At 72.5% G+C, this 455,497-nt stretch carries 405 protein-coding genes, 4 tRNA genes and 21 pseudogenes (2 of these 430 cut by a window edge); 268 read left to right on the forward strand and 162 right to left on the reverse strand.

The window, feature by feature from the left end; genetic code table 11:
* The 6 genes and pseudogenes from infB to KRR39_RS04795 all read left to right on the forward strand — a co-directional run.
* Positions 1-270, forward strand: a pseudogene (gene infB / locus KRR39_RS04770) (translation initiation factor IF-2); it begins 2,665 nt to the left of the window's first position.
* A 96-nt stretch (positions 271-366) separates the two neighbouring features.
* Entirely contained in the window at positions 367-885 is a 519-nt protein-coding gene (gene rbfA / locus KRR39_RS04775) for a 30S ribosome-binding factor RbfA (protein WP_216940972.1), read from the forward strand.
* 47 nt (positions 886-932) lie between these two features.
* A complete protein-coding gene (truB, locus tag KRR39_RS04780) occupies positions 933-1,760 on the forward strand; it encodes a tRNA pseudouridine(55) synthase TruB (RefSeq protein WP_436972048.1) in 828 nt (275 codons plus the stop codon).
* Between the two features lie 13 nt (positions 1,761-1,773).
* The gene (locus KRR39_RS04785) at positions 1,774-2,751 is read left to right on the forward strand and encodes a bifunctional riboflavin kinase/FAD synthetase (RefSeq protein ID WP_216940974.1); all 978 of its coding nucleotides are present in this window, start codon (positions 1,774-1,776) and stop codon (positions 2,749-2,751) included.
* Positions 2,751-3,722, forward strand: a complete 972-nt coding sequence (locus tag KRR39_RS04790) for a hypothetical protein (protein ID WP_216940975.1) — start codon at positions 2,751-2,753, stop codon at positions 3,720-3,722. The genes KRR39_RS04785 and KRR39_RS04790 overlap by 1 nt, the downstream gene beginning before the upstream one ends.
* Before the next feature lie 11 nt (positions 3,723-3,733).
* A complete protein-coding gene (locus tag KRR39_RS04795; RefSeq protein ID WP_216940976.1) occupies positions 3,734-4,660 on the forward strand; it encodes a phosphotransferase family protein in 927 nt (308 codons plus the stop codon).
* Positions 4,661-4,676: 16 nt separating this feature from the next.
* Here KRR39_RS04795 and KRR39_RS04800 read toward each other — a convergent pair whose 3' ends face one another.
* The 5 genes and pseudogenes from KRR39_RS04800 to KRR39_RS24355 form a co-directional block, all read right to left on the reverse strand.
* A complete protein-coding gene (locus KRR39_RS04800; protein WP_216940977.1) occupies positions 4,677-4,934 on the reverse strand; it encodes an HPr family phosphocarrier protein in 258 nt (85 codons plus the stop codon).
* A 43-nt stretch (positions 4,935-4,977) separates the two neighbouring features.
* Positions 4,978-7,089: a PTS fructose transporter subunit IIABC gene (locus KRR39_RS04805; protein ID WP_254185519.1), complete on the reverse strand. Its 2,112-nt coding sequence runs from the start codon at positions 7,087-7,089 to the stop codon at positions 4,978-4,980.
* Positions 7,090-7,096: 7 nt separating this feature from the next.
* Positions 7,097-8,077, reverse strand: coding sequence for a 1-phosphofructokinase family hexose kinase (locus KRR39_RS04810; RefSeq protein WP_216940978.1), 981 nt, complete (start codon positions 8,075-8,077; stop codon positions 7,097-7,099).
* Positions 8,074-8,580, reverse strand: coding sequence for a DeoR/GlpR family DNA-binding transcription regulator (locus tag KRR39_RS04815; RefSeq protein WP_254185520.1), 507 nt, complete (start codon positions 8,578-8,580; stop codon positions 8,074-8,076). The genes KRR39_RS04810 and KRR39_RS04815 overlap by 4 nt, the downstream gene beginning before the upstream one ends.
* Positions 8,581-8,728: 148 nt before the next feature.
* Positions 8,729-8,941, reverse strand: a pseudogene (locus KRR39_RS24355) (DeoR family transcriptional regulator); the annotation flags it as partial.
* Here KRR39_RS24355 and ptsP point away from each other — a divergent pair.
* Positions 8,940-10,619: a phosphoenolpyruvate--protein phosphotransferase gene (ptsP, locus tag KRR39_RS04820; RefSeq protein ID WP_216940979.1), complete on the forward strand. Its 1,680-nt coding sequence runs from the start codon at positions 8,940-8,942 to the stop codon at positions 10,617-10,619. The pseudogene KRR39_RS24355 and the gene ptsP sit on opposite strands and share 2 nt — an antisense overlap.
* Here the strand turns inward: ptsP and KRR39_RS04825 are convergent.
* Positions 10,606-12,708, reverse strand: coding sequence for a molybdopterin-dependent oxidoreductase (locus KRR39_RS04825; RefSeq protein WP_216940980.1), 2,103 nt, complete (start codon positions 12,706-12,708; stop codon positions 10,606-10,608). The two genes, ptsP and KRR39_RS04825, sit on opposite strands and share 14 nt — an antisense overlap.
* A gap of 223 nt (positions 12,709-12,931) precedes the next feature.
* Between KRR39_RS04825 and rpsO the strand changes: the two genes are divergently transcribed.
* The 3 genes from rpsO (at position 12,932) to KRR39_RS04840 (ending at position 17,033) form a co-directional block, all read left to right on the forward strand.
* The gene (gene rpsO / locus KRR39_RS04830; protein ID WP_436972029.1) at positions 12,932-13,207 is read left to right on the forward strand and encodes a 30S ribosomal protein S15; all 276 of its coding nucleotides are present in this window, start codon (positions 12,932-12,934) and stop codon (positions 13,205-13,207) included.
* A gap of 272 nt (positions 13,208-13,479) precedes the next feature.
* Positions 13,480-15,702 (forward strand): polyribonucleotide nucleotidyltransferase, encoded by a 2,223-nt coding sequence (locus KRR39_RS04835; protein ID WP_216940982.1) that lies wholly within the window; start codon positions 13,480-13,482, stop codon positions 15,700-15,702.
* Between the two features lie 113 nt (positions 15,703-15,815).
* Entirely contained in the window at positions 15,816-17,033 is a 1,218-nt protein-coding gene (locus KRR39_RS04840) for a M16 family metallopeptidase (protein WP_254185521.1), read from the forward strand.
* Positions 17,034-17,040: 7 nt separating this feature from the next.
* Here KRR39_RS04840 and KRR39_RS04845 read toward each other — a convergent pair whose 3' ends face one another.
* Both KRR39_RS04845 and KRR39_RS04850 read right to left on the reverse strand, forming a co-directional pair.
* Entirely contained in the window at positions 17,041-17,619 is a 579-nt protein-coding gene (locus KRR39_RS04845) for a hypothetical protein (protein ID WP_216940983.1), read from the reverse strand.
* Positions 17,616-18,254, reverse strand: coding sequence for a transposase (locus tag KRR39_RS04850; RefSeq protein ID WP_216940984.1), 639 nt, complete (start codon positions 18,252-18,254; stop codon positions 17,616-17,618). Before KRR39_RS04850 ends, KRR39_RS04845 begins: the two co-directional genes overlap by 4 nt.
* A 148-nt stretch (positions 18,255-18,402) precedes the next feature.
* On the opposite strand from KRR39_RS04850, the gene dapB reads away from it, so the two are divergent.
* From dapB to KRR39_RS04880, 5 genes are all read left to right on the forward strand, one after another.
* Positions 18,403-19,161, forward strand: a complete 759-nt coding sequence (dapB, locus tag KRR39_RS04855) for a 4-hydroxy-tetrahydrodipicolinate reductase (RefSeq protein WP_216942394.1) — start codon at positions 18,403-18,405, stop codon at positions 19,159-19,161.
* Complete coding sequence (locus KRR39_RS04860; RefSeq protein ID WP_216940985.1) at positions 19,158-19,598, forward strand: tetratricopeptide repeat protein; 441 nt, start codon at positions 19,158-19,160, stop codon at positions 19,596-19,598. The genes dapB and KRR39_RS04860 overlap by 4 nt, the downstream gene beginning before the upstream one ends.
* Positions 19,599-19,615: 17 nt before the next feature.
* Complete coding sequence (locus KRR39_RS04865) at positions 19,616-20,329, forward strand: dienelactone hydrolase family protein (protein WP_216940986.1); 714 nt, start codon at positions 19,616-19,618, stop codon at positions 20,327-20,329.
* A 523-nt stretch (positions 20,330-20,852) separates the two neighbouring features.
* Positions 20,853-22,175 (forward strand): RelA/SpoT-related domain-containing protein, encoded by a 1,323-nt coding sequence (locus tag KRR39_RS24360; RefSeq protein ID WP_302053550.1) that lies wholly within the window; start codon positions 20,853-20,855, stop codon positions 22,173-22,175.
* A 167-nt stretch (positions 22,176-22,342) separates the two neighbouring features.
* Positions 22,343-23,992 (forward strand): M4 family metallopeptidase, encoded by a 1,650-nt coding sequence (locus KRR39_RS04880; RefSeq protein WP_216940987.1) that lies wholly within the window; start codon positions 22,343-22,345, stop codon positions 23,990-23,992.
* Between the two features lie 188 nt (positions 23,993-24,180).
* Here the strand turns inward: KRR39_RS04880 and KRR39_RS04885 are convergent, their stop codons facing one another.
* From KRR39_RS04885 to KRR39_RS04895, 3 genes and pseudogenes are all read right to left on the reverse strand, one after another.
* A complete protein-coding gene (locus KRR39_RS04885; RefSeq protein ID WP_216940988.1) occupies positions 24,181-24,639 on the reverse strand; it encodes an alkaline phosphatase family protein in 459 nt (152 codons plus the stop codon).
* A 46-nt stretch (positions 24,640-24,685) separates the two neighbouring features.
* Positions 24,686-25,786, reverse strand: a pseudogene (locus KRR39_RS25910) (sulfatase-like hydrolase/transferase); the annotation flags it as partial.
* Entirely contained in the window at positions 25,783-27,135 is a 1,353-nt protein-coding gene (locus tag KRR39_RS04895) for an MFS transporter (RefSeq protein WP_216940989.1), read from the reverse strand. The gene KRR39_RS04895 and the pseudogene KRR39_RS25910, both read right to left, overlap by 4 nt.
* A 147-nt stretch (positions 27,136-27,282) precedes the next feature.
* Between KRR39_RS04895 and KRR39_RS04900 the strand changes: the two genes are divergently transcribed.
* Together KRR39_RS04900 and KRR39_RS04905 are read left to right on the forward strand one after the other, a co-directional pair.
* Complete coding sequence (locus tag KRR39_RS04900; RefSeq protein WP_216940990.1) at positions 27,283-28,035, forward strand: IclR family transcriptional regulator; 753 nt, start codon at positions 27,283-27,285, stop codon at positions 28,033-28,035.
* Positions 28,036-28,045: 10 nt separating this feature from the next.
* Positions 28,046-28,423, forward strand: a complete 378-nt coding sequence (locus KRR39_RS04905) for a nuclear transport factor 2 family protein (RefSeq protein WP_216940991.1) — start codon at positions 28,046-28,048, stop codon at positions 28,421-28,423.
* A 3-nt stretch (positions 28,424-28,426) separates the two neighbouring features.
* On the opposite strand, the gene KRR39_RS04910 is transcribed toward KRR39_RS04905, so the two are convergent.
* The 4 genes from KRR39_RS04910 to KRR39_RS04925 all read right to left on the reverse strand — a co-directional run bounded on the left by KRR39_RS04910 (position 28,427) and on the right by KRR39_RS04925 (position 30,776).
* A complete protein-coding gene (locus tag KRR39_RS04910) occupies positions 28,427-28,753 on the reverse strand; it encodes a hypothetical protein (RefSeq protein ID WP_216940992.1) in 327 nt (108 codons plus the stop codon).
* 99 nt (positions 28,754-28,852) lie between these two features.
* Positions 28,853-29,152 (reverse strand): AzlD domain-containing protein, encoded by a 300-nt coding sequence (locus KRR39_RS04915; RefSeq protein ID WP_216940993.1) that lies wholly within the window; start codon positions 29,150-29,152, stop codon positions 28,853-28,855.
* Positions 29,149-29,841 (reverse strand): AzlC family ABC transporter permease, encoded by a 693-nt coding sequence (locus KRR39_RS04920; RefSeq protein ID WP_216940994.1) that lies wholly within the window; start codon positions 29,839-29,841, stop codon positions 29,149-29,151. Before KRR39_RS04920 ends, KRR39_RS04915 begins: the two co-directional genes overlap by 4 nt.
* Before the next feature lie 362 nt (positions 29,842-30,203).
* Positions 30,204-30,776, reverse strand: a complete 573-nt coding sequence (locus KRR39_RS04925) for a GNAT family N-acetyltransferase (RefSeq protein ID WP_216940995.1) — start codon at positions 30,774-30,776, stop codon at positions 30,204-30,206.
* Between the two features lie 86 nt (positions 30,777-30,862).
* Between KRR39_RS04925 and paaA the strand changes: the two genes are divergently transcribed.
* From paaA to KRR39_RS04970, 11 genes and pseudogenes are all read left to right on the forward strand, one after another.
* Positions 30,863-31,873, forward strand: a complete 1,011-nt coding sequence (paaA, locus tag KRR39_RS04930) for a 1,2-phenylacetyl-CoA epoxidase subunit PaaA (protein WP_254185522.1) — start codon at positions 30,863-30,865, stop codon at positions 31,871-31,873.
* The gene (gene paaB / locus KRR39_RS04935) at positions 31,870-32,160 is read left to right on the forward strand and encodes a 1,2-phenylacetyl-CoA epoxidase subunit PaaB (RefSeq protein WP_216940996.1); all 291 of its coding nucleotides are present in this window, start codon (positions 31,870-31,872) and stop codon (positions 32,158-32,160) included. The genes paaA and paaB overlap by 4 nt, the downstream gene beginning before the upstream one ends.
* On the forward strand, positions 32,157-32,921 hold the full coding sequence (gene paaC / locus KRR39_RS04940) for a 1,2-phenylacetyl-CoA epoxidase subunit PaaC (protein ID WP_216940997.1): 765 nt from the start codon (positions 32,157-32,159) through the stop codon (positions 32,919-32,921). The genes paaB and paaC overlap by 4 nt, the downstream gene beginning before the upstream one ends.
* Complete coding sequence (paaD, locus tag KRR39_RS04945) at positions 32,918-33,427, forward strand: 1,2-phenylacetyl-CoA epoxidase subunit PaaD (protein WP_216940998.1); 510 nt, start codon at positions 32,918-32,920, stop codon at positions 33,425-33,427. The genes paaC and paaD overlap by 4 nt, the downstream gene beginning before the upstream one ends.
* 87 nt (positions 33,428-33,514) lie before the next feature.
* Positions 33,515-33,688, forward strand: a pseudogene (locus tag KRR39_RS24365) (FAD-binding oxidoreductase); the annotation flags it as partial.
* Between the two features lie 153 nt (positions 33,689-33,841).
* A pseudogene (locus tag KRR39_RS24370) lies at positions 33,842-33,958 on the forward strand (phenylacetic acid degradation protein); the annotation flags it as partial.
* Positions 33,959-34,100: 142 nt separating this feature from the next.
* The gene (locus KRR39_RS24375) at positions 34,101-34,517 is read left to right on the forward strand and encodes a 2Fe-2S iron-sulfur cluster-binding protein (protein WP_254185688.1); all 417 of its coding nucleotides are present in this window, start codon (positions 34,101-34,103) and stop codon (positions 34,515-34,517) included.
* Between the two features lie 257 nt (positions 34,518-34,774).
* The gene (locus KRR39_RS04955) at positions 34,775-35,569 is read left to right on the forward strand and encodes a thymidylate synthase (protein WP_254185689.1); all 795 of its coding nucleotides are present in this window, start codon (positions 34,775-34,777) and stop codon (positions 35,567-35,569) included.
* The gene (locus KRR39_RS04960) at positions 35,566-36,063 is read left to right on the forward strand and encodes a dihydrofolate reductase (protein ID WP_216941000.1); all 498 of its coding nucleotides are present in this window, start codon (positions 35,566-35,568) and stop codon (positions 36,061-36,063) included. The genes KRR39_RS04955 and KRR39_RS04960 overlap by 4 nt, the downstream gene beginning before the upstream one ends.
* A 9-nt stretch (positions 36,064-36,072) precedes the next feature.
* On the forward strand, positions 36,073-36,993 hold the full coding sequence (gene dapA, locus KRR39_RS04965; protein ID WP_216941001.1) for a 4-hydroxy-tetrahydrodipicolinate synthase: 921 nt from the start codon (positions 36,073-36,075) through the stop codon (positions 36,991-36,993).
* Positions 36,990-38,684 carry a ribonuclease J gene (locus KRR39_RS04970; protein WP_216941002.1) on the forward strand — a complete coding sequence of 565 codons (1,695 nt, stop codon included), beginning with the start codon at positions 36,990-36,992 and terminating at the stop codon, positions 38,682-38,684. Before dapA ends, KRR39_RS04970 begins: the two co-directional genes overlap by 4 nt.
* A gap of 3 nt (positions 38,685-38,687) precedes the next feature.
* Here KRR39_RS04970 and KRR39_RS04975 read toward each other — a convergent pair whose 3' ends face one another.
* Positions 38,688-40,253 carry a GGDEF domain-containing protein gene (locus KRR39_RS04975; protein WP_216941003.1) on the reverse strand — a complete coding sequence of 522 codons (1,566 nt, stop codon included), beginning with the start codon at positions 40,251-40,253 and terminating at the stop codon, positions 38,688-38,690.
* Between the two features lie 63 nt (positions 40,254-40,316).
* Entirely contained in the window at positions 40,317-42,002 is a 1,686-nt protein-coding gene (locus KRR39_RS04980) for a ribonuclease J (RefSeq protein ID WP_216941004.1), read from the reverse strand.
* A 112-nt stretch (positions 42,003-42,114) separates the two neighbouring features.
* Between KRR39_RS04980 and KRR39_RS04985 the strand changes: the two genes are divergently transcribed.
* Together KRR39_RS04985 and KRR39_RS04990 are read left to right on the forward strand one after the other, a co-directional pair.
* Positions 42,115-44,703 carry an FtsK/SpoIIIE family DNA translocase gene (locus KRR39_RS04985; protein ID WP_216941005.1) on the forward strand — a complete coding sequence of 863 codons (2,589 nt, stop codon included), beginning with the start codon at positions 42,115-42,117 and terminating at the stop codon, positions 44,701-44,703.
* Between the two features lie 8 nt (positions 44,704-44,711).
* Positions 44,712-46,715: a helix-turn-helix domain-containing protein gene (locus KRR39_RS04990; RefSeq protein WP_216941006.1), complete on the forward strand. Its 2,004-nt coding sequence runs from the start codon at positions 44,712-44,714 to the stop codon at positions 46,713-46,715.
* A 58-nt stretch (positions 46,716-46,773) separates the two neighbouring features.
* Here the strand turns inward: KRR39_RS04990 and KRR39_RS04995 are convergent, their stop codons facing one another.
* Genes KRR39_RS04995 through KRR39_RS05010 form a run of 4 tightly spaced genes read right to left on the reverse strand, consistent with a single transcriptional unit; the run spans position 46,774 to position 50,238 of the window.
* A complete protein-coding gene (locus KRR39_RS04995) occupies positions 46,774-47,157 on the reverse strand; it encodes a universal stress protein (protein WP_216941007.1) in 384 nt (127 codons plus the stop codon).
* On the reverse strand, positions 47,154-48,701 hold the full coding sequence (locus KRR39_RS05000) for a tripartite tricarboxylate transporter permease (RefSeq protein WP_216941008.1): 1,548 nt from the start codon (positions 48,699-48,701) through the stop codon (positions 47,154-47,156). Before KRR39_RS05000 ends, KRR39_RS04995 begins: the two co-directional genes overlap by 4 nt.
* Positions 48,701-49,216 carry a tripartite tricarboxylate transporter TctB family protein gene (locus tag KRR39_RS05005; RefSeq protein ID WP_216941009.1) on the reverse strand — a complete coding sequence of 172 codons (516 nt, stop codon included), beginning with the start codon at positions 49,214-49,216 and terminating at the stop codon, positions 48,701-48,703. The genes KRR39_RS05000 and KRR39_RS05005 overlap by 1 nt, the downstream gene beginning before the upstream one ends.
* Positions 49,213-50,238 carry a Bug family tripartite tricarboxylate transporter substrate binding protein gene (locus tag KRR39_RS05010; RefSeq protein WP_216941010.1) on the reverse strand — a complete coding sequence of 342 codons (1,026 nt, stop codon included), beginning with the start codon at positions 50,236-50,238 and terminating at the stop codon, positions 49,213-49,215. Before KRR39_RS05010 ends, KRR39_RS05005 begins: the two co-directional genes overlap by 4 nt.
* Before the next feature lie 176 nt (positions 50,239-50,414).
* Here KRR39_RS05010 and KRR39_RS05015 point away from each other — a divergent pair, with 176 nt between their 5' ends.
* Genes KRR39_RS05015 through pgsA (KRR39_RS05030) form a run of 4 tightly spaced genes read left to right on the forward strand, consistent with a single transcriptional unit; the run spans position 50,415 to position 54,806 of the window.
* Positions 50,415-52,016, forward strand: coding sequence for a sensor histidine kinase (locus KRR39_RS05015; protein WP_216941011.1), 1,602 nt, complete (start codon positions 50,415-50,417; stop codon positions 52,014-52,016).
* Positions 52,013-52,672 (forward strand): response regulator, encoded by a 660-nt coding sequence (locus KRR39_RS05020; protein ID WP_216941012.1) that lies wholly within the window; start codon positions 52,013-52,015, stop codon positions 52,670-52,672. The genes KRR39_RS05015 and KRR39_RS05020 overlap by 4 nt, the downstream gene beginning before the upstream one ends.
* A 59-nt stretch (positions 52,673-52,731) precedes the next feature.
* The gene (gene rimO / locus KRR39_RS05025) at positions 52,732-54,189 is read left to right on the forward strand and encodes a 30S ribosomal protein S12 methylthiotransferase RimO (RefSeq protein WP_216942400.1); all 1,458 of its coding nucleotides are present in this window, start codon (positions 52,732-52,734) and stop codon (positions 54,187-54,189) included.
* Positions 54,186-54,806, forward strand: a complete 621-nt coding sequence (gene pgsA, locus KRR39_RS05030; protein ID WP_216941013.1) for a CDP-diacylglycerol--glycerol-3-phosphate 3-phosphatidyltransferase — start codon at positions 54,186-54,188, stop codon at positions 54,804-54,806. Before rimO ends, pgsA (KRR39_RS05030) begins: the two co-directional genes overlap by 4 nt.
* Positions 54,807-55,085: 279 nt before the next feature.
* Here the strand turns inward: pgsA (KRR39_RS05030) and KRR39_RS05035 are convergent, their stop codons facing one another.
* Positions 55,086-56,903 carry a glycoside hydrolase family 15 protein gene (locus KRR39_RS05035; protein ID WP_216941014.1) on the reverse strand — a complete coding sequence of 606 codons (1,818 nt, stop codon included), beginning with the start codon at positions 56,901-56,903 and terminating at the stop codon, positions 55,086-55,088.
* A gap of 33 nt (positions 56,904-56,936) precedes the next feature.
* Here KRR39_RS05035 and KRR39_RS05040 point away from each other — a divergent pair, with 33 nt between their 5' ends.
* Both KRR39_RS05040 and KRR39_RS05045 read left to right on the forward strand, forming a co-directional pair.
* Positions 56,937-57,413 carry a CinA family protein gene (locus tag KRR39_RS05040; RefSeq protein ID WP_436972030.1) on the forward strand — a complete coding sequence of 159 codons (477 nt, stop codon included), beginning with the start codon at positions 56,937-56,939 and terminating at the stop codon, positions 57,411-57,413.
* Between the two features lie 138 nt (positions 57,414-57,551).
* Positions 57,552-57,845, forward strand: coding sequence for a helix-turn-helix domain-containing protein (locus KRR39_RS05045; protein WP_436972049.1), 294 nt, complete (start codon positions 57,552-57,554; stop codon positions 57,843-57,845).
* Between the two features lie 14 nt (positions 57,846-57,859).
* Here KRR39_RS05045 and KRR39_RS05050 read toward each other — a convergent pair whose 3' ends face one another.
* The 5 genes and pseudogenes from KRR39_RS05050 to KRR39_RS05070 all read right to left on the reverse strand — a co-directional run bounded on the left by KRR39_RS05050 (position 57,860) and on the right by KRR39_RS05070 (position 65,609).
* A complete protein-coding gene (locus KRR39_RS05050; protein ID WP_216941017.1) occupies positions 57,860-58,618 on the reverse strand; it encodes a class I SAM-dependent methyltransferase in 759 nt (252 codons plus the stop codon).
* Positions 58,615-59,412 carry a DNA-formamidopyrimidine glycosylase family protein gene (locus tag KRR39_RS05055; RefSeq protein ID WP_216941018.1) on the reverse strand — a complete coding sequence of 266 codons (798 nt, stop codon included), beginning with the start codon at positions 59,410-59,412 and terminating at the stop codon, positions 58,615-58,617. Before KRR39_RS05055 ends, KRR39_RS05050 begins: the two co-directional genes overlap by 4 nt.
* A complete protein-coding gene (locus tag KRR39_RS05060; RefSeq protein ID WP_216941019.1) occupies positions 59,412-60,206 on the reverse strand; it encodes a pentapeptide repeat-containing protein in 795 nt (264 codons plus the stop codon). Before KRR39_RS05060 ends, KRR39_RS05055 begins: the two co-directional genes overlap by 1 nt.
* Positions 60,203-64,826 (reverse strand): annotated as a pseudogene (locus tag KRR39_RS05065) (ATP-dependent helicase). The gene KRR39_RS05060 and the pseudogene KRR39_RS05065 overlap by 4 nt, the downstream one beginning before the upstream one ends.
* Before the next feature lie 45 nt (positions 64,827-64,871).
* Complete coding sequence (locus KRR39_RS05070; RefSeq protein ID WP_254185523.1) at positions 64,872-65,609, reverse strand: SDR family oxidoreductase; 738 nt, start codon at positions 65,607-65,609, stop codon at positions 64,872-64,874.
* A 129-nt stretch (positions 65,610-65,738) separates the two neighbouring features.
* Between KRR39_RS05070 and KRR39_RS05075 the strand changes: the two genes are divergently transcribed.
* From KRR39_RS05075 to KRR39_RS05085, 3 genes are read left to right on the forward strand one after another with little or no spacing between them, the layout of a single operon-like run.
* Complete coding sequence (locus KRR39_RS05075) at positions 65,739-66,758, forward strand: ABC transporter ATP-binding protein (protein WP_436972031.1); 1,020 nt, start codon at positions 65,739-65,741, stop codon at positions 66,756-66,758.
* Between the two features lies 1 nt (position 66,759).
* Positions 66,760-67,557 (forward strand): ABC transporter permease, encoded by a 798-nt coding sequence (locus KRR39_RS05080; RefSeq protein ID WP_254185524.1) that lies wholly within the window; start codon positions 66,760-66,762, stop codon positions 67,555-67,557.
* Position 67,558: 1 nt separating this feature from the next.
* On the forward strand, positions 67,559-68,362 hold the full coding sequence (locus KRR39_RS05085; RefSeq protein ID WP_216941020.1) for an ABC transporter permease: 804 nt from the start codon (positions 67,559-67,561) through the stop codon (positions 68,360-68,362).
* Here KRR39_RS05085 and KRR39_RS05090 read toward each other — a convergent pair.
* On the reverse strand, positions 68,355-68,867 hold the full coding sequence (locus tag KRR39_RS05090) for a GNAT family N-acetyltransferase (RefSeq protein WP_216941021.1): 513 nt from the start codon (positions 68,865-68,867) through the stop codon (positions 68,355-68,357). The genes KRR39_RS05085 and KRR39_RS05090 overlap by 8 nt on opposite strands.
* Positions 68,868-68,943: 76 nt before the next feature.
* Here KRR39_RS05090 and KRR39_RS05095 point away from each other — a divergent pair, with 76 nt between their 5' ends.
* The 6 genes and pseudogenes from KRR39_RS05095 to KRR39_RS25915 all read left to right on the forward strand — a co-directional run.
* Positions 68,944-69,468: a DinB family protein gene (locus KRR39_RS05095; protein WP_216941022.1), complete on the forward strand. Its 525-nt coding sequence runs from the start codon at positions 68,944-68,946 to the stop codon at positions 69,466-69,468.
* Positions 69,469-69,483: 15 nt separating this feature from the next.
* Positions 69,484-69,678 carry a DUF3046 domain-containing protein gene (locus KRR39_RS05100; protein WP_216941023.1) on the forward strand — a complete coding sequence of 65 codons (195 nt, stop codon included), beginning with the start codon at positions 69,484-69,486 and terminating at the stop codon, positions 69,676-69,678.
* Positions 69,675-71,030 (forward strand): MFS transporter, encoded by a 1,356-nt coding sequence (locus KRR39_RS05105; RefSeq protein ID WP_254185525.1) that lies wholly within the window; start codon positions 69,675-69,677, stop codon positions 71,028-71,030. The genes KRR39_RS05100 and KRR39_RS05105 overlap by 4 nt, the downstream gene beginning before the upstream one ends.
* A 99-nt stretch (positions 71,031-71,129) precedes the next feature.
* The gene (locus KRR39_RS05110) at positions 71,130-71,951 is read left to right on the forward strand and encodes a M55 family metallopeptidase (RefSeq protein WP_216941024.1); all 822 of its coding nucleotides are present in this window, start codon (positions 71,130-71,132) and stop codon (positions 71,949-71,951) included.
* Positions 71,952-71,976: 25 nt separating this feature from the next.
* Complete coding sequence (locus KRR39_RS05115) at positions 71,977-72,582, forward strand: rhomboid family intramembrane serine protease (protein ID WP_254185526.1); 606 nt, start codon at positions 71,977-71,979, stop codon at positions 72,580-72,582.
* A 73-nt stretch (positions 72,583-72,655) separates the two neighbouring features.
* Positions 72,656-73,651: pseudogene (locus KRR39_RS25915) on the forward strand (glucose-1-phosphate adenylyltransferase family protein); the annotation flags it as partial.
* A gap of 168 nt (positions 73,652-73,819) precedes the next feature.
* Here the strand turns inward: KRR39_RS25915 and KRR39_RS05125 are convergent.
* Positions 73,820-74,353, reverse strand: a complete 534-nt coding sequence (locus tag KRR39_RS05125; protein WP_216943006.1) for a hypothetical protein — start codon at positions 74,351-74,353, stop codon at positions 73,820-73,822.
* Between the two features lie 43 nt (positions 74,354-74,396).
* Between KRR39_RS05125 and KRR39_RS05130 the strand changes: the two genes are divergently transcribed.
* From KRR39_RS05130 to KRR39_RS05140, 3 genes are read left to right on the forward strand one after another with little or no spacing between them, the layout of a single operon-like run.
* Entirely contained in the window at positions 74,397-75,203 is an 807-nt protein-coding gene (locus KRR39_RS05130) for an S-methyl-5'-thioadenosine phosphorylase (protein WP_216941025.1), read from the forward strand.
* The gene (locus KRR39_RS05135; RefSeq protein WP_216941026.1) at positions 75,200-76,252 is read left to right on the forward strand and encodes an NAD-dependent epimerase/dehydratase family protein; all 1,053 of its coding nucleotides are present in this window, start codon (positions 75,200-75,202) and stop codon (positions 76,250-76,252) included. Before KRR39_RS05130 ends, KRR39_RS05135 begins: the two co-directional genes overlap by 4 nt.
* Positions 76,253-76,289: 37 nt before the next feature.
* Complete coding sequence (locus KRR39_RS05140; RefSeq protein WP_216941027.1) at positions 76,290-77,126, forward strand: SDR family NAD(P)-dependent oxidoreductase; 837 nt, start codon at positions 76,290-76,292, stop codon at positions 77,124-77,126.
* Here KRR39_RS05140 and KRR39_RS05145 read toward each other — a convergent pair.
* Positions 77,113-78,450 carry a hypothetical protein gene (locus KRR39_RS05145; protein ID WP_254185527.1) on the reverse strand — a complete coding sequence of 446 codons (1,338 nt, stop codon included), beginning with the start codon at positions 78,448-78,450 and terminating at the stop codon, positions 77,113-77,115. The two genes, KRR39_RS05140 and KRR39_RS05145, sit on opposite strands and share 14 nt — an antisense overlap.
* 69 nt (positions 78,451-78,519) lie before the next feature.
* On the opposite strand from KRR39_RS05145, the gene KRR39_RS05150 reads away from it, so the two are divergent.
* From KRR39_RS05150 to KRR39_RS05190, 9 genes are all read left to right on the forward strand, one after another.
* Positions 78,520-79,179, forward strand: coding sequence for a glycosyltransferase family 2 protein (locus tag KRR39_RS05150; protein WP_216941028.1), 660 nt, complete (start codon positions 78,520-78,522; stop codon positions 79,177-79,179).
* Complete coding sequence (locus tag KRR39_RS05155) at positions 79,176-79,844, forward strand: TIGR04282 family arsenosugar biosynthesis glycosyltransferase (protein ID WP_216941029.1); 669 nt, start codon at positions 79,176-79,178, stop codon at positions 79,842-79,844. Before KRR39_RS05150 ends, KRR39_RS05155 begins: the two co-directional genes overlap by 4 nt.
* A complete protein-coding gene (locus KRR39_RS05160) occupies positions 79,841-80,998 on the forward strand; it encodes a molybdopterin-dependent oxidoreductase (RefSeq protein WP_216941030.1) in 1,158 nt (385 codons plus the stop codon). Before KRR39_RS05155 ends, KRR39_RS05160 begins: the two co-directional genes overlap by 4 nt.
* Positions 80,999-81,250: 252 nt before the next feature.
* The gene (locus KRR39_RS05165; protein WP_216941031.1) at positions 81,251-81,418 is read left to right on the forward strand and encodes a hypothetical protein; all 168 of its coding nucleotides are present in this window, start codon (positions 81,251-81,253) and stop codon (positions 81,416-81,418) included.
* Between the two features lie 234 nt (positions 81,419-81,652).
* Complete coding sequence (gene recA / locus KRR39_RS05170; protein WP_216941032.1) at positions 81,653-82,717, forward strand: recombinase RecA; 1,065 nt, start codon at positions 81,653-81,655, stop codon at positions 82,715-82,717.
* Positions 82,718-82,809: 92 nt separating this feature from the next.
* Positions 82,810-83,418, forward strand: a complete 609-nt coding sequence (locus tag KRR39_RS05175) for a regulatory protein RecX (RefSeq protein WP_216941033.1) — start codon at positions 82,810-82,812, stop codon at positions 83,416-83,418.
* A 144-nt stretch (positions 83,419-83,562) separates the two neighbouring features.
* Positions 83,563-85,086, forward strand: a complete 1,524-nt coding sequence (rny, locus tag KRR39_RS05180) for a ribonuclease Y (RefSeq protein WP_216941034.1) — start codon at positions 83,563-83,565, stop codon at positions 85,084-85,086.
* A gap of 54 nt (positions 85,087-85,140) precedes the next feature.
* Positions 85,141-85,980: a GNAT family N-acetyltransferase gene (locus tag KRR39_RS05185; protein WP_216941035.1), complete on the forward strand. Its 840-nt coding sequence runs from the start codon at positions 85,141-85,143 to the stop codon at positions 85,978-85,980.
* 125 nt (positions 85,981-86,105) lie between these two features.
* On the forward strand, positions 86,106-86,570 hold the full coding sequence (locus KRR39_RS05190) for a hotdog fold domain-containing protein (RefSeq protein ID WP_216941036.1): 465 nt from the start codon (positions 86,106-86,108) through the stop codon (positions 86,568-86,570).
* Here KRR39_RS05190 and KRR39_RS05195 read toward each other — a convergent pair.
* The 4 genes from KRR39_RS05195 to KRR39_RS05210 form a co-directional block, all read right to left on the reverse strand.
* Complete coding sequence (locus KRR39_RS05195; protein WP_216941037.1) at positions 86,567-87,424, reverse strand: amino acid ABC transporter permease; 858 nt, start codon at positions 87,422-87,424, stop codon at positions 86,567-86,569. The genes KRR39_RS05190 and KRR39_RS05195 overlap by 4 nt on opposite strands.
* Entirely contained in the window at positions 87,421-88,068 is a 648-nt protein-coding gene (locus tag KRR39_RS05200) for an amino acid ABC transporter permease (protein ID WP_216941038.1), read from the reverse strand. The genes KRR39_RS05195 and KRR39_RS05200 overlap by 4 nt, the downstream gene beginning before the upstream one ends.
* A 78-nt stretch (positions 88,069-88,146) precedes the next feature.
* Complete coding sequence (locus tag KRR39_RS05205; protein WP_216941039.1) at positions 88,147-89,040, reverse strand: glutamate ABC transporter substrate-binding protein; 894 nt, start codon at positions 89,038-89,040, stop codon at positions 88,147-88,149.
* Between the two features lie 52 nt (positions 89,041-89,092).
* A complete protein-coding gene (locus KRR39_RS05210) occupies positions 89,093-89,878 on the reverse strand; it encodes an amino acid ABC transporter ATP-binding protein (RefSeq protein ID WP_436972032.1) in 786 nt (261 codons plus the stop codon).
* A 184-nt stretch (positions 89,879-90,062) separates the two neighbouring features.
* On the opposite strand from KRR39_RS05210, the gene KRR39_RS05215 reads away from it, so the two are divergent.
* Together KRR39_RS05215 and miaB are read left to right on the forward strand one after the other, a co-directional pair.
* Positions 90,063-90,623: a hypothetical protein gene (locus tag KRR39_RS05215; protein ID WP_216941040.1), complete on the forward strand. Its 561-nt coding sequence runs from the start codon at positions 90,063-90,065 to the stop codon at positions 90,621-90,623.
* 51 nt (positions 90,624-90,674) lie between these two features.
* Positions 90,675-92,174, forward strand: coding sequence for a tRNA (N6-isopentenyl adenosine(37)-C2)-methylthiotransferase MiaB (miaB, locus tag KRR39_RS05220; protein ID WP_216941041.1), 1,500 nt, complete (start codon positions 90,675-90,677; stop codon positions 92,172-92,174).
* 16 nt (positions 92,175-92,190) lie between these two features.
* Here the strand turns inward: miaB and KRR39_RS05225 are convergent, their stop codons facing one another.
* From KRR39_RS05225 to KRR39_RS05245, 5 genes are all read right to left on the reverse strand, one after another.
* Positions 92,191-92,658 (reverse strand): NUDIX domain-containing protein, encoded by a 468-nt coding sequence (locus KRR39_RS05225; protein WP_216941042.1) that lies wholly within the window; start codon positions 92,656-92,658, stop codon positions 92,191-92,193.
* A gap of 23 nt (positions 92,659-92,681) precedes the next feature.
* The gene (locus KRR39_RS05230; protein WP_216941043.1) at positions 92,682-93,041 is read right to left on the reverse strand and encodes a hypothetical protein; all 360 of its coding nucleotides are present in this window, start codon (positions 93,039-93,041) and stop codon (positions 92,682-92,684) included.
* On the reverse strand, positions 93,038-93,190 hold the full coding sequence (locus KRR39_RS05235; RefSeq protein ID WP_216941044.1) for a hypothetical protein: 153 nt from the start codon (positions 93,188-93,190) through the stop codon (positions 93,038-93,040). Before KRR39_RS05235 ends, KRR39_RS05230 begins: the two co-directional genes overlap by 4 nt.
* A 20-nt stretch (positions 93,191-93,210) precedes the next feature.
* Positions 93,211-93,576 carry a hypothetical protein gene (locus tag KRR39_RS05240; RefSeq protein WP_216941045.1) on the reverse strand — a complete coding sequence of 122 codons (366 nt, stop codon included), beginning with the start codon at positions 93,574-93,576 and terminating at the stop codon, positions 93,211-93,213.
* A 73-nt stretch (positions 93,577-93,649) separates the two neighbouring features.
* Positions 93,650-93,865 (reverse strand): antitoxin, encoded by a 216-nt coding sequence (locus KRR39_RS05245; protein ID WP_216941046.1) that lies wholly within the window; start codon positions 93,863-93,865, stop codon positions 93,650-93,652.
* 76 nt (positions 93,866-93,941) lie between these two features.
* Here KRR39_RS05245 and miaA point away from each other — a divergent pair, with 76 nt between their 5' ends.
* From miaA to KRR39_RS05305, 13 genes are all read left to right on the forward strand, one after another.
* Positions 93,942-94,898 carry a tRNA (adenosine(37)-N6)-dimethylallyltransferase MiaA gene (miaA, locus tag KRR39_RS05250; RefSeq protein ID WP_216941047.1) on the forward strand — a complete coding sequence of 319 codons (957 nt, stop codon included), beginning with the start codon at positions 93,942-93,944 and terminating at the stop codon, positions 94,896-94,898.
* Between the two features lie 39 nt (positions 94,899-94,937).
* Positions 94,938-96,779 carry a gamma-glutamyltransferase gene (gene ggt / locus KRR39_RS05255; RefSeq protein WP_216941048.1) on the forward strand — a complete coding sequence of 614 codons (1,842 nt, stop codon included), beginning with the start codon at positions 94,938-94,940 and terminating at the stop codon, positions 96,777-96,779.
* Positions 96,780-96,827: 48 nt separating this feature from the next.
* Positions 96,828-97,307, forward strand: coding sequence for an SRPBCC family protein (locus KRR39_RS05260; protein ID WP_216941049.1), 480 nt, complete (start codon positions 96,828-96,830; stop codon positions 97,305-97,307).
* A gap of 10 nt (positions 97,308-97,317) precedes the next feature.
* Positions 97,318-98,157: a diaminopimelate epimerase gene (dapF, locus tag KRR39_RS05265; protein WP_216941050.1), complete on the forward strand. Its 840-nt coding sequence runs from the start codon at positions 97,318-97,320 to the stop codon at positions 98,155-98,157.
* Positions 98,158-98,239: 82 nt separating this feature from the next.
* Positions 98,240-99,748 carry a GTPase HflX gene (gene hflX / locus KRR39_RS05270; RefSeq protein ID WP_216941051.1) on the forward strand — a complete coding sequence of 503 codons (1,509 nt, stop codon included), beginning with the start codon at positions 98,240-98,242 and terminating at the stop codon, positions 99,746-99,748.
* A 5-nt stretch (positions 99,749-99,753) separates the two neighbouring features.
* Positions 99,754-100,260, forward strand: a complete 507-nt coding sequence (locus KRR39_RS05275) for a DinB family protein (RefSeq protein ID WP_254185528.1) — start codon at positions 99,754-99,756, stop codon at positions 100,258-100,260.
* Between the two features lie 46 nt (positions 100,261-100,306).
* Positions 100,307-100,825: a 2Fe-2S iron-sulfur cluster-binding protein gene (locus tag KRR39_RS05280; protein WP_216941052.1), complete on the forward strand. Its 519-nt coding sequence runs from the start codon at positions 100,307-100,309 to the stop codon at positions 100,823-100,825.
* A complete protein-coding gene (locus KRR39_RS05285) occupies positions 100,822-101,811 on the forward strand; it encodes an FAD binding domain-containing protein (protein WP_216941053.1) in 990 nt (329 codons plus the stop codon). Before KRR39_RS05280 ends, KRR39_RS05285 begins: the two co-directional genes overlap by 4 nt.
* Positions 101,808-103,892: a xanthine dehydrogenase family protein molybdopterin-binding subunit gene (locus KRR39_RS05290; RefSeq protein WP_216941054.1), complete on the forward strand. Its 2,085-nt coding sequence runs from the start codon at positions 101,808-101,810 to the stop codon at positions 103,890-103,892. The genes KRR39_RS05285 and KRR39_RS05290 overlap by 4 nt, the downstream gene beginning before the upstream one ends.
* Before the next feature lie 206 nt (positions 103,893-104,098).
* Complete coding sequence (locus KRR39_RS05295) at positions 104,099-104,881, forward strand: GH39 family glycosyl hydrolase (protein WP_216941055.1); 783 nt, start codon at positions 104,099-104,101, stop codon at positions 104,879-104,881.
* A gap of 120 nt (positions 104,882-105,001) precedes the next feature.
* A complete protein-coding gene (locus tag KRR39_RS05300) occupies positions 105,002-107,005 on the forward strand; it encodes an ATP-dependent DNA helicase (RefSeq protein WP_436972033.1) in 2,004 nt (667 codons plus the stop codon).
* A 33-nt stretch (positions 107,006-107,038) separates the two neighbouring features.
* Entirely contained in the window at positions 107,039-107,170 is a 132-nt protein-coding gene (locus tag KRR39_RS25535) for a hypothetical protein (RefSeq protein WP_302053551.1), read from the forward strand.
* 55 nt (positions 107,171-107,225) lie between these two features.
* Complete coding sequence (locus KRR39_RS05305) at positions 107,226-107,972, forward strand: metallophosphoesterase family protein (RefSeq protein ID WP_216941056.1); 747 nt, start codon at positions 107,226-107,228, stop codon at positions 107,970-107,972.
* 9 nt (positions 107,973-107,981) lie between these two features.
* On the opposite strand, the gene KRR39_RS05310 is transcribed toward KRR39_RS05305, so the two are convergent.
* Entirely contained in the window at positions 107,982-109,640 is a 1,659-nt protein-coding gene (locus KRR39_RS05310) for an MXAN_6640 family putative metalloprotease (RefSeq protein ID WP_216941057.1), read from the reverse strand.
* 165 nt (positions 109,641-109,805) lie between these two features.
* The gene (gene lexA / locus KRR39_RS05315; RefSeq protein WP_216941058.1) at positions 109,806-110,510 is read right to left on the reverse strand and encodes a transcriptional repressor LexA; all 705 of its coding nucleotides are present in this window, start codon (positions 110,508-110,510) and stop codon (positions 109,806-109,808) included.
* A gap of 152 nt (positions 110,511-110,662) precedes the next feature.
* On the opposite strand from lexA, the gene KRR39_RS05320 reads away from it, so the two are divergent.
* Both KRR39_RS05320 and KRR39_RS05325 read left to right on the forward strand, forming a co-directional pair.
* The gene (locus KRR39_RS05320; protein ID WP_216941059.1) at positions 110,663-111,445 is read left to right on the forward strand and encodes an SDR family NAD(P)-dependent oxidoreductase; all 783 of its coding nucleotides are present in this window, start codon (positions 110,663-110,665) and stop codon (positions 111,443-111,445) included.
* A gap of 133 nt (positions 111,446-111,578) precedes the next feature.
* The gene (locus KRR39_RS05325) at positions 111,579-111,986 is read left to right on the forward strand and encodes a LysM peptidoglycan-binding domain-containing protein (RefSeq protein ID WP_216941060.1); all 408 of its coding nucleotides are present in this window, start codon (positions 111,579-111,581) and stop codon (positions 111,984-111,986) included.
* 216 nt (positions 111,987-112,202) lie between these two features.
* On the opposite strand, the gene KRR39_RS05330 is transcribed toward KRR39_RS05325, so the two are convergent.
* Together KRR39_RS05330 and KRR39_RS25920 are read right to left on the reverse strand one after the other, a co-directional pair.
* The gene (locus tag KRR39_RS05330; protein WP_216941061.1) at positions 112,203-112,646 is read right to left on the reverse strand and encodes a hypothetical protein; all 444 of its coding nucleotides are present in this window, start codon (positions 112,644-112,646) and stop codon (positions 112,203-112,205) included.
* 437 nt (positions 112,647-113,083) lie between these two features.
* Positions 113,084-113,650 carry a DUF6318 family protein gene (locus KRR39_RS25920; RefSeq protein ID WP_367303707.1) on the reverse strand — a complete coding sequence of 189 codons (567 nt, stop codon included), beginning with the start codon at positions 113,648-113,650 and terminating at the stop codon, positions 113,084-113,086.
* 166 nt (positions 113,651-113,816) lie between these two features.
* Here KRR39_RS25920 and KRR39_RS05335 point away from each other — a divergent pair, with 166 nt between their 5' ends.
* A complete protein-coding gene (locus KRR39_RS05335) occupies positions 113,817-116,492 on the forward strand; it encodes a DEAD/DEAH box helicase (RefSeq protein WP_216941062.1) in 2,676 nt (891 codons plus the stop codon).
* Here KRR39_RS05335 and KRR39_RS05340 read toward each other — a convergent pair.
* Complete coding sequence (locus KRR39_RS05340; RefSeq protein ID WP_216941063.1) at positions 116,431-117,003, reverse strand: DUF6318 family protein; 573 nt, start codon at positions 117,001-117,003, stop codon at positions 116,431-116,433. The genes KRR39_RS05335 and KRR39_RS05340 overlap by 62 nt on opposite strands.
* Before the next feature lie 56 nt (positions 117,004-117,059).
* Here KRR39_RS05340 and KRR39_RS05345 point away from each other — a divergent pair, with 56 nt between their 5' ends.
* The gene (locus KRR39_RS05345) at positions 117,060-117,458 is read left to right on the forward strand and encodes a DUF3052 domain-containing protein (protein WP_254185529.1); all 399 of its coding nucleotides are present in this window, start codon (positions 117,060-117,062) and stop codon (positions 117,456-117,458) included.
* Here KRR39_RS05345 and KRR39_RS05350 read toward each other — a convergent pair.
* Both KRR39_RS05350 and KRR39_RS25925 read right to left on the reverse strand, forming a co-directional pair.
* On the reverse strand, positions 117,427-118,035 hold the full coding sequence (locus KRR39_RS05350; RefSeq protein WP_216941065.1) for an MFS transporter: 609 nt from the start codon (positions 118,033-118,035) through the stop codon (positions 117,427-117,429). The two genes, KRR39_RS05345 and KRR39_RS05350, sit on opposite strands and share 32 nt — an antisense overlap.
* A 130-nt stretch (positions 118,036-118,165) precedes the next feature.
* Positions 118,166-118,711: pseudogene (locus KRR39_RS25925) on the reverse strand (MFS transporter); the annotation flags it as partial.
* A gap of 125 nt (positions 118,712-118,836) precedes the next feature.
* Here KRR39_RS25925 and KRR39_RS05360 point away from each other — a divergent pair.
* The gene (locus tag KRR39_RS05360; protein ID WP_216941066.1) at positions 118,837-119,601 is read left to right on the forward strand and encodes an SDR family NAD(P)-dependent oxidoreductase; all 765 of its coding nucleotides are present in this window, start codon (positions 118,837-118,839) and stop codon (positions 119,599-119,601) included.
* 6 nt (positions 119,602-119,607) lie between these two features.
* Here KRR39_RS05360 and KRR39_RS05365 read toward each other — a convergent pair whose 3' ends face one another.
* Positions 119,608-119,955 (reverse strand): hypothetical protein, encoded by a 348-nt coding sequence (locus KRR39_RS05365; RefSeq protein ID WP_216941067.1) that lies wholly within the window; start codon positions 119,953-119,955, stop codon positions 119,608-119,610.
* 137 nt (positions 119,956-120,092) lie between these two features.
* Positions 120,093-120,350: a hypothetical protein gene (locus tag KRR39_RS05370; RefSeq protein WP_216941068.1), complete on the reverse strand. Its 258-nt coding sequence runs from the start codon at positions 120,348-120,350 to the stop codon at positions 120,093-120,095.
* Positions 120,351-120,442: 92 nt separating this feature from the next.
* On the opposite strand from KRR39_RS05370, the gene KRR39_RS05375 reads away from it, so the two are divergent.
* The 17 genes and pseudogenes from KRR39_RS05375 (at position 120,443) to KRR39_RS05455 (ending at position 151,070) form a co-directional block, all read left to right on the forward strand.
* Complete coding sequence (locus tag KRR39_RS05375; protein ID WP_216941069.1) at positions 120,443-121,255, forward strand: glycoside hydrolase family 16 protein; 813 nt, start codon at positions 120,443-120,445, stop codon at positions 121,253-121,255.
* A 19-nt stretch (positions 121,256-121,274) separates the two neighbouring features.
* Entirely contained in the window at positions 121,275-122,507 is a 1,233-nt protein-coding gene (locus KRR39_RS05380) for a glycoside hydrolase family 16 protein (protein ID WP_216941070.1), read from the forward strand.
* Positions 122,489-123,664: a glycoside hydrolase family 16 protein gene (locus KRR39_RS05385; RefSeq protein WP_216941071.1), complete on the forward strand. Its 1,176-nt coding sequence runs from the start codon at positions 122,489-122,491 to the stop codon at positions 123,662-123,664. Before KRR39_RS05380 ends, KRR39_RS05385 begins: the two co-directional genes overlap by 19 nt.
* Positions 123,665-123,771: 107 nt before the next feature.
* Positions 123,772-124,620, forward strand: a complete 849-nt coding sequence (locus KRR39_RS05390; RefSeq protein ID WP_216941072.1) for a hypothetical protein — start codon at positions 123,772-123,774, stop codon at positions 124,618-124,620.
* Between the two features lie 413 nt (positions 124,621-125,033).
* Positions 125,034-125,522, forward strand: coding sequence for a transcriptional regulator NrdR (gene nrdR, locus KRR39_RS05395; protein WP_216942421.1), 489 nt, complete (start codon positions 125,034-125,036; stop codon positions 125,520-125,522).
* A gap of 162 nt (positions 125,523-125,684) precedes the next feature.
* Complete coding sequence (locus KRR39_RS05400) at positions 125,685-128,573, forward strand: vitamin B12-dependent ribonucleotide reductase (RefSeq protein ID WP_216942422.1); 2,889 nt, start codon at positions 125,685-125,687, stop codon at positions 128,571-128,573.
* An 880-nt stretch (positions 128,574-129,453) separates the two neighbouring features.
* A complete protein-coding gene (locus tag KRR39_RS05405) occupies positions 129,454-129,942 on the forward strand; it encodes a hypothetical protein (RefSeq protein WP_216941073.1) in 489 nt (162 codons plus the stop codon).
* Positions 129,943-130,042: 100 nt separating this feature from the next.
* Entirely contained in the window at positions 130,043-133,249 is a 3,207-nt protein-coding gene (drmD, locus tag KRR39_RS05410; RefSeq protein ID WP_216941074.1) for a DISARM system SNF2-like helicase DrmD, read from the forward strand.
* Complete coding sequence (locus KRR39_RS05415) at positions 133,246-137,262, forward strand: Eco57I restriction-modification methylase domain-containing protein (protein ID WP_216941075.1); 4,017 nt, start codon at positions 133,246-133,248, stop codon at positions 137,260-137,262. The genes drmD and KRR39_RS05415 overlap by 4 nt, the downstream gene beginning before the upstream one ends.
* On the forward strand, positions 137,262-140,924 hold the full coding sequence (gene drmA / locus KRR39_RS05420; protein ID WP_216941076.1) for a DISARM system helicase DrmA: 3,663 nt from the start codon (positions 137,262-137,264) through the stop codon (positions 140,922-140,924). Before KRR39_RS05415 ends, drmA begins: the two co-directional genes overlap by 1 nt.
* Before the next feature lie 228 nt (positions 140,925-141,152).
* Positions 141,153-142,364 (forward strand): annotated as a pseudogene (gene drmB / locus KRR39_RS05425) (DrmB family protein); the annotation flags it as partial.
* A gap of 64 nt (positions 142,365-142,428) precedes the next feature.
* Positions 142,429-143,007: a DUF1998 domain-containing protein gene (locus KRR39_RS24380; RefSeq protein ID WP_254185530.1), complete on the forward strand. Its 579-nt coding sequence runs from the start codon at positions 142,429-142,431 to the stop codon at positions 143,005-143,007.
* A gap of 27 nt (positions 143,008-143,034) precedes the next feature.
* On the forward strand, positions 143,035-143,733 hold the full coding sequence (drmC, locus tag KRR39_RS05435; protein WP_302053578.1) for a DISARM system phospholipase D-like protein DrmC: 699 nt from the start codon (positions 143,035-143,037) through the stop codon (positions 143,731-143,733).
* 84 nt (positions 143,734-143,817) lie between these two features.
* The gene (locus tag KRR39_RS05440) at positions 143,818-144,942 is read left to right on the forward strand and encodes a DNA cytosine methyltransferase (RefSeq protein ID WP_216941078.1); all 1,125 of its coding nucleotides are present in this window, start codon (positions 143,818-143,820) and stop codon (positions 144,940-144,942) included.
* Between the two features lie 4 nt (positions 144,943-144,946).
* Positions 144,947-145,348, forward strand: coding sequence for a very short patch repair endonuclease (locus KRR39_RS05445; RefSeq protein ID WP_216941079.1), 402 nt, complete (start codon positions 144,947-144,949; stop codon positions 145,346-145,348).
* A 419-nt stretch (positions 145,349-145,767) separates the two neighbouring features.
* Positions 145,768-147,558, forward strand: a complete 1,791-nt coding sequence (locus KRR39_RS05450; protein WP_216941080.1) for a DUF262 domain-containing protein — start codon at positions 145,768-145,770, stop codon at positions 147,556-147,558.
* Between the two features lie 260 nt (positions 147,559-147,818).
* Positions 147,819-151,070 (forward strand): DEAD/DEAH box helicase, encoded by a 3,252-nt coding sequence (locus KRR39_RS05455; protein ID WP_216941081.1) that lies wholly within the window; start codon positions 147,819-147,821, stop codon positions 151,068-151,070.
* Positions 151,071-151,077: 7 nt separating this feature from the next.
* Here the strand turns inward: KRR39_RS05455 and KRR39_RS05460 are convergent, their stop codons facing one another.
* From KRR39_RS05460 to KRR39_RS05470, 3 genes are all read right to left on the reverse strand, one after another.
* Positions 151,078-152,706, reverse strand: coding sequence for an Hsp70 family protein (locus KRR39_RS05460; protein ID WP_216941082.1), 1,629 nt, complete (start codon positions 152,704-152,706; stop codon positions 151,078-151,080).
* 8 nt (positions 152,707-152,714) lie between these two features.
* On the reverse strand, positions 152,715-154,724 hold the full coding sequence (locus KRR39_RS05465; RefSeq protein ID WP_216941083.1) for a hypothetical protein: 2,010 nt from the start codon (positions 154,722-154,724) through the stop codon (positions 152,715-152,717).
* Positions 154,725-154,953: 229 nt separating this feature from the next.
* Complete coding sequence (locus KRR39_RS05470) at positions 154,954-155,850, reverse strand: HNH endonuclease (RefSeq protein WP_216941084.1); 897 nt, start codon at positions 155,848-155,850, stop codon at positions 154,954-154,956.
* Between the two features lie 254 nt (positions 155,851-156,104).
* Here KRR39_RS05470 and KRR39_RS05475 point away from each other — a divergent pair, with 254 nt between their 5' ends.
* Both KRR39_RS05475 and KRR39_RS05480 read left to right on the forward strand, forming a co-directional pair.
* Positions 156,105-157,739 carry a UvrD-helicase domain-containing protein gene (locus KRR39_RS05475; RefSeq protein ID WP_216941085.1) on the forward strand — a complete coding sequence of 545 codons (1,635 nt, stop codon included), beginning with the start codon at positions 156,105-156,107 and terminating at the stop codon, positions 157,737-157,739.
* Position 157,740: 1 nt separating this feature from the next.
* Positions 157,741-158,082, forward strand: coding sequence for a 3'-5' exonuclease (locus KRR39_RS05480; protein ID WP_216941086.1), 342 nt, complete (start codon positions 157,741-157,743; stop codon positions 158,080-158,082).
* Positions 158,083-158,255: 173 nt separating this feature from the next.
* Here the strand turns inward: KRR39_RS05480 and KRR39_RS05485 are convergent, their stop codons facing one another.
* From KRR39_RS05485 to pnuC, 3 genes are all read right to left on the reverse strand, one after another.
* Positions 158,256-158,762: a hypothetical protein gene (locus tag KRR39_RS05485; RefSeq protein ID WP_216941087.1), complete on the reverse strand. Its 507-nt coding sequence runs from the start codon at positions 158,760-158,762 to the stop codon at positions 158,256-158,258.
* A 557-nt stretch (positions 158,763-159,319) separates the two neighbouring features.
* On the reverse strand, positions 159,320-160,495 hold the full coding sequence (locus KRR39_RS05490) for an AAA family ATPase (RefSeq protein WP_216942426.1): 1,176 nt from the start codon (positions 160,493-160,495) through the stop codon (positions 159,320-159,322).
* On the reverse strand, positions 160,492-162,618 hold the full coding sequence (gene pnuC, locus KRR39_RS05495; protein ID WP_254185532.1) for a nicotinamide riboside transporter PnuC: 2,127 nt from the start codon (positions 162,616-162,618) through the stop codon (positions 160,492-160,494). The genes KRR39_RS05490 and pnuC overlap by 4 nt, the downstream gene beginning before the upstream one ends.
* Before the next feature lie 105 nt (positions 162,619-162,723).
* On the opposite strand from pnuC, the gene KRR39_RS05500 reads away from it, so the two are divergent.
* The 4 genes from KRR39_RS05500 (at position 162,724) to KRR39_RS05515 (ending at position 167,012) form a co-directional block, all read left to right on the forward strand.
* Complete coding sequence (locus tag KRR39_RS05500) at positions 162,724-163,473, forward strand: NUDIX hydrolase (RefSeq protein ID WP_254185533.1); 750 nt, start codon at positions 162,724-162,726, stop codon at positions 163,471-163,473.
* A 12-nt stretch (positions 163,474-163,485) separates the two neighbouring features.
* Positions 163,486-164,589 (forward strand): ADP-ribosylglycohydrolase family protein, encoded by a 1,104-nt coding sequence (locus tag KRR39_RS05505; protein WP_216941089.1) that lies wholly within the window; start codon positions 163,486-163,488, stop codon positions 164,587-164,589.
* A 134-nt stretch (positions 164,590-164,723) separates the two neighbouring features.
* On the forward strand, positions 164,724-166,049 hold the full coding sequence (locus KRR39_RS05510; RefSeq protein ID WP_216941090.1) for a DUF222 domain-containing protein: 1,326 nt from the start codon (positions 164,724-164,726) through the stop codon (positions 166,047-166,049).
* A 393-nt stretch (positions 166,050-166,442) separates the two neighbouring features.
* Positions 166,443-167,012 (forward strand): DNA polymerase III subunit delta, encoded by a 570-nt coding sequence (locus tag KRR39_RS05515; RefSeq protein WP_216941091.1) that lies wholly within the window; start codon positions 166,443-166,445, stop codon positions 167,010-167,012.
* Between the two features lie 13 nt (positions 167,013-167,025).
* Here KRR39_RS05515 and KRR39_RS05520 read toward each other — a convergent pair whose 3' ends face one another.
* Complete coding sequence (locus KRR39_RS05520) at positions 167,026-167,439, reverse strand: ScoMcrA-related endonuclease (protein ID WP_216941092.1); 414 nt, start codon at positions 167,437-167,439, stop codon at positions 167,026-167,028.
* 133 nt (positions 167,440-167,572) lie between these two features.
* On the opposite strand from KRR39_RS05520, the gene KRR39_RS05525 reads away from it, so the two are divergent.
* From KRR39_RS05525 to KRR39_RS05535, 3 genes are all read left to right on the forward strand, one after another.
* Positions 167,573-168,955, forward strand: a complete 1,383-nt coding sequence (locus tag KRR39_RS05525; protein WP_216941093.1) for a T3SS (YopN, CesT) and YbjN peptide-binding chaperone 1 — start codon at positions 167,573-167,575, stop codon at positions 168,953-168,955.
* Between the two features lie 38 nt (positions 168,956-168,993).
* The gene (locus tag KRR39_RS05530) at positions 168,994-170,634 is read left to right on the forward strand and encodes an ATP-binding domain-containing protein (protein WP_254185534.1); all 1,641 of its coding nucleotides are present in this window, start codon (positions 168,994-168,996) and stop codon (positions 170,632-170,634) included.
* Between the two features lie 185 nt (positions 170,635-170,819).
* The gene (locus tag KRR39_RS05535) at positions 170,820-172,646 is read left to right on the forward strand and encodes an amino acid permease (protein ID WP_216941095.1); all 1,827 of its coding nucleotides are present in this window, start codon (positions 170,820-170,822) and stop codon (positions 172,644-172,646) included.
* Positions 172,647-172,662: 16 nt separating this feature from the next.
* Here KRR39_RS05535 and KRR39_RS05540 read toward each other — a convergent pair whose 3' ends face one another.
* Together KRR39_RS05540 and KRR39_RS05545 are read right to left on the reverse strand one after the other, a co-directional pair.
* Positions 172,663-172,911, reverse strand: a complete 249-nt coding sequence (locus KRR39_RS05540; RefSeq protein WP_216941096.1) for a DUF8836 family protein — start codon at positions 172,909-172,911, stop codon at positions 172,663-172,665.
* An 18-nt stretch (positions 172,912-172,929) separates the two neighbouring features.
* A complete protein-coding gene (locus KRR39_RS05545; protein WP_216941097.1) occupies positions 172,930-173,448 on the reverse strand; it encodes a 2'-5' RNA ligase family protein in 519 nt (172 codons plus the stop codon).
* A 97-nt stretch (positions 173,449-173,545) separates the two neighbouring features.
* On the opposite strand from KRR39_RS05545, the gene KRR39_RS05550 reads away from it, so the two are divergent.
* Positions 173,546-173,800 carry a hypothetical protein gene (locus KRR39_RS05550; RefSeq protein ID WP_216941098.1) on the forward strand — a complete coding sequence of 85 codons (255 nt, stop codon included), beginning with the start codon at positions 173,546-173,548 and terminating at the stop codon, positions 173,798-173,800.
* 3 nt (positions 173,801-173,803) lie between these two features.
* Here KRR39_RS05550 and KRR39_RS05555 read toward each other — a convergent pair whose 3' ends face one another.
* On the reverse strand, positions 173,804-174,871 hold the full coding sequence (locus KRR39_RS05555) for an LLM class flavin-dependent oxidoreductase (RefSeq protein WP_254185535.1): 1,068 nt from the start codon (positions 174,869-174,871) through the stop codon (positions 173,804-173,806).
* Between the two features lie 85 nt (positions 174,872-174,956).
* On the opposite strand from KRR39_RS05555, the gene KRR39_RS05560 reads away from it, so the two are divergent.
* The 6 genes and pseudogenes from KRR39_RS05560 (at position 174,957) to KRR39_RS05580 (ending at position 186,369) form a co-directional block, all read left to right on the forward strand.
* Positions 174,957-176,105: a PQQ-dependent sugar dehydrogenase gene (locus KRR39_RS05560; RefSeq protein WP_216941099.1), complete on the forward strand. Its 1,149-nt coding sequence runs from the start codon at positions 174,957-174,959 to the stop codon at positions 176,103-176,105.
* Positions 176,106-176,235: 130 nt separating this feature from the next.
* Entirely contained in the window at positions 176,236-179,619 is a 3,384-nt protein-coding gene (recC, locus tag KRR39_RS05565) for an exodeoxyribonuclease V subunit gamma (protein ID WP_216941100.1), read from the forward strand.
* Positions 179,616-180,500: pseudogene (locus KRR39_RS24385) on the forward strand (UvrD-helicase domain-containing protein); the annotation flags it as partial. The gene recC and the pseudogene KRR39_RS24385, both read left to right, overlap by 4 nt.
* A 1,387-nt stretch (positions 180,501-181,887) precedes the next feature.
* The gene (locus tag KRR39_RS24390; RefSeq protein WP_254185690.1) at positions 181,888-183,048 is read left to right on the forward strand and encodes a PD-(D/E)XK nuclease family protein; all 1,161 of its coding nucleotides are present in this window, start codon (positions 181,888-181,890) and stop codon (positions 183,046-183,048) included.
* Complete coding sequence (gene recD, locus KRR39_RS05575; protein WP_216941101.1) at positions 183,045-184,937, forward strand: exodeoxyribonuclease V subunit alpha; 1,893 nt, start codon at positions 183,045-183,047, stop codon at positions 184,935-184,937. The genes KRR39_RS24390 and recD overlap by 4 nt, the downstream gene beginning before the upstream one ends.
* Before the next feature lie 97 nt (positions 184,938-185,034).
* The gene (locus KRR39_RS05580; protein WP_216941102.1) at positions 185,035-186,369 is read left to right on the forward strand and encodes an NAD(P)/FAD-dependent oxidoreductase; all 1,335 of its coding nucleotides are present in this window, start codon (positions 185,035-185,037) and stop codon (positions 186,367-186,369) included.
* 6 nt (positions 186,370-186,375) lie between these two features.
* Here KRR39_RS05580 and KRR39_RS05585 read toward each other — a convergent pair whose 3' ends face one another.
* From KRR39_RS05585 to KRR39_RS05600, 4 genes are all read right to left on the reverse strand, one after another.
* Complete coding sequence (locus KRR39_RS05585; protein WP_216941103.1) at positions 186,376-187,902, reverse strand: MFS transporter; 1,527 nt, start codon at positions 187,900-187,902, stop codon at positions 186,376-186,378.
* 196 nt (positions 187,903-188,098) lie between these two features.
* Entirely contained in the window at positions 188,099-189,112 is a 1,014-nt protein-coding gene (locus tag KRR39_RS05590; RefSeq protein WP_216941104.1) for an acetamidase/formamidase family protein, read from the reverse strand.
* Positions 189,109-190,521 carry an APC family permease gene (locus tag KRR39_RS05595; protein WP_216941105.1) on the reverse strand — a complete coding sequence of 471 codons (1,413 nt, stop codon included), beginning with the start codon at positions 190,519-190,521 and terminating at the stop codon, positions 189,109-189,111. Before KRR39_RS05595 ends, KRR39_RS05590 begins: the two co-directional genes overlap by 4 nt.
* A 71-nt stretch (positions 190,522-190,592) precedes the next feature.
* Positions 190,593-191,669 carry a substrate-binding domain-containing protein gene (locus tag KRR39_RS05600; protein WP_216941106.1) on the reverse strand — a complete coding sequence of 359 codons (1,077 nt, stop codon included), beginning with the start codon at positions 191,667-191,669 and terminating at the stop codon, positions 190,593-190,595.
* 47 nt (positions 191,670-191,716) lie between these two features.
* Between KRR39_RS05600 and KRR39_RS05605 the strand changes: the two genes are divergently transcribed.
* On the forward strand, positions 191,717-192,115 hold the full coding sequence (locus KRR39_RS05605) for a MarR family winged helix-turn-helix transcriptional regulator (protein ID WP_216941107.1): 399 nt from the start codon (positions 191,717-191,719) through the stop codon (positions 192,113-192,115).
* 25 nt (positions 192,116-192,140) lie between these two features.
* On the opposite strand, the gene KRR39_RS05610 is transcribed toward KRR39_RS05605, so the two are convergent.
* From KRR39_RS05610 to KRR39_RS05620, 3 genes are all read right to left on the reverse strand, one after another.
* Positions 192,141-193,283 carry an acyl-CoA dehydrogenase family protein gene (locus KRR39_RS05610; RefSeq protein WP_216941108.1) on the reverse strand — a complete coding sequence of 381 codons (1,143 nt, stop codon included), beginning with the start codon at positions 193,281-193,283 and terminating at the stop codon, positions 192,141-192,143.
* Between the two features lie 12 nt (positions 193,284-193,295).
* Complete coding sequence (locus KRR39_RS05615; protein ID WP_216941109.1) at positions 193,296-194,474, reverse strand: acyl-CoA dehydrogenase family protein; 1,179 nt, start codon at positions 194,472-194,474, stop codon at positions 193,296-193,298.
* A 216-nt stretch (positions 194,475-194,690) separates the two neighbouring features.
* Entirely contained in the window at positions 194,691-195,515 is an 825-nt protein-coding gene (locus tag KRR39_RS05620) for a glycerophosphodiester phosphodiesterase (RefSeq protein WP_216941110.1), read from the reverse strand.
* Positions 195,516-195,789: 274 nt separating this feature from the next.
* On the opposite strand from KRR39_RS05620, the gene KRR39_RS05625 reads away from it, so the two are divergent.
* Positions 195,790-196,056, forward strand: coding sequence for an excalibur calcium-binding domain-containing protein (locus tag KRR39_RS05625; protein WP_216941111.1), 267 nt, complete (start codon positions 195,790-195,792; stop codon positions 196,054-196,056).
* Between the two features lie 197 nt (positions 196,057-196,253).
* On the opposite strand, the gene KRR39_RS05630 is transcribed toward KRR39_RS05625, so the two are convergent.
* The 5 genes from KRR39_RS05630 to KRR39_RS05650 all read right to left on the reverse strand — a co-directional run bounded on the left by KRR39_RS05630 (position 196,254) and on the right by KRR39_RS05650 (position 201,823).
* Positions 196,254-197,051: an SGNH/GDSL hydrolase family protein gene (locus KRR39_RS05630; protein WP_216941112.1), complete on the reverse strand. Its 798-nt coding sequence runs from the start codon at positions 197,049-197,051 to the stop codon at positions 196,254-196,256.
* Between the two features lie 28 nt (positions 197,052-197,079).
* Positions 197,080-198,099 carry an LLM class flavin-dependent oxidoreductase gene (locus KRR39_RS05635; RefSeq protein WP_216941113.1) on the reverse strand — a complete coding sequence of 340 codons (1,020 nt, stop codon included), beginning with the start codon at positions 198,097-198,099 and terminating at the stop codon, positions 197,080-197,082.
* A 192-nt stretch (positions 198,100-198,291) separates the two neighbouring features.
* Positions 198,292-199,500 carry an acetate/propionate family kinase gene (locus KRR39_RS05640; protein WP_216941114.1) on the reverse strand — a complete coding sequence of 403 codons (1,209 nt, stop codon included), beginning with the start codon at positions 199,498-199,500 and terminating at the stop codon, positions 198,292-198,294.
* Positions 199,493-201,574 carry a phosphate acetyltransferase gene (gene pta / locus KRR39_RS05645; protein ID WP_216941115.1) on the reverse strand — a complete coding sequence of 694 codons (2,082 nt, stop codon included), beginning with the start codon at positions 201,572-201,574 and terminating at the stop codon, positions 199,493-199,495. The genes KRR39_RS05640 and pta overlap by 8 nt, the downstream gene beginning before the upstream one ends.
* A 51-nt stretch (positions 201,575-201,625) precedes the next feature.
* The gene (locus KRR39_RS05650; protein WP_216941116.1) at positions 201,626-201,823 is read right to left on the reverse strand and encodes a hypothetical protein; all 198 of its coding nucleotides are present in this window, start codon (positions 201,821-201,823) and stop codon (positions 201,626-201,628) included.
* Between the two features lie 192 nt (positions 201,824-202,015).
* Between KRR39_RS05650 and KRR39_RS05655 the strand changes: the two genes are divergently transcribed.
* Positions 202,016-202,402: a hypothetical protein gene (locus tag KRR39_RS05655; protein WP_216941117.1), complete on the forward strand. Its 387-nt coding sequence runs from the start codon at positions 202,016-202,018 to the stop codon at positions 202,400-202,402.
* Positions 202,403-202,417: 15 nt separating this feature from the next.
* Here KRR39_RS05655 and recQ read toward each other — a convergent pair whose 3' ends face one another.
* Positions 202,418-204,238 carry a DNA helicase RecQ gene (gene recQ / locus KRR39_RS05660; RefSeq protein ID WP_254185536.1) on the reverse strand — a complete coding sequence of 607 codons (1,821 nt, stop codon included), beginning with the start codon at positions 204,236-204,238 and terminating at the stop codon, positions 202,418-202,420.
* 67 nt (positions 204,239-204,305) lie between these two features.
* Complete coding sequence (locus tag KRR39_RS05665) at positions 204,306-205,148, reverse strand: zinc-binding dehydrogenase (RefSeq protein WP_254185537.1); 843 nt, start codon at positions 205,146-205,148, stop codon at positions 204,306-204,308.
* 207 nt (positions 205,149-205,355) lie between these two features.
* Here KRR39_RS05665 and KRR39_RS05670 point away from each other — a divergent pair, with 207 nt between their 5' ends.
* Positions 205,356-205,901, forward strand: a complete 546-nt coding sequence (locus KRR39_RS05670) for an FAD:protein FMN transferase (protein ID WP_216941119.1) — start codon at positions 205,356-205,358, stop codon at positions 205,899-205,901.
* Here KRR39_RS05670 and KRR39_RS05675 read toward each other — a convergent pair.
* Positions 205,898-206,293, reverse strand: coding sequence for a DUF2237 family protein (locus KRR39_RS05675; RefSeq protein WP_216941120.1), 396 nt, complete (start codon positions 206,291-206,293; stop codon positions 205,898-205,900). The genes KRR39_RS05670 and KRR39_RS05675 overlap by 4 nt on opposite strands.
* A 127-nt stretch (positions 206,294-206,420) precedes the next feature.
* On the opposite strand from KRR39_RS05675, the gene KRR39_RS05680 reads away from it, so the two are divergent.
* Together KRR39_RS05680 and KRR39_RS05685 are read left to right on the forward strand one after the other, a co-directional pair.
* Positions 206,421-207,470 (forward strand): hypothetical protein, encoded by a 1,050-nt coding sequence (locus tag KRR39_RS05680; protein WP_216941121.1) that lies wholly within the window; start codon positions 206,421-206,423, stop codon positions 207,468-207,470.
* Between the two features lie 32 nt (positions 207,471-207,502).
* Positions 207,503-208,594: a YihY/virulence factor BrkB family protein gene (locus KRR39_RS05685; RefSeq protein WP_216941122.1), complete on the forward strand. Its 1,092-nt coding sequence runs from the start codon at positions 207,503-207,505 to the stop codon at positions 208,592-208,594.
* Between the two features lie 25 nt (positions 208,595-208,619).
* Here the strand turns inward: KRR39_RS05685 and KRR39_RS05690 are convergent, their stop codons facing one another.
* The gene (locus KRR39_RS05690) at positions 208,620-210,299 is read right to left on the reverse strand and encodes a formate--tetrahydrofolate ligase (RefSeq protein WP_302053553.1); all 1,680 of its coding nucleotides are present in this window, start codon (positions 210,297-210,299) and stop codon (positions 208,620-208,622) included.
* Positions 210,300-210,443: 144 nt separating this feature from the next.
* Between KRR39_RS05690 and KRR39_RS05695 the strand changes: the two genes are divergently transcribed.
* The 4 genes from KRR39_RS05695 to KRR39_RS05710 all read left to right on the forward strand — a co-directional run bounded on the left by KRR39_RS05695 (position 210,444) and on the right by KRR39_RS05710 (position 213,104).
* Positions 210,444-210,734 (forward strand): SAV_915 family protein, encoded by a 291-nt coding sequence (locus KRR39_RS05695; protein WP_216941124.1) that lies wholly within the window; start codon positions 210,444-210,446, stop codon positions 210,732-210,734.
* On the forward strand, positions 210,731-211,015 hold the full coding sequence (locus KRR39_RS05700; RefSeq protein WP_216941125.1) for a hypothetical protein: 285 nt from the start codon (positions 210,731-210,733) through the stop codon (positions 211,013-211,015). The genes KRR39_RS05695 and KRR39_RS05700 overlap by 4 nt, the downstream gene beginning before the upstream one ends.
* Before the next feature lie 4 nt (positions 211,016-211,019).
* Entirely contained in the window at positions 211,020-212,210 is a 1,191-nt protein-coding gene (locus tag KRR39_RS05705) for a WXG100 family type VII secretion target (RefSeq protein ID WP_216941126.1), read from the forward strand.
* Between the two features lie 93 nt (positions 212,211-212,303).
* Complete coding sequence (locus tag KRR39_RS05710) at positions 212,304-213,104, forward strand: hypothetical protein (protein ID WP_216941127.1); 801 nt, start codon at positions 212,304-212,306, stop codon at positions 213,102-213,104.
* Here the strand turns inward: KRR39_RS05710 and KRR39_RS05715 are convergent.
* Complete coding sequence (locus tag KRR39_RS05715; RefSeq protein WP_216941128.1) at positions 213,023-213,565, reverse strand: C40 family peptidase; 543 nt, start codon at positions 213,563-213,565, stop codon at positions 213,023-213,025. The genes KRR39_RS05710 and KRR39_RS05715 overlap by 82 nt on opposite strands.
* Positions 213,566-213,890: 325 nt before the next feature.
* Positions 213,891-216,434, reverse strand: coding sequence for an ABC transporter permease (locus KRR39_RS05720; RefSeq protein ID WP_216941129.1), 2,544 nt, complete (start codon positions 216,432-216,434; stop codon positions 213,891-213,893).
* A 94-nt stretch (positions 216,435-216,528) separates the two neighbouring features.
* On the opposite strand from KRR39_RS05720, the gene KRR39_RS05725 reads away from it, so the two are divergent.
* The 4 genes from KRR39_RS05725 to KRR39_RS05740 all read left to right on the forward strand — a co-directional run bounded on the left by KRR39_RS05725 (position 216,529) and on the right by KRR39_RS05740 (position 219,477).
* Entirely contained in the window at positions 216,529-217,197 is a 669-nt protein-coding gene (locus KRR39_RS05725) for a SprT-like domain-containing protein (RefSeq protein ID WP_216941130.1), read from the forward strand.
* Positions 217,198-217,501: 304 nt separating this feature from the next.
* Positions 217,502-217,996 carry a dirigent protein gene (locus KRR39_RS05730; RefSeq protein WP_216941131.1) on the forward strand — a complete coding sequence of 165 codons (495 nt, stop codon included), beginning with the start codon at positions 217,502-217,504 and terminating at the stop codon, positions 217,994-217,996.
* 45 nt (positions 217,997-218,041) lie between these two features.
* Positions 218,042-218,446 (forward strand): VOC family protein, encoded by a 405-nt coding sequence (locus tag KRR39_RS05735; protein ID WP_254185538.1) that lies wholly within the window; start codon positions 218,042-218,044, stop codon positions 218,444-218,446.
* Between the two features lie 35 nt (positions 218,447-218,481).
* Positions 218,482-219,477 (forward strand): hypothetical protein, encoded by a 996-nt coding sequence (locus KRR39_RS05740; protein WP_216941132.1) that lies wholly within the window; start codon positions 218,482-218,484, stop codon positions 219,475-219,477.
* A gap of 22 nt (positions 219,478-219,499) precedes the next feature.
* Here the strand turns inward: KRR39_RS05740 and KRR39_RS05745 are convergent, their stop codons facing one another.
* Together KRR39_RS05745 and KRR39_RS05750 are read right to left on the reverse strand one after the other, a co-directional pair.
* Positions 219,500-220,504, reverse strand: a complete 1,005-nt coding sequence (locus KRR39_RS05745; RefSeq protein WP_216941133.1) for a sensor domain-containing diguanylate cyclase — start codon at positions 220,502-220,504, stop codon at positions 219,500-219,502.
* 13 nt (positions 220,505-220,517) lie between these two features.
* Positions 220,518-221,891, reverse strand: coding sequence for a transaminase (locus KRR39_RS05750; RefSeq protein ID WP_216941134.1), 1,374 nt, complete (start codon positions 221,889-221,891; stop codon positions 220,518-220,520).
* Positions 221,892-221,999: 108 nt separating this feature from the next.
* On the opposite strand from KRR39_RS05750, the gene KRR39_RS05755 reads away from it, so the two are divergent.
* Positions 222,000-222,854 (forward strand): siderophore-interacting protein, encoded by an 855-nt coding sequence (locus KRR39_RS05755; RefSeq protein WP_216941135.1) that lies wholly within the window; start codon positions 222,000-222,002, stop codon positions 222,852-222,854.
* Positions 222,855-222,906: 52 nt separating this feature from the next.
* Positions 222,907-223,884 carry an ATP-binding protein gene (locus KRR39_RS05760; RefSeq protein WP_216941136.1) on the forward strand — a complete coding sequence of 326 codons (978 nt, stop codon included), beginning with the start codon at positions 222,907-222,909 and terminating at the stop codon, positions 223,882-223,884.
* Here KRR39_RS05760 and KRR39_RS05765 read toward each other — a convergent pair.
* Positions 223,881-225,284, reverse strand: coding sequence for a WS/DGAT/MGAT family O-acyltransferase (locus KRR39_RS05765; protein WP_216941137.1), 1,404 nt, complete (start codon positions 225,282-225,284; stop codon positions 223,881-223,883). The genes KRR39_RS05760 and KRR39_RS05765 overlap by 4 nt on opposite strands.
* A 58-nt stretch (positions 225,285-225,342) precedes the next feature.
* Positions 225,343-225,708 (reverse strand): DNA polymerase ligase N-terminal domain-containing protein, encoded by a 366-nt coding sequence (locus tag KRR39_RS05770; RefSeq protein ID WP_216941138.1) that lies wholly within the window; start codon positions 225,706-225,708, stop codon positions 225,343-225,345.
* 43 nt (positions 225,709-225,751) lie between these two features.
* Here KRR39_RS05770 and KRR39_RS05775 point away from each other — a divergent pair, with 43 nt between their 5' ends.
* Together KRR39_RS05775 and KRR39_RS05780 are read left to right on the forward strand one after the other, a co-directional pair.
* Positions 225,752-229,054, forward strand: coding sequence for a DEAD/DEAH box helicase (locus KRR39_RS05775; RefSeq protein WP_216941139.1), 3,303 nt, complete (start codon positions 225,752-225,754; stop codon positions 229,052-229,054).
* A gap of 26 nt (positions 229,055-229,080) precedes the next feature.
* Positions 229,081-229,683, forward strand: coding sequence for a DUF1684 domain-containing protein (locus KRR39_RS05780; RefSeq protein ID WP_216941140.1), 603 nt, complete (start codon positions 229,081-229,083; stop codon positions 229,681-229,683).
* Here KRR39_RS05780 and KRR39_RS25540 read toward each other — a convergent pair.
* Positions 229,674-229,802, reverse strand: a complete 129-nt coding sequence (locus KRR39_RS25540) for a hypothetical protein (protein ID WP_302053554.1) — start codon at positions 229,800-229,802, stop codon at positions 229,674-229,676. The two genes, KRR39_RS05780 and KRR39_RS25540, sit on opposite strands and share 10 nt — an antisense overlap.
* A 166-nt stretch (positions 229,803-229,968) precedes the next feature.
* Here KRR39_RS25540 and KRR39_RS05785 point away from each other — a divergent pair, with 166 nt between their 5' ends.
* A complete protein-coding gene (locus tag KRR39_RS05785; protein ID WP_216941141.1) occupies positions 229,969-231,348 on the forward strand; it encodes a glycoside hydrolase family 25 protein in 1,380 nt (459 codons plus the stop codon).
* A 38-nt stretch (positions 231,349-231,386) separates the two neighbouring features.
* On the opposite strand, the gene KRR39_RS05790 is transcribed toward KRR39_RS05785, so the two are convergent.
* Positions 231,387-233,963: a hypothetical protein gene (locus KRR39_RS05790; RefSeq protein WP_216941142.1), complete on the reverse strand. Its 2,577-nt coding sequence runs from the start codon at positions 233,961-233,963 to the stop codon at positions 231,387-231,389.
* A 7-nt stretch (positions 233,964-233,970) separates the two neighbouring features.
* A complete protein-coding gene (locus tag KRR39_RS05795) occupies positions 233,971-234,807 on the reverse strand; it encodes a hypothetical protein (RefSeq protein WP_216941143.1) in 837 nt (278 codons plus the stop codon).
* Between the two features lie 249 nt (positions 234,808-235,056).
* Here KRR39_RS05795 and KRR39_RS05800 point away from each other — a divergent pair, with 249 nt between their 5' ends.
* Together KRR39_RS05800 and KRR39_RS05805 are read left to right on the forward strand one after the other, a co-directional pair.
* Positions 235,057-236,760, forward strand: coding sequence for a hypothetical protein (locus KRR39_RS05800; RefSeq protein WP_216941144.1), 1,704 nt, complete (start codon positions 235,057-235,059; stop codon positions 236,758-236,760).
* Positions 236,761-236,831: 71 nt separating this feature from the next.
* Positions 236,832-237,911 (forward strand): NADH:flavin oxidoreductase/NADH oxidase, encoded by a 1,080-nt coding sequence (locus KRR39_RS05805; RefSeq protein WP_216941145.1) that lies wholly within the window; start codon positions 236,832-236,834, stop codon positions 237,909-237,911.
* A 3-nt stretch (positions 237,912-237,914) separates the two neighbouring features.
* Here KRR39_RS05805 and KRR39_RS25930 read toward each other — a convergent pair whose 3' ends face one another.
* Together KRR39_RS25930 and KRR39_RS26500 are read right to left on the reverse strand one after the other, a co-directional pair.
* Positions 237,915-238,283: a hypothetical protein gene (locus KRR39_RS25930; RefSeq protein ID WP_436972050.1), complete on the reverse strand. Its 369-nt coding sequence runs from the start codon at positions 238,281-238,283 to the stop codon at positions 237,915-237,917.
* A complete protein-coding gene (locus tag KRR39_RS26500) occupies positions 238,177-238,842 on the reverse strand; it encodes an LLM class flavin-dependent oxidoreductase (protein ID WP_436972034.1) in 666 nt (221 codons plus the stop codon). The genes KRR39_RS25930 and KRR39_RS26500 overlap by 107 nt, the downstream gene beginning before the upstream one ends.
* A gap of 121 nt (positions 238,843-238,963) precedes the next feature.
* On the opposite strand from KRR39_RS26500, the gene KRR39_RS05815 reads away from it, so the two are divergent.
* The 4 genes from KRR39_RS05815 to KRR39_RS05830 are packed head-to-tail and all read left to right on the forward strand — an operon-like array spanning position 238,964 to position 241,908.
* Positions 238,964-239,416 carry an FAD synthase family protein gene (locus KRR39_RS05815; RefSeq protein ID WP_216941146.1) on the forward strand — a complete coding sequence of 151 codons (453 nt, stop codon included), beginning with the start codon at positions 238,964-238,966 and terminating at the stop codon, positions 239,414-239,416.
* Entirely contained in the window at positions 239,416-241,011 is a 1,596-nt protein-coding gene (locus KRR39_RS05820) for a LicD family protein (protein WP_216941147.1), read from the forward strand. Before KRR39_RS05815 ends, KRR39_RS05820 begins: the two co-directional genes overlap by 1 nt.
* Positions 241,004-241,246, forward strand: coding sequence for a DUF6752 domain-containing protein (locus KRR39_RS05825; protein ID WP_216941148.1), 243 nt, complete (start codon positions 241,004-241,006; stop codon positions 241,244-241,246). The genes KRR39_RS05820 and KRR39_RS05825 overlap by 8 nt, the downstream gene beginning before the upstream one ends.
* A gap of 53 nt (positions 241,247-241,299) precedes the next feature.
* Entirely contained in the window at positions 241,300-241,908 is a 609-nt protein-coding gene (locus tag KRR39_RS05830) for a dihydrofolate reductase family protein (RefSeq protein ID WP_216941149.1), read from the forward strand.
* 7 nt (positions 241,909-241,915) lie between these two features.
* Here the strand turns inward: KRR39_RS05830 and KRR39_RS05835 are convergent, their stop codons facing one another.
* Positions 241,916-242,590, reverse strand: coding sequence for an SDR family NAD(P)-dependent oxidoreductase (locus KRR39_RS05835; RefSeq protein WP_216941150.1), 675 nt, complete (start codon positions 242,588-242,590; stop codon positions 241,916-241,918).
* A 34-nt stretch (positions 242,591-242,624) separates the two neighbouring features.
* Here KRR39_RS05835 and KRR39_RS05840 point away from each other — a divergent pair, with 34 nt between their 5' ends.
* Positions 242,625-243,662, forward strand: coding sequence for a DNA polymerase IV (locus KRR39_RS05840; protein ID WP_216941151.1), 1,038 nt, complete (start codon positions 242,625-242,627; stop codon positions 243,660-243,662).
* A gap of 28 nt (positions 243,663-243,690) precedes the next feature.
* Here KRR39_RS05840 and KRR39_RS05845 read toward each other — a convergent pair whose 3' ends face one another.
* Positions 243,691-245,121 carry an MFS transporter gene (locus KRR39_RS05845; RefSeq protein ID WP_216941152.1) on the reverse strand — a complete coding sequence of 477 codons (1,431 nt, stop codon included), beginning with the start codon at positions 245,119-245,121 and terminating at the stop codon, positions 243,691-243,693.
* Between the two features lie 225 nt (positions 245,122-245,346).
* Here KRR39_RS05845 and KRR39_RS05850 point away from each other — a divergent pair, with 225 nt between their 5' ends.
* Positions 245,347-246,726: a threonine/serine exporter family protein gene (locus tag KRR39_RS05850; protein WP_216941153.1), complete on the forward strand. Its 1,380-nt coding sequence runs from the start codon at positions 245,347-245,349 to the stop codon at positions 246,724-246,726.
* Here KRR39_RS05850 and KRR39_RS05855 read toward each other — a convergent pair.
* The 3 genes from KRR39_RS05855 to KRR39_RS05865 are packed head-to-tail and all read right to left on the reverse strand — an operon-like array spanning position 246,723 to position 247,929.
* Positions 246,723-246,998, reverse strand: a complete 276-nt coding sequence (locus tag KRR39_RS05855; protein ID WP_216941154.1) for an acylphosphatase — start codon at positions 246,996-246,998, stop codon at positions 246,723-246,725. The genes KRR39_RS05850 and KRR39_RS05855 overlap by 4 nt on opposite strands.
* The gene (locus KRR39_RS05860) at positions 246,995-247,546 is read right to left on the reverse strand and encodes a DUF402 domain-containing protein (protein WP_216941155.1); all 552 of its coding nucleotides are present in this window, start codon (positions 247,544-247,546) and stop codon (positions 246,995-246,997) included. Before KRR39_RS05860 ends, KRR39_RS05855 begins: the two co-directional genes overlap by 4 nt.
* Positions 247,543-247,929 carry a hypothetical protein gene (locus KRR39_RS05865; protein ID WP_216941156.1) on the reverse strand — a complete coding sequence of 129 codons (387 nt, stop codon included), beginning with the start codon at positions 247,927-247,929 and terminating at the stop codon, positions 247,543-247,545. The genes KRR39_RS05860 and KRR39_RS05865 overlap by 4 nt, the downstream gene beginning before the upstream one ends.
* A 62-nt stretch (positions 247,930-247,991) precedes the next feature.
* Between KRR39_RS05865 and KRR39_RS05870 the strand changes: the two genes are divergently transcribed.
* Positions 247,992-249,008 (forward strand): hypothetical protein, encoded by a 1,017-nt coding sequence (locus tag KRR39_RS05870; protein WP_216941157.1) that lies wholly within the window; start codon positions 247,992-247,994, stop codon positions 249,006-249,008.
* Here KRR39_RS05870 and KRR39_RS05875 read toward each other — a convergent pair.
* Together KRR39_RS05875 and KRR39_RS05880 are read right to left on the reverse strand one after the other, a co-directional pair.
* Complete coding sequence (locus KRR39_RS05875) at positions 248,977-249,801, reverse strand: SDR family NAD(P)-dependent oxidoreductase (protein ID WP_216941158.1); 825 nt, start codon at positions 249,799-249,801, stop codon at positions 248,977-248,979. The genes KRR39_RS05870 and KRR39_RS05875 overlap by 32 nt on opposite strands.
* Complete coding sequence (locus KRR39_RS05880; RefSeq protein WP_216941159.1) at positions 249,798-251,339, reverse strand: flavin-containing monooxygenase; 1,542 nt, start codon at positions 251,337-251,339, stop codon at positions 249,798-249,800. The genes KRR39_RS05875 and KRR39_RS05880 overlap by 4 nt, the downstream gene beginning before the upstream one ends.
* A gap of 72 nt (positions 251,340-251,411) precedes the next feature.
* Between KRR39_RS05880 and KRR39_RS05885 the strand changes: the two genes are divergently transcribed.
* The 3 genes from KRR39_RS05885 to KRR39_RS05895 all read left to right on the forward strand — a co-directional run bounded on the left by KRR39_RS05885 (position 251,412) and on the right by KRR39_RS05895 (position 253,440).
* Complete coding sequence (locus KRR39_RS05885; RefSeq protein ID WP_216941160.1) at positions 251,412-252,026, forward strand: TetR/AcrR family transcriptional regulator; 615 nt, start codon at positions 251,412-251,414, stop codon at positions 252,024-252,026.
* 65 nt (positions 252,027-252,091) lie between these two features.
* A complete protein-coding gene (locus KRR39_RS05890) occupies positions 252,092-252,601 on the forward strand; it encodes a SigE family RNA polymerase sigma factor (protein ID WP_216941161.1) in 510 nt (169 codons plus the stop codon).
* Positions 252,598-253,440, forward strand: coding sequence for a hypothetical protein (locus tag KRR39_RS05895; RefSeq protein WP_216941162.1), 843 nt, complete (start codon positions 252,598-252,600; stop codon positions 253,438-253,440). The genes KRR39_RS05890 and KRR39_RS05895 overlap by 4 nt, the downstream gene beginning before the upstream one ends.
* A 69-nt stretch (positions 253,441-253,509) precedes the next feature.
* Here the strand turns inward: KRR39_RS05895 and KRR39_RS05900 are convergent, their stop codons facing one another.
* Entirely contained in the window at positions 253,510-253,653 is a 144-nt protein-coding gene (locus KRR39_RS05900) for a GPGG-motif small membrane protein (RefSeq protein ID WP_216941163.1), read from the reverse strand.
* A gap of 107 nt (positions 253,654-253,760) precedes the next feature.
* Between KRR39_RS05900 and KRR39_RS05905 the strand changes: the two genes are divergently transcribed.
* A complete protein-coding gene (locus KRR39_RS05905; RefSeq protein WP_254185540.1) occupies positions 253,761-254,462 on the forward strand; it encodes an NUDIX hydrolase in 702 nt (233 codons plus the stop codon).
* 90 nt (positions 254,463-254,552) lie between these two features.
* On the opposite strand, the gene KRR39_RS25550 is transcribed toward KRR39_RS05905, so the two are convergent.
* The 6 genes and pseudogenes from KRR39_RS25550 to KRR39_RS05925 all read right to left on the reverse strand — a co-directional run bounded on the left by KRR39_RS25550 (position 254,553) and on the right by KRR39_RS05925 (position 261,680).
* The gene (locus tag KRR39_RS25550; RefSeq protein ID WP_216941164.1) at positions 254,553-255,932 is read right to left on the reverse strand and encodes an HNH endonuclease signature motif containing protein; all 1,380 of its coding nucleotides are present in this window, start codon (positions 255,930-255,932) and stop codon (positions 254,553-254,555) included.
* A gap of 216 nt (positions 255,933-256,148) precedes the next feature.
* The gene (locus tag KRR39_RS24410; protein WP_254185541.1) at positions 256,149-257,369 is read right to left on the reverse strand and encodes a bifunctional glycosyltransferase family 2/GtrA family protein; all 1,221 of its coding nucleotides are present in this window, start codon (positions 257,367-257,369) and stop codon (positions 256,149-256,151) included.
* Positions 257,366-258,241: a mannosyltransferase YkcB-related protein gene (locus KRR39_RS24415; protein ID WP_254185542.1), complete on the reverse strand. Its 876-nt coding sequence runs from the start codon at positions 258,239-258,241 to the stop codon at positions 257,366-257,368. Before KRR39_RS24415 ends, KRR39_RS24410 begins: the two co-directional genes overlap by 4 nt.
* A 415-nt stretch (positions 258,242-258,656) precedes the next feature.
* Positions 258,657-259,382, reverse strand: a pseudogene (locus KRR39_RS25940) (glycosyltransferase family 39 protein); the annotation flags it as partial.
* Between the two features lie 52 nt (positions 259,383-259,434).
* Positions 259,435-260,943: a sensor histidine kinase gene (locus KRR39_RS05920; protein WP_254185544.1), complete on the reverse strand. Its 1,509-nt coding sequence runs from the start codon at positions 260,941-260,943 to the stop codon at positions 259,435-259,437.
* A 5-nt stretch (positions 260,944-260,948) separates the two neighbouring features.
* Positions 260,949-261,680 (reverse strand): response regulator transcription factor, encoded by a 732-nt coding sequence (locus KRR39_RS05925; RefSeq protein ID WP_302053555.1) that lies wholly within the window; start codon positions 261,678-261,680, stop codon positions 260,949-260,951.
* Positions 261,681-261,829: 149 nt separating this feature from the next.
* Between KRR39_RS05925 and KRR39_RS05930 the strand changes: the two genes are divergently transcribed.
* Positions 261,830-262,144 (forward strand): hypothetical protein, encoded by a 315-nt coding sequence (locus KRR39_RS05930; RefSeq protein WP_216941166.1) that lies wholly within the window; start codon positions 261,830-261,832, stop codon positions 262,142-262,144.
* 18 nt (positions 262,145-262,162) lie between these two features.
* Here KRR39_RS05930 and KRR39_RS24425 read toward each other — a convergent pair whose 3' ends face one another.
* Entirely contained in the window at positions 262,163-262,324 is a 162-nt protein-coding gene (locus KRR39_RS24425; protein WP_254185545.1) for a hypothetical protein, read from the reverse strand.
* Positions 262,296-262,445 (reverse strand): hypothetical protein, encoded by a 150-nt coding sequence (locus KRR39_RS24430; RefSeq protein ID WP_254185546.1) that lies wholly within the window; start codon positions 262,443-262,445, stop codon positions 262,296-262,298. Before KRR39_RS24430 ends, KRR39_RS24425 begins: the two co-directional genes overlap by 29 nt.
* Positions 262,446-262,586: 141 nt before the next feature.
* Here KRR39_RS24430 and hrpA point away from each other — a divergent pair, with 141 nt between their 5' ends.
* The gene (gene hrpA, locus KRR39_RS05940; RefSeq protein WP_216941167.1) at positions 262,587-266,480 is read left to right on the forward strand and encodes an ATP-dependent RNA helicase HrpA; all 3,894 of its coding nucleotides are present in this window, start codon (positions 262,587-262,589) and stop codon (positions 266,478-266,480) included.
* A gap of 21 nt (positions 266,481-266,501) precedes the next feature.
* On the opposite strand, the gene KRR39_RS05945 is transcribed toward hrpA, so the two are convergent.
* Positions 266,502-266,882, reverse strand: coding sequence for a type II toxin-antitoxin system PemK/MazF family toxin (locus KRR39_RS05945; protein ID WP_216941168.1), 381 nt, complete (start codon positions 266,880-266,882; stop codon positions 266,502-266,504).
* Between the two features lie 24 nt (positions 266,883-266,906).
* Here KRR39_RS05945 and KRR39_RS05950 point away from each other — a divergent pair, with 24 nt between their 5' ends.
* Complete coding sequence (locus tag KRR39_RS05950; RefSeq protein ID WP_216941169.1) at positions 266,907-267,836, forward strand: endonuclease/exonuclease/phosphatase family protein; 930 nt, start codon at positions 266,907-266,909, stop codon at positions 267,834-267,836.
* Positions 267,837-267,915: 79 nt separating this feature from the next.
* Here the strand turns inward: KRR39_RS05950 and KRR39_RS05955 are convergent, their stop codons facing one another.
* From KRR39_RS05955 to KRR39_RS05970, 4 genes are all read right to left on the reverse strand, one after another.
* Positions 267,916-269,655: a Calx-beta domain-containing protein gene (locus tag KRR39_RS05955; protein WP_216941170.1), complete on the reverse strand. Its 1,740-nt coding sequence runs from the start codon at positions 269,653-269,655 to the stop codon at positions 267,916-267,918.
* A gap of 130 nt (positions 269,656-269,785) precedes the next feature.
* Positions 269,786-270,040 carry a hypothetical protein gene (locus KRR39_RS05960; protein WP_216941171.1) on the reverse strand — a complete coding sequence of 85 codons (255 nt, stop codon included), beginning with the start codon at positions 270,038-270,040 and terminating at the stop codon, positions 269,786-269,788.
* Positions 270,041-270,255: 215 nt separating this feature from the next.
* Positions 270,256-270,678: an alternative ribosome rescue aminoacyl-tRNA hydrolase ArfB gene (arfB, locus tag KRR39_RS05965; RefSeq protein WP_216941172.1), complete on the reverse strand. Its 423-nt coding sequence runs from the start codon at positions 270,676-270,678 to the stop codon at positions 270,256-270,258.
* The gene (locus KRR39_RS05970; RefSeq protein WP_216941173.1) at positions 270,675-271,520 is read right to left on the reverse strand and encodes a carbohydrate kinase family protein; all 846 of its coding nucleotides are present in this window, start codon (positions 271,518-271,520) and stop codon (positions 270,675-270,677) included. The genes arfB and KRR39_RS05970 overlap by 4 nt, the downstream gene beginning before the upstream one ends.
* A 43-nt stretch (positions 271,521-271,563) precedes the next feature.
* On the opposite strand from KRR39_RS05970, the gene KRR39_RS05975 reads away from it, so the two are divergent.
* Positions 271,564-272,490, forward strand: a complete 927-nt coding sequence (locus KRR39_RS05975) for a pseudouridine-5'-phosphate glycosidase (protein ID WP_216941174.1) — start codon at positions 271,564-271,566, stop codon at positions 272,488-272,490.
* A gap of 135 nt (positions 272,491-272,625) precedes the next feature.
* On the opposite strand, the gene KRR39_RS05980 is transcribed toward KRR39_RS05975, so the two are convergent.
* Genes KRR39_RS05980 through KRR39_RS05990 form a run of 3 tightly spaced genes read right to left on the reverse strand, consistent with a single transcriptional unit; the run spans position 272,626 to position 275,256 of the window.
* Positions 272,626-273,252 (reverse strand): hypothetical protein, encoded by a 627-nt coding sequence (locus KRR39_RS05980; protein ID WP_254185547.1) that lies wholly within the window; start codon positions 273,250-273,252, stop codon positions 272,626-272,628.
* A gap of 21 nt (positions 273,253-273,273) precedes the next feature.
* Complete coding sequence (locus KRR39_RS05985; RefSeq protein ID WP_254185548.1) at positions 273,274-274,386, reverse strand: FUSC family protein; 1,113 nt, start codon at positions 274,384-274,386, stop codon at positions 273,274-273,276.
* Between the two features lie 42 nt (positions 274,387-274,428).
* Positions 274,429-275,256 carry a hypothetical protein gene (locus KRR39_RS05990; protein WP_216941175.1) on the reverse strand — a complete coding sequence of 276 codons (828 nt, stop codon included), beginning with the start codon at positions 275,254-275,256 and terminating at the stop codon, positions 274,429-274,431.
* Positions 275,257-275,603: 347 nt separating this feature from the next.
* Between KRR39_RS05990 and KRR39_RS24435 the strand changes: the two are divergent.
* Positions 275,604-276,578: pseudogene (locus KRR39_RS24435) on the forward strand (ABC transporter substrate-binding protein); the annotation flags it as partial.
* 239 nt (positions 276,579-276,817) lie between these two features.
* Here the strand turns inward: KRR39_RS24435 and KRR39_RS05995 are convergent.
* Positions 276,818-278,110 (reverse strand): HRDC domain-containing protein, encoded by a 1,293-nt coding sequence (locus KRR39_RS05995; protein WP_216941176.1) that lies wholly within the window; start codon positions 278,108-278,110, stop codon positions 276,818-276,820.
* Positions 278,110-278,733, reverse strand: a complete 624-nt coding sequence (locus tag KRR39_RS06000; RefSeq protein ID WP_216941177.1) for a DUF3000 domain-containing protein — start codon at positions 278,731-278,733, stop codon at positions 278,110-278,112. The genes KRR39_RS05995 and KRR39_RS06000 overlap by 1 nt, the downstream gene beginning before the upstream one ends.
* Before the next feature lie 89 nt (positions 278,734-278,822).
* Between KRR39_RS06000 and hemE the strand changes: the two genes are divergently transcribed.
* Positions 278,823-279,881, forward strand: a complete 1,059-nt coding sequence (gene hemE, locus KRR39_RS06005) for a uroporphyrinogen decarboxylase (protein ID WP_216941178.1) — start codon at positions 278,823-278,825, stop codon at positions 279,879-279,881.
* A 39-nt stretch (positions 279,882-279,920) separates the two neighbouring features.
* Here hemE and KRR39_RS06010 read toward each other — a convergent pair whose 3' ends face one another.
* Entirely contained in the window at positions 279,921-280,823 is a 903-nt protein-coding gene (locus KRR39_RS06010; RefSeq protein WP_216941179.1) for a DUF4349 domain-containing protein, read from the reverse strand.
* 121 nt (positions 280,824-280,944) lie between these two features.
* On the opposite strand from KRR39_RS06010, the gene hemG reads away from it, so the two are divergent.
* Together hemG and hemQ are read left to right on the forward strand one after the other, a co-directional pair.
* The gene (gene hemG / locus KRR39_RS06015) at positions 280,945-282,381 is read left to right on the forward strand and encodes a protoporphyrinogen oxidase (RefSeq protein WP_216941180.1); all 1,437 of its coding nucleotides are present in this window, start codon (positions 280,945-280,947) and stop codon (positions 282,379-282,381) included.
* A gap of 4 nt (positions 282,382-282,385) precedes the next feature.
* Positions 282,386-283,099, forward strand: coding sequence for a hydrogen peroxide-dependent heme synthase (hemQ, locus tag KRR39_RS06020; protein WP_216941181.1), 714 nt, complete (start codon positions 282,386-282,388; stop codon positions 283,097-283,099).
* A gap of 16 nt (positions 283,100-283,115) precedes the next feature.
* On the opposite strand, the gene msrB is transcribed toward hemQ, so the two are convergent.
* Positions 283,116-283,517, reverse strand: coding sequence for a peptide-methionine (R)-S-oxide reductase MsrB (gene msrB, locus KRR39_RS06025; RefSeq protein WP_216941182.1), 402 nt, complete (start codon positions 283,515-283,517; stop codon positions 283,116-283,118).
* Between the two features lie 52 nt (positions 283,518-283,569).
* Between msrB and KRR39_RS06030 the strand changes: the two genes are divergently transcribed.
* A complete protein-coding gene (locus KRR39_RS06030) occupies positions 283,570-284,634 on the forward strand; it encodes a DNA polymerase domain-containing protein (RefSeq protein ID WP_216941183.1) in 1,065 nt (354 codons plus the stop codon).
* Positions 284,635-284,739: 105 nt separating this feature from the next.
* The gene (locus tag KRR39_RS06035) at positions 284,740-284,892 is read left to right on the forward strand and encodes a hypothetical protein (protein ID WP_216941184.1); all 153 of its coding nucleotides are present in this window, start codon (positions 284,740-284,742) and stop codon (positions 284,890-284,892) included.
* 16 nt (positions 284,893-284,908) lie between these two features.
* On the opposite strand, the gene KRR39_RS06040 is transcribed toward KRR39_RS06035, so the two are convergent.
* Complete coding sequence (locus tag KRR39_RS06040) at positions 284,909-285,415, reverse strand: COG4315 family predicted lipoprotein (protein ID WP_216941185.1); 507 nt, start codon at positions 285,413-285,415, stop codon at positions 284,909-284,911.
* A gap of 72 nt (positions 285,416-285,487) precedes the next feature.
* On the opposite strand from KRR39_RS06040, the gene KRR39_RS06045 reads away from it, so the two are divergent.
* Positions 285,488-285,991, forward strand: coding sequence for a mycothiol transferase (locus KRR39_RS06045; protein ID WP_216941186.1), 504 nt, complete (start codon positions 285,488-285,490; stop codon positions 285,989-285,991).
* Positions 285,992-285,997: 6 nt separating this feature from the next.
* Here the strand turns inward: KRR39_RS06045 and KRR39_RS25945 are convergent, their stop codons facing one another.
* Entirely contained in the window at positions 285,998-287,674 is a 1,677-nt protein-coding gene (locus tag KRR39_RS25945) for an ATP-dependent DNA ligase (protein ID WP_254185549.1), read from the reverse strand.
* 22 nt (positions 287,675-287,696) lie between these two features.
* Between KRR39_RS25945 and zapE the strand changes: the two genes are divergently transcribed.
* Genes zapE through KRR39_RS06075 form a run of 4 tightly spaced genes read left to right on the forward strand, consistent with a single transcriptional unit; the run spans position 287,697 to position 290,771 of the window.
* Positions 287,697-288,707: a cell division protein ZapE gene (zapE, locus tag KRR39_RS06060; RefSeq protein ID WP_216941187.1), complete on the forward strand. Its 1,011-nt coding sequence runs from the start codon at positions 287,697-287,699 to the stop codon at positions 288,705-288,707.
* Between the two features lie 28 nt (positions 288,708-288,735).
* Positions 288,736-289,611 carry a PPK2 family polyphosphate kinase gene (locus KRR39_RS06065; protein ID WP_216941188.1) on the forward strand — a complete coding sequence of 292 codons (876 nt, stop codon included), beginning with the start codon at positions 288,736-288,738 and terminating at the stop codon, positions 289,609-289,611.
* Between the two features lie 9 nt (positions 289,612-289,620).
* The gene (locus tag KRR39_RS06070) at positions 289,621-290,391 is read left to right on the forward strand and encodes a HipA family kinase (RefSeq protein WP_216941189.1); all 771 of its coding nucleotides are present in this window, start codon (positions 289,621-289,623) and stop codon (positions 290,389-290,391) included.
* Complete coding sequence (locus tag KRR39_RS06075; RefSeq protein ID WP_216941190.1) at positions 290,388-290,771, forward strand: DUF3037 domain-containing protein; 384 nt, start codon at positions 290,388-290,390, stop codon at positions 290,769-290,771. The genes KRR39_RS06070 and KRR39_RS06075 overlap by 4 nt, the downstream gene beginning before the upstream one ends.
* 16 nt (positions 290,772-290,787) lie before the next feature.
* On the opposite strand, the gene lpdA is transcribed toward KRR39_RS06075, so the two are convergent.
* The 5 genes from lpdA to KRR39_RS06100 form a co-directional block, all read right to left on the reverse strand.
* On the reverse strand, positions 290,788-292,188 hold the full coding sequence (gene lpdA, locus KRR39_RS06080; protein ID WP_216941191.1) for a dihydrolipoyl dehydrogenase: 1,401 nt from the start codon (positions 292,186-292,188) through the stop codon (positions 290,788-290,790).
* Positions 292,189-292,285: 97 nt separating this feature from the next.
* Positions 292,286-293,029 carry a sirohydrochlorin chelatase gene (locus KRR39_RS06085; protein WP_216941192.1) on the reverse strand — a complete coding sequence of 248 codons (744 nt, stop codon included), beginning with the start codon at positions 293,027-293,029 and terminating at the stop codon, positions 292,286-292,288.
* Positions 293,030-293,093: 64 nt separating this feature from the next.
* Complete coding sequence (locus tag KRR39_RS06090) at positions 293,094-293,840, reverse strand: phosphoadenylyl-sulfate reductase (RefSeq protein ID WP_216941193.1); 747 nt, start codon at positions 293,838-293,840, stop codon at positions 293,094-293,096.
* Entirely contained in the window at positions 293,837-294,007 is a 171-nt protein-coding gene (locus KRR39_RS06095; RefSeq protein WP_216941194.1) for a hypothetical protein, read from the reverse strand. The genes KRR39_RS06090 and KRR39_RS06095 overlap by 4 nt, the downstream gene beginning before the upstream one ends.
* Positions 294,004-295,767 carry a nitrite/sulfite reductase gene (locus KRR39_RS06100; RefSeq protein WP_216941195.1) on the reverse strand — a complete coding sequence of 588 codons (1,764 nt, stop codon included), beginning with the start codon at positions 295,765-295,767 and terminating at the stop codon, positions 294,004-294,006. The genes KRR39_RS06095 and KRR39_RS06100 overlap by 4 nt, the downstream gene beginning before the upstream one ends.
* Before the next feature lie 338 nt (positions 295,768-296,105).
* Here KRR39_RS06100 and KRR39_RS06105 point away from each other — a divergent pair, with 338 nt between their 5' ends.
* Together KRR39_RS06105 and KRR39_RS06110 are read left to right on the forward strand one after the other, a co-directional pair.
* On the forward strand, positions 296,106-297,608 hold the full coding sequence (locus KRR39_RS06105; protein ID WP_216941196.1) for a glycine hydroxymethyltransferase: 1,503 nt from the start codon (positions 296,106-296,108) through the stop codon (positions 297,606-297,608).
* 38 nt (positions 297,609-297,646) lie between these two features.
* On the forward strand, positions 297,647-298,300 hold the full coding sequence (locus KRR39_RS06110) for an aquaporin (RefSeq protein ID WP_216941197.1): 654 nt from the start codon (positions 297,647-297,649) through the stop codon (positions 298,298-298,300).
* Between the two features lie 42 nt (positions 298,301-298,342).
* On the opposite strand, the gene KRR39_RS06115 is transcribed toward KRR39_RS06110, so the two are convergent.
* Positions 298,343-299,977, reverse strand: coding sequence for an acyl-CoA dehydrogenase family protein (locus tag KRR39_RS06115; protein WP_216941198.1), 1,635 nt, complete (start codon positions 299,975-299,977; stop codon positions 298,343-298,345).
* A 17-nt stretch (positions 299,978-299,994) separates the two neighbouring features.
* Between KRR39_RS06115 and KRR39_RS06120 the strand changes: the two genes are divergently transcribed.
* From KRR39_RS06120 to KRR39_RS06135, 4 genes and pseudogenes are all read left to right on the forward strand, one after another.
* Positions 299,995-301,041 carry a YihY/virulence factor BrkB family protein gene (locus KRR39_RS06120; RefSeq protein WP_216941199.1) on the forward strand — a complete coding sequence of 349 codons (1,047 nt, stop codon included), beginning with the start codon at positions 299,995-299,997 and terminating at the stop codon, positions 301,039-301,041.
* Between the two features lie 202 nt (positions 301,042-301,243).
* Positions 301,244-302,166 (forward strand): annotated as a pseudogene (gene rsgA / locus KRR39_RS06125) (ribosome small subunit-dependent GTPase A).
* Positions 302,167-302,177: 11 nt separating this feature from the next.
* Positions 302,178-302,534: a hypothetical protein gene (locus KRR39_RS06130; RefSeq protein ID WP_216941200.1), complete on the forward strand. Its 357-nt coding sequence runs from the start codon at positions 302,178-302,180 to the stop codon at positions 302,532-302,534.
* A gap of 30 nt (positions 302,535-302,564) precedes the next feature.
* On the forward strand, positions 302,565-303,653 hold the full coding sequence (locus KRR39_RS06135; RefSeq protein ID WP_216941201.1) for a potassium channel family protein: 1,089 nt from the start codon (positions 302,565-302,567) through the stop codon (positions 303,651-303,653).
* Between the two features lie 6 nt (positions 303,654-303,659).
* Here the strand turns inward: KRR39_RS06135 and KRR39_RS06140 are convergent, their stop codons facing one another.
* Positions 303,660-304,007, reverse strand: a complete 348-nt coding sequence (locus tag KRR39_RS06140; protein WP_216941202.1) for an STAS domain-containing protein — start codon at positions 304,005-304,007, stop codon at positions 303,660-303,662.
* 164 nt (positions 304,008-304,171) lie between these two features.
* On the reverse strand, positions 304,172-304,513 hold the full coding sequence (locus tag KRR39_RS06145) for an STAS domain-containing protein (protein WP_216941203.1): 342 nt from the start codon (positions 304,511-304,513) through the stop codon (positions 304,172-304,174).
* A 186-nt stretch (positions 304,514-304,699) separates the two neighbouring features.
* On the opposite strand from KRR39_RS06145, the gene KRR39_RS06150 reads away from it, so the two are divergent.
* Together KRR39_RS06150 and KRR39_RS06155 are read left to right on the forward strand one after the other, a co-directional pair.
* On the forward strand, positions 304,700-304,972 hold the full coding sequence (locus KRR39_RS06150) for a hypothetical protein (protein ID WP_216941204.1): 273 nt from the start codon (positions 304,700-304,702) through the stop codon (positions 304,970-304,972).
* Positions 304,973-305,229: 257 nt separating this feature from the next.
* Positions 305,230-305,877, forward strand: coding sequence for a PAS and ANTAR domain-containing protein (locus KRR39_RS06155; RefSeq protein ID WP_216941205.1), 648 nt, complete (start codon positions 305,230-305,232; stop codon positions 305,875-305,877).
* Between the two features lie 533 nt (positions 305,878-306,410).
* On the opposite strand, the gene KRR39_RS06160 is transcribed toward KRR39_RS06155, so the two are convergent.
* From KRR39_RS06160 to KRR39_RS06175, 4 genes are all read right to left on the reverse strand, one after another.
* Positions 306,411-307,988, reverse strand: a complete 1,578-nt coding sequence (locus KRR39_RS06160) for a multicopper oxidase family protein (protein ID WP_216941206.1) — start codon at positions 307,986-307,988, stop codon at positions 306,411-306,413.
* A gap of 179 nt (positions 307,989-308,167) precedes the next feature.
* A tRNA-Val gene (locus KRR39_RS06165) sits at positions 308,168-308,242 on the reverse strand.
* A gap of 42 nt (positions 308,243-308,284) precedes the next feature.
* A tRNA-Cys gene (locus KRR39_RS06170) sits at positions 308,285-308,355 on the reverse strand.
* A 26-nt stretch (positions 308,356-308,381) separates the two neighbouring features.
* Positions 308,382-308,454 (reverse strand) — tRNA-Gly (locus tag KRR39_RS06175).
* A gap of 135 nt (positions 308,455-308,589) precedes the next feature.
* On the opposite strand from KRR39_RS06175, the gene KRR39_RS06180 reads away from it, so the two are divergent.
* Entirely contained in the window at positions 308,590-309,411 is an 822-nt protein-coding gene (locus KRR39_RS06180) for an aminotransferase class IV (protein WP_216941207.1), read from the forward strand.
* A 4-nt stretch (positions 309,412-309,415) separates the two neighbouring features.
* Here the strand turns inward: KRR39_RS06180 and KRR39_RS06185 are convergent, their stop codons facing one another.
* A complete protein-coding gene (locus KRR39_RS06185) occupies positions 309,416-309,973 on the reverse strand; it encodes a CGNR zinc finger domain-containing protein (protein WP_216941208.1) in 558 nt (185 codons plus the stop codon).
* 59 nt (positions 309,974-310,032) lie between these two features.
* Positions 310,033-310,461 (reverse strand): SsgA family sporulation/cell division regulator, encoded by a 429-nt coding sequence (locus KRR39_RS06190; protein ID WP_216941209.1) that lies wholly within the window; start codon positions 310,459-310,461, stop codon positions 310,033-310,035.
* 293 nt (positions 310,462-310,754) lie between these two features.
* Here KRR39_RS06190 and KRR39_RS06195 point away from each other — a divergent pair.
* The 20 genes and pseudogenes from KRR39_RS06195 (at position 310,755) to KRR39_RS06290 (ending at position 330,132) form a co-directional block, all read left to right on the forward strand.
* A tRNA-Val gene (locus tag KRR39_RS06195) sits at positions 310,755-310,826 on the forward strand.
* A 237-nt stretch (positions 310,827-311,063) separates the two neighbouring features.
* Positions 311,064-312,230 (forward strand): hypothetical protein, encoded by a 1,167-nt coding sequence (locus tag KRR39_RS06200; protein WP_216941210.1) that lies wholly within the window; start codon positions 311,064-311,066, stop codon positions 312,228-312,230.
* 173 nt (positions 312,231-312,403) lie between these two features.
* Positions 312,404-314,392: a threonine--tRNA ligase gene (gene thrS / locus KRR39_RS06205; protein WP_216941211.1), complete on the forward strand. Its 1,989-nt coding sequence runs from the start codon at positions 312,404-312,406 to the stop codon at positions 314,390-314,392.
* 52 nt (positions 314,393-314,444) lie between these two features.
* On the forward strand, positions 314,445-314,984 hold the full coding sequence (locus tag KRR39_RS06210; protein WP_216941212.1) for an HIT family protein: 540 nt from the start codon (positions 314,445-314,447) through the stop codon (positions 314,982-314,984).
* Between the two features lie 43 nt (positions 314,985-315,027).
* Positions 315,028-315,525: a VOC family protein gene (locus tag KRR39_RS06215; protein ID WP_216941213.1), complete on the forward strand. Its 498-nt coding sequence runs from the start codon at positions 315,028-315,030 to the stop codon at positions 315,523-315,525.
* 50 nt (positions 315,526-315,575) lie between these two features.
* Positions 315,576-316,185 (forward strand): annotated as a pseudogene (pgsA, locus tag KRR39_RS06220) (phosphatidylinositol phosphate synthase).
* Positions 316,185-317,120 (forward strand): phosphatidylinositol mannoside acyltransferase, encoded by a 936-nt coding sequence (locus tag KRR39_RS06225; protein WP_216941214.1) that lies wholly within the window; start codon positions 316,185-316,187, stop codon positions 317,118-317,120. The pseudogene pgsA (KRR39_RS06220) and the gene KRR39_RS06225 overlap by 1 nt, the downstream one beginning before the upstream one ends.
* Entirely contained in the window at positions 317,117-318,220 is a 1,104-nt protein-coding gene (locus KRR39_RS06230) for a glycosyltransferase family 4 protein (RefSeq protein ID WP_216941215.1), read from the forward strand. Before KRR39_RS06225 ends, KRR39_RS06230 begins: the two co-directional genes overlap by 4 nt.
* Positions 318,220-318,759 (forward strand): hypothetical protein, encoded by a 540-nt coding sequence (locus KRR39_RS06235; RefSeq protein WP_216941216.1) that lies wholly within the window; start codon positions 318,220-318,222, stop codon positions 318,757-318,759. The genes KRR39_RS06230 and KRR39_RS06235 overlap by 1 nt, the downstream gene beginning before the upstream one ends.
* A gap of 101 nt (positions 318,760-318,860) precedes the next feature.
* Positions 318,861-319,772, forward strand: coding sequence for a pyridoxal 5'-phosphate synthase lyase subunit PdxS (gene pdxS, locus KRR39_RS06240; protein ID WP_216941217.1), 912 nt, complete (start codon positions 318,861-318,863; stop codon positions 319,770-319,772).
* Positions 319,773-319,781: 9 nt separating this feature from the next.
* Entirely contained in the window at positions 319,782-320,399 is a 618-nt protein-coding gene (gene pdxT / locus KRR39_RS06245; RefSeq protein WP_216941218.1) for a pyridoxal 5'-phosphate synthase glutaminase subunit PdxT, read from the forward strand.
* 18 nt (positions 320,400-320,417) lie between these two features.
* Positions 320,418-321,182: a YebC/PmpR family DNA-binding transcriptional regulator gene (locus tag KRR39_RS06250; protein ID WP_216941219.1), complete on the forward strand. Its 765-nt coding sequence runs from the start codon at positions 320,418-320,420 to the stop codon at positions 321,180-321,182.
* Between the two features lie 92 nt (positions 321,183-321,274).
* On the forward strand, positions 321,275-321,799 hold the full coding sequence (gene ruvC, locus KRR39_RS06255) for a crossover junction endodeoxyribonuclease RuvC (protein WP_216941220.1): 525 nt from the start codon (positions 321,275-321,277) through the stop codon (positions 321,797-321,799).
* Positions 321,796-322,413, forward strand: a complete 618-nt coding sequence (gene ruvA, locus KRR39_RS06260; protein WP_216941221.1) for a Holliday junction branch migration protein RuvA — start codon at positions 321,796-321,798, stop codon at positions 322,411-322,413. Before ruvC ends, ruvA begins: the two co-directional genes overlap by 4 nt.
* On the forward strand, positions 322,410-323,522 hold the full coding sequence (gene ruvB / locus KRR39_RS06265; protein WP_216941222.1) for a Holliday junction branch migration DNA helicase RuvB: 1,113 nt from the start codon (positions 322,410-322,412) through the stop codon (positions 323,520-323,522). Before ruvA ends, ruvB begins: the two co-directional genes overlap by 4 nt.
* 126 nt (positions 323,523-323,648) lie before the next feature.
* Positions 323,649-324,014 (forward strand): preprotein translocase subunit YajC, encoded by a 366-nt coding sequence (yajC, locus tag KRR39_RS06270; RefSeq protein WP_216941223.1) that lies wholly within the window; start codon positions 323,649-323,651, stop codon positions 324,012-324,014.
* Between the two features lie 114 nt (positions 324,015-324,128).
* Positions 324,129-325,865: a protein translocase subunit SecD gene (gene secD / locus KRR39_RS06275; RefSeq protein WP_254185550.1), complete on the forward strand. Its 1,737-nt coding sequence runs from the start codon at positions 324,129-324,131 to the stop codon at positions 325,863-325,865.
* Entirely contained in the window at positions 325,865-327,112 is a 1,248-nt protein-coding gene (gene secF, locus KRR39_RS06280) for a protein translocase subunit SecF (protein ID WP_216941225.1), read from the forward strand. Before secD ends, secF begins: the two co-directional genes overlap by 1 nt.
* Positions 327,109-327,663 (forward strand): adenine phosphoribosyltransferase, encoded by a 555-nt coding sequence (locus KRR39_RS06285; protein WP_254185551.1) that lies wholly within the window; start codon positions 327,109-327,111, stop codon positions 327,661-327,663. The genes secF and KRR39_RS06285 overlap by 4 nt, the downstream gene beginning before the upstream one ends.
* Positions 327,664-327,888: 225 nt before the next feature.
* Positions 327,889-330,132: a RelA/SpoT family protein gene (locus KRR39_RS06290; protein ID WP_216941226.1), complete on the forward strand. Its 2,244-nt coding sequence runs from the start codon at positions 327,889-327,891 to the stop codon at positions 330,130-330,132.
* A 132-nt stretch (positions 330,133-330,264) separates the two neighbouring features.
* Here the strand turns inward: KRR39_RS06290 and KRR39_RS06295 are convergent, their stop codons facing one another.
* Positions 330,265-331,536, reverse strand: coding sequence for a DUF349 domain-containing protein (locus KRR39_RS06295; protein ID WP_254185552.1), 1,272 nt, complete (start codon positions 331,534-331,536; stop codon positions 330,265-330,267).
* A gap of 114 nt (positions 331,537-331,650) precedes the next feature.
* Positions 331,651-331,929 carry a hypothetical protein gene (locus KRR39_RS06300; RefSeq protein ID WP_216941227.1) on the reverse strand — a complete coding sequence of 93 codons (279 nt, stop codon included), beginning with the start codon at positions 331,927-331,929 and terminating at the stop codon, positions 331,651-331,653.
* A 127-nt stretch (positions 331,930-332,056) separates the two neighbouring features.
* Between KRR39_RS06300 and KRR39_RS06305 the strand changes: the two genes are divergently transcribed.
* The 22 genes and pseudogenes from KRR39_RS06305 to nusB all read left to right on the forward strand — a co-directional run bounded on the left by KRR39_RS06305 (position 332,057) and on the right by nusB (position 355,243).
* Positions 332,057-332,749: an MBL fold metallo-hydrolase gene (locus KRR39_RS06305; RefSeq protein WP_216941228.1), complete on the forward strand. Its 693-nt coding sequence runs from the start codon at positions 332,057-332,059 to the stop codon at positions 332,747-332,749.
* Positions 332,746-334,126, forward strand: a pseudogene (hisS, locus tag KRR39_RS06310) (histidine--tRNA ligase). The gene KRR39_RS06305 and the pseudogene hisS overlap by 4 nt, the downstream one beginning before the upstream one ends.
* Positions 334,123-335,919 (forward strand): aspartate--tRNA ligase, encoded by a 1,797-nt coding sequence (aspS, locus tag KRR39_RS06315; protein ID WP_216941229.1) that lies wholly within the window; start codon positions 334,123-334,125, stop codon positions 335,917-335,919. The pseudogene hisS and the gene aspS overlap by 4 nt, the downstream one beginning before the upstream one ends.
* A 162-nt stretch (positions 335,920-336,081) precedes the next feature.
* Positions 336,082-337,083, forward strand: a complete 1,002-nt coding sequence (locus KRR39_RS06320; protein ID WP_216941230.1) for an ABC transporter permease — start codon at positions 336,082-336,084, stop codon at positions 337,081-337,083.
* A gap of 73 nt (positions 337,084-337,156) precedes the next feature.
* The gene (locus tag KRR39_RS06325) at positions 337,157-338,899 is read left to right on the forward strand and encodes an ABC transporter substrate-binding protein (RefSeq protein WP_216941231.1); all 1,743 of its coding nucleotides are present in this window, start codon (positions 337,157-337,159) and stop codon (positions 338,897-338,899) included.
* A gap of 169 nt (positions 338,900-339,068) precedes the next feature.
* Positions 339,069-340,064 carry an ABC transporter permease gene (locus KRR39_RS06330; protein WP_216941232.1) on the forward strand — a complete coding sequence of 332 codons (996 nt, stop codon included), beginning with the start codon at positions 339,069-339,071 and terminating at the stop codon, positions 340,062-340,064.
* Positions 340,061-341,236 carry an ABC transporter ATP-binding protein gene (locus tag KRR39_RS06335; protein WP_216941233.1) on the forward strand — a complete coding sequence of 392 codons (1,176 nt, stop codon included), beginning with the start codon at positions 340,061-340,063 and terminating at the stop codon, positions 341,234-341,236. The genes KRR39_RS06330 and KRR39_RS06335 overlap by 4 nt, the downstream gene beginning before the upstream one ends.
* A 17-nt stretch (positions 341,237-341,253) precedes the next feature.
* Positions 341,254-342,513 (forward strand): ABC transporter ATP-binding protein, encoded by a 1,260-nt coding sequence (locus KRR39_RS06340; RefSeq protein ID WP_216941234.1) that lies wholly within the window; start codon positions 341,254-341,256, stop codon positions 342,511-342,513.
* A 52-nt stretch (positions 342,514-342,565) separates the two neighbouring features.
* Positions 342,566-343,921 carry a replication-associated recombination protein A gene (locus KRR39_RS06345; RefSeq protein ID WP_216942445.1) on the forward strand — a complete coding sequence of 452 codons (1,356 nt, stop codon included), beginning with the start codon at positions 342,566-342,568 and terminating at the stop codon, positions 343,919-343,921.
* Positions 343,922-343,932: 11 nt separating this feature from the next.
* The gene (locus KRR39_RS06350; RefSeq protein ID WP_216941235.1) at positions 343,933-344,451 is read left to right on the forward strand and encodes a hypothetical protein; all 519 of its coding nucleotides are present in this window, start codon (positions 343,933-343,935) and stop codon (positions 344,449-344,451) included.
* Complete coding sequence (locus KRR39_RS06355; protein ID WP_216941236.1) at positions 344,448-344,747, forward strand: DUF6167 family protein; 300 nt, start codon at positions 344,448-344,450, stop codon at positions 344,745-344,747. Before KRR39_RS06350 ends, KRR39_RS06355 begins: the two co-directional genes overlap by 4 nt.
* Positions 344,747-347,464: an alanine--tRNA ligase gene (gene alaS / locus KRR39_RS06360; RefSeq protein WP_216941237.1), complete on the forward strand. Its 2,718-nt coding sequence runs from the start codon at positions 344,747-344,749 to the stop codon at positions 347,462-347,464. The genes KRR39_RS06355 and alaS overlap by 1 nt, the downstream gene beginning before the upstream one ends.
* A gap of 10 nt (positions 347,465-347,474) precedes the next feature.
* Entirely contained in the window at positions 347,475-347,930 is a 456-nt protein-coding gene (ruvX, locus tag KRR39_RS06365) for a Holliday junction resolvase RuvX (protein ID WP_216941238.1), read from the forward strand.
* Between the two features lie 89 nt (positions 347,931-348,019).
* Entirely contained in the window at positions 348,020-349,141 is a 1,122-nt protein-coding gene (mltG, locus tag KRR39_RS06370; RefSeq protein ID WP_216941239.1) for an endolytic transglycosylase MltG, read from the forward strand.
* 7 nt (positions 349,142-349,148) lie between these two features.
* Positions 349,149-349,964, forward strand: coding sequence for a shikimate dehydrogenase (locus KRR39_RS06375; protein ID WP_216941240.1), 816 nt, complete (start codon positions 349,149-349,151; stop codon positions 349,962-349,964).
* Between the two features lie 66 nt (positions 349,965-350,030).
* On the forward strand, positions 350,031-350,819 hold the full coding sequence (locus KRR39_RS06380; RefSeq protein WP_216941241.1) for an A24 family peptidase: 789 nt from the start codon (positions 350,031-350,033) through the stop codon (positions 350,817-350,819).
* A gap of 33 nt (positions 350,820-350,852) precedes the next feature.
* Positions 350,853-352,031 carry a chorismate synthase gene (gene aroC / locus KRR39_RS06385; RefSeq protein ID WP_216941242.1) on the forward strand — a complete coding sequence of 393 codons (1,179 nt, stop codon included), beginning with the start codon at positions 350,853-350,855 and terminating at the stop codon, positions 352,029-352,031.
* Positions 352,028-352,570 (forward strand): shikimate kinase, encoded by a 543-nt coding sequence (locus KRR39_RS06390; RefSeq protein ID WP_436972036.1) that lies wholly within the window; start codon positions 352,028-352,030, stop codon positions 352,568-352,570. Before aroC ends, KRR39_RS06390 begins: the two co-directional genes overlap by 4 nt.
* Positions 352,567-353,673, forward strand: coding sequence for a 3-dehydroquinate synthase (aroB, locus tag KRR39_RS06395; protein ID WP_216941243.1), 1,107 nt, complete (start codon positions 352,567-352,569; stop codon positions 353,671-353,673). Before KRR39_RS06390 ends, aroB begins: the two co-directional genes overlap by 4 nt.
* Before the next feature lie 24 nt (positions 353,674-353,697).
* Positions 353,698-354,138 carry a type II 3-dehydroquinate dehydratase gene (gene aroQ, locus KRR39_RS06400; RefSeq protein WP_216941244.1) on the forward strand — a complete coding sequence of 147 codons (441 nt, stop codon included), beginning with the start codon at positions 353,698-353,700 and terminating at the stop codon, positions 354,136-354,138.
* Between the two features lie 131 nt (positions 354,139-354,269).
* Entirely contained in the window at positions 354,270-354,833 is a 564-nt protein-coding gene (gene efp / locus KRR39_RS06405; RefSeq protein ID WP_216941245.1) for an elongation factor P, read from the forward strand.
* On the forward strand, positions 354,833-355,243 hold the full coding sequence (nusB, locus tag KRR39_RS06410) for a transcription antitermination factor NusB (RefSeq protein WP_216941246.1): 411 nt from the start codon (positions 354,833-354,835) through the stop codon (positions 355,241-355,243). Before efp ends, nusB begins: the two co-directional genes overlap by 1 nt.
* A 25-nt stretch (positions 355,244-355,268) precedes the next feature.
* On the opposite strand, the gene KRR39_RS06415 is transcribed toward nusB, so the two are convergent.
* From KRR39_RS06415 to KRR39_RS06430, 4 genes are all read right to left on the reverse strand, one after another.
* Positions 355,269-355,640: a VOC family protein gene (locus KRR39_RS06415; RefSeq protein WP_216941247.1), complete on the reverse strand. Its 372-nt coding sequence runs from the start codon at positions 355,638-355,640 to the stop codon at positions 355,269-355,271.
* Between the two features lie 104 nt (positions 355,641-355,744).
* Complete coding sequence (locus KRR39_RS06420) at positions 355,745-358,684, reverse strand: M36 family metallopeptidase (RefSeq protein WP_216941248.1); 2,940 nt, start codon at positions 358,682-358,684, stop codon at positions 355,745-355,747.
* 120 nt (positions 358,685-358,804) lie between these two features.
* Positions 358,805-359,536 carry a sulfotransferase-like domain-containing protein gene (locus KRR39_RS06425; RefSeq protein WP_216941249.1) on the reverse strand — a complete coding sequence of 244 codons (732 nt, stop codon included), beginning with the start codon at positions 359,534-359,536 and terminating at the stop codon, positions 358,805-358,807.
* A complete protein-coding gene (locus KRR39_RS06430; protein ID WP_216941250.1) occupies positions 359,533-360,471 on the reverse strand; it encodes an aminotransferase class IV in 939 nt (312 codons plus the stop codon). Before KRR39_RS06430 ends, KRR39_RS06425 begins: the two co-directional genes overlap by 4 nt.
* Positions 360,472-360,520: 49 nt before the next feature.
* Here KRR39_RS06430 and KRR39_RS06435 point away from each other — a divergent pair, with 49 nt between their 5' ends.
* On the forward strand, positions 360,521-361,909 hold the full coding sequence (locus KRR39_RS06435; RefSeq protein WP_216941251.1) for a dihydrolipoyl dehydrogenase family protein: 1,389 nt from the start codon (positions 360,521-360,523) through the stop codon (positions 361,907-361,909).
* Positions 361,910-362,083: 174 nt separating this feature from the next.
* Entirely contained in the window at positions 362,084-362,485 is a 402-nt protein-coding gene (locus tag KRR39_RS06440; RefSeq protein ID WP_216941252.1) for an STAS domain-containing protein, read from the forward strand.
* On the opposite strand, the gene KRR39_RS06445 is transcribed toward KRR39_RS06440, so the two are convergent.
* Positions 362,482-363,135, reverse strand: a complete 654-nt coding sequence (locus KRR39_RS06445; protein WP_216941253.1) for a TetR/AcrR family transcriptional regulator — start codon at positions 363,133-363,135, stop codon at positions 362,482-362,484. The two genes, KRR39_RS06440 and KRR39_RS06445, sit on opposite strands and share 4 nt — an antisense overlap.
* A 59-nt stretch (positions 363,136-363,194) precedes the next feature.
* Here KRR39_RS06445 and KRR39_RS06450 point away from each other — a divergent pair, with 59 nt between their 5' ends.
* The 14 genes and pseudogenes from KRR39_RS06450 (at position 363,195) to KRR39_RS06515 (ending at position 379,074) form a co-directional block, all read left to right on the forward strand.
* Entirely contained in the window at positions 363,195-363,701 is a 507-nt protein-coding gene (locus tag KRR39_RS06450; protein WP_216941254.1) for a cupin domain-containing protein, read from the forward strand.
* 97 nt (positions 363,702-363,798) lie between these two features.
* A complete protein-coding gene (locus KRR39_RS06455; protein WP_216941255.1) occupies positions 363,799-364,875 on the forward strand; it encodes a hypothetical protein in 1,077 nt (358 codons plus the stop codon).
* A 135-nt stretch (positions 364,876-365,010) separates the two neighbouring features.
* Entirely contained in the window at positions 365,011-365,607 is a 597-nt protein-coding gene (gene pyrR / locus KRR39_RS06460; protein WP_302053579.1) for a bifunctional pyr operon transcriptional regulator/uracil phosphoribosyltransferase PyrR, read from the forward strand.
* Positions 365,604-366,545 (forward strand): annotated as a pseudogene (locus tag KRR39_RS06465) (aspartate carbamoyltransferase catalytic subunit); the annotation flags it as partial. The gene pyrR and the pseudogene KRR39_RS06465, both read left to right, overlap by 4 nt.
* Before the next feature lie 40 nt (positions 366,546-366,585).
* A complete protein-coding gene (locus KRR39_RS06470) occupies positions 366,586-367,884 on the forward strand; it encodes a dihydroorotase (RefSeq protein ID WP_216941257.1) in 1,299 nt (432 codons plus the stop codon).
* Positions 367,881-368,393 (forward strand): PH-like domain-containing protein, encoded by a 513-nt coding sequence (locus KRR39_RS06475; protein WP_216943010.1) that lies wholly within the window; start codon positions 367,881-367,883, stop codon positions 368,391-368,393. Before KRR39_RS06470 ends, KRR39_RS06475 begins: the two co-directional genes overlap by 4 nt.
* Entirely contained in the window at positions 368,390-369,529 is a 1,140-nt protein-coding gene (gene carA / locus KRR39_RS06480; protein ID WP_216941258.1) for a glutamine-hydrolyzing carbamoyl-phosphate synthase small subunit, read from the forward strand. Before KRR39_RS06475 ends, carA begins: the two co-directional genes overlap by 4 nt.
* Positions 369,529-372,831 (forward strand): carbamoyl-phosphate synthase large subunit, encoded by a 3,303-nt coding sequence (carB, locus tag KRR39_RS06485; RefSeq protein ID WP_216941259.1) that lies wholly within the window; start codon positions 369,529-369,531, stop codon positions 372,829-372,831. Before carA ends, carB begins: the two co-directional genes overlap by 1 nt.
* On the forward strand, positions 372,828-373,874 hold the full coding sequence (locus tag KRR39_RS06490) for a quinone-dependent dihydroorotate dehydrogenase (protein ID WP_254185553.1): 1,047 nt from the start codon (positions 372,828-372,830) through the stop codon (positions 373,872-373,874). Before carB ends, KRR39_RS06490 begins: the two co-directional genes overlap by 4 nt.
* A complete protein-coding gene (locus KRR39_RS06495) occupies positions 373,871-374,734 on the forward strand; it encodes an iron-sulfur cluster-binding protein (protein WP_216941260.1) in 864 nt (287 codons plus the stop codon). The genes KRR39_RS06490 and KRR39_RS06495 overlap by 4 nt, the downstream gene beginning before the upstream one ends.
* A complete protein-coding gene (locus tag KRR39_RS06500) occupies positions 374,731-375,636 on the forward strand; it encodes a beta/alpha barrel domain-containing protein (protein ID WP_216941261.1) in 906 nt (301 codons plus the stop codon). Before KRR39_RS06495 ends, KRR39_RS06500 begins: the two co-directional genes overlap by 4 nt.
* Before the next feature lie 291 nt (positions 375,637-375,927).
* Positions 375,928-376,485 carry an orotidine-5'-phosphate decarboxylase gene (pyrF, locus tag KRR39_RS06505; protein WP_367303728.1) on the forward strand — a complete coding sequence of 186 codons (558 nt, stop codon included), beginning with the start codon at positions 375,928-375,930 and terminating at the stop codon, positions 376,483-376,485.
* A 44-nt stretch (positions 376,486-376,529) separates the two neighbouring features.
* Positions 376,530-378,581, forward strand: coding sequence for a M3 family metallopeptidase (locus tag KRR39_RS06510; RefSeq protein WP_216941262.1), 2,052 nt, complete (start codon positions 376,530-376,532; stop codon positions 378,579-378,581).
* The gene (locus tag KRR39_RS06515; RefSeq protein WP_216941263.1) at positions 378,574-379,074 is read left to right on the forward strand and encodes a hypothetical protein; all 501 of its coding nucleotides are present in this window, start codon (positions 378,574-378,576) and stop codon (positions 379,072-379,074) included. Before KRR39_RS06510 ends, KRR39_RS06515 begins: the two co-directional genes overlap by 8 nt.
* Here the strand turns inward: KRR39_RS06515 and KRR39_RS06520 are convergent.
* The gene (locus tag KRR39_RS06520) at positions 379,071-380,315 is read right to left on the reverse strand and encodes a lipopolysaccharide biosynthesis protein (protein WP_216941264.1); all 1,245 of its coding nucleotides are present in this window, start codon (positions 380,313-380,315) and stop codon (positions 379,071-379,073) included. The two genes, KRR39_RS06515 and KRR39_RS06520, sit on opposite strands and share 4 nt — an antisense overlap.
* Positions 380,316-380,612: 297 nt before the next feature.
* Between KRR39_RS06520 and KRR39_RS06525 the strand changes: the two genes are divergently transcribed.
* The gene (locus tag KRR39_RS06525; RefSeq protein WP_216941265.1) at positions 380,613-381,206 is read left to right on the forward strand and encodes a hypothetical protein; all 594 of its coding nucleotides are present in this window, start codon (positions 380,613-380,615) and stop codon (positions 381,204-381,206) included.
* Positions 381,203-383,953, forward strand: coding sequence for a methyl-accepting chemotaxis protein (locus tag KRR39_RS06530; RefSeq protein WP_216941266.1), 2,751 nt, complete (start codon positions 381,203-381,205; stop codon positions 383,951-383,953). The genes KRR39_RS06525 and KRR39_RS06530 overlap by 4 nt, the downstream gene beginning before the upstream one ends.
* A 71-nt stretch (positions 383,954-384,024) precedes the next feature.
* Here KRR39_RS06530 and KRR39_RS06535 read toward each other — a convergent pair whose 3' ends face one another.
* From KRR39_RS06535 to KRR39_RS24445, 3 genes are all read right to left on the reverse strand, one after another.
* Complete coding sequence (locus KRR39_RS06535; protein WP_216941267.1) at positions 384,025-384,951, reverse strand: hypothetical protein; 927 nt, start codon at positions 384,949-384,951, stop codon at positions 384,025-384,027.
* Positions 384,952-385,585: 634 nt separating this feature from the next.
* Complete coding sequence (locus KRR39_RS06540) at positions 385,586-386,212, reverse strand: class I SAM-dependent methyltransferase (RefSeq protein ID WP_254185554.1); 627 nt, start codon at positions 386,210-386,212, stop codon at positions 385,586-385,588.
* Complete coding sequence (locus KRR39_RS24445; RefSeq protein WP_254185555.1) at positions 386,202-386,375, reverse strand: hypothetical protein; 174 nt, start codon at positions 386,373-386,375, stop codon at positions 386,202-386,204. The genes KRR39_RS06540 and KRR39_RS24445 overlap by 11 nt, the downstream gene beginning before the upstream one ends.
* A 42-nt stretch (positions 386,376-386,417) precedes the next feature.
* Here KRR39_RS24445 and KRR39_RS06545 point away from each other — a divergent pair, with 42 nt between their 5' ends.
* Positions 386,418-387,311, forward strand: a complete 894-nt coding sequence (locus KRR39_RS06545; protein WP_216941268.1) for a phosphotransferase — start codon at positions 386,418-386,420, stop codon at positions 387,309-387,311.
* A gap of 205 nt (positions 387,312-387,516) precedes the next feature.
* On the forward strand, positions 387,517-389,013 hold the full coding sequence (gene rpsA, locus KRR39_RS06550; RefSeq protein ID WP_216941269.1) for a 30S ribosomal protein S1: 1,497 nt from the start codon (positions 387,517-387,519) through the stop codon (positions 389,011-389,013).
* A 90-nt stretch (positions 389,014-389,103) separates the two neighbouring features.
* On the opposite strand, the gene KRR39_RS06555 is transcribed toward rpsA, so the two are convergent.
* On the reverse strand, positions 389,104-389,271 hold the full coding sequence (locus KRR39_RS06555; protein ID WP_216941270.1) for a hypothetical protein: 168 nt from the start codon (positions 389,269-389,271) through the stop codon (positions 389,104-389,106).
* 93 nt (positions 389,272-389,364) lie between these two features.
* On the opposite strand from KRR39_RS06555, the gene KRR39_RS06560 reads away from it, so the two are divergent.
* The 14 genes and pseudogenes from KRR39_RS06560 (at position 389,365) to coaE (ending at position 404,169) form a co-directional block, all read left to right on the forward strand.
* Positions 389,365-390,327 carry a GlxA family transcriptional regulator gene (locus tag KRR39_RS06560; protein ID WP_216941271.1) on the forward strand — a complete coding sequence of 321 codons (963 nt, stop codon included), beginning with the start codon at positions 389,365-389,367 and terminating at the stop codon, positions 390,325-390,327.
* A gap of 117 nt (positions 390,328-390,444) precedes the next feature.
* Entirely contained in the window at positions 390,445-391,362 is a 918-nt protein-coding gene (locus tag KRR39_RS06565) for a class I SAM-dependent methyltransferase (protein WP_216941272.1), read from the forward strand.
* A 65-nt stretch (positions 391,363-391,427) separates the two neighbouring features.
* On the forward strand, positions 391,428-393,029 hold the full coding sequence (locus KRR39_RS06570; protein ID WP_254185556.1) for a glycoside hydrolase family 10-like protein: 1,602 nt from the start codon (positions 391,428-391,430) through the stop codon (positions 393,027-393,029).
* Entirely contained in the window at positions 393,026-393,766 is a 741-nt protein-coding gene (locus KRR39_RS06575) for a GntR family transcriptional regulator (protein WP_216941273.1), read from the forward strand. The genes KRR39_RS06570 and KRR39_RS06575 overlap by 4 nt, the downstream gene beginning before the upstream one ends.
* A gap of 102 nt (positions 393,767-393,868) precedes the next feature.
* A complete protein-coding gene (locus tag KRR39_RS06580) occupies positions 393,869-395,185 on the forward strand; it encodes a sugar ABC transporter substrate-binding protein (protein ID WP_216941274.1) in 1,317 nt (438 codons plus the stop codon).
* Positions 395,182-396,165 (forward strand): carbohydrate ABC transporter permease, encoded by a 984-nt coding sequence (locus KRR39_RS06585; protein ID WP_216941275.1) that lies wholly within the window; start codon positions 395,182-395,184, stop codon positions 396,163-396,165. The genes KRR39_RS06580 and KRR39_RS06585 overlap by 4 nt, the downstream gene beginning before the upstream one ends.
* Positions 396,162-396,989, forward strand: a complete 828-nt coding sequence (locus KRR39_RS06590) for a carbohydrate ABC transporter permease (RefSeq protein ID WP_216941276.1) — start codon at positions 396,162-396,164, stop codon at positions 396,987-396,989. The genes KRR39_RS06585 and KRR39_RS06590 overlap by 4 nt, the downstream gene beginning before the upstream one ends.
* Positions 396,986-398,443 (forward strand): glycoside hydrolase family 3 protein, encoded by a 1,458-nt coding sequence (locus tag KRR39_RS06595; protein ID WP_216941277.1) that lies wholly within the window; start codon positions 396,986-396,988, stop codon positions 398,441-398,443. The genes KRR39_RS06590 and KRR39_RS06595 overlap by 4 nt, the downstream gene beginning before the upstream one ends.
* Positions 398,440-399,027: pseudogene (locus KRR39_RS25950) on the forward strand (BadF/BadG/BcrA/BcrD ATPase family protein); the annotation flags it as partial. The gene KRR39_RS06595 and the pseudogene KRR39_RS25950, both read left to right, overlap by 4 nt.
* A gap of 34 nt (positions 399,028-399,061) precedes the next feature.
* Entirely contained in the window at positions 399,062-400,225 is a 1,164-nt protein-coding gene (locus tag KRR39_RS06605) for an N-acetylmuramic acid 6-phosphate etherase (RefSeq protein WP_216941278.1), read from the forward strand.
* Positions 400,222-401,391 carry an anhydro-N-acetylmuramic acid kinase gene (locus tag KRR39_RS06610; RefSeq protein WP_216942452.1) on the forward strand — a complete coding sequence of 390 codons (1,170 nt, stop codon included), beginning with the start codon at positions 400,222-400,224 and terminating at the stop codon, positions 401,389-401,391. Before KRR39_RS06605 ends, KRR39_RS06610 begins: the two co-directional genes overlap by 4 nt.
* Positions 401,388-402,500, forward strand: coding sequence for an N-acetylglucosamine-6-phosphate deacetylase (gene nagA / locus KRR39_RS06615; RefSeq protein ID WP_216941279.1), 1,113 nt, complete (start codon positions 401,388-401,390; stop codon positions 402,498-402,500). Before KRR39_RS06610 ends, nagA begins: the two co-directional genes overlap by 4 nt.
* A complete protein-coding gene (locus KRR39_RS06620; RefSeq protein ID WP_216941280.1) occupies positions 402,497-403,543 on the forward strand; it encodes an SIS domain-containing protein in 1,047 nt (348 codons plus the stop codon). Before nagA ends, KRR39_RS06620 begins: the two co-directional genes overlap by 4 nt.
* Before the next feature lie 23 nt (positions 403,544-403,566).
* The gene (gene coaE / locus KRR39_RS06625; protein ID WP_216941281.1) at positions 403,567-404,169 is read left to right on the forward strand and encodes a dephospho-CoA kinase; all 603 of its coding nucleotides are present in this window, start codon (positions 403,567-403,569) and stop codon (positions 404,167-404,169) included.
* Positions 404,170-404,242: 73 nt separating this feature from the next.
* On the opposite strand, the gene KRR39_RS06630 is transcribed toward coaE, so the two are convergent.
* From KRR39_RS06630 to KRR39_RS06640, 3 genes are all read right to left on the reverse strand, one after another.
* Positions 404,243-405,139, reverse strand: a complete 897-nt coding sequence (locus KRR39_RS06630) for a sigma-70 family RNA polymerase sigma factor (RefSeq protein ID WP_216942454.1) — start codon at positions 405,137-405,139, stop codon at positions 404,243-404,245.
* 243 nt (positions 405,140-405,382) lie between these two features.
* Positions 405,383-407,527 carry a S9 family peptidase gene (locus KRR39_RS06635; protein WP_216941282.1) on the reverse strand — a complete coding sequence of 715 codons (2,145 nt, stop codon included), beginning with the start codon at positions 407,525-407,527 and terminating at the stop codon, positions 405,383-405,385.
* A 54-nt stretch (positions 407,528-407,581) separates the two neighbouring features.
* Positions 407,582-408,940 carry a DNA polymerase IV gene (locus KRR39_RS06640; RefSeq protein ID WP_216941283.1) on the reverse strand — a complete coding sequence of 453 codons (1,359 nt, stop codon included), beginning with the start codon at positions 408,938-408,940 and terminating at the stop codon, positions 407,582-407,584.
* Between the two features lie 124 nt (positions 408,941-409,064).
* Between KRR39_RS06640 and KRR39_RS06645 the strand changes: the two genes are divergently transcribed.
* The 4 genes from KRR39_RS06645 to KRR39_RS06660 all read left to right on the forward strand — a co-directional run bounded on the left by KRR39_RS06645 (position 409,065) and on the right by KRR39_RS06660 (position 413,792).
* Positions 409,065-410,054: a DUF4192 domain-containing protein gene (locus KRR39_RS06645; RefSeq protein ID WP_216941284.1), complete on the forward strand. Its 990-nt coding sequence runs from the start codon at positions 409,065-409,067 to the stop codon at positions 410,052-410,054.
* Between the two features lie 266 nt (positions 410,055-410,320).
* Positions 410,321-410,965 (forward strand): response regulator, encoded by a 645-nt coding sequence (locus tag KRR39_RS06650; protein ID WP_216941285.1) that lies wholly within the window; start codon positions 410,321-410,323, stop codon positions 410,963-410,965.
* 1 nt (position 410,966) lies between these two features.
* Positions 410,967-412,283, forward strand: a complete 1,317-nt coding sequence (locus KRR39_RS06655; protein ID WP_216941286.1) for a sensor histidine kinase — start codon at positions 410,967-410,969, stop codon at positions 412,281-412,283.
* Between the two features lie 36 nt (positions 412,284-412,319).
* Positions 412,320-413,792, forward strand: coding sequence for a glutamate-cysteine ligase family protein (locus tag KRR39_RS06660; RefSeq protein ID WP_216941287.1), 1,473 nt, complete (start codon positions 412,320-412,322; stop codon positions 413,790-413,792).
* On the opposite strand, the gene KRR39_RS06665 is transcribed toward KRR39_RS06660, so the two are convergent.
* The gene (locus KRR39_RS06665; RefSeq protein WP_216941288.1) at positions 413,793-414,212 is read right to left on the reverse strand and encodes a hypothetical protein; all 420 of its coding nucleotides are present in this window, start codon (positions 414,210-414,212) and stop codon (positions 413,793-413,795) included.
* Between the two features lie 142 nt (positions 414,213-414,354).
* On the opposite strand from KRR39_RS06665, the gene KRR39_RS06670 reads away from it, so the two are divergent.
* The gene (locus tag KRR39_RS06670) at positions 414,355-414,762 is read left to right on the forward strand and encodes a universal stress protein (protein WP_216941289.1); all 408 of its coding nucleotides are present in this window, start codon (positions 414,355-414,357) and stop codon (positions 414,760-414,762) included.
* Between the two features lie 2 nt (positions 414,763-414,764).
* Positions 414,765-415,337: an HhH-GPD-type base excision DNA repair protein gene (locus KRR39_RS06675; RefSeq protein ID WP_216941290.1), complete on the forward strand. Its 573-nt coding sequence runs from the start codon at positions 414,765-414,767 to the stop codon at positions 415,335-415,337.
* Between the two features lie 73 nt (positions 415,338-415,410).
* Here KRR39_RS06675 and KRR39_RS06680 read toward each other — a convergent pair whose 3' ends face one another.
* Positions 415,411-420,516: a peroxidase family protein gene (locus tag KRR39_RS06680; protein ID WP_216941291.1), complete on the reverse strand. Its 5,106-nt coding sequence runs from the start codon at positions 420,514-420,516 to the stop codon at positions 415,411-415,413.
* Positions 420,517-420,765: 249 nt separating this feature from the next.
* Here KRR39_RS06680 and KRR39_RS06685 point away from each other — a divergent pair, with 249 nt between their 5' ends.
* The 5 genes from KRR39_RS06685 to KRR39_RS06705 all read left to right on the forward strand — a co-directional run bounded on the left by KRR39_RS06685 (position 420,766) and on the right by KRR39_RS06705 (position 426,104).
* On the forward strand, positions 420,766-422,337 hold the full coding sequence (locus tag KRR39_RS06685) for a multicopper oxidase family protein (RefSeq protein WP_216941292.1): 1,572 nt from the start codon (positions 420,766-420,768) through the stop codon (positions 422,335-422,337).
* A gap of 9 nt (positions 422,338-422,346) precedes the next feature.
* Positions 422,347-422,907 carry a hypothetical protein gene (locus KRR39_RS06690; protein ID WP_216941293.1) on the forward strand — a complete coding sequence of 187 codons (561 nt, stop codon included), beginning with the start codon at positions 422,347-422,349 and terminating at the stop codon, positions 422,905-422,907.
* Between the two features lie 41 nt (positions 422,908-422,948).
* A complete protein-coding gene (lepB, locus tag KRR39_RS06695; protein WP_216941294.1) occupies positions 422,949-423,413 on the forward strand; it encodes a signal peptidase I in 465 nt (154 codons plus the stop codon).
* Between the two features lie 159 nt (positions 423,414-423,572).
* Complete coding sequence (locus KRR39_RS06700) at positions 423,573-424,460, forward strand: AfsR/SARP family transcriptional regulator (RefSeq protein ID WP_216941295.1); 888 nt, start codon at positions 423,573-423,575, stop codon at positions 424,458-424,460.
* 129 nt (positions 424,461-424,589) lie between these two features.
* Positions 424,590-426,104: an RNA polymerase sigma factor gene (locus KRR39_RS06705; RefSeq protein ID WP_436972037.1), complete on the forward strand. Its 1,515-nt coding sequence runs from the start codon at positions 424,590-424,592 to the stop codon at positions 426,102-426,104.
* Between the two features lie 22 nt (positions 426,105-426,126).
* Here the strand turns inward: KRR39_RS06705 and KRR39_RS06710 are convergent, their stop codons facing one another.
* The 5 genes from KRR39_RS06710 to KRR39_RS06730 all read right to left on the reverse strand — a co-directional run bounded on the left by KRR39_RS06710 (position 426,127) and on the right by KRR39_RS06730 (position 428,473).
* Entirely contained in the window at positions 426,127-426,273 is a 147-nt protein-coding gene (locus KRR39_RS06710; RefSeq protein ID WP_216941296.1) for a hypothetical protein, read from the reverse strand.
* A gap of 112 nt (positions 426,274-426,385) precedes the next feature.
* Complete coding sequence (locus KRR39_RS06715) at positions 426,386-426,727, reverse strand: STAS domain-containing protein (protein ID WP_216941297.1); 342 nt, start codon at positions 426,725-426,727, stop codon at positions 426,386-426,388.
* Positions 426,728-426,800: 73 nt separating this feature from the next.
* A complete protein-coding gene (locus KRR39_RS06720; RefSeq protein ID WP_216941298.1) occupies positions 426,801-427,649 on the reverse strand; it encodes a DMT family transporter in 849 nt (282 codons plus the stop codon).
* A gap of 1 nt (position 427,650) precedes the next feature.
* Entirely contained in the window at positions 427,651-428,127 is a 477-nt protein-coding gene (locus KRR39_RS06725) for a DUF456 domain-containing protein (protein WP_216941299.1), read from the reverse strand.
* A 121-nt stretch (positions 428,128-428,248) separates the two neighbouring features.
* The gene (locus KRR39_RS06730; RefSeq protein ID WP_216941300.1) at positions 428,249-428,473 is read right to left on the reverse strand and encodes a DUF7455 domain-containing protein; all 225 of its coding nucleotides are present in this window, start codon (positions 428,471-428,473) and stop codon (positions 428,249-428,251) included.
* A gap of 374 nt (positions 428,474-428,847) precedes the next feature.
* Here KRR39_RS06730 and KRR39_RS06735 point away from each other — a divergent pair.
* Positions 428,848-430,960: pseudogene (locus KRR39_RS06735) on the forward strand (DNA gyrase/topoisomerase IV subunit B).
* 15 nt (positions 430,961-430,975) lie between these two features.
* Here the strand turns inward: KRR39_RS06735 and KRR39_RS06740 are convergent.
* Genes KRR39_RS06740 through KRR39_RS06750 form a run of 3 tightly spaced genes read right to left on the reverse strand, consistent with a single transcriptional unit; the run spans position 430,976 to position 432,102 of the window.
* Complete coding sequence (locus tag KRR39_RS06740; RefSeq protein ID WP_436972038.1) at positions 430,976-431,482, reverse strand: beta-class carbonic anhydrase; 507 nt, start codon at positions 431,480-431,482, stop codon at positions 430,976-430,978.
* A 6-nt stretch (positions 431,483-431,488) separates the two neighbouring features.
* Complete coding sequence (locus KRR39_RS06745) at positions 431,489-431,788, reverse strand: hypothetical protein (protein WP_216941302.1); 300 nt, start codon at positions 431,786-431,788, stop codon at positions 431,489-431,491.
* Entirely contained in the window at positions 431,785-432,102 is a 318-nt protein-coding gene (locus KRR39_RS06750; protein WP_216941303.1) for a WXG100 family type VII secretion target, read from the reverse strand. Before KRR39_RS06750 ends, KRR39_RS06745 begins: the two co-directional genes overlap by 4 nt.
* An 88-nt stretch (positions 432,103-432,190) precedes the next feature.
* On the opposite strand from KRR39_RS06750, the gene KRR39_RS06755 reads away from it, so the two are divergent.
* The 4 genes from KRR39_RS06755 (at position 432,191) to KRR39_RS06770 (ending at position 435,795) form a co-directional block, all read left to right on the forward strand.
* A complete protein-coding gene (locus KRR39_RS06755; RefSeq protein ID WP_216941304.1) occupies positions 432,191-432,529 on the forward strand; it encodes a DUF6317 family protein in 339 nt (112 codons plus the stop codon).
* Positions 432,522-434,270, forward strand: coding sequence for a WXG100 family type VII secretion target (locus KRR39_RS06760; protein ID WP_216941305.1), 1,749 nt, complete (start codon positions 432,522-432,524; stop codon positions 434,268-434,270). Before KRR39_RS06755 ends, KRR39_RS06760 begins: the two co-directional genes overlap by 8 nt.
* 101 nt (positions 434,271-434,371) lie before the next feature.
* Complete coding sequence (locus KRR39_RS06765; protein ID WP_216941306.1) at positions 434,372-435,040, forward strand: hypothetical protein; 669 nt, start codon at positions 434,372-434,374, stop codon at positions 435,038-435,040.
* Positions 435,037-435,795, forward strand: a complete 759-nt coding sequence (locus KRR39_RS06770; RefSeq protein WP_216941307.1) for an SseB family protein — start codon at positions 435,037-435,039, stop codon at positions 435,793-435,795. The genes KRR39_RS06765 and KRR39_RS06770 overlap by 4 nt, the downstream gene beginning before the upstream one ends.
* Before the next feature lie 783 nt (positions 435,796-436,578).
* Here KRR39_RS06770 and KRR39_RS24450 read toward each other — a convergent pair.
* From KRR39_RS24450 to KRR39_RS06785, 3 genes and pseudogenes are all read right to left on the reverse strand, one after another.
* Positions 436,579-437,394, reverse strand: a pseudogene (locus tag KRR39_RS24450) (MFS transporter); the annotation flags it as partial.
* An 86-nt stretch (positions 437,395-437,480) separates the two neighbouring features.
* Positions 437,481-438,173: an LppX_LprAFG lipoprotein gene (locus KRR39_RS06780; protein WP_216941308.1), complete on the reverse strand. Its 693-nt coding sequence runs from the start codon at positions 438,171-438,173 to the stop codon at positions 437,481-437,483.
* A 12-nt stretch (positions 438,174-438,185) separates the two neighbouring features.
* Positions 438,186-440,711 carry a DNA gyrase/topoisomerase IV subunit A gene (locus KRR39_RS06785; protein WP_216941309.1) on the reverse strand — a complete coding sequence of 842 codons (2,526 nt, stop codon included), beginning with the start codon at positions 440,709-440,711 and terminating at the stop codon, positions 438,186-438,188.
* A gap of 77 nt (positions 440,712-440,788) precedes the next feature.
* Here KRR39_RS06785 and KRR39_RS06790 point away from each other — a divergent pair, with 77 nt between their 5' ends.
* The 8 genes from KRR39_RS06790 (at position 440,789) to KRR39_RS25955 (ending at position 450,263) form a co-directional block, all read left to right on the forward strand.
* Positions 440,789-443,545 carry a bifunctional acetate--CoA ligase family protein/GNAT family N-acetyltransferase gene (locus KRR39_RS06790; protein WP_216941310.1) on the forward strand — a complete coding sequence of 919 codons (2,757 nt, stop codon included), beginning with the start codon at positions 440,789-440,791 and terminating at the stop codon, positions 443,543-443,545.
* Between the two features lie 38 nt (positions 443,546-443,583).
* The gene (locus tag KRR39_RS06795; RefSeq protein WP_216941311.1) at positions 443,584-444,168 is read left to right on the forward strand and encodes a DUF5998 family protein; all 585 of its coding nucleotides are present in this window, start codon (positions 443,584-443,586) and stop codon (positions 444,166-444,168) included.
* Positions 444,165-445,289: an alkaline phosphatase family protein gene (locus KRR39_RS06800; RefSeq protein WP_216941312.1), complete on the forward strand. Its 1,125-nt coding sequence runs from the start codon at positions 444,165-444,167 to the stop codon at positions 445,287-445,289. The genes KRR39_RS06795 and KRR39_RS06800 overlap by 4 nt, the downstream gene beginning before the upstream one ends.
* Before the next feature lie 43 nt (positions 445,290-445,332).
* Complete coding sequence (locus tag KRR39_RS06805; RefSeq protein WP_254185557.1) at positions 445,333-445,980, forward strand: thymidine kinase; 648 nt, start codon at positions 445,333-445,335, stop codon at positions 445,978-445,980.
* A gap of 82 nt (positions 445,981-446,062) precedes the next feature.
* Entirely contained in the window at positions 446,063-446,986 is a 924-nt protein-coding gene (locus KRR39_RS06810; protein WP_216941314.1) for a LamG domain-containing protein, read from the forward strand.
* Positions 446,987-447,387: 401 nt separating this feature from the next.
* Positions 447,388-448,662, forward strand: a complete 1,275-nt coding sequence (locus KRR39_RS06815; protein ID WP_216941315.1) for an HNH endonuclease signature motif containing protein — start codon at positions 447,388-447,390, stop codon at positions 448,660-448,662.
* A gap of 71 nt (positions 448,663-448,733) precedes the next feature.
* Positions 448,734-448,889, forward strand: coding sequence for a hypothetical protein (locus tag KRR39_RS06820; protein WP_216941316.1), 156 nt, complete (start codon positions 448,734-448,736; stop codon positions 448,887-448,889).
* A gap of 60 nt (positions 448,890-448,949) precedes the next feature.
* Complete coding sequence (locus KRR39_RS25955) at positions 448,950-450,263, forward strand: rhodanese-like domain-containing protein (protein WP_367303709.1); 1,314 nt, start codon at positions 448,950-448,952, stop codon at positions 450,261-450,263.
* On the opposite strand, the gene KRR39_RS06830 is transcribed toward KRR39_RS25955, so the two are convergent.
* The 3 genes and pseudogenes from KRR39_RS06830 to sepH form a co-directional block, all read right to left on the reverse strand.
* On the reverse strand, positions 450,200-450,724 hold the full coding sequence (locus KRR39_RS06830) for a hypothetical protein (RefSeq protein WP_216941317.1): 525 nt from the start codon (positions 450,722-450,724) through the stop codon (positions 450,200-450,202). The genes KRR39_RS25955 and KRR39_RS06830 overlap by 64 nt on opposite strands.
* Positions 450,725-450,830: 106 nt before the next feature.
* Positions 450,831-452,837, reverse strand: coding sequence for an SDR family oxidoreductase (locus tag KRR39_RS06835; protein WP_216941318.1), 2,007 nt, complete (start codon positions 452,835-452,837; stop codon positions 450,831-450,833).
* Positions 452,838-452,896: 59 nt separating this feature from the next.
* Positions 452,897-454,031 (reverse strand): annotated as a pseudogene (sepH, locus tag KRR39_RS25960) (septation protein SepH).
* A 32-nt stretch (positions 454,032-454,063) separates the two neighbouring features.
* Here sepH and KRR39_RS25965 point away from each other — a divergent pair.
* Positions 454,064-454,198 (forward strand): annotated as a pseudogene (locus KRR39_RS25965) (TRIC cation channel family protein); the annotation flags it as partial.
* Positions 454,199-454,244: 46 nt separating this feature from the next.
* Positions 454,245-454,706 carry a trimeric intracellular cation channel family protein gene (locus KRR39_RS06845; RefSeq protein WP_367303710.1) on the forward strand — a complete coding sequence of 154 codons (462 nt, stop codon included), beginning with the start codon at positions 454,245-454,247 and terminating at the stop codon, positions 454,704-454,706.
* 4 nt (positions 454,707-454,710) lie between these two features.
* Here KRR39_RS06845 and KRR39_RS06850 read toward each other — a convergent pair whose 3' ends face one another.
* Together KRR39_RS06850 and KRR39_RS06855 are read right to left on the reverse strand one after the other, a co-directional pair.
* On the reverse strand, positions 454,711-455,214 hold the full coding sequence (locus KRR39_RS06850; protein ID WP_216941320.1) for a DUF427 domain-containing protein: 504 nt from the start codon (positions 455,212-455,214) through the stop codon (positions 454,711-454,713).
* On the reverse strand, positions 455,211-455,497 hold the 3' portion of the coding sequence (locus KRR39_RS06855; protein WP_216941321.1) for a D-arabinono-1,4-lactone oxidase. 1,021 nt of this gene lie beyond the right edge of the window; 287 of the gene's 1,308 nt are visible here — the last part of the coding sequence; the start codon falls outside the window, past its right edge; it ends in the stop codon at positions 455,211-455,213. The genes KRR39_RS06850 and KRR39_RS06855 overlap by 4 nt, the downstream gene beginning before the upstream one ends.

Here is a 455,497-nt window from a genome sequence, read left to right on the forward strand (position 1 = left end):
CGGGAGATCTTCCGCTCCAGCAAGATCGGCAACATCGCCGGCTGCATGGTCACGAGTGGTGTCATCCGACGCAACGCCAAGGCGCGGCTCATCCGCGACGGCAACGTGGCGGCCGACAACCTCGACCTGTCGTCGCTGCGCCGCGAGAAGGACGACGTCGCCGAGGTCCGCGAGGGCTTCGAGTGTGGTCTGACCCTGCGGGGCTTCAACGACATCAAGCAGGGCGACATCGTCGAGTGCTTCGAGATGCGGGAGATCCCCCGCGCGTAACCACGTCGCCGACCCGTCACCAGTGCAGCGCGCCCCACGGCGTGTCGGACACCAGGTGACGGGTCGGCGTCCTTTCTACGAGCAACAGGAGCAGCAGTGGCAAACCCCAGGGTCCGCAAGGTCGCGGACCGGATCCAGGTCATCGTCGCGGAGATGCTGGAGCGGCGGATCAAGGACCCGCGTCTCGGGTTCGTGACCGTGACCGACGTCCGGGTCAGCGGCGACACCCAGCAGGCCTCGGTGTTCTACACCGTGCTCGGCGAGGAGGAGCAGGTCGTCGGCTCGGCGGCCGCCCTCGAGTCGGCCCGCGGCCTGATCCGGTCCGAGGTCGCCAAGCAGCTCGGCATGCGGCACGCGCCGTCGCTGGAGTTCATCCACGACGCGCTGCCGGACACCGCGCGGCACTTCGAGGAGATCCTCGCCAAGACCCGGGAGGCCGACGCCGCACGCGCCGCGTCGGCCGCCGGGGCGACGTACGCCGGCGAGCCCGACCCGTACCGCAAGCCGCACGAGCCCGACGAGCTCGACGACGAGCCCGACGACGAGCCCGACGACGAGCCCGACGACGAGCTGGACGAGCCCGACACGTCCGACGAGGACACCGACGACAAGTGAGCGCCGAGGGACAGGCCGGGCTCGTCGTCGTCGACAAGCCGGCCGGGATGACCTCGCACGACGTGGTCGCCCGGATCCGGCGGCTCGCCGGCACCCGCAAGGTCGGGCACGCCGGCACACTGGACCCGATGGCCACCGGCGTGCTGCTGGTCGGGGTCAACCGGGCCACCCGGCTGCTCGGCCACCTCACCCTGACCGAGAAGGCGTACGACGCCACGGTGCGGCTCGGGGCGAGCACCAGCACCGACGACGCGGAGGGGGAGACCCTGACGACCGCGTCGGTGGAGCACCTCACCGAGGACGACGTGCGGTCGGCGGCGGGCCGGTTCGTTGGTGCCCTCGAGCAGAAGCCGTCGGCGGTCTCCGCGATCAAGGTGGACGGCAAGCGCGCCTACGCCCGGGTCCGTGACGGCGAGGACGTCGACCTCCCGGCGCGACCCGTCACCGTCCACGAGCTGCTGGTCACCGACGTGCGCCCCGCCGACGGCTTCCTCGACGTGGACGTCTCGGTGCGCTGCAGCAGCGGCACCTACATCCGGGCGATCGCCCGCGACCTCGGCGCCGAGCTCGGCACCGGCGGCCACCTCACCGCGCTGCGCCGTACGGCGGTCGGGCCGTTCACGCTCGCCGAGGCGCACGGCCTCGACGCCCTCGCGGAGCGGTTCGACCTGGTGGACGTCTCCGACGTGGCCCGGCGCTGCTTCGCGACGTACGACCTGAGCGAGGACGAGGCGCGTGACGTCGGCTACGGCCGCAAGCTCTCCACGGTCGTCGGCGAGCCCGCCCCGGTGGCGGTCTTCGACGGATCCGGGAGGTTCCTCGCGCTCTACGAGCAGCGGGGTGAGGTCGCCGCCCCCGTCGCGGTGTTCTCCTAGCCCGCGTGGGAACATGAGGGCTCGTCGGAGTCTCGGAGAAGGAGCAGACCCCGTGCAGATCTGGCGCTCGCTCGACGAGGTGCCCCGCGACCTCGGCCGGACCGTCGTCACCGTCGGCAACTTCGACGGGGTGCACCTCGGGCACCAGCACGTCGTGTCCCGGGCCCGTGAGGTCGCCGCCGGGCTCGGCGTGCCCGTCGTCGCGGTCACCTTCGACCCGCACCCGATGGCGGTGCTCCGCCCCGAGCACGCGCCGCAGACGCTGACCGACCTGTCGACCCGCGCGGCGCTGCTCGCCGACGCCGGGGTGGACGCCCTGCTCGTCGTGCCGTTCGACCGCGACGTGGCGGCCTGGCCCCCGGAGCGGTTCGTCACCGAGATCCTGGTCGGCGGGCTGCACGCGCGGGCGGTGGTGGTCGGCGCGAACTTCCGCTTCGGCGTGAAGGCCTCCGGCGACGTCGCCACCCTCGCCGCGCTCGGCCGCACCCACGACTTCACCGCCGAGGGCATCGCCCTGGACGGCGGCCCGCAGGTCTGGTCCTCCACCTACGTCCGCAACTGCCTCGGCGCCGGGGACGTCGAGGGCGCCGCGGAGGCCCTCGGCCACCCGTTCACCGTGCGCGGCGAGGTCGTCAAGGGCGACCAGCGCGGCCGCGAGCTGGGCTACCCGACCGCCAACGTGCCCACCTCGGGGATGCTCGCCGCGCCCGCGGACGGCGTGTACGCCGGCTGGCTGCGGCGCCTCGACGAGCCCGACGTCCTGCTGCCCGCCGCGATCAGCGTCGGCACCAACCCGACCTTCGAGGGCGAGCGGGAGCGGCGCGTGGAGTCCTACGTGCTCGACCGCGACGACCTCGAGCTGTACGGCGTCGGGGTCGAGGTGTCCTTCGTGGCCCGGATCCGCGGGATGCTGCGGTTCGACTCCGTCGAGGAGCTCGTCGCCACCATGGCGCAGGACGTGGCCCGCACCCGCGAGGTCCTCGGCGCCTGATGGTCGAGCGCACCCAGGCTCTGCGGGACGCGGAGCTGTGGTTCCTGCGGCACGGCCTGCCCTACTTCGTGCGCTCGGAGCGGGCGATCGTGCACCGCGGCCTGAGCCGGGCCCGGCTGCTGCCGGTGCTGGCGGTGGCGCTGCTGGTCGGCGCGGCGGTCGGCGTCCCGACCGGGATCTGGGTGTCCGGTGACGTCGCGGGTGGCCTGGCGTCCGGGCTGTTCGCGGCCGGAGCCGTGCTCGCGGTCTACGCGGGCACCACCCTGCGGCTGCGGATCATCGCCCGCTGGGCGGTCGGCCGGACCTTCGCCAGCCTGGGGATGATGTTCCCGCTGGTCACCCGGGCGCTCCCGCTGCTGCTGCTGTTCGTGACGTTCCTGTTCATCAACACCGAGGTCTGGATGGTGGCCAGCTCGCTGGACCCGGGCGTGCTGGCGATGGCGGTGATGTTCTTCGCGCTGACCGCGGTGGTGTTCCTGCTGGTCAGGCTGCCCGAGGAGATGGACCGCGTCGACGACGACACCGACCGGGGCCGGCTGGTCGAGCGCACCCGCGGCACCCCGGTGGAGCACTGCGCGGCCGAGGTCTTCGAGGGGATCCACGAGGGCGAGCTGCGCGGCGTCCTCGAGGTCGCCGGCTTGCAGAAGTGGAACCTGGTCCTGGTGCTGCTGGTCTCGCAGTTCGTCCAGGTGCTGCTGCTGTCGGTGGCGGTGCTGGTCTTCTTCCTGGTCTTCGGCAGCGTCGTCATGCAGCCGGAGGTGGTGGGCTCCTGGCTGGGCATGAAGGGGCCGACCGACGTCTCCGGGCCGCTGGTCAAGGTGTCGGTGTTCCTGGCCGGCTTCTCGGGCCTGTACTTCACGGTCTACGCGGTCACCGACGAGACCTACCGCCAGCAGTTCTTCACCTCGGTGACCCGCGAGCTCGAGCGCGCCGTCGCGGTGCGCGCGGTCTACGGCACCCTGCACCGCTGAGCGCCGCGCCGATGCTCACCGACGCCGCGCGGTCCTGGGCCGAGGAGGTCCTCGGTGCCCGGGTGGCCCACGTGGCCGCGCTGTCCGGCGGGGTGGCCTCGCGGATGCTGCTGCTCACCACCGTGCGCGGCGAGGAGGCGGTGCTGCGCCAGCTGGTCGAGGACCCGTGGCGCCGGCACGCCGAGGCGCTGCTCAGCCGGGAGCGCGACGTCCAGGCGCTGCTCGCCGGCACCGGCGTCCCGGCGCCCCGCACGCTCGCGCTCGACGCCACCGGGGAGCGCACCGGTGACCCCGGCCTGCTGATGACCCGGCTGCCGGGTGCGGTCGACCTCAGGGCCGCCGGCCCGTCCCGGCTCACCGCTCTGGCCGCGCTGCTGCTCGCCGTGCACCGTGTCGAGCCGGCTCCCGGCAGCCGGCCGCGGGAGTACCAGTCGTGGGCCGGCGAGGCCAAGTGGCACGTGCCGCCCTGGGCCGAGGACCCCGCGCTGTACGTCGAGGCCTTCGAGCGGCTGCGGTCGCCCGCCCCGTCGTACGCCCCGGTGTTCCTGCACCGCGACTTCCACCCGGCCAACGTGCTCTGGTCCGGGGACCGGGTCAGCGGGCTCGTGGACTGGGTGGAGACGTCCACCGGCCCGGCCGACCTCGACGTCGCGCACTGCGCCTCGCACCTGGCCGGCCTGCACGGCGTGCAGGCCGCCCGCACCTTCCGCCGCCTGTACGTCGACCAGGGCGGGGTGCTCGCCCACGACCCGGACGCCGCGGCGTACTGGCAGCTGCTCGACCTGGTGGCGATGCTGCCCGACCCGCTCGGCCGGGAGGGCGGCGGGACACCGGAGACGGTGGAGCGGCTGTGGCGGGACGCCGGGCGCCCGGACCTGGACGTGCGGACGGCCCGGAGCCGCCGCGAGGGGCTGCTCCGGGCCGTCCTGGGGGCCTAGCTCTCCTGGCGCCCGGTCAGGCGTCGAGGTCCTTCTCCACGAGCGCCGCGATCGCGTCGACGGCCGCCTGGTCCTCGCCGGCGACCTCGACCTGGTCGCCGCACGCCGCCCCGAGGGTCATGATCAGCAGGGAAGAGGCGGCGTCGACCGGCTCCTCGCCGGCCACGGCGAGGGTGACCTCGGAGTCGAGCTCGCCGGCCGCCTCGGAGATGATCGCCGCGGGACGGGCGTGCAGGCCGACGGAGGAGCCGACGGTGACGGTCTTGCTGGGCATACGGTGTCTCCTTGGGTGAAGGGGCGGGGGGTGAAGGGACGGGTCAGACGGGGACGGTCGCGAGCTCTTCGATCTCCTCGGAGCTCTCGGTCAGGCTCTTCAGGGCGATGACGCCGGCGGCGCCGACGAGGACACCGGCCGCCAGGGCCACCAGGTAGCCCAGGATGTTGCCCACCGCGAAGAGCACGAAGATACCGCCGTGGGGCGCCCGCACGCTGACGTCGAGGGCCATCGAGAGACCGCCGGTGACCGCACTGCCGAGCATGATGGCCGGGATGACGCGCAGCGGGTCGGCCGCCGCGAACGGGATCGCGCCCTCGGTGATGAACGAGGCGCCCAGCAGCCAGGCCGCCTTGCCGTTCTCGCGCTCCGCCGGGGTGAAGAGCTTCGGCCGGACGACGGTGGCGAGGGCCAGGGCGATCGGCGGGACCATGCCGGCGAGCATCACCGCGGCCATGATCTTGAGCTGCGGGGCGTCGGAGGCCAGCGCTGCGGCGCCGCCGACCCCGGCCGCCGCGAAGCTGTAGGCGACCTTGTTCAGCGGGCCACCCATGTCGAAGGCCATCATCAGCCCGAGGATCACGCCGAGGAGCACGGCGTTGGCGCCGCTCATGCTGTTCAGGCCGTCGGTGAGACGGGCCATCAGCCAGGCGATCGGCTTGCCGAAGACCACCAGCATCAGGACGCCGGCGACGATCGTGGTGAACAGCGGGATGACCAGCACCGGCATCAGGCCGCGGGCCCAGCCCGGCACCTTGCGCTGCGCGATCCAGTGGGCGATCACACCGGCGAGCACGCCGCCGACGATGGCGCCCAGGAAGCCGGTCTGCGGGGTCCCGAACTGCATGACGTCGGAGGCCAGGCCACCCATCACGAAGCCGGGCGCGATGCCGGGCCGGTCGGCGATCGCGAAGGCGATGTAGCCGGCGAGCGCCGGGATGAAGAACGCGAACGCGGTCTTGCCGAGGACGAAGAAGATCGCCCCGACGTAGGCGAAGAAGCCGGAGTCGAACAGCGCGTGCTTGAGGCCGAAGTCGGCCGGGTCGGGCAGGTTGGTCAGCGAGTTCTTGGACAGGATGTCCTTGAACGGGCCGACGATCTCGTAGCCGCCGAGCAGGAACGACAGGGCGATCAGCAGACCGCCGGCCGCCACGAACGGGATCATGTACGACACGCCGGTCATCAGCACCCGACGGGTGTGCGCACCCCAGGACTCGCCGCCACCGCCACCGGTGGTGACCGCGGCCCCGGCGCCGCCGCCGGCCGCACCCTCGACGCGCGGGGCGCCCGGGTCGTCGGCGTAGCGCAGCGCCTCGGCGATCATCGAGTCCGCGTCGTCCATCGGGCGCTTGACCCCGGAGGAGACGAGCGGCTTGCCGGCGAAGCGGGCCCGGTCCCGCACGCCGACGTCGACGGCGAAGATCGCGGCGTCGGCGCGGGCGATGAGGTCCGGGGCGAGCGGGGTGGAGCCCGCCGACCCCTGGGTCTCGACGGCGATGTCGACGCCGGCGCGGGCGGCGGCGGCCTCGAGGGCCTCCGCGGCCATGTAGGTGTGCGCGATGCCGGTGGGGCAGGCGGTCACCGCGACGATCGAGCGGCGGGCACCCGGCGCGGCCGGCGCTGCGGACGCGACCGGCGCCGCCGTGGGCGCGGGGGCCGGCTTCACCGGGGCCGGGTTGGCGCCGGGCGCGGAGACGACCGCACCGACCAGCTCGACGATCTCCTCGGGGCTGGACGCGCTGCGCAGGCCGTCGGTGAACTCCTTCTTCACCAGCGCGCGGGCGAGCTGGGTGAGGACCTTGAGGTGGGTGGCGTCGCCCCCGGCCGGAGCGGCGATCAGGAACGCCAGGTCGGCCGGGCCGTCCTTGGCGCCGAAGTCGGTGCCGGGGGAGAGCCGCGCGAACGCGAGCGTCGGCACGTCCACGTGCTCGGTGCGGCAGTGCGGGATCGCGATGCCGCCGGGCAGGCCGGTGGCGGAGGTCGACTCGCGGGCGAGCGCGTCCTCGGCGAGGCCGTCGGCGTTGCTGGTGCGGCCGGCGGCGGCGACCTGACGCGCCAGCGCGCGGATCACCTCGGTCTTGTCACTGCCGAGGGACACGTCCAGGGCGACGAGCCCGGGAGTGATCATCCCCTGTGACGCGGATGTGTCGGTCATCGTTTCCTCAGTTCTCTGTGTGGGCAGCCGGGTGGGACGTGGACGGGACGAGTGCGCGGACCTCGACGAGGTCCGGACGGGTGTGCGACGGGGTCGGGATCGTCGTGCCGGGCAGGGCCGCGGCGGCGCTGCCGTAGGCGACGGCAAGACGGAGGCGCTCGGCGGGCTCGAGGCCGCGCAGCGCGCCCAGGACGTAGCCGAACAGGCTGGAGTCGCCGGCGCCGACGGTGCTGACGACGGTGGTCGGCGGGGGCACGGCGTGCCAGGCGCCGTCGGCGGTGACCAGGACCGCGCCGGACCCGCCGAGCGTGGCCAGCACCGCCTCGACGCCGCGCCCCACGAGCAGGGCGGCGGCCCGGGCGGCGGCGGCCGGGTCGGCCTCGATCGCGTCGGCGTCCCCGCCTGTGAGCGAGGCGAGCTCCTCGCCGTTGGGCTTCATCAGGTGCGGCGACTGCTGTTCCAGGCCGGCGGCCAGGGCGACGAGAGGTCCGCCCGAGGTGTCCACGGCGATCCGGGCCGGGGTGCCGCGCAGGGCGCCCACCAGCTCGGCGTACCAGGACTCCGGCGCACCGGGCGGCAGGGAGCCGGCGAGCACCACCCAGGAGGCCTGCCGGGCCCGCTGGGTGACCGCGTCGGCGAGCCGGTCGAGGTCGGCGCGGGTGACCTCGGCGCCGGGGGTGTTGATCTTGGTGGTGGTGCCGTCCGGCTCGGTCAGCGTGAGGTTGACGCGTACGGCGCCGGCGGGCTGCTCGGGCCGGCAGTCGATCCCGTCGCGGAGCAGCTCGACCACGAACGGGTCGTCCTTGTGCGCCGGGAGCACCGCGATCGTGGGCACGTTGGCGGCGACCGCGGCGCGGGAGATGTTCACGCCCTTGCCGCCGGCCTGCGCGGTCACCGACTCCGCACGCAGCACCGCGCCGCGGACCAGCTCGCCGGCCAGCGAGACGGTCCGGTCGATGCTCGGGTTGGGGGTCAGGGTGACGATCACGCGACCACGACCTCGACGTCGAGACGCTCCAGCGCGGCCCGGTCGGCGTCGCTGATGCCCGCGTCGGTGACCACCACGTCGATGTCGGCGACCCGGGCGAACCGGACCAGGTGCTCCTGGCCGATCTTGGAGGAGTCGACGAGGACCACGACCTGGTGGGCGGCGCCGACCATCGCGCGCTTGGCGGCGGCCTCGGTGGGGTCGGGGGTGCTCAGGCCGTGGGTCTCGGAGAGCCCGTTGGTGCCGACGAACGCGACGTCCACCTTGAGCACGCCGAGCGCGGCCACGGTGTCGTCGCCGACGGCGGCATGGGTGGTCGAGCGCACCCGGCCGGGGAGCAGGTGCAGGTCCACGCTGGGGGAGCCGGCCAGCCGCGAGGCGATGGGGACGGCGTTGGTGACCACGGTCAGCTGCAGGTCGCGGGGGATCATCATCGCCAGCCGGGCGGTGGTGGTGCCGGCGTCGAGCAGGACGCTGCCGCCGGTGGCCGGGAGCAGCGACACCGCGCGCTTGGCGATCCGGTCCTTCTCGTCCGCGTGGGCGAGGTCGCGGTCGCCGACCTTCGCCTCGAGGGCGCTGAGCGCCGCGGCCGGGACCGCGCCCCCCGTGCACCCGCCGCAGGATCCCGGCCCGCTCCAGGACGGAGAGGTCGCGCCGCACCGTCTCGGTGGTCACGGCGTACTCACTGGCCAAGGCGTTCACCGAGAGCCGGCCGCGCTGGGCGACCAGGTCGGCGATGGCCTGCTGGCGTTCCTCGGCGTACACCGAGCCTCCTGGGGGTGGGGACGAGTGAAACTTTGTATGTGTTGTTTTACGCCCGGATCTGTTGACTGTCAAGTGTGACGCAGCATACGCTCGGGGCATGTCACCGACCTCCTCCCTGTCCGGCACACCTGTCGTGCCCGGCGTCGCCTACGCGCCCGCCGTGATCGCCACCGTCTCGGTCTCCCCGACGGCCGTCGCGGCCTTCGAGCAGGCCGGCTTCCCCGACGCGGAGAGCGCGCTCGCGGCGTACGACGACGCCGCCGCCGCCACCGCCGAGGGCCTCGCCGCCCGGGCCGCGCACACGAGCGGCGCGGCCGCCGAGGTGCTCACCGCCACCGCCGGGCTGGCCAAGGACAAGGGGCTGCGCGCGGCGGTGAAGAAGCGGCTGGCGGCGGGCGACCCGCTGCTCACCGCGTTCGGTGCGGCCGTCGACCAGTTCGCCGGCGTCTTCACCTCGATGGGCGGCCTGATGGCCGAGCGGGTCACCGACCTGCACGACATCCAGCGCCGGGTCACCGCGCGGCTGGTCGGGGAGCCGGAGCCGGGGGTCCCGGAGCCCGACGAGCCCTCCGTGCTGGTCGCCGAGGACCTCGCGCCCGCGGACACCGCCGGGCTGGACGCCCGCACGGTGGTCGCCCTGGTCACCGAGAAGGGCGGGCCCACCAGCCACACCGCGATCATCGCCCGGCAGCTCGGGATCCCCTGCGTGGTCGGGGTGTCCGGGCTGTCGGCCGTGCGCGGCGGCACCCGCCTGCTCGTCGACGGTACGACGGGCGAGATCACGCTCGAGCCCGACGAGCAGAAGGCGTCGCGGCTGGTCGCCGACGCCCGGGCGGGGCGCGAGGCCCTGGACCGCTGGACCGGACCGGGCCGCACGGCCGACGGCACGCCGGTGAAGCTGCTCGCGAACGTCGCCGACGGGGCGTCCGCGACGTCCGCGGCTGCCGGGCCGGTGGAGGGCGTCGGGCTGTTCCGCACCGAGCTGTGCTTCCTGAACCGCAAGGACGAGCCGAGCGCCGAGGAGCAGGCCGACATCTACTCCGGGGTGCTCGGACCGTTCGGCGGCGACCGCTACGTCGTGGTCCGCACCCTGGACGCCGGGTCCGACAAGCCGATCGCGTTCGCCACCCACGAGGGGGAGGAGAACCCCGCCCTCGGTGTGCGCGGCCTGCGGCTGTCGTTCGACAACCCGGGCCTGCTCGAGCGCCAGCTCGCGGGCATCGCGGCCGCCGCCGAGCGCACCGGCACCGAGACCTGGGTGATGGCACCGATGGTCGCGACCGTCGCCGAGGCCGCGGAGTTCGCCGGCCAGGTCCGCGCGCACGGCCTGAAGGCGGGGGTGATGGTGGAGATCCCGAGTGCCGCGCTGCTGGCGCACCAGATGCTCGAGGTCGTCGACTTCCTGTCCATTGGCACCAACGACCTGACCCAGTACACGATGGCCGCCGACCGGATGGCCACCGACCTCGCGCACCTCACCGACGCCTGGCAGCCGGCGGTCCTGCAGCTGATCGCGATCACCGCCGAGGCCGGGAAGATCGCCGGCAAGTCGGTCGGCGTCTGCGGCGAGGCGGCGGCCGACCCGATGCTGGCGGCCGCCCTGGTGGGCATGGGCATCACCTCGCTGTCGATGGCGCTGGCCGCCGTACGACCGGTGGGGGCGCAGCTCGCCGCGGTCACCATGGACACCTGCGAGCGGGCCGCCGAGGCCGCGCTCGGCGCCGTCGACCCGCGGGCCGCACGGGTCGCGGTGCGGGCGGTGCTCAGCGCCGGCTGACCGTCACCGGCACCCCGGAGAGCACGGCGTTGCCGCTGACGTCGAGGACCGAGGGGTCGGTCAGGTCGTTCATCGACGCGCCCGGCAGCTCGACGGCGTGCGCCAGCCGGACGCCGCGCTGCCGGTGGCCGTAGCCGTGCGGCAGGCTCACCACGCCCGGCATCATGTCCGTGCTGGCCTGCACCTCGACGTCGACCTCGCCGACCGCCGAGGCGACGCGGACCACGGTCCCGTCGGGGATCGCGCGCTCGGACAGGTCGTCGGGGTGCATGAGCAGCTGGTGGCGCGCCCGGCCCTTCGTGAGCCGCGGGGTGTTGTGCATCCAGGAGTTGTTGTCGCGCTGGTGCCGGCGCCCGACCAGCAGCAGGCCGCCCGAGCCCGCCGGGGACGCGTCGAGCCGGACCAGGTCGTCGAGGACCTGGGGCGGCGCGGCCACCACCCGGTGGCCGGGGGTCATCAGCCGCTCGGGCAGGCACGGCTCGAGCGGCCCCAGGTCGACCGGGCCCCGGCGCAGCCTGGCCACCGAGAGCCGGGCCCGGTCGGTGCGCAGCAGCAGGTCGATGGTCCGGGTGGGGGAGACCCGCATCCGCGCCTGCTGCAGCAGCCGGCGCTTGAGCGGACGCTTCGCGGCGAGGCGCCGCTGGGTGCGCAGCACGATCTCGCGGTAGATCTCCCAGTCGTGCAGCGCGCCCTCCGGCTTGTCGAACAGCGCGGGGGTGAACCGGGCGGTGTTGCGGACCGCGAGGACGTGGAAGACCAGGTCGTAGTGGTCGCGCTCGAGCGCCGAGGTCGGCGGCAGGATCACGTCGGCGTGCCGGGTGGTCTCGTTGACGTAGAGGTCGACCGCCGCCACGAAGTCCAGGCCGGCGATCGCCTCGCCGAGCCGCTTGCCGTCGGGGGTGGAAGACACCGGGTTGCCGGCCACCGTCAGCAGCGCCCGCACCTGGCCCTCGCCCGGCGTGAGGATCTCGTCGGCCAGCGTCGCGACCGGCAGCTCGCCGCCGAACTCGGGCAGGCCGCGGACCCGGCTGCGCCACAGGTCGTGGTGGCCGCGGCCGACCAGCCCGCGCCCCACGGCGTCCACCGCCGGCCGGGTGAGCATCACGCCGCCGGGCCGGTCCAGGTTGCCGGTGACGAGGTTCAGCAGCTGCACCGCCCAGGTCGCGACCAGGCCGAACTCCTGGGTCGACACCCCGACCCGGCCGTAGACCGCCGCCGACTCCGCGGCCGCGAGCTCCCGCGCCAGGCGTCGTACGACGTCCGCGCCGACGCCGCTGGCCGTCTCGGCCCGCTCGGGGGTGAACGGCAGCACCGCGGCGCGGACCGCGTCGAGCCCGTCGACGTAGGACGGCGGCGTGGTCAGCCCCTCCTCGAACAGCACGTGCAGCATCGCGAGCAGCACGAACGCGTCGGTGCCCGGGCGCACGAAGTGGTGCTGGTGCCCGGCCTTGGCGGTCTCCGTGCGGCGCGGGTCGACCACGACCATCCGGCCGCCGCGGGCCTTCAGCTCGCGCAGCCGGGCCGGGAAGTCCGGCACGGTCATCAGGCTGCCGTTGGAGGCCATCGGGTTCGCGCCGAACACCAGGAAGTGCGCGGTGCGGTCGAGGTCGGGCACCGGCAGCATCAGCTGGTGGCCGTACATCAGGTAGGCCAGCATCTGCGCCGGCAGCTGGTCGACGGAGGTGGCGCTGTACTTGTTGCGGGTGCGGAAGGACTTCACCATCGCGGTGCCGTGCGTCATCGAGCCGAGGCTGTGCACGTTGGGGTTGCCGAGGTAGAGCGCCAGCGCGTCGCGTCCGTGCTCGTTCACGGCCCGCGCCAGGTTTTCGGCGACCAGGTCGAGCGCCTCGTCCCAGGAGACCTCGTGCCACTCCTCGCCGACCCGGCGGACCGGGCGGCGCAGCCGGTCGGGGTCCTCGTGCACGTCCTGCAGCGCGACCGCCTTGGGGCAGATGTGCCCCCGCGACAGCGGGTCGTCGGGGTTGCCCCGCACGTCGGTGACCCGGCGCCCGCCGGGCCCGTCGTCGAGCGTGAAGACCAGCCCGCAGATCGCCTCGCACAGGTTGCACACGCCCAGCTTCTGCTCCATCCGGGCATCCTCGCAGACCCCGCCGACCGGTCGTCGTACCGTCGGGGGAGCTGGCCCCCCGGCCGATTCGGAGAAACCGCGCCCCCCGCTGATAATCTGGGACGGTTGCCCGAGCGTGAGCTCCGGGCGACGGTCAACGCCGTGAAACGGCCGCGGATCGAGAGTGCCCGGGTGAACAGGCCCCGGCGCGCCGCGCAACGACATGAACCGAGAGGAGCTGCGCGTGTCCACTGGCACCGATGCAGAGACCAAGAAGAAGATCATCGCCGACTACGGCACCGGCGCGAACGACACGGGGTCGCCCGAGGTCCAGGTCGCCCTGCTGACGCACCGCATCAGCCACCTGACCGAGCACCTCAAGGAGCACAAGCACGACCACCACAGCCGTCGTGGCCTGCTGCTGCTCGTCGGTCAGCGTCGCCGCCTCCTGAACTACATGCAGAAGGAAGACATCAACCGCTACCGCTCGATCATCGAGCGGCTCGGCCTGCGCCGATGAGCCTCGGGGCGATCTCCCACACCGGGAGGTCGCCCCTGCTTCGTCTCCGGCGGGCCCGCGACTAGGGTCTGGTCCGGAGCAGCACAACTGAAAACTCACCCACTGGAGCGACCGCGGACGTCCTGCCCGGTCCTCGGTAGTGGCCTTCGGGGTCGCGACGCGCACCATGCAGCCGTCGACCCGCGGGCCTCGATCGAAGACCGGCACCCTGTTTCAAGACGCGGAAGGGCGCCCTCGCGTGAATCGCTCCGCGAGACAGAAAGGGGACCCCTGTGACTGAGGGACCCGAGATCTACGCAGTCGAGACGGTTCTCGACAACGGCAAGTTCGGCACCCGCACCGTCAAGTTCGAGTCGGGCTTCCTGGCCCGGCAGGCCGCCGGTTCGGTGACCGCCTACCTCGACGACGAGACGATGCTGCTGTCGGCCACCACGGCCAGCAAGCACCCCAAGGACCACTTCGACTTCTTCCCCCTCACGATCGACGTGGAGGAGCGGATGTACGCCGTGGGCCAGATCCCCGGCTCGTTCTTCCGCAGCGAGGGCCGTCCGGGCGAGGACGCCATCCTCACCTGCCGGCTGATCGACCGGCCGCTGCGCCCGACCTTCAAGAAGGGTCTGCGCAACGAGGTCCAGGTCGTCATCACCGTGCTGGCGCTCGACCCCGACCAGCCGTACGACGTGCTGGCCATCAACGCGGCCTCGATGTCCACCCAGCTCTCCGGCCTGCCGTTCTCCGGCCCGGTCGGCGGCGTGCGCGTCGCGCTGATCGAGGGCCAGTGGGTCGCCTTCCCCTCGCACTCGCAGCTCGAGGACGCCGTGTTCGACATGGTCGTCGCGGGCCGGGTCACCGAGACCGGCGACGTCGCGATCATGATGGTCGAGGCGGAGGCCACCGAGCGCACCTTCGAGCTCGTGCAGGGCGGCGTCCAGGCGCCGACCGAGGAGGTCGTGGCCGGTGGCCTCGACGCCGCGAAGCCCTTCATCAAGCAGCTCATCGAGGCCCAGGTCGAGCTGGCCAAGCAGGCCGCGAAGCCGATCAAGGACTTCCCGATCTTCCTCGACTACGAGGACGACGCCTACGACGCCGTCGAGAAGGCCGCCCAGACGGACCTCTCCGCCGCCCTCACGATCCCCGGCAAGCTGGACCGCGAGTCCCGCATGGACGAGATCAAGGACACCGTGCTGGAGAAGCTCGGTGCCGACTTCGAGGGTCGCGAGAAGGAGCTCGGCGCCGCGTTCCGGTCGCTGACCAAGAAGCTGGTGCGCGAGCGCGTGCTGCGCGACAAGGTCCGCATCGACGGCCGTGGCCTCACCGACATCCGGACGCTGTCCGCCGAGGTCGGCGTGATCCCGCGGGTGCACGGCTCGGCGCTGTTCGAGCGCGGCGAGACCCAGATCCTGGGTGTCACGACGCTGAACATGCTGTCCCTCGAGCAGAAGCTCGACACGCTCTCCCCGGAGAAGTCGCGTCGGTACATGCACAAGTACGTCTTCCCGCCCTACTCCACCGGTGAGACCGGTCGGGTGGGTTCGCCGAAGCGTCGCGAGGTCGGCCACGGTGCGCTCGCGCGCCGCGCGCTGCTCCCGGTGCTGCCGACGCGTGAGGAGTTCCCCTACGCGATCCGTCAGCTCTCCGAGGCGATGGGCTCCAACGGCTCCACCTCGATGGGCTCGGTCTGCGCCTCGACCCTGTCGCTGCTGCAGGCCGGTGTGCCGCTGAAGGCCCCCGTCGCCGGCATCGCGATGGGCCTCATCTCCGGTGAGGTCGACGGCAAGACCGAGTACGTCGCGATCACCGACATCCTCGGCGCCGAGGACGCGTTCGGCGACATGGACTTCAAGGTCGCCGGCACGCCGGAGTTCGTCACCGCCCTGCAGCTCGACACCAAGCTCGACGGCATCCCCGCCGACGTGCTGGCCGCCGCGCTGACCCAGGCCAAGGACGCCCGGATGTCCATCCTCGAGGTGATGGCCGAGGCCATCTCCACCCCCGAGGAGATGTCGCTGCACGCCCCGCGGATCATCACCGTGAAGATCCCCGTGGACAAGATCGGCGAGGTCATCGGGCCCAAGGGCAAGATGATCAACCAGATCCAGGACGACACCGGCGCCCAGATCAGCATCGAGGACGACGGCACGATCTACATCGGCGCCACCAACGGCGAGTCCGCCGAGGCGGCCCGGTCGATCATCAACGGGATCGCGAACCCGACCATGCCCGAGGTCGGCGAGCGCTACCTCGGCACGGTCGTCAAGACGACGAACTTCGGCGCCTTCATCTCGCTGCTCCCCGGCAAGGACGGACTGCTGCACATCAGCAAGCTCCGCGGCCTCGCCGGCGGCAAGCGCGTGGAGAACGTCGAGGACGTGGTCTCCGTCGGCCAGAAGATCCAGGTCGAGATCGGCGAGATCGACGACCGGGGCAAGCTGTCCCTGATCCCGGTCCTCGACGAGTCCGCCGAGGCCGAGTCCGCCGACGAGTCCGCCGAGTAACTTGGCGGTCTCTGCAGCACAGCAGAAGCCCGGCACGACCCGCACCCTCCTGTCCGCCAAGGACGGGGGAGCACTGGTGAAGCGCACCGTGCTCCCCGGGGGGGCTGCGGGTCGTGACCGAGGCCATGCCCGGCGTCCGGTCCGCCTCCATCGGGGTGTGGGTCGGCGTCGGGTCCCGGGACGAGTCACCGAGCCTGTCCGGGGCCTCGCACTTCCTCGAGCACGTCCTCTTCCGGGGCACCCCGACGCGCACCGCGTTGGACATCTCGGTCGAGCTCGACGAGGTGGGCGGTGAGTTCAACGCCTTCACCGCGAAGGAGTACACCTGCTTCCACGCGCGGGTCCTCGACGAGGACCTGCCGCTGGCGGTCGACGTCCTCGGCGACATGCTCACCTCCTCGACGGTCACCGCCGAGGACGTGGAGGCCGAGCGCGAGGTGATCCTCGACGAGATCGCCATGCACGACGACGACCCCGACGACGTGGTGGGCAACCTCTACTCCGAGAAGGCCTGGGGCACCTCGCCGCTGGGCCGTCCGATCGCGGGCACCGTCGACTCGATCCGGTCGCTGACCCGCGCCCAGATCGTGCGCTACTACCGGTCCCGCTACTCCCCGGAGAACATGGTCGTCGCGGTCGCCGGCAACGTCGACCACACGACCGTCGTGCGCCAGGTGCGCACGGCGTTCTCCCGGGCCGGCTTCCTCGCCGACCGGTCCGCCCGTCCGCTGCCGGTCCGGCGCGGCCACCGCGCCCGTCGTACGACGACCGGGGACGTGGTGATGAGCCGCCCGTTCGAGCAGGTCAACCTGGTGCTCGGCGTCAACGGCCTGGTCCGCACCGACGAGCGGCGCTACGCGCTCGGGGTGCTGAACGCCGCGCTCGGCGGCGGCACCTCCTCGCGGCTGTTCCAGGAGGTCCGCGAGGCCCGGGGGCTGGCCTACTCGGTCTACTCCTACGCCTCGCACTACACCGACGCCGGCACCGTCGCGGTCGCCGTCGGCTGCCTGCCCTCGAAGGTCACCGACGTGCTGGCCGTGGTCCGCGGCGAGCTCGGCCGGCTCGCCGACGGGGGCATCTCCGAGGTCGAGCTGCAGCGCGGCAAGGGCCAGCTGCGCGGCGGCCTGGTGCTCGCGCTCGAGGACTCCGGCTCCCGGATGTCCCGGATCGCCAAGGCCGAGCTGCTCTACGACGAGCTGCCGAGCATCGACGAGGTGCTGCGCCGCGTCCAGGACGTGACCCTCGACGACGTGAACGCGCTGGCCCGCGGGCTGTTCCGCCAGCAGCAGACGCTCGCCGTGGTCGGCCCGTTCGACGCGCTGCCCGGCTGAGGGCCGCTCAGGCCGCGGTCAGGGCGAGGTGCGCCCCCGCACAGGCGCACGCCCACAGCACGCTGGCGAACGTGCCGATGATGAACCGCTCGGCGACCCCGCCCGAGGCGGCCACGCCGTCGGCGCCGGGGGGAGTGCCCCGCAGCTCGGAGTAGCGGCCGAGGCCCTTGAGGGCCAGCACGACCGCGATGCCCTCGGGCCAGCCGGCGATGATCGCGGCGAACACCGCGCACCGCTCGAACGCCCCGATCCAGGCGCCGCCGCGCAGCACCTCGCCGGCCCGGTCCATGGTGTCCGGCCGGCTGCTGCCGCGGTCGACGAGCCAGAGCACCGTGGCGGTGACGGGGCTGCCGCCGAGGACGGCGACCAGGAACAGGTCGACCAGGATCGTGCGGCCCGGCACGGAGGTGGCGCCGGTCACCCCGCCGCCGACCACCCCGACCAGGGCGACCAGCGCGAGGACCCCGACGATGACGAAGGCGGCGAGGTGCTGCCCGAGCGAGCGCCCGGTCAGGGCGAGCGCCACGAAGGCGGCCACCACGACCAGCCCGAGCAGCCCGAGCAGCAGGGCGACGACGAGGGTCATCGGCGGTCCTCCTTCTCGGTCCTCGGGGCATTCGGGGTGCTGCCGGCCGGTCCGGCCAGCAGGTCGGCGAGCAGGTCGCCCGCCAGCCGACGGGCGCGGCGCTCGTCGACCAGGCCGGCGGCCTGGGCGCGCTGGCTGACGGCCGACTGGCTGATCCCGAGCCGTCGGCCCGCCTCGACGTGGGACAGGCCCTCGTCCAGCGCGTCGACGACCTCCCAGCCGCGGTCGGTGCGGCGTTCGAGGATCCCGGCCCACAGCCACAGCACCGTCTCCAGCTGCTCAGCACGGTAGTCCTCGCCACCGACAGCGATCCGGTGCGGCACGGACTTCGCCCGGGTGACGGCGTCGCGGGCGTGCAGGTACGCCGCCCCGCGACCGGCCCGGGTGTCGGCGGGCAGCGGCTCCTCGACCGGCCCGACCCCGACCCCGACCGACCAGCCGCCGGCCCGCAGCAGGAGGCCGATCGTGCCCACCGCGGCGTCGGCGTCGGCGAGCACCGCCTGCACCTCGTCGCCGACCGTGCGCTGGAAGGGGCGCAGCAGGCCGGGGGCCCCGGCCAGCCGGGCGAGCAGGTCCGGCACCTCGTCGGCGTGCGAGCGGCTGTCCCGCTGGTCCACCGTGAGCACCACGACCATGGGGCCTCCTCATCAGGTCCAGGACTGATATCTGAATACATTAGACCAGAACCTTATGGGAGGGAAGATCAGTCGGAGACCTGATCCCGCTCCCGGCGCGTCCCCGGTCGGAGCCAGCCACTAGGTTGGACGTGTGAGCGCACAGCGGATGAAGGTCGGCGTCCTCGGGGCGCGGGGCAAGGTCGGCGCGGAGGTGTGCCGGGCCGTGCGGGCCGCCGACGACCTCGAGCTGGTCGCGGCGGTGGACACCGGAGAGGCCGACGACCGTCTCGACGACCTGGTCGCCGCCGGTGCCGAGGCCGTCGTGGACTTCACCCACCCCGACGTGGTGATGGCGAACCTCGAGCACTGCGTCTCCCACGGCATCCACGCCGTCGTCGGCACCACCGGCTTCGACGACGACCGGCTCGCCCGGCTGCGGGGCTGGCTCGAGAAGTCACCGGGCACCGGCGTGCTGGTCGCCCCCAACTTCTCCATCGGCGCGATCTTGATGATGCGGTTCGCCGCCGAGGCCGCCGCGTTCTACGAGTCCGTCGAGATCGTCGAGCTGCACCACCCCGACAAGGCCGACGCGCCCTCCGGCACCGCCTGCCGTACGGCGTCCCTGATCGCCGAGGCCCGGGCGGCCGCCGGCGCCGGACCGATCCCCGACGCCACCTCGACCTCGCTCCCGGGGGCCCGGGGCGCCGAGGTGGACGGCATCCGGGTGCACGGCCTGCGGATCCGCGGGCTGGTCGCCCACCAGGAGGTGATCCTCGGCGGCGAGGGGGAGACCCTCACGATCCGGCACGACTCGCTCGACCGGGTCTCCTTCACCCCCGGCGTGCTGCTCGGCCTGCGCTCCATCGGCTCCGCGCCCGGGCTGACCGTCGGGCTCGAGTCGTTCATGGGCCTGGACCGGGGGTGAGCGTGCGCACGAAGGCCACCCTCGCGGTGATGGTGCTCGTCCTGGTGTTCTACGCCGTGTTCATCGGGGTCCGCGGCGTCGGGCTGCTGGGCAGCGGCTCGGTCGTCGGCGTCCTGCTCGGCGCGGCGCTGCTGGTGCTGCCGCTGCTCGGGCTGCTCCTGGTGGGGCGCGAGATCGAGTTCGGGCGACGTACCTCCGTGCTGGCGGCCGCCCTCGAGGCCGAGGGCGGGCTGCCGGTCGACGACCTGCCGCGCCGTCCCTCGGGCCGGGTGGACCGGGGCGCCGCCGACGCGCAGTTCGCGCAGATGCGCGAGCAGGCCGAGGCGCGGCCCGACGACTGGCGGTCCTGGTTCCGGCTCGCGTTGGCCTACGACGCGGCCGGCGACCGGACCCGGGCCCGCGAGGCCGCGCGGCACGCCCTGACGCTGCACGGCTGACCCGACATACTCGGAGCATGAACCGACCGACCGCCTCGCACGTGACCGTCCCGACCGACGCCGGGGAGATGCCCGCGCGGCTCTGGGTGCCGGAGTCCGGCAGCGGTCCCGGGCTGCTGCTGCTCCAGGAGATCTTCGGGGTCAGCGCGTACATCGCGCGCCGCGGCGCCGACCTCGCCGCCGCGGGGTACGTCGTGCTGGCGCCCGAGCTCTACTGGCGGCTGGACCCCGAGCCGATCGACGAGGGCCGGCCGGGTGCGATCGAGAAGGCGATGGGCCGCGCCCAGCAGCTCGACTGGCAGACCACCGTCGGCGACTCGGTGGCCGCGCTGCACGCCCTGGAGGGCCGCGCGGAGGTCGCCGGCGGCACCGGCGTGATCGGGTTCTGCTTCGGCGGCGGGCTCGCGTTCAACGTCGCCGCGGTCGCGGACCCCGCGGTGCTGGTCAGCTACTACGGCTCCGCGCTTCCCGGGCTGCTGGACCTCGCCCCGCGGGTGACCGCGCCGAGCCTGCACCACTTCGGCACCGCCGACGCCTACCTCGACCCGGCCACCGTGGAGAAGATCCGCGAGGCGGTCACCGCGGCCGGCACGCCCGTCGAGTTCGAGCTCTACGACGGGGCCGACCACGCCTTCGACAACGACGACTTCGTGCTGCACCACCCGGAGGCGTCGCGGGCCGCCTGGCGCCGGACCCTGGACTTCCTGGCCCGCGAGCTCCCCCTCGGATGAGCACGTTCTTCGTCGGCATCGACCTCGCCTGGGGCGAGAAGAAGCCCACCGGCGTCGCGGTCCTGGACGCCGACGGCCACCTGCTGCACGTCTCGGCCCGGACCACCGACGAGACGATCCTGGCCGCGCTCGACGGGTACGTCGACGGGCGCTGCCTGGTCGCGATCGACGCGCCGCTGGTGGTGGTCAACGCCACCGGCAACCGGCCCGCCGAGGCCGCGCTCAACCGGGACTTCCGGGCGTTCGAGGCCGGCGCCCACCCGTCGAACACCGGCAAGCCGGAGTTCGCCGTCCAGCCGCGCGGGGCCCGCCTCGCCGAGCTGCTGGACCTGTCGATCGACCCCACGTCGAGGCAGGGGCGCCGCGCGATCGAGGTCTACCCGCACGCCGCGACGGTCGCGCTGTTCGGCCTCGGCCGGACCCTGAAGTACAAGAACAAGACCGGGCGCAGCCTCGACGACCTCCGCTCCGAGCTGCTGCGGCTGGTGCGGCTGGTGGAGGGCCTGCGCGAGGCCACCCCCGGATGTACGTCGACCGCTGCGTGGCGTGGAAGGCGCTCGTCGAGCAGGTCGAGACCGCGGCCACCAAGGCGGACCTGCGGCGTGCCGAGGACCAGGTCGACGCGGTGGTCTGCGCCTACGTCGCGCTGTTCGCCCGGCGCCGGCCCGAGGACACCACGACGTACGGCGACCTGGAGACCGGCTACATCGTCACCCCGACGCTGCCCGCCGGACTGCGCCCCGCCAAGCGGGTGGCCGCCCCGGCGGCACCCGTCGAGGAGGAGCCGGGGCTCGAGCGGGACCCCGGGCCGGACCCGGACCCGGACCCGGACCCGGACCCGGACCCGGACCCGGGACCGGTCCGCCGGGCGGTGCAGACCTACGCCGCGATGCAGGGCGAGCTCCGCGAGGCCACCGACGGGTTCGTGGCCACGCTGACCACGCTGCTCGACGACGCCGGCATCAACTACCTGAGCGTCACCGGCCGGGCCAAGAGCGTCGCGTCCTTCGCCGCGAAGGCCGACCGCAGCGTCGACGGCGTGCCGGTCTACTCCGACCCGCTGGAGCAGATCACCGACCAGATCGGGCTGCGGGTGATCACCTACATCCACAGCGACGTCTCGGCGGTCGCGGACCTGCTCAGCGACCAGCTCACGATCCTCGACGACCGCGACCTGGGCCAGGAGACCGCCCGGGAGGGCCGGTTCGGCTACGCGAGCCGGCACCTGCTGGTCAGCCTCGACCAGGCCCGGACCACCCCGTCGACGTACGAGCACCTCGGGCACCGGCGGGCCCAGATCCAGGTGCGGACCGTGCTGCAGCACGCCTGGGCGGAGTTCGAGCACGCGATCCGCTACAAGGGCACCATCCCCGAGGAGCACGTGCACGACCTCGACCGCCGGTTCACGCTGGCCGCCGGCCTCCTCGAGCTCGCCGACCGGGAGTTCTCCCAGATCCGCGACCAGCTCCAGGCCACCGTGACCGACCAGCGCACCGAGCAGGACGTCACCGACCCGCGGATCAGCTCCGAGGACCTCGCGACGTTCCTGGCCGGGCAGTACGCCGAGGCCGGCTGGTCGCGCACCGACCACTACGCGTGGGTCTCCGGCCTGCTGCTGGAGCTCGGGATCACCTCGCTCGACGAGCTGGCCGGCCTGCTGACCTCGGTGGACACCGCCGCGATCAACGCCCGGATGGACTACCGCTACCCGCCCGGGGCGGTGCGCCGGCTCGACGACGCGCTGCTCGCGGTGTTCGGGGCCCGCTACCTCGGCCTGCACGGGAACAGCCACCGCGAGGCGCTGCTGCGCACCCGTCTGGACAAGTTGCGGACCCCGGTGGAGTAGCCGCCGGCCCCAGGACGCGGTTCAATCGTGGAGAACCTGTTGCAGTCTTCTGCAACGCGCGAACGTGACCCGGGCTCCGGGTGACGACGTCTCCGGGGCCGGGAGAGGGTGGCAGGGAGCAACCCGCCGTGCACTTCCGTGCACCTGTCGAGGAAAGGTCCCCTTTCATGCGCAGGACAGCAGGAACCACCGCAGTCGCCCTCGTGGCCGCGACCCTCGTCGCCGGGACCTCCGTCGGAGCGGTCGGCGGATCCACCGCCGCCGCCGCCGGCGCCGGTCGAGCCGCGTTCACCCGCCAGGCCGCCTCCCACGGCGACCTCGCGCGCAAGGCCCTCAAGGCGGTCGCCGCCCACCCGCGGGCGGTCCGCTCCGGTGCCCGGCAGGCGTTCTCCGTCACCGGCGCGCTCGTCGACCCCGACGGCACCAGCCACGTCCGGCTGGCCCGCACCTACGCCGGCCTGCCCGTGCTCGGCGGCGACCTGGTGGTGCACCAGTCCCCGCAGGGCGCCTGGGAGGGACGCAGCCAGGGCCTCCGCGCGGGGCTCGCGCTGCCCGTCACGCCGACGGTGACCAAGGCCCGCGCCGGCCGCGCCGCCCTCGCGCCGAGCGCGCTGACCCGCTCGATCACCGGCGACAAGGTGTCCTCCTCACGGCTGGTGGTGGACGCCGTCGACGGGACCCCGGACCTCGCCTACGAGGTGGTGACCGGCGGCACCCAGAAGGACGGCACCCCGAGCCGGCTGTCCACCTTCGTGGACGCCGCCACCGGCAAGGTGCTGCGCCGCGAGCAGCACATCGAGACCGTCGACGGCTCCGGCCAGTCCCTGTACGGCGGCACCGTGCCGCTGCAGGTGGCGGCCAACGGGGCGACGTACGAGCTCAGGGACGCGACGCGAGGCGGCACCTACACGACCGACATGAACAACCAGGAGGACTCGCTGCCCTGCCAGATCCTGGGCAGCGGCTGCGCCACCGGGACGGTGTTCAGCCGCCCGGACACCACCTTCGGCACCGGCGTGACCAGCAGCCGCGAGTCGGCCGCCGTCGACGCGCAGTACGGCACCAACATGACCTGGGACTACTACAACGTCGTGCACGGACGGAACGGCATCTTCGGCACCGGCCAGGGGTCGTTCAACCGGGTGCACTACGGCAACGGCTACGTCAACGCCTTCTGGGACGGCACCAAGATGACCTACGGCGACGGCGACGGGACCAGCTACGGACCGCTCACCTCGCTCGACGTGGCCGGTCACGAGATGTCGCACGGCGTTACCGAGCACAGCGCCAACCTGGCCTATACCGGTGAGTCGGGCGGCCTGAACGAGTCGACCTCGGACATCTTCGGCACCGCGGTGGAGTTCTACGCGAACAACCCCAGCGACCCGGGGGACTACCTGATCGGCGAGCAGTTCGACCTCCTCCACCACCAGGGCATCCGCCGGATGGACAAGCCGTCCGCCGACGGCGGCTCGGCCGACTGCTGGGACCCGACCGTCGGCCAGCTCGACGTGCACTACTCCTCGGGGGTCGGCAACCACTTCTTCTACCTGCTGTCGGAGGGCTCGGGCGCGAAGACCCTGAACGGCGTCCCCTACGACTCGGCCACCTGCAACGGGGCCCCGGCGGTGGTCGGCATCGGGCACGCCGACGCCGAGAAGATCTGGTACCGCGCGCTGACCGTCTACATGACGTCCTCGACCGACTACCACGGCGCACGCACCGCCTCGCTGAGCGCGGCCCAGGACCTGTACGGCGCCGGCAGCCCGCAGTACAACGCCGTCAACGCGGCCTGGGCGGGCGTCAACGTCGTCTGACCCGCACCCCTGACCTGCCGCCCTCCTGCGACGCCCCGCGGAGGGCGGCAGTCGCACGCCCGAGGGACCCTCAGGCCCGCAGGACCAGCACGGCGACGTCGTCCTCGGCGTCGACGACCCCGGCGACCAGGCCGTCGGCGATCTCCCCGACGCTCTGCAGGTGGCCGTCGTGGAGCAGGCCGGGCCGGCTACTCGGGCGGCAGGCCCTTGCCGCGGCGCTCGTAGAGGGCGAGCACGGTCTCCCGCGGGATCACGCCGCACCGGTCGGCCCACGCCTCGTAGCGGGCCTCGAGGTCCGCGACCACCTCCGGGTGCTCGGCCGCCAGGTCGTGGGCCTCGGCCCGGTCCGACCCGATGGCGTAGAGCTCCCAGCCGCCGGCGTGCTTGCGGACCAGCTTCCACTCCCCGGACCGCACGGCGGAGTTGCCCTCGTGCTCCCAGAACAGGTCGGCGGCGTCCACGTCGGCCCCGTTGAGGCCCGGCAGCATGCTGCGGCCCTCGGCCGGTGGCACCGCGACCTCGCCTCGGTGGGTGGGGTACGTCGCCCCGGCCGCGTCGAGCAGGGTGGGCAGCACGTCGACGAGCTGGTGCGGCGCACGGAGCAGCGAGCCGGCCTCGCCGGTCAGTCCACGGGGCCAGCGGGCCACCAGGGGGGGTGGCGATGCCGCCCTCGTGGACCCAGTGCTTGTACTCCCGGAACGGCGCGTTCGACAGGTGTGCCCAGGAGCGTCCGTAGGACTGGTAGGTCGCCTCGCTGCCGGGCATCAGGCCGGGGACGTTGCCCGGCACGACCGGCTCGCCCTCGCGGGTGGTGTCCTGCAGCGGCACGAACGCGGTCACGAAGTCGACGTCCAGCTCCTCGGCGCAGCCGCCGTTGTCGGAGAGGAAGACCACCAGGGTGTTGTCGAGCCGGCCGAGCCGCTCCAGGGTGTCCAGCACCTGGCCGACACCCCGGTCCATGCGGTCCACCTGCGCGGCGTACACCTCCATGCGGCGGGCGTCCCAGGCCTGGTGGTCGTTGGCGTCCCAGCCCGGGACGCGGGGGTCGCGCGCGGCGAGCTCGGCCCCGTCCTCGACGATGCCCTCCTTGACCAGCCGGGCCAGCCGCTCCTCGCGCAGGGTGTCCCAGCCGGCGTCGAAGCGGCCCCGGTAGCGCGCCACGTCGTCCTCGTGGGCGTGCAGCGGCCAGTGCGGCGCGGTGTAGGCGAGGTAGAGGAAGAACGGGTCGTCGGCCCGCTCGGCGTGGTGCTGCTCGACGAAGGAGACCGCGTTGTCGCTGATCGCGTCGGTGTAGAACCAGCCCGGCGCCTCGGCCTCCTCCTCGACGTTGGTCTCGTCGCGCATCAGCGTGCGCGGGCGGTAGAAGCTGCCCGCGCCCTCCAGCGTCCCGAAGAAGCGGTCGAAGCCGCGCCGGGTCGGCCAGCTCGGGTTCGGCGTCTCCATGTCCGAGGACAGGTGCCACTTCCCCGAGAGGTACGTCGCGTAGCCGGCCGCCCCGAGCGCCTCCGGGACCGTCACGCACTCCTCGGTGAGGTCGCCGGGGTAGCCGTCCGGGGTGTCGTCGAAGTTCAGGATGCCGACGCCGACCTGGTGCGGGTGCAGCCCGGTCATCAGCGACGCCCGCGACGGGCTGCAGCGCGCGGTGTTGTAGAACTGCGTCAGCCGCACCCCCTCGCGCGCCAGCCGGTCGATGTTCGGGGTCTCGATCTCGCCGCCGTAGCAGCCGATGTCGGAGAACCCCATGTCGTCCGCGAGGATCAGGACGATGTCGGGCCGGTCGTTGGGCTCGGTCATGCGCTCACCTTCTCGGCCGCGGGGGCCGTGGTCGAGGTCTCGTGGGCCCGCAGGTCGCGGCGGAACGTCTCGGGCAGGAACACCAGCGACACCAGGGTGATCAGCGCCATCGCGAGGACGTAGGTCGCGACCGGCCACGAGGCGTTGTCGTACTTCTGGATGAGCAGCGTGCAGATGATCGGCGCGATCGCGCCCGAGGGCAGCACGCCGAGCTGGTAGACCGTGGACATCCCGCTGTAGCGCACCCGGGTCGGGTAGAGCTCGGCGAACAGCACGCCCTCCGCGCCGAACATCGTGCAGGCGCCGAAGGCCCAGCCGATGACCACGCCCAGGGTGATCAGCGCGGCGTTCTTGGTGTCGAACAGCGCGAAGACCGGGAACGCGCTGACCGCCGCGACGGCGGCGCCGGCCATGAACACCGGGCGGCGGCCGATCCGGTCCGAGACGCGGGCGGCGGCGAGGATCACGAAGAAGCCGATCACCGCCGCGACCAGCAGGGCGTTGAGGGCCACGGTGTTCTTCAGGCTCAGCACGGTGACGACGTAGGTCACCAGGAAGGCGTTGTAGACGTTGAAGGTGACGGACTCGCTGATCCGGGCACCCATCGCGAGCAGCGTGACCTTGGGGTGCCGGCGGACGATCTCCAGGAGGGGGACGCGGGACCGGGCGTCGTGCTCGACGAGCTCCTTGAACGCCGGCGGCTCGGCGATCCGGAGCCGGATGAACAGGCCGATGGCGACCAGCACGATGCTGGCCAGGAACGGGACCCGCCAGGCCCAGGAGACCAGCGCGTCGTCGCCGAGCAGGCTGATGGCCTTGACCGCGCCGGTGGAGAGCAGCAGGCCGATCGGCACGCCGAGCTGCGGCCAGCTGGAGTACCAGCCGCGGCGCTCCTGCGGCGCGTGCTCGACGCAGAGCAGCACGGCGCCGCCCCACTCGCCACCCAGGCCGATGCCCTGGAACATCCGCAGCAGCACCAGCAGCAGGGGGGCGGCCACGCCGATCGAGTCGTACGACGGCAGCAGGCCCATCGCGAACGTGGAGACGCCCATGATCATCATCGTCACGACGAGCATCGGCTTGCGGCCGAGGCGGTCGCCGAGGTGCCCGAAGACGATGCCGCCGATCGGGCGGGTGATGAAGCCGGCCGCGAAGGTGGTGAACGCCGCGAGGGTGCCGGTCAGCGGGTCGAACTTCGGGAAGAACTCGGCGTTGAACACCAGGGCGGCCATCGTGCCGTAGAGGAAGAAGTCGTACCACTCCACGACCGAGCCGATCAGGCTGGCCGACGCGATCTGCCGGATCGAGGCCTCGTTGCCGGGCTCGACCGTCGCGGTCGCTCTCTTCATGTGTCCTCCGTGCGGTGCGGGGCGCCTGCTAATGTCCCGTTTCATGGGACATATGCGCGTTGATCGGGACACCAGCGTGGACTGCGCGACCGGTCACGTCAAATACCATCGACCTACTGGACTTTGGCGTGTCGCGGGGACGCCGCGATGAGCGAGACGCTGCGCCGCGCCGTACAGGCGCTGGACGCGCTGGCCCGGGCGGAGTCCGACCTCTCGATCCGGGAGATCGCCGAGACCACCGAGGTGTCCAAGAGCGCCGTCCAGCGGATCCTCAGCTCGCTGGTGGACACCGGGCTGGCGGTGCAGGATCCCGCGTCGCGCCGCTACGGGCTCGGTCCCCGGACGCTGGTGCTCGGCACCGCGTACCAGAAGCGCATCGACCTGCGGTCGGTCGCGCTGCCGCACATGACCCACCTGCGCGACCTGACCGGGGAGACCGTCGGTCTGTCGGTGCGGGTGGGGGACGAGATGCTGCACATCGAGCAGGTCGAGAGCACGTCCGCGCTGCGGCGGTCCTTCGAGATCGGCCGCACCCTGCCGCTGTGGTGCGGTGCGCCGGCCCGGTTCTTCCTCGGCGACCTGCCCGAGCCCGAGCAGGAGGAGATCGTGCGCCGGCGCCGGCCCTCGGCGGTGGTGCCGGCCGACCCGCCCACACCCGAGCAGCTCCTGGCGGGCGTCCGCGAGTGCCGGGAGACCGGCGTCGCCACCGCCTTCGGCGAGACCATCCACGGCGTGAACACCGCCGCGGCCGCGCTGCACGGCGCCGACGGGCGGGTCGCGGCGACGCTGTCCGTCACCGGTCCGTCCACCCGGCTCGACGAGGTCGCGCTCGGTCGGTGCGTGCCGCTGCTCCGGGAGACCGCGGCGACGGTCAGCGCCCGGCTCGGGCACCGTCCCTAGGATCGGCACCATGGAGCGCGCGGCCGTCGAGGAGTGGGTGGCGGGCTACGTCCGGGCCTGGCGCACCGCGGGCACCGACGGGCTCACCCGGCTGTTCACGCCCGACGCGTCCTACCTGCCCTCGCCGTGGGCGGACCCGGTCGTGGGAGAGGCGGCGCTGGCGACCTTCTGGGAGGCCGAGCGGGCCGGTCCCGACGAGGTCTTCACCTTCGCCGGCGAGGTCGTCGCCGTCGACGGGCGGGCCGCCGTCGTCCGGGTCGCCGTGGAGTACGCCGCGGGGCGCTCCGGTCCGTGGAGGGACCTGTGGGTGCTGGGCTTCGCCGACGACGGGCGGTGCTCGTCGTTCGAGGAGTGGCCGTTCGCGCCGGACCAGCCGGCCGGGCACTAGTCCCTACGCGGCATCGGCCCGGATCCCTTCGACCAGGGACGAGCACGGCCCTGCGCGGTGTGCGTGCTGCAGCCCGGCGAGGTGGGTGAGCGCGTCGACGATCTCAGTCGCGGTGTACTGAAGACCGAACAGGTCGTCGGGCACCGCGTTCGTGCCGACCGGCCGGCGGGGGTCCGTCGTCGGGTGCTGGAAGCCGGCCCGGGTCCGCAGCGTCGTGCGGCCCTGCGGGTCGCGTCCCCTCCCGAACCCGTCGGCGTGCTTGGCCTTGTGGTCCCGCTCGCAGGCCGGCTGCAGGTTGCGGTTGCTGGTCGGTCCGGCCGGGTAGGGCATCGGGGCCTCCGGCGCGGTTCGTTCGTGCGAACGGAGGTAGGCGCGACCTCCGACAGCCTGCGTGGTCCCAGGCCCGTCAGTCCCCAGGGACTGAAGCCCCTAGATCAGCCGCACCAACGCCGCCGACAGGGCCGCCAAGAGCACCACGACGATGAACGGCGCGCGCAGCAGCAGCGCCACGAACGCGACCCCGAGGCCGACCACCCGCGCGTCGACCACGACGCTCTGTCCGGAGCCGAAGACCTGGACGCCGATCAGGGCGGACAGCAGCGCGACGGGCAGCAGGTCCGCGATCCGCTCGACCGCCGGGCGCTCGAGGACCCGGGGCGGCACGGACAGCCCCGCGAGCTTGAGCAGGTAGCACCCGGCGCCGGCCACCAGCACGGCCGCCCAGATCATCTGCGCCGCCCGGTGAGCAGGCCGGCCAGGATCGCGACCGTGGCCGCCGCCAGCACGGGTACGCCGGCCGCGGTGACCGGGACCAGCCCGAGGGCCAGCGCGATCGCGAGGAGACCGACCACCCGGTTCAGCCGGCTGTTCAGCCGCGGCCACAGCAGCGCCAGGAACGCGCCGCCGACCGCGGCGTCGAGGCCGTAGGTGCGCGGGTCGCCGAGCGCCTCGCCGGCGACCGCGCCGCCGAACGTCGCGAGGTTCCAGAGCACGAACACCGCCAGGCCGGTCGAGAGGAACCCGACCCGGGCGGCCGGCGTCGACTCGCGGTTGACCGACATCGCGGTGGACTCGTCGATCAGCAGGTGCGCGGCCGCCGTACGTCGCCAGCCGTGCCAGTCCAGCAGGGAGGTCAGCCGCAGGCCGTACAACGTGTTGCGGCTGCCGAGCAGCAGCGCGGTCATCGCCCCGGCCAGCGGGGCGCCGCCGGACGCGACGACGCCGACGAGCGCGAACTGGGAGGCGCCGGTGAACACCAGCAGGGACAGGGCGCAGGTCTGCAGGACGCTCAGCCCGGCCGTCACGGAGACGGCCCCGAACGAGATGCCGTAGGCGCCGGTGGCGAGCCCGACCGCGAGGCCGTCCCGCACGATCGCGGAACGCTCGGCCGGTGCGAGGGCGGGAGGCGCTTCGGTCACCCGACCACGATAGGTGCCGTCAGCGGGGGTGGCGCTGGCGGGCGTGCGCGCTGGAACGGGGGTGGTGCAGGAGCAGCATCACCAGGCCGCCACCGAGGACCGCACCGATCGCGGCACCGGTCGGGGCGACGAGCGGGATCGGCAGGGTGAAGGCCAGCCAGGCGCCGACGCCGACGCAGGCGACGAGGGCGAGGACGCTGACGAGGAGACGGTGGAGCGGGGGGCAGCGGACCCAGCACGAGGCCCTCCAGTGGTTCGGTCCGAGTGGGTGCCCTCTGCTCGAGCCCCCGTGGCGCGTACACCCTTTATAGACGCTTCGCGCTCCCGTTTGAATGCCCGAACGTGTGGTTCTCCAAACCCGGCTACTCCGCGAGGTCGGTGTGCAGCCGGACCTGCTTGACCCGGACGGTGCCGTCGCCGTGCAGGTCGAGCTCGCGGTGGGCCCCGTCCGGCGCCCAGCCGGCGGCGGTCAGGAACGCCCGTCGTACGTCGTCGTCGCTGTTCAGCCACACGAGCGCGGTGCTGAACCGGTCCGCGCGCAGCGTGTCGGCGCACGCCTGGACGAGCCGGGAGCCGTGCCCGTGCCGGGTGGTGGCGGGGTCGACGGTGAGCTCGGAGATCTCGCCGTGCGCCACCGGGTCGACGTCGGGGTCGGCGGACGGGCCGGTGACCGCGAAGCCGCGGACGGTGTTGCGCTCCAGGGCGACCAGCACGCGGTTGCGGGCGTCCTGGGGGCTGTTCAGCGAGGTGGCCCACGCGGCGGCGAACTGCTCGGCGTCGAAGGAGTCGAGCACCTCGGCAGGCAGCAGCTCGGCGTACTCCTTCCGCCAGGCGCTGACCTGCACGGCCGCGATGCCGGGGGCGTCGTCGGCCCAGCCCACCCGGACCGAGACGTCGGCGGTGGGTCCGTCTGTGTGTCCCGCGTGCGCACTCATGGGCCCAGTCTCCCAGGTCGCGCGATGTGACAGGACAACTGCAGAAGTGTGGCGGGAGTGTCACATCGGGCTGGTAGCATGGCGGCATGTACGGCAACGACTTCGTCCCGGCGGACCTCGAGGGTGCGGCCACCACGCCGCCTCCGGCTCCGGTCACCATCGAGCCCGGGATGGAGGAGTTCTGGCGGATCGTCGGCGAGGACGGCCGGATCGAGCCGCGCGACGTGATGCCGGAGGACTACCGCGCCTCGCTGGTCCGGCAGATCGCCCAGCACGCGCACTCCGAGATCATCGGCATGCAGCCCGAGGGCGCCTGGATCAGCCGCGCCCCGAGCCTGCGCCGCAAGGCGATCCTGATGGCCAAGGTGCAGGACGAGGCCGGCCACGGCCTCTACCTGTACGCCGCCGCGGAGACCCTGGGCGTGGACCGCGGCGAGCTGCTCGACAAGCTGCACGACGGGCGCCAGAAGTACTCCTCGATCTTCAACTACCCGACGCTGACCTGGGCCGACATCGGCACCATCGGCTGGCTCGTCGACGGCGCCGCGATCGTCAACCAGGTGCCGCTGTGCCGCTGCTCATACGGCCCCTACGCCCGCGCGATGGTCCGGGTCTGCAAGGAGGAGTCCTTCCACCAGCGGCAGGGCTTCGAGGCGCTGCACACGCTCTCGCACGGCACCCCGGAGCAGCACGCGATGGCCCAGGACGCGGTCGACCGGTGGTGGTGGCCCAGCCTGATGATGTTCGGCCCGCACGACGCCGAGTCGACGCACTCCGAGAAGTCCATGGCCTGGGGTGTGAAGCGGTTCTCCAACGACGACCTGCGCCAGCGGTTCGTGGACATGACCGTCCCGCAGGCCGAGGCGCTCGGGCTCACGCTGCCCGACCCCGACCTGCGCTGGAACGAGGAGCGCGGGCACTACGACTTCGGCACCATCGACTTCACCGAGCTGTTCGAGGTGATCAAGGGCAACGGCCCCTGCAACGCCGAGCGGATGGCCACCCGCCGCGGTGCGCACGAGGCCGGCGCGTGGGTGCGTGAGGCCGCGAACGCCTACGCCGACAAGCACGCGCGTCGTACGGCGGGGGCGGCATGAGCGAGCGCCGGGAGTGGCCGCTGTTCGAGGTGTTCGTCCGGAGCCGCCGCGGGCTCTCGCACGTGCACGTCGGCTCGCTGCACGCGCCGGACGCCGAGATGGCGCTGCGCAACGCGCGCGACCTCTACACCCGCCGCCAGGAGGGCGTCTCGCTCTGGGTGGTCGCCGCCGCCGACATCACCGCCTCGAGCCCGGAGGAGAAGGACGCGTTCTTCGACCCGGCCGCGGACAAGATCTACCGGCACCCGACGTTCTACGAGATCCCCGACGGCGTGGAGCACCTGTGAGCGCCCCGCAGGACGCCGCCCGCGTCGACTACGTCCTCGGCCTCGCCGACGACGCGCTGCTCGCGGCCCAGCGGACGGGGGAGTGGATCGCGGCGTCCCCGCAGATCGAGGAGGACGTCGCGCTCAGCAACATCGCGCTGGACCTGCTCGGGCAGGCCCGGTCGCTGCTGACCTACGCCGGCTCGCTCCACGACCCGGTCCGCACCGAGGACGACCTCGCCTACTTCCGCGACGAGGCGGAGTTCCGCAACGTGCACCTCGTCGAGCGGGAGAGGGGCGACTTCGGCGTCGCGATGGCCCGGCTGCTGATCCTCGCGACCTACCACTGCGAGCTCTACGAACGCCTCCAGGCCTCCACCGACGAGACCCTGGCCGCCGTGGCGGCGAAGGCCGTCAAGGAGGTCGACTACCACCGCGACCACGCGACGATGTGGGTGCTCCGCCTCGGCGACGGCACCGACGAGTCGCACCTGCGGATGCAGGCCGGCCTCGACGCCGAGTGGGCCTACGTCCCGGAGCTCTTCGACCCGGCGTACGTCGACCCGCGGCTCGTCGCGGACGGCGTGGCGGTCGACCCCTCGACGCTGCTCCCGGCGTTCGACGAGCGCGTCGCGACCGTGCTCGGGCAGGCCACCCTGACCGTGCCCACGACGCCGGCGGCGCCCGGCGGCGGTCGTCGCGGGGAGCACACCGCAGCGATGGCGCCGCTGCTCGCCGACCTGCAGGGCCTCGCCCGACAGCACCCGGGGGCGACGTGGTGACCGCGGCGACCACCACCCGGACGGCGTGGGAGATCGCCGCCTCGGTGCTCGACCCGGAGGTCCCGGTCCTCACCATCGAGGACCTCGGCATCCTGCGCACGGTCGAGGAGGACGACGACGGCGTGCGGGTGACGATCACCCCGACGTACTCCGGCTGCCCCGCGATGGACTCGATCCGCGACGACGTGCTCACCGCGTTCCACGACGCCGGCCGCGACGACGTACGCGTCGACTTCGTGCTGGCGCCCGCCTGGACCACGGACTGGATGAGCGAGGCGGGGAAGCGCAAGCTGCGGGCGTACGGCATCGTGCCGCCCCGGCCGCGCGAGCAGCCGCGCGATGAGCCGCCGGACCCCCGCCGGGTGCTGCTGCAGCTGACGCTGCGCTGCCCGCAGTGCGGGTCGCCGGACACCCGCGAGCTGAGCCGGTTCGGCTCGACGGCCTGCAAGTCGCTGTGGGTGTGCAACGCCTGCCGGGAGCCCTTCGACCACTTCAAGGCGATCTGAGTGTCCACCACGCACGCGGTGTTCCACCCGCTGTCCGTCGCCTCGATCGAGCCGCTCACCGACGACTCCGTGGCGATCACGTTCGCGGTGCCCGACGAGCTGCGCGAGGACTACGCGTTCAGCCACGGCCAGCACCTCACCGTGCGCACCGAGCTGGCCGGCGACGACGTACGCCGCAACTACTCGATCTGCTCGGCCGCGTCCTCCGGGGTGCTCCGGGTCGCGGTCAAGCGGCTGCCGGGCGGGGCGTTCTCCGAGCACGCGCTCGACGTGCTGCGGCCCGGCGACGTGCTCGACGTGATGACCCCGTCCGGCCGGTTCTTCACCGAGCTCGACCCGGCGCACCGCAAGCACTACGTGTGCGTCGCGGCCGGCTCGGGGATCACCCCGATCCTGAGCATCGTGGCCAGCACGCTGGAGGCCGAGCCGCTGTCGTCGGTGACGCTGGTGTACGCCAACCGGACGCACAAGACGGTGATGTTCCTCGAGGAGGTCGAGGACCTCAAGGACGCCTACCCCGACCGGTTCCAGCTGCTGCACGTGCTGTCCCGCGAGCCGCAGGAGGTGGAGCTGTTCTCCGGGCGGCTGGACGCCGGGCGGATGGGCCGGATCCTGGACGGCCTGCTGCCCCCCCGACACCGTCGACGAGTGGTTCCTGTGCGGGCCGTTCGAGATGGTCTCCGACCTGCGCAAGCTGCTGGTCAGCGAGGGCGTGCCCAAGAAGGCGATCCACGCCGAGGTGTTCCACGTCGAGTCCGCGTCGTCCGGGCCGCCGGTCCGTCGTGCGCCCGTCGAGACCACCGACGCCGCGGGGGCGCACGTCACCATCACCCTGGACGGGCGGACCTCCACGTTCCGGCTGCCCACCGACGGGCCGGCCGTGCTGGACGCGGCGCTCGAGGTGCGCGCCGACGCGCCGTTCGCCTGCAAGGGCGGCGTGTGCGGGACCTGCCGCGCCAAGGTGCTGGAGGGCACCGTGGAGATGGACACCAACTGGGCCCTCGAGCCCGAGGAGGTCCAGCGCGGCTACGTGCTGACCTGCCAGTCGCACCCGACCTCGGAGTCCGTCGTCCTCGACTACGACGCCTGAGCACGCGGCCTAGGCCAGCTCACCCGGCGTTATCCGCACATACCTCGCGGGGCGTTTTGCAGGGGCCCGGAGCCTGCTTCCATGGGGGTGCGAGCGCATCCGGACCCGGTGCCTTCGACGGGCCCGCGTCGACCTCGTCGGGACCCCCCACCCGACCCGGCGCGGACCGACTCCTCGCCCGGTCACCTATGCCCCCCTGGGGCCGGGTGGGGAGTCATTCACGTGTCCCGGGGGTGACCGCGGCTAGGGTGGGCCGCGTGCAGCAGTACCTCGATCTCCTCCAGCGGATCCTCGACGACGGGGCGGTGAAGGGCGACCGCACCGGCACCGGCACCCGCAGCGTCTTCGGCCACCAGATGCGGTTCGACCTCTCCGAGGGGTTCCCGCTCGTGACCACCAAGAAGGTGCACACCCGCTCGGTGTTCGCCGAGCTGCTGTGGTTCCTGCGCGGCGACACCAACGTCAAGTGGCTGCAGGACCGCGGCGTGTCCATCTGGGACGAGTGGGCCGACGAGAACGGCGACCTCGGGCCCGTCTACGGGCACCAGTGGCGGTCCTGGCCGACCCCCGACGGCGGTCACGTCGACCAGATCGCCCAGGTCGTCGAGGCGCTCCGTCGCGACCCGGACAGCCGGCGGCACGTCGTCAGCGCCTGGAACGTCGCGGACCTCCCGCGGATGGCGCTCGCGCCCTGCCACACGATGTTCCAGTTCTACGTCGCGGACGGGAGGCTGTCCTGCCAGCTCTACCAGCGCAGCGCCGACGTCTTCCTGGGCGTGCCGTTCAACATCGCGTCGTACGCCCTGCTCACCGAGATGGTCGCCCAGGTCACCGGCCTGGAGGCCGGGGACTTCGTGCACACGCTCGGCGACGCGCACCTCTACAGCAACCACCTCGACCAGGCGCGGCTGCAGCTCACCCGCGAGCCGCGGGCGCTGCCGACGCTGCGGCTCGACCGGTCGGTGACCGAGCTCGACGCGTTCGACCTCGAGCACGTCGCGGTCGACGGCTACGACCCGCACCCCGGGATCAAGGCGCCGATCGCGGTATGACGAAGCGGGTCGTGATGGTGGCGGCCGTGGCCGAGAACGGCGTCATCGGCAAGGACGGGGACATCCCGTGGAGCATCCCCGAGGACCTCAAGCACTTCCGGGCGACCACCCGCGACAACACCGTGGTGATGGGCCGGGCGACCTTCGACAGCATCGGCCACCCGCTGCCCTACCGCACCAACGTGGTGGTCACCCGGGACCGCAGCTGGCGCGGGGAGGGCGTCGTCGTGGCGTCCAGCGTCGAGGACGCGGTCGCGCAGGCGCAGGGCTTCGACGGCGACGTGATGGTGATCGGCGGCGCGCAGATCTACGCGCTCGCGATGCCGCTGGCCACCCACCAGGTGCTCACCGAGGTGCACGCCGCTCCCGAGGGCGACACGCACTACCCGGACTTCGACCGGTCGCAGTGGCGGGAGACCGACCGTGAGCCCCACGACGGGTTCGACTTCGTCTGGTGGGAGCGGGTCGGCGGCGACGGCGGCGCGAACCGATAACCTGGACCCATGACGTCCGGCACCCTTCCTCCCGCCCCGTTCGGGCGGGTGCTGACCGCGATGGTCACCGCCTTCCACGACGACGGCTCGGTCGACCTCGACGGCACCGCCCGGGTCGCGGAGCACCTCGCCGACCACGGCCACGACGGTGTCGTGGTCTCCGGCACGACGGGGGAGTCGCCGACCACCAGCACCGCGGAGGACGGCGCGATCCTGCGCGCCGTCGTCGAGGCCGTGGGCGACCGGCTGCAGGTCGTCGCGGGGGTCGGGACCAACAACACCGCACACTCCGTGGAGCTCGCGGCGCAGGCCGAGAAGGTCGGCGCCGACGGGGTCCTGCTGGTGACGCCCTACTACAACAAGCCCACGCCGGCCGGGGTGACCGCGCACTTCGAGGCGGTCGCGAACGCCAGCGGCCTGCCGGTGATGCTCTACGACATCCCCGGCCGCACGGGCATCACCATCAGCGCCGAGACCTACCGCCGGGTCGCGGAGCACGACCGGATCGTGGCGGTGAAGGACGCGGTGGGCGACCTGTTCCGCGGCGTCCGGATCATGCAGGAGACCGGGCTGAGCTTCTACTCCGGCGACGACGTGCTCAACCTGGGCTGGCTGACCCACGGCGCCGCCGGGATCGTCTCGGTCGTCGGGCACGTCGCCGGTGACGCCTACGCCTCGATGGTCGCCGACGTCGACCGCGGCGACCTGGCCGGGGCGCTCGCGACGTACCGCTCGCTGGTGCCGGTCGTGGAGGCCGTGATGACCACCGCGCAGGGCGCGATGACCGCCAAGGCCGCCCTGCAGCTGCTCGGGGTGCTGCCCAACCGGGTGGTCCGGCTGCCGCTGGTCCCCGCCGACGACACCCTGGTCGACGACCTCAGGGTGGTGCTGCAGCGCGCCGGGCTCCTCGCCGGCCGGGGCGCTGCGTGAGCCGACCGCACCCCGAGCTGTCGGCGCCCGGACCGCTGCCGGCCGGCGGGCTGCGGGTGATCCCGCTCGGCGGCCTCGGCGACGTCGGCCGCAACATGACCGTGTTCGAGTACGACGGGCGCCTGCTCCTCGTGGACTGCGGCGTGCTGTTCCCCGAGGACCACCACCCGGGCGTGGACCTGATCCTGCCGGACTTCGACCACATCCGTGACCGGCTCGACGCGGTCGAGGCGCTGGTCCTCACGCACGGCCACGAGGACCACATCGGCGCCACGCCCTACCTCCTGCGCGAGCGCGGCGACATCCCGCTCGTCGGCTCGAAGCTCACGCTGGCGCTGCTCACCTCCAAGCTGCGCGAGCACCGGCTCAAGGAGACCGTGCAGCACGTCGTGACGGAGGGCGACACGATCGAGCTCGGGCCGTTCCGGCTGGAGTTCGTCGCGGTCAACCACTCGATCCCGGACGCCCTCGCGGTGGCGATCCGCACCGGTGCCGGCACCGTGCTGCACACCGGCGACTTCAAGATGGACCAGCTGCCGCTCGACGGCCGGATCACCGACCTGCGGGCGTTCGCCCGGCTCGGCACCGAGGGCGTCGACCTGTTCATGGTCGACTCCACCAACGCCGAGGTCCCCGGCTTCACCACCTCGGAGGTGGAGATCGGCCCGGTCCTCGACCGGGTGTTCCACCAGTCCCGCGACCAGCGGATCATCGTGGCCTGCTTCGCCAGCCACGTGCACCGCGTCCAGCAGGTGATGGACGCCGCCGTCGCGCACGGCCGCAAGGTCGCCTACGTCGGCCGCTCGATGGTCCGCAACATGGGCGTCGCCCGCGAGCTCGGCTACCTCACCGTCCCGCCGGACACCCTGGTCGACGCCAAGGAGCTCGCGGACCACCCTCCCGAGCGGACCGTGCTGATCTCGACGGGGAGCCAGGGCGAGCCGCTCTCCGCGCTGTCCCGCATCGCCCAGCGCAACCACAACTTCGTGCACATCGAGGAGGGCGACACGGTCGTCCTCGCGAGCTCGCTGATCCCCGGCAACGAGAACGCGGTCTACCGGGTGGTCAACGGGCTGTCCCGGTGGGGCGCCAACGTCGTGCACAAGGGCAACGCGCTCGTGCACGTCTCCGGGCACGCGTCGGCCGGCGAGCTGCTCTACTGCTACAACATCGTCCGGCCCGGCAACGTGATGCCGATCCACGGCGAGGTCCGGCACCTGCGCGCCAACGCCGCGCTGGCCCGGCGCACCGGGGTCCCGGCCGAGCGGGTGGTGCTCGCCGAGGACGGCGTGGTCGTGGACCTGGTGGACGGCGTCGCGTCGGTCGTGGGCAAGGTCGACTGCGGGTACGTCTTCGTGGACGGCTCCTCCGTGGGCGACATCACCGAGTCCTCGCTCAAGGACCGCCGGATCCTCGGCGAGGAGGGGTTCATCTCGGTGATCGTGGTCGTCGACTCGGTGACCGGCAAGGTCTCCGGCGGGCCGGAGATCCACGCCCGTGGCTTCCTCGAGGACGAGCGGACCTTCGAGGAGATCAAGCCGGCGATCGTCGAGGCGCTCGACGCAGCCGCCCGGGAGGGCGTCGACGACCCCTACCAGCTGCAGCAGACGATCCGCCGGGTCGTCGGGCGGTGGGTCTCCAGCAAGCACCGGCGCCGCCCGATGATCATCCCGGTCGTCGTCGAGGCCTGAGCCTCAGCGGCCGCGGCCGGCCGCCTTCGCGCCGTACATCGCCGCGTCCGCGGCGGTCATCAGCGTCTGCAGGTCGTGCCCGGAGCCGGTGGTGGAGACACCGACCGCCGCCTGCAGGGTGATCGCGCCCTGCCGGCTGCCCACCGACAGCCCGGCGACCGCGGCGGTCACCCGCTCGGCCAGCAGCCGGCCGCTCTCGGCGTCCGCGCCGCGGGCCAGCACCACGAACTCGTCGCCGCCGAGCCGGGCGACCACGTCGTCGGCTCGGGCCACCGCCCGGATCGCGGTGGCCACCGCCCGCAGCACCTCGTCGCCGACCACGTGGCCGTAGGTGTCGTTGATCTTCTTGAACTCGTTGAGGTCGATCACCAGCAGGCTCACCGGTACGTCGCGGCCGCCGGCGAAGGCGTCGGCCTGGACCGCGCGCATCGCGTCGTCGAGGGCCCGCCGGTTGCCGACCCCGGTGAGCGGGTCCTCGTGCGCGGCCCGGTTGGCGAGGATGTTGTCCTGGTGCAGCCGCTCGACCTGCAGCGCGGCGTGCGCGCCCTGGGAGGTGCTCAGCCGCTGCTGCCAGAGCACCCGGGACAGCAGCGACGCGTAGGACCGGCCGGCGCCCGCACCGGGCACGCCGGTCTGCGCCTCCATCTCCACCAGCAGCCACTGGGCGGTCGCGGTGACCTGCCAGTCGCTGGCGGCCTGGGACAGCCGGGCCGCCTCCCGGGCGACGTCGACGGCCTCCTCCCGCTCGCCGAGCGCCCACAGCGCCCGGGCCAGCGCGCCGCCGACCACCGCGCGGCTGCCGGCGTAGTCCGGGTGGTCCTCGACGCTGAAGGCCTCCCGGAGCTCCTCGACCGACGCGGCCGCCGTACCGCGGGGGCGGGAGACCAGCTCCATCGCGCGGCAGGTGGCGACGAACTTCGGGTTCCCGGCGGCCAGCGCGAGGGTGAGCGCCTGCTCGGCGTACGCGTGGCCCCGCGCACGGTGCGTGGCCACCTCGTCGCCGGACTGCACCTGGGAGAAGACCCGTTCGAGCTCGTCGGCCCAGCGCAGGTGCAGCTCGGAGAGGTTCATCAGGTCGATGACCGGTGCCTGGGCGAGCGGGATCGGGCTCGCGTCCAGCTGCTGGGCGGTGACCATGTGCGGCTGGCTGAGCTCGTAGAGCCGCAGCTCGAGGTAGGCGTAGCCGAGACCGGTGTGCGCCCAGCAGCGCAGGCCCTCGTCCTCGCAGGCGGTCAGCTCGACCTCGGCGCGGGCCAGGTCGAGCAGCGCCGGCTCGATCCGGCCGAGCCGGGCCTGGGCCATCGCCCGCATCGACAGGCCGTTGGACGCCCAGCCCGGGCTGTCCGCCTCGGCGGCCAGGGACACCGTCCGGTCGCAGGCGATGTACGCCGCCGCGTTGTCGCCCCGGATGTGCTGCGCGACCGAGATCGTGTACCAGAGCGCCGCCTGCTCCGAGGGGCTCGCTCCGGCCGCCCCGGCCAGGGCGCGCTCGGACAGCGCGAGGGCGGCGTCGGCGTCGCCGTCCTGCGCCAGGCCCATCACCCGGGCGGCGTCCTCCACGAGGGTCACAGCCCGATCTTGACGGAGCCGCGGCCGCTCAGGGCCGAAGTCGGCGAAAAAGAAACCGTTCGGTCAGGCGTCGATGACGATCGGGATGATGAGCGGGGTGCGGCGGAACTTGCGCTCGGCCCAGCGCCCGATGTCGCGGCCCAGCATCTGCTCGAGCTGGTGCGCGTCCCCGATGCCCTCGGCGGCCGCGTGCGCGAGCGTCTTCTCCACCACGGGGACCGCGGCGTCGAAGGTGTGCTCGTCGTGCACGAACCCGCGGACCAAGAAGTCCGGACGGTCCGCGAGCTTGCCGGTGTCGGCGTCGACGATCGCGAGCACCGTCACGACGCCCTCCTCGGCCAGCGTGCGGCGGTCCTTGAGGGTGGCCTCGGTGGCGCCGCCGACCTGGCTGCCGTCGACGTACACGTTGCCGGCCGGGACCTTGCCGGTGATCTTGGCGTGCCCGTCGACGAGGTCGACGACGACGCCGTCCTCGGCGATGACCACGTTGGAGGCCGGGACACCGGTCGCGATGGCCAGGTCGGCGTTGGCGCGCAGGTGCCGCCACTCGCCGTGCACCGGCATCACGTTGGAGGGCCGGACGATGTTGTAGCAGTAGACGAGCTCGCCGGCGCTGGCGTGGCCGGAGACGTGCACCTTGGCGTTGCCCTTGTGCACGACGTGCGCGCCCCAGCGGGTCAGGCCGTTGATCACCCCGGAGATGGCGTTCTCGTTGCCGGGGATGACCGAGCTGGCCATCAGCACGGTGTCGCCCTCGCCGACCCGGATCACGTGCTCGCGGTTGGCCATCCGGGACAGCGCGGCCATCGGCTCGCCCTGCGACCCGGTGCAGACCAGCGCGACCTTGCTCGGCGCCATCTTCTCGAGCTGCTTGAGCGGCACGATCAGGTTGTCGGGGACCTTGAGGTAGCCGAGGTCCTGGGCCACGCCCATGTTGCGCACCATCGACCGGCCGACGAAGGCGACCTTGCGGCCGTGCGCCTGGGCGGCGTCGAGGACCTGCTGGATGCGGTGCACGTGGCTGGCGAAGCTGGAGACGATGATCCGGCGCGGGGCGGTGCGGAACACCGTCTCGATGGCGGGGGAGAGGTCGCGCTCGGCGGTGGTGAAGCCGGGGACCTCGGCGTTGGTGGAGTCGGTCAGGAACAGGTCGACGCCGGCCTCGCCGAGCCGGGCGAACCCGCGCAGGTCGGTGATCCGGCCGTCGAGCGGGAACTGGTCCATCTTGAAGTCGCCGGTGTGCAGCACCAGGCCGGCCTCGGTGCGGATCGCGACGGCCAGTCCGTCCGGGATCGAGTGGTTGACCGCGAGGAACTCCAGGTCGAACGGGCCGAAGGTGCGGTGGTCGCCCTCGGCGACCTCGACCAGCTTGGGCCGGATCTTGTGCTCCTTGAGCTTGGCGTCGATCAGCGCCAGCGTCAGCCTCGAGCCGACGACCGGGATGTCCGCCCGCTCGCGCAGCAGGTAGGGGACGCCGCCGATGTGGTCCTCGTGGCCGTGGGTGAGGACCAGGGCGTCGATCTTGTCCAGCCGGTCCCGGATCCAGGTGAAGTCGGGGAGGATCACGTCGATGCCGGGCTGGTGCTCCTCGGGGAACAGCACGCCGCAGTCGACGATCATCAGCCGGCCGTTGTGCTCGAAGACCGTCATGTTGCGGCCGATCTCGCCCAACCCGCCCAGTGCGACGACGCGCAGACCGTTCTTGGCCAGCTTCTGCGGCGCCGACAGTTCGAGGTGTGGGTGGCTCATGGGCTGCAGGCTACCGGCGATCGGCCGAGTCCCGTGCACCGCCCAACTTGGGGTGCCCCGACCCGGCGTGTGAGGCCTGGGACTGGAGTGACACCTGTGTAGATTCGCCACCATGGCGACCCGTACGTCTTCCCCACCGGCGTCGCGGAACAAGGGCACCTCCAAGCCGGCTGCACGCGCCGGCTCGAAGGCGTCCGGATCCTCGGCCCGGTCGTCCGGCAGCCAGTCCCGTAGCAAGCCCGCGCCGAAGGGTCGGTCGACTGCGAAGTCGAAGCGCCCCGCACCGCGAGCCGTCCGCAACGGCACTGGCCCCATTGCTGCGCTCGGACTCGCCCTCGGGCGCGGTGTCGCCGCGGTCTGGCTCGGTGTCGCCCACGTCCTGGGTGCCACGGTCCGCAAGGTCGGGCACACCGCCCGGGAGCTCGAGCCCGAGCACCGGCGCGACGGGGCCGGGCTGTTCCTGATCGGCGCGGCGGTCGTGGTGGCCGCCGCCGTCTGGTGGCAGCTCCCCGGCGGGGTCGGCGACGCCGTGCGCACCGTCGTGAACGGCTCGGTCGGGCTGCTCGGCTGGTTCGTCCCGCTGCTGCTCTGCTTCGTGGCCTGGCGCAACCTGCGCAACCCGGAGAGCAACGGGCCCGCCGGCCGCCAGATCATCGGCTGGGCCGCGCTGCTGTTCGGCGTGCTCGGCCTGGTGCACATCGCCAACGGCATGCCGCGCCCGCTGCGCGGGAACACCGAGGACCTCCAGCAGGCCGGCGGTGCCATCGGCTTCGTGATCTCGTCGCTGTTCATGGACCTGCTGCGCAGCACCCTGGTCGTCGTACCCCTGCTGGTGCTGCTCGCGGTCTTCGGCGTCCTGGTGATCACCGGCACGCCGGTCTACCAGGTCCCCGTCCGGCTCGCCGAGCTGCGCGACAAGCTCCTCGGGCGTACGCCGCCCGAGCCCGAGCTGCCCGCCGAGGAGGAGACCGCGCCGCTCAAGCGCTCCCGTCCCCGCCGCCGCGTGGGCTCGATGACCGACGCCGCCACCGACCCGGCGGACGTCGACCCGGACCTGGGCGACCAGCCCTACGACACCCCGGTGCTCGAGGACCGGGCGTTCAGCCGCCGCAAGGCCAAGACGCCCGTCGAGGTCCCCGAGCAGGCCGAGGCACCCGCGGACGAGAAGCTCGAGGCCCCGCCGCACACCCCGCTGCCGGCCCGCGTCGAGCAGCTCGCGCTGTCCGGCGACATCACCTACTCGCTCCCCGCCAACGAGACCCTCAAGTCCGGGTCGGTCCACAAGGCCCGGTCCCAGGCCTCCGACGCGGTCGTCGCCCGGCTCACCGAGGTGCTCGAGCAGTTCGACATCGACGCCCAGGTCACCGGCTACACCCGCGGCCCGACGGTCACCCGCTACGAGGTCGAGCTCGGCCCCGCGGTCAAGGTGGAGAAGGTCACCGCGCTCGGCAAGAACATCGCCTACGCGGTGGCGTCCGCCGACGTCCGGATCCTGTCCCCGATCCCCGGCAAGTCCGCGATCGGCATCGAGATCCCGAACGTCGACAAGGAGATCGTCTCGCTCGGCGACGTGCTCCGCTCGGGCAACGCCCGCAACGACCACCACCCGATGATCGTCGGCCTCGGCAAGGACGTCGAGGGCGGCTTCGTGGTCGCGAACATGTCGAAGATGCCGCACCTGCTGGTCGCCGGCGCGACCGGCTCCGGCAAGTCGTCGTTCGTGAACTCGATGATCACCTCGATCCTGATGCGCTCGACCCCCGACGAGGTGCGGATGATCCTGGTCGACCCCAAGCGGGTCGAGCTGAACATCTACGAGGGCGTGCCGCACCTGATCACGCCGATCATCACGAACCCGAAGAAGGCCGCCGAGGCGCTGAACTGGGTCGTCCGCGAGATGGACATGCGCTACGACGACCTCGCCGCCTTCGGGTTCCGGCACGTCGACGACTTCAACAAGGCCGTCCGGGCGGGCAAGGTCAAGGTCCCGCCGGGCAGCGAACGGGTGCTGGCGCCGTACCCGTACCTCCTGGTGGTCGTCGACGAGCTCGCCGACCTGATGATGGTCGCCCCGCGCGACGTCGAGGACGCGGTCGTCCGGATCACCCAGCTCGCCCGGGCCGCCGGCATCCACCTGATCCTGGCGACCCAGCGGCCCTCGGTCGACGTCGTCACCGGCCTGATCAAGGCCAACGTGCCCTCACGCCTGGCCTTCGCGACCTCGTCGCTGGCCGACTCGCGGGTCATCCTCGACCAGCCGGGCGCCGAGAAGCTCGTCGGCCAGGGCGACGGGCTGTTCCTGCCGATGGGCGCCGGCAAGCCGGTCCGCGTGCAGGGCTCGTGGGTCACCGAGGCCGAGATCAACCAGGTCGTCGCGCACTGCAAGCAGCAGCTGCAGCCCACCTACCGCGACGACGTGACCGCCCCGGCGGCCGCCAAGCGGGACCTGGACGACGACATCGGCGACGACCTGGACCTCGTGGTGCAGGCGATCGAGCTGGTCGTCTCCACGCAGTTCGGGTCCACCTCGATGCTGCAGCGCAAGCTCCGGGTCGGCTTCGCCAAGGCGGGCCGGCTGATGGACATCCTCGAGAGCCGTGGCGTGGTCGGGCCGAGCGAAGGCTCCAAGGCCCGCGACGTGCTCATCAAGCCCGACGACCTCGACGCCGTGATCGCCACCTTGCAGGAGGGGGAGCAGTGAGCGCAGCCATGCCCCGACCGTCCGACCTCGACCACCGGGACACCGGGACGAACGGCCACGACGACACCGTCGTGGCCGGGACCCCGGTCGTCGTACGCCGCAACGCCGGCCTCGCCGCGCTGGTCGGCGCCGGCGCCTCGGCGATCGCCATCGCCTACCTGTGGCGGGCCACCCAGTCCGCCGCGCCGCTCGACTGGGCACTCTGCCTGGTGATGGCGGCCGTCGCCGGGATGTACCTCGCGCACCTCGTCGACGCCCGCACCCCGCTGCTGGTCGCCGACGACCTCGGGGTCCGCATCCGGCTGGGCAACCAGTGGCGCGGGCTGCCCTGGGACGCGGTGGACCGCGTCGTCGTGCAGCCCCGCCGCGGGCTGTTCCGCGACGGGCGGCTGGTGTTCGCGCCGCACAGCCTGTCCCGCGCCCTCGACGGCCTCGAGCCGCGCGGCCGCCGGGCGGCCACCCTGAACCAGAAGATGTACGGCGCCGCGCTGGCCGTCCCGATGGGCCTGACCACCCGCGTCTCCGCGCACGGCCAGGAGCTCGCCGACGGCCTCGCGGCACTCGCGCACGGCCGCGCCGACGTGGTCGTCGTGACCCCGACCCCCGAACCGACCCCCGAGCCGACCGCCGACCCGGCGCCTCTGGCGGCCTCCCGGGCGGCCGAGCCGGCCCCGCGGGTGGCCGAGCCGGCGCCTCTGGCGGCCTCCCCGGTGACCGAGCCCGCCTCCCGGGTGGTCGAGCCTGTCGAGACCACTCCTGACACCGACACCGACACCGCCACCGACGCGGACCGTGCCCCGCGGCGCAGCCTGCTCGGCGGGATCGGGACGATCGTGTCCCGGGTCGCCAAGGGCCGAAGCCACGACCTGGACGCCGACCACGACGAGGACGCCCCCGACGAGCCGACCGAGGACGGGTCGGCCGAGCAGCCCGAGACCGAGCGGCCGGTCGCCCCGGCGGCCCGCTCCGCCGTGCCCCTGCGGGACACCCGCCCGGCGCTGCGTGCGCAGGTCACCCGGGACACCCCGGCGACCGTGCTCGGCAACGTGGCGCTGCACCCCGACCGGTACGACGCCGACGGCCGTCGCCGCACGCCGCTGCCCGAGGGCCGCCAGCTGCGCCGCCAGGGCAGCGTCGACCTGGAGTTCGAGGCGGCCCCGTCCGCGTCGGTCTTCGAGTCCGGCCGCGTCCGCCCGATCTCCACGCTCGGCGAGCCCGTCGACGCGCTGGTCATCGACGACTTCGTCACCGAGCCGGCCTACGACCCGGTGATCGGCCCCGAGCTGGCCGCCGCGCGCGTCCGGGTCGGGCTGAGCGTCGACGACCTGGCCGACCGGACCCGGATCCGCCCGCACGTGATCGAGTCCATCGAGGTCGACGACTTCGCGCCGTGCGGCGGGGACTTCTACGCCCGCGGCCACCTGCGCACGCTGGCGCGGGTGCTGGGCAAGGACCCGGCACCGCTGCTCCAGCAGTTCGACGACCGCTACGCGACCGCACCGATCAACGCCCGCCGGGTGTTCGAGGCCGAGCTGGCGACCGGGATGACCGGCAGCATGCGCAGCACCGTCGGCGGCCCGAACTGGGCGCTGCTGGTGGGGGTCGTCCTCGCCCTGGTGATGACCTGGGGTGTCGTGCGGCTGTTCGCGGCCGAGCCGGCCGAGCTGCTGCAGAACCCGACCCCGGTGCTGAACGGGTCGGCCGGCGTCGGCGCCGCCGGCACCGGCCGCGCCGTGGCCCCCGCTCCCGCCGCCCAGCCGATCCGGCTCACGCTGGTCGGCGCGCAGGCCGGCTCCAAGGGCGTGGTGGTCCGCAACGGCTCGGGCGAGGTCGTCTGGGCCGGCGAGATCGTGCTCGGCGAGAAGCGCACCGTCGAGGCGGTCCCGCCCGTCAAGGTCACGGCCCGCGACGCCGGCGCCCTCGAGGCCCGGGTCAACGGCAAGGACCGGGGCTCCCTCGGCGAGCTGGGCCAGCCCGGCCGCCGTACGTTCCACCGGCCCGCCTCCCGCTGACCCGCCGCCCCGCCGACCCGGCGACCCCGGCGCAGGCGCCGGAGTCGCCGGGTCGGCGTCAGGGCTTGACGGCGAGGACCGGGCAGGCGGCGTCCAGCAGGACGCGCTGGGCCGTGGAGCCCATCAGCAGCTTGCCGACGGGGGAGCGCCGGCGCAGCCCGATCACCACGAGCTCGGCGCGCTGCTCCCTGGCCACCCGGAGGATCTCCTCCGAGGCGTCGAGCCCACGCATCGTGTGCACGACCAGGTGGTCCAGGCCGGCCAGCCGCTCCTCGAGCGCGGACAGCTGCTCGTCGTCGACGTACCGCTGGTCGACGGTGGCGTCGCCCCGGGAGGTGTTCACCACCACCAGCAGCGTGCGCCGCGACCGGGCCTCGGCCATCGCGTGCTCGAGGGCGGTCTCGCCCTCCTTCGTCGGGACGTAGCCCACCACGACGCTCATCGGGTGCTCACCTTCTCCTGGTCCTCGGTGCGGTCGGACGGGGCGTCCGGTCCGCCGGGGGTACGGCGCCGGCCGGCGACCCGGCGGGCCAGCGGCCAGACGAGCACGAGCGCCACGACGACGTACACCACGACCGCGACCGGCTCGGACCACAGCCCGGAGACGTGCCCGTCGGAGAGCTGCAGCGAGGTGCGCAGCTGCTTCTCCAGGCGCGGGCCGAGGATCACCCCGAGCACCAGCGGCAGCACCGGCAGCCCGAAGCGCCGCATCATGAACCCGAGGACGCCGAGCACCAGCAGGATCGCCAGGTCGAACGCCTGCAGGTTGACCGAGTAGGCGCCCAGCGTCGCGAAGAACACGATGCCGGCGTAGAGGTAGGGCCGCGGGATCTGCAGCAGCCGCGCCCAGGCCGGGGCGAGCGGCAGGTTGATCACCAGCAGCAGGGTGTTGCCGATGAACAGGCTGGCGATCAGCGCCCAGACCAGCTGCGGCTCCCGGTCGAAGAGCAGCGGGCCGGGCTGGATGCCGTACTGGGTGAACGCCGCCAGCATCACGGCCGCGGTGGCGTTCGTGGGCAGGCCCAGGGAGAGCATCGGGACGAGCGTGCCGGCCGCGGAGGCGTTGTTCGCCGCCTCGGGACCCGCGACGCCCTCGATGGCGCCGTGCCCGAACTCCTCGGGGTGCTTGGAGAGCCGCTTCTCGGTCACGTAGGACAGGAACGTCGGGATCTCCGCGCCGCCGGCCGGCATCGCGCCGAACGGGAAGCCGAACGCGGTGCCGCGCAGCCAGGGCTTCCAGGACCGCTTCCAGTCCTCCTTGCCCATCCACGGCTGCCCGACGGGGATCACGTGCGCCGCCGTACGACGCAGGTGCGCGGCCACCCACAGCGCCTCGCCGACGGCGAAGATCGCCACCGCGACGACGACCACGTCGATGCCGTCCACGAGCAGCGGGAGGCCGAAGGTCAGCCGCTGCTGCCCGGAGAGCGGGTCGGTGCCGACCAGGCCGATCGTCAGGCCCAGGCCGAGCGCGCAGAAGCCGCGCAGCCGCGAGGAGCCGAGCACCGCGGTGACCGCGAGCAGCGACAGGATCATGATCGCGAAGTAGCTCGGGTTGCCGAGGCTGACCGCGAACTTCACCACGAGCGGCGCCAGCACGACGAGCAGCACGGTGCCGATGGTGCCGGCGATGAACGACCCGATGGCGGCCGTGGCCAGCGCCTGCGCGGCCCGTCCGGCCTTGGCCATCTTGTGCCCCTCGATGGCGGTGACCACCGACGAGGACTCACCGGGCGTGTTCAGCAGGATCGAGGTGGTCGAGCCGCCGTACATGCCGCCGTAGTAGATGCCGGCGAACATGATGAACGCGCTCTCCGGCGGCAGGGCGAAGGTGACCGGGAGCAGCAGCGCCACGGTCATCGCGGGGCCGAGGCCCGGCAGCACGCCGACGGCGGTGCCGAGCAGCACCCCGATGAGGGCGTAGAGCAGGTTCTCCGGCGTCAGCGCCGTGGCGAACCCGCCCATCAGGGAGGACCAGACGTCCATCAGAGCACCCCTTCCAGCACGCCGGCGGGCAGGTGGATGCCCAGGCCGAGGTAGAAGCCGTAGAACGTGACCAGCGAGAGGGCCACCGAGATCAGCGCGTCGCGGACGTAGTGCCGGCTGCCCAGGGACCAGGCGCAGCCGAAGAACAGCATCGCGCCGGAGACCACCCAGCCGAGCACGTCGATGAGCAGCACGTTGGCCACGAAGACCCCGAGCAGGGGCAGCACCACCCGCCACTCGGTGGGGGCCGTCAGGTCGACGTCCTCCCCCTCCTCGGCGACCCCGCGGCCGCCGCGGAGCACGTCGAGGGCCAGCGCCACCGCGCAGACCAGGAGCAGGACGGCGACGGCGAGCGGGAAGGCCTGGGGGCCGACCCGGTCCGACTCGGTGGTGGGCGCGTCCATCCGGAGCGCGTCGACGAGGACCACCAGGCCGACCACCCCGAGCAGGAGGGCGACCCCCAGCTCGGGGCGGGCGGCGAGCCGTCCGCGCGAGGGCGAGACGGCCTGGCTCATGCCAGCCCCAGCTCGCTCAGGGTGTCCGCGACCCGCTTGTCCTGCTCGGTGAGGAACGCGCCGAACTGGTCGCTGGTCTGGAACGCGTCGGCCCAGCTGTTGGCCTTGAGGGCGTCCTTCCACTCCTGGGTCTCGTGCATCTTCTGGAAGATGCCGACCAGGCGCTCCTTCTCGGCGTCGGTGATGCCGGGGGGTGCCACGACGCCGCGCCAGTTGGTGAAGACCAGGTCGATGCCGGCCTCCTTGAAGGTCGGGGCGTCGATGTCGTCGATCCGCTCGTCGCCGCTGGTGGCCAGCACCCGGATGTCGCCGTTGGCGATCTGGTCCTTGAACTCGCCAGCGCCGGAGGTGGCGACGTCGACCTTCGAGCCGAGGATCGCCGGGAGCAGGTCGCCGCCGCCGTCGTACTGCACGAAGTTGACCTTCTTGGGGTTGATGCCGACGGCCTGGGCCAGCTGCATCGGCAGCAGGTGGTCCGGCCCGCCGGGCGAGGAGCCGCCGCCGACGCTGATCGAGCCCGGGTCGGCCTTCCAGGCGGTGACCAGGTCGTCGATGGTCTTGAACGGGGAGCCCTTCGGCACCATCACGGCGCCGTACTCCTCGATGAGGCGGGCGATCGGGGTGGTCTCCGCGAGCGTGGCCTTGGAGTTGTTGGTGTAGCTCGCGCCCACCACGCCGAGGCCCATCAGCATCGTCAGGTCGGCGTTGCCCTTCTCGTTGACGGTGCGGGCCAGGCCCACGGTGCCGCCGGCGCCCTCGAGGTTGAACACCTCGGTGCCGGACGTGATCTCGTCGTCCTCCATCACCTTGGCCGCGGTGCGCGCGGTGATGTCGTAGCCGCCGCCGGGGGTGTTGGGGACCATGATGCGCAGGTCGCTGAGCGGCTGGCCGGCGTCGGCGGCGCTGTCGCCGCCGCTGCTGTCGGTCACGCCGCAGGCGGAGGCGACGAGGGCGAGGCCGGCCACGAGGGCGGCGCCGCCCGCCGGGCGCAGCAGTCGGTGGGAGGTTCGGGGCAGACGCATGGTGGATCCTCTCGTGCGTCGGTGGTTCACGGGTGTCGTGGTGAACCCTGGCCCGCCGGTGTGAGCGCCGTCACCGTTGCGGACTCAACGGACGTTGTGGTCATTGTGGTCACGGACACACGGGGCGCGACGAGTGCCATCCTGGACCCGTGCTTCCCCCGGCGAGACGACGCGAGATGACCCTGGCGGGGCAGTACCTCCTGCTCCAGGTGCTCGTGGTGCTCGTGGTGCTGCTCGCGGTCGGCGCCATCTCGGTGGCCCAGACCGCCCGCACGTTCGAGCGCAGCGAGGTGCGGCCGGCGCTGAGCGCCGCCGAGAACCTCGCGGCCAACCCGGTGGTGCGCGAGACGATCGCGACCGCGCAGCCCTACGACCGGTCCGGGCTGGCCTCGGTGGCCGAGTCGTCGCGGACCAACTCCGGGTCCACCTCGGTGCTGCTCGCCAACACCGCGCGGCTGGTGCTGGTCTCCTCCGACCCCACCCAGGTGGGGGACCGGGTCGTGACCGGGCCGAGCCGGGCGCTGGCCGGTGCCTCCTGGACCGGCACCCGCGACGTGTCCGGGCGGACCGTGGTCGTCGCCCAGGCACCGGTGTACGCCGAGCGGACCGGCGAGGTGGTCGGGATGGCCGAGATCGGCCGCGAGGTCCCGTCGCTGTGGAGCCGGATCGGTGACGTGGTGCCCAACCTGCTGGTCTACCTCGGGGTGGCCAGCGTCCTCGGCCTCGGCGGCTCGCTGCTGCTCTCGCGCCGGGTCAAGCGGCAGACCCTGGGGATGGAGCCGACCGAGATCGCCGGGCTGGTGGAGCACCGCGAGGCGCTGGTGCACGGCGTCAAGGAGGGCGTGATCGCCATCGACGAGCAGCAGCGGGTCACCGTGGTCAACGACTCGGCGCGCCGGCTGCTCGGGCTGCCGCTCGACGGGGTCGGCCACCGGCTCGACGAGCTCGCGCTCGACCACGAGCTGGTCGAGGCGCTCACCAGCAGCCAGCCCGACCCGGACCGGCTGGTGCTGGTCGGCGACCGGGTGCTGGCCCTGAACCGCCGCCCGATGCGCTCCCACGGCCAGGTGATCGGCTCCGTGACCACGCTGCGCGACCGCACCGAGCTGTCCGCCCTGGAGCGCGAGCTGGGCACCAGCCGGGCCACCAGCGACACGCTCCGCGCGCAGACCCACGAGTTCGCCAACCAGCTGCACACGATCAGCGGGCTGCTGCAGCTCGAGGAGTACGACGAGGTGATGCGGTTCGTCGACGGGGTCCGGCTGAGCCGCAGCTCGCTGTACGACGAGGTCACCTCCCGGATCGACGACGCGACGGTCGCGGCGCTGCTGATCGCCAAGGCGAGCCTCGCCGCCGAGCGCGGCGTGGAGCTGCGGCTGGACCCCGCCTCCTGCGTCGGCAAGGTGTACGGCGCCCTGGCGCGCGACCTCACCACGGTCGTCGGCAACCTGGTCGACAACGCGCTGGACGCCGTGAGCACCTCGGAGCAGCCGCGGGTCGACGTACGCGTGGTGGGTGAGGGGGACGCGATCACCGTTACCGTCGCGGACACCGGGCCCGGGGTGCCGGACACCGAGGCGGTGTTCCGGCAGGGCTGGACCACCAAGGCCGGCTCGGGCGCCGGCGACGGGGGCCGCGGCTTCGGTCTCGCGCTGACCCGGCTGGTCTGCCGGCGCCGCGGCGGCGACGTGCGGGTGCACAACGAGGGCGGCGCGGTCTTCACAGCGACCCTGCCGACCGGGACCGACGGGCCCGACGGGGACGAGGAGGACGCGTGATCGAGGTCCTGGTCGTCGACGACGACTTCATGGTCGCCCGGATCCACACCGGGTTCGTCGAGCGGACGCCCGGCTTCCGGGTCACCGGCGTCGCGCACACCGGGGCGGACGCGCTGGCCCAGGCCGAACGGCTGCAGCCCGACCTGGTGCTGCTCGACGTCTACCTGCCGGACGTGTCCGGTCTGGACCTGCTGGGCGCCCTGCGTGAGGCCGCCCCGGAGGTCGACGTGCTGGTGATCTCCGCGGCCCGGGAGGCCGACACCGTGCGGCGGGCGTTGCGCGGCGGGATCGTGCACTACCTGATGAAGCCGTTCACCTACGACGACCTGCGGGTCCGCCTCGAGCACTACGAGCAGGCCTACATCGGGCTGCCCGGCGAGGAGACCGACCAGGCGGCCGTCGACCGGGTGTTCGGGGTGCGCGGCAGCGACAAGCGGCTGCCCAAGGGGTTCAGCCCGGAGACCCTGCGGCTGGTCGAGGACTCGCTGCGCCAGGAGACCACCGACCTCTCCGCGGCCGAGGCGGCCAACCTGCTCGGGATCTCCCGGGTCAGCGCCCGGAGGTACCTCGAGCACCTGACCGAGACCGGCAAGGTGGAGGTCAGCCTGCGCTACGGCGAGGTCGGCCGCCCGGAGCGCCGCTACGCCTGGCGGTGACCGGTTCGCGGTCTGGGCCGCCGGACCGTCATACTCGGTGACGGTTATGACTGCTACCCCTGACGCCCTGGCCCCCCCTCACCACCGTCGCGCTGGTGACGCTCGGCTGCGCCCGCAACGAGGTCGACTCCGAGGAGCTGGCCGGACGGCTCGAGGCGGGCGGCTTCCGCCTGGTCGACGATCCCGAGGACGCGGACACCGTGATGGTGAACACGTGCGGCTTCGTCGAGGCGGCCAAGAAGGACTCCGTCGACACCCTGCTGGCCGCCTCCGACCTCAAGGCCGAGGGGACCACCAAGGCGGTCGTCGCGGTCGGCTGCATGGCCGAGCGCTACGGCAAGGACCTCGCCGAGTCGCTGCCGGAGGCCGACGCCGTGCTGGGCTTCGACGACTACCCGGACATCGCCGCCAAGCTGCGCTCGATCCTGGCCGGTGAGAAGCACCACCCGCACACCCCGCAGGACCGGCGCCGGCTGCTGCCGATCACGCCGAGCGAGCGCGGCTCGGCGGCCGACGCGGTCGTCGTACCCGGGCACACGATCTCCGCCCCCGACCTACCCGTCGGTGCGGCCCCGGACTCCGGCCCCCGTGCCGTACGTCGCCGGCTGGACGGCGGGCCGATGGCGCCGCTGAAGCTGGCCAGCGGCTGCGACCGGCGCTGCTCGTTCTGCGCGATCCCGTCGTTCCGCGGCTCGTTCGTGTCGCGCCGGCCCAGCGACGTGCTGCACGAGGCCCGGTGGCTCGGCGAGCAGGGCGTCAAGGAGCTGTTCCTGGTCAGCGAGAACTCCACGTCCTACGGCAAGGACCTCGGCGACCTGCGGCTCCTCGAGACGCTGCTGCCCGAGCTCGCCGCGGTCGAGGGCGTCGAGCGGGTCCGGGTGTCCTACCTGCAGCCCGCCGAGACCCGGCCCGGCCTGGTCACCGCGATCGCGTCCACCCCCGGCGTCGCCGCCTACTACGACCTGTCCTTCCAGCACGCGTCGAACGCCGTGCTGCGCCGGATGCGGCGCTTCGGCGACCCGGAGAGCTTCCTCGGGCTGATCGAGCAGATCCGCACGCAGGCGCCGCTGGCGGGCATCCGCTCCAACGTGATCGTCGGCTTCCCCGGCGAGACCGAGGACGACCTGAACACGCTGTGCGACTTCCTGGTCGACGCCCGGATGGACGTGGTCGGCGTGTTCGGCTACTCCGACGAGGACGGCACCGAGGCCGCGGCGTACGACGGCAAGCTCGACGAGGACGAGATCCGCGACCGCACCGAGCACGTGACGCGGCTGGTCGAGGAGCTCACCTCCCAGCGCGCCGAGGACCGGATCGGCGAGCGGGTCGAGGTGCTGCTGGAGTCCCTGGCCGAGGCCGGCGACGAGGCGGAGGGCCGAGCGGTCCACCAGGGCCCGGAGGTGGACGGTACGACGACCGTGGCCGGCCTGCCCGCGGACGCCAGGGTCGGCGACATCGTCAGCGCGCTGGTCGTCGCCTCGGACGGTGCGGACCTCGTCGCCGAGGTGACCGCGTGACCCAGGCGCCCGAGCACAAGCCGACCAACTGGAACCTCCCCAACGCGCTGACCACGCTGCGGATCGTGATGGTGCCGTTCTTCGGCTGGGCGCTGCTCGTCGACGACGGCTCGTCGGTGCTGTGGCGGTGCATCGCCTGGCTGCTGTTCGCGGTGGCGATGATCACCGACAAGGTCGACGGCGACATCGCCCGCAGCCGCAACCTGGTCACGAACTTCGGCAAGATCGCCGACCCGATCGCGGACAAGGCGCTGACCGGGATGGCGTTCGTCGGACTGTCCGTCATCGGCGACATCTGGTGGTGGGTGACGATCCTGGTGCTGGTCCGCGAGTGGGGGATCACCCTGCTGCGGCTCTGGGTGATCCGGCACGGCGTGATGGCCGCCGGCCGCGGCGGCAAGCTCAAGACGGTGCTGCAGACCTTGGCCCTGGGCCTGTTCATCCTGCCGATCCGGATCCTCCAGGACGACTGGGGCGTGGCCGGCGACGTGCTCTGGGGCCTCGCGGTCGTGCTGATGGTCGCCGCGGTGACGCTGACCGTGGTCACCGGCCTGGACTACGTCGTGAAGGCGCTCGCCGTCCGTCGCGACGGCCGGTCCTCGGTCGGCACCAGCTGATCCGACCGGACGTGGTCGTCGTCGACCCGGGTCCCAGTTCACCCCGACCCGGGTCTGAGTTCATGTCGACCCGGGTCTGAATGCATGTCGACCCGGGTCTGAGCGCACCCCGACCCGGGTCCCAGTTCATGTCGACCCGGGTCTGAGTGCACGTCGACCCGGGTCGGGGTGAACCAAGGCCCGGGTCGAGGTCACATAAGGCCCGGGTCGGGGTGAACCAAGGCTCGGGTCGAGATCACATAAGGCCCGGGTCGGCGGGGGCCCGGAGGCCCGGGTCGGTCAGTGGTCGGCGCGGGTGGCCCTCGTGCCTCCGCCGTCGCGGCCCTCGGCCCGCTCGAGCTGGTTGGCCGCGCCGACCAGCGTCAGGTGCGAGAACGCCTGCGGGAAGTTGCCGATGAAGCGCCGTGCCCCGACGTCGTACTCCTCGGAGAGCAGGCCCACGTCGTTGGGGAGCTCCAGCAGCCGCTGCATCAGCGCGTGCGCGTCGTCGAGCCGGCCCGCGTGCACGTAGGCCTCGACCAGCCAGAACGAGCAGGCCAGGAACGGGTGCTCGTCGCCGGGGAGCCCGTCGACGCCGGACCCGGTGCGGTAGCGCAGCAGCAGCCCGTCGCGCATCAGGTCCTCCTCGACGGCCTTGATGGTGCCGAGCATCCGCGGGTCGTCGCCCTCGATGAAGCCGACGTCGGAGAGCACCAGCAGCGAGGCGTCGACCTCGTCGGTGTCGTAGTGCTGGGTGAAGGTGTTGCGACCCGGGTCGTAGCCGTGGGCGAGCACCTCGTCGCGGACCTTTTCGCGCAGCGTCCGCCACTCCTCGACCGGGCCGTCGAGGCCGTGCCTCTCGACCGCGGCGATGGCCCGGTCGAAGGCGACCCACACCATCACCCGGGAGTGCGTGAACCTCCGCTGCGGGCCGCGGATCTCCCACAGCCCGTTGTCGGGCTCGTCCCAGTGCCGGGCGAGCTCCTCGATGAGCACCCGCTGCAGCGACCAGGAGTCCGCGTCCTCCTCGGCGCCGAGGGAGCGGGCCATCTCCAGGGCGATCATCACCTCGCCGAGCACGTCGGTCTGGCGCTGCCTCACCGCGCCGTTGCCGACGCGTACGGGGGTGGAGCCGGCGTAGCCCGGGAGGTGGTCGAGCGTGCGCTCCTCGAGCTCCCGGCCGCCGTCCACGGCGTACATGATCTGCAGGTCCTGGGGGTCACCGGCCGCCGCGCGCAGCAGCCAGCTGCGCCACAGCAGCGCCTCCTCGTCGTACCCCGACTCCAGCAGCGCCTCGAGCGTCAGCGAGGCGTCGCGCAGCCAGCAGTACCGGTAGTCCCAGTTGCGCTCGCCGCCGAGCTCCTCGGGCAGCGACGTGGAGACCGCCGCGACGATGCCGCCGGTGCCGCCGTGGGTGAGCAGCCGCAGGGTCACGAGGGAGCGCACCACGTGGTCACGGTAGGGCCCCTCGTAGGTGCACTTCGCGACCCAGGCCTCGGACCTGGCGATGGTCTCCTCGATCCGGGACTCGTACGCGACCGGTTCGGGCAGCGGGTGGTGGGAGGGCACCCAGGTGGTGGAGAACGTCATCTCCTCGCCGGCGTGCACGTCGAACTCGTCCACGTGCCGGCCGTCCTCGGCGACCGGCAGCCGGTGCCCGCGCAGGATCAGCCGGTCCGGGCCCGCGACCGCGGTGATCACCTCGGCGCCGTGCATGTCCTGACGGCGCACCCAGGGCCGGATCTTCCCGTAGCCGAGCCGGACGATCCACTCGTGCCGCATCGTGACCGTGCCCTCCAGGCCGATCACCCGGCGGACGATGTCGGCGCGGTGGTCGCCGATCGGCATCAGGTCCAGGATCGTCACGGCTCCGGTGCCGGTGCGCCACGTGGTCTCGAGCACCGCGCTGTCCCCGACGTAGCGACGGCTGCACTCCGCCCCGGCGTCCTTCGGGCCGAGCAGCCAGCGCCCGTGCTCCGGGCCGCCGAGGAGCGCGGCGAAGCAGGCGGGGGAGTCGAAGCGGGGCAGGCACAGCCAGTCGACCGACCCGTCCTTGCCGACCAGCGCGGCCGTGCCCGTGTCGCCCAGCACCGCGTAGTCCTCGATCGGGAGAGCCATGCCGTCACCGTAGCCGTGGCTACCATGCACCCTGTGGAGGAGACCCTCGCGGCGCAGGTGCACGCCGCCCTGCTGGCCCGCGGGGAGACCGTCGCCAGCGCCGAGTCGCTGACCGGTGGGGCGCTCGGGGACCGGCTGTCCTCGACCCCGGGCGCGAGCGCGACCTACCGCGGCGGCGTGGTGTCCTACGCCACCGACGTGAAGCAGGCGCTGCTCGGGGTGAGCGACGAGCTGGTGGCGACGTACGGCGTGGTGTCGGCGCAGTGCGCCCGGCAGATGGCCGAGGGGGTGCGGGCGCTGGTGGGGGCCGACTGGGCGGTCAGCACCACGGGAGTGGCCGGCCCGCAGCTCCAGGAGGGCAAGCCGGCCGGCACGGTGCACGTCGGCCTGGCCGGCCCGCGCGGGACCACCAGCGTCGAGCTGCACCTGGCCGGCGACCGGCGCGAGATCCGGACCCGGAGCTGCCACGAGGCACTCGCCGCGCTGCTAGGTTCGCTCACAGCGCAGTGAGGTTTTGCGGTGTTGGGTGTCGGGAAGTTTTCCCGGACCGGTAGCGTTGGGACCCAAGGAACGCAAGCGAGCCTCAGGAAGGAGCAGCCCGTGGTGATCTTCCGCCGCCTGCTCGGTGAGGTTCTCCGTGCGCAGCGGATGCGCCAGGGCCGCACTCTTCGCCAGGTGTCCGCCGACGCGCGGGTCAGCCTGGGCTACATCTCCGAGATCGAGCGGGGCCAGAAGGAAGCGTCCTCCGAGCTGCTCGCCTCGATCTGCTCGGCGCTCGACGTGCCGCTCTCGGAGATCCTCTCCGAGGTCAGCGACGCGGTCGCGCTCGAGGAGGCTGCTCTCGCGATGCAGCTCGACAGCGTCCGGGTCGACGCCACCAGCCTCCGCCCGGCCCGCACCGAGGCCGGTCGCCCCGGCGACGTGGTGGCCTCCGCCGCCTGACCGGCCGCTCCGGCTCAGCCGGGGCTGCTGGCGGTCGCCCACACCCGGCGACGGGCGTCGTGGTGCCGCAGGCTGCGCACGCCCTCGTCGCGGAACGACAGCAGGGCCGGGTCGTCGCCCGGGTCCAGGGTGACGGCCTCCTCCCACATCGCCCGCTCGTCGAGCCGCCAGTCCGGCCGCTCGACAACCTCGACGCCGGTGAAGCCGGCCGCGACCAGCCCGCCGCGCAGGTCGACCGCGCGCAGGCCCGCGGGCTGGGTCTCGTCGTCGGGGTCGACGACCTCCCAGCAGGTCAGCACGACCCGTCCTCCGGGGCGCAGGACCCGGGCCAGCTCGGCGTACGCCCGCGCCGGGTGCTCGGCGAACTGGATCGAGTCGACGACCATCACCGCGTCGACCGAGGAGTCCTCGATGCGGGTCGCCTCGAGCGTGCCGACCTCGAAGTCGCCCTCCCGCCCGAGCCCGTGCGCCTGGGTGCGCGCCTGCCGGACCGCCTCGGCGGAGAAGTCCACGCCGACCAGCCGGGCGCCGGTGCGCTGCGCCACCTCGAGGCCGTAGCCGCCGCGCCCGCAGGCCAGGTCGAGCAGCAGGTCGCCGGGGGAGAGCCGCAGCGCGTCGGTGACGTCGGCGAGGCCGTCCCAGGTCAGCAGGCTGGTGGACTGCAGGTGCTGCGGCAGGCCCAGGTGCCGGCGCTCGACCTCGTCCTTGACGGGGCTGTGCCGCATGTCGGCGTACCACTGGTCGAAGTAGGCCGCGCGCTCCGAGGTGCTCATCGGGACACCGTAGGGGGCGGCTGGCAGGCCGGGCACCAGTACGTCGCCCGCTCCTGGCCCTCGGGGCCCTGCAGGTCGACCCGGATGCGGGTGCCGCAGCGCCGGCACGGCTGCTTGTCACGGCGGTAGACCCAGGTCTGCTTGCCGCGGCGGGTGTCGCCGGTGAGGGTCTGCTCGACGCGGTTCTTGTTCGCCTCCAGCGCCGTGCGGGCCCGCCGCACCAGCCGGGGCAGGTCGGGGACCTCGCAGACCGGGAGCCGCGGGTGCGCGCCGGCCAGGAAGCACAGCTCGTTCTTGTACAGGTTGCCGATCCCGGCCAGGTTGCGCTGGTCGAGGAGGGCGTCGGCCACCGGGCGCGACGGGTCGGACCGCAGCCGGCGCAGTGCCTCGGCCTCGTCCCAGTCGGGGCCGAGCAGGTCGGGACCGAGGTGGCCCACCACGGTGTCCTCGGCGTCCCGGGCCACCACCTCGACGACGCCCAGGGCGAACCCGACGGCGGTCCACTCCTCGGTGCGCAGCACGACCCGGGCCTCGTGGGCGGGACGGCGCCACCCGGTGCCGGGCCGGTAGAGGTGCCAGGAGCCCTCCATCTTGAGGTGCGTGTGCAGGCTGTGGTCCGGGCCGATCCGGGTGAGCAGGTGCTTGCCGCGCGCCACGGTCGCCTGCACGGTCCGCCCGGACAGGTCGAGGGTCGCGTGCGCGGGCACCCGGAAGTCGGTCTCCAGCAGGACCTGCCCGCTCAGCGCCTTGTCGAGGTGCAGCGCGGTGCGCCAGACGGTGTCGCCCTCGGGCATCAGCCGGCCGTCCAGTGCGGCGGCCGGTCCAGCGACCCCGGCAGCCGGGTGGCGGCGTCCCCCCGGGCGGCGTTCACCTGGAACTGGGTGAGGAACAGCGAGGTGGCCAGGTCCGCTCCGGCGAGGTCGGCGCCCCGCAGGTCGGCGCCGATCAGGTCGGCCAGCGACAGGTCGGCGTCCCGGAGGTCCGTAGCCACGAGGAGCGCCCCGCGCAGGTCGCAGCGGCGCAGGTCCGCCCCGCGGAGCCGGGCCCCGGCCAGGTCGGCGCCGTGACGGTCCGGACCGTCGCCGCGGACCAGCCCGCTGACCCGGCGCAGCAGCCCGGCGACCCCGCCGCGGTGGGCGTCCACGTCCAGCGCCGCGAGGTCGTCGGGGCCGAGCGCGGTGAGGGCCAGCGTGGCGTCGTACGCGGTGCGGAGGTCGGGCGCCAGCGAGGGGGCGAGCGGCCGGGCGACGGTGAGGTACCAGAGCATCTCGTGCAGGGCCCGCATGGTGGCGAGGGCGCCGAACATCTGCGGGGCGGTCCCGGGGTGCGTGCGCCAGTCTCGGCCGGCGTAGGTGACCTGGGAGAGCTGCTGCCCGGCGCCGAAGCAGTCGTAGGTGGTGCAGCCGGGCATGCCGAGGTCCCGGAGCCGGTCGTGCACCGAGCAGCCGAGGTCGTCGGCGAGGTGCCGGCAGGGCTCCCCGGCGGCCTTGCCGAAGGCGAAGTCGGCGGACCGGGCGAACGACGTGGCGACGCAGCACAGCGCGAAGCACCGCGAGCAGTCGGCGCGCAGCTCGGGGGCGGCGGTCATCCGCGCAGCCTCAGGCCGCGCGGGGTGGCCACGAAGCCGGCGTCCTCCAGGGCTCGCCGCAGCGCGCTGGACCGCTCCCCGGTGCCGAGGATCGTCTCGCCGTCGGCCTTCTCGACCGTCAGCCGCCCCAGCGCCCCCTGGCGTACGGCGGTCGCGAGGGCCGCCATGGCCGGGGACAGCGCCTCGACGTCGTCGGTGAAGGTCAGCAGCGTCCGGCCGCCGCGCTCGACGTACACGCCGAGGTCGCCGTCGACGAGCACCACGAGCGCGCCGGCCTTGCGGCCGGGCCGGTGGCCCGTCCCGGGGGTGGCGTCGTCGGCCACCCGCTCGGGCCAGGGCAGCGCGGCGCCGTAGGGGTTCGCGGGATCGGTCGCGGCCAGCGCCACCGAGCGGACCTTGGCGTCGTCAGGGGCGTCACCGACCTCGCGCGAGAACGACCGCAGCCGGTCCACGGCGCCGGGCCCGCCGAACTGGGCCGCGCCGAGGGAGTTCACGAAGTAGCCGCGGCGGCACCGCCCGGAGTCCTCGAACGCGGAGAGCACCTTGTAGACGCCGGCGAAGCCGCCCGGCACGCGCTCGCTCATCACCGCTCCCCGGGTGACCACGCCGTGCCGCTCGAGGAGTCCCTCGGCGGACGCGTGCGCCCGGCGGGTGGCGTCCTCCTCGAGCTCGGGCAGCAGCGCCCAGCGGCCGGCCGTCGTCGGGGGGACCGGTGCGGGTCGGCAGGTCGGGGCGGCGCGGGCGGCCACCGGCGCGGGCCGTGCGGGCCCGCGGCGGGGGCCGGCGGGACCGGTGCGCGGTCCGTCCGCCGGACGTCAGCGCGCGCACCGGCGCGAGCGTGTCGTTGCTCAGCCGGCCGGCCCAGACCAGGTCCCACAACGCGGCCTCGAGCGCCTTGTCGTCACTGGCCCCGACGGCGTTCGAGAGCTGCCGGAAGAAGTACGCGCCGCCGCCGGCCAGCGCCTCGACGACCGCCTCGTGCAGCGGGGTGCCGTCGATCTCCTCCATCGGCACCCGGTCGGGCAGGGTCAGGTGCGCGGTGTCGGCGAGGTGCAGCGAGGCCCAGCCGTCGGTGCCGGGGAGCGTGCCGTGGCCGGCCCAGAGCACCTCGCCGCTGGCGGTCAGCTCGTCGAGCATCGAGGGCTGGTAGTCCACGACCCGGCTGCCGAGCACCAGTGGCTCCAGCGCGGAGGCGGGCACCGCGCACCCGGCGAGCTGGTCCACCACGGTCAGCACGCCGTCGACCCCGCGCAGGCGGCCGCCCACGTTCTGCCACACGGGCAGGAACCGGCCGAGCGTCGAGGGCTCGACGGGCTCGACCTCCTTGCGCAGCGCGGCCAGCGACCGGCGGCGCAGGCGGCGGAGCACCTCGGCGTCGCACCACTCGGCCCCTGCGCCGGCGGGCCGGAACTCGCCCTCCAGCACCCGGCCCTGGGCGGCCAGCCGGGACAGCGTCTGGGCCGCGACCGCGACGCCGAGGCCGAGGCGGGCGGCCACGTCGGCCGGGGTGAACGGGCCGTGCGTGCGGGCGAAGCGGGCGACCAGGTCGGCCAGCGGGTCCTCGACCGGCTCGGTGAACACCTCGGGGGTGCCGGGCGGCACGGGCACGCCGAGCGCGTCGCGCAGCCGGGCGACGTCCTCGACGGCGGTCCACCGCTCGGTCCCGCCCATCCGGACCGCGACGACCCGGCGCGCGTCGGCCAGCAGAGCCAGCCAGCCGGCTGCGTCGGCGCCCTCGACGGACCGCTCGGCGACCTCGGCGGTGGACAGCGGGCCGAGCAGCCGCAGCAGGTCGGCGACCCCCTCGGCGTCCCGGGCCCGCCGGTCCGGCGTCAGCCGCTGCAGCTCCTGCTCGAGCTCGGCGAGCACGTCGGGGTCGAGCAGCTCGCGCAGCTCGGCCCGGCCGAGCAGCTCGGCGAGCAGCCCCTGGTCCAGGGACAGCGCGGCGGCCCGGCGCTCGGCGACCGGGGAGTCGCCCTCGTACATGAACGCCGCGACGTAGCCGAACAGCAGCGACCGCGCGAACGGCGACGGCTGGGTGGTGGAGACCTCGACGACCCGGATCCTGCGCGAGGACAGGTCGCGCATCATCTGCAGCAGCGCCGGGACGTCGTACACGTCCTGGAGGCACTCGCGGACCGCCTCCAGCACGATCGGGAAGGACGGGTACTTGACCGCGACCTCGAGCAGCTGGGCGCTGCGCTGGCGCTGCTGCCACAGCGGCGAACGGCGTCCGGGGTCGCGGCGCGGCAGCAGCAGGGCGCGGGCCGCGCACTCGCGGAACCGGGACGCGAACAGCGCGGAGCCGCCCACCTCGGAGGTGACGATGTCCTCGATCTCGTCGGGCTCGAAGACCACCACGTCCGCGCCGGGCGGGTCCTGGTCGGTCTCCGGCACCCGCAGCACGATGCCGTCGTCGCCGGGCAGCGCCTGGGCGTCGATGCCGTAGCGCTCGCGCAGCCGCACCCCGATCGCCAGCGCCCACGGGGCGTGCACCTGGGCGCCGTAGGGCGAGTGGATCACGATCCGCCAGTCGCCGAGCTCGTCGCGGAACCGCTCGACGAGCACCGTCCGGTCGGTCGGCATGGTGCTGGTCGCCTCGCGCTGCTCGTCGAGGAAGGCCACCAGGTTGTCCGCGGCCCAGGTGTCCAGACCGGCGTCGGTGCAGCGCTTCTTGGCGTCCACCGTCGACATCGCGGTCAGCTCACGGGTGAACGCGCCGATCGCGGCACCGAGCTCGGCGGGCCGACCCAGCTGGTCGCCCTTCCAGAACGGCAGCCGTCCCGGCTGGCCCGGGGCGGGGGAGACCAGCACCCGGTCGTGGGTGATGTCCTCGATGCGCCACGACGTGGCACCGAGCGCGAACACGTCGCCGACCCGGGACTCGTAGACCATCTCCTCGTCGAGCTCGCCGACCCGGGAGGCCTTCTCCCCGACCAGGAACACCCCGAACAGGCCGCGGTCCGGGATGGTGCCGCCGCTGGTGACGGCCAGCCGCTGGGCCCCCGGGCGCGCGGTGAGCGTGCCGGCGACCCGGTCCCACACGACCCGCGGCCGCAGCTCGCGGAACTCGTCGGACGGGTAGCGGCCGCTGAGCAGGTCCAGCGTCGCGTCGTACGCCGAGCGCGGCAGCGTCGCGAACGGGGCCGAGCGGCGGACCAGCGTGAACAGCTGGTCCACGTCCCACTCGTCGACCGCCGTCGCGGCCACGACCTGCTGGGCCAGCACGTCGAGCGGGTTGGTGGGCACGTGCAGCGCCTCGATGGCACCCGTGCGCATCCGCTCCACGGCGACCGCGGTCTGCACCAGGTCGCCGCGGTGCTTGGGCAGCAGCACGCCGCGCGAGACCTCGCCGACCTGGTGGCCGGCGCGGCCGACCCGCTGGAGGGCGCTGGCCACCGACGGCGGCGACTCGATCTGCACGACCAGGTCGACCGCGCCCATGTCGATGCCGAGCTCGAGGCTGGAGGTGGCCACCACGCAGGGCAGCCGGCCGCGCTTGAGGTCGTCCTCGATCAGCGCCCGCTGCTCCTTGGAGACCGACCCGTGGTGCGCCCGCGCAATCACCGGGTCGGCTCCGGTCGCGGACCCGGCCTGCCCCATGAGCGCCGCCGGCGCCCGCGTGGTCTCGACGGGGTCGACCGGCTCCTCGGTGGCGGCGCGGTCCGCGGCGATCTCGTTGAAGCGGGCGGTGAGCCGCTCGGCGAGGCGGCGGGAGTTGGCGAACACGATCGTCGAGCGGTGCTGCTCGATGAGGTCGACGACCCGCTCCTCGACGTGCGGCCAGATCGACCCGCGGCGCTCGGCGCTGCCGGCGGCGGACCCCTCGGGCACCTCGTCGACCGCCGCGGTCAGCGCGAGCTCGGTCATGTCCTCCACCGGCACCACGACGGTGAGGTCCCACTCCTTGGTGGAGACCGGCGCGACCACCTCGACGGGCCGGGAGCCACCCAGGAAGCGGGCCACCTCCTCGATCGGGCGGACGGTCGCGGACAGCCCGATCCGCTGGGCCGGCCGCTCCAGCAGCTCGTCGAGCCGCTCGAGGGAGAGCGCCAGGTGGGCGCCGCGCTTGGTGCCCGCCACCGCGTGCACCTCGTCGACGATCACGGTCTCGACCCCGCGCAGCGACTCCCGCGCCTGGGAGGTGAGCATCAGGAACAGCGACTCGGGGGTGGTGATCAAGATGTCCGGGGGCGTCGTCCCGAGGCGGCGCCGGTCGGCGGCGCTGGTGTCGCCCGAGCGCAGCCCGACGGTGAGGTCGGGCGCCGGCACGCCGAGCCGGTCCGAGGTGTGCCGGATGCCGGTCAGCGGCGCGCGGAGGTTGCGCTCGACGTCGACGGCGAGCGCCTTGAGCGGGGAGACGTAGAGCACCCGGCAGCGGTGCCGCTTCTCCTCCGGCGGCGGGGAGGCGGCCAGCCGGTCGATCGACCAGAGGAACGCCGAGAGCGTCTTGCCCGAGCCGGTGGGGGCGACCACCAGCGCGTTGCGGCCCGCGGAGATCGCCTGCCAGGCACCCACCTGGGCGGGGGTCGGGGCGGCGAAGGCCGCCTCGAACCAGGCGCGGGTGGGCGCGCTGAAGGACGCGAGGACGTCCTGCGCACCGACCTTCTTCCGAGCCACGTCCCCATCCTGCCGGACGGCACCGACACCGGCTCCGCGGACCGGTCAGACGTGCAGCCCGCCGTCGGAGTACAGCACCTGCCCGTTGACCCAGCCGCCGTCCGGCGAGCACAGGAACGACACCAGCGCCGCGGTGTCGCGCGGGGTGCCGCCGCGACCCAGCGGCGTCTCGGCGAGGATCCGGGCGCGCAGCTCGTCGGTCATCCACCCGGTGTCGACCGGTCCCGGGTTGACCACGTTCGCGGTCAGCCGCAGGTGCGCCAGCTCGCGGGCGGCCGCCACCACGAGCCGGTCCAGCGCGCCCTTGCTCGAGCCGTAGGGCAGGTTCTGCACCACGTGGTCGCTGGTCAGCGCGACGATCCGCCCGGTGCCGATGGCGGACGCGGGGAACCGCTCGGCGTACTCCTTGACCAGCAGCCACGACGCCCGCACGTTGACCTGGTAGTGCCGGTCGAAGCTCTCCACGGTCGTGTCGAGCAGGCCGGAGTCGACCGACTCGGCGTGGCTGAGCACCAGTGCGGTGACCGGGCCCAGCGCCGCGGTGACGGCGTCGAGGACCGCGGCCGGGGAGCGTACGTCGGTGAGGTCGGCCGGCACCGCGACGGTGCGGGCGCCCCGCTCGGCGAGCCCGGCCGCGACCGTCTGCGGGTCCTGCTCGTGACGGCCCCACGGCATCCGGTCGTCGTACGGCGTCCAGTGCGTCGTCGCGACGTCCCAGCCGTCCTCGGCCAGCCGGAGCGCGATCGCCGCGCCGAGGCCGACGGTGCGGCCCACCCCGGTCACCAGGGCGACGGGACGGGTCGCGGGCGGCTGGGGGGGACTCGGGGGCCGGGGCGGTCATGGACCCATCCTGGCGGACCGGTCCCCGGAAACCGGGATGACCCTGTCGGTGGCCGACCGTAGGCTCGGACCGTGCCTTCCACTCCTCGCGCGAGCACCACCGTGCACTCCCCGGACCCGGCCGACGGCTACGACGAGCGGCGCGCCGGGTCGATGGTCTGGGCCCGCGGGCTCCGCAAGGCCTACCCGTCCACCGGCCCGGGGCAGCGCGGCGACGTCGAGGCGGTCCGCGGCATCGACCTCGACGTCCGGCCGGGGGAGTCCTTCGGGTTCCTCGGCCCCAACGGGGCCGGCAAGTCCTCCACGATGCGGATGATCGCGGCGGTCTCGCCCCCGTCCGGCGGCGAGCTGTCGATCCTCGGCCTGGACCCGGCCACCCACGGACCGGAGATCCGGGCCCGGCTCGGGGTGTGCCCGCAGGAGGACACCCTCGACCTCGAGCTGAACATCCGCGAGAACCTCCTCGTCTACGCCTCCTACTTCGGGATCCGCAGGACCGAGGCGGCGTCCCGCGCCGACGAGCTGCTCGAGTTCGTGCAGCTGACCGAGAAGGCCAAGGCCAAGGTCGTCGACCTGTCCGGCGGCATGAAGCGCCGGCTCACCATCGCCCGGTCCCTGATCAACAACCCCGACGTGCTGCTGCTCGACGAGCCCACCACCGGGCTGGACCCGCAGGCCCGGCACCTGCTCTGGGACCGGCTGTTCCGGCTCAAGCAGCGCGGGGTCACGCTGGTGCTCACCACGCACTACATGGACGAGGCCGAGCAGCTGTGCGACCGGCTGGTGGTGATGGACGGCGGCGCCATCGTGGCGCAGGGGTCCCCGCTGGAGCTGATCCGCGAGCACTCCACCCGCGAGGTCGCCGAGCTGCGCTTCGGGGTCGGCGAGCACGAGGCGCTGGCCGAGCGGGTCGCCGACCTCGCGGACCGCGTCGAGGTGCTGCCGGACCGGCTGCTGCTCTACACCGCCGACGGCGAGGAGACGCTGGCCCGCGTGCACGAGCGCGGTCTGGACCCGGTGGCGGTGCTGGTGCGCCGGTCCACCCTCGAGGACGTGTTCCTGCGCCTCACCGGCCGGACGCTGGTGGACTGAGGTGGCGATCCTCGACGCCGTCCCGGACTGGGGGATGGTCGCCCGGCAGCGCCTCTACTGGACCACCGTCTACAAGCGGACCTGGAAGGGCTCGGTCGTCACCTCCTTCGTGATGCCGCTGCTCTACGTGCTGGCGATGGGCGTGCTGCTGGGCGGCTTCGTGAAGACCGGTGCGAACCTCGAGGGCGCGCCGACCTACCTCGCCTTCGTCGCCCCCGGCCTGGTCGCGGCGCAGGCGATGCAGACCGCGACCGGCGAGACCACCTGGCCGGTGATGGGCAGCCTCAAGTGGCACCGGACGTACTACGCCATGGTGGCCACCCCGCTGGCGGTCGCCGACGTGGTCGCCGCGCAGCTGGTCTTCGTGATGTTCCGGCTGGCCACGGTCACCGGGGTGTTCCTGCTGGTGATGGCGCCGTTCGGGGTCTTCGAGTCCGTGCCGGGCACGCTGCTGGCGTGGCCGGTGCTGGTGCTCGTCGGCCTGAGCTTCTCCGGGGTGTTCTTCGCCTACTCCGCGACCATCAGGAGCGAGTCCGGGTTCGCGATCATCTACCGCCTGCTGGTGATCCCGCTGTTCCTGTTCTCGGGGGCGTTCTTCCCGATCAGCAACCTGTCCGCGCCGCTGGAGTGGCTGGCCCGGCTCACGCCGCTGTGGCACGGCGTCGACCTCACCCGGATGCTGGTGCTCGGCGACGTACGCCCGGGGCTGGCGCTGGTGCACCTCGCCTACCTCGTGGTGCTCAGCCTGGTGGGCTGGTGGCTCGCCGTGTGGCGTCTCGACAAGCGGATGGAGGTCTGACGTGGCGCTCGTGACCGCTGCCGCCGCCCGGGCCGTGGCCTCCCCGCACACCACCGGCTGGGAGATCGTCCGGCGCAACTACACCGTCTACAAGTCGAGCTGGCTGGTGTTCCTGACCGGGTTCCTCGAGCCGGTGCTCTACCTGTTCTCGATCGGCATCGGGGTCGGCCGGCTGGTCACCGGCTTCGAGTTCAACGGCCAGGTCGTGTCCTACGCCGCGTTCGTGGCGCCGGGGATGCTGGCCGCCTCGGCGATGAACGGCGCGATCCTCGACTCGACGTTCGGGATCTTCTTCAAGCTCCGCTACGACAAGGTCTACGAGGGCGTGCTCGCCACCCCGATGCGGACCATCGACATCGCCCGCGGCGAGCTCGCCTGGTCGCTGATGCGCTCCGCGGTCTACAGCGCCGGGTTCCTGGTGGTGATGGCCGCGATGGGCCTGGTGTCCTCGTGGTGGGCGCTGCTGGCCTGGCCCGCCACCTGGTTGATCGGGTTCGCGTTCGCAGGGGCGGGGATGGCGCTGACGACGTTCATGAAGTCCTGGCAGGACTTCGAGTACATCCAGCTCGCGATCGTGCCGATGTTCCTGTTCTCGGCGACGTTCTTCCCGATCACGGCGTTCGGCGGCGTGCTGCGCTGGGTGGTCGAGGCCACCCCGCTCTACCGCGGGGTCACACTGACCCGCGAGCTGACCACCGGTGCGGTCACGGTCGACTCGCTGGTCTCGGTGGTCTACCTCGTGGCGATGGGACTGGTCGGGCTGACCGTGGCGTCGCGGCGCTTCGACCGGCTGCTGCTCAGCTGAGCAGCTTCTGGTACCACTCCACGTCGACCCACTGGTCGAACTTCCAGCCCACCTCGCGCATCGTGCCGACGTGCTCGAAGCCGCAGGCCTTGTGCAGCGCGATGCTGCCCGGGTTGGGCAGCGCGACCAGCGCGACGGCGGTGTGCACGCCGGAGGCGGCCATCGCCTCGAGCAGCGCCGGGTAGAGCACCCGGCCGATGCCGCGTCCGCGCACCGACGGGTCGAGGTAGATCGAGGTCTCCCGGGTCAGGTCGTAGGCCGGGCGGGGCCGGTAGGACCAGGAGTAGGCGTAGCCCACGACGTCCTCGTCCTCGTCGACCGCCACCAGCAGGTGGTCGCCCTCGTGCTTGCCCGCGAGACGCTGCTCCCAGTAGGCGTAGGTCGGTGGCTCGAGGTCGAACGTTGCGGTGCTGTTCGCGATCTCGTGGTTGTAGATCGCGGCGATGTCGGAGAGGTCTTCCTGGACGGCGGGGCGGATGGTCACCACGCCCTGATCACTGGCCATGTGTCCATTCTCGCAGGAACGGGTCCCCCGGTGCGTCACCCGTCCAGGGACGGGTGACGGGCGCCATACTTTGGCCATGAGTGACGACGTCCTGGAGCCGGACGACAAGGACTGGACCTGGGTGCTGGAACGCGCCTGCCCCGAGTGCGGGTACGACGCCCGGTCGGTGCGGCAGGTCGAGGTGAAGAACCGGGTCTACGCCAACGCCAGCGCGTGGGAGCGGGTCCTGGAGCGGCCCGACGTCCGGGACCGGCCGGACCCGACCACCTGGTCCCCGCTGGAGTACGCCTGCCACGTGCGCGACGTGCACCGGGTCTTCGGGGAGCGGGTCCGGATGATGCTCGCCGTCGACGACCCGCTGTTCGAGAACTGGGCCCAGAACGCGGCCGCGGTGGCCGGCGCCTACCGCGACCAGGCACCGGCCACGGTGGCCGCCGAGCTGGTGGCGGCGGCCGCGGCCGTCTCCAAGCAGTACGGCGGCATCGAGGGCCCGCAGTGGGACCGCCCGGGCCGGCGCAGCAACGGGTCCGTGTTCACCGTCGACACCCTGTCGCGCTACCACCTGCACGACGTGGAGCACCATCTCCACGACGTGTCCTGACGTACTCTCGGCGGCATGCGGCACACGGAGTTCTGGGCCCGGATGGAGGACGCCCTCGGTGCGGGGTACGCCCGTGCCTGGGCCGAGCAGCAGGTGATCTCCGACCTCGGGCACCGCACGGTCACCGAGGCGCTCGACGCCGGTGAGTCGCCCAAGCAGGTCTGGCGCGCGGTCTGGGAGCGACTCGGCCTCCCGCCGTCGGAGAAGTGAGCGACGCCGGCCGGCGGGTCGCCGGCTGGGTGGGCGGCGGGGCCGCGGCGGTCGCACGCGGCCTGTACGGCGGGGCGCGCTGGCCGGACCACCGGCTGGCGCAGGTGCAGGGCCGCACGGTCCGCACGCTCGTCGGGTCGCAGGCCCTTGGCGGCCTGGGCATGAGCATCGGCATCGCGGTCGCCGCGCTGCTCGCCGAGGACGTCTCCGGCAGCGAGAAGCTGGCCGGCCTGGCGCAGACCATGCAGGTGCTCGGCGCGGCGGTGGCCTCCTTCCTGCTCGCCCACGTGATGGGCCGGCGCGGGCGCCGGGTCGGGCTCACGCTGGGCTACCTGCTCGGCGCCGCGGGGGCGGTGCTCTGCGTGGTGGCCGGAGTGGTCCGCTCCTTCCCGCTGCTGCTGGTCGGCACCACCCTGCTCGGCTCCGCGACGGCCGCCAACAACCAGGCCCGCTACGCCGCGACCGACCTGGCCCGTCCGGCCCAGCGGGCCCGGGCGCTGTCGCTGGTGGTCTGGGCCACCACGATCGGCGCGGTGGCCGGCCCGAACCTCACCGGCTGGGCCGGCCGCGCCGGCCGCGCGCTGGGCGTGCCGACCCTGACCGGGCCGTTCGTGTTCGGCGCGGCCGGCCTGCTGGCCGCCGCCCTGGTCGTCTCGGTCTTCCTGCGGCCCGACCCGCTGCTCGTCGCCCGGGAGGCCGCGGTCGCGCGCGGTGGCGCGGTCCGGCACGGCACCTCGTGGGCCCGGGTCCGCGAGGTGGTCCGGACCAGGCCGGGAGTCGCCGCGGGTGCCGCGGCCCTCGCCCTCGCGCACGCGGTGATGATCTCGGTGATGGTGATGACCCCGTTGCACATGCACCACGGCGGCGCCGCGCTCGAGGTGATCGGGGTGGTGATCAGCGTCCACGTGCTCGGGATGTACGCGTTCGCGCCCGTCGTCGGGTGGGCCACCGACCGGTTCGGCCGGCCCGCCGTGCTCGGCGCCGGCGCCGTGGTGCTGCTGGTGTCGCTGGCCCTCGCCGGTACGTCGCCGGCGGGGGCGTCGTACCGCATCGCCGCGGGGCTGTTCCTGCTCGGGCTCGGCTGGTCGCTGTGCACGATCGCCGGCTCGACGCTGCTCTCGGAGTCCGCGCCGCTGGACGCCCGCACCGACGTGCAGGGTGCCGCCGACCTCGTGATGGGGCTGACCGCCGCGGCGGCCGGGGCGGTCGCCGGCGTGGTGGTCGGGACGCTGGGCTACCCGGCCCTCACGGTCTTCGCGGCCGTGCTGGTCACCGGCATCGCGACCGCCGCGGAGTTCGCCCGCCGGACCGCCGGGCGTCCCGCCGCGGACGACGAGCCCCTCGCCCTCTGACCCGCCCCGCGACGGGCTGTGGAACGATCCAGGCCCGCCGGCGGGCTCACGACACCGACGTCGTTCCGCAGCTCGCGCCGGCCGAGCGGAAGGGCCCGGATGAAGATCTTCCTCTCCTCCGACATGGAGGGCACGGCCGGCGTCGTCGACTGGGCGCAGTGCCGCCCGGGACAGCCGGAGTACGAGCACTACCGGATGCTGCTCCAGGCCGAGGTCAACGCCGCCATCGAGGGGGCCCAGGCGGCCGGGGCCCAGGAGTTCCTGGTCAACGACTCGCACTCGACGATGCAGAACCTGCGGCCCGAGGGCCTCGCCGGCCACGCGCGGTACCTCTCCGGCCGGCACAAGCCGCTGTACATGATGCAGGGCCTCGACAGCACCTTCGACGCGGTCTTCCTGGTCTCCTACCACGGGTCGATGGCGACCTCGGCGCCGCTGTCGCACACCTACAACCCGCGGGCGATCGCGCAGGTGCGGCTGAACGGCACGGAGGTGGGCGAGTCGGGCGTCAACGCCCTGGTCGCGCTCGGGTACGGCGTCCCGGTCGTCCTGGTCACCGGCGACGACGTCACCGCGGCGGAGGCCGCACGGGTCAGCCCCGGGGTGCGGGCCGCCGTGGTGAAGACGGCGGTCACCCGGTTCGCCGCCGACAGCCTGCACCCCGAGGTCGCCCGGGAGCTGATCCGCTCCGAGGCGGAGGCGGCGGTCCGCGGGCTCGGGTCCGCCGAACCGCCGGCGATCAGCCTCCCGGCCACGCTCGACGTGACCTTCCGCAACCCGGACCTCGCGGAGCTGGCCACTTGGGTGACCGGGGTGGAGCGGACCGGGACCAGCACCGTCGCGATGACCGACGACGACCCGGTCCGGCTGTTCCGGCGGTTCATCACCACGGTGCTGCTCACGCGCGACCTCGCCGAGTAGCCGACGGCTGGCTACCGTGGACGGGGTGAGCCTCCCGACCCGCCACCAGCCCCGGCCCCGGTCCCGGCCGCTGGTCGCGGCCCAGGTGATCCTGGCGTTCGTCGCGCTGCTGTACGCCGTGGAGCTGGTCGACACGCTGATGGGCCACCGGCTCGACGAGGGCGGCGTCCGGCCCCGCGAGGCGGACGGCCTGGACGGCATCCTGTTCGCGCCGCTGCTGCACTACGGCTGGGGCCACCTGCTCGCGAACACCCTGCCGCTGCTGGTGTTCGGCTTCCTGATCCTGCTCGCCGGCGTCGCCCGCTGGGCCGCCGTCACCGCCGTCGTCTGGGTGGTCGGGGGAGTGGGCACCTGGTTCGTCGGGCAGCCGCACTCGGTGCACCTCGGCGCGTCGGTGCTGGCGTTCGGCTGGCTGGTCTACCTGCTGCTGCGCGGGGTGTTCGCCCGCGACGCCTCCCAGGTGGCGCTCGGCGTGATCCTGCTCCTCGTGTACGGCGGCCTGCTGCTCGGCGTGCTGCCGGGGCAGCCCGGCATCTCGTGGCAGGGCCACCTGTTCGGGGCGCTCGGCGGGGCGCTCGCGGCGTACTGGTTCGGGGTGCGCGACCGGGAGCGGCGGACCCGGCGTAGGTAGCCCGTGCCAGGATCGGACGATGTCACGCAACCGGATCCTGGCCATCATCCAAGCCGGCGGCGCCGGCGGCCGGATGGACGTCCTCACCCGTGAGCGGGCCAAGCCGGCCCTGCCGTTCGCCGGGGTCTACCAGCTCATCGACTTCCCGCTGTCCAACCTGGCGCACAGCGGGATCTCCGAGGTGTGGCTGTCCCTGCAGTTCCAGGGCGCCAGCATCGAGGAGCCGGTCGCAAACGGTCGGCCCTGGAACCTCGACCGCAACCAGGGCGGGCTGCGGCTGCTGATGCCCGAGCAGGGAACCGGGACCGCGGAGGAGGACGGGTTCGCGCAGGGCAACGCCGACGAGCTGTTCCGGATCCGCGACCAGATCCGCGCCGCCGATCCCGAGGCGGTCGTCGTGCTGAGCGCCGACCACGTCTACCGCTTCGACTACACCGACGCCGTCGAGACGCACCGCCGCCACGACGCCGAGTGCACCGTGGTGACCACCCAGGTGCCGATCGAGGAGGCCGGCGACCACGCCACGGTGGAGTCCGACGGCACCGGCACGGTGACCGGGTTCGCCTACAAGCCCGAGGAGCCGTCCACCACGACGGTCGCCACGGAGATCTTCGTCTACGACCCGCAGGTGCTCATCGAGGTCCTCGAGCAGCTGCACCGCGAGCGGTCGGCCGGCTCCGCCGAGGGCGACAGCGGCCTCGGCGACTTCGGGGACCACCTGCTGCCCCGGCTGGTCGAGCGGGGCCGCACGGTCGTGCACGCGCTGCCCGGCTACTGGCGCGACCTGGGCCAGCCGCACCTCTACGTCGCGGCCCACCAGGACGTGCTCACCGACGACCAGGGCCTGTTCGACGACCCGCGCTGGCCGATCCTGACCCGGCAGCCGCAGCGCGTTCCCGCGCGGATCCTCGACGGCGCGGACGTCTGCGACAGCATCGTGTCGCCGGGGGCCCGGGTCGCCGGCGTCGTACGCCGCAGCGTGCTCGGACCGGGGGTGGTCGTCGAGGCGGGTGCCGTGGTCCGCAACAGCGTGCTGTTCGCGGACACCGTCGTCGAGCGGGGCGCCGTGGTGGACTGGGCGGTCGTCGACGAGGGCTGCGTGGTCGAGGCCGGCGCCGTGGTGGGCCGGCCCGACGCGGACGCCACCGGCGACCCCGACCAGGTCACGATCGTCGGCACGGACAGCCGGGTCGACGTGGAGCTCCCTGGCCGGTGCCCGGCTCGAGCCCGGCACCACCTAGCCGTCGCCGGCCGCCTCGCTGACGCCGAGGCGCTGAGCGACCAGCCGGCTCAGCGACAGCGCCCGCTCGGGGTCGCCGGCCCAGTCGCGGTCGGACCGGTCGACGGTGACGTGCATGAGGTAGGGCTGCCACCGCACCACGAGCGTGGTGCGCCCGTGCCCGTCGACGGTCTCCTGGCAGGCGGGCGTGTACTTCTCGGGGGTGCCGGCGTAGACCCAGCCCTCGCTGCACGCCTTGCGGGGCAGCCGGTAGGGCTCCGGGTGGTACTCCGCGGTGACCGTCACCGAGCGCTCCGGGTGCCCGCGGACGACGGTCCGGCAGGACGTCGTCGTGTGCCGCTCGCGCAGCGTCCTCAACGAGCCGCGCTGCGTGGTGACGAGGTCGGTGCCGAGCAGGCCGACGAGCCGTCCCGCCGGCACCAGGTCGCAGCCGGCCCCGGGCCCCGCGCCGGTGTCGCCCGGCGTGGCCCCCGACCCGCTGCACCCGGCCGTGGCCAGCCCGAGCAGCAGCAGGACCGCGGACGTGCGCACGCCCACGAGTCTAGGCCGGGAGGCGTTTGCAAGACTCCACCTCATGTCCGCACCCCAAGCGTCCGTGGCCGTCATCGGCGGCAGTGGCTTCTACGAGTTCCTCGACGACGCGCGGGAGGTCGAGGTCGAGACGCCGTACGGCGCGCCGGCGGCCCCGATCGCGGTCGGCGAGGTGGCCGGTACGCCGGTCGCGTTCCTGCCGCGGCACGGCACCGGGCACGCGTTCCCGCCGCACCTGATCAACTACCGCGCGAACCTGTGGGCGCTGCGGTCCCTCGGGGTGCGCCAGGTGCTCGCGCCGTGCGCCGTCGGCGGCCTCCGGGCCGAGGTCGCCCCGGGTGACCTCGTCGTCCCCGACCAGCTGGTCGACCGGACCCTGGGCCGGGTGCAGAGCTACGTCGAGCGGGGCGCGGTGCACGTGCCGTTCGCGGACCCCTACTGCCCGACGCTGTCGCAGGCCCTGGCCGCGGCCGAGGGTGTCTCGCTCGGCGGCACGATGGTGGTGGTGGAGGGCCCGCGGTTCTCCACGCGCGCCGAGTCGCAGCACTACGCGGCCCAGGGCTGGACGCTGATCAACATGACCGGGCACCCCGAGGCCGTGCTCGCCCGCGAGCTGCGGATGTGCTACTCGGCAGTCGCGCTGGTCACCGACATGGACGCCGGCGTCGAGTCCGGCGAGGGCGTCGGCCAGGCGGAGGTGTTCGCGACGTTCGCGCGCAACATCGACCGCCTCAAGGGCCTGCTGGCCGGCGTGGTCCCCTACCTCCCCGGGCCGGGGGCCGGCTGCGCGTGCGCGTCCTGGGCCGACGGCATCGAGCTGCCCTACGAGATCCCGGGCGGCGCGGCGTGAAGGTGCTGCTGACCGGGTCGGCCGGCTTCGTCGGCGGGGCGGTCGCGCAGGCGCTCGAGGCCCGCGGCGACGACGTCGTGCGGGTGGACCTGCTGATCCCCGAGGCGCACGCACCGGGCACCACCGCCGCGGACACCCACCTGGTCGACGTGCGCGACCTGCGGGCGCTGCGGCCGCTGCTCGACGGCGTCGACGTCGTGTGCCACCAGTCGGCGATGGTCGGGGCCGGCGTCACGGTGGCCGACCTGCCGTCGTACGCCTCGCACAACGACCTCGGCACCGCGGTGCTGCTCGCGGCGATGCACGAGGCGGGCGTGCGCCGGGTGGTCGCGGCCTCGTCCATGGTGGTCTACGGCGAGGGTCGCTACGTGTGCGAGGAGCACGGCGACCAGGCACCACCGCCGCGCAGCGTCGCGGCCCTGGAGGGCGGTGACTTCGAGAACCACTGCGGGGCGTGCGGCCGTCCGCTGGCCTGGGCGACCGTCGACGAGGACGCCCGCCTCGACCCGCGCAGCAGCTACGCCGCCAGCAAGGTCGCGACCGAGCACTACCTCGCCGCCTGGGTGCGCCAGGCGCCCGGTGCGGCGGTCGCGCTCCGCTACCACAACGTCTACGGGCCGCGGATGCCGCGCGACACCCCCTACTCCGGGGTGGCGGCGATGTTCCGCTCCTCGATCGAGCAGGGCAGCCCGCCGAACGTCTACGAGGACGGCGGCCAGATGCGCGACTTCGTGCACGTGCACGACGTGGCGCGCGCCAACCTGCTGGCGATGGACCAGGTGGTCGCGGCCCCGGACGAGACGTTCACGACCTACAACGTCGCCTCCGGCGAGCCGGTCCCGATCCGGCGGGTGGCCGAGCTCGTGGCGGCCGGGGTGTCGGCGAGCACCGGACGCGACCTGGCCCCGGAGGTCAGCGGGCGCTACCGGCTCGGCGACGTCCGGCACATCGTGGCGTCGGCGGAGAAGGCCCGCGACCGGCTGGGCTTCACCGCGCGGATCCGGCCCGAGCAGGGTCTCCAGGCGTTCGCCACCGCACCCCTGCGGTGAGGCGGGGGCCGACCAGCGGGTCGGTAGCGTCGGGGCCATGCGTCCCCTCGACCAGCAGACCATCCTGATCACCGGCGCGACGGGCGGGCTCGGCCGCGCCCTGGTGCACCGCGCCGCCCGTCACGGCATGACCGTCCTCGCGCACGGCCGGGACGAGCAGCGGCTGCGCGCCCTGGCGCTGGAGGTCGAGGAGGCCACCGGCACCAGCATCGACACCGTGGTCGCCGACCTGTCCGACCTCCGTGAGGTGGACCGGCTCGCGGCCGGCGTCGTGGACACCTACGACGAGCTGCACGTGCTGGTCAACAACGCCGGTGTCGGCTTCGGCGCCCCCGGGTCGGGCCGGGAGGTGAGCGCCGACGGCATCGAGCTGCGCTTCGCCGTCAACCACCTGGCGGCCTACCGGCTGGCCGCGCGGCTGGCCACCCTGCTCGAGGTCAGCGCGCCGGCCCGGATCGTCCAGGTCGCCTCCGCCGGGCAGCTCGCGCTCGACCCCGAGGACCCGCTGACCGAGCACGGGTACGACGGGGTGACGGCCTACCGGCGCGCCAAGCTGGCGCAGGTGATGGCCACCTACGACCTCGCCGGCGACCTGGTCGGCACCGGCGTGAGCGTCACCGCGCTGCACCCGGCGACGTTCATGGACACCACGATGGTCCGCGACGCCGGGCAGGAGCCGGCCACCACGGTCGAGGAGGGCCTGGACGCGACCTGGCGGCTGGTCGCCGAGGAGGCCCTCGACGGGGTCAGCGGCGTCTACTTCGACGGGCAGCGCGAGGGCGTCACCGACCCGCAGGCCGACGACCCGGCCGCGCGGGCCTGGGTGCGCGAGCTGTCCGACCGGCTGATCGCGGGGGCGCTCACCAGCCGGTGAACAGCAGGTGCTGCACGAGCAGCGCGAACCCGACCTGCCCCGCCAGCGCCGGTCGCCGCCACCGGTCCGGCAGCAGCGCGCAGGACAGCAGCAGCCACGGCACGAACGGCAGCCAGATCCGTTCCACCTCGGCGCGGCTCATCTGCGACAGGTCCGCGAGCAGCACCATCGCGACGCCGGCGCCGGACAGCAGCAGCACCGTGCGGGTGCAGGCGTCGTGCAGCAGCCCGCGGCCGCCGGCGACGAGCCGGGCCACGCCGGCGCCCGCGAGCGGCCCGGCGCAGAACGCCAGCGCGGCGAGGTCGCCCCACATCCAGTAGGCCCACGGCCGCCGTCCGCCGACGCCCTCGTAGTAGCGGCTGTGGATCGCGGGCAGCGCCTCGAGGTAGCTGAACCCGGCCAGCGCGAACACCACCACCACGGCCAGCGCGGCGACCACCGCGAAGGCCAGCGGGAACCACGACCGGGCGGTCAGCAGCACGGCCAGGGCCAGCACCCCGAGCAGCGGGAGGCCGTAGGACAGCATCACCGCGTAGCCCAGCAGCAGCCCGGCGAGCAGCGACCAGCCGGTGCTGCGCCGGGTCGCGCCGAGCGCGAGGCAGGCGACGCCCCAGGCGCCGGTGGCCGCGAACATCGCGTCGGCCGAGACCGACTGCCAGACCGCCGCCGGCCCGAGCACCAGGAACGGTGCGGCGCGGCGGGCCAGCTGCTCGGCGCCGAGCACGCGGGCGGTCACCAGCACCGCGACGGCGGTGGTCGCGGCGAGGACCGTGACGACCAGGCCCGCGGCGAACCCGCTGCCGAGCTGCAGCCGGTCGAGGACCACGAAGAACGTCAGTGCCCCGGCCGGGTGCCCGGCGACGTGCACCGGCCAGTTGCGCGGCTCCGCCTCGTAGCGGATCCGGCTGACGTACTCCTGCAGCGTCGCGTGCAGGTCCGTCGTACGACGGGCGGTGCGGAGGTACTCGTAGGGGTCGCCGAGGATCTGGCTCACGCCGTGCGAGCCGTCGACGAACGCCAGGGCCAGCATCCAGGCCAGCCCGCCGAGGAACACCACGAGCAGCAGCCGCCGCCAGCTGAGCCGGTCGGCGAGCCGGAAGGCGTGCAGCAGGCCGAGCACCGCGAGCGCCACCGCGGGCAGGCTGCCCCAGCCCACCCGGGGGTCCCACTCGGCGTGCAGCGGCGGGAACGAGTTCACCCGCACGTTCCAGCCCGTCACGGCCGGCACCGCCATCGCCAGCGCCATCAGCACCAGGGTGCCCATCAGGCCCCACGCCGCCGCGGTGCCCCGGCGGGTCCGGCGGCCCGGCAGCGTGGTGGTCACCCGGCGAGGATAGGGGCAGCGGTCCCCGGCAGGGCGGCCAGGCGTTCGGCGGCGGCCTACGCTCGACCCATGCCCGCCCTCTGTGACCTGGTGCTGCCGTGCCGGGACGAAGGACCCGCCCTGCGTGGTCTGCTGCCCACCGTCCCCGACACGTTCGCGGTGATCGTCGTCGACAACGGGTCGACCGACGACACCGCCGAGGTGGCCCGCTCCCTCGGTGCGCGGGTCGTGCGCGAGGACCGGCCCGGGTACGGCGCGGCGGTGCACGCCGGCGTGGAGGCGGCGACGGCGGACTACCTCGCGGTGATGGACGGCGACGGCTCCTTCGACCCCGCCGACCTCCTGGTCCTGCTGGAGGAGGTCCGGTCCGGCCGCGCGGACATGGCGACCGGCCGCCGGCGCCCGGTGTCCCGCGGCGTGTGGCCCTGGCACGCCCGCGCCGGCAACGTGGCGGTGCTCTGGTGGCTGCGTCGCCGGACCGGCCTGCCGGTGCACGACATCGCCCCGATGCGGGTCTGCCGCCGCGCCGACCTGCTGGCCCTCGGGGTCGAGGACCGGCGCTTCGGCTACCCCGTCGAGCTGCTGCAGAAGGCGATGCTCGCGGGCTGGCGGCTCACCGAGCAGGACATCGCCTACCACCCCCGCGCCGCCGGCACCCGCTCCAAGGTGTCCGGCTCGGTGCGCGGCACCGTGCGGGCGGCCCGCGACTTCGCCCGGGTCCTGTCGTGAGGCCCGCCGTGCTGGTGATGGCCAAGGCACCGGTCGCCGGCCAGGTCAAGACCCGGCTCGGCGCGCACGTCGGCGACGACGTCGCGGCGCACCTCGCCGCGGCCTGCGTCCTGGACACCCTCGCGGTCTGCCGGGAGGTCTTCGAGGACTGCCACGTCGCGCTCGCCGGCGACCTCGCGGGCGCCGTGCGGCACGCCGCCCTGGTCGAGGCGCTGGCCGGCTGGACCGTGCACCCGCAGCGCGGCGACGGCTTCGCCGCGCGGCTCGCGCACGCGCACGCCGACGTGGCCGCGGCGGCCGGCGCGCCCGTCGTACAGATCGGGATGGACACGCCGCACGTCACGGCCGCCGAGCTGGCCGCGGTCGCCGGCCTCGTCGGGGACGGCAACGACGCCGTGCTCGGCGCGGCCGAGGACGGCGGCTGGTGGGTGCTGGCCGTCACCGACCCGGCGCTGGCGCGGCCCCTGGCGGGCGTGGAGATGTCGACAGCGCGGACGTACGTCGACACGCTGGCCGCCCTGCGGCGGGCGGGCGCGACCGTGGCGGCCACGACCGTGCTGCGCGACGTCGACGAGGCACCGGACGCCGACCTCGTCGCGGCGGCCGCGCCTGGCACCCGGTTCGCGGCGCTGTGGCGGACCGTGCGGGAGGAGGTGCCGCGGTGAGCCGGTGGGGGGACCGTCTGCCGCGCGCGCCCCGCGAGGCGGACTTCACCTCGTCGCTGCGCGGCCCGGAGGTCGCGGCCCGGGTCGGGCTGTGGCTCGGCCTCTGCTTCACCGTCGCGTTCCTGACCGGGATCTGGAGCCACCTCTACCAGGACCAGCCGTCCTGGCTGACCATCCCGACCCGGCCGGTGTGGGTCTACCGGGTCACGCAGGGCCTGCACTACCTGTCCGGCACGGCGGCCGTGCCGCTGCTGCTGGTGAAGCTCTACGCCGTCTACCCGAAGCTGTTCGCGAAGGTGCCGTTCGGGCGGCTGCGCGAGCTCGTCCCGCACCTGCTCGAGCGGCTCTCGATCGCGCTCCTGGTGGCGGCGGCGATCTTCGAGCTGACGACCGGCGTGCTCAACACCACCGAGTGGTACGCCTGGTCCTTCTCGTTCCGCTCGACGCACTACGCCGTGGCCTGGGTGGCGTTCGGGGCGCTGGTGCTGCACGTCGCGGTCAAGCTGCCGGTGATCCGCTCGGCGCTCGGCCGGCCGGTCGACGACGGCGAGCGGCCCGAGCCGGGACTCACCCGCCGCGGCCTCGTGCGCACCGCGCTCGGTGCCTCGGCGGTCGCGGTGCTCGCGGTCGCCGGCGGCACCGTCCCGTGGCTGCGGACCGTGTCGCTGTTCGAGACCCACGACGGGTCGGGGCCGCAGGACCTCCCGGTCACCAAGAGCGCCCGCGCCGCCGGGGTGACCGCGACGGCCCTCGCCCCGTCGTACGCGCTGGAGGTGGTGCACGGCGGCACCCGCCGCACCCTGTCGCTGGACGACCTCCGGGCGATGACCCAGCACACCGTGACCCTGCCGATCGCCTGCGTCGAGGGCTGGAGCGCCGCGGCAGTGTGGACCGGCGTGCGACTGCGCGACCTGCTCGACCTCGTCGACGCCCCGGCCGGCGCCACCGTCGTGGTCCGCTCGCTCCAGGAGTCCGGTGCCTTCAAGGCCTCCGAGGTGCGCGGCAACCTCGCCGACGACGACCTCACCCTGCTCGCGCTGCTCCTGCACGGCGCGCCGCTGAGCATCGACCACGGCTACCCCTGCCGGCTGATCGCCCCGAACCGGCCCGGCGTGCTGCAGACCAAGTGGGTCTCCCGGATCGAGGTGGCGTGATGCGCGGTATGCGGGTGGCCCGCGGCCTGCTCGGCGCCGCCGGCGTCGCGCTGGTGCTCGTCGGCGTCTACCACCTGCTCGGCACCGACCTGCCCGACCTGGTGGACCTCGCGGTCTGGCTGGCCGGGGGAGTGCTGCTCCACGACGCGGTCCTCGCACCCCTGGTCGTGCTGCTCGCCGTCCTGGTGCTCCCGCGGCTGCCGGCGTGGAGCAGGGGGGCCCGCGGTCGCCGGTTTCGTGGTGCTCGGCTCGGTGACCCTCCTGGCGATCCCCGCGATCGGCCGGTTCGGTGCCCGCGAGGACGTGCCGAGCCTGCTGAACCGTCCGTACGGCGTGCTGTGGCTGGGCTTCGCGGCGCTGGTCGTCGGTGTGGTGGTGGCCGCCGCCCTGCTCCGTCGCAGGCGTGCCGGGTCGTCCTGAACCGGATGGGCCGCGACCGCGGGACCGGGCGCCGGCGGCGTGTCGGCGTGTCGCCCGCGGCTCGAACACCTGTTCGGGCTAGGCTCGGTGGCGTTGGACATGGTCGCCGGCTGCCGGGGGATATCCCCAGGTCGCGACATCAGGCTCGCAGACTGTCGGAAGGCCCCTCTAGTGTCAATGGCGATGAAGAAGACAGCAGGTTCCCCCTCGAGGCGGACAGACGGACGGACAACCATGGCTGGTGGAGATCGCGACAAGGCGTTGGACGCCGCGCTCGCTAACATCGAGCGGCAGTTCGGCAAGGGCTCGGTCATGCGACTGGGCGAGGAGACCCGAGCAGCGCTCGAGGTCATCCCGACGGGCGCCATCGCGCTCGACGTGGCACTCGGCATCGGAGGCCTCCCGCGCGGACGCGTGGTGGAGATCTACGGCCCCGAGTCCTCGGGCAAGACGACGGTGGCGCTGCACGCGGTGGCGAACGCCCAGCGGGCCGGCGGCATCGTGGCGTTCATCGACGCCGAGCACGCGCTCGACCCGGACTACGCCAAGGCGCTCGGTGTGGACACCGACGCGCTGCTGGTCTCGCAGCCGGACTCCGGCGAGCAGGCCCTGGAGATCGCGGACATGCTGGTCCGCTCCGGCGCGCTGGACCTGATCGTCATCGACTCCGTCGCGGCGCTCGTGCCCCGCGCCGAGATCGAGGGCGAGATGGGCGACAGCCACGTGGGCCTCCAGGCCCGGCTGATGAGCCAGGCGCTCCGCAAGATGACCGGTGCGCTCAACGGCGCCGGCACCACGATGATCTTCATCAACCAGCTGCGCGAGAAGATCGGCGTGATGTTCGGCTCGCCCGAGACCACCACCGGTGGCCGTGCGCTGAAGTTCTACGCCTCGGTGCGGCTCGACGTGCGCCGCATCGAGACGCTCAAGGACGGCCAGGAGATGGTCGGCAACCGGACCCGCATCAAGGTCGTCAAGAACAAGGTCGCGCCGCCGTTCAAGCAGGCCGAGTTCGACATCATGTACGGCCAGGGCATCAGCCGTGAGGGTGGGCTGATCGACGTCGGCGTCGAGGCGGGCCTCGTCCGCAAGGCCGGCGCCTGGTACACCTACGAGGGCGACCAGCTCGGGCAGGGCAAGGAGAACTCCCGCAACTTCCTGCGGGACAACCCGGACCTCGCCAACGAGCTCGAGAAGCGCATCCTGGAGAAGCTCGGGGTCGGCCCCACGGTCGACACCCCCGCGGCGGCCCCCGCGGCGGCCCCGGTGAACGTCGAGCCGACCGGCATCGACTTCTGAGCACGGTGCCCTCTCCGTCAGACCGCCGCCCGTCTGGTCCTTTCCTCCCAGGGGACCAGGCGGGCGGCTCTGCGTCCTCGTCGACCGGCGACGTGCACGACGGCGTCCGGGCCTGGCTCGCGAACGCCGGGATCGAGCTCCCCGCGGACCCGGCTCCCGAAGGCCCGGCTCCCGAGGACCCAGTCTCCGCGGGACCGGACGCCGACCAGGAGGCCGTCGCCCGCAAGATCCTGCTCGACCAGCTGACCGGCCAGGCCCGCAGCCGCTCCGAGCTGGCCGGCAAGCTCGCGGCGAAGGGCGTGCCAGCGGAGGTGGCGACCCGGCTGCTCGACCGGTTCGAGGAGGTCGGCCTCGTCGACGACCAGGCCTTCGCCCGGGCTTGGGTGCAGTCCCGCCAGCCCGGCAAGGGCCTGGCCCGGCGGGCGCTGGCCCAGGAGCTGCGCCGCAAGGGAGTCGACGACGAGCTCGCCCGGGTCGCGCTCGACGAGGTCGACCCCGACGACGAGGTCGAGGCCGCCCGGGTCCTGGTCCGGCGCAAGCTGCGCACCGCCGCGCACCTCGAGCGGGACGTCGCGGTGCGCCGGCTGACCGGCATGCTCGCCCGCAAGGGGTATCCCGCCGGCACCTGCTTCCGGGTGGTCCGCGAGGAGCTCGACCGGCTCGGTCACGACACCGAGGACGTGCACGAGCGCTTCGACTGACCCCGGGGGCGGCTCGCCTTGACCGGCTCGGGCGGGGCACCTAGATTCGCGCATACCCCGACCGTGCCCCCGGGTGCGTGCGCGGGGCCCGACGCTGACGACAACTGACCCCGTGCGCGGTCGTGCACGGAACAGGAGCCGGAGATGGCACAGCAGGTCCCGGATCCCGGCCCCCTGGTGCTGGGCATCGGTCCGGTCGAGCTGCTGCTCGTCGTGCTGCTCGTGGCCGGGGTGGTGGTCGTCGCCGTGGCCGCCGGGGTGCTGCTGCTGAGCCGCCGGTCCGGGACGCCGGGCCCCCCAACGCCCGCGGCCGAGGACGCCCACCGGGAGGCGCACCGCGACGCGCAGCGCGACCTGCACGAGCAGCGGATGGACATCGAGCGGCGCGAGCAGCGGATCACCGAGCGCGAGCAGCGCCTCGACCACGAGGTGCGCAGCCTCGACGAGCGGGCGCACGAGGTGGCGGACGCGCAGGCGGCGCTCGACCGGCACCGCGCCGAGCTCGCCGACCTCGAGGAGGCCCGGCGCCGGGAGCTCGAGCGGGTGGCGGGGCTGACCGCCGAGGACGCCCGCACCGCCCTGGTGGAGTCCATCGAGCACGAGGCCCGCCGCACCGGTGCCCTGAACGCCCGCGCCATCGAGCGGGCCGCCGAGCAGGAGGCCGACGTCCGCGCCAAGCGGATCCTGGCCACCGCGATCCAGCGGCTCGCCTCCGACCAGACCGGGGAGAGCGTGGTCTCGGTCGTGCAGCTGCCCGCCGAGGACATGAAGGGCCGGATCATCGGCCGCGAGGGCCGCAACATCCGCTCCTTCGAGCAGGTCACCGGGGTCAACCTGGTCATCGACGACACTCCGGGCGCGGTGATCCTGAGCTGCTTCGACCCGGTCCGTCGCGAGGTGGCCCGGCTCTCGCTCGAGGAGCTGATCAGCGACGGCCGGATCCACCCGAGCCGGATCGAGGAGGTGCACGCGCGCAGCGTGGTCGAGGTCGACCGGCTCTGCGTGCGGGCCGGCGAGGACGCCGCCCTCGAGATGGGCATCACCGACCTGCACCCGCACCTGGTCGCCACGCTGGGCCGGCTGCGCTACCGCACCTCCTACGGCCAGAACGTGCTCGCCCACCTCGTGGAGTCCGGGCACGCCGCCGGGCTGCTCGCCGACGAGCTCGGGGTGGACCGGACCACCTGCGTGCGCGGCGCGTTCCTGCACGACATCGGCAAGGCGCTGACCCACGAGGTGGAGGGCTCGCACGCGCTGGTCGGCGCCGACCTGGCCCGCAGCTACGGCGAGCACGAGGACGTCGTGCACGCGATCGAGGCGCACCACAACGAGGTCGAGCCGCGCACCGTCGAGGCGGTGCTCACCCAGGCCGCCGACGCGATCAGCGGTGGCCGTCCCGGCGCCCGGCGCGAGTCGCTCGAGGCCTACGTCGACCGGCTGCACCGGCTCGAGGAGATCGCGCTCGCCAAGACCGGGGTGGTCAAGGTGTTCGCGATGCAGGCCGGCCGCGACGTCCGGGTGATGGTCGCGCCCGACGTGGTCGACGACGTGGAGGCGCAGCTGCTGGCCCGCGACATCGCCAAGCAGTTCGAGGAGGAGCTCACCTACCCCGGGCAGATCAAGGTGACCGTGATCCGCGAGTCCCGCGCCACCGAGACCGCCCGCTGACCCGTCACCCGTGCAGCCCATCTCCCCGCGTGTCGCGGCACAAGTGACGGCTCGGTGACCGCCGGGCAGGGTCGGGACGGCTGCGCGGTCGTGGTGCGCAGCCGGCGGGACGGGTACGCCGTGCTGCGCGAGCGCCGCGAGCCGGGGGAGTCCGTGCAGGGCACTGCGCTGCGTGCGGTGCAGCGCGCGACCGGGATCGTCGGCGCCGACGTGTGGGCCGTGGACCTGTCGGGTCCGTGGGCGGTGCTCGCGGTCGACGTACCGGACACGGTGCGGGTCGGGCCGCGTCCCGCCGGGGAACCGCCCGACGACCCGGTCGCTCGGGTGCGGGCGATCCCGTGGGCGACCGTCGCCTTCCGTCCGCTGACCCGGGCCGACCTCGCGGACGTCGTCACCTGGCAGGCCCAGCCGTACGTCGCCCGCTGGTGGCAGGACGAGGCCCGCGACCTCGCCGCGGCCGAACGACACTACGGCCCGGCGCTGGACGGCGAGGACCCGACGCGGCTGTGGGTGCTGGAGCTCAACGGCAGGTCGGTGGGGATGCTCCAGGACTACCGGGTCGGCGACCACCCGGAGTACGCACTGCTGACCGCCAAGCCCGACGCGGTCGGCTTCGACTACCTGATCGGCGACCCGTCGTGGGTGGGCCGGGGGATCGGCACCCGGATGCTCTGGTGCTACCTGCGCGACATGGTCTGCCCGCACTACCCGGCGGTCACCGAGCTGTTCGCGGCCCCGGACCACCGCAACGCCGGGTCGCTCCGGGTGCTCGACAAGCTCGGCTTCGACCGGGGGCTGTGGTTCGACGAGCCGCAGCCCGACGGCCGGGTCGACACCGTGGTCGGGTGCACCCTGGACGTCCCGAGCATCCTGGGTGGACCCGGGCCGGGGTGAGCCAAGGCCCGGGTCGGGGTGAACTACTGCCCGGGTCGGGGTGAACTACTGCCCGGGTCGGCGGGGGAGGGGACCCCCGGGGGGCCGTCACCGCCTTGTTACTGGGGAGTAATACAATCTCCGGCATGGACGTGCTGACGATGTACCGCCAGGTGACCCGGCTGCCCCAGGGGCACCGGGTGTTCTCCCGGTTGTTCACGCTCAAGGCGCCGTACTTCGGCACGGTGCGCCCCCGGTTCGTCGAGCTGCGGCCGAACTACGCCGAGCTGACCGTCCGCAAGCGCCGGGCGGTGCACAACCACCTCGGCACCGTGCACGTGATCGCGATCTGCAACGGGCTCGAGGCGGCGATGGGCGCGCTGGCCGAGGCCTCGGTGCCGCGCACGAAGCGCTGGATCCCCAAGGGCATGGAGGTCCGCTACACCGCCAAGGCGACCAGCGACATCACCTGCGTCGCCGAGACCGACCCCGGTCAGTGGGCCGGCGACGACCCCGACGTACCCGTCCGGGTCCGGGGCGTCCGCGACGACGGCACGGTCGTCGTCGAGGGCGTCATCCGGCTGTGGGTGACCGACAGGCCGGTCCGCTAGATCTGGAAGCCCGCCGTGCCTGACCGGTCGCCGCCGTCGGTGACCAGGACGGCCTTCTCCCCGACGAACTTGCGCTGCGCCCACGTCGCGATCCAGGTCAGGGCGAGGTTCACCAGGATGTAGAACGCGGCCAGCACGATCGCGGTCTGCACCTGGTTCTGGAACTCCAGGAAGATCGACTTGCCCACGCGGGTCAGGCCCGGCGCCAGGATCACGTAGCCCAGGCTGGTGTCCTTGAGCGCCACGATGCACTGGCTGATGATCGAGGGCAGCATGATCTTCACGCCCTGCGGCATCAGGATCTGCATCATCACCTGGGACTTGCGCAGGCCGAGCGCGTACGCCGCCTCGCCCTGCCCCGCCGGCACGGCCTGGATGCCGGCCCGGAACACCTCGGCCAGCACCGCGCCGTTGTACAGCGTCAGGGCGATGACGACCGACCAGTACGACCCGATCCCGCCCTCGCCGGCGCCGAAGGCGAAGAAGATGTAGATCATCATCAGCAGCACCGGGACGGCGCGGAAGAACTCCACGACCGCCCAGCACGGCCAGCGCAGCCAGGCGTGGTCCGAGAGCTTGCCGATCCCGAACACCACCCCGAACAGGACCGCGGCGACGACCGACGAGAAGGCCATCTGGAGGGTCTTCAGCAGGCCGTCGACCAGCAGGGCCGAGATGTAGCTCGGGGTGACGAAGGGCTCCCACTTGGCGTAGGCGAGCTGCCCGGTGCTGCTCATCCGCATCAGCACCGCGGCGATCACCGCGACCAGCGCGACCCAGGCCACCACGGTGTAGATCCGGTGCCGGGCACGGGTCTTCGGACCCGGTACGTCGAAGAGGACGCTGGTGCTCATCGGGCCACCTTCCAGCGGCGCTCGAGGCTGCCGGCCCCGGCGGAGATCAGCTCGACGATGACGATGTAGCCGATCGCGAAGGTGAGGAAGATCCACGTGCGGGCGTCAGCCTGGTCGTTGGTGAAGTAGCGCATCCGGGCGGTGGCCTCGAGCAGCCCGAAGCCGGCCGCGACCGAGGTGTTCTTGGCCAGCGCGATCAGCACGCTGGCCAGCGGCGGCACCACCGCGCGCAGGGCCTGCGGCAGGACGACGTACCGCATGGACTGGCCGAAGGTCAGGCCGATCGCCCGGGACGCCTCGGCCTGCCCGACGGAGACCGCGTTGATGCCCGAGCGGATCGCCTCGCACACGAACGAGGAGGTGTAGAAGGTGAGCGAGACGACGCCCTTGACCAGGAAGGGCAGCTGGATGTCCATCTGGGGGAGACCGAAGAACACGAAGATGAAGATGATCAGCAGCGGCGTGCTGCGGACCAGGGTGACGTAGAGCCCCGCCGCCCGGCGCAGGACCGCTACCGGGCCGACGCGGGCGGCCGCGAGCAGGGTGCCGAAGGCGAGCGACAGCACGCCCGCGAGCAGGAAGAGCTCGAGGGTCAGCAGGAACGCCTTGAGCACCAGGTCGAACTGCGAGAAGACTGCGTCCACTCCGGGGGCCACCTCCGTCGGTCAGGGGGAAGGGACAGGGGCGCTCGAGCCGAGCGCCCCTGCCGTGCTGCTAGCGACTCAGGTGCAGGCGTCCATCTTGGGCGCCTCGGGGGTGTCGACGCCGGACTTGCCGAGGGTGGCCTCAAAGGCCTTGTCGTAGGTGCCGTCGTCCTCGGCCTTCTTGATCGTGTCGGTGATCCACTGGCACATCTCCGGGGAGTCCTTGGAGTAGCCGATGCCGTAGCGCTCCTCGGAGAACGGGTCGCCGACGACCTCGAGGTTGTCGGGGTCGAGCGCGGCGTAGCCGAGCAGGATCGCGCCGTCGGTGGTCATCGAGTCGACCGAGCCGTCGGCGACCTGGTCGCGGCACTCGGAGTAGGTGTCGAAGCCGCGCGGCTTCGCGCCCTTGGCCTCCACGTTGTCCAGCGAGGTCGAGCCCGTCACCGAGCAGACCTCCTTGCCCTTGATGTCGTCGACGCTCTTGATGTCGCTGCCCTTCTTGACGAGCAGCTGCTGGCCGGTGACGTAGTACGGGCCGGCCTGGCCGACGACCTTGCGGCGGTCGTCGGTGATGGAGTACGACGCGATGACGAGGTCGACCTCACCCTTCTGGAGGAACGGCTCCCGGTTGTCGGAGATCGTCTCCTTCCAGGTGATCTTGTCGGCCGGGATGCCCAGCGACGCGGCGAGGATCTTGCCCATCTCGGGGTCGAAGCCCTTGGGCGCGTCGTCGGTCGCCCCCTTGAAGCCGATGCCGGGCTGGTCGAACTTCACACCGATGGTGATCTTGCCCGCGTCCGCGAGCTCCTTCATCCTGGTGCCGTCGTCGAAGCTGGAGGCGGCCTTGTCGTCGACCTTGACGTCGACGCTCTCGGAGTCGCTGCTGCCGGCGTTGCCGCAGGCCGCGAGCGAGCTCACGGACAGGGCGAGCCCGACTGCGGCGAGCAGGGTCTTGGAGCGGATGTTGCGCATGATTTCTCCTTGCTGGGCGGCCAGGTTTCCCCCGGGCCGGGAACGGGATCGATCAGTGCTTGAGGATCTTGCCGAGGAAGTCCTTGGCGCGGTCCGACGTCGGGCGGGTGAAGAACTCCTCGGGGGTGTTCTCCTCGACGATCTGGCCGTCGGCCATGAAGATCACGCGGTTCGCCGCGGTCCGCGCGAAGCCCATCTCGTGGGTGACCACGACCATCGTCATGCCGCCCTGGGCGAGGTCGACCATGACGTCGAGGACCTCCTTGATCATCTCGGGGTCCAGCGCGGAGGTCGGCTCGTCGAAGAGCATCACCTTGGGCTCCATGGCCAGGGCGCGGGCGATCGCGACGCGCTGCTGCTGGCCGCCGGAGAGCTGGGCGGGGTACTTCGCGGCCTGGTGGCCGACGCCGACCCGCTCGAGGAGCTCGGTGGCCTTGGCCTCGGCCTGGTCCTTGGGGAGGCCGCGGACCTTGATCGGTCCGAGCGTGACGTTCTCGAGGATCGTCTTGTGCGCGAAGAGGTTGAAGCTCTGGAAGACCATGCCGACCTCGGCGCGCAGGTGCGCGAGCGCCTTGCCCTCGGCGGGCAGCGGCTGACCGTCCAGGCTGATCGTGCCCTTGTCGATCGTCTCCAGGCGGTTGATCGCCCGGCACAGCGTGCTCTTGCCGGAGCCGGAGGGCCCGATCACCACGACGACCTCGCCGCGCTTGATCGAGAGGGTGATGTCCTGGAGGACGTGCAGGTCGCCGAACCACTTGTCGACGTGGTCCAGCACGACCAGGCCGTCGCCGGCGGGCGTGCCGGAGGACGCCGTCGGGGTGTCTGCGGGGGCACTCATGCCCGAAAACCTAGCGATCACGGCTCGCAATGACCATTTGAAGGTAGCCCGTTCGTGGTTGCGAAGTGGTTACTCCGTGTGCAAATGCAACTAACGGAGGTCGAGCACAGCGGCCGAAGGGGCGTGCCAGGGGGTGTGCTTGACTCGCCGGGAACGACGCAGCACCTCGACGGAAGGGATCCACATGCCTCGCAGCACGAACCCGATCGGCAGGCTGGTCGACGGCGTGAAGGGGACCGCCGCGATCGGCCGGATGGTCGCCGGGCAGGTCGTCCGCACGGCCGTGGCCGCGGCCGGCGGCGCGGTCCAGGGTGCCGTCGGTGCCGTCGTCGAGCGCGCCGGCCGGGGCAAGGTCGCGCACACCGACGCGCCGTCGCCGCGGGCCACGTCACCCGCGCAGCTGCGGCCGGTCCCGTCGCCGGCGCCGACCGTCGCGCCGACCCCGGCCCCCGCCCCGACGAAGAAGGCCCCGACCAAGAAGGCCCCGGCCAAGAAGGCCCCGGCCGCGAAGAAGACGCCCGCCGTGAAGAAGACGGCGTCCCCGGCCGACGTGGCCAAGACCGCGGCGAAGAAGGCCTCCGCCCCGCAGCCGCCCGCCAAGAAGACCGCCGCGAAGAAGACCGCCGCGAAGAAGGCGCCGGCCAGGAAGAGCGCGCCGACGACGTCCGCACCGGGCGACCGCCTGCCGCCCCGCACGGCACCGGGGACCCCGTCGACGCCGGAGCGGAACCCCGACGCCGGCTGAGCCCTCCCGGGATTCGGTGCGGGCCCGCGGGCGCCGTACCCTGGACCGGTCATGAGCACCCTTTCCCACGCCCCCGCGCGCACCTACGAGGTCCGCACCTACGGCTGCCAGATGAACGTCCACGACTCGGAGCGGCTGACCGGGCTGCTGGAGGACGCGGGGTACGTCGCCGCGCCGGCCGAGCAGCAGGCGGACGTGGTGGTGTTCAACACCTGCGCGGTCCGGGAGAACGCCGACAACAAGCTCTACGGCAACCTCGGCCACCTCGCGCCGGTGAAGGCCGCCCACCCGGGCATGCAGATCGCCGTCGGCGGCTGCCTGGCGCAGAAGGACCGGGGCGAGATCACCCGCCGGGCCCCGTGGGTCGACGTGGTGTTCGGCACCCACAACATCGGCTCGCTGCCGGTGCTGCTCGAGCGGGCCCGGGTCGCCGAGGAGGCGCAGGTCGAGATCCTCGAGTCGCTCGAGGTCTTCCCCTCCACGCTGCCGACCAAGCGCGAGTCGGCGTACGCCGCCTGGGTGTCGATCTCGGTGGGCTGCAACAACACCTGCACGTTCTGCATCGTCCCGGCGCTGCGCGGCAAGGAGAAGGACCGCCGCCCCGGCGAGATCCTCGCCGAGATCGAGGCGCTGGTCGCCGAAGGCGTCACCGAGGTCACCCTGCTGGGGCAGAACGTCAACGCCTACGGCGTGGAGTTCGGGGACCGGCAGGCGTTCTCCAAGCTGCTGCGGTCCTGCGGCCGGGTCGAGGGGCTGGAGCGGATCCGGTTCACCAGCCCGCACCCGGCGGAGTTCACCGACGACGTGATCGCCGCGATGGCCGAGACGCCGACCGTGATGCCGTCGCTGCACATGCCGTTGCAGTCCGGCTCGGACAAGGTGCTCAAGGACATGCGCCGGTCCTACCGGCAGTCGAAGTTCCTCGGCATCATCGACCGGGTCCGGGCCGCGATCCCCGACGCGGCGATCACCACCGACATCATCGTGGGCTTCCCCGGCGAGACCGAGGAGGACTTCCTCGAGACCATGAAGGTCGTCGAGCAGGCCCGGTTCGCCGGCGCGTTCACCTTCCAGTACTCCAAGCGCCCCGGCACGCCGGCGGCGGTGCTCGAGGACCAGATCCCCAAGTCCGTCGTCCAGGAGCGCTACATGCGCCTGGTCGGCCTGGCCGACCAGGTCGCCTGGGACGAGAACAAGCGCGTCGTGGGGCGGACCGTCGAGCTGATGGTCGCCGAGGGCGAGGGCCGCAAGGACACCGCGACCCACCGGCTGTCCGGTCGGGCGCGCGACAACCGGCTGGTGCACTTCACCCCGGTGGACCGGGACGGCTCCCCGGTCGACGTACGCCCGGGGGACATGGTGGAGGTCGAGGTCACCTACGCGGCGCCGCACCACCTGGTCGCCGACTCGCCCGTGCAGACCGTACGCCGCACGCGCGCCGGGGACGCCTGGGAGAACCGGACCGCGCCGAAGCCGGTCGGCGTCCCGCTCGGCCTGCCGACCGTCGGGGTCCCCGCGCCGCTGCCCGACGCGGACGCCTGCGCCCGCTGACCGCCGGGCGCCGCGGTCAGAAGCCGTGGGTGAGGATCGCGGGGGTGCTGCCGGCGCGGATCGTGCCGAGCACCCGCAGCTCGTGGGGTACGACGGGCGAGGGCAGCGCGTCCAGGTTGAACCAGCGCAGGTCCGCGCACTTGTCCGGCTCGACGATCCGCGGGGTGCCGGTCCAGGTCGTCGCGGTGAAGAAGTAGTCGACCCGCTCGTCGATCGGCAGGCCGTCGGCGCCGGTGCGCTGCATGGCGCACCACGGGACCAGCGCGACGTCGGTGATCCCGACCTCCTCGGCCGCCTCGCGCGCCCCGGCCGCGAACACCGTCTCGCCCCGCTCGACGTGGCCGGCGACCGCGGCCGCCCAGTGCTCGTCCATGTATCCGGTGCCGCGGCGCAGCTGCAGGAGCACCTCGCGGCCCCCGGGCATCGGGGCGGGGCGGAGCAGGAACACGTAGGCCGCGGGCACGACGACGAAGCGGTCGGTCATGCCCGCGACCCTAGTGCGGTGGCTCAGTGGCCGGGGTTCCGGTCCGGGTCGAACTCGTGCTTGTGGGCGACCGGGTCGGGCTGCACCTCGCCGACCGTCCGGTCCACGTGCGTCGCCGGGGACGTCTGGTCCGGCTTGTCCGGGGCCTCGTCGGCGTCGACGGGGTGGTCGGCCGGGTCGGTGTCCGGGGTGTCCCCGGCACTGACGAGAGCGGACTCGCCGTCGGTGTGCCCCTGGGAGGAGGCCGCGCTGCCGGTGCCCTCCACGCCCTCGAAGCCGTCCCGGCGCTCGCTGCTCAGCCCCATGTCACCGGCCAGGCCCTCCGGACCGCCGGCGTTGGGGTGCGACTCGCGGTTGACGGTCTCGCGCTCGTCGCCGCTCATGACTCGTCGCCCGTGTCCGCCGTGCCGGCCGGGTCCTCGGCCACGGCCGCCGGGTCCGACTGGTCGTTGGACATGAAGTCCCCGGGGTGGGCGTCGCCGGCGGGCGGCTCGCCCACGAAGTCGGCGGGGTCCAGCGTGTTCTCGCTCATCGTGTCTCCTACGGGTAGGGCTACTCGCCGCCGGAGCCGTCCGAGGGCTGGTCGAGCGCCGTCTCGGCGTTCTCCTCCTGCAGCTCCTCGTTGGCCTGCTCGGTCTGCGTGCGGGCGTGGATCTCGCCGTCCGGAGCAGGGTACGACGCCCCGTCACCGGCCTGCGCCGGGTCCGCGCCGGAGTCCGGGTCCTCCTCGCCGCTCGGGGCCGGGTCGTCGAGCCAGGGGTCGTCGCCGGACTGCTCGGGACCGCCCGGGCTCGTGGAGCCGGCGGGCGCGTCGCTGCGCAGCGGGCCGCCGGGCGGGGCCGGCGCGTCGGGCCCGGCCGGTCCGCGCGGGTTCTCGGGACCGGTCGGGGAGTCGCTCTGCTCGGGTGTGTGGCTCATCCGGTCGAGGTACCCGCGCCGGGCGTCGCAAAACGACGCGGCGGGAGATTGCCCCGCGCAGGGCGTCCGGGGGTCAGGGCCGCGGCTTCCCGAAGTCGTCGTTCTTGCCGTCGAGGGAGTCCAGGCCCTTCTTGAGCTGCACCTTGCCCTTGGCGATCTTGTCGGCGTGCTTGTTGCCGGTCTTCTGGTTGAGGGTGTCGCCGAGCTTGTCCGCACCCTGGGCGATCTTGTCGCCGTGCTGGTCGACGGCCTTGGTCAGCTGCTTCTTCGCCTTGTCCAGGAATCCCACGACGTGCTCCTTCGTCTCGACCTACCTGCGACCTACCGACGACGGGGACCCGCGCCGGCTTTGCCACACTCTCATCATGCCGAACGACCGGGTGGGGCCGACAGGTTCCCCGACCGCCCCCGTGCCCGTCGTGGCCGTGGTCGGCGCCACCGCCGCGGGCAAGACCGAGCTGTCCCTGGACCTCGCCGAGGCGCTGGCCGGGGAGATCGTGAACACCGACGCGATGCAGGTCTACCGGGGCATGGACATCGGCACCGCGAAGCTGCCGGCCGGGGAGCGCCGCGGCATCCCCCACCACCTGCTCGACCTGCTCGACGTCTCCGAGCCGGCGACGGTAGCGCAGTTCCAGGCCCTGGCCCGCGGGGTGGTCGCCGACTGCCGGGACCGGCGAGCGGTGCCGGTCCTGGTCGGCGGCTCGGCGCTCTACACCCGGGCCGTCCTGGACCGGTTCGAGTTCCCGGGCACCGACCCCGCGGTGCGGGCCCGCCTCGAGGCCGAGCTGGACGTGGTCGGGTCCGGGGAGCTGCACCGCCGGCTGGCGGGCGTGGACCCCGAGGCCGCCGCCCGGATCGTCCCCGCCAACGGCCGCCGCGTGGTGCGGGCGCTGGAGGTCGTGGAGATCACCGGCGCGCCGTTCAGCGCGACGCTGCCCGACCCGACGTACGTCCTGGAGCCCACCGTCCAGGTCGGCGTCCGGATCCCGCGGCCGGTCCTGGACGAGCGGATCGAGCTGCGGGTGCGACGCATGTGGGACGAGGGCCTGGTCGAGGAGGTACGCCGGCTGGCCGGCGCCGGGCTCCGGGAGGGCCGCACGGCGCACCGGGCGCTGGGCTACCAGCAGGTGCTGGCGTTCCTCGACGGGGAGTGCTCCGAGCAGGAGGCCTTCGAGCGGACGGTGTTCGGCACCCGGCGCTTCGCCCGGCGCCAGGAGTCGTGGTTCCACAAGGACCAGCGGATCACCTGGGTGGACTGGGACGATCCCGACCGGGCCCGGGTCGCGACCGCGGTGGTTGAGGCGACCCTCACGGGGTAGGACGTCTCCGTCCGCTCGCCTCGGGGAAGGAACACCCACATGCACCGCACACGCGTGAGCCGGTTCGCGGCCCTCGGAGTCGCCGGAGCCACGGCGGTCGCCGGTCTCGGCGTCGCCCTCCCGTCGGCCTCCGCCGACGACGCCGGCCGGTACTCCACCAAGACGCCCACCAGCCGCGGCTTCGGCGGCGCGGTCACCTCCGTGGACCCCGAGGCCTCCCGGGTCGGCCTGCAGGTGCTCAAGAACGGCGGCAACGCGGTCGACGCGGCCGTCGCGACCGCCGCGGCGCTCGGCGTCACCGAGCCCTACAGCTCCGGCCTCGGCGGCGGCGGCTACTTCGTCTACTACGACGCGAAGACGAAGAAGGTGCACACCATCGACGGCCGCGAGACCGCGCCCGCCTCGATGCCCCGCGACGCGTTCATCGACAAGTCCACCGGCAAGCCCTACAACTTCACCCCCGAGCTGGTGACCAGCGGCGTGTCCGTCGGCGTCCCCGGCACCCCGGCCACCTGGGCCAAGGCGCTGCGCGAGTGGGGCACCTACCGGCTGGCGGGCGCGCTCGCCCCGGCCGAGAAGCTGGCCCGCCGCGGCTTCGTCGTGGACAAGACGTTCCACCAGCAGACCCTGGACAACCAGACGCGCTTCGAGGCCTACACCTCCACCCCGCGGCTGTTCCTGCCCGGCGGCACCGCGCCGAGGACCGGGTCGGTCTTCCGCAACACCGCGCTGGCCAACACCTACCGCGCGCTGGGCCGCAAGGGCGTCTCGTGGTTCTACCGCGGCCCGATCGCCCGCGAGATCGCCCACAACGTCCAGTCGCCGCCGAAGAGCTCCACCACCGCGCTGCCGGTGCCGGCCGGGCACCTCACCCGGCGCGACCTGGCCGGCTACCGCGCGCTGTTCCGCACCCCGACGTACGCGAAGTACCGCGGGTACGGCGTGTGGGGGATGGGCGGCTCGTCCTCGGGCGGCACCACCGTCGGGGAGGCGCTGAACATCATGGAGCAGTTCCCGCTGCGCCGGCTGAGCAGCACCCAGCAGCTGCACGTCTACCTCGAGGCCAGCGCGCTGGCGTTCGCCGACCGGGCGAAGTACCTCGGCGACCCGGCCTTCGTGAAGATCCCGCGCGCGACGCTGCTCTCCGACCGGTACGCCGCGTCGCGGGCCTGCTCGATCAGCCTGACCACGGCGATGCCCAAGCCGACGACGGCCGGCGACGTGAGGAAGTACGACCCGACCTGCGGCGGCACCAGCTCGACCGGCACCACGGCCCGGCGGGACACCGAGAACGTCGAGACCACGAACCTCACGGTCACCGACAAGCGCGGCAACGTCGTGGAGTACACCCTGACCATCGAGCAGACCGGCGGCTCCGGCCTGCTGCTGCCCGGCCGCGGGTTCCTGCTCAACAACGAGCTCACCGACTTCTCCGCGGTGTACGACGCCGCCGACCCGAACCGGATCCAGCCCGGCAAGCGGCCGCGCTCCTCGATCTCGCCGACGCTCGTGCTGCGCGACGGCAAGCCGGTCGTGGCGCTGGGCTCGCCCGGCGGCTCGACGATCATCACCACCGTGCTGCAGATGATCACCGACCGGATCGACCGTCAGCTCTCGCTGCCGCAGACGATCGCGGACCCGCGCGGCTCGCAGCGCAACACCGCCGCGGTCAGCGCCGAGCCGGAGTTCATCGAGAAGTACGGCGCCGGCCTGCAGGCGCTCGGGCACCCGCTGACCCCGGCCGGCGACAAGTTCACCAGCGCCTCGGAGATCGGGGCGGCCACGGCCGTCGCGTTCAAGCGGCACGGGTACCTCGTCGCCGTCTCCGAGCCGCGCCGCCGCGGCGGCGGGTCGGCCCTGGTGGTGCGCCCCTCGCGCTGATCGCCCGCTGATCGCCGCTGCCGGGTCCGATCACCTATCGTCTGGCGCATGAGCGAGCCCAGCACCTACACCGTCCAGCGGTCCACGACCGTGCACGCCCCCGCCGCGCAGGTGGAGGAGCAGATCGTGGACTTCCACCGGTGGACCGCGTGGTCGCCGTGGGAGGGCGTCGACCCGCAGATGGCGCGCTCCTACACCGGCCCGGCCCAGGGCGCCGGTGCGGTCTACGAGTGGACCGGCAACCGCAAGGCCGGCGCCGGCCGGATGCAGATCACCGACGTCGCACCGGGCTCGCGGGTGGAGATCGACCTGCGCTTCCTCAAGCCGTTCAAGTCGCACAGCACCACGGTGTTCTCGCTGGAGCCGCTGGACGACGGCAGCACCACGGTGACCTGGACGATGACCGGCCCGCGGACCCTCGCGGTCAAGGCGATGGGGCTGTTCACCAGCATGGACAAGCTGGTCGGCGGGGACTTCGAGAAGGGTCTGGCCCGGCTCAAGGACGTCGCGGAGCGGCCGGGCGGCTAGGCTCGCCGACGTGACCAGCGCGTTCGGGTTCCTCAAGGGGCACGGCACCGAGAACGACTTCGTGCTGCTCCCCGACGCCGACGGCTCGGTGCACGGCGACCTCGCCCCGGACGTCGTCGCCCGGCTGTGCGACCGGCGGGCCGGGATCGGCGGCGACGGCGTCCTGCGGGCGATCCGCACCGCGGCGTACGACGACCCGGCGGCCGTCGCGGCCCGCAGCGAGGCCGAGTGGTTCATGGACTACCGCAACTCCGACGGCTCGGTCTCGGAGATGTGCGGCAACGGGGTGCGGGTGTTCGGCCGCTACCTCGTCGAGCACGAGGGCGTCGACCCGCACCGGCCGCTGAAGGTCGGCACCCGGGCCGGCACCCGCACGCTCACCTTCGGCCGCGACCTGGTCAGCGTCGACATGGGGCAGCCCGTCGTGCACGGCGAGACCAAGGTGTCGGTGGGGGAGCGGTCCTGGCCGGCGCTGCACGTGTCGATGGGCAACCCGCACGCCGTCGCGTTCGTCGACGACCTCACCGACGCGGGCCACCTGCTCGACCCGCCCGGGCACGACGCCGAGGAGTTCCCCGACGGCGTGAACGTCGAGTTCGTCGTACGACGGGGCCGGCGGCACGTCGCGATGCGGGTGCACGAGCGCGGCTCGGGGGAGACCCGGTCCTGCGGCACCGGCGCCTGCGCGGTGATGGTCGCGGCGGCGCTCGCCGACGGGACCGCCCCGGGCAAGCGGTACCGCGTCGACGTGCCCGGCGGACGGCTCGAGGTGACCTGGACCGAGCAGGGCCGCGTCGAGCTGACCGGGCCGGCCGTGCTGGTCGCCCGGGGCGAGTGGATCGCAAAATGAATCGCCGCCCGGCGCCGCGCCGTGCGAGCATCGAGGGGCGCCGGGAATCCACCCGGCGGCTCTGACGTTCTCTCTGGTGGATATGACTAGCGCACACGAATTCGACGCCCACACGCCCGACCCCGTCACGCCCATCGACGAGCGGGACGACATCAACCTCGACGACGCCCTCGCGGAGACCGACGACTGGGAGAGCCCGGACGGACCGGACCCCGAGGAGAGCACCGGGTCCTACGACCTCGCGGAGCGGCACGCCCTGCGCCGGGTCGCCGGGCTGTCCACCGAGCTGGAGGACATCTCCGAGGTCGAGTACCGCCAGCTGCGGCTGGAGCGGGTCGTCCTGGTGGGGGTCTGGACCGACGGCACCGTGGAGGACGCCGAGAACTCGATGGCCGAGCTCGCCCTGCTCGCCGAGACGGCCGGCTCCGAGGTGCTCGACGCGTTCTACCAGCGCCGGCAGAGCCCGGACCCCGCGACGTACATCGGGCGCGGCAAGGTGGACGGCCTCAAGGAGATCGTCCAGGCCACCGGCGCGGACACCGTGATCCTCGACGGCGAGCTCGCGCCCAGCCAGCTCAGGAACCTCGAGGACCGGGTCAAGGTCAAGGTGGTGGACCGGACCGCGCTGATCCTCGACATCTTCGCCCAGCACGCCAAGTCCCGCGAGGGCCAGGCCCAGGTCGAGCTCGCCCAGCTCAACTACATGAAGCAGCGGCTGCGCGGCTGGGGCGGCAACCTGTCCCGCCAGGCCGGTGGCCGGGTGGGCTCGCAGGGCGGCGGCATCGGTGGCCGTGGCCCCGGTGAGACCAAGATCGAGACCGACCGGCGCCGGATCAACACCAAGATCGCCAAGCTCCGCAACGAGCTCAAGCACATGCGGGTCACCCGGGACACCAAGCGCTCGGACCGGCAGCGGCACCAGATCCCCTCGGTCGCGATCGCCGGCTACACCAACGCCGGCAAGTCCTCGCTGCTCAACCGGCTCACCGACGCCGGCGTGCTGGTCGAGGACTCGCTGTTCGCGACCCTGGACCCGACCACCCGCAAGACCACCACCTCCGACGGCCGGATCTACACGATGTCCGACACCGTGGGGTTCGTCCGGCACCTGCCCCACCAGCTGATCGAGGCGTTCCGCTCCACGCTGGAGGAGGTGGCCGACTCCGACCTGGTGCTGCACGTCGTCGACGGCTCCCACCCGGACCCGGAGGGCCAGCTGGCCGCGGTGCGCGAGGTGTTCGCCGAGATCGGCGCCGACAAGGTGCCCGAGCTCGTGGTGATCAACAAGGCCGACGCCGCCGACCCGATCCTGATCTCCCGCCTCAAGGGCCGCGAGCCGCACTCGGTGGTGGTCTCCGCCAAGACCGGCGAGGGCATCGCCGACGTGCTGCGGGCGGTCGAGGCCGACCTGCCGCACCCCGGCGTCGCCTTCGACGCGCTGCTGCCCTACGAGCGCGGCGACCTGCTGAACCGGATCCACGTCAGCGGCGAGGTCGAGTCCGTCGAGCACACCGGGGACGGCTCGCGGGTGCGCGGCCGGGTGCACGCCGACCTGGCCGGGGAGCTCGAGCCCTACCTGGTCAAGGCGTAGCCGCCGTGTCCTACGACTTCGGCGACCGGCCGCGGCCGCCGTTCGTCGGGGACGAGCGGGAGGTGCTCGACGGGTGGCTCGACTTCCACCGGGCCACCCTGCTGATGAAGTGCGAGGGGCTGACCCTCGAGCAGCTCAAGGTCCGCCCGCTGCGGACCTCGAGGCTGACCCTGCTCGGCCTGGTGCGGCACCTCACCGAGGTCGAGCGGGGCTGGTTCCTGCCGTTCCTGGGCGAGCCGGTCACCGAGCTCTACTGCACCGAGGCCGACCCCGACGGGGACTTCCACGGCGTGCCGCACGCCGACGCCGAGGCCGACCTGGCCCGCTACGGCGAGACCGTCGACACGATCAGCGACCGGCTCCGCCGGCACCGCCTCGACGAGGTCGAGGAGGACGGCGGCACGTCCTACAACCTGCGCTGGATCTTCACCCACATGGTCGAGGAGTACGCCCGCCACAACGGGCACGCCGACCTGCTGCGCGAGGCCATCGACGGCACCCGCGGCGAATAGGGTCCCGGACCGGTTTCCCGATCGGCGCCCCGGGTAGCGGGGGGTGGTGCACGAATCCACTCTCACGCTGACCGTCGACGGGGTCTCCCGCACGGTCACCGTGGACACCCGGACCACGCTCCTCGACACCCTGCGGGACCGGCTGGGGGTGACCTCCCCCAAGAAGGGCTGCGACCACGGCCAGTGCGGTGCCTGCACGGTGCTGCTCGACGGCCGTCGCACGCTGAGCTGCCTGCGCCTCGCGGTCGCCGAGCACGGCGCCGACGTGGTCACCTCGGCCGGCCTGCGGGTCGGTGACGACCTGCACCCGGTGCAGCAGGCGTTCATCGACCACGACGGGCTGCAGTGCGGCTACTGCACCCCGGGCCAGATCTGCTCGGCCGTCGGCATGCTCGAGGAGGCCCGCGCCGGCCACCCGAGCCACGTCACCGAGGACCTCGAGGCCGGTCTCGACGGGGGAGCCGAGCTCACCGACGAGGAGATCCGGGAGCGGATGAGCGGCAACCTGTGCCGGTGCGGCGCCTACCCCCACATCGTCGCGGCGATCGCGGAGGTGGCCCGGTGAAGCCGTTCACCTACGAGCAGGTCCTCGACCCCGCCGAGGCGGTGGCCCGGGTGACCGGCAGCCCCGAGGCGGTGTACGTCGCGGGCGGCACCAACCTGGTAGACCACCTCAAGCTCGGCGTGGCCACCCCCGACGTGCTCGTCGACGTCAGCCGGCTGCCGCTCGACGAGGTCGAGGGCCTCGAGGACGGCGGCCTGCGGATCGGGGCCGCGGTCCGCAACGCCGACCTGGCCGCCCACGCCGCCGTACGACGGGGGTACCCGGTGCTCGCGCAGGCGCTGCTGGCCGGCGCCTCGGGGCAGATCCGCAACGTCGCGACCACCGGGGGCAACCTGCTGCAGCGGACCCGCTGCGTCTACTTCCAGGACGTCACCACGCCCTGCAACAAGCGCGAGCCCGGCTCCGGGTGCCCGGCCCGCGAGGGGTTCCAGCGCAGCGCGGCCGTCCTCGGTGCCTCCGAGCACTGCGTGGCCACGCATCCCTCGGACATGGCCGTCGCCCTCGCCGCGCTCGACGCGGTCGTCGTGGTGCTCGGCACGGACGGCGAGCGCCGCGTCCCGATGAGCGACTTCCACCGGCTGCCCGGTGACCGGCCCGAGCTGGACACCACGCTCGCGCAGGGCGAGCTTGTCACCGCCGTCGAGCTGCCGGCGCTGCCGGACGCGAGCCGGTCGGCCTACCGCAAGGTGCGCGACCGCGCGTCGTACGCCTTCGCGCTGGTGTCCGTCGCCGCCGTCCTCGACGCCTCGGGCGGCACCGTCCACGACGTCCGGATCGCCCTGGGCGGGGTGGCCCACAAGCCCTGGCGGGCCAGCGTCGCCGAGGAGCGGCTGCGCGGGGGACCGGCCACCGAGGAGGCGTTCCGGGCCGCCGCCGAGGCCGAGCTCGCCGCCGCCGTCCCGCTGGACGGCAACGCCTTCAAGGTGCCGATGGCCGTCAACACGATCACCGCCACGCTGCGCAACCTCGCCGGAGGATCCCGATGACCGTCACCGAGCCGCGCGCGTCCGTCGGCACCCCCGTCGCCCGCATCGACGGGGAGGCCAAGGTGCTGGGCCTGGCGAAGTACGCCTACGAGCAGGTCGTGGACAACCCCGCCTTCCTGCACCCGGTCCAGGCCACCGTCGCCCGCGGCCGGGTCACCGGGTTCGACTCCTCGGCGGCCGAGGCGCTCGAGGGTGTCCTGCTGGTGCTCAGCCACCTCAACGCGCCCGCCCTGGCGGACACCAGCGACCAGGAGTACGCCGTCCTGCAGTCGCCGGGCGTCGCGTTCCGCGGCCAGATCATCGGCGCGGTGGTGGCCGAGTCGCCGGAGACCGCCCGGCACGCCGCCGAGCTGGTCCGGGTCACCTACGACCAGCACCCGCACGACACCGAGCTGCGCGAGGACCACCCGGACCTCTACGAGCCCGGCCAGGTCAACCCGTCCTACCCCGCGGACACCGACGACGGCGGGGTGGACCAGGCGCTGGCGGCCGCGGAGTTCGTGGTGGACCACCGCTACACGACGCCGATGGAGCACAACAACCCGATGGAGCCGCACGCGTGCACCGCGCTGTGGCAGGACGGTCCGAGGCTGACCCTGCACGACTCCACGCAGAGCGTGCACGGCGTGCGGACCCGGCTGTCCGGGATCCTCGGCCTCGACCCCGAGGCGATCCGGGTGGTGTCGCCGTACGTCGGCGGCGGCTTCGGCTCCAAGGGCATGCCGCACGCGCACAACGTGCTGGTGGTGCTCGCCGCGCAGCTCCTCCCGGGCCGCCCGGTGAAGCTCGTGCTGACCCGCCAGCAGATGTTCACGCTCGTCGGCTACCGCACCCCCACCCTGCAGCGGGTCCGGCTCGGCGCCGACGCGCAGGGCCGGATCACGGCGGTCTCGCACGAGGCGGTGGAGCAGACCTCCCGGATCAAGGAGTTCGCCGAGCAGACCACGGTCGGCACCCGCAGCATGTACGCCGGCGACGCCCGTCGTACGACGCACCGGCTGGTGGCGCTCGACGTCGCGGTGCCGTCGTGGATGCGGGCGCCGGGGGAGGCGCCCGGCATGTTCGGCCTCGAGTCGGCGATGGACGAGCTCGCGGAGACCGTCGGCCTCGACCCGGTCGAGCTGCGGGTGCGCAACGACCCGGCGACCGACCCCGAGACCGGCCTGCCCTGGTCGAGCCGGCACCTCGTCGAGTGCCTGCACGAGGGCGCCGCCCGCTTCGGGTGGGACCTGCGCCGGGCACCCGGCTCGCGGCGCGAGGGAGACTGGCTGGTCGGCCTCGGGATGGCCAGCTCGACGTACCCCGCCTACCTCATGCCGGGCAATACCGCGTCGGTCTCCTACGGCGGCCACGGCCACTACTCGGTCCGGATCGGGGCGGCCGACATCGGCACCGGCTCGTGGACCGCGCTCACCCAGATCGCCGCGGACGCGCTGGGCATGCCGTTCGACCACGTGCACCTCGAGATCGGCGACACTCAGCTGCCCAGGGCCACCGTCGAGGGCGGGTCGGCCGGGCTGGCCTCGCACGGCTCGGCGATCCTGCTGGCCGGCCAGCGGTTCCGGGTCGAGCACGGCGACGCCCCCGAGGCGGGTGCCACCACCGAGGCGACCACCGAGCCGCCCGGCGAGCCGGCGTACGCCACGCACTCCTACGGCGCGCAGTTCGTGGAGGCCCGGGTGAACGTCGACACCGGGGAGGTGCGGGTGCCCCGGATGGTCGGGGTGTTCTCCTGCGGCCGGATCGTCAACCCGCGCACCGCCCGCTCGCAGCTGATCGGCGGCATGGTGTGGGGGCTGTCGATGGCGCTGCACGAGAAGTCGGTCGTGGACCACGCGCTGGGCCACGTGGTCACCCACGACCTCGCGGACTACCACGTCCTCTCGCACGCCGACATCGGCGACATCGACGTGACCTGGCTCGACGAGGAGGACCCGCACGCCAACCCGCTGGGCGCCAAGGGCATCGGCGAGATCGGCATCACCGGCACCGCCGCCGCGGTGGCCAGCGCCGTCCACAACGCGACGGGCCGACGGATCCGCGACCTCCCGATCACCCCGGACAAGCTGCTCCTGCCCTGACCCTCCGCCCCCCGCTTGTAACGCGGGGTTATGGACGCTGCACCCCAGGTACGCCGCGTGCGAACCGTCCACGGGCCGTGCGGAGCCGGCGCTGCGGGACGGCCGCCGCCCTTGTCGTGTGCTGTGGACGGTTCGCCGGCGTCGTACCGCTGCTCCAGCGTCCATAACCCCGCGTTACAAGCCGGGGGGAGGGGCTGGACCTGCCCTTGACATGTGTCGCTCGTCACTTCATCCGGCCGTCGCTGGAGCGCTACGGCCGGGGCGGCACGCCGATCTGGTGGACCGAGTGGGGCGTCACCCCGACGCACTTCTACGAGGTCAGCGACGCGGTCTTCTCCGGGGTGTTCCTGCTCCGCGGGATGGCCTCGTCGATGGGCCGCATCGAGGCGCTGTCCTACTGGGTGGTCTCCGACCACTTCGAGGAGCTCGGCCGCCCGCCGGCGCTGCTGCACGGCGGGTTCGGCCTGCGCACCATCGGCGAGCTGCGCAAGCCCCGCTGGTGGGCGCTGGCGCTGCTCAAGCGGCTCGACGAGCGGAGGCTGCCGGTGACCTTGGCCGGCGACGGCGCGGGGTCGCTGGTGGAGACGCTCGCGACCCGGTCCGAGGACGGTGCCGTCTCGGTGCTGGCCTGGAACATGACCCTGGACCAGACCAAGGCGGCCGGCTCCGAGCCGCACGACCGCGACGTCACGGTCCGCGTCGACGGGCTGGTCGCGGGGGCGTCGTACACGCTGACCCACGACCGGGTCGACGCCGACCACTCGAACGTCGCCGGGACCTGGGGCGCGCTGCGCGACGGCGACCAGGCCTGGCCCGACGAGGAGCAGTGGGCGGCGCTGCGCGCCGCCGACCGGCTCGAGGCGCTCGAGGAGCCGCGGGAGGTGCTGGCCGACGCCGACGGCACCGTGACGGTGACGACCACCCTCCCGATGCCCTCGATCTCGTTCCTGCACCTCGCCCCCGCCGACCCGGCGACTCCGGCGGGCTGACCCCTGCCGACCCGGCGGGTCTGGCGGGCGTACGCCCGCCACACCCGCCGGGTCGGCGTCGGCTCGGGGGCCTGTGGAGCGGGGGCGGGGAACGTCGGCCGTTCTCGGTAGGGTGCTCCGGTGCCCGAGACCGACGCCCCGCCCACCTCCCGAGTCCGTGAGGTCCTGGCGAGCGCCGTGGAGGCGCTCGGCGGCCAGGAGCGGGCCGGCCAGATCCAGATGGCCGAGGCCGTCGCCCGGGCGATGACGTCGGGGGAGCACCTGCTGGTCCAGGCCGGCACCGGCACCGGCAAGTCGCTGGGCTACCTCGTCCCGGCGCTGCTGCACGACCGCCGGGTGGTCGTCGCGACCGCCACCCTGGCCCTGCAGCACCAGCTCGTCGAGCGGGACATCCCGGCGCTGCTCGAGGCCGCCGACCACGTGCTGCACAAGAAGCCGTCGTACGCCGTGCTCAAGGGCCGCTCGAACTACGCCTGCCTGCACCGCATCCGGGAGGGCGTGCCGGACGAGCAGGGCGCGCTCGTGGAGATGCCGACCGGCTCGATGGGCAGCGAGGTCCTCGCCCTGCGCGCGTGGGCCGAGGAGCAGACCCAGGTCAAGGGCAACGGGGACCGCGACTCGGCGCCCAAGCACGGCGACAAGGTGTGGCGGCAGGTCTCGGTCAACCACCGCGAGTGCCTCGGCGCGGCCAAGTGCCCGTTCTCCGACGAGTGCTTCGCGGAGCGGGCCAAGGAGAAGGCCGCCCAGTCCCAGCTGATCGTCACCAACCACTCGCTGCTGGCGATCGACGCCATCGAGGGCGTCCCGATGATCCCCGAGTACGACGTCGTGGTGATCGACGAGGCCCACGAGCTGTCCGCCCGGGTCACCCAGGCGGCGACCGACGAGCTGTCCGTGCCGGAGGTCGAGCGCACCGCGCGCCGGGCCCAGCGGCACGTCGAGGGCATGGAGGCCGACGACCTCGCGGACGCCGGCGACGCGCTGCGCGCCGCGTTCGACGAGTGCCCACCCGGACGCCTCGACACGTTGCCGGAGCCGCTCTCGGACGCCGTCCAGCTGGTCCGGGACGCCTCGCGCGCGCTGATCTCGGCGTTCCCCAAGGAGTCGCAGTCCGACGGCGAGGGCGACGCGGGCCGCACCCAGGCCCGCGGGGCGGTGCAGGAGCTGTTCAAGAACAGCGAGCGGATGGCCGCCAACTCCCAGGCCGACGTGCTGTGGCTCTCCGAGCGCGACCGGGCCCGCGGCGGCGACCAGCTCTGCGTGGCGCCGCTGCAGGTGTGGGGCCCGCTGCGCGACAGGCTGCTGGCCGAGAAGACCGTGGTGCTGACCAGCGCCACGCTGATGCTCGGCGGCGACTTCAGCTCGGTGGCCACCTCGCTCGGGCTCAAGCCCAGCGAGCGCGTCGACCACTCGCTGGCGGAGTCCCCGGAGCCGGCGGCGCCCGACGACGGCCGGCAGCCGTGGCGCGGCATCGACGTCGGGTCACCGTTCGACTACGCCCGGCAGGGCATCCTGTACGTCGCCAAGCACCTGCCTCCGCCCGGTCGCGACGGCCTCGGGGCCGCCCAGCTCGACGAGATCGTCGACCTCGTGGACGCCGCCGACGGCCGCACCCTGGGGCTGTTCTCCAGCCGCCGGGCGGCCGAGGCGGCGGCGGAGGCGGCCCGCGAGCGGCTGCCGCACCTGACGATCCTGGCCCAGGGCGAGGCGCAGCTGCCCGAGCTGGCCCGGCTGTTCGTCGAGGACCCGCACGCCTGCCTGTTCGGCACGCTCAGCCTCTGGCAGGGGCTCGACGTGCCCGGCGACACCTGCCAGCTGGTGCTGATCGACCGGATCCCGTTCCCGCGCCCCGACGACCCGCTGATGTCCGCGCGGCAGAAGGCCGCCGACCAGGCCGGCGGCAACGGGTTCATGCAGGTCGCCGCGACGCACGCCGCGCTGCTGCTCGCGCAGGGCAGCGGCCGGCTGATCCGGACCACCAGCGACAAGGGCGTGGTGGCCATCCTGGACCCCCGGCTGGTCACCGCCCGCTACGGCGGCTTCCTGCGCGCCTCGCTGCCGCCGATGTGGTCGACCACCGACCGGTCCGTGGTGCTCTCCGCGCTCAAGCGGCTCGCCTCCTGACGCGGCGCGAACCCCGGTGCTAGCGTTTTCGCCATGCAGCGGAACCCGTGGTCGATGGTCGCCCTGGTCGTGGCCTGCCTCCTGCTCGTGGTCGGCGCCGCCGCGGAGCATGACCCGGGTGACGCGAAGCCGGTCACCACGGTGCACCGGCCGCTGACCCCGTAGCCCTCCCGGGTGAGCCGACGCTCGTCGGGCGCGCGGCGGCTGGAAGGATGTCCGCATGGGGAGCACCTACGTCGTCAGCGACGTGCACGGACATCTGGACGACCTGCGCGAGGTGCTGCAGCACGCCGGGCTGGTCGACGGCGAGGACCGCTGGACCGGCGGCGAGACGGACCTGTGGGTCCTCGGCGACCTCGTGGACCGCGGCCCGGACGGCATCGGGGTGATCCGGTTCGTGCGCTCGCTGCAGGAGCAGGCCCCCGACCGGGTGCGGGTGCTGCTCGGCAACCACGAGGCGCTGATGCTGGGCTACCACCTGTTCCCCGACACCCGGTTCGCCGAGCTGTGGCTGCTCAACGGCGGGCACGAGATGGACCAGGCCGGGCTCACCGCGGACGACGTCGCCTGGGTGCGCAGGCTGCCGGCGATGGCCCGGGCCGGCGACCGCCTGCTGATGCACTCCGACACCACCGACTACCTCGCCTGGGGGTCGTCCGTCGACGAGGTCAACGCCACCGTGGCCGGGCTGCTCGCCGGTGACGACGCGCAGGAGCACTTCGACGTGTTCGCCGCGCTCACCAGCCGGTTCGACTTCAACGGCACCGACGGCGCCCGGGTCGCGAGGGCCGTGCTCGACACGCTCGGAGGCGAGCAGATCGTGCACGGCCACAGCATCATCGGCAGCCTGCTCGACGTACCGTCCGCGCAGGTCGAGGGTCCGCTGACGTACGCCGACGGGCTGGTGGTCGCGATCGACGGCGGCCGCTACGACGGCGGACCGCTGCTGCTCGTCGCGCTCAGCTGACCCGGGGAGTCACCGGCTGGCGTGCGCGGCGTACCGGGTGGTCAGCGCGTCGTCGAGCGGGAGGCCCGAGCAGCTCTCGTAGGTGTTCTGGTGGCACCGGTAGCGGGTGCTCGCGTTGATCAGGTCGAGCTCGACGGAGCTGACCTCGTGCGAGGAGAAGCCGACCAGCCGGGTGCCCGCGCCGGAGCGGGTGAGCCGCACCGGGTAGCCCACCACCCTGCCGTTGCGGTGGTGCACGATGACCCGGGCGAGGGAGCCGCGGTACGTCGCCGGCATGTCGACCGCGACCCGCAGCGTGGCGTGCCGGCCCAACGACGGGCTCGGGACGTAGCGCACGAACAGCTGGCCGAGGTGGTACAGCGTGGCGGTGTGCGGGTGCGACGTGGGCGACCTGCGGCTCAGCGTGCGGGAGGCGAGCAGCGGCGAGGCGTGGTAGGCGTGCCCCTCGGAGTAGTAGTGCGCGGGGTCGCGGTTCCACACGCCGAACCGGGCGAGCGTCTCCGCGATCGTGGTGCCCTTGAGTGCCAGCACCCGTTGGAGCGCCTGCAGGGAGTAGGCGTCACCGGCCGCCTGCTCCCACACGTACCGGATCATCGTCGGGTCGTCGGTGTTCCCCGGCCCGGACGACTCGCTGAGGAACCGCCAGAACAGCCAGGCGCCGTACCCACGCAGGTCCGCGGTCGCGAAGTCCAGGGGCATGTCGGAGGCGGCGAGGGGGCTGCCGGCCAGGTAGCGGCGGTTGTCGTCGACCGCGTCGAACAGCTGGTCCTCCATCCAGGTCGCGGTGCCCTCCATCAGCCACGGGTCCTCGGACCAGTCGTAGGCGAACTGGACCGCGTGGAACAGCTCGTGCGCGGCGGTCACCCGGAGGTTGTCCACCGGCGTGCGGGTGCCGCCGAACTCGGTGGCGGCGTAGTCGTTGTCCAGCACGCAGTAGCCGTAGACGGCCCGGACCGAGGTGCGCGCGGTGTCGTCGGGGACGCAGTAGCCGTAGAGGCCCTGGTCACCGATGTTCGCGAGGTAGACGTCGAGCCGGCCGTCCCCGCCGTTGTCGATGGCCGCGGTGTCCGGGACCGGTGTGCGGTAGCCCATCACGGCGGTCTCGGCCGTGTAGACCGCGTCGACCGTCTGCAGGGTCAGGCTGACCCAGGACGGCACCGTGGCGGGGTCGCCGTCGGAGCCGGTGGGCGCGTTCGCGTCGTTCTCCACCCAGTGCACGCAGACCGTGGCCGTGCAGACCATCGCGGCCGGCACGGTGTACTTCGGCTCGCCGCCGACCGCGTTCGACCCGTCGGTGGGCCGGCGCAGGATGTGCCGGGCGGAGCGGCGCTCGGCCGGGGTGGCCAGGTCGTGGGCGCGCAGCGCGAGCTCGCGCAGCACCAGGGTGCCGTCGCGGGTGGGCTGCGTGGCCGGGCGGTCGGCGCGCGACTGCGGGGCACTGGTCGTGGGTGCGAACAGGTCCTGGGCGCCGGCCAGCGCCCGGGTGGCCGCGGTCGCCGGGTCCTGCACGGGCTCGGGGGTGGTGCCCTCGCCGACGGTAGGTGCGGGCGCGGGGGCGGTGGTCGCCGTGGTGACGTCCGGACCGGGGTCCGCCACGGCGACGGCGCTGCCGAGGGGCCCGACGAGCAGAGTCGTCGTGAGAGCGAGGGTGAGCAGTTGTCCGATCACGGGAGACACCGGTCTGTGAGAGGGACAGTCAGCCTAGCCTCGGTGGGACGGTCGGTGCCGCGTGTCGCGAGATCTGCCGGGACGATCTGGGGAAAGCCGGACAGAGCGGCGGACGCGACGACGGACCGCCCCGTGAGGGGACGGTCCGTCGGTCGTGCGGAGCGGTCAGACGCGGCGCAGAACCGCGGTGACCTTGCCCAAGATCGTGGCGTTCGTGCCGTCGATCGGGTCGTAGGCCTGGTTGTGCGGCAGCAGCCACACCTGGCCGTTCTTGCGCTGGAAGGTCTTGACCGTCGCCTCGCCGTCGATGAGCGCGGCGACGATCTCGCCGTTCTCGGCGGTCTGCTCCTGGCGGACCACGACGTAGTCGCCGTTGCAGATCGCCGCGTCGATCATCGAGTCGCCGACGACCTCGAGCATGAACAGGGTGCCCTCGCCGACCAGGCTCTTGGGCAGCGGCATGATCTCCTCGACCCGCTCGTCGGCCAGGATCGGGCCGCCGGCCGCGATCCGGCCGACCATCGGCACGTAGGTCGCCGCGGGCATCGCGTCGCCGACGCCGGTCTCGTCCACGGACTCCGCCTCGTCGGGGTTGAACACCGACAGTGCCCGGGGGCGGTTGGGGTCCCGCTTGAGGTAGCCCTTCTCCTCGAGCACGCGCAGCTGGTGGGCGACCGACGAGGAGCTGGTCAGGCCGACCCGTTCGCCGATCTCGCGCATGCTGGGCGGGTAGCCGCGACGCTCGATCGAGTCCCGGATCACCGTCAGCACGCGCTGCTGGCGCGGGGTCAGGCCGTGGGCGTCCGGGGGGCCGTCCGGGAGCTCCGCGACGTCGGCTCCGCCGCCGGTGTCCTTGCGCTTGCCTGCCATGGGGTTGCTCCTTCTGCCGCGTTCCGCTCGCCTGACCGTGCTGTCACGTTAGTCGTCGGGCGACGCGTTGTTCAAACATTTGTTCGAACGGCGTGTCGCCCGGCGACGGTGCCGTCGACGGGTCCCGGAGGTCGTCTGGTTGGCTCCTGGGCATGGACAGTGCGGTGGTGACCGGGGCGGGCCGGGGCATCGGGCGGGCGGTCGCGGCGCTGCTCGTGGAGCGTGGGTACGCCGTCGTGGTGACCGACGTGGACGGTGCGGCCGCCCGTCGTACGGCGGGCGAGGTGGGTGCGGTCGCCGGGCTCGCGCACGACGTGCGCGACGAGGCGGCGCACGTCCTGGTCGCCGGGGAGGCGGCCCGCCACGGCCGGCTCGCGGTCTGGGTGAACAACGCCGGCGTGGGTGACGACGGCACCCTGGTCGAGCTCGCGTCATCGTCGGTGGACGCCCTGGTCGACGTCAACCTCAAGGGCGTGCTGTGGGGGATGCGGGCAGCGCTCGCCGCGTTCGGGGACGGCGGCGGTGACGTCGTCAACGTCGCGTCGTCCTCCGGCCTCGGCCCCGTCCCGGGTCTCGCGGTGTACGCCGCGACGAAGGCGGCCGTCGTCTCGATCACCATGTCCGCGAGCGTCGAGGTGCCCCGCGGGGTCCGGGTGCACGCGCTGTGCCCGGACGGAGTCGACACCGCGATTGTCGAGGGGATGCGCCCCGACGGGCCGGCCAAGGCGATCGTGCACTCGTCCGGCCGGCTGCTCACCGTGGAGGAGGTGGCCCGTGCGGCGGTCGCGCTGGTCGGCTCGCGCCGGGTGGTGCGCAGCCTGCCGGCCTGGCGGGGAGCCCTCGTCCGCGTCGGGTCGCTGGCCCCGTCGCGATCGGCTGCGGGGTTCCGGCTGTTCGCCCGGGTCGGCCGCCGGGTGATGGAGCGCCGCGGATAGGTTCGAACGTTTGTTCGCTCAGGGTCTTGATCCGTTCGAACACATGCTCTAATGTCGCACATGTGTTCGATCGAACAGCCGTTCGAGGAGCAGCTTCCGGAAACTGTCGGAGGTCCTCGATAGAACTTCGGTCATGGACGCACCGTTCGACTCCCCGACCGACTCCTTCCCCAGGAGGTCCCAGATGAGCACCATCGCGATGAACCCCGGTTTCACCCGTGAGCGCGCCAGCCGCGCCCCGCGGACGACACCCGTCCGCCTGACCCGTCGTGGCCAGGTCGTGGCCGTGGTGCTGTTCCTCGGGCTGCTGCTCGCGGTGCTGACGGTCTACGGCTCGCACTCCGCTGCCACCGGTGAGGCCGGTGCCCCGGTCGCCACGCGGACCGTCGAGGTCGGCCAGGGCGACACCCTCTGGGCGATCGCCTCGGAGACCGCCGAGCCCGGCCACGTCCGCGAGATGGTGCACCAGATCCAGGAGCTCAACGCGCTGCCCAGCGCCGCGCTGCGGGTCGGCCAGGAGATCGCGGTCCCGGTGCGCTGACGCACCCACAGGCTTGCCGACGACCTCCTCGACCCGGGTCGACGGCTTGAGGGGAAACGAGGGGCGGGTCCGCGCTCATGCAGCCGCGGCCCGCCCCTCGTTCTCTGTTTGCCACCGCCGTCCCGCCCCGACTGGTCGAGCTTGTCGAGACCAGTCCGGAGCTGCGGAACGAACCAGGCCTCCCCGGTCCCGGTCGACGCCGGTTCCGTTCCGCAGCTACTGGTAGTCGCCCGACAGCACCGCGGTGGCCTCACTGATCCGCAGCGAGGAGGTCGGCCCGGCGATCGTGACGGTCTCCGGGATGGCCTGCCAGCCGCCGTTCCCCACCCGGAAGCGCGCCGAGTAGGTGACGTCGACGCTGGGCGCCACCGTGGTGTGCGCGTCGGTGTAGCTATGGGTGATGTCCGTGGCCGGGTACGGCGCCCCCGGCGTCGAGGTGGTCGCAGACGTCCCGTCCCCGTAGTGCCACGCGAACGAGGTGGGCGTCGCCTCCACGTCGACCGACTGGCCGAGCAGGGTGAGGGTGCGGGTGAACGTCTGCGGGTCCGCGTAGAAGATCGTCGCGAAGTTGACCAGCGTCTTGTCCCGCGGCTGGGTGCGCGCCTGCAGGGCCGGCAGTCCGATCCGGCGGAGCGCCGTGAGGACGAGTCCGGGCGTCACCTGGGGCTTGGGCGTCGCGGCAGGCGGCGGTCCTGCGGGGCCGGCGCACTGAGTGGTCAATGGCTTCCAGTCACCTGCCGGGGTCTGGCCCCATAGACGCCAGACGCGCTCGGCTGGGTCCGGGCAAATGTTGGCCTGGGCGCAGTCCAAGGATTGGCCGGGTACCTCGCTTGGTTCCGAGCCTGCACACACCGAGACCCATCGATACTTGATGAAGTTGGGCTGACCGGCACTTGCACTGGCATCGTCGCCGTCACCTGTGGTGGAGGGTGCGAGGTCCATTTCGCCCGCGCTGGCACAGGACATTCCGATGTCGAGAACGCTGTCGCTTGAGGTTCCGGAGGCGTCGCAACCATCGGCCCGCACAGGCAGGTTCAGTCCCGCCAGACTCGTCCACAGCAGTGACCCGACCATTATCAAAGCAACGCGCGGACGGCTCATGACACCAGATCCAGACGTTCAACGCTCCAGCCGACCAGCGTCCATCGCAAGTGCATGGTCATGGGTTGCCGGCCGCCCTTGTATCGCTTGGTGGGCCCTTTGTTGGTCTGTTTGACGACTTCGGGGGGCTGCAAGACGCCGAGGTCCAGGATTGGTCTCCGCTTTGGTTGCTTGGGAACAGGGGCCACCGTCGTCAACTGCCATCCGGAAGATCGAATGGTCCCGCCCGCGTTGTAGATCCGATTAATGTTCTTCCGTATGGCAGAACATGACACGCAGCGAGGTGTCCCGAGCGTCGCTAGGTCAGCCGTTATCCCTGTCCTGGCTGCAAAATTGACAGTGTCGATGTAGAAGCGCGCGAAAGCCTTAGCGCTGGCTGCGGAGGTGCCTCTCGCCTCCTCGGGCAGCACCGGGGCGGTCGGTGACGTCGACGCACTAGGGCTCACGCTCGGTGCCGCGCTGGTGCTCGGCAGCGGCTGGGGCTTGGCGGAGTCCGTGCACCCCGACACGGCGGCGGCGAGGGCCACGAGAACCGCGGCCAGCCTGCGAACGCTCTGTGTCACGACGCGCCCCCCTCACCCTCGACCCGAGACCGCGCGCGGACAAACCGGACTCGTCTCCGGCAACCTACCCACGGCCCGCGCGATCGGGAAAGACCTCTCCGCTGATCTGTGGACAACCCCGACCGGTTCGGGAGCGCGGCACCGTGATGAATGGGAGGATCCGGGCATGCAGCAGGAGGGCGTCGCGGAGACGCGCGCGCCGTACCGGCTCCGTGTCCACCAGGCCCGGGCCCTCGACGCGATCGAGCGGGCCGAGGCGACGGGGGCCCGGCGCTCCTGGGTGGTGCTGCCCCCGGGCGCCGGCAAGACCCTGGTCGGGCTGGAGACCGCGCGCCGCCGCGGGCGCACCACCGTCGTGCTCGGCCCGAACACCGCGATCCAGTCCCAGTGGCTGCGCGGCTGGACCGACCTCGTCGGGGACGGCGACCAGGCGAGCGGCACCCGGGCGGTCGACACGTTCTTCACCGCGCTGACCTACCAGTCGCTCGCCACGTTCGACCCGGACGCGGAGGTCGACGAGGACGGGGTCGAGACGGGCGCCGCCGAGGAGGGCAGCCTGCTCGACCGGCTGCACCCGAACGGGCGCGCGCTCGTCGAGCGGCTCAAGGAGGTCGGCGACCTGACCCTGGTCCTCGACGAATGCCACCACCTCCTGCAGGTCTGGGGCCGGCTGCTGCAGGAGGTCCTCGACGAGCTGCCCGACGCGTTCGTCCTGGGTCTGACCGCGACACCGCCGGACACCCTCACCGCCGACCAGCGGGTGCTCGTCGACGAGCTGTTCGGCGACTCGGTCTTCAGCGTCAGCATCCCGGCCGTCGTCCGGGAGGGCGACCTGGCGCCGTTCGCGGAGCTGGCCTGGCTGACCACGCCGACCTCGACCGAGAACGACTGGCTGGCCGCGCAGGGCGAACGGTTCGCGGAGCTGACCACGGCGCTCAGCGACCCGGCGTACGGCTCGACGGGGTTCTTCGCCTGGCTCGACGAGAGGTACGACGCCGGCGAACCACCCGACGCCGCGCTGCGCATGGTGCACGCCGGGCTGATGACGCTGCCGGACGGCGCGCGGCTCTCCGAGCGGCACCGGCACGACCCCGGCGCCGAGGACTGGGTCCTGCTGCTCGAGGGCTGGGCGGCGCACCTGCGCACCACCGGCGAGGACGACGCGGTGCTGGAGCGGATCCGGGCGGTGCTGCCGTCGGTGGGCTACCAGCTCACCCGGCGCGGGATCCGCCGCGGTCGCAGCCCGGTGGACCGGGTGCTGGCCCGCAGCGAGGCGAAGGTCGTGGCGCTGACCGAGATCGTCGGCGCCGAGCGCCGCGGGCTGGGGGAGCGGATGCGCATGCTGGTGCTCTGCGACCACGAGCAGGCCACCGCGACGCTGCCGGCGGACCTCGACGGCGTGCTGTCCCAGGAGGCCGGCTCGGCCCGGCTCGCGCTGCGGCACCTCGAGGACGCGCTGCCGGACCTGCACCCGGTGCTCGTCACCGGCCGCACCGTGACCGGGTCGGCCGAGACGATGAAGGCGCTGCACGTGTACGTCGCGACGTACGACCCGGACCTGGCGCTGCGGGCCGAGCAGGGCCGCTGGACCAGCCGCGAGTGGGTGCCGTGGGTGACGCGGTTCTTCGAGGAGGGCCACTGCCACGTCCTGGTCGGCACCCGCGGCCTGCTCGGGGAGGGCTGGGACGCCCGGGCGGTCACCGGGCTCGTCGACCTCACCACCGCGACCACGAGCACCGCCGTCGTGCAGACCCGCGGCCGCGCGCTGCGCACGGACCCGTACTGGCCCGAGAAGGTCGCGCTCACCTGGAGCGTGGTCTGCGTCAGCGAGGACCACCCCAAGGGCGGCAACGACTGGAACCGGTTCGTCCGCAAGCACGAGGGCTTCTACGGCGTCGACGCCGAGGGCGAGGTGGTCGCCGGGGTCGCGCACGTCGACGACGCGTTCTCCCCGTACGCCGCGCCGCCGGTCAGCGACTTCGACGCCGTCAACGCCCGGATGCTGGCCCGCGCCGAGGAGCGCGAGACCGTGCGGGAGGCCTGGGCCGTCGGCACGCCGTACACCGACACGTTCGTGCACACCGTCCGGATCACGACCCGCATCCCGGCCGCGCCGGTCACCGCGCCGGCGCCGGTGGTGCTGCACGACGGCGACCTGCGGCTGCGCGACGGCCGGCCCGCACCGTGGCGGCCGCACTTCGCGCTCGCCGTCGGCCTGGTGCTCGCGGCGCTGGCCTTCCTGCTGAACCTCACCCCGGCGGCCGTCGTCGGCATCGGGGTGGTCACGATGCTCGGCATCCAGACCACCGTCGCGGTGGACCGCGGCCGCCGGATCGCCGAGGACCTGGCGCGGCCGCCCGGCCTGGAGCAGGTCGCGTTCGCCGTCGCGGACGGGCTGCACTCCGCGGGCCTCACCTCGGCCGGGGCCGCAGCGGTCAGCGTCGAGGTGGACACCGTGGGGGAGCGGCGCTGCGCGCTGGAGGGCGTGCCGCCGGAGGAGTCGGCGGCGTTCGCGAGCGCGCTGGACGAGGTGGTCTCGCCGATGGCCTCGCCGCGCTACGTGCTGCCGCGCTGGGTGCTGGCCGGGCCGGTCGACAACGGCGACGGGCTGCGGGTCGCGCTCGGCCGGCTCCGCGCCGATGGGGAGCTGTGGCACAGCGTGCCGACCGTGCTGGGCACCACGGGCAAGCGGGCGCAGGCGTTCGCGGCGGCGTGGGACCGCTGGGTCGGCGGCGGGCCGGCGATCTACACCGGGAGCCCGCAGGGTGAGGGCGTCCTGGTCACGACCCGGGGCAGCGACCCGTTCGCGGCGACCACGGTGCTGCGGACCAGCTGGCGCTGAGCGTCAGCCGATGTCGATGCGGTCCATCACCCAGTGCTTCTGGACGCGCACCATGATCAGCCGCAGCCGCAGGTCGCCGCCCTTGAGCTCGCGGACGGTCGCCCCCCCTCTTCGCGTAGACCTTCTGCGGGGTGGCGGTCAGCACCACGCTGACACCGGCGCCGGGCGCGGGGACCCCGGCCTCGTTGACGATCTTCTTGATCTTGAAGCCGTCGGTCTCGACCCGGCCACCGGCGCCGTAGATGTCGTCGAGCTGCTTGGCGAAGTCGCCGCAGGTGGTGCAGCTGTCCTTGTTGAGCTTCTTGAACTTCGCGGTGTCCCCGGAGTTCGTCGCCTCGTTGAGGGTGTCGATCCAGTAGCGCGCGAAGCTCTGCGCGCCCTTCTCGTTGTTCGCCGTGACGTACGCCGGGAAGCCGTCGACGGTCGCGGGGGAGTCGTTGCCACCACCGCAGGAGGACAGGACGAGGGCGCACACGAGGGCCACGCAGGGCAGCAGGAGACGGCGGATCACGTGCTCGATCCTGACACGCGGACGGTGAGCGGCCGCACCCGGGCAGAATGCGGGGCGTGAGCACCCACGGCTACTCCGGCACCCCGCTGGTGGCGAAGCTCGGCCTGAAGCCCGGTCTGACCGTGTACGTCGACGGCGGGCCCGATCACGTCGGCGAGCTGCTCGCGGGGGCGACGTACACCACCCGGTTGCCGCGCCGCCCGGATGTCACGCTGCTGTTCAGCACGTCGCTCCGGCGGCTCGAGCAGCGGCTGCCGGTGGTGCTCGAGCGCACCGCCGTCGCCGGCACGGTCTGGGTCTGCTGGCCCAAGAAGGCCAGCCGGGTGCCGACCGACCTCGACGAGCGCGTCGTCCGGGAGGTCGGGCTGGCCACCGGGTTCGTCGACGTCAAGGTGTGCGCCGTCGACGCGACCTGGTCCGGCCTCAAGTTCGTGCGGCGGCTCCGGGACCGGTGACCGGCGCCGGCTCGGGGGCGTGCGCGGGCACGAGCGCCAGGGCCAGCACCGCGATCACCGCGGCCAGGGCGAACAGGTAGAAGCCCCACGGGTAGGCGATGCCGGCGCTGACCAGCGCGCCGCCGAGGAACGGGCCGACGATCGCGCCGACCCGGCCGACCCCGGCGGAGAGGCCGAGGGCGGTGCCGCGCACGTCCGGCGGGTACAGGTGGCCGACGAACGCGTAGACCAGCACCTGCGCGCTGAACACGAAGACGCCGGCGAGGAACACCGCGACGTACACCGCCGGCGTGGACTCCAGCTTGATGCTCAGCCCGGCCAGGAAGACCGCCGCGAGGCCGAACCACACCAGAGCGGTGGGCTTGTTGCCGCGGGAGTCCGCGATCTGCCCGGCCACCAGCAGCCCGGTGACCGCACCGAGGTTGAGCGCGAGCAGCAGGCCGAGCGCGTCGCCGGTGGAGTAGCCCGCGATCTCCATGATCTTGGGCAGCCAGGTGTTCAGCCCGTAGACCAGCAGCAGCCCCATGAACGAGGCCACCCACAGCGCCAGGCTGATCGCCAGGAACCCGCCGCGCACGACGGCCCCCCCGGGCGGCCCGCTGGTCGGTCGAGCCTTCCCCCCGGCCGGTCGAGCCTGTCGGGGCCCCTCCCCGCGCCGCCAGGAACGCCTCCGACTCCGGCAGCCTCGCCCACATCACGGGCAGCGTCGCCAGCCCGAACAGCCCGCCGATCACGAACATCGAGCGCCAGCCGACGTCGGCGACCAGCAGCAGCGCGAGCAGCGCGGTGAGCACGGCGCCCACGTGGTAGCCGGTCATCATCCGGGTGACCGCCGACCCGCGCCGGCCCTCGGGGGCGTACTCCGTCATGAACGCCAGCGCCGTCGGCAGGCAGGCGCCCAGGCCGAGCCCGGCTAGGAACCGCAGCGCCGCGAACGTGGTGATGTCCGGGGCCACCGCGACCAGCAGGGTGAACACCGAGAACGCCGCGATGCAGCTGATCAGGCTGCGGCGGCGGCCGAACCGGTCGGTGACCGGCCCGATCAGCACGGCCCCGATGCCGACCCCGACCAGCCCGAGGGTGGCGACCAGGGTGGCCGAGCCGGGGGTGAAGCCGAGGTCGCCGGTGTCCAGCAGCGCGGGGATCACCGCCCCGAGGACGACGAGGTCGAAGCCGTCGAGCGCGACGGCGACCCAGCAGAGCACGACGGGCCACAGGCCCCGAGACGGATGCGCGGATGTGGTGGTGGTCACCTGACGACGCTAAGTGGGCGGCAGTGGTAATGACCAGGTCGGTGTCTCACTATGCGTACATCCGTGCGCACAGCGAACAGCGCGGACGTGACAGAGTGCGGTCCTCACGACGAAGGGACACCGCCATGAGGGACCCGTTCCGGCTCGACGGCCGCACCGCGCTGGTCACCGGCGCCAATCGCGGGCTGGGCCGCGCCTTCGCCCAGGCGCTCGCCGAGGCCGGGGCCGACGTGGTGCTGGTCGGGCGCGACGACGCGCGCAACCGGGCGGCGGCCGACGAGATCGCGGCGAGCACCGGCCGTCGTACGACGGTCTGCACCGGCGACGTCACCGACCGGGACGACGTGCTCCGGATCGCGGGCGAGGCCATCGAGGCGCACGGACGGCTCGACGTGCTCGTGAACAACGCCGGCACGTGCTTCCACGGGCGCGCGCTCGAGGTGCCCGACGAGGAGTTCGACGAGGTCTTCGAGGTCAACGTCAGCGGGCTGTGGCGGATGACCAAGGCCGTCGCGCCGCACATGATCGAGGCCGAGCGGGGCTCCATCGTCAACATCGGCTCGATGTCCGGGCTGGTGGTGAACCGTCCCCAGTGGCAGCCGGCGTACAACGCGTCCAAGGCCGCCGTGCACCAGCTCACGAAGTCGTTGGCGGCCGAGTGGGCGCCGTACGGCATCCGCGTCAACGCGCTCGCGCCCGGCTACGTGAAGACCGAGATGGCGCCGGTCGACGAGCCGCGGTTCCGGCAGCACTGGATCGAGGACGCCCCGATGCGGCGCTACGCCACGCCCGAGGAGATCGCGCCCAGCGTGGTCTACCTGGCCAGCGACGCCTCGTCGTTCACCACCGGCTCGGTGCTGGTGGCGGACGGCGGGTACACCGTCCACTGAGCGCGCCTACTTCGAGCGCCTGCCGCCCGAGGACCGCCGCGGCTGGTAGTCGCTGCGCAGCCCGAGCAGCGTCCAGACCCGGGTGAGCAGCACGAACACCAGCAGGAGGCAGACCGCCGCGCCGATCGTCCCGGCCGCGCAGACCGCCCACGCGGCACCCCGGCCGTCACGGGCCACCTGGCCGAACGTGATGGACGCCCGCACCAGGAACAGCCACGCCGCGGCGGCCGCCAGCACGCCGCCGACCAGCAGCAGGGCCTGGCCCCACCGCTTCGGTCGGGCCTCGACCCGCGTCTTCTCCGCGCGCCGTCGTCCGGCGACCGCGGTCTCTCGTTCTGTCACGCCTGCTGCCACCAGGACATTGTGTCTGATGCCCGGCTAGTTGGACACCATTCGAAAAATCGCCGGAATCCGTGAAACGCGCCGAGGCCCTCGTTCGTTAGGACCGGTGACGGGTGGCCGGATAGCCTGTCGTGACCCTCGCACGCCACCTATTCTCGGAGTTTCCCTGTGAGAGCCGCGCTCATCGCGTTCACCACGTCCACCGCCCTGACCGCCGCCACCCTGGCCCTCGTGGGCAGCCCCGCGGAAGGCCGCGCCGTCGCGCCGGCCGCGCGCGCCACCCAGAAGGCGTCGCTGACGGTCAGCCCCGGCATCGCCCAGAACGGCGCCCGGGTGGCCAGCGCGAACAGCGCCCACGTCGTCGGCGCGGCGACCTTCCGTCCCGCCAGGGCCGGCCGCCTGGTCACCGTGCAGCGCCAACTGGGTGCCGCGGGCCGGTGGGCCACCGTCACCCAGGGCCGCGAGGCCGCCAACGGCGTCTACCGGTTCAAGGCCGCGCGTGCGTCCGGCAGGACGCCGTACACCTACCGCGTGGTCGCCGCCCGTACGTCGGGCCTGGCCCGCGTGGTCACCAACCCGGTCTCCCCCCGACGAGTGGGCCCTGAAGTTCGACGAGCCGTTCGCCGGCACCCGGCTGGACCAGACCAAGTGGTCCTACCGCAACCTCGGCCTCCGCGAGGGCAGCCGGCTGCGGTCGCAGAGCTCCACCCGTGCGGTGCACGTCTCCAGCGGTGCGCTCAAGCTCGAGGTGCGTCGCCACCCGACCCGCGCGAACAACTACCTCAACGGCACCATCGGCACGTCGGGGAAGTTCTCCTACACCTACGGCTACGCCGCCGCCCGGATCAAGTTCGCCAAGGGCCGCGGCCAGCACGGCGCGTTCTGGATGCAGCCGCAGGTCCAGGCCTCGCGCTACGGCAAGCCGGCCAAGACCGGCGCCGAGATCGACGTCGCCGAGTTCTTCGGCAAGGGCTACTCCGACGGCGGCCTGGCGCACTTCCTGTACTCCTACCCGAGCAGGAACAAGACCACGAAGTACGGCGACGTGTTCCGTCGTGCCTCCACCGCCCTGGCGGGCAAGAGCGACACCTGGTGGTCGCGGTACCACGTGTTCTCCGTGCAGTGGACCCCCAGCGGCTACGTGTTCCGCATCGACGGCACCGAGACCTGGCGCAGCAGCAAGGCCGTCTCCAAGCAGCCCGAGTACCTCATCCTGAGCCTGCTCACCTCCGACTGGGAGCTGAAGTACCTGGACCGCAAGACCCTGCCGACCTCGATGAAGGTCGACTGGGTCCGGGTCTGGCAGCGATGAGCCTGGGAGACTTCGCCGTATGACGCAGACACCGACCCGACGCGGGTCACGCCCGGACGGGGCCGGCCGTCGAGCCGCGCCCCGGCGCGGTCGCTCGCGCCTGCGCTGGGCCGTGCTGCTCCTGGTCGGGGCGCTGCTGGCCGGGCTGCTCGTCTGGGCGCTCCTCCAGCCGGGCTCGAAGGACTCGGCCGGGCAGCCGCCGGCGGCCACGCCGGTCCAGCCGGTCCAGCCGGTCACCGCGATCAGCGCAGCGATGCTGCCGCCGATCGTGCAGCGCGGCGCCCGTCCGGCCGCGGCCGACAAGGCCGCCGCGCTGGTGCAGGTCGACGCGAAGGTCACGGCGTCCGGGGGCGAGGTCACCCTCCAGGTGCGACGCGACGGCGACTGGGGCACGGTGGAGACCACCCCGCTCGACAAGGACGGGCACGCGACGTTCGCCCAGCCGGCCGACCTCAGGCCGCGCCAGGAGATGCGGGTGGTCGCCGGGGACGGTGCGGTCGCCTCGAGCACGTTCACCTCGAAGGACTGGAAGCTCGGGTTCGACGACGAGTTCACCGGCGTCGACCTCGACCAGACCAAGTGGAGCTACCGCCAGCTCGGCATCCAGTCCGGCGACTCCGGGCGCAGCAGGTCGGAGAGCTCGGCCGACGCCGTCGCCGTGGAGAACGGCGCACTCAAGCTGAGCACGCTGCAGAACCCCGCCGCCCCGGGTCACTACCTCAACGGCCACGTCGGCACCGACACCACGTACTCCTTCACCTACGGCGTCTCCGCGGCCCGGATCAAGTTCCAGAAGCCGAGCGGCATGCACGGCTCGTTCTGGATGCAGAGCCCGGTCTTCGGGTCGGTCCCCGGTGACGCCAAGGCCTCGGGCACCGAGATCGACACCGTCGAGTACTTCGGCTCGGAGTACATGCAGGGCGGCCTGGCGTCGTTCACCTACTACCTCGACCAGGCCAGCCAGAAGGTGAAGTCCGGTGGCATGGTGCCGCAGGCCTCCCGCGCGCTGGCCCCGAACGACGCGTGGTGGAAGAAGTACCACGTGTTCTCGGTCGAGTGGACCCCCAAGCACTACGTCTTCCGGGTCGACGGCATCGAGACCCAGCGCATGACGACCGGCATCTCCGGCGTCCCGGAGTTCCTGGTGCTCAGCCTGCTGTCGTCCGACTGGGAGCTGAAGGACCTCGACGAGAGCACGCTGCCGGCCGCGATGAAGGTCGACTGGGTCCGCGTGTGGCAGCCGAAGGCCTGAGACGGCTCCTCACCGCCCGTCCGGTCAGGCCCGTCGTCCTCGGCGTCCTGGTGGCGCTCGTGGCGGTGCTCCTCGGCTCCGTCCTGCTCGGCCCCGGCAGCGGTGCGCCGCTGCCTGCCGGCGGGGGCATCGCCCGGCTGCGCGCCGAGATCCTGCCGCCGGTCGCGCAGCCCGGTGCCCGTCCGGCCTCCGCGGACCGGGCGACGACCGTCGTCGAGGTGGAGTCGGAGGCGCGCTGGGGGGGTGAGCAGGTGACCCTGCAGCGGCGGAACCTCGGCACCTGGTTCGACCTGGTCACCGCTCCGCTCGGCCGGAGCGGCACGGTCGCGATCCCGGCGCCCGCGCCCGACGGTGACCGCAACACCCTGCTGCGGGTGGTCGCCACCGACCGGCGCTCGGTCCGGTCCGCCCGGCTGTCGTACGACGACTGGCAGCTCGCCTTCGACGACGAGTTCACCGGGGAGGCGCTCGACCCGGCCAAGTGGGGCTACCGGCAGCTCGGGCTGCTCAACCCCGACTCGGACCGGTCCAAGTCCGAGAGCTCGGCGGACGCGGTCGCGGTCAGGAACGGCACCCTGCGGCTGATGGCCAAGAAGAACCCCGCCGTGCCCGGGCAGTTCCTCAACGGGCACATCAGCACCGAGACCACCTACTCCTTCACCTACGGCCTGGCCGCCGCCCGGATCAAGTTCCACAAGCCCCGGGGCATGCACGGCTCGTTCTGGCTGCAGAGCCCGGTCTTCGGGGCGGTCCCAGGTGACGCGAAGATCTCCGGCGCCGAGATCGACACGGTCGAGTACTTCGGGTCGACGTACCCCGACGGGGGGCTGGCGTCCTTCGCCTACCACCTCGGCAAGGACGGCCGCTCGGTCAAGGTCGGCGGCCTGCTGAAGCGGGCGAGCGCGAACCTGCCGCCCGACGACGCGTGGTGGAAGAGGTACCACGTGTTCTCCGTGGAGTGGAACGCCGACTCCTACGTCTTCCGCATCGACGGCCGGGAGACCCTTCGGGTGTCCCAGCACATCTCCGGGGTGCCGGAGTTCCTGGTGCTCAGCCTGCTGTCGTCGGACTGGGAGCTCAAGGACCTCGCCCGGTCCGCGCTGCCCGCGAGCATGAAGGTCGACTGGGTCCGCGTCTGGCAGCCCACCCCGCGCTGACCGACTGGTCGAGCCTGTCGAGACCACTGCGCCACACGGCGCGAGTCTCGTCACAGTCCGCTCGCCGGGCGTGGCATCTGGGCGCGGACCCCGCATAGTGGAGGGCGATGACTGAACCACAACAGGACCGTGTCGAGATCAACTGGGTCCAGGTGTCCGCGAGCGCCCTGGCCGCCGTGAGCTCCGCCGTGCTGCTGTCCACCGTCGGTGTCGCCGGGACGATCATCGGCGCCGCGGTCGGCAGCGTGGTCGCGACGGCGGGCAGCGCGATCTACTCCTACTACCTCCGGATCACCCGCGAGCGGGTCGCCCAGGCGCAGGCCGCGGCGCTCGACCGGGTCGCCCGGGCCCGCGCCGGCGCCAGCAGTGTCTGGGCCGACACCCGGCGCGCGGAGGCCCGGCAGCAGCGCACCCAGCTGCTGCGCGCCCAGCGCCAGTCCGAGGAGGCGGCCGACGAGCTCGACGAGGCCGAGCGCGAGCTCGACGACGTCGAGGAGGAGGCCGCCCGGCCGACCTGGCGCGAGGTGCTGGCCGGCCTGCGCTGGAAGCGGATCGCAGCGGTCGCGGGAGCGATCTTCGTGGTCGCGATGCTGGTCATCGTCTCCTTCGAGCTGCTCACCGGCCGGGCCGTGTCCAGCTACACCCACGGCTCCGACAGCGGCACGCGTACGTCGATCCCGGGACTCGGCCACCACGCCTCCTCGAAGACGCCGACCCCGAGCCCGTCGGCCCACCCGTCCGGCACCCCGTCGTCGTCGCCGTCGGCGGGGGAGTCCTCCTCGCCGAGCGGCACGCCGACGCCGAGCGAGTCCGCGTCGCCCACGCCCACCCCGACGCCGACCGAGACGCCGACGACCGGGACGACCCCGACCACCGGGACCACGCCCACCCCGACACCGGGGGCGACGCCGACGACCGGGACCACGCCGACCCCGGCGCAGACCCCGGCCGGCTGACCGCCGTACCGCCCGGTCCTGGGGCTGCTGGGACCGGTGTGACCACGCCGGCAGCCGGTCCCGACACGCCCGTCCGGCCCGTCGACACACCCGGTCCGGGCCCGTTAAGCGGGCCTGACCTGCGGTTTCACCACCCCCGAAAAAGTTGTGCGGCGAATCTGCGCGATCGGCTTGCGCGACTAGGGGCGCCGTCCTAGGGTTACCACTACATCTAGTAGTTACACCGTTGTGGTTTTCCACATCTAGGTCCACAGGATCGGATGGGTTCTACACACGGGAACGCTGGTTGTCCCCAGCTCATCCACAGTTCTACCCACAATCGGGCCCTTTTCGGGGGTCTAGACGGCGGGCAGGAACCGGGGGTGGCGGGTGTTGGACTGGTGGGACTCGACGAGGTGAAGGGAGCGGCCGACATGCACTGCCCGTACTGCCGCCACACCGACACCCGGGTCCTCGACAGCCGCGTCGCCGACGACGGCGGAGCGATCCGGCGCCGTCGCTCGTGCAACGAGTGCGGCAAGCGGTTCAGCACGGTCGAGCAGATGCAGCTCGTGGTGGTGAAGCGGTCCGGCGCGACCGAGCCGTTCACCCGCGAGAAGGCCGTCGCCGGCGTCCGCAAGGCCTGCAAGGGCCGTCCGGTCTCCGAGGACGACCTGGCCTGCCTCGGCCAGCAGGTCGAGGACGCGCTGCGCGGCGAGGGCTGGGCCGAGGTGCCCGCCCACGAGGTCGGGATGGCCATCCTGGCGCCGCTGCGCGAGCTCGACGAGGTGGCCTACCTCCGGTTCGCCAGCGTCTACCGCGCCTTCGAGTCGGCGGACGACTTCGAGGCCGAGATCGCCGTCCTGCGCGCCGAGCGCGCGGTCGAGCACCACCCTCAGCCCGTGTCCGTCGACGGGGGCTGACCCACAGACTGCCCGGGGCGTAGTGGGGAAGCTGCGCTCCGGGCACACCACGCGGCCGCTGTCACAGCGGCCTGTCGCAGCAGCACACACAGCACACGCAGCACCGGCACGAACAGCCAGACGAAGACACCGATGAGCAGACTCACCAGACTGGAGCAGGGGATGACGGAGACGGTCAGCGGCGCAGCACAGGTTGCGCGCCAGCGAGGCAGAGGCAAGGGCCTCAAGGTCGAGCGGGTGTTCAGCACCGAGGGTGTGCACCCCTACGACGAGATCAGCTGGGAGCGTCGCGACGTCGTCCAGACCAACTGGAAGACCGGCGACACGGTCTTCGAGCAGCGCGGCGTCGAGTTCCCCGACTTCTGGTCGGTCAACGCCTCCACGATCGTCACCACGAAGTACTTCCGCGGAGCGGTCGGCAGCGACGTACGCGAGTGGAGCCTCAAGCAGCTCGTCGACCGGGTCGTGAAGACCTACCGCAAGGGCGGCGAGGACAACGGCTACTTCGCCAGCCCCGCCGACGCGGAGCTGTTCGAGCACGAGCTCACCTGGCTGCTGGTCAACCAGTACTTCTCCTTCAACTCGCCGGTCTGGTTCAACGTGGGCACGCCCAGCCCGCAGCAGGTGTCGGCGTGCTTCATCCTCGCCGTCGACGACTCGATGGACTCGATCCTCAACTGGTACAAGGAAGAGGGCTTCATCTTCAAGGGCGGCTCCGGCGCCGGCCTGAACCTCTCCCGCATCCGCTCGTCCAAGGAGCTGCTCTCCTCCGGCGGTACGGCGTCCGGCCCGGTGTCCTTCATGCGCGGCGCCGACGCGTCCGCGGGCACCATCAAGTCCGGTGGCGCGACCCGTCGTGCCGCGAAGATGGTCGTCCTCGACGTCGACCACCCGGACATCGAGGAGTTCGTGATGACCAAGGCGCGCGAGGAGGACAAGATCCGCGCGCTGCGCGACGCCGGGTTCGACATGGACCTCGGCGGCGCCGACATCACCTCCGTGCAGTACCAGAACGCCAACAACTCGGTCCGCGTCTCCGACGAGTTCATGCGCGCCGTCGAGGAGGGCACGAAGTTCGGCCTGCGCGCCCGCAAGGACAACGCGGTCATCGAGGAGGTCGACGCCCGCGAGCTGTTCCGCAAGATCGCGGTGGCCGCCTGGGAGTGCGCCGACCCGGGCCTGCAGTACGACGACACGATCAACGACTGGCACACCAATCCCGAGACCGGCCGGATCACCGCGTCCAACCCGTGCTCGGAGTACATGTCGCTGGACAACTCCTCGTGCAACCTGGCGTCGCTGAACCTGCTGAAGTTCCTCAAGGACGACGACACGTTCGACGCCCCGCTGTTCGCCAAGGCCGTCGAGTTCATCATCACCGCGATGGACATCTCCATCTGCTTCGCGGACTTCCCGACCGAGTCGATCGGCGACACCACCCGCGACTACCGCCAGCTCGGCATCGGCTACGCCAACCTCGGCGCGCTGCTGATGGCGATGGGCCTCGGCTACGACTCCGACGGCGGCCGCGCGATGGCCGGTGCGATCACCTCGCTGATGACCGGCCAGTCCTACAAGCGCTCCGCGGAGCTCGCCGGCGTCGTCGGCCCCTACAACGGCTACGCCCGCAACGCGGACGCCCACAAGCGCGTGATGCGCAAGCACCAGGCCGCCAACGACGCGATCCGCTCGGTGCACAGCCACGACCGCGACGTACACGCCCTGGCGACCAAGGCCTGGGACTCCGTCATCAAGACCGGTGAGAAGAACGGCTTCCGCAACGCGCAGGCCTCGGTGCTCGCGCCGACCGGCACCATCGGCTTCATGATGGACTGCGACACCACCGGCATCGAGCCGGACTTCTCGCTGGTGAAGTTCAAGAAGCTCGTCGGCGGCGGCTCGATGCAGATCGTCAACCAGACGATCCCGCGTGCGCTGAAGAAGCTCGGCTACCAGGAGGAGCAGATCGAGGCGATCGTCGAGTACATCGGCGACAAGGGCCACGTCATCGACGCCCCCGGCCTCAAGCTCGAGCACTACGAGGTCTTCGACACCGCGATGGGCGCCCGCGCGCTCGCCCCGATGGGCCACGTCCGGATGATGGCGGCCGCGCAGCCGTTCCTGTCCGGCGCGATCAGCAAGACCGTGAACCTGCCGGAGTCGGCGTCGGTCGAGGAGATCGAGGACGTCTACATGCAGTCCTGGAAGCTGGGCCTCAAGGCCACGGCGATCTACCGCGACAACTGCAAGGTCGGCCAGCCGCTGTCCGACGGTGGCAGCACCGCCAAGCAGGGTGTCGCCGACAAGGCGTCCGCAGCCGCGGCCGCCGCCGAGGTCAAGACGGTCGTCGTCGAGCGCCCGGTCCGCAAGCGCCTGCCGAAGTCGCGCCCGTCGCGCACCACGTCGTTCACCGTCGGTGGCGCCGAGGGCTACATGACGGCCGGCTCCTACCCCGACGACGGCCTGGGCGAGGTCTTCCTCAAGCTCGGCAAGCAGGGCTCGACCCTGGCCGGCGTGATGGACGCCTTCTCGATGGCGATCAGCATCAGCCTCCAGTACGGCGTTCCCCTCGAGACCTACGTCTCGAAGTTCACCAACATGAAGTTCGAGCCGGCCGGTCTCACCGACGACCCGGACGTGCGGATGAGCCAGTCGATCATGGACTACATCTTCCGCCGCCTGGCACTCGACTACCTGCCGTTCGAGAAGCGCTCCGCGATGGGCATCTACACCGCCGACGAGCGTCAGCGTCAGCTGGAGACGGGCTCCTACGAGGCCGCCGCCGAGGAGCTGCCCGAGGCCGAGTCCCTGATCGGCACGACCAACGACGGTCCCGCCGAGGGTGCGATCGCCCCGGCGAAGCCGGTCTCGGTCGAGTCAGCGTCGGTGCACGAGGCGCCGAAGGGCGTGCACACCTCCGCGGAGCTGATGGAGGCGATCACCGGTACGGCGGTCGACAGCCCGCTGTGCTTCACGTGTGGGACCAAGATGCGGCCGGCGGGTAGCTGCTACGTCTGCGAAGGGTGCGGGAGCACCAGCGGCTGCAGCTGATCGAAGGGACGTGTGTTCGGCCGGCTCTCCGATTGGGGAGTCGGCCGAACTCACGCAAGAGCGGGGGCAACATGCTGGAACGGATCGCATCAGTCGCAACGGCGTTGGGCATCTTTGTAGCGCTCTATCAGTTGTGGCTCGCAAGAAGACAGGCCAGGTCGGGCTTCGAACAAGAGTTCGTCAACCGCTATTGGGTCATCGAGGACGACCGCCTTCGAGAGGGAGCCGCACGGTTCGAGGTCAACCTGCAGCGCTATCTCAGGTTGTGCGAGGACGAATTCGAGCTCATGAGGCTCGGACGGCTTTCCTGGGGCACTTGGGAGATCTGGCACGACGGGATCAGAGCGAGTCGCCCCTCGGCATTACGTCAGGGGCAGTCGGTGTCTGACCAGTTCGAGTGGCTCACTCGATGCTGGAGCAACGAAGATCATCCGGGCTTCCAATGTTCGACTTTGTTCGTTCCCGACACTGCGAATCCGTACGCGCGATTCAGGTCGAGACGCTCTATCTCGAGGCAGTGGATCGCCCTGGCGATATCAAGCCGCGCTCGCAAGGCTGTGAAGCAGCCACTGTCTTGACGGACGCTGAGCCGGAGCCGACTCCCGGGATCGAGTTGGTGGGATGAGTGTGCCCCGGACTCTGTAGCACCAACGACCTAGCCCAAGTGGACCTGGAGCCGGCCTTGTCAGACTTTCGAACGAACGCACAGACTTTGCATGAGGTGGTCCTGAGCCTCCTGACCGTAGACGGTCGATTCCGCACTTGTCGCAACGGCAATTCGAGCGGTTGGAGCACCAGCCACGGCGACTTCCTCCGCGACTGTCTGTCTCAATGTGGCGAGCTGCCAGCGAAGTCAGCCGACCGTTCTGCGATGCGCAGAGTGAAGTTCCTGCTCGACGCAGGCAACGGTCTTCTGTATGCGCCAACACCTGTCGACGTCGAGCGTGGCGACCTGATCGACTTCGTGCCCGTCCCAGTGCTCCGGGATGACTCGGAGGAGCCGCCCTGGGAGGACTGGTACCGCGTCGATCAACTCTTGTCCGACGTGATCCGGGCGGGGCGGTCCAGACATGAGCACGTCATGCTGTCGACTGAGCCGGCCTCGGAGTTCGAGGCGAGGTGCCTCATGGGCAGATCTACCAGCAGCGGCGACCGGATCTTCCTCCACGGCCGACACCTGCCGCCGAACGATGGCGTTCAGGGGCACGACGTCTGGCAGTCGGCCGCTCGGCGTGGGGACGAGTATGTGTTGGAGGCACCACTGACGGACGAGATGATGGGTGCGGCCGGGAGACTTTTGACGATCGCCCTGCGTGCTCAGGGTCTCTCGCCACTGGATGCCTTCCTCACATACCTGAGATCCGGCTAGTTGCGGCCCACGCGACGCACCCGCAGTCGCTCCTGTGGAATTCCATCTAGATCCAGCGGTTTGCAGGGAAGTGTCCGCAGCGACGGCTATGGTCAGCGGAATGAACGGGGTCGAACACATCAGAGATGCCGAAACCACACCGGGGACGTTGCCGGAAGTCGGGCAGATCGCAGTGGTCAGAGGCGCCAACTGGTCGGTCACCGACGTCCAGCCGCAGGGCCTGCCCCGGAGTGGCGCCGACGACGCGGTAGTAGGGCTGCAACACGCGGTGACGCTGCAGTCCCTCGAGGAGGATCGCCTGGGTCAGGAGGTCCGGGTCATCTGGGAGCTCGAGGTCGGTCGCTCACTTCGGCCGGACCTGGGGCTCCCTGCTCAGATCGAGGCCAAGGGCTTCGATGATCCAACGCGACTCGCGGCGTTCGTCGATGCCCTTCGCTGGGGCGCCATCACCTCCGCCGACTCCCAAGTGGTCCAAGCACCGTTCCGCAGTGGCGCGAACGTCGAGGCCTACCAGTTGGAGCCTCTGCGTCGCGCTCTTCGCGAGACGCGTGCCAACCTGCTCCTCGCCGACGACGTCGGCCTCGGCAAGACCATCGAGGCCGGGCTCGTCGTGCAGGAACTCTTCCTCCGGCACCGTGCCCGCACCGCGATCATCGTCTGCCCGGCTGGCCTGTGCCTGAAGTGGCAGGACGAGATGATCGAGAAGTTCGGTCTCGACTTCACGATCATCAACTCCGAGACCATGCGTGACGTACGGCGCAGCCACGGGCTGCACGCGAACCCTTTCACGCTGTTCCCACGGATCATCGTGTCCATGTCTTGGCTACCCGGTCAGCGAGCCCAGCGCCTGCTACGCGACGTTTACCACCAAGTCGCGACCCGGTCGAGCACGTCGAAAGCGGCCTACGACATCCTCATCGTCGACGAGGCGCACCACGTCGCACCGTCCAGCCCGCAGCGCACTGACAAACTCGGCGTCACCCGCCGTGGATACGCGGTGGATTCGAAACGGACCCTGGCAGTGCGCGAGCTCGCCGAACACAGCGAACACCGGCTCTTCCTCAGTGCCACGCCCCACAACGGGTACGTCGAGTCCTTCACCGCCCTACTCGAGATGATCGACCCGCAGCGGTTCGTCCGCGGCTCGACGATCGACCGGTCCGCGCTGCGGGAGGTCGCGGTCCGCCGACTTAAGCGCGACCTCAAGGAGTCCAAGGGCTTCATGGAACGCGTGGTCTTGCCACTGCCTTTCGATCCCTCCCCCAGTGAGGAAGAGGCATACGAACGGCTCATCGCCTTCACCAAGCGACGCGACAAGGCCGTGGCCAGCGACTCGGGTTCAGCCAAGCAGGCTCGGGACCTGGCCACGCTCCTGCTCAAGAAACGCTTCTTCTCCTCCCCTGTCGCGTTCGGCAGGACCGTCGGGGTCTACCTGGAGACCCGGACCAAGGGGTCGGTGGTCGACTTCGAGGGTGAGTACGACGAGATCCTCGGCATCGACGCCGACGATCTCGAGGAAGGGCTCGTCGACCAGGCCGAGATGCTGAGCCTCGAGCGCAGCAAGCGCGCCCTCCCGGACCTCACCGCCGAGGACATCGCAGACCTCGAATGGCTGCGGGAATGGGGCATCGGGTACGACGGCGCGGTCGACTCCCGGCTGGAGGCACTGCTGGACCACGTGGACGGAGTCCTTCGCGCCGACGGCCAGTGGCTGAACGAACGGATCGTGATCTTCACCGAGTACGTCGACACTCTGTACTGGATTCGCGACAATCTCCTGCAACGTGGGTACGAGGCCGAACGGATCGCGATCATCGACGGTTCCACCGATGCCGAGACCCGCGAGATCACCCGTGCCGAGTTCAACGAATCGCCCCGCAAGACGCCCGTACGGATCCTGCTGGCCACCGACGCAGCGGGCGAAGGTATTGACCTGCAGGCGCACTGCCACCGTCTGTTCAACTACGACATCCCGTTCAACCCCAACCGGCTCGAGCAACGGATCGGGCGCGTCGACCGCTACGGCCAGGAGCATTCACCCGACATCCGCCACTTTCAACCCGTCGGTGGCACCTCGGGACTCGCCGCCGACGTGGACTTCCTCGCTCGGGTGGCCGTGAAGATCGCCAAGGTCGAGCTGGACTTGGGCTCGGCCAATGAGATCATCGCCCCCGACATCCAGCGTCAGCTCGCCGGAAGCACGCTGCAGACGGCGTCCAGCGACCAGATCCGCAAGGGTGACCAGGCAGTCAACGAGATGCTGCACGGCGAGCGGGAGCTGAACGCCGAGCTGACTGCGCTCGAGACGCAGCTAGACAGTGACCGCGAGAGCCTGCACCTGCGACCGATGAACCTCCAACGCGTCGTCGAGACGGCCCTCGACCTCGACCTGCAGCCCGCGTTGATCTCCGTGGGGTCGGAGGCAACCGACGCGCCGGTGTTCGAACTCCCGACCCTCGCTCGCTCCTGGGAGCCTGTGACGCGCGGTCTCGCCAGTCGTCTGCAGCCGGACCGACTGCGACCGATCACCTTCGACCAGGCGGCCGCTCGCGACGACACGGGCCTGGTCTACACCCACCTGGGCCACCCGCTGTTGCAGCGCTCGACCAGGTTGTTGCGGTCCGCGTTGTGGGGTGGGGAGACGGATCTTCACCGGGTCAGCGCTGTCGTGGTGCCGGGCCTCGAGGAGTCCTTCGCTGCCGCCGTCGCTCGGCTTGTGCTGGTGGGTCGCGGTGGCCTCCGGCTCCACGAAGAGGTCTTCTTGGCCGGCACCCGACTGGGTCGACGACAGGCCATGGGAGTCGAGCGCGCCGAGGAGCTCCTGGAGCGCGCCCTGGACGGTGACCGCCTCGTGCCTGTCTCCAAAGACCTACGCGGAGCGCTCGTGAACGCCTGGAACGCCGACGACGAGACCGGTGTCCGCGCGCGGGTGCAGGCCGCGATCAGCAGCCGTGTCGAGCGCCGGACCGCCGAGGTGCAGCAACAGTTGGGTGCCCGGTGCAACGCTGACCTGGCCCGGGTGGATGCCATCTTCGAGCGGTTCGAAGGGACTCTGCGCGAGTCGCTCGCCGAGGGGGAAGCCCGGATGGGTGAGGCCGAGGGCATGCTCTTCGATGTCGAACAGCGACAGTCCGAGCGCGACCTGCGCCAGATGCATCGGCGCTTGGACGACCTGGACGACGAGCGGAAGCGCGAGATGGAGGCGGTGGGGAAGCGCTACGCCGATGTCAAGGCGTGGCCGTTCCCGGCCGCCGTGTTGTTCGCGATCAGTGAGGCCGACGCGGCGCGAGGAGTGGTGATCCGATGATGATCCGTCGACGCGCGACCGGAGCGCTACACCAGGACTGGCTCGCCCAGGTGGAGACCGACGGGCCGTTCCTGTCCCTGCCGGTGTTGAAGGACATCTGGCCCAACGGGATGGACCGGCTCGGGGACACCGACGACCGACTGGTCGCCTTCAAGGAGGGGTACACCGAGTTCGAACGTGGCTACGACCGCCAGCAGTACGACGCTGCCGGCGAGTACGGCGAGGTTGCCCAGACCTGGATCGAGCGCGTACTGGACGGTCTCGCCGAGTGGAGCGGACTCCGTGTCGATGGCGGCGGGCTTCCAGCCGACTTTGTGGTCAGCTCCCCAGGGGAGGCGATCACGCTCCGCCCGGACGGTGCCCTGCGAAACCGATCCGACGAAGGTGGCTACGCCTGTCTGCTGCGCCGGGTTGCGCCGGTCGACAGCCTGCACGACCCGGGCGTGGACGGTTGGGCGGCTAGCGAGATCGACCGAATGGCAGCCCTGCTGCGCGTCAGCGGTGTCCCGATCGGGATCGTCACGGACGGCCGCTGGTGGGGTCTCGTCTGGGCCGGAGACGGCACGACCGTGGGGTCGGGCATCGTGGACGCCCTCACCTGGCGTGAGGAGCGTGAGCTCCGGGACGCGTTCCTCACCTTGATCGACGCTCCCACCCTGCGTGCGAAGAACCCCGAGCGGCGACTCTCTCGCCTCTTCGAGCGCAGCGTCCTCGAGGCGGAGGAGATCACCGAGGCACTCGGCGTCCAGGTTCGCAAGTCCGTGGAGCTGCTCGTCCAGTCGTTTTCCGAGGCCCGACTGAGCGCTGGTTCCCGGGGACACGAAGACCCCCTGTGCGACGACACCGACGAGATCTACCAGGCCGCTGTCACGTTGATGATGCGGGTGGTCTTCCTGCTCTTCGCCGAGGAGCGCGGAATGCTCCCCACGCCGGAGCTCTACCGCTCCGCATACGGGATCACCGACCTGCTCGATGACCTCCAGATCCGCGCCGAGCATGAGGGTGAAGAGAACCTCGACCACACCTCAGACGTCTGGCACCGACTGCTCGCCGTCAGCGGGGCACTCTTCGGAGGATCCAACTTCGACGAAGCGCGCCTGCCTGCCTACGGCGGCTCGCTCTTCGACCCCTCCCGCTACCCGTGGCTGAGCAGGACCCGAGCCGACGGAGGACTGCGACTTCGAGTCTCGGACCGGGTGATGCTGCACGTCCTCGAGTCGGTGCAGGTGGCCCGCGTCGGCGGTCAGGCCCGCCGGATCTCCTTCCGAGACGTCGACGTCGAACAGATCGGCTACATCTACGAAGGCCTCCTCGGCTACACCTGCCGCGCAGTCACCGAGGAGGCGGTCCTCGGTCTGCACGGCAAGGAAGGTGAGGAGCCGGAGATCGACCTCGCCACCCTCACCGATCTCGGCGAGGAAGCGGCGGATGGCAAGGACTTCGCGACCCGACTGATCGCCTGGGTGAAAGAGTCGCAGCCCGGCGCGAAGGCGGTCACCGTCGCGAAGCTGACCAAGCAGTACGACGCTGCGGTCGACGAGCGGGAGATGCAGCGACTGTTCCGACCAGTTGTCGCAGGCGACGCGACCCTTCTCGAGAATCTCGTGTATTGGTCGAACCTGATCCGGCAGGATCTGCGTGGCCTCCCGTACGTCGTCCCTCTTGGCGGCCTCGTGGTGACCGAGACCGCGTCTCGCAAAAATGCCGGCGCGCACTACACGCCACGATCTCTGGCCGAAGAGGTCGTCCTGCACGCATTGCAGCCACTGGTGTACGAGCCTGGCCCGCTCCAGACGAACGACGAGAACGCCTGGCGCCTCAAGTCCAGCTCCGCGATCCTCGACCTCAAGGTCGCCGACATCGCCGCCGGGTCGGGTGCCTTCCTCGTCGCCGCGGCGCGCTACCTCGCCGACCGCCTTGTCGAAGCTTGGATCGATGAGCGCATTGCCGACGCCGAAGGGGTGGAGGCAGGTCACCTGCGCAACCGCGCGATTCGCGAGGTGATCGCGCATTGCCTGTACGGCGCGGACATCAATGGCATGGCCGTGGAGATGTGCAAGCTCTCCCTCTGGCTGGTTTCCCTCGACCCGTCGAAGCCCTTCTCGTTCGTCGACGACAAGGTCTTCCGCGGCAACTCGCTGCTCGGTGTCACCACCCTCGACCAACTGCGGTCCCTGCACATTGCGCCGGAGACCAAGAAGTCGAAAGACGTCAACGCCTTCGTGGACGTCGACGCGGTGCTGGCCGAGGCCACCCGCATTCGGCACTCGTTGACGAGTACCGTCGACGACGACGACCCGCAGCGCTCCCGCAACGGCAAGCGCAGACTGCTGGAACAGTCCCAGCGAGTCACCGCACAGCTGCGGGTGATCGCTGACGGCATCATCGCTGCTGGACTGAGGCTTGGCGGTAAGCCGGGCCATGCATTAGACGACGCGTACACCGTTCTCGAAGGTGCGCTGATGGACGCGTTCCCGGTCGACGGCTCAGCCGGTGACCGGACGAAGCTGAACCGGATCCTGGAGGTAGGACTCACGCCCACCGTCGAGACGGACTACGACCGTTGGGAGCCGCTGCACTGGATCATCGAGGCTCCGGACGTGATGGTCGAACACGGCGGATTCGATGCGGTCATTGGCAACCCGCCGTTCCTTGGTGACAAGAAGCTCAAGGGAGCCCTGGGCGATGAGGTTCGTGAGTTCCTTGTCCAGCACGTGGCGTCGAACGTCCGTGGGGGTGCCGATTTAGTCGCCTACTTCTTCCTTCGTGCATTCGGCTTGGTTCAGTCTCGGTCGGGGTCGCTGGGTCTCATCGCGACAAGCACGATCGCCCAGGGCGATACGCGAACCGTGAGTCTGGGGCAACTCGTGAACTCGGGGTTCACCATCATGAGATCTATCCAAAGCCAGGAATGGCCGACCAAGAATGCGTCCTTGGAGTACGCCGCCGTCTGGGGAACGAGATATCCACTTGCGAATGGCGTGCTTCTCAGCGCGGATGGGGTGGAATGCGCGGCCATATCAACGCTCCTCGAACCAGACGACGGCTTGTCGGCTGACCCCGTTAGGTTGGCTGAAAACGGGCGTGGGGCATTCATTGGATCCTATGTTCTTGGGAAGGGATTTGTGCTATCCAAAGCGGAAGCGGGTGAGTTGCTTGACCGCGACGATCTGAATGCACGGGTGATCTTTCCCTACTTGAATGGCGATGATTTGAATTCTCGACCCGATGCGTCGCCAAGTCGTTGGGTCATCAATTTTTTCGATTGGCCACTGGAGGAAGCTTCAAGATTCGTTGACCCCATGCTTCGGATCGAAAAGCTGGTTAGACCCGAACGTCAGAAGCTGAATCGCAAGGCAAACCGCGAGCGCTGGTGGCGTTACGGGGAGACGCGCCCAGGACTCTATCGAGCGATATCGAACAAAGACCACGTACTCGCAATAACGCGACATTCGTACCCCGTGATGCCGCTGCGGGTCTCGACAGCAGCGGTGTTTAGCGACGCGCTTGTGGTCTTCGATCTTGAAGCTTTCGCTGACCTCGCCGTGCTGTCGTCAAGCTTGCATTTGAACTGGTCGATCAAGTACGGCTCGGCGTTGGGCTTGACTGTGAGGTATACGCCCTCAGACGTCTTTGAGACCTTCCCGCGGCCTTCTGCCACCCCCCGGATGGCAGAGGCGGGCGAGGCCCTAGACGTGGAACGTCGCCGCACGATGAACGCACGTCAACTGGGTCTTACGGATCTCTATAATCTGATCAACTCTCCAATCGTGACTCAAGACGAAGACGTAGTTCGTCTCCGAAAGATTCATGCAGAGATCGACGATGCTGTAGTCGAGGCCTACGGATGGAGCGATCTGATTCTTGAGCACGGGTTCCACGTCTACAGAAAAGTAGAGAGATTCACGGTAACGCCAGCGCTCCGGCTAGAGCTTCTCAAGCGCCTATTAGAGGAAAACGCTCGCCGGGCTCGCGGACCGGGGTCGGCCATCGATGACAGGGGATTGTTCTGATGGCAAGGCCTACTAGCACAGTCGTTCGCGGGGAACTGGTCGACCTGATCCGGACCGAGCTGCTCGGCCCCCGAAGTGGGGTTGACGAAGAGATACCTGGAACACCACGGTCCGCCTATGCGGTCGGGGCGCTTGCTCCGGTGACGATCGACCCGGCGCTCGCGCGACTCGACGTGAGTCATGAAGACGACTTCGACCCGGAAGCTGCGACGACAGGGATCAACGACGTCGATCCCGAGTCCCAACCGCAGCCCGGCGTACCGGTGCCGACCGACGAGTCGATCGGCAACTCCGACTCCGACGATGACGAAGACGAAGGGCCTAAGGGAGCATCGACGCACCCCTCGTCGATGGGCCTGCGGTTCCAGGTGCCCCTCAATGCGCCAACGCTGCGGGTGACCGCTTCCTGGGGACGCTACGAGACGTTCCCGAAAGTCAACGAGGAGACGGGCCGCAAGCGCACCTGGTCGCGTCGGATCCCAATGACCGTGGCCAAGGAACTCTCGATCGCCGGCACGAGCAAGCGCACCCAGGACACCATCGAGCTCGACAGCGACGTGAGTCTGCGCGTTGAGATCTTTCCGCGCGACGACCGATTCATCGTCGAACTCGCGCTGAGCAATGACCGCATCACCGGCGTCGACGCACCGCCCGGCGACTGGCTCTTCCAGACCGAGCTCGGCGTGGAAGCACTCGATGGGTCGACGTGCTTCTTGCCCAGCCGGGATGTGCTCGCCACGGGCTACGCGGAGTTCGACGCCGAGCGTCGGCGCCTCGATCTGCAGTACAAGCACAAGCTCGAGTACGCCGTCGGCCGCACGTGCTCGGCGACGTGGGGCGACGATCCCGAAGCGAGGAAGGCGCGCAGCGTCACGACCACCTGGCTGCCGCTGGCTGACGTACCGCAGACCGTCGCCGGCGATGCCGGTGACACGGTCACCTCGATGCGTCGCCTCGCCGAGATGGAGCCCGCTGACCTGCGGGTGGCACTCGGACCGTTGATCACCGGCTACACCGCGTGGCTCGAGAAGCAGGCGACCAAGGCCGCCAGACTGCCGACGCATCTGCAGGAGACCGCAACCGAGGCGATCGCCGAAGCCCGTGAGGCCGCCGGGCGATTGGAGACCGGTCTGGCTCTCCTGGAGAGTGACGCCGATGCGCGCACGGCCTTCCGGTTCATGAACCGGGCCATGCGTGATCAACGAATCCGCACCCAGGTTGCCGCAGCTCGGGCTGCCGCCGGCGACGTCAGCCTAGAAGGAGCACTCGCCGACGTCGACGCCAAGGGCGATGCAGCCGCGTCCTGGAGACCGTTCCAACTGGCCTTCATCCTCATGCAGCTGCCGGCCCTGGTCGACCCCGGCAACCCCCATCGCAGTGGCGACGCCTCCAAGGTCGAACTGCTCTTCTTCCCCACCGGTGGCGGCAAGACCGAGGCCTACCTGGGTCTCGCCGCGTTCACCTTCGCAATCCGCCGGCTACAAGGCAACGTCACCACCGACGATCGAGAGCTCGACGGTGGCGGCGGCGTCGCCGTGTTGATGCGTTACACGCTTCGCCTGCTCACCTCGCAGCAGTTCCAACGTGCCGCCGCGCTGGTGTGCGCCGCTGACCTGATCCGTCGCGAAGACGAAAACACCTGGGGCACGGAACCATTCCGGATCGGGCTGTGGGTCGGCAGCAGTGTCAGCCCCAAACGCTTCGCAGAGGCCCAAGCCCAGGTCCAGGCGGTCAAGTCGGATGACTCGGGCCGTGCGTACGGACTGACCGTGCTTCAGGTCAAGCGATGCCCGTGGTGCGGCTCGTTGATCGACCCCAAGCGCGACGTCGACGCCATCGCCACGACTCAGCGGATCCACGTGTACTGCGGGGACCGGTCCGGCGAATGCCCGTTCTCGCGCGAAGGTTCTGCCGTCGATGGACTCCCGATCCTGACCGTCGACGAGGAGATCTACCGGCACCCACCCACGTTCCTCCTGGCCACGGTCGACAAGTTCGCCCGGCTGGCGCGGGAAGGCGAGGCCGCCAGTCTCTTCGGGTATGTCGCTGAGCGCTGTCCGCGTCACGGATACCGGCACCCTGACGCCCGCGGGGACTCGTGCAAGGCGGGCAGTCACAATGTCTCCAGCAAGGGGGGGATCAGCTATCCGGCCGTGAAGGTTCATCCGGTGTCTCGGCTCCGCCCTCCTGACCTGATCATCCAAGACGAGCTGCACCTGATCACGGGAGCGCTCGGTACGGCAGTCGGGGTCTTCGAGAACGTCGTCGACACGCTGTGTTCCTGGCCAAGTCAAGGCCAGCTGTTCCAGCCGCTCGTCGTGGCCTCCACCGCGACGGTGCGCAATGCCGAAGATCAAGTGCGCAATCTCTACGGCCGCGGGGTCGACGTCTTCCCGCCGCCGGTGCTGGACGTCCGCAAGACGTACTTCTCCCGCGAGCTCGACGTGACGCCCGAGCAGCCTGGCCGCAAGTACCTCGGCATATGCGCGCACGGGATCAGGCTCACGCTCGCCGAGATCAGAATCTCCGAGGTGTTGCTACTTGCGGGTCAGAAGCTGCTCGACGACCACGGCGATGCGGCAGACCCGTTCATGACCACCGTTGCCTACTTCAGCGCCACTCGCGAGTTGGCAGGCATGCGGCGCTACCTCGACGACGACGTGACCACCCGTGTCTCCGGCAACACCGAGCCGTTCCCCAGGAGGACGACCGATTTCTCACGTCTGAAGATCGGCGAGCTGACCTCGCGGATCTCGTCGGAGGACATCGCCTCGACATTGGACAAGCTTGCGTTGGAGTTCGACTCCAGCCGGTGGAGCACCCGGGGTAAAGCCGCGTACGCGAAAGCGGTCCGTGAGGCCGCGGACAAGAAGAAGCCCCTGCCGGCGTATGGCGATCGCCCGTTCGACGTCGTACTCGCGACCTCGATGCTCCAGGTGGGTGTCGACGTGTCGCGGTTGGGTCTGATGCTGGTCGTCGGACAGCCGAAGAACACTGCTGAGTACATCCAGGCGTCGTCCCGCGTCGGTCGCGATCCCGCCAGGCCCGGGCTGGTGGTCTCCTTGGCGAACTGGGCGCGACCGCGGGACATGGCGCACTTCGAGCAGTTCCAGCACTACCACGAGAGTTTCTACGCCCAGGTCGAGGCGCTGAGCGTCACGCCCTACTCCGAAGCGGCGCTCGAGCGCGGGTTGACGGGCGTGCTGATCAGCGCCGCGCGGGTGATGGATGTCGGCGCCACAGACTCCCTGTCACCCGAGCCCGGAGCCGGGAGGATCTTGGCCGAGGCCCGACGGGTCGACCGGGTGATCGAGCTGCTCACGGATCGGGCGTCCCGGGCCGGATTGTCCACCGACACCCGCAAGCGGGTCGAGGACAAACTCATACAACGCAAGGACCGCTGGTTCGAGCGCGCCCACGAGGAGGCCGGCGGGTTGGTATACGAACGCTCGACCGATCCGAACCAAGTCACCAGGCCATTGCTGATGAGCCCGGAGAACCGCACGACCACGGCAAGCGAGAAGGTCTTCGTGGTGGCGAACTCCATGCGCGAAGTGCAGCCCGAGATCAATGTGCTGGTCAGCCCCAGTCCGGACCGGCTAGCCGCAAAGGAACCCGTGGACGCACCTGCGTGGACCTTCCCCGTCAAGGAGCAAACATGACCGCGGCCGAGTCCACCCTCGGGTTGGAACCGACAAATGAGCCACTGGCCACCGTGGCCGTGGACCTCGACCCGCTGGCCGATGTCGAGGGCAACCAGCCGAAGAATCGCGCCAAGGTAGGCGCGGTCCGCCCGTCGGCGCTGCTGTACACCCAGGGGATCGGCTCCACGGTGGACCTGCCGCACCTGTCGGTGATGCCGCACGGGCTCGACGACTGGGATCGGATCTATGCCCGCCGGCCCGGGGGGCGCCGCCACGATCGTGGAGCCTCGGCTGCTCGACGCCGTGCAGGTCCACCTCGGCGACTCCGTCCGCGAGCTGCGATCGCCGCCTTGGGCCTCTGCGGACATCGGCAAGCAGGACTCGTCTATCGACCTGGGTGTACCCGGGCGGATCTTCCCCCAGTGGTTGCGTTGCACGGGGTGTGGCCTGCTCGCGCAGGTGTCCGACGGAGCCAGCTTCGAATACCGCAACACCAACCCTTACCGTCCCGATCAGGCGGAGTTCGTGCATGTGAGGTGCTCAGGCTGGGCTGAAGGCGGCAAGACCAAGGGCAAGCCCCGACCACGGCCCGCCGTCCCGGCGCGCTACCTGATTGCATGCCCGAACGGTCACCTCGACGAGTTCCCGTACGTCGCGTGGGTGCATCGGGGTGGCTCGTGCCCGAAGGCTGCCAAACCGGCACTGCGGATGCGGGAGTGGAAGAGCAACATCGGTCCGGATGTGCAGATCATCTGTAAGGCGTGCGACGCCCAGCGGGGCATGCTTGAGGCCACCGGACGTGACGCGAAGGACAAGCTGCCGGGCTGCCGCGGACGTCACCCGCACCTGGATGCCTTCTTCAACTGCGACGAGCCAGGGCGATTGATGATGCTGGGCGCAGCCAACCAGTGGTTCTCGAACACGGTCGGTCTGTTGGCCCTTCCGCGCGAGGACGCAACGTCATCGACCGAGCTGGCACCGGCGATCAAAGCGCTGCCGTTGAAGGTGCTCGGGGCGGTGAACGGTCGCGAGGGCCTCGGGCTGTTCAAGATGATCGCGGAGGCGCATGGATTGAGCGGCCTCGAGGACGTGACGGACGACGTTCTCTGGCAGGCGTTCCAGATCGCCACCGGGGTCATTCCCGCTCCGACGGTCGAGAAGGACACAGCGGCTCGCCGAGACCCACGCGCGCTCTTGGCACCCGAGTGGGCGGTCCTCAGTGACCGGTCGAAATACACCAAGCACAGTGGTTCGGCGGACTTCAAGGCGGCCCCGCGCGATGTGGCCGAGGCACTGCGGGCTCGGGTGACCGCGGTGGTGGCGGTCGAGCGACTCAAGAAGGTCAACGCCTTCATCGGCTTCACCCGCATCGACGCCTTCGACCGGATCGACGACGCGTTCGATCGTGTCGCTCCGTTGACGCGGTCCGGGCGACCCCACTGGGTGCCCGCAACGGAGGATCGTGGCGAGGGGGGTGTTCCTCCAGTTCGACGAGCGGGTGGTTGCCGCGTGGGAAGCCGCTGTGCTGGAGCGGCCGGTCTGGGATCGCTACCGGCAAGCTCACAGGCTGAACTTCCTGCGTCGTACCAGCGCCACGGCGGCCGACATCGACCCGGACGAACGGTTCCCTGCTCCCCGTTACTGGGCCATCCACACGCTCGCCCACCTGCTCATCCGAGAGATGTCGATGTCGAGTGGCTACGGCTCGGCGAGTCTGAGCGAACGCATCTTCGCGTGGCCCGGCACTGACGACTCGGCACCCGCCGCCGGCTTGCTGATCACGACCACGGCGTCGGACAGCGAGGGCACGCTCGGGGGACTGGTGGAACTCGCGCGACCGGAGAAGCTGGAACGGGTGATGGTGAACGCGTTGCGACGGGGGGAACGGTGCTCGTCGGACCCCATCTGCTCGCATCGGGCTCCACGCGGCAAGGAAGATTTCCTCCATGGCGCTGCATGCCACTTCTGCCTGTTCGTCAGCGAGACCAGCTGCGAGCGCACCAACCGGTTCCTCGACCGTCGGATGGTGCTGGGCCTCTTCGTCGACGACGAGGTGTCCACTCCCGGCCTCCTGTCGCCGCTGATCGGAACGGCGGGGTGAGTACAGCGGGGGGAGCTGGGCTCGTTCCTGACGCGGGACGAGGCCAGACGTCTGGCCTCCGCATTCGCGATGGGCGACGGTCTCCTGCACAACGTCGTCAAGAGTGTCGACGGTACCCGTCGCGACCGGGCCAAGGAGCTGCTTGACTCCTTGTCCAGCGAGCTCGCAGGCAACCGTGACGCGTTGGTAGCGGTGTTACTCGCGCTGGGTGGTGTAGGGCAGTCGGCCCGTCCCGGCCTCGTCTGGACGTCACCTAGTCTTCCCGGAAACGAAGGGCACTGCACGCTGGCCGTCTCGGAGCTGATCAACGAGGCGGAGAACCATGTCTTCGCGGCCACGTTCACCGCGACGAAGGGGTCCAGCTACGTCGTTGCCCTCGGGCATGCCCTCGCGAAAGGTGTCAAAGTCACACTCATCCTCGACCGCGAACGACAGAAGGACTATCGCCGCAAGACCGGGTGGCGGGTGGACGCAGGCCTTCCTGGCGCGAGGATCTGGACGCTGAAGGAACCTGACCCAGGCGTGTACGCCGTCCAGCACGCGAAACTGGTGATGGTGGACGAGGTCGCGTGCCTCGTCACCAGCGCGAACTTCTCTGAGGCAGCCGCCGAGCGAAACCTGGAGTGCGGCGTCCTGGTGCGGGACCGCGGCATCGCGAAGTCGATCGGCTCTCATCTGGCCTCGTTGCGCGACCACGGACATCTCGTGGACTACCCGACCGGTTGATGACGGACAGCTTCGGTGCGCGATGATCGTGCCGTGATATCTCCCTCTTTTCCCCAGCCCCCCAGAGCGCCCCATGCTGGATCGGTGGTCGGTCTGTTCGCCGGCATAGGCGGACTGGAGTTGGGGCTCTCCCAAGCCGGTCATCACACCGAGTTGCTATGTGAGTTCTGGGGGCCTGCCGCGTCGACGCTTCGTCGTCGCTTTGCGGGCGTCGATGTCGTGGGAGACATCCGGGACATCGATTCTCTACCGGGTGTGGAGATCGTCACCGCCGGTTTTCCATGCACCGACCTCAGTCAGGTCGGTCGGACCCGGGGAATCGACGGAGCCGAGTCCGGCCTGGTGCGTGAGGTCTTCCGACTCATCGAGCAGACGCCACCGCGTTGGGTCGTGTTGGAGAACGTGCCGAACATGTTGACGCTCGCTGGTGGCAACGCCATCCGCTTCATCACCGAATGGTTCGATGACCACGGTTGGCACTGGGCCTACCGGACCGTGGACTCCCAGAACTTCGGCGTTGCTCAGCGTCGGCGGCGGGTCATCCTCGTCGCTTCGAAGAGCGATGATCCGCGTACCGTGTTGTTCGCCGACGAGGCGGGAACAGCACAGCGTTCTCCTGGGGGGACTTCGACGTACGGCTTCTATTGGACGGAGGGCAACCGGGGGCTCGGTTGGGCCGAAGGGATGGTGCCGACGCTGAAGGGGGGATCGAACATCGGGATTCCGTCCCCGCCGGCGGTTTGGGTGCCATCGGCGGAGCCGGGCACCCGCGTCGTCAGACCGTCGATCCGGTCTGGAGAACGGCTCCAAGGCTTCCCAGCCGGATGGACCGATCACGTCCTGAAGACGGGTCACCGTTGGAAGCTCGTCGGCAATGCAGTGTCTGTGCCAGTGGCGCGCTGGGTGGGGGACCGGCTCTCGAAACCGGGGGAGCCTGTCGAAGTGGGTCGGAGACCGCTCGCCTCGTTCGAAAAGTGGCCCGGTGCCGCTGCGTCCGTTCACGGATGCCGTGATGGTTGGGCGCTCTCGGAACGACCGTTGTCCGTTCGGCGATCGTCGTTGAGCCGAGTTCTCGAAGTGCACGGTGTCGAGCCACTCTCGAGAAACGCGACCAAGGGATTCGCGGACCGCTTGTCACGGAGTCGCCTCCGTGCCGGCGGCAAGCCGTTTCACGACGCCCTCTCCGAACACGTGTCGGCCATGAGCTGAACTCATGCCTGAGCCGCTCGACGAGGTCACCCGCTCCCGGATGCGCGCCCAAGGGCGGCGCGACACCAAGCCGGAGATTGCCATTCGTCGTGGTCTCCATGCGCTTGGATACCGCTTTCGCGTCGACTACCGGCCGGCGCCGGACTTGCGCTGCCGTGGGGACATCGTCTTCACGAAGCGGAGACTCGTATTGTTTGTTGACGGCTGCTTCTGGCATGGCTGTCCGGAGCACGCTACGTCGCCCAAGAACAACGCTGAGTGGTGGCGCGCCAAACTCGACGCGAACATGGCGCGCGACCGGCGGGCCGATGTAGCTCTCGAGGAGCGAGGGTGGACTGTGTTGCGCATTTGGGAGCACGTCCCGCCTTGCGATGCGATCAGCCTGGTGGTCGACGCACTGACCTGAAGTCTGCGATTGCCGCCGTTTGGTCGGCCTTCGATGACACGATGATGCCGGTGGTCCTCAACGCGGAGGTTCGGGCGGATGCTCCGCTGATAGCGCGTTCTGGTCGCCGTTGGTTCGGCGACTGTGCCGGAGGAATAGCCGATCAGCGGAAAAGGGTCGGAATCCGAGCGCGAATAGGAGGGCATGCCGTGCCCCACACGGGTTTCAAGCTTTGCATGAACGTGTGGAGGTGGAGCTAATCCGAGCCGTCAAGGTGCCCACGTGGCGAAGAGCGCACCTGTCACGGTTCTCCGGACCTGGGGACAATTCCACCTCGTCGACAATCCCGATCCCGCGTGGGTGCTGCGATTTCCTGCCCAGGAGTGAGGCCACGGCGCTACGAGACCTCACGTGAATCGTTCAATCTAAGGAGAATGCAAATGGCGTTTCAACCTCCCGTAACCGTCGAGCACGTCTTGAAGGCGATCCACAATCACGAGTACCTTCTGCCGGCGATCCAGCGAGAGTTCGTCTGGAACCCAGATCAGATACGTCGACTGATGGACAGCCTCATGCGGGGCTATCCGATCGGATCGTTCCTCCTGTGGAAGGTCGAGGCGCAAACGGGTGGTGACTACACGTTCTACGACTTCCTCACCCACTACCACGAACGAGACAACCCGTACGCGAGCAAAGCTACGGTCCCGGCAGGGCAGCCAACCACGGCTATTCTAGATGGACAGCAGCGACTCACGTCGTTGAATGTGGCCGTCTACGGAAGTCACGCTGAAAAGAAGAAGTACGCATGGTGGAACAGCCCAGACGCGTTCCCCAAGAAGCGCCTCTTCCTGAATCTTCTAGAAGATCCGAAGGACGAAGAACTTGGGTTCAGGTACGACTTGCGCTTCCTGACAGATGCCGAAGCGACTGCCAAACCGGGTGATCCTGACGGATGGTTCCGGGTCGGGGCGGTGCTTGAACTCGCAAACGCGGGACCGGCCATGCACAACGAACTGACGAACCGTGGCGTGATCAACGTCGAAGGGGCTTACCAGCGGCTCTACGACCTTCACGAAGCACTGCGTGTCAAGCAGCCGATCAACCATTACCTCGAAACCTCTCAGAACGCGGACAAGGTTCTGGAGATCTTCGTGCGCGTGAACAGTGGCGGAACGACTTTGTCCTACTCAGATTTGCTCTTGTCAATGGCCACCAATCAGTGGAAGCAGCTTGACGCGCGAGAGGAAGTTCGGGCGCTGGTGACCGAGCTGAACACCGGCGGCACACGCCAGTTCTCGTTCAGCAAGGATCTCGTCCTCAAAGCAGCCTTGATGATCGCTGGGGTAGACCTGAGATTCAGGGTCTCGAACTTCACACAGGCAAACATGGACAAAGTGGAGTCGGCGTGGCCGGACATCCAAAAGGCTTTGATCCGGGCGGCCTCCCTCATGCATCAGTTCGGTTTCTCCGAGCGCACCTTGACCGCGGACAGCGTCATCATTCCCCTCGCCTGCTATCTCCACCGTAGAAAAGTCGCCGATTCCTACCTGACTTCCGATGTCGACGCAGAAGATCGGCTCGAAGTGCAGCGTTGGATCACTCGATCTCTTGTCAAGCGAGGGATATGGGGGTCTGGACTCGACACGACCCTCACGAGGGTCAGGGACGTACTTGATCTGAAGGGAGAAACGGGCTTCCCTGTCGACGCAGTCGAGACCGTGATGGCAACCATCGGCAAGTCCCTCGCCTTCGAGGAGACAGAAATCGACGAACTTCTCACCTTGAAGTATGCAGGACAGCGCACGTTCGCGGCACTGTCGATTCTGTATCCAGGACTGGATTTCTCGAAGGAGTTCCACGAGGACCACGTGTACCCCAAATCTCGCTTCACGACCAAGCGCTTGCTGGAGGCGGGAGTGCCGGTAGGACAGGTCGAGCTCTATCGAGAGAGCTACAACCTGCTGCCCAATCTCCAGCTGCTTGGCGGAATACCAAACATGGAAAAGCGGGACAAGCTACCGAGCGACTGGGCGGAGACGTCCTTTCCGACGCACGCTCAGCGAGAGTCCTATTTGTTGGCGAACGACCTGCACGACGTGTCGTTGCAGATGACTTCCTTCCTTGAGTTCTTCGAGAAGCGGAAGGCGCGAATGCGCGTGCGACTGACGCAAGCGTTGGGCGTCCCGACCGGAGCAGACGCGTTGGTAGCGACCGCCGCACGCGTCCAGTGATCGGTCGGGAATCTGGCGCGATTGCCGGTGAGGGGCTCATCTCCACGTGCGCGCGGAGCACTCTTGGTCTGCGGTTGGGACCAGGTTCAGGCGGGCGGTGATGTCTGGTTTCGTGTCCGATGCGATTCAACACGCATAGTGTGACGGCATGCGTGACGGGGACGAAGACATCCATTACCGACCTCTCAGCGACGGACTGGGTTGGCTGAGCCCCCCTGAGGTCTGAGTCCTGCTTGGTTCTAGGGGCGCCATCGGAGGAAATGCTCGAGCAACTGCGATCGGTGGGTGCCGAGCTGCGAACCGCGCCAGACGACATCTGGGCCAAGGTGCTCCACGCTGGAACCTACGCGCTTCGTGCTGATGACGCATGGGTTGTGTTGATCGTTCGACAAGGGCTGCCTCCCGGACCCGCGGCATCCGTTCGGGAGCGCCATGCGGATCCGCCGCTCGGCACCGCGCTGCCGGCATTCCGAAGCCTCTGGCCAGGTGCCACACGCCATTCGGGCACCTGCAGCTTGGAGATCAATGACGTCGTGCGTGCGCTTGGCGACCGGCGCCTCGGCAGGGTCGAGAGAGTCGTCCTGCGCACGAGTGGTTACGAGGTTCACGTTCTCATGGAGGGGGTCATCCGCCAGTTCGGCGAATCGGCTCTAGAAAAGGTCGAGGGAAATCCTCTCGACCCGTCGTTCTGGGTACGGAGCCAACCGGCCACGTCTGAGGAGATTGCGTTCACTCTCACCTGGACCAAGCTGCGGCATCCCTTGACAGACACTTTGTATTCCTTCGCGTCCAGCAAGACCGTCTTTCGTCCGTATCAGTTCGTTCCAGTGCTGAAGTTGCTCTCCTCATCTACCGGTCGCCTGCTCATCGCCGACGAAGTGGGACTTGGAAAGACGATCGAAGCGGGACTCATCTGGAGCGAGCTCGAACAGCGAATGCATCTTGACAGGATCCTTGTCGTAGCGCCAGCGGCTCTCACGCTCAAGTGGAAGGCGGAGATGCAGCGGCGCTTCGACCGGAACCTTGACGTGCTCACGCCGGCCGACCTCCTCGACTTCGCCCGGGGGCTGCGAGATGGGCAGAATCCACGTCTTCAGGCTGTGATCTCGATGCAGGTTCTTCGAGGCGCCAAGGAGGCGCTCGAGATCCTCAATGAGGTCAATCCCCAATTTGACCTGGTCATCGTTGATGAGGCACACGCGATGCGCAATCGAGGAACAAGCACGCACCTTCTCGGGCAAATGCTGTCTGATTGGTCTGACTACCTGATCTTTCTCTCGGCTACTCCGCTGAACCTCGGCCGTGATGACCTCTTCAACTTGGTCAATCTTTTGTCGGAGGAAGAGTTTGGAGATCGGAACGTCTTCGGTAGCCAGCTGGAGCCGAATCAGGTTCTCAACGAGATGGCGCGCAACCTCGCCGCAGACGGGGGGAAATCCCCCTCCGAATTGCTCGCCTGTCTCGACTCGATTCGAGCGATGGAACTCGGAAGATCGGTGATGCAGCGGCCGGACTTCGCGGCGCTCCGAGAGCTGTTGAACACGAACGTGGCGCTCACATTCGCGGAGACTGCTCAGGCGAAGCGGCTGATTGCGGAACTGAACTCGCTGAGCAGCGTCTTCACGCGAACGCGAAAGGTGGATGTCCCGGACGCGAAGGCATTGCGACGGGCGATTCAGATCGATGTCCGGTGGTCAGACGAGGAGTACGCCTTCTATCGGCAGGTGCAGCGCGCCTACAAGGAGCGGGCTCTGGCCACGGGGATACCCCCAGGGTTCGCCATGCAGATGCCGTTGCGCCAGACCGCTTCCTGCATCCCCGCCATGCAGGCGCTGTTGCGAGAGAACCATCCCGAGTTGCTGACGAGCGAGGTTGACGACCTGGACGAGCAGGATGTGGATGAAGCTCCCGCCGTGTTCGACGGGCTGATGGATTCCATCGACCTGGGTCAGCCACTCGGGCGAGACTCCAAGTTCGAGGCGTTGAAGGACCGCATGATCCTCGCCCGCACGCGGGGCATGCGTCAGGTGATGATCTTTTCGTTCTTTCGCCGGACTCTCACGTATCTGGGGGAGCGCTTGTCTGCAGACTTTTCGGTCCGCGTGATGACGGGCCAGACAAAGATGTCAGAGCGTCAGAGGATCATGGAGGAATTTCGTGACGGCAAGTTCGAGGTGCTCCTACTGAGCCAAGTGGGCTCTGAGGGGTTGGACTTCGAGTTCTGCAACGTCCTGGTGAACTACGACCTGCCTTGGAACCCGATGCAAGTCGAACAGCGCATCGGTCGGCTGGATCGTTTCGGCCAGGAGCACGAGAAGATCTTCATCTTCAACATGCACGTGCCTGGAACGATCGAGTCGGACATCTTCGAGCGACTGTACGCGCGCATCGGCGTCTTCGAACAGTCGATCGGCGAACTAGAGCCGATCCTCCGTGACGACTTCGCGTCCATCACGCGCGACCTGCTCGATCCTCGGCTTACCCCCGAGGAACGTCAACAGATGGCCGAGCGGGTAGCGGTGGCGCTCGAAGCGCGAAAACAGGAGATCCAGCGACTCGGTGAGTCACATGGTCTCCTGTCATCGATCGACCAACTCAAGATCGATGGAATGACCGAAGCCGGCCCAAGCGACGGGCGATTCGTCGGACAGTCCGAGATACGGAGACTGATCGAACGCGTGCTTGGGCGTCTGGGCGGGCGACTGTCGCAGCCCGACTCCGAAGGTATTTGCAGTCTCGTAGGGTCGGTGACACTCGCTCAACGTCTTCGCGCAGGAGGTATCCCAGGGCGCGGGAGTATGTATCCGGTGTCGAAGTTTGCAGCACTGATGCGCGATGAAGAGGTCGTGAGGGTCACCTTTGTGACTGATGTTGCGAGCAAGCACAACGTGGAGCTTCTTTCCACTCGCCATCCACTGGTCATCTTGGCGTTGGACGAGTTCGGTGGTGAGTCGCTGAGTCTGAAACGGTACGGCGCCGTTGCGGTCCCCGGTGTCGCTCACGGGAAAAGGCTCATCGCTCGCGTCGACTTGGCCGAGTCCACGGGTCTCCGTCCACGCGTCGAACTTTGGGTGACTGCGGTCGACGCCGTGACCGGAAGGCCAGATGACGAAGCCGGCGTCAAGCTGCTGACCGCTCTGGCCGAGGGCACGTTGCGCGACGTCCAAGGAAGTACAACGCGCCCTTCGTTGATCCGTCTGGCGGAGGTCGACGCACTGAGCTTCGAGCGAAAGGCTGTCGTCGAGGCAGGCAGGCTTGCGGAGAACGTCGCGCTGGTCGACGCACGCATCGCCTCGCGTATGCGTTCCTTTGAACTCAAGATCATGCGCGTGGATAGGACATTGGAGGAGGTGCGTCGCGAGCGACGTGAGCCGTCCATCGTCCGACTCCACGAGGGCCGTCGTCGTAACCTTGCGAACGATGCCCGCTCCGTCGCGGACGAGCTGGCTCCGAAGAAGAATCTCAGCCTCTCGTTGACGCAGGTGGCCGTGTTGGTCCTCGAGGGGACGTGAGCCTCGGCTACTTCGTGTCGCGGGAGCCGTGGGGGTAGGGCAGCTCGGGATCCTCAGGCCGCACGGCACTGATGCGCTCCGCCACGAGGACAGCGTGGTTCATCCCCCTGAGCATGGGCCACTTGTTGATCTTGATGGGATGCTGTCGACCTCGGCCATCGCACAAAACCACGCGTCCATTCGGATACATCCGCAGCATGACATCTCGGTGACCGAACTGGACAGGCATCCCGGGCGAATCCGTCCCGTCGATCCTCAGCGCGATATCACTGCCGCCCGACGAACGAATCTTCAGCATCCCGGAGCCGCTGGACGGAAGGTGACGTGCCCGGATCGTGTGCTCGTAGTAGAGCTCCGAGCGCTGCATGGCCATCCACCATGGATAGAACGGTGTGAAGGCCTCATACATAGGAAGGCCATCCTGTCCTGGCCAATCCAGGACGAAGTCAAAACCGGGTCGATGCAGGTTGATTCGTTCGTACCCAGCCGTGTCGGCAAGTCCGGCGACGATGGCTTCGTCGGGGCGAACGCCGGCGTCGTCGTACACCGAGGCGGAGGCGAAGATGTCACCTAGACGTCTGGCCACGATGGGGATCTGGCTCATGCCCCCGACGAGTAGGACGTACCGCACCTCGTGCTGGAGGGCGGAGAGGGGCAAGGCGCGGGCACCTTCAGGGCTCGGGTGCCGCTCGTTCGTGAGTAGTGACTCGCGCAGAACAGCTTCCACCAGCCTCGTGGCGTTGCGCAGCTGCGCTTCGAACGCCGTCTCCAGTTGTTCACGTGTGTAGGTAAGGCTGGGGAGTGTGATCGTCGGGTGTCGCGGGGCGACGACGGCGGAAGGTGATGCGGACAGAATCTCCTTCACACGTCGAGCTTCGTGGAGAATCACAGCAGCCAGTGTTGCGTCGCCGTACCCATCGATCTCGATACCGAGGTCGCCGTACATCTGCGCAAGATCGCCTGCGATGGCTGCGTCCAGTCGGTCGCCCGCCTCGTCTAGCCCCGAGGATGCGAGCACCGAGATCTCGGGCGTAGCTCGGGGTCCGGCCTCCACGTCAAGGAGTGCGACATCCAGGGTTCCGCCACCCATGTCGAACACGAGCAGGCGCCCTTTGAGGCGATCTCCGAACCGGTCGACGCGATGGGAGACCCAGGCGACACCGGCCGCGATAGGTTCGTCAACAAGAGTGTGGTCGCTCGCGGGAACGCCGGCTTCTCGAGTAAGACGCAATAGTCGGTTCCGCTGCTGGGACGTCCACATCGCCGGGCATCCCAATCGCACGGAGTCGTCGGTGAGCACAACTCCGCGGTCCCGAGCTCGGTTGCCCATCTCTCGAAGAACGCAACGGATTGCTTCATCGGCGTTAAGGTTCACCTCTGGGTTCGCTTCAAGAGGCACCGTCGTCCATCGTCGTGTGATGGCTCGCTTGACCGACCTGGCAACTACAGATAGCGGGAGATCCTGGGCCGCCTCTCCCGAGACCACCCCCTGATCGCCGATACCAACCCAGGAGGGCATCGATCTTGTCGCCACACCGAGCGGGACGATGGAGATCGGGCGACCAGGTATCCCCTCAGCCACGAGGGATGTCGATGTGCCGAAGTCGAACCCCACCGTGCGGACAGGCTTTGCCACGAATCCCCCTAGGTCTGGCTGACGTGCGCTTTGATCAGAACGATCGCTTCGCCAGCTGATTCATAGGTATACCCGGGACGTAGGACGAGCACAGGCGATCCCGGCATAATGGTTCGACCAAGACTGTCGTGCTGCGCCGGGTGGAAACTGACGTCCGCCCCTTGCGCCTCGATTGGGCTGAGTCCCTCGCGGGCGGTGATGTACTCGATGGTCTGCACAAGCGCCGCATCGGCGCGAGCGGCAGGCGATTGCAGCACGGTGATCGCGAGATTGGCCAGGCTGGTGATGACATCAAGTTTCAGCTGACGATCGTGCGCGGCGCTCGCCTCGTGCGCCTGCCCACGGAGATCTCGCAGCTGTGAATCGAGATGATCGAGCTCCAGCTCGAGCGATTCAACCTTCGCGTCCGCCGAACCCAGGAGACCACGGGCGACCTCCGCATCCTCCCTGGCCCGGTCCGACGACGCGCGCAGTCCATCTTTCTCTGCCCGTGCCGTGAGAACGTCGAGCCAGACGAGCGCCTGCTCGTCTGCTTCACTGACACGAGCCCAAACGCGCCGCAGCGCATCTCCCGACACATGTCGTGCCAACTCAGGTGGGGATCCGAGGATCGCCGCCAAGCCTCGACGTGTCGACATGACCTCCATGTACGCAACGACGACGGGGGCAACGTATTTCTGTCCGATGACCTCGTCGCTCAGAGCTCGGGACAAGGGCCCAGCAGCGGCGGCGCTGAGCCCGGCGAAATCCGCAGTTGCCCACCAGATGGGCTGCCTGGCCACCGCCGGCTGCGCGTGAAAGAGGGCTGCTATGAAGAGTGACCGGGCCCCCCGTGCATCCAGGGGAAGGCGGCCAACCGCACGAGCCACTGCTCGGAGGTCATCCTGAAGGAGATTCGAGGCGTGGTTCGATTCGCCTCGTAGCCTCTCGGCGAGGATCGTGAGCAGGCGTTCGCTCAGCTCGCGTTGGGGATTGGCGACATGGGTCGACAGGACGACGACAAGTCGGACGAGCAAACTGACCGGCAGTCGGGCGGGTTGCGGGGGCGTCATCAGTCGTTCGATCAGAGCTACAGCAGGAACTCCGAGTGCCTCGCGCGAGGAGTCATCAGCGCGTGCCAGTTCTCCGGCAACGAGCTCGAGGACGGCGGCTGCGGAGACGTCGTCGAGCGGGCTTTCTGAAGCACCGAGTAGACGAGCACCCCGAGGAAGTGCTGCCAGCAATGCGCGAGCAGTATCTCGAGAGGGTCCCTCGAAGGTGAGCAGAGTCTTGAGGTCTTCGTCGGTCGCAGTGCGCATGGCAGCTGCGCACTCCAACAGGCGAGTGGCGACCTGTCCGTCGCCGGAGATATCCGAGGGACCTCCGAGCTCCTGCACGAGGCTAGCTAGCGGGGTCGGGTCAGTCCCTGCTCGCATTCGGACTTCGTCGGAGCCATCAGAAACTCGTTTGGCCGGATGGGGGTCCTCCAGCACGGACGGTGACCCCGACGTCACATCTGCTGGTTGACCAAGGGCGTCGGGGCTGGGCGTGGCCACGGGAGTCGAGATCGTTCTGGGTTCAAGGGGTATGGAAAGGTGGCTGAGGAGCCCGTCAGGGGGATGTTCGCCCTTCCACTGATACTGCGGTGGCTTCGCGTTGGAGACGCCAATATCCGACGATGAGTCCATACGCTTCTTCAACCTCGACCAGACCGCATCAACAGCGTCGGGGTCCAGCGGAAGGCCCTTCAACTTCTTCTTGATGGCTACTGCGCTCAGGGGCTCCGCCAGCTCTCTGAGAATCTGATCCACGACAGCGTCGGGATATGACTCGAAAAGGCGCGGAAATTCATGGGGGTAGATGCGAAGGATGTGATTGATACCTCCTCTGACGACCAGCATGTGTCCAGAGAGCAGCAGGTCTTCAGTTGTCCCGTCCGCCTTGCGGACCGTGTAGAGCTTCCCCGACTCCCGAACCACGGCTCCGACCTCGTCGTACCTCTGTCCTCGTCCCTTGCGGAGCATGATGCGTTCGGTCAAATCCAACTCCTGGGCTCGTGGTGTCTCTAAGCAGTCTCTCAGCCTCGGGGTTCGACCGGGCTCAATGTACGCAAGGGCTCCACACATGGCATGTTGCAGCTCGGGCGATCTGGCCGTCCTCAAGGGCGCGTTGCTTGCAAGTCCGTCGGTCCATCCCCGCGCTGAGCCACACGATTCACCACTGATGAGCTGCAGCGGACGATGTTTGTCGCGCCGGCTTTGGCTCAGGTCAATGAGCGAGGAATTCGGAATAGCGCTCATCGAGGCGCCCGGGGTCAGGTTGTGCCAGTCGAACCAGCGGCGGAGTCAACTTCTGGTTGTGCATGCCTTGCAGACCGTGCCGGAGCATCGGTCCGTCGATCTCGTCGAGGATGTCCTGGCGGATGTGGACCGAGAGGTCGGGACGGACGCCGAGGATGTTGCTGTCGAAGGCGGCGTGATGGATCTTGCACATCGCGAGGCCGTTGGGGACCACCGGGTCGCCGTGCGGCTTGCTGTCCGAGATGATGTGGGCAGCGTCCAGGAGTTGGACGTGCCCGAGTTGGCAGACTGCGCAGCGAGACTTGTAGGCGGAGAGCACACGCGCGCGAAACATCGGCTGATGCAGCCGGGCTCGCGTGGTGCGCTCGACGTACCGCTTGGTGTCCTCGCTCACCGATGTCCCAGGAGTGATGAGGCGCTGACCCTCGTCCAATGCCAAGGCGAACTGGAGGTCCTGGAGTTCGTCGCCCACGATCCAGACGGGGTAGATCGGCTGGTACAGGCTGGCAGCGATCCCGACGAACCAGATGAGCGGTAGGCCGTCTTCGTGAGCGCGTCGAAGCGCTCGGTTCTCCGAGTGCTGGGGGTCGTCACCGCGGTACTTGTAGCGCTGAAGGCCATCCTTGCCCTCGGCATCCGCGTACGGTGGCGTGTCGCCAGGCTTCGTGAACACCGTTCGCATCGAGAGGGCGGCGTTCATCGAGGCTGGCTTGCGAATGCCTCGCTGCCGATCCATGAGCGGAATGCGCTGACCCTCGTACTCGAAGGTGGACAACCAGGCATAGTCGACCTGCTCGCGAGGGCGCGCATCCAGCCACGTCATCGCAGACTCACGAATGAGCCGACTGAACTGTTCTTCGAGCACCCGACAGTTCTAGCAGCTTGATGCGTCGCATTGGGGCGATTGGCTGCGGAGTTTTCGTATTCCAGGGTCGGCGCCCTTCTCCCGCCCTACTCTCGGAAGAACATCGACAATCGGGGGAACGCATGGGAGCGGGTGCGTCCGCGCAGTACGAAGCGGTTCGTTCGCGCAGTGAGGCGGCAGAGTACGAGCGACTCGCGCGTGAATCGCGGGCCCGTGCCCACCGGTACGACCTGGCTCAACGCACCGAGGCATCGGTGGGAGGCAAGCTCAACGCCCTCGAGTCGTTGGGATGGACGGTGTTGTCAGATCGACGTTGGGCAGGTTCGAAACGCGCGAACGTCGACTTCCTGCTTGTCGGTCCGGGTGGCGTCGTTGTCGTGGACGTCAAAGCGTGGCGCGCTCTAGAAGTTCGACACGACAGCCTGTTCTGCGACGACGAGTGCCGTGACGACGAAGCAAGCAAGCTAGTCAGCCTGACCGATCGCGTCCAGGACTCGGTCAGCCTTCTGGGACTGACTCGGCAGGCACTGTGGCCGGTGCTGGTCTTCGCGGGCCGGCGGCTCCACGAGCGTGCCCAGCAGGTCGAGTTGGTGGGAGAGGCAAACATCGCAGCTTGGGTGACCAGACTCGGGCGGCGACTGGGCGCAGAGCAGGTGGCAGAGATCGGCTCAGTGCTCGACCAGGATTTTCCTCCGTACGAGCAGGCGACCCAGCCCCAGGTGCGCGTGTCGAAGCTCCGTTTGGTGATGCCCAAGCCGCCACGTCAACCCGATGCGCTGTTCGACGTGGCAGAGCTGACTGATTCGTTGCTGCAGGTGGCACTCGACGGTCCGATCGAGACGTGGATGACCTATCTGCATCCGGACCAGCTCAGGCTGGTCAGCACCAGTTGGAGCGGTCCGGCTCGCGTGCGCGGACCGGCCGGTACGGGCAAGACCGTAGTCGGATTGCATCGCGCGACCTACCTCGCGGAGCGAAACCCCAAGAAGGTGCTCTTCGTGACCTTCGTGAAGACACTGCCCAAGGTTCTCTCCGGCTTATGTGAACGGATGTCTCCGGCCGCCAGTGCGAACATCGAGTTCACCGGTCTCCACAAGCTCGCCATTGACCTGATCGACCGCGCCGGCGGAACGGTTCGAATCGACTCGAGCAAGATCAACACCGCTTTCGCGAGCGCTTGGGCGACTGTTGGTCGCGGCAGCGTGCTGACGAGGTTGGACGAGCGCTGGTCGTACTGGAAAGAGGAGATCGACTACGTCATCAAAGGGCGTGGGTTCACCGACTTCGACGAGTACGCGAATCTGTCGCGGCTTGGGCGACGTACACCCATGAGAGCGGAGCACCGCGAAGCAATGTGGGCGCTGTACGCCGAGTACGAGCGGCGGCTCGATCTAGCCGGCGTGCATGACTTCACCGATGCGCTGATCATGGCTCGTGACTTCGTCCGAGACGGAGCAGTCGAGCCCGGCTACGGGGCCGTCGTGGTCGACGAGGTTCAGGACCTCAATCTGGTCGGGCTGGAGCTGCTGTACGCCATCTCCGGAGACGGGCCCGACCGCCTGCTGATCATCGGGGACGGTCAGCAATCCGTATACCCAGGCGGCTTCACGCTGAGCGAGGCGGGCATCTCGGTGACAGGTCGGGCAGCCGTTCTGCGGGCCAACTATCGCAACACGGCAGAGATCCTGGCAGTGGCTGAACGGGTCGTGGCTCTCGACTCGTACGACGACCTGGAGGGCACACCGTCTGCAGGACATCGTGACATCGAGGTGCGGCGCCATGGTGGAGTGGCATTGACGGTTCGAGCGCGTGATCAGCGAAGCCTCGAGGCGGCGCTCGTGACGCAGATCGAAGATGCCCAAGAGCGGCTTCCACGTAGCAACAGGTGACATGGCGGTGCTCGTGTACACACGCGCCGAGCTCATTCACTACTGCGGTGTGCTTCGGAGAGCTGGTATCCCGTACGTCGACCTCATGGACTACGACGGGGTGAGCAGTGACCGAGTGAAAGTCGGGACGTTCAAACGAGCCAAGGGTCTCGAGTTCAAGTTCGTGCTGCTGCCTGGGCTGCGCGAGGGACCTGTCGAGCCGTGGAGTGGGGAGTCCGATGACTCGTATCGGGAGAGGGCGGAGCGCATGCGAAGAGAGCTGTATGTAGGGATGACGCGGGCGCGGGACGGACTGTGGATGGGATACCTGGTGGGTGACGTCTGCGACCAGGTCCGCGCATGACGAACGTCTGGGTGACTTACAGGGGCGGGCGCTATCACTCAGCCCAAGACTGCCCAGCCATCTCGGACGGGCACGCGAAGGCCGCCTCCGAGGGCTTCCCGAATCACCCCGCCCTGCCGCGGCCGTTGTCGAATGTCGATCCCGGGATCACACCATGCATGCGCTGTTGGGGGTCAGAGGCGAGATCCAACCGCTGGCTCTTCGTCGAGCATCAGGCGGAGCGATCCGGAGACTCCCCCTATGAGCTGGAATTCGTCCACAACGTCCTGCACGAGGTGAACGGCCTCAATCCCGATGACGTCAAGGTGCAGTACGACGTGCGGGGTGCCAGTGGTAAGTCTTACCGGCTGGACTTTGCCGTCGTCGGCATTGGCCAGGGCCGAGGGCTGGCCATCGAACTTCACGGCTTCGACAAGTCGCCCGAAGGAAACGAGGCGGGTCGAGCCGAGCAAGCGCGGCTGTTCGCGCGGCACAACGATCTCCAGGAGGATGGTTGGGCCGTCATCCACCTGACCAATCGTGAGATGGTCACCGACCGTGGCGGGTGCAGGCGTTCGATCGAAGCGGTTCTCCGTCGGCTCGAGCCCGTGGGTGCGCCACTTGTGGAGAGCCGGCAGGCCGCTCCAGCGGAACGAACGAGCTTTGATCAGCCCCCGGCTCGCGCATCTCTTGACGTACAACCGGCCAAGTCAGGTCACGGCAAGTACGCGGCACTCGCTCTCATCTGTAGCCTCCTCATAATTGGAGTCATTGGCTGGGTGGTGTGGAGCGGACTTTCGCCAGCGACGACCGCGAGCGACAGCGACAGCGGCAGGGCAGAGCCGATGTCCGATGGCTCGTGTCCTTCCGCTTACCCAATCAAAGGAAACCGGGCGGCGTCTGGCCGGTGGATCTATCACGAGCGGGGGGTGGCGCTACTACTCAGCGACGTTGCCGGAAGACTGCTTCGTTGACCCGGCCGCTGCCGAGGCTGACGGGTATCGCGCATCCCAGGTCCAGTGAGCTGAGCTTCCCGATCCCGGCCTCACACGATGAGCATCCGCAGTTCGTCAGGGCGCTCCCGCCAGTTTCGACTCAGGTCTTCGCCAGTGGATCGTCCAGGTGATCGTCGGCGTATCGAGTGCGGCAAGCTCAACCCACGTCGTGGAAGCTCCTGAGGCGAAGCACTGCGGTCTGTGATGTTCGTGGCCGACATCGGCCCCGGGCAAAGGGTGCCAAGAAGATCAAGTGGCTCCGGTCAGATGCAACCGGCACCACAACCGGCCAACGCGTCCGCGGGGCTCCACGCAGTCAACGGCGCTCTGCCCGCCAGACCTGTCCCGAGTGGCTCATCGAACTGCACAGCGTCCAGAAGGGCCTCATTGATGACTCGTCGCGCGAGATCTATCCGCTCCTCGAGCGACCCGGATAGCAACGCCCAAGACACCCCGGCCGCGGTCAGCTCCTCGACGAACCACTCCGTCATGTCGGCCCGGATGTGCTCGCCGTCGCGCCACCCGTCCTGGACGAAGGGCACGCCGACGTGGTCGGTCAGCAGGTAGATCCTGCGGGCGGAAAGCGTGGGTACGGCGCCGGCTGCGGCGTGTGAGTCACGGCCGACGTACCGGCGCTCCCACACCCGGGTCGCGAGCGCGTCGGTGTCACAGACGAGCGACGGCGAACCGTCGCGCGCAGCCTGTTCCTCCAAGCGGGACTGACGTTCGGCGACCTGGGCGAAGTCCTTGGCGTCCCAGACGAGCTCCTCCATCGGCGGACGGACGAGCCCTCGCCGATCAGCGTCCTCGCACGCCTGCTCCTGTTTGAGCACGGTGTGCTCTCGGCCGTACTCCGGGACCCAGCCGGTGCGCGCCCACACCCCGCCACGTGCGCGGTAGGCGTCCGCCAGGGCAGAGGACCCGGTGGTGGTGCCGGTCGACTCCGCGCCGAGCACGACGACCCGCGTGGCGAGACCACCGCGCACCACCGGGTGGAGGTGGTCCCAGCAACCGGCGAGGTCGTGACGGACGGCGGTGCCGGAGACCGGACGCTCCACCCGGGCGGGGTCGACGGACACGTGCTCCGCTCCGAGGCGATAGGCCAGTTCCGGTCCGTAGGACTCCGAGGAGAACACCACGTCGATCGGGGCCGACGTGTGCGCGTGGACGGCGCCGCGCATGATCGCGACGTGCGCGGTCCAGACGACGTCGGACTCCAGGTCCATGGGTACGTCGCACGGTGCACCGATCACGTCGACGGGCGCGTCCCGGTGGACCTCGGCGAGCCACCGGACGCGCTCGTCGAGCGTGAGGCTCTCGGCGCGCGACGCCATCACCAGGACGGTGAGCCGGTCGACCTGTCGGGCGGCGACGTCGATGAGGTGGTGGTGTCCTACGTGCGGCGGGTAGAACTTGCCGATCACCAGCCCGTGCCTCATGCGACGGAACCCATTTCGAGTGCAGGGACGGGGGCAGCGGCCGGCCGAGCCTGCAGGTCGCGGCGCCAGTCACGCAGGCCCTTCACGCAGAGCAGGAAGAACCCGACGTACAAGAGAGCGGTGAGGTCGAGGCCCTTGACGTGGTAGAGCGGCACGTAGATGACGTCGGCGGCCATCCACAGCAGCCAGGACTCCCAGCGCTTCATGGCCTGTCCGTACACCGCCAGCAGGGACAGCGTCGTGGTGAGGGCGTCCCAGAGCGGCACCGTCGAGGGGGTCAGCGCCGCGAGGAACCAGGTGAGCCCCAGGGTGAGCGCGACTCCTGCCACGCAGAGGCCGGCCCACTCCCGTCGGCTCGTGCCGCTCACCACGCGGGTCGTGCCGTGGGTGCCGCCGTGCAGCCACTGCAGCCAGCCCCAGACCCCCAGCAGGATGTAGACCACCTGCAGCCCGGAGTCGGCGTAGAGGCCGGCGCTCGCGAACAGCAGGATCCACAGGCCGTTGTTGGCGATCCCGAGCGGCCAGTTGAGGAGGTGCTGCCTGGCGACCAGGTAGACGCAGCCGGCCCCGGTGAGGAAGCCGAGCACCTCCGCCCAGGTCGTCGGTGCTCCGAACGAGGTGAAGGCCGTGGTGTTGAGCCAGCCGACGATGCCGTTCATCGCGTTCCCCTCGAGTTGGTGGCGCCGTCGCCGGCGGCGAAGTCCCAGAGTCTGCCCCGTCGTCGGCTCCGGGGGGAGCGCCGCGGCGATCATCCGGCGGGCCTCCTCGGGTGCGGCGCCGAGGCGTACGGCGTAGGCGACGGCGGTCGAGGGGGTGCGCTGCTGCGCCTGGACGCAGTGCAGGAGCACCCGGTGGCCCTCCGCGCGCAGCTCGGCGACCACGTCGGCCGTGTCCGCGAGCGTGAAGGCGAGGTTGGGGTTCGCGGCCCGGTTGGAGCTGTCGATCAGGCGCACCTCGAGGTGGTCGCCGGGGGAGACGCCGTCGATCGGCACGTCGTGCGTGCCGCGGCGGAAGAGCGAGACGACCGCGGTGGCGTCGTGCCCTTCTGCGTTCTCGGTGCCGAGGTAGACGCCGGCGTCGAGCGGGTGCGGCAAAGCGGCGCGCGGGGTGATCCCGTAGGTCAGGTGCTCCACCGCCGGCCAGCCGAGGTCGTCGGAGCGGCCCCCGCGCGCGGTGAGCGCGGCGAGCCGGACGAGGTCCCGGGCCCGGAGCCCCGGCCAGCCGTGGATCCTGCGGACCCAGCTGAGCGGGACGGCGGACTGGCCCCAGTAGGCGCCCAGCAGCCCGCCGGCGATGGCCGCGACCGTGTCGGTGTCGTTGCCGATCCGCACGGCGGCGTGGAGAGCGTCCTGCAGGTGGCCACAGGGGTACAACGACCGCTCGGGTGCGTCCTCGGGCACCGGCGTTTGCGTGATCGCGGCCCAGGCCGCCTGCAGCGCGCTGACCGTGAACCCGTTGGGGTTGAACGTCGCCGGGGCGCTCGTCTCCGCGTCGGTGATCCACTTCGCCCACGTGTCCCGGCGCTCCAGGGGGAGCAGGTCGAGCCCGCCGGCCAGGTCGAGGCGGCGGTGCGCGACGGCCACCCGGACGGCCTCGCTCCACAGCACCGCGGAGTCACCGGCGAGCGGGTCGGCGTGGGTCAGCTCGGCGACGCGTCGAGCGGCCCGGGCCGTGCGGTCCCGGTCGTCGAGTGCGCTGAGTCCGACGATCGACGTACGCATCAGGGCGCCGTTGCCCGCGCTGCGCGGGTTGCGCCGGGCGTACGCCGCGGCGGCTTCGCGGAGACGCACGTGCGGCGCGGCTCCGCCGGTGCGGGCCGCCCGGAGGACGGAGCTGGTCTGGATGCCGATGTCGGTGGCGCCCTCGGCAGCCCACCGGAGGAAGTTCTCGGCGATCTGGTCGAGGGCCGCCTGGCCGGTCAGGTCGGCACCGGTGGCGCCGACCTGGGCGATGCAGGCGGCCATCTGGGTGTCGTCGCTCCACTCGCCGGGCGCGTAGTCGCCGAGCCCGCCGCCGGTCATCTCGGCCAGCTGGCCGGCCCGCGGGGGAGTGGCGAACTCGTAGGGGACGCCGAGGGCGTCGCCGGCTGCCTGCCCCAGCAGTACGCCGCAGGCTCGGTCCATCTGGTCTGTCGTGAGTTGCATGATGCCCCCCGGTCTCGTTTTGGTCAATACGACCATAACACGGATCCGGTTGCTTGTGGTCACTTGGACCAATACTGTCGGGTCGTGGCCTACACCAGCGACTACCCGATCTTCTCCGTCACCGTCGACGTCGTCTGCCTGACCGTGCGGGACGGCGCGTTCCAGGTGCTGCTGGTCGAACGCGGGGGGCCGCCCTTCGAGGGCAGGCTCGCGCTGCCGGGCGGGTTCGTGCAGGTCGACGAGAACCTCGAGGACGCCGCCCGCCGGGAGCTCCGTGAAGAGACCGGCATCGAGGCGCCCCGGTTCGTCGAGCAGCTGGCGACGTACGGCGAACCGGACCGGGACCCGCGCGGACGCACCGTGAGCGTGGCCTTCCTGGCCATCGCGGCCGACCTGGGCGAGGCCACGGGTGGGTCGGACGCGGCGGCGGCTGACTGGCACCGCGTGGACGAGCTGCTGCGCGACGACTCGCTGCTGGCCTTCGACCACGCTGTGATCCTGGCCGACGCGGTCGAGCGGGCCCGGGGGAAGCTGGAGTACACCCCGCTGGCATGCGACTTCTGCCCGGCCGAGTTCACGATCGCGGAGCTGCGCCGGGTGTACGAGACCATGTGGGACCTCCGGCTGGACCCGGCCAACTTCCACCGGAAGGTCACCCGGGCCGACGGGTTCCTCGTGGAGACCGGGAAGTCGGCAGATGGAGGCGTGGGACGGCCGGCGCAGCTCTATCGGCGGGGGGGAAGCGGAGCGGATCTTCCCGCCGCTGAACCTCGGTACGACGGCGTAGGCGTACCCCTCGGCTCTCCGTGCCGTCACGGCGCCTCTTACTCCTAGCTCGGAGGACGAATGAAGACGACCGCAGCACAGCTCACCGAGATCGGCCTGGCGCCGCCGGCCTGGTCCGGGTCGCCCTCGGCCTTTCCCGTGCCCGGGCCGTCCGACGTCCTGCGTGACCGGTACCGCGGATGTCTGGTCGCGGGCGCCATCGGGGATGCGCTCGGTCGGCCGGCCGAAGGTCGGTCCGCTGTCCAGATGTGGCGGCGCTACGAGGGCGGGTTGCGCGAATTCCAGCCTTGGCGTGGCTACCGGTCGGGTCCGGTCGGCACGTTCACCGACGACACCCAGCTCACCCTGGTCAACGCGCGGTGGCTCGCGGAGGCCGGCTCCGGTGAGCTGGACCCGGACCTGCTCGCGGACGCGATCGAGGTCTGGGGTCGGACCGGTCGTGGCATCGGCCGGGCCACCTACGAGGCGCTCGCCAACCTCAGCGGGGGTCGTCGGTGGTGGGCGTCCGGGGCGGCCTCGGCCGGCAACGGCGCAGCCATGCGAGCAGCGCCGTACGCGCTGCGGTTCGCGGGGCGACCGGACGAGCTGCGGTTCGCGGCTGCGCTGGGGACCGTGCCGACCCACGCCGACCTCACGGCGGTCGCGTCGGCCATCGTCCAGGCCTCCGCGGTGAACCAGTGCCTGGCGTCCCGGAGCGGGTCGCTGGACCCCGACCAACTGTTGGGCTCCGTCGTCGCGTCGGTCGACGACCTGGACCTGCCGCGGCTTGCTCACCGGGGGAACGGGTCGAGGCGGAGCCTCGCCGAACGGATCGGGGAGGTGAAGGCGCTGCTCGGCGCCCCGGTCGAGCGCGTCCTTGGCCACTTCTACAACGGTGCCTTCGTGCTCGAGACGATGCCGGTGGTGCTGTGGCTGCTGCTCACCTACGCGGACGACCCCGAGGAGGGACTGGTCGCCGCCGTCATGGGAGGGCGCGACGCCGACACAATCGCGGCGATCCTGGGGAACCTGCTCGGTGCGCTGCACGGCGTCGCTGCCTTCCCGGCACGCTGGCGGGGCGAGAACCTCGAGGCACACGACGAGCTCCTCGCGTGGGCCGATCGGCTCTATCGACTGCGGTGGGTGCCCGAGAACGACCTCGAGGAAGGTCGGGACCACGAGTGATCGTGGGCGGGCTGGGCAACTGGCCAGGGTGAGTTCGTAACCAGGTTTCGTCCACACCTGCAGGGCGATCCGGGTTCTCCCCAGGTCGAGAACTCGTTCGAGCGCAGGCAGCGTCGGGCTCCTAGCGTGGTGGCATGACCTCGGTGACCGCACCACCACCCCCGCCACCGGTCGGGCAACCGCCCGCCGGGCATCCGGTGCTGCGGTTCACCACCTCCCTGTCGGGCGCCCTGGACCGGCTCGCCGAGACCCCGACCTGGTCGATGACCCCAGCCGAGCAGCGCGAGGCGCTGGTGGAGCTGCGCCGGCAGCGCAACCGGCTCCACGAGCTGGAGCTGCGGGTGCTGGTGCAGGCCGACCGCGACGACATCGGCGCCGACACCGGCGCGGTCAGCACCCCGGCTTGGCTGGCGCACGCCACCCGGACCAGCACCACCCGCTGCCACCGCGACCTGCACCTCGCCACCAAGCTCGACACCCGGTTCGGCCAGACCCGGACCGCGCTCGCGGCCGGGCTGATCGACGCGGAGAAGGCCGGCATCCTCACCGACGCCGTCGAACGACTGACGTCCGAGTACGACGAGCTGCCCCCGGGCACCGAGGCCCGGGCCGAGGCACACCTGCTCGAGCAGGCCCGGGTCTTCGACGCCCGCACCCTGCGCAGGTTGGGGCGCCGGCTCTTCGAGGTGGTCTGCCCCGAGGCCGCCGACGCGGTCGAGGGTGCCAGGCTGGAGAAGGAGGAGGCCCGGGCCCGGGCGCTGGCCCAGCTGACGATCCACGACCAGGGCGACGGCACCAGCAGCGGCCGGTTCCGGCTGCCCGCCCTGCACGCGGACCTGCTCAAGAAAGCCCTCGAGGCACTGACCAGCCCGCGGCGGATCGGTGACGCACGCCTCGATCCCGAGACCAGGGCGAAGCTGCCGCACGCCACCCTGCTCGGGCACGGGCTGATGGAGCTGCTCGAGCACCACCTCAGCGCGCTGCCCCAGGTGAACGGGTCCCCGTTCACCGTGGTCGTCACGATCGGCCTCGACGCGCTGGTCTCCGGTCTCGGGGTGGCGGCCCTTGACACCGGGCACCGGGTCTCGGCCGGGGAGGCTCGCCGGCTGGCCTGCCGGGCCGGGATCATCCCGATGGTGCTGGGCGGTGACTCGGTGCCGCTGGACGTGGGCCGGGAGCGGCGGCTGTTCGACCGCTACCAGAAGCACGCGATCAACCACCGCTACCAGGGCTGCGCCGCACACAGCTGCGACCGGCCACCCGCCTGGGTCGAGTACCACCACCTCCAACCGTGGAGGCCCAACGGACACCAGCAACGGCATCTCGCTGTGCCCGGCCCACCACCGGATGGCCGACCACCCGGACAGCTACGACCTGCGACGACTCCCCGACGGCAAGGTCCGGTTCAACCGGAGAACCTAGACCGCGCCGACCGAAGACCTGCCGACCAAAGAGCCTGAGGGACGCACTGGCCCGACGTCGCGGTATCGGTCAAAGGCTAGGACGCTCGAACATGGGTGGGCCCTGGCATGCAGAAACGCAGAGGACTGTCGCCGCCATGGTCGAAGATGACGCCATGGACACCGAGCCTCCACAGCGGTTGCTGGTCGGCGTGGCGCTGGGACGTCCGCCGGCCGACCCCCGCGCGGCTGTCGACGCCTTGGGTCGGGCGGTCGAGGAGGTGGTGCTGCCGGCCATGTTCGTGGACTTCGACTGGTGCACCACCGTCATTACTCCGGACGACGACCTCGAACGCGGCCACGGTCGCCCGGCGCGCGGTCGGGACTGGGACACAGTCCGCTCGGCCGCCTCGGTGCTGGAGTCAGGGGGGAGTGGCCGGCCTTCGAAAGGATGTGCCGCACGACCTGTTGCCGCCGGACCCGACCGTCAACCCGGTCAACGCTGTCGCGCGGTTGCTGCCCGGTCGCCCGGCCACGGTCGCGTGGTCGGTGCACGGGTGGGCGGTGCGCGACTGGTCGAGCTTCGTGCGCGCAGCGACCGCTTGGCTGCTCGACGCCGCCACCTCGCTGGACGCGGAGTCGGGCTACGTCACGCTCGACGTCGTCGACGCCGTACAGCCCGAGAGCGCCTGGGAGATCGTCGCCCAGGTCTCTCCGGCCGACCGCGACTTCGAGCGCACGGTGTGGGGGTACGGCTGGGGCACGCTGCTCTCGGCCGCGCACGCCGATGCGGTCGGCGGCAGCGACCGGCTGCTGGAGGTGCCGGGCGCCGAGCTGCTCCAGGGGCCGGGCGGCCACGTGTGGGTGCGGCTCGGCGACGATCCTGCGTCCGTCGACCCCGACTCCGTGGTTGTGCTGCGGCGCGTCCTGGCTCCCGTGCTCCCGGTGGGACGCCGGACGGTCGAGCAGTACTTCGCACCGCCGACGAATCCCTACGAGACGCGGCTGCCGTACCTCGTCTAGCCCAGGTCGGTCCTCAGTCGCAGTTGTCGCAGATCCCGGTGGACGGGAGCGCCATCTGGCACTGGGGGCAGATCTTGAAGACCCGCTCCGGCTTGGCGACGCGCTTCACGGGAGTCGCGGCGCGGGCGCGGGTCGTCGCGACGCTCTGCTCCTCCATGACCACGTCGAAGCCGAGCTCGGTCATCAGCTTCGCGGCGCCGTCCTGGCCGTCGGCGAAGTCCTCCCAGGTGGCGGGCTGACCGGTGGCGTGGAGGTAGGCGACGCCCAGGATCGCGGTGGCGTCGTACTCGGCGCCGCGGTGCCAGAGCCGGTAGGCGTGCGCGTTCCGGTACCCGTAGCGGCTGACGAAGTCCCGCGAGCCCAACCGATCGCACATCTCGAGGGCGGACAGCACGTGCGCAGGTGTCACCAGGTTCCAGTCAGGCATGTGGCCAACGTACGACACCGGCCGCCGGCCTCCTCACACGCGGGCGGGCCATGGTGTCGTGGATCACCGAAACTGTCGGTGCTCGCCGATACCTTGAGGTGGTTGGTGAGGGGTCGAGAGCACGGGGGACACCATGGGTGAGTTCGCAGAGTCGGAGCTGGACCGGAGTACGACGCTGGCCTGGAGCGCCTTCCGGGGCCGGCTGGCCGACCACGTCGCGGCGATGCAGGACGACGAGGTCGCCCTCGTGGAGGCCGAGTCGTCGGTCGGGGACGCGGACGAGGGCGCGGCGCCGTACGTCCAGTTCTGCGCCTGGGGCGAGGACCTCGTGCGGTGCGAGCTGTCCAGCAACGCCTACCTCGCGGAGGCGCACCGGCTCGACGTCTCGCAGGTGGCCGCCCTCGTCGAGATGGGCTGGATCCTCCCGACGCACGGTCCCGACGACGAGGCTGACTCCGGGTCGACCAACTTCCACGTCGACGCCGAGCGCGTCGAGGCCGACCGGCTGGCGGTGATGACGGTCCGGGCCTTCCGGGAGGTCTTCGGCGTCGCGCACCCGGCGTTCCTGTCCTCCGACGACGTGGCGACCACCGATGCTCCGCGCCCCGCGCTCGAGGAGGACGCCGAGGTCGACGAGGCGCTCGCCGTCAACCCCGGCGACGCGGACCACCTGCGGGCCCTGGTCGACGCGGCGCTGGTCCCGCTGTTCGGCGGCCTGCCCGAGCACGACTCGGACGACGACGTGCCGGTCGTCAACGGCAGCGGCCTGGTCTGGGTCCGGGTCCTGGACAACGCGCCGGTGGTGCAGCTCTTCTCGGCGCTGGTCCACGACGTCACGGACCTCGAGCGGGCGGCGTATGAGGTGGCCGTGCTCAACCGGGACGTGCAGTTCCTCAAGTTCCTGCTGCTCGAGGACACGGTGATGGCCTACCTCTACGTCCCCGCCCTGCCGTTCGCGCCGCTGCACCTCAGGGCGATGCTGGACCTGATGTGCCGGACCGTGAACCGCCTCGACAAGGACCTGGCCACCCGCGTGGGCGGGTCCCTGGCGTTCGGCAGCGAGCCGCTCGAGCAGACGGAGGCGGCGGAACCGGACCTCGACGAGGCCGCGCACCCGGCGCTGCGGACGCTGATCGAGATCGACGCCGAGGCACCCGGATCGGTCACCCCGCAGATGGCCGCGGCCGTCTGCGACCTCGACCGGGAGCTGATCCTGGAGCTGGTCACCTGGAGCAGCGAGCGGGAGAGGACCTGGGCGCTCACGCGGGACGAGCTGCTGCTCGAGGGCGACCCCGAGGACCTCGCCGAGGTGTGCGACGTCGAGAGCCGGACGGCGGAGCGGATGACCACCGTGCTGCGTCAGGCCCTTCGGCTGGTGGTCGAGCAGGAAGCGGAGCGACTCCTCGAGGCGCCCGCGTACGACGGACGTCGAGGACCCCGGCCGCCACGGCGACGCACCCGGGACGACGTCCTGCCGGGGCTCGACACCCGCGAGCCCGGGTTGTTCGACCAGTGAGCCCGGTGCTGCTCCCGCCCCAGCCGACCTTCACCACGATGAGCGAGGACCTGGTCTGGAAGATGCTGCGCGACCAGCTCGGTCCGGACGACGTGCTGTTCAGCGGCCAACGCATCTCGTCCCGCGACAAGGACCACGAGATCGACATCGGCATCGCCTTCGCCGACGGCGGGATCGTGATCGCCGAGGTCAAGGGCAGCCAGGTGTGGTGCGAGGACGGGGACTGGTGGATCGACCGCCGGGGCACGAAGACCCGCATCCACCCGGTCAAGCAGGCCCGCGAGGCGCAGTACGCCCTGCGGGAGTGGCTCGACCGCGACCCCCGCTGGGGCCGGCGCACCGACCTGCGCTGGGGCCACGCGGTCGTGCTGCCCTACACCGAGGTCGACGACGGGTTCGCGCTGCTGGACGCGCAGCGCTGGCAGGTCGCCGGCCGCTCCGACCTGCCCGGTCTGGCGACATTCCTGCGCGACGTGGTGGCCCGGCAGGCGAACAACAAGCGGGTGCTCGACCACGACGACCTGTACGCGCTGGTGGACGCCCTCAACGGGCGCGGGCTCCCGCAGCGGGACCTGATCGGTGAGGCCGCGGAGCGCGAGGACACCATCGAACGGCTCAGCGCCGAGCAGTCCGTGATCCTCGGCGCGGCCCGCCAGCTGAACCGCGTCGAGGTCCGCGGCGGCGCGGGCAGCGGCAAGACCTGGCTCGCGGTCGAGCAGGCCCGCCGGCTCAGCCGGGAGGGCCAGCGGGTCGCGCTCACCTGCTACTCACGCGGTCTCGCGGCCTGGCTCGAGCGCCGGGTGGCTGCACTGCCCCGCAAGGAGCGACCGGCGTACGTCGGGACGTTCCACAACCTCGGCGTCGAGTGGGGAGCGCCGACGGGCCGCGAGGACGACAGCAACTTCTGGGAGGTCGAGCTGCCCGAGCTGATGGTCGGGCTCGGGGCCCAGCAGCCGGTGGGCAAGCTGTTCGACGCCGTCGTCGTCGACGAGGCGCAGGACTTCGCCGACCTGTGGTGGCCGGCCGCGCTGGCTGCCCTGAAGGACGAGGACGCCGGCGGGCTCTACGTCTTCTCCGACGAGGGACAACGCGTGTTCTCCCGCTTCGGCGGTCCGCCGGCCGGCCTGGTGCCGCTGGTCCTGGACCAGAACCTGCGCAACACCCGGCAGATCGCCGAGAGCTTCTCGACGCTGGCCCCGATCCGGATGCGGCTCGGCGACGTCAACGGCCCGGAGATCACCTTCGTCGAGTGCTCGGCGGGCGAGGCGCTCGACGTGGCCGAGGACCAGGTCGACGCGCTGCTCGACGCCGGGTGGCGACCGGAGGACGTCGCGCTGCTCACGACCGGCAGCCGCCACCCGGAGCAGAAGGCGCGGCAGGCTGCCGGCCCGACGCAGTACTGGGACACCTTTTGGGACCAGGACCAGGTCTTCTACGGTCACGTCCTCGGCTTCAAGGGGCTCGAGCGGCCGGCGGTGATCCTGGCGCTGAACGAGACCGAGCCGGCCGAGCGGTCCCGCGAACGCCTGTACGTCGGACTGTCACGGGCCCGCGACCAGCTCGTCGTCGTGGGGGACCCGGCGTTCGTGGAGGAGGTCGGGGGGACCCGCCGTGCTGCGGCACCTACGGGCCCGCTGAGGCCACCGTCAGGACAGGGTCACGACGTCACCGGGGGGTGACCGGCTCGCCACAGGCCGGGCACTGGACCTCGTCGACGGGCGCGGAGGACTCGCCTCCGGTGCCGCAGTACTCGCAGACCCACTCCATACGGGCCATAGTGGCAGGGGTGGTGTCCGCGGGCCGGAACCCGGGTATCGGTGAGGGGATCGGCTGCGGAAGAAGCTCTCGAGAAAGCAGGCGTGTGATGACCGGATCCACCGACCTCCAGCCCACCGAGCTCAAGCGGGGCCTCAAGCAACGGCACCTGACGATGATCGCGATCGGCGGCGTCATCGGGGCGGGACTCTTCGTCGGGTCCGGGGTGGTGATCAACGAGACCGGCCCGGCGGCGTTCCTCAGCTACCTGGTCACCGGCGTGCTGATCATCCTGGTGATGCGGATGCTCGGCGAGATGGCCACCGCCAACCCGACGACCGGCTCGTTCGCGGACTACGCGCGCAAGGCGCTCGGCGGCTGGGCGGGCTTCTCGGTCGCCTGGCTCTACTGGTACTTCTGGGTGATCGTGGTCGGCTTCGAGGCGGTCGCCGGGGCGAAGATCATCACCTTCTGGTTCGACGCGCCGCTCTGGCTGCTGTCCCTGGGCCTGATGGTGCTGATGACCGCGACGAACCTGGTGTCGGTCGGGTCGTACGGCGAGTTCGAGTACTGGTTCGCCGGGATCAAGGTGTTCGCGATCATCGCGTTCCTGGTCCTCGGCACCCTGTACGTCCTCGGGGTGTGGCCGAACCACTCCTTCGACGTCAGCAACCTCACCAGCCACGGCGGGTTCTTCCCGAACGGCGTGGGGGCGATCTTCTCCAGCATCGTCGTCGTGGTGTTCTCGATGGTCGGCGCCGAGATCGCCACCGTGGCCGCCGCCGAGTCGCACGACCCGGAGAAGGCGATCGCGAAGGCCACCCAGTCGGTGATCCTGCGGGTGGCGACCTTCTTCGTCGGGTCGATGTTCCTGCTGGTCTGCATCGTGCCGTGGAACAGCACCGAGCTGGGCGCCTCGCCGTACGTCGCCGCGTTCACCGAGATGGGCATCCCGTACGCCGACCAGGTCATGAACGCCGTCGTGCTCACCGCGGTGCTGTCCTGCCTGAACTCCGGTCTCTACACCGCCTCCCGGATGCTGTTCGTGCTGGCCGCCCGTCGCGAGGCGCCGATGCGGCTGATCACCGTGAACCGCCGGGGCGTGCCGGTGTGGGCGATCCTCTTCTCCACCGTGATCGGCTTCCTCAGCGTGATCGCGGCGTACGTCTCGCCGGACAGGGTGTTCACCTTCCTGCTGAACTCGTCGGGCGCGGTGATCCTGTTCGTCTACCTGCTGATCGCGCTCTCGGAGTTCGTGCTGCGCCGGCGCACGCCGGAGGCCGACCTCAAGGTGAAGATGTGGGCGTTCCCGTACCTCACGATCCTCGCCGCCGTCGGGATCGTCGCGGTGCTGGTGCAGCTCGGCGTGAAGAGCGAGACCCGCTCGCAGCTGCTGCTCAGCCTTCTGTCCTGGGGCGTGGTGCTGGTGCTCTACGCCGTCACCCGCTGGCAGGGCGGCTCGGTGGCGCCGGAGGAGGCCGCGGACACCACCCGGGCGCAGCGCATCGTGGTGCTCGCCAACCAGACCATCGAGGACAGCGCGCTGCACGAGGCGCTGCACCGGATCGACGGCAGCGAGACGGCGGAGTACTTCGTCGTGGTGCCGGCGAACCCGGTGGACACCGGCGACGCGGAGCGGGAGGGTGCGGCGTTCGTGTGGGAGGCCGCCGCCCGCAGCGCGACGGAGCGCCTCGACCAGACCCTGGAGACGCTGCGCGGCCAGGGGCTGACCGTGGACGGCGAGCTCGGCGACTACCGGCCGCTCGTCGCGCTGGACAAGGCGATGCGTGACTTCCGGCCCGACCACGTGGTGATCTCCACGCACCCCGAGGACCGGTCCACCTGGTTGCGGCACGGGGTCGTCGCCGACGCCCGGGAGCGGTACGACGTCCCGGTGCAGCACGTCGTCGCGAGGGAGTCGGTCGTCGGGGGCTGAGCCGCGGCCGAGGACGTCACGGCCGAGGACCGGTGCCGGCAGCGCCGTCGCCGGTCCCGGCCGGGTGCTCGACCAGCGCCAGGATCCGGCTGGCCATGAACCGGGCGGTGCGCACCGGCGTCCCGCTGCGGGTCACCTCGACGACCTCGACCACGCCCCGGCCGGTGCTCACCTCGACCCGCCGGCCGTTGCGCGTGGCGACGATGTCGTAGGTGCGGACCTCGTTGCCCGCGTCCACGACGACCTCCACCCGGTCACCCCGCATGCCTCGAGGGTAGGCCGCTCACGGCTGCCCGGGCAGGTCGTGCACCTCGCCGGTGCGGGTGTCCACCAGCACCAGTCGGCTGAGCAGGGCCGGCAGCGGCAGCACCTCGTAGACCCGGGTCGCCACCACGGGCAGCGCGTCGGCCGCCATCCGGGGCGCCAACGTGACGTGCGGCTGCCAGGCGCCGGGCCGGTAGTGCCGGTGCACCGCCCGGCCGTCGAGGGTGCGGGCCACCGACTCGTGCAGCCGCAGCAGGTCGATGCTGACGGTCGGCAGCAGCCAGCAGCGGCTGCGGGTGAACACGCCCAGCGCGTGCAGGTCGACCTCCAGCGGCAACGAGCTGGACAGCGCGGCGAGCGCCTCCGCCGGCACGGGGTCGTCGCCGCCGAGGGAGGCCAGCGTCAGGTGCGGGACGTGCCGCCCGTGGGTGTACGTCGCCAGGGTGCGCACCCCGTCGTACTCGAGCCGGCGCCACAGACCGCGGACAGCACGGTCGGCGCGCTCGTCGAGCAGCAGGCAGACGGAGAGGCCCGGCATGACTCCAGTGTGGCGGGCGGCCCACAGCGGACGGCGTCCCCTTCGCCGGCACCTCTCCGCGACCTAGCCTGGGAGCAGGCGGAGGAAGGGGCACGACATGCTGCCAGGCGGTTTGATCGCGGTGCTGCTGGTCGTCGGGGTGACCTGGCTGGTCGTCCGGACCATCTCGACGACGGGCGCCGTCCAGACGCTCGCGCCCCGCGAGCGGCAGGAGCTGGAGGCGCTGCGCGCGCTGGTCGACGACCTGAAGGAGACGGCGTGGGAGCACCGGGAGCTCGACTCCCCGCTGTCCACGATCGTGATCGACAAGATCCGGACCTACGAGCGGCACCGGCGCGACCTCGGCGGGTGAGGCTCAGCCCGTGGGGTCGGCGAGCAGCTCGCGGACCCGGGGCACCACCTGCTCGGCGTACAGCCGGATCGAGGTGAGCCGGTCGGCGTTCGGCTGGGTGCCCACCGAGTACTTCAGCTGGAAGCGGGAGAGCCCCAGCGTCGTGACCGCCCAGGCGATCTTGCGTGCCACGGTCTCCGGCGAGCCGACGAACAGCGCGCCCGTCGGGCCGGTCATCGCGTCGAACCCCTCGCGCGTGTACGGCGCCCAGCCACGCTCCCGGCCGATCTTGGTGAACGCGTCGCGCTGGTGGGGGAACATCTGCTCCACGGCGAGCTCGTCGGTCTCCGCGACGTGGCCGGGGCTGTGCATGCTGATCGGCAGCGGGTCGTGGCCGAACTCGGCGAGCGCCTGCCGGTAGAGGTCGGCCAGCGGCACGAACTGGCCGGGGGAGCCGCCGATCACCGCGAGCACCAGCGGCAGGCCGTAGTGCGCGGCCCGCACGACCGACTGCGGCGTGCCGCCGACGCCGACCCACGCGGGCAGCCGGCCGGACGCCGTGGGCGGGTAGACGACCTGGTCCTCCAGGGGTGGGCGGATGGTGCCGGTCCAGGTCACCGGCTGCTCCTTGAGCACCTCCGCGAACAGGTCGAGCTTCTCGGAGAACAGCACCTCGTAGTCCTCCAGGCGCAGGCCGAACAGCGGGAAGGACTCGGTGAACGACCCGCGTCCCAGGGTCACCTCGGCGCGGCCGTCCGAGAGCGCGTCGACCGTGGAGAACCGCTCGAACACCCGGATCGGGTCGTCGGAGCTGAGCACCGTCACGCTGGTGCCGAGCCGGATCCGGGACGTGCGGCCCGCGATCGCCGCGAGCACCACGTCGGGCGCGGAGACCGCGAAGTCGTCGCGGTGGTGCTCGCCGACACCGAAGTAGTCCAGGCCGAGCTCGTCGGCCAGCACCCCCTCGGTCACCACCTGCCGGATCGCCTCGGCGTGCGTGACCTGGCGGCCGTCCGGACCCGTGCCGCGGTCGCCGAACGTGTCCAGCCCGAACGTCGGTGCCTCGGGCGTGCCCAGGTGCTCCAGTGCCACGGTGTTCCTCTCGCAGGCGGACGGTCAGCCTACGGCCGGCCCGGGCGGGGCCGGCCGGTTTGGGCCGGTGAGGTCCCATGGAGACATGCCTGCGCCGTCTCGCGAAGCACCCCGCTCGACGCGCCGCACCCTGCTGCGGGGCGCGGCGGTGGCACCGGTGGCCGCGCTGCTGGCGGCCTGCGAGTCCTCGGCGCCGTCCTCCGCCCCGACCCCGACGGCCGGCGGTTCCGCGGGCACGGCCGGCCCGTCCGACGTACGCCGCGGGCCCGGGGCCGCACGCACGCTGGCCACCGGCATCGACGTGCCGTGGAGCATCGTGTTCCTGCCCGACGGGGACGCGCTGGTCTCCTCGCGCGACACCGGCCGGATCCTGCGCGTCGCCGGCGACGGCCGCACGCAGGTGGTCACCACCGTTCCCGGGGTGGTCAGCAACGTCGACCAGGGCGGGGAAGGGGGCCTGCTCGGCCTGGCGCTGCACCCGCGGTTCGCCTCGGACCCGTGGGTCTACGCCTACCACTCCACGAGCACCGACAACCGCGTCGTCCGGATGCGCTACCGCGACGGGCGGCTCGACCGGCCACGGCTCGTGCTGGACGGGATCCGCACCTCGGTGCACCACAACGGTGGCGGCCTCGCCTTCGGGCCGGACGGGCACCTGTTCGTCTCCACCGGGGACGCCGAGTCCTCCGCGAGCGCGCAGGACCGGTCCTCGCCGAACGGCAAGATCCTGCGGGTCACCGACACCGGCGGCACACCCGGCGGCAACCCGTTCCGGAACCCGGTGTGGAGCTACGGGCACCGCAACGTCGAGGGGCTCGCGTTCGACGGCCGGGGACAGCTGTGGGCCAGCGAGTTCGGCGACCAGGCCACCGACGAGCTGAACCGGATCGAGCGCGGAGGCGACTACGGCTGGCCGGCGGTCGAGGGGGCGGACGGCCCCGGCGGCTACCGCGACCCGCTGGCGACCTGGGACACCGACGCCTGCTCGCCGAGCGGGATCGCGGTCCTGCACGGCCGGGCGTGGCTGGGCGCGCTGCGGGGCGAGTGCGTGTACTCCGTGGTGCTGCGCGGCGCCGACCGTGGCCGGATCCGCCGGTACGTCGAGGGGCACGGCCGGATCCGGGCGGTCGCCGCGGCCCCGGACGGCTCCCTGTGGGTGGGTACGTCGAACCGGGACGGCCGGGGGACGCCGCGCTCCGGCGACGACCGGATCCTGCGGGTGACGTTCCCCTAGCCGGCGCACCCTCGCCGGGTCCGGACGGTGGGTCCGACGGCGGGCCCGACGGCGGGTCCGGACGCCGCCGCGGAACCGTCGGCGCCGTGGCCTAGGGTCGGGTCCGACGTCGGCCGACGAGGGGAGACACGTGACGCTGAGCATCCACCGCTCCGACCGCGCGGACGCGCTGGTCCGGGGGCTGGGCGAGCTGCTCGCGAGCGTTCCCGCCGACCCGTTCACCCCCGACCTGGTGGCGGTGCCGTCCCTGGGCGTCGAGCGCTGGATCGCCCAGACGCTGTCCACCTCGCTCGGCACCGCCGCCGGGGCCGCCGACGGCATCTGCGCCAACGTGCTGTTCCCGAACCCTTCCCGCCTGGTCGCCGACGCGGTCGCCGTCGCGTCCGGCATCGACCCCGACCAGGACCCCTGGCGCGAGGAGCGGCTCACCTGGCACCTCCTCGACGTGGTCGACCGGTGCGGCACCGAGCGGTGGTGCCGCACCCTCGGCCGGCACCTCGGCCTGCTCGACGGCGCCGTCGACGGCGCGGGGGACGGTGCCGGTGACCGGGGCCGCCGGGTCGCGACCGCGCAGAAGCTGGCCGGCCTGTTCACCGCGTACGGCGTCCAGCGGCCCGCCCTGCTGCGCGAGTGGGCCGCCGGCGCGGACACCGACGGCGACGGCCGGACGCTCGACGAGGACCTGGTCTGGCAGGCGGAGCTGTGGCGCCGGCTGCGGGCCGCGGTCGCCGTGGACAGCCCGGCCGAGCGGGTCGACGCTGCCTGCCGGCGGCTTCGCGAGGAGCCCTCGGTGGTGGACCTGCCCGCGCGCCTCTCGGTGTTCGGGCCGACCCGGCTGACCAGCGACCAGGTGCAGGTCCTCGCGGCCCTCGGCGAGCACCGCGACGTCCACCTGTGGCTCTCGCACCCCTCCCACGCGCTGTGGGACCGGGTGGCGCAGATCGAACCCGTGGTGACCCGCCGGTGGGACGACCCGGCGGCCGCGCTGCCGCGGCACCCGCTGATCGGGTCCTGCGGGCGCGACGCGCGGGAGATGCAGGTGCGGCTCGCGACGGCGGGCGGGGTGCCCGCGGTGGACGAGTACCTGCCGGTGGGGGAGCCGGCTCCGACCCTGCTCTCGGCGTTGCAGGAGGACCTCCGGCTGGACCGGCCGCCCGGCGTGCACGAGCCGGTGCCCGGCGACCGGTCGCTGCAGGTGCACGCCTGCCACGGCCGTCAGCGCGAGGTCGAGGTGCTCCGCGAGGTGCTGCTCGGGATGCTCGAGGACGACCCGACCCTGGAGCCGCGCGACGTGATCGTGATGTGCCCCGACATCGAGTCCTACGCCCCGCTGATCACCGCGGCCTTCGGCCTCGACGTCGACACCCTCGACGAGGCCGGCCGCCCGTCCGCCGGCCACCCCGGGCACCGGCTCCGGGTGCGGCTGGCCGACCGGGCCCTGAAGCAGACCAATCCCGTGCTCACGGTCGTCGCCCGGCTGCTCGACCTGGCCGACGCCCGGCTGACCGGCCCCGAGGTCCTCGACCTGGCCGCGCAGCCGGCGGTGCGGGCCCGCTTCGACTTCGACGACGACGAGCTGGAGCGGGTCGGCGACTGGGTCCGGCGGGCCGGTGTGCGGTGGGGCCTGGACGCGGCCGACCGGGCGCCGTACCACCTCGACGGCGTGCCCCAGAACACCTGGCAGACCGGGCTCGACCGGGTCCTGGTCGGGGTCACGATGGACGAGGAGGAGCTGCGGACCGTCGGGCTCGCACTGCCGCTCGACGACGTGGACAGCAACGAGGCCGACCTCGCCGGCCGGTTCGCCGAGCTCGTCGACCGGCTGGCACTGACCGTCGGGGCGCTGCGCTCGCCGCAGCCGCTGAGCGCCTGGGTGGACACGCTGGTCACCGCCGTCGACGACCTGACCTGGACCCCGCCGTTCGACGCCTGGCAGACCGCCGAGGCGCGCCGCGAGCTCACCGACGTGCTCACCTCCGCGGGCGACGGTGCGGCCGCCGCGCTGCTCGGCCTGGCCGACGTCCGGGCGCTGCTGGCCCGGCGGCTGCGCGGGCGGCCCACCCGCGCGAACTTCCGCACCGGGCAGCTGACGATGTGCACGATGGTGCCGATGCGGTCGGTGCCGCACCGCGTCGTGTGCCTGCTCGGCGTCAACGACGGGGTGTTCCCGCGGGGCACGCACGCCGACGGTGACGACGTGCTGGCCCGGTCGCCGCGGGTGGGGGAGCGCGACGTCCGCTCCGAGGACCGGCAGCTGTTCCTGGACGCCGTCCTCGCCGCGCGGGAGACGCTGGTCGTGCTCTACACCGGCGCCGACGAGCGCACGGGGGCGGTCCGCCCGCCCGCCGTACCCCTCGGGGAGCTGCTCGACGTCGTGGACCGGATGGTCCCGGGCGGCTCGGTGCTGGTCCGGCACCCGCTGCAGCCCTTCGACGCGCGCAACTTCGTCGACGGCGACCTCGGAGCCCCCGGCCCGTTCAGCTTCGACGCCGCCTCGTACGACGGGGCGCTGGCGCTGCGCGGTCCCCGGCACGCCGCGACCGCGTTCCTGGACCGCCCGCTGCCGCCGGCCGCGGACGGGGACGTCGTGGAGCTCGACGACCTGGTCCGCTTCCTGGAGGCCCCGGTGAAGACGTTCCTGCGCCAGCGCCTCGGGCTCAGCATGTTCTCCGAGGACGACGACCCGGCCGAGGCGGTGCCGATCGAGCTCGACGCCCTCGAGAAGTACCACGTCGGCCACCGGCTGCTCGAGCACCGGCTCGCCGGGGTCCCGCGTGGCCAGGTCGTGCGCGCCGAGTGGCTGCGCGGCGACCTCCCGCCGGGCCCGCTCGGTGAGACCGTCGTGACCCCCGTCGCCGACGAGGTCGACGCCCTGGTGGCCCAGACCGAGGGCCTGCGGACCGGCGGCGCGATGGTCCTGGACGCGGCCGTCACGCTGCCCGGTCTCGTCCGGGTGTCCGGCACCGTCCCCGGGGTGTACGGCGACCGGCTGGTGCGGGTCGTCTACTCCAAGCTCGGGTTCAAGCACCGGCTGCGGGCCTGGGTGCAGCTCCTGCTCCTGGTCGCCGCGCACGAGGACCGGGACTGGACCGCGGCCACCGTGGGCCGGGGCCGGACCCCCACTCTCTCCCAGCTGGTCCCGCCGCCGCGCGCCGACGCCGTGGCCCGGCTGGCCGAGCTCGTCGCGGTCTATCGCGCCGGCCTGGAGGCACCGCTCCCGCTCGCCCCGAAGACGTCCGGCGCCTACGCCGACAAGCGGCACCGCGGGTCGCCGGTCGCCGCCAGCACGCTGAAGGCGGAGGGCGAGTGGCGCCGCAGCCACCAGGGCCGGGAGATCGGCGAGTTCGGTGACGCCGAGCACCTGCGGGTCTGGGGCGACCGCCCGCTCGGTGCCCTGCTGACCGCCCCGGTGCGCGCCGACCTGGGCTGGTCCGAGGAAGGCACGCTGTTCGGCCAGCTCGCCCGGGTCGTCTGGGAGCCGCTGCTCTCGTGCGAGCGGATCGTGACGGCATGAGCGACGTCTTCGACCTCACCGGCGAGCTGCCCACCGGGACCACGGTCCTGGAGGCCAGCGCGGGCACCGGCAAGACGCACACGATCGCGGCGCTCGCGGCCCGCTACGTCGCCGAGGGCGTGGCCCGCATCGACGAGCTCATGCTGGTCACCTTCGGCCGGGCCGCGACCGTCGAGCTCCGCGAGCGCGTGCGTGAGCGTCTGGTCGCCACAGCGGTTGCGCTGGCCGACCCCGCGGCCGCCCGCGCCTCCGGCGACGAGGTCGAGCGGCACCTCGCGACCGGGCCGGCCGACGTGGTCGACGTACGACGGGAGCGGCTGGCGCACGCCGTGGCGAACTTCGACGCGGCCACCATCGCCACGACCCACGGCTTCTGCCACCAGATGCTCGCCGGGCTCGGGGTGGCCGCCGACGTCGACGCCGACCTGACCTTCACCGAGACCGTGTCGGAGGTGGTCGCCGAGGTCGCCGGCGACCTGTACCTCCGCGCCTACGCCCGGCCCGGCAGCGCGCCCCCGCCGATCGGCTACGCCCGCGCGCTCACGGTGGCCAACGCCGCGGTCGCGGACCGGCAGGCCCGGCTCGAGCCGGTCGGCGCCGACCCGGACTCCGAGTCCGACGTCCTGCGGCGGCTCGCGGACCGGGTGCGCACCGAGGTCGAGCAGCGCAAGCGTAGCCGACGGGTGATGGACTACGACGACCTGCTGGTGCACCTGCGCGACGCCCTCGTGGACCCGGGCACCGGCGCGGACGCCCGCTCGCGGGTGCGCAGCCGCTACCGGGTCGTGCTGGTCGACGAGTTCCAGGACACCGACCCGGTGCAGTGGGAGATCCTGGAGAGCGCGTTCCACGGCCACCGCACGCTGGTGCTGATCGGCGACCCGAAGCAGGCCATCTACGCGTTCCGCGGCGCCGACGTGGTCACCTACCTGCACGCCACCGGCACGGCCGCGGTGACCGAGACGCTGGGCACCAACTGGCGCAGCGACGCCGCGCTGGTCCAGGGGCTCTCGCACGTCCTCGGTGGCGCGGCCCTGGGCGATGGGCGGATCACCGTGCACCCGGTCGACGCGGCCCACGCCGGACGCCGGCTGCGCGGTGCGCCCGACGACACCCCGGTCCGGCTGCGGGTCGTGGACCGCACCGAGCTGCGGCCCGGACGCACCGACGTGCTGGCGGTCAAGGACGTCCGCCCGTACGTCGCCCGCGACGTCGCGGCCGACATCGTCCGGCTGCTGTCCTCGGGGGCGGTGCTCAGCGACGGCGACCCCGGCGTCGAGCGGCCGGTGCGCCCGGCCGACGTCGCCGTGCTCGTGCAGCGCAACGACGACGGCGCCACGGTCCGCGACATGCTGGCTGCCGTCGGCGTACCCGTCGTGCTGACCAGCACCACCAGCGTGTTCCTGTCCGGGGCGGCCGCGGACTGGCTGACCCTGCTCGAGGCGCTGGAGAAGCCGCAGCGCCCCGGCCTTGCGCGGGCCGCGGCGCTCACCGACTTCGTGGGCTGGCCGGCCGCGCGGCTGGCGTCCGACGACGACGCGGCCTTCGACGACCTCGGGGCCCGGCTGCACGCGTGGACCGAGGTGCTGGCCGAGCGCGGGGTCGCCGCCCTGTTCGAGGTGCTGGTCGGCTCGGGCCTGGTCGAGCGGGTGCTGGCCACCGAGCTCGGCGAGCGCCGGCTGACCGACCTGCGGCACGTCGGGCAGAGCCTGCACGCCGCCGCCGCGGAGGGCTCGTTGGGGGTCGCGTCGCTGGTGGAGTGGCTGCAGCGGCGGATCGCCGAGGCCCGCGACGACGTGGCCGAGGAGCGCAGCCGCCGGCTCGACTCCGACGCCGCCGCGGTGCAGGTCATCACCGTGCACCGCAGCAAGGGTCTGGAGTTCCCGATCGTCTACGCGCCGTTCCTGTGGGACAAGCACGTGTTCGAGAACCCCGAGCTGCTGCGGCTGCACGACCCCGCGGGGCAGCGGGTGCTCGACGTGGGCGGCGCCGGCGGGGTCGGGTACGACGCGCGCCGGGCGCTGCACCTCGCCGAGGACGCGGGGGGAGTCGCTCCGGCTCGCGTACGTCGCGCTGACCCGGGCCCGCTGCCAGGTCGTCGCGCACTGGGCGCCCACCGGCAACACCCGCGCCGCGCCGCTGCACCGGCTGCTGCTCGGGGACCGTGGCGAGCAGGGCCAGGTCCCGGACTGGGCCACCGTCGGCGACGACGGGTCGGTCCGGCGGCGGCTCGACGACCTCGCCGCGCGGTCCGGCGGCACGATCTCCGTGGCGTCGGCGGTCAGCGCGGCCGGCCGGTCCTGGCAGCGGCCGGTGGTCGCCGACCCCCGCCTGGACGTGCGGCGGTTCGACCGGACCGTCGACGCGGCCTGGGTGCGCACGTCGTACTCCGGGCTGACCGCCGGCCTGCACGACGCGCCGCCGGAGCGCGGCGTGGCCAGCGAGACCGAGCGGCCGGGGACCGTGGACGAGCCGGACGCCGAGGGGGTCTCGACGGGCTCGACCACCCGGGAAGCGGGCTCGACCACCCGGGAAGCGGGCTCGACCACCCGGGAAGCCGGCTCGACCACCCGGGAGACCGGGGCGGTGGTTCTAGGGAGCGACCTGCGGTCGCCGATGGCGGCGCTGCCGAAGGGCGCGGCGTTCGGCACCCTGGTGCACGGGGTGCTGGAGAACACCGACTTCACCGCACCGGACCTGCGCGCGGAGCTGGTCCGCGAGTGCGAGGCGGCGCGCTCCCAGAGCCACGCCGGCATCCCGGCCGCCGAGCTGGCCGACGCGCTGCTCCCGGTGCTGCTCACCCCGCTCGGGCCGCTCGCCGGCGGCCTGCGGCTGGCGGACCTCGGGCGCGCCGACCGGCTCGACGAGCTCGACTTCGAGCTGCCGCTGCTGGGCGGCGAGACGCCGACCGGCGACGCCACGGTCGGTCAGATCGCCGGGCTGCTGCGCCGGCACCTGCCGCCCACCGACCTGCTGCACGCGTTCGCCGACGACCTGGCCACCCCGCTGCTGGCCGACCGGTCGCTGCGCGGCTTCCTCGGCGGCAGCATCGACCTGGTGCTGCGGGTCCGCGACGAGCAGGGCACGCCGCGGCACCTGGTGGTCGACTACAAGACCAACTGGCTCGGCGGGGAGACGCTGACCGCCGCGGACTACACGCCCACGGCGATGGCGCGCGGGATGCGCGAGGCGCACTACCCGCTGCAGGCCCTGCTGTACTCCGTCGCGCTGCACCGGTTCCTGCGCTGGCGGCAGCCGGGATACGACCCGGAGAGCCAGCTCGGCGGCGTGCTGTACCTCTTCCTCCGGGGCATGTGCGGACCGGCGACGCCAGTGGTCGACCAGATGCCGTGCGGCGTCTTCTCGTGGTCACCGCCCGCCGCCCTCGTCACCGACCTGTCCGACCTGCTGGACCGAGGTGCGCCGTGACCACCGACCAGGCCGCTCCGGCCACCACCGTCGACCCGTTCGACGCCCAGCAGGTACGACGGGCCACCGGGCCGCTCGCGGACTTCAACCGCGTCGGCGTGCTCGGCGCCGCGGACGTGCACGTGGCCACCCGGCTCGGCCGCCTCGGGCCGGAGACCGACACCAGCGTGCTGCTCGCGGTCGCCCTCACGGTGCGCGCGCTGCGGCACGGGTCGGTGTGCCTCGACCTCGCCACCGTCGCCCAGGTCACCGCCGTGGAAGGTGTGGACCGGGCGGTGGTCGCGGCCCTGCCGTGGCCCGAGCCCACGGCCTGGACCGCCGCCCTGGAGCGCAGCCCGCTCGTCGCGGTGGGCGCCGACGGTGCCGCCGACCGCCCGCTGCGCCGGCTGGGCGGGCTGCTCTACCTGGACCGCTACTGGCGGCAGGAGCGCTGCATCGCCGAGATGCTCGACCGGGCCGCCGCGCGCCCGCAGCCCTCGGTGGACGCGCCCCGGGTGGCCGCCGCCGTCGCCCGGCTGTTCCCCGCCGAGGACTCCGACCGGCAGCGGCTGGCCGCCGTGGTCGCGGCACACCGCTGGGTCAGCGTGCTCGCCGGCGGGCCCGGCACCGGCAAGACCACCACCGTTGCCAAGCTGCTCGCGGTGCTGGCCGACCAGCCCGGCGACCCGCTGCGCGTCGCGATGGCGGCGCCGACCGGCAAGGCCGCGGCCCGGTTGACCGAGGCGGTGGCCGGCGTGACGTCGGCGATGGATGCCGCCGACCAGGAGCGGCTCGGCACCCTGAAGGCCTCCACGCTGCACCGGCTGCTCGGCTGGAAGCCCGGGGCCCGGGGTCGCTTCCGGCACGACCGGTCCAACCGGCTGCCCTACGACGTGGTGGTCGTCGACGAGGCGTCGATGGTGTCGCTGACCCTGATGGCCCGGCTCGCCGAGGCGCTGCGCGACGACTGCCGGCTGGTGCTCGTCGGCGACCCGGACCAGCTCGCGTCCGTCGAGGCGGGCGCGGTGCTCGGCGACCTGGTGGCCCGGGAGGCGACCGCGCCGGGGGTGCAGCCGGCCGGTCTCGAGGAGCTGGTGACCCGCGACCTGGGCGACCTCACCGGCACCGAGCAGCACGCCGCGCTGCACGACGGCGTGGTCCGGCTCTCCCACGTGCACCGGTTCTCCGGCGACATCCTGGACCTCGCGGAGGCGGTGCGATCCGGTCGCGCCGACGACGTCCTCGACGTGCTCGCCCGCGGCGGCGAGGCCGTGGAGCACGTCGACCTCGACGGCGCGGTCGCGGACGAGCAGCTGCGCGGCGTCCGCGCGGACACGGTCGCGGCCGGTGAGGACCTCGTGCGCGCCGCCCGGTCCGGCGACGCCGCCGCGTCCTTGGAGCGGCTCGACCGGCACCGGGTGCTGTGCGCGCACCGCGAGGGCGCCTACGGTGTGCGCAGGTGGAGCCTGCTGATGGAGGAGTGGCTGCGTGAGGCGATCGACGGCTACGCCCGTGAGGGTCGCTGGTACGTCGGCCGTCCGCTGATGGTGACCTCGAACGACTACCAGCTGCGGCTCTTCAACGGCGACACCGGAGTGGTCGTCCAGGACGGGTCCGGGGTGCGGGCGGCGTTCCGGCGGGACAACGTCGACGACCTGCTGCCGGTCAGCCGGCTCTCGGAGGTGCAGACCGTGCACGCGATGTCGGTGCACCGCAGCCAGGGCAGCCAGTTCGCCCGGGTGACGCTGGTGCTGCCGCCGGCCGACTCGCCGCTGCTGACCCGCGAGCTGCTCTACACCGCGATCACCCGCGCCAAGGAGCACGTGCGCATCGTCGGCACCGCCGAGGCGCTCGCGGCCGCGGTGCGGCGCCCGATCGCCCGCGCGAGCGGGCTGCGCGAGCGCGGCTGATCACAGGAGGTTTTTAGGATCCGGTCTGCGGTGGGTTCTGGCTGTTTGCGCGACTCGTCCACTGTGCGAGGCGGGAGACCGTGCCTAGCCTCGAAGCGTGCCCACCACGCTGCCAGGCCCCGGTCGACCGCTGCTGCTGGCGGTGGATGCCGACCCGGCGCAGCTGGGCCGCATCGAGACCGAGCTGCAGCACTCCTTCGGCGGGGACTACCGGGTCGGGGGCGAGACCACCGTCGCGGACGCCGGGCGGGTGCTGCGGGACGCCCACGACCGTGACGACGTCGTGGCGCTGGTGCTGGTGGACCGCGGGTTCCTCGACGAGGCGCGGTCCGACCTGTTCGAGCTGGTACGCCGCCTGCATCCCGACGCGCGACGGGCGCTGCTGATCGACTGGCGCGACTGGGTGGACCGGGGCGCCGCCCAGGCGGTCCTGCACGCGATGGCCGTCGAGCACGTCGGCCACTACGTGCTCATGCCCTGGATCCCGGGCGACGAGCTGTTCCACCGGACGGTCGCCGAGCTCGTCCAGGAGTGGTCGCGCGGTGCCGCGTGGCCCATGCGCGAGGTGGTCGTCGTCGCGGCGCCGGGCTCGGCGCGCGCGTACGCCATCAGCGACCTGCTCACCCGCAACGGGATCCCGCACGCCTTCCGCGACCGCGCCTCGCAGCTCGGCCGCGAGGTGCTCGAGCGCACCGGCTCGGGCCGTGCCGGGGTCGCGGTGTGGATGCCGGCGCTGGGCGGGAGGACCCTGGTGGACCCGACCGACGCCGAGCTGGTGGAGGCCTGGGGCGTGCCGACCACGCTCGCGGAGGACCAGCGGACGTTCGACGCGCTCGTGGTGGGCGGCGGCCCGGCCGGTCTGGCTGCCGCGGTCCACGCGTCGTCGGAGGGTCTGCGCACGCTGGTGGTCGAGCAGGAGTCCCTCGGCGGTCAGGTGGGTGCGAGCTCGCTGATCCGCAACTACCTGGGGTTCCTGCGCGGGATCAGCGGCGCCGAGCTCGCGCAGCACGGGTACCAGCAGGCCTGGGTGTTCGGGGCGCACTTCGTCCTGACCCGGGAGGTCGACCACGTCGGCCGCCAGGACGGCGGGTTCGTCGCCCACGTCGCGGGGATCGGCACCGTCCGGGCCGGCGGGGTGGTCGTGGCGACCGGGGTGCCCGACCGGGGTCCCGATGCCGCGCCGCGCACCGACTGGCTGCCCGAGGACGTGGCCCGGGACCGGCACGGCTTCCTGCTCACCGGCGCCGACGCGGCCGCGAGCGGGTGGTCCTCCGGGCGGATGCCGCATCCCCACGAGACCACGGTCCCGGGACTGTTCGCCGTCGGGGACGTGCGGTGCGGATCGGTGAAGGGAGTCGCGTGCGCGGTCGGGGAGGGCTCGGCCGTCGTGGCGCAGCTGCAGCAGTACCTGGGGACGCTCGCCCGCGCCTGAGGGTCGTCAGGCGGGGACCTGGGCGGGCACGTCCTGCTTGCGGGCGTTCACCACGAACACGGCCACGAGCCAGCCTGCGGCGAGCAGCACGGCACCCCAGAAGAACGCCACGTGGTAGCCGTGGACCAGCGCCAGGGGGGTCACCCGCTGCACGTCCTGCGGGCTGCCCAGATGGGCCGCGAAGTAGCTGGTCACCGCGCCGGCGAACAGCGTGTTCAGCAAGGCGGTGCCGAGCGAACCGCCGATCTGCTGGGAGGTGTTCAGCACCGCGCTGGCCACCCCCGCGTCGTGGGGCTCCACGCCGGACAGCGCGGTGCTCGAGGCCGGGATGAAGACCCCCGCCAGCCCGATGCTCATCAACAGCTCCGCGGGCAGCACGTGGCTCCAGTAGGCGGTGTCCTGGCCGATCGTGGTGAGCAGCAGCATGCCGGCGACGGCCATCGCGAGGCCGACCACCATGATCGGCCGGGGGCCGAGGCGGGGGAGCAGCTGGGCGACCGCGCCCGCGGTGACGATGATGCCGGCGCTGAAGGGCAGGAAGGCGAAGCCGGCGCGCAACGGGCTCCAGCCGAGGTTCACCTGGAAGTAGTAGGTCAGGAACAGGAACATCGCGAACAGCCCGGCACCCACCAGCAGGAAGATCAGGAAGGCGCCACCCCGGTTGCGGTCGAGCACCACCCGCAGCGGCAGCATCGGGTTGCGGCTGCGGGTCTCCCAGTAGACGAAGGCGACCAGCAGGACCAGCGCGGCGGCCAGCCACGCGATCGTGCTCGGGTCCGTCCAGCCCTGCACCGCGCGCGACGTGGGGTCCTCGGGGTGCTGGGCCCGGGCGGCCTCGGTGAAGCCGAAGACCAGCGCGAACAGCCCGGTGGTCGCGAGCAGGACGCCCGGCACGTCGTAGCGGGTGTCGCCGTGCGCCTTGCTCTCGTGCACGAGCACGACCGCGGCGGCGGCGACGACCAGGGACACCGGCACGTTCACGCCGAGGCACCAGCGCCACGAGGTGTACTCGGTCAGCACGCCGCCGACGATCAGGCCGATCGCCGCGCCACCGCCGGCCAGCGCGCCGAACACCCCGAACGCCTTGGCCCGCTCCCTGGGTTCGGTGAACGTCACCGTGACCAGGGACAGCGCCGCCGGAGCCATCAGCGCCGCGAACCCGCCCTGCAGCGCCCGGGCGGCGAACAGCAGCTCCTGGGTGGGCGCGAGCCCGCCGACCGCGGAGGCGGCGGCGAAGCCCAGCAGCCCGACGATGAACGTGCGCTTGCGTCCGGTGTAGTCGGCGATCCGGCCGCCGAGCAGCAGCAGCGCGCCGAACGCCAGGGTGTAGGCGGTGACGATCCACTGCCGGTCGGCGTTGCTGATGCCGAGGTCCGCCTGCGCCGAGGGCAGTGCGATGTTCACGATCGAGGCGTCCAGCACGATCATCAGCTGGGCGGCGGCCAGCACCGTCAGCGCCCACCACCGTCTCGGATCGGGCTCGGTGGCGGCGACGCGGGTGGACACCTCGGCGGGGCTCACGGACTCGGGCATGGTCACTCCTTGGCGGGTCGAGCGTCGAGCGGTGCACCGGCCTCAACGGGGTCCGACGCCGGTGGCTTCCCTACGTCGACGACTCTTGCGGAGACCACCGACAGTGCCGCGGGATCCCGGCCGGCCGGACCAGACCGGACCGGACCGGCGACTCGTGGACCCGGACCTCGCAGTCCCCCGGGCACCGCCCGGGGGACTACCGGGTGCGGAGGTAGTCGGCGCCGACCGCGCGGAGCCGGTCGTGCAGGCCGTCGTAGGCGGTGGTCGCGCCGAGCAGCGTCTTGGGCAGCTTGGCGACCATCGTGTAGTTGGTGTCCACGACGTTGCCCGCCGGCGCGAGGCCGGCCTGGCTGACGAGCTGGTAGGCGTCGAGCTGCTCGAGCCCGAGCAGGGAGCCGGTCCAGCCGACGAGGTCGTGCTGGCTCATCCGGTAGGCGTCCTCGAGCGGCCGCGCGGAGCCGGTGGTCATCAGGAACCCGTCGCTCTCGATCCGCGGCGAGACCGGGGCGCCGCCCTTGACCAGGTCGACGACGACCACGGTGCGCATCGCCGCCTCGACCGCCGTACCGCAGACCTCGCCCTCGCCCTGGCGGGCGTGCCCGTCGCCGAGCGACAGCATGCCGCCGGGGACGTTGACCGGGAAGTACGCCGTGACGCCGGCGCGCATCTCCGGGGTGTCCATGTTCCCGCCGTGCGCGGCGGGGGTGATGCTCATCAGCACCTCGCCCGCGGCCGGGGCGACCCCGACGGTGCCGTGCATCGGGTCGAGGGGCAGCTCCACGGAGAAGTCCGTACGACGGGCCTGGAACCGGCACACGCCGGCGGCGACGTCGAGCTCGTAGATCCAGACCCGCTCCTCCAGCGCCTCGTGCAGCATCGCGGTCGCGTGCGTCGTGGTCAGTGCGCCGAAGTGCGGGAACGTGCTCGACGCGGCCCAGTCCCGGGCCGGGGTGATCTCCACGAAGTGCACCGTGAGGGTGTCGCCGACCTCCGCGCCCTCCACGGCGATCGGGCCGGTGACCGGGTTGAGGAAGGGGAACTCGCAGACCACGCTGGGCAGGTCGTCGACGCTGCGCACCTTGCCCGCGAAGCAGTCCTCGGTGGACAGCTCGACGATCGTGCCCGGTGCGACGGTCAGCAGCGGCTCGCGGCCGCCGAACGCGAAGGCGTACTGGTCGGTGGTCGGGTGCAGGGTGCGGACCTCGGTCATCGGGCGTCCCCGTCCTGGTCCGTGCCGTGCGTGTCCGCGAGGGACAGCTCGGGCTTGCGACCGGTCGCCAGCAGGAAGCTCAGGACCCCGACCCCCAGGGCCAGCCAGACGAGGCCGAGGTACTTCGCCTCCAGCTGGGCGTTGAAGAGCACGTAGGTCAGGATCGCGAACCCGATCACCGGGGACACGACGTGCCGCAGCCAGTCGCGGCTGCCGTTGCGCACGACGTAGTGCCAGACCACCGAGACGTTCAGCGCGAGGAACGCGGTCAGCGCACCGAAGTTGACCAGCGTGGAGAGCAGCGAGATCCCGTTGTCGCGGGTGTTGAAGAACAGCCCGACCGCCAGGGACACCACCGCCACCAGGAACGTGGCGTTCAGCGGCACGCCCCTGGTGCGGTGCACCTTGGCCAGGAAGGAGGGCAGCTGCCGGTCCCGGGCCATCGCGTAGAGCAGCCGGGACGTGGCGGCCTGCGCCACCAGCGAGTTGGCGAAGCCCCAGGCGATCGCGGTCGCGAGGGCCGTGAGCTTGGACAGCCAGGCACCGCCCGCCACGGCGGCGGCGTCGTAGAACGCGGTGCCGCCGGGGTCGCCGTCGGCGATCAGGCGGGCCGGCTCCGGCACCAGCAGCGCGGCGACCCAGGTCTGCACGATGAACAGCACGCCGGCGAGCAGCAGCGCGGCGATCATGGAGCGGCCGATCGCCTTGCTGGAGTCGCGGTTCTCCTCGGCCAGCGTGGAGATGCCGTCGAAGCCCAGGAACGACAGCACCGCGATCGAGACGGCACCGAAGACCAGCGGCAGCGAGAACGTGTCGGCGTTGTAGACCGGGGTCCAGTTGAAGCCGCGGCCCTTGCCCTGGGCGAGCGCCACGATGCCGATCACGATGAAGATCGCCAGGACGATGAGCTCGGCGACCAGCATCACCTTGTTGACCTTGGCGGTGAGCTCGATCCCGGCGTAGTTCACCGCGGTGTTCAGCACCACGAAGCCGACGATCCAGATCCACACCGGGACCGCGGGCACCAGGGTGTTCATCGCGATGCCGGCGATCAGGTAGAGCAGGCTGGGGACCAGGATGTAGTCCAGCAGGATCATCCAGCCGGACAGGAAGCCCACCGGGGCGGCGATGCCGCGGCCGGCGTAGGTGTAGACCGAGCCGGCCATCGGGAAGGCCTGCGACATCTGGGAGTACGACAGGGCGGTGAACATCATCGCGACCATGCCGATGACGTAGGCCAGCGCGACCATCCCGCCGGAGCCCTGGAACACGCTGCCGAAGATGCCGAACGGCGCGATCGGGACCATGAACACCAGCCCGTAGACCAGCAGGTCGCCGAAGCTGAGGGAGCGGTGCAGCTCCTGGGTGTAGCCGTACTGCTCGATGTCGTGCCGGGTGGAGTCGCTCATGGCCCCTCGATCGTCGTGCCGGGCGGTGGTCGGGGGAGAGCGTACGGCCATTTAGTTTCAGATGGAAGTATCTACGCGACGCCGGGTACGACGGTGAGCCCGAGGCCCTCAGCCCGGGCCAGGTGCACGCGTCCGGTCCGGTCGACGTCGAGGACCCGGGCCACCGCCGACGCGAGTCCCGACGGCCGCAACGTGCCCTCCGCCGCGAGCCGGGCGACGAGGTGCAGCCCGTCGTACACGCCCTCGGCGTAGCTGTCGAGCACCGGCGCCTGCGGCCCGAGCAGCGAGGCGTGCCGCTCGGCCAGGCGCAGGTGCCGCTCGTCGGTCATCGACACGAACGACGACATCGCCGCGAACAGCGTGCCGGTGCGCTCGCCGTCTCCCGCGAGCAGGCCGTTCTCCTCCAGCGCCCCCGACAGCCGGACCAGCCGGCGGTCGAGGTCGGCCTGCCGCAGCGCCCGGTGGAAGGTCACCAGGTCGCGGCCGACCAGGCTGAGCAGCACCGCGTCCGCACGGCTGCGGCGCAGCTCGTCGGTCAGCCGGTCGACCCGCGCCGCGACGCCGCCGAGCGGCACCAGCTCGTCGAGCACCACCTGCGACCCGGCGGCGGCGACCAGCGACCGGGCGCTGGCGTGCACGGCCTGGGGCCAGATGTAGTCGTTGCCGACGAGCGCCCACCGGCGCAGCCCGTGCTCGCGGGTCAGCCAGCGCAGCGCGCCGCTGAGCTGCTGGGCCGGGTCGGCACCGATGCACACCACACCCGGGCGACGGCCGCCTCCCTCGTGCGGCGGCGTGAAGACGTACGGCGTCCGGCCGGCCACCGTGCGCTCGATCGCGCGGTGCACGTCGCTGGTGTGGAACCCGACCAGGGCGTCCACGGCCCCGGCGTCGCCGAGCCCGGCGACCTCGCGCGCGACCACGTCCGGGCGGGCCCCGCCGTCCACGAGCACCAGGTCGACGTACGCGCCGTGGACGCCGCCGGCGACGTTCACCTCGTGCACCGCCAGCAGTGCGGCGTCGACCGCGGACGGGCCGATCATGCCGAGCGGCCCGGACTGCGGCACGACCAGGCCGATGCGCAGCCCGCGGCCGTCGCGGGGCACGAGGCGTGCCTCCAGCGGGTCGCACAGCCGCGCCTCGATCCTCACCGGCACGAGTATGCTCCAGCGGTCGGTGCCGGAGGGAGGCGAGCGTCATGGGTCACTCGGTGGACGCCACGACCTCGGTCGTCGAGCGGCTGACCCGCGCGCAGCGGTACGCCGCGCAGGGTCTGTCCCGGCTGCTCGCCGAGGACGGCTGCACGCTCGACCAGTGGCGGGTGCTGCGGGTGCTGGCCGACGGCGAGGGCCACCTGATGGGCGAGGTCGCCGCCGAGCTGCTGCTCGCGCAGCCGACGCTGACCCGGGTCGTCGACGGACTGGTCGACCGGGCGCAGGTCTACCGCCGGGCCTCCGACGCCGACGGCCGCAAGGTGTCGGTGCACCTGTCCCGGCAGGGCCGGACCCGGCTCGCCCGGCTGGACGCGATCGCCGCCGCGCACGAGACAGCCCTGCGCGACGACCCCCGGTGGCGGGAGCTGTCGGCAGGGCTGTAGGCCCCGGGGGGTTCGCTGGCCCGCGTCAGGCGAGCGGGTCGACCTCGTCGTGGTCGCCGATCCCGGCGGCCAGCGTCGAGAGGTGCAGCTGGCCGTCGCCGAACAGGTGGTCCAACGCGGTGAGGTGGCTGGTGTAGCTGCCCACGCTGTACTCCGCCGTCATCGCGATCCCGCCGTGCAGCTGGATCGCCTCCTGGCCGACGTGCCGCGAGGCCCGGCTGACCTGCAGCCCGGCCCGGGCGGCCGCCTCGGCGACCTCCGCGTCGGTGCCGGACGCGAGCACCATCGTCGCCCAGGTCGCGACGCTGGTCGCGAGCTCGAGGGAGACGTACATGTCGGCGGCCCGGAACGTCAGGGCCTGGAAGGTCTTGAGCGGCACGCCGAACTGCTTGCGGGAGGAGAGGTACTCCGACGTCGCGGACAGGGCGTACTGCATCGCGCCGATCGCCTCGTTGCAGGCCGCGATGCGGGCGGCGTCGAGCGCGCGCGCGATCTGCGCGGACGCGTCGGTGGCCGAGCCCAGGGGAGTGGCGGGGGTGCCGTCCAGGGTGACCCGCGCGGCCCGGCCGCCGTCGAAGGTCGGGTAGCCGGACCGGGTCAGCCCGGGAGCGTCCCCGGCGACCAGGAACAGCGCGGTGCCGCCGTCCCCGAGGCGGGCGCTGACCACCAGCTGGTCGGCACGGGCACCGAAGGGCACCGGCTCCTTGACGCCGGTGAGCGTCCACCCGTCGCCGTCGCCGGACGCGGTCACGTCCTGCGCCGTGCTGACCCAGCGGGTGCCGGGCTCGGCGTGCGCGAAGGCCAGCACGGTCTCGCCCGAGCCGACGGCCTCCAGCAGCGAGGACTTCTGCTCCTCGGTGCCAGCCAGCGCCACCACGCCGCCGGCGAGCACGACCGACGTCAGGAACGGCTCGGGCGCGAGGACCCGGCCGATCTCCTGCGCGACGATGCCGACCTCGACCGGGCCGGCGCCCATGCCGCCGTACGCCTCGTCGAAGGGGAGGCCGAGCACGCCCATCTCGGCCAGCCGGCTCCAGAGCAGCTCGTCGTAGCCGGGGTCCTCGGCGACCGTGCGGCGCCGGTTCTCGAAGTCGGAGTACGACTTGCCGACGAGCCCGCGGACGGCCTCGCGCAGCGCCTGCTGCTCCTCATCATAGGTGAAGTCCATGCCAGTCGCCTCTCAGAGTCCCAGGATCGTCTTCGCGATGATCTGCCGCTGGATCTCGTTGGACCCTCCGTAGATCGACGCCTTGCGCAGGTTCAGGTAGACCGGGGTCGCGTGGCGCGCCCAGCCGGCCAGGTCCGAGTCCGCGTCGCCCGCGCCGGAGGCCAGCGACGCCGGACCGGCCAGGTCGACGACCAGCTCGCTGACCGCCTGCTGCAGCTCGGTGCCCTTGAGCTTGAGCACCGAGGAGGCGGGGTGCGGCTTGCCGTCCGCGGAGTGCGCGACGACGCGGAGCGCGGTCAGCTCGAGGGCGAGCAGCTCGTTCTCCAGCTCGGCGATCCGGGCCACGGTGAGCGGGTCGTCGAGCAGGGTGAGGCCGCCGGCGACGCTCACCGAGCGGGCGTAGTCCTTGGCCTGGGCCAGCACCCGCTTGGTGGAGCCCACCGGCGCGACGCCGACCCGCTCGTTGCCGAGCAGGAACTTCGCGTAGTCCCAGCCCTTGTTGAGCTCGCCGACCAGGTTCTCGGCCGGCACCCGGACGTCCTCGAACCACACCTCGTTGACCTCGTGGCCGCCGTCGATGAGCTCGATCGGGCGGACCGTGACGCCGGGGGTGGTCATGTCGATGAGCAGGAAGGAGATGCCGGCCTGCTTCTTGGCCTCGGGGTCGGTGCGGACCAGGTTGAAGATCCAGTCGCCGTACTGACCGAGCGTGGTCCAGGTCTTCTGCCCGTTGACGACGAACTCGTCCCCCTCGCGCACCGCCGTGGTGCGCAGCGAGGCGAGGTCGGAGCCGGCGTCGGGCTCGGAGAAGCCCTGGCTCCACCAGATGTCGAGGTTCGCGGTCCTGGGCAGGAAGCGCTCCTTCTGCTCCTGCGAGCCGAACGCGGCGATCACCGGGCCGACCATCGAGGCGTTGAACGCCAGCGGGGTCGGGACGCAGGCGCGCTGCATCTCCTCGTGCCAGATGTGCCGGCGCAGCGCGGACCAGCCGCGGCCGCCCCACTCCTCGGGCCAGTGCGGGACCGCGAGGCCGGCGGCGTTCAGCACCCGCTGGGACGCGACGACCTGGTCCTTGGTGAGCTCACGACGCTCCGCGACGGCGTCCCGGATCTCCTGGGGCACCTGGGTGGTGAAGAAGGTCCGCATCTCCTGGCGGAATGCGGCGTCCTCGGCGGACAGCTCGAGCTGCATCGACGTACCTCCGGTGGGTGGGTGCTCTCATCATGGCAAACGCCACGAAGAAGTGACCCACCGGTAGTACCCGTCGGTAGCCAGACCCGCCGACCCGGCGCGTCTGGCGGCGAACGGGCCGCCGACCCGGCGCGTCTGGCGGCGAGCGGCCCGTCGACCCGGCGGGTCTGGCGGCGAACGGGCCGCCGACCCGGCGCGTCTGGCGGCGCGGAGCGGTCAGGCGGCGTTCGGCACCGGGACGCGCAGCAGCCCGCGCAGCACGTCGGGGCGGTTGGTGATCACGCCGTCCACGCCGAGGGCCGCGGCGCGGAGCATGTCCGTGGCCCGGTCGACGGTCCACACCTGGCAGGCGAGGCCGGCGTCGTGCACCGCGTCGACGAACGACGCACGCACGGAACGGTGCCGCGGGTTGACCTGGTCGGCCCAGGTCGCGAGCTCGGGAAGGCGGCGGCGCGGCGGGGAGCCGAGCAGGCCGACGGGTACGTCGGGAGCGCGCTCCTTGAGCCGCCGCATGCTGTCGTGGTCGAACGACTGGACGACCAGCCGCTGCTCCCACAGGGCGTCGGCGAGGTAACCCGGGGCGGACCGCAGCTCGGCGTGCAGGTCGGCCTCGATGCCGGGTGCGGAGGACGGCGACTTGACCTCGAGGAGCAGCCCGGTGCCTGTCGCGTGCAGCAGGTCGAGCACCTCGCGGAGCAGCGGCGCCCGCTCGCCGGCGTAGGCCCGGTCGTGCCAGGAGCCGGCGTCCAGGGTCGCCACCTCGTCGTACGTGAGGTCCGCGACGCGCCACGGTCCCCGCCCGGGGAGCCGGGTCTCGGCGTCGGTGGTGCGGGTCAGGGTGGCGTCGTGCAGCACGACGAGCGCGCCGTCGCGGGTGCGCTGCACGTCGATCTCGACGGCGCTCGCGCCGAGGACGATCGCGCGACGGAACGCGGCCAGGGTGTTCTCGGGGGCCTGGACGCTCGCGCCGCGGTGCGCCACGACGGCGGGCTGGCTGGGCTGGCGGAGACGGTCGGCGGGTCGGTGTCCGAGGAGGGTCACGCGTCGAGCGTGGCGGGGGCGGGTGTCGGGCGGGCGACGTGCAGGTGACGGCAGCGCGATGCTTCGGCGACGGCCCGTCCGACCCGGGTCTCAGGTCGGCCGACCCGGGCCTCGTGGTGGGTCGAGTCGGGTCTCGTGGTGGGTCGAGTCGGGTCTCGTGGTGGGTCGAGTCGGGTCTCGTGGTGGGTTCGGCCGGTCCGGGGATTCGCCTGACGCGAGCGGCTGCGTGACGGAGGATCTGGGGTGCCACTTCAACCACACGGGGGGACCCCTGATGAAGAACACCATGAAGGCGACGCTCGTCGCGCTCGCCAGCGCCACCATCGTCCTGAGCGGCACGACCGGTGCGCACGCGCAGGCCCGGGTCTTCGCGAACTGCGACGCCATGCACAAGGTCTACTCGCACGGCGTCGGCAAGAGCGGGGCTCACGACAAGACCAGCAGCACGCCGGTCACGAACTTCAAGCGCAACAACGCGCTCTACCGGGCGAACAAGAAGAGCGACCGGGACGGTGACGGCATCTCCTGCGAGGCGAGGTAACCGCACGAGGAGCATCCTCGTGACCTGACGCCCGGCGCGACCTTCACCAAAGCCCGGGTCGACGTGCACCGAGCCCCGGGTCGACGTGCACTGAGCCCCGGGTCGACGTGCACCGAGCCCCGGGTCGACGTGCACCAAGCCCCGGGTCGACGGGAACTACGGCCCGGGTCGACGTGCACTACGGCCCGGGTCGGCCTCTACTCCGGCCCGGGTCGGGGGCTTGTGGGGGCCGGGCCGTCGGGGGTGAGGGGGAGCAGGTCGGGGCGCTTGCAGACGCCGGCGGTCGCGAACTCGTGCCCGCGCAGCCGTCCCCAGACCCAGGGGGCCATGTGCGTGACGATCCAGCGGGCCTCGCGGGCGGTCACCCGGATCGCGCCGGTGGTCACCGTGGCCTCCGGCTCGGTGCGCCAGTCCTCGTGCTCGACGCCGTAGGCCTCGGCCAGCGCGGCGGCGATCCGCCGGTGCCCCTCGCTGTTCACGTGCAGCCGGTCGTCGTCCCACAGCGCGGGGTGGCCGGCGACCGGGACCGGGGCGAAGTCCACGATCGTCGAGCCGTACGTCGCGGCGGCCTCCCGGACCACGTCGTCGAAGAACAGCAGCCGGGACCGCAGGAACCGGGTCAGCGGCGCGACCCGGCGCATGTCCGGCATCGTGAACGAGAGCACCCGCACGCCGGCCTCGTTGAGCCGCCGGTGCGTGGTGAGCAGGTTGTCGCGCAGGCCGGCGCCGTCGAAGCGCGGGCGCAGCAGGTCATTGACGCCGGCCACCACCAGCGCCACGTCGGGACGCATCGCGAGCGCAGGCTCGAGCTGGGTCTCGCGGACCTCCTGGGTGGTCTGGCCGCGCACCGCGAGGTTGGCGTAGGTCAGGTCCGGGTGCAGCCGCGCGAGGATCCGCGCGAACCGGTCGGCCCAGCCGACGTACGTGCCGTCGGGCCCGTGGTCCATCAGGCCCTCGACGGTGCTGTCTCCCAGGGCCACGAGTCGCAACGTCATGCCGCCCATCCAACCGGTACGACGGTGCTCAGCTCGACTCACCCCAGGCTGCGGCGATCTCGCGGTAGCTGGCGATCCGGCGCGCGCGGTCCAGCGACGGGGTGACCACGACGATCTCGTCGACCTGGGCCTGCTCCCGGAGTTCCTGCAGCCGCTCGACGACCTGCTTGGCCGGACCGGTCGCCATCCGCGGGTCGCGGTCGCGCCGGCGGCCGCGGAACTCCGAGGACCGGGCGAACGCGACGACCTCCTCGGGGCGCAGCGGCTCGCGCTTGTTGCGGGCGAGGTTCTGCATGGTCAGCGCCCAGGCGGCCTCGAACTCCAGGACGGCGTCGTCGTCCTCGCTGCCGAAGGCGAGCACCGACATCGCGGAGTAGGGCCGGTCGCCCTCGCGGACCGGACGGAACTCCCGGCGGTACTCCCGCAGCACGTCGACGGCCAGGTCCGGGCTCTGGTGGTGCGCGAACACCGCGCTGAGCCCGTTCACCGCGGCGAACGACGGGCCGTAAGCGCTGGAGCCGAGCAGGAAGATCTCCGGCCGCTCGTCGACGACCGGTGCGGCGACCAGCGGGGCGTAGGGGTGGCCCTCCGGGAAGCCGTCGCCGAGGAACGCGAGCAGCTCGGCGACCTGGCCGGGGAAGTCGCGCTGCACGTCCGCCGCGACCCCGCGGCGCAGCACGTGCGCGGTCAGCGGGTCGGTGCCGGGCGCGCGGCCCAGGGCGAGGTCGACCCGGCCGGGGTACATCGCCAGCAGCGTCCGGAACATCTCCGCGACCTTGAACGGCGCGTGGTTCGGGAGCATGATCCCGGCGGCGCCGACCCGGATCCGCTCGGTGTGCGCGCCGATGTGCGCGGTCAGCAGCTCGGGCGCGCTGCAGGCGAGGCTGTGCATGTTGTGGTGCTCGGAGACCCAGTAGCGGCGGTAGCCCGCGTCCTCGGCGGCCCGCGCGACGTCGACTGCTCCGGCCATCGCGGCGGAAGCCGGCTCGCCGTGCTCGATGCCGACGAAGTCCAGCACGGACAGGGGGAGCGTGGGCTGCTCGGTCACGGGGGCACCTCGTTCAGGTCGACGGTCGGGCGGTGGCGCCACGAAACGGCCACCCGGCGTACGGGTGGCCGCTCCGTGTCGTACGTCGGTCCGTCAGCCGCCTCTCGGCGTGCGGCCGCTCGCAGCGGCAAAAGGTGAGACCCGGGGGCATGAACCGGACCGACAGAGATGAGAACCCGGCCGGGGCCGCTGCTATTCCCGGGCGGCGCCGGCCGCCGACACCACCTCGACCGCCTGCCGGGCGATCTCCCACTCCTCGTCCGTGGGTACGACGAGCACGGCGACGTCGCTGCCGTCGGGGGAGATCACCCGCGGCCCGGAGCCACCGGCGTTGCGCGCGGGGTCGACCGCGATGCCGAGCCGCTCCAGGCCGGCCAGCGACGCGGCGCGCACGGAGGCCGCGTTCTCCCCGACGCCGGCGGTGAACACGACGGCGTCGACGATGCCGAGCACGGCGTAGTAGGCGCCGACGTACTTGCGGATCCGGTGGCAGTAGACCTCGAACGCCAGCCGGGCCGCCGGGTCGCCGTCGGTGCGCCGTCGGTCCAGCTCGCGGAAGTCGTTGACGCCGGCGAGCCCCTTGAGGCCGGACTCGCGGTTCAGCAGACCGTCGACCTGCTCCACGGACCAGCCGAGCTCGCGGTGCAGGTGGGCGTGCAGGGCCGGGTCGACGTCGCCGGACCGGGTGCCCATCACCAGGCCCTCCAGCGGGGTCATCCCCATCGAGGTGTCCACGGACTCGCCGGCGCGGATCGCGGCGGCCGAGGCGCCGTTGCCCAGGTGCAGCACCACGAGGTTCAGCTCGGGCAGCGGCCGGCCGAGCAGGTCGGCCGCCGCGCCGGCGACGAAGGAGTAGGAGGTCCCGTGGAAGCCGTAGCGGCGGATCCGGTGCTCCTGCACCCAGGCGTGCGGGAGCGCGTAGGTGTAGGCGTGCGGCGCCAGCGTCTGGTGGAACGCGGTGTCGAAGACGGCGACCTGCGGCACGTCCGGGAACAGCCGCTGCGCGGTGGCCATGCCCGCCAGGTTGGCCGGGTTGTGCAGCGGGGCCAAGGGCACCAGCGACTCGACCGCGGCGACGAGTGCGGCGTCGACCAGCGCCGGCGCGGAGAACTCCGCGCCGCCGTGCACGACGCGGTGCCCGACCGCCCGCAGGGTGACCGACGACAGCGCCGGTCCGTGGGCCTCGAACGCCTCGAGCGCGGCGCACAGCGCGGCCCCGTGGTCGTCGTAGGTGCCCTCCGTGCGGTGGTCGCCGTCGGGGCCGTGGTGGGTGAGCGTCCCGGGCCCCTCACCGATCCGCTCGACCAGCCCGGAGGCCAGCGCGGTGCCGGGGCCGGCGTCGACGAGGGAGTACTTCAACGACGACGAGCCGGCGTTGACGACCAGCACCAGGTCAGCCACGCGCGGCCAGCTGGGCCTGGATGGCGGTGATCGCCACGGTGTTCACGATGTCGCGCACCGTCGCGCCGCGGGACAGGTCGTTGACCGGCTTGCGCAGGCCCTGGAGCACCGGGCCCACCGCGACGGCACCGGCGGAGCGCTGCACCGCCTTGTAGGTGTTGTTTCCGGTGTTCAGGTCGGGGAACACGAACACCGTCGCGCGGCCGGCGACCGGCGAGTCCGGCAGCTTGGTGAGCGCCACCGCGGCGTCGATGGCGGCGTCGTACTGGATCGGCCCCTCGACGAGCAGGCCGGGCGCGCGCTGCCGGACCAGCGCGGTCGCCGCGGACACCTTCTCCACGTCGGTGCCGCTGCCCGAGGAGCCGGTGGAGTAGGACAGCATCGCCACCCGCGGCTCGACGCCGAACGACGCGGCGGTCGCCGCCGAGGAGATCGCGATGTCCGCGAGCTGCTCGGCGGTGGGGTCGGGGTTGACCGCGCAGTCGCCGTAGACGAGCACCTGGTTCTCCAGGCACATGAAGAACACCGAGGAGACCACCGAGACCCCCGGCAGCGTCTTCACGACCTCGAAGGCCGGGCGGATGGTGTGGGCCGTGGTGTGCACCGCGCCGGACACCATGCCGTCGGCGAGGCCGAGCTCGACCATCAGGGTGCCGAAGTAGGACACGTCGGTGACGATCGCGCGGGCCTCGTCGAGGTCGACGCCCTTGTGCCGGCGGCGGGCGTGGTACTCCTTCGCGAACCGCTCCACGAGCTCCTCGTCGTGCGGGCTGACCAGCCGGGCGCCGTCGAGGTCCACCCCGAGGCCGGCGGCCCTGGCCGAGATCGAGCGCGGGTCGCCGAGCAGCGTGAGGTCCGCGACCCCACGGCGCAGCAGGACGTCGGCGGCCCGCAGGATCCGCTCCTCCTCGCCCTCGGGCAGCACGACGTGGCGCCGGTCGGACACCGCCCGGTCGATCAGCTGGTGCTCGAACATCAGCGGCGTCACCGCGTCGGTGCGGGCCACCTCGAGCCGGTCGAGCAGGGCGTCCCCGTCGACGTAGGCGTCGAAGAGCGCCTGGGCGGTGGCGATCTTGCGGGCGGAGCCCCGGGTCAGGCGGCCGCGTACGGCGTTCAGCGCGGACGTCGTGGCGTGGGTGCCGAGGTCGGTCGCCACGATCGGCATGGTGGCGCCGATGCCCTCGAGCAGCCGGACCACCTGCGGGGCGAGCGGGATGCCGCCGTTCAGGACGATGCCGGAGATCTGCGGGAAGGTCGCCGACACGTGCGCGGTCAGCACGCCCAGCACGATCTCCGGCCGGTCGCCCGGGGTGATCACGACCGCGCCCTCGGTCAACCGGTCCAGCACGTGCGGCAGCGTCATCGCGGCCACCACGAACCCGGTGGCCTCCCGGGCGAGCAGGGACGCGTCCCCGCTGACGAGGGTGCCGTCGCAGGCGGCCATCAGGTCGGCGACCGACGGGGCGCTGAGGATCGGCTCCTCGGGCAGCGCGTAGGCCAGCACCCCGGGGACCGTGATCGCCTCCGCGTCCTCGATCACCGCCGCCTCGTCGACCCGGTTGGCGACCACCGCGAACAGCGTGCCGTGCTGGGCCTTGAGCTCGCCGACGGCCATCGACGTCATCGCCCGCAGGTCGGCGGGGCTGCGGCCCGAGCCGTTGAGCACGAGCAGCACCGGCGCGCCGAGGTTGGCGGCGATGCGGGCGTTGAAGGAGAACTCGGTGGGCGCGCTGACGTCGGTGTAGTCGCTGCCCACGACCACGACGGCGTCGCACCGGTCGGCGACCTGGTGGTAGCGCTCGACGATCCGGTCGAGCGCAGCGGTGGGGTCGCGGTGCACCTCGTCGTAGGTGACGCCGGCGCACTCGTCGTAGGACAGCGTCACCGCGTCGTGCGAGACGAGCAGGTCCAGGACGTAGTCGCGGCCCGCGTGCTCGGCGACGTCGGCACGCACCACGGGGCGGAACACCCCGACGCGGCCGACCCGGCGCGACAGCTGCTCGAGCAGACCCAGCGCGACGGTCGACTTGCCGGTGTAACCCTCGAACGAGGCGACGTACACGCTGCGGCCCATGGGCCCGACCCTAGCCGGGCCGGACCCATGGTGCGGGTGGCAGGACGGCGGTCAGCGCCGCGTCGTCCACCTGCGTGCTGCCGTCTCCGAAGCCGCGACCTTCCGCTGCTGCGGGATGATCCCCAGCTCCGGGTGCCGCTCGAACCAGCAGTCCCGGCACCAGGCCAGGGTCCGCAGGTTGATCGAGCGGAGGAAGGCCTGGTCGAGTGTGACCTCGCCGTAACAGCCCTCGCACGTGTAACTCATCATCGTGGAAGCCCCCCTTGCATCGCGAGAGCTCCGTCCCCCTCGTCGAATGCGACAAGTCTCCGGGAATCCGGCCCCGGGTCAAGTCGTCCGGAGATGTCAGCGTGTCCTTTACCGTCCCCCCGCTGGCTAGGCTGCAGGCGGTCGACGAGAGGCGGGCAGATGGCGGGGCCAGGGATGTCGTGGGTGGGACCGGTGGCGAAGAACGCCGCGAAGTACGGCGCGAAGTACGGGCCGCACGCGAAGGTGGCGTGGGAGGTCGCCGGCAAGCACGTGCAGGCGGCCGCGCGGGCCCGGCTGGATGCCGCGGCGCTGCGGCGCAAGGCGTTCGACCAGGCCGCGGTCACCCGGGACGGCAGCGTGCTGCGGGTCGTCGAGGCCGGCGAGCCGGTGTTCGTGGTCTTCTCCGGCGACGACCCCGTGGGCTCCTACCCGACGACCGGGCGGCCGCTGGCCGAGCTCGTCGAGCGGGCCGACCTGGCCCAGCGGACCACCCCCGAGCAGCACCACGAGCAGCAGCTGCGGGCCCGGGTGCTCCGGGCCGCCGACCGGCTGCCCCGCCCGGGCCGCGACAGGGACTGACCCCGCGGGGCCCGGTCAGCCCGCGACGGTCTCCAGCACGGCCGCGCCCCACTTCTCGAGCTTGCCGGCCCCGACGCCCGAGACGCCGGCCAGCGCGTCCAAGCTCGTCGGGAGCTCCGCCGCGATCTGCCGCAGCGTCGCGTCGTGGAACACCACGTAGGGCGGGACGCCGGCCTCCTTCGCCGTCGCGGACCGCCAGGCGCGCAGCCGCTCGAAGCGCTCCTCGCCGGCGCCGTCGAGCGGGACCGTGTCCGCCGCCTTGGACCTGCGGGCCGGGCGCGACCGGGGCGACCGGGGCGCCTCCCGGCGCAGCGCGACCGTCCGGGTGCCGCGCAGCACCTCGGCGGACCCCGCGGTGACCTCCAGGGTGCCGTAGCCGTCCGTGCCGACCGCGAGCAGCCGTTGGGCGAGGAGCTGCCGGACCACCCCGCGCCACTCGCCCTCGGTCAGGTCGGCGCCGACCCCGAACACCGTGAGCGTCGTGTGGTCGAGCTGCTTGACCCGCGGGGTCTCGTTGCCCAGCAGGATGTCGATGACGTGCCCGGCGCCGTACCGCTGGCGCCGCTGGTCGAGGCGTACGACGGCCGACAGCAGCTTCTGGGCCGGCACCGTGCCGTCCCAGGTCTGTGGCGGGGCCGTGCACGTGTCGCAGTTGCCGCACGCGCTCGAGTCCTGGCCGAAGTACGCCAGCAGCTGCACCCGCCGGCACTCGACGGTCTCGCACAGCGCCAGCATCGCGTCGAGGTGCTGGCCGAGCCGGCGGCGGTGGGCGGCGTCGCCGTCGGAGGTCTCGATCATCCGGCGCTGCTGGACCACGTCGGCCAGCCCGTAGGCCAGCCAGGCGGTCGCCGGCTCGCCGTCGCGGCCGGCCCGGCCGGTCTCCTGGTAGTAGCCCTCGACGGACTTCGGCAGGTCCAGGTGGGCGACCCAGCGCACCGAGGGGTGGTCGATGCCCATCCCGAACGCGATCGTGCCGACCATCACCAGGCCGGGCTCGCGGAGGAAGCGGGACTGGTTGCTCGACCGGACCTCGGCCGGGAGGCCCGCGTGGTAGGGCAGCGCCGCGATGCCGTTCTTGGTCAGGAAGGTGGCGGTCTGCTCGACCGACTTGCGCGACAGGCAGTAGACGATGCCCGCGTCGCCGGGGTGCTCGGTGCGCAGCAGCTCGAGCAGCTGCGCACGCGGGTTGTCCTTGGGGACGATGCGGTACTCGATGTTCGGCCGGTCGAAGCTCGCGACGAAGCGGCGGGCCTCGGTCAGCTGGAGCCGGACCGCGATCTCCTCGGCGGTGGCCGCGGTGGCGGTCGCGGTCAGGGCGATCCGCGGGACGGCCGGCCAGCGCTGCCCGAGGACCGCGAGCTGCAGGTAGTCGGGCCGGAAGTCGTGGCCCCACGAGGCGACGCAGTGCGCCTCGTCGATCGCGAACAGCGAGATCCGACCGCGGTCGAGCAGCTGCAGCGTCGAGGGCACCGAGAGCCGCTCGGGCGCGAGGTAGAGCAGGTCGAGCTCGCCGGCGACGTACGCGCTCTCGACGGCGCGGCGCTGCTCGGGCGCCTGGGTGGAGTTCAGGAACGCGGCGCGCACGCCGAGCGCCGCCATCGCGTCGACCTGGTCCTGCATCAGCGCGATGAGCGGCGAGATCACCACGCCGGTGCCCTCGCGCACAAGGGCCGGGACCTGGTAGCACAGCGACTTGCCGGCACCGGTGGGCATCAGCACGAGCGCGTCGCCGCCGGCCACCACGGTGTCGATGACGGCGGCCTGGTCGCCGCGGAACGAGGAGTAGCCGAACACCCTCTCGAGCGTCTCGAGCGGGCTGGGGGCGGTGCTGGTCATGTGCTGCATCGTGCCGGACGCGTCCCCCCGGCGGTGACCGGCCCCCGCGACCGGCCCCGGGACCCGCTCAGAGCCGGACGACGGTCATCCCGGCGGAGGTGGGCGGGTCGCTGAGCGCGGCCAGCGCGGCGCCCGCCTCGTCGAGGCCGATCACCCGGGACACCAGCCGCTCCGGCCGCACCGCACCGGAGGCCACCAGCGCCAGGAGCGCCGGGTAGTCGCGGGCCGGCATGCCGTGGGAGCCGTGGATCTCGAGCTCGCGGGAGACCACCCGGTCCATCGGCAGCGGTGGCGTCGCGTCCGGGCCGAGCAGCAGCCCGACCTGGACGTGCCGGCCGCGCGGGCGCAGGCACCGCACGGAGGCGACGGCGGTCCCCGGCGAGCCCACCGCGTCCAGCGAGACGTGCGCGCCGCCGTCCGTGAGGGCGGCGATCTCCGCCGCGACGTCACCGGTGCCGTCGACGGTGGCGCTCGCGCCCAGGTCGGTGGCCAGCGCCAGCGCGGCGGGGGAGACGTCGACGGCGACGACCCGGGCGCCGAGGGCGGCCGCCAGCATCACCGCGGACAGCCCGACGCCTCCGCAGCCGTGCACCGCGACCCAGTCGCCGGGCGCGACGCGTCCGTGCGTGACCAGGGCGCGGTAGGCGGTCGCGAACCGGCAGCCGAGGGACGCGGCGGTGACCAGGTCCAGCGCGTCCGGCAGGGGCACGACGTTCAGGTCGGCGGCACGGACCGCGACGAGCTCGGCGAACGAGCCCGGACCGGTGAAGCCCGGCTGGGTCTGCTGCGGGCACACCTGCGCGTCCCCGGCCAGGCAGTAGGAGCAGCGGCCGCAGCCGCAGACGAACGGCACCGTGACCCGGTCGCCGACCCGGACCCGGGTGACCAGCGGACCGACGGCGTCGACCACGCCGGCGAACTCGTGGCCGGGGACGTGGGGGGAGCGCCACCGGGTCGTGACCGGTCCAGGCGTGCCAGTCCGAGCGGCACACCCCGGTCGCGCCGACCCGGACCACCACGCCGTCCTCGGGACAGTCCGGGTCGGCGGTGGTGACGACGGTGGGGGTCTCGCCGTACGCGGAGTACTGCACTGCTCGCATGGGCGCCAGCGTAGGGAGTGGTCTCGACAGGCTCGACCAGCCGGGTCGTCCCGCGGGCCGGGAGGCTCACAGGCTGCGCACAGACCTACCGCGCCGACTGGTTCGTGTCCCGGCTCGACCGCGGCGAGGTGATCCTCGCGGACGGGCCGCCCGAGGTGGCCGAGGTGCTCGCGCTCGGCGAGCTCGCCGAGGAGCAGTCGGGCGGCGCCGACCGGGCCGCCGCGCACCTGGCCGCGCTGGCGGGCACGGACTTCTGCCTGTCGGCCGGCGGGGACCTGGTCTGCCGCACCCTCGACCCGGCCTCCGACCCGTGGCGGATCGGCATCGAGGACCCGCACGACCCGTCCCGGCTGGTCGCCACGGTGCCGGTGCGCACCGGCGCGGGCGCCACCTCGGGGACCGCGCACCGCGGCGAGCACCTCGTGGACGGCCGCACCGGCCTCCCCCGCAGGGCGACCGCGGCCTACGCCCGGGGGCCGGACGCGGCGCGCTGGCTGGGCACCCGCGCGGGACGCACCGGCGTCGTCGTGTGGTCGGACGGCTCCACGGCGCTGGTCGGCTAGTCCCCGGCGAGCGACCCCGGGTCCGCCGGTACGTCGACCGCGTGCTCGCGCAGCCACTCCAGGGGGACCACCTCGAGCGCGCGCTCGTTGGTGGACGCGAGCACCACCGGCGCCCCCGCACCGGCCTCGTAGGCCTGGCGCCACCGGGCGGCCACCACGCACCACCGGTCGCCCGGCCGCAGCCCCGGGAACCGCCACTCCGGCCGCGGGGTCGCGAGGTCGTTGCCCACCGAGGTCTGGTGCTCCAGGAACTCGGTGGTCATCACCGCGCACACCGCGTGCACGCCGACGTCCTCGGGCCCGCAGGCGCACGAGCCGTCGCGGTAGAAGCCGGTCATCGGGTCGGTGCCGCAGGGCTCGAGCTCCCCGCCCAGCACGTTGCGCTCGGTCATGGTCCGAGCCTGGCACGTGCACGGGCGCCGCTGACCGGTCGGCCGGACCTGGGTCGATCGACTGACACCGACTAGATCGGTCTCTATCGTTGCAATTCGGACATCGACACGAACCGAGGCGGCGGTGATGGTGGGCAGCGGACCCGGCAGTGCGCTCGACGTGCTGCGGACCCTCCCGGAGGGCTGGACCGTCGTGGACGACGACGGGACCGCGGCCGGGCAGCGGGTCGCCGACATCCCGGACGTCGTGGTGGGACCCGGTGGCATCTTCGTGGTGTCCGCCCGGACCTGGGAGGGGGAGGCCGCGGTCGCCGACCGGGTCCTCACCGTGGACGGCCTGCCGCGCGGCGCCGACACCGAGACCTGCCTGGACTACGCGCTGATCGTCGCCGGTCTCGCCGGTGACTACCTGGACGCCGTGTGCCCGGTGCTGTGCGTCGGTGCCGACCCGGCCCTGCTCGACTGGGCCGGCGAGGTCCGGGTGTGCAGCACGACCACCCTGCACGAGGCGCTGGCCGGAGCACCGGTGCGGCTGTCCCCGGACGCGGTGGCCGCGGCGACCGCGCTGCTGGTCAACCAGCCCGAGCCCCTCGACCAGCCCGTCGAGGGGCCCGTCGCCGGACCGGTCGTGGCACCCGCCGCCGGGCCGCCGGTGCCCGGGCCGCGCGTCGCGGAGCACGTCGTCGCGGAGCCGGTGAGCCCGGTGCCCCGGCCCCGGCCCGCCGAGCCGGCGGCGGAGGTGTCCCGCCGGGCCCGGCTGGCGCTGGAGCAGCTCCAGGCGTCGAAGGCGTCGGAGGCGTCGGAGGCGTCGGTGCCGTCCGCGGCTGCGGGCGCACCCGCGCGCCGGCGCCCCCGCCGGACCGGCCGACTGGTGCGCCGGACGGTCCGGGTGCTGGTGCCGCTGGCGACCGCGGCGGTCCTCGTGCTGACCGGCCCCCAGCTGCTCACCTCGACACGGTCGCTGGGCCAGGACGTGTGGGCCCAGCTGAACGGTGACCCGCCGCCGAGCGCCTGCGCGGCGGCCGGTCGACCGGCCGGCCCTGCCCCCTCCGCCGACGGCGCCGCCCGCCGGGACGGTGCCCAGCACCGGACGACGGCCCGCACGAAGGCCGCCGCCCGCGCGCTGGCCCGCAAGAGGGCCCGGACACCGGCCCTGGCGGACCGCCCGACCTGCTGATCGGCGAGCGGTCACCCCGTAGCGTTCGGACCATGGCATCAGTGGTCGACCGGGTCGACGCGTTCCAGCAGCGGCACCGGGTCGTCGGGTTCCCGCTCGCGGTGCTCTACAAGTTCTTCGACGACCAGGGCAACTACCTCGCCGCGATCCTCACCTACTACGCCTTCATCGCGATCTTCCCGCTGCTGCTGATCGCCTCCTCGGTGCTCGGTCTGCTGCTGAAGGGCAACGCCGAGCTGCGCCAGGCGGTGCTCACCTCGGCGCTCAGCCAGTTCCCGATCGTCGGCACCCAGCTCGGTGCCCCCCAGGGCCTGCAGGGCAGCGTCTCCGCGGTCGTGATCGGTGCGCTCGCCGCGCTGTACGGCGTCCTCGGGGTCGGTCAGGCCGCGCAGAACGCCGTCAACACCGCCTGGGCGATCCCGCGCAACAGCCGGCTCAACCCGCTCGTGAGCCGGCTGCGCAGCTTCGTGCTGATGATCCTGGCCGGCGTCACCGTGCTGCTCGTGGCGATGCTGTCCAGCGCGTCGAGCCACCTCAGCATGTTCGGTGCGGACGCCAACACCGGCCTGCGGCTGCTCTTCACGCTGCTCTCGGTGGCGCTCAACGCGCTGGTGATCAGCGTGATGATGCGGCTCGCCACCCCGCAGCGGGAGACCCTGCGCCAGGTGCTGCCCGGTGGCATCACGATCGCGGTGCTCTGGCAGGCGCTCCAGCTCCTCGGCGGCGCCTACGTCTCCCGCGTGGTCTCGCGCGCCAACGACATGAACGCGATCTTCGCGGTGGTCCTCGGCCTGCTCGCGCTGATCTACATCGCCGCGGTGATGGCGGTGCTCGGGGTCGAGGTCAACGTCGTGCTGGCCCGACGGCTCTACCCGCGGGCGCTCCTGACGCCCTTCACCGACGAGGTCGACCTGACCGACGCGGACCGCCGGGCCTACGCCGACTACGCGAAGGCCCAGCGCCACAAGGGCTTCCAGCGGGTCAGGGTGAGCTTCGGCCGGCGACCCAACGGCGAGGACCCGGCCCCGGCGCCGACCGGGACGCCGGACCAGCCACCGGACCAGGACCCTCCGCAGGACCGGCCGCACGACCGGCCGCAGGACCGGGGCGAGCAGCGGGACTGACCCCCGTCGCGGCGCGCCGTCCGGCTCAGGAGAGCCCGAGGATGGTGCCGTCGTCGGCGAGGTCGATGTGGTCGGAGGCCGGCCGCCTCGGCAGGCCGGGCATCGTCATCACGTCGCCGCAGACCATCACCACGAAGCCCGCGCCCGCCGAGAGCCGCACCTCGCGGACGTGCAGCTCGTGGCCCGAGGGCGCCCCCCGCAGGGTCGCGTCGGTGGAGAAGGAGTACTGCGTCTTGGCGATGCACACCGGCAGGGCGCCGTACCCGTCCGCCTCGATGCGTTCCAGACGGCGTCGGGCCTTGCCGTCCCAGGTCACCTCGCGGGCGCCGTACAGCCGGGCGGCGACCGCCTCGACCTTGGCGGTCAGCGACAGGTCGTCGTCGTAGGTGAAGCCGAACTCGTGGGGGGAGGGCTCCTCGAGCAGCTCGAGCACGCCCTTCGCGAGGTCCTCGGCGCCGACGCCGCCCTCCGCGAAGTGCCGGGCGGGGAAGGCCCGGACGCCCTCGGCGGCGCACAGCTCGACGACCCGTGCGACCTCGGCGTCGGTGTCGGTCGGGAACCGGTTGACCGCCACGACGCAGGGCACGCCGTACACCTCGCGGATGTTGTGCAGGTGCCGGCGCAGGTTGGCCATCCCGAGCTCGAGCGCGTCGAGGTCCTCGGTCGCCAGCTCCGGTACGTCGACCCCGCCGTGGTACTTCAGGGCCCGGACGGTCGCGACGACGACCGCAGCGTCCGGCCGCAGCCCGGACTTGCGGCACTTGATGTCGACGAACTTCTCCGCGCCGAGGTCGGCGCCGAAGCCGGCCTCGGTGACGACGTAGTCGGCGAGCCGCAGGGCCGCGCGGGTCGCGACGACGGACGAGCAGCCGTGCGCGATGTTGGCGAAGGGACCGCCGTGCACGAAGGCCGGCGCGTGCTCGAGGGTCTGCACGAGGTTCGGCGCGAGCGCGTCGCGGAGCAGCACGGTCATCGCGCCGTGCGCCCCCAGGTCGCGCGCGGTGACCGGGGCCTTGGACCGCGTGTAGCCCACCACGATGTCGCCGATGCGGCGCTTGAGGTCGGCCCAGGACTCGGTGAGGCAGAAGATCGCCATCAGCTCGGACGCCACGACGATGTCGAAGCCGTCCTGGCGCGGGTAGCCGTTCCCGATGCCGCCGAGGCCGACCACGAGGTCCCGCAGGGCGCGGTCGTTGAGGTCGATGACCCGCTTCCAGGTGACCGAGCGGACGTCGATCTCGAGCTCGTTGCCGTGGTGCACGTGGTTGTCGATCAGCGCCGAGAGCAGGTTGTGCGCGGCGGCGATGGCCGCGAAGTCGCCCGTGAAGTGCAGGTTGATGTCGGTCATCGGCACGACCTGGGCGTAGCCGCCACCCGCGGCGCCGCCCTTCATGCCGAAGACCGGACCCATCGACGGCTCGCGCAGGCAGGCCATCGAGCGGTGCCCGAGGCCCTGCAGCGCGTCGGTCAGCCCGACGGTGGTGGTGGTCTTGCCCTCGCCGGCCGGGGTCGGTGAGATCGCGGTCATCAGGACGAGCTTGCCCAGCGGCCGGTCCTCGAGCGTCGCGAGGTAGCGCAGGTCGACCTTGGCCTTGTGGTGGCCGTAGGGGACCAGGTGCTCCTCGGGGATCCCGAGCCGGTCGCGGCCCACGTCGGTGATGCGGTCCATGGCCGCGGCGTTGGCGATCTCGATGTCGGACAGCACGAGGACTCCCTCCCTGGGGCGCAGCGTGCAGCCCTCGGCGACACGGTAGCCCGCGGCGCCAGCCTTGGTAGGCTCCCCGTCGGTCGACATACGTACTTTGCGAGGGGATGGACCGACATGGGGGATACGGGGGAGCGGGACCGCGTGCAGCGTGGTTTCCCGCCCGTGGTCTACGCACCGACGACGACGGTGCCGGGTGAGGACCGGCCGCGGCTGGAGATGGTGGCCACCAACGACGGCCGGACGGCGTTGTTCGTCTACTCGGCGATCGACCGGCTGCACGAGTTCTACCGCGCCGGCGCCCCGTGGGTGCTGCTGGGCGTCGAGGACCTGCAGCGGGCCCACGAGCAGGAGCCCTACCAGCTGCTCTTCCTGGACCAGCGTCCGCGCCCGGCCCAGGAGGAGACCGCCCACCGGGCCGGGGCGTCGTCGTGAGCGGCACCGAGGTCGACTTCGGCACCCTGGAGCGGATCCAGCGCACCCTGACCACGGCGTCCGGCGGCCTCGAGGACTGCGGCGGGGCCGCTCCCACGAGCGTCGACGGCGGCGACCTCTCCTCGCTGATCACCTCGATGATCGCCAAGGTGACCGAGAGCGCGGGCGGCCTGTCCGAGGGGCTGAGCGCCGCCGGCGCGCAGGTGGCCGAGTCGTCCGCGTCGTACGCCGGCTCCGACGACCGGTCCGCCCAGGGCCTGGGCTCGCAGAGGGCCCGGTGACGCGATGACCCTCGACACCGAGATCCCCGGCAGCCCGGGCTCGATCGAGTCCGCGGCGCACTGGCTGTCCGGCACGCTGGCGCCGTCCGTCTCGAAGGCGTCCGACGCGCTGAACTCCGCTCGCGGCGACGCCCAGTCGGACTGGGACGGCGAGGCCGGCAGTGCCTTCGCCTCGACGATGCGCGGCGCCTCGGCGAAGGCCGACGACCTGCACGGCGCCGCCACGGACGTCGCCCGCAGCCTGGACTCCTACGCCGGCTCGTTGCGCGGCGCCCAGGACAAGATGGCCGACATCCGGGACGCCGCCTCGGCCGCCGGCCTGACCGTGCACGGCAAGGTGATCGAGAACCCGGGGCCGGGTCCGACCCGGCCGGGGCCGATGGCCCTCACCACGGACACCCCGCCGAGCGCGATCGACGCCCACGACGCTGCCGTGAAGGCCTACGAGGCGCACCAGGAGCTGGTCCGGGCCTGGAACAAGGCGGTCGCCGCCGCAGAGGCGGTGTGGACCGACCTGAAGGCCGGCGCCGACCGGCTCTCGGACAAGTACCGCGGCCTGTCCGGGCCGCAGTGGGTGCTGACGGCCGCGGACATCGCCGGCGGTCTGTCCGGGGCCGCGCTGGAGTACAACGCCAGCGCGCTGAAGCAGACCTCGGCGACCTTCAAGGCCCAGGCGGTGCGCGACCTCGACCGGGCGCTGAAGACCGATCCCGGTGCGATCGGCAAGACCCGGTGGTACCAGGACCTCGACCACGCGCGGGGCATGTCCACCTCGGCCGACGACCTGGCCAGGACGGCCAGCACCGTCGAGCGGTCCAGCAAGACGATGCCGCTCAAGCTGGGCGGCGCGCTCGCGGCGGCCGGCATCCTGTGGGACATCCACAGCGGCAAGGACCCGACCGAGGCGGTCGTCTCCGGTGCCGGCGGCTTCCTCGCCTCCATCGGGGCGGGTGCCGCGACCGGCGCGATCATCGGCTCGTTCGTGCCGATCCCGGGGGTGGGCACCGCGGCGGGCGCGATCATCGGCGCCGGGGTGGGTATCTTCACCTCGGGTGCCATCGACTCGCTGTTCGAGAACGGCCCGGACGTGGGCCAGGCGGCCGCCGCCGGCTGGGACGCGGTGGAGGACACCGGCGGTGCCATCGTGGACGGCGTCGGCGCGGTGGGCGGCGCGATCGGCGGGCTGTTCGACTAGTCCGGCTGACCGACCCGCGGGGGCCGGCGACCAGCAGTGACCAGTAGCGACAGGCAGTGACCAGCGGCGACCGGCAGCGACAGGAGTGACCAGGTGAGCGAGCAGCACGCGACGTCAGCGACGACCGGCCGACGGAGCACCGGGACCCTCGCCCTGTACGTCGTGGGCCAGCTGCTCGTCGTGGCGGTGGGCGGATCGATCGTGGGCTCCGCGCTCGGTGACGGCAGCGGCTACGGCGTGGTCTTCGGGGCGTTCCTGCTCGGCATCGGGCTGGTGTCGCTGCTGGCCACCCTGCTCGAGCTGGCGCACGGCCGCTCCGCCCACGGTGCCGTCACCGGCACCGCCCCGGACGGGTCCCCGGCCACGGTGCTGCCGCGGGCCGGCTGGGTCCCCGCGATCAGCGCCGGCTTCCTCGCGGTGATCGCGGGCTGCCTGGTCGCGGGCGCGCTGGTGGGCCTCGGCCGCGGCGACACCGGGCTCGGCGTCCTCCTGCTGGTGCTCGGCGTGGGCTTCCTGGCGCTGCTCGTGCCGGTGCTGCTCGGCCGGACCCGCGCCGGTGGCGTCTACCTCACCGCGCAGGGCGTGACGTCGGTCAAGGACGGCGCCTGGTGGCGGGTGTCGTGGGACGACGTCGCGGGCGTCGTACCCGACGAGCCGCTGGCTGTGGTGCTGCGCGACGGCGCCCGTCCCGAGCGGGGCCGGACCGCGCCGCCCGGGTGGCGGGCCGAGGTCAAGGCGCCGGAGGGCGTGCTGGCGGTGCAGACGCGCTACCTCAGCGAGGACGCCGCGACGCTGGCCTTCCTGCTGCTGGCCTACCGCGACCGCCCGGACCTGCGGGCCGGGCTCGGCACGCAGGCCTCCCTGGACTGGGAGATCCTGCGCGCCGGCTCGTGACGTCGGGTCAGCGCACCCGGCCGTAGGAGACCGCGTTCGTCCAGAGGTGCTCGCGCTTCACGCGCTGCCCCGGACGGGGGGGAGTGCCACACGCTGTTGTGGCCCGCGTAGATGCCCACGTGGTAGACGTGCCCGCCGGACGAGAAGAACACCAGGTCGCCGCGGTGCCGCGCGGCGCGGCCGACGTGGCGCACGGCGCCGGACTGGGCGGCCGCGGTGCGCGGCAGGTGGCGGCCCATCCGGGAGAACACCCACTTGGTGAAGCCGGAGCAGTCGAAGGCGCGGGGGCCGTCGGCGCCGTACACGTAGGGGGTGCCGGCCTTGGACGCGGCCACGTGGACCACGCGGTCGCGGGCCTGGTGCGACATGGCTTCGGCCGGGTGGGCCAGGGCGGTGGATCCGGCCACGGCGCCCAGGACGATCAGGGCGCGGGCAAGGGAACGACGCAGAGTCGTGGACATGATGGAACCCTTCGGCGACGCCTGCGAACGATGACCTGTCGGATTCGGGACCGAAGAGCTTGCCCGGCCACCTGGTGCGGTGGCTTCACCCCAAGACGCGACCCGTGACCGGGTCGCGCCGCCGTGCTGGGTCGTCCGTGCCCCACCAGAAATGCGATGTGTCGCGCGTGTCGTCCGGCGCCCTGGTGGGACCTCGGCGTGGGCCGGACCGCCCCACCGTCTCCCGGTGAGGACTTTGGAACCCCGCACACGTGATGACGTGGCCCCCGCGGAGTGGAAGACGCCGAAGACCGTAACCCGAAAGGGGCAACGAACGCGAAACGGCCTAGTCCGCCCCGATGGCGGTCAAGACGTCGAGGCGGGCCGCCCGCCGCGCGGGGAGCACCGCGGCGAGCACGCCGGCGACCGCCGCGAGCGCGACGAAGATCACCAGCTGGAGCCAGGGGATCGACAGGACGTCGATGCCCTGGTCGGCGATCGCGCGCTGCAGCGCCACCCCGAACACCAGGCCCATCGTGACGCCCAGCACGGCCCCGAGCACCGAGACGACCACGGCCTCGAGCCGGACCATCAGCCGCAGCTGGCGACGGGACAGGCCGACCGCGCGGAGCAGGCCGACCTCGCGGGTCCGTTCGATCACCGAGAGCGCGAGGGTGTTGATGATGCCGAGCACCGCGATGACCACGGCCAGTCCGAGCAGGGCGTAGATGAAGGCCAGGAACAGGTTGACCTGCTGGCGCTGCTCCTCGGCGTACTGGCCGGGGTCCTTGACCGTCACGGTGGGGAGGCCCGCGGTGATCTTGTCGACCTGACGACGTACGGCGTCGGCGTCGGCCGAGTCGTCCTTGGTGACGAACAGCAGCGAGTCCAGCGGCTTGAGGCCGCCCTTCACGAAGGTGTCGGGGGTGACGATGTAGCTCGTCGGCAGCACCCCGGACGCACCGAACGTGGCCACCACCTTCAGCCGCACCGTCGCGGCCTGGAACTTCACGGGGACGACGTCGCCGAGCCGGATGCCGCGTCTCTGGGCGGACTGCTCGTTGACCGCCAGGGTGCCGGGACGCAGGGCGAGCATCGAGCCCTGCTCGACCGGCAGCGCGAGCGCGAGGCCCAGCGACCGGGCGTCGATCGCCCCGACGAACGCGCGGTCGCCCTTGATCTCGGCGCCGGCGGTGCGGAACTCCGCGACGTCGCGCACGCCGTCGACACGGCGGATCTGGCGCGCGACGCTGGTGGAGAACGGCGTGCCGACGACGTTGGAGACCACGAACTGTGACGTCAGCGTGCGCTTCACGGCGGCGTCCGTGCTGGCGGTGGCGGACTGCCCGAGGATCGACATGAGGGCCACGAGGGTCAGCCCGATCATCAGCGCGCTGGCCGTGGCCGCCGTACGCCGGGGGTTGCGCAGCGAGTTCTGCGCCGCCAGGGTGCCGACGGTGCCGAACGCCCGGCGGTAGACGAGCTCGAACAGCCGGGTCAGCGGGCGCCCCACCCAGGGGCTGAGCAGGGAGACGCCGACCAGGATCGCGAGCATCCCGCCGCCGATCAGGCTGAGGCCCAGGTTGCCGCTCCTCGAGAAGCCGGCCACCATGCCGCCCACGCCGACCAGCACCAGCAGGAAGCCGACCAGCACCCGGCGGCGCAGCGACGCCTCCGGCAGGGCCACGTCGTCGCGCAGCGCCGCGACCGGCGGGATCGAGGAGGCGCGCCGGGCCGGCAGGTACGCCGCCAGCATCGTGACCAGCACGCCGACGCCGTACGACGCCACGACCGTGCGCAGGTTGACCGGGAAGGTGGCGCGGCTGAGGTCGAAGCCGACCGCGCCGAACAGCAGCTGCAGCCCGCGCGCGAGGAGGTACCCCGCGCCCAGCCCGAGGGTCGAGCCGAACAGCCCGACCACCAGCGCCTCGGTGAGGACCGAGACGTTCACCTGCCGGCGTGACGCGCCCAGCGCCCGGAGCAGCGCGAGGTCGCGGCTGCGCTGGGCGACCAGGATCGAGAAGGTGTTGATGATCAGGTAGATCCCGACCACGAGCGCGACCCCGGCGAAGACCAGCAGGAAGGTGTTCAGGAAGCCCAGGATCGTGTCGAGCGTGGCCTTGTTCTTCTTCACGACCGCGTCCCCGGTGCGCGCCACCACGTCGGGGGGCAGCACCCTCTGGGCGGCCGCCGCGAGCTGCGTCTGGGTCACGCCGGGTGCGGCGGTGAGCGACACGGCCGAGTAGACGTCCCTGCCGCCGAGGAACAGGTCCTGCATCGCACCAACGTCGAACAGCGTCAGCGTCGCGCCGTTGAGGCCGCCGGAGCCGAACTCCACGAGGCCGACGACCTCGGCCTCCAGGGTCGGCGGGTCGCCCGGCGTCACGAGCGTCACGGTGTCCCCGACGCCGTACCCGGCCTTGCGCGCGGTGTCGACGTCGAGCGCCACCTGGCCGGCCTTCGAGGGGAGCGCGCCGCTGCTCAGCGTGATGATCGGCCTGCCGGCCAGGTTGGTCGCCCCGGAGTAGTTGAACGCCAGGCCGGGCGGGCCGTTGCCGCCGACGACCTTCTTGTTCCGGCCGATCACGTAGACCGACTCCAGCTGCACGCTCGGGTGCACGGACCCCACCTCGGGCAGCTGGTCGAGCCGGTCGACGACCGAGACCGGCAGCGTGCGGGCGTCCTGCTCCGAGCCGAAGTCACCGGCGCCCTTGAAGGCCACCTCGACGTCCGCGGTCGAGCCCTCGATGATCCCGTCGAAGGCGTCGCCCATCGCGTCGGTGAAGATGAACGACCCCGCGACGAACGCGACGCCCAGCACCACCGCGGTCGCACTGAGGGCCAGGCGGACCTTGCGCGCGACCAGGTTCCGCCACGTCATCTTCAGCATCCGCGCGCTCCTCCTGGGACTCCTGCGCCGAGTCTGCCCTACCGGTGCGCGTCCCGGTCGCGGCTCTGTCGGTGGGTCTGGTTACGGTCCGGGCATGGACCTGGGCGACGCCTACCGGATGGGCACCGAGCTGCTGCAGCGCCACGGCCTCGACGGCTGGACGCTGGCCTTCGACGGCGCCAAGCGACGCGCCGGCATCTGCCGGTACGACGTCCGGGTGATCGGGCTCTCGGCGCCGCTCACCCGGCTGCACGCGCCCGAGGAGGTGCGCGAGACCGTCCTGCACGAGGTCGCGCACGCGCTCGCCGGACCGCGGCACGGCCACGACGCGGTGTGGGTCTCCCAGTGCCGCGCGATCGGTGGCAACGGCCGCCGCTGCATCCCGTCCGACGCCCCGACGGTGACCGCTCCCTGGCTGGGCGTCTGCCCGGCCGGGCACACCACCGAGCGGCACCGGCGCCCCGAGCGCGTGCAGTCCTGCGCGCGGTGCAGCCGCACGTTCTCCGCCGACCACCTGCTCAAGTGGACGCTGCACGGGCGGCCCGCCGTGATGCACCCGAACTACCTCCACGAGCTCGAGGGGCTGCGTGCCGGCCGGCGGATGCGGCTGGCCGGCGTCGGGCAGCCGGTGCGGCTGCTGGTCCCCGGGCCGCTGCACGGCCGCGTCGGGCGGGTGGTCAAGCGCGGCCGCACCAGCTACCACGTGCAGCTGCCCGAGGGCCGGCTCCGGGTCCTGTTCGCCGCCGCCGACCCCCTGGCCTGACCGCGCTGACCCGGCGACGGTGGCGGCGCAGCAGGCGCCGACCCGGCGACAGTGGCGGCGCGGCGGGCGTGCCTGTGTCGACGACACCACCGGCTCAAGACCTTCGACGGCTGGACCTACCGGCGGCGGACGGCTCGTGCCGTTGGCGGGGAAAGGCCCTGTTCACGCCGGCTTGTGGACCTGTCCGGCCCCCGCGACCGGGTCTAGCGTGGAGCCAGTGCTCCGGCGGAGCCGCCGCCGGTGTGCGAGGGGGCCGAGGCCGGGCGCGGAAGGCCGCGCGCCCGTGGACGTCCGGGAGAGTGAGATGCGCAGCAGAGCCCTACTCGCCAGCACCGCGGTGGTCGTCGTCACCGCGGCCGGGGTCACCGTCGGTGCGGCCCAGGCCCAGCCCGACTCACCCGCCGCACGGACGCAGGCCGGCCGGGCGGCCTCGCAGATCGTCGTCGTCGAGCGTGCCGTCAGCGACACGGTGGTCGACCAGGGGCCGACGGGCGACAGCCTCGGCGACCTGCTGGCCTTCGGCAACCCGGTGTACGACCGGACCAACACCCACCAGGTGGGCCGGGACCAGGGGTCCTGTGTCCGCACGGTCGTCGGCAAGGCCTGGGAGTGCTCCTACACGACCAGCCTCGCCAAGGGGGCGCTGGTCGTCGAGGGGCCGTTCTACGACACCCGGGACTCGGTGCTCGCGATCACCGGCGGGACCGGGAGCTACTCCCGCGCCCGCGGCGTGCTGCACCTGCACGCACGCAACGCGAAGGGCACCGCGTTCACCTTCCGGTTCGTCGTCCAGCGCTGAGACGCGTCCGCGACGTGCCCGGGACGCGCTGGCTAGCATCGTCGCGTGCAGGAGAGAACGCCGTCGCGTGACCCGGGCGACCGCTGGTCGCGGTCGGACTGGTGGGGCGTCGTGCTGGACGCCCCGGACGTGGCCGTGCTCACGCGCTTCTACTCCGAGCTGCGCGGCTGGCCGGTCTGGAAGCAGGACGCCGAGGGCTCGGCCCTGGACCTCGGCGAGGGCGTGGCCTACCTGACCATCCAGCACAACCCGGACTACGTGCGCCCGGTGTGGCCCGCAACGCCCGGACACCAGCAGATGATGCTGCACCTGGACTTCGAGGTCACGGACCTCGACGAGGCGGTCGCCAGGGCGCTGGCCTTGGGGGCAGAGCTGCCCGAGCACCAGCCACAGGAGGACGTGCGGGTGCTTCTCGACCCTGCCGGCCACCCCTTCTGCCTCTACACCTGACCGACGCCGGCCGCCCGACCTGGCACCATGACCGGATGCCGGGTCACCGTGTCGTCGCGCTGCTCGGCGCACTGCTGCTCCTGGTGTCCTGCTCGGCGTCCTCCCGGTCGGACGAGCCGCCGCCCTCCTCGTGCCCCGCACTGCACTTCGACGACGTGCGCGGGCCGGTGCCGTCGTACGTCTCCGCGCCGCTCGCGGCGTTCCCCAACGACCAGGCGCTGTGCCGAGGACTCTGGCTGCCGACGGCGGACCGCTGGCTGGTGCCGCAGGGGCTGGCGCTGGACGGTCGGACGGCGTGGGTGAGCGGCTACCGCTGGCGGAAGTCGTACGGCGACCGCCCCTGCCGGCTGCTGCACGTCGACCTGCTCACAGGGCGGCTGCTCGCGTCCGCCGACCGGCTCACCGGGTCCGTGGGGGACCGTGGCGCGACGTTCTGCCGGCACGGCGGCGCGCTGTCGTCGGACCGGCACGGACTCTGGCTGGCGGAGGCGGACCGGCTGTGGCTGGTCGACCCGGCGCGGGTCGGCACCGGGCACGAGGTGCTGCGCGTGTGGCGCACCGAGCGCCCGGTCCGCGGCTCGGCCTTCGTCGACGGCTCGCGCGCGGAGATCGCGCTGGTGTCGTTCTCCGACCGGCACGCCGGCCGCACCCGGTGGTACTCCTTCGACGACCTGCTGGCGGACGGCGTCACCACGCTGGTCGCCGGGCGCCCGACGCGTGCCGACCAGGCCGGGGCGACGCGGACCACCTCGGCGGTCCGTCGGGTGCAGGGCACCACGCGCGGGCCCGGGGGAGTGTGGTCGACGTCCTCGACCTCGACGTGCGGCATGCTCGTGACCCCGGGAGGCCGGCGGGTGGCGTTCGCGCCCGGGGCCGAGGACCTGGAGTTCGACGGCCGGGGCCGGGTGTGGGCGGTCCTGGAGTCCGGCGCCCGGAGCTACCAGCGCGACGGGCGCCCGCTCGTGCCGATGCTGGCCCGCTTCGACGCGCGCTCGCTGCTCTCCGGCCCGGACACGACCTGCTCCTGGTAGCCCGGTCGGGCCCCCACGCGGTTCAGGAGGAGCGGCGCGCCGCCTTCTCGTCGTACATCGCGGCGTCGGCACGGTCGAGCAGGGCGGCGGGGGAGTCGGCCGGCCCGAGGCCGCGGGAGGTCCCCACCGAGGCGCCGAGCCGGACCACCCGGCCGTCCGGCAGCTCCACGGGGCCGTTCAGCGCCGCGCGCACCCGGTCGGCCACCTCGGTGAGCCCGTCCTCGTCGCCGATCCCGTCCTCCACGAGCACCACGAACTCGTCGCCGCCGAGCCGCGCCACGAGGTCGGTGGCCCGCACGGAGCCGAGCAGCCGGTCGGTCACCTTGCGGAGCAGGGCGTCCCCGGCGGCGTGGCCGAGCGTGTCGTTGACCTGCTTGAACCCGTCGAGGTCCACGAACAGCACGCCCGGCGCGGTGATCGAGCGGTCCATCCGGGCGAAGGCCCGGTCCAGGGACTCCAGGAACAGCGACCGGTTCGGCAGCCCGGTCAGCGGGTCCCGGGTCGCGGCGTGCGCCAGCGCTCCGGCGGCCCGTCGCAGCTCCAGCAGGCGCACGGTCGCCGCGGCCAGGTCGCGCAGCCGCTCGATCTGCAGCCGGGTCAGCTGCGAGGCCTCGGGGGCGAACGCGCACAGCGTCCCGACGACCTGGTCGTCCCCGACGATCAGCGGCGCGGCGACGTACAGCCGGATGTTCGCCAGCTCGCCGGTGACGTGCGGGTTGTCGGCGAAGACCGCGTCCAACGACGCGTCCGGCGTGTAGGTGACGTCCCGCGACAGGATGCTGTAGCCGCACATCGACTCGTCGCGGTGCACCTCGGTGGGCTCGGCGCCGTACGTCGAGGCCTGCCACTGCCGGTCCCGGTCGATGAGGTTCAGCACGGCGGTCGGGGTCCCGCAGATGTACGACGCGAGGCGGGTCAGCCCGTCGAGCTCGGCGTCCTGGGGACGGTCGAGGACGTCGAGCCCGTGCAGCACCGCGAGCCGCTGCTCCTCGTTGCTGGGGCGCGGCCAGGACGAGGAGGGGGTCACGGCTGAGAGTGTGTCAGGTTCTCGGCCTCGTGAGCGCCGTGACAGCCTCCTCGAACAGCCGGGTGTGCAGCGCGACGTCGGCCGCCGACGTGTCGGGACACATCAGGGCCATGTTGTGGAACGGCGTGATCAGCACGCCCCGGTTGGCCATGAACAGGTGGAGGTACTCGTCGAGCTCGTCGTCGGCCGCCGCCGCGGAGTCGCTGCCGGTGCGCGGGGCGGGGGCGGCGAACCGGTACTCCGCCCGGGCCCCGAGCTGCTGCACCGTCCACGGGACGCCGGTGCGGTCGAGGGTGGCCTGGACGCCGGCGGTGAAGTCGCCGGCCAGCGCGACCATCCGCTCGAAGGCGGTCTCGGTGAGCACGTGCTCGAGGGTGGCCCGCATGGCGGTGACCGAAAGTGCGCTGCCGGCCAGCGTCCCGCCGACCCCGCCGACGTCGACGAGGTCCGCGTCGTCGCGGGACATGGCGGCCGCCGCGACCTCGCGGGTCAGGCCGTAGGCGCCGCTGGGGATCCCGCCGCCGATGCTCTTGCCGATCACGAACAGGTCCGGCTGCAGGTCCCACAGCGCGGTCGCGCCACCCGGACCGGCCGAGAACGTGTGCGTCTCGTCGATCATCAGCAGGGCGCCGTACCGCGTCGCCAGCTCGCGCAGGCCCGACAGGAACCCGGGCTCGGGCAGCACGATGCCGATGTTGGTCAGCGCCGGCTCGGTGAGGATCGCGGCCACGTCGCCCGCCCGCAGCTGCTCCTCGACGCCGGCGAGGTCGTTGAACTCCGCGACCCGCGTCGTCTCGGACAGCGCGACGGGTGCACCCACCAGGCCCTCCCGGGCGACCGCCTGCCCCGCCGGGCCCGGGACGGCGAACGCCTCGTCGACCGAGCCGTGGTAGCAGTAGGCGAAGGTCAGGATCTTCGGCCTCCCGGTGACCAGCCGGGCGATGCGGATCGCCCACCGGTTCGCGTCGGTCGCGGTGAGCGTGAACGACCACAGCGGCAGCCCGAAGCGGCGGGCCAGCTCGGCGCCGACCCACTCGGCGTCGGCGGTCGGCAGCATCGTGGTGATCCCGCCGAGGTCCCGCATCCGCGCGGTGACCGCCTCGACGGTCGCCCCCGGGCTGTGCCCGGCCATCGCGCCGGTGTCGCCCATCGCGAAGTCGACGTACTCCTGGCCGTCCACGTCGACCACCCGGTTGCCCCGCGCCCGGTCCAGGTAGAGCGGGAAGCCGCCGCTCCACATGTTCATCCAGGTCATCGGCACCCGGCCGAACAGGTGGTCGGCGCGGGCGTACTGCTCGGCGGAGCGCGGGTGCGTGCGGGTGTACGTCGCCCGCTCGACGTCGAGCAGCGCGACGAGCCGGGCACGGTCCAGGTCGTGGGGGGCCATGCCCGGACGCTCTCGCCTCCGGGGCCGCTCGTCAAGCCCGGCGCGCAGGGACCGGCCTTGACCGTGTGACTTAGGCTTGCCTAACCCGCCGTCCCGCCGAGGAGTCCCATGCCCGAGCCCCGCCGCCGCCGCACCGCCTTCGCCGCCACCGTGCTGCGCACCGAGCGGTTGTCCGGCTCGCTCGTCCGCCTGGTCGTGGGCGGTCCCGGCCTGGTGGGCTTCACGCCCTCGGAGAGCACCGACTCCTACGTCAAGGTGCTGTTCGTGCACCCGGACGTGCCGCGGCCGCTGCTCCGCACCGAGGACGGCCGGGTCGACGTCGACGGGATCCGCGACGCCGGACCGGCCGAGCAGGCGCCGCGGCTTCGGTCCTACACCGTCCGGGCGTACGACGCAGCCGCCCGCGAGCTCACCCTCGACTTCGTCGTGCACGGCGACGAGGGGCTGGCCGGACCGTGGGCGGCGGCCGCCCGTCCCGGCGACGAGATCGCGTTCATGGGGCCCGGCGGCGGCTACGCCCCCGACCCGGACGCGGGCTGGCACCTGCTCGCCGGGGACGCCAGCGCCCTGCCGGCGATCGCGGTCGCGCTCGAGCGGCTCCCGAGGGACGCCCGCGGCCACGCCGTCGTCGAGGTGCACGACGCGGACGACGAGGTCGTGCTGGCCGGCCCGGACGGGGTCGCGGTGACCTGGGTGCACCAGGGCGACGCCCGCCCCGGCACCCGGCTGGTCGAGGCGGTGCGGGACGTCGCCTGGGCCGGGGACGACGTGCACGCGTTCGTGCACGGCGAGGCCGCGGCGGTCAAGGAGCTGCGGCGCTACCTGCGGGTGGACCGGGCGCTCGGCCTCGACCGGCTCTCCATCTCCGGCTACTGGCGGCTCGGCGTCGACGACGAGGGATGGCGCGCCTCGAAGCGGGAGTGGAACGCCGCGATCGAGGAGTCCGAGGCCGTCGTCGCCTGAGCGACTCCCGGCGCGTCCTGCTCAGGATACGAACGTCGCCGATGATCACAGCGTGCAGTCTGGTCGTGGACAGGTCGCGGAGAGCCGGGTGCGCATGGTCGCCCAGCCCCAGAGCGTGCCGGCCGTGCGACGGTTCGTCGACGACGCGCTCACCACCTGGGGCTGTCTCGACCTGATCGACGACGTCAGCCTGTCGGTGACCGAGCTCGCCACCAACGCGACGCTGCACAGCCGCAGCAACTTCTTCGACGTCGAGCTGCGCTCGGACCCGTACGCCGTCCGGGTCGCGGTCGTGGACACCGGTGACATGTCCGCGGAGTCGATCGCGCTGCGCGCCGACGTCGGCCACCACCCCGACGTCACCGGCGACCTCGACCTGGAGTCGATGACCGGGCGGGGGCTGTTCATCGTCTCCTCGCTGGCCAGCAGCTGGGGCATCGACGACCTGCCGGGCGGCACCCGGGTGTGGGCCGACTTCGCGACCGGCGGCCGCCCGGATGGTGACCAGGGCGCCGTCTCCTCGCAGCCGCTGCTGTCCGGGTGGGGACGACCGGACCCACGCCTCGAGGTGGACACCGTGGTGATCCGGCTCGACGGCTGCCCGCCCGGCCTGCTGCTCGCGCACGACGACAACCTCGCGGACATCGCGCGCGAGCTGCGGCTGTACGGCGCCAGCCACGCCGACCCCGAGGCGTCCCGGTCGGCCGAGGAGGTCGTCGAGATCGTGCTGCTGTCCGCGCTGTCGTGGGACGCCGCGCGGGTGCTCGCGAAGCAGGCTGCCCGGGACGGGCGCCCCCTCGTCGACGTGGCGATCGCGAGCAACCCCGTGGAGCTGCCCCGGCGGGTCGCGGTGCTGCGCCGGGCCCTGCTGCGCGCCGAGGCGATGGCCGAGCAGGGCCTGCTGATGACGATGCCCGCCCCGGCAGCGGTCCAGGAGTGGCGGGACTGGGCCGAGGTCGAGATGGTCGAGCAGGCGTGCACCGGCCGGGCGCCGCGGTCGTTCGCCGGGCACCGCGAGGGCCTCGTCTAGACGCCCGCGGCCCCCTCCAGCGCGACGACCTCGTCGTCGAGGTGGGTGAGCAGCCGCTGCAGGCGCGGCACCGTGCGACGGCAGCCGGTCAGCCCGAAGCCCAGGTTCCCGGCGTAGGACGTGCAGGTGATGTTCAGACCCATCCCGTGGATCGGGATCGAGAGCGGGTACATGCCCTCGAGCCGGGCGCCGTTGGAGTGCAACGGCTCCTCAGGGCCGGGGACGTTGGAGATGATCAGGTTGAACGGCGGCCGGGCGACCCCGTCCATCTTGAGCATCGGGCCGAGGACCGCGGGGGCCAGGCCGAGCGCGCTCATCGCCAGGATCTGCGCCGGCGTCATCGCACCGAGCGCCTCCTTGCCCGAGACCATCGAGTCGTGGACCGACTGCAGGCGGTCGGCGGGGTCCGCCTGGTCGGTGCCCAGCCGGACCATCACCGAGCCCACCGAGTTGCCGCCCGACGCGGAGGCGCCCTGCGGTCCCTTGGCCTTGAGCGCGACCGGCACCATCGCCACCAGGGAGGTGTCCGGCAGCGCGTCGAGCTCGTCGAGGTAGGTGCGCATGGCGCCGCTGCACATCGCCAGCACGACGTCGTTGAGCGTCGTACCCGTGGCGCGGCCGATCGCCCGCAGCCGCTCCAGCGGCCAGTCCTCGGCGGCGAACCGGCGCGAGCCGGTGATCCGCTTGTTGATGATCGTGCGGGGGGCGTAGAGCGACACCGCCGAGGTCTCGTTGCGCACGCCCCGCGACAGGGTGCGGACCAGGGCACCGGGCAGCCCGGCCGCCTCGGAGCTGATCGCCAGCGCCGCCCGCAGCGCACCGAGCGGGACGGCCGACCCGGGGCCGGACTGCTCCGGCTCGCTCCGCGGCCGGCGGCGGGCGTGCTCGGCGGACCAGGTCGGCGCCATGCCCCGCTCGTCGGGGTCGGCGGACAGCACGCTCTGCATGAGCCGCATCGAGGACACGCCGTCGATCAGGGCGTGGTGCATCTTGCTGTAGACCCCGACCCGGCCGTCGCGCAGTCCCTCGATGACGTGCACCTCCCACAACGGGCGCTCGAGAGCCAGCCGGGTGCTGTGCAGCCGGCCGCACAGCTCGAGCAGCTCACGGATCCGGCCGGGCTTGGGCAGCGCGCTGTGCCGGACGTGGTACTCGATGTCGAACTTTTCGTCGTCGGTCCAGAACCACTGCCCGGCCGTCGCGACCGACCGGTGCGGCCGCTTGCGGAACAGCGGCGCCGGGTCGTCGTGGGTGAGCATGTCGTCGAACATGTCCTTGACGAACGTGCGCCCGGCACCCTCGGGCTTGCGGAACAGCTGGAGCCCCCCGACGTGCATGGGCTGGCTGCGGTTCTCGGCGAACAGGAAGCCCGCGGACGTGGGGTCCATCGGTGTGGGCATCGCTGGGGGCCCCTTTCGCTCGGAGGGTCGCGTGTGAGCGTAGCCACTCCGGGGCCCCTCACTCCGGCGGCTGGTCCTTGGTCCGGTGCAGCAGCCAGTCCCGGCCGGTGTCGATCAGCGCGTAGCGGACCGCGCCCTCGCGGCCGTGCAGCACGAACAGCATCCGCCGCTCGGTGCGGTCCTCGTCCTGCCACCAGCCCGTGTCGGCCACCGACTTGTCGGCGTCCTCGTAGGCGAGGTGGTCCAGGTCGTGGTCGCCGACCGCGACGGCGAGCCGGTCCTGGCTCGGGCTGGTCGGCACCCCCTTGGGCAGCGCCCAGGAGCGCAGCACGCCACCCTCCTCGAGCCGCGGGTCGAAGTGGTGCCGCGGCTTGTGGTGCTCGTGCAGCACGAACGCGGGCCGCCGGACGGTGTGGTCGCTCACACCACCATCCTGCCTGTCGGCGCCCCCTCGTAGGCTCGCGGTCATGGTCGACCTGTCCTCGCTGCTCGGTGACGAGGACCTGCGCCGTCGCTACGGCACGCCGACGCTGGACCGGGCGTGGGACTACGTCCGTCGCGGCAACGTGCTCTCCTGCACCCACGACCTGGACTCCGACGGCGACCTCGACGTCCGTGGCACCGTGGCCGGGTCCACCAGCGCGCCGTACACCGTGAGCCTCAGCGTCGGGTCGGACGGCGACGGCGCCTGGGTGTTCGGGCGGTGCAGCTGCCCGGTGGGGGAGGGGTGCAAGCACGCGCTCGCGGTGCTGATCACGGTGCGCGACGAGCAGGCGCGTACGTCGCCGCAGTCCGAGCGGCGCTGGGAGCGGCAGCTGTCCTCGCTGCTGGACGAGCTCGACGAGCGCGCCGTGAAGTCCCAGGAGCGCACCGACCAGCCGCTCGCGCTGCAGGTCGAGCTCAAGCCGCCGGCCCGCTCGACCGCCTACCGCGGCTGGTCGCGCGACGTGCCCAGCGCGCGCGGCACGCTGCGGATGCGGCCGATGCGCCGGGGAGCCCGGGACAACTGGGTGCGCACCGGCATCTCCTGGTCCGACGTGCCCTACCTGGACCGCAACGGTGCCCATCCGCCGGAGCAGGTGGTCGCGCTCAACGACCTGCTCTCCGGGCACCGCCTGGCCATGCGACAGCTCTACTTCGGCGCCGACGGCAACGTGGCACTGGGGTCCTTCGGGCCCGACGAGGTGTCCCTGGTCCGGCGGGCCGTCGCGGCCGGGATGCCGCTGCTGGCCGGGCCCGGGCTCTCCGCGGTGACGCTCGCCGACCCGGTGACGCTCCAGCTCGACGTCAACGCCGCGCCTGCCCGCGACGCCCAGCTGCGGCTCGGGGTCCCGCTCGACGGCGAGTGGTACGGCGCCGCCGACCTCGACGTGCTGGGCGAGGGCGGTCACGCCGTCGCGCTCTGGCTCGCCGACGGCGACCGCTGGTCGGTGACGCTGGCCGCGCTGACGGCACCGCCGGGTCCGGAGGTCCGCCGCCTGCTCAAGCGCGGCGACTCGGTGGTGGTGCCGGCCGCCGACCGCGACGACCTGGTCGCGGAGTACCTCCCCCGCCTGCAGCGGCACGTCCCGGTGATCTCCTCCGACGGGTCCGTCGACGTGCCCCGGCCGGCCGACGCGCGACTCGCGCTCACCGTGACGTGGGTGGCCGCCGACGAGGTGCGCACCGCGTGGACGTGGCGCTACCGGGTCGGCACCGACGACCGCGTCTACGCCCTGTCGGAGACCCGGGGGCTGCGCGGCGTGCGCCGTCCCGACCAGGAGCAGGAGCTGCTCGACCGGTTGGTGCTCGACGCCGAGCAGGAGCACCACCTCTGCCGCGGGCACCAGCGCGGGATGGGCCTGGAGGACGCCAGGACCTACCGCGACGCCCACGCGATCCTGTTCGCGACCGAGCTGCTGCCGGGGCTGCGCGGCCAGGTGGAGATCGACGAGATCGGCGACCAGCCGGACTACCGCGAGCTGGACGGCGTGCCCGTGATCCACTTCGTCAGCCGCGAGCGGCCCGGCCACGACCAGCTCGACCACCCCGTCGACTGGCTCGACCTCGAGATCGAGATCACCGTCGACGGCACTCCGATCGCGCTGGCCCACGTGCTGGCCGCGCTGACCACCGGCCTCGACCGGGTGATCCTGCGCAACGGCAAGCACCTGCGCATCGACCGGCCCGAGTTCGCGCACCTGCAGCGGCTCGTCGAGGCAGCCGCCGAGCTCCAGGAGCAGCCGGAGGGCGGCGTCCGCGTCGGGCACCACGACCTGGGCCTGTGGGACGAGCTGGCAGAGGTCGGCATCGTCGACGAGCAGGCCGCCCAGTGGGTGCGGGCCGCGCAGGCGCTCCGGTCTCTCGACACCCTGCCGGCCGTCGAGCCGGTCGGGCTCGAGGCCCAGCTGCGGTCCTACCAGCTGGCCGGGTTCCGCTGGCTGGCCTACCTCTGGCAGTCCGGGCTGGGCGGGATCCTGGCCGACGACATGGGGCTCGGCAAGACCATCCAGACCCTCGCGCTCGTCGCGCACGCCCGGGCGCACGGCGCCGCCCCCTTCCTCGTCGTCGCGCCCACCAGCGTGGTCGGCCTGTGGGCGAGCGAGGCGGCGCACTTCACCCCCGGCCTCGACGTCCGGGTCGTCACCGAGTCGCAGGCCCGGCGCGGGTCGTCGGTCGCCGAGGTGGCCGACGGCGCCGACGTCGTGGTGACCTCCTACACGCTCTACCGGCTCGAGGCCGCCGACTACGTCGCACTCGCCTGGGGCGGCCTGGTGCTCGACGAGGCGCAGACCGTCAAGAACCACACCGGCAAGACCTACCAGGCCGTGCGCCGGCTCGACGTACCCTTCCGGCTCGCGCTGTCCGGCACCCCGATGGAGAACCGGCTGATGGAGCTGTGGTCGCTGCTGTCGATCGTGGCGCCGGGGCTCTACCCGTGGCCGCAGCGGTTCACCGAGGCGGTCGCCAACCCGGTCGAGCGGCTCGGCGACCGTGAGGTGCTGGCCCGCTTCCGGCGCCGGATCCGGCCGTTCCTGCTGCGCCGCACCAAGGACCTGGTGGCCGCCGACCTGCCGGCCAAGCAGGAGCAGGTCCTCGAGGTGCAGCTCACCCCCCGGCACCGCACGATCTACGAGACGCACCTGCAGCGGGAGCGCCAGACGGTGCTGGGCCTGGTCGACGACTTCGACAAGCACCGGATGGCGATCTTCCGGTCGCTGACCCGGCTGCGCCAGCTCAGCCTGGACGCGGGGCTGGTCGACCCGGCCTACGACGGGGTGGGCTCGGCCAAGGTCGACGTGCTCGTGGACCACTTGCTCGAGCTCGCCGCCGAGGGGCACCGGGCGCTGGTGTTCAGCCAGTTCACGTCGTTCCTGACCCGGGTGCGTGCCCGGCTCGACCGGGAGGGCCTCTCCTCGTCCTACCTCGACGGCACCACCCGGCACCGCCCGCAGGTCGTCGACGCCTTCCGCACCGGCGACGACCCGGTCTTCCTGATCAGCCTCAAGGCCGGCGGCGTGGGGCTGACCCTGACCGAGGCCGACTACGTCTTCGTGATGGACCCGTGGTGGAACCCGGCCGTCGAGGCGCAGGCCGTGGACCGCACGCACCGGATCGGCCAGACCCGTCCGGTCAACGTCTACCGGCTGGTCGCGGCGCAGACCATCGAGGAGAAGGTGATGGAGCTCAAGGCCCGCAAGGCCGCGCTGTTCGCACAGGTGGTCGACGACGACGCGCTGATGTCGGCCCCCATCGGCGCCGACGACGTGCGGGCCCTGTTCGAGGACTGAGCCGAGGGCTGCGTAGGCTCCCGCGGATGAGCGCCTACGACACCGTGGACTGGCGGCGACGCGTGTTCGCCCTGTACTCCGACGTACGGGCGACCGCCGAGCCGGCCGCCGCCCACGACCTCTGGCGGCGGGGTCGCGACGAGCTGTTCGCCTCGCACCCGGCCACGCCGCTGCGGGAGCCGGACCGGGCGTCCTTCCGGGGCCTGCCGGTGCCGGCCTACGACCCGGCCTGGCGGTTCGAGGTCGAGGTCCGCGACGCCGCCCCGGAGCGGGTCGAGCTCGACACCGGCACCGACGGGGCGGTCCCGTTCGAGCGGCTCGGCGTCGTGGACCTCCCCGGCGTCGGCAGCCTCGACGTCTGGCGCCTCGCGTCGTACGGCGGCGGGCTGTTCGTCCCGGTCAAGGACGCGTCGGCCGGCCGGCCCGGCGGCACCTACGGCGGCGGCCGCTACCTCGTCGACACCGTCAAGGGCGCGGACCTCGGCTCGGCGGGCGGCACGCTGGTCCTCGACCTCAACTTCGCCTACAACCCGTCCTGCGCCTACGACCCGGACTGGGCCTGCCCCCTCGCGCAGCCCGGCAACACGGTGCCCGCGGAGATCCCGGTGGGGGAGCGGACCTACCCGTAGCAGGGTCCGGCACCGAGCACGGCGAGGCCGGTGAGGTCACCGGGTCCCCAGCCGGTGCGCCCGGTGTTCTCGGCGTCCATCAGCTCGCCGGCGTCGTCGACGTGGTCGAGGGGCGTCACCCCAGCACCAGCACGAACGGCTGCGAGCTGCCGCGTCGGTATGGGGCACCTTTCGGTGTTTTACTTACGGCACCCCGTCGGGCGGGTTAGCCTCGAGGACTCACCTGCACCACCTGTAACGAGATCGGGGTCGCCGCCGCGGTCCCTGGGAGACTCGGAGGAACCCGTGAGTAGATCGGTCGCTGCCGTCCGTCGTACGACCCGCCTGTTCGTCGTGCTCGTGACCTCGCTCGCCGCGATGGCCGCCTCGGCCCTGGCGTACGCCGACGGCGTCGACGTCTCGCACTGGCAGGGGTCGGTGAGCTGGACCAAGGTCAAGGCCGCCGGCATGCAGTTCGCGTTCATGAAGGCCACCGAGTCGACCACCTACACCGACACCCAGCTGGCCACGAACTGGGCCGGCACGCAGGCCGTCGGGCTCTACCGCGGCGCGTACCACTTCGCCCGGCCGAGCACGAGCGCCGGCTCCGCGGCCAAGCAGGCGGCGTACTTCGTCTCCAAGGTCGGCTCGTTCCAGAACCCCGGCACGCTGCCGCCCGTGCTCGACCTCGAGGCCAGCGGCGGATTGGGCGTCACCACCCTGCGGACCTGGACCGCGACCTGGCTCAGCGAGGTCGAGCGGCTCACCGGCCGGGTCCCGATGATCTACGTGTCCCCGGCCTTCTGGGAGCACTACCTCGGCAACAGCACGGCCTTCACCCGCTACCCGCTGTGGATCGCGCACTACGGCGTGAGCAGCCCGCGGGTCCCCGGCGGCTGGCCCACCTGGACGTTCTGGCAGCGCACCAGCAGCGGCTCGGTCAGCGGCATCTCCGGCAACGTCGACATGAACCGCTTCAACGGCACCACCGCGCAGCTCGCCACCCTGGCGATCACCACGGGCGGCTCGTCGGTGCCGGTGCCCCCGGGCCCGAGCGTCCCGGCCGCCTCGCCCACCGCGCTCACCGCGACCCCCTCCGCCACCACGGTGCCGGCGCGCGGCGCCCTGTCCATCTCGGGGTCGCTGACCCGGAGCACCGACGGCGCCCCGCTGGCGAACCTGCCCGTCGTCCTGCAGTCCCGCCCGGTCGGCAGCTCGACCTGGAAGACGCTGGGCACCGTGACCACCGACGCCAACGGTGCGTACGTCGCGGTGACCACCGTGCCGAGCGCCACCGAGTACCAGACCGTGTACGGCGGTGACGGGTCCACGCTGGCCCCGGCCACCTCGCCCCGCGCGCAGGTGCTCAACCCGGCCCCGGCGCGGGTGACGGTCTACCTGCACAAGAACAAGACCGCCAAGGTGCGCAAGGGCACCGCGGTGATGGTCTACGGCCACATCAAGACCGCTGCCGGGCCGATCACCGGAAAGTACGTCCGGTTCTACCAGCGCAAGGCCGGCACCAAGCGCTGGTCCTACGTGCGCCGTACCGCCAGCCTGTCGCCCACCGGGTGGTACTCCACGGTCGTGCGGCCGCGCCGCTCGACGACCTACAAGGCGGTCTCGTTCGCGGCCCCCGGGCTGCGCTCGAGCACCTCGAACCTGACCACCGTGCGAACCCGCTGACCCACCCACCAACCGGGTCGTCCGGTTGAGCGCGCGCCCTAGCGCCCCCGCAACCGGACGACCCGGGGTTCGCTAGGGCGTCGGCGTCGCGTCGGCGGCCGCGGGCGTGGCGTCCGGCGTGGGCTCCGACGGGGTCGGGGTCGGGGCCGACGACGCGGTCGGGGCCGGGGGCGTGGTGTCGGTCGACGTACCGGAGGGGCGCCGCCGGTGCTGCTGGTGGCGGTCGGCTCGCTGCTCGTCGCCGTCGTGGGGTCCCCGGCGGTGGGGGACGCGAGGCCCGTGGGAGTCACCCCGGTGCTCGGGCTCGCGCCGTCGGAGGGGGTGGCGGTCGGCGCGGCGGTGGGAGTGCCCGCGAGCGGGCCCTGCTCCTTCTCGATGATCCCCAGGATCTGCGTCTCGTAGGCGCTCAGCCGGGACCGGATCTCGGAGAGCGGCACCTCGGTGATGTGCGTGCCGAACGACGCGATCTCCTGCCAGAGCGCGGAGATCTGCTGCGTGCCGGCCTCGCTGAGCGGTCCGTCGAGGGTCACGAAGAGCTGGGTGGCCAGGGCGTAGGTCAGGCAGTTCACGCAGTCGGAGTTCACCGCCGCCGAGATGTTCTGCGGCACCGCGACGTGGTTGTCGCCCGTGACGAGCACGATCTGGAAGCCCACCGCGACCGCCGCGCAGTTCGTGCAGCTGGCGAACGCGTAGGCCTCGTTCTTGTTCATCGCCGGGGAGTCGTCGTCGATCCACACGAGGGCGAACGCGACGTCGTACTGCACGGTGTTGTCGGTGGTGTTCACGGCCATCGACTGGTTGTCGCCCTCGCCGGGGGCGAGCGGCTTGTCGAACGGGAAGACCCACGACTGCGGAGCGGCGGGTGCCGGGTCGGCCGGGGCCCCGGGGGCCGTGGCGGGCTGGTCGCCGGGCACCGGGGTCGCTCCGTCCGCGCCGGTGGACGGGGTGGGTGCGGAGGCGGCCTCGACGGTCGAGCCGTCGCCGCCGTCGCCGCCGTCGGTGCCGTCGCTGCCCGGGGTGCCGGAGCCGTGCGGGACCAGCACCATCGCGAGCTGGGGGTGCTCGCGGGTGGGCCGTGCGTCGCCGTCGGCCCAGCCGGTGACCAGCGTGCCGCGCTGCCCCTCGACGAGGCCGGACGGTGCCGGACGGACGGCGGCCGGCAGCGCCTGGGCGACCTGTCGCAGGGTGCCGCCCTCGTAGGGCTGGATCGGGCGGTAGGTGTCGGGGTGCGGCCACCAGGCCCAGGCCAGGCCGGCGACCAGGGCGGCGGCCACGAGGCCGGCGACGCCACGGTGCAGCGGCCGGCCCTGGGTGCGGGTGAGGACCGACCGGACGACCGAGCGGACCAGCCGGGTGAGGATCACCGCGGTGGCCAGGATCGGGAAGGTCACCGCCAGGATCGCGACGCCGCGGGCGGCGACCTCGAGGAAGTCGGCGTCGCCCCAGGCGCGTCCCAGCAGCGTGGACTGCTTGCCCAGGCCTGCCCAGGCGGTGCCCAGGATGCGGGGGAGCGTGACGACCATGGTGAACATCGAGAACGCCAGCATCGGCACCACGACCAGCACCCACAGCGTGACCACGATGCGCGCCCACGGCTTGAGCACGGTGCTCTCGGGGTGCCGCCAGCGCCAGGGCAGCACGCCGAGCAGGGTGGGCCGGATCCGGTGGAACAGGTCGGGGACGCCGGTCACGTCGGCCAGCACGTGGTAGCCGTCGAAGCGGACCAGCGGGGTGAGCTGACGGACCATCTGCAGGATCTGGGTGGCCACGACGAGCAGCAGGGCGTCGTACCCGGTGGCCCACCAGACGCCGGCGATGCCCACGGCGACGATCGCGTTGAAGTACAGGCCGCCGAGGTCGGTGCGCACCCGGCCTCCCCGGCCGAGCCGGTAGGAGTCGGTGACGTCGGTGTAGAACGCCGGCCAGACGAGGTAGACGCCGGCACCCATCACCCCGGGGGTGGCGCCGCCGCGGCGCGCGCCGGCCGCGTGCCCGAACTCGTGGAAGCCGGCCGACAGGACCGTGACCAGCACGACGAGCAGCAGCAGGCCCGGCTTGTCGAAGGCTTCGTACGTCGCGGACGCGAGCCCCTTGCGGAAGAACACCCACCAGCTGACGAACCCGAACGCCGCCATCACCGCCGTGACGACCACGGGGTGGAACAGCCGGGCGAAGGGCGAGGTGAGCCGCCGGGTCTGCTCCGGGTCGCTGACGGCGTACTTGAACCGCAGCGCCAGAAGCGGGTTGGACTTCCTGACCTCCGGCTGCGAGCCGTCCTCCTTGGCGAGCAGGCCCATCGGCCGGAGCTGCTGGTCGACCAGCGTGCGGATGTTGTCGGCGGTGACGGTCCGCCCGTAGGCAGCGCCGACCTGCGCTGCGACGGCCTCGTAGTCGCGCTGGCCGTCGACGGTCTCCAGGACGAGGTAGAGCAGCGGGGTGAGCTGGAACGTCTGCCCGTCGCCCCGGCGGGCCAGCGCCGGCGGCACGCGGTAGCCGGAGCCGACCATCTGCCCGATCAGCTCGACGCCGTCGGCGCGCACCGGCGCACCGACGACGGGACGCGACGGCGCCGCAGCGTCGTCGCGTCCCGTCGAGGAGCCCGGGAGGACCGTCATCCGGGTGCTACTGGGCGATGTCGGAGGTCTGGTCCGACGTCGCGTCGGCAGAACCGGTGATGTCCTGGTTGATGATGGCGTCCTGCTGGGAGACGGCGATCGCGTCGCTGCCGACCGAGCCCACGTTGGCGCCGACGGCCGCGTCGATCGGGGCGGCCACGTTGGCGTTCGCCGCGACCGCGCCGTTGATCGGGGCGGCCACGTCGGCGTTGGCGTCCACGTTCACGTCCACGTTGAGCAGGTTCCCGTCGAGCAGGCTGCCCGCGCCGCCCGCGGCACTGCCCACAGCACCGCCCAGGCCACCGGTCGCGTCGCCCACGGCTCCGCCGGTCGCGTCGCCGACTGTGCCGCCGGTCGCGTCACCCACGGCTCCGCCGGCCGTCTCGCCGACCGCACCGGTGGCGCCGTCGACCGCACCACCGAGAGCGTCGCCGAGGGGCGTGGTGGTGCCGGCGGTCGAGACGTCGGCCGGGGCCGCGGCGGGCGCGGTCGCGTCGGCGGGAGCGGTGCTGGTGTCGTTGCCCTGGTCGAGGGCGCTGTCCTGCACGGCGTGCGCGCTGGCGTCGGCGTCGAGGCCCTGGTTGATGATCACGCCCTGGTCGCTGAGGGCCTGGGCGGTGGAGTCCACCGAGAGCACGTTCGCGCCCACCGCGGCGTCGATCGGCGCGGCCACGTTGGCGTTGGCGGCGACGGCGAGGTCGATGGGGGCGGCGGCGTCGATCGCGAGGTTGATGTCCGCGTTGAGGTCGAGGATCGACACGACTTCCTTGTCCGGAAGCGCGGTCGCCCCCTGGGCGTCGAGCTCCTCGGCCGAGAGGCCGACGTCGGGCTGGTTGGCGTTCATCGGGTTCTCCGTTTCCGGCGCGCGGTGCACGCGCACGACCTGGTGGGTGGAGGCGCGTGTACCCGGACGGCAGAGCGACAAACCCCCTTGAATTACAGGGGAAACGGCACAGCTCCCGGTCGTGGGCGCTCGTTGTGCACCGTGCACAACCGGCTCCGACCGTGAGACGTCGGCCCTGTCTTCTCAAGTCCGTCCCGCGCGGGTCCGATGCTCCAGGAGTCACACCGGAGGGCTTGGGAGGGCTTTTCAATGCGGATCCGCGCCGTCGCGCGCCTGGTCGTCGTCTCGCTGGCGGCGGCCGGAGCGCTGGTCCTGGTGCACCCCGCCGTCGCGGACTCCGAGAACGGCGGGCCGGTGTCGGTGGCGGGCGCGTCAGGCACCCTGGCCCACCCCGGCGAGCTGGGCCCCGTGCACATCGACCCGGTGCCGCACGACGTGAGTCTCTCCGACCCGGTCGACACCGTCTCGCTCCTCGAGAAGGCCGGCGTCGTCGGCGCCCGGCTCGCCGCCGCGGACCAGCCGATGACGGTGGGGGCGACCGCGCCGCTGGGCACTCCCGGGATCAGCTCGCTCGGCAGCCACGTCACGCCGTCCTGCACGAGCAGCGACGCGGACCGGGTGCAGGTGCTCTACGTGCACGAGGCCACCACGACCTCCCGCTACACCCAGGTGCTGCCGCTGATCCGCAACGAGGTCGCCAACGTCGACGACGTGTTCGCGGTCTCGGCCGAGCAGACCGGGGGCGGGCGACGGGTCCGCTGGGTGCACACCGCGGACTGCCTGCCCGTCGTCCTCGACGTGGCGGTCCCGGCCGGCGCGCTCGGGCCCGACTTCTGGGACACCATCGACGCTCTGCAGGCGCAGGGCTACGACCGCGCGGACCGCAAGTACATGGTCTTCGCCGACACGAACCAGTTCTGCGGCATCGGCACGGTGTACGACGACGACCGTCTCGTCGGCAACCTGAACGACGGGCGGGCGGCGTCGTACGCCCGGATCGACGCGAACTGCTGGTCCTCCGGGCACTCGGTGCCGGCGCACGAGCTGACCCACAACCTGGGCGGGGTGCTGCCGGGTGCGCCGCACGCGACGGCCAACGGGCACTGCTGGGACGAGTCCGACCTCCTGTGCTACGACGACGGATCAGGCGTGCCCATGCAGCGCGTCTGCCCGTCCTCGCAGGAGCAGCTCCTCGACTGCAACCACGACGACTACTTCAGCACCGACCCGGTGCCGGGGTCGTACCTCGCCACGCGCTGGAACACCGCCAGCTCGAGCTTCCTGGACACGGTGCCCGGTCCCGTCGTCGCCCCGAGCGTGCCGGCCCCGAGCGCCCCGGCGCCCGCCGTGCCCGACGCCCCGCGCGTGCCGACTCCGGCGTCCCCGGTCCCGGTCGGCACCGCGTGGTCCGTGCCGACGGTGAGCCGGGACACCGTGCACGCGACCCTGCTCGCCGCAGGCGCTCCCCCAGCCGGGCACGAGCGTCCACCTCCAGGCCCGGTGGGCCGGCAGCACCCGGTGGGTCGAGGTGCGGCGGCTGACGACCGACAGCCGTGGTACGGCGAGTGCGCCCGCGTCGTACGCCACCGCCGGGGTGGTGCGGTTCGTCCTCGACGGCGACGCCGCGCGCAGCGGCTCGGCGTCCGCGGCCGTGCGGGTCAGGGTGTCCACCCGGGTCTCCGGCACCGCCGGGCGTCGCCGGGTCGCGGCCACGCTGCACACCGTCGGGGGCCGGGGGATCGTCCGCGCCGTCCTCGTCCTCCAGCGACGGGACCCGGCCAGCGGCCGGTGGTCCGCCGTGGCGCGGCAGCGGACCGACGCCCGCGGAGCGGCGGTGCGACGAGTCGTCCTCACCCGCGGGACCACCTTCCGGTGGGTGTTCGGCGGCGAGGTGCTGCACGCGCCGGCCGCGAGCCCGGCGCTCCGGGTCCGGCCCTGAAGGTGCGCGGGTGAAATACAGCGGTCGGCACCGGTGTTCTCCGCGGGACAGGTCCTGTCCCCTCCCGCAAGGAGCACCCCTCCGCATGAGCCAGCTGTTCACCCCGATCCGCCTGCGCGACCTCGAGATCCGCAACCGTGTCTGGGTCTCGCCGATGTGCCAGTACTCCGCCCGGGACGGTGTGCCCAACCAGTGGCACCTGGTGCACCTCGGGTCGCTGGCCCGGGGCGGTGCCGGCCTGGTGATCACCGAGGCGACCGCCGTCGTGCCGGAGGGGCGCATCTCCCCGGCGGACACCGGGATCTGGAACGACGAGCAGCAGGCCGAGTGGGCCCCGATCGTCGACTTCCTGCACGACCAGGGAGCGAGTGCCGGCATCCAGCTCGCGCACGCCGGCCGCAAGGCCTCGAGCCAGGTCCCGTGGGAGGGACGCGGGGCGGTCGCGGACGACGCCGGTGGCTGGCAGCCCGTCGCCCCCTCCGCGGTGGGCTTCCCGGGGCTGCGCGAGGACCCGGCCGAGCTCTCCGGCGCCGGCATCGCCGCGGTCGTGGAGGCCTTCGCCGCGGCAGCCCGCCGGTCCGTCGCGGCCGGCTTCGACCTGGTCGAGCTGCACGCCGCGCACGGCTACCTGCTGCACGAGTTCCTGTCCCCGCTGTCGAACCACCGTGCGGACGCGTACGGCGGCTCCTTCGAGAACCGGGCCCGCCTGCTGCTCGAGGTCGTGGACGCCGTCCGGGCCGCCGTGCCTGACACGCTGCCGGTGGTCGTGCGGATCTCCGGCACGGACTGGACCGAGGGTGGCTGGACGATCGAGGACTCGGTGCGGCTGACCGGGCTGCTGCGCGAGCACGGGGTCGACCTCGTCGACGTCTCCAGCGGGGGCAACGTCGCCGACGCGCCGATCCCGGTGGGCCCCGGCTACCAGGTGGACCTGGCCCGGCGGGTGCGCGCCGAGGGCGGGCTGCCCAGCGGCGCGGTGGGTCTGATCACCGAGCCGAAGCAGGCCGAGGAGATCGTCGCCTCCGGCCAGGCCGACGTGGTGCTGCTGGCCCGCGCGGTGCTCCGCGACCCGCACTGGCCGCTGCGCGCCGCGCACGAGCTGGGCGTGTCCGTCGGTGAGGGCGTGGAGTGGCCGCCGCAGTACGCCCGGGCCGCGCTCGGCTGAGCCTCACAGGTGGGGCAGCACCTGCTCCGCGACGAGGTCGAGCTGCTCGAGGTCGGTGAGGTCGAGGACCTGCAGGTAGGCGCGGGAGGACCCGGCCTCGGCGTACGCGCCGAGGCGGTCCACCACCTCCTGCGGGGTCCCGGCCAGGCCGTCCTCGCGCAGCTCGCCGACCTCGCGGCCGATCGCGGCCGCGCGGCGGGCCAGCTCGGCCTCGTCGCGTCCCACGCACAGCACGAGCGCGTTGGAGTACGCCAGCTCGTCGGCGTCACGTCCCGCGCTCTCGCAGGCCTCCCGCACCCGGGCGACCAGCTCCCGGGTGGTCCCTACCGACGCGAACGGCACGTTGAACTCGTCGGCGTAGCGCGCGGCCAGCGCCGGCGTGCGGCGCTTGCCGCGCCCGCCGATGATCACCGGCGGGCGCGGTGACTGCACCGGCTTGGGCAGCGCGGGGGGAGTCGAGGAGCCGGTAGTGCACCCCGGCGTGGCTGAACGTCTCGCCCACCGGCGTGGTCCACAGGCCGGTGACCACCGCCAGCGTCTCCTCCAACCGGTCGAAGCGCTCGCCGGCCTCCGGGAACGGGATGCCGTACGCCGCGTGCTCGGCCTCGAACCAGCCGGCCCCGAGTCCCAGCTCGACGCGGCCGCCGCTCATCTGGTCGACCTGGGCCACCGAGATCGCGAGCGGGCCGGGCAGCCGGAAGGTCGCCGACGTCATCAGCGTGCCGAGCCGGATCGTCGAGGTGTCGCGGGCCAGCCCGGCCAGCGTCAGCCACGCGTCCGTCGGCCCGGGCAGGCCGTCGCCACCCATCGCGAGGTAGTGGTCGGAGCGGAAGAACGCGTCGAAGCCGAGCTCCTCGGCCCGGCGCGCGACGGCCAGCAGGTCGTCGTACGTCGCACCCTGCTGCGGCTCGGTGAACACCCGGAGATCCATGCGTCCACTGTGACACCCCGGGAGACACTCCGCCCATCGGTAGGCATAAAGTGGAGTAAACCAGTAGACTAACGTTAGAAGCACGACGGCGGTCTCCGCCGGACCACCCAGGAGGGGCTTGATGAGCGCAGTGATCGGGTACGCGCCCGGTGCGTACGACCTGTTCCACGTGGGACATCTCAACGTGCTGCGGCAGGCGCGCCAGCACTGCGACGTCCTGGTGGCCGGCGTGGTGGCCGACGAGGTCTGCGAGCTCACCAAGGGCGTGCGGCCCTTGGTCCCGCTCGAGGAGCGCCTCGACATCGTCGCGAGCATCGGCATCGTCGACGAGGTGTACGCCGAGACCACCACCGACAAGCTCGACGCCTGGCAGGACGTGCGCTTCACCCGGATCTTCAAGGGCGACGACTGGCGCGGCACGCCCAAGGGCCGCGCGCTCGAGGAGCGGCTCGGTGCCGTCGGCGTCGAGGTCGTCTACTTCCCCTACACGATGCACACCTCCAGCACGATGCTGCGCCGGGCCGTGCGGTCCCGTGCGGCTGCCCCGTCCCTGACCGTCCCCGCGATGGCCTGATGGCGTCCCCGGTCCTGGTCGCCGACGGGTGCGACGTCGACGACCACGGGATCACCCTGCCCTCGTCAATCGACGGCGTCGTCACGGTGTCGCTCGACGGTCGGTACATCTGGTCGTTCCGGCCGCGTCGGGACGCCCTGCCCGGGCCGCGCGGCCCGGTGGTCGCCTGGCCCGCGTTCCTGCGTCCGCACCTGCGGGGCACCACCCGGCTCACCCTCGCCGAGCCCGGCTCCGGCCGCACGTACGTCGACCGCGAGGTCGTCCTCGGGGACGGCGGCGCCGACCGCATCGCGGTGGTCGACGTGCACGGCCACCCGCTGGCCGTGAACAAGGTCGGCAACCTGACCCGGGTGTTCTCCGAGACCGACGACGACGCCCGCCGGGAGATCCTCCGCGGCACGGCCCTGGTGCTCGAGGACCTGCGCGAGCACGGGGGAGCCGAGGCGTTCCTCAACTACGGCTGCCTGCTCGGCGCGATCCGCAGCGGCCGGATGATCGGCACCGACTGCGACGCCGACCTCTGCTACCTGAGCGAGCAGACGCACCCGGCCGACGTGATCCTCGAGTCCTACCGGCTGGAGCGCGCGATGACCGCCCGCGGATGGCCCACCGTGCGGATGTCCGGCGGCGACTTCAAGGTGCTGCTGCGGCTTGCGGACGGCCGCACCTGCTACGTCGACGTGTTCGTGGCGTTCTACACCGAGGGCACCTACTACCAGCTCGGCAACCGCAGCGGCCGGCTGCCGCGATCGGCCGTGCTGCCGACGTCGACGGTGGTCCTCGAGGGCGTCGAGATGCCCGCGCCGGCGGACCCCGAGGCGATGCTGGCGTTCGTCTACGGCCCCGGTTGGCGGGTGCCGGACCCCTCGTTCAAGTTCGCCGACCCGGCGCGCGGGGTGCGCCGGCTCGACGGGTGGCTGCGCGGCTACCGGGACGAGCTGCCGGCCTGGAACGCGTTCTTCCGCAGCGCGGAGGCGGCCGAGGTGCCCCGCAGGCGCTCCGGCTTCGCCCGGTGGGTGGCCCTGCGGGTGCTGCTCGGTGACACGCTCGTGGAGCTCGGCTCGGGCACCGGGCGCGACGCCGCCTACTTCGCGCGCCGCGGCCACCGGGTGCAGGCCTACGACATCTCCCCGGACGCCCGGCGGGCGACCCAGCGTCGGCTGCGCAGGAGCGACGACGAGGCCGCCGTACGACGGCTGATGCTGGACGAGCTGCGCACCGTCGCGGTGACCGGTGCCGAGATCGGGCTGCTCGCGGGCCGGCGGCACGTGTACGCGCGCGGCCTGGTGGGCTGCCTCGGGGCCGAGGCCCGCCGCAACCTGTGGCGGCTGGCCCGGATGGCCCTGGACGGCGACCGCGGCTGCCTGTTCCTGGAGTTCTCCGCGACCCGGCCCGACCTGCCCGACGCGCTCGCGCCCGCCGGCCTGAACCGCCGGGTGGACGCCGACACCGTGGTCGCCGAGCTCGAGGCGTGCGGCGCCCGCGTCGACCTGCGCGTCGAGCGCCCGGGCACCGACCTCCTCGACCGGCCCGACCCCTGGACCTGCCGGCTGCAGGTTACCTTCCCGAGCACTGGAGCGAACCGCCATGTCTGACCTCAGGACCACCGTCGACCGGGTCCGCACCCGGGGGGCGCGGCTGCGCGGCGCCCGCGGCGCGAGCGTGCGCGCCCGGCTGCGCGAGCTCGAGGCCGAGGTGCAGGAGAACCGCCGGCTGAACCGCCGGGTCGCCGAGCTCACCGACCTGGTCACCGAGCTGGTCGTGCCGCTGGCCCGCCGCGACGACGCCGCGGTCGACGCCGTCCTCGAGCGCTACCGCTCGATGATCTAGCCGGACGTGCTGCCGGCCGATGAGTTCCGGCCGTCCGGGAGGTCTGACCCTGCATGACGCTGACCACCTGCCACGTGACGATCTCGCTCGACGGCTTCCTCGCCGGACCCGACCAGAGCCTGGACCATCCCCTGGGCGTGGGCGGCCTGGCCCTGCACGAGTGGCACTTCGACGCGGACGAGAAGGGGCACGCCGCCGACATCGCCGCCCGGGACGACCTGCTGAAGCAGCGCGGCGCCTACGTGATGGGGCGCAACATGTTCGGCCCGGTCCGCGGCTCCTGGGACGGGGACTGGCGCGGCTGGTGGGGCGACGAGCCGCCGTACCACGCACCGGTCTTCGTGCTCACCCACCACCCGCGGGAGTCCGTCGAGATGGCCGGCGGCACGACCTTCCACTTCGTCACCGAGGGCTTCGAGGCCGCGCACGCCCGGGCCAGGGAGGCCGCCGGTGACCTCGACGTCGCGATCGCCGGTGGCGCGTCGACGGTGCGCCAGGCCCTGGCCGCGGGCGTCGTTGACGAGATCACCCTGGACATCGCGCCGGTGCTGCTCGGCGCGGGGGAGCGGCTGCTCGAAGGCGTCGCGGACCCCGGTCTCGTGCCGCTCGAGGTGACCGGCTCGCCGCTCGCCACGCACGTGCGCTACCGGGTCGGGCGCTGACGCGGCCTCAGCCCTCGCGGTCCGCCCGGGCCGGGTAGGGCACCTCGACCCGCCAGTCGCCGGCGTCCTGCGTGACGGCGGCGTACGTCGCGTCCGCCACCCGGTCCGGGTCGAAGACGGTGCCCCGCTCCAGGGTGCCGTTGACCGTCAGCGTCACCGCCCGGACACCCTCGTCGCGCAGCGTGGCGTCGACGCTGCGCATCAGGTTGCGCAGCCCGGCCTTCTGCACGCCGAGGCTGGCCGCCTCGTGCCAGGGACGGTCGGCGGCCATGCTCCCGGTGGCGACCACCCGGCCGCCGCTGCGCAGGAACGGCCGGGCCGCCTGCACCAGGGTGAGCAGCGGGGCGACCCCGAGCCGGACGTCGGCGAGCAGCTCGTCGGGCGACAGGGACAGCGGGTCCTTGTGGGTGAACGCGCTGGGGTTGAAGTGCAGCACGTCGAGGTGCCCGGCGTGCGCGCCGAACCGCTCCACCGCCGCCCGCAGCGCGTCCTCGTCGGTGACGTCCAGCGCGCTCCAGCCGGTCGTCACGCCCTCGGCCTGCAGGGCCTCGCCCAGGGCGGTCAGGCGGTCGGCGGACCGGGAGACCAGCGCGACGTCGTACCCCTCCCGGCCGAACCGCCGCGCGACCGACGCCCCGACCCCGGGCCCGGCACCCACCACCAGCAGCACGGGATTGCTCATCCCCGGACCCTAGACGCAGGACATGATGGGGTCCATGACCCTGCGCGCGTGGGTGCTGCACGTCGACCTCGACCAGTTCATCGCTGCCGTCGAGGTGCTGCGCCGCCCCGAGCTGGCCGGCCTCCCGGTGGTCGTCGGCGGGCGCGGCGACCCGACCGAGCGCGGGGTGGTGTCCACCGCGTCCTACGAGGCACGGGCGTTCGGCGTCGGCTCGGGCATGCCGCTGCGCACGGCGGCCCGCAAGTGTCCCGACGCGGTGTTCCTCGCCGTCGACCACGCGGCCTACGACGCGGCCTCCGTGCAGGTGATGGACACCCTGCGGTCCTTCGACGTGCCGGTGGAGGTGCTCGGCTGGGACGAGGCGTTCCTCGCGGTGACCACCGAGGACCCGGTCGGGTTCGCCCAGGAGGTCCGCGCCGCCGTCCTGGAGCGCACCGGCCTGCACTGCTCGATCGGTATCGGGGACAACAAGCTGCAGGCCAAGATCGCCACCGACTTCGGCAAGCCGCGCGGCGTCTTCACGATCACCGGCGAGACCTGGTTCGAGCAGATGGGACAGCGCCCGACGGAGGCGCTGTGGGGCATCGGCCGCAAGACCGCCAAGAAGCTCGCCGAGCTGGGCATCGCCACGGTGGCCGACCTGGCCGGCACGGACACCGTGCTGCTGGCCGACCGGCTCGGGCCGACGATGGGGCCGTGGTACCGCCGGCTCGGGCGGGGCGTCGACTCCTCGCCGGTGGACGCGACGCCGTACGTCGCCCGCGGGCACGGCCGGGAGACGACGTTCCAGGAGAACCAGTCCGACTGGGCCGCCGTCGCCGACGCCGTACGCGTGCTCGCCGGGCAGGTCACCCGGGACATCGCCGCGGAGGGACGCGCAGCCGTGCGGGTCGGGATGAAGCTGCGCTACGCGCCGTTCGAGACCCGGACCCGCTCGTTGACGCTGGCCGCACCGACCTCGGAGGAGGGCGTGATCGCCGCGGCGGCCCTCGAGCTGCTCGGCCGGTTCGACCACGAGCGGGCGGTCCGGCTGGTCGGCGTGCGCGCGGAGATGGAGCCGCCCCCGACGTGACCGCCCTCGCGGAACGTCGGCGGAAGACCTAGGCCGGGGTGTCCACCAGCTCCTGGGCGCCCTGCTCGGAGTCGGCCGCGGGGGCCGATCCCCACAGGTGCCGGCCGTTGGACTCGCGGGTGAAGTAGATCGACACCGCACCGACGACCCCGGTCGCGATCAGGTAGTACGCCGGCCAGTTCAGGTCGCCGGTCGCGCTCACGAGCGAGCCGACGATCACCGACGTCGTACCTCCGAAGAGGGAGACCGAGATGTTGAACGCGATCGACAGCGCACCGCCCCGGACCCGCGTCGGGAACAGCGACGGCAGGGTGGAGGGCATCGTCGCGCTGAAGCAGATCAGCAGGATGCCCATGATCAGCAGGCCGAGGAAGATCGTCACGCCGGTCTGCGCGCGGATCAGCAGCACGGCGGGCAGCGAGAGGACGATCAGCCCGATCGAGCCGAACCACACGATCGGCTTGCGGCCGATCCGGTCGGTGAGCCGGCCGAGCAGCGGGATCGTGACCAGCGCCACCACCATCACCACGATCTGCAGGACCTGCGACGTGGTCTCCGAGACGCTGGAGCCGCCCTGCACGTCCGGCAGCGTCGTGGTGACGTAGGTCGGCATGTAGGAGGTCAGCATGTAGTTGGTGACGTTCCAGGCCAGCACCAGGCCGATGCACACGAGCATGATCGGCCACAGGTGGGCGATCTTCCGCAGCTCGCCGCCGTTCTCGCGGCGCTGCTCCTTCTCGCGCTCCTCGGACTCCTTCTCCAGGGCGAGGAACGCCGGGGTGTCCGCGAGCCGGGTGCGCAGGTAGACGCCCACCATGCCCAGGGGCAGGGCGACGAAGAACGGGATGCGCCAGCCCCACGAGAGCAGCTGGTCGTCGGTGAGCGCGGCACCGGCGACGGTGACGATGATCGCGCCCATGATGTAGCCGGTGAACGTGCCGAACTCGAGCCAGCTGCCGAGGAAGCCGCGCTTGCGGTCCGGGGCGTACTCCGCGATGAACGTCATCGCGTTGCCGTACTCACCGCCGGTCGAGAAGCCCTGCACGAGGCGCGCGACGAGCAGCAGGATCGGCGCGAGGATGCCGATCGAGCTCTGGCTCGGGATGCAGCCGATGGCGAAGGTGCCCAGCGCCATCAGGATCATCGTGGTCGCCAGGACCTTGTTGCGGCCGATGCGGTCGGCCAGCGGCCCGAAGAACAGCCCGCCGAACGGCCGGACCAGGAACGCGACGGCGAACAGCGCGAACGTCGCGATCGTGCCCATGGTGTCGGGGAGGTCGGCGAAGAAGACCTCCTTGATCGTGGGCTCGAAGTAGGCGTAGACGCCGAAGTCGTACCACTCGGTGACATTGCCGATGGCGGCCGCGCTGATCGCGCGCCTGATGACGCTCGGCTCGGTGACCGTCACCTCGTCGACGGTCCACTCGCGGGGTGGTTCCTGCGGGCTGAGCACGTGCACGGGTAAGGCCTTTCGGTGGCTGACGGTTTTCCCCCGTCGGACACGCTGCCCCGGACCTTGGCCAGTCAAACAACCGCGAACGCCGTACGGCGGTCGTCAGGCGGCATCTCGGACCGAGCCTCCGCGGTCCGGAATCCCGCCCGGGACAGGGGTGAGGAAGACCACGCCGCGCGGCGGCCCGCCGGTTGGCGATGACCCCGGCCCGGCCGTCACACTGGTCCCGCGATGGCGGACAGCAGAGACACGGTCAGGGACACAGGCAGGGACCCGGCACGGGACCAGAGCCGGGACGTCTACAAGACGCTGGACCTCGGCCTGCGCATCGGGGAGGTGCTGCTGTCCTCGGGCGCCGGGGCCGCCGACGTCGGCGCCACGATGCTGAACGTCGCGCACGGCTGCGGGCTCCGCGGGGCGACCGCCGACGTCACCTTCACCGAGCTGGCGATGAGCCACCAGACCAGCTTCGACGAGCCGTCGATGATCCAGATCCGGCAGGTGCGGCACCGCGAGATCGACTACGAGGACCTCACCCTGGTCGACCACCTCGTCCGCGACCTGGTCCGCGGGGAGATCGACCGCGACGAGGCCCGCAGCCGGCTCGCCCGGATCGTCTCCTCCGGTCACCGGCTGCCCCGCTGGGCGGTCACGCTCTCGCTCGGCGTGATGGGCGCGGGCGTCGGTCTGCTGGTCGGCGGTGACTGGGTGGTCACGCTGATCGCGTTCGTCGCCGCGGTCGGGGTCGACCTGCTCCAGCGGCAGATGTCGCGCCGGCGGCTCCCGGGCTTCTACCAGCAGGTCGCCGGCGGCCTGCTGGCCACGCTGATCGCGGTCACCACGGTGGCCGTCGGCGTGGACGTCGACCCGTCCCGGGTGGTCACCGCGGGGATCATCCTGCTGCTCGCAGGCATCAACTTCATGGGCGCCATCCAGGACGCCCTGACCGGCTTCCCGCTCACCGCGGGCGCCCGGATCCTGGAGGCGATCCTGGCGACCGCGGGCGTCATCGCGGGCGTCAGCGGTGGGCTCACGGTGGGCCGGATGCTCGGGGTGAACCTCGGCCGCCTCGACCCCGGGATCACGTCGTTCAGCGACCTGCCGGTGATGACGCTGGGAGCCGCGATCACCGCCGCCGCGTTCGCGTTCGCGGCCTACGCGCCGCTGCGCAGCCTGGCCCCGATCGCGCTGATCGCCGGTGTCGCCGAGGTGGTGTTCTACACCACCTTCGACCGCGGGCTCGGGGTCGCGTGGTCCTCGGCGATGGCGTCGGTGACGGTCGGCCTGGTGAGCTACGCGGTGGCGGCGCGGGTCCGGGTGCCGCCGCTGGTGATCGTGGTGTCCTCGATCGTCCCGCTGCTGCCCGGCCTGTCGATCTACCGCGGCCTCTACCTGCTCTCCGAGGGCGGCAACGGCCTGCTGTCGATGATCAACGCGGCGGCGATCGCGATCGCGCTGGCGGCTGGGGTGATCTTCGGCGAGTACGTCGCCCAGCCGCTCAAGCGCGAGGCGCGGCGCCTCGAGGGCCGGCTGTCCGGCCCCCGGCTGGTCGGCCCGATGCGGGCGCGCTCCGTCCGGCGCCGCACGGCCGCGAGGACGGACCCGCGCTAGCGGACCTCGAAGCCGGCCGGTCCCTGCGGCGGCACGTCGCGGACGTCGACCCGCTCGACCACCGCGTGCCGCGGGCCCACGTGCAGCCAGGCCACCAGGGCGTCGACGTCCTCGGCCGGGCCCTCGAGGTGCGCGTGCACGGTCCCGTCGGCCGCGTTCCACACCCAGCCCCGCACGCCCAGCACGCGGGCCTCGTCCTGGCACGAGGCACGGAAGAACACGCCCTGCACCCGGCCGTGCACGACCGCCTCCCGGGCGACGGCCCGGCTCACGAGCCCTCCAGGGCGACCGGCCGGACCTCGTCGAGCACCGCGAACCAGGCCCGCGGCAGCACTCCGTCGTACGGCGGCCGCGCGGAGGTGACCGCGGCGTGCACCTCGTCGCAGGACGTCACGGCCAGCCGGACCAGGTCGGAGGGGTAGGCGTAGCGCACGCGGTGCGCGGCGAACTCGTCCTCGTCGTCGACCCAGACCCGGCCGGTCCAGCCGCGCACGACGTCGAGGTCGAGGTCCACGGCCGTGACCGCGTCGGGGGTGCGGACCGGGACGGTGGTGATGTCGACGTACACGTCGCAGTGCGCGGTGCCGCCGCGCTCGTAGAACGTGGCGAGGTAGGCACCCTCGTGCGGCACCAGCGTCACCTGCGGCTGGTCGGTGCGGAACGCCGCTCCGGGCCGGCTCATCGCGGTGCCGACCGGCGCGCCCACCCACAGGCCGAGGTCGTCCTCGCCGAGGCGGACCGCGTCGTGCTCCCAGTGCGGGCGGTCGGGCCACTTCCGGGCGACGACGCGGACCGGGCTTCCGGGGACCTGCCCGCTCACGCCGGCCCGGCGGGCGCGGAGAGCCGGCAGTCCCGCCAGGGCTCGGTCTCGGGCGCGCAGTTGAACCAGTAGGGGCCGACGCGGAGCGCGTGGAACCGGGGGTAGGCGACCCGCTTGCTGGGCACGAGCTCGAGGATGCGGCCCAGCCGCACCGGGTCGTGGTGCCGCCAGACCATCTCGGTGTCGTCGTCCATGACGAGCGTCAGCCGGGTGCCCTCGAGGATCGCGTTCGCGACCAGCCGCGACGGCGAGCGCACCGCGTCGCCCTGGTGCCGGTAGTGGATCTGGTGACCGGGGGAGTAGAGGTCGCAGGAGCCCTCCCGCTGCGCAGGCGGCAGGGGCCCGCCGTACGACGGGCTCCGGTCGAGCGAGTGCCTGGGCATCATCTGGACCCTCCCCTGGGTCTGGCTCCACGATAGCGGCTGCCCGGGGCGAGAATGACGGGGTGCCCCTGGTCGAGCGTGCCCTGACGGACCTGGACGACGTCACCGTCGCCCGGGTGCGCCCGGCACTGGCGTGGCTGCACCAGCAGGCCCCCGGTGCCGGCCGGGACCCCGACGTCGCGGTGCTGCGGAGGTTCCTGTGGCGCGAGCTGCCGTCGACCTGGCCGGTCGCGCACCACGAGCAGCACGAGGTCGCCTGGGCGCTCGGCGAGCTGTTCGAGGCAGCCGGGCTGGCCGACCAGGCGGCCCTGTGCCGGGCCCCGGTGACGCACGAGATCCTCTCGGTGTGGCGCTGGACCCGGTCGTTCCCCGACGTACCGGCGGCGTTCTGGACCCCGGCGCTGTCCCGGCTCGGACCGCGCCCGGGACCGCCGGCCAAGGTCGGGCTGTCCCTGGCCAGCGTGCGGGGCCTGCTGGAGGCGGTGGGCGACGGGATCACCCTGACCCCCGACGGTCATCTGCCGGGCGGCACGGTGCGCGCGCTCGACGACCGGTTCCGGTGGACCGAGGAGTTCCCGTGGATGCGGCCCGCGGGGGAGTGGGACATCCCGCCGCTGCGGTTCCTGCACCAGCACCTCGCTGCCCAGGGGCTGCTGGCGCGCGACGGCTCCCGGCTCGCGGTGACGGCCCTGGGGCGGGCGGGCCTGGCCGACGCGGGTCGGCTGTGGTCGGCGGTCGTGGAGCCCGCCCCGCGCTGGACCCAGGAGTTCGACCGGGACGCGCTCGGCGTGATGGCGGCGACGCTGCTGCGCCGGGGCTCGTTCACGCCGGGCCGGATGACCGAGGAGATCGCCGCGGTGCTCGCGGCGAAGTGGCGGCCGGCCCGCGGGGACGGGCGGGGCAGCGTGTTCGACGGCGCCTCGGTGGTGGTCCAGGAGTGGTACCAGCTCGGCGTGCCGCTCGGCTGGTGGGACACCGGTCGCGGACCGGCGGACCGGCACCCCAACGCGTTCGGGGCGGCGGCCGCGGCCGCGGTGTTCCGGTCGTCTACGGGGCGAGGCGCCGCGCGGCCAGCGTGAACACCCGCTGGTAGCGCGCACCGACGACGCGCACGAACAGGTCGAGCAGCTTGGCGTCCGCGCCGACGACCACCCGCGGCTTGTCGGCCAGCACCCCGTCGAGGATGATCTCGGCGGCCCGCTCGGGGGTGGTCCGGGCCATCTTGGTGTCGAAGTGCCGGGCGACGTGCGTCTGGTCGTGGGAGCCGGTGACCCGGGAGTTGCGGGCGATCGCGGTCTTGATCCCGCCGGGGTGCACGCAGGTCACCTGGACCGGGTGCTTGGCCAGGATCATCTCCTGGCGGAGCGCCTCGGTGAAGCCGCGCGCCGCGAACTTCGCCGAGTTGTACGCCGTCTGGCCCGGCATCCCGAGCAGCCCGAAGAGGCTGGACACGTTGACGACGTGGCCGTCGCCGGACTCGATCAGGTGCGGCAGGAACTCCTTGGTGCCCTGCACGACGCCCCAGAAGTCGACGTCCATGACCCACTCGAAGTCCTCGTAGGTGGTCTCCTCGAAGTCGCCGTGCAGCGCGACGCCCGCGTTGTTGACCAGGACGTTGACCCGGCCGAGCTCCGCGCGCACCGAAGCGGCGTACGCCGCCACCGCGGCCCGGTCCCGCACGTCGACCTTGTCGGTGCGCACCGGGTGGTGGGTGCTGGTCTGCACCTGCTGCGCGGTCTCCACCAGGCCGACCTCGTCCCAGTCGGAGATCGCCAGGACGGCGCCCTGCTGGGCGGCCCGGACCGCGAGGGCGCGGCCGATGCCGGAGCCGGCGCCGGTGATCACGACCACCTTGCCGTCGAGGGTCTTCATGCGGGGACCTTCCTGTCGGTGCTGGGTGCGGGGACCGCGACGTAGGCCGCGGGGTCGAAGCGGGCGGTCAGCCGCCGGAACGTGTACGTCGTCCGCGGCCAGAGCGTGACGTTGCGGCCGTGGGCGTCGAGGTACCAGCTCGAGCATCCCCCGGAGCTCCACACCGTGCGCCGCATCCGGCGCTGCAGGTCGTCGTTCCAGGCCCGCTGGGCCTGCGCGGTGGGCTCCACGGCGCCGATGCCCCGGCTGCGCATCGCGCGCAGCGCGTCGACGGCGTAGGCGACCTGCGACTCGATCATGAGCACCATGCTGGAGTGGCCGAGACCGGTGTTCGGGCCGACGACGAAGAACAGGTTCGGGAAGCCGTGCACGGTCGCGCCCTTGTAGGCCTGCATGCCGTGCTCGCGGAAGTGCTCGGCCAGGGTGACCCCGTCGCGGCCGCGGATGTGCCGGGCGATCGGCAGGTCGGTGGCCAGGAACCCGGTCGCGACGACCAGCACGTCGACCTCGCGCTCGGTGCCGTCCGCGGTGACGATGCCGCGCGGGGTGACCCTCTCGATCCGGTCCGTGACCAGGTCGACGTCCTCGCGCGCCAGGGCGGGGTACCAGTCGTTGGAGATCAGCACCCGCTTGCAGCCGAGCTCGAAGTGCGGGGTCACCTTCGCGCGCAGCTCCGGGTCGGCGATGCCCCGCTCGATGTTCAGCCGGGCGGCCCTGCGGGCCGGCGCGGCGATCCGGGAGTCCCAGACGAAGGCCGGCACGAAGCTCTCCCGGGCCCAGTAGATCGCCGTGCGGTAGGCCTTCTGGAGGCCCGGCACGTGCGCGAAGCCGGCCTTCTCCAGGGCGGTGTAGGCCCGGTCGCGGCGCGGGATCACGTGCGGAGCGGTCCGCTGGTAGACGTCGAGGTGGGCGACCCGCTCGGCGATCTCCGGCACGATCTGGATCGCCGAGGCCCCGGTGCCGATGACCGCCACCCGCTTGCCGGTGAGGTCCTGGTCGTGGCGCCACTGCGAGGAGTGGAACACCTCGCCCGCGAACGAGTCGATGCCGTCGATGTCCGGCAGCCGGGCGTCCGACAGGGCACCCGCGGCGCTGACCAGCACGTCCGCGGTCAGGCTGCCGGTCGTCGTACGCACCTGCCAGCGCTGGGCGTCCACGTCCCAGGCGGCGTCCTCGAGCGCGCACCCGAAGCGGAAGCGGTCCAGCACCCCGGAGGTCTCGGCGACGCGCTGGATGTAGGCCTGGATCTCGGGCTGGGGGGAGAACGAGCGGGACCAGTGCGGGTTGGGCGCGAAGGAGAACGAGTAGAGCTGCGAGGGCACGTCGCAGGCTGCGCCGGGGTAGGTGTTGTCGCGCCACGTGCCGCCGACGTCGTCGCCGCGCTCGGCGACCAGGAAGTCGCGCTCGCCGGCCTCGTCGAGCTTGATCGCCGTGCACAGGCCGGCGAAACCGGCCCCGATGACGAGCGTGTGCACGTGCGCGGGCAGCCCGGTCGGGTGAGCAGCCGGGGGTCCGGGCGTGGCAGGGGTCGGGGGCATGCGCCGAACATACCGACGGTATTGAACGAGCGTCAATAGCGCTGCTGAACGAAGTTCAGTAGGGTGGGTCACATGATCTCCGCCCCGCCCGGCCGCGTCCGGATGGACCCCGGCACCCGCCGCGAGCAGCTGCTGGCGCTCGGCGTGCGGCTGCTCTCCACGCGGTCCCTGGACGAGCTGTCGATCGAGATGCTGGCCGAGGAGGCCGGGATCTCGCGCGGCCTGCTCTACCACTACTTCGGCAACAAGCAGGACTTCCACCGGGCCGTCGTGCGCAAGGCGGCCGACGACCTGATCCGGGTCACCGCGCCGGTCCGGGAGGGCGAGCCGCTGGAGCGGCTGGCGACCTCGCTGGACGCGTACGTCGACTACGTCGGCGCCAACTACGCGGGATACGTCTCGCTGGTGCGCGGCGCGGCCAGCGGCAACCCGGACCTGATGCAGATCTACGACGAGGCCCGCGCCGCGCTGACCGACCGGATCTTCGACACCGCCGGCGCCGACGGCGTGCTCTCGGCGCTCGCCCTCGAGGACAGCCCGGAGGTCCGGCTGATGGTGCGGGGCTGGAGCGCGATGGCCGAGGACGTCGTGATCGCCTGGGTCCGCGACCACCGCGGCGTCTCCCGTGAGGACCTGCTCACGATGCTCGCCGCAGCGCTGCCCGGCGTGCTGTCCGGCACGCCCTGAGCGTGCAACCGAATCGGCCTGCGCCCCGTAGGACGTGGTGACAGGATCGGGCGAGGGGGTGGCGGATGCGCGGGTCGGTCCGGGACGCGGAGTTCAGCGAGTACGTCGCCGGCCGGCGGGCCCAGCTCCGCCGCACGGCGTACCTCCTGTGCGGTGACGCGCACCGTGCCGAGGACCTCGTGCAGACCACCCTGATGAAGGTGTACGTCGCCTGGCCGCGGATCTCGCGCGACGGCAACGTCGACGCGTACACCCGCCGGGTGATGGTCAACGCGCACATCGACGAGACCCGCCGGGCCTGGCGGCGCGAGTGGCCCGGCGTCGAGGAGCACGACGTGCCGGCGGCGGTGGAGGGCTCCCCGGAGGACCGGGACCTGGTGCTGGCGGCGCTCGCCGGCCTGCCGCCCCGGCAACGTGCGGCGGTGGTGCTCCGGCACTACTGGGGGCTGTCGGTCCAGGAGACGGCGGACGACCTGGGGTGCAGCACCGGCACCGTGAAGAGCCAGACCTCGCACGCCCTGCGGCGCCTCGGGTCGGCGCTGTCGCCGCACTACGAGGAGAGGAGCGGACGGTGAACGAGTCCTTCTGGCGCGAGCAGCTCGAGCGTGCCGCCCGCGCCGAGGCGGGTCCGGAGGTCGACGTACGCGCCGACGTGGCCCGGGGTCGGGTGCGGCTGCGGCAGCGCCGGGTCGCGGTAGGGGGCGCGGCCCTGCTGGTGGCCGGGGTGGTGCTCGGCGGCGGCCTGGCGCTGGGGGCGGGCGGCTCGGGACAGGCGGGCCCAGTGCCGGTGGGGCCGGGACCGACCGCCACCGCGACCTACCACGAGCCCGATGTCACGATCGAGCCGTCGGCGTCGCCCGCCACCGCCACCGCGACGGCGTCCGGCGACGCGCGCACGGCCCGGCTCCGCGCGACGCTGGAACAGGACTGGTCCTCGCCCGAGGACATCCCGTTCAAGGCCTGGCGCTCGGAGCTGTTCGCGACCACCCGGTCGGTCCTCGACCCGTCCGGCACGCACCTGGACTACGCGTCGGCCGGCCTGACGGCGGGGTACGACGACCAGGGCGTCGGCCTGGGCGTCAAGCTCGGCTGGTCACGGCCCGGGAGCCCGGGACTGGGGCTGGTCGAGGTCGAGGTGAGCAACGAGGGCGGCAGCGACCAGGACCAGTGCGTCAGCCTCGGCGGCTTCGGCTGCCCGCGGACCGTGGACGTCGGCGGGACCACGATGCGGGTCGGTGAGGGGGACGCGGGGGAGTTCGTGGTCCTGCACCGCCGGCCCGACGGGGTGCGCGTGCTGGTGCTGGTGAACCCGCTGTTCGGCAACAACTCCACGACACCGGTGGCGGGCATCGGGGTCGGGCCGCGCGACGCCTACCGGCTCGTGCAAGACGACCGGCTCGACCTGCCCGAGTGACAGGTCCAGCCGGTCGTCCGCGTGAAGTGGTCCGGATCGGGTGGATCCGTGGAGCTGTGCTGCGTAGAGCTATCTGAGGATGCTGTAGCCGCCGGGGCCGATGATCAGGCCCAGGACGATCAGCACGATGCCGATCAGCAGGCCGCCGCGGACGATCTGCACGATGCCGGCGACGACCAGGACGATCGCGATGATGAGTGCAATGAGGTACATGTCTTCCTCCCTTCGAGGAAGTGGTGCCCGCTCCGGGCTTCGCTCAAACGCGACGGTGGGCTAGCAGCCCGGTCCGAGTTGTCAACCCGACACAATATGCTGGCGTCGTGGCGTCCCCGAGCGAGCAACCGGTCCAGCACGTGACCGTCGACGTCGTGGTGCTGACGGTCCGCGCCGGTGAGCTGTGCGCCCTCGTGGTGCGACGCGGAGAGGCGCCGTACAAGGGGCGGTGGGCGCTGCCCGGCGGGATCGTGGCCGACGGCGAGGACCTCGTGGACGCGGCGCGCCGCGAGCTGGTCGAGGAGACCTCAGTGAGCCCGGCGTCCGTGCGGCTCGAGCAGCTCGCGACGTACGGCGCCCCGGGACGCGACCCCCGCCGCCGTACCGTCAGCGTGGCCTGGCTGGCCGTCCTGCCCCGCCCCGCCGTGCCCGAGGGCGGCACCCACCGGGCCCGGGCCACCTGGCGCCCGACGGAGTGGCTGCTGGGGCGCGGGCGGCTGGCCTTCGACCACCGCACGATCCTCCGCGACGGCGTGGAGCGGGCGCGCGCGAAGCTGGAGTACACCAACATCGCCACCGCGTTCCTCGAGCCGGAGTTCACCATCGCGCAGCTGCGTGCGGTCTACGAGGTGGTGTGGGGGCACCCGCTGGACGCCGGCAACTTCCACCGGAAGGTCACCAAGACCGACGGGTTCGTGTCGCCGACCGGCCGCCGCCAGTCCGCCGGGCGCGGCCGTCCCGCCGAGCTGTTCACCGTGGGCACCGAGGAGTCGCTCTACCCGCCCCTCACCCGCCGCTCCCTTGCCTAGCCCCACCGGTTGGTCGAGTCCGTCGAGACCGCTCCGGGCGCGACCGCACGCCCGTCCCGTGTGAGGGGCGGGCGTGCCTGTGGAGGGTTGTCAGGATCCGGGGGTGACCCGGTACGTGCGGGCGTGCGGGTCGGTCCAGGCGTAGTCGCCGTCGGGCAGCCGCTGGTAGGTCCAGGCGGTGAAGGTCTTGAGCCGGTGGTGCCGGCGGCACAGGCAGGCCAGGTTGGCGGGGGTGGTCTGGCCCGGTGGTCCGCCGTCGTCGGGTGGGACGTAGGGGACCAGGTGGTCGAGGTCGCAGGACCGGGCGTCGATCGGGCAGCCGGGGAACACGCAGTGCCGGTCGCGCTCGACCACGCACTCGCGCATCCGGCCCGGAGGGTCGTGGGCGTCGACCGCGTCGCTGCGGGCGAGGTCCAGGACCGGTCGGACGGTCACCCCGGAGGTCCGGGAGAGCCAGTCGCGCAGCAGGGTCAGGGTGGCCGGACCGAGCTTCTCCACCCGCCCGCCACCACCCTGCCCGGCGGCGGACGGCTCCAGGTCGGCGACGGTGAGGTGCAGGAACAGGGTCGCCCGTGACCCGTTCGGGCCACCGTCCGGGGACGCCCCACTCCCTGGTGGGGTGGTCGAGGCCGGAACGGCGCCTGTGGGGCCGGCCCCTTGGAGGTGGGCGCGGTGGGCGAGGTCGAGGCTGCGTTGCGGGTGGGCGAGCAGTGCCAGGGCGGTGGCCTGGCGCTGGTCGAGGGGGCGGGTGTCGCCGAGCCGGGCCAGGATGCCGGCCAGGTCACCGACGGTGGTTTGCAGGTCCAGGGCGTCGAGGGTGTCCAGCCGGGCGGTGAGGTCGGTGGTGGCGGTCGAGGCGCGGTGGTCGAACCAGACCCCGCGGGCGTCCAGGGCGGCCTGCTCGATGCCGGCGGCCTGGTCGGGGTCGCAGCGCAGCATGGCTTCGTGGACCAGCTCGTTGAGCCGGCCCGGGGTCAGGGTCCGGTTCCGGGTGGCGATCACCGCGAGGTGCCGGTCCACGAAGTCCGCCGCTGCCCGCGACAGCCTGGTGGTGCGGGCGGCGACCTGGCGGGCCTTCCAGGCCTGCAGCCGCCCGTCGTGCACCAGCGCCCACAGGCGCGGCAGCCGGAAGCACAGCTCGACGGCCTCGCCCACCAGCCGGCGGGTCGTGGAGTGGGACAGGGACAGGGTGGCGGCCAGTGCGTCGAGGGCGTGCTCGGCGATGCCGGGGGTGCCGTCCCCGCCCAGGACCGACTCGTCGCCGGGGTGAGCGTCCAGGCCGGCGGCCGGCACCTGGATAGGGCCGGTCGTGGCCCCGGTGACCGGGTGCAGGTCGACCCAGTGCACGGCGAGTGCGAGCAGCCGGGCCTCCTCCCGGTCCGCGGCCCGTCGGCTCTCGGCGACCGCGGCGAGGACCTCGACGGGCGTGAGGTCACGCAGCTCGAGGTCGTCGTGGACGGTGCTGGTCACGACCCCAATCTAAGGGCGGCCACCGACAGTGTTCGGGGCACAATCCCGTTGTCCACAAAGGGCAAACGCCCTTCCTTCGTCCCGATGCCAAGGGCTCCAAGCAAGAGGCCCGGGTCGCACTGACGAGAGGCCCGGGTCGCACTGACGAGAGGCCCGGGTCGGCGTCGACGGAGGCCCGGTCGGCGTTGACCGAGGCCCGGGCCGGTGCCGGTCGTCCTACGCGACCGTGGGGCGGACGAAGACCCACAGGCGCAGGGCGACGAAGCGCATCACCGTCACGAACAGGTTGGCGAGCGTCAGCACGGCCATCTCGGTGAACCGGCCCGGCGTCGGCGTGGTCGCGTGCAGCAGCCACAGCGAGCCGGTGGTCACCGCGAGGCCGACGGCGAAGATCGCCAGGCCCTGCAGCTGGTGGCGTACGGCGCCCGCCCGGCCGCGCACGCCGAAGGTGAACCGCCGGTTCGCCGCGGTGTTGGCGACCGCGGTCACGACGAGGGCCACGGCGTTCGCCCAGAACGGCGCGAACAGCGCGCGGAACGCCAGGTAGAGCACGGCGTACGCGACGGTGGAGAACACCCCGATCACCGCGAACAGCGCGACCTGCGTGCCGATGGCTCCGTCGGCCCCCGCGGCGGTCTTGCGGTTCAGCCGCTCGGTCACCTCGGCCAGCGGCATCGAGCCGCGCAGCAGCGCGGTGCCGAGCCGGAGGATGCCGCGGACGTCGTCGCGGGCGGTGCGCCAGAGGTCGACCCGGCTGTCGGGGTCGTCGGTCCAGTCGACCGGCACCTCGTGGATCCGCAGCTCGGCCCGCTCGGCCAGCACCAGCAGCTCGGTGTCGAAGAACCAGCTGGTGTCCTCGACGAGCGGCAGCAGCTCCCGAGCGACGTCGGACCGGATCGCCTTGAAGCCGCACTGCGCGTCGGAGAAGCCGGCCCGCAGCGTGCCCCGCAGCAGCAGGTTGTAGCCGCGCGAGATGATCTCGCGCTTCGGACCGCGCAACGTCCGGGCGCCCCGGCTCAGCCGGCTGCCGATCGCCAGGTCGGAGTGGCCCGAGAGCAGCGGCGCGACCAGGGGCAGGAACGCGTTGAGGTCCGTGGAGAGGTCGACGTCCATGTAGACGAGCACCTGCGAGCCGGACGCCGACCACACCTGCTTGAGCGCACGGCCCCTGCCCTTCTCCGCGAGGTAGACCGCGCGCACCTCGTCGTACTCGTGGGAGAGCCGGTGCGCGACGAGCGCGGTGCCGTCGGTGCTGGCGTTGTCGGCGATGGTGATCCGGAAGGAGTACGGCAGCGTCGAGAGGTGCTCGTGCACCCGGGCGACGGAGCCGGCCAGCGCCACCTCCTCGTTGTGCACGGGGATCACCACGTCGAGCGCCGGTGCGTCGAGGTCGGTGGCGGGCAGGCCGTCGGGCCTCGGGTCCGCCGCCGCCGTCACTTGACGCCGCCGGAGAGGTCGTAGAGCGTGACGCCGTCGACGGTGGTGGCGGTGAAGTGGGCGGCCACCCAGGTCGAGATCTCCGTGCTGGTGCTGCCGGTGGCGTTCATCCCGCCGCGCCCGCCGCCGTCGCCGCCACTGCCGATGAAGTAGTGGATGTCGCCGGCCGCGACGTACGCCTTGAACTGGGCGAGCGTCGGGCTCGGGTCGCTGCCGTTGAAGCCGCCGACCGGCATCACCGACTGCTCGCTGGCCAGCTGGTAGCCGGCCGCGGAGTTGGAGCCGATCGCGGCCGCCGCCCAGGTGTAGGAGTCGGCGTCGGTCTGCAGCAGCGTGGTGATCGCCGCCGAGGACTGGCTGCCCTCGAGCAGGCCGCCGGTGGAGGCGCCGCCCTGCGTGGTGCCCTGGGTGGGCGCGCCGGGCGGGGTGCCGCGCATCCCGCCGGGGCCGCCACCCGTGCCACCCATGCCGCCCATCGCGCCGCTGCTCGGGCCGGCGGTCGGGATCGAGCCGGTGTGCGCGCTGCCGGCGGTGGTGACGGCGTATGCCGTGGGGGCGGCCAGGCCGGCGACGAGGGCCGCGCCGGCCACCCCGAGGGCGAGGCTGCGCGGGAGGTGCCGGACGCCGACCAGGAGCAGCGCGGCCACCACGCCGATGACGCCGACGACCCACTTGAGCCACGGCAGGTAGTCGCTGGTGCGGTCGAGCAGGACGAAGGCGAACGCGGTGGTGAAGGCGGTGGTGACGGAGAGGACGACGGCGGCGGCGTAGTCGTCGCGGCGCTGCCAGAGCTGGGTGGCGCCGATGCCGACGAGCGCACCGATCGCCGGGGCCAGCGCCACGGTGTAGTAGGCGTGGAAGATGCCGGCCATGGAAGCTGAAGCAGAGGCCGGTGACGAGCAGCCAGGTTCCCCAGACGACCAGCCCGGCGCGGACCAGGTCGGTGCGCGGGGCGCGGCGGGTGAACCACAGTCCGGCACCCAGCAGGATCAGGGAGGCGGGCAGCAGCCAGGCGACCTGGCCGCCGATCTCGGAGCTGAACATCCGCAGGACGCCGGTCTGGCCCCACATGCCGGTGCCGCCACCGCCGCCGACCGAGCCGACCTCGTTGCCGGTGATCCGGCCGAGACCGTTGTAGCCGAGCGTGAGCTCGAGGATCGAGTTGTCCTGCGAGCCGCCGATGTAGGGCCGCGAGGACGCCGGCCACAGCTCGACGATCGCGATCCACCAGCCGGCGGCCAGGATCATCGTGCCGAGGGCCACCAGCAGGTGCCCCACCCGCTTGCCGACCGGGGTGTGCGCGCAGAGCAGGTAGACCAGCGCCAGGGCCGGCAGCACCAGGAACGCCTGCAGCATCTTGGTGAGGAACGCGAAGCCGACCAGCGCGCCGCCGAGCGCGAGCCAGCGGACCGGGTGGGCGGCGATGCCCTCGGCGCGCAGCCGGGAGGACTCCAGGGCCCGGACCGTCGAGGCGACGGCACCGATCAGCAGCAGCACCAGGAGCGCGTCGGGGTTGTTGAACTTGAACATCAGCACCGCGACCGGCGTCAGGGCGAGCACCGCGCCGGCGATCAGGCCGGCCGCCGCCGACCTCGTGGTACGACGCACGGTGGCGTGCAGCAGGGCCACGGAGGCCACGCCCATCAGCGCCTCCGGCACCAGGATGCTCCACGAGGAGAGCCCGAAGACCTTCACCGAGAGGGCCATGATCCACAGCGCCATCGGGGGCTTGTCGACGGTGATCGAGCCGGCGGCGTCGGAGGCGCCGAAGAAGAACGCCTTCCACGACTCCGAGCCGGCCTGGGCGGCCGCGGAGTAGAAGGAGTTCGACCAGCCGGAGGCGCCGAGGCCCCACAGGTACAGCAGCGCGGTGACGGCCAGCAGGGCGAGAAGCGCCGGCCGTGCCCAGGCCGGGTCCTCGCCGCGGCCGCGCGAGCGCGGGGGACGGACGGTGTCCCGGCCTGCCGGCCGGTCGGTCTTCGGTGGCGTGAGAGTGGAGGTCTGGGGGCTCATGGACCCGACTGTGTCGGCCCGGCCTTGTGTGACCGTGTGGTGTCTCTGTCCGTCACCTGTGAGCGAGCGCGCCGCTCGCGGCGGGCAGCCGCACCTCGAACCGGGTGTGCCCGGGGGCCGAGTCGACCGACACCCGGCCGCCGTGCGCGTGCGAGATCGCCTGCACCAGCGACAGGCCCAGCCCCGCGCCGCCGGACTCGCGGGTGCGGGCCGAGTCGCCGCGGGTGAAGCGCTCGAACGCCGTGCCGTCCAGCTGGGGCGGCAGGCCCGGGCCGTCGTCCTCGACGGAGAGCACGACCTCGTGCGCGTCGGGGTCCTCGGCGACGCCGACGGTGACCGAGGTCCCCGGGGGCGTGTGCCGGCGGGCGTTGTTGAGGAGGTTGGTGAGCACCTGGTGCAGCCGCTGCTCGTCGCCGGGGGCGACCACCGGCTCGTCGGGCAGGTCGAGCCTCCACCGGTGGTCCCGCCCGACGACGCGGGCGTCGCCGACGGCCTCGAGGGCCAGCCGGGTGAGGTCGACCGTGTCGCGGGCGAGGGGGCGACCGGCGTCGAGGCGGGCGAGCAGCAGCAGGTCCTCGACCAGGCTGGACATCCGGGTCGCCTCGGCCTCGACCTTGCCCATCGCGCGGGTGAGCTGCTCGGGGTCCGGCGGGCTGGTGCGCCGGCTCAGCTCGGCGTAGCCGTGGATGGTGGTCAGCGGGGTGCGCAGCTCGTGCGAGGCGTCCGCGACGAACTGCCGCACCTGCTGCTCGCTGCGGTGCCGCTCGTCGAGGGCGTGCTCGACGTGCGCGAGCATGGTGTTCAGCGCCGCGCCCACCCGGCCGACCTCGGTGCGCTCGTCGGTGAGCGCGTCGGGCACCCGGACCGTCGTACCGATCTCGCCGCTGGACAGCGGCAGCGTGCTCACGGTGTGCGCGGTCTCGGCCACCGACCGGAGCGGGCGCAGCTGGCGGCGCACGAGGACCGTCCCGACGCCGGCGGCGATGCTCACGCCGACGAGGAGCAGCAGCGACTCGTAGCCGACCAGGCTGGCGACGGTGGCCTCGATCTCGTGGGTCGGCAGCCCGGCGACCACCGTCCCGGCGCGGGACTTGACCGCCTGCACCCGGTAGGAGCCGAAGTGCGGAAGGGTGACCGCGTGCACCTGCCCGTCGACCGGCACGTCCCGCAGCCTGCTCATCGCGGACGCCGAGAGGTTGCGGCCGACGAGGTCCTTGGACAGCACGCCGCCGCCGCTGCCGATGCTTCCGTAGACGGCCGACAGCGTGCCGGTCTCCTGCCCGGCGCCGAACCGGGTCTCGGGACCGTCCCCGTCACCGCCGTCCCCGTCGGCGTCCGAGCGCGGGGGAGGGAGCCCGCCCCCGAGCAGCCGGTGCTCCCACTCGTTCACCGCGCGGCCCGTGGACTGCTGGACGCGGGTGTCGAGCTGGCCGGTCAGGTAGGTGCGCATGGCCAGGAACGTCAGGGCGGCGGTGAGGACGCTGACGACGGCCACCAGCGCCACGGCTGTCACCACCAGCCGTGCGGTCAGCGAGGTGGGGAGGACGCGGGACGCCTTCATCGTCCTCACTCGACGGGCTTGAGGACGTAGCCGGCGCCGCGCATGGTGTGGATCATCGCGGGCCGGCCGGCGTCGACCTTCTTGCGGAGGTAGGAGATGTAGAGCTCGACGACGTTGGCCTGGCCGCCGAAGTCGTAGTTCCACACGCGGTCGAGGATCTGCGGCTTGGAGAGCACCCGGCGGGGGTTGCGCATCAGGAACCGGAGCAGCTCGAACTCGGTGGCGGTCAGGTGGATCTCGTCGTCCCCGCGGAACACCTCGTGGCTGTCCTCGTCGAGGCGCAGGTCCCCGACGGTGAGCAGCGAGGACTCGCGCCGGTCGGTGGCGCCGGAGCGGCGCATCAGCGCCCGCAGCCGGGCGATGACCTCCTCGAGGCTGAACGGCTTGGTGACGTAGTCGTCGCCGCCGGCGGTCAGTCCCGACACCCGGTCCTCGACGGAGTCGCGGGCGGTCAGGAACAGCACGGGTACGTCGGGGTGCTGGCTGCGCATCCGCCGGAGCACCTCCATGCCGTCGAAGTCCGGCAGCATCACGTCGAGGACGACGGCGTCGGGGCGCAGGTCCTTGGCGGTGATGACCGCCTTGCTGCCGGTGTGCGCCACGCTGGGCTCCCAGCCCTCGTAGCGGACCGCCATGCTGATCAGCTCGGCGATGTTCACCTCGTCGTCGACGACCAGGACGCGCAGCGGGGAACCGTCGGGACGGGTCAGGGTGGGAGCGGAGTTCGCGAGCGGCATGTCCTCAGCATCCAACAGGTAGGTGCGGCCACCCTAGGAGATCCCTGTGCGCACCCTGTGAACGTGGGGGACAGGAGGAGAGGCGGGTCGCAGCGGACCGCAAGCCTTCTCACAGGTCGGGCACAGCGGCGCGGTCTTGGCTGGGTGCCATGAACGACGAGAGCACCCTCCGCGAGTCGAGCCCGTCCACCGATGCCGTCCGGCCCTCCCGGGGCGGGCGGGTCTGGCGGCTGCGCACCGTCGCCGCGGTGGCGATCACCACGGTGGCGTTCAGCGGCGCCGGGGGTGCCGCCCTGGCTGCGGCGAGCGACGGCGGCTCCACCGGTGGACCCGGCGGCCGGGGTGGCTTCGGCCCGCCCGGGCGAATGACCGGCCCGCCGCAGGGCCGGCACCCGCGGCTGCCCGGGGTGCCCGGCCAGCTGCCGCCGGCGACCGTCCCGGGGAACGGCACCAGCGACAGCTGAGCGACGGGCGGGGCAGGCTCAGGCCTGCGCGGTGATGCTGAACTCGACGCCGCCGTTGTCGTCCACGCGGGCGTCGAGGACCATGTCGTCGAGCGTCTCGGCGGCGGTCTCCTCGAGGAACACCCGGGCGCCGCCCTCCTCGAGGACCCGGTCACCGGGCTGCGGGGCCTCGGTGGCCATCACGTGCAGGGCGGGGGGAGTCGACGGCGTCCTGGCTGATCCGCAGACCCGCCTCGGCGGGTCCGGACTGCTCGACGATGGTCTTGACGACGGTGCTGGCGTTCTCGGTCAGGGTGAGCACGAGGGGTGCGCCTCCTTCGTTGGTCGCTGGCGATCGGTCAGCGGTCCACCCTGCAAGGTCCGGGCGGCCCGATCAACCTCGCCCCCCGGTCCCGGGCGTGTCGGCAACCCGGTTGCGGCGGCTCTCTAGACTTCACAGGTCATGTCTGAAGCCGGCCCGCAGGAGCGTCGTACGACGAGACGCCGGCCCTCGCGCAGACGGTCCGGTGCCCGTCGTACCGACCGGCGACCCCGCACCCTGAGCCCGGCCGAGGTCGAGCGCCGCCGCGCCCTGGTGCCAACGGTCAGCTACCCCGAGGAGCTGCCGGTCAGCGGCCGCCGCGAGGACATCGCCGCCGCCATCCGGGACCACCAGGTGGTGATCGTGGCCGGCGAGACCGGCTCCGGCAAGACCACCCAGATCCCGAAGATCTGCCTGGAGCTCGGCCGCGGGGTGCACGGCCTGATCGGGCACACCCAGCCCCGCCGGATCGCGGCGCGCAGCGTCGCCGAGCGGATCGCGGAGGAGATCGGCACGCCGCTCGGGGAGACCGTGGGTTACCAGGTGCGGTTCACCGACCACTCCTCGCGCGACACGCTGGTCAAGCTGATGACCGACGGCATCCTGCTCGCCGAGCTGCAGCACGACCGGATGCTGTCGGCCTACGACACCCTGATCATCGACGAGGCCCACGAGCGCAGCCTGAACATCGACTTCATCCTGGGGTACCTGCGCCAGCTGCTGCCCCAGCGGCCGGACCTCAAGATCGTGATCACCTCCGCGACCATCGACCCCGAGCGGTTCGCCGAGCACTTCGCGGAGCCCGACGGGACGCCCGCCCCGATCGTCGAGGTCTCCGGACGGACCTACCCGGTCGAGGTCCGCTACCGCCCGCTCGTCGAGGAGGCCTACGACGACGAGGAGGGCGAGCCCCTGGTCCGGGACCAGACCGAGGCGATCGTCGACGCGGTCCAGGAGCTGGTCCGCGAGGGGCCCGGCGACATCTTGGTGTTCCTCCCCGGCGAGCGGGAGATCCGGGACACCGCCGACGTGCTGACCCGGCTCTCGACCCGGCCGGCCGACTCCTTCGACGTGGTGCCGCTCTACGCCCGGCTGTCCTCCGCCGAGCAGCACAAGGTCTTCGAGCGGCACTCCCGGCGCCGGGTGGTGCTCTCCACGAACGTCGCCGAGACGTCGCTGACCGTGCCCGGCATCCGGTACGTCGTCGACGCCGGCCTGGCCCGCATCTCGCGGTACTCCGTGCGCACCAAGGTCCAGCGCCTCCCGATCGAGCCGATCAGCCAGGCGTCGGCCAACCAGCGCTCGGGCCGCTGCGGCCGGGTGGAGGCGGGCATCGCGGTCCGGCTCTACAGCGAGGAGGACTTCGAGTCCCGCCCGGAGTTCACCGAGCCGGAGATCCTGCGCACCAACCTCGCCTCGGTGATCCTGCAGATGACCGCGCTCGGGCTCGGCGACGTCGGCCGCTTCCCGTTCGTGGACCCGCCGGACTCCCGCAACGTCAAGGCCGGCGTCCAGCTGCTCGAGGAGCTCGGCGCGCTCGCCGGCTCCGCCGAGGGCCACCGGCTGACGCCGCTCGGGCGGCAGCTCGTCGCGCTGCCGGTGGACCCGCGGCTGGCCCGCATGGTCGTCGAGGCCGATCGGCGGGGCTGCGTGCGCGAGGTGCTGGTGATCACCGCGGCGCTGTCCCTGCAGGACCCGCGCGAGCGGCCCGCCGAGCAGCAGGCCCAGGCCGACCAGAAGCACGCCCGCTTCAAGGACGAGACCTCGGACTTCCTGACCTGGCTGAACCTGTGGCGCTACGTCCGCACCCAGCAGCGCGAGCTGTCCTCCAGCGCGTTCCGCCGGATGTGCCGCGCGGAGTACCTCAACTACCTGCGGATCCGCGAGTGGCAGTCCCTGGAGAGCCAGCTGCGCGACACCGCCAAGCAGCTCGGGCTCAGCCTCGGCACGGCCGCGGACCCGTCGGCCGGCTCCGAGCAGCGCGAGATCGACGGGGACGGCATCCACCAGGCGATGCTCTCCGGGCTGCTGTCCCACATCGGGCTGCGTGACCCCGAGAAGCGCGACTACCTCGGCGCCCGCAACGCGCGGTTCTCGATCTTCCCGGGCTCCGGCCTGTTCCGGAAGCAGCCGCAGTTCGTGATGTCCGCCGAGCTCGTCGAGACCTCGAAGCTGTGGGGCAGGGTGAACGCCGCCATCAAGCCGGAGTGGGCCGAGGAGATCGGCGCGCACCTGGTCAAGCGCACGTACTCCGAGCCGCACTGGTCCAAGAAGCGCGCCTCGGTGATGGCCTACGAGCGGGTCACCCTGTACGGCGTCCCGCTGGTCGTCGAGCGGCCGGTGTCCTACGGCAAGGTCGACGTCGCGGTCAGCCGGGAGCTGTTCATCCGGCACGCCCTCGTCTACGGCGAGTGGTCGACGCACCAGAAGTTCATGGCCAGGAACCGCGAGCTGCTCGACGAGGTCGTCGAGCTCGAGCACCGTGCCCGCCGCCGCGACATCCTGGTCGACGAGCACACCCTGTTCGACTTCTACGACGCCCGGGTCGGCGCCGAGGTGGTCTCCGGCGCGCACTTCGACGCCTGGTGGAAGCACGCCCGCCGTGCGGACCCCGAGCTGCTCACCTTCGACCCCGCGATGCTGGTCAACCAGACGGCGGAGGAGGTCACCGAGCAGGACTACCCGGACCTGTGGCGCGAGGGCGACCTGGCGCTGCCGCTGACCTACCAGTTCGAGCCGGGCTCGGCCGCGGACGGGGTGACGGTCGACGTACCGGTGGCGACGCTGAACCAGGTCGAGCCCTCGCCGTTCACCTGGCAGGTGCCCGGGCTGCGGCAGGACCTGGTGGTCGCGCTGCTGCGGTCGCTGCCCAAGGCGCTGCGGGTGAACTTCGTGCCGGCGCCTAACTACGCCCGTGACTTCCTGGCTGCCGCCTCGCCGGGCGAGGAGCCGCTGCTGGACGCCCTGGAGCGGTTCCTGCGCGGCGCGAGCGGTGTGGTCGTGCCGCGGGACGCCTGGGACTGGGCCAAGGTGCCCGAGCACCTGCGCCCGACGTTCCGGGTGGTCGGCGAGGACGGCGGCGTGGTCGCGCAGGGCAAGGACCTCGAGGAGCTCAAGGCGCCGCTGCGCCCGAAGTTCGCCGAGGCGATGGCCGAGGCGGCCTCCGCGTCCGGCCTCGACGTGACCGGCGAGCGGACGTGGGCGTTCGGCACGATCGAGCGGACCTTCACCCAGACCCGGGCCGGGCACGAGGTCCGCGGCTTCCCCGCGCTGGTCGACGAGGGCTCCACGGTCGGGCTGCGGGTCTTCGGCTCCGAGGCCGAGCAGGACGCCTCGCACCGCCGCGGGCTGCGCCGGCTGCTCGTGCTGACGCTGCCCTCGCCCGCCAAGGCCGTCGCCGACGGGCTGTCCAACGCCGACAAGCTCGGGCTGGCCGGGTCGCCCTACGGCTCGGTGACCGAGCTGCTCGAGGACTGCGTGGCCGCCGCCGTGGACGTGCTCGTCACCCGGCACGGTCCCGCCTGGGACGCGTCGGCGTTCGCCGGGCTCGCGGCCGCCGTACGAGCGGGGCTGGAGGAGACCACCCGGCTCGTGGTGCACGACGTGGTGCGGGTGCTGGCCGCGTGGCGCGACGTCGACAAGCTGCTGAGCGGGTCCGCGGACATGACGATGCTGCCCGCCCTGGCGGACATGAAGGCCCAGGTCGGCCGGCTGGTGCACCGCGGGTTCGTCTCCGACGTCGGCGCCGAGCAGTTGCGGCACCTGCCCCGGTACCTCGGCGCGGTCCGCACCCGCCGCGAGCGGCTGGGCTCCGCCCTCGGCAAGGACCGGCTGCTGATGGACCAGGTGGCGCACCTGCAGGCGGCGTACCTGCACCGTCTCGACGCGCTGCCCGACGGCCGCCCGCCCAGCGCCGGCCTGGTGACCGTGCGCTGGATGCTCGAGGAGTACCGGGTCAGCCTCTGGGACCAGTCCCGCGGCACCGCCCGCCCGGTCTCGGACACCCGGATCCGCAAGGCCCTCGACGCCCTCTGACTCCCGGGCTCCTCGGGGGCGCTACAGCGCGTGGTGCTCCCGGGCGGCCGCGACGACCGCGTCGAACACGGCACGGTCGAGCGCGGCACCCTCGCGGCGCACCTCGGACTCCTCGAGCCGCAGCAGCCGGTCGAGCCGCACCTCGCTGTCGCGGCGCTCCCGGTCCCAGTCGCCGGTGCCGACGTCCCTCCAGTACCGCCCGTAGCGGGCCTCGTCCTCGGCGTCGCGGTCGTGGTCCTTGCTGGTCAGCTGCAGCCCGACGAGCTGGTCGCCGTCCCGGCCGACCAGCAGCACCGGCCGGTCCTTGCCCTGGGAGGGGTCGTCCTCGTAGGGGACCCAGGCCCAGACGACCTCGCCCGGGTCCGGTCGGCCGTCCTGGTCGGGTGCGTAGGAGGTCTCCATGGCGATCACCCTAGGCTCTGCGCCATGACCGGGCTGCGCGTCGCGACGTACAACCTCTACCTCGGCGCCGACGTGGCCCTGCTCTTCGACGCCGCCGACCTCGACCAGCTCGCCGAGCGGGTGCACGTGGTCCGGGCGCAGCTCGCGGGCACCCGCTTCGAGGAGCGCGCCGTGGCGGTGGCGGCGGTCCTGGCGCGGGAGCGCGTCGACCTCGTCGGCCTGCAGGAGGTGTCCCGGTGGACGACGACGCCGGCCGACGGCGCGGAGCAGGTGCTCGTCGACTTCCTCCCCACGCTGCTCGCGGCCCTCGACGCGGCGGGCGCGCCCTACGACGCGCACGCGGTCAACCCGAACTTCGGCGGCGCGCTGCCGGTCGCCGGCGAGGGCGTGTTCACGCTGTCCGGCGCGAACGTCACGCTGGTGCGCCGCGGCGGCCCCGTCGAGGTGGTCGCCGAGACCACCGGAGCGTACGACGCGCGGCTCGACGTCCCGACCGGCATCGAGGGCGTCACCTTCCCCGTGGTGCGCAGCTGGGGCCGCGTCGACGTCCGCGTCGCGGGTCGGCCGGTGCGCTTCGTGAACACCCACACCGAGGCGTACGACGCACCGGTCCGCGACGCGCAGCGCGACGCGGTGCTGGCCGCGAACGCCGGCACCGACGCACCGGTGGTCCTGGTCGGCGACCTCAACGCCCGGCCGGACGCGGTCGGCGTGCCCGCGGGCTGGACGGACGCATGGACGCGCGGCGCCGGGGACGGCTTCACCTGCGGGCAGGCGCCGGACCTCGCCAACGCGGTGAGCACGCTGCACGAGCGGATCGACTACGTGTGGGTGCGGGGCGCCCGGGTGCTCGGGGCCCGTACCGTCGGCGACCGCGAGGCGGACCGCACCGCCCCGCACGGGCTGTGGCCCTCGGACCACGCCGGCGTCGTGGCGGACCTGGACGTCGGCTGACGCGCGAAACCGCAGGTGGGAGACGCCACGAGGGGCGAGCCCGGTGGGCCCGCCCCTCGCGATCAGTCGTGCTGGGTGGTCAGCGACGCACCGTCACGGTGAACCGGTGGGACCGGTAGGTGCCGTGAGCGGTCTTGACGGTCGCGAACATGGTGACCTTGGTGCCCGGCTTGTAGTGCTGCCCGAGAACCGAGGAGATGCGGCCGGTGCTGTTCAGGTGGCTGTTCAGCACGAGCTTCGAGCCGGCCTTCGTGACGCGGTAGACCTTGACGGGCGCGTGGGCAGCGCGGGCCACGGTGTTGACCGTTGCGCGGACCCGGTGCTGCGTCGCCGTCACGAGCGAGGGCTGGACACGCGTGTCGTCGTTGACGATGGAGCCCGTCGCGGTCGTGTGCGCCACGGTGGCGTTGCTGCTCGGCGACGACAGACGGACCGTCATGCGCTCGCTGGCCTCGCGGACCATGTCGGACACCACGCGGACGTTCGCCACGCCGGTCGTGCGGCCGGCCGGGATGGTGACGGTGCCGGTGGCGGCGCGGAAGTCGCTGCCCGACGTGGCGGTGCCCTTGGAGGTCGAGAACCGCACGGTCACCGGGGCGGTGGCCGTCCGGCTCAGCGTCACCGGGAAGCGCAGGGTCGCGCCGTGGTTGCCCTCCGACACCTTCGTGTCGCCGATCGAGAGGGTCGGCTTGGCGGCCGGCGTCGTGCCACCGGTGGGCGTCGTGCCACCGGTCGGGGCCGGGACCACCGGGATGGGCTCGAGGTCGAAGACCGAGGCGGTGTTCGAGGAACCCGTGCCGATGTTCACCTTGCCGATGGTGATGCCGTCGAGGAAGTACTCGCCGTTCATCTGGGTCGCACCGGCGCCACCGACCAGGAAGGCCACGCCGCCGTTGGGCTGCGTGGGGGCGGTGCTGTCGGCGTTCTGGACGATCGTGGCGTCGGGGTGGCTCACCACGTAGTCCTGCAGCGTCACGGTGTCGGCGGCGCCGTTGTCGGCGTCGATGCTCCACCGGCCTGACGTCCGGGCGTCCCATGCCTGCCAGGCGCTCTGCGCGACGGCGCCGTTGTTGGTGGGGAAGTAGAACAGCGTGTGGTCCACCCCGCCGGTCCCGTCGTCGCTCACGCTCAGGCGGAGGTAGACCGGCTGCTGGGGGGTGCTGTTGCCCGCGTCCGCGCGCTGGAAGGTGCTGAACTTCACCGTGCGCAGGTCGCGCAGCGGCGTGCCGTCGTACTGCGGGGTGCGGAACAGCTCGACCCGCTGGGGGTTGGTGCCGTTGTCGAGCTTGAAGCGGAGGCTGCCCTTGCCGGCCGGCGGCGTCGCCGGGCCGGTGGCGAAGGACTGGTTGGAGGCCAGGTAGACGTCGTCGTCGTAGGCCTGCTTGGCCCAGCCGTGGGCGTTGTCCGGGTCGACGGTGACCGCGGACGTCGCGCCGGTGGTCTCGGTGCTGCCGCCGAAGTCGAACAGGGTGTCCTGCCCGTTCTCGCCGACGACGACCCGGTCGACGAAGTACTCGCCGCTGGCCTGGGGGTCGGTGCTGCCACCGTCCGCGCCGCCGGTGACGAGCGCGATCGCGCCACCGTCGTGGTTCGCGTCGAAGCGGTTGTTGACCAGCTTCGCGCCCGGGTGGGCGAGGGCGTAGGCGTCCAGCGTCATGTCGCCGCCGTTGTCGCCGTTCACGTCCACCAGGCCGCCACCGGTGACGTCCCAGCTCTGCCACTGGCCGTTCACGACGGCGCCGTTGTTGGCCGGGAAGAAGTACACGGTGTCGTCCGTGTGGTCGGGGTTGCCGGGGTTGGTGTCCACGTTCAGCCGCATGAAGGTGGGCTGGCGGTCGGCGCCGGCGCCGGTGTGCCGGGCGAACGTGGAGTAGCCGAGCCGCGTGAGGTCGGTGAGAGCGACGCCGTCGTACGCGTCGGTGCGGTAGAGCTCCGTCTGGACGGTGGACTCACCGATCGTGATCTTGTGGCTGCTGGTCCCGAAGGGGGGCCCGTTGCGGACCGGTCTCGTCCCTCTGCTGCGGGGTCAGGTAGACCCCGTTGGCGGTGTTGTCGTACGCCTGCGGGTACCACGCGGCCGAGCCGGTGACGACGGTAGCGGTGCTGGGCGTGGGTGCGGCGATGGCGACGTTGGCACCGAGGCCGGACAGGACGATGGAGCCGGCGGCGAGCGCGCCGAAGCGGCTCCGACGGAGTGAATGCATGGATTCCCTGAGACTTTCTATAGGTGCGCCGAGTTGGCTGCTGAGACGCGAGGGCGACGAAGAGCGCCCGTGCATCCCGGACCCTACGGCGGGGAATCCGGCACTCCCGACGGAACATGCACTCTGCACATGACCTCGACCGAACGCGGGTCCCTGTATGACCGAACGGACAAGATTGCCTGGTGCGTCGGGACGGCCAGGCCGCTGGTCCTGGCCTAGTCCGACGGTCGCCGGCGCAGCGCCTTGGTCTCGCCGCGCCGCTTCTTGCCCGCGAGCCGGCGCTCCTTGGAGCCCCGGGTCGGCCGCGTCGGCCGGCGCTTCGGGGCCGGGGGAGCGCTGGCCTCGCTGAGCAGGTCGGCGAGCCGGGCGCGGGCCGCCTCGCGGTTGCGGTGCTGGGAGCGGTACTCCGACGCCGCGATGGTCAGCACGCCGTCGACGAGCCGGTGCGAGAGCCGGGCCAGCAGCCGGGCGCGCAGCGTGTCCGGGAGGGACGGGGAGCGGGCCACGTCGAAGCTCAGCTCGACGCGGGAGTCGGCGGTGTTGACCGACTGGCCGCCGGGTCCGCTGGAGCGGCTGAACCGCCAGGCGAGCTCGGCGGCCGGCACCTCGACGCCGCGGAACGCCAGCGGGCCGTTCACGCCTCGGCGTCCTCGGGCTCGGGCTCGGGCTGGGCGCCGCGTGCGGCGACGCACCGCGCGGCCGCGCCCATGGCGAGGTCCGGGCCGCCGACGAGGTAGCCCGCGGCCAGCGCGTCGCCCGCCCCGGTCACGTCGACCACCGGCCCCGCGTCGGGCGCCCGCTCGTCGGTGTCGTCCCCGAGGACGAAGGAGGCCCCGCGGGGGCCGTGCTTGAGGACGAGCACGGCGAACTGGCCGGCCCCGAACAGGCCGGCGCTGGTGGCCCACTCGGTGTCGGTCGCGAACACCACGGCCGGACGCAGGGCGCGGCACAGGTCGGAGAACCGGTCGGCGCCGAACTCGGCGACCATCGCCGCCGACGACAGGTCGACGGCGATCCGGGTGCCGTGCGCGCGGGCCACGGCGGCGGTCTCCACGACGCGCTGCGGGTCGGGGGTGCGGAGCAGGGCGTAGCCGGAGACGAACAGCCAGTCGGCGCCGTCCAGCCAGGGCCCCGACCGCACGTCGTCGAGCCAGCTGAGGTCGCCGGGGTCCGAGGCCATCGACCGGGTGCCCCCGGTGACCAGCGACACCACCGAACCGGTGCGGCCGGTGGGGGTGCCCCAGACCTCGACCCCGAGGCCGGTGAGTGCCTGCTCCACCAGGTGACCGGAACCGGTGTCGGCGCGCGGGCCGAACACGCGGGCGCGGCCGCCGAGGGCGACGACCCAGGTGGCCACGTTGGCGGCCTGCCCGCCGGCGGCGAACGTGATCCGCGCGGGGGTGTCGTCGTCCTCCACCAGCGCGCCCGACGTCTCGACGATCACGTCGAGCATCACGTCTCCCAGACACGCGACCAGCACGCCCTCACCCTCCCGGTGCAGCTCCCTCGTGCAGAATCCCCCCATGACGACACGGGATCCCGCACTGCGTCTCGCCATCGCCGACGAGGTGTCCGACGCTATGTCATCGGGGCTCGGCATCGTGGCATTGGAGTCCACGATCATCAGCCACGGGCTGCCGACCGCGACCAGCGCCGCGACCGCGCGGCGGATCGAGGACGCCGTACGACGCGGGGGAGCGGTGCCCGCGACGGTCGCGGTCGTCGACGGCACGGTCCGGGTCGGGCTCTCCGACGACGCGCTGGTGCGGGTCGCGGAGGACGAGGGCGTGGTCAAGACCAGCGTCCGTGACCTGGGCCCGGTCGTCGCGCGCGGGCTGGTCGGCGCGACCACGGTGGCCGCCACGGCGTACGTCGCGAGGCTGGCCGGGATCCGGGTGTTCGCGACCGGCGGGCTCGGCGGCGTGCACCGGGGGGCCCGCGACACCTGGGACGAGTCGGCGGACCTGGCGGCCCTGGCCGCGGCGCCGGTCACCGTGGTGTGTGCCGGGGTGAAGTCGATCCTGGACGTGGCGGCCACCGTCGAGCGGCTGGAGACGCTGTCCGTGCCGGTGCTGGGCTACCGCACCGACTCGATGCCGGGCTTCTACGTGCGTGACGCGGGGCTGCCGGTGCCGTGGCGGGTCGAGTCGGCGGCCGAGGTCGCCGAGGTGATGCGGGCCCGCGACGCGCTCGGGCTGCCGCAGGGGATGCTCGTGGCCCAGCCGGTCGACGCCGCCGAGGAGATGGACCTCGGGCTGCACGAGCGGACCCTGGCCGAGGGCCTGGCCGAGGCCGGCCGGCGGGGCGTCGGCGGCAAGGACGTCACCCCGTTCCTGCTGGGTTGGTTCCACGAGCGCACCGGCGGCGCGAGCCTGGCCGCGAACGTCGCCCTGGTGCTGGCGAACGCGGGCCTGGCGGCGGAGATCGCCGCGGACTTCGCGAAGAGTTAGTGCGCCGGACCGGGAGCGCCTCACGGCGCGAGGCCGCTCGTAGCGGCTTATTTTGGGACCCGGGGCTGCCACGGCCCGGCGCACTCAACAGTGTACAAGCCGGGCAACGGAACCGCGCCCGGCCCGCCGGCAAAATCAGGCCAGCAGGCCTTCGACCTCCAGGCCCGCGGCCTGCTCGAGCTGGTCGGCGAGGGTCAGCAGCCGGGCCGCCGACAGGTCCGAGTCGTACGGCGTCCGGGCGTGGCTCGAGCCCACCTGGGTCCGTCCCGCCGCGACGACCCGGGCGAACGCCGCGGCCCGGTAGAGCGTGTCGGCGAAGTCACCCTGGACCACACCGCGCAGCACCAGGTCGGTGAGCCGGCGCACCTCGTCCGGCCCGGGCGGGTCGACCACGCCGGCGACCACCTCGTGCACCGGGGTGACGTGCCGTCCCGCGGCGAACTCCCGGGCCGCGGACGCCGGGTCGGCGTACACCCAGGCACGCAGCAGGTAGAGCCGCCACAGGCAGCCGGCCAGCGAGTCGGCGGGCGAGCCGGACCAGAGGTCCGCCAGCGTGTCGAGGCCCTCGGTCTCGGCGAGGTGCACGACCCGGGCGACCACCTCCTCGTCGGCGGTGTCCCGCGCGCCGCGCACCAGCAGCGTGGCGCAGCGGTCGGCGGCCTCGCTGCGGGCGGCAGGGTCGATGTCGCCGACGATCGCCTCGAAGTGTCCGGCGCCCGGCAGCATCGGGCGGTGGTGACGGTGGCGTGGTTGCTCGGGCATCTCGTCACCCTACGACCGGTGCTACAGCCGTGGAGGGGGAAGCGCGTCGGTCGCCTCGAGGACGTCCATGCCGGTGATCTGCAGCAGGTCGACGATGATCGAGCGGATCTGCGCGAGCACCACGTCCGCGGACAGGTCGGCCACCCGCTCGACCTGGGCGGTGCCCTCGCCGACCCGCAGCAGCGCCCGCTGCACCTCGCCGGACGACCCGGCCATCTCGCCGGCCGCGAGCTCGGCGGCCATCATGTCCGCGGCGGCGGCCAGGTCCTCGCAGAGCAGCACGTAGGACCCGGGCAGCGGCACGCGGTGGTAGCTGGTCAGCGCGATCCTCCGGACCAGCACCCGGGTGTTGCGCAGCGCGCGGTCCAGCGGCTCCACGAGCTCGACCATCCGCCGGACGTTGCCGCCGTGCCGGCGCCGGAAGGGGGAGGACGCCAGCACCGACAGCCCCTCGTCCGCGGCGTCCTGCAGCTCGCGGATCAGCCGGTCGGTGCTGCGCGCGTCGGCGAGCACCTGCAGGCCCCGCTCGACGTCCCCGTCGATCGCGCCCTGCGCCCCGGCCCGGAGCAGCTGCGCGATGCGGCGTACGACGACCGCGGCCTGCTCACGAGGTCGGCGCAGCGGAGCACGGGGCACGACGGCCGCCGCGACCAGCGCCACGGCGCCGCCGATCAACGCGTCCACCCAGCGGGTCAGGGCGTAGCCGGGGGCGGCCGCGAAGGTCACCACGACGATGCCCTGCACGGCCGCCTGGGTGACGAACAGCGTGCCGGCGTTGAGCAGCAGGGTGATCGTCATCGCGAGCGCGACGAGCACGGTGACCTGCCAGGCGCCGGTGCCGATCAGCAGGAGCAGCAGGTCGGCGAGGAAGACGCCGATGGCCACGCCGACGGTGACCTCGGCGACCCGGCGCAGCCGCTGGCCGTAGGACGTGCCCAGGCAGACGACCGCCACGATCGGCGCGAAGAACGGCTTGGGGTGCCCCAGCAGGTCGTGGGCGAGGTACCACGCGAGCCCCGCGGCGACCGAGCACTGGCCGATGTGCCAGGCCTTGCTGCGCAGCCGGGCGCGGCGGGCCCGGAACGACACCCGGCCGTGGTCCCACATCCGGTCGAGGGGGCTGGCGGCGCTCACCACGCAGACGCTAGTGCACGCGGCCCGCCCCGGCCGACCGGCTCAGCCCAGCCGGTCCGTGGCCCGCTGGACGGCGGCGACCATCGGCTCCTGGCCGGACTCGTAGTTGTAGTCCTGACCGGCCAGCACCATCTCCACCATCGCGATCCGGGTGCCCACCACCGCCAGGCCCTGGGCGTCGAAGAAGGACGCGTCGGGGTCACCGGCGACCGGTCCGTAGGTCAGGAGGTACCAGCCGCCGGTGCCGCCGGCCACGCTCACGTCCTGCAGGTCGCCGACCTCGGAGGTCTTGAAGCGCCCGAGCTGGTCGGCGCACTGGGCCCGCCACGCCTTCAGCACCGCGAACGCGCGCCGGGCGGTGGTGGCGTCCGGGAACTCCGCGACCAGCTCGGAGGCGTGGTCCGAGGCGCCGGCGGCGACGGGACGGTAGTCGCGGACGGCGACGTCGGTGGCGCCGATCGAGGTCATCGCGAAGCGCTGGCAGGTGCCGACCGGCGTCCGGGGCTCCTGCGAGCGGGTGCGGCCCCCGGTCCAGCGGAAGCCGTCGTTGAAGCCGGGAACGTCGGCGGCGGCCAGCAGCCGGGAGCGCAGCCCGCCGGTCCCGGCGGGCGCGCTGCTGACCGGCTCGCTCGGCGACGGGGCGGCCGAGGTGGTGGTCGGCGCGGGCGTCGCGGGGGCCGAGCTCGGGTCGGCGGCGTCGGTCGTGGCACCGGTCGTGGCGTCGTCCGTCGGTGCGGAGCTCGTCGCCGCAGTGGCCGACTGCGTGGCCGTGCTCGTCGCGTCGTTGCAGCCGGTCAGGGCCACCGTCGCGAGGCAGGCGAGGGCGGCCAGGGCCACGGTCGGACGTGCGAACGCACGGGGCTGGTTCACGGTCTTCCTCACTGTCAGCGGGTTGCCCGCCCAGCGTAGGGTTGGCCCCTCCGACTCGCCGACACCTGCGGTGGCGTGTCCCGATACGGTGTCAGCGTCGGTCCGGAGACCTGGGCGGCCGACCATCTCGATGCAAGGAGGGCGAAGCGGTGTCCGCACGGCCACGACGGGACCGTCGTACCCGCCCCGTCCCGTCGATCCTCCGGTCGGTGTCGCTGGCCCTCGTGCTGTGCCTGGGTGCCGCCGCCTGCACCTCCTCGGCCGACAGCGAGCCCTCCGCGGGCACGTCGTCCGCGAGCCCGTCCGCGAGCTCGGCCAGCCCGGAGCCGGTCACCCTGCGGTTCGCGGTGTACGGCGACCCGGGGGTCCTGGCCGCCTACCGCAGGCTGGCGAAGGCGTACACCGCGCAGCACCCCGAGGTCACCGTCAAGGTCCAGGCCAGCCCGGACGCCGTCACCTCCGAGGACCAGGTCGACCGGGGCTTCGAGGCCGGCACGCCCCCCGACGTGTTCCTGACCCGCCAGACGTCGATGCCCGGGCTCGTCGCCCAGGGCCGCCTGCAGCCGGTGGACCAGCTGCTGGAGAAGCGTGGCGTGCAGTTCGGCGACAACTACCAGCGGATCGGGCTCGAGGCGTTCGCCGCGGACGCTGCCCTGCAGTGCATGCCCAACGACGTCTCGCCCTACGTCGTGTTCTACAACAAGCGCCTCCTGGTGCCCCGCAACCTGGCCCTGCCCGGGGAGGCGCCGCCGACCCCCGAGCGGGGCTGGACCTGGGAGCAGTTCGTGTCCGGGGCCCGGGCGATGTCCAAGGACGGCGTCAAGGGCGTCTACCTCGCCCCCCGGCTCACCACGCTGCTGCCGCTGGTCCGCTCCGCAGGCGCCGACCTGGTCGACGACGCGCGCAAGCCCACGACCACGACCTTCGCCGACGACTCCGCGCGCGCCGCGCTCGAGGAGATCCTCACCGTCGCCCGTGACCCGAGCATCACCCCCAACGCCCGGCAGCTGTCCCGGCAGGACGCGGTGACCCGCTTCGAGAACGGCCGCCTCGGCATGCTGATCGGCACCCGCGCCCTCGTGCCGCGGCTGCGCGACAAGCCCGACCTGCACTTCGACGTGTTCCCGCTGCCGAACCTCGGCCGGTTCCGCACCGTCGCCGACATCACCGGCTACTGCCTGTCCAAGGACAGCCGGAACGTCGGCCCGGCGGCCGACTTCATGGCCTTCGCCAGCGGGGACGAGGGCTCGCAGATCCTGGCGGAGACCGGCTCCATCGTGCCGGCCAACATCGAGGCCCTGCACTCGCCGCAGTTCACCGAGCCGGGCCTGTTCCCGCGCAACAGCGGGGTGTTCGACCAGGTGATCCGGCGCGCCGACCCGATGCCGTCCGCGCCGGGCTGGCCCGACGTGGTGAGCCAGACCCAGCCCTTCCTCGACCGGCTGTTCTACGCGCCGGTGCTCGACCTGGACACGCTGCTGCCGCGCATCGACGAGGTCTCGGCCCCCCCTGCTGGTCGAGCCGAGCCCGTCGGCCTCGCCGTCCTCCTGAGCCCAGCGCCTCAGGAGGGTACGGCGGTCTCCGGGACGTCCTCGGGGGAGAGGATCGCCTCGCTGAGCAGGTCGGCGGTCAGCTCGACCTGCCAGGGCCGCGCGCCGAGCTCGGCGAGCCGCTCGGCGACCAGGCCGGGCAGCTCGGAGTCCTCGCCCTGCGGCGGCTCCCACATCACCCGGCGCACGAAGTCCGGGGTGAGCAGGTTCTCGACGGGGAGGTCGTGCTCGTCGGCGAGCGCCTTGAGCCGGGTGCGGGCCGTCGCCAGGCGGGCGGCGGCCACCGGGTCACGGTCGGCCCACGCGCGGGGCGGCGGCGGTCCGTCGTACCGCGCGGCGACCGGGGGGAGCTCGTCCTCGGGCAGGGTGCGTGCCACCCGGAGCGCCTCGACCCACTGGTTGGCGTAGCGCTCGGCGCCGCGGCCGCGGAAGCCCTTGGTGGACAGCAGGGAGGCCTTGTCGCGGGGCATCGCGTTGGCGGCCTCGACGATCGCCGCGTCCGGGATGATCCGGCCGGGGGTCACGTCGCGACGGGCGGCGATCTCGTCGCGGGTCTCCCAGAGCTCCTTGACGGCGGCCAGGGCGCGGCGGCCGCGGGCCCGGTGCATCCCGGACGTGCGCCGCCACGGGTCCTGGCGCGGGCCGTGCGGCTCGGCGCTCACCAAGTGCTCGAACTCCTGGCGCGCCCACTCGGCCTTGCCGGTCTCCTCGAGCTCGCGGCCCAGGGCCTCGCGCAGCTCGACGAGCGCCTCGACGTCGAGGGCGGCGTACTCCAGCCACGGCTCGGGCAGCGGCCGGGTGGACCAGTCGACCGCGGAGTGCTCCTTGCGCAGGCTGCGTCCCACGACGGTCTCGACCAGCGTGGCCAGCCCGACGCGCGGGTAGCCGAGCAGCCGGCCGGCGAGCTCGGTGTCGAACAGGAGGGTCGGGCGCAGCCCCACCTCGGCGAGGCAGGCCAGGTCCTGGGTGGCCGCGTGCAGGATCCACTCGGCGTCGCCGAGAGCCTCGTTCAGGTCGTCGAGGTCGTCGAAGGCGATCGGGTCGACCAGCGCCGTGCCCGACCCCTCGCGGCGCAGCTGCACGAGGTAGGCGCGGGCGGAGTAGCGGTAGCCGGACGCCCGTTCGGCGTCGATGGCCACGGGTCCGGTGCCGCCGGCGAAGGCGCGGAGCACCTCGTCGAGCGCGGGACGGGTGTCGACGACCGGCGGCAGCCCGTCGCGCAGCTCCAGCAGGGGAGCGGGCTCGGGGGTCGTCTCGGCGGGGGTGCCGGGTCCGTCCTCTGTCTCGGGGGTGCTGCCGCCCATCAGCCTCGGCCGCGCTGTCCGCGTCGACTGGGCAGCGGCGCGACACCTTCGGGCACCGGGGGCAGGCCGGAGGCGGTGCACAGCAGCTCACCCCAGGCCTCGACGTGCGGGCCGAGGTCCAGCGCGCCGTCGCCGGACGGGTCGCTGACCGGGGTCCAGGACGCCCGGATCTCCAGCTGCGCGCTGGGCTCCTCGCCGGCCATGCTGCCGAAGCTCTCCGAGGACACCTTGGTGACGGTGCCCGAGGGGGCGACGTACGTCGCCCCGTGCGCGTCGAGCGCCTCGCTCAGCCAGGACCAGCCGACCTCGGCCAGGAGCGGGTCGTTGGCCATCTCCGGGTCGATCTCGGCACGGGCGTAGGCCACGCAGCGGAAGGTGCCCTCCCAGGCGTCGTTGCCGGCCGGGTCGTGCAGCAGCACCAGCCGTCCGGTGCCGACGTCGTCGCCGTCGACGGTGACGTCCGCGGAGAGCGCGGAGGCGAACGGGGCGATCCGCTGGGGGGCGGGCATCTCCTCGCAGAAGATCTCGGGGCGCAGTCGAGCCTCGCGCAGCTGCGCTACTGCGAGCCGGAACTCCTCGGGGTGAGCGGAGGGGTCCACACGCGGCTCCTGACGGGCGGCCATGGGGTCAGACTAAGCCGAAGTGGTGATCCTGCTCATCCGACACGCTGTCCGCGACCGGCCGCCCACCACCCACCTGGGAGGATGACGCCGTGCCGTCTGCCGCCTCGAGCGACCCCCGTGTCCACGACTCCGCCTTCCTCCGCGCCGCCCGGTCCGAGCCGGTGCCCCACACCCCGGTGTGGTTCATGCGCCAGGCGGGGCGCTCCCTGCCGGAGTACCGCGCCCTGCGCGAGGGGGTCGCGATGCTCGAGTCCTGCATGCGCCCGGACCTCGTCGTGGAGATCACCCTGCAGCCGGTGCGCCGCTACGGCGTCGACGCCGCGATCTTCTTCTCCGACATCGTGCTGCCGCTCAAGGCGGTCGGCGTCGACCTCGACATCAAGCCCGGCGTCGGCCCGGTCGTCTCGCGGCCGGTGGAGACGCTGGCGGACGTCGCGGCGATCCCCGACCTGACCCCCGAGCACGTCCCGTTCATCACCGAGGCGGTGCAGACCCTGGTCCGGGAGCTCGGCGGCACCCCGTTGATCGGGTTCGCCGGCGCGCCGTTCACCGTGGCGTCGTACCTCGTGGAGGGCGGTCCCTCCAAGGAGCACGCCCGCACGAAGGCGATGATGTTCGGCGCCCCGGACGTCTGGGAGGCGCTGATGAGCAAGATCGCCGGCATCTCCGCGGCCTACCTCGCGGTGCAGGTGGAGGCCGGCGCCTCGGCCGTCCAGCTGTTCGACTCGTGGGCCGGCGCGACGTCGCCTGACGACTACCGCCGCTACGTGATGCCGTGGTCCACCGAGGTGCTGACCGCCGCCGGCGGGCTCGGCGTCCCGCGGATCCACTTCGGCGTCGGGACCGGGGAGCTGCTCGGGCTGATGGGCGACGCCGGCGCGGACGTGGTCGGCGTCGACTGGCGGGTGCCGCTGGCCGACGGCGTACGACGGGCCGGGGGCCGGGCCGTGCAGGGCAACCTGGACCCGTCGCTGGTGTTCGCGCCGACCGAGGTGATGCTGGCGCGCGCCACCGAGGTCGTGGAGGCCGGCCGGGCCGCCCCGGGGCACATCTTCAACCTGGGCCACGGCGTGCTGCCGTCCACGGACCCCGACCAGCTGGCCCGGCTGACCGACCACGTGCACTCCCTCCACCCCGATAGTCCGTGACGTTCCTGCTCCCGGAGCACCCCCTCGGCGACAAGTCCGTCACGGACTATCGGGGGCGGTGCGGCGGCGGAGCAGGGCCCGCAGCGCGATCCAGGCCGGTACGCCGACCAGGGCCCCGGCCAGCAGGAACGGCAGCAGCGCGCCCAGCACGGTCAGCGTCACCACGACGGCGTCGCCGAGCGCGTTCCAGCCGGCCTTCAGGCCGCTGAGGAAGCCGGCGTCCCTGAGGGCGTCCGGGGGCGGGACGTACGTCGCGGGCGTGGAGAGGTGCACGGTGATCGTGGCCAGCGACGTCTGGTCGTCGAGGTAGGCCTGCTGCGCCTTCAGCGACTGCAGCTCGGCCTGCCGCTCGGTGATCTTCTCCTCGAAGTCCAGCAGGTCCTTCACGTCCCGCGCGCCGCGCTGGTAGCGCTGCAGGTCGTCGAGGCTGTTCTGCAGCGTCTGCACCCGCTCGTCGACGTCGATCACCTGGCTGGTGACGTCCTTGGCGGACTCGTCGGAGGTCTCGAGCCGGCCCATCCCCATCAGCGCCTTCTTGGTCGCCGCGAACCGGTCGACCGGCACCCGCAGGACCAGGGTCGAGCTCTGCACGCGGCCCTTCCGGTCGTGGGTGGTCTGCTCGGTGCCGATCGACCCGCCGACCGCGGCGAGCAGGCCGTCGACGTCCGCCCGCACCGCCCCGAGGTCCCTCGCGGTGATCGACAGCTCGGCGGTACGGATCACCGACGGGGTCCTGACCGCGGCCCGGTTCGCGCCCGGGGCGGGCTTCAGGTCAGCCTCGCCGTCCGTGGCCGGCGCCGGTTCGGCCCGGTCCGCGCTCACCGACCCGCCCGACCCGGACATCGCGTCGCTGTTCCCGCTGCCGCCGCTGCACCCCGCGAGCGCGCCGAGCGCGAGCAGCGCCCCCGCCGCCACCAGCCGCCTGGCCGACCTGTTCCCCATGACGCTCCCCGTCCCCTGACTGGCGGCGGGACCGCCGCGCGACTGCCCCTGTGACGCGGCCCGGGGCCCGCGGGTTCCACCCGGTCGACGGCCGCGCCCAGGGCTTTGCCAACCTGGGACCGTGACCCCCTCCTCCCGTACCCGTGGCGCCGCGGCGCCGCCGCCCCGCGTGGTCGTGGTCGGCGCCGGCATCGCAGGGCTCGCGGCGGCGGCGGCCGTCCGTCGTACGGCGCCGGAGGCCGACGTCCTGGTCCTGGAGGCCGGGCCCGCCATCGGCGGCAAGCTCGCGCTCGCCGAGGTCGGCGGCGTCACCGTCGACGTGGGCGCCGAGTCGATGCTCAACCGGCGCCCCGAGGCGGTCGCACTGGCCCGGGACGCGGGTCTGGGGGACCGGATCGTGCACCCGGCCACGACGACCGCGAACCTCTGGTCGCGCGGGCGGCTGCGGCCGATGCCCCGCACCCTGATGGGCGTGCCCGCCGACGCCCGCGCGCTCGCCGACAGCGGCGTGCTGTCCGCGTCCGGCCTGGCCCGGGTCGCGGTGGAGCGCGGGCTGCCGGCCACCCACCTGGACGGCCAGGACGTCAGCGTCGGCTGGCTGGTCGAGGAGCGCTTCGGCCGCGAGGTCGTCGACCGTCTGGTGGAGCCGCTGCTCGGCGGGGTCTACGCCGGCCACGCCCGGGAGATCTCCGCGCGCGCGGCGGTCCCGCAGGTCGTGGCGCTGCTGGACCGGGACCGGTCGATGATGCGGGCGGCCGCCGACGCGCTGAAGCAGACCTCCGACGTGCCGGTGTTCGCCGGCCTGGCCGGCGGGATCGGCCGGCTGCCGGGCGCCGTCGTCGCCTCCGCGGGGCTCGAGGTGCGCACGGACGCGACCGTGCGGGACCTGGCCCGCGCGGCCGAGGGCGGCTGGAACCTCGTGGTGGGCTCGACCCGTGACGCCGAGGTGCTGCACGCCGACGCCGTGGTGCTCGCCACCCCGGCCCGGGCGACCGGACGGCTGCTGGCCGACGTGGTGCCGCACGCCGCGCTGGAGCTGGCCCGGATCGAGTACGCCTCGATGGCCATCGTCACGCTCGCGTTCCGGGCCCGCGACTTCCCCGACACCCCGGGCTCGGGGTTCCTGGTGCCGCCGGTCGACAAGCGCTCGGTGAAGGCCGCGACGTTCTCGTTCGCCAAGTGGGACTGGGTCCGCGCCGCCGGGGAGGCCGACGACGTCGTGGTGATGCGCTGCTCGCTCGGGCGGCACCGCGAGGAGGAGCTGCTCCAGCGTCCCGACGACGGGCTCGTCTCGCTGGCCCTGGCCGACCTCGCGGACGCCGTGGGGCTCTCGGTCCGGCCGGTCGACGCGCACGTCCAGCGGTGGGGCGGGGCCCTGCCGCAGTACGCCGTCGGGCACCTCGAGCGGGTCCGCAACATCCGCTCGGCGGTGGCCTCGGCCGGCGGTCTCGCGGTCTGCGGTGCGGCGTACGACGGGCTGGGGATCCCGGCCTGCGTGGCGTCCGCGGAGGTCGCTGCCACCCAGGTCGTCGCGGCCTTGGGGCTCGCGGGAGAATGAGCCCATGACCGAGTCGAAGCGCCCGAACCAGGGCAAGGCCGCCAAGGACCTGAACGAGACCATCCGCTACACGATGTGGTCGGTGTTCAAGCTGCGCGACGTCCTCGGCGAGAGCGACCGGGCCAGCGAGGCGGCGGAGGTCGAGAAGCTCTTCGCCGAGCTCGACGACGCCGACGTCACCGTCCGCGGGCTCTACGACGTCGCCGGCCTGCGCGCGGACGCCGACCTGATGGTGTGGTGGCACGCGTCGACGGCCGACGAGCTGCAGGACGCCTACCACCGCTTCCGTCGTACGACGTTCGGTGCCCGGCTCGACCCGGTGTGGTCGCAGATGGCCCTGCACCGCCCCGCGGAGTTCAACAAGAGCCACGTCCCGGCGTTCCTGGCCGACGAGCAGGCGCGGGCCTACGTGTGCGTCTACCCGTTCGTGCGCTCCTACGAGTGGTACCTCCTCGAGGAGACCGAGCGGCGCCGGCTGCTGATGGAGCACGGCATGATGGCGCGCGATTACCCCGACGTGCGCGCCAACACCGTCTCGTCCTTCGCGCTCGGCGACTACGAGTGGCTGCTCGCGTTCGAGGCCGACGAGCTCGACCGGATCGTCGACCTGATGCGACACCTGCGCGGCTCGGAGACCCGGCGCCACGTGCGCGAGGAGGTGCCGTTCTACACCGGGCGCCGCCGCACCCCGACCGAGCTGGTCACCGACCTGCCGTAGCCGGCAGCGGGGCGGACTACTCCTCCGGCTCCAGCGTCATGCTGATCGAGTTGATGCAGTAGCGCTGCCCGGTCGGCGTGCCGTAGCCGTCGTCGAAGACGTGGCCCATGTGCGAGCCGCAGTTCGCGCAGCGCACCTCGACCCGCTTCATGCCCATCGTGGTGTCCTCGATGTACTCCACCCGGTCCTCGGCCAGCGGCGCGTAGAACGACGGCCAGCCGCAGTGTGAGTCGAACTTGGTCTCGGACTTGAACAGCTCGGCGTCGCACGCGCGGCACCGGTAGACCCCGACGGTCTTGGTGTCGGTGTACTCCCCGGTGAACGCCCGCTCCGTGCCCGCCTTGCGCAGCACGGCGTACTCGTCACGCGAGAGCTGCTCGCGCCATTCCTCGTCGGTCTTCTGCACCTCGTAAGCCATGTCCCCACCCTACTTTCACGCTCCAACGGGGTGCGCCGTCTAGGCTGCCGCCATGGCCAGCCCAGCGACCGAGGTCGACGCCGACGGACGCGCGGTGCGGGTGTCCAGCCCCGACCGGGTGATCTACGAGGCCACCGAGCACACCGCCGAGGTCACCAAGCTGATGGTGGTGGAGTACTACCTCTCCGTCGGCGACGGCATCATGCGCGCGCTGCGCGAGCGGCCGACGGCCCTGGAGCGCTGGCCCAAGGGGGTGCGCGAGGGCATCGTGCTGAGCACGGGGTACGGCGACAAGGCCGACGCGTTCTACCAGAAGCGGGTCCCCAAGGGCGCCCCGCCGTACCTCGAGACCGCCACCATCACCTTCCCCTCGGGCCGCACCGCCGACGAGATCTGTCCCACCGAGCTCGCGGTGCCGGCCTGGGCCGCCCAGATGGGCACGCTGACCTTCCACCCCTGGCCGGTACGTCGCAGCGCACCCGACCTGCCCGACGAGCTGCGGATCGACCTCGACCCGCACGGCGACACCGGGTTCCGGGACGCGGTCCGGGTGGCCGGCGTCGCCCGGGAGCTGCTCGCGGACCTCGGGATGGTGGGCTTCCCGAAGACCAGCGGCAACCGCGGCGTGCACGTCTACGTCCGGATCGAGCCGCGGTGGGACTTCGTCGACGTGCGGCACGCCGCCATCGCGTTCGGGCGCGAGCTGGAGCGACGTACCTCCGGGGTGACCACCAAGTGGTGGAAGGAGGAGCGCGGCGACGCGATCTTCGTGGACTACAACCAGAACAGCCGCGACCGGACGATCGCCTCGGCCTACAGCCTGCGGCCCAAGCCGGGCGCGCCGGTGAGCACGCCGATGGAGTGGGACGAGCTCGCCGAGGTCGAGGACCCGCGGGCCTACAACCTGTTCACCGTCCCGGAGCGGTTCGCCGAGCGCGGCGACGTGCACGCGGCCATCGACGACGTGCACTGCGACCTCACGCCGCTGCTGGACCTGTTCGTCGAGCAGGGCTCGGTGGAGCTGTCCTACCCGCCGGACTACCCGAAGATGCCGGGCGAGCCACCCCGGGTGCAGCCCAGCAAGAAGGTCGCGGCGCACTGGGAGGACGAGTCCTGAGCGACCCGAAGGGATCATTGACCGTGCTCCCCGTGCCCGAGACGCTGGAGGGACGCCGTTGTCCGGGGGGACCTCGGCGGGCACGACGGCAGGGGGTGCATGGCGATGGCTCCACGGTTCAGGACGAAGTGCTTCGTGGAGGGCTGCGGGTTCGCGCCGGTGGCGCACGGCTACTGCCGCGGTCACTACACGCAGCTCTACCGGCACGGGCGCATCACGGGGCTGCTGCGGCCCCGCTCCGGCAGGGCGGCGGGCTGAGGGTCCGGCGCGGCGCTCAGTAGCCGCCGCGGCCCGAGGACGGCGACGCCGCGGCACCGGGCATCACCGCGTGCCCGGACGGCGACACGGCGTACCAGACGCCGCCGAAGCTCTTCACGCCCTCGCCCTTGACGTCGCCGGGAGCCGAGTCCTGGACGAACGTGTAGACCGGCCAGCCGCCGACGGTGACCGTCGAGCCGCCCCCGGCGACCTTCGCGCTGCCGACCGGCGCGGAGACCCCGGGCGGCGGGGTGGTCGAGGACGTCGGCGCGACGGACGGCCAGTAGGCCAGGCACTGCGCGGTGCAGCTGGAGTGGCCGGGAGTGTCCGCGGTGAGCAGGTAGACGGTGCGGCCGGAGTGGTCGACGAGGACGGTGCCCAGCGTGGTGTGGGCCGGGGCGAGCACCGCGCCGGAGGCCGCGGGGGAGGATCCGGCCGAGCTGCTGGTGGTGGACGGGGAGGAGCCGCCGCAGGCGCTGAGACCGGCTGCCAGGACGGCGCCGAGGACGAGGAGCTTGATCATGAGGGACCTCCTGGGGGACACCAGGAAAGACGGTTGCGGGCGTCCCCGGGTTCACCCGGCTACGGTGCGGGCATGAGCGAGTTCCCCGAGCCGGGCGGAGGCACGGCGGACCCCGCCGCGCTGTTCTCCCGCTACCTCGAGTTCTACCGGCGGACCGTGGCCCGCAAGGTGGCCTCCCTGCCGGCCGCCGAGCAGCGCGCGTCCCGGCTGCCGTCGGGCTGGTCGCCGCTCGAGCTCCTGGTGCACCTGGCCCACATGGAGCGCCGCTGGTTCGTCTGGGGCTTTCTGGGCGAGCCGGTCGACGACCCGTGGGGCGACGACCTCGACGGCCGGTGGCACGCGCCGGCCGACGTGACCGCCGTCCAGGTGGTGGCGCAGCTGCAGGAGGTGGGGGAGCGGACCACCGCGGTGCTGGCCGGGCACCGGCTCGACGAGCACGCGCCGCCCGGCCCGCGCTTCGACGGCGAGCCGGCGACTCTGGCGTGGATCTGCTTCCACGTGCTGCAGGAGTACGCCCGGCACGCGGGGCACCTCGACGTGGCGGTCGAGCTCGCCGGGGGGGACGTCGGCGAGTGAGCCGGCTCAGAGGCCGGTGACGCCCTCGCCGCCGTAGTGCTCGGACTGCTCGTCGAAGTTCTCGTGCTCGAGCAGGTGCAGGATCGGCACGCCGATCTTGCGGCGGGCCCGCGAGGTCCAGTCCACGTGGAAGAACTCCGCGATGACGTGCTTGCGGGTCAGGATGATCGCCTCCGCGGCCCGCACCTCGGCGACCTTGGCGGCGAGCGCCTCGATGGGCTCGGCGCTGACCACCTCGCCGGAGACGTCGGCACCCTGGCCCTTGAGCTTGCTGACGCAGCCGTCGCAGTCGGTGCGCGCCCGCTCGAGCAGCTCGCGCTGCACCTCGGCGATGTCCTGGCTGTCCATGACGAGGGCGGGGGAGGCGAGCACCTCGCTGGCCGCGATCGAGCCCATCGCGGACTCGACCCGGGCGGCGGCGTCCTCGACGGGCAGCAGCACGTGGTAGCGGACCGGGTCCTCCACGTCTCCGTGCAGGCTCCGGACCTGGGCAGCATCCTCGGCAGACAGCGGCTGCTCGACCAGCAGCACCACGTCGTAGGTCGTCGGCTCGCTCATGCCCACAGCGTAGTCCTGCCCGGGCCCCCGGGAGCCGCTCAGCCCCCCCAGCACCTCGGCCAGGTCGTAGCTGACGACCTCCTCGAGCTGCTCGTAGCCGCAGGACTCCGGGTCGCGGTCCGGGCGCCAGCGCTTGAACTGCGCGGTGTGCCGGAACCGGTTGCCCTCCATGTGGTCGTAGCCCACCTCGACGACCCGCTCGGGACGCAGCGGCGTGAACGACAGGTCCTTGCCCGCACTCCACCGGCTCTGGGTGCCCGGGACCCGGTCGGGGTTCGCGATCGCCCACTCGCTCCACTCGCCCCACGGGTGCTCCGAGAGGTCGGAGCAGACCAGCGGCTGCAGCTCCTCGACCAGCTCGGCGCGCCGCTTGGCGGTGAACGACGCCGAGACGCCGATGTGCTGCAGCCGGCCGTCGGCGTACAGGCCGAGGAGCAGCGAGCCGAGCAGCGGGTGCTCCGGGGTCGAGGTCTTGTGCAGCCGGTAGCCCGCGACGACCACGTCCGCGGTGCGCTCGTGCTTGATCTTCAGCATCGTGCGGCCGTTGGGGGTGTACGGCGCCCCGAGCGGCTTGGCGACCACGCCGTCCAGCCCGGCGCCCTCGAACGAGCTGAACCACCGCTCGGCCTCGGCCGGGTCGCCGGTCGTGCGGGTCAGGTGGATCGGGGGTACGACGCCCGCGAGCGCCTCCTCGAGCCGGGCCCGGCGCACCTCGAACGGCTGGTCCACCAGCGACTCGTCGCCGAGCGCGAGCAGGTCGAACGCGACGAAGCCGGCCGGCGTCTTCTCGGCCAGCATCTGCACCCGGGAGTCGGCCGGGTGGATCCGCTCCTGGAGCCGCTCGAACTCCAGCCGGTCGCCGATGGCCACGAAGATCTCGCCGTCCACGACGCAGCGCTCGGGCAGGGAGGCCTTGACGGCCTCGACGACCTCGGGGAAGTAGCGGGTGAGCGGCTTCGTGTTGCGGCTGGCCAGCTCGACCTCGTCGCCGTCGCGGAACACCAGGGCCCGGAACCCGTCCCACTTGGGCTCGAAGAGCAGCCCGCCGTGCTTGGCGGGGTCGGGGATGCCCTTCACGGACTTGGCGAGCATCGGCTGGACCGGAGGCATCACGGGGAGATCCACGCCCTCATCGTAGGCTGACCGGATGCCGATCCACCTGACCGAGCGAGACCCTCGCGTGCCCGCGGACCGGCTGGTCGCCGAGCTGGTGCCGCCGCCCCGGTTCGCCGACGTGAGCTTCGCGAGCTACCGCCCCGACCCGGGCCAGCCGAGCCAGGCGCAGGCCGTCGAGGTGCTGCAGGCCTTCGCCGGGACGGTCGGTGAGCGGCCCCGCAAGCGCCGCTGGGGCCGGTCCACCAGCGAGGCCGGCTCCGGCGGGGTCTACCTCGACGGCGGCTACGGCGTCGGCAAGACCCACCTGCTGGCGGCCCTGTGGCACACGGCGCCCGGGCCCAAGCTGTTCGCGACGTTCGTCGAGCTGACCCACCTCGTCGGCGCGCTTGGCTTCCACGACGCGGTCGCCGCCCTGTCGTCCTACACGCTGGTGTGCGTCGACGAGTTCGAGCTCGACGACCCGGGCGACACGGTGCTGGTCTCCACGCTGCTGACCCGGCTGCGCGAGGCGGGCGTGCGGCTGGCGGCCACCTCCAACACGCTGCCGGGCAGGCTCGGCGAGGGCCGCTTCGCCACCGACGACTTCCTGCGCGAGATCCAGGGGCTGGCCGCGGCCTTCGAGTCCGTGCGCATCGACGGCGAGGACTACCGGCACCGCGGGCTGCCCGAGGCGCCGGCCGCGCCGGACCTGGAGACGGTCCGCCGGACCGCCGAGCGCGAGGGGGCGAGCCTCGACCACTTCGTCGATCTCAGCCGGCACCTGGCGCAGGTGCACCCCAGCAAGTACGGCGCCCTGCTCGACGGGGTGCGCGTGGTGTGCCTGGAGGACGTCCGGACCGTCGACGACCAGGCCGTCGCGCTGCGGCTGGTGGTGCTCGCCGACCGGATGTACGACCGCGACCTGCCCGTGGTCGCCAGCGGCGTCACCTTCGACGCGCTGTTCGCCCCGCAGCTCCTCGAGGGGGGCTACCGCAAGAAGTACTTCCGGGCGATCAGCCGGCTGGTGGCCCTGGCCCGCGAGGGCGCGGACGTCGAGGCCTGAACCGTCGCCGGCTGGGCACACTGCTGGCATGGCGAAGTCGAGGAAGAAGCAGCCGTCCACCACCGAGGCGCTGACCGTCCCGCGCGGTCCGGTCGACCTGTCGACGTACGACGCGCACGGCAAGCCCGGCTTCGACGGGTCCAAGAAGAAGGGCAAGGCTGCGCTGTACGCGCTCGGCAAGGAGCTCTCGGACCTGCAGGAGCGGCTGTACGCCGAGGGCGTCAGCGGCGGCAACCGCCGGGTGCTGGTGGTGCTCCAGGGCATGGACACCTCCGGCAAGGGCGGCATCCTGCGGCACGCGATGGCGCTGGTCGACCCGCAGGGGCTGCACATCAAGGCGTTCAAGGCGCCGACCCCGGCCGAGCTCCGGCACGACTTCCTGTGGCGCGTGGAGCGCGAGGTGCCGGGGCCCGGGATGATCGGCGTCTTCGACCGCTCGCACTACGAGGACGTGCTGATCGCGCGGGTGCGCAAGCTCGTGCCGCGCCGCGAGATCAGCGCGCGCTACCGGCAGATCAACGCCTTCGAGAAGCGGCTGGCCGACGAGGGCACGGTGCTGGTCAAGCTCATGCTGCACATCTCCGCCGAGGAGCAGAAGCAGCGGCTGCTGGCCCGGCTGGACGAGCCCACCAAGCTGTGGAAGTTCAACCCCGGCGACATCGACGAGCGGCAGCGCTGGGGCTCCTACCAGGAGGCCTACGAGGTCGCCCTGGAGAAGACGAACACCGAGCACGCGCCCTGGCTCGTCGTGCCCAGCGACCGCAAGTGGTACCGCGACCTGGCCGTGGCGAACGTGCTGCGCGAGACGCTGGCCGCGATGGACCCGACCTGGCCGGGCCCGGACTTCGACGTCGCGCACGAGCGGGCCCGGCTGACCGGCGAGGTGCCCTCGGCGCACCGGTAGTCTCGCGCCGTGATCCGCACCGTCTCCGCGACCCGCTACGTCGCGCCCCTGCGCGAGGGCGGCTCGCTGCCCGGCATCGTCGAGGCCGACGACCTCGGCACCTACGTCTGCAAGTTCCGCGGCGCCGGCCAGGGGCTCAAGGTCCTGGTCGCCGAGGTGGTGGTCGGCGAGCTGGCCCGCGCCCTCGGCGTGCGCACCCCGGACCTGGTGGCGGTCGACCTCGAGGCGGCCATCGGGAAGTACGAGGCCGACGAGGAGGTCCAGGACCTGCTCACCGCGAGCATCGGCCTGAACCTCGGCGTGGACTTCCTGCCCGGCTCGTTCGGGTACGACGCCGGCTACACCCCCGACGACACGGTGGCCGCCTCGATCCTGTGGCTCGACGCGCTGACCGCCAACGTGGACCGCAGCTGGCGCAACCCGAACCTGCTGGTCTGGCACGGGGACCTGTGGGCGATCGACCACGGCGCCTGCCTGTACTTCCACCACGGCTGGTCCGGCGGGGTCGGGTCGGCCGAGCGGTTCGCCCACCAGCCCTACGACGCCTCCGACCACGTCCTGGCCGCGCACCGCTCCGCCGTGCCCGACCTCGACGCGGCGCTGGCGCCCCGGGTGACCGCCGACCTGCTGCACGACGTGCTCGCGCTGGTCCCCGACGAGTGGCTCGAGCCGGTCCCCGGTGCGGCCTCGGCGGCCGAGCTGCGGGCGTCGTACACCGCGTTCCTGCTGGCCCGGGTGAGCGGCGAGCGCTCCTGGCTGCCGGTCACGGGCGCGGCATGACCGCGCGGATGCCGTTCCAGTACGTCGTGCTGCGCTGCGTGCCGCGCGTGGACCGCGAGGAGTTCGTCAACGTCGGCGTCGTCGTCTACTGCCAGCAGGCCGAGGTGCTCGAGGCCCGCTGCCACGTCGACCGGGACCGCCTGGTCGCGCTCAGCCCCGACGTGGACGTGGACGCGGTGTGCTCGGCGCTGGCCGCGGTCGAGGCGGTCTGCCGCGGCGACGAGTCCGCCGGCGCGGCGGGCCGGGCCGCGCGGGGCACCCGGTTCGGGTTCGTGAAGGCACCGCGCAGCACCGTCGTGCAGCCGGGGCCGGTGCACGGCGGGACCACCACCGACCCGTCCGCCGAGCTCGAGCACCTGCTGGACCGCCTGGTCCGCTGATCGACGCTCCGGGTGGTCAGAGGTTGATCATGTGGCCGGCGATGCCCTCGACGGCCTCCTTGACGGCCTCGGACAGCGTCGGGTGCGCGAACACGTTGCGGGCGACCTCGTCGGCGGTGAGGTCCCAGCGCTGCGCGAGCGTCAGCGCCGGCAGCAGCTCGGTGACGTCGGGGCCGATCAGGTGGGCGCCGAGGATCTCGTTGTACTTCGCGTCGGCGACGATCTTGACGAAGCCGACCGCGTCGCCGAGGCCCTGGGCCTTGCCGTTGGCGGAGAACGGGAACTTCGCGACCTTGACGTCGTAGCCCTTCTCCTTGGCCTGCTCCTCGGAGTAGCCGAAGGACGCGATCTGCGGCTGGCAGTACGTCGCCCGCGGGATGAAGTCGAACGCCACCGGCATCGTCTCGGCGCCGGCGATCGTCTCGGCGGCCACGATGCCCATCGCCTCGGCGGTGTGCGCCAGCATCAGCTTGCCGGTGCAGTCGCCGATCGCGTAGACGCCCTCGACGTTGGTCCGGCCGAGCTCGTCGATCGCCACCGCGCCACGGTCGGTCAGCTGCACGCCGGCGGCCTCGAGGCCGAAGCCCTCGACGCGCGGGGCGAAGCCGATCGCCTGGAGCACCTTGTCGGTCTCGATGACCTGGGTCTCCCCGCCGTCGGCGGGCGAGACCTTCACCTTGACCTTGTCGCCCGAGTCGTCGATCGACTCGACCTTGGTCTTCAGCAGCACCTTCACGCCGAGCTTCTTGTAGTGCTTGAGGAGCTCCTTGGACACGTCGGCGTCCTCGGTCGGCACCATCCGGTCGAGGAACTCCACGATCGTCACGTCGACGCCGAAGTTCTTCATCACGTAGGCGAACTCCACGCCGATGGCGCCGGAGCCGGCGATCACGATGGACTCGGGCAGGTCGGCGTCGAGGATCTGCTCCTCGTAGGTCACCACGCGCTCGGACAGCGAGGTGCCCGGGATCAGCCGGGTGGTCGCGCCGGTGGCGATGATCAGGCTGTCGCAGGTCAGCTGCTCGGTGGAGCCGTCCTTCTTCTTCACGTCCAGCGTCTTGGGACCGGTCAGCGTGCCCCAGCCGTCCACCTCGGTGATCTTGTTCTTCTTCATCAGGAAGTGCACGCCCTTGACGATGCCCTCGGACACCGTGCGGCTGCGGGCGTGCGTCGGGCCGAAGTCCATCGACGCGTCGCCGGTGATCCCGAACTTGTCCTTCTCGTGGGTCAGGATGTGCGCGAGCTCGGCGTTGCGCAGCAGGGCCTTGGAGGGGATGCAGCCCACGTTGAGGCAGACCCCGCCCCAGTACTTGTCCTCCACGACGGCGACGCTCTTGCCGAGCTGGGAGGCGCGAATGGCAGCGACGTACCCACCGGGGCCGGCACCGAGGACGACGACGTCGTAGTGAGAGCTCATGCCCGAGAGCCTAGGGGGTGCCGCGAACCGAGCGCGAGGACGGTGCCGGACATCACGTCCGGGCGGCGGTCGGCTCGAGGCACCTCGGGGTGGCCGCTCAGACCGGGACGAGCTCGACGGCGCCGACTGCGTACCGCGCGAGGATCGTGCGGGCCACCTCCGGGTCGGCACCGAGCGGCTCCGACACGGCGACGGCGCCGGCCTCGACGGCGAGCTCCGCGGCCCGGTCCGGCAGCAGGCCGGGCGCCAGGAACAGCGAGCCGACGGCGATGTGCCGGCGGCCCTCGGCGCGGAACTGCCGGACGGCCTCGCCGGTGGCCGGGGGAGCGGCCGACGCGAACGCCGCCACCGTGGGCAGCTTGTGCTTGGCGCCCCACATGCGGGCCAGCCGGGCGACGGCCTGGTTGGCGAGCTGGTCCGAGGAGCCGGCCGCCGCGAGCACCAGGGCGTCGAGCTCGCGGATCCGGGCGTCGCTGAGCGCGGTGCGCAGCCGGCGGTCCAATACCTCCAGGAACACCGGCTCCAGGCCGAGCACGTGGGTGGCCCGGATCCGCAGGTTCTCGTGGCGGGCGGTGGCCGCGGCGATCGCCTCGGGCACGTCGACCTTGGCGTGGTAGGCCTCGGTGAGCAGCAGCGGGACGACGACGATCTCGTCGTACCCCGCCTTCACCAGCCGGTCGACGACCTGGGCGAAGGACGGCTTGGCCAGCTCGAGGAACGCCGGCTCGACACGCAGGTCGGGGCGCATGGCGCGGACCTCGTCGACGAGGGCCTTGATCGTGCGGGCGGAGCGGGGGTCGCGGCTGCCGTGGGCGAGGGCCACGAGGGCGGGTGCGGTCATGGGAGGGGCCTCCTGTCGGTGACGGGCCCGACAACACTGTCGGTGGTGCTGGTCGTGGGGTGACTCATTGGTGGATGCCGCACTCGGTCTTGCCGGTGCCGGCCCAGCGGCCGCTGCGCGGGTCCTCGCCCGGCGCGACCCGGCGGGTGCACGGCCAGCAGCCGATCGAGGGGTAGCCGTCGTACTGCAGCGGGTTGACCAGCACGTTGTTCTCGGCGATGTACCGGTCCACCTCCTCGCCGGTCCAGCGGGCCAGCGGCGAGACCTTGACCTTGCGCTTCTTCTCGTCCCAGCCGATGACCGGCGCGATCACCCGGTTGTGCGTCTCGTCGCGCCGCAGCCCGGTGGCCCACGCGTCGTAGGACTCCAGCGCGTCCTGGAGCGGCTTGACCTTGCGCAGCGCGCAGCACAGGTCGGGGTCCCGGTCGAACAGGTCCTTGCCGTACGCCGCGTCCTGCTCGGCCACCGTCTGGACGGGGGTGATGTTGATCAGGTTGACCGGCAGCGTCGCGGCGACGGCGTCGCGCGTGCCGATGGTCTCGGCGAAGTGGTAGCCGGTGTCGAGGAACACCACGTCGACGCCCGGGGCGACCCGGCCGGCGACGTGCGCGAGCACCGCGTCACCCATGGAGGAGGTGATCGCGAAGCGGGCGCCGAACGTCGCGACGGCCCACTCGATGATCACCTCGGCGGGGGCGAGCTCCAGCTCCGCGCCGGCGTGCCGGACGAGCTGCTGGAGCTCCGCCTCGGAGCGTCCCGCGGTGCTCGTGCCCTTGAAGGCACGGGCGGCTTCGGTGGTGGCAGTGGTCATCTCGGGGCCTCGGTCCGGGTGGGGCGGTCGATCATGCCGAGCATCTTGAGCGAGAAGGCGCGCAGGCAGGCGTGGCACTCCCAGGCGCCGTGCGACTCCTCGTTGGGCCGGAGGTTCTCGTCGCCGCAGTAGGGGCAGTGGAACGGGATGCCGCGGCCGCCGCTCACGAGACGACCTCCAGCTCGCGGTGGCCGACCTCGCCGCGCAGCGCGTCGTCCTCGGCGCGGCCGACCCAGGTCGCGAACCGCTCGCCCTCGGTGCGCTGCTCGAGGAACGCGCTGACCACGTTGGTGACGTAGTCGTCCAGCCCGGTGCTGGTGACCTTGTGGGCCCGCAGCTTCTTGCCGAACTGCGGCTCGAGGCCGAGCCCGCCGCCGAGGTGCACCTGGAAGCCCTCGACCTGGTTGCCGTCGGCGTCCAGGACGAGCTGGCCCTTGAGGCCGATGTCGGCGACCTGGGTGCGCGCGCAGGCGTTGGGGCAGCCGTTGACGTTGACCGTGATCGGCGTGTCCAGCTCGGGGAAGCGCCGCTCGAGCTCGGCGACCAGGTCGGCCGCGCGCTGCTTGGTCTCGACGATCGCGAGCTTGCAGAACTCGATGCCGGTGCAGGCCATCGTGCTGCGCCGCCAGTTGGACGGGGTGGCCGAGAGGCCGATCTCCTCGAGCGCGGCGACGAGTCCGGCGACCTGGTCCTCGGCGACGCCGAGCACCACGAGCTTCTGGTAGGCCGTGAAGCGGGCGCCCTCGGCGCCGTGCGCCTCGACGGCGTCGGCGAGCCGGGTGAGCACGGTGCCGGAGATCCGGCCGACGGTCGGCGCGACGCCGACGTAGAAACGGCCGTCCTTCTGCGGGTGGACGCCGATGTGGTCGCCGGTCGCCGTGGGGACCGGCGGGGAGTCGCAGTCGACCAGCGCGCGGTGGAGGTACTTCTCCTCCAGCACCTGGCGGAACTTCTCCACGCCCCAGTCCTGGACGAGGAACTTCAGGCGAGCCCGCGAGCGCAGCCGCCGGTAGCCGTAGTCGCGGAAGACCGAGATGACGGCCTCCCAGGCGTCGGCCACCTCGTCGAGCGGGATCCACACGCCGAGCTTCTTGGCGAGCATCGGGTTGGTGGACAGCCCGCCGCCGACCCAGAGGTCGAAGCCGGGGCCGTGCTCCGGGTGCGTGGTGCCGACGAACGACACGTCGTTGACCTCGGGCGCCACGTCCTGGCTGGGGTGGCCGGTCAGTGCGGTCTTGAACTTCCGCGGCAGGTTGGAGTACTCGGGGTTGCCGATGTAGCGGCGCTTGATCTCCTCGAGCGCCGCGGTGCCGTCGATGGTCTCCTCGGCCGACACGCCCGCGACCGGCGATCCCAGGAACGCGCGGGGGGAGTCCCCGCAGGCCTCCTGGGTCTCCAGGCCGACCGCCTCGAGCCGCTGCCAGATGGTCGGCACGTCCTCGATGCGGATCCAGTGGTACTGGATGTTCTGCCGGTCGGTGATGTCGGCCGTGTCGCGCCCGAAGTCGGTGGAGATGCTGCCGAGGGCGCGCAGCTGCGCCGGGCCGTGCAGGGCCCCGTCGGAGCGGACGCGGAGCATGAAGTACTCGTCGTCGAGCTCCTCGGGCTCCAGCGCACCGGTCTTGCCGCCGTCGAGCCCGGGCTTGCGCTGGGTGTAGAGGCCCCACCAGCGGAACCGGCCGCGCAGGTCGCCGCCGTCGATCGAGGAGAACCCGCGCTTGGAGTAGATGTTCTCGATGCGCGCCCGCACGTTGAGCGGGTTGTCGTCCTTCTTGGACTGCTCGTTCGGGTTCAGCGGCTCCCGGTAGCCGAGGGCCCACTGGCCCTCGCCGCGCTTGGGGCGGGGGCGGCCGGACCGGCCGGGACCGGTCGAGGCCGGGGTGCTGGCGGGGCTGCCGGCGGGGGTGGTGGCGGGGGTGGGTGTCACGGTGCTGCGCTCCTGGTGGAGAAGAGACGCACGACGCACGCAGGCAGCCTCCGACTTCGTTGTCGAGAGGGTGTCCCGGCGACCGCGCGCCCGGCTGGAAGGCTGGGCGGTCAGGCGGTGGGCCAGGACAGACAGATCATGCTGCGCGTACGACCGAGGTCCACGTGGAGTCGTCCCACGAGGTGCGTCGCCGTTGCGGAGCTGATCATGAGGGCAAGTCTCACGGCTCGGACGCCGGTCCCACAAACTGCGATCTTATGATGTGAGACGAGCGTCCAGGATGTGAAACAGTGACCGGCCCCTCGTGCCCCGCGCGGGGCGTCACTAGGCTGTCTGCCATGACGGAGTCGAACGCTGCCCAGTCGTCCCCTGCAGGCCCCGCCGACCGGTCGTCGGACCAGGAGAGCCTCGCCAAGACCGCCAGCACGGCGTACGACGCGATGCTCGAGGTGATCGCGTCGGTCGAGCCCCGTGTGGCCGAGGCCACACGCGCCGAGCTGCGCGACCAGCGGTCCTCGCTCAAGCTGATCGCCAGCGAGAACTACGCCTCGCCCGCGGTGCTGATGACGATGGGCACCTGGTTCAGCGACAAGTACGCCGAGGGCACGGTCGGCCACCGGTTCTACGCCGGCTGCCAGAACGTCGACACCGTCGAGTCGCTGGCCGCCGAGCACGCCCGCGAGCTGTTCGGGGCGCCGTACGCCTACGCCCAGCCGCACTCCGGCATCGACGCCAACCTGGTCGCCTTCTGGTCGATCCTCGCGCACCGCGTGGAGTCGCCGGCGCTGGAGAGGTACGCCGCCAAGAACGTCAACGAGCTCAGCGACGAGGACTGGGAGACGCTGCGCAAGGACCTCGGCAACCAGCGGATGCTCGGCATGTCCCTGGACTCCGGCGGCCACCTCACCCACGGCTTCCGCCCGAACATCAGCGGCAAGATGTTCAACCAGCGCTCCTACGGCACCGACCCCGAGACCGGCCTGCTCGACTACGACAAGGTGCGCGCGGCCGCGAAGGAGTTCAAGCCCCTGGTGCTGATCGCCGGCTACTCCGCCTACCCCCGCCGGGTGAACTTCGCCAAGATGCGCGAGATCGCCGACGAGGTCGGCGCCACGCTGATGGTCGACATGGCGCACTTCGCCGGTCTGGTCGCGGGCAAGGTGTTCACCGGTGAGGAGAACCCGGTGCCCTACGCCCACATCACCACCACCACGACCCACAAGTCGCTGCGCGGCCCGCGCGGCGGTCTGGTGCTGGCCACCGAGGAGTACGCCGACTCCGTGGACCGCGGCTGCCCGATGGTGCTCGGCGGCCCGCTCTCGCACGTGATGGCGGCCAAGGCGGTCGCGCTGGCCGAGGCGCGCCAGCCCGCGTTCCAGACCTACGCCCAGAACATCGCCGACAACGCCAAGTCGCTCGCCGAGGGGTTCATGTCCCGGGGCGCCAAGCTGGTCACCGACGGCACCGACAACCACATCGTGCTCCTCGACGTGTCGGCCTTCGGCCTCACCGGCCGCCAGGCCGAGTCGGCGCTGCTCGACGCCGGTGTCGTCACCAACCGCAACTCGGTCCCCGCGGACCCGAACGGCGCCTGGTACACCTCGGGCATCCGGTTCGGCACCCCCGCGCTGACCACCCGCGGCTTCGGCCACGACGAGTTCGACAAGGTCGCCGAGCTCGTGGTCGGCGTGCTGTCCGGGACGACGCCGGGCAGCACCAAGGCCGGCACGCCGTCCAAGGCCTCCTACGTCCTGGCGGACGGCGTCGCGGACCGCACCAAGGCCGCGTCGGCCGAGATGCTCGACAAGCACCCGCTCTACCCGGGCCTCGAGCTGCGCTGAGACCCATCCGGGGGGCGCACCACCGGCGAACCACCGGTGTGCGCCCCTACCTCTCGGAGTTCCTCGGCGCGTTCTTCCTCGTCTTCACCTTCCTGAGCACGTCGGTGGCGCCCCCCGAGCTGGCCGCCTTCGCGGTCGCGGCCGTGGTGGTCGCCGCCGTGTGGGCCGGGGCGCACCTCTCCGGCGGTCACTTCAACCCGGCGGTCACGCTCGCGACGTACCTCCGGCACCAGCTGTCGCTGGCCGACCTCTGGTCCTACTGGGCCGCGCAGCTGGCCGGCGCGTTCGCCGCGGCGCTGCTCACGATGACCGCGTTCCCGCGGCTCCCCGACGCCGTGGACGTGACCGGGGGCGCCGTCGTCCCGGCCCTGCTCGTGGAGTTCCTGTTCACGTTCGCGATCGTCTACGTCGTGCTGTCGACCCGGGTCTCGCCGTTCCAGGAGCAGAACGTCCTCTACGGCGTCGCGGTCGGCGTGGTGGTGCTGGTCGGGTCGCTCACCGTCCGCGGCGTGTCCGGGGCGGCGTTCAACCCCGCGGTCGCGTTCGGGATGACCGTCGACGGCGGGTTCGGGTGGCCGGGCATCTGGGTCTACCTCGTCGCGGAGACGGCCGGCGCGGTGGCGGCCGCCGCCGTCGCCCCGTCCGCCGCTCCGGCCATCCCCGCCGTCCGGCGCTCCCCCCAGCCCCGCTGACCCGGCGCCTCTGGCGGAGCGCCGGGCGCCGGAGTCGCCGGGTCAGGCGGGCGGGGTGGTCCGGGCGACGATGCTCGCGAGGTCGGTGCCGCGGGGGAGCGTGCCCAGCGTGCCGCCGTACTCCGTGCCGAGCCGGGTGGCGCAGAACGCGTCGGCGACGGCGGCGGGCGCGTGCTGCAGGAGCAGGGCGCCCTGCAGGCAGGCGGCCATCTGCCCGGCCAGCCGGCGGGCGCCGACCTCCATCTCGGAGGTGTCGGCCAGCGACTCGAGGACCGCGGTGATCGCCCGGTCCAGGTGCGGGTTCTCGCCGCTCGCCCGGCCGACCTCGACGATCCAGGCGTTCAGCGCCTCGGGCTCGCGGGACAGCGCGCGCAGCACGTCGAGGGCGTTGACGTTTCCGGAGCCCTCCCATACCGAGTTCAGCGGCGACTCGCGGAACAGCAGCGGCATCCCCGACTCCTCGACGTAGCCGTTCCCGCCCAGGCACTCCAGCGCCTCCGCGACCATCATCGGGGTGCGCTTGCAGACCCAGTACTTCGCCAGCGGCAGCGCGATCCGGCGCAGCGCCGCCTCGTGCGGGTCCCCGGCGTCGTCGACCGCGGCGGCCAGCCGCATGCCGAGCACGGTGGCGGCCTCGGACTCGACGGCCAGGTCGGCGATGACGTTCTGCATCAACGGCTTGTCGCCGAGCAGGCCGCCGAACGCCGAGCGGTGCGCGACGTGCCAGGACGCCTCGGCCAGGGCCCGGCGCATCAGCGACGCCGAGCCCAGCACGCAGTCCAGCCGGGTGGCGGCGACCATCTCGATGATCGTGCGGACGCCCCGGCCCTCGTCGCCGAGCCGCCGCGCCCAGGTGCCCCGCAGCTCCAGCTCGGAGGAGGCGTTCGACCGGTTGCCCAGCTTGTCCTTCAGCCGTACGACGTCCAGGCGGTTGCGGCTGCCGTCGTCGAGCACGCGCGGCACCAGGAAGCAGCTCAGTCCGCCGGCGGCCTGGGCCAGCACCAGGAACACGTCGTTCATGGGCGCGGACGTGAACCACTTGTGCCCGTCGAGGGTGTACTCCCCGTCGGCGGACGTCGGCGTCGCGGTGGTCACGTTGGCCCGGACGTCCGAGCCGCCCTGCTTCTCGGTCATCCCCATGCCGGCCAGCGCGCCGGCCTTGTCCGCGACCGGGCGCAGGCCGAAGTCGTAGGACGTCGACGCGAGCCGGGGCGTCCACTCCTTGGCGATCGCGTCGTCGGCCCGCAACGCCGGCACCGCGGCGTACGTCATGGAGATCGGGCAGCCGTGGCCCGGCTCGGTCTGGGACCAGGCGAAGAACCCGGCCGCCCGCCGGAGGTGGGCGTGCGGGTCGTCGGAGGTCCAGGGCGCGGCCTGCAGGCCGTAGCCGACCCCCCGCTCCATCAGCCAGTGCCAGGACGGGTGGAACCGGACCTCGTCGACGCGGTTGCCGTAGCGGTCGTAGGGCACCAGCTCGGGCTCGTGGGCGTTCGCCAGCCTCCCGTGCTCGCGGGCCTCGGCCGAGCTGGCCACCGCGCCGAGCTCCGCGAGGTCGGCCAGCACGTCGGCGGAGGCGTGCCGGGTGACCGCGTCCACCAGGGCGGCGTCGGAGGTCACGGTGTTGTGGTCGACGAGTGGCGGCGCCTGGTTCGCGCTTGCCCGGATGTCAGCGTCCATGTCGTTACCGTAGGGCCATGTCAGCGGAGACGGAGAGCGCACCCACGCTGCCGTCGACCCGTCTCGTGCGGTGGCGCGACACGCTGTGGCGGCTGGTCGTCTCGACCATCGGCACCTGCTTCCGCAACCGGGTGACCGGGCTCGCCGCGGAGGCCGCCTTCTTCGCGCTGCTGTCCCTCCCGCCGCTGCTGTTCGGGCTCGCCGGGTCGATCGGCTACGTGTTCGACAGCATCAACCCCGAGCAGGTCGAGCAGGTCCGCCGCTCGATCCTGGAGGTCTGCTCGCGGGCGCTGACCCCGCAGACCGTCGACGCGATCGTCCGGCCGACGCTGAACGACGTGTTCAAGGGCGGCCGCTTCGACGTCGTCTCGGTCGGCTTCATCCTGGCGCTGTGGTCCGGCTCGCGCGCCCTGAACGTCTTCGTGGACACCATCACGATCATGTACGGCCTCGGCGGGCACCGCGGCATCGTGAAGACCCGGGTGCTGTCCTTCTCCCTCTACGTCATGGGCCTGGTCACCGGCGTCGTCACGCTGCCGCTGGTGGTGGCCGGGCCACGGCTCGTCGACCGGGTGATCCCGGACCGGCTGAACTTCCTCAACGAGGTCTACTGGCCGATCGTCGTGGTGCTGTCGGTCTGCTTCCTCGCCACGCTCTACCACGTGTCGGTGCCGGTGCGGACGTCGTGGCGCTTCAACCTCCCCGGCGCCGCGCTGACGATGACGATCTGGGTGTTCGGCTCCTACCTGCTGCGCTGGGTGCTCACCGGTACGGCGAAGGGGTCCACGTCGATCTACGGCCCGCTGGCAGCGCCGATCGTGGTGATGCTCTGGCTCTACCTGCTCTCCATCGCGGTGCTGATCGGGGCGGCCCTCAACGCGGCCTTCGACCGGCTCTGGCCCGAGAAGGAGACCGCCCGGGCCCGGATGGAGATCGTCCGCAGGCTGCGCCTGCAGGCGATGGTCCCGCGGCTGCGGCGCAACGAGGAGGAGCAGGTCCGGTTCCCCGACGCGGCCGACATCGGGGACGAGCCGACGATCCAGGTGCCCCGGACCAGGCCCTGAAATGGCGTGCGGCGGTCCGCCCGGCCGCCGTACATTTCCCGGTGTGCTGGAGACGATCGGCTACGAACCCGAGATGGACCGGTGGGCCACGGCCGCCGACGCCCGTCTCGGCCGGGTGGTGCGCGTCGACCGGGGCCTGGCCTCGGTGCTCACCGAGACCGGCCCGCACCGCGCGGGGGTCGGTGGCGCGCTGCTGGCCCGGATGGCGGCCGACCCGACCGAGGGACCCTGCACCGGTGACTGGTGCGTGCTGCGCGAGTGGCCCGACCACCGGTTGACCCTGGAGCGCCTGCTCCCGCGGCGTACGGCGGTCGTGCGCGCGACCGCAGGGGAGCAGAGCCACGGCCAGGTGCTGTGCGCCAACGTCGACGTGGCCGCCGTCGTCGTCGCGCTGCACCCGGAGCCGGGCCTGGCCAAGGTCGAGCGGCTGGTCACGCTGGCCTGGGAGAGCGGGGCGCGACCACTGGTCGTGCTCAGCAAGGCGGACCTGGCCGGCGACGCGGACCTCGTCGCCGAGGACGTGGCGGAGGCCGCTCCGGGCGTCGAGGTGCTGGTGGTTAGCGTGGTCTCCGGCCGGGGGTCGACGAGCTGCGCCGGCGACTCGGGGGCCGGCTGACGATGGCGCTGCTCGGGTCCTCCGGGCACGGCAAGTCCTCGCTGACGAACGCGCTGGTGGGCGCGGAGGTGCTGACCACCCGCACGATCCGCGAGGACGGCCGGGGCCGGCACACGTCCGTGCGCCGCGAGCTGGTGCCGCTGCCCGGCGGCGGCGCGGTGATCGACACCCCCGGCCTGCGGGGCATCGGGCTGTTCGACGCCGCCGAGGGCGTCGCGCACACGTTCGCCGACGTCGAGGCGCTGGCCGCCCGGTGCCGGTTCAACGACTGCGCCCACCAGGGGGGAGCCGGGCTGCGCGGTCGCGGCCGCCCTGGAGGACGGCACGCTGCCGGTGCGCCGGTTCGAGAGCTGGCAGCACCTGCAGCGCGAGCTGCGCTGGGTCGCCTCCCGGTCCGACGTACGCCTGCGCGCCGAACGGGTCAAGGAGTCCAAGCGGCGGGACCGCGAGGCGGGGGAGGGCCGCACCCAACGCTGACCCGCGGTCGGGGCGCGCCGGCCGCCCAGTAGGTTGGTGCGTCATGGGAAACGTCAACCTGCCCACCCCGGTGGCCCTCGCCGGCGGCGCGATCTGCCTGCTCGGCGGCTACCTCGTGGGCGTCCTCGCCGGTCCGGAGACCGCCAGCCGGGCCACCGCGACCGTCGCGAGCTACGACACCGGCACCGGCCGGCTCTGCCTCGGCGGCGACGGCGTGCAGGACCAGGACGGCCTCGACGCGGACGGCCGGCTGTGCGGGACCTGGCGTCGCGCCGGCTCCTCCAGCACGCCGAGCGCGGGGGAGCGGTTCCGCTTCGTGACCGTCAGCGCCGGCGGGAGCGGGGACTCCGCGGGCGGGGACGGGCCGGTCACCGTGATCTACGGCGACGTCCTGCGGTGAGCGGACGACCGCGTGCCGTAGGTTCTGACCGTGCCTGACACCGTCGACGACGTGAGCCGTGGGCGGGTCCGCCTCCCGGCGATCACCCGGTCGCCGGTCTGGGAGCTCTCCCGCCGCATCCTGCTGGCGCTGGGGCTCCTCGGCTTCACCGTCGCGCTGGTGTACTTCGACCGGGCCGGCTACCGCGACAACGCGGACCCGACGCGGCACGTCGACCTGGTCGACGCGATCTACTACACGACCGTCACGCTGAGCACCACCGGCTACGGCGACATCGCGCCGGTCCTGCCGCACACCCGGCTCATCAACGCCTTCGTCCTCACGCCGCTGCGCATCGGCTTCCTGGTGCTGCTGATCGGTACGACGCTCGAGGTGCTGGCCACCCAGGGACGCGAGAGCTTCCGGATCTCCCGTTGGAGGAAGACCATGGACGACCACGTCATCATCATCGGCTACGGCACGAAGGGCCGCAGCGCCGTCGAGACCCTGGTCAGCAACGGGGTCGACCGGGAGCGGATCGTCGTCGTGGACCCGAGCAGCACCGCGCTCGGCGAGGCGCACGCCGACGGGCTCGCCGTGGTGACCGGCGACGCCACCCGCCGCGAGGTGCTGCGCCGGGCGGGCGTGGCGGAGGCCAAGCAGGTCATCATCACGACCGACCGCGACGACTCGACGGTGCTGGCCACCCTGAACGTCCGGCAGCTCAACCCGGACACCTACGTCGTGGCCGCGGTCCGCGAGTCCGACAACGTCCAGCTGGTCCGGCAGAGCGGCGCGGACTCGGTGATCACCTCCTCCGACGCAGTGGGCCGGCTCCTCGGCCTGTCCTCCCTGAGCCCGACGCTGGGCAGCGTGATGGAGGACCTGCTGACCTACGGCGAGGGCCTCGAGGTGGCCGAGCGCGACCTGCTCGTGCAGGAGGTCGGCAAGCAGCCGCAGTCCCTGCCGGACCAGGTGATCGCGGTGGTCCGCGACGGGGTGGTGCACCGCTACTTCGACCCGACCGTCACCCAGCTGGCCCGCGGCGACCGCCTGGTCGTCGTACGCCCGGCGCAGGAGCTGCCGTGGGCGCCCCGCCCGGGCACCCACGGCGAGGCACTCTCCGACGAGGACGACTGAGCGTCCTCAGCCGGCCGGGGCGTCGAGCAGCCCGGCGGTGGCCAGCAGCGGCCGGGCGCCCGCCGGCTCGGCGCGGACCGCGAGCGTCCGTCCGCACGCCCGGAGGTCGCCGCGCACCCGCAGCAGCGGCCCGACGCCACAGGGCTCGAACCGGCAGATCCCGGCGAGGTCGACCACCACGTCGCGCTGCGGCATGTGCGCGACCACCCACGTCAGGCCGTCGGCCAGGTGCTCGACCGTGCGCTCGTCGAGCGCGCCGGTGAGCAGCACCTCGACCGCGTCACCGTCGGGACAGCGGCGCATGTCGAGGGAGAAGTAGGGATCCTGTGTGGGCTGCTGCCCCTGCGACGGCATGGCCGCACCCGCGATTCCCGAGGGTCCGGGCCGCTGCTTGACCGGGGAGACTCGATGTCGTGCGTCTCCGGGACGGGGCCGCCCCGATGGCGGTCGCTCCGTGCCCGGCGCCGGTGACGCTACGCCCGGGCGGATGTGTTGTCCATCACATCCACGGGTGTCCGTCAGCCGCGGTCGGCGAGCGCCTGCTCGTGGGTGTCGTAGATGTGCAGCAGCTGGTCGAGGCCGAGCACCCGGATCAGCTTGCGGGTCTGCGGCGTGGGGTGCACCACCGCGAACCGGGCGCCCATGGTCTCGGCGGCCCGGTGGGACTTGACCAGCACCCCGAGGCCGGTGGAGTCGATGAAGGTCACCCGCGCGAAGTCGAGCAGGACCTGCTGGTAGCCGTCGGCCAGGGCGCCGGTGACGGCGTCGGCGACGGTGTCCGCGGTGGCTGCGTCGATCTCGCCGGCGGCCGTGACGACCGCGTGGTCGGCGCGATCCTCGATGTCAACGCGCAGAAGCATGAAGGTGAGTTCCTCGTTCGGCGAGCGGTGGCTCGTCTGTTCGATGTCCGGACCGACTGTTTGACCCGGCGCCGCGGCAGTGACCGCGCGGTGTACCAGCCTAGCGGAACCGGGCGGTGCGGGCGGTGATACATCCGTCCGGGTGCGAGTCGAACACCTGTTCGCAAACGTGCCATGCTGGTGCCCATGGCGGCAGGCGGCATGGGTGGGCGGCGCGGCATCCCGATGTCCGAACGGGTCCGGCCGGCCCGATCGACGTACGACGACTGCCCGGCGCGGCACTGCTGGGTCGCCGACGCACTGGACGGCCACGGGGTGAAGCGGCCGGGACTGCTGGTCGAGTGGCGACAGGCCGCCGGGGGCTGGGAGGGGCGCGTGGTGTACGTCGCCGCTGCCCGTCCCGACCGGTGGGTGCTCGTCGAGGAGTGGGTCGCCGCCACGCTGCTCACGCCGCTGTGAGGGCGGATGGCCGTGCGGCCGGGTGAATGATTCCCCGCTCTCTGGGCACGCCCTCGGGACGCGGCATCGTCGTGGGGTCAAGCAGCTGGCTCCGTGCGCCGCGTTCGAGAAGGGCGGACCCTTCCTGCGGTGCTCGTGACCGTAGGAGGGGTCCTGCCTGTGCGACGGGACGGTTACCCGTCCCGCGACGGTCGCGGTATCTTTCCTGTCGGCTCGAGCACGCGGGCCGGGGGCCGTGCAGCAACGAGATGCAGGGGATGACGATGGCGAGCGGGCAGAGGGCCACCGCCGAGACGCTGGGTGTGGGGCGGCCGCAGCGCATCGGCCGCTACTCCTACTCGGTCGGCGACGACGCCTGGTGGTGGTCGGACACCTTCTTCCGGATCCTCGGCTTCGAGCCGGGAGAGGTCCGGGCGTCCCCGTCCGTGCTGGCCTCGCACCTGCGCCCCGACGGCATGGACCGGGGCATCGACGCGGTGCAGTCCGCGTTCGACACCGGGGAGCCGTTCAGCTTCCACACCCAGATCGTCGACGGCGACGGCCGGGACCGCACGGTCCTGCTCGCCGGCCACGGGGAGCCCGGTGACGACGGCTCGATCGTCCAGGTGCAGGGCTACCTGGTGGACCTCACCGACGCGCGGCGGGACGCCAGCCGGGACGACGTGCAGGAGGCGCTGGCGGGCGCGCTGGACCACCGCGCGGTGATCGAGCAGGCCAAGGGCGTGCTGATGCTGGCACACGGGGTGGACGCGGACGAGTCCTTCGCGCTGCTGCGCGCCTACTCCCAGGACCACAACGTGAAGGTCCGCGACCTCGCCGACCGGCTCGTCGAGCTCGTCGCCAAGGACGGGCGTCCCGACGAGGGCTTCCTGCGCAAGGTGCTGCAGATCTTCGACGTCGACTGACCGGGACGGCCCGCAGCGCCGGGGCAGACGGAGCGCCCCGCCGGACCTGGGGGATTGAGACGGGGCGCTCCTGGGAGGGGCAGCTGCGTGAACCCTCCGTAGGCACGGTCTACCCGCGCGGGCCGCTGCGGAAGCCTTGTCTGGACAACTCTCGGGGAGGGGGGCCGGCCCGCGCCCGACATGCGGGCTGTCTGCTCAACCCCGGACCTCGACACGGGCCGGCAACGGCGCTGCGGCCGATGCCCCCGCACGGGGTCCGGATGCGGTGACCTCCCGAGCGTACGCCCGGCAGGCGGCCGCGCCACGAAAAATGGCCCCGGTCCGCGCCTGGGAGGCTGGACCGGGGCCGGAGCCGGTCATCGGGGGGCGGACGACGCGGCTGGGGGGGCAGCTGTCCTATCGGCTCCGGATGAGCGGACCTGATAGCCCATCCGGACTATTTCTGCGGAGCCGCGTCGCTGGCAGACTCTTCCTGGAGCAGGACCGGACCCGAGACCGGTCCTGTTTCCACGTCCGGGCCCGGTAGTGCCGGCTCAGTGCGACGGCATCGCCATCCCGTGGCCGGGGTCGTCGCTCATGTCGGTCGAGTGCTGCGCCAGCATCGCCGCGTTCATCGCCCGCAGCGACCTGGCGGTGGCGGCCGAGGGCCTGCCCGAGCGGGTGATGTCGATGATGCCCATCATCCCGCCGTCCTCGTGGGCCAGGATGTGGCAGTGGAAGACGGTGGCTCCCACGAAGCGCGTGAAGTGCATGCGGATCCGCACCACTCCGCGGGACGGCAGAGCTACGACGTCCTGCTCGCTGCGCGCCTGGTAGGGCGTGCCGTTGACCGACATGACCTCGAAGTCGTTCACGTGGATGTGGAAGGGGTGCTCCTCGCGCGAGGTGTTCCGGATCACCCACTCCTCGGTCGTGCCCAGCTTCGCCACGTAGTTCACGTGCTGGGCGTCGAACTGCCTGCCGTTGATGAAGAACTGGTTGGTCCTCGGGTTCTCGCTGAACACCAGGTGCCGGGTCCGGTCGACGCGGTCGGTGGCCAGCGGCGAGACGGGGCCCAGCGTCGTCGGCCAGGCGACGTCGGCGACCGGGGAGCCGTGGACCTCGAAGGTCGCCAGCCGCCGCGCCGGGTAGTCGTCGCCGGCCGGCCCGGTGCTGTACCTCAGGGTGCGCAGGGCGAAGGTGCCGGTCCTGGGCCACCGGACCAGGACGTCGTACCGCTTGCCGGGCGGCAGCACGAGCTGGTCGGCCGTCCAGACCTGGGCCACCGGGTTCGCGTCCTCGGCGATCACGTGGAACTGTGCACCGGCGAGCCGCAGCCGGTACCAGATGTCGGCGCCGATGTTCGCCAGCCGCAGCAGCTCGGTCCGGTTCGTGCGCACCTGCAGCACCGGATCCACCTGACCGTTCACGGTCCGGGTCGTCGGCGCGTCGGAGTCGATGCCGTGCCGCACGATGGCGCCCCGCTTCACCTGCAGGTCCTTGAGGGCCAGGAGCCGGTCGGGGACGTCGCGCAGCGGCTGCGGCAGCCGCTGCTGGAGGCCCTCGACGATCAGCACCCCGGACAGCCCCGCGAAGACCTGCTCCTCGACCAGCCCGTGCAGGTGGGTGTGGTACCAGTAGGTGCCCGGGTCGACGATGCGCGGCAGCTTGAGGACGAAGTCGTTGTCGCTGTGCGCCTTCATGGTGCGCAGCACGTTGTCCGAGATCCCGATCGGGGAGACGTACATCCCGTGGCTGTGCAGGTTGGTGGGCTCCCCGAGCTCGTTGCGGAGGTGGATCCGCACGGTGTCACCGGGCCGCACCCGGAGCGTCGGCCCCATGAACCCGCCCTGGTAGGTGAGCCCTCGCACCCGCTTCCCCGCCACGCGGAAGGTCTTCGGCCGGACCGTGAAGGTCGTCTCCAGCAGACCGTGCACGGAGCGGATCACCGGTGGGGGAGCGTACGGCCGGTACTGCTCGGCCGGGAAGGTCGTCGGGACCGGGGGGACGCCCGTCCCGGCGGAGCTCCGGGTCGCGGAGGACGGGTCCTGGCGGGTCATCGCCAGCCCCGCGGCGGCGACGAGGACGAGGACGACGGCGATCTCGCCGAGCTTGAACCACGGTGGACGCATCAGGAACCCCTCGGTCTTGGTTTCCGATCTCCCGTCACCGTAGGCCCGGCTCGGGGGGGACGCGACAGGCACCGCCCGGGCCACTTCCGGCTAGCGCGTCCGACCGCGGCAAGAGCCCGTCGGGGCCGGGCAGGGAAAAGGAAAGAGCCCCTCGAAAGGGGCTCTGACCTGCGGTTCTCTGGTGGGCGATACTGGGTTTGAACCAGTGACCTCTTCCGTGTCAAGGAAGCGCGCTACCACTGCGCCAATCGCCCGTAACAACCCGGGACTCCACCGGAGTGGAGTCCGAGTCATCGAGGTGGAGACGGGATTTGAACCCGTGTAGACGGATTTGCAGTCCGTTGCCTCGCCTCTCGGCCACTCCACCACGGAGGCTGCTGACCATCTTCTCCGAGCGGACGACGAGACTCGAACTCGCGACCTCAACCTTGGCAAGGTTGCGCTCTACCAACTGAGCTACGTCCGCATGACCACCCGGTTCGGAAACCCGAACCCGGCGTGCGGTCAGAACTTTATAGGACAACGAGCAGATGACAAATTCGGGTGCATTCAGGCGTGTTCCCGGTCCGGTCGTCGCAGCACGCAGCCCTAGGCTCGGCGCATGCACGCCTGGGTGAACGGCCGACTCCTCGACGATCCGCACGCTCCCGCGATCACGGTGAGCGACCACGGGATGACCGTGGGGGACGGGGTCTTCGAGGCCGTCAAGGTGGTCGACGGGCAGCCGTTCGCGCTGACCCGGCACCTGCGCCGGCTCGGCCGGTCCGCCGCCGGTCTGGGCCTGCCGGCGTTCGACCCGGTCGACGTACACGCGGGCGTCGGGGCGGTGCTGGCGGCCGAGCACCTGCCGCTGGGGCGGCTGCGGATCACCTACACCGGGGGCGTGGCACCGCTGGGCTCCGGGCGCGGGGACAGCCCGCCCACCCTGGTCGTCGTCGCCGACACCCTCAAGCCGGCGCCCGCGGCCACGTCGGTCGTCACCGTGCCGTGGCCGCGCAACGAGCGCGGCGCGCTGGCCGGGCTGAAGACCACGTCGTACGCCGAGAACGTCGTGGCCCTGGCGTACGCCGCCGAGCGGGGCGCCACCGAGGCGGTGTTCGCGAACACCGCCGGGCACCTGTGCGAGGGCACCGGGTCGAACGTCTTCTACGTCGTCGACGGCGAGCTGCGCACCCCGACGCTGGCGGCCGGCTGCCTGGCCGGGATCAGCCGGGAGCTGCTCCTGGAGTGGTACGGCGCCCGGCAGGTCGACGAGCCGGTCGAGGTGCTCGCCGCGGCCGAGGAGGTCTTCCTCGTCTCCACCACGCGCGACGTGCAGGCCGTGACCCGCTGCGACGACCGGGAGCTCGTTGGGCCGGGACCGGTCACCCGGGCGTGCCAGGAGGTCTGGGCGGCCCGCGAGGCCGCCGACGTCGACCCGTGACCGGTCAGGACACGGCGGCGCGCTGCCGCTCGCGGTAGGCCGCGACGTGCAGGCGGTTGCCGCAGGTGCGCGCGTCGCAGTAGCGCTTGGAGCGGTTGCGGGAGAGGTCGACGAGGACCTGCTCGCAGTCGGGTGCCTCGCACCGGCGCAGCCGCTCGCGCTCCCCGGAGGCGACGACGTGGGCCAGGGCCATCCCGCAGTCGACGCTGAGGTGGTCGGCCAGGGAGGCGCCGGGGGTGAAGTAGTGGACGTGCCAGTCGTAGCCGTCGTGGTCCGTCAGCCGCGGCATGACGGTGGCCTGGGACACCAGGGTGTTCACGGCCTGCGCGGCGGACCGGTCGTCGGCCGCGTCGAACACGGCGGCCACCAGCTCGCGCAGCGCCTGCACGCCCCGGAGGTCACGGGTGGTCAGCTCGCCGACGTCGCTGACGTCGTGCCGCACCACGAGCCTCCGGAGCGCGTCGAGGTCGCCGAGGAGCTCGCCGGTCCCGGTCGAGGGCGCGGAGTTGACCAGGTCGACGATGCACGCGAGCGAGCGCTCCGTGTCGTGGCTGAACAGCACCGGTGACCCCCTGTCGTGTTGGTCCTCCCAGCCAACACTGCCACACGGCCAGGGGTCGCTCAGGCGGCCTCGGCCGCGAAGATCGCCGCGATGGTGGCCTCCACGTCGACGTGCGTGGACTCCTCGCCCGGCTTGACGGCGCGCGCCATGCGGTCGACGAACGAGCTGAGGTCGGTGGTGCGGGCCTGCACGAGCGCCTCGCCGTCCGGTGAGCAGAGCTCGATGATCACGACGGCTCGACCCTCGGCGTCCAGGCACGGCCAGACGTGGACGTCGCCGTCACCAGACGGCTCGTAGAGGCCGTCGCTGAGCAGCTGGCGACCGAACGTCCAGCGGACGGTGGTCGTCCCGGTGATGAAGACGGTCGTGACGGCGTACGGGTCGCGCGGGTCGTAGTGGAGCTCGGCGTCGATCGGGGTCACTGCCCCGGTCTGGTCGATCAGGTCGAGGCTCAGCGACTGCGTCAGGGTGAGTGGTGCGGTGTTCATCGAAAAGTCCATCATGGCTTTTTGGCCTTCCTCCCAGGTCGTCCCCTCGGACGTGACAAGGAGACGGTCTTGGGTTGGCCGTATGACGGGAAACGAAACAGATTGCTGTGAGTTTTTTTCGGCCGTCCCGGGTCAGGGCGGGGAAGTGTCCGGCTTTGCCGCCAAATCCACCACTTGACCAGACCGGTCGGCCGGTGTGACGCCGGTGACAGCCACCCCGCGCAGCGGCGACCCGGGAGCCATGCGCTAGTCTTTCCGGCGCACCGACCACCGGCACGTCCGTGGTCGTGGAGGGGCGATTGGCGCAGTGGTAGCGCGCTTCGTTCACACCGAAGAGGTCACTGGTTCGAGCCCAGTATCGCCCACCCTTCAGCACCGCGGCCGTCTCCGTCAGGGGCGGCCGTTCGTCATGTCCGGGTGAGCAGCCCAGGTCGCATCCAGCCGGGGGTGTGGTCCGGTCTGCTTGGTGCAGGATCAGGCTACGGCTCGTCAGCGATCTCGCCGCCTGAGACAGGGGAGACAGTTGCCGCTCGGAACGGGGGGAACAGATGTCGGTCTCACCCAGCAAAAGGGTTCAACGTGTCTGGAGCAAGAAGGAGGCGGTGGCTGCCTGGGTCCTCTTCGTCGGGGCGAGTTCGGGCGTAGTGGTGTGGCACGAGCACGGGACCCAGGAGTGGGTGCTCAGTCTGTCCCTGCTCGTTCTGACGTCGGTGGTCGCGGTGCTGGCCGTGTGGGCGGCGGCGATGTCGAGGCGCCGGTTGGGCGCTCGCACGGCGTTGCTGGCCCTCGCCGTGGTCGTTGAGCTCTTCGCTGCTTGGTACATCCTCTGGCAGCCCATCTATGGTCCCGGATCCGACAACGCCGAAGCGCTCGAGCTCGGCGTCCGCCAGCTCGCTCACCTGGACAACCCGTGGGAGGTCACGACACGGTTCGGGAACCCCCTGTCCCCGATGCTCGGCGGATACCTGCTGGCCGCTCCCTTCGTGCTCGTCAGCGGTGATGTCTACGCACAGCCCCTCGTATGGATGGCCCTCCTGGTGTTCGTTCTCTTCCGCACTGCTGGCGTCCACGCAACCCTGGCTGTGTCCGTGCTCTTCCTGTTCTCGCCGCACACTCGCCTCTGGCTTCCGAACCAGAGTGACAACTGGATTGTGGGCGTGGCCGTGCTGCTGACGTCGTGGTGGGGTCTCGGGGCGTTGCGCCGAGGGCGACGACCTGCGGAGTGGGCTTCCGCACTGATGTTTGGCGTGTCCCTTTCGTACCGGTTCACTCTGTGGGTGGCGGTGGTGCCCATTGCCGTCTTCTTCGTCAGGGAGTTTGGGATCCGACGTGCATTCGGGTGGATGTACGTCGCCGGCGCCACTACTGCTGCGCTCTGCTTCGGCCCGCTCGCTTTCGATGCTCAGACCTACCTTTCCGGTCCGTTCGCAGCAGGTGTCGGGAAAGCGACCAGCGGCGGTGTCTCCGTGGGGCCGTGGCTGGTCGCCGTGGCTACACTGGCTGTGTTGGCCTGGCGATCCGCTCGCGTGCGGTACTGGGCCGACGTGTGGAGTGCGGTGTCGATCACGTTGGCGGCGATGATCGCGGCGCTCGCGGTCACCCGACTTCCAGGCGGCGTCGTTGCCGCGGTTGCGAGCTACGAGACGATCGCCTACAACGGCACATGGCTCATCCTCGGACTCGTCTCTCTGGTGCTGCCCCGCGACACCCCGGATCTGTTGGGGGAGGGGCGAGCGAACGCTGGCTTTGCCGGTCGCGCGGCGATCTGACAGCCAACGGGCTCCGGTCGAGGCCGTCTCCGTCAGGGGCGGCCGTTCGTCATGTCCGGGTGCCCCGCCGAAACCCGGGCGCACCGGACCGGGCACCGCGGATACGATCGCACCGTCCACCTCGCCGCCCGTGTACGACGGGCGGCCCCACCGTCCCAGAGGAGTCGAGTCCCGTGTCCGACATCAACGTCACCGTCCTGAACGCAGCCGAGTCCGGCGAGCGCGCGGTGACGACGGGCACCAAGGCGTGGGAGCTCTTCGCCGACGACCCGCAGGTGATCGCCGCACGGGTCGGGGGCGAGCTGCGCGACCTGGCCCACGAGCTCGCGGACGGCGACGAGGTCGAGGGCGTGGCGATCGACTCGCCCGACGGCCGCGACATCCTGCGGCACTCCACCGCCCACGTGATGGCCCAGGCGGTCCAGGAGCTCTTCCCGGAGGCGAAGCTCGGCATCGGACCGCCGATCACCGACGGCTTCTACTACGACTTCGACGTGCCCACCCCGTTCGTCCCGGAGGACCTCGAGAAGATCGAGTCGCGGATGCGCAAGATCGTCAAGGAGGGCCAGAAGTTCTCCCGGCGGCCGGTCTCCGACGGGGACGCGATCCGTGAGCTGGCCGAGGAGCCCTACAAGCTCGAGCTGATCGGCCTCAAGGGCGGCTCCTCCGACGTGGCCGACGCCGCGGAGGGCGCGGGCGTCGAGGTGGGCGGCGCCGAGCTGACCATCTACGACAACCTCAAGCGCGACGGGTCGCTGGCCTGGCGCGACCTCTGCCGCGGCCCGCACCTGCCGACCACCAAGCGGATCCCGGCGTTCAAGCTGATGCGGTCCGCCGCGGCGTACTGGCGCGGCGACGAGAGGAACAAGCAGCTGCAGCGGGTCTACGGCACCGCCTGGGAGTCCAAGGAGGCGCTCGAGGCGCACCTGCACCGGATCGAGGAGGCCGAGCGCCGCGACCACCGCAAGCTCGGCCGGGACCTGGACCTCTACTCCTTCCCCGACGAGCTCGGCTCCGGGCTGCCGGTCTTCCACCCGAAGGGCGGCGTGGTCAAGCGCGAGATGGAGGACTACGTCCGCCGGCGGCACATCGAGGAGGGGTTCTCCTACGTCGGGACGCCGCACATCTCCAAGGAGGGGCTGTTCCACCTCTCCGGGCACCTGCCGTACTACGCCGACGGCATGTTCCCGCCCATGGAGATGGAGGGCAGCAGCTACTACCTCAAGGCGATGAACTGCCCGATGCACAACCTGATCTTCCGCTCGCGCGGGCGGTCCTACCGCGAGCTGCCGCTGCGGCTGTTCGAGTTCGGCTCGGTCTACCGGTTCGAGAAGTCCGGCGTCGTGCACGGCCTGACCCGGGTCCGCGGGATGACCCAGGACGACTCGCACTCCTACGTGACCGCCGAGCAGGCACCCGGCGAGATCAAGCACCTGCTGGACTTCGTGCTGAGCCTGCTCAAGGACTTCGGGCTCGACGACTTCTACCTCGAGCTGTCCACCCGGGACGACACCTCCGACAAGTTCGTCGGCTCCGACGAGGACTGGGCGGAGGCGACCGCCGTGCTGGAGAAGGTGGCCACCGACTCCGGCCTCGAGCTGGTCCCGGACCCGGGCGGCGCCGCCTACTACGGTCCGAAGATCTCAGTGCAGACCCGGGACGCGATCGGCCGCACCTGGCAGATGTCGACCATCCAGTACGACTTCAACCAGCCCAAGGGCTTCGACCTGGAGTACCAGGCCGCCGACGGCACCCGCCAGCAGCCGGTGATGATCCACTCCGCGAAGTTCGGCTCGATCGAGCGGTTCATCGGGGTGCTCGTCGAGCACTACGCCGGCGCCTTCCCGCCCTGGCTCGCCCCGGTGCAGGTGCAGGCGATCCCGATCGCGGAGCGGCACAACGACTACCTGTACGACGTCGCCGCCCGGCTCGCGAAGCAGGGGATCCGCGTGGAGGTCGACGAGTCCGACGACCGGATGCAGAAGAAGATCCGCAACGCACAGCTGCAGAAGGTGCCGTTCATGCTGATCGCCGGCGACAACGACGTGGAGGCCGGCGCGGTCAGCTTCCGCTACCGCGACGGGCACCAGGAGAACGGCGTCTCGGTGGAGGACGCCATTGCCCGGGTCGTCGAGGCCGTGCAGTCCCGGGTCCAAGTGTGAAAACCACCCCACGAGAATGCTCGCTGCGCTCCGCTTCCCGCAGGGGCCCCGGATGAGCGAGTCCTTCACCCAGGACGGCGCGGGGGAGGCCGACGACCTCGACCGGCTGTGGACCCCGCACCGGATGGCCTACATCAAGGGCGAGAACAAGCCGGCCGACGCGTCGTCGGGGGAGTGCCCGTTCTGCCGGATCCCGACCCTGGAGGACGCCGAGGGCCTGGTCGTGCACCGCGGCGAGGCGACGTTCGTGGTGCTCAACCTCTACCCGTACACCCCCGGGCACGTGATGGTCTGCCCCTACCGGCACGTGGCGGACTACCCCGACCTGGACGCGGCGGAGACGGCCGAGGTGGCGGCGTTCACCAAGACCGCGATGCGCACGATCAAGCGGGTCAGCGGTGCGCACGGCTTCAACATCGGCATGAACCAGGGCTCGGTCGCCGGCGCCGGCATCGCCGCGCACCTGCACCAGCACGTCGTACCCCGGTGGGGCGGCGACCAGAACTTCATGCCGATCATCGGCCGGACCCGCACTCTGCCCCAGCTGCTCACCGACACCCGGGACCTGCTGGCCAAGGCGTGGGGCGACTGACCGAGCGTATGGTTCAACGATCACCGACCTGCAGGAGCGCAGCGTGACCAAGATCGACCTCGACGCCCTGGCCCAGGAACGTGCGCGGATCCGCGAGGCGTACCTCGTCCCGCTCGACCGGCGGCCCGCCTCGACGGCCCGCGGCCTGCACCACACCGCGCTGCTGTGCTCCGACGTCGAGCGCACCGTGCGCTTCTACCAGGACGTGCTCGGGTTCCCGCTCACCGAGATCGTGGAGAACCGGGACTACGCCGGGTCGAGCCACTTCTTCTTCGACATCGGGCACGGCAACCTGCTGGCGTTCTTCGACCTGCCCGGCCTCGACCTGGGCGCGTACGCCGAGGTGCTCGGCGGTCTGCACCACCTGGCGATCTCGGTGGACCCCGAGCTCTGGGGCGCGCTGCGCGAGCGGCTCGAGGAGGCCGGCGTGGAGCACGAGGTGGAGAGCGGCACGTCGATCTACTTCCGCGACCCCGACGGCGCGCGGCTGGAGCTGATCGCCGACCCGCTCGGCGAGATGTACGGGCTGAAGGTCCTCTGAGCCACGGCGTGGTCGGGGGCGGGCGCGCCAGCCGCTAGCCTTCTCTCGCCATGATGGAACGTTTCCGCGCCTTCTGGACGAAGGTCTTCTCGCCCGTAGCCCGGCTGTTCCTGCGCCTGGGCATCAGCCCCGACGCCGTGACCATCGTCGGGACGGTCGGCGTCTGCGCCGGCGCCCTGGTGTTCTTCCCCCAGGGGGAAGCTGCTGATCGGGGTGCTGGTGATCACCGCCTTCGTGTTCTCCGACCTCGTGGACGGGCACATGGCCCGGCTCAGCGGCACCTCGTCCAAGTGGGGCGCCTTCCTGGACTCCACGCTGGACCGGTTCGGGGACGCCGCGATCTTCGCCGGGCTGGCGTTCTACTACGTCGGCCCCGGGGACTCCGAGCCGCTGATGGCGCTGGCGATGTACTGCCTGGTGATGGGCTCGGTGACGTCCTACGCCCGGGCCCGCGCCGAGTCGCTCGGCATGCAGGCCAAGGGCGGCATCGCCGAGCGCGCCGACCGGCTGGTCGCGATCCTGGTGATGACCGGGCTCTCCGACATCTTCGACCTGCCCGTCCTCATCCCGGTCACGCTGGGTGCGCTCGCCGTCGCGAGCACCGTCACCGTGGTGCAGCGGATGCTGATGGTCCGGGACCAGGCCAAAGAAGCGGTCTGATGGCCGGGCGTCCCTCGGGCCTGCTGCGGGGGGCCTCGCGCGCCGCGTCGGCCGCCGGCGACCAGGTCACCACGGTCGGCTACCTGTCCGGCTGGCGGCTCGTGCGGCTGCTGCCGGAGCGGGCGGCGCTCGCGGTGTTCCGGCGGATCGCCGACGAGATCTTCCGGCGGGACGGCACGGGCGTGCACCGGCTGCGCGCCAACCTGCACCGGGTCCGCCCCGACCTGGCCGACGACGAACTCGACGCGCTGACCCACGAGGCGGTCCGGTCCTACCTGCGCTACTGGTGCGAGTCGTTCCGGCTCCCCGCGTGGCCGATCGAGGACGTCGTACGACGGACGCGGACCCGCGGCGAGCACCACCTGCGCGACGCCTACGCGCAGGGCCGCGGGGCCGTCGTACCCCTGCCGCACATGGCCAACTGGGACTGGGCCGGGGCGTGGGCGTGCGCCACCGGGATGCCGCTGGTGACGGTGGCCGAGCGGCTCGAGCCGGAGCGGCTGTACGACGAGTTCGTGGCCTTCCGCACCACGCTGGGCATGGAGATCCTGCCGCTGACCGGCGGGGAGGCGACGCTGCCGCGGCTGGAGGCCTGGGTGCGCGACGGGGGACTGGTGTGCCTGCTGGCCGACCGCGACCTGTCCCGCACCAGCGTCGAGGTCGACCTGTGCGGAGCCCGCGCCCGGATGCCGCGGGGACCGGCGCTGCTGGCCCGGCGGACCGGTGCGCCGCTGCTGCCGGTGACCCTGCACTACACCGGCGACGAGATGACGATCACGTTCTCGCCGCCGGTGCCGCACGCCGACGGCGACGCGGGCCTGGTGGCCATGATGCAGGGCGTCGCGGACGCGTTCACCGCGGGCCTGCGCGAGCACCCCCAGGACTGGCACATGATGCAGAAGGTGTTCGTCGAGGACCTGGACCCGGGCCGGTGAAGGTCGGCATCGTCTGCCCCTACTCCCTCGACGTGCCCGGAGGCGTGCAGAACCACGTCAAGGACCTCGCCGAGGCGTTGATCGCGCTCGGCCACGACGTCTCGGTGCTGGCGCCCAGCGAGAGCGACGGCCTGCCGCCGTACGTCGTGCCGGCCGGTCGCGCGGTGGCGGTGCCCTACAACGGCTCGGTGGCGCGGATGTCGTTCGGGCCGGTGGTCGCGGCGCGCACCCGGCGCTGGCTGCACGACGGCGCGTTCGACGTCCTGCACCTGCACGAGCCGGCCACCCCCAGCCTGTCGCTGCTCGCGCTGTGGCAGGCCGAGTGCCCGGTCGTCGCGACGTACCACTCCTCGAACGACCGCTCCCGCGCGCTCTCCGCGTCCGCGGCGATCCTGCGGCCGTCGCTGGAGAAGATCAGCGCCCGGATCGCGGTCTCGGAGTACTCCCGCGGCACCCAGGTCAGCCACGTCGGCGGCGAGCCGGTGGTGATCCCCAACGGCCTGTACGTCGACCGCTTCGCGCACGCCGAGCCGCGGGAGGAGTGGCGCGGGTCCCAGGGCACGGTGGCGTTCGTGGGCCGGTTCGGGGAGCCGCGCAAGGGGTTCCCGCTGCTGAGCCGGGCGTTCGCCCGGCTGGCCGCCGAGCGCCCCGGCCTCCGGTTGCTGGTCGTCGGCGGCGGCGACGTGGACGAGGCCCGGGCGCTGCTCCCGGAGGCCGTGCGCGACCAGGTGACCTTCCTCGGCCGCGCCTCCGACGAGGACAAGGCCGCCGCCCTGCGCACCGCGGACGTCTACGTCGCGCCGAACACCGGCGGCGAGAGCTTCGGGATCATCCTGGTCGAGGCGATGGCGGCCGGTGCCACGGTGCTGGCCAGCGACATCCCGGCCTTCCGGCGGGTCGTCGAGGACACCGCGGGCGTGCTGTTCGCCTCCGGGGACGTCGACGACCTGGCCGCCGGGCTCGCCGCGCTGCTCGACGACCCCGCGCGACGGGCCGCGCTGGACGCCGCCGCCCGGACCGCCGTCCGTCGCTACGACTGGTCCTCGGTGGCCGGACAGATCCTGCGCGTCTACGAGACCGTCGTCGCGGGCGGCGTGTGATGGCGCCCTGGTGGCTGCTGCTGGTGGTCGCGGTCCTCGTCGCCGGCGGGCTGTGGCTGAGCTGGACCGCGAACCGGCTGGACCGGATGCACCACCGCATCGACGTGGCCCGGGCGACCCTGGACGCCCAGCTGCTGCGCCGGTCCGGGGCCACGCTCGAGCTGGCCTCCTCGGAGGTGCTCGACCCGGCCAGCCGGCTGGTGCTGCTCGACGCCGCCTCGCAGGCCCGCAACGCCGGGCTCGAGGACTTCGAGACGGCCGAGTCGGCGCTGTCCCAGGCGCTGCGGGCGGTGTTCGCCGACGGGCCCGCGGTCCAGGCCCTGCGCGACGACCCCGCCGTCGCGCCGCTGGTCGACGAGCTCGCGCGCGACTGCGCCCGGGTGGAGCTCGCCCGGCGGTTCCACAACGACGTGGTGGTCTCGGCGCGGGCGCTGCGCTCCCGCCGCCGGGTGCGCTGGCTGCACCTCGCGGGACGGGCCGCCGACCTGCGCGCCGTCGACCTGGACGACGTACCCCCGCCGGGGCTGCGCGCGGACTGATCCGGATGGGGGCCCGGGCGCCCCGGGCCGTAGGCTGGTGGCATCCACCACTCTTTCGGGTGGGCCGACCGCGCCCACCCGGCAACGTAGAAGGTCTGACAGTGACGAACCCCAGCACCGAGAACGGCACGACCGGCACCGGCACCGCCGGCGTGAAGCGCGGCATGGCCGAGATGCTCAAGGGCGGCGTGATCATGGACGTGGTCACCGCCGAGCAGGCCAAGATCGCCGAGGACGCCGGCGCGGTCGCCGTGATGGCGCTCGAGCGGGTCCCCGCCGACATCCGCGCCCAGGGCGGCGTCTCCCGGATGAGCGACCCGGACATGATCGAGAGCATCATCGAGGCCGTGTCCATCCCGGTGATGGCCAAGGCCCGGATCGGGCACTTCGCCGAGGCGCAGGTGCTGCAGAGCCTCGGGGTGGACTACATCGACGAGTCCGAGGTGCTCACCCCGGCCGACTACGCGAACCACATCGACAAGCTGGCGTTCACGGTGCCGTTCGTGTGCGGCGCGACCAACCTCGGCGAGGCGCTGCGCCGGATCACCGAGGGGGCGGCGATGATCCGCTCCAAGGGCGAGGCCGGCACCGGCGACGTGTCCAACGCGGTCACCCACATGCGCACCATCCGTGCCGAGCTGCGCCGGCTGCACGGCATGGAGAAGGACGAGCTGTACGTCGCGGCCAAGGAGCTCCAGGCGCCGTACGCCCTGGTCCGCGAGGTCGCGGAGGCCGGCAAGCTGCCGGTCGTGCTGTTCACCGCCGGCGGCATCGCCACCCCCGCCGACGCCGCGATGATGATGCAGCTCGGCGCCGAGGGCGTGTTCGTCGGCTCCGGCATCTTCAAGTCCGGCAACCCGGCCCAGCGCGCCGAGGCGATCGTCAAGGCCACCACGTTCTTCGACGACCCGGACGTCGTCGCCAAGGTGTCCCGCGGCCTCGGCGAGGCGATGGTCGGCATCAACGTCGACGAGATCCCGCAGCCGCACCGGCTCGCCGAGCGCGGCTGGTAGGTCGTCTCCTTGAGCACACCGGTCATCGGGGTCTTCGCGCTGCAGGGGGACGTCCGCGAGCACCTGACGATGCTGGAGCGCAGCGGCGCGCGTGCGGTCAAGGTGCGCCGCCCCACGGAGCTCGACGCGCTCGACGGCATCGTGGTGCCCGGCGGCGAGTCGACCACGATGGACAAGCTGGCGCGCGCCTTCGACCTGTTCGACCCGCTCCGGGCCGCGCTGCGCGACGGGCTGCCCGCGTTCGGCACCTGCGCCGGGATGATCATGCTGGCCGACCGCATCGAGGGCGGCACCGCCGACCAGGAGACGCTCGGCGGTCTCGACGTCGTCGTGCGGCGCAACGCGTTCGGCCGGCAGGTCGACTCCTTCGAGGCCGACCTCGACGTGGAGGGCCTCGACGAGGGCTTCCACGCGATGTTCATCCGGGCGCCCTGGGTGGAGAAGGTCGGCCGGGACGTGCGGGTCGTCGCCACGGTGTCCTCGGGAGCGGCCATGGGTAGGATCGTGGCGGTCCGGCAGGCGAACCTCCTCGCCACGTCGTTCCACCCCGAGATCACCGGCGACCACCGGTTCCACCAGCTGTTCGTGGACCAGGTGCGCGGCGCCGGGACGCGAGCCCCACGCTGAAAGGTTGAGGTCCACCTCATGTCTGGCCACTCCAAATGGGCGACGACCAAGCACAAGAAGGCCGTCGTCGACGCCCGTCGCGGCAAGATGTTCGCGAAGCTGATCAAGAACATCGAGGTCGCCGCGCGGATGGGCGGGGGAGACCTCGCCGGCAACCCCACGCTCTTCGACGCCGTCCAGAAGGCCAAGAAGTCGTCGGTCCCCAACGACAACATCGACCGGGCGGTCAAGCGCGGCTCGGGTGCCGAGGCCGGCGGCGCGGACTACCAGACGATCATGTACGAGGGCTACGGCCCCAACGGCGTCGCGCTGCTGATCGAGTGCCTCACCGACAACAAGAACCGGGCCGCCATGGAGGTCCGCATGGCGATGACCCGCAACGGCGGGTCGCTGGCCGACCCGGGATCCGTGTCCTACCTGTTCAACCGCAAGGGCGTCGTCGTGGTGCCCCAGCAGCAGGACCCCCAGGCGGTCACCGAGGACGACGTCCTCGAGGCGACGCTGGACGCCGGCGCCGAGGAGGTCAACGACCACGGTGACTCCTTCGAGGTGATCAGCGAGGCCACCGACCTGGTCGCGGTGCGCACCGCGCTGCAGGCGGCCGGGGTGGACTACGACTCCGCCGACGCCTCGTTCGTCCCCTCCATGCAGGTCGAGCTCGACAAGGACGGCGCCGCCAAGGTGTTCCGGCTCGTCGAGGCGCTCGAGGACCTCGACGACGTGCAGAACGTCTTCGCGAACTTCGACGTGAGCGACGAGGTCCTGGAGTCCCTCGACGCCTGAGCCTGCCGCGCCGTCGGGGAGTGTCGTACGCCGGATGCGGTCCGGACTCGGCTAGCGTGGTCCGAACAGGTGTTCGGACGAGAGGCTTCTGCATGCGCGTGCTCGGAATCGACCCCGGCCTGACCCGCTGCGGCCTGGGCGTGGTCGAGGGCTCGGTCGGCCGGCCGCTGAGCATGGTGGCGGTCGGGGTCGTGCGCACCCCACCCGACCTGGACCTGGCCCTGCGGCTGTGCGAGATCGAGCGCGGCATCGAGGCCTGGCTCGACCTGCACCGACCCGACGCCGTCGCGGTCGAGCGGGTGTTCAGCCAGCACAACGTCCGCACGGTCATGGGCACCGCGCAGGCCAGCGGCATCGCGCTGCTGGTCGCGGCCCGCCGCGGCCTGCCGGTCGCGCTGCACACCCCCAGCGAGGTCAAGGCGGCGGTCAGCGGCAGCGGCCGCGCCGACAAGGCGCAGGTCGGCGCGATGGTCACCCGGCTGCTGCGGCTCGACGCACCCCCCAAGCCCGCGGACGCCGCCGACGCGCTCGCGCTGGCGATCTGCCACATCTGGCGCGGCAGCGCGCAGGCCCGCATCGACGCGGCGATGGCCGCGACAGGAAGGACGACCCGGTGATCGCATTCGTGAGGGGCACCGTCGCCGACGTCACGCTCGGCTCCGCGGTCCTGGAGGTCGGCGGCGTCGGCCTCGAGCTGGTCTGCACCCCGCACACGCTGGCCACCCTGCGGATCGGCAGTCCCGCGACACTGCCCACCAGCATGGTCGTCCGCGAGGAGTCCCTGACCCTGTTCGGCTTCCTCGACGAGGACGAGAAGAGCCTCTTCGAGCTGCTCCAGACCTCGAGCGGCGTCGGCCCCAAGCTGGCCCAGGCGATGCTGGCGGTGCTCACGCCCGACGAGCTGCGCCGGGCCGTGACCGCGGGTGACGTCCCGACGCTGACCCGGGTGCCGGGCATCGGCCAGAAGGGCGCGCAGCGGATCATCCTCGAGCTCAAGGACCGGATCGGTGTGCCGCTCGGCGGCGGCGTGCACCGGCCCCGTCCGGCAGTCCCCGCGGAGGACGCCTGGCGCGCCCAGGTGCACGCCGGCCTGGTCGGGCTCGGCTGGTCCGGCAAGGAGGCCGACCACGCCGTCGAGGCGGTCGCCCCCGACGCGGACACCGTCTCCGGGGCCGCTCCCGACGTCGCAGCCCTGCTCCGGGCCGCCCTGCGGACGCTGAGCAAGGCATGAGCGCCGACGAGGCGGCCCTCGCGGCGGCCGAGGCGGCGTACGTCGAGAGCCGGGGCGTCGTGGGCGGCGAGGCCGACGGCGACGACCGGGCGGTGGAGGCGGCGCTGCGGCCGACCAGCCTGGCCGAGGTCATCGGGCAGGAGCGGGTCCGCGAGCAGCTGTCGCTGGTGCTGGAGGCGGCCCGGGCCCGGGAGCGGGCCCCCGACCACGTGCTGCTGTCCGGTCCGCCCGGTCTGGGCAAGACGACGCTGGCGATGATCATCGCCGCGGAGATGAGCACCCCGCTGCGGCTCACCTCGGGTCCGGCGATCACGCACGCCGGCGACCTGGCGGCGATCCTGTCCGGGATGAACGACGGGGACGTGCTGTTCGTCGACGAGATCCACCGGATGTCGCGTCCCGCCGAGGAGATGCTCTACATGGCGATGGAGGACTTCCGGGTCGACGTCGTCATCGGCAAGGGCCCCGGCGCCACCGCGATCCCGCTGGAGATCCCGCCCTTCACGCTGGTCGGTGCCACGACCCGGGCGGGCCTGCTGCCGGGCCCGCTGCGCGACCGGTTCGGGTTCACCGCGCACCTGGAGTTCTACGAGGTGGGCGAGCTGGACCAGATCGTGCGCCGGTCCGCGGGCCTGCTCGGCGTCGACCTCACCGACGAGGGGGCGGCGGAGATCGCCTCCCGCTCGCGGGGCACGCCCCGGATCGCCAACCGGCTGCTGCGCCGGGTCCGCGACTTCGCCCAGGTGCGCGCCGACGGCGTGGTCACCCTCGGGGTGGCCCACCAGGCCCTGGACCTCTACGAGGTCGACGAGTCGGGTCTGGACCGGCTCGACCGGGCCGTGCTCGACGTGCTGTGCCGACGGTTCGCCGGCGGCCCCGTCGGGGTGTCCACGCTGGCGGTCGCCGTGGGGGAGGAGCGGGAGACCGTCGAGGAGGTCGCCGAGCCGTTCCTGGTGCGCTGCGGCTTCCTGGCCCGGACGCCGCGCGGGCGGGTCGCCACCCCGGCCGCGTGGCAGCACCTCGGGCTCACGGCACCGGCGAACGCGCCGTTCGGGAGCCCGCCGGCGGTGTCCGCGGGAGAGCCGGGGCTGTTCGACACCGACGAGTGACCGAACCGTGACGCGCGGGAGGACCACTCCGGTCGGTCCGCCGGTGCCACGCCGGTTACACTCGATCCTCGGTCGAGACTCTCGGCTCTTCGTCATGCCCGAACCCCGTACTGAGGTGCTTCTTCCGTGAAAGACCTGGCAGGTTTCCTGCCGTTCGTCCTGATCGCGCTCGTCTTCTGGTTCCTGATCGTGCGCCCGCAGCGGCGCCGCCAGCAGGACCTGGCACGCACGCAGTCCTCGATCGGCCCGGGCACCGAGGTGATGCTCGGCTCGGGGTTCTACGGCACCGTGGTCTCCGTCGGCGACGACACCCTCGACCTCGAGCTGGCCCCCGGCACCACCGTCAAGGTGGCCCGTCAGGCCGTCGTGAAGGTGCTGGAGCCCGGCGAGGGCACCCACGACCTGGGCGGCGCGCACGACGAGCTCGACGAGCGGCACCCCGGCGACGTGGACGACGACCGGGACCAGCCCGGCGACGAGCGTCACCCGTAAGCATCACCGACCGGCAACACACCGACGGGGCCCGCCCCGGTCGACGAGGAGCGAGTAGCAGTGGCGAGTAAGACGGCCCGTCCCGGGCGCCGACTCATTGTGTTCGGATTGGTCGTGGCGGCGCTGTACGGCGGCGTGGCGCTCAGCGGTGAGTGGAAGCCCAAGCTGGGCCTCGACCTGCAGGGCGGCACGCGGATCACGCTCGAGGCCCGCACCGAGAACGGCCAGAAGCCGGACGCGGCGAGCCTCGAGGAGGCCCGCGGGATCATCGACCAGCGGGTCAACGGCAGCGGTGTCGCGGAGGCCGAGGTCTCCACCCAGGGCGGCCAGAACATCGTCGTCGAGGTCCCCGGCCCGCCGCGCGGCAACCTCGTCGACACCGTGAAGCAGACCGCCCAGCTGCGCTTCCGGCTGGTCGCCCTGCAGGCGCCGGGCCAGCCGCAGGCCTCCCCGAGCGCTTCGCCCAGTGGTGCGGCCTCCCCGAGCGGCTCCGCGGCACCGAGCGGCTCCGCGTCGCCGTCCGGCGGCGCGACCGCCACGAAGCCGTCCCCGACCGCCACCCCGAAGGGCCGCCCGCCGTTCGCCGGCGCGCACCTCGACAAGGCCAAGCCCTCGGCCAGCCCCACCAAGAAGCCGAGCGCGTCCCCGAGCGCTGCCCCGTCCGCGCCGGCCACCGTCTCGCCCTCGGCGGCGCCGACCGCGAACCCCGCGGGCGCCCCGGTCGACCAGCCGCTGAAGTGGATGGACAACCCGGGCACCAAGTGGCTCAAGAAGTTCACCGAGTTCACCTGCCCCACGGGCAACAAGGCCTCCGCCCCGGTCGACGACATCAAGTCGCAGCCGCTCGTGACCTGCGACCAGGACGGCAACAAGTTCCTGCTGTCCGCCTCGCTCATCGAGGGCACCCAGCTGAAGAAGGCCGAGGCGGGCATCCCGCAGAACCAGGTGCAGTGGGTCGTCAACCTGACCTTCGGCGGCGCGGCGCGCACCACCTTCGCCAACGTCACCCGCGCCATCGCCAACCAGACCAGCCCGCTGACCGGGCAGCAGAAGCAGTTCGCGATCGTGCTGGACGGCAAGGTGATCTCCGCCCCGACCGTGAACGGCGTGATCCCCAACGGGCAGGCCGAGATCAGCGGAAACTTCTCCCAGACCGAGGCGCAGACGCTGGCGAACAGCCTGAAGTACGGTGCCCTGCCGCTGAAGTTCACCGTCCCGGTGGTGACCGAGGAGGGCCCGACGCTGGCCTCCGACCAGCTCTCCGCCGGCCTGATCGCCGGTGCGATCGGTCTCGGCCTGGTGCTGATCTACTGCCTGCTCTACTACCGGGGCCTCGGCCTGGTGGTGGTCGCGTCCCTGCTGATCGCCGGTCTGGTGACCTACGCCGTCGTACTGGCCATGAGCCAGGCGGTCGGCTTCACGCTCACCCTGCCGGGCATCGCCGGACTCATCGTGGCCATCGGCATCACCGCCGACTCGTTCATCGTCTACTTCGAACGCATCCGCGACGAGATGCGCGAGGGCAAGTCCATGCGCGTCGCCGTCGAGGCCGGCTGGGTCCGGGCCCGGGCCACCTGCCTGGCCGCCGACGCGGTGTCCCTGCTCGCCGCGGTCGTGCTCTACGTCTTCTCGATCGGCGTGGTCAAGGGCTTCGCGTTCGCGCTCGGCATCAGCACGGTCATCGACCTGGTGGTGTTCTTCCTGTTCACCAAGCCGATGGTGTCCTGGCTCGCCACGTTCCGCTTCTTCTACTCCGGCAACAAGTGGTCGGGTCTGTCCCCCGACCACGTCGGCACCAGTCGAGAAGCCACCGGGACCTCGCGTCCCGCGTCCGCCGGAGGTAACGCCTGATGAGCAAGCTGTCGAACCTCGGACACTCCCTCTACGAGGGCAAGGTCTCCATCGACTTCATCGGCCGCAAGTGGCTCTGGTACTCCTTCTCGGGGCTGATCGTGGTGCTGGCGCTCTACGGGCTGCTGGGCAAGGGCCTCAACCTGGGCATCGAGTTCGAGGGCGGCGTGGAGTACCGCGTCTCCATGCAGTCCGGGCAGGCCACCCAGGCCAACGTCGCGAAGATCCGCGACGCGGTCGCCCGGACCGCGCTCGACTCGAACATCCCGGCCGCCGAGTCGCCGATCGTGAACACCTCCGGCTCGGACAACATCCGGATCCAGACCGAGCCGCTGAGCAACGACCAGGCGACCGCGATCGAGAAGACGATCCGGGACACGGTCCACCCGACCGACGTCAGCCGGGACGCCATCGGCGCGACCTGGGGCGCCCAGGTCGCGCAACGGGCGCTGCTCGGCCTGGTGGTCTTCCTGGTGCTGGTGGTGCTGTTCATCTGGGCGTACTTCCGCGAGTGGAAGATGTCCGTCGGCGCCATCGTCGCGCTGGCGCACGACCTGCTGATCACGGTCGGCGTCTACGCGCTGTCCGGGTTCGAGGTCACGCCGGCCACCGTCACCGGCATCCTGACCATCCTGGGCTTCTCGCTGTACGACACCGTGGTGGTGTTCGACAAGGTCCGCGAGAACACCAAGAACCTCTCGCGCACCCGCAAGACCTACGCCGAGGCCGCGAACCTCGCGGTCAACCAGACCCTGGTCCGCTCGATCAACACCTCGATCGTGGCGCTGCTCCCGGTCGGCGCGCTGCTGTACGTCGGCGTGGTGTCGCTCGGCTCGGGTGCGCTCAAGGACCTCGCGCTCGCGCTGTTCGTCGGCATGGCGGCCGGCGCGTACTCCTCGATCTTCATCGCCACCCCGCTCGTCGTACAGCTCAAGGAGCTCGAGCCCGGGATCAAGGCAGGGGACGCGCGGGCGCTGCGGCACCGGCAGCGCAAGAACGTCGACCCGTACGCCACCGTCCCCGCGTTCTCCGAGGACATGCCGCTGCAGGACGAGCCGGGGGCCGACCGGCCCACCGGCGAGGACCGTCCCGCGGCCGGCGACGAGGGCGTCCCGGCGGCGTCGCCGTCGCGCCCGGCCCGCTACACCGCGGGGGAGCGGCCCGCCTCGCGGCCGGTGTCCCCGTCGGCGTCGGCCAAGCGCGCGCAGCCGAGCCGCAAGCCGCGCTCCCGCCGGGGCAAGCCGTGACCCAGCCCGTCCACGCCGGCCTCGACGAGCGGCTGCGGCAGCTGATCCGGGACGTCCCGGACTTCCCGGAGCCCGGCGTGGTGTTCAAGGACATCACCCCGCTGCTGGCCGACCACGCCGCCTTCACCGAGGTGGTCTCGGCGCTGGCCGACGCGGGTCGCGACGCCGACGGCACCGTGGTGGTCGACAAGGTCGCCGGGATGGAGGCCCGCGGGTTCATCCTCGCGGCGCCGGTCGCCCTGGCCCTGGGCACCGGCTTCGTGCCGGTGCGCAAGGCCGGCAAGCTGCCCGGTGCGACGCACGCCGTCTCCTACGCCCTGGAGTACGGCGAGGCGACGCTCGAGGTGCACCGCGACAGCATCGACCCGGGCGACCGGGTGCTGCTCGTCGACGACGTGCTCGCCACCGGCGGGACCGCCGACGCGACGCGCCGGCTGGTCGAGCTCTGCGGCGGCACGGTGCACGCGTTCGCGGTCCTGATGGAGCTGTCGTTCCTGTCCGGGCGCGACGCCATCGACGGTCTGCCGCTGCACAGCCTGCAGACGGTCTGACTCCCACCCGGCTCGCACGTAGACTAGGGGGAGTCTGCCCGGGAGTGCCGAGAGTGCAGGAGCTGGTGTGGCCGAGGAACGCGTAGCGAGCCCGACCACGGGCGCGCCCCAGGACTCCGCCGCCGTCGACGTGGCGCCGGCCAAGACCGCCGCGAGCAAGGCCGTCCCGGCGAAGGCTGCCCCGGCTCCGCGAGCGCAGACCGGGGTGGCCCCGCGGGCCGCCGGATGCGCGCCCGGCTGGCCCGGATGGCCACCAAGAGCACGACCGGCAACCCGGTGCTGGAGCCGCTCTACCGCGCGGTGCGGGCGAACCACCCCAAGGCGGACCTCGAGCTGCTGGAGCGCGCCTACCTGACCGCCGAGAAGATGCACGACGTCCAGGTCCGCAAGAGCGGTGACCCCTACATCACCCACCCGCTCGCGGTGACCACGATCCTCGCGGACATCGGCATGACCGAGCCGACGCTGGTCGCGGCGCTGCTGCACGACACGGTCGAGGACACGCCGTACACCCTGGACCAGCTGCGCGCGGACTTCGGCGACGAGGTGGCGGCGCTCGTCGACGGCGTCACCAAGCTCGACAAGGTGAAGTACGGCGACAGCGCCCAGGCCGAGACCATCCGCAAGATGATCGTCGCGATGAGCCGCGACATCCGGGTGCTGGTCATCAAGCTGGCCGACCGGCTGCACAACATGCGCACCCTGCGCTACCTCAAGCAGGAGAAGCAGGAGCGGGTCGCCCGCGAGACGCTCGACATCTACGCGCCGCTGGCCCACCGGCTCGGCATGAACACCCTCAAGTGGGAGCTCGAGGACCTCGCGTTCGCGACCCTGCACCCCAAGATGTACGACGAGATCGTCCGCCTCGTCGCCGACCGGGCGCCGTCGCGGGACCAGTTCCTGGCCCAGGTGATCGACCAGGTCGAGAGCGACCTGCGGGACGCCAAGATCAAGGCGATGGTGACCGGCCGGCCCAAGCACTACTACTCGATCTACCAGAAGATGATCGTCCGCGGCCGGGACTTCTCCGACATCTACGACCTGGTGGGCATCCGGATCCTCGTCGAGGACGACCGCGACTGCTACGCCGTGCTCGGCGTGCTGCACAACCGCTGGAACCCGGTGCCGGGCCGGTTCAAGGACTTCGTGGCGATGCCGAAGTTCAACATGTACCAGTCGCTGCACACGACGGTGATCGGCCTGCAGGGCAAGCCCGTCGAGCTGCAGATCCGCACCTTCGCGATGCACCGCCGTGCGGAGTACGGCATCGCCGCGCACTGGAAGTACAAGGAGCACCAGCGCTCCGGCGACGACAGCAAGGCCGCGACGGCGTTCAACCCGGACGGCAACGCCGACATGGCCTGGGTCCGCCAGCTGCTCGACTGGCAGCAGGAGACCGAGGACCCGGGCGAGTTCCTGGAGTCGCTGCGCTTCGAGATCAACTCCGCGGAGGTCTACGTCTTCACCCCGCGCGGGGACGTGATCGCGCTGCCCACCGGCTCCTCGCCGGTGGACTTCGCCTACGCGATCCACACCGAGGTCGGGCACCGCACGATCGGCGCCCGGGTGAACGGCCGGCTGGTGCCGCTGGAGTCCAAGCTGGACAACGGCGACGTCGTCGAGGTGTTCACCTCGAAGGCCCCCAACGCGGCGCCGAGCCGCGACTGGCTGGGCTACGTCCAGTCGCCGCGGGCCCGCAACAAGATCCGCCAGTGGTTCACCAAGGAGCGCCGCGAGGAGGCCATCGAGCAGGGCAAGGACCAGATCGCCCGGCTGATGCGCAAGGAGAACCAGCCCCTCAAGCGGCTGCTCACCCACGAGACGCTGACCACGGTGGCCGCCGAGATGCGGCTGGCCGACGTCTCCTCGCTCTACGCCGCGGTCGGCGAGGGCAACATCGGTGCGCAGACCGTCGTACGACGCGTGATCGACCTGTTCGGCGGCGAGGAGGGCGCGGCCGAGGACCTGGCCGAGGGCGTCACGATCACCACCGACGCCCGGCTCAAGCGGCCCATCGGCGGCGACGCCGGGGTGATCGTCAAGGACCTCTCCGACGTCTGGGTGAAGCTCGCCAAGTGCTGCACCCCGGTGCCCGGCGACCCGATCATCGGCTTCGTCACCCGCGGCGCGGGCGTCTCGGTGCACCGCTCGGACTGCACCAACGCGCAGAGCCTCACCGCGCAGCCGGAGCGGCTCGTCGAGGTGGAGTGGGCGCCGACCGCCCAGTCGATGTTCCTGGTGAACATCCAGGTCGAGGCGCTCGACCGCAACCGGTTGCTGTCCGACATCACCAAGGTGCTCTCCGACGTGCACGTGAACATCCTGGCCGCGACCCTGCAGACCACCCGTGACCGGGTCGCGAAGAGCCGGTTCACCTTCGAGATGGCCGACCCCAAGCACCTCGGTCACGTGCTGAAGGCCGTGCGCTCCGTCGACGGCGTCTTCGACGCCTACCGCGTCACCCAGTAGCGCGCGCAGCGCGACTACGCGGAGCCGGGTCGGCGACCACCCGGCAGGGTGGCCACCGGACGCGGGGAGCACGCCGCAGGCGACCACCAGATGCGCCGGGTCAGCGCTCCCAGCGCCGCCAGAAGCGCCGGGTCAGCCGAAGTCCTGGGCGGCACGGCGGGCCATGTCGAGGAAGGACCGGCGGGACGCGAGGTTCTCCTCGATCTCGGCGACCTGCTGGGCGTTGCCCGCCGCCCGGGCCTTCTCGAGGTCGGCCTCCAGGTCCGCGCAGGCCTTCTCGAGCTTGGACACCATGTCGTCGGCGCGGGCGGACTTCTCGGGGTCGCTGCGCTTCCACTGGTCGTCCTCGACCCCGCGGATCGCCTGCTCGACGGCGCGGATCCGGCCCTCGAGCTCCTTCATCCGGTCCCGGGGCACCTTGCCCGCCTCGTCCCAGCGCTCCGCGATCACGCGGAACGCCTCCTTGGCGGCCTTGAGGTCGGTGACCGGCACGAGCTTCTCGGCCTCGACGAGCAGGGCCTCCTTCTTCTCGGCGTTGACCGCGAACTCCGCGTCCAGCTCCGCGTTGGCGCGGTCCCGGTTGCCGAAGAAGGTGTCCTGCGCGCCGCGGAACCGGGCCCAGAGCTGGTCGTCGACGCCCTTGGGTGCCGGGCCGGCGGCCTTCCACTCCCGCATCAGGTCGCGGTAGCGGCCGGCGGTGGCGCCCCAGTCGGTCGAGGACGCGAGCGCCTCGGCCTCGGTGGCCAGCTTCTCCTTGACGACCCGCGCGTCGTCCCGCTTCTCGTTCAGGTCCGCGAAGTGCGCCTTCCGGCGCCGGGTGTACGTCGTCCGGGCGGTCGAGAACCGGCGCCACAGGGAGTCGTCGACCGACTTCTCGAGCCGGGGGAGCGCCTTCCACTCGTCGAGCAGCTGGCGCAGCCGGTTGGCGCCGTTGCGCCAGTCGTTGCCGGTGGACAGCCTCTCGGCCTCGTCGGCGATCCGCTCCTTGTCCGCCTTGGCGCCCTCGAGCTTGCGGGCCCGCTCCACGCGGCGCAGCTCGCGCTGCGCGCCGATCGACTCGTTCAGCGCGCCGAGCCGGGCGTCCAGACCGGCGAGGTCACCGACGGCCTGGGCGTCCTGCAGGGTCGCGTGGACCTGCTTGACCGACGCGGCGGCCTCGTCGGGGGACAGGGTGCCCGCGGCGACCCGCTGCTCGAGCAGCTCGACCTCGAAGGCGAGGTCGGCGTAGCGGCGGGTGAAGAACGCCATCGCCTCGGCCGGGGTCGCGTCGGGCATCTGCCCGACCGCCCGCTCGCCGTCGGCGGTGCGCACGAACACGGTGCCGTCCTCCGCGACCCGGCCCCACTGCTGGGCGGGCGGACCGGGCACGGGAGCGGCCGCGGCGCCCGGGCCGGGCCGGGGCACGGGGCCGGCCGGTCGGGGGCGTGGAGCCGGGGGGCGCCGGCACCGCTGCGGGCACGCCGTCGCTCGGGCGGTCCTCGTGGGTGGACGTGTTCTCCGGCGTGCTGTCCGGGGTGTTCACCGGGCTCCCTCTGCAGTCGTCGCCTGGCCGGTCGGCTGGTGCTGGGCCAGGTCTACGAGTGAAGCGTAGTCACCCCGCGCCGAAGCCGCCGACCCGCTGTCCTTGGCGTGCAGCACGATCCAGGTCACCAGGCCGGCCAGGACGACCACGACCGCCACGGCGGTGAGCACCAGCCGGGTGCGTCGCCGGCGCCGCGCACGCTGGGCCCGACGGAGCTGTTGACGCTGCGCGCCGGCCCGGGCCAGCTGCGTGCGCCGTCTCTTCTTGGTGACCACGCACGGGAGTCTAGAGCGTGCGGCACCGGCGCAGCAGGTGAGCGGACGGTCCGCCTGCACGCCGTACCCGACGCCCTCGGTAGGCTGCACGCGCCAGACAACCCGAGCAGGACAGGAGTGCGTGGTCGTGCTGATCGCAGGCTTCCCCGCCGGCCCGTGGGGCACCAACTGCTACGTCGTCGCCACCGGCCCCGGCGCCGAGTGCGTGGTCGTCGACCCCGGGAAGGACGCCGCGCCGGGTGTCGCCGACGTGGTCCGCGAGCACCGGCTCAAGCCCACCGCGGTGCTGGTCTCGCACGGTCACATCGACCACATGTGGTGCGTCGCGCCGGTCGCCGGGACGTACGACGCCACCGCCTACATCCACCCGCGCGACCGGCACCTGCTCTCGGACCCGATGGCCGGGATGTCGAAGGAGACCGCCGGGATGCTGCTCGGCGGGAAGTACGAGTTCGCCGAGCCCGACCGGGTCGCCGAGCTGGCCGACCTGCAGACGCTGACGCTGGCCGGCCTGGAGTTCGTCGTGGACCACACCCCGGGCCACACGGAGGGCTCGGTCACGTTCCGGACGCCGTACGGCGAGGCCGACGTCTCCGAGCTGATGTTCTCCGGCGACCTCCTGTTCGCGGGCTCCATCGGCCGCACCGACCTGCCCGGCGGCGACCACCCGACGATGCTGCGCAGCCTGCGCGAGAAGGTGCTGCCGCTGTCCGACGACGTCGTGGTGCTCCCCGGGCACGGCGAGCAGACCAGCATCGGCCGCGAGCGCGCCACCAACCCCTTCCTCCTCGACCTGGCCTCCCAGAGAAGCGAGACATGAGCAAACCCACCCCGCTGAGCGGGTTCCCCGAGCTGCTCCCGCAGCAGCGCTTCGTCGAGCAGCACGTCACCGACAGCCTGCGGCGCACCTTCGAGCTGCACGGCTTCGCGAGCCTGGAGACGCGCTCCGTGGAGCCGATGGACCAGCTGCTGCGCAAGGGCGAGACCTCCAAGGAGGTCTACGTGCTGCGCCGGCTGCAGGCGGAGGACGCCGGCGGGGGGGACCGACGCCGGCCTGGGGCTGCACTTCGACCTCACGGTGCCGTTCGCGCGCTACGTCCTGGAGAACGCCGGCAAGTTGGAGTTCCCGTTCCGCCGCTACCAGATCCAGAAGGCCTGGCGCGGCGAGCGGCCGCAGGAGGGCCGCTACCGCGAGTTCACCCAGGCCGACATCGACGTGGTGATGCGCGACGAGCTGCCGTTCCACTTCGACGTCGAGGTGGCGCGGGTGATGGCCGAGGCGCTCTCCACGCTGCCGCTGCCGCCGATGCGCCTGCGGGTGAACAACCGCAAGCTGATCGAGGGCTTCTACCGCGGGATCGGCGCCCCCGACCCGGCGGTCGTCATCACGATCGTCGACAAGCTCGACAAGCTGCCGCGCGACGCGGTGCGCGGGCTGCTCACCTCCGACGGCGGGCTGACCGGGGAGCAGGCCGACCAGTGCCTGGAGCTGGCCGCCATCGAGTCGACCGACACCTCCTTCGTCGAGCAGGTCCGGGCCCTCGGTGTCACCGACGAGCTGCTGGGCACCGGGCTCGCCGAGCTGACCGCCGTGGTCGAGGGCTGCGCCTCGGTGAACGGCGACCGCTTCCAGGTCGTCGCGAGCCTGAGCCTGGCCCGCGGCCTGGACTACTACACCGGCACGGTCTTCGAGATCTACATGGACGGTTACGAGAACCTCAAGTCCGTGGGCGGCGGTGGTCGGTACGACGCGCTGGCCTCCGACGGCAGGACGACCTACCCCGGCGTCGGGATCTCCTTCGGCATCTCCCGGACCGTCGTACCCCTGCTCAGCCGGGGCCTGCTCGACGGCAGCCGGTCCGTGCCGTCCGCCGTGCTGGTCGCGCTCACCGACGAGGCGTCCCGCGAGGCGAGCGACGCCGTCGCGCAGCGGCTGCGGGCCCGCGGCATCCCGACCGAGGTCGCCGCGGCGGCCCAGAAGTTCGGCAAGCAGATCCGGTACGCCGAGCGGCGTGGCATCCCGCACGTGTGGTTCCCGGCCACCGAGGACGCGGGCCACCAGGTCAAGGACATCCGGAGCGGCGCGCAGGCCGACGCCGACCCCGACGAGTGGAACCCGCCGGCCGAGGACCTGCGACCGCAGGTGGTCTCCGCCGGCACGACCAGCAGCACCGACAACGAGGAGCAGAACCAGTGATCCGCACCCACGACGCAGGCAGCTTGCGCGCCGAGCACGTCGGACAGACCGTGACCCTCGCCGGGTGGGTGGCCCGGCGACGGGACCACGGCGGCGTCGCCTTCATCGACCTGCGCGAGGCCTCCGGGGTCGTGCAGGTGGTGATCCGGGACGAGGCGGTCGCGCACAACCTGCGCTCCGAGTTCTGCCTGAAGGTCACCGGCGAGGTCGCCGCGCGCCCGGCCGGCAACCAGAACCCCCACCTGCCGACCGGCGAGATCGAGGTGATCGCCGCGAGCGACGGCGTCGAGGTGCTGAGCGCCGCCGCCCCGCTGCCGTTCCCCATCGACGAGCACGTGGAGGTCGGCGAGGAGGTGCGCCTCGCGCACCGCTACCTCGACCTGCGCCGGGCCGGCCCCGCCGCCGCGCTGCGGCTGCGCAGCGAGGTGAACCGCGCCGCTCGCGACGTGCTGCACCAGCAGGGGTTCGTCGAGATCGAGACCCCGACGCTGACCCGCTCGACCCCCGAGGGCGCCCGCGACTTCCTGGTGCCCGCGCGCCTGCAGCCGGGCAGCTGGTACGCCCTCCCGCAGAGCCCCCAGCTGTTCAAGCAGCTCCTGATGGTCGCCGGCATGGAGCGCTACTTCCAGATCGCCCGCTGCTACCGCGACGAGGACTTCCGCGCCGACCGGCAGCCCGAGTTCACCCAGCTCGACATCGAGATGAGCTTCGTCGAGCAGGACGACGTCATCGCGCTGGCCGAGGACGTCCTGAAGGCGGTCTGGAGCCTGATCGGGCACGACGTCAAGACGCCGATCCCGCGGATGACCTACGCCGAGGCGATGGCCCGCTACGGCAGCGACAAGCCCGACCTGCGCGTCGACCTCGAGCTCACCGAGTGCACCGAGTTCTTCTCCGAGACGTCGTTCCGGGTCTTCCAGGCGCCGTACGTCGGGGCCGTGGTGATGCCCGGGGGAGCCGCCCAGCCGCGCAAGCAGCTGGACGCCTGGCAGGAGTGGGCCAAGCAGCGCGGCGCGAAGGGGCTGGCCTACGTCCTGGTGCAGGACGACGGCCAGCTCGGCGGGCCGGTCGCGAAGAACCTCAGCGACACCGAGAAGGCCGGCCTGGCCGACCACGTGGGCGCCCAGCCGGGCGACTGCGTGTTCTTCGCCGCCGGCCCGGTCAAGTCCTCGCGCGCCCTGCTGGGCGCCGCCCGGCTGGAGATCGGCCGGCGCTGCGGGCTCATCGACGAGTCGGCCTGGAGCTTCCTGTGGGTCGTCGACGCGCCGCTGTTCGAGCCCGCCGGTGACGCCACCGCGGCGGGTGACGTCGCGGTCGGCAGCGGCGCCTGGACCGCGGTGCACCACGCGTTCACCTCGCCCAAGCCGGACTGCCTCGACACGTTCGACACCGAGCCGGGGGAGGCCCTGGCCTACGCCTACGACATCGTCTGCAACGGCAACGAGATCGGCGGCGGCTCGATCCGTATCCACCGCGAGGACGTGCAGAAGCGGGTGTTCGCGGTGATGGGCCTGTCCGAGGCGGAGGCCGAGGAGAAGTTCGGGTTCCTGCTGCAGGCGTTCAAGTACGGCGCCCCGCCGCACGGCGGCATCGCGTTCGGGTGGGACCGGATCGTCGCGCTGCTCGCGGGCACCGACTCGATCCGCGACGTGATCGCCTTCCCGAAGACCGGTGCCGGCTACGACCCGCTCACCGCGGCACCGGCGCCGATCACCCCCGAGCAGCGCAAGGAGGCCGGCGTCGACGCGCGCCCCGCGCCTGCGGGGGCCGTTCCGGTCGAGCCTGCGGGCTGACCGGTTTCGCGGTATTTCGCTTGGTATCAAACCGTTACCGATTGGGCGCCGAACATTGGCTGGGCGTCGTCTAGAGTCCACTTCGGCTCAGGGTCGAACTGTGGCGTGCCTCACCCGGCGACGGCAGTGGCTCCGAAGCCGGCCTCGACCAGAAAGGTGACCATGGGTATCCAGCCCACGGAACTGTCGACGAACGACATCCACGAGGATGCCGCCGTACCCGTCAAGAAGACGGTGGCCGGTCGGTCGCCGACCCAGATCGCGATGGCCCGTCTGCGCGCCGACAAGATCGCGATGACCTGCCTGGCCGTCGTGGTGATGTTCGTGGTGATCGCAGCCTTCGCCCCGCTGATCGCGAAGCTGTTCGGGGTCCAGCTGCACGAGGGCAACCCGGTCACCGACCTGGACCAGTTCAACTTCCCGCTCTACGGCCCTCCGGACCACGGGTTCACCTGGAAGGCGCCGCTCGGCATCGCGCCGAACACCGGGAACGACAACCTCGCCGAGTGGCTGTACGGCGCCCGCACCTCGCTGATCGTGGCGACGGTGTCGACGGTCGTGGCCACCCTCATCGGCGTCGTGGTCGGCCTGCTCGCCGGCTTCAGCCGCGGCTGGCTCGACCGGGTCATCAACTTCTTCATCGACGTGTTCCTGTCGCTGCCCTTCATCCTGGTGGCACTGGCGCTGGCGCCGATCATCGTCAGCCGGTTCGGCCAGAACGCCGACCAGCTGGTGTTCTGGCAGTTCGCCTCGCTGCTGGTGGTGCTCTCGCTCTTCGGCTGGATGACCCTGGCCCGCCTGGTGCGCGGCGAGGTGCTGTCCCTGCGCGAGCGGGAGTTCGTGATGGCCGCCCGCGTCATCGGCGTGCCGACCCGGCGCATCCTGTTCAAGGAGCTCCTGCCCAACCTGATCGCCCCGATCATCGTGTCCATCTCGCTGGGTCTCCCGGCGTTCGTGACCGCCGAGGCGGGCCTCGCCTACCTCGGCATCGGAGTGGTCGGCGTCGCCTCGTGGGGGCAGACGATCAACAAGGCAGTGAACTTCTTCAACACCTACCCGCTCTACCTCTACGCGCCGGTGGCGGGGATCCTCCTCCTCGTCATGGCGCTGAACCTCCTGGGCGACGCCGTGCGCGACGCCTTCGACCCCAAGACTCGTCGGTAATCACACCGACCGAGAGAAGCATCGACCAGCCTAGAAAGGTGGGTACACCTAGATGCGTATGAAGAAGCCAGCCGTGGTTGTTGCCGCAGCTGCCCTGATGACCCTCGCTGCCTGTGGTGGTGGCAGCGGGAACACCAGCAGCCCGAGCGACAACGCGACACTGGGCGCAGGAGGTGGCGCCGGTTCGTTCAAGAACGCGGACGCCAAGGCCCCTGCCGCCATCCCGGCCGACGCCGCCCCGGGGGGCACCTTCACGGTGCTCACCAACCAGGTGCCGGCCACCCTGGACCCGACGCGGGCCTACTACACCGACTCGACGGCCATCCTGTCGGACCTCGTGGTCCGTTCGTTGACGCAGTACGCGTACGACGAGGACTCCAACGACATGCAGCTGATCCCCGACATGGCGACCGACCTCGGCAAGCCGAGCCAGGACAACAAGGAGTGGACCTTCACGCTGCGTGACGGCCTGAAGTACGAGGACGGCACCCCGGTCAAGGCCGAGGACGTCGCGTACGCCGTCAAGCGCTCCTTCGCGATCGCCGAGCTCCCGGACGGCCCGACGTACCAGACGACGTTCTTCCTGGACGGCGACAAGTACAAGGGCCCGTTCAAGGACAAGGGCGCCTACGCCGGTGTCACGACCAGCGGCAACGACATCACCATCAAGATGCGTCGTCCGTTCACCGACATGGACTACTACGCTTCGTTCCCGGCCTTCTCCGCGATCCCGCAGGCCAAGGACAACCCGGAGACCTACGAGCAGCACCCGCTGGCGACCGGCCCGTACAAGTACGCCGACTACAAGGCCGGCTCGAGCCTCAAGCTCGTCAAGAACGACCAGTGGGACCCGAAGACCGACCCGGGCCGCATCCAGATGGTCGACGGCTGGGACTTCAAGTTCGGCCAGGACACCGCCAAGCTCGAGAACGTGATCATCAACGACCAGGGCTCCGCGCAGACCACGCTGACCTACGACAACGTGAGCGCGTCGTCCTACCGGTCGATCTCGTCTGACAAGGCACGTCTCGTGACCGGCACCTCGCCGTGCACGTACATGCAGTTCATCGACATGACGAAGATCAAGGAGCTCGAGGTCCGTCAGGCCCTCGGCTGGGCGTACCCGTACCAGGCTGCTTGGAAGGCCGGCGGCGAGATCGAGGGCGTCACGCGCGTCCCCGGCACCGCCATCCTGCCCCCGGGCACCGCGGGTCGTGTCGACTACCAGGCCCTCGACGGCCAGGACGGCAAGACCACGGACCCGGCCAAGTCCAAGGAGCTCCTCAAGAAGGCCGGCTACGCGCCGGGCGAGTACGAGATCAAGTTCCTGTTCGCGACCGACGACGACCAGGCCGTCGCCGCGAAGAACGAGCTCGTGAAGGGTCTCGAGGCCGGCGGCTTCAAGGCGACTCCGATCGCCTCCACCCTGGAGACCATCCGCACCGACCGCACCGACACGAAGTCGCCGATCAACATCCGCTCCAGCGGCTGGTGCTCGGACTGGCCGACCGGCGGTTCGTGGTTCCCGGCCCAGTGGTCCGGCAGCCTCGTCGGCCTGGAGGGCATGCCCAACCCCGCCAACTTCAAGGAGGCGGACATGGACAAGCAGCAGGACAACATCCTCGACAACATGACTCCCGAGGAAGCTGCTCCCGCCTGGGGCGAGTTCGACAAGACGATGGAGACGAAGTACTACCCGGCCGTCAACATCGGCTACTCCGGCACGGCCATGATCCACGGCTCGAAGGTCGGCGGCATGGACAACGACAACGTCCGCGGCATGCCGACGTTCGCCCGGATGTACATCACCAAGTGATCGAAGCTCAGTGATCCCTACTGAGTGCTGAACCCCGATGGGGGCGGGCCTCCACCCGCCCCCATCGGGACGCTCGGCGGTGCCGGTATCGTCGGACCGCACCATCGGCCTGGCCGGCTCACCGGCCCGCCCGGCCACCCCCACTCCGAATCCAGAGGAGTACTCACGGATGTTCGGCTACATCGTGCGTCGCGTCATCTCGGGGCTGCTCGTGCTCCTCGTGGTGTCCATGGCGGTGTTCGCACTGTTCTTCTACGGACCCGCGAACCCGGCACTCGCCTACTGCCCCGAGACCCGCTGCACACCGCAGCGCCTCGAGGCCATCACCACCCAGCTCGGTCTCGACCGGCCGGTCGTGGAGCAGTACGGCGAGTACATGAAGGGCATCTTCGTCGGCAACGACTTCCAGGCCGGTGCGATCACGATCAAGTGCGACGCACCCTGCCTCGGGGTGTCCTTCAAGCTGCGCGTGAACGTCACCGACTACCTCCTCGGCAAGTTCCCCGCGACGCTGTCGATCGCGCTCGGGGGCGCGGTGATCATGCTCGTCGTGGGCGTGAGCAGCGGCATCTTCGCCGCGAGACGAAGAGGCACGGGGTGGGACAAGGGCATCGTGGGCGTGGCGCTCGTCGTGAACGCCATCCCCTACTACCTCCTCGCCCTGCTGGCCTACCTGCTGCTGATCAGCAAGTGGGGCATCTTCCCGGAGAGCGGCTACAACCCGCTGCTGACCGACGGCCCGATCGCCTGGGCCAAGGGGCTGTTGCTGGCCTGGCTGGTGGTGGGCATCAGCTCCTCGACGCAGTACGCCCGGTTCAGCCGCGGATCGATGATCGAGTCGATGAACGAGGACTACGTCCGCACCGCCCGCGCCAAGGGGCTCAGCGAGCGGCGGGTCACCTTCCGGCACGCGCTGCGCGCCGCCATCGTCCCGGTGGTCACGATCTTCGGCCTCGAGTTCGCCTACCTGCTGGCCGGCACGATCTTCACCGAGCGGATCTTCGACATCCAGGGCATCGGCCTGACCGCGCTGCAGGCGATCGGCACCAAGGACCTGCCGATCATCTCCGCGACCGTGCTGATCGGCGCCGCGTTCATCGTGGCGGCCAACCTGTTCGTCGACATCATCTACAGCGTCATCGACCCGAGAGTGCGCCTGTCATGACCGAGACCTACGAGCGCCCCGCGACCTCCGCGGTGGGTGCCCAGCCGAACGAGCCCTACCTCGTCGTCGAGGACCTGACCGTCCGGTTCCCGACCGCCGACGGCCTCGTGCAGGCCGTGACCGACATGAGCTACACCCTCGAGCAGGGCAAGACCCTCGGCATCGTGGGCGAGTCCGGCTCCGGCAAGAGCGTGTCGTCGATGGCGATCATGGGGCTGCACGACATCAAGCGCACCCGGATGTCCGGCTCGATCCGGGTGGGCGGCCGCGAGGTCATCGGCCTGTCCAGCGAGAAGATGCGCAGCATCCGCGGCGGCGACGTCTCGATGATCTTCCAGGACCCGCTCAGCTCGCTGCACCCCTTCTACAGCATCGGGGCGCAGATCTCCGAGGCGTACGTCGCGCACAACAAGGTCTCCAAGTCGCAGGCGCGCAAGAAGGCCATCGAGATGCTCGACCGGGTCGGCATCCCGCAGCCGAAGAGCCGCGTCGACGACTTCCCGCACCAGTTCTCCGGCGGCATGCGCCAGCGGGCGATGATCGCGATGGCGCTGGTCAACGACCCCAAGCTGCTGATCGCCGACGAGCCGACCACCGCGCTCGACGTGACCGTGCAGGCACAGATCCTGGACCTGCTCCAGGAGCTCCAGCACGACTTCAACTCCGCGATCATTATCATCACCCACGACCTCGGCGTGGTCGCCGAGATGGCCGACGAGGTGCTGGTGATGTACGGCGGCCGGGCGGTCGAGCACGGCCCCACCAAGGAGCTGCTGACCCACCCGGAGATGCCCTACACGTGGGGGCTGCTCTCCAGCGTGCCGGACGTCAACGCCGACACCAGCGCCCGGCTGATCCCGATCCCGGGCAACCCGCCGAGCCTGCTCGACCCGCCGACCGGGTGCGCCTTCCACCCGCGCTGCGCGCACGTCGACAAGGTGCCCGGCGACCTGTGCCGCACCGAGCTCCCCGAGCTCAAGCTGGGCGACCGCCCGAACCACACCCGGCGCTGCCACCTCGCGAACCCGGACGCGATCTACGAGTCCGAGGTGCTGCCCGAGATCGCGCCCGACCTGGTCGAGCTCACCATCGCCGACAGCATCACCACCGCCGACCAGCACGGCAGCAACGGGACGCCCGGCACCGGGTCCTTTGCTCCCGAGAACGGGTGACGAGGACAATGACTTCCATGACACGACCGGCCGTCGACGACGCCAACGCCTCCTCGGGATCGACCGGTGGACCCATCCTCGAGGTCACCAACCTCCAGAAGTACTTCCCGATCAAGTCCTCGGGGGTGTTCCGGCGCAGCATCGGCGCGGTGCAGGCCGTGGACGGCGTCTCGTTCCAGGTGGAGCGGGGCAGCGCCCTGGGCCTGGTGGGGGAGTCCGGCTGCGGCAAGTCCACGACCGGCCGGCTGATCACCCGGCTCTACGACCCCACCGGCGGGTCGATGAAGTTCGAGGGTCGCGAGATCGGCAACCTGTCGAACCGGCAGATGCTGCCGCTGCGCAGCGAGATCCAGATGATCTTCCAGGACCCGTACTCCTCGCTGAACCCGCGGCACACCGTCGGCACGATCGTCGGCACCCCGCTGCGGGTGCACAAGATGGTGCCCGAGAACAAGGTGCTCGACCGGGTCCGGGAGCTGCTCGAGGTCGTCGGCCTGAACCCCGAGCACTACAACCGCTACCCGAACGAGTTCTCCGGCGGCCAGCGCCAGCGCATCGGCATCGCCCGGGCGCTCGCCCTGCAGCCCAAGCTGCTGGTCGCCGACGAGCCGGTCTCCGCGCTCGACGTGTCGATCCAGGCGCAGGTCGTCAACCTGCTGCAGGACGTGCAGAAGCAGTTCGACATCGCGTTCCTGTTCATCGCCCACGACCTGGCCGTCGTACGCCACTTCTGCCCGGAGATCGCGGTCATGTACCTCGGCAAGATCGTCGAGATCGCCGACCGGGAGACGCTGTACAACACCCCGCACCACCCGTACACCCAGGCGCTGCTCTCGGCCGTGCCGGACGTCAAGCAGGCCGCCGTCGGCGGCCGTCGGGAGCGGATCCGGCTGGCCGGCGACGTCCCCAGCCCGATCAACCCGCCGTCCGGGTGCCGGTTCCGGACCCGTTGCTGGATGGCACAGGACATCTGCTCCAAGGTCGAGCCGCCGCTGCTGCAGATCGGCAAGAACCACAAGGTGGCCTGCCACTTCGCCGGCGAGTTCGGCGCGATGCCGACCAGCCCGATCACGCTGAGCGCGCTCGGCGTGGACGGCCAGGGCAACAAGATCGCGGGCGCGGACGCCTCGGTCGAGGACTTCACCCGCGCCGGGTACGCCGACACGTGGACCGACGTCGCGACGCACCAGGAGCGGTCGAACGCGCTCGTGGGCACCGGCGGCCTCGGCACCGGGATGAGCGACGAGCAGCGCGGCGAGGGCGGCACCCGCCGCTGAGCCCGGCGCCGGCCCGGCGGATAGGGTGGCGCACGTGGACGGACTGTTCGACATGGGGAGCCCGGGCGCCTCGGCGCACCCCGCCGCGGGGTCCGCCGGGACGCTGGCCGGCAACACGCACGCGTCCGCGCCGCTGGCGGTGCGGATGCGTCCGCGCACCCTCGACGAGCTCGTCGGCCAGCAGCACCTGCTGTCCACGGGCTCGCCGCTGCGCCGGCTGATCGAGGGCGACCAGCCCATGTCGCTGCTGCTGTGGGGACCGCCGGGCACCGGCAAGACGACGATCGCCTCGATCGTCAGCCAGGCCACCAACCGGCGGTTCGTCGAGGTGTCGGCGGTGGCGGCGGGTGTCAAGGAGGTCCGGGCCGCGATCGACGGCGCCCGCAACCAGCTGGCCCGCGGCGGCCCCGAGACGGTGCTGTTCGTCGACGAGGTGCACCGCTTCACCAAGGCGCAGCAGGACGCGCTGCTCCCGGGCGTGGAGAACCGCTGGGTGACGCTGGTGGCGGCCACCACCGAGAACCCGTTCTTCAGCGTGATCTCGCCGCTGCTGTCCCGTTCGCTGCTGCTCACCCTCGAGCCGCTGACCGACGACGACATCCGGGGCGTGGTCGCCGACGCGCTCGTGGACGAGCGCGGCCTGGCCGGCAGCGTCAGCCTCGACGAGCAGGCGCTCGAGCACCTGGTCCGGCTGGCGGGCGGCGACGCGCGCCGGGCGCTGACCTACCTGGAGGCGGCCGCCGGCGCCGCGGTCGCGCGGGGCCTGGAGGTGGTGGACCTCGCGACCACCGAGACCGCCGTGGACCGCGCCGCGGTGCGCTACGACCGGCAGGGCGACCAGCACTACGACGTGATCAGTGCCTTCATCAAGTCCGTGCGGGGCTCCGACGCCGACGCCTCGCTGCACTACCTCGCCCGGATGATGGAGGCGGGGGAGGACCCCCGCTTCATCGCCCGCCGGCTGGTGATCCTGGCCAGTGAGGACATCGGCCTGGCCGACCCGACGGCGCTCACGACCGCGGTCGCCGCCGCGCAGGCGGTCGCGCTGATCGGCATGCCCGAGGGCCGGCTCACCCTGGCCCAGGCGACGATCGCGCTGGCCCTGGCGCCCAAGTCGAACGCGGTGATCCTGGCCGTGGAGGCCGCCTCGGCCGACGTGCGGGACGGGAAGATCGGGCCGGTCCCGGCGCACCTGCGCGACGCGCACTACGGCGGCTCGAAGAAGCTCGGGCACGGGCAGGGCTACCGCTACGCGCACGACGAGCCCTACGGCATCGCCGAGCAGCAGTACGCCCCCGACGTGGTCGCCGACGCGACGTACTACCGGCCCACCTCGCTGGGCGCGGAGGCGCCGCTCAAGGAGCGGTGGGAGCGGGTGCGCCGGATGATCCGCGGCCAGCGCGGGTAGGGTCGGTCCCTATGAACCCGGCCCTCGTCGTGACGCTGGCGGCTGCCGTCGTGGTGGTCGCGTCCGTCGTCGCCGTCGCCGTCTCGCTGTCCGGCCGGCGCCGCCTCCAGGCGCAGCTCGACGCGGCCCGGGCGGACGTCGACGCGCTGCGCTCGACCGTCGCGGACCTCGCCGCCGCCCCGCCCCCCGCCGCGCCCCCCGTCGCGCCCCCCGTCCCGGACGACGAGCCGGAGTTCGTGATCACCAGCCTGCCCGCCGGCTCGCCGCCTCGTCCCGACCGGGCCGGCACGGACCTCGCGGTCCCGGCCGGACAGTTCGCGTCCGTCGCGCTGGGGGAGTCCCTGGTCCGCGTGGTCTCCCTGGGCCACGGCGTACGACGGGCGCTGTCGGCCGAGAACCGCAACCGGATCCGGTTCGAGATCCGCCGCGAGGTCAAGCGGTCCCGCCGGCAGCGACGCCGTGAGGTCAAGGAGGCCCGGCGGCACCTCCGCACCGACCTGGCTCCCGGGCGCGACGAGGACGCCGCATGAGCCGGGCGCTGTGGTTCGCGGCCGGGGCGAGCGTCGGCGTCTACGCGATGACCAAGGCGCGCCGGGCCGCGGAGGCGTTCACTCCGGACGGACTGGCCGACCGCCTGGCCGGGCTGTCCGCGGGCCTGCGGGTCTTCGGGGACGAGGTCCGGGCCGGGATGGCCGAGAAGGAAATCGACTTGCGTGGGCACACCGGTCTCACGCTTCATGTACACACCCCCGAGCTGGCAGAGGGCGAGGCGGCCCGAGCCGTCCGCGGCCCGGCCGGCGGGGCAACGAGAGAGGGCAACGACTGATGGACACCGCGGAGATCCGCCGCCGGTTCCTGGCGCACTTCGAGGCGAACGGACACCACGCCGTGCCCTCGGCCCCGCTGCTCGTCGACGACCCCAACCTGCTGTTCGTGAACGCCGGCATGGTGCCCTTCAAGCCCTACTTCCTGGGCCAGGAGACGCCGCGGTGGAACCGGGCGGTGAGCGTGCAGAAGTGCGTGCGCACGCCGGACATCGAGGACGTCGGCAAGACCACCCGGCACGGCACGTTCTTCGAGATGTGCGGCAACTTCTCCTTCGGCGACTACTTCAAGGAGGGCGCCATCGAGCTCGCCTGGGACCTGGTCACCAAGTCCCGCGCCGACGGCGGCTGGGGGCTCGACGAGAGCCGGCTGTGGCCGAGCGTGTACGTCGACGACCCCGAGGCGGTCGCGCTGTGGCGCAAGGTCACCGGGCTGCCCGACGAGCGCATCGTGCGGCTCGGGAAGAAGGAGAACTACTGGTCCATGGGCGTGCCCGGCCCGGGCGGCCCGTGCTCGGAGATCCTCTACGACCGCGGCCCGGACTACGGTCCGGACGGCGAGTTCACCACCACCCAGCGCCTGGAGATGCCGACGAACCTCGAGGACCGCTACCTCGAGATCTGGAACCTCGTCTTCATGCAGGACGAGCTCAGCGCCGTGCGCAGCAAGGACGACTTCGACATCTCCGGCTCGCTGCCGAAGAAGAACATCGACACCGGCATGGGCCTCGAGCGGGTCGCGTTCCTGCTCCAGGGCAAGGACAACATGTACGAGATCGACGTGATGTTCCCGGTGATCGAGAAGGCGATGGAGCTCACCGGCAAGAAGTACGGCGCCGGCGGCCAGCAGGGCCACGAGGACGACGTACGGCTGCGGGTCGTGGCCGACCACGTGCGCAGCTCGATGATGCTGATCGGCGACGGGGTCACCCCCGGCAACGAGGCCCGCGGCTACGTCCTGCGCCGGCTGCTGCGCCGCGCCGTCCGCTCCATGCGCCTGCTCGGCTACGAGGACCGGGCGCTGCCGGAGCTGCTGCCGGTCAGCCGCGACACGATGAGCGAGACGTACGGCGAGCTGCAGCGTGACTGGGAGCGCATCTCCAGCGTGGCCTACGCCGAGGAGGACGCGTTCCGCCAGACGCTGCGCACCGGCACGACGATCTTCGACGTCGCCGCGCAGGGCGCGAAGGCCGGCGGCCAGACCCAGCTGTCCGGGACCAAGGCGTTCGCGCTGCACGACACCTACGGCTTCCCGATCGACCTGACGCTGGAGATGGCGTCCGAGCAGGGGCTCTCGGTCGACGAGGAGGGCTTCCGCCGGCTGATGACCGAGCAGCGCGACCGGGCGAAGGCGGACGCGCGCGCGAAGAAGGGCCAGCACTCCGACGCCCACTCCTACCGCGAGGTGTCCGACGCGATCGGCCAGGCGGTGGAGTTCACCGGCTACTCCGAGGTCGTCTCCGAGGCGACCGTGCGCGGCATCGTCGACGACTCGGGCGTGGCCTCCTCGGCGCGTGAGGGCGACGAGGTGGAGCTGGTCCTGGACCGCACCCCGTTCTACGCCGAGGGCGGTGGCCAGCTCGCCGACCAGGGCGTCATCGAGCTCGGCAACGGCGCCCGCCTGCAGGTGCTCGACGTGCAGTCCCCGATCCGCGGGCTGGTCGTGCACCAGGTCAGGGTGCTCAGCGGCGAGGTCACCGTCGGGCTCACCGGCCAGGCGCTCGTCGACATCGAGCGACGCAAGTCGATCAGCCGCGCGCACACCGCCACCCACATGGTGCACAAGGCGTTCCGCGAGGCGCTCGGCGACACCGCGACCCAGGCCGGGTCGGAGAACGCGCCCGGGCGGTTCCGGTTCGACTTCTCCGCGACCGGCGCGGTGCCGCTGTCCGCGATGGCGGACGTCGAGGCCCGGGTCAACGACCTGGTGCTCGCCGACCTCGGCGTGCACGCCGAGATCATGAGCCAGGACGAGGCCCGCAAGTCCGGCGCGATGGCGCTGTTCGGCGAGAAGTACGGCGACGAGGTGCGCGTGGTCTCCGTGGGGGACTGGGCGCGCGAGCTCTGCGGCGGCACGCACGCCGGCCGCTCCGGCCAGCTCGGCGTGATCAAGCTGCTCGGCGAGTCGTCGATCGGCTCCGGCGTCCGGCGCGTCGAGGCGCTCGTGGGCAGCGACGCCTACCGGTTCCTGGCGCGCGAGCACACGCTGGTGGCCCAGCTCAGCGAGGCCCTCAAGGCGCGTCCCGAGGAGCTGCCCGAGCGGGTCAACGACCTGGTGGAGCGGCTGCGCACCGCGGAGAAGGAGATCGAGCGGGTCCGCGTGCAGCAGCTGCTCGCGGCCGCCGGCGAGCTCGCCGCGCAGGCCAAGGACGTCTACGGGGTGGCGTTCGTCGGCCACCGCGCGGACGGCGCGGGCGCGGGCGACGTACGCAAGCTGGCCCTGGACATCCGCGGCCGGCTGCCCCACGGGGCGCCCGGCGTGGTCGCGATCATCGGCTCCAGCAACGGCAAGCCCGCCGTCGTGGTGGCCGTCAACGACGCCGCACGCTCGTGGGGGCTGTCCGCGAACGCGCTGGTCAAGGCGGCGGCGGTCGCGCTCGGCGGCAGCGGCGGCGGCAAGGACGACGTCGCCCAGGGCGGCGGCGCCGACGTGAGCAACGCCGACCAGGCACTGGTGGACGTCGAGCACGAGGTCGGCCGCGCGGCCACCCAGCGCTGAGGGCGGGACCGTGCGACGAGGGGTCCGGCTCGGGGTCGACGTGGGTGACGTGCGCATCGGCGTCGCCCGCTCCGACCCGGCGGGGCTGATCGCCACCCCGGTGGAGACCGTCCGGCGGGGCCCGGGTGACCTGGCCCGGCTGCGCCTGCTGGTCGGCGAGGAGGAGGCCGTCGAGGTGGTCGTAGGGCTGCCCCGCTCGCTGTCGGGCGGCGAGGGCCCGGCCGCGGTCAAGGTCCGGTCGTTCGCGGCCGAGATCGCCGCGGCCCTCGCGCCGGTGCCCGTGCGGCTCTGCGACGAGCGGCTGAGCACCGTCACCGCCGAGGCGGTGCTGCGCGGCCAGGGCAAGAAGGGCCAGAAGCGCCGCGCCGTGGTGGACCAGGCCGCGGCCGTGGTGATCCTGCAGAATGCACTGGAGACCGAGCGCGGCACGGGGGCCGCACCCGGGGAGCTGGTGCCGGCCGGGTAGCGTCTGGCGACCGAAGCAGGTCCGGCAGCAGCCGGGACGACCGGACGGCGGGCGGGGGCGCGTCGATATCAGTGAGGTTGAGCGGGCAGTTGAGCGATCTGGGACTCGAACTCGGGCACGAGAAGAAGCACCGACCCCGTCGGGGCCTCGGCTGCCTGGCCGTGCTGCTCGCGCTGGCCGTGCTGCTGGGCATCGGGTACGTCGCGTACTCCTACGGGATGACCGCGATCAAGGACAGGCTCGCCGGCCCGGAGGACTACTCCGGCGGGGGCACCGGCCAGGTGCTGGTCGAGGTCCAGGACGGTGACGCCGCCTCCGACATCGCCGCGACACTGAAGGACAAGGGCGTGGTGAAGTCCGTGCAGGCCTTCACCGACGCCGCCCGCAAGGACTCCCGGTCCGTGGGCATCCAGGTCGGCTTCTACGAGATGAGGAAGCAGATGTCGGCGTCCGCCGCACTCGCGGTGCTCGTCGACCCGGCCCACCGGATGCGCTCGGTGGTGACGGTCCCCGAGGGGTTCACGGTCGACCAGATCGTGGCGACCCTGGCCAAGAAGACCGACTTCTCGCGCAAGCAGTACGACAAGGTCCTCGCCCGTCCGGGCTCGATCGGGCTGCCGTCGTACGCCCACGGCAACGCGGAGGGCTACCTGTTCCCGGCGACCTACGAGCTGCCGCCGAACGCGACGCCGCGCTCGATCCTGACGATGATGGTCGACCGCTGGAGCCAGGCCGCCGAGGACGCCGACCTCACCGGCGCGGCCGAGCGGCTGGGCTACACGCCGGCCCAGCTGATGACCGTGGCCAGCCTGGTCGAGGCGGAGTCCAACCGGGACGCGGACCGCGGCAAGGTCGCCCGGGTGATCTACAACCGGCTCGAGGGCGACGCCACCAACCACCTGCTGCAGATCGACGCGGCCGTGAACTACGCGTTCGACCGAGACCTCGGCGTCGCGCTGACGACCGAGGACCTGCAGGTGGACTCGCCGTACAACACCTACAAGAACCCCGGGCTGCCGCCGACGCCGATCGAGGCGCCCGGCGACGCGGCCATCGCGGCGGCGGCGCACCCGACCCCGGGGCCGTGGGTCTACTACGTGACGGTCAACCTGCGCACCAGCGAGACCAAGTTCACCGAGAGCTACGACACGTTCTTGAAGTACAAGGCCGAGTTCAAGGAGTACTGCCGTACCCAGTCCGACGCCTGCTGACCCGGCCGTGAACCGCTGCGCCGTGCTCGGCAGCCCGATCGGGCACTCGCTCTCACCGCTCCTGCACCGGGAGGCGTACGCCGCGCTCGGGCTCGACTGGGTCTACGAGGCGCGCGTCGTGACCGAGCAGGGTCTCGCCGCGTTCCTCGCCGGAGTGGACGCCTCGTGGCGCGGCCTCTCGCTGACGATGCCGCTCAAGCGGGCGGTCCTGCCGCTGCTCGACGAGGTCAGCGAGCGGGCCCGGCAGGCCGGCGGCGCGAACACCGTCGTGCTCGCCGACGGGCGGCGCAGCGGGCACAACACCGACGTCCCCGGGATCAGCGCCGCGGTGCGCGAGCGGTACGACGGACCGGTCGGACGCGCCGTCGTGCTGGGCGGCGGAGCGACCGCGGCGTCCGCGGTGCTGGGGCTTGCGGACCTGGGCTGCCGGCACGTGACGCTGCTGGTGCGCGACGCCGGCCGGGCGGCCCTGACCGTCGCGGCGGCGGCCCGGCACCCGGACGGCCCGACGGTCGACGTACGCCCGCTGGCCGGGCCCGCCGGGCCCGCCGACGTGCTGGTGTCCACGATCCCGGCCGCCGCGCAGACCGCGGAGCTGCTCGCCCGGGTCGCGGACGTGCCGGTCGTCTTCGACGTGGTCTACGACCCCTGGCCGACGCCGCTCACGGTCGCCGCCGAGGAGGCCGGTCGCACCGTGGTGTCCGGCCTCGACCTGCTGGTGCACCAGGCGGTGCTCCAGGTGGAGCTGATGACCGGGCTGCCGGGCGCGCCGCTGGAGGCGATGCGCGAGGCCGGGCGGCGGGCGCTCGTGGCGCGCGGCTGAGGTGCCTCCCCAGCCGCGTGCGGTTCTGCCCGCGCCGGGCGACGTCAGCCACTAGGGTCGCGAGCTGTGACCTGGAACCTCGCGCCCGCGCTGGTGGCCGCCGCGTGGGGTGCCGCGTCCGGCGCGGTGCTGCCGCGGGTCATCGCGCGGCTGCCCGAGCCGGAGCCCGACCCGCTGGTGCCGGCCGAGGACGAGGCCGACTTCGCCCGGCCGGTCGACGACCCCAAGGAGCCGTACGCCGACCTGGCCCGGCTCCCGGGCCTGGCCTGGAAGCTGGCCGTCGTGTCCGCGGTCCTCGCCGGCCTGGCCGGCGCCCGGATCGGCTGGTCACCGGCGCTGCTGTTCCTGGGCTACCTCGTGCCGGTGGGCGTCGCCCTGGCCCTCGTGGACTGGCGCACGCGCTACCTGCCGACCCGGCTGATCGCGCCGTCGTACGTCGTGGTCGGGGTGCTGGTGCTGCTCGGGTCCGTGCTCACCCAGGACTGGCTGTCGCTGCGCTCCTCGGCGATCGGCTGGGTGGGCTGCTTCGCGGTGTTCTTCGTGATGTGGTTCATCAGCCCGGGATCGCTGGCCTACGGGGACGTCCGGCTCTCCGGCCTGCTCGGGCTGGCGGTCGGCTCGCTCGGCCTCGCCCAGCTGGTGCTCGGGATGTTCACCGGCTTCCTGCTCCTCGCCGTCGGCGGGATCGTGCTGTCGCTCGCGCGGGTCTTCCACCGGCGGCACATGCCGTTCGGCCCGTTCCTGCTGGCCGGGGCCTTCCTCGGTGCGGTCTTCCCCCTCCAGCTGCTGACCGCCTACGCGTGGACCGTCGAGGGCGTGAGCTCGCTGGTGGGCTCGGTGGTGGACGCCCTCTGAGGCGTCCGCGGGCCGCGTGAAAGACTGGCGCACATGCTGCGTTGGCTCACTGCAGGCGAGTCCCACGGCCCGGGACTGGTCGCCGTCCTCGAGGGTCTGCCCGCCCATGTCCAGGTGACCTCGGGAGACGTCGTCGACGCCCTGGCCCGCCGCCGGCTGGGCTACGGCCGCGGCGCCCGGATGAAGTTCGAGCAGGACCAGGTCGACATCATCGGCGGGCTGCGGCACGGGCGCAGCCTCGGCAGCCCGATCGCGATCCGGGTGGGCAACACCGAGTGGCCCAAGTGGGAGAAGGTCATGTCGGCCGACCCGGTCGACGAGGCCGAGCTCGAGGCCCTCGCCCGCAACGCGGCGCTGACCCGCCCCCGGCCCGGCCACGCCGACCTGGTGGGCATGCAGAAGTACGACTTCGACGAGGCCCGGCCGATCCTGGAGCGCGCCTCGGCCCGGGAGACCGCCGCCCGGGTCGCGCTCGGCGCGGTCGCCACCAAGTTCCTCGAGCAGGCCATCGGCGCGGAGGTCGTCTCGCACGTCGTCGCGATCGGGACGGCCCGGGCGCCCTCCGGCTCGGTCCCGGCCGCGTCCGACGTGGCGGCGCTCGACGCCGACCCGGTGCGCTGCCTCGACGCCGACGGGAGCTTGGCCATGCAGGCCGAGATCGACCAGGCGCACGCCGACGGGGACACCCTGGGCGGTGTCGTGGAGGTCGTCGTGCACGGCCTCCCGCCCGGCCTCGGGTCGCACGTGCACTGGGACCGCCGTCTCGACGCACGACTGGCCGGCGCGCTGATGGGCATCCAGGCCATCAAGGGCGTGGAGGTCGGCGACGGCTTCGAGCTCGCCGCCACCCCTGGCTCGCGGGCGCACGACGAGATCGTCGGCACCGAGGACGGGATCCGGCGCACGTCGGGCCGCTCCGGCGGCACCGAGGGCGGGATGTCCACGGGGGAGGTGCTGCGGGTGCGTGCCGCGATGAAGCCGATTGCGACGGTGCCCCGCGCGCTGCGCACCATCGACGTGTCCACCGGCGAGGCCGCGGTCGCCAACCACCAGCGCTCCGACGTGTGCGCGGTGCCGGCGGCCGGGATCGTCGCCGAGGCCATGGTCGCGCTGGTGCTGGCCGACGTCGTGCTGGAGAAGTTCGGCGGCGACTCGGTCGGGGAGACCCGGCGCAACGTGGAGGGCTATCTGTCCTCGCTGAGCTTCCGGTGAGCGCCGACCCCACGACGCCGCGGGTGGTCCTGGTCGGCCCGATGGGCGCCGGGAAGACCACGGTCGCCGACCTGCTCGGCCGGCGCTGGGGCCTCAGCGTCCGCGACACCGACCACGACGTCGAGACCGCCGCCGGCAAGTCGATCTCCGACATCTTCGTCGACGACGGCGAGGTGGCGTTCCGGGCCCTGGAGCGGGCCGCGGTGACCGCCGCGCTGGAGGCGCACGCCGGCGTGCTGGCGCTGGGCGGGGGAGCGGTGCTCGACGACGACACCCGGGCCGCGCTGGCCGGGCACCGGGTGGTCTTCCTCGAGGTGGGCCTCTCCGACGCCGTCAAGCGGGTCGGGCTCGGCATCACCCGCCCGCTGCTGATGGGCAACATGCGGGCCAGGATCAAGGCGCTGCTCGACGAGCGGCTGCCGGTCTACCGCGAGGTCGCCTCGCTGACCGTGCACACCGACGGCCGCACTCCGCAGGACGTCGCCGACGAGGTCGCCCGGCTGGTCGAGGCCGCCGAGCGGACACAGGAGGACGCATGACCGACCGCACCGTGCTGCACGTGGCCGGGGGAGCGCCGTACGACGTGGTCGTGGGCAGCGGGCTGCTCGGCGAGCTGCCGGGGATGCTCGGCGAGGGCGTCCGCCGCGTCGCGGTGATCCACCCGCGCGCGCTGGCCGCGACCGGCGAGGCGATCCGTGCCGACCTCTCCGCGCAGGGCTACGACGCCCACGGCATCGAGATCCCGGACGGCGAGGAGGCCAAGCTCGCGCCGGTCGCGTCGTTCTGCTGGCAGGTGCTCGGCCAGACCGGGTTCACCCGCAGCGACGCCGTCGTGACCGTCGGGGGCGGCTCGACCACCGACATGGGCGGCTTCGTGGCCGCCACCTGGTTGCGCGGGGTCAAGGTCATCCACCTGCCCACCACCCTGCTGGCGATGGTCGACGCGGCCGTCGGCGGCAAGACCGGGATGAACACCACCGAGGGCAAGAACCTCGTCGGCGCCTTCCACGAGCCCGCCGGCGTGCTGTGCGACCTGGCCACCTTGGAGTCGCTGCCGCGCAACGAGCTGATCAGCGGCCTGGCCGAGGTGGTCAAGTGCGGCTTCATCGCCGACCCGGCGATCCTCGACCTGGTGGAGTCCGACCCGGTCGCGGCCATCGAGCCCGACTCGGCCGTGCTCCGCGAGCTGATCGAGCGGGCCCTCCGCGTGAAGATCGACGTGGTCGTCGACGACCTGAAGGAGACCGGCGGCGCGGGCGGGCACCCCGGGCGGGAGATGCTCAACTACGGGCACACCCTCGGGCACGCGATCGAGCGTGCGGAGCGCTACAACTTCCGGCACGGCGCCGCCGTCGCGATCGGGATGACGTTCGTCTCCGAGCTGGCCCGGCTGGCCGGGCGCCTCGACGAGGCGACCGCCGAGCGGCACCGGACGGTGCTCGAGCTGGTCGGCCTGCCCACCACCTACCGCGGTGCCGAGTGGGGCCAGCTGCTCGAGGCGATGAAGGTCGACAAGAAGACCCGCGGGGACCAGCTGCGGTTCGTGGTCCTCGACGGGCTCGCCCGACCCTCTATCCTGACCGCGCCGGACCCGGCCCTGCTGACCGCGGCGTACGCCGAGATCACCCCCGACCCGCGCTGACCCGCCCCACCGCCAGGAGGACAGATGCCCGGATCCGCGTCCCGCGTGCTGGTGCTGAACGGTCCGAACCTCGGCCGGCTCGGCTCCCGCGAGCCCGAGGTGTACGGCGCCACGACCTACGACGACCTGGTGCGGGTGTGCACCGCCGACGGCGCGACGCTCGGCCTGTCCGTCGAGGTCCGGCAGACCGACTCCGAGGCCGAGCTGGTCGGCTGGCTGCACGAGGCCGCGGACGCCGGCACGCCGGTCGTGCTCAACCCGGCGGCGTTCACGCACTACAGCTACGCGCTCCGGGACGCCTGCGCCCAGCTGACGGCACCGCTCGTCGAGGTGCACATCACCAACCCGCACACCCGCGAGGAGTTCCGGCACACGTCGGTCGTCTCCGGGGTGGCCACCGGGGTGATCGCCGGGTTCGGGATCGGGTCCTACCGGCTGGCGCTGCGGGCGCTGCTGTCGCTGTGAGGTCCTGCGGGACGGTGCGGTTTCGGGCACTCCGGAGCTGTCGCTAGACTGGACCGCTGGCCGCCCGGCGGCCACCCGCACGCGTTGACACCAGAAGACGACACTCCCCAGAGACAGGGCACCGACACCGCATGGCAACCACCAACGACCTCAAGAACGGCATGGTTCTCAACCTCGACGGGCAGCTGTGGTCCGTCATCTGGTTCCAGCACCACAAGCCCGGCAAGGGTGGCGCCGTCGTCCGCACGAAGCTGAAGAACATCGGGTCCGGCAAGACCGTGGACAAGACCTTCAACGCCGACGTCAAGGTCGAGATCGCCAACGTCGACAAGCGGACGATGCAGTACCTCTACAACGACGGCACGTCCTACGTCTTCATGGACACCTCGTCCTACGAGCAGACCGAGGTCTCCCCGGAGATCGTCGGCGACGCCAAGAACTTCCTTCTGGAGAACCAGGACGCGATCGTGGCGACCAACGACGGCGCCGTGCTCTACATCGAGCTGCCCGCGTCGGTCGAGCTGCTCGTGGAGTACACCGAGCCCGGCCTGCAGGGTGACCGCTCCACCGGCGGCACCAAGCCCGCGCGCCTCGAGACCGGCCACGAGATCAACGTCCCGCTCTTCATCGTCACCGGCGAGAAGATCAAGGTGGACACGCGCGACAGCAGCTACCAGGGTCGCGTCAGCTCCTGATGAGCGCCCGAACCAAGGCCCGCAAGAGGGCCCTCGACGTGCTCTTCGAGTGCGAGGTCCGCGGCCTGCCGCTCGGCGCCACCCTCGACGAGCGGGTGGTTGCCGCGGACCCGCCGGTCAACGAGTACACCGTCGCGCTGATCCGCGGGATCGCCGAGCACCAGGCGCGCATCGACGAGCTGGTGTCGACCTACGCCCAGGGCTGGTCGCTCGAGCGGATGCCCGCCGTCGACCGCAACGCGCTGCGGATCGGCGTGTTCGAGGTGATGTACGTCGACGAGGTTCCCGACGCGGTGGCCGTCAGCGAGGCGATGGTCCTGGTCCGGGACCTGTCCACCGACGAGTCGCCGAACTTCGTCAACGGGGTCCTCGGCAACATCGTCCGGAACAAGCCGGCGCTGTCCGCCTGACCCTCCCCGGCCGCCGGCCGGCGGCTCAGGCGGGCACGACGAGCTGCTGCAGGGCCCACCGGTTGCCGTCGGGGTCCTCGAAGCGGACGAACCGGCCCCAGGGCAGGTCGTCCACGCCCTCGGCCGCGACGTCGCGCTCGCGCAGGTAGGCCAGCGCCTCGTCGGCGTCCTCGACGACGACCTGGATCATCTGCCGCTGGCCGTCGGCGAGCATCTCCAGGCCGGTGCCGAAGCAGATCGAGCACGCCGAGCCGGGCGGGGTGACCTGCACGAAGCGCAGGCCCTCGTGGACGGTCCGGTCGTGGTCGACGGGCCAGCCGACCTGGTCGCCGTAGAACGCGACGGCGCGGTCGACGTCGCTGACCGCGAGCGGGACGAGCTCGATCCTGAAGTCCATGGCGGTGCCTCCTCTGGAAGTGTCCGGATCCCCAGGCTAGGAGCGACCACCGACAGTCAGGCGCTCACGTCGGCCGAGCGACGTGAGCGCCTGACAGGTGCGGCTCAGGCGGCCGGCTTGCCGTAGACCTCGATCTCGGTGAGGTCGGTGTACTGGCAGCCCGAGAACGCGCCGCCGGGGCAGCTGGTGGCGAACTCCGGCGTCTGGTTCCCGAGGATCGTGAACCGGACGTAGCGGGCCGTCGCCGAGCCGCCGGCCGGGGTGAGCGGGTTGAGCCGTCCCCGGTCCGACGCGGTGAAGGTGCCCGAGGCGGCCGGCGTCCACGTGGTGCGGTCGGTGGAGGTCTCGACGGAGTACTGGCCGGTCGAGGCGCTCCCGCCGTCCCCGCAGGTGGCCGACGGGTCGACCGCGATCTCGGTGATCGCCACGGTCTGCTTCAGGTCGATCACGATGTTCTTCGGGCGGAACACGTTGGTGGCCGTCCCGTCGTCGTCACCGGTCGTGCTGCCCCAGCCCGTGGCCTGGCTGTTGTCGATGGCCTGGGCCGGACCGCAGGCCGGCCCGAAGTCGGGGCCGGTGAACGAGTCGATGGTCGCACCGCCGCTGGAGGCGGCGTAGTCGCGACGCAGCGAGAAGTTCTTGACGGTGCCGCGCGGGGTGACGTCCACCGGGGTGGTCGCCGGGTCGTAGCCCGCGCCGCTGGCGGTCAGCTTGGCGTAGCTGCCCACCGGGACGTCGGCGATCGTGTAGCTGCCGTCGGTCGCGGTGACGGCGGACGGGTTCGCCGTGCCGTTGCCGCCCTGGAAGGCCAGCGTCACGGTGATCCCCGGGGCGGGCTTGCCGCTGTCCAGGTCGGTGACCGTGCCGGTGATCGACGAGGTCCGCACGGAGGCCGGGGGCCGGTGGAAGTCGGCGCCGGGAGCGGAGTCGTCCCCGCCGAGGCTGCCGGCGTAGTAGCCCATCCCGCGGTTCGCGAAGACCTTCCAGATGGCGTCGGAGTCCCGGCCGCCGAACTTCACGGTGTCGGCGGACAGGAGGGCGTTGCGCTCGTCGAGGAACGACGGGTTCGACGGGGAGAGCTCCATGGCCCGGGTGACCAGGGCCTCGGTCCGCGTGGACCCGAGGGCGTCGCGCAGGTCCCAGAGGGTCTGCGACCAGATCTCGCCGTCCGCGTGCACCTCGGGGCTGCCGATCACCTGGCCGTAGTCGGCGTAGGTGTAGCCGCCGGTGTGGCCGGTCGCGCCGCCGGTGCAGGCCGCCGTGGTGTCGCCGACCTTGCAGTCGAGCGGCTCGGTGCGGTCCACGGCGGTGCCGGCTCCGTCGTACTGGAAGAGCACGATGTCGGCGGTGCCGCGGGCGTCGCGCTGCAGGCCCTGGTCCACGAGGTAGTCCATGGCGTACCAGTCGCTCCAGGCCTCGCCCATCGACCCGGCCTGCACCTCGCCGAGGGTGGAGTTGCCGGACGCGTCGACGACCAGCCGGTTCGACAGGCCGTGGGTGTACTCGTGGTAGACGGTGTCCGCCTCGTCCCCGACGTTGGTCGGGGAGAACGGGTCCTCGTCGGGGTACGCCGTGCCGGGCTGGTGCTGGAGGTACATCTGCATCGTCGGCGCCTGCCCGTCGGGCGGGGTGCTCATGTTCGCGTTGTCGATGTGCGAGCCGTCGGGCAGCCCGGCGGCGGTGTTCGCGCCGTCGTCGGTCTGGGTGTCGACGGCGTCACCGGCGACCCCGCCGCGGGTGCTGTTGCGGAGCTGGAAGTTGCCGGCCGCCTCGGTGAAGCCGATCGGCCCGTCGAGCAGGTGGTCGTGCCAGTTGTTGACGTAGAAGAACACCTGCGCGACGTTCTGGGCCCGGTTGGCCTGCCAGGAGTAGGGCACGTTCGGGTCCCACGAGCAGGGGTAGGGGTTGTCGCAGAACGACACGCCCGGCACCGAGAACGGCTTGAGCGCGTAGTCCCAGCGGTGCCCGGCGGAGGGCGCGGCCTCCTCGGTGCCCTGGGAGACGTTGTCGTCGTTCACGTCGGAGTAGGCGTGCGAGTTGTTGCCGGACAGCTTGGTGGCGTTGCGGTCCAGCCAGCCCTTGGCCGTGTAGTCGACCGAGACCTGGCTGCCGCCGCGCGGCGCGCGCGGGAAGTACTGGTAGGCCAGCCCGCCGCTGCCGGCCTTCGGCGCGTCCAGCTTGTCGGTGGAGGTGGCGTCCGAGGACAGCGGGCGGCGGAACAGCAGCCCCCCGGTGTGCGCGTCGAGGACCGTCAGGGTCGGGTGCGCGGCCGACATGGTGACCGTGCTCCAGCCGAGGTGGGTGCCGGTGCGGGTCACGAACAGCACCTGGTGGGCGGTGTCGCGCGCCCCGGGGGCGGCGGGGTCGCCCTGCTCCGTGCGGGCCGCGGAGATGGCCTGGTCCCCGGTGTCGAGCCGGGTCGCGGACGCGGGGGCGGCGGCCGCCTCGGAGACCGGCGAGCCGCCGAGGCTGACCAGCCGTCCGTCGTCGGTGACCGCGGACTGCAGGCCGTTGCCGAAGACGTCGACGCCGCCGACCTTCTGCGTCCACGACAGGTGGTGGGTGCCGTCGACGTCGACGTAGTCGCGGCGCAGGTGGAAGGTCTTGAGGTCCTTGCTGCTGAGGCCGAGCGCGTCGTGGTGGTCGGCGACGTACCCGAGGGTGACCTTGGCGGCCCCCTGCGAGCTGCGGCCGGTCAGGAAGCCGTCCAGCCGGGTCAGCAGGCGCGGCGTCCCGGTGGCTCCGTCCAGGTCGAGGAGCGCCTGGTCGCCGAGGGACCCCCGCAGCCGGCGGGTCTCGGGACGTGAGGCGGCGCGCGCGGCGTCGCGCAGCAGGGCGGCCCGGGCCTTGTCCCCGCTGCCCCGCCGGGCGTCGAACCCGCCGCGGGCGTCGGCGCCCGGGTCGGTCTGCTGCTCGGCCCCGGCCCGCGGCCGGTGCTGGCCGGCGGCGAACGAGGCGGTGGTGGTGGACACGCCGGTGACGACGGCGAGCAGTCCGGCGGTGAGCGCGATGGCGGAGCGATGGCGTCGGTGGCGCAGCTGCATCTGGAGTTTTCCCCTCGGAGGCGCGACGGGTCCCGGTGTCTCGAGACCCGGCGGTCACTCTTCCCGGAAGATCGCGTGCCCACAAGGTGCAGAACGCAACTTTTCCCGTGGAACGGGACGTCAGAGGCGAATCCGCAGGGCGGCGAGCCGCTCGTAGGCGGGCCGGCAGGCCTCCGCGACGTCGGCGTCGTGCCGGCCCAGCGCCACCTCGCGCGGGCGCCACGGCTCGAAGCCGGTCGAGCGCCACACCGCGTCGTACCAGTACGGCGCCCACACCCCGTCGCTGCTGCGCGGACCCGCCGGCCAGGCCAGCATCCTCGGCGTGAACCCGATCCCGAGCCAGTCGCACAGCCAGCGCAGGTGCGCCTCCGGGTCGCGCAGGAAGTCGCCGGCGTCGATCACCGGGGGAGTGCCGTCACCGGACCGGAGTGCGTCGAGGAGCCGGACCTGCTGGAGCAGGCCGATGTCCTCGGGCTCGCAGGACTCCCGCGAGCGCACGTAGGACGCGACCACCTCGGCCGGGTCGCGGATCAGCAGCACGTTGCGGAAGTCCCGGGTCCAGGACAGGTCCATGTCGTCGGCGAGGTGGTGGGTCATCTGCTTCGAGTAGTGCACGCCGACCCCGTCGGGCAGGGGCGCGTGCAGCGCGGCGACCACCTCGGTCGGGTCGGTGGGCTGGGAGGCGATCACCGTCTCCCGGCCGGGGTGGTCGATCCCGGTGCGCAGCAGGTAGGCGGCGTAGAACGGCTCGTCGACGACGACGGTGTCCCCGCGGTTCTCCCAGGAGCGCATCATCGCGGTGCTCACGTTGCGGGGGCCGCTCCACATCGCCACCCGCGTCACGTGGCTCATGGCGCCGACCGGCCCGCGACGTCCGCGTCGACCAGGTCGACGTACATCTGCTGCAGGCGCTCGACGACCGGGCCGCGCGCCCCGGCGCCGATGGTGCGCCCGTCCACGGTCCGCACCGGTACGACGCCCGCGAACGTCCCGGTCACGAAGGCCTCCTGCGCGCTGTAGACGTCGGTGAGGCTGAACGTCGTCTCCCGGGCGGTGATCCCGCCGGCACGGCACATCGCGAGGACGTTCCCGCGGGTGATCCCGCCGAGGCAGAACCGGCCGTCGGAGGTCCACACCTCCGGTTCCTCCGGCGTGCCCTTCACGACGAAGAAGTGCGTGCTGTTGCAGGTCGCCACGAAGCCGTGCGGGTCGAGCATCAGCGCCTCGTCCGCGCCGGCGGTGTAGGCCTGGATGCACGCGGTGATGTCGTTGAGCTTGCTGTGCGAGTTGAGCTTGGGGTCGAGGGTGTCGGGGTAGGCCCGGCGCACGTGCGTGGTGAACAGCGTGATGCCGTGGGTCACGGTGTCCGGTATCGCCTCCTTGTGCTCGGCGATGATCACCACGGTCGCCGGGCCGACGGTCACCCGCGGGTCCTGGTAGGGCGTCGCCTTCACGCCGCGGGTCACCATCAGCCGCACGTGCACGCCGTCGACCATGTCGTTGGCGCGCAGGGTGTCGTAGATCGCGGAGGTGAGCTCGGCACGGGTCAGCCCGATGTCCATCAGGATCGCCTGGGCGCCCTCGTAGAGCCGGTCCAGGTGGGTCTCCAGGAACGCCGGGTGCCCGCCGCGCACCCGCAGCCCCTCCCAGACGCCGTCGCCGAGCACGAAGCCCGAGTCGAAGACCGAGACCACCGCGCGCTCGCGGGGCAGCAGCTCCCCGTTCACCCAGATCCTGATCGCGGCGTTGCGGGGGTCGTCGTCGTAGTCGTGCGTGCCGCGAGCCATGCCCGCAGCCTAGGAGCCGGGGCTTGCCAGGGGTGACAGGCTGGCGGGCATGACTTCGGAGAGCCGGCAGGTGGACGTGGTGGTCGTGGGGCTCGGGCCGGGCGGGGAGTCGGCAGCGACCCAGCTCGCGCGGGCCGGGCTCTCGGTCGTCGGGGTGGACCGCCGGCTGGTCGGCGGCGAGTGCCCGTACTACGGCTGCATCCCGAGCAAGATGATGATCCGCGCCGCCGACGTGCTGGCCGAGGCCCGGCGGGTCGCGGACCTCGCCGGCGCGAGCACGGTGACGCCGGACTGGTCGCCGGTGCACGCCCGGATCCGCGACGAGGCGACCACCGACTGGGACGACCAGGCGGCCGTCGACCGGCTCGAGGACGCCGGCGTCACGTTCGTGCGCGGTGCGGCCCGGCTCACCGGCCCCCGGACCGTGGAGGTGGACCCCTCGACAGGCTCAGGACAAGGGGCGGTGCGGTACACCGCCACGCGGGGCGTGGTGCTGAACACCGGCACGGACCCCTCGGCGCCACCCGTCGACGGGCTGGCGGGCACGCCCTTCTGGACCAACCGGGACGCGGTGCGGCTGGCCGACCTGCCCGCCTCGCTGATCGTGGTCGGCGGCGGCGCGATCGGCGCCGAGATGGCACAGGCGTTCTCCCGGTTCGGGGTGCGGGTCACGCTGCTCGAGGTGGCCGACAGGATCCTCGCTCCCGAGGAGCCCGAGTCGAGCGCGCTGGTCGCCGACGTGTTCGCCAAGGAGGGCATCCAGGTGCTGGCCGGCGCGACGATCTCCTCGGTGTCCTACGCCGAGGGCCGGTTCACCGTCGAGGTGGACGGGCAGTCGCTGCACGCGGACAAGCTGCTGGTCGCGGCCGGTCGCCGCCCGGCGCTCGCCGGTCTCGGGCTGGACACGGTCGGCCTGGACCCGGAGGCCCGCTCGATCGACACCGACGAGCGGCTGCGGGCCACCGGCGCCGAGGGCCTGTGGGCGATCGGCGACATCACCGGCAAGGGCGCGTTCACGCACATGTCGATGTACCAGGCCGCCGTCGCGGTGCGCGACATCCTCGGCCAGGACGGGCCGCCGGCGACGTACCACGCGGTGCCGCACGTGACCTTCACCGATCCCGAGGTCGGCTCGGTCGGGATGACCGAGCAGCAGGCCCGCGACGCCGGCCTCTCGGTGCGGGTCGGTACGACGGACCTCGCCTCGTCCACGCGCGGCTGGATCGCCCGCGCCGAGGGCCTGGTCAAGCTCGTCGAGGACGCCGACCGGGGGTGCTGGTCGGGGCCACGGCCGTCGGCCCGAGCGGGGGGAGAGGTGCTGTCGATGCTGGTCACCGCGGTGCACGCGGAGATCCCGACCGACACCCTGAGGTCGATGATCTACGCCTACCCGACCTTCCACCGGGCCGTCGAGGACGCCCTGTCCAGCCTGGCCTGAGGGCCGCCGGGCCGCCATGTCGGTCCATGTCGCGACATCCGGGCGGGCTGGTCCGAACGGGTCCACCGGACCACCCGTCGAGTCATGGACATCGGGTCGCGGCCGGTTCAGACTTGACGTGCAACGACGGCCGGGACCCCGCCATCGATCAAGGTGACGCGAGGGGTGTTGACCATGACGATGAACAAGAACCGGTCGCCGGACGGCTACGCGCTCCACGACCAGCCGGGCGTGACGACGACCCACCCACCCGTCCTGTCCCTGTCGGTCGACCGCCCGTGCGGGTGGTCGGTGCTGGCGGCCTCCGGCGAGATGGACACCGCGTGCGCCGGGGTGCTGAGGTCCCTGCTGTCGGCCGCGGGGCCGAACGTGGTGGTGGACCTGCGTGAGGTGACCTTCATGGACGCCAGCGGTCTCGGCGTGCTCGCCACCAGCGGGCACATCGCGCGGCGGCTCGGCGGCGCGGTGCGGCTCGTCGGTCCGTCGCACCAGGTCCGCCGGGTGCTGTCGCTGACCCTCCTGGACCGGGTGCTGCCGATCTACGACGACCTGCAGGAAGCGTTGACCGCTGCCTAGGCGTCCACCGGGGCCAGCAGCGTGCGGGTCCACACGTCGGTGACCAGCGCGGCGTACCCCTCGGCGCCGCCGCCGCGGCTGGTGACGAGCAGGTAGTACTCCGGGCCGTTCATCGACCACACCAGGTCGGCGACCTGGTCGTCGGTGAGGTCGGCCCGCAGCTCGCCGGTCCCGCGCAGGTCCCGGGCGAACAGCCGCATGTTCGCGGCGCGGCGCTCGGTCAGCCCCTCCCACACCGCCCGGCACGCGTCGTCGGTGGTGGCCGCGACCCGCAGCGCGTCGGCGAGCGGGACGGTCCCGGGCAGCAGCCGGCCGAGCGCGGCGGCGTACACCTCGATCTTGGCGCGGGCGCCGGTGGCGTCCCGGACCGCGCGGACGTAGTCGCGCTGCTCGGCCGGCACCGGCTCGTCCGTGCCGCCGAGCACCATGTCGTGCACCGCGAGCAGCAGCTGCGGCTTGCGGCCGACCGACGCGTAGACGGTGTCCACCGACACCCCCGCCCGGCGGGCGACCTCGCTGACGGCGGTGCCGGGGTAGCCGTGGCCCACGAACAGGTCCCGGGCGGCCAGCAGCACCGCCCGGCGGGTGGCGGCCGCCTGGGCCTGGCGGCGCTCGGAGCGGTAGGTGCGGGTCTTGACCGGGTCGGGCACGCGTCCTACCGTACATTATTCGTCCGAAGTCAGTTCGGACCAAAAGCATCGGAGCAGCCATGACCGCCGAAGCCACCGCCAGCGGGGTCGTCGTCCACCGGGCCGGCAGCGGTCCGGGCACCTGGGCGATGGGGTCGCTGTTCGAGCACCTGGTCTCCGCCGGCCAGAGCGACGGGCGGCTCGGGATGTCGCTGGTCACCCAGCCGCCGGGGACCGCGACGCCGCTGCACCGGCACACCCGCGAGGCCGAGGCGCTGTTCCTGCTCGAGGGCCGGATCAGCTACCGGGCCGGCGAGGACCTGCACGAGCTCGAGGACGGCGCCTTCCTGTTCCTGCCGCAGGGCCTGCCGCACGCGTTCCGGGTCCGGGGCGCCGCGCCGGCCCGGTTCCTGGCACTGACCGTGCCCGGCGGCCTGATGGGCCTGTACGACGAGGTGGGGATCCCCGCGCAGGCGATGCGGCTGCCCGGTCCCGACGGGCTGCCGATGGCCGAGGAGATCGCCCGGTGGAACGAGGTCGGGCCGCGCTACGGGCTCGAGGTCGTCGGCCCGCCGGTGCCGGAGTAGCCGCGACACCCGGCGCCCACCGGCGCAGGTCCCGGCTCCGGCCCCGAGGTCTGGGTAACGTCGCCGCCACCAGGCCTCGCCGAGATCAGGGGACCCCATGTCCGGGACACGTCGTCGCATCCTGCTCGCCACGCTGGTGGCGGCACTCACCTGCACCCTCGCCGCCCCCGCGCAGGCCCTGCCCGTCCAGGGCCGCGACGGGCACCGGGAGGCCGCCGCGCCGCGGACGCGGCTCGCCGCCCTGACCGACCGGCGGGGGCCGAACCCACGGGTCGCCTACTACGACCGGCGGTCCCACCGGCTGCACGACGGCCACCGCTCGATCCCGGTGCGGTTCCCCGGCGCGCTCACCCAGCTCGCCGCGGTGCGCGGCGGCTACGTCGTGGTGAACACGCTCTCCGACCTCGACGCGCGCACGACCTTCCGCTTCGTCAACCGGCTCGGTCGCTCGCGGGTGGTCGGGCACGGCTGGTTCGCCTACCTCACCGCCGTGTCCGCCGACGGGCGGCGCATCGCCTACTCCACCGGTGGCGCGCGGCGCACGTCGGTGGTCCGGGTGGCCGACGGCAGGACCGTCTCGCGGATGTTCACCGGCGGCGGAGACGTGGTCGCGCTGGGTCGGGTCCGCGCCCTGGTCGACGTGGGCGGGCACACCGTCTGGTGGACCCCGCGCACCGACCGGGTCACGCACTACGCCGACGACGAGGCGTACGCCGCCGACCTCTCGGCCCGGCGCGTCGCGATGCTCCAGGGCGACACCTCGCTGACCTACGTCGGGTCGTTCCCGCGGGGCAGCCTGCCGTCGTGGCGGCTGCCGGACACCGAGCGGGTCGCCCGGTTCTCCGGGACCGACCGCCGGGTGCTCACGCTCGGCCACCAGGACCGTCGCCCGACCAGCAACTACACGCTGGTGCGGCTGCGCAGCACCCGCACCGGCGACGTACGACGGACGTTCCTGGGCCGCCTCGACCCGGTGCAGGACCCGCGCTGGGAGGACGCCCGGACCTTCCTCGCGCTGGTCAAGGCCCGGCACCGGCCGCCCGGCACGATCCGCGAGGCGTGGCTGCGGTGCACCGTCGGCGGGCGCTGCGAGCGGGCCAGCCGGGTGTTCACGCTGGACGCGACCAGCGGCGAGCAGTCGCCGCTGGTGCTGGCCCTGCAGCGCACCGGCTGAGCCGTCTCACCGGGGCGGTGCCGGGTCGTCGCGTCCGCCGGCCGGCTGCTACCGTGACGCCCGATCGACACATCCTTTAACGAGCCGTCCTGTGAGGCGGAGAAGGAGGTTCGGCTGCTCGTGCCTGCCCCGCCACTGCCTTCGGCCCCGACCGGCCCCGCCCCGCGCGTGGTGATGGACCCCCGTGACGTCTCCCGGGCCCTCACCCGCATCGCGCACGAGATCCTCGAGCGCAACAAGGGCGCCGCCGACCTCGTCCTGCTCGGCATCCCGAGCCGCGGCGTGCCGCTCGCCCAGCGCGTCGCCGCGAAGATCGCGGCCGTCGAGGGCGTCGACGTCGCCGTCGGCTCGCTGGACGTGACGATGTACCGCGACGACCTGCGGATGCGGCCGGCCCGCACCCTGCTGCCCACAGAGATCCCGCACGGCGGCATCGACGGCAAGGTGGTCGTGCTGGTCGACGACGTGCTGTTCTCCGGGCGCACGATCCGCGCCGCCCTCGACGCGATGAACGACGTGGGCCGTCCGCGGGCGGTCCGGCTCGCCGTGCTGGTGGACCGCGGCCACCGCGAGCTGCCGATCCGCGCCGACTTCGTCGGCAAGAACCTGCCCACGTCCCTGGTCGAGTCGGTCCGCGTGCGGCTCGCGGAGTTCGACGGCGAGGACGCGGTGACGATCTCCGGGACGCCGGGCGCCGTGACCACCCGCGACGAGAACGAGGAGCAGCGATGAAGCGCCACCTGCTGAGCGCCGGCGACCTGACGCGCGCGGACGCCGAGCTGGTGCTGGCCACCGCCGAGGAGATGCGGTCGCTGGCCGACCGGCCGATCAAGAAGCTGCCCGCGCTGCGCGGCCGCACCGTGGTGAACCTGTTCTTCGAGGACAGCACCCGCACCCGGATCTCGTTCGAGGCGGCCGCCAAGCGGCTCTCGGCCGACGTCATCAACTTCTCCGCGAAGGGCTCCTCGCTGTCCAAGGGCGAGAGCCTCAAGGACACCTCGCTGACCCTGGAGGCGATGGGGGCCGACGCGGTCGTCGTCCGGCACTGGGCGTCGGGGGCGCCGCACCTGCTGGCCAACGCCGGCTGGTCGAAGAGCTCGGTGGTCAACGCCGGCGACGGCACCCACGAGCACCCGACCCAGGCGCTGCTCGACGCGTTCACGATGTGGCGGCACCTCGGCAACCTCGACGGCCGCCGGGTCGCGATCGTCGGCGACGTGCTGCACAGCCGGGTGGCCCGCTCCAACGCCCTGCTGCTCAAGACGCTCGGCGCCGAGGTCACCCTCGTCGCGCCGCCGACCCTGCTGCCGGTGGGCATCGAGGGCTGGGACGTGGAGACGTCCTACGACCTCGACGCGGTGCTGCCCAAGGCAGACGTGGTGATGATGCTGCGGGTGCAGCGCGAGCGGATGACCCTGCAGGGCGGCGGGTTCTTCCCGACGGCGCGCGAGTACAGCCGCCGCTACGGCCTGGACGGGCGCCGGATGGACACCCTGCTGGACCACACGATCGTGATGCACCCCGGCCCGATGATCCGCGGCATGGAGATCACCGCCGACGTCGCCGACTCCAAGCGGTCGGTGATCGTCGAGCAGGTCACCAACGGCGTCGCGGTCCGGATGGCGGTGCTCTACCTCCTGCTCGGCGGCTCCGAGCCGGCCCTCTCGACCCCCCTCCCGACCACCCCCCGAATCCCGCGGAGACCTCGTCGTGACGACGTACCTGATCAAGAACGCCCGGATCCTCGGTGGCGAGCCCACCGACCTCCTGCTCGCGGACGGCGTGGTCGCCGCGATCGGCAGCGCGCTCGACGCCGCGCTGGACGCCGGGGGAGCCGAGGTCGTGGACGCCGAGGGCCTCGTCGCGCTGCCGGGCCTGGTCGACCTGCACACCCACCTGCGCGAGCCCGGCCGGGAGGACGCCGAGACCGTCGACACCGGCACCTCGGCCGCGGCGCTCGGCGGGTTCACCGCCGTGCACGCGATGGCCAACACCGACCCGGTCGCCGACACCGCCGGCGTCGTCGAGCAGGTCTGGCGGCTCGGCCGCGAAGCCGGGCACTGCGACGTCTTCCCGGTCGGTGCGGTCACCGTCGGGCTGCAGGGCGAGCGGCTCGCCGAGCTCGGCGCGATGGCCGACTCCGCGGCCCGGGTCCGGGTGTTCTCCGACGACGGCAAGTGCGTCTCGGACGCGGTGCTGATGCGCCGGGCGCTGGAGTACGTCAAGGCGTTCGACGGCGTCGTCGCCCAGCACGCGCAGGAGCCCCGGCTGACCGAGGACGCCCAGATGAACGAGGGCGAGCTGTCCGGCCGGCTCGGGCTGCGCGGCTGGCCGGCCGTCGCGGAGGAGGCGATCATCGCCCGCGACTGCCTGCTCGCCGCGCACGTCGGCTCCCGGCTGCACGTCTGCCACGTCAGCACCGCCGGGTCGGTGGAGATCGTCCGCTGGGCCAAGGGCAAGGGCTGGAACGTCACCGCCGAGGTGTGCCCGCACCACCTGCTGCTCACCGACGAGCTGGCCGCGACGTACGACCCGATCTACAAGGTGAACCCGCCGCTGCGCTCGGCCTCCGACGTCGAGGCGCTGCGCGCCGGCCTGGCCGACGGCACCATCGACGTCGTCGCGACCGACCACGCGCCGCACCCGCACGAGGACAAGGACTGCGAGTGGCAGGCCGCCGCGTTCGGCATGCTCGGCCTGGAGACCGCGCTGTCGATCGTGCAGCTGACCATGGTCGACACCGGACTGGTCGACTGGGCCGGCGTCGCCGAGCGGATGTCCGCCAAGCCGGCGCAGATCGGCCGGCTCTCCGGCCACGGCCGGCCGCTCGCGGTGGGGGAGCCCGCCAACGTGGTGCTCTACGACCCCGCGTTCTCGCAGGTGGTCGACGGCACCGGGCTGGCGTCGCTCTCCCGCAACACGCCGTACGTCGGGCGCGAGCTGCCCGGACGCGTGGTCGCGACGTTCCTGCGCGGCACGCCCACCGTCCTCGACGGGAAGATCGCATGAGCGACGGCCCCCGCTGGCTGCCGGTGCTGGTCCTGTTCGCCGTGCTCGCCCTCGCCTACCTGGGCATGTGGCGCGGCTGGCGGCGCCGCGGCCGCACGCACGACCTGCTGCCGCTCGTCGAGGCACCCGCCGTCGCCGACCTGCCGACGCCGACGCTCGAGGCCGGCGCGCGCTACTTCGGCACCACGACGAGCGGCGACTGGCTCGACCGGGTGGTGGCCCGCGGGCTCGGCGCGCGCAGCAGCTGCCGGCTCTCCCTGTCGGACGAGGGCCTCGACGTCGTACGCCTGGCGGGGTCGTTCCGGATCCCGGCCGCGGCGCTGCGCGGGGCCCGTCACGACCGCGGCATCGCCGGCAAGGTGGTGCCTCCGCACGGCGTGCTGGTGGTCACCTGGCAGCACGGGGAGCACCTGCTCGACACCGGCTTCCGCCTCACCACCGACGCCGGCGCGCAGCACGACGCATGGGTCCGGACAATCTCGAAGATGGCCAAGGAGAACGCGGCATGAGTCTCGACAAGCTCGACCACCCGGGGACGGCACTGCTCGTCCTGGAGGACGGCCGGACGTTCCGCGGCGAGTCGTTCGGCGCGGCGGGGGAGACCTTCGGCGAGGCGGTGTTCTCCACCGGCATGTCCGGCTACCAGGAGACGCTGACCGACCCGTCCTACCACCGGCAGGTGGTGGTGATGACCGCGCCGCACGTCGGCAACACCGGCATCAACGACGAGGACCCGGAGTCGTCGCGGATCTGGGTGAGCGGGTACGTCGTCCGCGACCCGGCCCGCCGGCCGTCGAGCTGGCGCTCGCAGCGGACGCTGGACGACGAGCTGCGCGACCAGGGCGTGGTCGGCATCTCCGCGATCGACACCCGCGCGCTGACCCGGCACCTGCGCGAGCGCGGCGCGATGCGCGTCGGCATCTCCAGCACCGAGACCGACCCGGCGGCGCTGCTCGAGCGGGTGCTCGCCTCCGCGGGGATGGCCGGCGCCGAGCTGGCCACCGAGGTCTCCACGAAGCAGGCCTACGTCGTCCCCGCAGCGGGCGAGAAGCGGTTCACCGTCGCGGCCGTCGACCTGGGCATCAAGGCGAACACGCCCCGGATGATGGCCGAGCGCGGCATCGAGGTGCACGTGCTGCCCGCCACCTCGACGATCGAGGACGTCCGCGCGACCGGCGCCGACGGGGTGTTCTTCTCCAACGGACCGGGCGACCCGGCCGCCACGGAGGGGCAGGTCGAGCTGCTCAGGGCCGTGCTGGAGGAGGGCATCCCCTACTTCGGGATCTGCTTCGGCAACCAGCTGTTCGGCCGGGCCCTGGGCTTCGGCACCTTCAAGCTGAAGTACGGCCACCGCGGCATCAACCAGCCGGTGATGGACCGGACCACGGGCAAGGTCGAGGTCACCGCGCACAACCACGGCTTCGCGGTCGACGCCCCGCTCGACGCCGAGACCGAGACGCCCTACGGCGTGGCCACCGTCAGCCACGTCTGCCTCAACGACGACGTGGTCGAGGGGCTCGAGCTGCGCCGCGACGGGGAGCTGACCGCCTTCTCGGTGCAGTACCACCCCGAGGCCGCGGCCGGGCCGCACGACGCCGCCTACCTGTTCGACCGATTCTGCGACCTCATGGGGGGACGGCTCTGATGCCGAAGCGCGACGACATCCACAGCGTGCTCGTGATCGGCTCCGGCCCGATCGTGATCGGGCAGGCGTGCGAGTTCGACTACTCCGGGACGCAGGCCTGCCGGGTGCTCAAGGCCGAGGGCCTGCGGGTGATCCTGGTGAACTCCAACCCCGCGACGATCATGACCGACCCGCAGTTCGCCGACGCGACGTACGTGGAGCCGATCACCGCGGAGTACGTCGAGAAGGTGATCGCCAAGGAGCGTCCCGACGCGCTGCTCGCCACCCTCGGCGGGCAGACCGCGCTGAACGCCGCGATGGCGCTCGACAAGGCAGGCGTGCTCGAGAAGTACGGCGTCGAGCTGATCGGTGCCAGCATCGAGGCGATCGACCGCGGCGAGAACCGCGAGTCGTTCAAGAAGATCGTCGAGGAGCTCGGCGGCGAGACCGCCCGCTCGATGGTGTGCCACACGATGGAGGACTGCCTCGAGGCGGTCTACGGCGACGGCGGGCTCGGCTTCCCGGTCGTCATCCGGCCCTCGTTCACGATGGGCGGCACCGGCTCGGGGATGGCCTACGACGAGACGGACCTGCACCGGATCGCCGGGTCCGGCCTCGCCGCCAGCCCGACCACCGAGGTGCTCCTCGAGGAGTCGATCCTCGGCTGGAAGGAGTACGAGCTCGAGGTGATGCGCGACAAGGCCGACAACGTCGTGATCGTCTGCTCGATCGAGAACCTCGACCCGATGGGCGTGCACACCGGCGACTCGATCACCGTCGCGCCGGCGATGACGCTGACCGACCGCGAGTACCAGGCCATGCGGGACCTCTCGATCGGGATCATCCGCTCGGTCGGCGTGGACACCGGCGGCTGCAACATCCAGTTCGCGGTCGACCCCACCGACGGCCGGCTGATCGTCATCGAGATGAACCCGCGGGTCTCCCGCTCCAGCGCCCTGGCGTCCAAGGCGACCGGCTTCCCGATCGCCAAGATCGCCGCCAAGGTCGCGATCGGCTACACCCTCGACGAGATCCCCAACGACATCACCCGCGAGACCCCCGCGTCGTTCGAGCCCAGCCTCGACTACGTGGTGGTCAAGGTGCCGCGGTTCGCCTTCGAGAAGTTCCCGTCCGCGGACAGGACGCTGACCACGCACATGAAGTCGGTGGGCGAGGCGATGGCGATCGGCCGCAACTTCACCGAGGCGCTGCAGAAGGCGCTGCGCTCGCTGGAGGACAAGAAGGCGCCGTTCGACTGGCGCAAGGAGTGGGTCAAGCTCGACAAGGCGGCGCTGCTCGAGACCATCCGCACCCCGCACGACGGACGGCTGCGCGAGGTCATGGACGCCCTGCGGGCCGGCGCGACGCCCGAGGAGATCTTCGACGCGACCGCCATCGACCCGTGGTTCGTCGACCAGCTGCTGCTGATCAACGAGGTCGCGGTCGAGATCCTCGACGCCGACGAGCTGACCCCCGCGCTGCTGCGCCGCGCCAAGCGGCACGGCTTCTCCGACGAGCAGCTCGGCAAGCTGCGCGGGATGCCCGCCGACGTCGTGCGCGGCGTGCGGCACGCGCTGGGCATCCGGCCGGTCTACAAGACCGTCGACACCTGCGCGGCCGAGTTCGCCGCCCGGACGCCGTACCACTACTCCTCCTACGACGAGGAGACCGAGGTGCAGCCGCGCGAGCGGCCGGCGGTGATCATCCTCGGCTCCGGCCCGAACCGGATCGGCCAGGGCATCGAGTTCGACTACTCCTGCGTGCACGCGAGCATGGCGCTGTCCGAGGCCGGCTACGAGACCGTGATGGTCAACTGCAACCCCGAGACGGTCTCGACCGACTACGACACCAGCGACCGGCTGTACTTCGAGCCGCTGACCCTCGAGGACGTGCTGGAGATCGTGCACGCGGAGCAGCAGGCCGGTCCGGTGGCCGGCGTGATCTGCCAGCTCGGCGGGCAGACCCCGCTCGGGCTCGCGCAGGGCCTGGAGGACGCGGGCGTGCCGATCGTCGGCACCCCGCCGGCGGCCATCCACCTGGCGGAGGAGCGCGGCGCGTTCGGCCGGGTGCTCGCCCGGGCCGGGCTGCCCGCCCCCAAGCACGGGATGGCCACCTCCTTCGAGGAGGCGCAGGCCATCGCCGCCGAGATCGCCTACCCGGTGCTGGTGCGCCCGTCCTACGTCCTGGGCGGGCGGGGCATGGAGATCGTCTACGACGACGCCTCGCTCGAGGGCTACATCGAGCGGGCCACCGAGATCAGCCCCGAGCACCCGGTGCTCGTCGACCGGTTCATCGACGACGCCGTGGAGATCGACGTCGACGCGATCTACGACGGCACCGACCTGTTCCTGGGCGGCGTGATGGAGCACATCGAGGAGGCCGGCATCCACTCCGGCGACTCGTCGTGCGCGCTCCCGCCGATCACCCTGGGCGCCCAGGAGATCAAGCGGATCCGCGAGGCCACGCACGCGATCGCCGAGGGGGTCGGGGTGCGCGGGCTGCTCAACGTGCAGTACGCACTGGGCTCCGACGTGCTCTACGTCCTGGAGGCCAACCCGCGGGCCAGCCGGACCGTGCCGTTCGTGTCCAAGGCGACGGCCACGCCGCTGGCCAGCGCCGCCGCCCGGGTGATGCTCGGCGAGACGATCGCCGAGCTGCGGACCGCCGGCGTGCTGCCCGCGACCGGCGACGGCGGCGACCTCCCGGCCGACGCGCCGATCGCCGTCAAGGAGGCGGTGATGCCGTTCAACCGCTTCCGCACCCCCGACGGTCAGCAGGTCGACACGGTGCTCGGCCCGGAGATGAAGTCCACCGGCGAGGTGATGGGCTTCGACGCCGACTTCGGCACCGCGTTCGCCAAGGCGCAGACCGCGGCGTTCGGTTCGCTGCCGACCAGCGGCAAGGTGTTCGTGAGCATGGCCAACCGGGACAAGCGTTCGATGATCTTCCCGATCAAGGTGCTCGCCGACCGCGGCTTCGAGATCCTCGCGACCCAGGGCACCGCCGAGGTGCTGCGCCGCAACGGGGTCACCGTGACCGTGGTGCGCAAGCACTTCGAGGGTCCCGGTCCGAACGGCGAGCCCACCACCGTGCAGCTGATCCAGGCAGGCGAGATCGCGCTGATCATCAACACGCCCCACGGTTCGTCCGGCGGCGGTGCGGCCCGGATCGACGGCTACGAGATCCGGACCGCCGCGATCATGGCGAACATCCCGTGCATCACCACCGTGCAGGGGCTCGGCGCCGCGGTGCAGGGCATCGAGGCGATGCGGGCCGGCGAGATCGGGGTGCGCTCCCTGCAGGACTGGGCGCGGCGGACGTGACGCCGTACCGCACGCTGTTCGACAAGGTGCTGACCCGGGTCGACGCCGAGACCGCGCACCGGCTGGGCTTCCGCGCGCTCCGGGCCGCCCGTCCGCTGGTCGGGCACGCGGTGCGGGCGCCGTCCGGACGGGTCGAGGCGATGGGCCTGACCTTCCCCGGCCCGCTGGGCCTGGCAGCCGGGTTCGACAAGAACGCCGAGGGCATCGACGCGCTCGCGGCGCTCGGCTTCTCCTTCGTGGAGGTCGGCACGGTCACCGCCGAGCCGCAGCCCGGGAACCCCCGGCCCCGGCTGTTCCGGCTGCCCGCGGACCGGGCCGTGGTCAACCGGATGGGCTTCAACAACGAGGGCGCCGCGGTGGTCGCCCGCCGGCTCGCCACCCGGCTCGGCACCGCGCACCGCGACGTCGTGGTCGGGGTGAACATCGGCAAGACCAAGGTGGTCCCCGACGACGACCAGGACGCCGTGCTCGCCGACTACGCGAAGAGCACCCGGCTGCTCGCGCCGTGGGCCGACTACCTCGTGGTCAACGTCAGCTCCCCGAACACGCCGGGCCTGCGCGACCTGCAGTCCGTGGCCCGGCTGCGCCCCCTGCTGGCCGCCGTACGACGCGAGGCGGACGCCGCACGGCCGGCCACAGCGGTGCACCTGCCGCTGCTGGTCAAGATCGCCCCCGACCTGTCCGACGACGACGTGCTGGCGGTGGCCGACCTGGCCGTGGAGCTCGGCCTGGACGGCATCGTGGCGACCAACACCACGATCAGCCGGGACGGCCTGCGCTCCGCGCCGGAGCAGGTCGCGGCAGCCGGGGCAGGCGGGCTGTCGGGTGCGCCCGTCAAGGCCCGGGCCCTGGAGGTGCTGCGGCTGATCCGGGAGCGCGTCGGAGCGGGCCTCACGGTGATCGCCGTCGGCGGGATCGGCGACGCCGACGACGCGCGGGAGCGGCTGGACGCGGGCGCCACCCTGCTGCAGGCCTACACCGCCTTCGTCTACGAGGGTGCGCTGTGGCCGTCCCGCGTGCAGCGCGCGCTGGCCGGACGATGACCACCGCGGCCCCGGAGACCGGTGCGGTGCAGGTCGTGGGGGAGGTGCTGAGCGTCAAGCGCTCGGGCCGCTACCACCACCTCACGCTGGTCGCCCCCGGGGTGCCCGAGCGGTTCCGGCCCGGCACGTTCGTGGCGGTCACCGTGGGTGGCGCGATGGCCGAGACCACGCTGCGCCGGGCGCTCCCGGTGCACCGGGTCCGGGCCACCGGCGCCTACGGCGGCACCGTCGAGTGCGTCTTCGAGGCGACCGACGCGGGCACCAGGTGGCTGGCCGCCGCGGCGCCCGGCACGCCCGTCGACGTGGTGGGCCCGCTGGGCCGGCCGTTCGCGCTGCCCAAGGAGCCGGTGACCTGCGTGCTGGTCGGGCACGGCTGCGCGAGCGCCCCGCTGTTCTCCCTCGCCGAGCGGCTCCGCGAGCGCGACTGCCCGGTCCACATGCTGCTCGGCGCCGAGACCGAGGCGGGCCTGTTCGGGGCCCTGGAGGCCCGGCGCGCCACCCGCGGCGTCACGGTCGCCACCGCCGACGGGTCGGTGGGCCTGCGCGGCGGGGTCGTCGACGCCCTGCCCGACCTGCTCACCCGCACCGGGGCGGACGTGGTCTACGCCGCCGGTCCCGCCGACGTGCTGCACGGGGTCGCGCTGGCCGCCGAGACGCACGGCGCGTGGAGCCAGACCGCGGTCGACGTACCCCACGGGTGCGGGACCGGCCTCTGCCTGACCTGCGTGCTCCCGGTCGTCGGCGAGGACGGCGGGACCCGGATGGTCCGCGCCTGCACCGAGGGCCCGGTGTTCCGCGGCGACCGGGTGCGGTGGCGCGACCTGGGCGGGGTCCCGGCGGACGCGCGGGGTGCCTCGTGAGCGGCGCCGACCTCGCCACCGACCTGGCCGGGATGCACCTGACCTCCCCGGTGCTCACCGCCGCGGGCTGCGGCGGTCGTGAGCTGGCCCCGTTCACCGACCTCGCCGCACTTGGCGCCGTGGTCACCCGCACCGTCACCCTCGACGCGCAGGCCGGCTCGCCGCCGCCGCGGGTCGCCGAGACGCCGAGTGGGCTGCTGCACGCCACCGGTGCCCAGAACCCCGGCCTGCAAGGCTTCCTGGCCACCGAGCTGCCGTGGTACGGCCAGCAGGGCGTCCGCGTCGTGGTGTCCATCAGCGCCGGCTCCCTCGCGGAGTACGGCGAGCTGGCCCGCCGGCTCGCCACGGCCTCCGGCATCGGCGCCGTCGAGGTGCACCTGGCCGTGCCGGACGCCTACCAGACCGGCAAGGTGCTCAACGTCGTCCGCCGCGACCTGCCGCGCGGCACCACCGTGCTGGCCAAGCTCGCCCCGGGCGGGGACGTCGTCGACCAGGCCCGGGCGGCCGTCGACAACGGCGCCGACGCCGTGGTGCTCTGCCAGGGCTTCCCCGCGATGGTGCTCGACCCGGTCACCCTGCGCCCGGTGCTCGGTGCCGGCGGCGGACTGCTCAGCGGCCCGGCCGTGCACGCGCTCGCGCTGCGCTGCGTCTGGGACGTGCACGCCGCCCTGCCCGACGTCCCGGTGGTCGGCGTCGGGGGGATCCGCAGCGGCTTCGACGCCCTGGCGATGCTGCTGGCCGGCGCGACCGCCGTACAGCTGGGGAGCGTGTTGCTCCGCGACCCGTCCGCCGCCACCCGCATCCGCCACGAGCTGCTCGACGAGCTCGACCGGCGGGACCTGGACTCTGCAGCCGACGCCGTCGGGCTCGCGCACCAGCAACCCGAAGGGAGCAGCCGATGACCTTCGGCGACCGACTCACGCACGCGATGGAGGACCGGGGCCGGTTCTGCGCCGGCATCGACCCGCACCCGGCGCTGCTGGACGCCTGGGGGCTGACCGACTCGGTCAACGGGCTGGAGAAGTTCGCGCTCACCGCGGTCGAGGCTCTCGCGGGCACGGTCGCGGTGGTCAAGCCGCAGTCGGCGTTCTTCGAGCGGTTCGGCTCGCGCGGCGTCGCGGTGCTCGAGAAGGTCGTCGAGGGCTGCCGCGAGCGCGGCTGCCTGGTGCTGCTCGACGTGGAAGCGCGGCGACATCGGCAGCACCGCGCAGGGCTACGCCGACGCCTACCTCGACCGGAACTCCCCGCTGTACGTCGACGCGATCACCGTCTCTCCGTACCTCGGCATCGGCTCGGTCGACCCGATGATCGACACCGCGCTGGCCAACGACGCCGGCGTCTTCGTGCTCGCACTGACCTCGAACCCCGAGGGCCCGCAGGTGCAGCACGCGGTGACCGCCGACGGCCGCTCGGTCGGCGGGCTGGTGCTGGACGCCGTGGCCAGCCGCAACGCCGGCGTCGAGGGGCTCGGCTCGATCGGTGCGGTGGTGGGCGCGACCATCGAGCTGCCCTCCGACCTCGGCATCGGGAACCTCGACGTCAACGGGCCGCTGCTGGTGCCGGGCATCGGCGCGCAGGGCGGCACCCTGGACGACGTACGACGGATCTTCGGGGACGCCGCCCGCAACGTGCTGCCGACCAGCTCGCGCGAGGTGCTGGCCGCCGGTCCCGACAAGGTCGCGCTCCACGACGCGGCGCTCGTCGCGATCGAGACGTTCGCGCCGCTCGGCGCCACCACCAGCGCGGGCTGAGGGCAGGGCGCCGGACCGGGGGAGCGCCGGTGTAGAACAGTCGCATGGCCGACAGCAACCCCTTCGCCGTCCCGAGCGACCTGCCCTTCGCGTTCCCACCCTTCGACGCGATCCGGCACGAGCACTACCGTCCCGCGTTCGACCTCGGGGTCGCCGAGCAGCGCGCCGAGGTGGAGGCGATCGCGACCGACCCGGAGCCGCCGACGTTCGCCAACACCGTCGAGGCGCTGGAGCGCTCCGGGCGCACCTACAGCCGGACGATGCGGGTCTTCGGGAACCTGGCCGCCTCGATGGCGACCCCGGAGATGCAGGCCCTCGAGGCGGAGCTCGCGCCGCTCGTCGCCGAGCACACCGACGCGATCCGGCTCGACCCGCGGCTGTTCGCCCGCCTGGACGCCGTGCACGCCGGGCGGCACGACGCCGGCCTCACCCCCGAGCAGCTCCGGGTCGTCGAGCGCTACCACCGCGACTTCGTCCGCGCCGGGGCCGCGCTCCCCGACGCCGACCGGGACACGCTGCGGTCGCTCAACGTGCAGATCACCTCGCTGACCACCGAGTTCGGCACCCGGGTGCTGGCCGGGTCCAACGACCGTGCGGTGCACGTCACCGACCGGGCCGGGCTCGACGGGCTGTCCGCCAACGCCGTCGAGGCCGCGGCGGGTGCCGCGGAGTCCGCCGGCCTCGACGGCTTCCTGCTGACCCTGTCGCTGCCCACCATCCAGCCGGCCATCTCCTCGCTGACCGACCGGGACGTGCGCCGCCGGCTGCACGAGGCCGCCACCGGCCGCGGCACCGACGGGGGAGCCCACGACACCCGCGACCTGGTGACCCGGATCAGCCGGCTGCGCGCGGAGCGGGCGGCCCTGCTGGGCTTCACCGACCACGCCGCCTACATCGCCGACGACCAGACCGCGGGCAGCACCAAGGCGGTCCTGGAGATGCTCGGCGAGATGGTCGGGCCGGCGATGGCCAACCTCGAGGTCGAGCGCGGCCGCATCGAGGAGCTGCTCGCCGCGGACGGCGTCGAGGGCCCGGTGCAGCCCTGGGACTGGGCCTACTACGCCGAGCGGGACAAGGCCGCGACGTACGACGTGGACGTCAACGCGGTGAAGCCGTACTTCGAGCTCGACCGGGTGCTCACCGACGGGATCTTCCACGCCGCCTCGCTGCTCTACGGCGTCTCCTTCGAGCAGCGCACCGACCTGCCGGTCTACGCCGAGGGCGTCCGCGTCTACGAGGTCCGCGACGGCGACGGCAGCACGCTCGGCCTGTTCGTGTGCGACTGGTTCGCCCGGCCCACCAAGCAGGGCGGCGCCTGGATGGACGAGTTCGTCGGGCAGTCCCACCTGCTCGGCACCCGCCCGGTCGTCGTGGTCTGCCTCAACGTGCCGCAGCCGCCCGCGGGGCAGCCGGCGCTGATGACCGTCGACGAGGTGCGCACCGGCTTCCACGAGTTCGGGCACGCCCTGCACGGCCTGTTCTCCGACACCGTCTACCCGCGCCTGCAGGGCACCGCCGTGCCCCGCGACTTCGTGGAGTTCCCCTCCCAGGTCAACGAGATGTGGGCCTGGTGGCCCGAGGTCCTCGCGCACTACGCCGTGCACCACGAGACGGGCGAGCCGCTCGCGCAGGACGTCGTCGACCGGCTGATCGCCTCCCAGGCGCACGGCCAGGGCTTCGAGATGGTGGCGATGCTCGGCGCCGCGCTGCTGGACCAGGAGTGGCACCTGCTGACTGCCGACCGCGCGGAGCCGGCCCCCGAGGACGTCGGGTCCTTCGAGACCGCGGCCCTGGAGCGGCACGGCGTCCGGTCCGACCTGGTGCCGCCGCGCTACCGCACCGGCTACTTCGCGCACGTGTTCGCCGGCGGCTACGACGCGGGCTACTACTCCTACCTGTGGAGCGAGGTCCTCGACGCCGACCTGGTCGGCTGGTTCACCGAGAACGGCGGCCCGTCCCGCGCCAACGGCGACCGGTTCCGCCGGCAGCTGCTCTCCGTCGGGGGCACCGTCGACCCGCTCGACGCGTTCGCCGCCGTGCGGGGTCGGGCCCCGAGCACCGAGCCGCTCCTGGAGCGCCGGGGCCTGCGTGGCTGAGCAGCGCCGACCCCTCCGTCGTACGGCGGTGGCGGTGGCCGCCGTGCTCGTCGCTGCCGGCCTCACCGGCTGCGGCGGCACGAAGTCCTACTGCTCCGCGCTCAAGGACGACAAGCCCCGGCTCACGAAGCTCGCGGCGCGCTCGGCCGAGCCGGGCGCGACCGGCGGGAAGGCGCTCGGCGAGACGGTCGACGTGCTGGCCGGGCTGGCGGACCGGGCCCCCGATGACATCAAGGACGAGTGGGACACCCTCGTGCAGGCGCTGCGCGGACTGTCCGACGCGATCCGCGAGTCCGGCGCCGACCCGGGCGACTTCGCCGGAGGCGCCAAGCCCGACGGGGTCAGCGCCGGCCAGCTCGACGCGGTCCAGCAGGCCGCGCACGAGCTCCAGGACCTCCGGGTGCAGCAGGCCGGCACCAGCATCGAGCAGCACGCGCGGGACGTCTGCAAGGTCGACCTCGGCAGCTCCGGGCTGGGCGGGTCGGTCGGCTAGGAGGTCCGGGACCGCAGGCTGACCACGAGCAGCACCACGAACAGCAGCGTGTCCAGCGTGACCACGACCGTCAGCAGCCCGGTCAGCCCGCCGACGGACGGGGCGGCGCACAGCAGCACCAGCAGCGTCGTCCAGACCACGAGGACCATCCGCTGGTGCTGGCGCGCGACGACCTCGTAGACCATCACCTGGATCAGCGACAGGAGCGTGCCGAGCACCGCGAAGCCCCACAGGAGGCCCTGCAGGTCGGCGTACTCCGACCCGCCCACGAAGACGACGGCGAGCGCGGACAGCACGGTGACCCCGAGCACCGCGACCAGCCCGATGCCCAGCACGGCGGTGAGCGTGACCAGGTGCGCCCGGCGGTCGTCCCCGGCCCGCGACATCGACGGGAACGCGATCACCACCACGAACTGCGGCAGGAACAGCACCGCCTTGGTGAGGATCAGGCCTCCCGCGTACAGCCCGGCCTGGCGCTCGTCGAGGGTGGTCCGGGCGATGATCACGTCGGCGTTGGACAGGGCGAAGAACGCCAGCAGCGCGTGCGAGTTGTGGAAGGTCTCGCGCAGCACCCCGCCCTTGGCCCAGCGCTGCGCCAGCGGCGTGCGCACCCTCGGGGCGCCTGCCACCGCTCGCCCGCGCCTCGGGTGACGCAGCGCCCACGTCCCGATCAGCACCGGCAGCAGCGCACCCACCGTGATGCCGACCATGGCGCCGAGCGTGTCCGGGCGGACCAGCAGCGCCACCAGCCCGCAGCCGAGCCGCCCGACGCCGACCGCGACGTAGATCGCCGCCAGCGGGCCCCAGCGGCGCTCGCCCTGCAGGATGCCCGCCTGGCCGCCCATCACCGACAGCGGTACGGCGGTCGCCGCGATCAGCGCGGCGGACACCCACGAGTCGAGGTTGAGCACGAGGGCGATCAGCGGCGAGGCGACCAGGAGGACCGCGCCGAGCACGAGCGAGGAGGCGTAGCTGGTCGCCATCACCTCGTGCTCGATCCCGAGCCGGTCCTGGGGCGCGGCGCTGACCCGGCGCGCGCCGGTGGCCTGCAGCCCGAGCGAGAGCACGTTGACGACCAGGAGCAGGCCCATCACGGCCGCCAGGGCGCCGTACTCGACGGGCCCGAGGAGGCGCGCGGCCAGGATCGTGAACCCGTAGGTGGTCACGTTCATGACCACCATCGCGAGGGCGATCACCGCTCCGTCGCGCACCGCGTCACGACTGGCCGTCCGGAGGTTCACCAGGGAAGCCTAGGTGGTCGTGACGGCCCGCTCGGGAGCGGCGCGGTCGGCCCGGTCCGGTGGCTGGAGGGGCGAAACCAGACTTTTTACCCAATCAGTGGCATCCGACACACGTCAGGGGGGATATTTCTTGAATTCTCCGCCTTCGGTTACTGAAAAGTAATGTACTCTCCTGCGAGATCTGCGCCCTCCGGAAGGGAGCAGGGACGCCGAGACCGGCACCGGGCTCGGCCTCATCTTCGTGGAGGGAGTGCGCACGCATGCGCAGAACACTCATGGCCGGGGGGGGTCCTGGCTGTGGCCGCCGTCCTGGTCGTCATCGTCAGCTCGGCACTGGATCTCGAGCTCGAGTCGGTCGCCCTTCTCGGCGGGGCGCTCGGCGCCGTCGTCGCGCTGGTGCCGGACCGCACGCCGCTCGTCCGGCTCGGTGGCTTCGCCGCCGGCTTCGTGGCCGCCTGGATCGGGTACGTCGTGCGCGCCGCGCTGCTGCCCGACACCGCGGGCGGTCGTGCGGTGGCCGTCGGCCTGGTCGTGCTGCTCTGCGTCGGCATCACCGCCGCGAGCATGAACCGCCTCCCGCTGTGGACCACGCTGCTCGGCACCGCTGCCCTGAGCGGTGCCTACGAGTTCACGTTCGCCGCCGCGCCGCCGGAGCTGGCCTCCACCTCGGTGAGCACCGCGACCACCCTGCTGTTCAACGTCGCCGTCGGCTTCCTCGCCGCCGCGCTCGTCGCTCCCAGCCCGCGTCCCGAAGGGGCCACCGGGCACCGGTCTTCTGCGCCCTCGGACGACAGCACGAAGACCTCCGGCACCCCGCGCACCCCGAAGAAGACCTCGGCCGACTCGGGCGACTCGAAGCTCGACGACTTCATGATGGAGAAGACCAAGTGAACGCGCGTCTCAACGCACCCCTCCGCGCCGCCGCCGTCGCGGCGGTGACCGCCGTGATCGCGTCGGTGGCCACCACGCCGGCGTACGCCTCCGACGGCGACGTCAAGGTCGTGAACACCGAGACGGTGCAGGTGTACACCTCGCCCAGCGGCCAGGTGCAGACCCGTCGCGTCTACGAGCAGCTGGCGATGACCGGCAAGGGCTCGGTCGACCTGAAGAACCCGATCTCGACCGACCACCTGCGCAACCTCGACGGCTTCGGCGGCTTCGACGTCAAGAACGGCGAGCAGCTCACCACGACCAGCGTCGACGGCGAGAAGAAGCTCCGCTCGGTCAGCAACTTCAACGGCAAGCTCCCGCTCGACGTCTCGGTGGCCTACAAGCTCGACGGCAAGAACGTGAAGCCGGGCGACGTCATCGGCAAGGACGGCAAGCTCGAGGTCGTCTACACCGTCGAGAACGTCACCGGTGCGCCACAGGACGTCTCCTTCCCCGACGGCAAGGGCGGCACGGTCACCAAGACCGTCGACGTCCCGATCCCGATGGTCGGCTCGCTGAGCCTGGTCGCGCCCTCCACGTTCACCAACGTCTCCTCCCAGCAGGCGAACATCGCCGGTGACGGCAAGGGCGGCACCAAGCTGTCCTTCACGATGACGCTGTTCCCGCCGATCGGCTCGACGACCGCGGTGTTCGGCTACACCGCCGACGTCACGGACGGCGTGATCCCGCGCGCGGAGATCTCGGCGCTCCCGGTGAACCCGATGGAGAGCCCCACCTTCAAGTCCGCGGCCACCAGCTACAAGGGCGGCGCGGACACCGGTGCCGAGCTCACCGACGGTGCCACGCAGATCGACGGCAACCTGCTCAAGCTGCGCGACGGCGCCGGCGACCTCCTCGCCGGGCTGATCAAGCTCCGGGACGGTGCCGGCCAGCTCAACGACGGTCTCGCCGGCTCCGCGGTCCCGGGCTCGGAGAAGCTCGCCCAGGGCGCCTCGGACCTGGACAACGGGCTGGGCCAGCTCAACTCGGGCGCCAAGAAGCTCGCCGCGGGCAACAGCGAGCTCAGCGGCGGCGCGAACCAGCTGTCCGCCGGCACCAAGAAGCTGAAGGCCGGCGCGAACAAGCTCTCGGCCGGTGCCACCAAGCTCTCGGCCGGCACGGGCACGGCGGCCAGCGGCAGCAAGCAGCTGTACGCCGGCACCAAGGACCTCAGCGCGGGCGCCACGAAGGTGTCGACCGGTGCCACCACGATCGACGGCTTCATGAAGCAGATCGCGACCGGTCAGGGCGACCTGCTCTCCGGCATCAAGCTGCTCGAGTCCGGGGTGCAGGCGCTGCCGGCCTCCGTCCGCACCCAGCTCTCGACGGACCAGCAGTACCAGGCGCTGCTCGGCGGCATGCAGAAGGTCGTGGACGGCATCGGCGACCCCACCGACGTCACGGACCCGGCGACCGGGAAGCCGGCCACCATCTTTGGCGGTCTCAACGCCATCCAGGCCGGACTGCGGGACCAGGTGAGCCCCGGTCTTGGCACGATCCTGGCGGGCCTCCCGGCGAAGCAGCAGGGACTCACCTGCGCCTCCTTGATCCTGAAGGACTTGACAGGCGGAGCGGATGCTCCCGGCGCGTGCTTCCCGCCCGGCAACGTGCGTCCGCCGTTGGCCGACGAGACGAACCCGTTCAACACTGGTGTGCTCAGCAACATGGCTACACAGCTGCAGGATGGCGCAACTGGTCTCGGCGACCTGTCGACCGGGCTCACGGCCATCAAGCAGGCGGTGGACGGACAGTTCATTCCTGGCCTCGACCGTGTGAAGGGTGGGCTCATCAACCCCGGCGCTTCGGCCAACTGCGCCGTCGGCTCACAGACGGCCAGCCCCGCTGACGATTGTGGAGTCAAGCAGGCAGTCGGCTTCTTCAAGGCCAACATCCCGGTCCTCGTCGACGGCATCACCGGCTCGATCCAGACGTCCCTCCTGGCCGGCATCTCGGCTCCGGCCGGCGGTTGCACGGCCACCAGCAAGACGCTGGTCTGCGGTGCGGGCGCCCTGGCGTCCGGCGGCTCGGACCTCGCGGCCGGCACGGGTGACCTCGCCGCCGGCGCGGGCGACCTGTCCGCGGGTGCGTCGCTGCTGTCCAGCAAGACCGGCGAGCTCGCGGCCGGCCTCGGCCAGATCGACGGCGGCGCCGGCCAGCTCGCGGACGGTGCGGGTCAGCTCGCGGACGGCACCGACGAGCTCAACGCCGGTGGCACCAAGCTCGCCGACGGCGCGCGCCAGCTCAAGGACGGCTCCGGCCAGCTCGCGGACGGTGCGGGTGCGGCCAAGGACGGCTCGGGCCGGCTCGCGGACGGCGCCGGGCAGCTCTCGGACGGCCTGAAGGACGCGGCGGACGGCTCCGGCCAGCTCGTCGCGGGTCTGTCCACCGCCGCCGACGGTGCCCCGAAGCTCGTCGACGGCGCCCAGCGGCTGTCCGACGAGGGCACGAAGAAGCTCATCAGCGCCGGCACGACCACGGCGCAGAGCTACGGCGAGCTGTACGCCACGATGACGGCCGGCGCCAAGCGTGCGCAGACCGAGGACATGGCGTTCGGTGCTCCCACCGACGCGGTCGGCCTGACGGCGTACAGCTACGTCATCCAGGGCGACGACGGCGAGGGCGGCCGGAACCTCACCCGCGGCCTCGGTGGCCTGGCCATCCTGGGCGCGGGAGGCGCGGTGTTCGCGCTGCGTCGCCGCTTCATCTGATCCAGCAGCAACACGGAAGGGGCGCCGAGACATCGGCGCCCCTTCTGCTGTTGAACGACAAGGGCAGGGGTTCAGGCGGCGAGCACGAAGCGGGCGAAGGCACGTTCGAGGGGGCTGAGAGAAGTGTCGGCGCGCTCGAGTGTCGGGCTCCACTCGAGAGGGCGGGTGCCGTGCTGGTCGACGCGCGTCCAGTAGCCGTGCGGGGTGCGCCACAGGTAGACGCCCGGCACCGGCTGGTGGTGGCGCCATCCGCGGCCATGGGTCTTCACCCGGTGCCCGAACCGGGTCATCGGGCCGAGGTTCCCCGTCCGGGTTTGACCCGGGGGACCACCGCGGTCCGGCGACAGGTAGGCGATGGTGTGGTCCAGGTCCGGCTCGGCCTGGGTCTGGGTCTGGGAGAAGGGGAACACGCTCGTCGGCCTGCTCAGCCTGAGCGCCTCCCGCATCGCGGTGGGGATCTCGTGGGTGTCGACCGGGAGCTGGTCGCGCAGGTCGAGGACCGGGCGGACCGTCACCCGGCAGTGCCCCAGCAGGTCGCGCACCTGCTGGGCCGTCACCACCCCCACCGAGCCCGCGCCGCCGGTGCCGCCGCAGACGGCGACCCCGTGGCCGGTCCGCAGGGCCTCCTCGCTGATCCGCACGTAGAGCACCGCCTTCGGACGTAGCCGGTCCGGGTCGACGGGGAACGGCACCGGGCTGGCCACCGAAGGGCCGCCGCACGTCGGGCACTCCGGCCCGGTCGGATCGTCCGGCAGCGGCTCGTCGGGGTCGACCGGTGCGAGCGCGGCGTGCCGCTGCAGCATCGCGAGCGCCAGTGCGGGCTGGGCGAGGATCCCCAGCGCCTTGGAGCGGCGTACGTCGACCGGGTCGGTGTCGCCCTCGTCGGCGAGGCACGCCGCGATCCGGTCGCACGTCGCGACGAGGAAGATCACGTCGCTCGCGTTGGCCCGCACGATCAGGGTCTTCAACCTGAACTCGTCGGACTGGCCGGTGGTCACGAACCTGTCCAGAGCGCGCGCCAGGCGCCTGGCCTGCGCAGCCTCGGGGTCGGACTCGATGATCCGGGCCTCGACCAGCGCGGTGAACCGGGTCCAGGGCAGCGAGTCGACGTAGGGGGGTCACGGCAGCGTCGACCGCCCGGGCCTGGGACGGCGACAGGCCGGCGGCGCCGGTCAGCCGCGCGACCTTGCGGGCCTTCCACACCCGGCCCTTGCCGGCGCCCAACGCCGCCCACAAGGCGGGGTGCCGGTGGCGCAGGTCCAGCGCGTCCCGGATCAGGTGCTCCGCCCCGATCGGGCTGGTGCCGAGCAGCACCCCGAGCTGGGCACAGGCGAACTCGGCCACCAGCGGCGTGCCGTCCCCACCGCCGCGCTTGGCCCGCTCCATGCCGGCGAGCACCGGGCCGCTCCGGACCGGCACGGTGTGCTCGTCGTGCAGGTCCGCCCAGTGCGCAGCCAGGACGAGTTCGCGCCACTCCGCCTCCCGCAGGTCGGCCTGGGTGCCCGTGATCGCCCGACACGCCGTGTCGGCGTCCAGGTCAGCGATCCACGTGGTGTCGAACATGTGTTCGATTCTATCTCGTCCATGGGACTCCGTCGAGAGAGATTCCCGTTGTCCACAAGGGAATCCAGGTCAGCCCAGCGTCGCGCTGACGATCGCCGTACCCGGGACCAGGGCGCCGCGCTCCGGTCCCCAGCCGCCCCAGACCCGGTCGTGCCCGACGGGCCACTCCGGCTCGATCAGCCCGGTGATCCGGAACCCGGTCCGTGCGAGGTGCCCGACCCAGTCACCGAGCGTGCGGTGGTGCTCGGCGTAGGTGACCCGGCCCTCGTCGTCCTCCTCGACGTACGGCGTGCGGTCCCAGTAGGAGCTGGTGACCACCAGACCCTCGCGGCTGGGGTCGTCCGGCATCGTCCAGCGGACCGGGTGGGTGACCGAGAAGGCGAACCGGCCGCCCGGGCGGAGCACCCGCGCGGCCTCGCCGACGGCCCGTCCGGCGTCGGCCACGAACTGCAGCGCCCCGAACGCGGAGAACACCACGTCGAACGCGTCGTCGGGGAACGGCAGCGCGGTCGCCGTACCCGCCACCACCGGGAACCGGACGCCGGTCTCGTCGTCGATGCGCCGGGAGTGCTGGAGCTGACGGGTGCTGAGGTCGAGACCGACGGCCCGGGCCCCGTGGCTGGTCAGCCAGCGCGCGCACTGGCCGGCCCCGCAGCCGACCTCGAGCACCAGGCTGCCGGCGACGTCACCGAGCACCCGCGCGTCGCCCTCGTCGACCCCCCTCGGGGCACCAGATGAATCCCACGTCGCGGAGGAACTCCCCGTGGGTGGCTTGGTACTCGTCGGCGTAGGCGTCCCAGTCGCGACGGTTGGCGCGCTGGGTGTCTGCCTCCGAGACCGTACGACGGGCGGGCTGCATGCGCCGACGATAGTGCGTGCCCCGACTGGCAGCATCAGGGTCGTGGACGGCTACGGACTCCGGCCCCTCGCGGGTGGGCACAGCGGCGAGACGTTCCTCGCCGAGGCGGCGGGGGAGCGCACCGTGGTGCGGATCTACGCCGAGCGCGGCCGGGCGCGCGGGCCCGAGGCGCCGCACGTCGACGCTGCGGTCCTGGGGCTGGTGCGCGGGCTGCTGCCGGTGCCCGAGGTGCTCGACGTCCGCCGGCCCGACGCCACGACCGGTGCGCCCGGCCTGCTGGTCACCTCCTTCGTGCCGGGGGAGCGGCTCGACCTGCTGCTGCCGGGGCTCGACGAGACCTCGCGCGCGGCGGTCGGCCGCAGCGTCGGCGTCGTGCTCGGACGGCTGGCGATGATGCCCTTGCCGCGGCCCGGCCTGTTCGTCGACGGCGACCTCCGGGTCGAGCCGCTCCCGGCCGGCGACCTGGTGGACTTCGTGGAGGCGCACCGGCCCGGGTCCGCCCTCGAGCAGTGGGCCGACGCCGCGTACGACGGGCTGCTGCAGGTCGCGGACGCGGCCCAGCAGCTCCTGGACGCCGTACGGCGCACGTGCCTGGTGCACAGCGACCTGAACCCGAAGAACCTGCTGGTCGACCCGCGCACCCTCGCGGTCACCGGGGTGCTGGACTGGGAGTTCGCGCACGCCGGGATGCCGGTCACCGACCTGGGCAACCTGCTCCGGTTCGACCGCGACCCGGCGTTCGCGGGCGCGGTGCTGGCGACGTACACCGAGCACGTGGCCGACGCCCCCGACGACGTGCTGGACCTGGCCCGGGCGGCCGACCTGTACGCCCTGGTCGACCTCGCCGCCCGGCGGACGGACAACCCGGTCGCCGAGCGGGCGCACCGGCGGCTCGCCGCGATCGCCGCGAGCGGGGACCTGCACGCGGAGGACTGAGCGGTCCGGGTTGGACTCGGGTCGACGACCTTGCGTATCCTGTGGGATGCGCAGGGGTCTGCCGGAGTCTCAGACAGAGCAGGTTCTCGCTCGCTATCAGTCGATGGTCCCATTCGTCCGTCGGCGGTCCATGATCCATTGGTAGTGAAACCGGGCTTCTCGCGCGTCCGCACAACATCATCCATCCCAAGGAATCCGCTCCCCTATGACGATCACCCCCACTCTCTCGGACGCACCGCAGGTCGCGATCAACGACATCGGGTCCGAAGAGGACTTCCTCGCAGCCATCGACGCCACGATCAAGTACTTCAACGATGGCGACATCGTCGAGGGCACCATCGTGAAGGTCGACCGCGACGAGGTCCTGCTCGACATCGGCTACAAGACCGAGGGCGTCATCCCCTCGCGTGAGCTGTCGATCAAGCACGACGTCGACCCCTCCGAGGTCGTCGCCGTCGGCGACAAGGTCGAGGCCCTGGTCCTCCAGAAGGAGGACAAGGAAGGCCGCCTGATCCTGTCCAAGAAGCGCGCCCAGTACGAGCGCGCCTGGGGCACCATCGAGCAGGTCAAGGAAGAGGACGGCGTCGTCACCGGCACCGTCATCGAGGTCGTCAAGGGTGGTCTCATCCTGGACATCGGCCTCCGCGGCTTCCTGCCCGCCTCCCTCGTCGAGATGCGTCGCGTCCGCGACCTCCAGCCGTACGTCGGCAAGGAGCTCGAGGCGAAGATCATCGAGCTCGACAAGAACCGCAACAACGTCGTGCTCTCGCGTCGTGCGTGGCTCGAGCAGACCCAGTCCGAGGTGCGTCAGGGCTTCCTGACCCAGCTCCAGAAGGGTCAGATCCGCAAGGGCGTCGTCTCCTCCATCGTCAACTTCGGTGCGTTCGTGGACCTCGGCGGCGTCGACGGCCTGGTGCACGTCTCCGAGCTGTCGTGGAAGCACATCGACCACCCGAGCGAGGTCGTCGCCGTGGGCGACGAGGTCACCGTCGAGGTCCTCGACGTGGACATGGACCGCGAGCGTGTCTCCCTGTCGCTGAAGGCGACGCAGGAGGACCCGTGGCAGCACTTCGCCCGGACCCACCAGATCGGCCAGATCGTCCCGGGCAAGGTCACCAAGCTGGTGCCGTTCGGTTCGTTCGTGCGTGTCGAGGAGGGCATCGAGGGCCTGGTGCACATCTCCGAGCTCGCCGAGCGTCACGTCGAGATCCCCGAGCAGGTCGTCCAGGTCAACGACGACGTCATGGTCAAGATCATCGACATCGACCTCGAGCGTCGCCGGATCTCGCTGTCGCTCAAGCAGGCCAACGAGACCGCCACGGCCGCCGAGGGTGAGGAGTTCGACCCGACGCTGTACGGCATGACCGCGTCGTACGACGAGCAGGGCAACTACATCTACCCGGAGGGCTTCGACCCGGAGACCGGCGAGTGGCTCGAGGGGTTCGACGAGCAGCGCGGCATCTGGGAAGAGCAGTACGCCAAGGCGCACGCCCGCTGGGAGGCGCACGTCAAGCAGCAGGCCGAGGCCGCCAAGGCGGAGGTCGAGGCCGGCGAGGCGACGTCGTACTCCTCCGAGCAGCCGAGCACCAGCACCGGCAGCAGCAGCGACGACGGCGCGGGCAGCACCGAGGTCGCGGGCTCGCTCGCGTCCGACGAGGCGCTGCAGGCGCTCCGCGAGAAGCTCACGGGCGGCCAGGCCTGATCGGCTGACCCCCGCGGAAGCGGACTGAACGACCGGAAGGGCCCGGTCACCCGTGAGGGTGACCGGGCCCTTCTGCGTCCCCGAACGGGGTCAGGCGAAGTGGGAGTACCGCTCGAAGTCGTCGGCGGGGTGGCTGCGCGGCGGGGTGCGGTGCCGCAGCGAGACGCCGTCGTTGGCGACGAAGTGCACGAGCGCGAAGACCAGGTAGGCCGTGGCAAGGATGACGAAGACCGTCGCGAGGAAGGGAAGAATGTTCATGGCAGTAATCATGCTCGGCACCAGATCCTGCCACCAGTGGCAGCAATGACAGAGTGCATCGATTTCCTGCCAACCTTGTGGCATCCTGGTCCCATGCTCAGCAACGTGGCCGTCCTGGCCTTCGACGGCGTGGCCCCCTTCGAGCTCGGCGTGCTGCACGAGGCGTGGGGCTCCGACCGCTCCGACGAGGGCCTCCCGGTGCTCGACTTCGCGGTCTGCGCGCCCGGCGGTCGCCCGGTCACCACCGAGGCCGGGTTCGGCATCACCGTCGAGCACGACCTCGGCCGCGCCGAGGAGGCCGACCTGATCGCGGTGCCGGCCGGCGGCGGCGCCGACGTGCCCGACTGCGTCCTGGACACCCTCCGGGCCGGCCACGAGCGGGGGGCCCGGATCCTGTCGCTGTGCACCGGCGCCTTCGTGCTGGGCGAGGCCGGGCTGCTCGACGGTCGCTCCTGCACCACGCACTGGCGGCACAGCGACGAGCTGGCCCGCCGGTTCCCGCTCGCCCGGGTCGAGCCCGAGGTGCTGTACGTCGACGACGACCGCGTGCTCACCAGCGCCGGCACCGCCGCGGGCATCGACGCGTGCCTGTACCTCTGGCGCCAGGAGTTCGGCGCCGCGGCCGCGTCCACCGTCGCCCGCCGGATGGTCGTGCCGCCGCAGCGCGCGGGCGGCCAGGCGCAGTACATCCGCACCCCGGTGCCCGACTGCGACGCCGAGACGCTGGGTCCGCTGCTGGTCTGGATGACCACGCACCTGGACGAGCAGCACACCGTCGAGTCGCTCGCCCGCGACGCCAGCATGTCGCCGCGCACCTTCGCGCGCCGGTTCCGCGCCGAGACCGGGACCACCCCGCACGCCTGGATCACCAGCCAGCGGGTGCTGCGCGCCGAGGAGCTGCTGGAGACCACGGACCAGTCGGTGGACCGGATCGCCGAGGAGGTCGGCTTCGGCACCGCGGCGATGCTGCGCCACCACTTCACCAAGGCCCGCTCGGTCAGCCCGCAGCAGTACCGCCGGACCTTCAGCAGCCTGGACCAGCGTCGCGTGAGCTGAGCCGGACGGGGCACCGGGTCGAGGCCTGCCCGTGGGGACCCATCCGCGCCGAGGACGGCTTCGAACGTCCTACATGACCGATCCTGCTGACGGAGCAGGGCGTCGGAGGAGAGTCCTGTGTCTGAGTCACCGATGATCGAGTCGAGCGAGCACCCGATGGTGGTCAGCGCCATCGCCCGGCTGGCCACCCAGGGCGGCTGGGCGCGGATGCTCGCGGGCAAGCCGCTCGAGGACGAGCTGGACCTGAACGACGCCGAGCTGCTGGTCGCCGCGCAGGTGCTGCGCCGCAACCCCGACGACACCCTCGAGCCGGTCGACACCCACCCGTGGTACTTCGACCCGGTCTCGCTGGCCGGCGGTCTGGTCTCCTACCTGCGGCGGGCGCTCCGGCACGCCGAGGGGGGTACGGCGGGCTGGACCGCCGAGGACCTCGACATCGTCGTCGCCCAGGGCCGCGGCAGCGTGGCGGCCGCGACCGCCATCGGCGAGGGGATGCTGCCGCAGATGGCCGCGGCGCACGCGGCGTTCCTGGACGGCACCGCGCGCTTCCTGGACGTCGGGGTCGGGATCGGTGCGGTGTCCGGGCGGCTGTGCCAGATGTTCCCGGGGGTGACCGCGGTGGGCCTCGACGTGCTCGCCCCGGTCCTCGACGTGGCCCGGCGCGAGCTGTCGGACGCGGACCTGGCGCACCGGGTCGAGCTGCGGCTGCAGTCGGTGGCCGACCTGCACGACGTGGACGCGTTCGACCTCGCCTGGCTGCCGCAGGCGTTCATCCCGCGCGCGGACCTGGCCCGCGGGCTGCACGGGGTGTTCCGGGCGCTGCGCAGCGACCGCTGGGTGGTCTCGCCGGTGATGGCGGCGCCGGGGGAGGCCGACCCGTTCCAGCGGGCCGTGCACGCGCACGGCGCGCACCTGACCGGGGGCGGTCCGATCAGCGTCGAGGAGGTCACCGGGCTGATGGACGAGGCCGGGTTCGCCGACGTGCGCGCCCACGACCACGGCGGCCAGGTCGTGATGTGGGGCCGCCGGCCCTGAGGCCTTGACAGCGCGGCACCCGACGGGTTGTCTGGTCTAGGCCATTGGTTCACTCGTCTCGGGGTGTGTTCATCGTGCGATCGCGTCCGTCCGTCCTCGTCCTGCTGCTCGTCGCGGCCCTGTTGCCCCTCGGGGCGGTCCGCGCGGCCGCCGACCCGGCGCGCACCTGCCCGGTCGACCCGTCGGCCCCGGCCCGGCAGCTGCGCGCCGAGTGGATCGCCTCGGTGGCGAACATCGACTGGCCCTCCCGGCCGGGGCTGACCCCCGACCGGCAGCGCGCCGAGCTGCGCGGGCTCTACGACGACGCGGTCGACACCGGCCTGAACGCGGTCGTCGTCCAGGTCCGGCCGACCGCCGACACGTTCTGGCCCTCGCGCCTGGAGCCCTGGTCGACGTACCTCACGGGCACGCCGGGCCGCGACCCCGGCTACGACCCGCTGGCCTTCGCGGTCCGCGAGGCGCACGCGCGCAACCTGGAGTTCCACGCCTGGTTCAACCCCTACCGCGTCTCGATGGGCACCGACCGCGGCGCCCTCGCGCCGGGCAGCCCGGCCGCCCGGCACCCGGACTGGGTGAGGTCCTACGGCGGCAAGCTGTACTACGACCCGGGCCTGCCGCAGGTGCGGGCACTCACCGAGGACGTGATCCTCGAGGTGGTCCGCCGCTACGACGTGGACGCAGTGCACTTCGACGACTACTTCTACCCCTACCCGGTCGCCGGGCAGGCCTTCGACGACGACGCCACGTTCGCGGCGCACGGCGCGGGCTTCCCCGACACCGCGCAGGGCCGCGCCGACTGGCGACGGCACAACAACGACCTGCTGGTCTCCGACCTGGACCGGCGGGTGCACCGGGTCAAGCCGTGGGTGAAGCTGGGAGTGAGCCCGTTCGCGGTGTGGCGCAACCGGGCCACCGACCCGCGCGGCAGCGCGACGACCGCCGGCGCGCAGACCTACGACGACCTCTACGCCGACACCCGCAGGTGGGTGCGCCAGGAGTGGCTCGACTACATCGCCCCGCAGGTCTACTGGAACATCGGCTTCGCCCCGGCGGACTACGGCGTGCTCGTCCCCTGGTGGGCCGACCAGGTCCGCGGCACCGACGTGCAGCTCTACGTCGGCCAGGCGACGTACAAGGTGGGCACCTCGACCCAGGACCCCGCCTGGAGCGACCCGGCCGAGATGACCAGGCACCTCGCCTTCGACCGCACGGTGCCCGAGGTGGACGGCGACGTCTACTTCTCGGCCAAGGACGTCCGCGCCGACCGGCTCGGGCACATGGACCGGGTGCGGGCCGACCACTACCGGCACCCGGCGATCGTCCCGGTCACCGCCGGCGTCCCCGGCCGCGCCCCGCGGCCGGTCACCCACCTGACCGCCCGGCGCACGTCGGCCGGGGTGGCCGTGACCTGGCGCGGCACCGGCTCGTCGTACGCCGTCTACCGGGTCGCGGGACGCGCCGACCGCTGCACCACCGCCGACGCCACGCACCTGGTGGCCACCGTGCACGCCACCGGCCACGGCACGCAGAGGTCCCGGGGGCCGCAGAGGTACGTCGACCGGGCACCGGTCGCGGGCCGGGCCACCTACGTCGTCACCGCGCTGGACCGGGCCTACCGGGAGAGCCGGTCGCGTGCCACCCGCGGATGCTGTACGAATCGACCATGACCACCGTGCAGAACGGGCCGGGCTCGGCCAAGCAGGAGCTGCTGCGCGCGCGCCTGGAGGGGATGATCGCCGGGCTCGTCCCGGGGGAGCCGCTGCCCGCCGAGCGGGACCTCGCCCGGGACCTCGGGGTGGCCAGGATGACCCTGCGCCGCGCGGTCGACGGCCTCGTCGAGGAGAAGCGGCTGATCCGCCGGCGCGGGTCGGGGACCTTCGTCGCCGGCGCCAAGGTCAGCCAGCGCCTCGCGGCCACGTCGTTCTCCGCGGACATGCGGGCCCGCGGCCTGCGCCCCGGCAGCCACACCGTCGAGTCGCGGCGGTTCCCGGCCGGGATGATGCTCGCGGCGCTGCTCGACGTGCCGCCGCAGACCGACGTGCTGTTCGTGCGCCGGCTCCGGCTGGCCGACGACGTGCCGATGGCCCTGGAGGACCTGCACGTGCCGGCGACCGTCGCGCCCGGCCTGACGGGGGAGGACCTGGAGAGCGCGTCCTTCTACGACCTGCTGGCCCGGCGGTTCGACGACCCCGTGGTGGCCGGCACGCAGACCGTGGAGCCGGCGCTGGCCGGCGCCGACGAGGCCGCCCTGCTCGGCGTGCCCGAGGGGTCGCCGGTGTTCCTGTTCGAGCGCACCTCGCGGGTCCGCAGCGGCGGCGTGGCGGAGTTCGTGCGGTCGACGTACCGCGGGGACCGTTACCGGATCGTGGTGGACATCTTCCCGCCCGACGGCCCGGCCTCTTGACGCCGGTCGTTCCGGCCCCACAGAATCGACCATAGGTCTAGACCTCTGGTACAAAGCCCCGCCTCCACTCTCGGGACGCGGCACGGACGAAAGGGTGCGCACATGTTGGTGACCAGGAAGGCGGGACGGCTCGCGGTCGGTCTCGCCGCGTTGAGCCTCACGGTGGCGGCCTGCGGAGGGGGCTCCTCCGACAGCGGCGCGATCTCCGACTCCACGGGCAAGGTCGACGGGGCCGGCAAGTCGCTGTCGGTCTGGATCATGGAGGGCACCAACCCCGACGCCAAGCCGTTCTTCTCCGGTGTCTCGGCGGCCTTCAAGAAGGAGACCGGCGCGACGCTCGACGTGCAGTACGTCCCCTGGGCCGAGGCGCACGACAAGTTCGTGAACTCGATCGCCGGCGGCACCACCCCCGACGTCGCCGAGGTGGGCACCACCTGGACCCCCGAGTTCGCCGACGCGGGCGCGCTCGCCGACCTGTCCCCGGCGGTGAAGCAGGCCGGCCTCGACGGCGACCTGGTCCCCGGGCTGGTCGACGCCGGCACCGTGGACGGCAAGCTCTACGGCATGCCGTGGTACGCCGGCGTCCGCTCGGTGATCTACCGCACCGACGTGTTCGAGAAGGCCGGCGTGAAGCCGCCCACCACCTGGGACGAGCTGGTCGAGGTCGGCGACACGCTCAAGGCCAAGGACCCGAAGATGATCACGTTCCCGGTCGCCGGGGACAGCGAGTACGGCGTCTACCCGTTCATCTGGGGCAACCAGGGCAAGATCGCCGAGCAGGACGGCAGCTCCTGGAAGAGCGACATCAGCTCGAGCGAGGCCCGGAAGGGCATCGACTTCTACACCGGCCTGGCGACCGAGCACGGCTTCTCCAGCCCGGCGGCGACCACCTGGGACGAGGCGGACCTCTCCGACGCGTTCTCCCGCGGCGACGTGGCGATGATGATCGCCGGCAGCTGGACCCCGGGCGCGCTGGTCGAGGCGAACCCCGACCTCAAGGGCAAGATCGGCGCCTTCCCGATCCCCGGTCCCGACGGGGGAGTCGCCCCGTCGTTCCTCGGCGGCTCGCACCTCGGGGTCTTCGAGACCGCCAAGGACAAGGACCTCGCCTGGTCGTTCGTCAAGCTGATGAGCACCGGCACGTTCGCCCAGCAGTGGGGTGAGCAGTCCGGCTTCTTCCCGGGCACGAAGTCGCTGCTCGACCAGGTGCAGCAGGAGAACGACCCGGTCGTCGCGCCCTTCGCCACCCAGATGGTCGAGGGCGGCGCGAGCCTCCCGGTGACCCCGCTCTACGGCCAGGTCCAGGGCAAGAAGACCGTCTCGGCCATGCTCCAGTCGATCCTGTCCGGCAAGGCGTCGGTCGCCGACGCCACGGACAAGGCGGCCACGGAGATGGACGACATCTTCGCCAAGGGATGACGGCTACCGCGACGCCGCCGCGGCAGGCGCAGCCCGGGGGCCGGCACCCCCGGCCGCGCCGGTCGCGGCGGCCGGAGTCCGGCGGCCGGCTGACCCCCGGCTGGCTGCCCTGGCTGCTCCAGGCCCCGGCGCTGGTGGTGCTCGGCGGCCTGCTGCTCTACCCGCTCTACCGGGTCGGGGTCCTGGCCTTCGAGGACTTCGGGCTGCGCGAGCTGGTCACCGGCCAGTCGTCGTGGGTCGGGCTGGCGAACTTCCGCGAGGTGCTGACCGACCCGCTGCTGTGGAAGGTGGCGCTGCCGAACACCGTGGTCTTCGCCGCGGTCAACGTCACCCTCACGGTCACCCTGGGCACGCTGGTGGCGCTGCTGCTGGTCCGGCTGGGCCGCTGGGCGCGCGGCGTGCTGACCAGCGCGATCATGGTCGCCTGGGCGATGCCCGCGGTGACCGGCACCTACGTGTGGGTGTTCCTGTTCGACGCCCGCGACGGCGCGGTGATGCGGGCCCTCGGCGCCCTCGGCCTGATCGACCCGGCGGCGACCAACTGGTTCACCGAACGGCTGCCGTTCTACGGCATCGCCACCCTCAACGTCGTGCACCACGGCTTCCCGTTCGTGGCGGTCACCGTGCTGGCCGGGCTGATGACGCTGCCCAAGGACACCCTGGAGGCGGCCGCGCTCGACGGCGCCGGCGCCTGGAAGCGGTTCTGGCACGTCACCGTCCCGCTGCTCAAGCCGGTGTTCGCCGTGGTCACGATCCTCTCGACGATCTGGGACTTCAAGGTGTTCACGCAGATCTACCTGATGCCGGGCGGCTCCGGCACCAACCGCGACGTGCTGAACCTCGGCACCTGGTCCTACATCACGGCGATCTCGCAGAACCGCTACGGGCTCGGCGCCGCCATCGCGGTGCTGCTCACCCTGCTGCTGCTGGTGATCACGCTGGTCTACCTCCGCACCCTGTTCAAGCAGGACGAGCTGTGAGCCGCCCGACGGTGCGCTCCCGGGTCGGGCTGGGCCTCGGCTTCACCGCGGTCCTCGTCTTCAGCCTGTTCCCGGTCTTCGTGATGCTGTCGACGGCCGTCGACGCGCGCGCCAACGACGGCTCGCGCTCGCTGCTGCCGACCAGCCTCACCTGGGACAACTTCCGGTTCGTGCTCGACGAGGGCGGCTTCGCGACGTACCTGCGCAACTCGCTGGTGGTCGCGCTGTCCACGGTCGTGATCAGCGGGCTGCTGGCGCTGCTCGCCTCGGTGGCCGTCTCGCGGTTCCGGTTCCGGTTCCGCACCTCGGTGCTGGTGATGGTGCTCGTCGTGCAGATGGTCCCGCTCGAGGCGCTGGTGATCCCGCTGTTCATCCAGGCCAAGAACCTCGGGCTGCTCAACCACCTGTTCGGCCTGGTGGTGGTGTACGTCGCGTTCTCGCTGCCGTTCGCGATCTGGACGTTGCGCGGCTTCGTGTCGGCCGTGCCGCGCGAGCTCGAGGAGGCGGCGTACGTCGACGGCGCGTCCTGGCCGCGGATGTTCTGGTCGGTGCTGCTGCCGCTCGTCGCGCCGGGGCTGGTCGCCACCAGCGTGTTCTCGTTCATCACCGCCTGGAACGAGTTCGTCTTCGCGATCACCTTCATGAACGACCAGGGCTCCTACACGGTCGCCGTCGGCCTGCGGCAGTTCTTCACCCAGTACGGCACCAACTGGGGCGCGGTGATGGCGGGCTCCACGCTGATCACGCTGCCGGTGATGATCTTCTTCGTGATCGTGCAGCGCCGGCTGAGCGACGGCCTGGTGGCCGGCGCGGTGAAGGGATGAGCACCCGCCGCCTGGCGCTGTCGGTGCTGCTGCCCGGCTTCCTGGGCACGACCGTGCCGGGCTGGCTGGGCGAGCGGCTCGCCGAGGGCCTCGCGGGGGTCTGCCTGTTCGGGCAGAACGTCGGGTCCGCGGAGCAGGTCAGGGCGCTGACCGGGGACCTGCACGCGGTGCGCCACGGCGTGCTGGTCGCCTCCGACGAGGAGGGCGGGTCGGTGACCCGGCTGGACGCGCGCGCCGGGTCCCCGTGGCCCGGGCACGCGACGCTGGGTGCCCTGGACGACCCCGCGGCCACCTTCGAGGTGGCCGTCGGGCTGGGCGCGGCGGCCGCGGCCGCGGGCCTCGACCTGGTGCTGGCGCCGGTGCTCGACGTGAACAGCGAGCCGGACAACCCGGTGATCGGCGTGCGGTCGTTCGGGGCGACGCCCGACCTGGTGTCCCGGCACGGCGTCGCGTTCGTCACCGGCCTGGCCCGGGGCGGCGTCCTGGCCTGCGCCAAGCACTTCCCCGGCCACGGCGCCACCCGCACCGACTCCCACGTCGGGCTGCCCGTCGTCGACGTCGACCAGCGGACCTGGCGCGAGCGCGACCTCGCCCCGTTCGCCGCCGCGGTGCGGGCCGGGGTGCCCGCGGTGATGACCGCCCACGTCGTGGTCGGCGACGTCGACGACCGACCCGCGACGCTGTCCCCCCGCGTGCTCGGGGTGCTCCGCGAGGACCTCGGGTTCGCCGGCGTCGTGGTCAGCGACGCGCTCGACATGCGGGCGATCTCGGCCGGCGTCGGCCGCGGCGAGGGCGCCGTGCTCGCGCTGGCCGCCGGGGTCGACCTGCTCTGCGTCGGGAACCCCGAGTTCCCCGACCCCTACGACGACGAGGCCGCCGTCGAGGAGGTCGTCGCCGCCGTCGAGCGTGCGGTCGCCGACGGACGGCTGCCGGTGGCCCGGCTCGAGGAGGCCTCCGCGCGGGTCGCGGCGCTGGCGACGCGCGCCGCGGTCCCGGTCGCGCCCGCGGCGGCCGCGGACCTCGGCACCGCGGTGGCGGCGCGGGCCCTGCGGGTCTCCGGCGACGTACGGCTGGCGGACCGGGCCGTCGTGCTCGTCCCGCGTGCGGCGGTGTCCTACGCCGCCGGGCGGACCGACTCCGCGCTGGTGAGCGGGCTCCGCTCGGCCCGGCCCGGCTGGCCGGTGCACGACGTGCGCGACCCCGACGAGGCCCGCGCAGCGGCGTCGGGCGCCGGGCCCGACGCCGGGCTCGAGGTGCTGCTCGTCGTCGAGGGCCGCCCCGACCCGTCGTACGCCGCCGTCGTCGCGGCCGTGCTGGCCGACCACCCCCGGGCCGTCGTCGTGTACGGCGGCCTGCCCACCCCCCACGACGCAGGAGGACGCACCGTGCACACCCACGGCACCGGAGCCGCGACCGCGGCAGCCACCCTGGACCTGATCCTGGGGGAGCGATGACCGTCGTCGGCGTGGACCTGGGCAAGACCGGCTGCCGCGCGCAGGCCGTCGACGACGGCGTGGCCGGGCCCGTGGTCGAGGCCCCGGGCGCGGTCGGGCTGGCCGACCCGGGCGGTGCTGCCCAGGCGTTCGCGGCGGTGCGGGCCGCCGTGGGTCTGGCGACCGACGGCCGGGCACCCACCGCGGTGGTCGTCGGTGCCGCCGGTGCCGAGGCCGCGCCGGACGAGGCCGGCAGGCTCGCGCAGCGGCTCGCCGGGCTCTGGCCCGGCGCCGTGGTCGGCGTCGCGTCGGACTCGGTGACCGCGCACGCAGGCGCCCTCGGGGGTGCGCCCGGCACCGTGCTCGCGGTCGGCACCGGGTCGGTCGCCCTCGGGGTCTCCGGAGCCGGCCGGCGCACCCAGGTCGACGGCTGGGGGCCGTGGCTCGGCGACGACGGCAGCGGCGCCTGGATCGGCCGGGCCGCCCTGCGCGCGGTGCTGCGGGCCCGTGACGGTCGCGCGGAGCCGACGGCGCTGTCCGTCGCCGCGGTGGCCCGGTTCGGCGACCTCGACGTGCTGCCGCGGACCCTGCACGCGTCCGGGTCCTGGGCCCGGACCGCCGCAGCGTTCACCCCCCGACGTGGTCGCCCTGGCGGAGGCCGGCGACCCGGTCGCGGCCGGGATCCTCGACGACGCGGCCCGGCTGTGGACCGACCTGGTCTCCGGGGCCGCCGCCCCGCACGACGAGAAGCGGGTGGCCGTCGTCGGCGGCCTGGCCGCGGTCCCCGCCCTCGCGGACCGGTTCGCCGCCGCGCTCCCGGACCACCTGCTGCTCCAGGCCGCCGCCGGCACGCCGCTCGACGGCGCCGTGCTGCTCGCCGCGCGCACCGACCTCCCGCACGAGGCGTTCGTCCGACGGACCACCTCGGCCGACCGCGACGCCACCGCTCCCGCGGCCGGCCCGCGGACCGACGACGTCGACGTCCTCGCCACCGAGCAGGTCCGCGACGACCTGCGCGACCTGCACCGCCGCTCGCCGGCGGAGCTGGTCGACGTGCTCCTCGAGGCCGAGGGCACCGTGCCCGCGGCGCTCGCCGGCGCCGGTCGGGCGCTGGCCGACGCCGTCGCCGCGGCGGGCCGGGCGCTGCGCGACGGCGGCCGGCTGCTGTACGTCGGGGCCGGCACCCCCGGACGCCTCGCGGCCCTCGACGCCGCGGAGTGCCCGCCCACCTTCGGCACCGCACCGGACCGGGTGGTCGCGGTGCTCGCCGGCGGGCGGGACGCCGACCGCCGGGCCGTCGAGGGCGCCGAGGACGACGCCGGGGCCGGCGCCCGGGACCTGCTCGGGCTGGAGCCCGGTCCCGACGACGTGGTCGTCGCGATCAGCGCCTCGGGCCGGACCCCGTACGTCCTGGCCGCGCTGGACGCCGCCCGTGCCGCGGGCGCCACCACCGTCGCGGTCGTGAACAACGCCGGCAGCCCGGCTGCGGAGCGGGCGGACGTCGCGGTCGAGCTGCTCACCGGCGCCGAGGTGCTGGCCGGCTCCACCCGGCTCAAGGCCGGCACGTCGCAGAAGGTCGCGCTCAACACGATCTCCACCGGCGCGATGGTGGTCGCCGGCCGCACCTACGGCGCCTGGATGGTCGACGTGACCACCTCCAACGAGAAGCTCCGGCGTCGGGCCCGGCGGATCCTGCGGGAGGCCACCGGCTGCACCGACGCCGAGGCGCTGGCCGCGCTCGAGCACGCCGGCTGGAGCACCCGGGCGGCGCTGGCCGCCCTGCTGGGGGAGGTCGACGGATGATCGTCGTCTCCGTGGCCTCGGGCACCTCGGCCGACGGCCTGGACGTCGGCCTGGTGGACCTACGCCTCGCGGCGGGCGGTGACCTCGAGGTCACCGTCCTGGACACCCGCACCGAGCCCTGGCCGGACGGGCTGGCCGCCCGGCTGCTGGCCCTGCTCCCACCGGCGACGACGACCGCCGAGGAGGTCTGCCTCCTCGACTCCCTGGTCGGGCAGGCCGTCGGCGAGGCGGCCGCGCGCGCCGTACGACGGGCACCGGAGGGCCCGACACTGGTGGTCTCCCCGGGCCAGACCGTGCACCACGCCGTGCGCGACGGGCACTGCCTCGGCACGCTCCAGCTCGGCCAGCCCGCCTGGGTCGCGGAGGCCACCGGTCTGCCGGTCGTCTCCGACCTGCGGTCCCGTGACGTCGCGGCCGGCGGGCACGGCGCACCGCTGGCCGGCATCCTCGACGGGCTCTGGCTCGGCGGGCCGGGCGGGCCGCGCGCGGCCCTGAACCTCGGGGGCATCGCCAACGTCAGCGTGGTCGCCGAGGACGGCGGCACCCGCGCCTGGGACACCGGACCGGCCAACTGCCTGCTCGACCTGGCCGCGGCCCGGGCCACCGGCGGCCGGCTCGGCTACGACCGCGACGGTGCGCTCGCCGCCGGCGGCACCGTCCACCCCGCGCTGCTGGCCCGGCTGAGGGAGCACCCCTACCTGAGGTCCACGACGCCGGCCTCGACCGGCCGGGAGGTGTTCTCGGCCGGCTACCTCGACGCCGCGCTGGCGGCCTCGCCGTCGCTGCCCTGGGAGGACGTGCTGGCCACGCTGGTCGAGCTGACCGCCGTGAGCGTCGCCGAGGCGGTCCTCCCGCACGCCCCCACCGAGGTCGTCGCGTCCGGCGGAGGCACCGCCAACCCGGTGCTGATGGGCGCGCTCGCCGGTAGGCTCGGAGCCGTCCCGCTGCTCACCAGCGACGACCGCGGACTGCCGTCGGACGGCAAGGAGTCCGTGCTCTGGGCGCTGCTCGGTTTCCTGACCTGGCACGGCGTCCCGGTCGCCACCGGCGAGCGCCGCCCGCGGGTGCTCGGCCGGCTCAGCCCCGGCGACGAGCCGCTCCGCCTGCCCGCCCCGGTGCCCGCTCCGCGGAGACTGCGGGTCACCACGAAGGAGCTGGTCCGATGACCACCCGCCGCCTCGGCGTGAGCGCCGCCCTCGTCGACGGCCGGCTGCTGCCCGGCGACGTCGAGGTGGTCGACGGTGCCGTCGGCCGGGTCGGGCTGCCCCCGGCGCCCGGCGGTCGGCTCGCCGCACCCGGCTACGTCGACCTCCAGGTCAACGGCTTCGCCGGCGTCGACGTGATGACGGCCGACGCGCCCGCCCTGCACGAGCTCGGACACGCGCTGACGGCGTACGGCGTCACCGCCTGGCTGCCCACGCTGATCACCGCGCCCGCGGCCCGCACCGAGGACGCCCTGCGGGTCCTCGGCCGGGTCCTGGAGGACGCGGCGCCGCCCGGGACGGCGCGGCCCCTCGGCGTGCACCTGGAGGGCCCGTTCCTCAGCCCGCACCGGCTCGGCACCCACCCGGCCGAGCACCGGCAGGACCCCGACCCTGGCGCGCTGCGCGGCTGGCGCAAGCTCGCGCCCGTCGTCGCGGTCACCCTCGCCCCGGAGCTGCCCGGAGCCCTGGAGATGGTCGCCGCGCTCGGCGCCGACGGGGTGCTGGTCTCCCTCGGCCACTCCGACGCCACCGCCGAGCAGGCGCACGCGGCGTACGACGCCGGGGCCCGGTCCGCGACGCACCTGTTCAACGCGATGAGCCCGCTGGCACACCGGGCCCCCGGACTGCCGGGCGCCGCCCTCGCCCGGCCGGACGTCACCGTCCAGCTGATCCTGGACGGCCACCACCTGGCCGACGACGTGGTCCACCTGGTCTGGCAGGCCGCACGCGGCCGGGTCGTGCTGGTCACCGACGCGACCGAGGCGGCCGCCCGCGAGGAGGGGGAGTACGCCATCGCCGGGGTGCCCGTCGAGGTCCGGGCCGGCGCGGTCCGCAACGACCGCGGCGACCTGGCCGGCAGCGCGCTGACCCTCGACCGGGCGGTCCGGAACGCCTGCGCCCTGGGCCTGGACCTCGCCGAGGTGCTCACCGCCGCGACCGAGGCGCCGGCCGCGCTGCTCGGCCGCGACGACCTCGGCCGGCTGCACCCCGGTGCCCGCGCCGACGTGGTGGTGCTCGAGGACGACCTCACCGTCCGGGAGACCTGGCTCGACGGGGAGCCGGTCCGGTGAGCCGGCTCAGCGAGGAGACGCAGGAGCAGCCCGAGGTCGCGGCCCGGCTGCTGGAGCAGGTCCGTCCCCGGCTCGGCGACCTGGGGGCGCTGCTCCGCTCGCGCGGCACCCGGCAGGTGCTGCTGGTCGCGCGCGGGTCCTCGGACAACGCCGCCCGCTACGCGCAGTACCTCTGGCAGGCGGTCGCCGGGGTGCCGGTCGCGCTGGCCACCCCGAGCCTGACCACGGTCTACGGCCGGGCCCCGGACCTGGCCGACCACGCCGTGGTGGCGATCTCCCAGTCCGGCCGCTCCCCGGACGTGGTCGCGGTCGTCGAGGAGGCGCGGGCGGCGGGCCGGCCGACGCTGGCCGTCACCAACGACCCCGGCTCACCGCTGGCCCGGGCCGCCGAGCAGGTCCTCGACCTCGACGCCGGGCCCGAGCGCTCGGTGGCGGCCACCAAGACCTACACCGCCTCGCTGCTCGCGGTCGCGCTGCTCTCGGTGGCGCTGGAGGAGGGCGGCCCCTCCGGGCGACGGGCCCGCGACCTCGACCGGGTGCCCGACGCGCTGCGGGCGGCGGTCGCCGGCAGCACCGGGCTGGAGGAGGCCGCCGCCCTGCTGGTCGGGCACGACCGCGGGGTCTGCGTCGGGCGCGGGCTGCACCTGTCCACCGCGCACGAGACCGCCCTGAAGCTGACCGAGCTGACCGGCAGCCTGGTCGCGCCGTACTCCCCGGCGGACCTGATGCACGGCCCCGTGGGCGCGGTCGGCCCCGGTGTGCCGACCGTGCTGGTCGCCCCGCCCGAGCAGGCGACCGCCTCGGTGCTGGAGATCGTCCCCGACCTGCTCCGCCGGGGGGCGCCGGTGGTGCTGGTGGGCGCCGACGAGGTGCCGGCCGGGTGCCTGCCCGTCGGGCTGCCGCCGGAGGCCGCGCTGCCCGGCTGGCTGACGCCGCTCACCGCGGTGGTCCCGGGCCAGCTGCTGGCCCGCCGGGTGGCCGAGCTGCGCGGCGTCGACGTGGACCGGCCGGGCGACCTGTCCAAGGTGACGCTCACCCGGTGAGCGGCGGCTGGGATACTCACCGGATGCGCGTGGGACTGACCGGCGGAGTCGCCTCGGGGAAGAGCACCGTGGCCGCGATCCTGGCCGGGCTGGGGGCGGTGGTCGTCGACGCCGACCTGCTGGCCCGCGAGGTGGTCGAGCCCGGTACGCCGGGACTGGCCGCCGTCGTGGAGGCCTTCGGGCCCGGGGTGCTCGCCGACGACGGCTCGCTGGACCGGCCCGCGCTCGGTGCCGTGGTGTTCGCCGACCCGGACGCCCGCCGGCGCCTGGAGGCGATCCTGCACCCGCTGATCCGGGCCCGCGGCGCCGAGCTGGAGGCGGCCGCGCCGGCGGGCACGGTGGTCGTGCACGACATCCCGCTGCTGGCCGAGACGGGCCAGGCCGAGCGGTTCGAGGCGGTGCTCGTGGTCGACGTACCGGTGGAGACGCAGGTGCAGAGGATGGTCGCCGACCGGGGGATGAGCCGGGCGGACGCGCTCGCCCGGGTCGCGGCGCAGGCCACCCGCGAGGAGCGGCTGGCGGTGGCGACGCACGTCGTGGAGAACACCGGGACGCGCGAAGACCTCCGTGAGCGGGTCACGGAGGTCTTCGACTCGCTGGTCTCGACGGGTCCGACCGGGCGCTGAACGGGCCTGCCTGCGACGGCCGACCTCCCCAGCTCCGACGGACGAACCCGTCGAGCGGTCAGGGGCGCCGCCCTCAGGCGGCCAGGTCGGGGTCGGCCAGCGTGCGCAGCTTCTGCAGCGCCTCCCGCTCGAGCTGGCGCACCCGCTCGGCGGAGATGCCGTGCTTGGCGCCGATGTCGGCGAGCTTGTGCTGACGCCCGTCGACCAGGCCGTAGCGCGACCGGATGATGTCGGCCGCCCGGTCGTCGAGGAGCTCGACCAGGTGCCCGAGGCGGTCCCGCGACTCGACGTCCAGGAACGTGCTGTCCGGGCCCGGCGCGGTCTCCTGGGCGATCAGGTCGCCCAGCGAGGTGTCGCCGTCCTCGTCCACCGGGGTGTCCAGGCTGACGTGCTCGCGGCCCCACGACATCAGGTCCAGGACCCGGTCGATGGCCATGTCCAGCTCGAGGGCGATCTCCTCAGGCTCGGGGTCACGGCCGAGCTGCCGCTCCAGGGTGCGGCGCGCGGCGCCGACCTGGTTGAGCTCCTCGACGACGTGCACGGGCAGCCGGACGACCCGGGCCTGCTGCGCGATCCCGCGGGTGATCGCCTGGCGCACCCACCAGGTGGCGTAGGTGGAGAACTTGTAGCCCTTGGCGTAGTCGAACTTCTCGACCGCGCGGATCAGGCCGGTGTTGCCCTCCTGGACCAGGTCCAGCATCGGCATCTGGGAACGGCCGTACTTGCGGGCGATGGAGACCACCAGCCGGAGGTTCGCCTCGATGAACCGCTGGATGGCGCGCTGGCCCTCCTCGGCCAGCCAGACGAGCTCGTCCTCGGTCGCGTACTTCGGGGCCCCGCCCTTCTTGCGGCCGACGCGGCCCTCGGCGAGGAGGTGCTCGGCCAGGAGCCCCGCCTCGATGGTCTTGCTGAGCTCGACCTCGGTGATGGCGTCGAGCAGGGGAGTGCGTGCGATCTCGTCGAGGTACATGCCGACGCTGTCGCGTCCCTCGATCTCACGCGAAGCGGTGCGAGTCGTTGCCACGGTGCGTGCCGTCCCTTCCTATGGGGCCAAAGACATACCCAACGGAGTGCCCTTGTATTCACCACAACGACGAACGCGTGTTCGAGATTCCCGAGTTCTGCGAACGTTCACTCGTGCGGATCGCTACATCCGGTACGACGTACGAGGGCCGGAGGAAGTTGCCGGTCAGCCTGAGAACTCAGCCAGTTCTCAGGCTGTGGACGCCCGGTCGAGCCGGTCGAGCACCCACGCGAGCGTGAACGCGCGGTCCCGCCAGGCGTTGTGCCGGCCGCTGACGCCGCCGTGCCCGGCCGACATCTTGGTCTTCAGCAGCACGTCGTCGGTGCCGCCGGAGGCCGCGCTCACGGTCTCCCGCAGCCGGGCGACCCACTTGGCGGGCTCGACGTAGAGCACCCGGGTGTCGTTGATGGACGTCTCGGCCAGGATCGCCGGGTAGCGCTGGTCGGTGACGTTCTCGTAGGGGGAGTAGGCCTTCATGTAGGCGTAGACCTCGGGGTCCTCGATCGGGTTGCCCCATTCCTCCCACTCCACGGCGGTCAGCGGCAGCGACGCGTCCAGGATCGAGGTGAGCGGGTCGACGAACGGGACCTCGGCCACCACCGCGGTGAACGCGTCCGGGTCGGTGTTGGCGACCGCCCCCATCAGCAGGCCGCCGGCGCTGCCGCCCTCGGCCACCAGCCGGTCCGCCGACGTCCAGCCGGTCGCGACCAGGTGCCGCGCGCAGGCCACGAAGTCGGTGAACGTGTTCGTCTTGTGCAGCAGCTTGCCGTCGTCGTACCACTGGCGGCCCATCTCGCCGCCGCCGCGCACGTGCGCGATCGCGAAGCCGACGCCCCGGTCGAGCATCGAGAGCCGGGCGATCGAGAACCACGGGTCGATGGAGGCCTCGTAGGAGCCGTAGCCGTAGATCACCATCGGCTGCGAGCCGTCCCGCGGCGCGTCCGCCGGTACGACGATCGAGATCGGCACCTGCGTCCCGTCGGGAGCCGTCGCCCACTCACGGGCCTGCACGTAGCGGCTCGGGTCGAAGTCGCCGAGGACCGGTGTGCGCTTGAGCAGCGTGAGCTCGCGCTTGCCGAGGTCGAAGTCGTAGACCGACGGCGGCTCGGTCATCGTGGTGTAGCCGAGCCGGACGGTGGGCTGCTCGAACTCGGGGTTCCCGCTCGCGCCGACGGTGTGCACCGGCTCGTCGAACCCGACCAGGAAGTCCTCGCCCAGGCCGTGGGGCGCGGTGTCGTCGAGCAGCACCAGCCGCAGCTGGGTCAGCCCCTCGCCGCGCTGGCTGAGCACCAGGTGGGTCGCGAACGCGTCGACGTCCTCGAGCCGGACCTCGGGGTCGTAGGGCAGCAGCGGCTCCCACTGCTCGTGCGAGGTCGCGTCGACCGGCGCCTGCGCGAGCGTGTAGTTCTCGGCGCCGTCGTTGTGCAGGACCAGCAGGCAGTCCTCCCCCTTGAGGACGGCGTGCTCCAGGGAGTACTCCACGCCCTGGCGGCGCGGGGCGACGACGCGGAACTCCCCGGTAGGGTCGTCGGCGTCGAGGACAGCCCACTCGGCCGTCGTCTTGGAGTGCGAGGCGATGAACAGGAACCGGTCGCTGCGGGTCCGGCCCACGCCGATGCCGAAGCGCTCGTCGGTCTCGTGGCGGACCACGACGTCGTCGGCGACCGGCGTGCCGAGCACGTGGCGCCACACCTTGTCGGGCCGCCAGGCCTCGTCGACCGTGGAGTAGAAGAGCGTCGTGCCGCGGCGGTCCCAGGTGGCGCCGCCCAGCGTGCCGGGCACCTCGTCGGGCAGCAGCTCGCCGGTGCGGAGGTCCTTGACCTGCAGCAGGAAGCGCTCGTCGCCGACGGTGTCGGTGCTGTAGGCCAGCAGGTTCCCGTCCGGGCTGACCGACAGGCCGCCGAGCGAGAAGAAGTCGTGCCCCTCGGCCAGGGCGTCCGCGTCGACGAGCACCTGCTCGCCGGGGATCTCCACGTCGGCCGAGAGCGTCGGCGGGGTCCAGTCGTCGGGCCCGCTCACCGGGCAGCGGCAGCTCGCGCCGTACTGCTTGTCCTCGTGCGAGCGGCCGTAGTACCACCACGAGCCCATCCGGTAGGGCACCGACAGGTCGGTCTCCTGGGTGCGCGAGCGGATCTCGGAGAAGATCGCCTCCCGCAGCCCGGCGAGGTGCGCCGTGCGCTGCTCGGTCCACGCGTTCTCGGCCTCGAGGTGGGCGACCACCTCGGGCGACTCCTTCTCGCGCAGCCACTCGTAGTCGTCGACGAAGGTGTCGCCGTGGTGGGTGCGCTCGGTGGGGACGCGTCGTGCGGTCGGGGGAGCCAGCTCGTCAGACATGTCAGGGAGCCTATTCCGCCAGTCGTGGGGGCCACCGCCCGGACCGGAGGTGGGTCACCCCTCGGGGTCGTCCTCGGGGTCGTCGAAGCGGTCCCCGGCCGCCGGCGCGAGCGCGGGGTCGTCCATCCGGAACGTGCGCACCGGCCCTGGGCCGGTCCCGGCGGTCTCGAAGCGCACCGTCACCCGGCCGACGCCCGAGCCCCAGACCCAGCCGGCGCCGTGCTCGGCGTGCACCACGTCCATCCCGGGCGCCCAGGGCCGCGAGCGGGTCACCGCCGCGAGCGCGTCGGCGGGCAGCGGCTCCAGGGTGCTCCCCGCCCCGGCCTGCTCGGTGTCCTCGTAGTCGGCGAACAGGTCCTCCTGGATCCAGTCCGCCAGGCCGGAGACGCCCACGCCCAGCAGCCGGACGCCGCCGGAGGTGTCCACCTCGCCGAGCAGGCTCCGGGCCAGCCGGGCGACCACCCGGGTGTCGTCGGTCGGGGCCGGCAGCGTCGAGGAGCGCGTGTGGGTCGTGAAGTCGTGCAGCCGGATCTTCACGGTCACCGTCCGGCCGGAGAGCCGGGCCTTGCGCAGCCGCTCCGCGACCTGGGTGGCCTGCCGCTCCACGAGCCCCTCCAGCAGCCGCCTGTCCACCAGGTCGGTGTCGTAGGTCCCCTCGACGCTCACCGACTTGGTCTCGCGTTCGGCCACCACCGGCCGGTCGTCGTCGGCCCGGGCCATCCGGTACAGCGACGTGCCGTGCGCCTGCCCCACGACCCGGACCAGCTCGTCGGCGGGGACGTCCTCCAGGTCCTGCACCGTGTGCACGCCGGCCCGGCGCAGCCGCTCGGCGGTGGCCGGCCCGACGCCCGGGATCACCCCGACGCTCATCGGGCGCAGCAGGTCCCGCTCGGTCCCGGGAGGGACGACGACCAGGCCGTCCGGCTTGTCGAGGTCGCTGGCGATCTTCGCGACCAGCTTGGACGTCGCGACGCCGACCGACCCGCACAGCCCGCCGGTCACCTCGGCGACGTCGGCCTTCAGCCGCTCGGCCACCGCGGTCACGCCCGCCACGGACAGGTCGTCCAGGCCGGCCGCGGCGAGGTCCACGAACGCCTCGTCGAGGGACAGCGGCTCGACCAGCGGGGAGAGCCCGCGGAGCAGCTCCATCACCCGCCGGCTGGTCTGGCGGTAGGCGTCGAAGCGCCCCGTCAGGTACGCCGCGTGGGGGCACCGGGCCCGGGCCTCGCGGGTCGACATCGCCGAGCGGACCCCGAAGACCCGCGCCTCGTAGGACGCGGTGGCGACCACGCCGCGGCCCCCGACCCCGCCGACGACGACGGGCTTGCCGCGCAGCGACGGCTTGTCGCGCTGCTCCACGGCGGCGAAGAACGCGTCCAGGTCGACGTGGAGGATCGTCGGGTCGGAGCGCACGTGCCCATGATGCCCGGCGCGTCCCCGGGGCCGGATACCGTCCACCGCTCCGGGCGGCGGGTGGTCGTGCACAGCCCCCGAACCGGCCCTGCCGGTGGACCGCTCCTGCGAGCAGGGTCGGGCCATGACAGAGATCCAGCCCGGGCCGGCCGCGGTGCACGCCTCCGGTCCCACCGACCTCCTCGCGCTCGTCCCGGGGTTCCTCGGCTTCCACCCCTCCGACTCCGTCGTGCTGCTCACCCTCGGGGACGCGCCGACGCCCTTCCACGCCCGCGTCGACCTGCCCGACGGCCGGGTCGCGCTCGAGGAGCTCACCGACTACCTCGCGCGGGTCGCCGAGCGGCACGGCGCCCGCACCCTGGCCGTCCTCGTCTACACCGACGACGCCGGGCTGGCCGAGGACGTCGTGGAGGACCTCGCGGGCCGGCTGGGGCGGCGCGGCGGCGACGTGCTGTGCGCGGTCCGCGCCGACGGCGGGCGCTGGTGGGCCCTGGGCCCGGCCGGCGGGGGACCGGGCACGCCCTACGACCTGGCGCTGCACCCGCTCACCGTGCAGGCCGTGGTGGACGGGACCGTCGTGCTGGGCAGCCGCCGTGAGCTGGTCGACAGCCTGCGCGCCGACCCGGCCGGCACCGCGGAGGTGCAGTCCCGGGTGGTGGCCGCGGCCGGGCGACTGGCGTCGGCGACCCGGGCGCAGCTGGTCGTCGAGGGCCGCTGGGTCGGGCGCCGGGTCCGGCGCGCGCTGTGCGACGGGCTCCGGCTCGACGCCGACGACGTGGCCCGGCTGCTGCTCCTGCTGGGCACCTCCACCGAGCTGCGCGACGTCGCCTGGGCCGAGATGACCCACGCCAACGCGCGGGACCACGTGGACCTGTGGCGGGACGTCGTACGACGGGCGCCGGTGAGGCTGCGCGCGGACCCGGCCGCGCTGCTCGGCTTCGCGGCCTGGCTCTCCGGCCACGGTGCGCTCGCCTGGTGCGCGGTCGAGCTGGCCCAGGAGTCGGACCCGGACCACGGCCTGGCCGCGCTGCTCACCTCGGCCCTGTCCGCCGCGGTGCCGCCGACCGCCTGGGAGCCGTTCGGACGGGACGGGCTCTCGCTGTTCCGGCCCTGACCCCTTCGGGAGATGTCCGATCATGTCGGCTAGGTGGGCTGATGACACCCCATCGCGCCCTTTCGGATGGTGTGGATGACCTATAGCGGGTAACCGGAAGGACCGTCAGAATCAGTCTGGACCGTCGGTGGGGACCGGGACGGTCCGGACGCCCTGCGGGGCGTGGGGACCTGGGGACATGGGGACATGGGGACATGGGGTGCGTCGTGACGCAAGTGGCTGAGGTGCGAGAACCGTCCGACGCGTCGAGGGTGCGCGTCCAGCGGGTGCTGATAGCAGACGACCAGCGGACGTTCGCGGACCTCCTGGAGCACGCGCTTTCGTCCCAGGAGCGCCTGGAGTGCGCCGGGGTGGTCGGCTCCACGGCGGCCGCGGTGGCGTTCGTGGCGTCCGACGAGCCCGACCTGGTGATCATGGACGTCCACTTCGCCGGGGAGACCCGCGACGGGATCGACGCGACCGCGCAGATCAAACGGCTGCGACCGGCCACCGACGTGGTGCTGCTGACCGGCCACGCGGACCGCACCGTGCTGCGCCGGGCCGCGGAGGCGGGGGCCTGCGCGGTGATGCCCAAGGACGGCTCGCTGCCGGACCTGCTCGGCGCCCTCCTCGGCGTCCGGGACGGCGGCCTCGTGGTGCACCCCCGGCTGCTGCAGTCCCTGATGCGCGAGCCGTCCGAGGTGCCCCGGCAGCGGCCGCGGCTCAGCGGTCGCGAGGTCGAGGTGCTCTCGATGCTGGCGATCGGCCTGGACGTGCGGTCGATCTCCGAGCACCTCGGCATCTCGCTGAACACCTGCCGCGGCTACGTCAAGGGCCTGCTGAGCAAGCTGCAGGCGCACTCCCAGCTCGAGGCGGTCGTGATAGCCCGGCGCGACGGCCTGCTCGACGCGGAACCGACCTGGCAGAGCTGACTTGTTCGGCAAGGTCCGGCAGCCGCGCTCGGTCCTCGCGCGGGCGGTCCGCCGATTCGTCTGGGCGACCCTGCTGGCGATGGTCGTGCTCGGGCTGGGGACCGTGATGATGAGCCGCCAGATCGCCCGGGAGGAGGCGCTGCGCGACGCCCAGGTGTCGGCCTCGGGCATCGCGCGCGGCCTGGTGTCCCCGCAGCTCGACGCCGGCTTCCGGAGCGGTCGGCCCGAGGGCCGGGAGCCGCTCTCCACGGTGCTGGAGCGCCGGATGCGGGACGGGGCGATCGTGCACCTGAAGATCTGGGACGCCACCGGGCGCGTCCTGTGGTCCGACGACACGGACCAGGTCGGTCGGCGGTTCGTGCTCCCGGCGGCGGTGCGTGAGCTGGTCGGCACCGGCGGGTCCGTCGCCGAGCTGGACGACTCCGACCGTCCCGAGAGCGGTGGCGAGGAGCCGTTCGAGGGCGAGCTGCTGGAGGTGTACGTCGGTGCGCACGGCGCCGACGGCGCGCCGTTCGTCCTGGAGACGTACACCTCGCAGCGGCGGTTGGCCGTGAACACCCAGGTGATCTTCGGCGAGCTGGTCCCGATCGGGCTCGTCGCCCTGCTGCTGTTCTCGCTCGTCACGCTGCCGCTCGCGGTGTCCCTGGCACGGCACGTGGACCGCGGTCACCGGCACCGGGCCGAGCTCCTGCGCAGGTCGCTGGCCGCGTGGTCGCACGAGCGGCGCCGGATCGCCGGCGACCTGCACGACGGGGTGGTGCAGGACCTCGCGGCGGTCGGCTACGCCCTGCCGTCGGTGCTCGCGTCCCTGCCGCCGGAGGCACGGCAGGCCCGGGCGATCGGCGAGGAGCTGTCGGCGGTCGTCGTGGAGTCGATCACCTGGCTGCGGGCCCTGATGGGCGACCTGCTCCCCACCGACGTCGACGCCGGGCTGGTGTCGTCCCTCGACGCCCTGGCGTCCACGACCAGGGAGCAGGGCGTCGAGGTCAGCCTCGACGTCTCGGCCTCGCTCCGGCTGGACCCGGAGACCGAGCGCCTGGTGCACCGCGTCGTGCGCGAGGGCCTGCGCAACGTCGTCAAGCACGCCGACGCCCGCACCGTGGAGGTGTCGGTGCGGCCCTACGGGACCAAGGTGGAGGTCCGGGTGGCCGACGACGGGCGCGGCCCGGACGGACCGGCCGGCGACGCGGACCGGCACGTCGGCCTGGAGCTGCTGGGCGGGACGGTGCGCGAGGTCGGCGGCGACCTCACGCTGGGCGGGCGCGAGGGCGGGGGTGCGCTGCTCCGGGCCGTGCTGCCGCCGCGGCTGAGCGGCTGATGTCGTCCCGCTGCCCCCACGGCTAGGCTCACCGCCATGGGCGAAGAGGTGGCACAGCAGGAGTTCACCCGCGAGGACCGGACGCGATACCGCGAGAAGGTGCGCAGGTGCCTCGACGTGTTCGCGCGGATGCTGCGCGAGTCGCGCTTCGACGCGGACTCACCGATGACCGGGATGGAGATCGAGCTCAACCTCGTCGACCACCTCGGTGACCCGGCGCTCAAGAACCACGAGGCCCTCGAGGCGATCGCCGACCCGGACTTCCAGACCGAGCTCGGCCAGTTCAACCTCGAGATCAACGTGCCGCCCAAGCAGCTCCGGGACCGCGGCTTCACCGAGTTCGAGGACGGCGTGCGCGCCAGCCTCAACGACGCCGAGACCAAGGCCAGCGAGGTCGGCGCGCACATGGTGATGATCGGCATCCTCCCGACGCTGTCCGCCGGCCACATGAGCCCGGACTCGCTGACCGCGAACCCCCGCTACCAGCTGCTCAGCGACCAGATCCTCGCCGCCCGGGGCGAGGACATCGTGATCGACATCGCCGGTCCCGAGCACCTGCGCACGACCGCGGACTCGATCGTCCCCGAGGCCGCCTGCACCAGCACCCAGCTGCACATCCAGGTCAGCCCGGAGGACTTCTCGGCCTACTGGAACGCCTCCCAGGCGATCGCCGGCGTGCAGCTCGCGCTCGGCGCGAACTCGCCGTTCCTGCTCGGTCGCGAGCTGTGGCAGGAGACACGGGTGCCGCTGTTCGAGCAGGCCACCGACACCCGCAGCGAGGAGCTCAAGGCGCAGGGCGTCCGGCCGCGGGTCTGGTTCGGCGAGCGCTGGATCAACTCGATCTTCGACCTCTTCGAGGAGAACGTCCGCTACTTCCCGGCGCTGCTGCCGGTGATCGAGGACGAGGACCCGCTCGACGAGCTGGAGTCCGGCCGCACCCCGTCGCTGGCCGAGCTGCGGCTGCACAACGGCACGATCTACCGGTGGAACCGGCCGGTCTACGACGTCGTGGACGGCGTCCCCCACCTGCGCGTCGAGAACCGCGTGCTGCCCGCCGGCCCGACGGTGGCCGACACGATGGCGAACGCCGCCTTCTACTTCGGCCTGGTCCGCGCGCTCGCCGAGCACGAGCGGCCGCTGTGGTCGCAGATGTCGTTCAGCGCCGCCGAGGAGAACTTCCACGTCGCGGCCCGGCAGGGCATCGAGGCGAAGGTGTACTGGCCGGGCCTCGGCCAGGTGCCGGCCACCGAGCTCGTCGTACGACGGCTGCTGCCGCTGGCGAGGGCCGGGCTGGACTCGTGGGGAGTCATGCCCGAGGAGAGCGAGCGGCTGCTGGGGATCATCGAGCAGCGCTGCATCGTCGGCCAGAACGGCGCCTCCTGGTTCGCCGCCCGGTTCGCCACCCGGGTCGCCGAGCACGACGGTGACCGGCTCGCCGCGCTGCGCGGCACGCTCAACGAGTACCGCGAGCACATGCACACCAACGACCCGGTGCACACCTGGGAGTAGTCACAGGCGCAGCCGCTTCCAGACCCGGCTCTCGCCGGTGCGGACGTCGCGCCAGCCGGTCCGGGTGAGCGCGAAGAACCCCTCGAGCGGGCGGCCGTGCATCCCGAACGCCGTACCGGCGGCGGCCAGCCACTGCAGGTCCAGGTCGTGCGGCTCGGGGGTGCCGGGCCGCGCCAGCCACGCGGTGCACCACTGCCCGGGGGCGTCCTCGAGCAGCGCGGACAGCATGTCGGCGCGCAGCGCCGCGTCGACGGCGGGCAGGTCCTGGGCCCGGACCACGAACGAGTCCCGGTCGCCGCCGAGGACGCCGACGTGCACCGACACGTCGAAGACGCGGCGGCTCTCACGGGCCCGGAACCGGCCCACCTCGGTGCGCAGCAGCGCCCGCCGGTCGACGGCGGGGGAGCGGGTCGGGTCCATGGCCGACAGCATGCCTGCGCCCGCCGGGCGGGGCCCGTCCTCGTCCACAGGCGCGCGGGAGCGGCGGCCTGCGCTACCGTCACTCGTGACCTGCAGGTGCGGGTCCGGTCGAGATGTCCGTGAGCTACCAGGAGGACGGTCAATGGGGACCATCGTCGTCGGCTACGTGCCGAAGCCCGAGGGGCGTGCAGCCCTGCGTCGGGCGGCCGAGGAGGCCCGCCTGCGCGACGCGACGCTGGTCGTCGTGAACTCGCACCGCGGCGGTCGTGAGTTCGACCGCGACGACGCCATCGACTCCGAGGAGCAGCTCGAGGAGGTCCGCAAGGAGCTCCGCGACGCGGGCGTCGAGCACGAGGTCCGCCAGCTGGTCCGCGGCATGGACCCCGCCGACGACCTGGTCAACGTCGCCACCGAGGTGCAGGCCGAGTTCATCGTCATCGGGCTGCGCCGCCGCTCGCCGGTGGGCAAGCTGATCCTGGGCAGCAACGCCCAGCGGGTGCTGCTCGACGCGCCCTGCCCGGTGCTGGCCGTCAAGGCCGACGAGGACTGAGCGTGCTCCGCATCGCGCAGGACCAGGCTGCCGACCAGGTGCTCACCGACAGCCCGTTCGCCCTGCTGATGGGGATGATGCTCGACCAGCAGTTCCCGATGGAGCGTGCGTTCGCGGGCCCCGCGAAGGTGCTCGAGCGCTTCGGCAGCCTGGACCCGGAGGCGATCGTGGCCGCGGACCCCGAGGAGTTCGCGGCCCTCTGCGCGGTGCCGCCCGCGGTGCACCGCTTCCCGGGCTCGATGGCGGCCCGCATCCAGGCGTTGGCCGCCGTCGTCGCCGAGGAGTACGACGGGCACGCGGACCGGCTCTGGACGGAGGCCGGCTCGGGCCGTGAGCTGATGCGCCGGCTGCAGGCGCTGCCCGGGTTCGGCAGGCAGAAGGCGCAGATCTTCACCGCGCTGCTGGCCAAGCAGCTCGACGTACGTCCCGACGGGTGGGAGGCCGCCGCCGGCGACTACGCCGAGCCGGGCTCCCACCGCTCGGTCGCGGACGTCGTCGACCAGGAGTCGCTGGACCGGGTGCGGGCCTTCAAGAAGGAGAAGAAGGCGGCGGCCCGCGGGGCCGCCACCTCCTGAGCAGGAGGGTGGGGCGCCGGCCGGAGGGGGGGTTAGGTTCCGGACGGCGCCCCACCTGTTCAGCTGCCCCGACTCACCTCGGGGCCACCAGCGCGGAGCGGGCTGAGGGCGAACCGTCCCCGACGCTGTTGATCGCGACCACCTGGAACCGGTACTGACCGGCCGGCAGGGTGAAGGACCGCGTGCGAGCTGCTGCTCCCACGATGTTCACCACCGGGGTGCCGACGACGGTGGTGCCGTCCGCCGCCATCCGCATCGCGGTCACCCGGTAGTTGGTGATGTTGCTGCCGCCGGTGCTCGCCGGTGCCGACCAGTTGGCCGACGCGGTGAGCGCGCCTCCCGCCGCACCCTGGGTGGGTGCCAGGATCCCGGGGGTGCCCGGGACGGTCGCGGGCGTCACGGTGTTCGAGGCCGCCGAGAGCGGTCCCGCACCGAGGGCGTTGACCGCCGCGACCCGGAAGTTGTACGCCGTCCCGTTGGTAAGCCCGGTGACCAGCGTGCTGGTCGAGGGCGCCGCGACGTCGATCGTGCGGACGACCGTCGCTCCGGTGCGCACCGTGATCCGGTACGTCGTCACCGGTGCGCCGCCGTCGGACGCCGGCGCCGTCCAGTCGAGGAGCACGCTCCGGTCGCCACGGTCGGCGACCGGCGCCGCCATCGCACCGGGCAGCCCGACCGGCACCACCGCGTTGGACTCGGCCGAGAGCGGGCCGTTGCCGAACCCGTTCACCGCCCGCACCGCGAAGGTGTAGGCCCGACCGTTGGTCAGCGCGGTGACGACCCGGCTGGTCGCCGTACGCGGGATCCCGGTGACCGTGCGGACCACCGACCCGCCGGAGCTCACCACGATCTCGTAGCTGGTGATCCCGGCCGTGGCCGCACCGGCAGGTGCGGTCCAGGTGACCGTCGCCGACCCCGTCGTCGAGGCGAGCCTCGAGGCGGTGGCCGTCCCGATGACCGGCGCCTTCGGCACCGACACGGTGATGGTCTGGTCGGAGAACCGGAGCTGCTCGACGTTGCGCACCGTGTCGACCCCGTCGCTGACCTTCTGGCCGGCCACGTTCGCGCCGGTCTGGGTGACGGTCAGCACTCCGCCGTTCGCGACCACGGTGTACCCGGCCCGGGGGCCGCTGAAGACCGCGGTGTCCACGGAGCCGCTGTCGGAGGCCGGCGGGGTGGTGATCTCCCGCACCGCGACGAGCTGTCCCGGGGAGACGGTCCCGTCGAACACCGCCTGCTGCAGGGTCTTCGGGTTGCCGGCCTGGTAGGTGTGCTCCATCAGGTCGGTGCTCCCGATCTCCGTGGCCGGGTCGGCGGCGTTCGTCCGGACACTGATCCGGACCGAGAGCGCCCGGTCGCCGTCGATGATGTCGTCGGTGCCACGACCCTCGAGGGTGTCGCTGCCACCGCCGCCGAGCAGGATGTTGCCGTCGCCCCAGATCGGCCCGCTCAGCGGGCACGACCCGGCCGCGGACGCGGCCACCACCGGTGCGAGGGCCCCGGTGAGCGGAGGCAGGATCGCCGCCAGCCCCCTGATCCGGGCGACCCCGGCCTGGTCGAGGACGTTGCAGCCGGTGAAGCCGGCCCCGCCGAGCGCGCTCGGGGCGTCGTTCGTGCCCCGGATGACGTCGTCGAGCGGCGACCCCGAGTCGGCCTCGGTCTCCTGCCACCGGTCGCGGTTGACCACGACCTGGATGGGCAGCGGGCCGAGGTTGTTGTTGATCGCCATGTCGTCGTCGGCGCCGACCGTGTCGTACTGGTGGATGGCCCAGTCGAAGCCACCGGCACCGGCGTTGCGGTCGACCGCCGCGTTCTGCGACATGATGTCGTCGCCACCTTCGGCGTCGTAGTCGTTCTCACCGACCTGGCCGACGAAGATGTCGTGGCCCGGCTGGGACTCGGCCGGGTCGTCGAAGAACGGCGCGGAGTGGTCGCCGATCAGCAGGTCCTGGCCCGAGCCGCCCTGGATCCAGTCGTCGCCACCGTCCCCGAAGACGGCGTCGGCACCCTGGCCGGCGATCACGAAGTCGTCACCGGGTCCGGCGAAGGCCTCGTTGTCGTTGGCGCCGCCGTTGATGAAGTCCTGGCCGTCGCCACCCATGAAGATGTCGTCGCCGATGCCTCCGTCGAGCGCGTCGTGGCCCGGGCCGCCCTTGAGGACGTCGGCACCCGAGAGGTCGGTGACGACGTCGTCACCGTTTCCGCCGAGAGCCACGTCGTCGCCGCCGTTGCCCTCGATGACGTCCCGGCCGTCGCCACCCCAGAAGGTGTCGTTGTCGTTGCCGCCGAAGATCCGGTCGACCCCGCCGGTCCCGTTGTAGACCGACTGCCCGTTGATGCCGGACGGGTCGATCTTGTTGATCGCGCGGTACTGGATGGTGCCGTCCGGCTTGCGGAGCAGCAGCTGGTTCTCGTCGCAGTCCGGGGTGAGCAGGTCGTCGTTGACCGACCCCGCGCCGGCGATCGGGTTGAGCCCCGGCATCGAGCTGGTCGTCGACCCGTCGTACGGGAAGGTGATCCGGCCCAGCTGGAACTTGCAGTCGGCGGTCGCGAACACGTCGGCCTTCAGCGTGTTGGTCCCGTCGGTGTTGCGCTGGATCATCTCCGAGAACGAGTTGCCCTCGAGCTGGGTCCGCAGGTTCATGCCCGGCGTCCGGTTCAGGTAGTAGAGCCGGTCACCGTCCTGCAGGCTCTCCATCTGGGTCTGGAACACGTAGTTGAACGTGGAGCCGAGCAGGCCGCCGAAGAGGTTGGTGACCTCCGCGAGACCGCCGACCCACAGGTCCACCTGGTCCAGGCCGGTGGTGGTGACGCCGTTCGCGTTGTCGGCCCAGCCGTCGGTGCCGAACATGAACTCCGCGGCGTCCGCCGGGGCGGTGTCGGTCGGCTGCGGGTCGACGATCGCCCGGGACGCGGCCCGCTTGCCCTTGATCGTCGAGGCTCCGACGATCGAGGGGTGGGTGCCGTAGGCCGCCACGAAGTTGACCAGCGACTCGGGGTGCTTCAGGTGCTGCCCGAAGTCCGACCAGCTGGTGTACGGCGTGAGCTGCCCGTCGTTGGTCTCCGCGAAGAGCTGGCGGCGCACCCCGTTCAGCGAGGGCACCCCGGCCTCCCGGGCCCGGGTCATGTTGAGCGTGGCCAGGTCGAGCGGGAGTCCCAGCAGGTTGTCCCGGAGCGTCTTGGTGACGAACTCGTCGAGCTCGTTGCCGGTCTGGTCCGAGGAGCCCATCACGACGCTGCCCGCCGCCTCAGCGGGGGTCAGGGCACCACCGTTCTTGGCGTGGAAGTACATCGGCGGGTTGAGGAACGCGTCCAGCAGCGGCAGCGAGTTGTCGTCGCCGTTGGGGTCCGTCCGGGCCACCTCGTCGTCCAGCATCGAGTGGCCGAAGCGGTAGACCGCGTGCGCGAACTCGGCCTGGATGGCCGGGTTCATGTCGGGGGAGTAGACGTGGAACGGCCGGATCGCCGGCTGCACCTTGCGGCCGAACTCCTCGAACACCAGGTGCTGGTACTCCATCTCGGTGACGAAGCGGGCCGCCTGGAAGAGCCGGTCCCCGTAGCCGAAGGTCCGGTCGACCGGGTCGGCGGCGTTCGGGTCCACGGCCCGGTAGGCGGCGAGCAGGTCGGGGTTGGCGTCCAGGGTGCCCTGGATGTCGTCCACCAGTCGGTCGTGCTCGGAGTGGAAGACCTGGTGGATCGTGGTCAGCGCGATGTTCTCGTTGACCCGGCCGTCACCGGCGCAGAAGTGCGCGTCGAGCATCTCGTCGTCGTACGTCCCGGCCGGCTGGGCCGCGAAGTCCGCCGAGGGGCTGTCGTTCGCGTCCTTGGCCAGGCCGGGCAGCGGCTCGGCGTTGTGCGCGATGTCGGTCAGGAACGGCGTGTGGAAGTGCCGCACGTTCGCGGGCACCGGCACCGGGTTGGCGAGGTCGCCCTCGAGCAGGGTGCCGTCGGTGCGGACGTACTGCGGCAGCCCGTTCGGGCCGGGGAGGAACTCGCCGTAGGGGTCGGTGGCGAGCATGGGCACGTCGAGGACGTCCCGGTCCGCGAGGAGCAGGCCCAGCTTCTCGGCGGCCTGCTTCTTGACCGAGGCCCAGGTGGCCATGCCGTCGCGCCCGTCCGGGGAGCCCGGGTAGGTGAGGCCGGCGCCGAGGCCGCCGAGGAGCTTGCCGGTGGCCAGCGGCCTGCCGGCGGTCAGGGCGTACTCCCGCAGGAACACCTGGTGCGAGGCGTGGGAGGTGTAGGTCTGGCTCTGGTCCACCCACGGGCTGTCGGTGTTGTCGGCGTTCTGGACGTCGTCGGCGCTCTCGTCGACGCCCGGCGTGGAGGCCAGGTCACCGAGGATGCCGTCGGCACCGGGCTGGTTCTGCGCCCGGGTCAGCACCATGAAGCGCTGGTCGACCGGGACGAAGTCCGCGTCGCCGGGCTGCGGGTCGTCCGCGTTTCCGGGGACCAGGTCCTGGCCGGCGATCAGCGGGTCGTCCGCCTTGAGCGGGACGAACACGGTGCCGCCGCCCTTGACCGTCTGGTCGACGCCGTGGTCGAAGAACTGGCCGAAGAAGGTGAACATCGAGTTGTACGGCGGGGAGAGCCCCACGTCCGTCGTGACGTTCGGGATGAACAGGGTCTGGCCGGTCGGCACGCAGCCGTCGGGCACGCCGCCGGTGCCGTCGGGCAGCGGGTCGGTGGTGCAGGGGTGCAGGCCCGGGTTGTTCTGGGTGCGCACCGGGAACGCCGCCGCTGCGACCGCCGCCGGGTTGTTGGAGGTCTGGTCGACGATCAGGTTGCTGACGGTGCGCGGCTCGGAGTCGAAGACCGACCCCTTCTTCTGCGCGTACGACGTCGCGTGCACGGGTCCGAACGCAGGGAGGCTGTCCTCGGCCGCGCGGAACCGCGGGCTGGTCAGCCGCGGGAACGGCCGGTCGGCCGCGGCGAACGTCTCCCGGCCCGGGAACAGGTTGTTGCAGGAGCCGTCGACGGTGCGCAGCCCGTAGGCCGTCAGCCGGTCGGGGATCTGGTTCTTCGCGGGCCCGACGAGGGTGCCGCAGGGATCGGCGGCGGTGAACGTGTTCGCGTGCCGCTCGGCGATCTTGATCTGCTTGAGGATGAAGGACAGGTCGCCGGCGGTGACCGTGAATCCCTGTCCCACCGGGGCGACGGCACCCTGCACGGGTGCCGTCATCGGTGTGATCCCCAGGGTGGTGAGCGCCCCGACGGTGACGACGGCGGTGCGCGCACGCAACGACAGCCGACCCTTTCGGAGCTGGAAGGTGTGACGACGCATGATGTCCCCATCTCGCTGGTCCCGACAGAAGTGACGGTCACCGTCGCCCAGGCCACCTTGGGGATTCCTTGAGCCGGCGGCTCAACGTTTTTCGAAGGTCGGCGCACCTAGCCTCCGGTCACGCCGAGCTGGAGGTTGCTCATGTCGATGTCTCGTCGAGACCTGTTGAAGCTGTCCGTCTTCGCGGGGGCAGCCGTCACGCTGCCGCTGGAGCGCAGCGCCAACGCGCTGTCCGCATCCGCGTCCCGCATCGCGCAGAGCCTGCTGCCTGCGCCGTTCACGACCCCGTTCGTCCGGCCGCCGGTGCTGGAACCGGTGCGCCGGAGCGGGACCACCGACTACTACCGGATCTCGATGCAGCCGGCCCGCACGGAGTTCATCCCGGGCCTGCAGACCGAGGTGTGGGGCTACAACGGGCTGGTGCCGGGTCCGACGATCAAGGCGGTCCAGGGCCGCGACGTCGTGGTGCGGCAGATCAACAACCTGCCGCTGGTCCACCCGACCCTGAGGTACACGCCGTGGACGTCGGTGCACCTGCACGGCAGCGCGTCCCTGCCGGAGTACGACGGCTACGCCAGCGACATCACCAACCCCGGGCAATACAAGGACTACCGCTACCCGAACTGGCAGAACGCGCGGACGCTCTGGTACCACGACCACGGCGTGCACCACACGGCCGAGAACGTGCTCATGGGGCTGGCCGGGCTCTACCAGCTCTCCGACTCCCTCGACGCCTCGCTGCCCCTGCCGCAGGGCGAGTTCGACGTGCCGCTGATCGTGTCGGACCGGATGTTCAACACCGACGGCTCGCTGCTCATCGACCGCAACGACGAGGCCGGCGTCTACGGCGACGTGATCATCGTGAACGGCCGACCCTGGCCCGCGATGCCGGTCAAGCGCCGCAAGTACCGCTTCCGCATCCTGAACGCGTCGGTGTCGCGCTCCTACAAGTGGTCGCTGGACACCGGCGGCCCGATGACGGTGATCGCCACCGACGCCGGACTGGTGCCCGCCCCGCAGAAGGTCACGTCGTTCCGGCACGGCGTCGCCGAGAGGTACGAGGTGGTCATCGACTTCGCGAAGTACGCCGTCGGGCAGCGCGTGGTGCTGCGCAACACCAGCCCGAAGAACAACATCGACTTCGTCAACGTGGACAAGGTGATGGCCTTCGACGTGGTGGGCGACGCGTTCCCCAAGACCAACAACTCGGTGCCCGCGGTGCTGTTCCCCGGCCACGAGGCGATGGTCGTGCAGGAGAGCGAGGCGGTCCGCACCCGGCGCTTCGACTTCGTGCGCGCAGGAGGGAGGTGGACGATCAACGGCAAGACCTGGGACGACGTGGTGGCCAGCGACTTCACGTCCGTGCTCGCCACGCCGACGATCGGCGACGTCGAGATCTGGGAGCTGCGCAACCTCTCGGGCGGGTGGCACCACCCGGCGCACATCCACTTCGTCGACTTCCGGGTCCTCACCCGCAACGGGAAGCCGGCACTGGCCCACGAGCGGGGCGCCAAGGACGTGGTGTTCCTCGGCGAGAACGAGTCCGTGCGGCTGCTGATCAAGTTCGACCACGGCCGGGGGAAGTACATGATGCACTGCCACAACCTCGTCCACGAGGACCACGACATGATGGGCCAGTTCGAGATCCTCGACCCGGACGTCCCCGCCGACGACCCCTTCGACGACCGGGCGGTATTCCTGCCCGAGCGCGAGCTGTAGGGCCGGGCCATGGCGCACCTGACGTCGGTCCCCGGCACCGCCGGCCCGGCGGTCGCGAGCACCGGGCGGGCCGCGCTCGCCTGGGCCGCGGGCTTCTCGCTGCTCGCCGCCGCGACCCACGTGTACGTCGTCCCCGAGCACGCCGAGGAGTGGCCCGCGGCCGCGGTGTTCTTCGTGGTCCTCACGGTGCTCCAGCTCGGCCTCGCGGCCGTGCTGCTGCGCCGGCCGGGGCCGCGGGTCCTGGAGCCGGCCGTGCACGCGACCGTCGGCCTGGTCGTCTTCTACGTCCTCACCCGCACCGTCGACCTGCCCCTGCTGCCGCCGCTGGGCGCGCACGGGGCGAGCCACCTGCCGGTCGCGTGGGGCATCGGGAACGGGGTGCCGGTCTTCCCCGGCGAGGGGGTCGAGGAGGTCGGCACCCCGGACCTCGTCTGCCTGGGGGCCGAGCTGGCCACCGTGGTGCTGCTGGCCGGCCTGCTCCCGCCGGCCGCCCGCCGCCGGGTCGTCGACGTCGCCGCCGCGGCCGCGGTCGTCCTGGTCGCGCTGCGAGTGGCGGGCGTGCAGGGGTGACGGGCCGGCCACGGGCGGCGCGGCTCCAGCCCCTCCGGCCCGTGCGGCCGCTGCTGGTCGCGCTGCCCGTGGTCCTGCTGCTGCTGACCGGCAGGTTCGTGGCCGAGCCGTTCGAGGTCGCCTCCTCGAGCATGACGCCGACGCTGCGGGACGGGGACGAGGTCCTCGGCGAGAAGCTCTGGCCGCACCTGCGCGGTCTCCGGCGCGACGACCTCGTGGTGTTCCACCCTCCTGGCACCGACGCCCTGATGGTCAAGCGCGTCGTGGGCCTGGCGGGGGACACCGTGGCGCTCGCCGACGGCCGGCTGGTCGTCGACGGCCGCCCGGTCCCGGAGGCCTACGTCGACCTGCCCAGCGTCGACGGCGTCTACTACGGCCCGGTGACCGTGCCGGCCGGCTCCGTCTTCGTGCTCGGCGACGACCGCGCGAGCTCGGTGGACTCCCGGTCGTTCGGGCCGGTGCCCCGCGACCGGGTGGTCGGACGGGTCCTGACCAGGCTGTGGTGACCCGTCCGGCCCGCCGTGCGCAGGGCCCGGTAGCCCGGTTGTGCGGCACCCCGGCCCGACCTCGCTACTCAAAGCCGGGGTGCCGGCACCCCCTCGCTAGGGCTGGGGCGGGGCTCCGGCCCCGGGCAGCATGTGTCCCCAGGGGTAAGGGGAACCGACATGCTGCAGATCGACCTGTTCGGCACCACCAAGGTGCACCTCGTCGCCGGGGGACCACGCGACGTCGACGTCTGCGGCGTGAAGCCGCGCCAGATCCTGGAGATGCTCGCGACCCGGCTGGGCAGCCCGGTGACCAAGGACGTCCTGGCCGAAGGCCTGTGGGCCGGCCGGCCGCCCGCGTCGTACGTCGCCTCGGTGGAGAGCTACGTCTGCGTGCTCCGGCGCAGCCTCGCCGCCGTCCCGGGACGTCCGCTGGTGACCACGCACGGCGCCTACCTGCTGGACCCGCGGCTCGTGCGCGTGGACCTGGTGGAGGCACGTGCGGGGCTGGCGGCCCTCGAGTCGATGTCGGGCCGCTCCCTCGTGGAGGCGGCGGCCCGGGCGCTCGACGCCGTCGCGGGGGAGCTGCTGGCGGAGGAGCCCTTCGCGGACTGGGCCGCGGAGGTCCGCCGTCGGCTCGACCAGCTCGTCGACCGGGCGGTGACGCCTGCGGCCGAGACCGCGCTGGCCGCCGGCGACCCGGTGCGGGCCTGTCGGCTGGCCCGGGCCGTGCTGGACCGCAACCCGCTCTCCGAGCCGGCCTGCCGGGTGCTGATGTCCGCCCAGTGCGCGGTCGGGGCGCCGGCGCTCGCCCTGGGTGCCTTCGCCGACCTGCGCCGGGTGATGGTGGAGGAGCTGGGGGTGGAGCCGTCCGGTGCCACCCGCGACCTGTACCTCTCCGTGCTGGACCGGTCCGCACCGTCGGTCACCCGCGACCGGGACCGCCGCGAGGTCGGGGCGCTGGTCCGGCTGCTGCGGCAGGCGCTCGACGCCGGAGCCGATCCCGACCCCGCCTCGCGGTCCTGGCTGGCCGAGCTGGGACTGACCCTCGCCGCCCCGTCCGCCTGAGGACCCGGTGTCGCGGGCGGCACGCCGGGGGCAGGCTTGGAATGACCCGGGGGCGTGTCACAATGGAGATGCGGCTCTTGACGTGTACGGGCCTCGCCGCGCCCACCATCCGCTTACGAGAGGTAGTTCGTGTCGCCGAGCACGTCCCGCAAGGATTCCGCTGATGTCCTGGCTCATCCCGACATCGTCGCCCTGGTCGAGCAAGGCCGACTGACCGGCAGCGTCACCGCCGATGCACTGCGCACCGCCACCACGGTGGCCGCCACCTCTCCGCAGCACCTCAAGGCCGTGCTCAGACACCTGAGCGAGGAAGGGGTATCCGTCGTGGTCTCTGTCGAGGACGCCAAGTCCCAGAAGAAGGTCGCTGCCGCGGCCTCCAGTGCACGCACGACGGTGAAGGCGAGTGCCAAGAAGGCCGCCCCCGCCAAGAAGGCGCCGGCCAAGAAGGCCGCCCCCGAGATCGTCGAGGCCGAGGGCGAGGCGCCGGTGAAGAAGACCGCCGCCAAGAAGGCCCCGGCGAAGAAGACCGCCGCCAAGGCCGCCGCGGACGCGGCCGCCGCCCTGGTGGTCGGCGCCGACGGCAAGAAGGTCCTCCCCGACCTCCCGGACGAGCAGTTCGAGAAGGACGTGGCCACCGACCCGTCGCTGAAGGAGGAGGAGGACGAGAGCAAGGGCTTCGTCGTCTCCCAGGCGGACGAGTCCGACGAGCCCGTCCAGCAGGTCATGGTCGCCGGCGCGACCGCCGACCCGGTCAAGGACTACCTCAAGCAGATCGGCAAGGTCCCGCTGCTCAACGCGGAGATGGAGGTCGAGCTCGCCAAGCGCATCGAGGCCGGCCTGTTCTCGGACGAGAAGCTCGCCAAGGGCGGCAAGATCGCGGCCAAGGCCCTCGAGGAGCTCGAGTGGATCGCCGAGGACGGCCGCCGTGCCAAGAACCACCTGCTCGAGGCCAACCTCCGCCTCGTGGTGTCGCTGGCCAAGCGCTACACCGGTCGCGGCATGCTCTTCCTGGACCTGATCCAGGAGGGCAACCTCGGCCTGATCCGCGCGGTCGAGAAGTTCGACTACACCAAGGGCTACAAGTTCTCCACGTACGCCACCTGGTGGATCCGTCAGGCGATCACCCGCGCGATGGCCGACCAGGCCCGCACCATCCGGATCCCGGTGCACATGGTCGAGGTCATCAACAAGCTCGCCCGCGTGCAGCGCCAGATGCTCCAGGACCTGGGCCGCGAGCCCACTCCGGAGGAGCTGGCCAAGGAGCTCGACATGACCCCGGAGAAGGTCATCGAGGTCCAGAAGTACGGCCGCGAGCCGATCTCCCTGCACACCCCCCTCGGCGAGGACGGCGACTCCGAGTTCGGTGACCTGATCGAGGACTCCGAGGCGATCGTGCCCGCGGACGCCGTCTCGTTCACGCTGCTCCAGGAGCAGCTGCACGCGGTGCTCGACACGCTCTCCGAGCGCGAGGCCGGCGTGGTCTCCATGCGCTTCGGGCTGACCGACGGCCAGCCCAAGACGCTCGACGAGATCGGCAAGGTCTACGGCGTCACGCGCGAGCGGATCCGGCAGATCGAGTCCAAGACGATGTCGAAGCTGCGGCACCCGTCGCGCTCGCAGGTCCTGCGCGACTACCTCGACTGACCGGGGGAGCGGGGCCGGTCGGCTAGAGGGACCAGACCTCGCGGCACAGGTCGCAGCGGTACTCACCGACGAGCATGTCCCCGGTGCCGGGCACCTTGCGCCAGGCGTGGTCGTGCTCGGCACCCGGGTCGCCCGCGCTCGCGGTCGTCGCGTCGACGTCGATCGTCATGGCCACCTCTCAGGGGTCGTGCGCAGTGTCCCCGCAGTCCGCGGGTGCAATCCACCATAAACGGACATTCTTTACTCTGGTCCAGACCGCTCGGCCGGTCGAGGCGAGCGGTTCAGCCCGGTCGGACGGTGAAGAAGCCGGTCATCCCGGTGGTCTCGAGCACCCTCAGGGTGTTCGCGTGCGAGGTCTGCAGGACCATCGTCCGTCCCTCGGCCTGCAGCTGCCGGTGGATCTCGACCAGCGTGCCCAGCCCCGCCGAGTCGAGGAAGCTGACCCGGTCGAGGTCCAGCACGACGGTGGGCGCCGGAGTGGTCAGCGCCGCCTCGGCGTGCTCGCGCAGCAGCCGGACCGTCGAGTAGTCGAGCTCGCCCCGGCACTGCAGGGTCAGCGTGCCGTCGTCGGGTCCGAGGGTGTCGACCGTGAGGCCGGTGGCGTCGGGTACGTCGCTGGTCATGGCGCGTCGGTACCCCGCGACGCCCGGAGCACGCAGGGGGCGGACCGGTGAGTTCCGCAGAAGAGCCGGCGCGTCAGCCCGCCGCGACGCAGGCGATGGCCACGCCGCAGAGGGCCAGGCCGACGCCCTGGGCGCGGTGCACCTTCTCGTGCAGCACCAGCGCGGCGAGCAGCACGGTGCTGGCCGGGTAGAGCGAGGTGAGCACCCCGGCGACGGTCAGGAACCCCGACTGGGTGGCCAGCAGGAAGCCGCCGGTGGCCGCGGCGCCCAGCGGCCCGCACAGCACCGCGAGCCGCACCGCCCGCCCGCGCGGCACCCAGTCCGCCCGCAGCGCCAGGGCCAGGAGCACCACCGCGGGGACGCTGGCCGCCTGGCAGACCGCCAGCGGCCACCAGCCGGCCTGGTCCGGCACCTGTCCCAGGGCCGCGAACAGCAGCCCGAACCCGACGCCGGCCAGCGCGCCGTCGACCGCTCCCGCGGCGACGGACTCGCGTGGCTTCCCGGTCTCGAGCGGGTCCTGCGGGGTCCGGGAGACGAGCCAGATGCCCGGCAGGGCGGCGAGGATGCCGCCCCACACCAGCAGCGAGAGCCGCTCCCCGCCGAGGGCGCCGGCCACCACGGGCACCAGCGCGGCGCCCACCGCCGAGACCGGCGCCACGACTCCCATCCGTCCCGAGGAGAAGCCGCGGTAGAGGAACGCCGCCCCGGTGCCGCTGCCGATGCCGGCGACCAGGCCCCAGACCAGGTCGCTGCGGGTCGGGTCGCCCGGGATGAACAGCGCCGCGACCGTGACGCAGAGCGCCGACGACGCCTGGCCGACGACCGCCACCGACCAGGCCGACGTACGTCGCGACACGAGACCGCCCAAGAAGTCCGAGAGGCCGTAGGCGAGCGCGGCGACGAGCGCGAGCAGGACCGCCATCTCAGGCGAGGACCGCTGCGGCGAGCCAGGTGGCGGCGGCGAGCATCCCGGCGGCGAGCTCGATCAGCATCGAGAGGCCGACGGCGCGCAGCGCCGCCCGGGTCGAGGGCCAGGCCCGTTCGGTGCCGACGCGCTGGAGCTCGGAGAGGTAGACGCCGAGCACGAAGCCGAGGAACAGCCCGACGACGGGGACCACGAAGAACCCGACCACCCCGAGGACCCCGCCCGCGACCAGCGTGCGGTTCGGGACGCCGGCGGTGCGCAGGCCGCGGCCGGGAACGGCGTACTTCACGATGCCACCGGCGACCAGCAGCGTGGTCACCACCGCGAACACCAGCCACCCGGTCGTCGTCGCGGTGAGCACGGACCAGACCAGCACGGCCCCGAGGATCAGGATCGAGCCGGGCAGCACCGGCACCACGATGCCGGCGAGCCCGACCAGCACGGCCAGGCCCACGAGCAGGTTGGTCTCGGTCACCGGATCAGCCTGTCACAGGAACGTGACCCGTCGGACACGTGCCCGACACACCGCGCCGGAGACGGCGCAAGCCCCGGGCATCGCCCGGGGCTTGCGCAGAGTCTTCAGGGGTGTCGGCGGATCAGCGCTCGGTCCCCGCCGCCGGGGAGTCGACCAGCTTGCCGGTCTCGTCGTGGACGGTCACCGCGATCTCACGGAGCTTGTCGCCGTGCTCCCGCGCGTGGTGCGCGCAGAAGAGCAGCTCGCCGCCACCGGAGAGCTCGACACGGAGGTAGGCCTGGGCACCGCAGCGGTCGCAGCGGTCCACAGCTGTCAGGGGTGCACTAGGGGCAACTGCAGTAGTCATCTGAGGCCTCTTTCCTTCCTTGGTGTCCTGCTCAACGTAACCCGGGGGTCAAAGTGTTCCCTCGGTGTCTCGTCTCAGCAGGATCAACATCCAACCACGCCTGACGCTTCCCGATGTGGGTCGGTGTCCACCCATGAGACCGGGTGACCTCTCCCACACTGTTCGTTCGGTTCCAAGTCTGCCGTGGCTTGCTCCCGTCTGGTTGCCATTCCACAGGACTTGAAACAACTCGTTGCCGCTTCGTGACGTCGCTGCGACGCTTCCATCGTCGCCCGGAGCCCCCTCGCAGCGGGGTAGGCGTGGCGAAACGGCTGGTGGGCGTGTCGCGAGTAGATTCGGGGCGGTAGGACCAGCTCCCTGGGACAGCGCCCAGGATGACGTCGTCTAGGAGTCACGTGCCAGCCCGCAGCGCCGGAGGAACCACCATCGACAACACGTACAACGCCCACCATCTCCTGGTCCTCGAGGGCCTCGAGGCGGTCCGGAAGCGACCGGGCATGTACATCGGGTCCACCGACACCCGCGGGCTGATGCACTGCGTGTGGGAGATCATCGACAACGGCGTGGACGAGGCGCTGGCCGGTGCCGCGCACCGCATCGAGGTCACCCTGCACACCGACGGCTCGGTCGAGGTGCACGACGACGGCCGCGGCATCCCGGTCGACAAGGAGCCGAAGACCGGCCTGCCCGGCGTCGAGGTGATCTTCACCAAGCTGCACGCCGGCGGCAAGTTCGGCGGCGGCTCGTACGTCGCCACCGGCGGGTTGCACGGCGTCGGCGCCTCGGTCGTCAACGCCCTGTCCGCCCGGCTCGACGTCGACGTGGAGCGGGCCCCGACGATCCAGGGGATGTCCTTCCAGCGCGGCAACCCCGGCGTGTTCACCGGCGAGGGCCCGACGGCGGACTTCGCGGCGCAGTCCGGGCTGACCCGCAAGGGCCCCCGGGTGAGGAAGGGCGTCACGGGCACCCGGATCCGGTTCTGGCCGGACCGGCAGATCTTCACCAAGGACGCGACGTTCAACTACGACGAGCTGATCACCCGGGCCCGCCAGACCTCGTTCATCGTCCCCGGCCTCGAGCTCGTGATCCGCGACCTGCGCGGCCCGGAGCCGGTCGAGGAGAAGTTCCGCCACGACGGCGGCATCGGCGAGTTCTGCGACTTCCTGGCCGCCGACGAGCCGGTCAGCGAGATCCTGCGGCTGGAGGGCAGCGACCGGTTCACCGAGACGGTGCCGATGCTCGACGACCAGGGCCACATGACCCCCCCAGGACGTCGAGCGCGACCTCGGCGTCGACGTGGCGATGCGGTGGGGGACCGGCTACGACACCGAGCTGCGGTCCTTCGTCAACGTGATCGCCACCCCCAAGGGCGGCACGCACGTGGCGGGCTTCGAGGCCGCCGTCACCCGGACGTTCAACGAGGTGCTGAAGTCCTCGCGGACCCTGAAGACCACCGAGGCCGACGTCATCAAGGACGACGTGCTCGAGGGCCTCACGGCGGTCGTCACGGTGCGGCTCGCCGAGCCGCAGTTCGAGGGCCAGACCAAGGAGGTGCTCGGCACCCCGGCGGTCCGCAAGATCGTCACCAAGGTCGTCGGCGCCGAGCTGAAGAAGTTCCTCACCTCGACCAAGCGCGCCGAGAAGGCGCAGGCCAAGCTGGTCCTGGAGAAGGTCGCGAACGCGTCCCGCACCCGGATCGCGGCCCGCACCCACCGGGAGACCCAGCGCCGCAAGAACGCGCTGGAGTCGAGCGCGCTGCCCTCCAAGCTGGCCGACTGCCGCTCCAACGACATGGAGCGCTCCGAGCTCTTCATCGTCGAGGGCGACTCGGCGCTGGGCACCGCCAAGCTCGCCCGGAACTCCGAGTTCCAGGCGCTGCTGCCGATCCGCGGCAAGATCCTGAACGTGCAGAAGGCGTCCGTCGGGGACATGCTGAAGAACACCGAGTGCGCCTCGATCATCCAGGTGGTCGGCGCGGGCTCCGGGCGGACGTTCGACATCGACGCCCGGCGCTACGGCCGGATCATCTTCATGGCCGACGCGGACTCCGACGGTGCGCACATCCGCTGCCTGCTGGCGACGCTGTTCTTCAAGTACATGCCGGACCTGATCACCCAGGGTCGGGTCTACAGCGCCGTGCCGCCGCTGCACCGCATCGAGCTGTCCAACCCGAAGAAGGGCATGGACAAGTACGTCTACACCTACTCCGACGCCGAGCTGCAGCGCAGGCTCGCCGAGCTGAGCAAGAAGAACGTGCGGTGGAAGGACCCGATCCAGCGCTACAAGGGCCTCGGTGAGATGGACGCCGACCAGCTCGCGGAGACCACGATGGACCCGCGGCACCGCACGCTGCGCCGGATCAGCGTGGACGACGCGGACGCCGCCACCCAGGTCTTCGAGCTGCTGATGGGCTCCGACGTCGCGCCCCGCAAGGACTTCATCGTCGCCAACGGCGGGTCACTGAGCGACGAGTCGCTGGACTTCTAGCCCGGCGGCCGCAGGTCAGACCTGCTGGTCCAGCAGGCCGGTGTCCACGTCGTACACGAACCCGCCCACCACGACCTCGTCGGGGATCAGCGGGTGAGTCCGGACCGCCGCGACGTCCTCGGCCAGCGCGGCCTGCTGGTCCTCGACCACGCCGAAGGGCTGCCACGAGGCGTCCTGCCCGGCCGACCGGCCGACGCGCTCGCGGATCTCCTCGAGCGTGGAGGTCGCCATCGCGCAGCGGGTGTGCGGGACGATCAGGATCCGGTTCACGTTGAGCAGGTGCACGCCGAGGACCAGGGCCTCGAGCGCCTGCGGCGTGACCCGGCCGCCCGGGTTGCGGAAGATCTTCGCGTCCCCGGGATGCAGGCCGAGCATCCGCAGGGGGTCGATCCGGGAGTCCATGCAGGTCACCACGGCGACGCCCGCGTGGGCGATCCCGTCGAACCCGCTCAGCTCGTGGGTGGAGGCGTACTCGCGGTTGGCGGCGAGGAGGTCGTTGAACGCGTCGGTCACGTCCCGCAACGTATCTCAGTCGAGCAGCGCGACGTTCTTCACCTCGGCCTCGTGGGCCAGCTCGGCGACCTCCGCAGCGGTGCTGCGGATCTTGTCGAGCGCCTCCGCGAGCCGGTGCACTCCGTCGGTGATCCTCTGGCGGTGCGCGGTCTCGGCGGTGCGCGAGGCGGTCTCCGAGGCCCAGGCCGCCATCGTCGTGTCCGCCGACCGCAGGAGGGCGTCCACCTTGTCGACGACCTGCTGGTGGGCCGTGCCGATCGCCTCCTGGATCTCGGTGAGGGACGCGGCGTGCACGATCAGGGTGCGGTCGCTCACTGCGCACCTCCCAGCCGGCCGGCCAGGCGCTGGTAGCGCGCGTCCTGCTCCGTCTCGGTCCTCGCCGCGGCCGCGTCCGTCGCGACCAGCTTCTCCGCGTAGCCCGTCAGCGCCGGTCCCAGGTCCTGGGCCGCCTCGAACCAGGCGGTCACCGCCTCGACGAAGGCGGCGGCCGATGCCCCGCGGAACCCGCTCATCGAGCCTTCCAGGGCGGTGCCGAGGTCCTGGACGACCGTCATGATCGCCGGGGCCCCGTCGGCCACCAGGCGGGCCGCCCGGGTCTGCGCGCCGATCTCCAGCTCGGTGTCGGACATGGTTCCCCCTCGTCTCGGACCGTCCGGTCGGGACGAGGGTATGTCAGAATTGCCCTCTACGTCAGCGAGCCTGCCATGGGGGGATGACATGCCGTCGTACGACTTCGAGGTCGATCTGGAGTCCCTGGCCAGGGCCGCGCAGGGCGCGGCCGACACGATCCAGCTGTTCAAGGACAAGGACGTCGAGGACCTGGTGCCCGGGGAGGGCGACCTCGGCAGCGACGTGGTGTGGGAGGCCGTCGACGAGTTCAAGGACCGCTGGGAGCGCGGCACCAAGGACATGGCCGAGGACATCGAGGAGGTGTCCGGACGGCTCGGCAAGGTCGCCATGAACTACGGCGAGTTCGACAAGTCCGGGAGCGACCTGTTCACCTCCGTGGCGGACACGGCACGCGGTGTGCACCTGCTGGACGGTGGCCATGCCTGACTTCACCGTGAAGGGCAACCCCGACGCGATCCTCGGCCGGGTCGCGACGATGCGGGAGAAGGCCACCACGTTCGAGTCGGTGGCCGACGGACTCGACGCCCTGAACACCGACGGGTGGACCGGCCGGGCGGCCGATCGCTTCCGGGAGAAATTCGACACGGAGCCGGGCAAGTGGCGAGACGCCGGCACCGGCTTCCGTCGAGCCGCCGACGGGCTCTCCGTCTACGCCTCCGAGCTCAGGTCGGCTCAGTCGCGCGCGGCCTGGGCCGAGAAGGAGTACCACCGCGGCGACCAGGTCACCGAGGACGCCCGCTCGTCGTACGACGCGGACGTCTCTCGCGCGAAGCACGAGGCCTCGACGCAGAACGCGGCCGGGCACCCGACCGTGCTCACGATCCTGCCGTTCCACGACCCGGGTGCGGCGATCCGGCAGGGTGCCCTGGACGAGCTGTCCTCCGCCCGGTCCGACCTCGAGTCGGCGGCGCACACGTGCGCGGGCGAGGTGCGCGCAGGGTGCTCCGCGGCGCCGAGCAAGCGCAACTGGTTCGAGAGCGGCCTGGCCTTCGTGGGCGGCGTGTTCGCCGGCGCCGGCGAGGCGGTGTGGGACCTCGTCGAGATGGGCTTCGACTTCCAGTTCGGTCCGATGATGGACATGATCAAGCTCGCCTCGGGAGAGCTCACCCCCGAGGAGCTGGCGGCCAAGAACGACCTCAAGGTCGAGCAGGCCAAGGCACTCCTCACCTCCCTCAAGGACGACCCGATCGGCTTCGGCAAGAACCTCGGCAAGTCGCTGCTGGACTGGGACACGTGGTCCGACGACCCCGCCCGGGCGCTCGGCCACCTCGTGCCCGACGCGATCGCGACCGTCGCCACCGGTGGGGCCGGGGCCAGCCTGCGTGCCCTGCGCGGCCTCAAGGGGCTGCACGACATCTCGCTGCTGGCCCGCCCGCTGCACGGCCTCCGTTCGCTGAAGGGGCTCGACCTCGGGGACCTCTCCGGTCTCTCGCACCTCGACGACGCGTCGCTGGCCTCCCGGATCGACGCGCTCCCACCCGCAGACCAGGCGCGGCTGCTCCGGCGCGGCGAGGACATGACGCCGCAGTCGATGGAGTCCCTGTTCAACGGTCGCTACGACGACGCGCCCAACGACATGTCCTACTTCCACGACACCTTCACCGACGGCGCCCCCCGGGTGTCGGCCGACCACCCGGTGGTCGACGGTCCGCTGGTGAACCTGCACGGGCGTGGTGACCCGGGCAGCGGCACCTTCTGGACCGACCCGGCGGAGCTGCTGACCTCTCGCAACGAGGCCGCCGCGATGGACCGGATGGCGCTGCGGCCGGAGTGGTACACCAAGGACGCCGCGGACGGCGGCTACACCTTCGCGCACCGCGACGAGATCTCGGTGCGGCAGTTCAGCCCCCAGGAGGAGATGCGCATGGACGCGGGCCCGCTGGCTGCGCAGTCCCAGCACGTCGCCGCCCAGAAGTGGGCCACCGGTCACGACTCCCCGGCGCCCACGCACTTCGACGGGCTTCCGAACCCGGAGAATCAGCCCGGCGGGGCCACGCAGTACGTCTCGGGTCTCGACGACGGACCGTGGAGGTCGCCCGTCGACACGTGGACGGGGCCGGCGCCCTGGGTCTCGGCCACCCCGCACGGCGCGTGGACCGGCTTCGGTGCGGGCGCCGCCACCGGGTTCGCCGGCAGCAGCGCCGCCGGCGCGGCGGCCGACCGGTGAGCCCCTTGTTCGGTCGGCGGAAGGCGAAGGAGGCCGAGGCGGCCGCGACGGTGGAACGCCGTCGTCGGCAACAGGCCGTGTGGGACGAGCAGGCTGCCCCCGTGGCCGAGGAGCTCGCGGCCGCTGCTGCAGCCCTGCTCGACGGCACCACGTCCCGGCTGGGTGCGCGGTTCGTCGCGTCCGTGCACCTGCCGTGGCTGACCGGGCGCCCGCACACGCCGGCCCCCGGTACCTCCGTCCTCGCCGGCGTGCTGCGCCGGCTCGGGGAGAACCCGTCCCTCGAGCTCCTGGACGCGTACGTCGCGGCGGACGCCCGGAGGTGCGCGGCGCTGGGCTCCGTCGACCCGTCCCCCCAGGAGCAGGAGCGCTTCATCTCGTCCGTGCCGGCGCCCGAGGCAGTGCCGGCATGGCTGGTCGGGTTCGACTGCCCCGCCCACGACGCGGCACGCGAGGAGCTCGACCGGCTGTCGGGACGGCTAGCGGCGGCGGGTGGGGGGCGCCTGGACGTGGAGGCGGCCCTCTCGTCAACGCGTTGGTGGCCGGGTCGGCGGGAGTGGGTCGGCGAGGTCACCCAGGGCCCCCTCGGGCTCCACGGCCTCTTCCGCAGCCTGGAGGAGCGCCGGGACCTGGGCGACTGGCGCGGTCCGTGGACGGCGGCGTCCGACCTGGCGGTCAAGGGCCTCGGCCTGCCGTCCTTCGACCCGGAGGACTGGGTCCTCGCCGCGTTCCGCCGGGCACCGGTCGACCGGGGCGGGTTGGGTCTCGGATGAGCCTCGAACCGGGCTCCGCGGAGCGCGAGGAGGCGCACGCCCGCTGGCAGCGCCTGGGCCGGGGGGACCACGTGGAGTCCGTGCTCGACCTGGCCCGCCGGGTGGCGCAGCGCGCCGGCAGCGTCCTGCCCGTGATCCGGGCGCTCACCGTCGAACAGGTCTTCGTGAGCCCGGGGCCCGACGGGACGTTGGCGGTGTCGCGATCGGGTGGCGTGCCGTTCGTGCACGTGTTCAGCTCCCCGGTCCGGCTGGTCGCCTCGCTGTCGCCGGAGGACTCCGAGGTCTCGATGACCACGCTGTTCCTCGCCGACCTCGTGCGCGGGTTCGGCGGCCAGGTCGGGGTCCGCCTCGACCCCGCCACGGACGCCGAGCTGACGCTGGAGCCGGACCAGGTCCGGCAGCTGGTGGCGACGGCTGCCGGCGTCGTGACGCCGGCAGCGCTGACCGCGGTGGAGGGCGAGGAGCTGCGGGTCACGGCCGGTCCCGAGGCGGTGACCGACCTGGACCGCGCCGTCGTGGCGGCGCTGCCCGAGGCCCGGGTGCGCCGCTGCGTGGCAGCGCTCGACGGGGTCGGTGGCCGCACCTGGCCGGTCTACCTCGCCGACGGACCGGGTCTCGAGGTCCTCGCCATCCTCGACCTCGTCGAGCAGGCGGCGCGCCGCCCGACCGTGGTCGTGGTGAACGGCGAGCCCCGCTGGCTGGCCGCGCTGCTCACGTCGGCTCAGGACGTCGCGCTCGACGTCACCGGGGCCTGACGGGTCGGCACCCGGCCCAGCAGGGCGAGGGCGACCACCGCCGCCACCACCGCGCAGACCGACAGCGCCGACGAACACGGTCTGGAGCTGCTCGAGCCCGGCCTCCTTCAGGAGCCGGGTGTACGCCGCGCACTGGGTGCCGGACGCGCACACGTCCGTGGGGGCAGGCAGGTCGACCTGCACGGCGTAGTACCTGCGTAGCCCGATCGTGGTCAGCGCGGAGATCCCGACGAGCATGCCGACCATCCGGGCGACCACCAGCAGCGCGCTGGTGATGCCGTGCACCGCGCCCTCGGTGGCGGCCAGCAGCGCGGCGTTGACCGGGGCGAGCGCCAGGCCGAACCCCAGGCCGGCCATCACCAGGGGCACCGTCGCGATTGGGTCCGACAGGCTGGTCAGCCCCCACGTCGACATCCACCCGAACCCGACCGCGGACAGCGCCATCCCGGCCGCCGTGACGACCCCGGGCGGGATCCGCCGGACGAGGTAGCCGCCGGCGAGCGCGCCGACCGGCAGGGCGACGAGCAGCCGGACCAGCACCAGCGCCGCGTCGAGCTGCGAGGTCGGGTAGACCGTGACCCGCGCGAAGATCGGGATGTCGACCAGCGCGGCGATCAGCGCGGCGCCGACGAAGAAGCTCACCAGCAGGGCGCCCCAGGCGGGCCGCTGCGCGAACGCGCCCCGTGGCACGAGCGGCTCGGCGGTGCGGCGGGAGTGCACCCAGAAGGCCAGCGCGGCCAGCAGCGAGCCGGTCAGCAGCCAGGGCCCGGCGGGGGAGAAGACCGAGACCTCGGGGTCGGCGGTGGCGAAGGCCAGGATGATCCCGGCCAGCGCCAGGGCGAGCAGCGTCGCACCGAGCAGGTCGGCGCGGCGGGCCACCTCCCGCCAGCCGCGTACGTCGACCAGCGGCCGTCGCGCGGTCAGGCACCGGGCGCCGAACCCCACCGCCACCAGCACCGTCGCGAGACCGACCGGCGCCAGCCAGCGGGCCTCGCCGACGACCGGGACGAACGCCAGCCCGACGGTGAGCCGGGAGGTCAGGGGTGGCGGCTGGACCATGGTCAGCACCAGGCCGACCAGCATCAGCGCCAGCAGCAGGCCGCCGAGCCAGTCCCGCTTGTGCTGCACGGGTGACGGGTGGGCGAGGGAGCGCAGGGCGACGGCCAGGACCAGGCCGACGGCGAGGTTGATCGCGAAGATCGCCTGCCACTCGGACACGGCGAGCACCAGGGCGCCGTAGAGCGGGCCGACCACGCTGCCGAGCTCCTGCACGGCGCCGACCACGCCCAGCGGGACGCCGCGGCGCTGCGGCGGGTAGAGGTCGGCGACCAGCGCCAGGGTCGCGGGCACCAGGCCGCCGCCGCCCACGCCCTGGAGGAACCGGCCGGTCACCATGCTGGGCAGGTCGTAGGCCGCGGCGGTGACCAGCGAGCCCAGCGCGAACACCACGAGCGACCCCACCAGGACCGGCAGCCGGCCCCGCAGGTCGGCGATCCGGCCGACCAGCGGCAGCACCGCGACGTACCCCAGCAGGAACCCCGAGACGATCGGCGCCGCACGCTGCAGCTCGTCGACGGCCAGGCCGACGCTCTGCATCATGTCCGGCAGGGCCAGCACCACGACGTAGGTGTCGGCGGCCGCGAACGCCACCGCGACCGCGGCCAGCGACAGCAGCAGCCGCTGGCTCACGGGGCGGTGATGGTCGGCTTCGTGCCGTAGTCGTCGAAGGTGATCGTGTAGGTGACGTCGTCGGACTTCGGGTAGAACGGTCCGGTCAGCACGGCCTTGGCCAGCTCGTCGTCGTCGGTGACGGTGAACGTCGCGTCGAAGGTGGCGCTCGCCGAGGCGCTCGGGATGACCTCCGCGACCGCCTTCCCGGGGACGGTGCCGCTGAAGCTGCTCAGCACCACCTTGCCCTCGCGCACCTGCGAGCCCTCGGTGACGTCCTGGGCCGCGGTGAGCAGCGAGGACAGCCCGGCGTCGGGGCTCATCAGCGTCGACGGGTCCGGTGCGCCGTAGTCGGCCGGGTCGATCTTCACGAACTTCGAGGTGAACGGCAGCTTGGCGTGCACGGTGCCGTCCACGGCCACGACGGCCGCGTCGGCGGTGATCCCGCCGGCGGCGACCTTGATGGTGCCCTTGAAGGCGGGGGCGTGGGTGGCCACGCCGTCAGCGGCGAGCAGCCCGTTGACGTCGCTCGGCAGCTTCGCCGTCGAGAGCCCGATGCGCACCCCCGGCGTCTCGTCGAGCGACTTCTTCGCGGCGGCCAGAGTGTCGGCCGGGCTCGTCGAGGACTCCGCCTTCGAGCCCGAGCAGGCCGACAGCGCGGCGGCCATCGTGAGCGCGACGGCGAGCGGGCGGAGCGCGGCGGTCCTCATGCGCACAGCCTGTCACGCACCGTCGAGCGGGAGCGTGGGGTCCTCGGTGTCCAGGAGCGGGACCGCACCGGCCTCCAGGCCGGCGACCAGACCGGCCACCGGGCCCGAGGCGGCGACCACCGGCTGGGTGCCGGGGACGCCCGAGCCGTCGCGGCGACCGTCGGCCGCGGGCAGGTCGACGGCGGCACCGCTGGCCGCGGCCGCCCGCGCGGGCCCGGGACCGGCCCACGCGAAGACGAGGGTGTCCTCGCCCTTGAGGAACCGGTGGCAGCGCACGCCGCCGGTGCCGCGGCCCTTGGCGGGGTACTCCGAGAACGGGGTGACCTTGACCGCCCCCGCCTCGGTGCCCGGCAGCGCCGTGCCGGAGCCGGACGCGGTCACCACCACGGCGGACTCGTCGGGCGTGAACGCGCCGAAGAACACCACCGTCTGCTTGGCCGCGAGGCGCACGCCGGCGATGCCGCCGCCCGAGCGGCCCTGGGGCCGGACCCCGGACGCGGCGAAGTGCAGCAGCTGGGCGTCGGAGGTGAGGAACACCAGCTCCTCCTCGCCGGTGCGCAGCTCGACCGCGCCGACCACCTCGTCGCCGTCGGCGAGCCGGATGACCTCCCAGGCGTCGCGGTTCGCGAGCTGCTCGGGGTTCACCCGCTTCACCACGCCCTGGCGGGTGCCCAGCGCCTGGCCGGGGGAGTCGGCGTCCAGGGAGGTCAGGGCGAGCACCCGCTCCTTGGGCTCGAGGGACAGGAACTCGCTGAGCGGTGCGCCGCCCTGCAGGTGCGGGTGGCTCGCGGTGCCCGGCAGGGTCGGCAGGTCGAGCACGTCCAGCTTGACCAGCCGGCCGGTGGTGGTCAGCGCGCCGACCTGGCCGCGGGCGGTCGTCCGGACGGCCGAGACCACCACGTCGTGCTTGGCGCGGCCCTCCCCGTCGCCGGGAGGCTCGGTGTCGCCGGTGCGGGCCAGCAGGCCGGCCGACGAGAGGTAGACGAAGCACGGGTCGTCGGCGACCTCGAGCGGCACGGCCGCCGAGACGGTCTGCCCGGCCGAGGCCAGCAGCACCGTGCGGCGCGGCGTGCCGTAGGTCTTAGCGACGTCGTTGAGCTCGTCGGAGACCACCGTGCGCAGCAGCTTGTCGTCCTGCAGGATCGCGTCGAGCGCGTCGATCGTGGCCTGCAGCTCGGCCTGCTCCTTGTCGAGCTCGAGCTTGGAGAACCTCGTGAGCCGGCGCAGCGGCATGTCCAGGATGTACGTCGCCTGGATGTCGCTCAGCTCGAAGACGTCGATCAGCCGGGCCCGGGCCTGCTCGGCGTTGTCGCTGGAGCGGATCAGCTGGATCACCTCGTCGATGTCCAGGATCGCGACCAGCAGGCCGTCGACGAGGTGCAGGCGGTCGGCGGCCTTGGCGCGCCGGAACGCCGAGCGGCGCCGTACGACGTCGTAGCGGTGGCCCAGGAAGACGTCCAGCATCTGCTTGAGGCCGAGGGTGCGGGGCTGCCCCTCGACGAGCGCGACGGCGTTGATGCCGAAGGAGTCCTCCATCGGGGTGAGCTTGTAGAGCTGCTCGAGGATCGCCTCGGGGACGAAGCCGTTCTTGACCTCGATGACGAGCTGGAGGCCCTTCTCGCGGTCCGTGAGGTCCTTCACGTCGCTGATGCCCTGCAGCTTCTTGCCCTGGACCAGGCTCTTGATCCGCTCGATGACCCGCTCGGGCCCGACGCCGTACGGCAGCTCGGTGACCACGATGCCCTTGCGGCGCGGGGTGACGTTTTCGATCCGGGCGGTCGCGCGCATCTTGAACGAGCCGCGGCCGGACTCGTAGGCGTCCCGGATCCCGTCGAGGCCGACGATCTTGCCGCCGGTGGGCAGGTCGGGGCCGGGGACGAACCGCATCAGGTCGTCGAGGCTCGCCTGCGGGTGCTTGATCAGGTGCCGCAGCGCCTGGACCACCTCGACGAGGTTGTGCGGGGCGATGTTGGTGGCCATGCCGACGGCGATGCCGGACGCCCCGTTGACGACCAGGTTGGGGATCGCCGCGGGCAGCACGACCGGCTCGGTCTCGCGGCTGTCGTAGTTGGGCTTGAAGTCGACGGTGTCCTCGTCGATGGAGTCGGTCATCGCGACCGCGGCGGGCGCCATCCGGCACTCCGTGTAGCGCATGGCGGCCGGCGAGTCGTCGGGTGAGCCGAAGTTCCCGTGCCCGTCGACGAACGGCAGCCGCAGCGACCAGGGCTGCACCATCCGGACCAGGGCGTCGTAGATCGCGCCGTCGCCGTGCGGGTGCAGCCGGCCCATCACCTCGCCCACGACGCGGGCGCTCTTCACGTGCCCGCGGTCGGGGCGCAGGCCCATGTCGGCCATCGTGTACAGGATCCGGCGCTGGACCGGCTTGAGGCCGTCCTTGGCGTCCGGCAGCGCGCGGCTGTAGATGACCGAGTAGGCGTACTCCAGGAAGCTGGTGCGCATCTCGTCGCCGACGTCGATGTCGAGGATGTGCTCCTCGTAGTCGTCGGGCAGGGGAGGTTGCTGGGTGGAGCGGGCCATGCCGCCATTCTGTACGTCGCCGCCTCCCGCCACGCGGGGGGCACGCCGCAGCCGCCCCGGAACGGTAGATTTCCCCCGTGAGCACTCCGGAGTCAGGCACCCCGACCGCCGAGACGGCCCCGTCCGCGCGCTACCCCCGGCACTGGGAGGCCGACGTGCTGCTCCGGGACGGCCGGGTGGCCCACCTGCGGCCGATCAGCGCCGACGACCAGGAGCTGCTGGTCGAGTTCTACGAGCAGGTCTCCGCGGAGTCGAAGTACCTCCGGTTCTTCGCGCCGATGCCCCGGCTCTCCGAGCGCGACGTGCTGCGGTTCACCCACGTCGACCACCGGGACCGGGTCGCGTTCGTGATGACCGTCGCCAACCGGATGATCGCGGTGGGCCGGTTCGACCGGATCCCGCCCGAGGAGTCCTCGGACCCGTCCGGCCGGCTCGTCGAGGCCGAGGTGGCGTTCCTGGTCCAGGACGCCCACCAGGGGCGCGGCATCGCCCAGCTGCTGCTCGAGCACCTGGCGCAGGCCGGCCGGGAGCGCGGCATCGACCGGTTCGTCGCCGACGTGCTGCCCGAGAACCGCAAGATGGTGCAGGTCTTCCGCGACGCCGGCTACACCGTGGCCGGCGGCTACGAGGACGGCGTGATGCGGCTGGTGTTCCCGATCGACTCCACCGACACCTCCGTCTCGGTGATGCAGGCCCGCGAGCACCGCGCCGAGTCCGCCTCGATCGAGCGGTTCTTCCACGCCAAGAGCGTCGCGGTCATCGGCGCGTCGCGCCGCCACGACACCATCGGGCAGACGCTGGTGCGCAACCTGGTGCTCGGTGACTACCAGGGCCGGGTGTACGTCGTGAACCCGGCGGCCCAGTCGGTGGCCGGCCTGCCGGCCTACGCCACCGTCGGCGACATCCCCGACACCGTGGACGTGGCGATCGTCGCGGTGCCGGCGGAGGCGGTGCAGGACGTGGTGCTCGACTGCGCCGCGAAGGGCGTGCACGGGCTGATCGTGATCTCCTCGGGCTTCGCCGAGACCGGCGAGGAGGGCCGGCTGCGGCAGCGCCAGCTCGTCGGCCTGGCCCGCAGCTACGGCCTGCGGCTGATCGGGCCCAACTGCCTGGGCATCATCAACACCTCCTCGGACTACTCGCTGAACGCCTCGCTCTCGACGGTGATGCCGCCGCGCGGCCGGGCCGGCTTCTTCTGCCAGTCCGGCGCGCTGGGCGTGGCGATCCTGGAGAAGGTGTCCCGCCGCGGGCTCGGGCTCTCCACGTTCGTCAGCGCCGGCAACCGGGCGGACGTCTCCGGCAACGACCTGCTGCAGTACTGGGAGGAGGACGAGGACACCGAGGTCGTGCTGCTCTACCTGGAGTCGATCGGCAACCCGCGCAAGTTCAGCCGCCTCGCCCGGCGGGTGTCCTCGCGCAAGCCGGTGATCGCGGTGAAGTCCGGCCGGTCCACCCAGGGCGTGCCGATGGGGCACGCCGTGCGCTCGATGCTGGCCCCGCAGGCGGCCGTGGACGCGATGTTCCGGCAGGCCGGGGTGATCCAGGTCGAGACCCTCGACGAGATGTTCGACGTCGCCCAGCTGGTCGCGCACCAGCCGCTCCCGCGCGGCAGCCGGGTCGCCGTGGTCGGCAACTCCGACGCGCTGGGCCTGCTCGCGGCCGACGCGGCCGTCACCGTCGGGCTCCAGGTCACCCAGCTGGTCGCGCTCGGCGCCGACGCCACCGCCGAGGACTTCGAGGAGGCGCTGGACGCGGCCATCGACGACGACGAGGTGGACTCGGTGGTGGCGGTCTTCATCCCGCCGCTGAACACCACCGGCGAGGAGGTCGCCGACGTGCTGGCTGCAGTGGGGGAGCAGTCCGACAAGCCACTGGTCTCGACCTTCCTCGCCTCCGAGGGCATCCCCGAGCTGCTCCGCGTCCCCGACGTCGCCGGCAGCACGGCGGGACGCGGGTCCGTGCCGTCGTACCCCGCCGTCGAGGCCGCCGTCCGCGCGCTGGCCCGGGTGGTGGAGTACGCCGCCTGGCGGGCCAAGCCGCTCGGCGAGCTGGTCGCCCCCGACAGCGTCGACACGATGACCGCGCGGTCGCTGGTCTCCAAGATCCTGAGCGCCGACGACCGCGGCCGGGACCTGACCTTCGAGGAGCTGCACACCCTGCTCGCGGCCTACGGCATCGACCTGTGGGACCGCGTCGAGGTGAGCACCGTCGAGGAGGCGATCGCCGCGGCCGAGCAGCTGGGGTACGACGTCGTGCTCAAGGCCACCGCCGAGCACCTGCGCCAGCGTCCCGACCTCGCGCACGTCTGGCGCAACATCGACACCGAGGCCGAGATGCGCGACGCCTGGGAGTCCATGCAGGAGCTGGTGGACAACCCGGCCGCGGCCGGGTTCATCGTCCAGCGGAACGCGGGCCCCGGCGTGCCGGTGTCGCTCGGCGGCATGGAGGACCCGCTGTTCGGGCCGGTGGTCTCCTTCGGCGTCTCCGGGCCCGCGACCGAGCTGCTGGGGGACCGGTCCTACCGGATCCCGCCGATGCACAGCGGGGACGCCAGCGACATGGTCCGGGAGATCCGGGCCGCCCCGCTGCTGTTCGGCTACCGGGGCAGCGAGGAGGTCGACGTCGACGCGATCGAGCACCTGCTGCTGCGGCTCGCCCAGCTCAAGAACGACCTGCCCCAGGTGCGCTCGCTCGAGCTCAACCTGGTGCTCGTCGGTGCCGACGGGGCCACCGTGCTGAACGCGGTCGGCCGGGTCGAGCCGGTGACCGACGCGCGCTCGGACTGGTTCGTGCGCCGGCTGTCCACCCAGGCCGGGGACACGCTCCACGACTAGGGGACGGGGCTGCCACGGCTGCGTGAGAGGCTGTCGGGATGAGCGACACCTCCGGTGACCTGCGCACCGCGATCGAGAAGTCCGGCTACTACCCCGACGTCGTGTCGGACGCTGTCGACGCCGCCGTCGCCGGCGAGCAGGTCGTCTCCTTCCTGGTGCACCACGAACCCACCATCGACGAGCGCGACGAGGTACGACGCCACGTCACGGTGCTGGTGCTGACGCCGAGCCGGCTGATCCTGGCGCACACCGACGAGCACGCCCCCGACGACCTGCTGCCCGCGCCGTACACCTCCAGCTCCACCGAGGCGGTCACGATCTCCGCGATCCGCTCCGTGGTCGTCAACCGGATGGTCGCGAACCCCGAGTCCTACGCCGGCAAGCCGATCCCGGCGCCCGGCGCCAACGAGGCGGTCCTGACGATCGGGTGGGGCGCGGTCGGCCGCATCGACCTCGAGCCCGCGGGCTGCGCCGACCCCGACTGCGAGGCCGACCACGGCTACACCGGGCTGCTCACCTCCGACGACTTCTCGCTGCGGGTCAGCGCCGCGGCCGAGGGCCCCGAGGCCGTGGCCAACCTCCTCGGCTTCGCCGACGCGCTGTCGGCTCGCACCGCCGGATGACGTTCGTCCAGCCGGCCTACGAGGACCGGTCGCTCGGGGACGTGCTGCCCGCCGTCGCCCGCGCGCTCGGCGTGGACGCCGGTCTGGCGCCGTCGTCGATCGAGCTCCCCGAGGCGCAGAAGTACGTCGTGCTCCTCGTCGACGGCCTCGGGTACGAGCTGCTGCGCGACCACGAGGACCAGGCGCCGTTCCTGCACGACCTGCTCACCGGGCCGAACGGCCAGGCCCCGGCCACCGTCGGGGTGCCCTCGACGACCGCGACCAGCCTGACCTCGCTGGGCACCGCGCTGACGCCCGGCACGCACGGGCTGGTCGGGTTCACCTCGCGGATCCCAGGCACCGACGACCTGCTCAACGCGCTGACCTGGAGCCCGTCGGTCGACCCCCACGAGTGGCAGCCGCACCCGACCGCGCTGGGCCGGCTGGCCGCCGCCGGCGTGCACACCACGGTGGTGAACAAGCGGCAGTTCGCCGGCTCGGGGCTGACGGTCGCCGGTCAGCGCGGGGCCGAGTTCGTCGGCGCCGACCTGGTGGGGGAGCGGATGGCCGCGGCCGTCGCCGCCTCCGCGCACGGCCCGTCGCTGACCTACCTCTACGACGGCGACCTGGACTTCACCGGTCACCGGCACGGCGTCGCGTCCACGTCCTGGCAGCTCCAGCTCGCGATGATCGACGCCGAGGCCGAGCAGCTGCGCGAGGCGCTGCCCGGCGACGTACGCATCGTCGTGGTGGCCGACCACGGCATGGTCGACTCGCCGGCGTCCGCCCGGCTCGACGTCGACGACCACCCCGAGCTGCTCGCGGGCGTCGCGGTGCTCGGCGGGGAGGCGCGCTTCCGGCACGTCTACTGCCGCGGCGGCGCCGTGGACGACGTGCTGGCGGCCTGGCGGTCCGTCCTCGGCGACCGGGCCGAGGTGCTCACCCGCGACGACGCCGTCTCGCGGGGCTGGTTCGGGACGCTGACACCCGGCGTGCGCCCCCGCCTCGGGGACGTGATGGTCGCCTCCCGCGACGACTTCTCGGTGATGAGCACGTCCGGGTTCCCCTACGAGGCCCGGCTCATCGGCCTGCACGGGTCGCTGACCTCGGCGGAGATGCTCATCCCGGTCCTCGTCGGCTGAGCCGGGCACGGTCCGGGGGTCCGGTCATGGCATCATGCCCGCCGTGGCCGAACTGCAGTTCTTCACCGGGACCATGGACTCGGGCAAGTCGACGCTCGCGCTCCAGACCAACCACAACCACGCCGCACGCGGCCGGCACGGCCGGATCTTCACCAGCCAGGACCGCGCCGGCGCCGCGACGCTGTCGAGCCGGCTGGGGCTGCAGCACGAGGCGATCGAGGTCAGCCCGGAGTTCGACTTCTGGGAGTACGTCGTCGCGACCCTGACCCGTGGCGGCCGCGTCGACTACCTGATCTGCGACGAGGCCCAGTTCTACTCCGCCGCGCAGGTCGAGCAGCTGGCGCGGGTCGTCGACGAGCTCCAGGTGGACGTGTTCGCCTTCGGCATCCTCACCGACTTCCGCACCTCGATGTTCCCGGGCTCGGCGCGCCTGGTCGAGCTCGCCGACCGGATGCACGTGCTCCAGGTCGAGGCGCTGTGCTGGTGCGGCAAGCGGGCCACCCACAACGCCCGCACCGAGAACGGCGAGATGGTCACCGAGGGCGACGTGATCGTGGTCGGCGACGTCGACGACCACCAGCCCGCCGAGGTCGGCTACGAGGTGCTCTGCCGCCAGCACCACCGCCGCCGGCTCACCGCGTCCCGCGCGCAGGCGGTGTCGATGATCGGCGAGCCGCTGCCCTTCAGCTGACCAGCAGGGATGCGGTCGCTGTCCGGTGTGCGTAGGGTCGTCCGGGTTCGCGTCGCCCACCAGAGGACCTCCTCCATGCGCTGTGCCCCCCCTCCGCCGCTCCGTCTCGGCCCTGCTCGGGCTCTCCCTCGTCGGTGCCGCCCTCGTGGCGACCGGCCCCGTCGAGCAGTCCGACACCCGCCCGGTCTCGCAGTCGCGGCCGACGAACGCCGGCAAGGTGTTCCGCTGGGGCAACGCGCAGTGGGCCGACGACTTCATCGGTCCGGTGAAGGGCATGTGGGCGCAGAACCGGCCGGGCCAGGTCAACAACCAGCACGGCATGCTCACGATCAACGGCAGCGCCGGCGGCGGCGACGTCGTGGCCATGGTGGCCGGCCACGCGCGGCAGTACGGCCGCTGGGAGACCCGCGTCCGGGCCGAGCAGTACACCCGCAGCCACACGCCGTACCACGTGGTCGCGGAGCTCGTCCCGGTCGGCGACCACCGGTGCGGCGCACGGAGCATCGTGCTCTCCGACTACGCGCTCGGCTCGGACCGGGCCCGGATGGCGATCCGCAACCTCCCGAACGCCGAGTTCACCGCGAGCAAGCGCCTGAACCTGCGCCCCGGACCGTTCCACACCTACGCCGTCGAGGTGACCCCCTCGCACGTCTCCTGGTTCGTGGACACCCGCGTGGTGATGACCGAGCGTCGCGGCGAGGCGCTCTCGGGGGGCGTCGTACGCGTTCCGCTTCCGGCTCGCCGACCAGCCGGGCGCCCGGATGAACCCGGGACGGATGCAGATGGACTGGCTGCGCTACTACTCGCTGGCCCGGCACAACGCGAGGTCGATCGCCGCCCCGGCCGCCACCCGCGGGACCTACCCCCACGCCTGCTGACCCGGCGCCTCTGGCGGCGGGAGGCCCGCCGACCCGGCGCCTCTGGCGGCCGAAGGGCCGCTGACCCGGCGACTTTGGCGGCAGGAGGGCCGCTGACCCGGCGACTTTGGCGGCGGGAGGGGCGCTGACCCGGCGCCTCTGGCGGCGGGAGGCCCGCCGACCCGGTGCCTCTGGCGGCGGAAGGGCTGCTGACCCGGCGTGTCTGGCGAGGCGATCCCGGGATCGGTGCCGCCAGTGGCTGCGTTCGGGCGGGCGCGGGGTCGCAGGCGGCGCGACACCCACCACCCCATCCCGCTCGGCACAGGGTGGCGTCATCGGATGATCGTCCGGGTCGTCACGCGCGGTCAGAGCCGCGTCGCCAGAGTCGCCGGGTCGGCCGGCAACCGGGTTTTGCTGGGTCCGGGCTTTCGGGTGTTCGGTGCGCTGCGTCGTGGCCGGGTTTCGTCCCCAGGCCTCGGGGGGTGTGGGTTGTGCACGGGTGCGGACATCTGTTCGGAAGTGATGGCTGGTTGTTCTTAGCGTGGTGGGTATGTCGACGACCATCCGGACCGAGGACCAGGCGCATCCGATCGCCCGGTTCTCCGGCCGGCTGCACCGGGTGCTGGACGGGCTCGCGGAGGCGCCGGCGTGGTCGATGACCCCGGACGAGCAGCGCACGGTGGTGGTGGGGCTGGCCCGGGCCGAGGCCCGGCTGGCCGAGCTGCGGCTGCGGGTGCTGGCTGCGGCGGACCGCAACGACGTGGCCGCGGACTCGGCGGCGACCTCGACCGGTGCCTGGCTGGCCCAGGTCACTCGGCGGAGCCGGGGTGCCGCGCACGCCGAGGTGGCTCTCGCGGTGGCGTTGGACACCGGGTTCAGCGTGACCCGGGACGCGTTGGCCGCGGGCCGGGTCGATGTCGCCCAGGCGGCGGTGATCGTCCGTTCGATCCAGGCGTTGCCGCAGGGAGTGTCGGTGGTGGACCGGGGGCGGACCGAGGCGCACCTGGTGCGGGCGGCCGGCGAGTTCGACGCGGCGGCGCTGAAGGTGCTGGGGCGGCGGGTCTTGGAGGTGATCGACCCCGACGCCGCCGATCTCGCCGAGGGTGCCCGGTTGGAGGCCGAGGAGGCCGCGGCGGCCCGGGCGACGTTCCTGCAGCTGTCGGCGAACCCGGACGGCAGCCACACCGGCCGGTTCAAGATCCCGGCGCTGCACGCGGCGATGCTGACTAAGATGCTGCACGCCTTCACCAACCCCCGACACCAGCACCAGCACCAGCACCAGCCAAACAGCCGGGTGAGACTGTCGCGGCCCGAGCGGCTGGGGGAGGCGTTCTGCCGGCTCCTGGAGCGGGTGCCGGCCGACCGGCTGCCGTCGGCCGGCGGGATGTCGGCGACCGTGGTGGTGCTGCTGGACTACGACCAGCTGCTGTCCGGGCTCGGCACCGCCACCTTGGACACCGGGCAGCCCCTGTCGGCCGGTGCAGCCCGGCAGCTGGCCTGCGAGGCCGGGATAGTGCCCGCGGTCTGGCGGCGCGCCCTGGGGTCGCCTTCGGTGGTGCTGGATCTGGGGCGGCGGACCCGGCTGCACACCGAGGCCCAGCGCACCGCGCTGACCATCCGGGACCGGGGCTGCACCACGGTGGGCTGCGACCGGCCGGCCGCCTGGTGCCACGCCCACCACGACCAGCCCTGGTCCCAGGGCGGACCCACCAGCGTGGTGAACGGTCGGCTGCTGTGTGCGTTCCACCACGGCAAGGCCCACTCCCTGGCCTACGTCACCAGCCACTTGCCCACCGGACAGATCCAGTTCCACCGACGGACCTAGACACGGCCCATGGACGGTCGATACCGGCCGTGCCACTGTGGAAACGAAGCCCTGAAGGGAGGGGAGATCCCATGGAACAGCCCGTACAGCCGAGCGCCTGTCCCGACTGCCACGCCCTGACCGACGACCTGACTGCGCATGAGCGTTGGCACTCGCGCCTGGTCCACGACATCGCCGTGGCCGTCGACCAGGAGAACAGGCGCCGCGACGCGGCGCAGAGCCGTTGACGACGCGGAACGCGCTTCGCCGCACCTGACCCCGACCAGCGGGCCACTACGGTGCTCCCCATGGCGCGGGTGCTGGTGACGGGGATGTCAGGGACAGGCAAGACGACGGTCCTCGACGAGCTCCGACGCCGTGGACATCTCACCGTGGACACCGACTACGACGGGTGGGTGCTCGCGGACGGCACCTGGGACGAGCCCCGCCTGCAGCGGCTCCTCGGGTCGGTGCCTGACGTGGTCGTCTCGGGCACGGTCGAGAACCAGGGCCGCTTCTACGACCGCTTCGAGGAGGTCGTGCTGCTGAGCGCGCCGCTTCCCGTGCTGGTCGAGCGGGTGCGTGGGCGGACGAACAACCCCTACGGCGGGACGCCGGAGCAACGCGTCGAGATCGCACGGTACGTCGACACCGTGGAGCCGCTGCTGCGGCGAGGCGCGACCCTCGAGCTCGACGGCGAACGTCCGCCGGCCGAGCTCGTCGACGTGATCGAGGCCCTGGTCATCGGAACGGCGCTCTCGGGCGGTGGGGCCGGCGGCCCGGCTGCCAGGATGGTGACCATGCGCTCCCTCATCCGTCCCGACGAGCTGGCCGCCCTCCTGCCGGACGTGACCCTGCTCGACGTGCGCTACCAGCTCGGCCGCGCGGACGGGCTCGAGCAGTACCTCGCGGGTCACCTCCCCACCGCCGTGTACGTCGACCTCGGGACCGACCTCGCGGACCCGCCCGCGGAGCCGGTCGACGACGGGGGACGGCACCCGCTGCCGGACCCCGACAGGTTCGCCGAGGCGATGCGGCGCTGCGGCGTCAGCGCCGGGCGGACGGTCGTGGTCTACGACGACTGGTCGTCGATGGCGGCGACCCGGGCGTGGTGGCTGCTCACCTTCCACGGGCACCGGGACGTGCGGGTGCTCGACGGCGGCTGGGCGGCCTGGGCCGGGTCCGGCGGGGCGGTCGGGACCGACGTGCCCGACGTCGTGCCGGGCGACTTCCGGGCCGACCCGGGACACCTGCCGGTCGTCGACGCGGAGGGCGCGGCGCGGGTCGCCCGCGAGGGCGTGCTGCTCGACGCGCGGGCGGTCGAGCGCTTCCGGGGCGAGGTCGAGCCGGTGGACCCGGTCGCCGGCCACGTGCCCGGCGCCGTCAGCCTGCCCACCGCGGCGAACCTCGAGGACGGCCACTTCCGGTCGGTGGACGACCTGTCCGCGCAGTACGCCGTGACCGACGGGGTCGACCAGGTCGCGGCCTACTGCGGCTCCGGGGTGACCGCGACCCACGACCTGTTCGCGCTGCACCTGCTGGGCCGCCGTGGCGCGCTCTACCCGGGCAGTTGGAGCGGCTGGGTCAGCGACGACGCCCGACCGGTCGCCACCGGGCCGTGACCTCGGGCCGGGTCGCTCGTTGGACGGGTATCGAGGGTCGGCGTTCTCCCAGGGGCCCGGCCCTCGATTCCTGTCATCCGGCCGAGCAGCGACTCGAGCACCCCCGCCGCCGTCGGTACGTCGAGCAGCCCCGCCTCGTACGACGTCCAGCCGAACGTCGTCCGCCCGTCCAGGACCACCTCGTCGAGGGGCAGCGTCCCGGGGGCGAGCACCGTGCGGGCGCTCGCACCGGCCGTGCGGTGCTCGGCGCAGTCGCAGGCCGACCGCAGCAGCAGGGACGTCAGGTCGGAGGCGGCGTAGCGGCGGAGCACCACGCGGGTGCCCCGGGCGAGCAGGTGCAGCACGGTGTCACCGGAGCGGAGCCACAGCTGCACCGGCACGGCGTGGCTGGGGGAGAGCACGGTCCAGCCGCGTGCGGACAGCGCGGCGGTCCAGGTGCGGAAGGTGAGGGGTGTCGTCATGGGCGGAGTCCTGCGTCTGTCGCGGCGGCTGGGAACGGCGAGGGGCACCAGCCGGGCGGCTGGTGTCAGCGACAGCGACAACACAGGTGCAACATGATGCGGCACCCTACCAGTGCACGCCCTTGAACAGCCTGGCCAGCAGTTCCTGCTGGGGAGTGGTCTCGTCGGTGGCGCCCCCGCTGGCCGCCGCCGAGTCCGGGAACACCTGGTAGGCCAGGTGCAGCACCCGGAACGTGGTCTTGGGGGCGAGCGTGTGCGCGACCGCCCCGAGGTTGCCCAGCGCGGTGTTGACCTCGTGCGGCCGGTCCACCATCGCGGCGATCACCAGGTCGGCGGCCTGCGCGGGGGAGATGGTGGGGAACTTCCGGTAGATCTTCGTCGGCGCGATCATCGGGGTCCGCACCAGCGGCATGTGGATCGTGGAGAAGCCGATCCCGTCGCCGACCAGCTCGGAGGCGACCACGTTGCTCCAGGCGTCCAGCGCGGCCTTGGACGCGACGTACGCGCTGAACCGGGGCGGGTTGGTCTGCACGCCGATCGAGCTGACGTTCACGACGTGGCCGCGCTGCTGCTCGCGCATCCGCGGCAGCAGCCCCATGACCAGCCGGATCGCGCCGAAGTAGTTGAGCTGCATGGTGCGCTCGAAGTCGTGGAACCGGTCCTCGGAGAGCTGCAGCGAGCGGCGGATCGAGCGGCCCGCGTTGTTCACCACGAAGTCGATCGTCTCGTGCTCGGCGCACAGCTGCTCGCACAGCGAGTCGATCGCCTCGAGGTCGGACAGGTCGCAGCCGTAGACGTGCGCGCGGCCGCCGTGCGCCTCGATCTCGGCCCGGGTCTCCTCGAGCTTGTCCTTGCCACGGGCCACCAGGATCGGGATGCCGCCGGCCTGCGCGACCTTGAGGGCCACCACCTTGCCGATGCCGGAGGAGGCGCCGGTGATCACCACCCGGCGGTCCCGGAGCGTGTCGGTGATCGCGCCGTCCCGGGCGGTGTCGGTGTCGAGGTGCTCCTCCCAGTAGGTCCACAGCGTGGCGGCGTACCCCTCGAGGTCCGGGCAGGAGATCCCGGACCCGGCCAGCGCCCGCTCGGTGCGCCGGGACGCGAACACGGTCGGGAACGACACGTGCTCGAGCACCTCCGGGGGTACGCCGAGCCGGCCGACGGTCTCGCGCAGCAGGAGCTGGGCCGGCGCCGTGCGGACCAGCGCCTGGACCAGCCCACCGGGCTGCAGGGCACGGGGGAGCAGGCTGGTCGGCAGCACACCGGTGACCCGCCGGTCCAGGGGCACCGTGAACCGCGGCGCCCGGGCCGCGGCGGCGAACGTGTTGACCAGCTCGGTGGTGGGCTGCGGGTCCGGGTTGACCAGGTGGAACGCCTGCCCGTCGAGGTCGGGCCGGTGCGCGAGGTGGTCCATCGCCTTGGCGACGTAGTCGACCGGCACCACGTTGGTGTCGCCGAGGTCGATGCCCATCAGCGGCAGCCAGCCGGGGACGGTGTCGCGCAGCCGCTTGAGCAGCGGGAAGAAGTAGTAGGGCCCGTCGACCTTGTCCATCGCGCCGGTCTCGGAGTGCCCGACCACGACCGCCGGCCGGTAGACCCGCCACGGCACCGGGCTCTCCTCGCGGACGATCCGCTCGGACTCGAACTTGGTGCGGTGGTAGGCGGACGGCAGCCCCTGGCCGACGTCGAACATCGTCTCGTCGAAGACGCCGTGGTAGTCACCGGCGGCCGCGACCGAGGAGACCTGGTGGAACACCCCGACGTCGAGGGCGCCGGCCAGGTCGAGCGCGGACCGCGTCCCGCCGACGTTGAGCTGCTCGTTGAGCTCGTCGGGGGCGGTCATGTCGTAGATCGCCGCGAGGTGGAAGAAGTGGTCGACGCCGCCGCGGTGCTCGCGCACCCAGCGCTTCGCGACACCGAGGCCCGGCTTGGTGAGGTCGCCGGTCACCGTGGTCACCCGGGCCGGGTCACCCCAGGAGTGCAGCAGCCGCTCGACCCGGTCGCGCGAGCCCGCCCGGACCAGGACGAAGATCTCCCCGTCCCGGTTGTCGAGCAGCTCCTGGACGAGGTGCCGGCCGATGAACCCGGTCGCGCCGGTCACGAAGTAGGACATGCCCGATCACATTACTGACAGGTAACCCGGTTGGCCAGAGCCACGCCGGGCGCTGTCGCTCACTCGCGCTTGCCGCCGCCGAACATGATCTCGTCCCAGCTCGGCACGGACGCCCGGCTCTTCTTCTTCGCGGTACGTCGCGGGGTGCCCGGCTCGTCCGCCGCCGGCTCCGTGGCGTCGTCCTGCTCGGCGGTCCCGGCCCGGTCGGGGGCGTCCGCGACGTCGGGGTCGGACTCGCTGCCGAGCTCGACCGGCGCCGGGCGCTCGCTGGCCTGGGTGGCGATCCAGTCCGCGTCCCCGGTGCCGCGCACGGCGGCGGCGGTGGCGCTCAGGTCCTCGGTGGGCTCCTCGGCGGCCGGGGCGGGAGCCTCCGCGCGGGCGGCCGGTGCCGGCGCCGGCGGGGTCTCGGCGACCATCCCGATGGCGTCCTCGCCCAGCGGCAGCTCCTCGTCGTCGCCGACCGCGGACAGCCGACGGGGCGCGGCGCCGCCGGCGCGCGGCTGGGTGCCCTTGCCGACCGGCTGCTCGCCGACGAGCCAGCGGGCCTCGTCGTCCTCGGCCACGACGTAGCGACCGGGGGGCGTCGAACACGAACTCGGCGTGCCGGGCGCGCTCGCCGGCGCGGTAGTCGGCGACCAGCGTCCAGCGACCGTCCTCGCGGCGCCAGGAGTCCCACTCCACGCTCGCGGGGTCGACGTTGCGGGTGCGGAGCCGCTCCGCGACCACGTCGCCGAGCAGCCGGGCCGGGCCCTCGCCCGCCTTGCGGCGCACCGAGGCGCGCTGCGCCCGGTCGGCGATGTGGGCTCGCTCGGCGAGCACCGGGGTGGCGTAGCCCATGATCTTCTCGAGGCTCGTCTGGGCGGCGGCCGCGACGTTCTCGGGGGACTCGCCGGCCCGGATGCGGGCCTGGATGTCGCGGGGGCGCAGTGCGCTTTCCATGGTGATCTCCAACTGGCCGAGGCGGGCGTGCTCGCCGCGGAGAGCGGCCCGGAGCCGGGTGTCCGCCGGAAGGGTGAACTCCTCGCCCGAGTCACTGACGAGGACCAGCTTCTGCTTGTCCTCGGTCAGCCCCACGAGCGTGAGGTCCTGCTCCTTCCATGGGGTCGCCTGCTCCGTCTCTGATGGGCCCGGGAGGGTGCCCGGTCGTGCGGTCGAGCCTACTTCCTCGGGTGCCCCGCGGTGACGGCGCCGCACCGGGGCCGCGCCCGGGCCCTACCCTGACCAGCATGGAGTCGAGCATCACGCACCCGGGCACCGTGCTCGTCGTCCTCGACCTGGTCGGCATCTTCGTGTTCGCGATCACCGGCGCGCTGGTCGGGGTCCGCAAGGAGCTGGACGTGTTCGCGGTGCTGGTGCTCGCCGGCGTCACGGGTCTCGGTGGCGGGTTCCTGCGCGACGTGCTGATCGGTGCCGTGCCCCCCGGCCGCCCTGGCGGACTGGCGCTACCTGCTGGTGCCGGCGGTCGCCGGGCTGGTCACCTTCTTCTTCCACCCGTCGCTGGACCGCAAGGAACGGGGCATCAACGTGCTCGACGCCGCCGGGCTGGCGCTGTTCTGCGTGACCGGGGCGCTCAAGGCGGTCGCGTTCGGGCTGGGCCCGGTCCCGGCGGCGCTGATGGGGATGCTGACCGGGATCGGCGGCGGGATGCTCCGCGACGTGCTGACCGGCCGGGTGCCGCTGGTGTTCCGCGGCGACCTCTACGCGACGCCGGCGCTGGTCGGTGCGTCCATCGCGGTGGTCGGGCACGAGCTCGGGCTGCGGACCGCGGTGGTCGCCCTGCCCGCGGCCCTGGTCTGCTTCGTCTGGCGGGTGGTGGCGATGCGGCGGGGCTGGAACGCGCCGCGCGCGAGCGTGTCCTCCAGCACCTGAGGACTCACCAGAACATCGTCCCGGGCTCGCCCTTGAAGGGGCCGACCACCGACGAGGTCACCCAGCCGCCGTAGAAGCCGCCCGGCTGCGCCGACACGACCTCGCCGTCGAGCGTGCAGCGGTCCATCAGCCCGGGGTAGGGCGCGACGTGGTCGACGATCGCGGCGAACGCCGCCGTCGGTGAGGGGTAGAACCAGCCGGCCTGCTCGGCGACCCGGTCCCCGCCGACCAGGTCGAGGTAGGACGCCCGGCCCTTCCACTCGCACATCGAGCCGCCGGTCGCCGGCCGCAGCGCGCCGCGGCTGAACGACGACATCGGCAGGTAGTACGTCGGCGGGTGGCTGGTCTCCAGGACCCGGAGCGCGGCGCTGGTGCGGGAGATGACCTGCCCGCCCAGCACGACCTCGATCTCGTGCGTGGTGCGCTCGAGCCGCGGTGGGCGCGGGTAGTCCCACACGGACTCCTGCCCGGGACCGGGACGCTCGGGGGTGGGTCGGCTCAGGTTCATGACGGGGTCAGCACCCTCTCCAGGTAGTCGTTGGTGAACAGCCGATCCGGGTCGAGCCGGTCCCGGAGGGCGACGAAGTCCGCGAAGCGGGGGTAGGCCGGGGCCAGGTCGGCGGCGGTCCGGGTGTGCAGCTTGCCCCAGTGCGGCCGTCCGTCGTACGCCCGCAGGACGCGCTCGACGGCCGCGAAGTACTCCCGGTGGTCGGTGCGGACGTTGGTGTGGAAGGCGAGGTAGACCGTCGCGCGCCCGTGCGCCGGGGACAGCCAGACGTCGTCGGCGGGGG

Source organism: Nocardioides panacis (assembly GCF_019039255.1).
In the GTDB taxonomy this organism is placed as follows: domain Bacteria; phylum Actinomycetota; class Actinomycetes; order Propionibacteriales; family Nocardioidaceae; genus Nocardioides_B; species Nocardioides_B panacis.

Coding starts and splice junctions, on each gene's coding strand:
- KRR39_RS06670 (WP_216941289.1), top strand. CDS start 414,355: ATGGGGACCATCGTCGTCGGCTACGTGCCGAAGCCCGAGGGGCGTGCA.
- KRR39_RS05390 (WP_216941072.1), top strand. CDS start 123,772: ATGACTGAACCACAACAGGACCGTGTCGAGATCAACTGGGTCCAGGTG.
- KRR39_RS04960 (WP_216941000.1), top strand. CDS start 35,566: ATGACGAAGCGGGTCGTGATGGTGGCGGCCGTGGCCGAGAACGGCGTC.
- KRR39_RS05825 (WP_216941148.1), top strand. CDS start 241,004: ATGTCTGACCTCAGGACCACCGTCGACCGGGTCCGCACCCGGGGGGCG.
- KRR39_RS06685 (WP_216941292.1), top strand. CDS start 420,766: ATGTCTCGTCGAGACCTGTTGAAGCTGTCCGTCTTCGCGGGGGCAGCC.
- KRR39_RS05820 (WP_216941147.1), top strand. CDS start 239,416: ATGGCGTCCCCGGTCCTGGTCGCCGACGGGTGCGACGTCGACGACCAC.
- nagA (WP_216941279.1), top strand. CDS start 401,388: ATGACCACCCGCCGCCTCGGCGTGAGCGCCGCCCTCGTCGACGGCCGG.
- KRR39_RS05480 (WP_216941086.1), top strand. CDS start 157,741: ATGGCGGTGCTCGTGTACACACGCGCCGAGCTCATTCACTACTGCGGT.
- KRR39_RS05950 (WP_216941169.1), top strand. CDS start 266,907: ATGACCGGGCTGCGCGTCGCGACGTACAACCTCTACCTCGGCGCCGAC.
- KRR39_RS05780 (WP_216941140.1), top strand. CDS start 229,081: ATGAGCGCCTACGACACCGTGGACTGGCGGCGACGCGTGTTCGCCCTG.
- KRR39_RS04915 (WP_216940993.1), bottom strand. CDS start 29,152: ATGATCTGGGCGGCCGTGCTGGTGGCCGGCGCCGGGTGCTACCTGCTC.
- KRR39_RS05880 (WP_216941159.1), bottom strand. CDS start 251,339: ATGCCCCCGACCCCTGCCACGCCCGGACCCCCGGCTGCTCACCCGACC.
- KRR39_RS05720 (WP_216941129.1), bottom strand. CDS start 216,434: ATGCTGAAGATGACGTGGCGGAACCTGGTCGCGCGCAAGGTCCGCCTG.
- KRR39_RS06795 (WP_216941311.1), top strand. CDS start 443,584: ATGAGCGACACCTCCGGTGACCTGCGCACCGCGATCGAGAAGTCCGGC.
- KRR39_RS06065 (WP_216941188.1), top strand. CDS start 288,736: ATGGCGAAGTCGAGGAAGAAGCAGCCGTCCACCACCGAGGCGCTGACC.
- dapA (WP_216941001.1), top strand. CDS start 36,073: ATGACGTCCGGCACCCTTCCTCCCGCCCCGTTCGGGCGGGTGCTGACC.
- KRR39_RS04905 (WP_216940991.1), top strand. CDS start 28,046: ATGGAGCGCGCGGCCGTCGAGGAGTGGGTGGCGGGCTACGTCCGGGCC.
- truB (WP_436972048.1), top strand. CDS start 933: ATGACCTCGCACGACGTGGTCGCCCGGATCCGGCGGCTCGCCGGCACC.
- KRR39_RS06120 (WP_216941199.1), top strand. CDS start 299,995: ATGTCAGCGGAGACGGAGAGCGCACCCACGCTGCCGTCGACCCGTCTC.
- KRR39_RS05900 (WP_216941163.1), bottom strand. CDS start 253,653: ATGTACCTCATTGCACTCATCATCGCGATCGTCCTGGTCGTCGCCGGC.
- KRR39_RS06010 (WP_216941179.1), bottom strand. CDS start 280,823: ATGGGGAACAGGTCGGCCAGGCGGCTGGTGGCGGCGGGGGCGCTGCTC.
- KRR39_RS05050 (WP_216941017.1), bottom strand. CDS start 58,618: ATGAGCACCTCGGAGCGCGCGGCCTACTTCGACCAGTGGTACGCCGAC.
- KRR39_RS04825 (WP_216940980.1), bottom strand. CDS start 12,708: ATGGAGCAGAAGCTGGGCGTGTGCAACCTGTGCGAGGCGATCTGCGGG.
- KRR39_RS05550 (WP_216941098.1), top strand. CDS start 173,546: ATGCTGCCAGGCGGTTTGATCGCGGTGCTGCTGGTCGTCGGGGTGACC.
- KRR39_RS06700 (WP_216941295.1), top strand. CDS start 423,573: ATGCTGCAGATCGACCTGTTCGGCACCACCAAGGTGCACCTCGTCGCC.
- KRR39_RS06075 (WP_216941190.1), top strand. CDS start 290,388: ATGACCGCGCGGATGCCGTTCCAGTACGTCGTGCTGCGCTGCGTGCCG.
- KRR39_RS06030 (WP_216941183.1), top strand. CDS start 283,570: ATGGCCAGCCCAGCGACCGAGGTCGACGCCGACGGACGCGCGGTGCGG.
- KRR39_RS04790 (WP_216940975.1), top strand. CDS start 2,751: ATGGTCGAGCGCACCCAGGCTCTGCGGGACGCGGAGCTGTGGTTCCTG.
- ruvB (WP_216941222.1), top strand. CDS start 322,410: ATGAGCGCCGACGAGGCGGCCCTCGCGGCGGCCGAGGCGGCGTACGTC.
- KRR39_RS06180 (WP_216941207.1), top strand. CDS start 308,590: ATGCACGCCTGGGTGAACGGCCGACTCCTCGACGATCCGCACGCTCCC.
- KRR39_RS05445 (WP_216941079.1), top strand. CDS start 144,947: ATGCCTGAGCCGCTCGACGAGGTCACCCGCTCCCGGATGCGCGCCCAA.
- KRR39_RS24375 (WP_254185688.1), top strand. CDS start 34,101: ATGGTCTCCGACCTGCGCAAGCTGCTGGTCAGCGAGGGCGTGCCCAAG.
- KRR39_RS05450 (WP_216941080.1), top strand. CDS start 145,768: ATGGCGTTTCAACCTCCCGTAACCGTCGAGCACGTCTTGAAGGCGATC.
- aroQ (WP_216941244.1), top strand. CDS start 353,698: ATGCCCGGATCCGCGTCCCGCGTGCTGGTGCTGAACGGTCCGAACCTC.
- KRR39_RS06040 (WP_216941185.1), bottom strand. CDS start 285,415: ATGATCAAGCTCCTCGTCCTCGGCGCCGTCCTGGCAGCCGGTCTCAGC.
- KRR39_RS06830 (WP_216941317.1), bottom strand. CDS start 450,724: ATGACGACACCCCTCACCTTCCGCACCTGGACCGCCGCGCTGTCCGCA.
- ptsP (WP_216940979.1), top strand. CDS start 8,940: ATGTCACCGACCTCCTCCCTGTCCGGCACACCTGTCGTGCCCGGCGTC.
- KRR39_RS06720 (WP_216941298.1), bottom strand. CDS start 427,649: ATGGCGGTCCTGCTCGCGCTCGTCGCCGCGCTCGCCTACGGCCTCTCG.
- recQ (WP_254185536.1), bottom strand. CDS start 204,238: ATGACCAGCACCGCCCCCAGCCCGCTCGAGACGCTCGAGAGGGTGTTC.
- KRR39_RS06140 (WP_216941202.1), bottom strand. CDS start 304,007: ATGCCGTCGCAGGGGCAGCAGCCCACACAGGATCCCTACTTCTCCCTC.
- KRR39_RS05455 (WP_216941081.1), top strand. CDS start 147,819: ATGCTCGAGCAACTGCGATCGGTGGGTGCCGAGCTGCGAACCGCGCCA.
- KRR39_RS06780 (WP_216941308.1), bottom strand. CDS start 438,173: ATGAGGACCGCCGCGCTCCGCCCGCTCGCCGTCGCGCTCACGATGGCC.
- KRR39_RS06555 (WP_216941270.1), bottom strand. CDS start 389,271: ATGAACATTCTTCCCTTCCTCGCGACGGTCTTCGTCATCCTTGCCACG.
- KRR39_RS05995 (WP_216941176.1), bottom strand. CDS start 278,110: ATGGGCGGCAGCACCCCCGAGACAGAGGACGGACCCGGCACCCCCGCC.
- KRR39_RS05960 (WP_216941171.1), bottom strand. CDS start 270,040: ATGCATTCACTCCGTCGGAGCCGCTTCGGCGCGCTCGCCGCCGGCTCC.
- KRR39_RS06630 (WP_216942454.1), bottom strand. CDS start 405,139: ATGTACCTCGACGAGATCGCACGCACTCCCCTGCTCGACGCCATCACC.
- KRR39_RS05305 (WP_216941056.1), top strand. CDS start 107,226: ATGGGGAGCACCTACGTCGTCAGCGACGTGCACGGACATCTGGACGAC.
- KRR39_RS06580 (WP_216941274.1), top strand. CDS start 393,869: ATGTTGGTGACCAGGAAGGCGGGACGGCTCGCGGTCGGTCTCGCCGCG.
- KRR39_RS04925 (WP_216940995.1), bottom strand. CDS start 30,776: ATGAGTGCGCACGCGGGACACACAGACGGACCCACCGCCGACGTCTCG.
- KRR39_RS05000 (WP_216941008.1), bottom strand. CDS start 48,701: ATGGACGTCTGGTCCTCCCTGATGGGCGGGTTCGCCACGGCGCTGACG.
- KRR39_RS05400 (WP_216942422.1), top strand. CDS start 125,685: ATGACGGAGACGGTCAGCGGCGCAGCACAGGTTGCGCGCCAGCGAGGC.
- coaE (WP_216941281.1), top strand. CDS start 403,567: ATGCGCGTGGGACTGACCGGCGGAGTCGCCTCGGGGAAGAGCACCGTG.
- KRR39_RS05190 (WP_216941036.1), top strand. CDS start 86,106: ATGGACGTGCTGACGATGTACCGCCAGGTGACCCGGCTGCCCCAGGGG.
- KRR39_RS05260 (WP_216941049.1), top strand. CDS start 96,828: ATGAGCGAGCCCAGCACCTACACCGTCCAGCGGTCCACGACCGTGCAC.
- KRR39_RS05920 (WP_254185544.1), bottom strand. CDS start 260,943: ATGAAGGCGTCCCGCGTCCTCCCCACCTCGCTGACCGCACGGCTGGTG.
- KRR39_RS06435 (WP_216941251.1), top strand. CDS start 360,521: ATGACTTCGGAGAGCCGGCAGGTGGACGTGGTGGTCGTGGGGCTCGGG.
- secF (WP_216941225.1), top strand. CDS start 325,865: ATGAGCAAGCTGTCGAACCTCGGACACTCCCTCTACGAGGGCAAGGTC.
- KRR39_RS05650 (WP_216941116.1), bottom strand. CDS start 201,823: ATGATGAGTTACACGTGCGAGGGCTGTTACGGCGAGGTCACACTCGAC.
- KRR39_RS05705 (WP_216941126.1), top strand. CDS start 211,020: ATGACCCTCGACACCGAGATCCCCGGCAGCCCGGGCTCGATCGAGTCC.
- KRR39_RS05630 (WP_216941112.1), bottom strand. CDS start 197,051: ATGACGTTGCGACTCGTGGCCCTGGGAGACAGCACCGTCGAGGGCCTG.
- KRR39_RS06145 (WP_216941203.1), bottom strand. CDS start 304,513: ATGCTTCTGCGCGTTGACATCGAGGATCGCGCCGACCACGCGGTCGTC.
- KRR39_RS06850 (WP_216941320.1), bottom strand. CDS start 455,214: ATGAACCTGAGCCGACCCACCCCCGAGCGTCCCGGTCCCGGGCAGGAG.
- KRR39_RS05805 (WP_216941145.1), top strand. CDS start 236,832: ATGAGCCAGCTGTTCACCCCGATCCGCCTGCGCGACCTCGAGATCCGC.
- KRR39_RS05290 (WP_216941054.1), top strand. CDS start 101,808: ATGACCGTCACCGAGCCGCGCGCGTCCGTCGGCACCCCCGTCGCCCGC.
- KRR39_RS06755 (WP_216941304.1), top strand. CDS start 432,191: ATGCCGTCGTACGACTTCGAGGTCGATCTGGAGTCCCTGGCCAGGGCC.
- KRR39_RS05010 (WP_216941010.1), bottom strand. CDS start 50,238: ATGCGTCTGCCCCGAACCTCCCACCGACTGCTGCGCCCGGCGGGCGGC.
- KRR39_RS05875 (WP_216941158.1), bottom strand. CDS start 249,801: ATGAAGACCCTCGACGGCAAGGTGGTCGTGATCACCGGCGCCGGCTCC.
- KRR39_RS05195 (WP_216941037.1), bottom strand. CDS start 87,424: ATGAGCACCAGCGTCCTCTTCGACGTACCGGGTCCGAAGACCCGTGCC.
- KRR39_RS05730 (WP_216941131.1), top strand. CDS start 217,502: ATGCGCAGCAGAGCCCTACTCGCCAGCACCGCGGTGGTCGTCGTCACC.
- KRR39_RS06335 (WP_216941233.1), top strand. CDS start 340,061: ATGACCGAGACCTACGAGCGCCCCGCGACCTCCGCGGTGGGTGCCCAG.
- KRR39_RS06130 (WP_216941200.1), top strand. CDS start 302,178: ATGGGAAACGTCAACCTGCCCACCCCGGTGGCCCTCGCCGGCGGCGCG.
- KRR39_RS04895 (WP_216940989.1), bottom strand. CDS start 27,135: ATGAAGAGAGCGACCGCGACGGTCGAGCCCGGCAACGAGGCCTCGATC.
- KRR39_RS05035 (WP_216941014.1), bottom strand. CDS start 56,903: ATGGCTCTCCCGATCGAGGACTACGCGGTGCTGGGCGACACGGGCACG.
- KRR39_RS05890 (WP_216941161.1), top strand. CDS start 252,092: ATGCGCGGGTCGGTCCGGGACGCGGAGTTCAGCGAGTACGTCGCCGGC.
- efp (WP_216941245.1), top strand. CDS start 354,270: ATGGCAACCACCAACGACCTCAAGAACGGCATGGTTCTCAACCTCGAC.
- KRR39_RS06575 (WP_216941273.1), top strand. CDS start 393,026: ATGACCACCGTGCAGAACGGGCCGGGCTCGGCCAAGCAGGAGCTGCTG.
- KRR39_RS05015 (WP_216941011.1), top strand. CDS start 50,415: ATGACCCTGGCGGGGCAGTACCTCCTGCTCCAGGTGCTCGTGGTGCTC.
- KRR39_RS06450 (WP_216941254.1), top strand. CDS start 363,195: ATGACCGCCGAAGCCACCGCCAGCGGGGTCGTCGTCCACCGGGCCGGC.
- KRR39_RS24445 (WP_254185555.1), bottom strand. CDS start 386,375: ATGCAGCCCGCCCGTCGTACGGTCTCGGAGGCAGACACCCAGCGCGCC.
- KRR39_RS06190 (WP_216941209.1), bottom strand. CDS start 310,461: ATGAACACCGCACCACTCACCCTGACGCAGTCGCTGAGCCTCGACCTG.
- KRR39_RS06430 (WP_216941250.1), bottom strand. CDS start 360,471: ATGGCTCGCGGCACGCACGACTACGACGACGACCCCCGCAACGCCGCG.
- KRR39_RS05490 (WP_216942426.1), bottom strand. CDS start 160,495: ATGAGGCACGGGCTGGTGATCGGCAAGTTCTACCCGCCGCACGTAGGA.
- KRR39_RS05615 (WP_216941109.1), bottom strand. CDS start 194,474: ATGCAGCTCGAGCTGTCCGCCGAGGACGCCGCATTCCGCCAGGAGATG.
- KRR39_RS05360 (WP_216941066.1), top strand. CDS start 118,837: ATGAGGGACCCGTTCCGGCTCGACGGCCGCACCGCGCTGGTCACCGGC.
- pta (WP_216941115.1), bottom strand. CDS start 201,574: ATGGGCCGCAGCGTGTACGTCGCCTCGTTCGAGGGTTACACCGGCAAG.
- KRR39_RS04910 (WP_216940992.1), bottom strand. CDS start 28,753: ATGCCCTACCCGGCCGGACCGACCAGCAACCGCAACCTGCAGCCGGCC.
- KRR39_RS04985 (WP_216941005.1), top strand. CDS start 42,115: ATGGCGACCCGTACGTCTTCCCCACCGGCGTCGCGGAACAAGGGCACC.
- drmD (WP_216941074.1), top strand. CDS start 130,043: ATGAACGGGGTCGAACACATCAGAGATGCCGAAACCACACCGGGGACG.
- KRR39_RS05675 (WP_216941120.1), bottom strand. CDS start 206,293: ATGACCGAGCGCAACGTGCTGGGCGGGGAGCTCGAGCCCTGCGGCACC.
- KRR39_RS05230 (WP_216941043.1), bottom strand. CDS start 93,041: ATGAGCGGCGACGAGCGCGAGACCGTCAACCGCGAGTCGCACCCCAAC.
- KRR39_RS06610 (WP_216942452.1), top strand. CDS start 400,222: ATGATCGTCGTCTCCGTGGCCTCGGGCACCTCGGCCGACGGCCTGGAC.
- KRR39_RS25535 (WP_302053551.1), top strand. CDS start 107,039: ATGCAGCGGAACCCGTGGTCGATGGTCGCCCTGGTCGTGGCCTGCCTC.
- KRR39_RS05560 (WP_216941099.1), top strand. CDS start 174,957: ATGCCTGCGCCGTCTCGCGAAGCACCCCGCTCGACGCGCCGCACCCTG.
- KRR39_RS06290 (WP_216941226.1), top strand. CDS start 327,889: ATGCGCGCCCGGCTGGCCCGGATGGCCACCAAGAGCACGACCGGCAAC.
- KRR39_RS06820 (WP_216941316.1), top strand. CDS start 448,734: ATGGAACAGCCCGTACAGCCGAGCGCCTGTCCCGACTGCCACGCCCTG.
- KRR39_RS06420 (WP_216941248.1), bottom strand. CDS start 358,684: ATGCAGCTGCGCCACCGACGCCATCGCTCCGCCATCGCGCTCACCGCC.
- KRR39_RS04850 (WP_216940984.1), bottom strand. CDS start 18,254: ATGGTCGTGGTGCTCACGGTGGACCAGCGGGACAGCCGCTCGCACGCC.
- KRR39_RS05590 (WP_216941104.1), bottom strand. CDS start 189,112: ATGACCGAGGTCCGCACCCTGCACCCGACCACCGACCAGTACGCCTTC.
- KRR39_RS05800 (WP_216941144.1), top strand. CDS start 235,057: ATGCGGATCCGCGCCGTCGCGCGCCTGGTCGTCGTCTCGCTGGCGGCG.
- msrB (WP_216941182.1), bottom strand. CDS start 283,517: ATGGCTTACGAGGTGCAGAAGACCGACGAGGAATGGCGCGAGCAGCTC.
- KRR39_RS05205 (WP_216941039.1), bottom strand. CDS start 89,040: ATGCGCAACATCCGCTCCAAGACCCTGCTCGCCGCAGTCGGGCTCGCC.
- KRR39_RS05975 (WP_216941174.1), top strand. CDS start 271,564: ATGACGACACGGGATCCCGCACTGCGTCTCGCCATCGCCGACGAGGTG.
- KRR39_RS05380 (WP_216941070.1), top strand. CDS start 121,275: ATGACGCAGACACCGACCCGACGCGGGTCACGCCCGGACGGGGCCGGC.
- KRR39_RS06330 (WP_216941232.1), top strand. CDS start 339,069: ATGTTCGGCTACATCGTGCGTCGCGTCATCTCGGGGCTGCTCGTGCTC.
- KRR39_RS25955 (WP_367303709.1), top strand. CDS start 448,950: ATGGCGCGGGTGCTGGTGACGGGGATGTCAGGGACAGGCAAGACGACG.
- KRR39_RS05505 (WP_216941089.1), top strand. CDS start 163,486: ATGAAGACGACCGCAGCACAGCTCACCGAGATCGGCCTGGCGCCGCCG.
- KRR39_RS05980 (WP_254185547.1), bottom strand. CDS start 273,252: ATGCCCGAGCAACCACGCCACCGTCACCACCGCCCGATGCTGCCGGGC.
- carB (WP_216941259.1), top strand. CDS start 369,529: ATGCCGAAGCGCGACGACATCCACAGCGTGCTCGTGATCGGCTCCGGC.
- KRR39_RS06155 (WP_216941205.1), top strand. CDS start 305,230: ATGACGATGGCGAGCGGGCAGAGGGCCACCGCCGAGACGCTGGGTGTG.
- KRR39_RS05685 (WP_216941122.1), top strand. CDS start 207,503: ATGGCATCAGTGGTCGACCGGGTCGACGCGTTCCAGCAGCGGCACCGG.
- KRR39_RS06645 (WP_216941284.1), top strand. CDS start 409,065: ATGACAGAGATCCAGCCCGGGCCGGCCGCGGTGCACGCCTCCGGTCCC.
- KRR39_RS06690 (WP_216941293.1), top strand. CDS start 422,347: ATGGCGCACCTGACGTCGGTCCCCGGCACCGCCGGCCCGGCGGTCGCG.
- KRR39_RS06585 (WP_216941275.1), top strand. CDS start 395,182: ATGACGGCTACCGCGACGCCGCCGCGGCAGGCGCAGCCCGGGGGCCGG.
- KRR39_RS05790 (WP_216941142.1), bottom strand. CDS start 233,963: ATGACGGTCCTCCCGGGCTCCTCGACGGGACGCGACGACGCTGCGGCG.
- ggt (WP_216941048.1), top strand. CDS start 94,938: ATGCACCGCACACGCGTGAGCCGGTTCGCGGCCCTCGGAGTCGCCGGA.
- KRR39_RS05320 (WP_216941059.1), top strand. CDS start 110,663: ATGGACAGTGCGGTGGTGACCGGGGCGGGCCGGGGCATCGGGCGGGCG.
- KRR39_RS05595 (WP_216941105.1), bottom strand. CDS start 190,521: ATGAGCGACTCCACCCGGCACGACATCGAGCAGTACGGCTACACCCAG.
- KRR39_RS06710 (WP_216941296.1), bottom strand. CDS start 426,273: ATGACGATCGACGTCGACGCGACGACCGCGAGCGCGGGCGACCCGGGT.
- KRR39_RS05095 (WP_216941022.1), top strand. CDS start 68,944: ATGAGTGACGACGTCCTGGAGCCGGACGACAAGGACTGGACCTGGGTG.
- hemQ (WP_216941181.1), top strand. CDS start 282,386: ATGACCGAGTCGAAGCGCCCGAACCAGGGCAAGGCCGCCAAGGACCTG.
- KRR39_RS05110 (WP_216941024.1), top strand. CDS start 71,130: ATGAAGATCTTCCTCTCCTCCGACATGGAGGGCACGGCCGGCGTCGTC.
- paaA (WP_254185522.1), top strand. CDS start 30,863: ATGTACGGCAACGACTTCGTCCCGGCGGACCTCGAGGGTGCGGCCACC.
- KRR39_RS05545 (WP_216941097.1), bottom strand. CDS start 173,448: ATGCCGGGCCTCTCCGTCTGCCTGCTGCTCGACGAGCGCGCCGACCGT.
- KRR39_RS05240 (WP_216941045.1), bottom strand. CDS start 93,576: ATGAGCCACACACCCGAGCAGAGCGACTCCCCGACCGGTCCCGAGAAC.
- KRR39_RS04980 (WP_216941004.1), bottom strand. CDS start 42,002: ATGAGCCACCCACACCTCGAACTGTCGGCGCCGCAGAAGCTGGCCAAG.
- KRR39_RS05055 (WP_216941018.1), bottom strand. CDS start 59,412: ATGCCCGAGGGCGACACCGTCTGGCGCACCGCGCTGCACCTCGACAAG.
- KRR39_RS06115 (WP_216941198.1), bottom strand. CDS start 299,977: ATGGACGCTGACATCCGGGCAAGCGCGAACCAGGCGCCGCCACTCGTC.
- KRR39_RS06680 (WP_216941291.1), bottom strand. CDS start 420,516: ATGACGGCACCCGTGCAGGGTGCCGTCGCCCCGGTGGGACAGGGATTC.
- miaB (WP_216941041.1), top strand. CDS start 90,675: ATGAGCACCCTTTCCCACGCCCCCGCGCGCACCTACGAGGTCCGCACC.
- KRR39_RS24415 (WP_254185542.1), bottom strand. CDS start 258,241: ATGGCCGGCATCTTCCACGCCTACTACACCGTGGCGCTGGCCCCGGCG.
- KRR39_RS04805 (WP_254185519.1), bottom strand. CDS start 7,089: ATGACCGACACATCCGCGTCACAGGGGATGATCACTCCCGGGCTCGTC.
- aroC (WP_216941242.1), top strand. CDS start 350,853: ATGCTGCGTTGGCTCACTGCAGGCGAGTCCCACGGCCCGGGACTGGTC.
- KRR39_RS05815 (WP_216941146.1), top strand. CDS start 238,964: ATGAGCGCAGTGATCGGGTACGCGCCCGGTGCGTACGACCTGTTCCAC.
- KRR39_RS05725 (WP_216941130.1), top strand. CDS start 216,529: ATGGACCTGGGCGACGCCTACCGGATGGGCACCGAGCTGCTGCAGCGC.
- KRR39_RS05525 (WP_216941093.1), top strand. CDS start 167,573: ATGGGTGAGTTCGCAGAGTCGGAGCTGGACCGGAGTACGACGCTGGCC.
- KRR39_RS04990 (WP_216941006.1), top strand. CDS start 44,712: ATGCCCCGACCGTCCGACCTCGACCACCGGGACACCGGGACGAACGGC.
- zapE (WP_216941187.1), top strand. CDS start 287,697: ATGCCGATCCACCTGACCGAGCGAGACCCTCGCGTGCCCGCGGACCGG.
- KRR39_RS05925 (WP_302053555.1), bottom strand. CDS start 261,680: ATGCCGCTCGCGAACTCCGCTCCCACCCTGACCCGTCCCGACGGTTCC.
- KRR39_RS04785 (WP_216940974.1), top strand. CDS start 1,774: ATGAGGGCTCGTCGGAGTCTCGGAGAAGGAGCAGACCCCGTGCAGATC.
- KRR39_RS06345 (WP_216942445.1), top strand. CDS start 342,566: ATGGGGAGCCCGGGCGCCTCGGCGCACCCCGCCGCGGGGTCCGCCGGG.
- KRR39_RS05830 (WP_216941149.1), top strand. CDS start 241,300: ATGACGCTGACCACCTGCCACGTGACGATCTCGCTCGACGGCTTCCTC.
- nusB (WP_216941246.1), top strand. CDS start 354,833: ATGAGCGCCCGAACCAAGGCCCGCAAGAGGGCCCTCGACGTGCTCTTC.
- KRR39_RS06355 (WP_216941236.1), top strand. CDS start 344,448: ATGAGCCGGGCGCTGTGGTTCGCGGCCGGGGCGAGCGTCGGCGTCTAC.
- KRR39_RS06440 (WP_216941252.1), top strand. CDS start 362,084: ATGACGATGAACAAGAACCGGTCGCCGGACGGCTACGCGCTCCACGAC.
- KRR39_RS05510 (WP_216941090.1), top strand. CDS start 164,724: ATGACCTCGGTGACCGCACCACCACCCCCGCCACCGGTCGGGCAACCG.
- KRR39_RS05210 (WP_436972032.1), bottom strand. CDS start 89,878: ATGAGTGCCCCCGCAGACACCCCGACGGCGTCCTCCGGCACGCCCGCC.
- KRR39_RS06455 (WP_216941255.1), top strand. CDS start 363,799: ATGTCCGGGACACGTCGTCGCATCCTGCTCGCCACGCTGGTGGCGGCA.
- KRR39_RS04865 (WP_216940986.1), top strand. CDS start 19,616: ATGAACCGACCGACCGCCTCGCACGTGACCGTCCCGACCGACGCCGGG.
- KRR39_RS06750 (WP_216941303.1), bottom strand. CDS start 432,102: ATGTCCGACACCGAGCTGGAGATCGGCGCGCAGACCCGGGCGGCCCGC.
- lpdA (WP_216941191.1), bottom strand. CDS start 292,188: ATGAGCTCTCACTACGACGTCGTCGTCCTCGGTGCCGGCCCCGGTGGG.
- KRR39_RS05945 (WP_216941168.1), bottom strand. CDS start 266,882: ATGGAGACCTCCTACGCACCCGACCAGGACGGCCGACCGGACCCGGGC.
- KRR39_RS05235 (WP_216941044.1), bottom strand. CDS start 93,190: ATGAGCGAGAACACGCTGGACCCCGCCGACTTCGTGGGCGAGCCGCCC.
- KRR39_RS06425 (WP_216941249.1), bottom strand. CDS start 359,536: ATGAGCCACGTGACGCGGGTGGCGATGTGGAGCGGCCCCCGCAACGTG.
- KRR39_RS06045 (WP_216941186.1), top strand. CDS start 285,488: ATGAGCGAGTTCCCCGAGCCGGGCGGAGGCACGGCGGACCCCGCCGCG.
- KRR39_RS05225 (WP_216941042.1), bottom strand. CDS start 92,658: ATGACCGACCGCTTCGTCGTCGTGCCCGCGGCCTACGTGTTCCTGCTC.
- KRR39_RS06085 (WP_216941192.1), bottom strand. CDS start 293,029: ATGACCGCACCCGCCCTCGTGGCCCTCGCCCACGGCAGCCGCGACCCC.
- KRR39_RS06090 (WP_216941193.1), bottom strand. CDS start 293,840: ATGACCACTGCCACCACCGAAGCCGCCCGTGCCTTCAAGGGCACGAGC.
- KRR39_RS05130 (WP_216941025.1), top strand. CDS start 74,397: ATGTCCGCACCCCAAGCGTCCGTGGCCGTCATCGGCGGCAGTGGCTTC.
- KRR39_RS05150 (WP_216941028.1), top strand. CDS start 78,520: ATGCCCGCCCTCTGTGACCTGGTGCTGCCGTGCCGGGACGAAGGACCC.
- KRR39_RS05955 (WP_216941170.1), bottom strand. CDS start 269,655: ATGCGGCTGAACGTGGACACCAACCCCGGCAACCCCGACCACACGGAC.
- KRR39_RS04900 (WP_216940990.1), top strand. CDS start 27,283: ATGAGCGAGACGCTGCGCCGCGCCGTACAGGCGCTGGACGCGCTGGCC.
- rpsA (WP_216941269.1), top strand. CDS start 387,517: ATGACGATCACCCCCACTCTCTCGGACGCACCGCAGGTCGCGATCAAC.
- KRR39_RS06250 (WP_216941219.1), top strand. CDS start 320,418: ATGTCTGGCCACTCCAAATGGGCGACGACCAAGCACAAGAAGGCCGTC.
- KRR39_RS06635 (WP_216941282.1), bottom strand. CDS start 407,527: ATGTCTGACGAGCTGGCTCCCCCGACCGCACGACGCGTCCCCACCGAG.
- KRR39_RS06495 (WP_216941260.1), top strand. CDS start 373,871: ATGACCACCGCGGCCCCGGAGACCGGTGCGGTGCAGGTCGTGGGGGAG.
- KRR39_RS05325 (WP_216941060.1), top strand. CDS start 111,579: ATGGACGCACCGTTCGACTCCCCGACCGACTCCTTCCCCAGGAGGTCC.
- KRR39_RS06660 (WP_216941287.1), top strand. CDS start 412,320: ATGGGCGAAGAGGTGGCACAGCAGGAGTTCACCCGCGAGGACCGGACG.
- pnuC (WP_254185532.1), bottom strand. CDS start 162,618: ATGGACCGAGCCTGCGGCGTACTGCTGGGGCAGGCAGCCGGCGACGCC.
- KRR39_RS05750 (WP_216941134.1), bottom strand. CDS start 221,891: ATGGCCCCCCACGACCTGGACCGTGCCCGGCTCGTCGCGCTGCTCGAC.
- KRR39_RS06760 (WP_216941305.1), top strand. CDS start 432,522: ATGCCTGACTTCACCGTGAAGGGCAACCCCGACGCGATCCTCGGCCGG.
- nrdR (WP_216942421.1), top strand. CDS start 125,034: ATGCACTGCCCGTACTGCCGCCACACCGACACCCGGGTCCTCGACAGC.
- KRR39_RS24425 (WP_254185545.1), bottom strand. CDS start 262,324: ATGGCCACCGAGGCCCCGCAGCCCGGTGACCGGGTCCTCGAGGAGGGC.
- KRR39_RS05060 (WP_216941019.1), bottom strand. CDS start 60,206: ATGACCGCCGCCCCCGAGCTGCGCGCCGACTGCTCGCGGTGCTTCGCG.
- aroB (WP_216941243.1), top strand. CDS start 352,567: ATGACCGACCGCACCGTGCTGCACGTGGCCGGGGGAGCGCCGTACGAC.
- lexA (WP_216941058.1), bottom strand. CDS start 110,510: ATGGCAGGCAAGCGCAAGGACACCGGCGGCGGAGCCGACGTCGCGGAG.
- ruvC (WP_216941220.1), top strand. CDS start 321,275: ATGCGCGTGCTCGGAATCGACCCCGGCCTGACCCGCTGCGGCCTGGGC.
- KRR39_RS05795 (WP_216941143.1), bottom strand. CDS start 234,807: ATGAACGCCAACCAGCCCGACGTCGGCCTCTCGGCCGAGGAGCTCGAC.
- KRR39_RS05540 (WP_216941096.1), bottom strand. CDS start 172,911: ATGCGGGGTGACCGGGTGGAGGTCGTCGTGGACGCGGGCAACGAGGTC.
- KRR39_RS05585 (WP_216941103.1), bottom strand. CDS start 187,902: ATGCCCGAGTCCGTGAGCCCCGCCGAGGTGTCCACCCGCGTCGCCGCC.
- recA (WP_216941032.1), top strand. CDS start 81,653: ATGGCTGGTGGAGATCGCGACAAGGCGTTGGACGCCGCGCTCGCTAAC.
- alaS (WP_216941237.1), top strand. CDS start 344,747: ATGGACACCGCGGAGATCCGCCGCCGGTTCCTGGCGCACTTCGAGGCG.
- KRR39_RS05100 (WP_216941023.1), top strand. CDS start 69,484: ATGCGGCACACGGAGTTCTGGGCCCGGATGGAGGACGCCCTCGGTGCG.
- KRR39_RS04795 (WP_216940976.1), top strand. CDS start 3,734: ATGCTCACCGACGCCGCGCGGTCCTGGGCCGAGGAGGTCCTCGGTGCC.
- KRR39_RS05335 (WP_216941062.1), top strand. CDS start 113,817: ATGCAGCAGGAGGGCGTCGCGGAGACGCGCGCGCCGTACCGGCTCCGT.
- KRR39_RS05415 (WP_216941075.1), top strand. CDS start 133,246: ATGATGATCCGTCGACGCGCGACCGGAGCGCTACACCAGGACTGGCTC.
- KRR39_RS06770 (WP_216941307.1), top strand. CDS start 435,037: ATGAGCCTCGAACCGGGCTCCGCGGAGCGCGAGGAGGCGCACGCCCGC.
- KRR39_RS05625 (WP_216941111.1), top strand. CDS start 195,790: ATGAAGAACACCATGAAGGCGACGCTCGTCGCGCTCGCCAGCGCCACC.
- KRR39_RS06835 (WP_216941318.1), bottom strand. CDS start 452,837: ATGTCCTACTTCGTGACCGGCGCGACCGGGTTCATCGGCCGGCACCTC.
- KRR39_RS05840 (WP_216941151.1), top strand. CDS start 242,625: ATGACCCTGCGCGCGTGGGTGCTGCACGTCGACCTCGACCAGTTCATC.
- rny (WP_216941034.1), top strand. CDS start 83,563: ATGGCACAGCAGGTCCCGGATCCCGGCCCCCTGGTGCTGGGCATCGGT.
- KRR39_RS24360 (WP_302053550.1), top strand. CDS start 20,853: ATGTACGTCGACCGCTGCGTGGCGTGGAAGGCGCTCGTCGAGCAGGTC.
- carA (WP_216941258.1), top strand. CDS start 368,390: ATGAGTCTCGACAAGCTCGACCACCCGGGGACGGCACTGCTCGTCCTG.
- KRR39_RS06415 (WP_216941247.1), bottom strand. CDS start 355,640: ATGGACTTCAGGATCGAGCTCGTCCCGCTCGCGGTCAGCGACGTCGAC.
- KRR39_RS06225 (WP_216941214.1), top strand. CDS start 316,185: ATGGCCGGGCGTCCCTCGGGCCTGCTGCGGGGGGCCTCGCGCGCCGCG.
- KRR39_RS05530 (WP_254185534.1), top strand. CDS start 168,994: ATGAGCGAGGACCTGGTCTGGAAGATGCTGCGCGACCAGCTCGGTCCG.
- KRR39_RS06665 (WP_216941288.1), bottom strand. CDS start 414,212: ATGGACCCGACCCGCTCCCCCGCCGTCGACCGGCGGGCGCTGCTGCGC.
- KRR39_RS06510 (WP_216941262.1), top strand. CDS start 376,530: ATGGCCGACAGCAACCCCTTCGCCGTCCCGAGCGACCTGCCCTTCGCG.
- dapB (WP_216942394.1), top strand. CDS start 18,403: ATGAAGGTCGGCGTCCTCGGGGCGCGGGGCAAGGTCGGCGCGGAGGTG.
- KRR39_RS06320 (WP_216941230.1), top strand. CDS start 336,082: ATGGGTATCCAGCCCACGGAACTGTCGACGAACGACATCCACGAGGAT.
- paaB (WP_216940996.1), top strand. CDS start 31,870: ATGAGCGAGCGCCGGGAGTGGCCGCTGTTCGAGGTGTTCGTCCGGAGC.
- KRR39_RS06000 (WP_216941177.1), bottom strand. CDS start 278,733: ATGGCCGCCCGTCAGGAGCCGCGTGTGGACCCCTCCGCTCACCCCGAG.
- KRR39_RS06715 (WP_216941297.1), bottom strand. CDS start 426,727: ATGACCAGCGACGTACCCGACGCCACCGGCCTCACGGTCGACACCCTC.
- hrpA (WP_216941167.1), top strand. CDS start 262,587: ATGTCTGAAGCCGGCCCGCAGGAGCGTCGTACGACGAGACGCCGGCCC.
- KRR39_RS04845 (WP_216940983.1), bottom strand. CDS start 17,619: ATGACCCTCGTCGTCGCCCTGCTGCTCGGGCTGCTCGGGCTGGTCGTG.
- KRR39_RS05715 (WP_216941128.1), bottom strand. CDS start 213,565: ATGTCCACGACTCTGCGTCGTTCCCTTGCCCGCGCCCTGATCGTCCTG.
- KRR39_RS05520 (WP_216941092.1), bottom strand. CDS start 167,439: ATGCCTGACTGGAACCTGGTGACACCTGCGCACGTGCTGTCCGCCCTC.
- KRR39_RS06730 (WP_216941300.1), bottom strand. CDS start 428,473: ATGACTACTGCAGTTGCCCCTAGTGCACCCCTGACAGCTGTGGACCGC.
- KRR39_RS06035 (WP_216941184.1), top strand. CDS start 284,740: ATGGCTCCACGGTTCAGGACGAAGTGCTTCGTGGAGGGCTGCGGGTTC.
- KRR39_RS26500 (WP_436972034.1), bottom strand. CDS start 238,842: ATGGATCTCCGGGTGTTCACCGAGCCGCAGCAGGGTGCGACGTACGAC.
- KRR39_RS05755 (WP_216941135.1), top strand. CDS start 222,000: ATGCCCGAGCCCCGCCGCCGCCGCACCGCCTTCGCCGCCACCGTGCTG.
- KRR39_RS04880 (WP_216940987.1), top strand. CDS start 22,343: ATGCGCAGGACAGCAGGAACCACCGCAGTCGCCCTCGTGGCCGCGACC.
- miaA (WP_216941047.1), top strand. CDS start 93,942: ATGCCGAACGACCGGGTGGGGCCGACAGGTTCCCCGACCGCCCCCGTG.
- KRR39_RS06150 (WP_216941204.1), top strand. CDS start 304,700: ATGGCGGCAGGCGGCATGGGTGGGCGGCGCGGCATCCCGATGTCCGAA.
- hflX (WP_216941051.1), top strand. CDS start 98,240: ATGACTAGCGCACACGAATTCGACGCCCACACGCCCGACCCCGTCACG.
- KRR39_RS05835 (WP_216941150.1), bottom strand. CDS start 242,590: ATGAGCAATCCCGTGCTGCTGGTGGTGGGTGCCGGGCCCGGGGTCGGG.
- KRR39_RS06160 (WP_216941206.1), bottom strand. CDS start 307,988: ATGCGTCCACCGTGGTTCAAGCTCGGCGAGATCGCCGTCGTCCTCGTC.
- KRR39_RS05765 (WP_216941137.1), bottom strand. CDS start 225,284: ATGCCCACACCGATGGACCCCACGTCCGCGGGCTTCCTGTTCGCCGAG.
- KRR39_RS05090 (WP_216941021.1), bottom strand. CDS start 68,867: ATGGCCAGTGATCAGGGCGTGGTGACCATCCGCCCCGCCGTCCAGGAA.
- KRR39_RS05605 (WP_216941107.1), top strand. CDS start 191,717: ATGGGTCACTCGGTGGACGCCACGACCTCGGTCGTCGAGCGGCTGACC.
- KRR39_RS05005 (WP_216941009.1), bottom strand. CDS start 49,216: ATGAGCCAGGCCGTCTCGCCCTCGCGCGGACGGCTCGCCGCCCGCCCC.
- KRR39_RS05140 (WP_216941027.1), top strand. CDS start 76,290: ATGCGTCCCCTCGACCAGCAGACCATCCTGATCACCGGCGCGACGGGC.
- KRR39_RS05850 (WP_216941153.1), top strand. CDS start 245,347: ATGGCGGACAGCAGAGACACGGTCAGGGACACAGGCAGGGACCCGGCA.
- KRR39_RS06800 (WP_216941312.1), top strand. CDS start 444,165: ATGACGTTCGTCCAGCCGGCCTACGAGGACCGGTCGCTCGGGGACGTG.
- drmA (WP_216941076.1), top strand. CDS start 137,262: ATGGCAAGGCCTACTAGCACAGTCGTTCGCGGGGAACTGGTCGACCTG.
- KRR39_RS06350 (WP_216941235.1), top strand. CDS start 343,933: ATGAACCCGGCCCTCGTCGTGACGCTGGCGGCTGCCGTCGTGGTGGTC.
- KRR39_RS06595 (WP_216941277.1), top strand. CDS start 396,986: ATGAGCACCCGCCGCCTGGCGCTGTCGGTGCTGCTGCCCGGCTTCCTG.
- KRR39_RS05865 (WP_216941156.1), bottom strand. CDS start 247,929: ATGCCCAGGCACTCGCTCGACCGGAGCCCGTCGTACGGCGGGCCCCTG.
- KRR39_RS04995 (WP_216941007.1), bottom strand. CDS start 47,157: ATGAGCGTCGTGGTGGGCTACGTCCCGACGAAGGAGGGCGAGACCGCC.
- KRR39_RS05215 (WP_216941040.1), top strand. CDS start 90,063: ATGCCTCGCAGCACGAACCCGATCGGCAGGCTGGTCGACGGCGTGAAG.
- KRR39_RS05740 (WP_216941132.1), top strand. CDS start 218,482: ATGCCGGGTCACCGTGTCGTCGCGCTGCTCGGCGCACTGCTGCTCCTG.
- KRR39_RS05930 (WP_216941166.1), top strand. CDS start 261,830: ATGAACGACGAGAGCACCCTCCGCGAGTCGAGCCCGTCCACCGATGCC.
- KRR39_RS06475 (WP_216943010.1), top strand. CDS start 367,881: ATGAGCGACGGCCCCCGCTGGCTGCCGGTGCTGGTCCTGTTCGCCGTG.
- KRR39_RS05885 (WP_216941160.1), top strand. CDS start 251,412: ATGATCTCCGCCCCGCCCGGCCGCGTCCGGATGGACCCCGGCACCCGC.
- KRR39_RS06785 (WP_216941309.1), bottom strand. CDS start 440,711: ATGGCCCGCTCCACCCAGCAACCTCCCCTGCCCGACGACTACGAGGAG.
- KRR39_RS06210 (WP_216941212.1), top strand. CDS start 314,445: ATGAGCGAGTCCTTCACCCAGGACGGCGCGGGGGAGGCCGACGACCTC.
- KRR39_RS04800 (WP_216940977.1), bottom strand. CDS start 4,934: ATGCCCAGCAAGACCGTCACCGTCGGCTCCTCCGTCGGCCTGCACGCC.
- KRR39_RS06105 (WP_216941196.1), top strand. CDS start 296,106: ATGACGGAGTCGAACGCTGCCCAGTCGTCCCCTGCAGGCCCCGCCGAC.
- KRR39_RS05535 (WP_216941095.1), top strand. CDS start 170,820: ATGACCGGATCCACCGACCTCCAGCCCACCGAGCTCAAGCGGGGCCTC.
- KRR39_RS06235 (WP_216941216.1), top strand. CDS start 318,220: ATGGCGCCCTGGTGGCTGCTGCTGGTGGTCGCGGTCCTCGTCGCCGGC.
- KRR39_RS06340 (WP_216941234.1), top strand. CDS start 341,254: ATGACACGACCGGCCGTCGACGACGCCAACGCCTCCTCGGGATCGACC.
- KRR39_RS05775 (WP_216941139.1), top strand. CDS start 225,752: ATGGTCGACCTGTCCTCGCTGCTCGGTGACGAGGACCTGCGCCGTCGC.
- KRR39_RS06815 (WP_216941315.1), top strand. CDS start 447,388: ATGTCGACGACCATCCGGACCGAGGACCAGGCGCATCCGATCGCCCGG.
- KRR39_RS05680 (WP_216941121.1), top strand. CDS start 206,421: ATGGTGGGCAGCGGACCCGGCAGTGCGCTCGACGTGCTGCGGACCCTC.
- KRR39_RS05610 (WP_216941108.1), bottom strand. CDS start 193,283: ATGGACTTCACCTATGATGAGGAGCAGCAGGCGCTGCGCGAGGCCGTC.
- KRR39_RS05045 (WP_436972049.1), top strand. CDS start 57,552: ATGCGCCAGGGCCGCACTCTTCGCCAGGTGTCCGCCGACGCGCGGGTC.
- KRR39_RS06560 (WP_216941271.1), top strand. CDS start 389,365: ATGCTCAGCAACGTGGCCGTCCTGGCCTTCGACGGCGTGGCCCCCTTC.